This is a genomic window from Ruegeria sp. BE1 (genome assembly GCF_056538885.1).
Genome location: NZ_JBQFTY010000001.1, coordinates 897,194 through 1,239,867 on the forward strand (window position 1 = coordinate 897,194; position 342,674 = coordinate 1,239,867).

Consider the following 342,674-nt stretch of genomic DNA (forward strand, 5'->3'; position numbering starts at 1 on the left):
AGTCATTCACATAGTACGACCCCAGTTGCGCCTGCATGGTCTGGAACACTTCAGCCACCGAGACCTGCAGTGTCTTGGCCTTTTCACGGTCCAGATCGACGAACAATTGCGGGACGTTTGCGCGGAAGGTGGTATAGGCCTGACCGATCTCGGGTCGCTGGTTCGCCGCATAGACGAAGGACCCCACGGCTGACGCCAGATCCTGCGGTGTGCCACCACCGGTTTGCTGCACCTCCATCTCAACCCCGGCCGAGTTGCCAAGGCCCTGAATCGGCGGAGGGTTGAACGCCACGATCGAGGCCGCGGATTCCCCATTCGCAATCGCCAGAACCTTTTGCAGAATGGCATTCGCGCTCAGGTCATCGTCCTGACGCTCATCCCAGTTTTCAAGGTTCACAAAGATCGCCGCGCCATTGGTCGTGGTGCCGTTCAGGATCGAAAACCCGTTGATCAGAACGGTGCTGGAAACGCCGGGGATTTGCTGAACCTGTTCATCCACGCGGGCCGAGACGATTTCGGTGCGTTCCAGCGTTGCCGCGTCGGGCAGCTGGATGTCGACAAAGAGGTATCCGTTATCCTCAAGCGGCAGGAACCCGCTGGAGGTGTTGGACATGATCGTACCGGTGCCCATGGCAAAGGCGGCGATAATGCCCAGCCCCACGACCGGCAGGATCAGTAGTTTTCGCACAATTGCCACATAGCCGCCGCGAATGGTGCCGATGAACTTTTCGAACACCGCCAATATACCCTTGGGCGGACCGGACCGGGCCCGCAGAACCAATCCGCACAGGGCGGGGGACAGGGTCAGCGCGTTGATCGACGAGATCACAACAGCGGTCGAGATCGTCACCGCGAATTGCGAATAAAGCCGCCCCGAGATGCCGGGCATGAAGGTCACGGGCACAAACACAGCCAGAAGAACCAGCGTGGTGGCAATCACCGGGCCGGTGATCTGACCCATGGCCTTGCGGGTCGCCTCGGCGGGGGGCAACCCCTCATCCGCGATGATCCGTTCGACGTTTTCAACCACCACAATGGCGTCATCCACCACGATCCCGATGGCCAGCACTAGCGCAAACAGCGAGATCGTGTTCAGCGACATGCCAAAGGCCAGAAGAAAGGCAAATGTCCCGATCAGTGAGACCGGGATGGCCACGGCGGGAATGATCGTCGCGCGCCAGCTGCCCAGGAAAACGAACACGACCGAGATCACCAGAATAAAGGTCAGGATCAGGGTCGAGACCACGTCGTTCAGCGATTGTTCGACAAAGTCGGTGGTGTTGAACGGAACGTCAAATTCAACATCTGTAGGGAAGGTGCGCGAGAGGCGTTCCAGCTCGGCCTCGACCCGTTCGGACACGGCCAGCGCGTTTGCGCCGGGGGCCTGATAGATGCCGATCACCGTAGCAGGCACGCTGTCGAAATAGCCGGACGCCGCGTAGAACTGGGCCCCAAGTTCGACCCGCGCGACATCCTTTACCCGAACGATGGACCCTGCGTCGCCTGTGCGAATGACGATTTCGCCAAATTCTTCGGGGGAAGTCAAACGGCCCTTGGTCTTGATCGTATACTGAAAGGTCTGCCCCTCGGGCACGGGTGGCGCACCGATCGAACCTGCCGACACCTCGGCATTCTGCTCGCGGATGGCGTTGATTACGTCACCCGGCGTGATAGACAGTGCCGCCATCTGATCCGGGTCCATCCAGATCCGCATGGCGTATTCCAGATTGGTCAGAACGTCCGCCTTACCAACACCCTGAACCCGCGCCAGCGCGTCTTTGAGGTTGATCGACGCATAGTTTGACAGGAACACGCTGTCATACGTGCCGTTGGGCGAGGTCAGCGTGACCAGAAGCAGCATGTTGGTCGATGCCTTCTGCGTGACCACGCCCGAAGACGTCACCTCGGCCGGTAGCGAAGACATGGCCTGCGCCACACGGTTCTGCACGTTAACCGATGCAATATCAGGGTCGGTGCCTACCTCGAACGTCACGTTCAGCGAATAAGAGCCGTTATCGGAAGAGGTGGACGTCATATAGATCATATCGTCCACACCGTTCACCTGCGCCTCAATAGGCGCGGCAACGGTGTTTTCCACGGTTTCCGCATTCGCACCTGTATAGGTGGTCGTGACACTGACCACCGGCGGGGTGATGTCGGGAAACTGCGCGACCGGCAGAACCAGATAGCCGATCCCGCCCAGAATGGTCAGGACCAGCGAAATAACAAGCGCCAGCTTGGGCCGGCTGATGAACAGGGCTGAGAACATCGGTTACTCTCCCGGCTGCTCAGACGCCACGACGGCATCGACAGCCACGCCGGGGCGGACCCTTTGCAGACCTTCGACGATGACGCTTTCGCCCTCGCGCAGGCCATCGTTGACGATGACCGCCGTCTCAACATTGTCGCCGGTGGTGATATAGCGCTGCTCGACCATCTGCTGGTCGTTCACGACCAGAACAAACTCACCCCGCTGGTCCCGTTGCAGCGCGGCCTGCGGGATCAGAACCTCAAGCGTGGGTTCCAATGCCTCAATCTGGACGTTCAGGAATGCGCCGTCCACGATCAGACGGTTGGTGTTGTCAAACTGGGCCCGAATGGTGATCGCGCCGGTCAGAGGGTCAATCCGGTTGTCCACAAAGACGATCTGGCCGGTCTCATCCAGATCGGTGCCGTTGGGCAATGTCAGGTGCACGTTCGGGCTTTGGGTGCTGTCAGCCAGCGAGGCCGCAGTCTCACCATATTGCTCAAGCACCGAGGTGAACTGCTTTTCGTTCAGTGAGAAATTCACATAGATCGGCGCTTCGCTGACCAGATTTACAAGCGCCGGATTGTTTGGCCCGACCACATCGCCAACGCTGGTCGTGATCCGCCCGATCCGGCCTGCAAAGGGGGCGTGAATTTCGGTATAGCTCAGGTCCAGTTCGGCCTGCTGGATCGCGGCTTGCGCGGCTTTGACCTCGGCCTCGGCCACTAGTTCGTTGGCGCGCGCGATGTCTCGTTCGGATTCCGGGGTCGCGTCGCGCAAGAAAAGCTCTTGTTTACGCGCCAGTTCCACCTTGGCCAGTTCCAGGTTGGCATTGGCGCGGTCCAGATCGGCTTTGCGCGCGTCCAGCGTGGCCTGATACAGATCGGGTTCGATGGTGAACAAAAGATCATCCTTGTTCACAAGCGAGCCTTCGGTCACGTCCTGCGTTTCCAGAAACCCGTTGACGCGGGCAACGATGTCTACCTTGTCGATCGCCTCGGCCCGGCCAATGAATGTGGCTTCTTCGGTGATCTCTTGTGTATAGGCCGCTGCAATCGAAACCTTAGGCGGCGGCGCGTCACTTTGATCCTGCGCCCAGGCCGCATGTGCCATACCCACGCAGGCCACGGCGGCAAGGGCGGGCCGGAACAGGCGGAGTCTCGGTTTCTTCGATGCAGGGGACATGGCAAGGGCCTCGTTAAAAAAGACAGGATATCTGCCCGGATCGACAGGATATCCGGACGAGTCGTATGGATTTTGTCTCAGGATGACTTTTTTGCGCTCATATCTCAAGCGTCATGAATGTGTCCGGCATCGGGGCAGGTGTGGATTTTTTGAAGGCGGCAGGCTGACTTACGCAGAGCCCCTCACGCTCGGGTACAGGGGCATGGCGCCCCGAAACAAAAACGGGGGCCGCGTGTGCCCCCGTTCTTTCCGTTGCGAATGTCGCGGTCTCAGTCGCGCGTTCCGGCAAAGCGGGTCTGCCAATCCTCACGCTGTTCGTCGGTGATTTTGGCGAACAGAACGTCAGGTACGGTGAACGCATGACCGGCGGGCAGGGCCTCCAACACGGCCGGGATGTTATCGGGATCGGGCCAATCCGCATTTGTGACGTTCATCGCCTTCAGCATCGCAGCCGCGCTGCTGGGGATGAACGGGCTGCTCAGCACGGCAAACAAGCGGATCAGGTTCAGACCCACAGCGACCTGAGCCGCAGCGGTGCTGGGGTCGGTCTTGAAGGTCGTCCACGGCGCAACCCGTTGCAAATACTCATTGCCTGCCGCCCAGATAGCACGCAACTCCTGAGCGGACTTGCGAACCTCCATTGCCTCCATATGCCCGTAATAGGCGTGAATACGGCCCGACAGTTCGGTGATCAGATCGCCTTCATCGGCTGAAATCGTTCCTTCGGGTACCGTCTCACCGAATTTCGAGCGGCAGAACTTGGTGATCCGGCTGACAAAGTTGCCCAACACGTCGGCGAGGTCCTTGTTCACCGATTGCTGGAAGTTCTCCCATGTGAACTCGCTGTCGCTGCTTTCGGGCGCATGGCTCAGCAACCACCAGCGCCAGTAGTCGGCAGGCAGGATGTCCAGCGCCTGATCCATGAAGACGCCGCGGCCCTGGCTGGTCGAGAACTGGCCGCCATCATAGTTCAGGTAGTTGAAGGATTTCAGGTGGTCGACCAGTTTCCACGGCTCGCCCGATCCCAGAATGGTGGCCGGGAAGGACAGCGTATGGAAGGGCACGTTGTCCTTGCCCATGAATTGCACATAGCGCACGTCATCGGCCCCCTTATCCGTGCGCCACCAGCGTTCCCAGTCGGCGTCAGCCTTGCCGTTCGCATCCGCCCATTCCTTGGAACAGGCAATGTATTCGATAGGGGCGTCGAACCAGACGTAGAAGACCTTGCCCTCCATCCCCGGCCAGTCCTGATCGCCTTTTTTGACCGGCACACCCCAGTCGAGATCACGGGTGATGCCGCGATCCTGCAGGCCGTCGCCGTCATGAAGCCATTTTTTCGCAATCGAGGTGGTCAGGATCGGCCAGTCGGTCTTGCTGTCGATCCACGCGTCCAACTGATCTTTCATCGCGGACTGGCGCAGGTACAGGTGCTTGGTCTCGCGTACCTCAAGGTCGGTCGAGCCGCTGATCGCGCTGCGCGGCTCGATCAGGTCGGTCGGGTCCAGTTGCTTGGTGCAGTTTTCGCACTGATCGCCACGGGCGCGGTCATAGCCGCAATTGGGGCAGGTGCCCTCAATATACCGGTCCGGCAGGAACCGGCCATCGGCGTTGGAATAGACCTGCTTTTCGCTGACTTCCCGGATCAAACCGGCCTCATCCAGCTTGCCCGCGAAATGCTGGGTTAGCTTGCGGTTCTGCGCGCTGGAAGATCGGCCAAAGTGATCGAAACTCAGGCCAAAGCGCTGCGCGATGTCTGCCTGAACCGCATACATGTCAGCACAATATTCGGCCACCGGCTTGCCTGCCTTCGCGGCGGCCAGTTCTGCCGGGGTGCCGTGTTCATCGGTGGCGCACAGGAACATGACCTCATTCCCCCGGCCACGCTGATAACGCGCATACAGATCGGCGGGCAATTGCGAGCCGATCAGGTTGCCGAGGTGTTTGATCCCGTTGATGTAGGGGATCGCCGAGGTAATGAGTATCCGAGCCATTTTGCGTGTCCACGTATCTGTCTGCGCGCCCGTCTACCCGAAGTCGCGGGCCAGAAAAACCCCGGCTTTCGCCCAGATGTCATTTTCGACACGCAGAGGCGGTGAAAACGCAAGGTGCACAGGGTTTCGAATTGCGCCCGACTGGCAAGGCACAATACCCATAAGTTGTATAGTGGAATCACAACCTCTTGAATTTGCGCGATGGGTACCCATCTATTGGGTATACAAAAGTATACAATAAACGAGGGCAACCTGCTGATGTTTGACTTTTTGCTTGAGGGTGCGTTTGCGCCCTTTACCTTTGCGCTTGCGCTGCTGTTCGGCCTGCTGGCGCTTGAACTGGTGGCGCTGGTCATCGGTGGCAGCCTGCTGGCGGGTGAGGGCGAGGTCGATCTGGATATGGACGCCCCCGATCTGGACGTGGCCGATCTGGATTTGGATATCGATGCCGATATTGATCTGGGCGACTATGAGCTGGCCGAGGTTGAGGCAGACGTTCCCGGTGGCGCGCCCTCGGGGCCGCTGGCGTGGCTGGGGATCGGCAAAATGCCCTTCATGATCTGGCTGGCAGTTCTGCTGGCGGGGTTCGGCCTGTCGGGTATGGGCCTGCAACTGGCGCTGCGCGATCTGCTGGGCTTCGACCTGCCGTCCTGGATCGCTGCAATCCCGGCGGGCGCATTCGGTCTGTGGTTCGCGCGCGGTTTTGGCGGTGTCTTTGCCCGCCTTCTGCCCAAGACCGAGACCGAGGCTATGTCGGAACGGATGCTGGCCCGACGTCGTGGCGTGATCACGCAGGGCACCGCCTCACGCGGGCGTCCCGCCGAGGTGCGCGTCATGGATCGCTTTGGCAACACCCATTACCTGCGCGCCGAGCCGCTGCAGGATAACGAGACGCTGGAGCAGGGCACAGAAGTCCTTGTTCTGCGCGACAGACGGCGCGACCGGTTCGTTCTGGTCGGCTTGTCAGACTAACCAAATTTCAAACCCCAACTCGGAGGATTTTGCATGGAACTTCCATTCCTGGCCGTCACAATTGTGACCATTCTGGCCGTACTCTTGTGTTCATTGGCCTTGTGCTGGGCCGTCTCTACCGCCGCGCGACCCGTGAGATCAGTCTGGTGAAAACCGGCGCGGGCGGCAAGAAAGTCATCATGGATGGCGGTGTTATCATCGTGCCGTTGCTGCATGAGGTCAGCCCCGTAAATATGAAGACCCTGCGCCTTGAGGTACAGCGTAGCGGTGAAGCTGCGTTGATCACCAAAGACCGCATGCGCGTGGATGTGGGCGTTGAATTCTACGTCTCGGTCATGGCGACCGAAGAGGGGATCGCACGTGCCGCGCAAACGCTGGGCGACCGCACCTTTGATGTCGAGCAATTGCGCGAGATGATCGAAGGTAAGCTGATCGACGGTCTGCGCGCCGTGGCGGCCCAAATGACCATGGACGGGCTGCATGAAAACCGCGCCGACTTTGTGCAAGAGGTGCAGAATGCCGTGTCCGAAGACCTGCTGAAAAACGGTCTGTCGCTGGAATCCGTCTCGCTGACCGCGCTGGACCAGACGCCCTTCGAAGCGCTGGATGAAAACAACGCGTTTAACGCCGTGGGTATGCGCAAGCTGGCCGAGGTGATTGCAACCTCGAAGAAAGAACGCGCGCAGATCGATGCCGAGGCCGAGGTCGAAGTGCGCCGTGCCGCGATGGAGGCAGAGCGTCAAAAGCTGCTGATCGAACAGGATGAGGCGCAGGCGCGGATCGAACAGGCGCAAAAAGTCGAAACCATGCGTGTCGCGCAAGAGGCCGAGATCGCGGCCCGGACCGAAGACTCGGTGCGTGAGACCGAGCGCGCCCGGATCGCCCGTGAGGAGGCCATCCGTTCGGCAGATATTGAGCGTGAGCGCAAAATCCGTGACGCCGAGATCGCCAAAGAGCGTGAGATCGAAGTGGCCGAACAGGAACGCCAGATCATCATCGCGCAGAAATCCGAAGAGGAAAGCCGCGCGCGTGCATCCGCGGATCTGGCCCGTGCCGAAGCGACCAAGGCGAGCGAAGCCGTGGCAACCGCCCGCGAAGTGGCCGAGGCCGAGCGTCAGAAGCAGATCGCCCTGATCGAAGCCACCCGCGAGGCGGAACGTCAGGCCACCGCCATCCGTCTGGCCGCACAGGCCGAGAAAGAGGCCGCCGCCGACCGCGCCGAAGCCCGCCGTGAAGAGGCGCAGGCCGAAGCGGATGCGCTGAACATTCGCGCCGAGGCCAAGAAGAACGACATGCTGGCCGAAGCGGAAGGTAAGCGCGCGATTGTCGAGGCCGATAACGCTCTGTCCGCGGCGCAAATCCGAATGAAGGTCGATCTGGCGCGGATTGAAACCATGCCCTCGATCATCTCGGAAATGGTCAAACCTGCGGAAAAGATCGACTCGATCAAAATCCATCAGGTGGGCGGTATCGGGGCCGGTGCCTCGGGCGGTGCGGCCAACAGCGACAAACCTGTGGTCAACCAGGCGCTGGATTCGATCATGGGTATGGCGGTGCAGATGCCCGCGCTCAAGAAGCTGGGTGAAGAACTGGGCCTGTCGATGGAGAACGGCGTCGGCGGCGTGGTGAACGGGGCGCTGGAGCAAACGCAGGACCCCGCCGAGGGGGCAGAGGATGAGACCCCTCCGATCCAGTAACAAAAGAAAGGGCCGGGATTTCCCGGCCCTTTATTCTTCGCGCGACCGTTTCAGCAAGCGCCCGATGGTAAAGGACGTGCGCGGCGCATAGACATAATTCGTACGCGCATCCGGTGTCGGGCGCGAGCGCATTCGGGCAAGGCCGAACAGGATAAGCCCCAGATGGCCGACTGCGACAAAGGCGAACAGCGCGCCCGGCCCAAACTGCTGGATCAGCGTGGATGAAATATAGGGCGATGCAATCGCCCCCAGCGCGTACCAGAACATCAGTGCGGCCGACAGCTCAACCCGCTGTTCGGTGGTGGCAAAGTCATTGGCGTGGGCAGATGAGACCGAGAAGATCGGGAAAGTGGTCAGCCCAAAGAATCCGGCCGCCAGCATGACGCCCAAGGTGCCCGAGCCGCTGGCCGCCATGGTGATGCCGCAGCTGAGCACGGCGGCGGCTGACAGCCAGATCAGCACCCACCGCCGGTCATATTTGTCGGCCAGCCATCCCAGCGGATATTGCGCCAGCGCGCCGCCGAGAACGAAAGACGCCAGGAAAAAGGCGATCTGATCCACGCCCAGGCCCACCTCTTGCCCATAGACCGGGCCGACCATGCGAAACGAGGCTGAGCTGAGCGCCGACACAATCACCCCGGCCACGGCCAGGGGCGAATTGGCCCAGGCCAGTCTGGGCCGCAGGCGCGGTGCCTCGGGTGTCTTGGGTTGGCTGGCCCGCGTCAGGGCCAGGGGCAGCAGCGAGGCACAGCACAAAATTGCCAGCAGGTTGTATGATACGTAAGAGGCAGGCGGCAGCACCGCGATGATTAACTGCGCGCAGAGCGACGCACCCAGATCGGCGATGCGGTAGCTACCCATGACACGACCGCGCGACTCGTTTGTGACCTTGGCGTTCAGCCATGCTTCGATCACCGTATAACACCCGGCCACACAGGTGCCCGATGCGATCCGCAGGATGGCCCAGATATTCGGGTTCTCGGTCAGGGTATGGCCCAGCAGACCCATCGCGCCCAAGGCCGTGCACACGGCAAAGGCGCGGGAATGGCCGACACTGCCCATCAGACGCGGGGCCCACCAGCATCCGACAAAGAACCCGATGAAATGCGCAGAACCCAGCAGACCGATCTGCTCGGTCGAAAAGTCCAGCGTCAGCCCCGATATGGCATCCAGAGGCCCAACGCCTCCGGTCGACAGCTGCAAGAGAATGACCGACAGAAACAAGGCTGCAAAGGAAATGATCGTGCGCATAGTGACACCAGCTTGTGGCTTTCGGGGTGAAATGCGCGCGGCTTATCGACCTGTCGGCGTCGTTTTTGACCTATTCCGCGCGTTTGATTTCGGCCCGGATGTCCAGCCCCACGGTGTCCTGCACCAGATCGGGATAGCCGGATGCCCCGAAATCATGACGGTTCAACGCGCCGGTCAGGCGAATGGACAGATCGTCGAGATTGTCGGCGGCGCTGCCGGGGGGGCGGTGCAGGGCGGCCCTTAGGACAATCGGTCGGGTGACGCCGCGCACCGTCAGCTCACCCCTTATCGTGGCCCCGCCCGAGATGCGCCCGCTTTCGCCAAGCTGCACGTCGGTCGAAACGAATTGGATCACTGGAAACTCCTTGGCGTCCAGCACGCTTTCGCTAAGCATAGGTTTGCGCGCAAAGGGCAGTTTTGTGCGGGCTTTGGCCACGTTCAGAACGACGTCCACGCGGCTGTTGAGCAAGTCGTTCAGGTCGATCTCGATCTCGGCGGACTCGATCGGCATGGTGCCTGATTGCGATATGCCTGACAGGTCAAAGGTGAAATCGACCGATGTCTCATCCGGGACAAGCTCATAGGCGTCGGGGGCGGCAAATGCAGGCCCGGTCAGGGCAAGCCCGGTCAGAATGGCAAGCAATGTGCGTCGTGTCGGGTGTATCATGCGAGAACCTCTTGCCTGCGGGGCCGTGAGCGGTGGAGCAGCATCAGCAGAATGGCGATATTGATCCCGTTCCAGAGAATGCCGTTGATAAAGGCCAGTTGGTAATTTCCGGTGACGTCGTAAATCCAGCCGGACATCCATCCGCCCAGTGCCATGCCCATGATTGTCATCATCATCACAAAGCCGACCCGCGCTCCGGCCTCTTGCGGGGGCATGTATTCGCGGACCACCAAAGCATAGCTGGGAACGATGCCACCCTGAGCCAGACCGAACATCAGACTGATGATATAAAGCGAAACCATGCCGTCATAGGGCAGGAACAGGAACAGGGCGATACATTGCAGGACCGAGCCGATCAGCAGGGTCATCAGCCCGCCCAGCTTATCCGCAACCACGCCTGAGATGACGCGGCTGACCACACCGCCCAGCAGCATCAGAGACAGCATCTCGGCCCCCACGGCAGGGCCATAGCCCAGCCCGACACAATAGGACACGATATGAACTTGGGGCATCGACATCGCCACGCAGCAGCCGATCCCGGCCATACCCAGAATATATTGCAGGGCGCGGGGTGATATGCCGACGCTGCGCGCGTTGAGCTGGGCATTGGCGGCGGCGGTCCGGTGCGCTTCGACCGGCACCTGACGGCGCAGCAGCAGGGACAGGGGGATCACCACGATCAGGGTCATCAGGGCAAGCGTCAGATACACCTGCTCCCACCCGTCTCGGGCCAGAATGCCGGACAGCATGGTGGGCCAGATAGCGCCCGACAGATAATTGCCGCTGGCCACCAGAGCGACGGCAATGCCGCGCCGTTTCATGAACCAGTGCGAGATATCGGCGATCAGCGGCCCGAACCCGATCGAAGTGCCCAACCCCAGCAACAGATGCGCCAGCGACAACAGCAGCATGTTTGGGGCCAGCGTCGCCAGCAGATAGCTGATGGCGCTTAGAATGGCAGCACCGATCAGTGCTTTGGTCACGCCCATGCGGTCGACCAGCTGGCCCAGCCACATGTTTCCCAGCGCAAAGCCGATCATCGAAAGGACATAAGGCAGCGAGGCTTCGGCCCGACCGGCATCGAACTGTGTCTCGATGGCGGGCATCACCACGATAACCGCCCACATTCCCACATTCGCCACCATGGCAATTGCCAGAGTGATCAGCAGGCGCAGCCAGGAATAGCGGCTATCGTGGATCGCGTGGGTCATCCCGGAACGCTAGGGCGGGGGCGGGGGTTTTGCCAGTCACAAGTTTTGTGAACCGCGTGAGGTGTCACGCCATTACATCGTCAGCCCCGATCTGTGTCAGGTTCAGACCAGCGCGCGCTTTGGTCTGGGTGGCCTGCCATGTGACCGGGGGCAGGGCGCGGGCACGGCGGCGGGTCAAACGCCAGCGGCGGGCCTCTCCGGCATGATCAGCGGCCATGTGCCAGCGCGTCTCAATTCCCTGTGCGCCACCATCGCCGGGCGTCAGCAGCAGACCCAGCGGTGCTCGCCCCAGTGTGCCGCCCTGTTCGGCGGCCAGATGCATGCGCCGCACGGGTGTCAGCCCCGGTGCGCCCGGCAGGTCGCCGATGATCAACGGGATCGCCCCGCTGCGCAGGGCTTCTTCCAGACACCATAGAATATCTTCGGCGCGGGTGGGGCGAACAAAGATGAACCGGGCGGGATCGGCAAAGGGCATCATACCATCGGGGTTCAGCTGGCCCGGCTCCCACGCGGGGGAAATCCACAGCACCGGGCCCTGTGCCTGACCGACCAGCCACATCGCAAAGCTGCGCCGGGCCGGGCCGCAGGCTTCGTGCACGCGGCCCGTTTGCAGGGTGATCTGAGGGTGTAGCGCCAGCCCCTGCGCCTTATGCGTTGGCTTGCGGTCAGTCAGGTGGATGGACATGCCGTCAGATTAGCATGTTCTTACTTTGTTCTCAATAATGGAATACTGTCACCGCGACAGGATCATACGACCATTAGTGAACTGAATATTCGAAAACCGGTGCAGGTAATCCATACCCAGCAGGGACTGGCGCAGATCGCCCTCATTCACCCAGGCCGAGACACCGTGATCAGTGATCGGCCCCAGTTCAAGACTGTCCAGCCGGACGGGTGCAGTGCGCACCTCTCCGTTCGCGGTAAAGGCGCGGCCGAAATAGTTCAGCTGATCGGGGTCAATACCGATACGCCGGGCGTCCTGATCGCTGAGGACAATCTGGCTGGCACCGGTATCGACAAGGAAGTTGATCGGCTCTCCGTTCACGATCACGGGTAGGTAATAATGGCCATCGCTGGCGCGCGGAACCTCGATCGCTTCTCCGGTCACGGTCATCTGCGGGGCAGGGCCTACGGTCGAGCGGATGTCTTCCCACAGTCCGACAACCGCAATGACGCCGACAAAGATAAACACCCAGGCCATGGCTTGTTGCAGGGTTTTATTCAGCGACTGACGGTTTTGCGACACGAACCAGAACACCACGGCCGTCCCAAGCACAACCAGATATACCAAACGCCCGATGTTGTCGCCGTCCATACCGTTTTCCTAAACACTTACCTGTTGGATATATGGGGGGTCAGGAGGCAAATCCAAAGGCCTTGAGGCCATCCAGAATGAATTGAACCGACAAGGCCGCCAGCAACATTCCCAGCAGGCGGGTCAATACGTTCAGACCGGTTTTGCCCAGAATGCGCGCAATCAGACCGCCTGACAGGAAAAAGGTCAGAACCACCGCCATGACCGCCAGCATGACCAGACAGGCCTCGACAATGCCCAGAACACCAGGATGTTGCCCTGCCAGCAGAATGATCGTTGCAATCGATCCCGGGCCCGCGATCAGCGGAATGGCCAGAGGGAACACGGAAGGGTCGGGGTGTTCCTCTTCCTCGGCGCGGTCCTCGCGCCGTTTGGTGCGGCGGTCAAACAGCATGTCCAGCGCGGTCAGAAACAGCAGCGCCCCACCGGCAACGCGGAAGGCGGCCATTGAGATACCGACGAACCCCAAAAGCGCCTCGCCAAAGGCGGCAAAGGCAATCAGGATGCCAACAGCCGTCAGACAACTGCGGATCGCGGTTTTGCGCCGGGTTCTGGCATCCATGTCCTGCGTCAGCGCCACGAAAATCGGCGTGGTGCCAAACGGATCGATGACCACGAACAGGGTGGTGAAGGCAGTGATGAAAAAGGCAAAATCCATCATGTGGTCGTCTCGGCTTGTTCAAGGCGTTCGGCGGCGGCGACCCACAGGGTTTCGGCCTTTTGCATGGCTTCGACCACCTCGGCAAATTTGCGGTTCCATGCTTCCAGATCGTTGATCTTGTCATCCTCGTAAAGCGCCGGGTCCGCCAGCTTGGCCGAAAGCTTGTCGTGCATATCGGTCAGCTTTTCGATCCGGTCCTCGCATTTGCGCAGATCGGCGCGCAGAGCCAGAAGCGTATCGCGGGATGGGCGTTTGGGCTTGGCCGCCGCGGGCTTTTCTTTGACCGGCTTGTCACGGGCCAACAGCAGGGCGCGGTAGGCTTCCAGATCGCCCTCGAACGCCTTGACCGTTCCATCCGAGACCAACCACAGCCGGTCCGCGACCAGTGACAGCAGGTGCATGTCGTGGCTGACCAGCACAACCGCGCCCGAATAAGCGGTCAGCGCTTCGACCAGCGCCTCGCGGCTTTCGATGTCCAGGTGGTTGGTCGGCTCATCCAGAATCAGCATATGCGGCGCGTCGATGGTGGCCAGCAGCAGCGACAGGCGTGCTTTCTGACCGCCCGACAGGCGCCCGACCCGCGTTTCCGCCTGATCCGCGTTCAGGCCGAACCCGGCCAGACGGGATCGCCACTTACCCGGCGCCTCATCCGGGCGCAGGCGGCGGAGGTGATCCAGCGGTGTTTCGTCCACATACAGCTCATCCACCTGATGCTGCGCAAAATAGCCGATGCGCAGCTTGGAGCTGCGGGTCATCTTGCCCGCCATCAGGGGCAGACGGTCGGACAGCAGCTTTGAAAGGGTCGATTTGCCCTGACCGTTTTTACCCAGCAGGGCGATGCGGTCATCCTGATCGATGCGCAGGTTCAGGCGGCGCAGCACTTCGGTGTCGCCATAGCCCGTGATACCGCCCTCAATATGGATGATCGGGGGCGACAGTTCCTCGGGTTTAGGGAAGGAAAACGCACGCAGGGCAGCCTCTTGCGGGGTCGAGACCAACTGGATGCGCTCGATCATCTTCAGGCGCGACTGGGCCTGCACAGCCTTGGTGGCCTTAGCGCGGAACTGGTCGACAAAGCTTTGCAGATGGGCGATGCGCGCCTTGGCCTTTGCGTTTTCCGATTCTGCCTGCGCAATACGTTCGGCGCGGCGTTCGGCGAATTTGTCGTAAGGCACCGCGTAATAGGTCAGCTTGCGGTCTTCCAGATGCAGGATCGATCCCACCGCGCGGTTAAGCAGCCCGCGGTCGTGGCTGATGATGATGACCGTATGAGGGTACTTGGCCAGATAGCTTTCCAGCCACAGCGCGCCTTCAAGGTCCAGATAGTTGGTTGGTTCGTCCAGCAACAGCAGATCGGGCTGCGAAAACAGCACCGCCGCCAGCGCCACGCGCATCCGCCACCCGCCCGAGAAATCGGAACAGGGTTTCAGCCGATCCTCATCATCGAACCCCAGCCCTTTGAGGATCGAGGCCGCGCGCGCCTCGGCTGACCAGGCGTCGATATCGGCCAGACGGGTCTGGATCTCGGCAATGCGCGTGGGGTCTTGGGCGCTTTCTGCCTCGGCCATTAGGGTACTACGTTCGATATCGGCGGCCAGAACCGTGTTGATCAGCGAGACATCGGACGAGGGCACCTCTTGCGCCACGCCACCGATCCGCGCGCGTTTGGGCAGCACGATATTGCCCGATTCCAGTGCCAGTTCCCCCCGGATCAGGCGAAACAGGGTGGTCTTGCCGGTGCCATTGCGGCCCACAAGCCCGACCTTGTGCCCATCGGGAATGGTTGCACTGGCCCCGTCGAACAAAGGGCGACCTTCGACGGCGTAATTGATGTCTTCGATCCGTAACATGCGCCGCTCTTAGCAGAGCCGTGATGCCGCCGCCAGCCGCTTGGCATGTTCAATGCGCGGCGGATGTGTTAGCGCTGGTCCGGTTGGATTTCAGACGGTTATTTGCCCCATGCGCGCGGCCCGGACGCCCCCATCCCTGGTGACACTGATCTGCGCGACGGCCCTGTCGGTGCTGTCGCTGAACATGTTCCTGCCGTCACTGGCGCGGATGGCCGAGGATTTTCAGGTCGATTATGCCTTGGTGAACTTTTCGCTGGCCGGGTATCTGGCGATTTCGGCCTGCCTGCAACTGATCCTTGGCCCCTTGTCAGACCGGTTCGGACGCAGGCCCATTTTACTGATCGGGATGGGTGTCTTTGCGATCGCCTCACTGGGCTGCGTTCTGGCCGAGTCGATCTGGGTCTTTCTGGGGTTCCGCATGTTGCAGGCGGCGGTGGTGGCAGGACCGGTGTTGTCCAGCGCCTCGATCCGTGACCAGTTCGCGCCGAATGAGGCTGCCAGCAAGCTGGGCTATGTGGCGATGGCGATGGCGTTGGCGCCTATGCTGGGTCCGATGCTGGGCGGTGCGCTGGACATGCTGTTTGGCTGGCGGGCGGGGTTCGTCCTGTATTCGGTGTTCGGGGCAGGGATGTTCATGCTCCTCTGGCTGGATATGGGAGAGACCAATACCAACCGATCCGCCACCTTCGCCGCGCAGCTGCGCGAATACCCGCATCTGTTTCGCGCCCGCCGGTTCTGGGGCTATGCGCTGTGTGCTGCGTTCTCGATCGGCGGGTTCTACAGCTTTATCACCGGCGCGCCGCTTGTTGCCGCTGCATGGTTCGATCTGAGCCCGGCCATGCTGGGCCTTGGGATCGGCATCATCACGGGTGGCTTCATGGTGGGGAACTTCATCACCGGGCGCATCGCCAAACGCACCCGGCTGACGACGATGATCCTGACAGGGCGCATCGTGGCCTCAACCGGGCCCTTCATCGGGTTGTTGCTGTTTTTGGCAGGGATGGGATCGGTCTGGGTGTTTTTCGGCTCGGCCATTTGCGTGGGCTTCGGGAATGGGTTGACCAACGCCAACGCCTCGGCCGGGGTGATGTCGGTACGGCCCAAGCTGGCGGGCAGCGCGGCGGGTCTGTCCGGCGCAATGGTCGTTGCATTGGGGGCGATCCTGACGACTGTGACGGGCACATTTGTCAGCCCCGAAAACGCCCCGTTCCTTGTGCTGGGTATGATGAGCGCCAGCAGTTTCGCGGGCCTTCTGGCCATTCTTTATGTGCGCAGGCTGGATCGTATCGACCCGTTGCCGGACACGATCTGAAACTGAGGCCATCATAGTGCTTTTCTTGCGCCGCATACCGTGTTACGCGGCGCGCGATGGATTTCGGCGCACACCAAGCGCCACATTGTAAGGAGAGGCCGACATGGCACTGGAACGCACATTCTCGATCATCAAACCCGATGCAACCCGCCGCAACCTGACTGGCAAGATCAACGCCAAGTTCGAAGACGCCGGCCTGCGCATCGTCGCGCAAAAGCGCATCCACATGACCAAAGAACAAGCCGGCAAGTTCTACGAAGTCCATGCCGAGCGTCCGTTCTATGACGAACTGTGCGAATTCATGTCGTCGGCTCCGGTCGTTGTGCAGGTTCTGGAAGGCGAAGGCGCCATTGCCAAGAACCGCGAAGTCATGGGCGCAACCAATCCCGCAGACGCCGCCGCCGGCACCATCCGCGCCGAGTTCGCTGAATCGGTTGGCGAAAACTCGGTCCACGGTTCCGACGCACCGGAAACCGCAGCAGTTGAGATCGCCTATTTCTTCTCGGGCATCGAACTGGTCGGCTAAGCCGGTTTCAGCTTTGACTGACAGGCCGCTCCCTTTAACGGGGGCGGCTTTTTTATGCGAGTTTGAGGTCTGTGGCCGAGATCCTAACTCCAATTGCATCCAAATCCGCAATCATCTGGGTCTCGGGTGCTGTGGTTGCACTGGCTTTGATGGCGTCAAACCGCGCGCGCAGGGCCTTTTTCTCATCACCTTTGCAGTCGTTCCACGGGCGTCCCTGCAACCCCATCACCAGCACGTAATAGCCAATGAAATGTGGGCGCGACCCGTTTCGCAGTAATTTGGCATAGGCTGCATCTGCCCCCATTTCGCGCAGGTGCTGGGCCGAGTGGATACCTGCCCGCGCGCAGGCTTGCTCGAACGCGGGGCCGAGGTTGCGGATGGAAGAGACGGGATCAGGCATGGGCACGTTCTAACGGGGCATTGCGTTCCTGTCGACATGACGTAGGGTCATTTTGAGATCGGACTTGCCAGATAACAGGCCGTTCGATTTCATGATGTTAAGCTGTCACGAGGATGCCAATGTCCGAGGTTCAGAAAGCCGCCAAGACACTGGTGAAGGGCCATGTTCATGCGCCGCGAAAGGCCCGGTTGTGATGGCGGGGTTCGTTGCCGTGCTCGGCCCGATTAATTTTAGCGGATTATCGAATGATTTGAATGGTCTGTCGGTAGAGGCTGACGCACCCGGGCCAGCGCAAAGCTTTGACCTGTTGGACAGCCATGATCAGGATTTGCGCGCTGATGGCCGGATGCTGGTTCAGGTCGGCGGGGCGCTGCATTTGTTTGACGATGATGCGCTTTCGCAGGCCTGCTCTGGCAAAGGACGGTTCGTTCAGGATTTGCCAGACGGGCCAGTGCGCGCGGCGTTGAAAGGTTTTCCCAAGTTGCGCGCGTTGATGAGCATCGGGTCGGGCGCAATGACAACCACCCGTTTCGCCGTGTTGGATGAGCTGCAAAAAACGCAAGTGCGCGGTGACATGGTCGTTCTGAAAACCGACGAAGGGCAGGCGACGCTGTTGCAGGTGCGGGCCATGCGTGGATATGACCGCGCCCATGAGGCCGTTTGCGATAAATTGGTAACGAAGGCCGCAGATATTAAGGCAGTAGTTCAACACCTGTTCCCCGAGGCCGTTCCCTATACCTCCAAGCCCGAGGTTCAGCTGGGCACGCGGGAACCCTCGGTCGAGGTGGCGGTAGACATTATCCGCACATTCATCTCCGTCGCCCGCCAGAATGAGGCTGGCGTGATCGCCGACATCGACACGGAATTTCTGCATGACTATCGCGTCGCGTTGCGGCGTGTCCGATCAGTGCTGAGCTTGTTCAAGGGTGTGTTCTCTTCCGATCAGACCATCGCGTTAAAGCGGGTTTTCTCTGACCTTATGGCCCCCACAGGGCGGTTGCGGGATCTGGATGTCTATCTTTTGGAGAAAGATAATTATTTCAATCTTATACCGTCTAATCTTCACACGGGCGCCGAGGCTATGTTTGCGCAGTTTGCCCAAGAGCGCGCGCAGGTTTTGGCCACCTTGTCCCGCCGGTTTCGCAGTGCAACTTATGATCGGCAGATGCAGGAACTCTCGGCCCAGTTTTCGGACGCAAAGAACCTTCAGCCGGGGCCAAATGCAGACCGCGCAGCCTATGACTATGCTTGCGCGCTGATTTGGAAGCGGTACCGCAAGGTGTGCAAACAGGCGCGGCGTATCACGCCTGACACGCCGGACGATGCGGTGCACGCGCTACGGATCGATTGCAAAAAGCTGCGCTATCTGATGGAGTTCTTTGGCCCGCTTTTTGACAAAAGCGATTTCAAGACGCTCATCAAGCCATTGAAAAAGCTTCAGGATAACCTTGGCCTGTTCAACGACTATTCCGTCCAACAAGTCGCGCTGTTGCAATTTCTTGACGGGCAAAGCAACACTCAAGGGCGGGCAGATGCGCAGTTTGCCATGTCTGTTGGCGGGCTGATCGCCGTCCTTGATCAGCGCCAAAAGGCCGAGCGCGCCCGCGTCATCGCAAATTTCAGGCATTTCGACAGCCCGGACATCCAAAACCTGTTCCGAACCCTGTTTCACCACAAGGAGGACTGAGGCGTGAAGATCATAGCGTGTTACAGTAACAAGGGCGGCGTGGGCAAAACCGCGACCTCGGTGAACCTCGCCTATGCCTATGCGCAGGCGGGGTACAAGGTGCTGCTGTGCGATCTTGATCCGCAGGGGGCGTCGGGCTTTTACTTTCGGGTGAAACCTTCGAAAAAACTGACAGATGCGCGGTTCTTTGAGGATGTCGCGCGGTTCACCAAATCGATCCGTGCCAGTGACTTCGAAGGGCTGGACGTGCTGCCCGCAAACCTGACCTTTCGCGATTTCGACGTGTTCCTGTCGCGGATGCGAAACAAACGCTCAAGGCTGAAAAAGGCTCTGGTCACGGCGGGCAGTGATTACGACATCGTCCTTCTGGATTGCCCGCCGAATTTCTCGACCCTGTCCGAGAATATCTTCAAAGCCGCCGATCAGATATTGGTCCCGGTGATCCCGACGACCCTTTCAGAGCGCACATTCGATCAACTGGTCAGCTTTTTTGAGGCGAAAAACCTGCCAAAGAAAAAGCTGCGCGCGTTCTTTTCGATGGTGCAGCGGCGCAAAACCCTGCATCTGGATACGATGGAGCAGATGCGCAAGCTCTATAAGAAACGCTTCCTTGCGTCCGAAATACCTTTTGCCGCCGATATTGAACGTATGGGTCAAAACCGCGCGCCGGTAAGCCTTTATGCCGGGCGCAGCGCGGCGAGTACGGCTTATGAAAACCTGTTCAAAGAATTGGAAAACGGAGTGAGTTCAGGGAAATGAGTGCCGAAATTGAACGTAAATTCCTGGTCGCAGAGATGCCGGACCTCAGTACTGCGGAAAAAGCTGTGGTGCGTCAGGGCTATCTGACGGCCGCCGAGGATTCGACCGAACTGCGGCTGCGTCAAAAGAACGACCGGTATTTTCTGACCCTGAAAGGCAGCGGTGCGTTGGTCCGGGTTGAGCGTGAGGCCGAGATTTCATCGCAGCAGTTCGAAACCTTCTGGCCCGAAACCGAAGGCCGACGGGTTGAGAAGGAACGCTACACAGGTGAGTTGCCGGATGGCCGGGTGTTTGAGCTGGATGTTTTCACCGGGGATCTGGCCCCGTTGCGTCTGGTCGAGGTCGAGTTCGAGACCGAAGATGAAGCCCGCAGCTATACGCCGCCCGCGTGGTTTGGTGCGGATGTGACGGCGGATAAACGTTATAAGAACAAGACAATGGCGACCGAAGGCATTCCTGGCTGACCCTAGTGGCTCAGCTGGATGATCGCCTCAAGACCCGGGTTGGCATTGCGGGCCTGAAACCCGCCTTCGTGCATATGGGCGATGGCCGCGACCAAAGCCAGACCCAGCCCCGCATTGCGTTCGGTTCGGGCCGGATCAAGGGTCACAAAGGGCATTTGCAGGCGCTTCAAATCCTCTTGCGGGACACCGGGGCCCTGATCGCGCACGCTCAGATTGGTAAAGGGCCCATCCTCGCTAAGGGTGATGGTGATCGTCGTATCCTCGGGCGCGTAGCGCATCGCGTTTTCCAGCAGGTTGGACAGCGCCTGAGACAACAGGGGGCGGTGTCCGGGGATGGGTGCGGCGGTGCCCGTTACCTCAAGCTGAATGCCCTGATCGTTTGCGACGGGCTCATACAGCTCGACCACATCAGCCACCAATTGCCCAAGGTCCACGGTTTCGAACTGATCGCGGCCCACGCCAGCCTCGGCGCGTGAGATGTCCGTCAACTGCCCTAAAACGCGCAGCACGTGGTCGATTTCGGTACTGGCCCGAATGACGTCGATCTGCCGGTCCTGCTCGGACTTGTCCGGGTCGGACAGCGCCTCGACCCGTTGTTTGAGGCGCGACAGGGGCGAGCGCAGGTCGTGGGCGATGGAATTCGAAGTGGTGCGCAGGTTGCTGACCAGTTCTTCGATCCGGTCCAGCATGGTGTTCAGCGTTCCGGACACCTGATCGAACTCATCACCCGTGCCACGCAAGGGCATGCGGCGGGACAAATCGCCCGAGACGATGTTTTCGGCCGTGCTGGCGATGTCCGACAGGCGGGAAAACACGAGGCGGGTAAACAGCCACCCGGTCAGGACACTCAGCGCGAGTGCAATGGCCAGCGCGATCCCGACCGAGCGCAGCAGGACCCGGTCGAATTGCTCGCGGGCCAAAGCATCGCGCCCGACCAGCAGACGTTCGCCGCCCGGAAGGCGGATTGAGGCCGCTGAAATCGGCACCAACTGGTCGTTATCCGCGCGGCGCAGCTCAAGATCGACCCAGCCGCTGCCTGCCGCAATATCATTGGGCCATTGCTTCAGGTTGCCGGCCAGTTTCGCGCCAAAGCGGTCGGTCAGCAGATACAGCGCATCGCGTTCCGAGGCCGAGGGCAGGCGGCGTTCTATCGCGGTCAGCAGGCCGATCAGACCCCGGCGTTCATATTCATCGGCCAGCCCGGTCAGTTCGGCGGACACGACGGATCGTGTCTCGCCTTCGATACTGCGGTTCGCCGTGACATACACCAGCGCCAGCACTGTCGCGGTCAGCAACGTGCTGAGCACCATACTGGCCAGAACAAGACGCGTACGTGAATTGTTGAACGATAGCCGCAGGTTATCCATCTGAGATCATATAGCCGGCACCCCGGACGGTTTCAATCAGCGGCACGTCACCCCCTTCGTCCAGCTGACGGCGCAGCTTGGAGATATGGACGTCCACCACATTGGTGTTGGGGTCGAAATGGTAATCCCACACACCTTCCAACAGCATGGTGCGCGACACCACGCGGTTTTTCCGGCGCAGAAAGAACTCTAGGATCTGGAACTCGCGCGGGGTCAGGGTGATCTCGCGCCCGTTGCGGGTGACTTTGCGGGTCAGCAAATCCATCTCAAGATCGCGGCAGGTCAGGGTCGGGCTTTCCTCGGCCTCTTGCGGGCGGCGCAGCAGTGCTTCGATCCGGGCATGCAATTCCTGAAAGGAAAACGGCTTGACCAGATAGTCATCCGCACCGGCGCGCAGCCCTTTGACACGCTCGTCAACCGCGCTCATGGCGGTCAGCATCAGAACCGGGGTTTTCACCCCCGCCGCGCGCATGGATTTGATCAAAGACAACCCGTCCAGCCCCGGCAGCATCCGGTCCAGAACAATGGCGTCAAACCCACCATCCGTGGCGTGATACAGGCCCTCGCGCCCGTCTTCGGCGGCTTCGACGATATAGCCCTCTTCGCCAAACCCTTTGGCGATGAACTCCCGTGTTTCTTCGTCATCTTCGACGACCAGCAAGCGACGGCTCATGATCAGAGTTCCTTTCGTAACGGGAGTAAAGCACAAGTTACCAACCAAAACACGTGGTTGTATGGGGAATTACGTGCCGGGTGCGTCACTGCGCACCCGGCAGTCCCGGCGGTTTGCGGACAATTCAAACCCGCCAGGGAGGCGCCCGCCAGATTTCCCCATCACGTGGCGCGCGCAGGTGAAAGATCAGGCGATCTCAACAGCAACAAAAATCTGGTTGCCGCCGCGGTTGATCAAAACCAGGGCAGGGTCCGTCTTTTCGCTGTCCAGAGCCGCCTTCAGCGCATCCGGAGTCGCCGTGTCCTGACCGCCCAGCCTGACGATCACATCGCCCCGCTGCAGACCGGCTTTGGCCGCCGGGCTATCGGGCTTCAGGCCCGTGACAATCACGCCGTCGACATTTTCACCGACCCCAAGGTCAGCGCGTTTTGTGTCGGTCAAAGGGGCCACCGTGACACCCAACGCGGTGCCCGAGACGGTTTCGTCGACGGATTTGTCGATCTCGGCCGAGGCGCTTTGATGCTGACCGATGGTCAGTTCGATCTGCTGTTCCGTGCCATCCCGCAAAACGGTCAGAACGCTGTCGCTGCCGACTTTGGTGGTGCCAACAAGGATCGGCAGATCACTGCTGGATTCCACAACCTCGTCATTGAAGGTCAGGATGACATCACCCTGCTTCAACACGCCATCCGCCGGGCTGCCGTCAACGACATCGGACACAAGCGCACCGTTGGCGACATCGATCCCCATGGCCGCCGCAATCTCGGGGCTGACATTCTGGATCGACACGCCCAGCCAGCCGCGGCTGACCTGACCGTCGTCGCGCAGATCGGCTGCGATATGTTCAACAATGTTCGACGTCACGGCAAAACCCAGGCCCACGGACCCGCCCGTGGGGGAGTAGATGGCCGAGTTCACGCCAATCACTTCGCCTTCCATGTTGAACAGCGGCCCGCCTGAATTGCCCTTGTTGATTGCAGCATCGGTCTGAATGAACTCGGCATAGGGCCCCTGAGAGATGTTGCGCCCTTTGGCCGACACGATACCGGTGGTCACGGTGGAATGCAGGCCGAACGGGTTGCCGATGGCCACAACGTCTTCACCCACACGGATCACGTCGCTGTCGCCCAGCTCGACGGCCTGCAGCGTGCCATCCGCGTCGATCTTGAGAACGGCAATATCGGTCAGCGGGTCGGTGCCGATGACTTCGGCGTCATAGCTGCGATCATCCGACAGGCGGACGGTCACGCTGTCCGCGTTTTCGACAACATGGTGGTTGGTGATGATGTAGCCGTCTTGATCCAGCACAAATCCCGAACCCAGACCCTGCGAGGGTCCGCGCTGTGGTGCGTTAAACCCATCGGGCGCGCCAAAGCGTTTGAAGAATTCTCCAAACGGGTGCTGTTCCGGCAAGAATTCCTGACCTTGTGCCTGTACCGGAGCTGCGCTTTGCTCGGCGATGATGGTGACGACCGACGGGGATACGGTCTCGACCAGATCGGCAAGGGCTTCGTCAGCCATGGACGGCAGGGCAGTGGTGGCCAGCAAAGCTGCGCTGAGTGCGCCGGCGCCAACCCAAGCTGCTGTCCCGGGCAAAAGAAGCGAGGTTTTGCGGATGCTCATTTTTATCTCCTGTTTATCCCACGCGAGTGCGGTCGCGCGTTGAAACAGGAGATGCGCACACAGTCTGAGAGTTTCCTGAGCGAATTGTTAAGAAAACTTAATTTTGCCACAAATGGATCGTTTTATGTGCGCCGTGGAGCCGAGCAGATCGGAGGATTTGCGCGAATCGCTGTGTGTCGAATCGGTGGATTGTTGCCGATCTGAAATACAACACTCGAAAAGAGTTGAATTGAATCATTTTCGTTAACAAAGCACCCACCCAAATCCCGACCTGAGCGCCGAACACCTTTGGGTTGTGGCTCGCTTGGTGCAAGTTTGGGCTTATCAAAAACAAATTATAGCAAATGGACCGGATAGCTAACTGAGTTTATGTTTAACGGTAGTTGCCAAGATTCTGCCCTCAAAACAGATTCACTCTTAGGTTGATTCAGATTTTCAGAATGTTGCGGAAAAACCATTCTGATACGCGCAAAATTAACCGCTATTTCCAATTTTACGTTGTTTGAATCCATCAGATGGGTGACGATGAAGGTGCCCAAGCGAGGGGGAGCCGAACGGCACTAGGGGGTGCCTAAGGCTTGTCACAGTTGCTGGAAACGCTGAGCGGCATGTTAACGAGGGGGTCTTGTTTAGGTTCGGCGGCGGAATAGCCAGAATGTCGATTGACGTTATTGGCCGCGTTTCCGGGATTGATGAAAAGTGGTAGTCCTAATTTGGGTACCGGCCCGGTCTTTACTGACCGGGCCGTGTTTCTTTTACAGACCCCGTTTTGCGCACCAAGCGGCCCAATCCTCGGGCGTATCCAGATCCATCAACGCATTCTGACCGGGCAGGGTTTGCAAGTGCACTTTGTCCGCGTTTTCACGAACAACGGATTGAGCACCCTCATCGCCGGTCAGGTCGCTGAGCCGTGCAAACAGGCGGCGGTCGAACACGACCGGGTGTCCGGGTTTGCCGCTGGCCGTCGCACCGCGCCAGATCAAATGGTCAGGGTGTGCCGTCACCGACGCCAGCACGGTTTCAATGTCTTGTGTCGTGATCTCGGGCAGGTCGGCCAGCAGGATCATGGCGGCGGGGGCGTGGTCGGGGACATGGACAAGCGCACCGCGCAAGCTGGCATTCATACCTTCGCTGGCATTGGGGATTTCCACGCCCTGTACGTCCAGATCGCGCAGCACCTCGTATCTGGGATGCGGGGCAGGCGGCAGGGCGACAATCACGGGTGCCGCGCGCCTGGCAATCTGAGTTGCACGGCGCAGCAATGGTTGACCGTCCACAATCTGCATCAGCTTGTCCTGCGCGCCCATGCGGCTGGACTGTCCGGCGGCCAGCAGAAGAATTGGTATATCTGTCATGCGCTTACCATGCCCGCACTTGGGCGCGGTGTCATCCCCGCATGCGTGCACCATCCGCGTCAAACAGCGGGTCCGAGATTACGCGGGCATCGCGCAACTGGCCGAGAATTTCGATCTGAACCTCTAATCCGTCCGCCACGCGGTCAGCGGGCAGAAAGCCCATCGCGATGGATTTGCCCGCATAGTGCGAATAGCCGCCCGAAGTGCAGAACCCGACAACCGCGCCGTCCAGCCATATCGGCTCATAGGCGTTTACATCGGCATCTTTTGCGTCGACCTCAAAGGCGACCAAGCGGCGAGACACGCCTTCATCCAGGTCACGTTCGGCAGCCGCACGCCCGATGAAATCAGCCTGTTTCGAGAAGGCAATGAAGCGATCCAGCCCGGTTTCCGCTGCGGTGTAATCCGGAGAGAATTCCCGCATCCAAGAGCCAAAGAACTTGTCCAGCCGCAGGCTCATCATCGCGCGCATGCCAAAGGGGACCATGCCGAGCGGTTGTCCGGCCTGCCACAGAGTCCACCACAGCTGTCTTTGCGCCATGGGATCGCAGTAAATCTCAAACCCCAGATCGCCGGTATAGCTGACGCGTTGTACGATGCAGTCGGTCATGCCAACCGTCATGCGCCGCACATCCAGAAACCGCAGGTCCGAGATGTCGTCGCGGGTGCAGGCGGCCAGCACCTCGGCGGCCTTTGGGCCTGCGATCTGAAACCCGTTCAGGCGGTCGCTGATGTTGTCGATCTGCACGCCATCCTGTGCGTTTTGCAGGAACCAGCGCATGTGGAATGCCTGGCTGCCATATGACGCCGTCAGCCTGAATTCTGTGTCAGTCAGGCAGGATACGGTGAAGTCTCCGATCAACTTGCCCTTCGGCGACAGCATGGGGGTCAAGGATACCCGTCCCGGTTGCGGAATGCGCCCGGCCATGATGCGGTCCAACCACGCGCGCGCCGTAGGTCCGGCTATGCGGTATGTGCCGAAATTGTGCACCTCATTGATGCCGACTGCGGTGCGCACGGCCTGTACCTCGCGCCCTGTTGCGTCAAACGCATCCGAGCGCCGGAACGAAGGCGTCTCATACCCCGGCTCATCGCCCTGCGCGAAATAGTTCGCGACTTCCAGCCCGTATTGCTGCCCCCAGACCGCGCCCAGATCGCTGAAGATGTCATACATCGGAGTGGTGCGATTGGGGCGCGCGGCGGGCAGTTCTTCGTTAGGATAGGCGACGCTGAACCGTTTTTGATAATTCTCGATCACCTTGGGGCGGGTATAGCCGGGGCTGATCCAGTCCCCGAACCGCGCCACGTCCATCGCAAAGACATCGCGTTCCGGCTCACCTTCGATCATCCATTGTGCCAGCGTCAGCCCAACACCGCCGCCCTGACTAAAGCCTGCCATCACGCCACAGGCCGACCAGTAATTCCGAACCCCCGGCACCGGCCCGACCAGAGGGTTCCCGTCTGGCGCAAAGGTGAAGGGCCCGTGGATCACCGATTTCACCCCGGCTTCGGCCAGAACAGGAAAGCGGCGATAGGCGAATTCGATACTGTCGGTGATCTTGTCATAGTCGTCGGGCAGCAGTTCATGGCCGAACTCCCACGGGGTGCCGTCCACCGCCCATGGTTTGCAGGGTTGTTCATAGAACCCGATGCAGAGCCCGCGCCCTTCCTGCCGCAGATAGCTTTCGCCTGCCGGGTCCATCACATGGGGATGTTCGCCGCCCGCGTCGATGATCGCCTCGATCTGCGGGATCGAGTCTGTCACCAGATATTGATGCTCCATCGGGTGCAGCGGGAAATAGACACCGGCCATCGCGCCGACCTCACGCGCCCACAAACCGCCCGCGTTGACCACATGTTCGGCATGGATGGTGCCCTTGTCGGTCACCACATCCCATGTGCCATCGGGGCGCTGATTGGTTTCGCGCACCATGCAATGGGTTTCGATCGTCGCCCCGCCCATCCGGGCTGCTTTGGCATAGGCATGGGTGGTGCCCGAGGGATCAAGATGCCCGTCCAGCGGATCATAGAGCGCACCGATGATGCCGTCGGTATTGGTGATGGGGGCGATCTGTTTGATTTCATCGGGTCCGACAATCTCGGTCTCTAACCCCATGAACCGGTGCTTGGCGCGTTCAGCCAGCAGCATGTCGAACCGATCCTGATTATCGGCCAGCGTAACCCCACCCACGTGATGCAAGCCGCAGGACATGCCGGTGATCTCTTCCAGCTCTTTGTACAAGCGGATCGTATAGCCCTGCAGCGCGGCCATGTTGGTGTCGCCGTTCAGCGTATGAAACCCGCCCGCCGCATGCCAGGTTGAGCCGCTGGTCAGCTCTGAACGTTCCAGCAGCATGACATCGGACCAGCCCAGCTTGGTCAGATGATACAGAACCGAACAGCCAACAACGCCGCCCCCGATGACGGCTACCCGTGTTGTGGTCTTCATCTCTGTACCTCCTGTGTCTTGTTGTCGAAGACTGCGGGCAGGGGGCAAGGCTGACTGTTCCGTTCACGACACGACATGTCGCGGACCGGGTGTCACAGGGGGCGGATCTTCAGCTCGGTGATCCGGTTACCCTCGCGTGCGGTGACTTCGAAACGGAACCCATGGAACGCAAAGACCTGTCCGGTGACGGGGATCATCTGCGCCTCGTGGATGACAAGGCCCGCGATGGTGTTGGCCTCTTCGTCGGGCAGCGACCAGTCCATCGCGCGGTTGGCGTCACGGATGGTCATCGCGCCTTCGACCAGGAATTGCCCATCTTCGGTGCGGGTGACTGGGACGTCTTCTTCGATGTCGAATTCGTCTGCGATCTCCCCCACGATCTCTTCCAGAATGTCCTCAAGCGTGATCAGACCGCGCAGCGATCCGTATTCGTCGACCACCAGCGCGAAATGGCTGTGCATGCGCAGGAATTCCCGCATCTGGTCGTCCAGAGTGGTGGTTTCCGGCACGAAATACGGATCATTGGCCACTTTCGAGATATCGAAGGTCTCTAACCGGTTCGCATCATTTTCCGTGCCGCCCGCATGGGCGTACATGGCGCGGAACAGGTCTTTGGCATGGACCACGCCCACGATGTTTTCGGGTTCATCGCGGAAAACGGGCAGGCGGGTATGCGGGCTTTTGAGGCATTGCTGAAGGATCGTTTCAGGCGCATCATCGGCGTCGATCATCTCAATATTCGAGCGATGCAGCATGATCTCTTCGACCGTGCGGTCACCCAGATCCAGCGCGCCCAGAATGCGGTCACGGTCTTCTTTTTCGACCACGCCCTCGGAATGGCCCAGTTGCAGGGCTCCGGCGATTTCTTCGCGCACCGCCAGAATGTTGCTGTCGGGGTCGATCTGCACACCAAACAAGCGCAACACGCCGCGCACCAGCAGGCGCACCGCTGCCACCACGGGGGAAAAGACGGTGACGACAACGCTGATGATCGGCGCCACCAGCGAGGCGGCTTTTTCGGCATTGGTGATGGCGTAGGTCTTGGGCAGAACCTCGGCAAAGATCAGAACCAGCAGGGTCATCACCAGCGTCGCCAGCGCCACGCCGCTTTCGCCAAACAGGCGCGTGAACAGGGCCGTCGCCAGCGAGGCCGCAAGGATGTTCACCAGGTTGTTGCCCAGCAGGACCGAGCCGATCAGCCGTTCATTGTCATCGGTGATGTCCAGCGCCTTTTGCGCCCCGCGCGAGCCCTTATCGGCCTGCGCCCGCAACTTACCGCGCGATGAGGCGGTCAAAGCCGTTTCAGAACCCGAGAAAAAGCCCGACAGGACAAGCAAAAGCAGAATGGCGCCTGTGGTAAACCAGAATGCGCCGTCGATCAGAGAGGGTGAGGGTTCCATCGGTCCTTGATTGTTGGTGTTGCTGCATCCGTTATGGGGGCGCGCCCCCTGCGGATCAAGGGGTTAGCCCTTGTCTTCGGGGTCTTTCGCCAGCGGGTGATGCGCGAACACCAGTTCCGACAGGCGTTCGTCCAGAACATGAGTGTAAATCTCGGTGGTTGCCACATCCGCGTGGCCCAGCAGGGTTTGGATGGATCGCAGATCGGCCCCGTTGGCCAAGAGATGCGTGGCAAAGGCGTGGCGCAACGTGTGCGGCGTGACCTTTTCCGGGGATACGCCGCCGTGAACGGCCAATTCCTTAACCAGCAGAAAGAACATGTGCCGGGTCAGATGCCCGGACTTGCCGCGCGACGGGAACAGGAATTTTGACCGCTGTCCGCCTTTGGCCACGGTGTCATCTTCGGCCTCGTCCCGCAGAACCAGCCATACGGCCAGCGCCTCGCGCGCCGGGGGGGACAGGGGCACCATCCGCTCTTTCCCGCCTTTACCCATCACCAACAGCATCCGCGGATCGCCGCGCGCGGACGAGACGGGCAATGAGACCAACTCGGTCACGCGCATGCCAGTGGCGTAAAGCACCTCCATCAGGCAGGTGTTACGCACGCGGTCGGCCTTGGTGCGGCCGGTTTCGCGGGCGGCTTGCAGCAACCGGTCGACCTCGGGCACGTCCAGCGTTTTGGGCAGGCGTTTCTGACGTCCGGGGCCCTTGATCTGAATGGCGGGGTTTGCCTCGCGCCAGCCTTCTTCAAAGGCAAAGCGGTAAATCTGCTTGATCGCAGACAGCCGCCGCGCGCGGGTGGATTGGGCCAGCCCCTGCGCATCGCAATCGATCAGATAGTTTTCGATCTGATCGCGCCCGGCATCGGCAAAGCCGGTTTTGCGCCGTGCAAGCCAGGCTGCGAAGTCTTTCAGGTCGCGGCCATAGGCCAAAAGAGTGTTGTTAGCGGCGCCCAGCTCGGCCGCCTGCGCTTGCAGGAAGGTGGAAATCCAAAGCTCGGATGTCGCGGGGGCTGTCATGATCACCTGTCCTGCAGGATCAGCAGATTTAGCGCGGCGCGGCGGGCGGTATCCTCAAGGCCCACGCGACGCAGCGTTGCAACAGCCGCCGTCAGGTCCACAAGATTGCCGCGCGCGCCATGGGCAAACAGCTCCATCGTTTCCAGTATGGCTTCGCCCAGCTGATCATTGGCCAGCATGGCATCAATGTCCGAGGGCACAGGCGCTGCCCATGCAAAGCCCTGCGCGACTGCGTCTGCCATGGGTGACGGGCTGCGGGCGCGCCCCGGATCACCCTGCGCCAGAGCGGCCAGAAACTGTGTGTCCACCGATTGATCAGGCGGGGAAAGCGCTGCTGTTTCATAGAGGTCAGACAAAAGCAGGATGCGCCAGCGCAGGCTCTCTGCGACCGGGTCCGGCAGGGTGGTCTGCGACAGGCGACCGGCAAACAGTTCCGCAAAGGGAACCTCCAACCCAACACTGCGCATTTGTTCCCAGACCACGGGCAGGGCTTTGGCCACCGCTCCGGGCTTGCCGGAATTCAACGCGCTTTCGAATTTCTGTATGGCTGCGACCCGGTCCCAAACCGCGCCGGACGCGGCGGGGGACCGTTCGGTGTAAAGTCCCAGCAACTGATTGGGCGTCAGGGCGCCGATCCGGGTCAGACGCTCGGCCGCCTCAATTTGGGCCTTCCAGCCTGCCACATCGCGCAGGTCGGCATTGGCAAAGGCACGCGGCAACGGGGCTGAAGGCAAACGTTCCCCAATCGCCTCAAACAGGCGAAAGCTTAGCGGGTCGGGGTGGTCGGGTTGGGGCAGATAATCAGCATCTTCAAAGAGTTCCGGGCTGAGGAAGCGGTCCAGAAGGTCCAATTCTTCGGGGGACATAACCTGCAGCGCGTGCGCGGCCTCAAGCGTCAATGCGGCAGAGGCCCAGTCGCCGCGCCGTGCCTTACAGAAAATCTGCGCGGCATAGTCCTGTGACAGATGGGGTTGGGCGATCAGGGCGGTGCAGCTGCGGTCTTCGTCACCGGTCAGCAGGGTTGCATCAAACCAGCGCTGAAACCTTTCGCGGCTGTCGGTCGGACCGGCCAGTTGGACGAGGGACTGAACCGGGTCAGCGGCCCCCAGTTGCATCAGCCGGTCCAGCCGCGCCAACAGCAGCGTTTCTTCGGCACCGGGCCCGGCTGGCGCGCGGGCTTCGGACAGCAGCAGGGTGAACAGCAGCCGCTGCATGGCTGGGTTGTATTTGACGGGAACGCGGGCAATTAGCTGTGCCAACCGGTCGGGATCACTGTTTTGCCACAAGCCCACCGGCAGCCCCGTGACCGAGGAGGACACCAGCCCCAACGGCTGTGACAGGGCCTCAAGCGGTGTGACCTCAACATCCGGCTGCACACCGCTTTGCGTTACTGGTGGTTCCAGCAACACTGTGCCCGGCAGGTTCTCGGTCGGAGTGTTCAACCACTCGATCACCGACAGCGGCTCCTGCTGTGCCTGCGCTGATCCGGCCAGAAACAGCGCGACCAGTGTGGCCTTATTCGACATTCAGGATGACCGGCTCACGAATCTCGTCCTGCGGCGCGGAAAAATCGGCGCCGAAAAACGGCCCCAGATAGGCATATGCCACAAGCCCGATGAAACACAGGCAAATCAGATATAACAGGAACTTGATAAGACGACCCATTGCTCAACGCTGCCCCAATTTTCTCTTTTGTCATAGTTATAGCTAGCATTTTTCTTAAGATCACGTCATTCACGGTGAAATGAGCGAAATTAAGCATAACACCTCTGACCTGGCCCCTGATCAGCGCTTTGCACTGCACAAAACGGTGGTTCTTGTGGGCATGATGGGCGCAGGGAAGACGGCAGTGGGTCGTGCTTTGGCCGCGCGGCTGGATGTTCCCTTTCTCGACAGCGATGCCGAGATCGAATCAGCGGCCAATATGACCATCCCCGAGATCTTTGCCCGCGATGGTGAGGCGTTTTTCCGAACCAAGGAAAGCCAGGTTATAGGGCGACTGCTGGATGAGAAAAAAGGCATTCTGTCCACAGGCGGCGGTGCGTTTCTATCCGAACAAAACCGCGCGATGATCACCGACCGGGGCGTCTCGGTCTGGTTGCGGGCCGATCTGGATGTGCTTTGGAACCGCGTCAAACATAAAGATACGCGCCCTTTGCTGCGCACGGACGATCCCTATGCGACGCTGCGCGGTCTGTATGAACAGCGCGTGCCGATTTATGAGCAAGCGGATCTGATCGCCGAATCCGACGGCGAAACCTCGATCGACAATATGGTGAACCGGGTGGTGGACGCGCTGGCGACACGCCCCGACGTTTTGGAACTTAGGTAAATGCACCAAACCGTACATGTAGAGCTGGGCGAACGCTCGTATAACGTGGAAATCGGCCCGGACCTGCTGGCCGAGGCTGGAACCCGAATTGCCCCGTTGCTGCACCGGTCCAAGGTTGCCGTTGTAACGGATGAGAATGTGGGTGCCCTGCATCTGGACGCCCTGCGCGATGGTTTGGCCACGGCGGGCATTGAGATGACGGCACTGACCTTGCCTGCGGGCGAGGCGACGAAAAGCTGGCCGCATTTTGAGCGCACGGTCGAATGGCTGCTGGCCGAAAAGGTTGAACGCCGGGATGTGGTCGTTGCCCTTGGGGGCGGCGTGATTGGCGACCTTGTAGGCTTTGCCGCAGCGGTTCTGCGGCGCGGAGTGCGGTTTGTGCAAATCCCCACCTCATTGCTGGCACAGGTCGACAGCTCGGTCGGGGGGAAGACCGGAATCAATGCTCCGCAGGGCAAGAACCTGATCGGTGCGTTTCATCAGCCGTCACTGGTGCTGGCCGATACCTCCGTTCTGGGCACCATGACCCAGCGCGATTTCCTGTCGGGCTATGGCGAGGTGGTGAAATACGGTCTGCTGGGGGACGCGGCCTTTTTTGAATGGCTTGAGCAGAACGGAACGGATGTGTCCGGCGGTGATATGGCCGCGCGGGTGCGGGCCGTGACACGCTCGGTCCAGATGAAGGCCGACATCGTGGCACGGGATGAGACCGAACAGGGCGACCGCGCGCTGCTGAACCTGGGCCATACCTTCTGTCATGCGCTTGAGGCCGCGACCGGTTATTCTGATCGTCTTTTGCATGGTGAGGGCGTGGCCATCGGCTGTGCGCTGGCCTTTGAACTGTCCTCGCGCCTTAGCCTGTGTTCGCAGGAAGACCCAAGCCGTGTCCGCGCCCATCTGCGCGCGATGGGGATGAAGACCGATCTGGCCGACATCCCCGGAGAGTTGCCGGATGCCGAGGCCCTCGTCGATCTGATGGCACAGGATAAAAAGGTCATCGACGGCCAGTTGCGCTTCATTCTCGCGCGCGGGATCGGAGAGGCGTTTGTCACCTCGGACGTCCCGCGTGAGGCGGTGATTTTGGTGCTGCAAGACGCTCTGGCAACGGCCTGATCAGCGGCTGCGGATCACCATCAACTCACCGATATTCTCGCGAGTGATATATCCGACCATGGCCCCGGACTGCGCGCAGACTGCGATGGCCGGGGCACCTTTGCGCAGACCGTCCAGCACGGTCTCAAGCCCGCTCGTCAGTCGCACCTGCGGGATGTCGGTCACCATGATCGACGTCGCGGAGTCGGACCTTGGGTGATCACCTGCCAGCGCGGCAAACAGCCGATCCCGTGTCACGAAGCCCATCAGTTGACCGTCCGCACCAAGCACCGGAAACTCGTGCTGTGTCGTATGAATAACTGCCTGTGCCGCTGTCGCCAGCGTGTCGGACGGGGTCAAGGCATGAAACTCGGTGATCATCGCATCCCGCGCCAAGACCCGCCGCGCGATTGACCGCATCGCAACATCCTGGCTTTCGGAATTGGCGGCGAAAAAGACAAAGACCGCGATCAGAACGAGGATCGGATTGCCGGTGCTCAGCCCCCAGAAACCAAATCCAACCGCAACAACTTGGCCACTTATTGCAGCCATCTTGGTGGCCCGCACCCGGTCCATCCTGAGGCACAAAAGCGCGCGGAAAACACGGCCGCCATCCATGGGAAAGGCGGGGATCATGTTGAAGGCAGCCAGCAGCAGGTTCACATAGGCCAGCCGGTTCAACAATCCGGGTTCGGTTGAATCGATCTGTGCCATCGTCTCCAACGGCATGCCAGCGCCCAGAACCACCAGGATACCCCAGATCACGATATTCACTGCGGGTCCGGCAAGCGCCACCCAGATTTCCTGTTTGGGATTGTCCGGCATCCGTTCCAACCGCGCCAGACCGCCGATCGGCAGCAATGTGATGTCAGGGGTTTTGATCCCAAAGCGCCGGGCCATCAGCGCATGGCCGAACTCATGCGCCACAACGCAGGCAAACAGCGCCAGCACAAAGATCAGGTTTTCAATGGCTGCCGGGATGCCGCCGCTGGAATAGGCCGCAAATCCAACCCACGCCATTAGCAGAAAAAAGGTGACATGGACCCTCAGTTCCGACCCGAGTATGCGGCCGAGGGTGAAGGACCATGTCATGATATGTCTCCGTTTTGTTTAGAACGGAATCTCGTCGTCGTCGATTCCGCCGGATGCGGGGGCAGGGGCGCTGGAGGGCGCACCATAGGGGTCGCCATATCCACCGCCGGCCTGACCACCGCCATAGCCGCCCGATTGGCCGCCATAGCCACCACCGCCGCCGCCTTCACCACGGGCATCCAGCATTGTCAGTTCGCTGCGATATGGTCTCAGGACGACCTCTGTCGTGTATCTGTCCTGACCTGATTGATCCTGCCATTTGCGGGTTTCCAGCTGACCTTCAATGTAGACCTTGCTGCCTTTGCGCAGATATTGCTCTGCAACGCGCACCAGCGGTTCTGAGAAGATTGCAACCGAGTGCCATTGTGTTCGATCCTTACGCTCGCCCGTGTTGCGGTCTTTCCAGGTCTCGGACGTGGCGATGCGCAGGTTGCAAACTTTCCCACCATTCTGAAACGACCTTACCTCGGGGTCCGCACCGAGATTGCCTATAAGAATGACTTTGTTGACTGAACCCGCCATGTATTTCCCCGTTCTGAAGTAACGTACGCGCGCCGAATCTGACGCAGAGTTTCCCCGCGACCCTATACCGCCTGCGCCGTGGTTAAAACAAAGTTCATACGAGGGGTTTCAGGCAAGAAAATACACTGTTTCTGTTTACCAAGCTTTCATTGTTCACTGAAATATCTATACTCGTCAGAGTTCAGAATGGGCGAGATTGGCTTTAATGCGTTTTCTGGTTGGTGGTTTTTTGGTGGTTTGTTTCGCATTGGTCTCGGTTCCGGTGACCGCACAGACTTTGTCGACCAAAAGCCGCAAGGACATCTTCCTCAAACAATCCAAGGTTTTGGACAATCGCGCCGCCTCGCAGTACCGCGATTCCGAGCGGTTAAAGCCCAAGCGGGAAAAACCCCAGTTCGTACAGCGCTATACTGGTAAATACCGGGGCGAATACATCGCGCTTGCCCGTCAGGCCGCGCGCAAACACAATGTGCCCGAGGACCTGTTCCTGCGCCTTGTGCAGCAGGAAAGCGGCTGGAACCCCCGCGCGAAATCCCACAAAGGTGCGTTGGGTCTGGCCCAACTGATGCCCGGAACCGCGCAGCTATTGGGCGTGAACCCGCATGATCCAAAGCAGAATCTGGAAGGCGGCGCACGCTATCTGTCGTGGCAGTACCGCAAGTTCAAATCCTGGCGCCTGGCCTTGGCGGCGTACAACGCAGGGCCCGGAGCGGTCGAAAAGCACGGTGGCATCCCACCCTATAAGGAAACCCAGAATTACGTGAAGGTTATCTGGGGCAGGTAGTCTGACTACGCGATTGTTGCGGTGCCAGTGGGTTCCCCCGAAATGTCCTTGGTTTAGTAGCATTTGAATTGGCTCTGGTCGGAAGTCATGATTCCCTCCTGAAAATCTGTTGATGGTGCGCCAACGGGTTCACCAACAGTGACGCCTTATCGTCGGGTTCAGGTCAAACAAAGGAATCCTTGGCGAGATAGCTGAGGACAACTTTAGTGTTGAGGATCCGGGTTCGTTGACGCACAGTGAAGGCAGGCCCTGCTCGGGCCTCCGCCCTCCATACGGGAAGCATCAGTCATGTAGAGCGAAATTGTCTGAACCTGTCTCGTTCGAGCGCACGCATTAGGAGGGATTGCAGAAGCAGCTCGAAAGAGGAGGAACAAACATGCGATTTTCTGCACCCATTTATGTGTTGAAACGTAAAGCCAAGCTTTTGTCGCGGGACCGTGACGTCGCTCTGCATCGGGCGCTGGACAAGATTGCCACTGATGAGGGATTTCAGAATTGGAGTCATCTCATTTCATCAAAGGCGAATGAAGGCTCTGTCGGAGGTGTTCTTTCGAAATTAGACCCCGGCGACCTGGTGCTCGTCGGAGCAAGACCACGACAGGGAAAAACTCTTCTGGGGCTCGAACTGGCGGCGTCGGCATCGCAGCTTAAACGCAAAGGCTATTTCTTCACGCTGGATTACCATAAACGCGATCTTGCAGATCGGTTCTCAGATATTGGAATTGCCCCAAGCACCGGCGAAAAGCTGGTTGTGCTTGATACATCTGATGATGTTTCTGCGGACTATGTCATCCATCGCCTCAAGGCAGTGAGTGAACCTGTGCTGATTGTTCTGGATTATCTTCAGCTCCTTGATCAGAAGCGTACTAATCCAAGCCTCGACGATCAGATCAAGTCTCTTCAGAGGTATGCGATGGAGACAGGCGCAATTTGCGTCGTAATCTCACAAATCGACAGATCATTCGATTTAGGCGGGAAACCAATACCGGATGTATCAGACATACGCTTGCCAAACCCGCTTGATCTGTCCGTTTTCCGCAAGCTCATTTTCTTGCACGAGGGCAAAATCCGGTTTGAACGAGCCGCATAGGCCATTGAGCAACCGTTGTGAGGGCATATGATGAAAGTTCGCATATTACCCACGGCCTAATGTCGAAATGAAAACACCCTCGCAAAGTTCTGCGAGGGTGGGTTGTTCTATACGCCTTCGGTCGTTTTTTGACCTTGCAACACGCTTCGCCAAACTCCAGCGATCTCAGCCTTACTCTGCAGCCACTTTGATGACCGGTTCCATACGGGCAAGGATTTCCTCTGACAGGTGGCATTTCACCTGATGCCCATCGGCCAGAGTTTTCACCGGCGGCACGTCGCGTTCGCACATCCCGCCCGGCACCTCGGATTTCCAGCGGCAGCGGGTTTGGAACGGACATCCCGGCGGTGGGTTCATCGCCGACGGAATATCGCCCTCCAAAACGATGTGCTGCTTTTCGATCGAAGTATCCGCGATGGGCACCGCGCTCAGCAGGGCTTCGGTATAGGGGTGATAGGGCGGGGCAAAGACCTGATCGGTCGTGCCCAGTTCGACCACGTGACCCAGATACATCACCATCACCCGGTCGCTGAGGTATCGTACGATTGACAGGTCATGGCTGATGAACAGCAACGTGGTTTTGTGCTCGCGCTGAATTTCCATCAGCAGGTCCGTCACCGCCGCCTGAACCGAAACGTCCAGCGCCGAGACGGGTTCATCCGCCACCACAATCCTTGCGTCCCCGGCAAAGGCCCGCGCGATACCGACACGCTGTTTCTGCCCGCCTGACAGCTGGCGCGGCATCCGCTCCGCAAAGGCGCGGGGCAGTTTCACCAGGTCCAAAAGCTCCAGCATCCGTTTCTTGCGCTCGGCCTCGGACTTGCCGACGCCAAAGATTTCCAGCGCGCGGATGATCTGACGCCCAACGGTCATCGACGGGTTCAGTGTGTCAAACGGGTTCTGGAAGACCATCTGAACTTCGCCAACGGTCTTGGCATCACGTTCTTCGATGGGCACGTCCTCGATCGAGCGGTTGTCCAGCAGGATCTGACCATCCGTGGCCGTTTCAAGCCCCATCAGCACCTTGGCAAAGGTGGACTTGCCGCACCCGGATTCCCCTACGATGGCCAGCGTTTCGGATTCATGCGCCTCGAAACTCAGCGTTTCATTGGCTTTGACCACCTTGGTCTCGCCACCTCCGAACAAGGCGTTGGCGGCGACCTCATAGTATTTCTTGAGGTTGTCCATCTTCAGGACGGTGCGCCCGATCTCGGCCTTTTCTTTCTGTTCGCCCACCGTAATCGGCGCGTTCCAGTCGATTTCCTTGAACTTCAGACAGCGCGTGTGATGGCGGTCATTGCCGGGCACAGGCTCCATCAGGATGTTTTGGGCGTCACAACGGCCTTCTTCGAAATAGTCGCAGCGCGGGCCAAAGTTACAGCCCGGAGGACGCTCGTGTGGCAGAGGGAAGTTCCCCGGAATCGCCACCAGCGGCCGTGCGTTCTTGTCCGCACCGGGCAGGGGGATCGAACGGAACAGCGCCTGCGTGTAAGGGTGCTGCATTTCGTCGAACACATCCTTGATCGAGCCGCGTTCAACCGCTTCACCGGAATACATTACGCACAGCCGGTCGCAGGTTTCCAGAACCAGCCCGAGGTTGTGCGAGATAAACAGCATCGAAGTGCCGTATTTCTTGCCCAGATCCTTGACCAGTTCGACCACCGCAGCCTCAACGGTTACGTCAAGCGCGGTGGTGGGTTCGTCAAGGATCAGCAGCGCCGGCTTCGACATCAGCGCCATGGCGATGACGATCCGTTGTTGCTGGCCACCCGACAACTGGTGCGGGAACGAGTTCAGCATCCGCTCGGGGTCGGGCAGGCGCACATCCGTGACCACTTCCAGCGCGCGGGCATAGGCTTCTTCTGCGCCGACGCCTTCGTGGATCATCGGCACTTCCATCAACTGCTTGCCGATCTTCATGGCGGGGTTCAGCGAGGCCATCGGCTCTTGATAGATCATCGCGATTTCATTGCCGCGAATGTCGCGCAGCTCATCCGAGGTCATCTCGGACAGGTCGCGCCCCTTGAACTTGATCGAGCCGCCCACGATCCGCCCGTTCTTGCCGAGGTCCTGCATGACCCCCAGCGCCACGGTGGACTTGCCGCAGCCGGATTCGCCAACCAAACCAACCGCTTCGCCCGGTTGCACACTGACCGAGAAATCCATAACGGCTGGGATTTCACGCAAACGGGTGAAAAACGAAATCGAAAGCTTATCGATCTCAAGAATTGGCCCGTCATAATCCGCCAGTTTATTCATCTTGCTTACTCCTCGCGAGAGTCAGGGGATCCCCTTCATCTGGCTAAAAATATCCTGGGGGTCCGGGGGCAAAGCCCCCGGCCGCTTTCACATTAGTCCTTCAGGCTCTCTTCACGCAGACCGTCTGCCAGCAGGTTCAGACCAAGAACCAGTGTCAGCAGCGCCAGCGCGGGCGGCAAGGCCGGGTGCAGGTAGATCGACAAGAGCTTACGCCCCTCGTTGATCGTCGACCCCCAGTCCGGGCTTTCCGGTGGCAGCCCAAGACCAAAGAAGCCCAAGGTGCCCAGAAGGATGGTGGTGTAGCCAATACGCAGACAGAAATCGACGATCAGAGGCCCGCGTGCGTTGGGCAGTATCTCCCACAACATGATGTACCAGGGGCCTTCGCCTCGGGTTTGGGCTGCGGCCACGTAGTCACGGGTTTTGATATCCAGTGCCAGCCCCCGCACGATGCGGAACACGGTGGGTGAATTCACAAAGACCACTGACACAAACACCACCAGAATGCCGCCCGGAATGTCGAACAGGTCCAGATATGTGGGCAGACCCCAAATGCTATAGCTGTCCGTGTTGATGATGTACCCGCCGGTCGAAATCAGCGACAGGTACAACCAACCGGCAATTCCCAGTACTCCGATCAACAGCGGCGTACGGAATGTCGGCCTTGTGTAAAAGCGCGAATTCAGCAGAACCGCCAGGAACAGGATCGGGAAGACGAACAAGACGGCCGCCATATAGTTCGGCACCCCGGTTGCCACGATTTCCGGCGTGACCAGCAGGTAGAACAGCAAGATCACGGGGAAGGCGAGGATCAGGTTGGCCAGGAACGACAGGAACGTATCGAGGCGCCCACCATAGAACCCTGCGGGAAGACCCAGAGTGATGCCAACCATAAAGGCGAACATGGTGGCCAGTGGTGCGATCTGAACCACGATCCAAGCGCCTTTGACCATACGGCTAAAGACATCGCGGGCCAGGTTGTCACCGCCCAGCAGGTACCAAGCGTATTCCCCATCTGCGGTCGAAGGCACGGGCGTTCCGGGGACTTTGTTCTTCATGCCCGACACCTGTGACAGCGGGTCATGCGTGACGATCAGGTCCATTGCGCCAAAGATGCCGGTGAACACCCAGAACATCACCAGGCCAAACCCGATCATCCCAATGGGGCTGTCGAACAGTTTGCCGTAAAGGCCCAGCTTGCGTTTGAACGCAATCGACATGGCGAACAGGATCACCAAAGACATCCAAACGGGCAGGAACTGCTGTGAAATCGCTCCGATAATTCCGGCGCTGGTGCCCAGTAGAACGCCCAGCACGATATAGGCCAGCAAAAGGGCGACACAGGCGGTAAAGCTGTAGCGCAAGGCCTTTTGTGTCAGCCCGCGCAGGCCAGTGCCCGAGCTCAGCGTGCCATCGATGTTCACGCTGACCGGTGTTTCCGGCAGCACCATGCTGCCGATCATCCAGACCGCGATTGACACCACAAGGGCCGCGAGCGCGATCATCAGCAACGGGTTCAGGAGGGCGATAGAGCCGGTCCAGGTAAGAGGTTCCATGTCCTATCCTCCCTTATGAAATGCGAATGCGCGGGTTGAGGTAGACATAGCCGATATCCGAGATCAGCTGCGTCACCAGCACCACAAAGACCGACACGACCGAGATCGCCAGCAACAGCTGAATGTCGTTGTTGCCCGCCGCCTGTACCAGCGCCCAGCCGAAACCCTTGTAGTTGAACAGGGTCTCAACGATCACCACGCCGTTCAGCAGCCACGGGAACTGCAGCATGATGACAGTGAAAGGCGCGATCAGCGCATTGCGCAACGCGTGTTTCATGACGATGTTCGAAAATGAAACACCCTTAAGGCGCGCGGTCCGGATGTATTGCGCTGTCATCACCTCGGTCATCGAGGCGCGGGTCATCCGGGCGATATAGCCCATCCCATAAAGCGCAATGGTCAGGACCGGCAGGAAGAAGTTCTCAAAGGTCGGGTTCTCCATCGCCTGCGTCGCTGTCCCCTTGAACCATTTGAGGCCCACAGCGGATGAGGTGAAGATCGCGATGAAAATCACACCAGACACATATTCGGGTGTGGCCGTGGTGGTGATGGCAAAGGTCGACAGGGTCCGGTCCGTGGCCGAGCCCTCTTTCATACCAGCCAGAACACCAAGGATCAGCGCCGACGGGACCATCAGCAGCATCACCCACAGCATCAAACGACCGGTCAGTGCCAGACGGTTTCCGACAACAGTTGCGACCTCTTCTTTGAAGACTGTGGAATAGCCCCAATAGCCCTGCAGGATACCACAGAAATTGGGGGCCTCTTCAGCGGATTGACCCGGCAGGATACATCTGCCCTGAACCGTGCCATCCTCGTTCGTGTGGCGATAGGATGGCAGCACGCCCAGCCATTCGCCATATTTGATAGGCGTCGACTGGAGGTATCCGTTCTTTTCCAGAAAGCTCTCAACCTGCTCATCCGACATCCGGAAATTGCCTTGCGTTTTAGCAAGCTTTTCCAGGTTTGGATAAAGGTTGGTGAGGAAGAAGACCAAGAATGTCAGGCACAATGCTGTCATGAGCATAATGCCGACACGCTTTAGTATGAAAAGTCCCATAATGGCCCCTGTTGGTAGGCTAGCGCGCAGATTGTCTGCTTGTCGCGTCGCTGTTTTTTTCGGGTCGCCGCTGTTAGGGCGAAAAGGCCGCGCCTATTAGACGCGGCCTGATAAAAGTCAGCTTAGCCGACGATGCCGAACTTATAGAGCTGGGGCAGATCAGCGATGTGCTTTTCAACACCCACCAGATTGTCGCGGTGGTGACGCATTGCGGTGCGCCAGTAAGGCTGAATGACCACACCTTCGTCGATCATGATCGCCTGCAGTTTGGCCATCACCTCGCGGCGCTTGTCCACATCGGCGATCGAGTTCGCCTCGGCCAGCAGGGCATCGAACTCGGCATTTGCAAAGCCGGATTCGTTCCAGGCAACACCCGATTTGTAGGCCAGCGCCAGAACCTGCGTGCCCAGCGGACGGTGGTTCCAGTTGGTCGACGAATAGGCGTATTTGGTCCAGTCGTTCCAGAAGGTCGAACCGGGCAGAACGGTGTGCTTGGCCTTGATGCCCGCATCGTTCAGCTGCGCAACGACAGCCGCGGTGGTATTGCGACGCCAATCATCGTCGATCGACTGCACTTCGTGCTCATAGTCGCCCATTCCGGCCTCGTCCATCAGCGCCTTGGCGGCTGCCGGATCATAGGGGATACGGGTGACTTCCGAGTCGTATTCCGGGTGCATCGGACCGACATGGCTGTTTTCGGCGGCGATGCCGTAGCCTGACATGCCCAATTCCAGACAGACCGAATTGTCGACGGCCATGGCAAGCGCCTGACGCACGCGTTTGTCGCCATAGATCTTGTTGCCGTTTTCGTCTTCGGCCAGCTGGTTGGGGCGGATTACGATGGTAAAGCCTGACGGAATTTCCGAACGGGTCAGGCCAATGCCGTCAAAGATGTCGACGAATTCACCAACCGATTCCCAGTTCATGTCGATCTCTTCCGCCTCATAGGCGGCCAGGAACGCGGCAGGGTCGGTACCATAGTCGATGAATTCGATCCGATCGATGTAACCACCTTTGCCTGCAGCATAGCCCCACCATTCAAAGTCCTCGTTGCGGACCAGAACGCTTTTGACGCCCACTTCGTGGCTTTCGGGCAGCATGAAGCCAGTGCCGACGGGGTTGTCCAGCATGGTGTTGGGGTCAAAGCTGCTGTGCACGATGGCTGCAGGATAGTCTGCCATACCCGGGATCACGGTGATGTCCGGTGCATTGCACTTCAGCTTCACGGTATGAGAGTCGACAACAGTGATCGCGCCTTCGGATGCTTTCTGAGTGGCCTCATCAACCAGGCTGGCCATGCGCGAGGCCATCGAGTTGCCTTCCAGCGACATGTCACACCAGCCTTCGATGTTGCGCGCAACATCTTCGGCGGTGAAGTCGTCACCGTTGTTCCACTTTACGCCTTTGCGGACGTTCAGAGTGTACTCGGTGGCGTCTTCGTTCGCTTCCCAACTTTCAAGAAGCATCGGTTTGAACGAACCGTCATTGTTGTATTCAACCAGATACTCCAGCCAGCCTGCCGAGATCGTCGCCATCTGCGTCCAGTCATAGGTGCGCGGATCTTTCAGTGCGCGCACTTCCATCTGATAGCGGATGGTGCCGCCACGCTGAGGCTCCTGCGCCGCAGCGGGTGAGGACAGTCCGATCATTCCATAGGCTGCGGGCACAGCAACACCCAACGCGGTCGCGCGGGCCAGGAATTCCCGACGGTTCAGTTTGCCGTCGCGATATTCCTGAGCGTGCATTTCTGCGGCCCAGTGAACCGATGCTCCGGTAACAGTTTCATTTCGCATTAATGTCTCTCCCTGATGACATGTTATTATTGAAGAGGGTCAGGAACCGCTCAGACCGGAAGGCACCGGACGGCAGGTTCTCGCGTTTTCTGTTGGATACTCAACATCCCCATGCACCCATTCGGCCCCAGATTTTGAAATAGGTCAATGTTTGAAATCGTCATCCAAAGCACAAAAACGACATTGTTCGGCAATGTGTGGGGTAACCGGGCACCGGACCGGCGGCGATTCAGCGATGTATACAATCGTGAACCGGAGAATTGCTGTGATTAAGGGAATCGCTTGGGAAAATTCACTGAAGGTCGCGGCGTATCATTTTGAGAAATCTATGTGATTCCATTTTTTCATGCGCGCGCGGAACCATGTACGCTGGCGTTTGGCGAACTGACGGGTGGATATCGTCGCGCGTTCGCGGGCGGTGTCCAGGGTCATCTGCCCGTCAAGGTAGGCCAGCAGCTCTGGAACCCCGATGGCCTTGAAGGCGGGAAGGGCGGGATCATAGCGGTCACGCATCGCCTCAACCTCTTGCAAGGCACCGGTGTCCAGCATCTGATCAAAGCGTCGGGTGATACGGTCCAGCAGCCAGTCTTTGTCGACGTCAAACACGATGGGAACGGTGTCGGCCACGTCCAGAATCGGAGGCGGCGTATCGCTTTGCCAATCGCGCAGGCTGCGCCCAGTGGCATGCTGAACCTCCCATGCGCGCTGAACACGGGCGCGGTTTTGGGTGTCGATCCCCCTAAGCGTTGCGTCATCCACGCCCGCAATCAGAGCGGACAGGTCCATCTGATCGGCCCGGGCCCGAAGCTCGGGCGGGGTTGGGGGGATGTCTGCCATACCCTCTGTCAGAGCCGAGAAATACAGACCGGTCCCACCCACGATGATCGGGCGCTGATCCGCCGATAGCAGCGGCGTGACCTCTCGCAGCCAGTGACCGGTTGAATAGGTCTGATCATAACCGATGTGACCATAGAGCAGATGCGGTGCGCGGGCTTCTTCCTGAACCGAGGGGCGGGCCGAAATCACGCGCCAGCAATCGTAAACCTGACTGGCATCGGCATTGACGATCACGCCGCCAAAGGTCTCGGCAATCTCCAGCGCCAAAGCCGATTTCCCCGAGGCGGTTGGCCCCGCAATCAAGACCGGTATGCCATCGGGAATTGGCGGTAAGTAATCCCAGAGTCGCGATGTTTTGACATTGGCCATTCGCCTGTGCCCCAATCCTACGCATCCGCATTGAACCTGCGGAGTTTTTGCTTCATTTTGCGCCGGAAAATAAACCCGTGCCAGCCCGGAGCGCAACATGAGCCTTTCCCAGACATCAGAGACCCCCAAAACGAAATACAGCCGTGTGATGCTGAAGATCTCGGGCGAGGCCCTGATGGGGGACCAGGGGTTCGGACTGCACCCGCCCACCGTTCAGCGCATCGCGCAAGAGGTCAAGTCGGTGCATGATCTGGGGGTCGAGATTTGTATGGTCATCGGCGGCGGCAACATTTTCCGCGGTCTTAGCGGCTCGGCCCAGGGGATGGAGCGGACAACGGCCGACTATATGGGCATGCTGGCAACGGTCATGAATGCGCTTGGGATGCAGTCGGCGCTGGAAGAGGTCGGGGTCTTCACTCGTGTGATCTCGGCTATTCGAATGGACGAAGTGTGTGAGCCCTATATCCGCCGCCGCGCTGTGCGCCACCTGGAAAAGAAGCGGGTTTGTATCTTTGCGGCGGGCACCGGCAACCCATACTTCACCACCGATACCGCCGCCACCCTGCGCGCCAATGAGATGGCCTGTGAGGCGATCTTTATGGGTAAGAACGGCGTGGACGGTGTTTATGATAAAGACCCCAAAGAGCACGCGGATGCGGTGCGCTATGACACCGTCAGCTATGACGATGTGCTGGCAAAGCGGCTGAGGGTGATGGACGCCTCGGCCATCGCGCTGGCGCGGGATAATAACCTGCCGCTGATCGTGTTCGGGCTGGATGAACCCGGCGGGTTTCGCGGCATTCTGGCCGGTGAGGGGACCTATACCAAGGTTCAGGGCTGACACGCCTGCCAGAACTTGCAAAACCGGGCCCTGCGCCCGGTTTTTTTCTTGCACGCTTGTGCGCTTGACGACCGGGCTGGACCTATGCACTTTGGCGCGGTTCCTGCCGGGCGCAGGGGCTGCGGGGCCAGTGGCCTTCGCTGGGCTGGAAGACCTGCCATGATTTCCGAGGGTTCCGAAATCATGCTCGGGCACCTCGTTGACCAAGACGCATGATCAAGGAGGCACGCTATGAGCAGTTTGGATATCAATTTCGTTCGGTCCCAGTTCCCGGCCTTTTCCGAACCCGGTCTGCAAGGGCAGGCATTCTTTGAAAACGCTGGCGGATCATATACCTGCAAGCCGGTTCTGGATCGTCTGATGCGCTATTACACTCAGCGCAAAGTCCAGCCCTATGGCCCCTACGACGCCAGCCGTCTTGCGGGCGAAGAGATGGACGAGGCCCGGGTTCGGATGGCTGCGATTCTGGGCGTGGACAGTGATGAGCTGAGCTTTGGCCCGTCAACCACGCAGAACACCTATGTTCTGGCGCAGGCATTCCGCCAGTGGATGCAACCGGGCGAGGCCATTGTTGTCACCAATCAGGATCATGAGGCGAATTCCGGCCCGTGGCGGCGTCTGGCCGACGAGGGCATCGAAGTCCGCGAATGGCAGATCGACCCGGACACCGGATCGCTGAATCCGCAGGACCTTGAGAACCTGCTGGACGAAAAAGTGCGTCTGGTCTGTTTCCCGCATTGTTCGAATGTGATCGGCGAGATCAACCCGGTGACCGAAATCACCGCCATCGCACATGCGGCGGGTGCGTTTGTTTGTGTCGACGGTGTCTCTTACGCGCCGCACGGGTTTCCGAATGTGGGTGATCTGGGGCCGGATATCTATTTGTTCTCGGCCTATAAAACCTATGGCCCGCATCAGGGCTGCATGGTGATCCGCCGCTCAATCGGGGAATTGCTGCCCAATCAGGCGCATTATTTCAATGGGGATGTTCTGTACAAACGGTTTACCCCGGCGGGTCCCGATCATGCCCAGATCGCGGCAAGCGCGGGTATGGCGGATTACGTCGATCTGCTGTGCGATCATCACGGCGGCCCAAAGGGCAGCGCGACCGAGCGGGGCGCCTTTGTCCACGATTTGATGCGCGGGCAAGAGGTGGCGCTGTTGCAGCCGGTGCTGGATGCGGTCAAAGATCGGAACGCGGTCCGCCTGATCGGCACATCCGACGCCGCGCGCCGTGCGCCGACGGTGGCCCTTTCCCTGAACCGCAACGCCGAAGCGGTGGCCGCCGAACTGGTGGATCACGGTGTCATGGCAGGTGGAGGAGATTTCTACGCCCTACGCCCGCTGCAGGCGATGGGGGAGGATATGGCGCAGGGTGTGCTGCGGGTCAGCTTCACGCACTATACCTCTCAACAGGAAATTGATCAGTTATTGAATGCACTTGACGCCGTTTTGTGATCCGGTTCCCGGCGGGCTGCGTAATGCGGTCTAAAACACCGGGCGGTCATGGAACACAGTCATTCTCCGATCATCATCTGGTTCCGACGGGATTTGCGCCTGTCGGATCATCCAGCATTGGCCGAGGCCGCAAGATCGGGTCGTCCGGTCATTCCAGTGTTCATTCTGGACGACCTGACAGCCGCTCTGGGCGCGGCCCCGAAATGGCGGTTGGAGCAGGGGGTGCAGAGCTTCGCGCGCACGCTGGAACAGGCGGGCAGCCGGCTGATCCTGCGCAAGGGCGGTGCGCTGAGTGTACTGCGGGCCTTGATCGCGGAAACCGGCGCGACTTCGGTTTTCTGGTCGCGCGCTTATGACCCTGACGCCATCAATCGTGATACAGCGGTCAAGTCCGCGCTGACGCAGCAGGGGATCGACGCCCGGTCCTTTGCGGGGCATCTGCTGTTCGAACCCTGGACCGTCGCCACCAAAACCGGCCAGCCGTTTCGGGTGTTCACACCCATGTGGCGCGCGGTGCAGGGGCGGGATGTTGCGGCACCCGAAGCGCCGCCTGCATCTATACCAGCACCGACGCATTGGCCTGCATCCGACGATCTTACCGCGTGGCGATTGGGGGCTGCGATGAATCGCGGCGGCGCAGTAGTTTCGGCGCATGTCAGACCCGGAGAAGCCGCTGCTTTCGACATATTGCACGAGTTTCTGGACCGAATCCCGGCCTATTCCGAGGATCGAAACCGTCTGGATGTGGACGGGACCTCGGACCTTGCAGAATACCTGTCGTTGGGTGAGATCAGCCCCCCCAGCGTTTGGCACGTGGTTCAAAACGCGGCCCAGAATGGTGTACAGGGCACGGATGCCTATCTGCGTCAGCTGGTCTGGCGCGAATTTGCCTATCACCTGATGTTTCACACGCCGCAGCTGCTGACCGGCAATTGGAAACCCGAATGGGATACGTTCGGCTGGAACACGGATGCGGATCATCCCGATGTTGTGGCCTGGCGGCAGGCCCGGACCGGAGTTCCCGCCGTAGATGCCGGTTTGCGGCAAATGTACGTGACCGGCCGCATGCACAACCGCGCCCGGATGATTGTGGCCAGTTACCTGACCAAGCATCTGATGACGCACTGGAAAATTGGCATGAACTGGTTCGCCGACTGTCTTGTCGATTGGGACCCGGCATCAAACGCGATGGGCTGGCAATGGGTTGCGGGATCAGGGCCGGACGCGGCCCCGTTTTTTCGCATCTTCAACCCGCAGACGCAGTTGGAAAAGTTCGATCCAAACGGGGATTACAAAAACCGCTGGATTGCCGAAGGACAAAGCGCGCCACCACCGACCGCCTTGTCCTATTTCGATGCGGTTCCACGATCCTGGGCCCTCGATCCTGGCTCGGCTTATCCTGAGCCGGTCGTTGATCTTGCGACGGGTCGTGCGCGCGCGCTGGCGGCGTATGAAAACCGAAAAACCGGGTAAGGAACTGAAAACTTGCCACAAACACAATCTCGGCCTAGCCTTGAGCGACGGCCGCAAAGGGGAGAGCGGATGATCCTTACAACGACTGACGGGCAGAAAAACCTGCCCAGATACTTTGCCCAAGTGTTCAAGATGCTGAACCGGATGGAGTTCGGCAGGTTGGACATCGCGCTGCAAGATGGGCGCGTCTTCCGCTCTGAAGGGGCCAAACCGGGGCCGGTGGCGCAGGTTGATATTCATGATGAGGACGTATTTGCGCGCCTGATCCGCGAGGGTGAGCTGGGATTCTCGGACTCCTATTTGGAAGGCGGTTGGAGCACCCCAGATCTGCGGTCCTTTATGGACTTGGTGCATCTGGGCACCGAAACCGTCTATGACGATTTTACCGGCAAGTTCCTGGTCCAGGCCTATGAAAGGCTGCGGTTCTGGCTGCATCGCAACAACCGGCGGCAGGCGAAAAAGAACATCTCATACCACTACGATCTGGGGAATGATTTCTACAGTCTGTGGCTGGATGAAACCATGACCTATTCCAGCGCTCTGTTCGAAACCGGGCAGGAAAGTCTGGAAAAAGCGCAGACGGCAAAATATGCCAGCCTTGTCGATGAAATGGGCGCAAAGCCCGGAGATCATATCCTTGAGATCGGCTGCGGCTGGGGTGGATTTGCCGAATATGCCGCGAAAGAGCGTGGCCTTCGGGTCACAGGTCTGACCATCAGCGAGGAGCAGTTGAAGTTTGCGCGGCAAAGAATTGAAAAAGCGGGGCTTTCTGATCTGGTAGAGTTCAAATTGCAGGATTACCGCGATGAACAGGGTCAATATGACGGAATCGCCTCGATCGAGATGTTCGAAGCCGTGGGGCAGAAATACTGGCCGGTCTACTTTGAGACCGTGCGCGAGCGACTTCGGCCCGGCGCGCAGGCGACGCTGCAGATCATTACCGTCGCGGATCACCGCTGGGATGTCTACAAGAACGGCGTTGATTTCATTCAGAAATATATCTTTCCGGGTGGAATGCTTCCGGCGCCTTCTGTACTGAAACAGCAGGTTGAGGATGCGGGTTTGGACGTGGTGAAATCGCGGGAGTTCGGCAAAAGCTATGATCTGACCCTGCGGCGTTGGTACGAAACGTTCAACGACAAATGGGACGAAATCGCGGACATGGGCTTTGACGAGCGTTTTCGCCGCATGTGGAACTATTATTTGACGGCCTGCGGCGCAGCCTTTGACACTGGCAACTGCGATGTGACACAGATCACTATAGCAAAACCCAGTTAACAAACGGAAATTCCGAATGCCCAGTGCTCCGCGTCTCGTTGCTGCAATTTGTCTTTTGGTCGTGGCCTTTGTCGTTTCAAGCATGATCATCAACAACGGCGAAGAAGGCAAAGACTATGGATCGTTTACCATGGTCAATATGATCATTGGCGTTGTCTGTGGCTGGACGGTGATGGGGCGTCGGGTCGGTCGTGGATGGACCAGCGCGATCAATAACGGTCTGACGGGCATTGTCTCGATGGTGTTCTGGGCGCTGTTCGTGCAGGGCTGCTATGAGATGTTCCGCCTGGCCATGCGCCACCGGTACGATGGCCCGTTCGAAGCACTGATCTCGATCTTTCAGATCGGTGTGGATTATAGCAAGCAATTGTGGTCGCCGGAAATTCTGTGGACGTTGGTGATCGGTGCGGTTATCGCCGGTCTTGCAACCGAAGAAGCTGGCCGCCGCTGGCGGTAATCTCCATCTACTCAGCAAGAGACACTGATTTTGTCCGATTTGTTTTTCTATGGCACGCTTCGGCATCAGCCACTGCTGGAGCTTGTGATTGGCCGACCGCTTTCGCAACTGACCGTGTCCCAGGCCGTTTTGCCTGATCACGCGGTTTATGCGGTGGCGGGGCAGGCTTTCCCTATGATCGCAGCGCAGGACGGTGGCCGGGCCCAGGGACTTTTGGTTCAGGGATTTACGCCCGAAGACCTGAAACGGCTGGCCTTTTACGAAGGCGGGTTCGAATATGACACCACTCTGCGCGATGTAGAATTGGCGGATGGATCGTCGACTCAGGCCCATGTGTTCTTTCCCAAAGCCGGTCTTTGGACGGCAGACGGACCTTGGCGCTTGCAGGATTGGGTTAAGACATGGGCTGAGGTCACTTTGGTCGCGGCAGAGGAAGAACTGGCCTACTACGGTCGGATCGACGCGCCCGAGATTGCCCGAAATTTCACCCCGATCCGCACCCGTGCCTGGGCCAAGCTGGCCGCGCGCAAGCGCCAGACAGGGGATACGCGGGACACGGCCAAAGATGTCATCGTGCGAAGCCACAGGCGCGCATATCTGAACTATTTCGGCATGGAAGAGTTGGAGGTACAGCACCGCCAGCACGACGGAACCATGGGCCCGGTTCTGCATCGCAGTGGGATGATGCAGGGGGCCGCCGTCGTCGTGTTGCCCTATGACCCGGTGCGTGACGCGGTTCTGCTGGTCGAACAGTTTCGCGCGCCGGTCTTCTTGATCGAAGACCCCGAGCCTTGGATGTGGGAGCCGGTGGCAGGCATGATCGACGCAGGCGAAACGCCCGAACAGGCCGCCTATCGCGAGGCTGAGGAAGAGGCACGCGTCACGCTGCGCGGCCTTGAATACGCGGGTGGGGCCTATTCTTCGAGCGGGTCATCGACCGAGTACATTTACCTCTATGTGGGCTTGGGTGATTTGACCCAGACCATCGACAATGGTGGTCTGGCGTCCGAGGGCGAAGATATCCGAACGCAAATCCTGCCTTATGACACCTTTATGCAGATGGTGGATCGCCACGAATTCAAGGATTTACCCATGCTGACGCTGGCCCATTGGCTGGCGCGTAACCGTGCGCGGCTGCGCGGGTAGGGATCGCCGCTTGTGGTTGCCGCACGGCATCTGTACATCTTCGATGATACGAAATGAAATGAGGGTGCCATGCGCATTGCACGAGACCTTGCCGACGCAGTCGGGAAAACGCCGCTGATCCGTTTGAAACGCATTAGCGAGGAAACCGGGTGTGAGATCCTTGGCAAGGCCGAGTTCATGAATCCTGGCCAATCGGTCAAGGATCGCGCGGCGCTCTATATCATTCGTGATGCGGTTGCGCGGGGCGAATTGAAACCGGGTGGCACCATTGTGGAAGGCACCGCAGGCAACACCGGTATCGGTCTTGCGCTGGTCGGGGCCTCGATGGGGTTCAAAACCGTGATCGTGATCCCGGAAACGCAGTCCGAAGAAAAAAAGGACATGCTGCGTTTGGCGGGGGCCCAGCTGGTGCAGGTTCCGGCGGCACCCTATCGCAACCCCAACAACTTTGTGCATTATTCGCGCCGTCTGGCCGAAGAACTGGCGCAGACCGAGCCCAACGGCGCGATCTGGGCGAACCAGTTCGACAACGTTGCCAACCGCCAATCGCATGTGGAAACCACCGGCCCCGAGATCTGGGAACAGACCGGCGGCAAAGTGGATGGGTTTGTCTGTGCCGTGGGCTCGGGCGGGACGTTGGCCGGTGTGGCCGACGCGCTTCAGCCCAAAGGAGTCAAAATCGGTCTGGTCGATCCGATGGGCGCAGGGCTCTATTCCTATTACACCACTGGTGAAATCGCGATGGAGGGCAGCTCGATCGCCGAGGGCATCGGGCAGGTTCGGATCACCAAGAACCTCGACGGGTTCAAGCCCGACTTCTCGTACCAGATGACCGATAACGAGGCGCTGCCTTATATCTTTGATCTGCTGCGCGAAGAGGGGTTGGTCATGGGTGGCTCGACCGCGATCAACATGGCCGGTGCGGTGCGTCTGGCCAAGGATCTTGGGCCCGGCCATACCATCGTGACGATTCTGTGCGACTATGGCACGCGCTATCAGTCCAAACTATTCAACCCTGAGTTCTTGCGGGAAAAAGAGTTGCCCGTTCCGGATTGGATGACCGAGGCCCCCCGCAGCATTCCGGGCGTGTTCGAGGATATCTGATGCTGCGGCCGGTCCGCCTGTGTCTTGCGTTTTTACTGCTGTGCTGCGCCTTGTTGGGTGGCCCCGCGGCCGCCGAGCTGACGGATCGTCAAAGCGAGTACTATCAGAATTGGCTGGACACGGCGAGCCGGGCCGAAACCGATATCGCAGAAGATCGGACATCGAACGCCGCGCTTGAAAACCTGCGGGCCGAGATTTTCGACTACCGCGAGGATTTCAACACCGCCCGAGGCGCCAATACTGACCGCATCCAGACGCTGGAGGCGCAGATCAAAGCGCTGGGGCCCGCACCCGAGGGGGACGCGTCAGAGCCCGAAGAGATCGCCAAGCTGCGCGAGCATCTCGAAGATCAACTGACCAGCCTGCAGGTCCCCCGGATCATCTCGGAAGAGGCGTTCAGCCGCGCAAATGGACTGATCAGCGAGATCGATCAGTTGCTGCGGGACAGGCAAACCAAAGAACTGCTGGAGCGCGGCGTTTCCCCGCTGAACCCGGTCTATTGGGGCCCGGCCTGGACAGATATCGTCGAGGCGCTGCGGGGATTGGTCAATGAATCGGCGTTTAATCTGAAATCCAACATCGTCCAAACCCGCCTGAGCGAGCGCGGCCTGGGCATTCTGTTTCTGGTCGCTGCGGCGGGAATCCTGCTGTATTACGGGCGCTTCTGGTCCGAGCGGGCAGGGGAATACCTGCGCAATTTCGGGGGACGGGGCAGTGGGGTCTGGTCCTTTCTGGTGTCGCTGTTGCGTATTGCTTTGCCCTGGTTTGGGGTCTGGCTATTGGTTCAGGCAATCACCATGACCAGCCTGCTTGGATTGCGCGGCACACTGATCATTCAAAACGTGCCATTTTGGGCGGCTTTGATCTTTTACTACGACTGGATAGGGCGTCAGCTCTACGTCACGCAAGCGGCGCAAAGCTTTGCCCGCCTGTCGCGCAAGACTGTGACTGAACTGCGGGTCTATCTGGATATTCTGGCGGTTCTTCTGATCCTCTATGAGTTCGGGCTGCTCTTTGACCAGATCGAGAATATCTCGGACGCCACTCGTGCGGTCATCAGCTTTCCAGTGGTGGTGGCCACGGCGTTGATCTTGTTGCGCATACGCCGGATCAGAACCACTCAGCCTCAGGACGGTGATGCAGAGGTCAGCGAACCCGCACGCAGCGCGGGTTTGTCACAGGTGGTGGATTTCCTGCGTAAGGCGCTGTTCCTGCTGGGTATCGCAAGCCCCATCCTTGCCGCTGTGGGATACACAAACGCAGCCGAAGCGATTGTCTTTCCGGCCGTCAAAACACTGGTTCTGTTTGCCGCGCTGGCGATTTTCCACCGGTTCCTGACGTCGGTTTATGGCTGGATTAGCGGTCAGGGCGACGGCGCACGGGATTCGCTTTTCGCTGTGTTGGCGGGCTTTGTTATTGCCATCATGACTTTGCCGGTCATCGCCCTCTATTGGGGCGCGCGTGAAACGGACCTGCTTGAGCTTTGGTCGCGCCTGTTGATCGGGTTTGACATTGGCGGGGTGACGATTTCGCCCAGGAATTTCTTTACCTTCATTGTGGTCTTTGCAATCGGCTACGGGCTGACGCGGCTGCTGCAAAGCGGGCTCAGGACCTCATTGCTGCCAAAGACCAGCATTGATCCGGGCGGTCAGAACGCGATTGCGGCAGGCACCGGCTATGTGGGGGTTTTCCTGGCTGCGCTGGTGGCCATCATGATTGCAGGTTTCGACCTGTCGTCACTGGCCATCGTTGCCGGCGCTTTGTCGGTTGGTATCGGGTTTGGCCTGCAAACCATTGTGTCCAACTTTGTCTCGGGGATCATCTTGCTTGTTGAACGGCCGATCTCAAAAGGCGATTGGATCGATGTGAACGGGATGATGGGCTATGTGCGCGACATCTCGGTGCGGTCGACACGGATTGAGACGTTTGACCGTACGGATGTGATCGTCCCCAATTCGGACCTGATCAGCGGTGTGGTGACAAACTACACGCGCGGCAACACGATTGGCCGCGTCATTGTACCGGTTGGCGTGGCTTATGGGACCGATACGCGGTTGATTGAAAAGATACTGGGTGAGATCGCCAATGCGCACCCCATGGTTCTGGCCAACCCCGCGCCCAGCGTCGTGTTCAAGGGGTTCGGTGCGGATTCGCTGGATTTCGAGATTCGCGCCATTTTGCGGGATGTGAACTGGGTTCTGTCCGTGACCTCGGACATGAACCACGAGATCAACCGCCGTTTCGTCGAAGAAGGCATCGAGATTCCCTTTGCCCAGCGCGATGTCTGGCTGCGCAATCCTCAGGCGTTGCAGACGCAGCCCGGTGGAAAACCGCCCAAGCCCGAGGTGGCAGAAACGCCGCGGACGCAACCAGTTGAGATGACTGAGACTGATCTGTCGGGTGGCGATGGGGACGAGGTCTGACCCCACGTTCAACCTGTCTGAGACTGGTTGAATTTTCGCGATAATCGCCCCTTGCAAATTCCCCGGCGATGGTCCAAGTATCGCGCCCACGGAGAGGTGGCCGAGTGGTCGAAGGCGCACGCCTGGAAAGTGTGTAGGCGGGAAACCGTCTCCAGGGTTCGAATCCCTGTCTCTCCGCCATTCCCCCAGCTTAAGTACTGTCTGACGCGAAACCCGGTCTGGTGTTTTGGGCTGCTGCGCACCTGATCAATGCCCTAGTAAGGGCGCATTGCTGCCATATCGTTCAGGTAACGTCCGGCCGTTCTTCAGCTGCCTACTGGGATCGCAAAGCTACCCGCAGGAATGTGTCGCACCGGTAACGACCCTTCGATTTCTTGCGCCAGCCAATTCGCGAAACCGGCGTGTTGGGGTAACAAGGGCCGTAAGTAAAAGTGGAACAAAAACCATGAGCAGCCAGTTCCGGACACGTGCGGGCGCGTCGCCCAAAGTCGGACACAGAACCACGGTCGGAGGTACAATGCTATTGTCCGTTGTCGTTCCATGTATGAACGAAGAAGCCTCGATCCCGATGCTGGTCGATCGTCTGGTCGCCGCAACGCAGGCGTGGCAGGGCGAGGCCGAGATCGTGCTGGTCGATGATGGCTCGACCGATGGAACGTGGAACGAGATTTGCAAACAGTGCCAACAGCATTCAGCAATCCGCGGGTTGAAGCTGTCGATGAACCGCGGCCATCAGGTTGCTTTGACGGCCGGGCTTATGGCTGCAAAGGGCAAGCGGATATTCATGCTGGACGCCGACCTTCAGGACCCGCCCGAATTGCTGTCTGACATGATGGCGATGATGGATCGCGGCTATGATGTGGTCTATGGGCGGCGCAGTGAGCGCAAGGGCGAAAGCTGGTTCAAAAAGGTGACGGCGCACGGGTTCTACCGCGTGCTCAACCGGTTGTCAGATGTTCCTATTCCGAACGACACGGGTGACTTCCGGCTGGTCAGCAGGCGGGCTTTGGATGCGGTTCTGCAAATGCCCGAACGCGCGCGTTTTATCCGGGGGATGTTCGCCTGGGCAGGCTTCCGGCAGATCGGTATCGAGTATGTTCGCGACCCGCGCGTCGCCGGTGAAACCAAGTACCCGATGTCCAAGATGATCCGGTTCGCCTTTGACGCCCTGGCGAGCTTTTCGATCAAACCGCTGCAAATCGCGACACGGTTGGCGTTTCTGACCCTGTTTGTTGCTGTTCTGATGGCGATCTATGTGTTCGGCTCGTTGATTTTGTACAGTACCGTCGCAGGTTGGGCTTCGACCGTATTGGTGATCAGCTTTTTCTCAGGCATTCAGTTGCTGACGCTTGGTATCATCGGCGAATACCTTGGACGTCTTTATGTCGAGGCCAAAGGTCGCCCTCTGTACTTTGTCGATGAAGAGGCGGGGCAGGAGATTGAATCCGTAGGCGAAGCGAATATAGAACGCATCGCTGGGAACCGATGAGCGAACACCGCCGCATATTCCGCTTTGCAGTCGTCGGAACCGGAGTGGCCGCCTACTATATGGTGGTCTACCTGGGGCTGCTTTACCTGCTTGGCTCTCCTTGGATTGCCAATCTACTGGCTTTTGGGTCCGCGATCCTGATCCAGTATGTTGCCCAAACCGCCTGGACATTCGGCAAGCCTCTTGCAGCCCCGGCGCAGTTCGGTCGTTTTCTGTGCATGATCGGTGTGGGCCTGATCGTGTCCTCGGCACTGACCGGGATCATAGGGCCGCGCCTTGGCGTGTCTGAGACTATCTCGGCCGCATCCGTCGTCGTGGTCTTACCTGTACTGAACTTTATGATCCTGCGCTTGTGGGTCTACCGTGAGCAAAATTCAATCTAGAGAACCGTTATGACGCATGTTTATTCTAATGAATTCTTTGACTATATCGACCAAGGTGCACGGCGCTCGGCCAACCGTTTGATCGACTGCTTGCAGACTTGGATCAAACCGGAAAGCGTTGTTGATTTCGGGTGCGGGCGCGGTGTCTGGTTGTCTGAATGGACGGCGGCGGGTTGTGCCGATATTGCGGGGATAGATGGCGACTATGTGGACCGCGACCGCCTAGCCATCCCGCCCGAGGCATTTTTTGGCAAGGATCTTGTGCAACCGATAGATCTGGGGCGCCGCTTCGATCTGGCCCAATCTCTGGAAGTTGGCGAGCACTTGCCAAATGAGGCGTCAATCAGTCTGGTGCAAAGCCTGACAACACATTCCGATCTTGTCCTGTTCTCGGCAGCCGTGCCGGGTCAGGGCGGCGAATTTCACATCAATGAGCAACCACTGGCATTCTGGCAGGGGCTGTTCGAGGGTCACGGGTATGCGGCCTATGATTGTCTGCGCCCGGTCCTGTTCAGTGAAACCAGTATTGAGCCTTGGTATCGTTATAATTCGGTGCTGTACGCCAAATCAGAGGGAGCAGCCAAACTGCCGCCCGAGGTCCTCAAGACCAAGGTTGAGGCCCCCTTGAAAGAGGCCGGGTCGTTCAGCTGGAAACTGCGCAAGCAGATTGTGCGCCATCTGCCAGTCAAGACAGTAACGGCCATCGCACAGGCCCGTGCTGCGATCATCGCCCGGTCTTACGAGGGTAAGTGATGACCGCTCAACCTTTGGGGCGCGAGTTGCTGCGCCTTTCAATCCTGTGCTTTTCGGCCCTTATTTTGGTTTATTTGCCGCTGATTGAGGATCCTTTTGTCCGGCATGACGATTTCGCGGCGCTGTTGGGGACACATGAGGCCGCTTGGCAAAAAGCCTTGGATGAGGGGCGTTGGCTGAACTATTGGTGGCAATTCCGCCCTGTCTTTCTTTCCGCATCGTCGAACTTTCTTCTGTACCTAGCTGGTCAGTCGATTTTTGCGGCTGCAACAGCGCTGGCGATGCTCGATCGTGAGACGGGCGGATGGTACAAGGGGTTTTTAGCCTTATTCGTGGCGCTTTCGATCCCCGCCAGCCTGATCAGTTACTGGTTCAATACGATGCTGCCGGGGGCGTGGGTGATCGCTTTCTTTGCGATGGCCGTTGTCTTTCTGTCTCATCGTGCGGCCCTTATGCTTTTAGTCGTAGCTGTGCCGCTGTCCTTTATGGCCTACACGACCTATCCTTTCCTTTTGCTGTCTCTGGTGTTGCTGTCTCGAAAAGCGCCGAAAACCTGGCAGAGTGTGCTTTTGACCTTAATCGTCTTCATGTGCGCGCTCGCGCTTGGGGTCTTGGCGGTGTATTCCTTGAACTACATTCATCACGGCGTTTTTGGTATTCCCGTAGCCTCATGGCGCGAACCGACCGAAGTGCAGAGCTGGACGGATCTGCTGTCCAATCTGGATAAGCAAAAGGAATACTTGCAGACGATGTTCCTGCAGATGGGTGGGGGGGTTACCGCTCTGGGCTGGTGCATCCCTGTCTTGTATCTGGTGTTTTGGGGGGGCTTGTTTTTCCTCAACCGATTTTCTGCGATCACCGTTCTTGTGGCGGTAGCCGTAGGATTGGCGCCGTTGTTGGAAAAAGCGCTGATGTCCGGCCTGCAGGTGCCGCTGAGAACGCTTGGCTGGGTATGGCTATTGCTAGGGTACTGCCTTGTGTCCGTAGTAGTGGAATTATCCAGAACGCGGGGGAAGATTTTTCAGGCTACACGGGTTGTGAGCGTCTGTTTTCTTGTGTTCCAGTTTCTGGCACTTGCGACCTTTCCCTATGGATTTCTGCCTCTCTGGCAGGTTACGACAAAGGAAATGGCCGAGGCCGTTCCGGCGAATACGCAAACGGTCTATGTCTATGGGGATTACAAGAAAATCCCCGGTGCTCGGCAGGCAGCCATTCAGGACGTCCGGGGATTGCGCGCACGGCTGGAGTATTTAACGGGTGCAACTGTTGTTGTGTGTGACGATGCTCCTGAAGACTGTGCAGAGCTTGCACCGCCGTTCGATCCAGAGGACCGGGTTGCTGATGCGGTGGTGGCTGCTGATGGAGCGGAGGTTTTCATTCTGCTCTCCATCGCTAAAGAGGCGCTTTGACAAAGCCGTGAGCCTTTTGCAGATGCTTAGCCCGGTTGGAAAAACGTCAATTGTGTTGAATGTGATAAGCTCTTATGAAGAGGGCTGTCTGGCGCGCGCGTCATTTGGACAGGACCATCAAATATGATTGACCTGAATGGGCTTTCTCCTTTGCGTGAAAGCCGCAACTACAAGATTTTCCAGCACCCCGATATCGCCGGGGCCTTGTTGAAGGTTCGCGTGGATGAGCCTGAGCGGTCTCGTCGGATTCCGCGCTATTCTGAATGGCGGTATGGTCGGCTGCGGCAATGGCAGCGTGAGGCAAATGAGTATCTGGCTGCGCTGAACCGGGGATGTCCCGAAATTGAGCGTCTGGCGCGGTTCATGGGGTATGCGCGCACCTCCGAAGGGCCCGCGCTTGTCGTGGAAAAGCTCACCGGGCCAGATGGGCAACTTGCCCCCACGGTTCAGAAAGAATTTGAAACTCTGCAGAACGACCGGGCAGGGCGGCAAAAGCTGCATGATGAATTCATGGAACTGCTGGACGATCTGGAAAGGGGTCAGATCATCGTGGGCGATATGGGCACATTGAATATCGTTCGCGCGCAGGAAAGGGGCGGGAAGCTGGTCATTATTGATGGCCTGGGCGAACGCGTGATGTTTCCGCTGACGCTGTTCAGCAAGCGGGCCTTTCGCCATTCGATTCAGCGCCGTCGTCGGCGTATGGCCGGTTCCTTTGGGTTGGACAGGGCGTAACACGGCGCTTTGGGGCCAGCCATGATCCTGCCCGCCGTGCTTTGGGTGACGGGCTGGTGCCCTTGGCCTCAGTCTCCTGAGTTACGCAGCGAAGAGGTCATGGCGCGCCGGTTTGGAATACGCTAAGCCTATGACAATACAAGGGGGAGAGCGCTGATGAAACTGGAGAAACCGAACTTTGCGGCGCCGGACGATGCTAAGGATCGCAAGGCTATCCCTCCGGTCATCTGCTATCCGCCGGACACGCTGCAACAACCCGATCTGACCGCCTTGGCCAAGCTGCGGGCCGGGGCAAAGAAAACCGCCGAGGCTGTGGCAGCCCCCCGTGACGCCACATGTATCGATGTTCCTGCCGGCGCGTTTGTTCGGGTTTTGTCGGTCGATGGCCCTCAGGTCGGGGACCTGAACATGTGGAACAGGCACGACCTGACAGAGCGTTTTTATTCCGGCAAAACCCGTGCGCTGCATGGCACGCATTTGTCGACTGGGGACCGGATGTGGTCCAGCTTTCCCAATATGCGCCCGATGGCGACGGTGGTGGATGATACGCTGGATTGGTACGGGTTCGATGCCTATGGCGGCTCGGTCCATGATGTGATCGGCACGCGCTGCGATCCTTATACGGGGCGGCTTTTGTCCGGGGATGATTACCACTATTGCTGCCATTCGAACCTGACCCGGGCCTTGTCGGGCCATTGCGATTTGCCACTGCACGAGGCCGAGATGTTGGTGCATGATGTGCTGAACGTCTTTATGTGCACCGGGTTCACCCGTGACACCGGGCAGTATTTCATGAAGGCCAGCCCGGTGCGCCCAGGCGATTACCTTGAGTTCTATGCCGAGATTGATCTGATCGTGGGCCTGTCCGCCTGTCCGGGTGGCGATTGCTCGTCCGAGCATTCCTCGGACACGGCCGCCTGTTACCCGCTGGTGATGGAGGTTTATGATCCGGTTGAGGACGCCCGCGCCGCCCATATGCAGCCCGTGCGGTCCGCCTATGACCGGACGCATGGGACAGGCTAGGCGATCAGGCGACGACCCAACCGGTCCAGCATCCGGCAGCACAGATCAAGCTGCTCGACCTCAACATATTCGTCCGCTTTATGCGCCTGAGTGATCGATCCCGGGCCGCAGACAATCGCATGAACGCCCAGTTGCTGAAACAGCCCCGCCTCAGTGGCAAAAGCCACGGTGCCGGTGCCATTGGCGCCGGTCAGTTCAGCCACCAGTTCACGTGCGGCGTTTTCCTCCATGGGTTCCAACCCTTCGACCTCGGCAATAGCCTCTTGGGTGATGCTGGCCTCGGGGTGTACGGCGTGCATTTCAGGCAACAACGTGTGCCGGACGTAATCCGACAGGGTTTTGCGAACCAGATCGGCATCGCTGGACTGAACCGGGCGCATTTCCCAGGCCACTTCGGCCTTGCTGGCAATGACGTTATGGGCGACGCCGCCTGAGATGCGGCCGACATTGATGGTGGTCCAGGGCGGCTCAAACAGGCTGTCCTGCGGCGCGCGCGATTTCAGGATATGACGCAGCTCAAGCAGTTTGCCGATATAGCGCGCGGCATATTCGGCCGCGTTGACACCGTCGTCGGGGGCCGAGCTGTGTCCTTCGAGCCCGACAAAGCTGGTGGTGTATTCAAAGCAGCCTTTGTGCCCCTCGACCACGCGCATTTCGGTTGGCTCTCCGATGATGGCGATGTCGGGTACGATGCCGCGGTCTGACAGATCGGCCACAAGGGTCTGCGCGCCCAGGCATCCGACCTCTTCATCATAGGTGAAGGCAAAGTGCAGCGGTTGCTTTAGGGTACGGGGATCCAGCGTTTCGGCAAAGGCGAGGGCGGCGGCGATGAAGCCCTTCATGTCACAGGTGCCGCGCCCATAAAGCCGGCCCTCTCGCTCAACCATCTCAAATGGATCGGTGGTCCAGTCCTGATCGGCCACCGGCACCACGTCCGTGTGACCGGATAGCAGAACACCGCCCGGCATCTCGGGGCCCAGTGTGGCAAAGACATTGGCTTTTTTGCCGGACGCATCGCGGGTTTCGATACAGCGCGCGCCCAGTGCTTGAAGGCGGTCGGAAAGATAGCGGATGATCTCAAGATTGCTGTCGGCCGAGACCGTTTCAAATGCGATCAAATCCGCAAGAATGTCTTTGGTTCTGGTCAAACTCATGGTTTCACAAACAGTTTTCTGGGCCGGTCGCAAAAACAGGTCGCGGGTCCGGTGTCAGTGATCAGGATGGACTCGGTGATTTCAAGCCCCCAATCGTCCATCCAGAGGCCGGGCATGAAGTGAAAGGTCATGCCGGGTTCCAGAACGGTTTCATCTTCGGGGCGCAGGGATATGGTGCGTTCCCCCCAATCCGGGGGATAGCTTAGGCCAACAGGATAGCCACAGCGCGCGCCGCGTTCGATCCCTGCACGTTCCAGCGGGGCGGCCAGAGCTTGCGCAATGTCCCGCGCCTGATTACCCGCGCAGGCGGCATCGAGCCCTGCCTCAAGCCCTTCGACCAACGCGGCCTCGGCCCGTAGCAAGTGGTCCGGGGGCTGCCCCAGAAAGATCGAACGGCAGAGCGGCGCGTGATAGCGGCGATAGCAGCCTGACAGCTCAAAGAACGTGCATTCCCCGGATTTGAAGGGCGCACCGTCCCATGTCAGATGCGGGGCGGCGGCATCGGCACCCGAGGGCAGCAGTGGAACGATGGCCGCGTAATCCCCCCAGTCGTCACCCACGCCGGAAATCGCATCGTGGTAAATCTGGGCTACCAGTTCATTCTTGCGCAGCCCCGGTTCGATCCGCTCCAGCACGCCATCGACCAGCTTTTCTGAAATCCGCGCGGCCTTTTGCATCAGGGCGATTTCCTCGCCCGACTTTACGGCGCGTTGCCGGTTGACCAGCGCATTGGCATCGACCAGCCGGGCCTCGGGTAACTCGGATGTAAGGGTCAGATGCGCCTTGGCCGAGTAATAATAGTTGTCCAGCTCGACGCCGATGCGGGCTTTGGTCAGGCCGCAGTCGCGGATCAATTCCGCAAGGTCCTGCATCGGATGGCGAATGGTCGATTGCACATAGTGGTCGGCATAACCCCGAATGCGATCATCGGGCATCCAGACCGTCCGGCGCGCGCCGTTGGCATCTTGTTTCCTGCCCCACCAGATCGGGTCCTGATCCTGCAAAACCAGAACGCCTTGGTGGACGTAGAACGACCAGCCTTCATACCCCGTCAGCCACGCCATGTTCGAAGGATCCTCGACAAACAGCGCATCCAGTCCAGCCGCGGCCATGGCTGCACGTGTTTTCGCCAACCGGCGGTCGTATTCCGCCTGACTGAAGGCCGGGTTGGTATGGGCCATCGGGTGCTCCTGCGGTGAGTGAGTTTCGTTGACAGAACTTCACGAATCCGGTCACGTCAATGGGCAACATAGGAAAGACGCTCAGTTGAAAATCACATCGAATCCGTATCGCGCAGGTCAGAAACTGATTGAGGATGCCCCGTACCCGTCCACCAATGTCGCACGGGCATCCGACGTGATCGCCCGTTGCCTGTCGGACGAGGAAACGCCACTGCGCGATGTGGCCGGGCTGGCCGATGTCGAAAACCTGTGGGTCAAGGATGAACGGGGGCGTATGGGGCTGGGCTCGTTCAAGGCGCTGGGGGCCGCCTATGTGATCGCGCGCCATGCGGTTGACCTGAGCGAAACACCTGATGCCACGACCTTACAGGGGCGGACATATGTGACCGCCAGCGCCGGCAATCATGGCCTCAGCGTCGCCTCGGGCGCGCGCAGGTTCGGCGCCGATGCGGTGGTCTATATCGCTGACACCGTGCCCGAAAGCTTTGCAGATCGGCTGCGCGAGCAGGGGGCAAGGGTCGCGCGCGAAGGGGTGGACTATGCCGCCAGTATGGAGGCCGCCAGTAAGGCCGCCGAGGATAACGGTTGGATACTCCTGTCGGACAGTTCGTGGGAGGGGTACTATGATCTGCCCTACACGCTGATGGAGGGGTATTTGCAGATGGCCTCTGAGGCCGTGCACCAATGCCCGCAGGTTCCGACCCATGTCATGTTGCAGGCCGGAGTGGGCGGAATGGCCTGCGCCGTTGCGGCCTATGTCCGAACGGCTTGGGGCGACGCGCCGCAGATCGTCGTGGTTGAGCCGGAGGCCGCCCCGGCGTTGCAGGCCAGTATTGAGGCTGGTGCCTGCGTCTTTGCCGACGGCCCCGACAGTGTGATGGGGCGGCTGGACTGCAAAGAGCCTTCGCTGATCGCCCTGAATGGTCTGGCGCGGGATGCCGATGCGTTTCTGACCTTGTCCGATACGCAGGTGACCGCGCAGCTTCCGGCCATGGCCAAGGCGGGTATGGCAACTACAGCGTCAGGCGGGGCAGGGGTTGCCGCCGTTATGACGGAAGATGCGCGCGAGGCCCTCGGCATCTGCCCCGACGCGCGTGTGTTGTGCTTCCTGTCGGAGATCGCGGAATGAGGGGGTTTGAAGCCTCCGAATTTCACGCGCGGACAGCACGCGCGCAGGAGAGGATGGCGCAGGCCGGTCTTTCCGCCTTACTGCTGACCACAGAGCCAGAGGTCCGGTATTTCACCGGGTATCTGACCAGATTTTGGGAAAGCCCCACGCGGCCCTGGTTTCTGATTGTTCCTGCGTCGGGCAAGCCGATTGCTGTGATCCCGTCGATAGGTGCCGCGTTGATGGCGCAGACCTGGGTTGACGACATCCGCACCTGGAGCGCCCCGGACCTGTCAGATGACGGGATCAGTCTGCTGGCCGAAACTCTGCGTGAAATCTGCCCGTCTGGGGAAGTGATCGGGGTGCCGGACGGGCATGAAAGCTATGTCCGCATGCCCTTGGCGGATCTGCAGCGGCTTCAAAATATGCTCGGCGACAGAAGTCTGGGCAGCGATGGCGGGATTTTACGTGCGCTTCGCATGGTGAAATCGCCCGCCGAGATTACCAAGATCGAAACCGCCTGTACGATTGCCAACCGGGCGTTTGACCGCGTGCCCGAAATCGCGCAACCCGGTGTCGCGCTGGATGAGGTCTTCCGCAGGTTCCAAATGCTGTGTCTTGAGGAGGGCGCCGATTGGGTGCCGTATCTGGCCGGCGGGGCCGAGCAGGGTGGGTATACCGACGTGATCTCACCCGCACGGTCGGATGCGCTGCGGTCGGGCGATGTGTTGATGCTGGATACGGGCCTCGTGTGGGACGGCTATTTCTGCGATTTTGATCGCAATTGGTCGGTTGGATCGGCCTCATCGCTGGTGCGCGATGCCTATGCGGCCCTGATCGACGCCTCGGATGCGGCGTTTGAGGTGGCGCGACCCGGCGCGACCGCAGCGGACTTGTTCCACGCCATGAACGCGGTCCTGTCACGCGTTGCAGGCGATACGGGGGCCGGTCGGTTGGGGCATGGTCTGGGCATGTCCTTGACTGAATGGCCGTCTTTGATCCCAACCGATCACACGGTTTTGGAACCGGGGATGGTGTTGACACTGGAACCCGGTATTGCCGTGGGCGACAAAATCCTGGTCCACGAAGAGAACATTGTCATCACAGAAGCCGAACCCCGTTTTCTCAGTGCCCGTGTCGGGCCGGAGTTGCCGCAGATATGAGTTATTTGCCCTATACGCTTGATCCAGACGACCCCAAGGCCACGCCAATGGGGCTGATCGTTTTGCAGACCGATGAGACGATCGAATCCGAATTCAACGCCCATTTCACGGATGACCCCGCGCCGGTTTATGTGTCGCGTATCCCAAGCGGGGCTGAGGTCACCACCGACACGCTGGCCCAAATGGAAAACGCATTGCCTGCGGCAGCAGACCTTTTGCCCAAGGCACGGCCTTACAACGTGGTCGGTTATGGCTGTACCTCGGCCAGTTCCGTGATCGGGTCCAAGCGGGTGGAGCAATTGGTGCAACAGACCTGCAATGTGGCCCATGTGACAAACCCATTGCGGGCGGCCTCGGCTTGTGCGGCGGAATTGGGTGTTTCCCGTTTTGCTCTGCTGTCACCTTACATCGAGGATGTGAACGAACCCCTGCGCCGCGCATTTGCGGAAAACGGGGTGTTCATGGATGTCTTCGGCTCATTCGGAGAGGCCGAGGAATCCAAGGTTGTACGTATCTCGCGGCAATCCGTCGTCGATGCCGCGTTGAAATTGGGCGCAGATACATCGGTTGAAGCTGTTTTCATAAGCTGCACAAATCTAAGAACTTTTGATGCGATCCCCGAGGTTCAGGCCCAACTTAAAAAGCCGGTTTTGTCCAGTAATCAAAGCCTTGCGTGGCATATGCGGGCCCTGAATTCTGCTTAACGGTGCAGCAGACCTTCGGGAATTTGAGCAAAAACTGTCATATTTTGGTTGCACGTCACCTGCCGCTTGTCCTTAAATGTGGACAATAGGTCTGCCAGATCCGGATAAACCGGGCAAATAGCGGGCCGCACAGGGAGCCAAGTCGGTATATGTCCAATGACGCAGCGTTCGTCGAATTTCAACGTGTGCAAAAATCCTATGATGGTGAAATACTCGTTGTAAAAGATCTCAATCTCTCAATGCCAAAGGGCGAGTTTCTGACGATGCTCGGCCCGTCAGGGTCGGGTAAGACTACCTGTCTTATGATGCTGGCCGGGTTCGAAACCGCCACGCATGGCGAGATCATGTTGGACGGGCGACCGATCAACAACATTCCGCCGCATAAGCGTGGGATCGGGATGGTATTCCAGAACTATGCCCTTTTTCCGCATATGACCGTGGCCGAAAACCTTGCGTTTCCGCTGGAAGTTCGCAAAATCGGCAAGGATGAACGCGAGGCCAAGGTCAAACGCGCCCTTGACATGGTGCAGATGGGCGCCTTTGGCAGCCGCCGCCCGGCGCAATTGTCGGGTGGTCAGCAGCAACGGATCGCACTGGCTCGCGCGCTTGTGTTCGAACCCGAGCTGGTCCTGATGGACGAACCGCTGGGCGCGCTGGACAAACAGCTGCGCGAACATATGCAGTTCGAAATCACCCGTCTGGCCCATGAGCTGGGGATCACCACGGTCTACGTCACGCACGACCAGACCGAGGCCCTGACCATGTCGGATCGGGTCGCGGTCTTTGACGATGGTCGCATTCAGCAGCTGGCCCCGCCGGACCTGTTGTACGAAGAGCCGGAAAACAGTTTTGTTGCCCAATTCATTGGCGAAAACAACACACTGGAAGGCGTTCTTAAGTCGATCGACGGGGACTCGTGTGTGGTGGCGTTGGACGATGGGTCGGAAATCGACGCCAAGCCGGTGAACGTACATACGCCGGGGGAGCGGACAAAGGTGTCGATCCGCCCGGAACGGGTGGAGTTCAACAAAGACCGTCTGCACGAGGATGCGCATACGCTGAAGGCGACGGTCAAGGAATTCATCTACATGGGTGACGTGTTCCGTTTCCGTGTGTCTGTGGCCGGGAACGATGATTTCATCATCAAGACACGGAATGCGCCTGACGCAGTCAAACTGCATCCGGGGGAAGAGGTCGAAATAGGCTGGCTTGCCCATGATTGTCGGGCGCTGGACGCCTGACACAGGAATTCCCGCGCAATCCGCCCGGATGCGCGGCGCTCACGGTCATCGGGAGACCCCGTGCCCCAATGATCAAAAGTAAATTTAACGGGTATAACAGGGAGTTAACAATGAAAGTTACCAAAACCACTCTGCTGGCAAGTGCAGTTGCCGCAGTCGCTGGCGGTGCAATGGCCGAAGAGATGACCATCGTCTCGTGGGGCGGTGCCTATTCCAAATCGCAGCTCAAGGCGTATCACGAGCCCTATTCGGAAAAGACCGGCGTTACGATTCTGAACGATGACAGTTCGGCCGAGGCGGTTGCCAAGCTGCGCGCAATGAACGAAGCGGGCAACATCACCTGGGATGTGGTGGATGTTGTTGCGGCGGATGCGATCCGCCTGTGCGACGAAGGTCTGGCGATGGAAATCGACTTTGACTCGCAGCTTGCGGCCGCACCGGATGGCACGCCCGCGTCCGAGGACTTTGGCGATCTGCTGGTCAGTGACTGCTTTATCCCGCAGATCGTGTATTCGACCACCTTCGGCTATCGCACCGATCTGGTGGGCGACAACCCTCCCACCGAGATTTGCGCGGTGTTCGATCTGGAAAACTATCCGGGCAAGCGTTCGCTGGAAAAGCGTCCGATCAACAACATGGAATGGGCGCTGCTGTGCGACGGCGTAGCCAAGGACGACGTTTATGACGTGCTGGCGACCCCGGAAGGGCAGGATCAGGCGCTGGCCAAGCTGGATACCATCAAGGACAGCGTTGTCTGGTGGTCCGCCGGTGCCGACACGCCGCAGTTGCTTGCCGATGGCGAGGTCATCATGGGGTCGACCTATAACGGCCGTTTGTTCAGCGTGATCGAAGAGCAGAAGCAGCCCGTTGCCATGCTGTGGGACGCGCAGGTGTTCGATCTGGACGGTTGGATCATCCCCGCCGGTCTGAGCGAAGAGCGTCAGCAGCGCGCGCTGGACTACATCATGTTCGCGACCGACACCCAACGTCTGGCGGATCAGGCCAAGTACATCTCTTACGGTCCGGCCCGTGCATCTTCGGCCCCGCTGGTGGGGCAGCACGCTGACCTGGGCATCGACATGGCACCGCACATGCCGACCGATCCGGAAAACGCCAAGAACACGTTCCTGTACAACTACGAGTTCTGGGCCGACTACCGTGACGATATCGACGCCAAATTCCAGGCGTGGCTGGCACAATAAGCCTGTCTTACTCGATTGGTTGGGGCCTGCGCGGGCCCCAACCCACCAAAAGACCAAGGGACGCAGATGACTGACGCAACTCAATCCGGTCCGATGCTGGCTGCCGATGGCACGCCTCTGAAGAAATCTCTGGCACGGTCTCTGCGCCGCCGCAAATTGCGGGCTTTGGCCCTGATTGCGCCGCTGCTTTTGTTCGTTCTGCTATCCTTTGTAATCCCGATTGTGTCGATGCTGTTCCGCTCGGTTGAAAACAGCATTGTCGAAAATACTCTGCCGCTGACGGTGGTCGAACTGCGAAATTGGGACGCTGAAAGCGGTGACTTACCCGGGGAAGAAGTATACGCCGCCTTCACCAAGGACATGATTGCGGCGATTGATGCGAAAACGCACACGCGTCTGGGCTCGCGCCTGAACTATGAACAAACTGGCATGTCGTCGATGTTCCGCCGGTCGGGCCGCCAGATCAAAAAGATCGACCCTGAGACCGACGCGCCGTTCAAAGACAAGCTGATTGAGATTCACGATGGCTGGGGGGATGTCGACACCTGGCGCACGATCAAGACCCATGCGGTTCCCATCACCAATGGCTATTTCCTGAACGCCGTCGACATGCGCCGAACGCCCGAGGGTGCGCAGGCGCAGCCCGAAGACAAACAAATCCTGATCAAGCTGTTTGGCCGCACCTTGATGATGTCGTTGATCATTACGGGGGCCTGTATCCTGCTGGCCTATCCGGTGTCATACATCTTGGCGACCCTGCCGATGCGGGTGTCGAACCTGCTGATGATCCTTGTGTTGTTGCCGTTCTGGACGTCGCTGCTGGTGCGAACCTCGGCGTGGAAGGTGATGTTGCAGCAGCAGGGGGTGATCAACGAAACGCTCGTTTGGCTTGGCTTAGTGGCCGATGACGCCCGATTGGTGATTATCAACAACCAATTCGGCACGATCATCGCGATGACGCATATCCTGCTGCCGTTCATGATCCTGCCGATGTATTCGGTGATGCAGACGATACCTGAATCCTATACGCGCGCTGCAAAATCCATGGGCGCGACGAACTGGACGACCTTCTGGCGCATCTACTTCCCGCAATCCATTCCGGGCATCGGCGCGGGGTCGATCCTCGTGTTCATTCTCGCCATCGGCTATTACATCACGCCCGAGATCGTAGGCGGTACCAAGGGTGTCTTTATCTCGAACCGGATTGCCTACCACATCTCGTCCTCGCTGAACTGGGGCTTGGCGGCGGCCTTGGGGACGATCCTGCTGGCTGTCGTTCTGTTGCTTTACTGGTGTTACGACAAGATCGTGGGCATCGATAACGTGAAACTGGGATAAAGATCATGGCAGCACTTACACCTATATCCCGCAAACCACTGTCGGTTGTCCTGCCCGCTGTGGCCATTGCCGGAGGGTTCGTTGGCATGTTCGTCGGCGCCGGGCAGGGCAGTGTCCTGTTGGGCATCGTGATCGGGGCCGTCCTGATGGCAGGTCTGGCCTGGGTTTACATGAACGTGTTGGATAACGAGCGTGTGGCCCGGTGGATCACGATTCTCGGAATAGGTGGGCTTGGTCTGCTGTTTGCTGGCATGACGGGGCTGATCGTGGGCCTGCTGGTGGGGTGGTTCTTCGCCTTCTTTATCTTTTGGCTGTACGAAGGGCGCTATCGGCGGAAACTGCTGCCGTATATGACCGGCGGGCAGGTGCTTTGGCACTATACGTTCCGGGTGATTTGCGGTGCGATCTTCGTGTTCCTGATCACACCGATCCTTGTGGTTCTGCCGCTGTCCTTCAATGCGCAGGATTTCTTTACCTTCACGCCCGAAATGCTGCGGCTGGACCCCGAGGGGTATTCGCTAAAGCATTACCGCGATTTCTTCACCAACAATGAATGGCAGCGCAGCTTCAAGAACTCGCTGATCATTGCGCCGATTGCGACGATCATCTCAGTGTCGCTGGGGACGTTGGCCGCCATTGGCCTGAGCCAGAGTCACGTGCCCGGCAAACGGGCGATCATGGGTATCCTGATCTCGCCCATGATCGTGCCACTGATCATCTCGGCTACCGGCATGTTCTTTTTCTACAGCGATATCGGGCGTTTCCTTGAGGGTACGCTGGGCATGGACAAGAACTTTGTGGGCTATGTGAAGGTCATCCTTGCGCATGCGGTTCTGGGTATTCCTTTCGTGATCATCACGGTGACGGCGACCTTGGTCGGCTTTGACCAATCACTGACCCGCGCGGCGGCGAATATGGGGGCAGGGCCGGTGCGGACCTTCTTCAAGATCCAGATGCCGCTGATCCTGCCGGGCGTGATCTCGGGCGGCTTGTTCGCCTTCATCACCTCGTTTGACGAGGTGGTCGTGGTTCTGTTCGTCGGCTCGGCCAGCCAGAAAACGCTGCCGTGGCAGATGTTCACCGGTCTGCGCGAACAGATCAGCCCGACCATTCTGGCGGTGGCGACGATCCTTGTGGTGATCTCAATCGCTCTGCTGACCACGGTTGAATTGCTGCGCCGCCGGTCCGAGCGTCTGCGGGGCCTTTCCCCCGCTTGACGCACGCCGCGGCGTGATTTAGCCCTATCCCTGTGTAGCCCGGTCACGATGGCGTCGTGACGGTCAAACGGGCGCATGGCTCTCGGTTCCCGAGGCCGCTTGTCCTGAACGCCGGGACTTGTGGCCGGGCACCCATCGTCCGGCATTGCAGGAGAGAGCATGATGACAGACCTGACCAACCGCCCCGAGTTCTTCACCAGCCACAATGGCGAAAAGGCCCCGTTGCCGTTCAGCAAGGCTGAATATCAACGCCGCCTGTCGGGCCTGCGCGCCTTGATGGCGGCGCGGGATATTCCGGCGGTGTTGCTGACCTCGATGCACAATATCGCCTATTACTCGGGCTTTTTGTATTGCGCCTTTGGCCGTCCCTATGGCTGTGTGGTCACGCAGGACGCCTGCACCACGGTGTCGGCGAATATCGATGCGGGTCAGCCGTGGCGGCGTTCGGTCGAGGAGAACGTGATCTACACCGACTGGAAGCGTGACAATTACTGGCGTGCCGTGGCCAGCCTGATCGGTGGCGCGAAACGGATCGGGATTGAGGGCGATCATCTGACGCTGGCAATGCGCAACACGGCGCTGGCGATGCTGGGTCAGCCGGAACTGGTGGATGTGGCCGCTGATACGATGGCCGCCCGCATGGTGAAATCGGCAGAAGAGATCGAGCTGATCAAGGGCGGTGCCCGCACCGCAGATGTGGGCGGGGCCGCCATCCACGCCGCGATCCGCGAAGGCGCGACCGAGATCGAGATCGCCATAGCCGGGCGCGACGCGATGGAGGTCGCGATTACGCGCGCCTACCCGGATGCCGAATATCGCGACACCTGGGTCTGGTTCCAGTCGGGTCTGAACACCGATGGCGCGCATAACCCGGTGACCAAACGGGCGTTGCAAAAGGGCGATATTCTGTCGCTGAACACCTTCCCGATGATCTCGGGCTATTACACCGCGCTGGAACGGACCCTGTTTCTGGGCGAGCCTGACGCGGACAGCCTGCGCATCTGGAAGGCCAACGTGGCCGCGCATGAACTGGGGCTGAGCCTGATCAAACCCGGCGCGACCTGTTCGGGCATCACGGCCGAAATCAACCGGTTCTTTGCCGATGAAGGGCTGCTGCAATATCGGTCCTTCGGCTATGGTCACTCATTCGGTGTCCTCAGCCATTACTATGGCCGCGAGGCCGGGCTGGAACTGCGCGAGGACATCGACACGGTGTTGGAGCCGGGCATGGTCGTCTCAATCGAGCCGATGCTGTGGATTCCCGAGGGCCAGCCCGGCGCCGGTGGTTATCGTGAGCATGACATTCTGGTGGTCGAAGAAAACGGCGCCGAGAACATCACCGGCTTTCCCTACGGGCCAGAGCACAACACAATCAGCGCATGATCTGGCAAGCGGGAATGGGTGTCCTTTCCCGCCGTCCTTCGGCCCGTTGTTTAGGGCGGGGTTGATTGTCCGGTTCAGCGACGTGTATCTGGCGTAAGCACTGGAAAAGGACAAACCGTGGGACATTTCGAACTGCCGCCGGGAACGGGTGCCTATTTTATCAACCTTGACCGTGTGCCTCAACGGGCCGCGTTCATGGATGATCAATTCGCCCATGCCGGTCTGGCGGGCGCGCAACGGTTCAGTGCAACCGATGGTCAGAAACCCGGCGGATTGGATGGCAACCGCTATGTCGCCGGAACCGGCAGCCGCTGGGGCCTGACGCAAAGCGAGATCGCCTGTTTCGAAAGCCACCGTGCCATTTGGCGAATGGTTATTGAGCAAGAGCTGCAAGCCGTCGCGATCTTTGAAGATGACGTTGAGTTTTCTGCGCAGGCTGGGGGTGTGATTGCGGCGCTGCTGAGTGGGGCAGACGGATTCGATCTGATCAAGCTGGACTATTCCCCGCGCCCGATGCGGTTCGGACCCTTGCAGCATATGGCCGATATACCGGTCCGGCCCATGTTGGAAATGGCCCCAAGCTCAGCCGCGTATATCGTGACGCAGGCGGCGTGCCGCAAATTACTGTCGTGGTCTGAGGTGTATTCTGACCATCTGGACGACTTTATCTCTTACCCCCGCCCGGATTGGCAGATGTACCAGTGTTTCCCGGCGATTGGGGTGCAGATGATGTGGTCCAAACAGCAAGAGGCGGCCGAGGCGGTTAAAGTCAGCGAACGTTCGCAGGATCAAAAGACCAATAGCGGGCTGGACAAGGGGCCCTTGTGGTTCCGCATCCGTCGGGAATTGCAGGCCACACGGCGCAAACTGTATTGGCGCACTGGCGGGCAAAGCCGGTTGTTGGCCAATGGCGGTTTTGCGGGGTTTATCCCCTGCGCGGATGACCTGAACGTTTGAACCGCTGGCCGCAGTCACTCATCCTGCGGCACCAGCCCTAAACCGCGCAAATAGATGCCAATTCCCGTCTCCAGCAAATCTTCGGGCGGGAAGGGGGAACTGGCGCCGGTATTGCGCGCGAACAGTTCGACAACTCCGTGGCTCATGGCCCAGATATGCGCGCTGAACATCGAAGCGGGTGGGCGTTTTTCAGGCGGGATGTGCTGAGACAGGTCCGATGCCGCCTTTTCAAGAACGGCCTTGGCCCGGTTCGCCGCCAGTGCCAGTTCAGGCGTGCGGTTCACGGAAATCCCGCTTTCGAACATCGCGATATAGTGGCCGGGATGTTTGCGGGCAAAAGCTAGATAGGCGCGGCCCGTCGCCTCAAACGCGGCGAGCGCTGAAGGCTGGCCCTTGTCATAGGCGTATTGCATCAGGTCGGCGAACATCTCAAACCCCTGACGCGCGGCCTCGGCAATCAGATCTTCGCGCCCTTGATAATGCCGGTAAACCGCCGCAGGCGTGACCCCGGCGGTTTTGGCAGCCTCAGACAGGGTAAAGCCGGTTGGGCCTTTTTCTTCGATCAAGGACAGCGCGGCCTCGATCAGCGCCTGTTTCAGGTTTCCGTGGTGATACCCGCGTTTTGTCATCCCTGTGTCAGGCGTCCTTGTTGCTTAAGGGGTCGGAATACCAGACATAATCCTCCATCGGCGTTTCGTCCACCGTCGCTCATGCGTCCCAGATTTCCGGCCCGCCGCAGATTTTGTCATCAATCGCGCCAATCGCGTCTTCGTCTTTTTCAGCATAGTCCAGCGTATGCAAAACGGTGCGAATGGCCGCCAAACGCGCCCGTTTCTTGTCGTCTGACCGTACAATTGTCCACGGACAATGCTCTGAATGGCTGCGGGTCAGGGTTTCTGAAATCGATTGGCTGTATTCATCCCACTTGTCCAATCCGGCAACGTCAATCGGGCTGAGTTTCCATTGCTTTAGCGGGTCCGTCTCACGCGCCAGAAAGCGGTTCAGTTGCTCGGCGCGCCCGACATTCAGCCAGAATTTGAACAGGGTGATCCCGTCGTTGACCAGCCCGGTTTCCAGCGGCATGACCTGCCGGAAAAAGCGTTCGCGTTCCTCCGCTGTACAAAACCCGAAAACGTTTTCCACGACCCCGCGATTGTACCAGCTGCGGTCGAAGAACACGATTTCACCTGCCGAGGGCAGGTGCTGAATGTAGCGCTGGAAATACCATTGGCTGCGTTCCGTATCCGACGGTTTGCTGAGCGCCACGTTGCGCGCGCCGCGCGGGTTCAGGTTTTCGCGAAACCGCTTGATCGTGCCGCCCTTGCCAGCCGCATCGCGTCCTTCAAAGATCAGTGCGAGGCGTTGATCGGTGTCTTTGATCCACGACTGCATCTTGACCAGTTCGATCTGCAGTTGCTCCATTTCCTTTTCATACTCCTTGCGTTTCATACGCTCGTCATAGGGGTATGAGGGGTTCAGGATGTCGCCCTTGTCAGATTTCTCGATCGCCTCCCGGACATCTTTCGGAGCCTTCTTTTCGAAATAGTTCTGAATTGAGCCTTTGGGGGACCGGGCCATGCGTCACCTCGCCATAAAATCCATATCCTACTATGGATTAGCGGCGGGCTTAACGCAAACCTGCACGTTGTGCGGCGCGGTCTATTGCTGCGGCAACCTCAGGGGCGGCGACGACCTGCGGCATGTGGCCAATGCCGGGCAGCTCGATCAGTTCAGCCCCCGGGATATCGTCGATCAGGCGGTGCGAATGCCATTCAAGACCGACGGTGTCATCGGCGGTGCCGTGCACGATCTCGGTCGGGACGGCAATCTCACCATACCGGGATTGCAGGGCGCGTACCTCTTCCAGAAGGTTGGCGCGTTGTTTGCCGTTGGCATGCATGGAACCGCGCCGGATGGTCAGGCCGGTGCCAAAGTGATCGGCATAGCCTTCGGGCGCGGTTTGGGGGGCAAACACCTTGTCCAGGGCCTTTTCAACGTACCACTCAGGAACAAATGCGGTGATCAGGGGCAGGACGATTGCGTTCCCGACCGAGGTTGCGGCCATTTGGTTGAACCCATCCAGCGGGGTTTCCCACGGTATCGCCGCCGGGGCGATCAGGACCAACCCCGAGATGTTTTCCGGCCGCGTCACCGCCCACGCAAGCGAGACCGACCCGCCATAGCTCTGGCCAGCGACGATGGGCTTTTCAGCACCCAGCTGAGCAGCGACCTTTTGCAGGATGTCGGCCTGTTCTTCGATTGTCTCTCCATCGGGGTTGAAGCTGTCACTATAGCCCAGCCCGGGACGGTCGAACACGATCACCCGGTAGCTCTCGGCAAGGATCGGAGCCAGGGCAAAGGTCATGTCACGCGTGTTGCCGCTGGAGCCATGGATCAGAACAACGTCGGGACCTTCGCCCATGACAACTGCGTGTACGCTGATACCATCAACATCGACGATCTGCCCTTCGGGGGGAAAGGTAGCTTCAGCCCGGGCTTCGTTGCGAGAGGCGCGCCAGACAGCGACGACCCATAGCAAAAGCAGCAGGGTCAAGAGGATGAGACCAAAGCGCAGCATGATCTCAGGCCCTCAGATCTGTTTTCTCGACCCCGATCCGACGGATGTCATACGGGGTTGTTCCGTAAATTTCGCTGATCCAGTTGCCATAAAGCAGATGCGCATGGCTGCGCCAACGGTTCTGCGGAGTTTGGCTTGGGTCGTCGTCCGGGTAGTAGTTCATCGGCACGTTAATGGGCGTGCCGTTGGCAACGTCGCGATCATATTCCTGTTTCAGCGTGTCGCTGTCATATTCGAAATGGTTGAAGATATAGAGCGCGCGATGCGCCGGATCTTCGACCAGACAGGGGCCGACATCGTCGCTGCCCAGCAGCGTCACCAAACCATTGGCGGCGTCGATTTCGCCTTGTTTCATCTCAGTCCAGCGGCTGACCGGAATTACGCAATCATCCGAGAACCCCCGCAGGAATGGCGAGGCGGGGTCAAGATTGGCATGACGGAAACACCCGAACGCCTTGGCGTCCAGCATGTGCTTTTTGACGCCATGGAAATGGTTGATCATGGCCATACCGCCCCAGCAGACGCCAAAGGTCGAATGCACATTGGTCTGTGTCCATTCAAAAACTTCGCGCAATTCGTCCCAATAGGTGACGTCATCAAACTCCAGATGCTCTATCGGGGCACCGGTGATGATCAGTCCGTCGAACTTCTCGTCCTTTACCTCCTGAAAGGGGCGGTAGAACTCGGCCATATGTGCGGCGGCTGTGTTCTTGGTGCGGTGCTCGGTCATGCGGATCAACGACAGGTCGATCTGCAGCGGCGTCGCTCCAATCAGGCGCGCAAACTGGTTTTCAGTCTGAATCTTCTTGGGCATCAGATTCAGTAACCCGATCCGCAGGGGGCGGATGTCCTGACGCATTGCCTGATCCTCGGCCATGACCGAGACGCCCTCTTTCGAGAGGACATCAAACGCAGGAAGGTCGGCGGGAATCTTGATTGGCATCAGGTGCAAGCCTTTGGAGTTACAGTGTAGAGGCGGAAGTTAAGCGCGGTTGGCGCGGGTCTCAAGGGTGCGCTCGATCAACTCGTCGAAATCCGCGGCGTCACGCACCTTGTGCATGTCGTCCGCGGTGACCGCAACTCCCCAGTTCTCGGCCATCGCCTCATACCGTGGCTGGCGATGCGCCAGCGCCTGCGCATAGGTCCATCGGATAAAGGCGTCTGGATTCACCTCTTCGGCCTGACAGGCGTTCTGGGTCAGATACTCCTCCCAAACGCGTGTCAGGAACTCGGGCTGGTAAGACATCGGTTTTGGGGCCTTGTCAAAGCGGCGGATCAACTCGGCCGTATGATCCTCGTCACCTTGAATCCAGATCATCAGGGCTTGGCGGGACAGCTCTGACAGGACGTGATCTGCGGGATCATTCGGGTCCACCCATTCACAGATCGACCCGCCCGTGTCGCAGATGAAATTTGGGTACTGATACAAACGTTCGGCGCGGTCGATGAAGTATTCGGTGTCCAGCAGCGCGTGTATTTCGGCCAAACGGAACTGTTCCTGACGGCGTCTGTACTCTACCAGATCCAACCCGCCCAGATCGGGGTTTCCTGGCTTACCAAGATAGGCCGCCACCGGCGTCAGGTTCTCGAATGAGATGTTCGAGCCGATATAGATCGAATCCGTCAGAAGCAGATCACGCAGAAACGGGACCTTCATCGCCTCGGCCTTGGCGTTGTCGGCGATGTACTCGCCCATGTACCGTGTGCCGATGCGGTAATCGATCGAATAGTGGAACCAGTCGCCGGAATCGCGCAGTACATTCGAGACATAGGTCTTGCCCAGGCCCGACATGCCGAAGAACAGTACTTTTTTGCGCGCGGCCTCGCGCCAGTCTTTTGCCGAGCTGTAGATCATGATCCGCGGTCCCTTTTTCCGACCTAGCTAAATCGGGCAGAGGACGGCGTCAATTGCGCGGCGCAGCGCGGTTAAGGATCAGCAGCCCCAGTGCCAGAATTGCAAAACCCAGATAAGCCTGCGGCGGCAGAGCTTCATTCCGCAGCAGGGCGCCCAGAATGATCGCGACGGGTGGGATGACCAGGGTGACCAACATCAGATTACCCGCACCTGCCATGGCCAGAACGCGGTAATACAGCAGGTAAGCCCCGGCGGTGGCAATCAGAGAGTAATAGGCAATCGCCCCCCAGGTGATTGGTGAGAGGTCCAGGTTGGGAACCCCGTCTGTCAGTAAGGTCAGGGGCAGGATCAGCAAGGTCGATCCGCTCAGCATACCCGCCGCGGCCACCACGGGCGGCAGATCCGACAAGTAGGCGCGGGCCCATGCTCCGGCCAAAGCGTAAGAGAGGGTTCCGGCAATCACTGCAAGTTGGGCAATGCTTTGAAGGTTGAAATCCGCAAAACTCCGAAGGCCGATGGCGACCGTGACGCCCACAAACCCGAGCGTGACCCCCATCAGCCGCGATGGGCTGAGCCGCTCGTCTTGAAAGAACAGCGCGGCGATGAGCACGCCAAAGATGGCTGTTGCCGCATTGAGGATCGAGGTCAGGCCGACCTCAATATGCAACTGCCCCCACGCCATCAGGGAAAATGGGATTGCGTTGTTCAGCGCGCCCATGATCAGAAAGGCCAGCCATATTCTGGGGCTGCGCGGAACCGGCAGGCGTCGAAACCAGACCACCAGCCAAAGCGCCAGCATTGCCCAGAAGACGCGATGAAATACCGAAGTCATCACCGGAATCTCGTCCAGAGCGATGCGGATCGAGACGAAGGACCCGCCCCAGATCACGCCCAGCAAGACAAGCTCGGCCCAGGCTTTTGGCGTTAGGTGTTTCTGCGTGGTCATAGGGTCTTTTCACATGGCTGGTGAATTTGTTCGACCCGAATCCTGCGCAAAGAAAACCCCGCCGATGGGCGGGGTTTTACAGATGGTATGGGCGTTGGGATCAACCCAGCGAGTAGGTGATCTGCAAACCGACGCTCCAGGCGCTGTTGCCGCTGAATTCGCCACCGGTTGTGGTGGTGGCATCGCCAATATCGGTATAGCGAACGCCGCCCGAAATCTGCGCCTTGTCAATAGTGTACGTTCCGCCGAGACCGACGCTCCAGAAACCGTCCGTCGGGCCGAGGTTCGAAACTTCGGAACCGGTGCTTTTTTCGTAACCAAAAGAGACAGCGCCCGAGAATTCATCCGAGAACTGATAACCCATGCCCAACGTGTAGGTGAATGTGTCATCCTCGAAGTTCACCAGATCGGTGCCGCCGGTCAGAGCCGAGAAAGTCGCAGGCGCAACCGCAGCTTGCGGCCAGTCAACCCAACGGATCGAGCCGAAGACAAGGGTCTTGGGTGCAACACCGGTCTGGAAGTCCAGGTTCACCGATTGCGGCGTTTCGACCTGAGTTGTGCTTTCCTGCGTCACAGGAACCACGCCAGCTGGCGGGGCTCCGGGCGGGACGGGCAGATCAAATCTCTCGGTCGTGCCAAGGTCATGGGTGATCTTGGAGTTGTAGACCAGCGAAACACGTGCCGCGATTTCCGGACGTTCCCATGCCACGCCGACGAGATAGCCAAAATCGATCTCTTGGTCGAAATCAACTTCGTAGCCCGCGACGAACGGCACGGAGACGTTGGCCTCGACCCGCTGACCGCGAATACCGCCGATGGCGCTAAAGCCGTTGCCGACCTTGTAGCGCAACACAGCCGTAAGTGCGTCGATATCTGCATCGGCGCTTAGAACACCGGTGCGGCCGCCAACCGGGGCGAGGGGGTTGATCGACAGAGGGAAGTTAGCCGGATAGGCAATATCCGCGCCGAACGGCTCATCATAGATAAGGGCAAAGTCCAGCTTGTCGTTGAACGCGTGTTTATAGCCCAAGCCCGGCGAGAAAAAGCTCTCGGATACGTCGCCGGATTCGACGCCGTTCTGTTCACCGCTCACATCCGGGGTTGTGTACCCCAGCCGAAGCTGTACGGCCGATCCTTCTTCGAAGATCAGGTTGATGCCTTGGCCGCTGCGGTCAAGACCGCCTGCCACGGCCCCTGTCGCCCCAACACTGAGTGCGCACGCCTGCAATAGCGCTTTTTTCATTGAGTCCTCCCTAACGATGTCCTGTTGGTCAGATCAGTTTATTGAGTGATTGAGATCGACCTGACTGATGGTGCCCGATACTTTCTTAAGCAATAATGAACCGTCAACCGGTGACGGTACGTTATTATTGTTCTGTATCACGGGAACGTGTTGCCAAACTGTTACGGTTCTCGGCGCTAACATTCAGAAAGATACCTGAGAAGATCACGGCAGCGCCCAAAAGCGTCCAGTGGTCCAGTGGCTCGTGATACAGAATCACGCCTACAACGGCGATCGTTGGCAGGCGGGCAAAGTCGAACGGCACCACCACCGTTGCGGGCGCAATGGCCAGCGCGTTGGTGATACAGTAATGCGCCAGCAAACCAGCCAGACCTACGAGCAGCAGAAATGGCGCCGTTGCCGCCGTTGGCAACGTGATCTGGCCGTCGATCCCGGCGGCGATCAGGCCCAGGACGGCTTGCATCACCGTCAGCCAGAACATGATGCAGCCGATGCTTGCGAAATGGGTCAATTTCTTGGTGGAGATCGTGGTCAGCGCGAAGAAAACAGCTGAAAGCGCAGCGGCCAGAACTCCGGCGTTCATCGGCACCGCGCCGGGGCGGGCCACGATCAATATCCCTGCAAAACCAATCAGCGCGGACATAACGCGCACTGTTGTCAGCCGCTCTCCCAACAGCAGCGGAGACAGCAGGATCACCCAGATGGGTTGCGTGAATTCCAGCGCAAAAACCTGCGCCAGCGGGATGATCGACACCGCATAGAACCACAGGTTCTGACCGGTGAAGTGCACAAGGTTCCGAACGCCGTGCAGACCCAGTCGATAGGTCGAAACCTGCGCCCATTTGCCTGTCACCGTCAGAATTGCCGCCACAACACAGATGCCGACGAGGCTGCGGAAGAACATGATCTCGAACGTGTCATGGGTCACGCTCAGTTCCCGGCCTGCGACAGCCATCGAGGAAAATGAGGCGATGGCTCCCGTCATCCAAAGCGCGGCCTTGCCGATCTGAGGTCTGCTGCTGTCCATTTACCTGCCTGCGGGAATCGCGGTTTCTGACATGAAACCTATGGGTTTCTGGGCAGAGTTAAACAAAAAAGCCGGGACAGAGCCCGGCTTTGAAGGTTATTCCCACTCGATCGTTCCGGGGGGTTTTGAGGTGATGTCATATGTGCAGCGGTTGATGCCCTTGACCTCATTGATGATCCGCGTGGCAGTTTCGCCGAGGAATTCATGGGTGAAAGGGTAGTAATCGGCGGTCATGCCATCGACCGAGGTCACGGCCCGCAGCGCGCAGGCGTAATCATAGGTCCGCCCGTCACCCATCACACCGACGGTGCGCACAGGCAGGATGGCCACGAAGGCTTGCCAGATGTCATCATAAAGCCCGTGCTTGCGAATCTGGTCGATATAGACCGCGTCGGCCTCGCGCAGAATCTCAAGCTTTTCGCGGGTGATCTCACCGGGGCAGCGGATCGCCAGACCGGGGCCGGGGAAGGGGTGGCGTCCGATGAAACTCTGCGGCAGGCCCAGTTCGCGGCCCAAGGCGCGGACCTCGTCCTTGAACAGCTCACGCAGGGGTTCGACCAGTTTCAGGCCCATCTTTTCGGGCAGGCCACCCACATTGTGGTGCGACTTGATGGTGACCGACGGGCCGCCCGAGAACGAAACCGATTCGATCACGTCAGGATAGAGCGTGCCCTGCGCCAGAAACTCGGCCCCATCGATGGTGTCGGCGTGTTTCTGGAACACGTCGATGAATAGCTTGCCGATGATCTTGCGCTTGGTCTCGGGGTCGGATTGGCCCTCCAACTCACCCAGGAACAGCGCGCTTTCATCCGCGTGGATCAGTTGGATGTTGTAGTTGTCGCGGAACATGCCGACAACTTCTTCGGCCTCGTTCTTGCGCAGCAGCCCGTGGTCGACGAACACACAGGTCAGCTGATCACCGATTGCCTCATGGATCAGAATTGCCGCGACCGAGCTGTCGACACCGCCGGACAGGCCGCAGATGACCTTTTTGTCGCCCACCTGTTCGCGGATTTTCTCAATCATCTGTTCGCGATAGGCGCCCATGGTCCAGTCGCCGCTGAACCCGGCCAGCTTTACGAAATTCTCATACAGTTTCGCGCCTTTGGGGGTGTGGTGCACCTCGGGGTGGAATTGTACCGCATAGAAATGTCGACCGGGGTCGCCCGTGATGGCAAAGGGCGCGTTCGGAGAGGTCCCGAACACCTCAAACCCCGGGGCGATTTCGCTGACATGGTCGCCGTGGCTCATCCAGACCTGCTCGTCCCCCTCGGCAAACCAGCCGTCCAGAATATCCAGCTGACCCTTGGGCGTGACAAAGGCGCGTCCGAACTCGGCGGTGCCGTGGCCGCTTTCGACCTTGCCGCCCAATTGGTGCATCATCACTTGCTGGCCGTAGCAAATGCCCAGAATCGGCGCGCCGTAGTCGAAAATCTCTTGCGGCGCGCGGGGCGATCCCTCACGCGTCACGCTGTCCGGCCCGCCCGAGAAGATCACGGCCTTGGGCGCCATCTGGCGCACAAAGTCCATCGTGACATTCTGATAGGGGTGGATTTCGCAATAGACGTTCAGCTCGCGCAGGCGGCGGGCGATCAGCTGCGTTACCTGGCTGCCGAAGTCGATGATCAGAAGGCGGTCATGGGTGTCTTGGGTCATGGGTGGCTATTATGGCGCAAGCCGTGCATGTGCAAGAGTTATGACGCGAGGGCCTGACGTTGAGAGGCGGGCGAATGTCGCTTTTTCTCCGATAGCGCCGTTATCCAGATGCTGGCGCGCTTTTGTGTCCTGTAACACGGCTGGTGAACCTAGAAACAGACGGGAGATCTCAATGTCTGAGGCAAACGCCCGGCGTCGGTCAAGGGGTGGCGGTGGCGCTGCTCGCCGCGCTGAACGCACCGCAGTGCGTATCGAGACAGCAAAGTATATCGAGCGGAACATTCCGAACTTTGAAGTTCTGAATGAAGAAGCGTTGCAGATCATCGAAGCGAATGCGGAAACGATTCTGGCCGAGGTCGGTGTCAACTTCGTCGACAATCCGGCAGCTCTGGAACGCTGGAAAAACGCCGGTGCCGATGTGGATAGCGAGCGGGTGCGCATCCCGCGTGGTCTGGCGCGCGAGCTGATCAAAACGGCCCCCAGCGAATTCACCCAGCACGCCCGTAATCCGGAAAAGTCGGTTGTGATCGGCGGTCGAAACATGGTTCTGGCCCCCGTCTACGGCCCGCCTTTCGTGCGCGATGCGCAAGGTGGCCGCCGCTATGCGACCATGGACGATTTCAACAAGTTCGTGAAACTGGCCTATATGTCCAAATGGCTGCACCACTCGGGCGGGACGGTTTGTGAACCCACGGATATCCCGGTGAACAAGCGTCACCTGGATATGCTGATGGCGCATATGACCCTGTCGGACAAACCGTTCATGGGCTCGGTCACCGATCCCAGCCGCGCGCAGGATTCGGTTGAAATGTGCGAGATTCTGTTCGGCAAAGAGTTCGTGCAGGAAAACACTGTCATGACTTCGCTGACCAACATCAACTCGCCGATGACCTTCGACGATGTGATGATGGGCGCGCTGGAAGTGTATGCGGCCAACAATCAGGCCTGCATCATTTCGCCCTTTATCGTCGGCGGTGCGATGGCTCCGGTTTCGGTTGCGGGTACGCTGACACAGGTTCTGGCCGAAGTTCTGGCCGGTGTCGCATACAGCCAAATCGTTCGTCCGGGAGCGCCCGCGATTTTTGGTGCGTTTGTGTCGTCGATCGACATGAACTCGGGCGCGCCGACCTTTGGTACGCCCGAAGCGTCGATGGTCACCTACGGCGCGGGTCAGCTGGCGCGGCGTCTGAACCTGCCGTTCCGCTCGGCCGGGTCGTTCTGCGGCTCGAAACTGCCGGATGCACAGGCAGCGTACGAGACTGCGAACTCGCTGAACATGGGTCTTATGTCAGGCGTGAACTTCATGTTGCACTCGTGCGGCTGGCTGGAAGGCGGTCTGGTGGCTGACTTTGAAAAGTTCGTCATGGATGCCGACCAGTTGGGCGTCCTGCACGGTCTGGCCAAAGGCGTGGCTTATGACGAGAACGCGCAAGCGATGGACGCGATCCGCGAGGTTGGGCCCGGTGGCCACTATCTGGGATGTGCCCACACACAGGCGAACTTTAAAGAAGCCTTCTGGAAGAGCGAGATGCTCGACTACAAACCCTTTGAAACATGGGTTGATGAAGGTGAGCGTGACACACGGCAGCTGGCCTCGGCCCGGGTCGAGCATCTGCTGGCCAACTACCAGCAACCGCAGCTCGATCCCGGCATCCACGCGGCTCTGACCGAATATGTCGAGAAGAAAAAGGCCTCCATGCCGGATGCCTTTACCTGATCAATGAATCTGCGGGGCGCGGCTGGCCTGATACAGCTGCGCCTCACCCAGCAACGCGATTAACAGGTCCAGGTGACGGACCAGGGAATAGGCGGCGTCTTCGGCCAGTCGCTGCGCGTTAACCTCTCGCTCCATCTCCAATAACCGAACCAGGGCCGCACCGGTTCCGGGCAACGCGCCATATCCCAAAATGCGTTGCAGATGGCGTTCCCGATCATAATCCTGAACTCCGTGTTTTGCGGTCCGGGCCAGCAGGCGGGGACGGCGGAGTGTGGTAATCATGGTCATGAGATCCTGCATTTTCTTGGTTTCCTTGATCGAATGGAAGTTGCCCTTTTGTGGCACAACCTACGCGGGCGTTGCCTTGATCAAGATCGCCCCGAACTCTGACTTCATGAGTGTTTATGATTTTGAACCAAATCTGGTTCTTACCTCTGCGGGTTAACGAACGAGTAACGAAAGCAACTCTAGTTAGAATTGGTTAACGAACTCATCAGGGGCGTTTGAGAACAGAGTGTTGTGGCGACAAGGGCAAGGAACTATGGAAAATAACATGGCTTTCACCATTCCGGCTTGGGTACCTGAAGGGGCGCAGAGGTATCTGGCCCATACCGAAACCGGGCGGTCGATCCGCGACATTGCGCGATCTGCCGGATGCCATGCGTCCACCATACTCAGACAGATCAGACGTATCGAAACACGGCGGGATGACCCGTTGGTGGACGCTGCGCTGCAGTCTCTGGCAGAAACGCATTTTGCGGATACGGATCGCTTTTCGGATTTTGCGTCATCGCGTTTCACGGATGAGGACGCGGCGGCAAAGGATGATGTGTTCAACAGCGAGGCGCTGCGAATTCTGCGCCGTCTGTGTGAAACCGGGTCCGTTCTCGCAGTGGCCGAGGAAATGGACAAAGCTGTTGTCGTTCGAGACAGCGGCGACAGCGCAGCGACCCGGACGGCGGTTGTGGATTGTGCCATCGCGCAGGCGCTGGCGTTGAATGACTGGATATCCTGCGACAAGCCAGGCCGAATTTCCCGGTATCGTATATCAGCCTCTGGTCGGACAGCCCTCAGCCGGTTGATTGCCGAGGCCGAAAACAAGGCACGCGAACGCAATGAGTTCGGAATGGCCGAGGCGCAGGCCCCGTTTCAATCCCAGATGAGGTCGGGGCAGGGCGACAGCCCAAAAACCGACCGGCCACGGCGCATTCGATACAGCGCCGCCGAAAGCCCGCTGATCGCACTGGCGCGTCGGCGTGACCGGGACGGCAAGCCGTTTCTGGATGAAACGCTCGTGGCCGCAGGTGAGCGTTTGCGCGAGGATTTCGAACTGGCGCAAATCGGGCCTCAGGTGGCGCAGAACTGGGATCACTTCTTGACCGCTGGGGGGCGCGGCAGCTTTAAGACCGAGTCCTTCGGCGGGCAGGGCGCGTCGGACGCGAGGGATCGTGTCGAGAGCGCCTTGTCCGACCTCGGCCCTGGTCTCAGCGATGTGGCTTTGCGTTGCTGCTGTTATCTCGAAGGCCTGGAATTGGCGGAAAAGCGGATGGGATGGTCGGCCCGTTCGGGTAAGATCGTCCTGCGGATCGCATTGCAGCGGCTGAAACGGCACTACGAAGCCCAGTCCGAGCGCAATCGCATGATCGGTTGATATGTTTATCTTGCGTATGTGGAGGTAAGTGATAGTCAGGGGTTATGAATTTCACCCTTAGACAATTGCAGTATTTCGCCGCCGTCGCCGAACAGCGGAACTTTGGCCGGGCTGCGCAGAAATGCCATGTTTCGCAGCCTGCCTTGTCCGTGCAGATCAAGGCGCTGGAAGACAGTTTGGGCGGGCCTTTGTTCGAACGTCAGGCGCGGGATATTCTGCTGACCCCTCTGGGGCGCGACGTTCTGGGATTTGCCCGCGAAATTCTGGGGGCATCTGACAGGTTGGATCAATTCGCCCGGGATCGGTCGGGTGGTCACAGGTCGCTGTCGATTGGAATCATTCCGACAATTGCACCCTATTTGCTGCCGGGCGTCCTGGCCGGGCTCAGGACATCTGACGTCTCGCTGCGGGTCCAGATACGCGAGGCACGGACCGAGCGACTATTGGACATGCTGCGCGTGGGTGAGATTGACGCCGGTGTCATGGCCTTGCCGTCCGGGGGGCGCGAGTTGTTTGAGCTGCCCTTGTTTCAGGATCGGTTTCTATTGGCTGGCAGCTCTGCGCGCTTGAGAGGAATGGCTTCAAATCCCCAGGCGCTTCACCCGCTGGATCTGAAGACGACGCAGTTGATGCTGTTGGATGACGGGCACTGCCTGACCGATCAGGCGCTGGAAGTGTGCGGCCAGGATCGCAGTAGCGGTTTGATCAATATGGGGGCGTCGTCGCTGGCGACGCTGTCGCGATTGGTGGCCGAAGGGTTTGGCGTCACGTTGATGCCTGAACTGGCGGCACGCGCGGAATCCGACGCCGTGCAGGGGCTTGAGTTGATGCGATTCAGCGCGCCGCAACCCGCCCGAACAGTTGGTCTGGTACGCCGCGCCTCCACCAGCCCGGACAATTGGTTCGATGAATTGGCCGAAGTGATCCGCCGGGTTGGCGAAGAGATCGTCTCAGCCACGCGCGCCTGACACGAAAAAGGCCCGCGCATGGCGGGCCTTTGAATGGGAATGACGATATCTGTTAGGCCAGAGCGGGCTCTTTCGCCTCGTCCAGATGTTTCTTCAGGTTTTCCGGCGACGACACGCCATAAGGATCCTCGGGGCAGTTATCCATCAGGCCGGGTTCTTCGAACCACGCTTCGACTACGCCGTCGGTGATGATCGCCGCATAGCGCCACGACCGCATGCCGAATCCCAGATTGTCCTTGTCGACAAGCATGCCCATCTTACGAGTGAACTCACCCGACCCATCGGGGATGACCTTAACGTTCTGCAGACCCTGATCCTGTGCCCATTTGTTCATCACAAAGCTGTCGTTGACCGACATGCAGTAGATGTCATCAATGCCCTTGTCCTTGAATTCAGCATAGCCGTTTTCAAATCCGGGCAGCTGATAGGTTGAGCACGTGGGCGTGAACGCACCGGGCAGCGAAAACAGGATCACGCGCTTGCCAGCAAAGTAGTCTGCGGTGGTTTTGTCTTCCCAGCGGAACGGGTTGGGGCCGTCGATGGCCTCATCGCGCACACGGGTGTGGAAGGTGACATCAGGCAGTTTAGTCCCGGACTTCATATTCAAATTCCTGTGATTCATACGTGAACTCTCGCGGCTTTAAAACAGTTCTAAATTGGCTTCAATGCGAATAATTCGGTGATCTGAAAAACTTCTGAATGCCACTTAAGACTATGGTTTTCTTTGGGTTCAGGGCGAAATATTCCATGTTTTTCTGCACTTGCATACTGCGCTGTTATGGCAGCTATGCATGGGTGGCGTAGCTTGGACCTGCAGTTTATATTATGTGGAAGCAAAGTGACCCAAAGTCAGGAAAGCCGACCGTGCGTGATCTGAAGATCCCCGAACAAAGACATCCCGAAAAAGCGCATCGTCAGGACAATGCGCAACCAAAAAAGCCGAAATGGATTCGCGTCAAGGCTCCGGGCGGGAAAGGGTATGCCGATACCCACAAGATCATGCGCGAGAACAATCTGGTGACTGTCTGCGAAGAGGCCGGGTGCCCCAACGTGGGCGAATGCTGGAGCCAGGGCCACGCCACCATGATGATCATGGGCGAGATTTGTACCCGCGGTTGTACCTTCTGCAACATCGCCACAGGCCGACCGGATGATCTGGACGCGTTTGAGCCGGGCCGGGTTGCCCACGCAGTGCAGAAGCTGGGGCTGAACCATGTGGTCATTACTTCGGTAGACCGCGATGACCTGAAAGATGGCGGGGCCGAGCATTTCGCCCAGACCATTCGCGCGGTCCGTCACCGCTCACCCAAGACAACGATCGAAATTCTGACGCCTGATTTTTTGAAATGCGACCCGTCGGTTCTCGAAGTTGTGGTCGAAGCGAAGCCGGACGTGTTTAACCACAACCTTGAAACTGTTCCGGGCCTTTATCCCGAAGTGCGTCCCGGTGCGCGCTATTTCCACTCTCTGCGCTTGTTGCAACGGGTCAAAGAGATGGACCCGTCGATCTTCACCAAATCGGGTATCATGGTCGGCCTTGGCGAAGATGAACAGCAGGTGCGTCAGGTCATGGACGACATGCGCGCGGCTGATATCGATTTCCTGACCATCGGTCAGTATTTGCAACCCACTCCAAAGCACCACGGTGTCCATCGTTTCGTAACGCCCGAAGAATTCGCCTCTTACGAAAAGGCGGCCTATGGCAAAGGGTTCCTGATGGTGTCGGCAACTCCGTTGACGCGTTCGTCTTATCACGCGGGCGATGACTTTGCCCGCCTGCGTGACGCGCGCCAGAAAAAGCTGGAGCAGGGGTGACACCCGATACGCTGGCGCGGCTGACCCGGCTGCGCCACGACTTGCACCAATATCCCGAAGTTTCGGGGCAAGAGACCGAAACAGCTGCTCGGATCGCGGATGAACTGCGCGCGCGTGGTGCGGATCGCGTGCTAACCGGGATCGGCGGGAACGGCGTTGCTGCGATTTTCGACAGCGGGCAGTCCGGGCCGACCGTAGGCATCCGGTGTGAGCTTGACGGGCTGCCGATTCAGGAGCTGTCCGATGCAGCATATGCCTCGCGCGTGCCGGGCAAGGGGCATCTGTGTGGTCATGACGGTCATATGGTGATGGTTCTGGGCGTGGCAGAGCATCTGGCGCAGTCCCGTCCTGATGCGGGCCGCGTGGTGTTGATCTTTCAGCCCGCCGAGGAAACGGGCCAGGGCGCAATTGCGTTTCGGAATGATGCTCAATTCGCGAGTATTGCGCCTGATTATGTGTTTTCTCTGCACAATTTACCGGGGCTGGCGCGGGGCGAGGTCTCTTTGTGCAAGGGCGCAACCAACTGCGCGTCGCGCGGGATGAAAATTGCTCTGACCGGCAAGACATCCCATGCTGCCGCGCCGCAGGATGGGATTTCTCCGGCTGGCGCGCTGGCTGTTTTGATGCCTCAATTGGCGGGTTTGGGGCAGGGCGGTACTTTGGATGCCGAATTCGCCCTGACCACCGTCACACATGCCAATCTGGGCGAGCCAACGTTCGGCGTGACTCCGGGCCGGGCTGAGCTGTGGGTGACCCTGCGCACAGTGGCCGACGCGCGTATGCAGCGCCTGATGCAAGAGGCCGAGGCCCTGGTCGCTCAGGCCGCATCGGCCCATGGGTTGGGGGTTGAGATCAGCTATGAGGATGTGTTCGAAGCCTGCACAAACGACCCCGAAGCCGTTGAAGTCTTGCGGCAATCCTGTGATCAGGCGGGCATCAAATATACGCTGACGCCCAACCCGCAGAAATTCTCAGAGGATTTCGGGCAGTTCGGCAAAGGGGCCAAATCGGCGATGTTCTGGCTGGGGTCCGGCGCAGGTCATCCGCAGTTGCACAACCCCGACTATGACTTTCCCGATGCCTTGATCCCGGTCGGAACCGGGATTTTCCTTGCGGCGATCCAGCAGGTTCTGGGGCCGTTTACCCCTCGGTAAAGCGCACCTTGCCGATGAAGGGCAGGTTGCGGTTGCGCTGTGCAAAGTCGATCCCGTAACCCACGACAAATTCATCCGGAATCTCGAACCCGATCCAGTCAGAGCGGAAATCAACCTCGCGCCGGCTGGGTTTGTCCAGCAGGGCGATGGATTTCAGCCGTGCGGGTTTGCGGCTGCGCAACAGCTTGGTGACGTGGTTCAGCGTGTGGCCGGTGTCGACGATATCTTCGACCACCAGCACGTCACGCCCTTCAATCGCGCCGCGCAAGTCTTTGAGAATACGCACCTCTCGGCTACTTTCCATCGCATCTCCGTAAGATGACGCCTCAAGGAAATCGACCTCGATCGGCAGGTCAAGCTCGCGCACCAGGTCGGCGATAAAGACGAAGCTGCCGCGCAGCAGGCCGACCACAACCAGCTTGTCGGTATTGCCAAACTCGCGCGTGATCTCGCGGCACAGCTCCTCGATCCGCGCGGCGATGGCCTTGGCCGAGATCATCTCATCTATCACATATGCGCGGTCCGTCATTGCATCCCCCTTGATCTTTGGCGCGCAACATACGACATGACGCGCTATTGTCACCTGCAAATACCGGACGCCATGCCCACTCATTCGGAAACCCGCCACCTGCCGTATACAGCGCAGCAGATGTACGACCTGATCGCGGATGTGGCCAAATACCCCGAGTTTCTGCCTTGGTGTGCCGCCGCCCGTATCCGCCGGACCTACGCCGCCGGTGAGGCGCAGGTGATGGAGGCGGATCTGGTGATCTCGTTCAAGGTTTTCCGCGAACGGTTCGGCAGCCGCGTGACCCTGTTCCCCGATCAGATGAAGATCGACACCGAATATCTGGACGGCCCGTTCAAATACATGAAATCCGACTGGCAGTTTGAAGACGCGCCCGAGGGTGGGTGTAACGTGTCCTTCCACGTGGATTTCGAATTCAAAAACGCCATCCTGCAAGGCATCATCGGCGTCGTCTTCAATGAGGCAATGCACCGGATCGTCCAGGCGTTCGAGACACGCGCCGCGGATTTGTACAGCTAAGGCTTTACCCGCAAACGGTGCACGCTAGACTGCGCGCATGAGCGATTTTTCTTCTTCCTTGGCTGCATTTGCGGCTGGCCCTGTTGAGACGACCAAGCAGGCGCGGATCGTCACCTCTCTGTCCGTTCTGGATTGGATAGCGGTCGGGCGCGCGGGCGTGGATGAGCCTGTGGCTCATGCGGTACGTGATCTGGTTCTAGGCGAGGCAGGGGCCGCTCAGGCCCACCTGTTTGGCGGGGGTGCCGCCCCTTTACGCGGCGCAGCGCTGGTCAATGGCACCGTGTCCCACGCGCTGGATTATGACGACACGCATTTTGCCCATATCGGCCACCCGTCGGTCGCCATCCTGCCCGCCGCCCTTGCGCTGAGCGAATGGGACGATCGTATCCTTGTCGATTTTCTTGAGGCTGCCTTGGTTGGGATGGAGGTTTCGATCCGTGTGGGCCTGTGGCTGGGGCGCGATCACTATCAGGCGGGGTTTCACCAGACAGCCACCGCTGGCGCCTTTGGGGCCGCCGTCGCAGCAGGGCGCATTCTGCGCTTTGACGTGGCAAAGATGCGCAAGGTGTTGGGCCTGACGGCGACACGCGCCGCCGGGCTCAAGGCGCAGTTCGGCACGATGGGCAAACCCTACAACGCGGGGCTTGCAGCCTCGGCCGGGGTCGAGGCCGCCTTGCTGATCGCCAAAGGGTTTGAGCCCAATATGGACGCGCTGGAAGGGCCCTATGGGTTTGGCGCGACACATCAGGGCGAAGGGGACGCCCAGACCGCCTTTGCGGGGTTGGGCGAGGAATGGCTGTTCGAAACTGTCAGCCACAAGTTTCATGCCTGCTGCCACGGCCTGCATGCCGCGCTTGAGGCCGCACGTGAATTGGACATTGCCGAACCCGAAGTGGCCGAGATCAAAATCAAAACCCATCCCCGCTGGATGAGCGTCTGCAATCAGACCTCTCCGACCACCGGACTGGGGGCCAAATTCTCATATCGGACCGTGATTGCGATGCAGGCGCTGGGGTACGATACGGCGCTGCCCACCAGCTATTCCGATAAAACCTGCGCCGACCCGCGTGTGCAATCCCTGCGGGATCGGGTTGTGGTTGAAGCGGATGAGAGCCTGTCGGAAACGCAGGCCCATCTGTCCCTGCTGCGCCGTGACGGTGCGCGGCCCGAGGCGACGCATGATCTGCTGGCTCCGATGCCGTTGTCAGACCGAGAGGATCGCGTGCGCGGCAAAGCATCCAAACTGATCGGCGGCGATACAGCGGACGCGATCTGGTCGATGCTGCGCACCGGAGGCCGCGCCCGTGATTTGTCAAAAATGCTGGCGGGTTAGGCCACGCGCCAGTGCAACGGGAACCCGGGGTCGAATACGGTGACAGGGCCGTCATCGGTTTCGATCTTGTCGGGATAATCCACCACATCCCCTTTGATCAGGGTGATCATCTCTTCGTTCACCGGCAGGCGATAGAATTGCGGACCGTGCACCGATGCAAAGCCTTCCAGCTTGTCCAGCGCATCCTCACGTTCGAACATTTCCGCCAAAAGTGACATCGTGTTCGTGGCCGTGAAACAGCCCGCACAGCCGCAGGGCAACAGCTTGTTTTCATCCGTATGCGGCGCGCTGTCCGTGCCCAGGAAATACCGCGCATCGCCCGAGGTCGCAGCGGCCAGCAGGGCCAGGCGATGCTCCTCGCGCTTGGCGACGGGCAGGCAATAGTAATGCGGCTTGATGCCGCCTGCCAGAATATGGTTGCGGTTGATGATCAGATGGTGCGTCGTGATGGTCGCGCCCAGATCGCTGTCATTGGCTTTGACGTAATCGACGCCGTTCTTGGTGGTGATGTGCTCCATCACCACGCGCAGGCCGGGTGTGGCCTTGCGGATCGGGTCCAGAACGCGGTCGATAAACACGGCCTCGCGGTCAAAGATGTCGATATCGGCATCCGTGACCTCTCCGTGGACACACATGGGCAAGCCGATCTCGGCCATCTTCTCAAGCACAGGGCGCACCTTGTCGAAATCGCGCACGCCCGAGGCCGAGTTTGTCGTCGCCCCCGCCGGATACAGCTTGACCGCCTTGACCAGACCGCTGGCATGGGCGGCTGCCACGTCCTCGGGATCGGTGTCCTCGGTCAGATACAGGGTCATCAGCGGCTCGAACGTCATGCCGTCGGGCAGGGCGGCCATGATCCGGTCGCGATAGGCGGCGGCCTGATCGCCGCGCACGACTGGCGGTACAAGGTTCGGCATGATGATCGCACGGGCAAAATGGCGCGCGGTTTCGGGCAGGACGGCCTGCAACATCGCGCCATCGCGCAGATGCAGATGCCAGTCGTCGGGGCGGCGGATCGTGATGCTATCGGTCATGCGCCCCCGCTAGCACAGAGGCCGCGCCCGGAAAAGACCTTGTCAACACGTCGGAACGTCGTAGGTCACATTGGGCGCGTGGCCTTGACGCAAAGGCTCGGCCATGACCTTTTGAGGCCAAGGAGAGATTTGCCCATGACCCAGCCCACATCCATCGACGCCGTTCAAACCATGCTGGGCGCGCAAGGCTATGTCTGCGGGCGGGCGCTGGCCACGGTGGTGTTCCTGTCGCTGAAACTGGGCCGTCCCCTGTTTCTGGAAGGTGAGGCTGGCGTCGGCAAGACCGAGATCGCCAAGGCGTTGGCCGCAGGCCTGAACCGCCGACTGATCCGGCTGCAGTGTTATGAAGGGCTGGATGCGTCCTCGGCCGTCTATGAATGGAACTTCCCGGCGCAAATGGTGGCCATCCGCACCGCCGAAGCCTCAGGCGGTGCCGAACGCGGCGCGCTGCAAACCGAGCTTTTTTCGGACGACTACCTGATCGAACGCCCGCTGCTGCAGGCGATGCGCCCGGACGCCCACGGCGCGCCCGTTCTGCTGATTGATGAGCTTGACCGCACCGACGAACCGTTTGAAGCTTTCCTGCTCGAAGCGCTCAGCGATTTCCAGGTCACGATCCCCGAACTTGGCACCGTCAAAGCACCCGAGCCGCCCATCGTCATCGTCACCTCAAACCGCACGCGCGAGGTGCATGACGCCCTTAAGCGCCGCTGCCTCTACCACTGGGTCGACTACCCCGATTTTGACCGTGAGATCGAAATCCTGAACGCCCGCGCGCCCGAAGCGGCGCAGGCGCTCAGCCGCGAAGTGGTGGCCTTTGTCCAACACCTGCGCACCGAAGACCTGTTCAAGAAACCCGGCGTTGCCGAAACTATCGACTGGGCCAAATGCCTGCTGGCACTGGACGTGATCAACCTCAGCCCCGAAGTGATCGGCGACACGCTTGGCGCAATCCTGAAATACCAGGACGACATCCAGAAACTGCAAGGATCCGAGGCCAAACGCATTCTGGACGAAGCCAAAGCCACCTTAGAACCGGCCTGATGCTTCTTCTTGTTGGAAATACGGCGGGGGTATGGGGGCAGCGCCCCCATGACAGGTAATGGCAGAACAACTCCCACTCGATATCCCCGACAACCCGAAACTGGCACAAAACATCACTCATTTCGCCCGCGCATTGCGCAAGGCGGGCTTGCCAATCGGAACGGGCCGTGTCGTCGATGCGATCCGCGCTGTACAGGCCGCCGGGTTCTCGGAAAAGCGGGATTTCTACTGGACGCTGCACGCCTGTTTCGTGAACCGGCCCGAACATCGGACGGTCTTTGCGCAGGTCTTCCGCATGTATTGGCGCGATCCGCGTTACATGGAACATATGATGGCCATGATGCTGCCTGCCATCCGCGGCGTGCAGGAGGATCGCAAAGCCGAGGCCGGGGAAAAACGCGCAGCCGAGGCTCTGTTGGATGGTGTGCAGCACGACCCGCCGGACATAACAGAATCAGAGGAAGATACCGAGCTTGAGATTGATGCTTCGCAAACTGCATCGACCGAGGAACGCCTGCGCAGCCTTGATTTCGAACAGATGAGCACGGCCGAGATCGCCCTGGCAAAACGCATGCTGGCGCGGATGACTCTGCCGGTGAAACCCATTGAATCGCGGCGGGGTCAGCCCAGCCATCTTGGGCAGCGCATAGACCGGGCCAGAACCCTGCGCGCCGCCATGCGGCAGGGCGGAGAGCTGCACGAAATTGCCCGGCAAAAGCCCAGACACCGCTGGCCAAATCTGGTGGTGCTGTGTGACATCTCAGGTTCGATGAGCCAATACAGCCGGATCATCCTGCATTTCCTGCACACGGTCTCCAACGCCAAGGGCGCAGGATGGGCCAAAGTCCATGCCTTTACCTTCGGCACGCGCCTGACCAATATCACCCGCCACCTGCAACAGCGCGATGTGGATGCCGCACTGGCCGCAGCCGGGGCCGAGGCGCAGGATTGGGAGGGCGGCACACGGATCGGGGAATGCCTGCATGCGTTCAACCGGGATTGGTCGCGGCGTGTCATGGGACAGGGGGCGGTGGTCCTGCTGATCTCGGACGGGCTGGATCGTGGAGAGCCCGAAGCGCTTGGAAAAGAGATGGAGCGGCTGCACCTCTCTGCCCGTCGCCTGATCTGGCTGAACCCGCTGCTGCGCTGGGATGGGTTCGCGCCCAAGGCACAAGGCGTCGCGGCCATGCTGCCGCATGTGGACAGCTTCCGCGCGGGTCACTCAATCGCGTCGCTGGAGGACCTGGCCAATGTCATCTCAAAACCAGATGACGTGGGAGAGAAAGCGCGGCTGATGACCGCGCTTTCGGGCTGATCAGCCGTCCAGTTGTTCCTGATTGCACTTCCGCGCCATTTCCATGGCCTTGAAGGTGCCGGTCAGGTCGACGGTGAAGGCGAATTCCTTTTCAGGAAAAACAACCATGACTTTTTGTTTTGCAATGTCTTCGGCAAATTGCGGATCGTCGGACAGGACATAGCCGCCGGAATACCCTTTGGTGATGTTGCCCTTCATGCCGGTGGCTTCACCCACATAGATGTTGTCGCCCAGCAGAATCGCCACGCCTTCGGTCTCGCCACGTTTGATGTCGGTCTTGGCCTTGGTGAAGACGCCGACATAGCCCACTCCGCGGTCTTCGGTCAGGCCCATCTGCACAACGTTTTCCGAGTCGTCCACAGCCTCGATCAGGCAGGATTTCTTGTCTTGATCAATGAAGACCTTCCATCCCTCAACTTCGCCATACCGCAGGAAAGTGTCGGCGCTGACGGCCGTCGACGCCAATAGTCCAAAGCTCACTCCCAGTGTAAAAATGCGTTTCAACTCTTTGTCTCCTTTGTAAAAATGAAACATGCGCATTTGCGAATGTTGCAATTGCGCGTGTAGGCTAGAATCGGGTCGGAAGACAATCAATGCCAGACGCAAATACCGGAATTCCGGGCCAAATTGCGCCGATCTGCCTGCCGGTGCGGGATTATGACTTCCTTTTATTCCGTTCAAACCTGCCTATGTTGGTCGAAACGACTTCGGGAGGGGTCAATGGACAGATTCGACAGCAGCCCAGAAACCGCGTTGCGCTGGTTTGATGCGGGCAAGCCAACGGCCTTGGCCACCGTGGTGCAGACCTGGGGCAGTGCCCCGCGCCGGGTGGGGGCGCAGCTTGTGATCGGCGGCGATGGCCGGATCGAAGGGTCGGTCTCGGGCGGATGTGTCGAAGGGGCTGTCGTGGTCGAGGCGCTTGAGGCGATCGACGAAGGCGATGCCCGACTGCTGGAATTCGGCGTCAGTGACGAGGACGCCTTTGCCGTTGGTCTGGCCTGCGGCGGCACGATCCGCGTTTTGGTCGAACCCGTGGGCAAAGTGCTGCCCGAACCCATGCTGCGCGAACTGGTCGAGGCCCGCGCCAACCGTGAACCCATCGCCTATGAGGTCAATATCGAAACCGGCCACCGCGCGCTGCGGCGCAATGCCTACCCCGAGCGGTTGCGCATGGACAAATCCGGGTTCGAGGACGACGGGCAGACCTTTGTCGCCGTCCACAACCCGCCGCTACGGTTGATCATCGTTGGTGCGGTACACATCGCGCAGGCGCTGGTGCCTATGGCACGGATCGCGGGCTATGACCCGGCTATCATCGATCCGCGCGATGCGTTCGCCTCGGATGCGCGCTTTCCGGGCGAAAAGATTCTGACGGACTGGCCGGATGAGGCCGTTGCGAAACTCGGGATGGATTCGCGCACGGCGGTAGTTCTGCTGACCCATGATCCCAAACTGGACGACCCCGCGCTTGAGGCCGCGTTGCAGGCCGGGGTGTTCTATATCGGCGCGCTTGGTTCGACCCGCACCCACGCCAAGCGGGTCGACCGGATGAAAGGGGCAGGGTTTACCGACGACCAGATTGCGCGCATCCATGGCCCCATCGGTCTGGATATTGGTGCAACTGGCCCCTCTGAAATCGCGGTGGCCATTCTGGCGCAAATGACCGCCGTTCTGAGGGGCAAAGCGTGAAGTTCGGCGAAGTTCCCGTCGATGAAGCCGAAGGCGCGATTCTGGCGCATTCCGTGCAGGCCGGCGACACCAAGCTGCGCAAAGGTCTGACGCTGACGCCCGATCATCTGCAGGCGCTGACAGAGGCCGGGCACAGCGCAGTGACCGTGGCGCGTCTGGACCCCGGCGATTGTCATGAGGATGAGGCCGCCGGGCTGTTGGCTGCCGCTCTGGTCCCCGATGCCCAAGAGGCCGCTTTGCGGGTGACACAGGCTTTTACCGGGCGCGTGAACCTGTTGGCGGACAGGCCGGGCATCGCCATTCTGGACGTCGCAGCGCTTGAGGCGTTTAATCAGGTCAATCCCATGATCACTGTGGCGACGGTGCCGCAATATCAGCAGATGACCGCCGGAGGCATGGTCGCAACCATCAAGGTGATTTCCTATGCCGTGCCGGGCGCGGATGTAGAACAGGTCGCGCAGCTTGCGCATGACGCGATCCGTCTTCGTCCCCCGATTTATCGGACCGCGGGTCTGGTTGTGACGGACATCCCCGGTGGGCCTCCGAACGAAAAGGGCATCGCAGCCATTCGGGGTCGGGTCGAAGCGTTGGGGATGGAATTGACGGATGTGCGTGTCGTACCGCACCAGACCGATGCGCTGTCCCAGGCCGTCAGTGAAATCGGTGGCGAGTTACGGATGATCCTGACCGGCTCGGCCACCTCGGATGTGTCGGATGTTGCGCCCGAGGCCGTGCGGCAGGCAGGCGGGCAAGTGGATCGCTTTGGGATGCCTGTTGACCCCGGCAACCTGTTGTTTCTGGGGTCATTGGGTCAGACGCCGGTCATTGGACTGCCAGGCTGTGCACGTTCTCCGGCGTTGAACGGGGCTGATTGGGTCTTGTCCCGCGTTGCCTGCGGGATCGAGACGACCGGGGCGGATATTGCTGCCATGGGCGTTGGCGGGCTTTTGAAAGAAATCCCGACACGGCCTCAACCCAGGGCATCGCGCACGCGGTAATCAGAGCGCAAGGGTTAACTCCGCCGTCGAAGCCTGTTCACAAACGCTCCTACCCTGCATTCGCAGAGACCGGGTGCTTTTGTTACGTCCGGCGCAGCCTTGGGGGTTTCGAGGGCTGCCAATAAGCGCCTGTATCCTCGCGGGCCTTTTGGTAGGCGTCAGTTCTTTGCCGGGCGGTGTCGCCTCCGGCGTCGAACAGATGGCCCAGCAGGCATTCCAGAACGGCCATCGCGCCGGTATAGCAGGCAAACGGATGCAGGGCGCGGGTGCTGACGGCGAAGGCCACGTCGGGTTCCACACCGGGCGCGATCACGTCGCTGTCTGAAATCAGGATCAGCCGCATCCCGCGCTGTTTGGCAAAGCGCATCGACTGGATCGTGTCGGCGGAATAGGGGTGGACGGTGATGGCGACCAGACAGTCCTGCGCGTCGGCATCCAGCAGGTCGTCCGTTGCTGATCCGACATGGCGCGGAATAAGCTGTATGCCAGGAAAAGCCATACGGCCGGTGTAGGAAAAATAATAGGCCAGGGCATAGCTTGCACGCGTCGCTGTCACAAAGCATCGGTGTGAGGATGTGATGTGCTGGACCGCCGCGCGCACCTGTTCAGGCTTCATCAGGCGAAGGGATCGCGTGACCACGTTTTGTTCATTCTGGGCCAATTTGGCCTGAGTCTGGTGAAAGGCATCTTCTCCCTGCAGAGAAGTCATCCAATCCTGACCAAGCCCAATTTCGCGGTCTGTGACCAGCGCGGTGCGGAAGGGCGCGCGGAAGGCTTCGAAACTGCCGAAACCCAGACGTTGCGCCAAGCGCACCAGCACGTTTGAGCTGACACCTATGCGGGCAGCGGTCGTTCGGATCGGGTTCAGGCCGAAATCCCCGGGATGATCGATGACGTATTTCGCGGCGGCCTGCAGGGCCGGAGGCATCTGAGCGATGCCTTGCCGCAATCGATCCGTGATTTGGTTTGGTGTGGTCTTCATCTGCACAGAAAAACAAATGTTTTGAAGAAGGCAACTTAAAAACACTGCACAGCTGGTTAAATAGCGGGCGAGACAAGAGGTACGCGAATGGCTGACATGAATCGCCCCTATGTTCTGGTGGCTCCGAATGGTGCACGTCGAGGTGTGTCAGATCACCCGGCATTGCCGGTCTCCGTGGACCAGATCGTGGCCACCGCACTTGCCTGTTTTGACGCAGGTGTAGACGGGCTGCATTTGCATGTGCGGGACAATGCCGGTCAGCATTCATTGGATGCTGGGCGATACCGAGAGGCTCTTGCGGCGCTTGGGGAAACTGTACCGGGGATGGATGTGCAGATTACCACGGAATCGGCGGGTATGTTCGATGTACCGGCCCAGCTTGGGTGCCTTGAAAGGGTGCGGCCCGAATGGGCGTCGGTTTCCGTTCGTGAAATAGCGCGGGTGCCCGAACTGGCCCCTAAGGTCTACGGTCTTTGCGCCGAACAGGGGACGCGGGTTCAGCACATCCTTTATAATGCGGACGACGCGGCCTTGCTGAAACAATGGCAGGATTCGGGAATTGTATGCGCGGGGCAGGTTGAGCGGATTCTGGTGCTGGGCCGGTATGCGTCCGGTCAGCAATCCGCGCCGCAGGATTTGGACCAGTTTCCGCAAGATACTGCGCCTTGGATGATCTGTGCCTTTGGCGCGCAGGAACATGCCTGTTTGCTTCATGCTGCTGCACGCGGCGGCGATGTGCGGGTCGGGTTTGAAAACAGCCTGACGGATGAAGCTGGGACCCTTTGGAAAGACAATGCCGCGTCTGTCGCCGCGTTGGTTGCAAAATTGCAAGGAGCAGTCAAATGAGTCACGTATTTCCACGCCACACCAAATCCGATCTGCCTGTCGCGGCGGGCGGGGACGGCTGTTACCTGATCGATGCGCAGGGGCGGCGTTATCTGGATTGTGGTGATGCGGCTGTCTCGTGTCTGGGTCATTCCAACCCGTCCGTCATACGCGCGGTGCAAGAGCAGGTGGAAAAGATTGCCTTTGCGCATTCCGGGTTCATGACCTCGGAACCGGCCGAGGCGCTGGCGGATCTGTTGGTGAAACACGCGCCGGGGGATCTGGACCGGGTGTATTTCGTCTCGGGTGGGTCCGAGGCGACCGAGGCTGCGATCAAACTGGCGCGGCAGTATTTTCTTGAGGTCGGTCAGCCGGACCGCCGCCACGTGATTGCCCGGCGGCAGAGCTATCATGGGAACACGCTGGGCGCTTTGTCGGCTGGTGGCAACGCGTGGCGGCGGGCGCAGTTTGCGCCGATGCTGATCGACATGACCCATATCGCGCCCTGTTATGAATATGCCGAGAAGCCTGATGGCGAAAGCACCCATGACTACGGTCAACGCGTCGCCAATGAGCTTGAGGCCGAGATTCTGCGCTTGGGCCCGGATACCGTGATGGCCTTTATCGCCGAGCCCGTCGTGGGCGCGACCCTTGGTGCGGTGGCCGCGGTCGATGGCTATTTCAAACGTATTCGCGAGATTTGCGATCAGTATGGCGTGTTGCTGATCCTTGATGAGGTGATGTGCGGCATGGGGCGGACGGGGCATCTGTTTGCCTGTGACCATGATGGGGTCGCGCCGGATATTCTGTGTATCGCCAAAGGGTTGGGGGCAGGGTATCAGCCTATTGGCGCGATGATGTGCGCCAGTGAAATTTACGATGCGATCCGCGACGGGTCGGGGTTCTTTCAGCACGGCCACACCTATATTGGCCACCCGGTCGCCACAGCCGCTGCGTTGGCCGTGGTGGGGGAACTCACTGAACGTGCTCTGCCGGACCGGGCCCGCGTCATGGGGGACAAGGTGCATACGGCTCTTGAGGCCACCTTTGGCCAACATCCCAATGTCGGTGATTTGCGCGGGCGCGGGTTGTTTCGAGGGATCGAGTTGGTGGCTGATCGCGGGACGAAGGCTCCGTTCGATCCGGCGCTTGGAGTTGCGGGCAAGATCAAAAAAGCCGCCTTGGCCGAAGGTCTGATTTGCTACCCGATGTCCGGAACGCGCGATGGGCGACGGGGGGATCACATCCTGCTGGCACCGCCTTTCATCATCGACGACACGCAGGTTGACGAAATGGTTGGCAAACTGGACACGGCGATCCGGTCCGTGATCTGAGAAACTTGCGGACAGGCTTTGTGTTTGCGATCAATACGGTACACCAAGAAAAGGGGCCGACCGCATGATCACGGATATCTGGACGAGTTTTCGGGCCCTCCCGCTGTGGGTGCAGGTTTGGGTCGCCGTGATCCTGGTGCCTGTCAACCTTGCGCCTGTCGCGTTTCTGGGCCAGCCGAACGCGGATATCATCGCACTGTTCTCGATCGGGGGGATGGCGCTGAACCTGCCGATCATGATCGCCGCGCGGGGGATGAGCAAAGCCATGGCCATACCGCATTTGCTGTTGTGGGGACCGATGATTGCCATCGTGGGGATCACGCTGACCGGCGCGCCCATTTTGCCGCAAAGCTATGTCACCTTTTTGATCATCCTGCTGATCGTCGACCTGATTTCGTTGGGCTTCGACTTCAACGACGCCCTCCAATGGCGGAAAGAACGGCGGGCAAAATAAAAGCCCCCCCGGGCAGAGGAGGCTTAAAGCTGTTCAACTTTTGCCGATCTTACTTCTGCGGCAGAGGTCCGATCATCATGATCATCTGACGGCCTTCCATCTTGGGCATGTTTTCAATCTTGCCCAGTTCTTTGATGTCCTCGGCCACGCGTTCCAGCAGCTCGCGCCCAAGGTTCTGGTGGGCCATCTCGCGGCCACGGAAGCGCAGAGTCACTTTTACCTTGTCGCCATTCTCAAGAAACTTGAACACGTTGCGCATCTTGACGTCATAGTCGTGCGTGTCGGTGTTGGGCCGGAACTTGACCTCTTTCACCTCGATGATCTTTTGTTTCTTGCGGGCTTCGCTTTCGCGTTTCTGCTGTTCGTACTTGAACTTGCCGAAATCCATGATTTTGCAGACTGGCGGGTTCGCGTTGGGCGAAATCTCAACCAGATCGAGACCGACATCGGCGGCCATCTGCATGGCTTTGGCGGGATGAACCACCCCGACGTTTTCACCTTCGGCGCCGATCAGGCGAATTTCGGGGGCACGGATCTTTTCATTGACGCGCGGGCCAGTGTCTCTCTGCGGCGGCGCGTTGTGAGGTCTGCGGGCTATGGGTTCATTCCTTTGATGATTGCAGAAATTCGAGCCCGAAATTTAGACCGCCCTGCGTGTTGATTCAAGCGTGATCAACGCCGAAACCGCTGAAATCCGCAGGTTTTGCAGCAGGTTTATGCCCGGGCCGCAGTCTGTACCACGACCCGGGCGTGTAGATCAGCCGACAAAGGCCTTTTCGATGACGAATTCCTTGGGCTCGGAATTTGCACCTTCGCGCAGGCCGAACTCTTCCAGGATCGCTTTGATGTCCAGGTTGAAGGCCAACGAGCCACAGACCATCGCGCGGTCGGTTTCCGGCTTGATACCGCCTTCGATGCCCAGATCGGCAAAGACTGTTCCGTCTTTCAGCAGGTTGGTGATACGGCCCATCTTGGGGCTCTCTTCCCGCGTGGTGGTCGGGTAATAGCGGATCTTGTCGGCAAAACCTTCACCGATCAGCTCGGCCAGCAACTCATCCTGTCGGATGTCTTCGATCAACTGGCGACCGAATTCCAGCTCGGCCACTTCGCGGCAGGTATGGGTGATGATGACCTCATCGTAATCCTCATAGGTCTGCGGTTCGCGCAGCAACGAGGCAAAGGGCGCAAAGCCGGTGCCGGTGGCAAAGAACCACAGGCGTTTGCCCGGCAGCAGGGCATCATGCACCAATGTGCCAACGGGTTTGGGCCGCAGGATGATCTGATCACCGGGGTTGATGTGCTGCAGCTTGGATGTCAGCGGACCGTCCTGTACCTTGATCGAGTAGAATTCCAGCTCTTCGTCCCAGGACGGAGAGGCGATGGAATAAGCGCGCAACAGCGGCTTTTGCTTGCCGGTCTTTGGATCGGGATCGCCCATCAGGCCGATCATCACAAACTCACCCGAGCGGAACCGCAGCGTCGCGGGGCGCGTCACCTTGAAGGAAAAAAGGCTGTCGGTCCAGTGCTTGACCTCGGTCACGGTCTGGGCGTCCGGCAGTACGGGGGCCTTTACGGCGGTTGCTTCGGTCACGGGCTTCATCTCTGTCATCGTTGTCACAGCCGGTTGGGTAAACCGACATCTCCGTTTAATCTTTGATCCAAGTCAGGAAAAGGGGGCAGTTGCCCCCACGTCCTGTTTCACGGCTGGCGATAGGCGGACTTAGCCGCGCAGGCGGGCCTGATAGTTGTTGTCCTGCCAGTTCGAGCGCGCAAGCCACTGATCTTCGGGCTGACGCTGAGCAAGCGAGTCGTCGATCTCGATCTCATCAAAGCCGCTGCGGCGTGCCATGGCGTATTGGTCCGCCAGCACATGGCCACGGGCGCGCAGCCGCCCCTTGTAGCCTTTCAGGCGCAGGATGCGAGCGATGGTAAAGCCGCGCCCGTCCGCGGACGAGGGGAAATCCACACGCACCATCTGTGCGTTGCCCAGCCGGTCGACCAGCTCATCCGGGTCTGTGTCCGAGCTTACGTCCAGCGCGACCACATCATTTGCGGCGTCTTCCAGGGTGACGAACCCATCGGTCCAGTCATCAAGGCCAAAGCCTTCATCCGTTACGATTACACTCATGTTGTCTCTCCGGCGCGCACCATTTTGCCATCTACAAAATGAATGCCGCATTCTTCCTTGTTCTGATCGCGCCAGCGTCCGGCGCGAGGGTCTTCGCCCTCTTTGACCGGCGAAGTGCAGGGCGCACAGCCGATCGAAGGGTATCCTTTGGCCACCAGCGGATGCCGGGGCAGGTTGTTTTCTTCCATATAGGCGCGCACGTCTTCGGGCGCCCAGTGGGCCAGCGGGTTGACCTTGATCCGGCCTGTGCCGTCTTCAACCTCAAAGAACTCAAGCGCGGCGCGGGTGCCGGCCTGAAACCGCTTGCGCCCGGTGATCCAGCCGCAATACCCCGTCAGCGCCTTTTGCAACGGAAAGGTCTTGCGCAGGTTGCAGCAGGCATCCGTATCCCGCAGGCGCAATGCGCCATAGGGGTCTTCGCGCTGCACATCCTCATCCTCGGCGCGGATGATCTGCACGTTTTTCAGGCCCAGACGTTCGCTCATCTCTTGCTGGTACTCCAGCGTTTCGGTGAACAGCATCTGCGTGTCGACAAACAGCACCGGGGTCATCTTGTCGACCACGGCGGCCATATGCAGCAACACCACGGACTCGGCGCCAAAGCTTGAGACCAGCGCCAGCGCGTCGATCTCATCAATGGCACCATGCATGACATCATGCGCCGAGTGGTGCCGGAACCGGGCATTCAGCGCCTCGACCCGTTCGGTCAGCTCGCTACGGTCTTTGCCCAGTTCCGTCTGGATCAGATCAAGCGGCATTCGCCTGCGCCTCGGGGTAGAGGGCTGCTTTGAACGGAGCCATGCCAACACGGCGATAGGTCTGCAGGAACTCTTCCTCGGGGCTGTCGCGCTGTTCCAGATAGGTGTTCACGATCCGCTCGACCGCTGGAACAATCTCATCATAGGCAAAGCCCGGACCAGTGCGGTCGCCAATGGCTGCCGTTTCCGTGCCGTCACCGCCCAAAGTGATCTGGTAATTCTCGACGCCCGCGCGATCCAGTCCCAAGATGCCGATGTGACCCACATGGTGGTGACCACAGGCGTTGATGCAGCCCGAGATCTTGATCTTCAGGTGACCGATATCATGCTCCAGCTTCAGGTCGTCAAAGCGGTTCGCGATTTCCTGTGCAACCGGGATCGAACGGGCCGTCGCCAGCGCGCAATAATCCATGCCGGGGCAGGCGATGATGTCACTGATCAGGCCGATATTGGCGGTCGCCAACTCGTATTCTTTCAGCCTGGCGTGGATCGCGGGCAGGTCCGACTTGTGGACATGCGGCAGGATCACGTTCTGTTCGTGGCTGATGCGCAGTTCGTCATAGGCGAACTCTTCGGCCAGATCGGCCATCACGCGCATCTGTTCACCGGTTGCATCACCGGGCGTCGCGCCGTGTTTTTTGATCGAGATCGTGACAATCGCGTGGTCCGCATTCTTATGCGGCGCGATGTTGGTATCGACCCACGAGCGGAAGACCGGATCGTTGGTATAGGCACTTTCAAAAGACGCAACCGAGCCCTGACGGAAATCAGGTGCCGCGAAGTGGCCCTTGATCTCTTCCAGCAGGGCCATGTCCGCGCCTTTGAACTGCGGGCGGACCTGCAGGAAACGCTCGTTAACCTTGGCGCGAATGGTGTCAATGCCGTTCTCGTGGACGGTGATCTTGATGCGCGCTTTGTATTTGTTGTCGCGACGACCGATCTGGTTCCAGACGGACACAGTCGCTTCAAGATAAGCCAGCAGGTCGTCAAAGGCGACAAAATCGGACAGTTCTTTGCCGATCATCGGCGTACGTCCCAGACCACCGCCCACGATCACGCGGGCACCCAGAACGCCGTCGCGTTCAACCAGCTGCAGGCCGATATCGTGCGCCTTGATCACAGCGCGGTCATTTTCCGAACCGGTGATGGCGATCTTGAACTTACGCGGCATGAACTGGAATTCCGGGTGGTCGGTCGACCACTGGCGCAGCAGTTCGGCATAGGGGCGCGGATCGGCGACCTCATCTGCAGCGGCGCCGGCGAAATGGTCGGCGGTCACGTTGCGGATGGTGTTGCCCGAAGTCTGAATGGCGTGCATGCCAACCTCGGCCAGCGCGTCCAGCATATCCGGCACGTCTTTCAGTTTCGGCCAGTTGTACTGGATGTTCTGACGGGTGGTGAAATGGCCGTAACCTTTGTCCCACTTCTCGGCCAGCAGAGCCAGTTGGCGCATCTGCGCGCTGGACAGCGTGCCATAGGGGATCGCAACCCGCAGCATATAGGCGTGCAGCTGCAGATAAAGCCCGTTCATCAGGCGCAAGGGTTTGAATTCATCCTCGGTGAGCGAGCCGTCAATGCGGCGCTCGACCTGTGCGCGGAATTGTTTGTTGCGCTCTTCCAGGAATGCTGTGTCGAACTCGGAGTAGCGATACATGTCTAGCTGTCCTTAGTTGCAGCCCCGAAACCTTGGGGCCTTGAAGGGGAGAGAGAGGGCCGAAGATCAGGCCCGGGGCTGCGTTTCTGTTTCCTGCTTGCCATGGGCATAGTTGGACGGGCCGGTGCGGCGGAAGTCCTCGCGGAAATGGGTGGGTTCGGGACCGTTCTCGCCTGCGACGGCATCAGCCAGATAGGCGCCGACGATCTTGTTGGCCTGACGCGATGCATCCAGCAGACGAACCTGCGCGTGGGCCTCATCGGTGATCAGTTCGGCCTCGGCCAGCTCACGCGACCAGCGGTCGTCTTCGGTCAAGTAGATAACGTCGCCTTCCAGCAGGTCATTGGCGGTGACGACTTTGGGGGTAAAAGCGCGGGCCATCAGGCGTGCTCCTTCTTGAATTCGGTCAGGGCCTTGGCCGCTTGGCGCGGGGCGAGGCCATAAAAGGTCAGGGTTGGGCCGTCCATTTCGGCGGCGGACAAATCGTTGGGCAACTGGTCCAGTTTGGTCGCCAGAACGCGTTGATCGGGTCGCGAGGCGTTTTCGATCAGCGTCACGGGCGTGTCGCGATCCGCGCCGTGCATGATCAGACGGCCCTGAATGAATCGGGCGGATTTCTTGCCCATGTAAATCGCGGCCACCGACCCGTGGCGCGCCAGCGCGGCCCAATCGTGATCTGCAAAACCCTTCATGTCGTGGCCGGTCAGAAACCGCACCGAGGAATTGCGGCCCCGGCGTGTCAGGCTTTGACCAATGCCTGCGACAGCAGCCGAAGCAGCCGTGATTCCAGGCACGATCTGCCAGGGGATGCCAGCGGCATCGACCGCTTCGATCTCTTCATCCAGACGGCCAAATACGGTGGGATCACCCGACTTCAGGCGCACAACGCGGTGGCCCTTTGCGGCGTAGTCGACCAGCAGGGCGTCAATGTCTTCCTGCTTCCACGATGGCCCGAAGCCCGCCTTGCCGACATCGACCAGCCGGGCGGATTTACCGGCCAGTTCCAGAACCTCGGGGCTGATCAGGCGGTCATGCAGAACGACGTCAGCCCGCTCAAACGCGCGCAGCGCCTTGAGGGTCAGCAACTCCGGATCGCCCGGTCCCGCGCCGACAAAGTCGACATGGCCAGTGCCATCATGTGAATGCGTAAGCTGCATGGTTCGTTCCGCTTGTTTGACTTGACCTGCAATATAGGAAATATTCCCGGTATTGCGCCATACGGGCGCTTAAATAAGAACAAGCGTTCCGTCAATTCACGAAACTGGAACGCTGGTTTTGAAACGAAGGAAAAATTGGAATGTCGGTGCGGATTGATGACACGGATCGGAAAATTCTGGTTGAGCTACAGCGCGATGCCAGCCAATCGCTGGACGAAATAGCAGCCCGTGTCGGCAGTTCCAAGACCCCGGTTTGGAATCGCATACGCAAGCTGAAAGGGGCCGGAGTCATCGGCCAGCAGACCGTTCTGCTGGATGCCGAAGCGCTGGGATTTGAGGCGACATTCTTTGTGCTGATCCGCACCTCGGAACATGAGGCGGACTGGCAGCGAAAATTCCTTAAGGCCCTGCGGGATCGGCCCGAGGTGCAAGAGGCGCACCGGCTGGCGGGCGACATTGACTATATCCTAAAGGTCCGGGTCAAGAACGCGCGGGCCTATGATGAATTCTACCAGACCCTGATTTCAGAAGTGCGGGTGCATAACGTCACCGCCCTGTTGTCTATGGAAGAGATCAAGTCGACCACCATGTTGCCACTGACCGCGTTGATTGAAGGCTAGGTCACACCTGCACCATCAGGCGGGTCAGTCCGTGGAAATGGTAGGTGTTGGAATACTCCGGCGCGGCGCTCAGGCGCAGGTTGGGGCAACGGTCGAACAAGGCCGTCAGCGCGATCCGCATTTCCAGCCGTGCCAAGGGGGCACCAACACAGAAATGCAGGCCGCCGCCGAAACTGGTATTGGTGACGACAGGGCGGGCCGGATCGAACTTGTCCGGCTGTGCCCAGACCGCCGGGTCGCGGTTCGCGGCCCCCAGCAGCAGCGCAACCTCATCCCCGCGTTTGAATTTGTGACCGAAAGCCTCGACATCCTCATAGGCATAGCGGGTGAATATATGCAGTGGCGGGTCATAGCGCAGGATTTCTTCGACCAGACCGTCCGTTTCAAAGGGCGATGGATCAAGCCCCAGCTGCAGGATCGTTTTCACCCCGTTGGCCAGCGAATGCACCGTCGCCTCGTGCCCGGCATTCAACAGCAGGATACAGGTCGCGACCAGTTCATCGCGGGACAGTTTCTCGCCATCTTCCTCGGCGGCGATCAGCCTTGTGATCAGGTCGTCCTGCGGGTCCGTGCGGCGTTGCTCGATATAGCCGGTCAGAAATGCGGTGAAATCCTGCGACGCCGCCGCGGCGGCGTCTTCGGTCTGGCGCGTGCGGCTGGCCTGATACATGGCCACCATGGCGTGTGACCAGCGCAGCAGATCGGGTGACATCTCGGCCGGCACACCCAGAAGGCGGCAGATGGTGACCACGGGGACCTGAGTACAAAACGCATCCAACAGGTCAAACGGGTCCTGCGGGAATCGGTCGATCAGGCTGTGGCTGAGATCATGGATGAACGGCTCCAACGCGGTGATCGCGCGGGAGGTAAAGGCACGCATGACCAATGCGCGCAGGCGGGTGTGCCGGGGCGGCTCCGCCTCAAGCAGCGAATGCGCCTCAACCGCCAGCCACGGGGCCAGATGGGCGGGGCCGGGGCGCTGCATCTCGGCCGGGACCTCTCGGCCAAAGCGGCGGTCTTTCAACAATGCCTGAACGGCCCGATGCGACACGGCAGCGACTTTGCCGTAGTCCTCCCAATAGACAAGGTCCCCATGCGAGCGGGCGGCATCGTAGAACGGGTAGGGGTTTTGCACGAATTCCGGATCAACCGGAGACTGGAATACGGTCTTCATGCCGCGCAGACTTGCCATGCGGCGCGTCGAATGCAAGACCCTATGGTATGCAAAGGCTTTGGGTCATCCTTGGATTTCTGTTTGCCGTCGGGCTGTTGTCCGCAGGTGTCTGGTCTTATGGCTACCGGCAGGCGCTGTCTCAGCTGAGCGAAAAGGCCGAGGCCGACCTGGAACTGGCCGCCGACCGGCTGAGCACACAGATGCAGGTCTATCAGGAACTGGCCGTGCTGATGGCAAGTCACCCGGCCTTTACCGAACTGGCGTCCCCCGGCGGGCAAAAACAGGCGCGGGCCATTCTGCTGGATGTGGCGGACAAAACCGCTGCCGTGAACATGATGTATCTGGACCGATCCGGGCGCATTCTGGTGTCGGCACAACCGGTTGAGCAAAACGACATGGCCGCGCATCCGGCCTTTCAGCGTGCCATGCAGGGGGCGTTGGGCAACGCGCATGGGGTTCTTCCGATCAGCGGCAACCGTACCTATTCCTACGCAGCCCCGGCCTTTGACGAAACGGGGCGGGTAAAAGGCGCGCTGATGGTCGTGGCCGATGTGCAAGACGTCGAGCAAACATGGCGCGGCAGTACCGAGGCCGTGTTCTTTATCGACAGTGACGGGATTGTTTTCATCTCGAACCGGTCGGACCTGTTGTTCTGGCGGCGTGCCGAGGGCGAGTTGGGGTTATCCCCGCCCCAAGGGGGTAAGGTCGCGTTCTCCTCGACCTATGTTGGACCGCATGAATTGTGGCGGCTGAACTGGGGACGGTATCTGCCCAGCCGTGCCTTGCATCTGATGTTGGATCTGCCGGTGATCGACATGACGGCTGAGGTTTTGGTGGATGTCGCGCCCGCCCGCCGTCTGGCTGGGCTGCAGGCGGCGACCGTGGCGGCGATCTGTCTGGCCTTTGGTGCATTGCTGTTTCTGGCGACCGAGCGCCGACGCACGCTGACCCAGGCCAATGCGGTGCTGGAAAGCCGTGTTGCCAAGCGCACACGTGCTCTGACCGCGGCAAATACTGCTCTGCGCCGTGAGGTGCATGAGCGGCAAGAGGCTGAGACAGCCCTGAAACATGCGCAGGAAGAGTTGATCCAGGCCGGTAAACTCAGCGCTTTGGGGCAGATGTCGGCCGGCATCAGTCATGAACTGAACCAGCCGCTAATGGCGATCCGGCAATTTGCCGACAACGGAACCGCCTTTCTGTCGCGGGGACGCGAGGAAAAGGCGGCAGAAAACCTGACCCGGATCTCGGACATGGCGGCGCGGATGGCGCGGATCATCAAGAACCTGCGCGCCTTTGCCCGCAACGAAAGCGAGCCGATGGGCAAGGTCGATCTGGTGCAGGTGATCGACACCGCCGTGGAACTGACCGAGGCGCGGCTGAAGGACGAGGGCGTGGGGCTGGACTGGGAGCCTCCGCAAACGCCGGTCTATGCGTGGGGCGGTGAGGTCCGGTTGGTGCAGGTATTCGTGAACCTGATCAACAACGCCGCCGACGCCATGAGCCAGCAGGAGGATCGCCTGATCGAGATTGCGATTGAGGCAGGCGATATTCTGGCAGTGACCGTCCGCGATATTGGTCCGGGGATTGAGAACACCGAGAAACTGTTTGAACCTTTCTACACCACCAAGGCGGTGGGATCGTCCGAAGGTATGGGTCTGGGGCTTTCGATCTCATACGGGTTGGTTCAGAGTTTCGGGGGAAATATCCGGGGCACCAATGCCAAGACCGGAGCGGTGTTTACCGTGGAACTTGAATACTACCGGGAAGAAGACGTGGCATGACACGCAAAGTTCTGTTGGTCGATGACGATTCCGCCGTGCGCGAGGCGCTGGCCCAGACACTGGAACTGGCCGATTACCACCCGGTGACGGCGGGGTCTTTCGTTGCGGCCAAGGATCATATCCGGGCCGATTTTTCCGGGGTGATCGTCTCGGATATTCGGATGCCGGGCAGGGACGGATTTCACCTGCTGACCTATGCGCATGAGGTCGACCCCGAACTGCCGGTGATCCTGCTGACTGGCGAAGGGGACATACCGATGGCCGTGAAGGCCATGGGGCAGGGCGCATTTGATTTTCTGGAAAAGCCCTGTGCGGCAGCCGATCTGCTAGATGTTCTGGGTAAGGCGTTCACGGCGCGCGATCAGGTTCTGGAACAGCGCGCGTTGAAACACGAACTGGAACGCGGAGACCCCGCCGCGCGGCTGTTGTTCGGGTTGTCGCCGCAGGCCGAAGCCCTGCGCGAACGCGTGCGGACCGTAGCCCCAACCGGGATTGAGGTTCTGGTCACCGGGCCCGCAGGCAGCGGTATATCCAAGGTCGCCGAAGTGGTGCATCTGATGTCGCCGCAGGGGCAGGGGCCGTTTGTCAAAAGACCCTCATCCGGGCTGACGCCGGATGCTTTGTTGCAGGTCTGTGAAGATGCGGCAGGCGGGTCTTTGTTTCTGGACGAAATCTCGGCCATGCCTGAGGCCACGCAATTTGCGGTGCTTGAGGTGTTGGAACAGGGCCCGGATGTGCGGATTCTGGCGGGATCGACCGCGGATTTGGGTGCCTTGTCCGCCGAAGGCCGTTTTCATGCTGAACTGTTTTACCGACTGGACGTGATGCGGGTGCGCATCCCATCGCTGGCGGAACGTCCCGAGGATATTCCGGTGATCTTTCGCCACTATGTCGCTCAGGCCGCAGAGCAGGCTGGAATTGCCGAACCTGAGATCTCTTCGGAATATCTGGCGTCTCTGATGGCCAGTGATTGGCCGGGTAATGCGCGGTCTCTGATGTCAGCCGCGATGCGGTTTGTCTTGGGTATGCCCGAAGAGGTTGCCCAGGCCACTGATCTGGGGCTGAGCGAGCAGATGGCGCGGGTGGAACGGTCCTTGCTGATCGCCGCGCTGGGGCGGCACAATGGCAAAGCGTCGGACGCGGCCAAGGCTTTGAAACTGCCGCGCAAGACCTTTTACGACAAGCTGGCGCGCTATCAAATTCGCCCCGAGGATTACCGCCGGTAGCCGCTGGCTCTCCCGCCCCCTTTGGCCGCATTTGCATGCGTTCAAAGGCGTTGGGCCGGGCAGCCCGCTGGCGCGGGCTGCAGTTGCGCTGTGTGATTCCCAGAGCTGATTCGAGAAGAGTGCGGAAATCCGCACAAGGGCCATTGCGCCTGTGCGAATTTCCGCACAACGCGTTTTGGTGTTAATTCCTGCATTTGGTGTGGTTGTTTTAAGTATCAGATAATATGCGGAAAAATAGATTCCTTCTGTGCCCTTAACAAATTATTGAGCCGCGCCAGTTGATTCGGTTCACTGCAGCCCATGCGGCACTGAAGGGGTGTCGACTCGATTGTTTGAGGAAGTCTGGGAGGAAGAGACTGATGAAAATCCTGACAACGGCTGCAACGGCCTTGGCGCTGACTGTTACTGCAACAGCAGGGATGGCTGCCTGTGACGATGGTGAAATCGTCGTAAAATTCGCGCATGTGACCAACACCGATAAACACCCAAAGGGGATCGCCGCATCGCTGCTGGAGCAGCGCGTGAATGATGAGATGAACGGTGTGATGTGCGTTGAGGTCTACCCGAACTCGACCCTCTATAACGACGACAAGGTTCTTGAGGCGATGCTGCAGGGTGACGTGCAACTGGCCGCGCCGTCGCTGTCGAAGTTTGAGAAGTTCACCAAGCAATTCCGCCTGTTCGACCTGCCGTTCATGTTCAAGAATATCGATGCCGTGGACGCATTCCAGGCATCGGACCAAGGCCAGGCAATGAAAGACAGCATGCAGCGCCGCGGCCTGCAGGGCCTGGCGTTCTGGCACAATGGCATGAAGCAGATGTCGGCGAATCAGCCTTTGGTTGATCCCTCGGATGCGGATGGCCTGAAATTCCGCGTTCAGTCCTCGGACGTTCTGGTGGCGCAGATGGAAGCCATCGGTGGCAGCCCGCAGAAAATGGCCTTCTCAGAAGTTTATGGCGCGCTGCAGCAGGGCGTTGTGGACGGGCAGGAGAACACCTGGTCGAACATCTACGGCAAGAAGTTCTTTGAGGTGCAGGACGGCATCACCGAGACCAACCACGGCATCATCGACTATCTGGTCGTGACCTCGGTCGATTGGTTGGACAGCCTTGATCCGGAGGTCCGCGATCAGTTCCTGACCATTCTGTCTGAGGTCACCGAGACCCGGAACAAAGAAGCCTTTGCCGTGAACGAAGCGGCCAAAGCCTCGATCACCGATGCGGGCGGCATCATCCGCGAACTGAACCCCGAACAGCGTCAGGCCTGGGTTGATGCGATGAAGCCCGTTTGGGACAAGTTCGCCGACGACGTTGGTCAGGACAAGATCGACGCCGCTCAGGCCATCAACGCCGGGTTCTGATCCCGGTTCAGCCCGCGCGTCTTGGGGCTGGGGAGTTACCGACGCGTAGGCCGGGCGGGCCAAACACAGGCCCGCCCCCATTCTTCTCATCACAAAAATATGGGGACAGAGAGATGTCTGGTGCGAAACCCGGCCAAGGCGGGCTGGTCGACCATATCGAAGAAACCCTGATCGCATTGCTGCTGGGCCTTATGACGGCCGTGACCTTTGCCAATGTGATCGCGCGTTTTTTCTTTAATTCCAATATTCTGTGGGCGCTTGAACTGACCGTGTTCATGTTCGGCTGGCTTGTGTTGCTGGGCGCGTCTTATGCGGTCAAGAAACACGCGCATCTGGGGGTGGATGCGATCCTGAACATGCTGCCCACGGCACCGCGCCGCGTTTTGGCGCTGATTGCTGTGGCGTGCTGTCTGGTGTTCTCGCTGTTACTGCTGAAGGGCTCATACGACTACTGGGCCGTGTTCGCGGACCTGCCGCCCACCTCGGGTCGCTGGTTCCCCACGGGGTTCAATGTCGATGCGCGCAGCCAGAGTTTCTATGAGGTCGACGACATCCCAATGGTCGCGCCGCTGCGCTTTCTGGAAGACATGATCAACTATGGCGAAGGCTACGAGAAACTGCCCAAGGTGGTGCCGTATCTGGTGTTGCCGGTTTCGATGCTGCTGATGGTGATCCGGTTCGCGCAGGTCGCCGTTCAGATCTGGCGCGGCGAAGCCGACCGCCTTGTCGCCAGCCACGAAGTCGAGGACGAGATTGAAGAAGTCCGCGCACAACAAGGGGTGCATGACTAATGGACGTTGTTCTTCTTTTCTCAATGGTCATCGGCCTGCTGCTGATCGGTGTTCCGATTGCGGTGGCGCTTGGCCTCAGCTCGACCCTGTTCCTGCTGATCTATTCCGACAGCTCTCTGGCCTCGGTTGCGGGTACATTGTTCGAGGCGTTCGAGGGGCACTTTACCCTGCTGGCGATCCCGTTCTTTATCCTTGCGTCGTCCTTCATGACGACCGGTGGGGTGGCGCGTCGGATCATCCGGTTCTCGATTGCCTGTGTGGGGCATCTGCCGGGCGGTCTGGCGATTGCGGGCGTGTTCGCCTGTATGCTGTTTGCTGCGCTGTCGGGGTCATCCCCGGCGACCGTTGTGGCCATCGGTTCGATTGTGATCGCGGGTATGCGTCAGGTGGGTTATTCCAAGGAATTCGCCGCGGGTGTGATCTGTAACGCCGGTACGCTGGGCATCCTGATCCCGCCCTCAATCGTGATGGTCGTCTACGCCGCCGCTGTTGAGGTCTCGGTCGGACGCATGTTCCTGGCCGGTGTCATTCCGGGTTTGATGGCCGGTCTGATGCTGATGGTCACGATCTACATCATGGCCAAGGTCAAGAACCTGCCCAAAGGCGAATGGAAAGGGTGGGGCGAAATCTTTACCTCGGCCCGCGAGGCCGGTTGGGGTCTGTTCCTGATCGTGATCATTCTGGGCGGTATCTACGGCGGCATCTTTACCCCGACCGAGGCCGCTGCGGTGGCTGCTGTCTATGCGTTCTTCATCGCCAGCTTTGTCTATAAAGACATGGGTCCGCTCAGCACCGAAGAGGGTGTGCAGAACCTGCCATTGATGAAAAAGCCCTATGCACTGCTGACGGCGTTTTTCCATCCCGACACCAAACACACGCTGTTTGAGGCGGGTAAGCTGACCGTCACGCTGCTGTTCGTGATCGCCAACGCGCTGATCCTGAAGCATGTGCTGACCGATGAGCAGGTGCCGCAGCACATCGCCAACGCCATGCTGTCAGCGGGTCTGGGTCCGGTGACCTTCTTGATTGTGGTCAACGTGATCCTGCTGATCGGTGGTCAGTTCATGGAGCCTTCGGGCCTGCTGGTGATCGTGGCGCCCTTGGTGTTCCCGATTGCCATCGAGCTGGGCATCGATCCGATCCATCTGGGCATCATCATGGTGGTGAATATGGAGATCGGGATGATCACACCTCCGGTCGGGCTGAACCTGTTCGTGACCTCGGGCGTTGCGGGCATGCCGATGATGGGTGTGGTCAAGGCGGCGCTGCCGTTCCTGGCGGTGCTGTTCGTCTTCCTGATCATGGTGACGTATATCCCGTGGATATCGACCTTCCTGCCCAATACCTTCATGGGCCCGGAAATCGTGACCAATTAGCGAGTTACATATAGTGCTGGTAAAGCCGGGCCCTGATCAGGGCCCGGCTGTTTTCGTTTCTTCCAACGTGTTTTATACCTGCCGACCGTGGCCAAAGCCTTGATCAGAATTAGGTAGACGTCCTGCGGTTGAAACGGGGTTTGGAATGCTTAGATCAGGTAGCAGAGGACGACCTCCCCGCAACGGGTGATCACTCGGGACGACCCGAGCAAGGTTTGAGGTGTCCCAATGCCCTGGATTTTTCTTCTCTTTGCTGGCCTGCTGGAAATTGTGTGGGCCGTCGCCATGAAACAATCGGCCGGTTTCACGCGCATGTGGCCTACGGCGGTGATGGGTGTGTCGATGATTGGCTCATTCGCACTGTTGGCCATGGCGATGCGTACGCTGCCGCTGGGAACAGCCTATGTCATCTGGACCGGGATCGGCGCGGTCGGAGCCTTTGCCGTTGGCGCGATGTTTCTGGGCGAGGCGATCACCCCATTGCGGGTGTTTGCGGCCGTTCTGATCGTATCAGGGCTTGTCGCGATGAAGATTGCCTGAGGTCATGACGACGCCACCCCCTAAGGAGGGTTGGGCCGAGACGTGGGCCTAACCTTGGTTGCGCAAGTCGTCACTTTTTTCCAAACAGACGGGCAAGACTGCGTTTTTTGCGAACTGGCGCTTCCGCAGGAGCAGCCTCTTGCGGAGGTTCTTCCGTTTTTTCTGGCGCGGGCTTTTTGTCACCTGGCTGGTAATTGTGCCATTTGTCGATTGAAAATCCGCCCTTCAATACATCGGTGAAATGAGGCGGGGCGTAAGCAGGATTCACAAACACAAGATCAACTTGCCACATATAGCCGTCGTAGTAAGAGAAATCGATAATATCCAGCAGCTCAAACCCGGCGGCCAGCATCAACTGGATCCGTCTGGCAATTGTGATCCGGGGTGCTTCGAGGATCAGAACAGAACAGTTTTTGAGAGCCTCCTGCGCGCCCTCAAGGATCATCTCTTCGGCTCCGTCCACGTCGATCTTCAGCAGAAACGGAGCCGCCGGTTTTTCATTGGCGACGAACGTGTCCAGTTTCAGCGTAGGAACTGTGCGCAATGACTTGGTAGGCGATTCTTCCTTGGCAAAGCGCGCATGTGTGACGTCGTGCCCATCCATAACGGTCGATACGGTTAGTTCTGCCGTTCCATCCGAATTGGACACAGCAACTTTGTTCAGTTCGTAATCGATGCCAGCTTTGGTGTAGATTCTCTCGATCGCTTCGAAGTGTTCTTCAATAGGTTCAAACAGATGATGCTTTTTGTCCCGAAAAGCAGCCATCAACTCATGCGTGCCGAAATGGATACCGACATCCAAAACACACTCGATTGGAAACTCGGCGTCACGCAGATGCGCGAGGAGCGAGGGCTTGTTTGGGTGGCGCTGACTACTTTGCATGTCATTCCTGAAATTGGCACAATTTAATTGGTTCGGATTGACGCGCGTCTTTCGAATGTTGAGCTTGCCTGCGCGATCAATGCCGGGCGATTGTTCGATCAAAGGTCTGGGGAATACAACCTGTTCTTTTCCCGCGCGACAAACTCAGTCAGTTCACGCCTATGCGGTTTCCAGCGCTTTTATGATGCCGGAAAAATCTGCCGCCTTCAGGCTGGCCCCGCCAACAAGGGCGCCATCCACGTTTGACACGGCGAAAATCTCAGCTGCGTTTGAAGGCTTCACCGAGCCACCATAGAGCAATCGCACCGAACGCCCCACACCTTCGCCAAAGCGGCGTTCCAGACGGGCGCGGATAAAGTCGTGGACCTCTCCGATTTCGTTCAGGGTGGGCACCTTGCCTGTGCCAATGGCCCAGATCGGTTCATAGGCGACAATCAGGTTCTCGCCGGTCGATTGATCGGGGATCGAACCTGACATTTGACCGCCGATAATGTCCAGCGTGTTTGCGGCCTCGCGCTGTTCCAGGCTTTCGCCGACACAGATGATGGCTTTCAGTCCGGCATCCATCGCGGCCCGTGCCTTGGCGCGGATGTCCTCGTTTTGCTCATCATGATCTTCGCGCCGCTCAGAATGGCCCAAAATGACCGATGTCGCTCCGGCATCCAGCAGCATGTCGGCGCTGATATCGCCTGTATGCGCACCCGCGCTTGCCGCATGGCAATCCTGACCGCCGACAGTGATCCCGGTGCCAGCGGTCACAGTAGCCGCGCGGTGCAGCAACGTGGCAGGCGGGCAGATCAACACGTCCACATCGGGCGAGGGGAATGCGTCGGCCAGGGCTTGCAGCTCGCTCAGCGATTCTGTGGTTCCATTCATCTTCCAGTTGCCAGCCGCCAGCTTGCGCCGCATATCAAATCCCCCGTGAAATATCACTGTTCTGCTGCCCCGGATAGCATTGCCAGACCGGGGTGACAATTCCGGTTGCAGCGCCCTGCAATAAACGGCAGTTTGCGCGCGCAGAAAGGAATGCCCCTATGATCGATAATCTTGACCTGAAGAAACTGGATCAACGCGACCCGGATGAGCTGAGCAAGCTGCTGCATGCGGTCGGTCAGATCGGGTTCCTCACCGTCTCGAATACGGGCCTGGAGGCGGATCGGATCCAGCAAGTGATCGCGATGTATCGCGCCTTTTTCCAGTTGCCGGCCTCCCAAAAGGCAAGCGTCGACATGGCTGCAACCGGTTCGAACCGGGGGTGGGGGGCATCGCAATCCGAGCAGGTCGATCCCAATGCAAACCCGGATTACAAAGAGGTGTTCGATTGCGGGTATGAGCTACCGGCAAACAGCCCTTATGCGGGGTCCAATCTGGGTGTCTATGCCCCCAATCAGTGGCCCGATACGCCCGCGCAGTTCAAACAGACGATACAGGCGTATTACACAGACGCCTGCGCGGTTGCGATGCGTGTTCTTAGGGCGATCGCCGTTGCACTGGGGCGGCCGGAAAACAGCTTTGATGCGGCGTTCGGTACACCGATGGCGCTGCTGCGCGGCAATTACTATCCCAAGCGGCCTGCCTGGGCGGGCGAGAGCGATTTTGGGATCGGGGCGCACACGGATTATGGCTGTTTGACCCTGCTGGCAACGGACGGAACTTCGGGGCTCGAAGTGCGTATGCCTGATAACTCATGGGAGATGGTGCAGACCAAGCCGGGCACGTTTGTCATCAACTTCGGGGAAATGCTGGAGTTCTGGACGGCAGGCCGGGTCAAGGCCACGCTGCACCGTGTGGTTGGAGATTCACAAGAGCGGCTGTCGGTGCCGCTGTTTTTCAACCCGTCTTACGACACCAATGTCGCGCCGCCGGACTCGGTTCAAAACATCACCGCAGGCGACCACCTGACCCGTCGGTACAATGAGACCTATGTGCACCTTCAAACGGCTTAAGGGGCGAGATTTTCGTCGAACTTAATGGATTCACCGCAACCGCAGGCGTCAACGACATTGGGGTTGCGGAACTTGAAGCCGGATTCCAGCAGGGATACTTCGTAGTCGATTTCAGTGCCGAACAGGAACATCTGTGCCATCGGGGCGATGATGACACGGGCACCATCCTGTTCGACGACCTCATCGTGGGTGTCTACCTGATCAACGTAGTCCATGGTGTATTCCATGCCCGCGCATCCGCCTTTTTTGACGCCGATGCGTAGGCCAGCATGGCCGCCGGTTTCCATCAGGCGCACGATCTGCTGCGCCGCCTTGGATGTCATGGTGACTGCCTGTTTGCCGGGAATGCCAAACATTGTGTTCTCCGTTGTCGCGCGTAACCTATAACTTAGTGCTGACGGGGCGCTGGCTCAAGACATAGCAGCTATGCTGACCTGACTTTTCCTACCGATTGTGAATGTCACTTGCCTTTTGGCAGAAGCTGGACTTTGCTGCTGTCACAGTATTTTGGCAGGTCGAGGCAAGGTGAGCAATATGAGAAATCCGACAAAATTGTTTAAATGCATAGTGTTGGCGTCTGTACTTGGCGTAACCGCAGGCGCTGGTATGGCCGAAGACAAGCCGAAAACGCATCCTGTGAACTGCAACACGGCCGAGGGCGACTTGCGCGCAATTGCAGCCGAAAAGAAACACGCACAGGACCAACAGGTTGAAAGCGTTGCGGCGATTACCCCGGCGGGGGCGCTGTTGGGGCTGATTACCGGAACCGAGAACAAGAGACTGTCTATGCTGAAAGGTGACTACGTCAAAGCACTGGATGAACGGGCAGCGGAAATCAAAACCAAGTGCGGCGTTCAGTAAGCTGCTGATGCGGCAATGAAAAAGACCGCTCTCGGGCAAGAGCGGTCTATATTTTCAATATGTGTCCCGAACTCGGGTATTGGGGAGGGTACCGTTCGGGTTTGTACAGCGTGCTCAATGGGATGCGAGCTGTGACGCACCGGGACTATGATTGGGATGCGTAACGGATTTCCAACAGGCACGTGACAGAAAAATAAACCTTTTGCGACACAGGGTTGTGGCGCGCGGTTTACATAAAGCCCAGCTCCAGACGGGCTTCGTCCGACATCATCTCCATCCCCCAGGGCGGTTCCCATGTCAGTTCCACGTCGACCTCTTTGACCCCGGCGACAGGTTCAATCGCCTCAACGATCCAGCCAGGCATTTCACCAGCGACCGGGCAACCCGGTGCTGTCAGGGTCATGATCACCTTGACCGCGTTTTCCTGAGAAATCTCAATCGTGTAGATCAGGCCCAGATCGTAGATATTCACAGGAATTTCGGGGTCAAAAATGGTCCGGCAGGCTTCGACCACCGAGTCGTACAGGGGATGCTCGATAGACGAAGGCGCGATCAGCGGCGTGCCTTCCAGATGTTCGCTCGGATGAGTCATGCGGGCCTCGGGTCAGTTTCTGAGCATTTATATAGGGAATGCCACCGGCAGCGTCCAGAGGCGCAATGGCGCCCGCAGGGGGCGCCATGTTGGCTTATTCGTTGATGTCGTGTCGAAAGGTTTTCACCTGACCATGGGGCAGGGCGAAAATGCGCCGCAATGCCAGCCAGGCGACCAACGACAAGGCTGCAAAGATCAACAGCAGCACAGGCAGCGAGGGCGCGATCCCCGGAACGGCCAGCAACAGACCCGTAATGGCCGCCCCGATCGCAAAGCCCAGAAAGATGAAACCGGGCAAAACGATTTCGAGTATCCCAAGCGCCAGAGCGGCAGCCAACCAAATCCACCAGGTCAGCCAGAAGGGATCAGCCATTACTTGCCTCCTTTCAGCATATTGAAGGCGTTACCAAAGGCCTCCAGCGCATTTGCGGGCAACACGATGGTTTGCGAGCCGGTGCCATTGCCCAAAGCATTCAACGCCTCAACCTGCTTCAAGGCAACCTGATACTGCGCGGCCTCGATGCCATTGTCCTGAATGGCCTTGGCGACCACGCCGGTGGCATAGGCTTCGGCCTCGGCCTGAATGCGGCGGGCTTTGGCAGTTTGTTCCGCGGCATACAGCTCGGCATCGGCGTTCAGCTCGACCGCGCGTTTCTGGCCTTCGGCCTCGGTCACCTGTGCCCGGCGGGCGCGTTCGGCGTTCAGCTGCTGCAACATCGCATCGCGGGTGGCCTGATCCAGATTCACGTCCAGAATCTCGGCCCGGGTCACTTCGATGCCCCAGTCATCGACAGCGGTTTCAACGCTTTCCTGAATGCGCGTGATCAACTGGGCGCGGTTCGATTGCACCTCATCCAGATCCATTTTACCTATCTCGGCCCGCACGATCCCTGCCACGGTGGTCGCAATCGCGCCATCGACGTCGCGGATACGGTACACCGTCTTTTCCGGCTCAAGAATGCGATAAAACACCGAGGTATCGATCTGCACCAACACGTTGTCCTTGGTGATCGCGTCCTGTGTCGCATTGGGCAACTGACGTTCCAGAATGGATATCTTGTGGCGTGCAACGTCCAGAAACGGAACGATAAAGTTAATGCCCGGCCCCAGGACCGAGTGCAGGCGGCCGAACCGTTCGACCACGTATTTCTCGGATTGTGGAACGATCTTGATGCCTTTGAACGTGACGACGATCAGCAGCACCGCCCCAAGCACAAAGATGATGTTCGAGGTCAACAGCCCAATAATCTGTTCTTCTGTCATAACTGTCCTCTTATTATTGTGTACTATTGTATACATATGGGGATCGAGTCGCCCGATTTCAACTTTGGTATGAGGCGATCTGGTGCGGATGCAAATCTTTGAGATGCCCGGTTTCCTGCGGAAGTTTCAAATTGTGACCGCTTTGCATCCCACCTTGTTTGCGGTATCGCGCTGGGATGAAACTGATCATCGATACAGACCCCGGCATCGACGATGCCATGGCCATCGCCTATGCAGCCGCAGCACCCGAGATTGAACTGATCGGGTTGACCACGGTGTTCGGCAATACGCATGTGCACCAATCCAGCCGCAACGCGCGATTTTTGTTGGATAAACTGGGGTTGACGATACCCGTGGCCGAAGGCGCCTCGGTACCGATGGGTCGGGATTTCCACGCTCCGTCCGAGCATGTGCATGGTCCCGAAGGCTTTGGCGATATCATAGATATTCCCGAGATCGGCGCCAATCATGATCTCTCTGCTGCCGAGTTCCTCGTCGACATGGCGCGCCGTCACAAGAGTGAGGTGGTGGTTTGCGCCGTGGGACCATTGACCAATATCGCAGCAGCGATGGAGCTGGATGCGGAGTTCGCGCGCAACATCAAACGCTTGGTCATCATGGGTGGCGCGGTTTATTGCTCCGGTAATATCACGTCTCATGCCGAGGCGAATATCTATCACGATGCGCAGGCGGCAGATATCGTCTTTGCTACTCCGCCGGAAACGGTGCTGGTGGGGTTAGATGTGACTTTGAAAACGCTTTACGAAGCTGCCGATTTTAAAGCTCTGGCGCAGCGATCCCCCGGGATGGGCGGATTTCTACGGGACATTTCCCTTTTTTATCTGAAATTCTACAAAGAGATTGGCGGTTTGGAAGGCTGTGGCCTGCATGATTCAACGGCAGTGATCGCCTGTACCCATGAACCCCTGTTCGACACGGTGCAAACCGGCCTGAACGTTGTGACCGAAGGCCCCGAGATCGGTGCGACGCGCCCGGACCCCGCGCGGCCTGCGGTCCGGGTCTGTCAGGATGTTGACGGGGCAGGGGTGGTACAACTGTTTACGGAACGTGTCGCCTCGTTGCCCTGACCGCTTGCAAAGATCGGACAGATCGGGCAAATGCTGCCCGGTTCAGCGACCCCGAGGCATCCCATGACCGAGCGTTTTTCTTTTGACCTGAAAGCCACCGACGGCAAGGCGAGAACCGGCGTGATCAACACGCCGCGGGGCGAGGTGCGAACGCCCGCTTTTATGCCTGTGGGGACGGCAGCGACGGTCAAGGCGATGATGCCGGAAAGCGTGCGCGCGACGGGGGCAGATATTCTGCTGGGCAACACCTATCACCTGATGCTGCGCCCAACGGCTGAGCGGATCGACCGGCTGGGCGGGTTGCACACGTTCATGAATTGGGAACGGCCGATCCTGACGGACTCGGGCGGGTTTCAGGTCATGTCGCTGGCCGGGCTTCGCAAGCTGACCGAAAAGGGCGTGACCTTCAAATCCCATGTGGACGGCTCAAAACACGAGTTGACGCCGGAGCGGTCGATGGAAATTCAGCGCCTGCTGGGGTCCGACATCGTGATGTGTTTCGACGAATGCCCGGCGCTGCCCGCAGATCGCGACCGGATCGCTGAATCCATGCGCCTGTCGATGCGGTGGGCCGAGCGTTCGCGTGAGGCGTTCGGAGATCGCCCCGGCCATGCGCTGTTCGGCATCATGCAGGGTGGTCTGGAACAAGACCTGCGCGAAGAAAGCGCCGAGGCGCTGAAACAGATCGGTTTTGAGGGCTACGCCGTGGGTGGTCTGGCCGTGGGCGAAGGGCAGGAGGCCATGTTCGGCTGCCTGGACTATGCGCCCGATTTCCTGCCCGCCGACAGGCCCCGCTATCTGATGGGCGTGGGCAAGCCCGATGACATCGTTGGCGCTGTGGCGCGCGGGATCGACATGATGGACTGCGTTCTGCCCTCACGTTCAGGGCGCACGGGGCAGGTTTTCACGCGCTATGGCGTGGTCAACATCAAGAACGCCCGCCACGCTGATGACCCGCGCCCGTTGGACGAACACTGCACATGTCCGGCCTGTTCCAACTATTCGCGGGCCTACCTGCACCACGTATTCCGCTCGAACGAGATGATCTCGGGCATGCTGCTGACCTGGCACAACCTGCACTACTTCCAAGAGATCATGCAGGGCATGCGCGACGCGATTGCGGCGGGCACGTTTGGCGCTTGGCAGGCCACGTTCCATGCGCAACGCGCGCAGGGCGATATCGAACCACTTTGATCGCCCGGAAATTGCCCGGCGGTACAAAATCGGTGGATATGTCGTTCGGGTGCCTTGCAGTCCGGAAAACCTCGGGTCATTCTGATCCCTGAGACATGGCGGTAAGGTTGAAAAAGGGCGATGAGGCCCCACCTTTACCGTCCAAGACAGGAGATGGCCGAGCGTTGCCTTATTCAGGGACCGGAGCCATCTTGCCAACGATAAGGATTGAGCATGCAAGAGCCCCTTAATTCCTCATACCCCGTACTTCCGCTGCGCGATATTGTGGTGTTCCCACACATGATCGTGCCGCTGTTCGTGGGTCGGGAAAAATCCGTCCGTGCACTGGAAGAAGTGATGCAGGACGACAAGCAGATTTTGCTGTCCAGCCAGATTGACCCAGGTGATGATGACCCGGCTGTTGATGGCATTTACAACGCTGGTGTTCTGGCCAACGTTCTGCAATTGCTGAAACTGCCCGATGGCACTGTGAAGGTGCTGGTTGAAGGGCAAGCCCGGGTGAAGATCACGGAATTTCTTGAAAACGATCAGTTTTTCGAAGCTCGTGCAGAATACCTGACGGAAATCCCCGGCGACGTCACCACGACCGAGGCGCTGCTGCGCACTGTCGCGGATGAGTTCGAGCGTTACGCCAAAGTGCGCAAGAACATCCCCGAAGAAGCGCTGACCGCCGTGGGTGAGACCACCGAACCCGCCAAGTTGGCCGATCTGGTTTCGGGCCATCTGGGCATTGAGGTCGAACAAAAGCAGGAATTGCTTGAGACGCTGTCGGTCAGTGAGCGGCTGGAGAAGGTCTATGGCCTGATGCAGGGCGAAATGTCGGTTCTGCAGGTCGAGAAAAAGATCAAGACCCGCGTCAAATCCCAGATGGAGAAGACCCAGCGCGAATACTATCTGAATGAGCAGATGAAGGCCATTCAGAAAGAGCTGGGCGACGGCGAAGACGGCAGCAACGAGGTTGCTGAGCTGGAAGAGAAAATCGCCGAGACCAAGCTGTCGAAAGAGGCCCGCGAAAAGGCCGAAGGTGAGCTGAAAAAGCTCAAGAACATGTCGCCGATGTCGGCCGAGGCCACGGTTGTGCGTAACTACCTCGACTGGATTCTGGCCTTGCCGTGGGGCACCAAATCCCGCGTCAAAAAGGACCTGGGCCGTGCGCAGGACATTCTGGACGCCGATCACTACGGGCTTGAGAAGGTCAAAGAGCGGATCGTTGAATATCTGGCGGTTCAGCAGCGTTCGAAAAAGCTGAAAGGCCCGATCCTGTGCCTTGTTGGTCCTCCGGGTGTGGGTAAAACCTCGCTGGGCAAGTCGGTTGCCAAAGCCACGGGGCGCGAGTTCATTCGCATCTCGTTGGGTGGTGTGCGTGATGAATCCGAGATCCGGGGCCACCGTCGGACCTATATCGGGTCGATGCCGGGTAAGATCATCCAGTCGCTGAAAAAGGCGAAAACTACGAACCCGCTGATCTTGCTGGATGAAATCGACAAGATGGGCCAGGATTTCCGTGGCGACCCGGCCTCGGCCATGTTGGAAGTGTTGGACCCGGAACAGAACAGCACGTTCATGGACCACTACTTGGAGGTCGAATATGACCTATCCAACGTGATGTTCCTGACCACGTCGAACAGCTATAACATGCCCGGGCCTCTGCTGGACCGGATGGAGATCATTCCGCTTGCCGGTTACACCGAGGAAGAAAAGAGCGAAATCGCGAAACAGCACCTGATCAGCAAGCAGGTCAAGAACCATGGCTTGAAAGCCAAGGAGTTTGAGCTGACCGACGAGGCGCTGCAATCCATCATCCGCACCTATACCCGTGAGGCGGGTGTGCGGAATCTGGAGCGTGAGATCGCCAAGGTGGCCCGGAAATCGCTGACCAAGATCATCAAGAAAGAGGCCGACTCCGTCACGGTGACGCCTGACAATCTGGATGAGTTCCTTGGCGTGCCCAAATACCGCTATGGTCTGGCCGAACAGGACGATCAGGTCGGCGTTGTGACCGGTCTGGCCTATACGTCGGTCGGCGGCGATCTGCTGCATATCGAGGCGCTGAAACTGCCCGGCAAGGGGCGAATGAAGACGACAGGTAAGCTGGGCGATGTGATGAAGGAATCCATCGATGCGGCGTCGTCTTATGTGCGGTCAATCTCACCTCAGATCGGGGTAAAACCGCCCAAATTCGACTCGTTGGACATCCACGTCCACGTGCCGGATGGGGCAACGCCCAAGGATGGTCCGTCTGCGGGGTTGGCGATGGTGACGTCGATCGTCTCGGTGCTGACAGGCATTCCGGTCCGCAAGGACATCGCGATGACGGGTGAGGTGTCCTTGCGCGGTAACGCGATGCCGATCGGCGGGTTGAAGGAAAAACTGCTGGCGGCGCTGCGTGGTGGCATCAAGACCGTTCTGATCCCGGAAGAAAACGAAAAGGATCTGGCGGACATCCCTGACAACGTGAAGGAAGGGTTGGAGATCATTCCAGTGACCCACGTGTCTGAGGTGCTGAAACGGGCCCTTGTTCGTGAACCGGAGCCGATTGAATGGGATGAGGCGGCCGAAGAAGCTGCGGCGGCAGCGGCCAAAGCCGCCGAGAGCACAAGCCCATCTGCCACAGCGCACTAACCAAACAAAAAGGCGGGGACGACCCCGCCTTTTCTTTTCGCACCAGACGTTCTGGCGCGCGGGGGCCGCAAAGTGCTTCATAGCTTCTTCTGAAAAAACAGCGATTAACGCGCTGATATTGATGCGTTCTTGCTGTTTTGGAATTCCCAAAAAAGAAATACACAGCGAAACAGTCGCACTATTTTTCGTAAGACTCTAAAGGGAAGAATGGTGGGTGATAAGAGATTTGAACTCCTGACATCTTCGATGTGAACGAAGCGCTCTACCACTGAGCTAATCACCCTTGGACCCGGCTGTTATAGCGAGTCCGAACGTTCTGCAAGAGTCGATTTCCATTTTCGACCAAAGCGGGCAGTCAAAACACAAGCGCCCGACATTTTGCCGGGCGCTGGCCTGATTTTTGGGGGAGTCAGAGGATGAAATCGTCAGCCGTCAGGTCGATTGCACCCTTTAGCTTGATGACCATCTCTGGTTCGCTGTCGCCATCTGTGTCGATAAAGACAATCGTCTGATCAAGGGCGGAATTGGCGTAGTCTTGCTTGATATAGTAGATTTCGCCGTCATCCGATGTGCTGATCGGAGAGGTGCCGTTGAAGACAAATTCCTGATCACCGCTCAGCGTTGCGTTGGCGTCGATTGCGCTCAGGTCGATTTTGTCCTGACCCTGTGTGAAGTCAGTGATGACGTCCGCCAGTTTCCCGCGGTCGCCACTGTCGGTGACGGCGTTGAAGACAAATGTGTCGGTGCCGTTGCCACCGCCCATGATATCAAGCCCTTCGCCGCCGGTGACTGTGTCGGCGCCTCTGCGGCCGTAGATCTTGTCATCACCGTCACCGCCTGAGATCGTATCTGCACCTCTGCCGGCCCAGATGGTATCTGCTCCATTACCGCCAGTGACGTCGTCATTGCCATCGCCAGTGTAAATAGTGTCTGAACCATCGCCGCCCGAGACCTGGTCGTTGCCGATGCCTGCGTCGATTGTGTCCCAGCCATTGCCGCCCGAGATGTTGTCGTCGCCGTCGCCGGAAATGATATTGTCCCAACCGTTGTCGCCGCTGATGGTATCGTTTCCAAGACCTCCGCGGATGACGTCCCAGCCGAGACCACCAGAGATGGTGTCATTGCCGCCGCCGCCGTAAAGCGTATCTACCCCATCCAGACCGTTCAGAGTGTCGTCGCCATTGTAACCATAGAACGTATTCGCAGATGCGTTTCCGGTGAACTGGTCGCCTTGCGCGGTACCGGACAGGTTTTCGATCCCAGAGATCGTGTCATTGCCATACCCTGTGTTTTGCGCAGTGGTGATGGAAAGGTTTACGCTTGCAGCGGCCGTCCCGGTGAACACCAGTGTATCGGTACCTTCGCCCCCGGCAATAAGATCGTTGCCGTCACCATTTTTCGCAATGAACTTGTCCCAGCCTTGGCCGCCTGAGATGTCGTCGTTCCCCAATCCACCGTTCAGAGAGTCATTGCCGTTTCCGCCCCGGACAATGTCATTGCCGCCGTCTGACGAGATGACATCGTTTCCGCCATTACCGGCGATATAGTTTGCAGAGGAGTTTCCATACAGGAAATCGCCAGCGTGCCCGCCGATTGCGTTTTCGATGACAACGCCATTGGCAATCGTAAACCCGCCGCTGACGCCGAATGCGTGCGAGGGGGATCCACCTGCGTCGTGCCCTTCCAGATCGGCGGCTTTCAGGTTGATCTTAACGCCTTTCCAAAGTCCCGCGGCCGAAATCGTATCATTGCCGCCGGTGTCCCAAATGGCTTGCCAGAAGGTACCGGCAGCGTTGGCGCCTTTCAGCGAATAGACATTGTTGCCTGTGTTATGCGCCTTGGTTCCATAGATCGCCTGAAGGGCCGCGATATCCAGCGCCATGGGCCCCCCGACGCCGCCGAAGTTGTTGGACGGCAGCGGCATAACCTGAGGGTAGCCCGAGTTATAGGACATGATCGTGAAAATGGCCTGATTCTGACCGTCGGTGCCGTAGTCGCCGAACTCTCCGGTCACTCCCGGGAAAACGGACGAGCCACCGCCATTGTCATGAGGGTGCGCCAGCCCCAGGCCATGCAGGATCTCATGAACAATGGTTGCAAAACCTTCGCCACCTCTGCCAAGGGCCGCAGGCGCAAAAAGGGGCGTTTCGTAATTGAAGAAGCCAAACAGGGTGTTGATGCCAAAATCATCCTGCAGCAGGGGTTTATCTCCGGGAACCTGATGGGCGCCCAGGACCCCCGGTGAACCAAAGAAATCGTCCGCTACCAAACCCCAGGAGATGTTTTCATAATTCGCGCCTTGGGGGGTGAGGAAGGGAACCTCGACAAAGGTAACGGGAATGAAGGTTTCGATCAGATCAAGCGCTTTGCGAAAGGCCTGTTTTTCGAAATTCGACATATTCTTGAAGGCGCTAACGGAATTGTTCCCAAAAGAATATGTAATTGTTCCGGCAGGTCCACCGACATTGGTGTTCACATCCCAAGAGTTGCCCCAAATCAGACCGTCGACGTAGACGTGCCCGGTTAGGGTTCCACCCGGATTGGTTGTTGCTACAGCCATAACTATAACCTTCGTTGCTTATAACGCAGACGATAACGCCTCATGAAACAACATTTTCGAATGCGTTGATTTTACCTACTTTTCCCGCGAAAAACCCACGGATGTTTTCTGATCCCACTTTCAATTCGAAACCAGGAGATGCAAGCCCATAGAGTGTTTTTCTGTTGTTTTGGCGCCTCGTGTAACCTGTTGCACACGCATTGTGGCTGAAAAATGGCGACCCAATAAACGTGATCGAAACGCGGTGTACATAGCCTGGAATTAAAGGGCGGTTATGTATGGGCTTGTTTCGCGCCATACACTTTTTACGTGTCCTTGTCGGAGGTGCCGGTGCCCGGATTCGGATCCCGCTCTGAGGCATCCGATCCAGGTTTGAAATGGGGTGTTATGGAAACGAAAGCGCTGACATCTGGCCACATCCGCAAATCGTTAGGCGTTGAGCGGTCTGGAAACAAAATCACCGTTCGACGAAAAAACTTCAAAACGCCGCTTGACGATGTCGGGGCGTGGCCATAATACACCCCAACGTTCAGCAACGAACGGGCAGCGGGCGGTTGTAGCTCAGTTGGTTAGAGTACCGGCCTGTCACGCCGGGGGTCGCGGGTTCGAGCCCCGTCAACCGCGCCATCGCTGCCATCCTTGGTCCAGGACAAAGGCCGTGAAATAGATGCGCGGTTGTAGCTCAGTTGGTTAGAGTACCGGCCTGTCACGCCGGGGGTCGCGGGTTCGAGCCCCGTCAACCGCGCCATTTCATTCTTCAAAAGGCAAAAAACTATCTAATGGTCGGCTCAGCGCGCCGGATCGATAATCCCGTGTCAGGAGATGTCGGCAATAATCCTTCAGTTCACACTTTGTTCTAACTTTTCTGTTGGAGACTCGGTGCCGCTCGCCTATTTCTAGGACACTTGTGTGTTGGGGGCCAAAATGGCTGAGCTGAAGAATATCGAGGTGCGCGGCGCGCGTGAACATAACCTCAAGGGCATCGATGTAGACATCCCGCGGGATCAGCTGGTGGTGATCACCGGTCTGTCCGGGTCGGGTAAGTCGTCTTTGGCGTTTGACACGATCTATGCCGAAGGGCAGCGGCGCTATGTCGAAAGCCTGTCGGCCTATGCGCGGCAGTTTCTGGATATGATGGAAAAGCCGGATGTCGATCACATCAGCGGCCTGTCCCCGGCGATTTCGATTGAACAGAAAACCACGTCGAAAAACCCGCGCTCGACCGTTGGTACGGTGACTGAGATTTACGACTACCTGCGCCTTTTGTTTGCCCGCGCAGGAACGCCTTACAGCCCCGCCACAGGCCAGCCGATTGAGGCCCAGCAGGTGCAGGACATGGTCGACCGCATCATGACGATGGAGGAGGGCACGCGCGGCTATCTTCTGGCCCCCATCGTGCGGGACCGGAAAGGGGAATACAAAAAAGAATTCCTCGAACTGCGCAAACAGGGTTTTCAGCGCGTGAAGGTGGATGGTGAGTTTTATGAACTCGACACGCCGCCCACGCTGGACAAGAAGTTCCGCCACGACATCGACGTGGTTGTTGATCGCCTTGTCGTGCGCGAAGGGATGGAGACGCGGCTGGCCGACAGTCTGCGCACCGCTTTGGATCTGGCGGATGGCATTGCGATTCTGGAAACCGCCCCGAAAGAGGGTGACCCGGAGCGGATTACCTTCAGCGAAAATTTTGCCTGTCCGGTCAGTGGCTTCACGATTCCTGAAATCGAACCCCGCCTGTTTTCGTTCAACGCGCCCTTCGGGGCCTGCCCGGATTGCGACGGTTTGGGGGTTGAGCTGTTCTTTGACGAACGTCTCGTGGTGCCGGACCAGACACTGAAACTCTATGACGGGGCCTTAGCGCCCTGGCGCAAGGGCAAGTCCCCGTATTTCCTGCAAACCATCGAGGCCATCGCGCGCCACTACGAGTTCGACAAGAATACGCCCTGGAAAGACCTGCCTGCGAAGGTGCAGCAGGTGTTTTTGCGCGGGTCCGGGGATGAGGAAATCCAGTTCCGCTATGACGAAGGCGGGCGGGTGTATCAGGTTACACGCAGCTTTGAAGGCGTGATTCCCAATATGGAACGCCGCTATCGCGAAACCGACAGCGCGTGGATTCGCGAGGAATTTGAACGTTATCAGAACAACCGTCCTTGCGGGGCCTGCGAGGGCTATCGCCTGCGTCCCGAGGCGCTGGCAGTCAAGATTGCGGGTCTGCATGTGGGGCAGGTGGTTCAGATGTCGATCCGCGAGGCTTTGGCCTGGGTCGAGGACGCCCCGAACCATCTGAGCGTGCAGAAAAACGAAATCGCGCGGGCGATTTTGAAAGAGATTCGCGAGCGTTTGGGTTTCCTGAATAATGTGGGTTTGGAATATCTTACGCTGTCACGTTCAAGCGGCACGCTCTCGGGCGGTGAGAGTCAGCGTATCCGTCTGGCCAGCCAGATCGGCTCGGGCCTGACAGGCGTTCTGTATGTTCTTGACGAGCCTTCTATCGGCTTGCATCAGCGCGACAATGACCGGTTGCTCGGCACGCTCAAGAACCTGCGCGATCAGGGCAATACGGTGATCGTGGTCGAACATGACGAAGAAGCGATCCGCGAGGCGGACTACGTATTCGACATCGGCCCCGGTGCTGGTGTGCATGGCGGGCAGGTCGTCAGCGAGGGCACACCGGCTGAGATCGCGGCGGACGCGGCCTCGATGACCGGACAATACCTTTCAGGCACGCGAGAGATTGCGGTTCCGACCACCCGGCGTAAGGGCAACAAGAAGAAGGTCAAGGTCGTCAAGGCGACGGGCAACAACCTCAAAAACGTCACGGCCGAGTTTCCGCTGGGCAAGTTTGTCTGTGTGACTGGCGTGTCCGGCGGCGGGAAGTCGACGCTTACGATCGAGACACTGTTCAAGACCGCCTCAATGCGCTTGAACGGCGCGCGTCAAACGCCCGCGCCTTGTGAAACGATCAAAGGGTTGGAGCATCTGGACAAGGTCATCGACATTGACCAACGTCCGATCGGGCGGACTCCGCGTTCGAATCCAGCAACTTACACCGGGGCCTTCACCCCGATTCGCGACTGGTTCGCCGGTCTGCCCGAGGCCAAGGCACGCGGTTATAAGCCGGGGCGGTTCAGCTTTAACGTCAAGGGTGGTCGGTGCGAGGCCTGTCAGGGCGACGGTGTCATCAAGATCGAGATGCACTTTCTGCCCGACGTCTATGTGACCTGCGAAACCTGCAAAGGCGCGCGCTACAACCGCGAAACGCTTGAGATCAAATTCAAGGGCAAGTCCATCGCTGATGTCCTTGATATGACAGTGGAAGACGCGCAGGACTTCTTCAAGGCCGTGCCCTCGATCCGGGACAAGATGGATGCTTTGGCGCGGGTTGGGCTGGGCTATATCAAAGTCGGTCAGCAGGCGACGACCCTGTCCGGCGGTGAAGCGCAGCGGGTGAAGCTGTCCAAGGAGCTTTCCAAACGCTCAACCGGGCGGACACTGTATATTCTGGACGAGCCGACAACGGGTCTGCATTTCGAAGATGTGCGCAAGCTGTTGGAAGTACTGCATGAACTGGTTGATCAGGGTAACACCGTCGTGGTGATCGAGCACAATCTGGACGTGGTGAAGACTGCAGACCACATTATCGACATCGGCCCCGAAGGCGGTGACGGAGGCGGTGAGATTGTCGCAACCGGCACCCCCGAGGATGTGGCCGCGGTCGAGCGCAGCCACACTGGGCGGTATCTGAAACCGATGCTGGACAGCGCTCGGGTAGCAGCTGAGTGAGTGTTATCAGTTCGAATTTTGCGAGGCTCTGCCTCGCGCTCCGGGATATTTTTGGACAGATGAACAGAGGATCGGGGGACTTTAACCCCGTCCCCGTTTTTCGAACCGGGGCAGCATTGCACTGAAGTCTTTGCCTAGCCCGTTCTCGGATTCGACAAACTGTTCATAGAGCGCGGTTGCGATCTGCCCCATTGGCGTATCCGCATCCGCGCTTTCGGCGGCTTGCTGGCTGAGGCGCAGGTCTTTCATCATCAGTTCCGCGGCGAATCCGGGTTGGTAATCGTTATCGGCCGGGCTGCTTGGGCCAACGCCCGGGGCTGGGCAATAGGCATTCATGGTCCAGCTATAGCCCGAGGACGTGCTGACGACATCGAACATCTTTTGCCGGTCCAATCCCAGCTTGTCGGCGAGGGCAAACGCTTCGCAGGTTGCGATCATGGTGACGCCCAAAATCATGTTGTTGCAGATTTTCGCCGCCTGACCTGCGCCGGAGTCGCCGCAATGCACGGCTTTTTGGCCCATGATGTCGAACAGAGGCTCAGCTTTGGCAAAGGCATCAGCGCTGCCGCCGGCCATGAAAGTCAGCGTCCCGGCGGCTGCACCGCCAATGCCGCCGGACACAGGCGCGTCGACAGCCAGAATTCCGGCCTTGCCCGCCTGATCCGCGACGGCGCGCGCGCTGTCCACGTCCACGGTCGAGCAATCGATCCAGACGGAACCGGATTGAATCGCCGGGACGATCTCATCCGCGACCGCACGCAGGATCTGCCCATTCGGAAGCATGGTGATGACGATCTCGGCCCCCGCAGCGGCCTCGGCCCCGGAACTGGCCATGCTGACGCCTGCGACGTCGACATCCGCCATGTCAAAGCCGGCGACCTCATGCCCGGCCTTGGCCAGATTGGCAGCCATAGGGTTGCCCATGTTGCCCAGGCCGATAAATCCGATTTTCATCTCTTACGTCTCCTCAAAAGTCAGCATGTCTTTGCCCAATGGCTGCAACATTTTGGACACTGCAACGCAGGGAACAGGCTGATCGGCATATTTCCACTGTGGGTTTCTGTCCTTGTCGATGATCTGGGCGCGGATGCCTTCCAGAAAATCGCCATGCTCCATGGCGCGGAATGTATAGCGATACTCCATTTCCAACGCTTTGCGCTGGGTCAGGCTGGGTCCGCGCAGACGGTGGAGGGCCTCAACCGTGCAGGCCATCGAAAGCGGCGCGTTGCGGGCCATGAGCTTGCGGGCTTCTGTCGCGATGGCGCGGTCGGAATGGGACAGGTTGTTCAGGATGTCCGCCAGAGTTTCCCCATCAAAGCAGGCGTCGATGTCAGCCTGCATCCGTTCCAGATCACCATCAGCAGGCGGGCAGGCGTGCTTTTGCAAAATCTCGGGGTCGCCTGAGGCCTCAAGCAGTTCAATCAGATCAGGCCAGTCTGCAAGCGGAATGTAGTGATCGGCGAAGCCCGCAAAGATGGCGTCCGCGGGCCCCATGCGATGGCCCGTGGTGCCCAGATATTCGCCCAACCGCCCCGGCGCCAGCGCCAGCATCAGCGTGCTACCCACATCTGGAATCAAACCGATTGAGCATTCAGGCAGCGCAATTTTTGAGCTTTCGCCGACGATCCGGTGGCTGCCGTGACAGCCGATGCCAACGCCGCCACCCATGGTGAAGCCCTGCAGGAAACTGATGATCGGCTTGGGGTATTCAAAGATCAGCGCGTTCAGGCGGTACTCGTCCCGCCAGAAGGTGCGACCATAGGCGTAGTCACCTTTGATGCCCGAGGCGTAAAGGTCCGCAATATCACCCCCGGCGCAAAAGGCTTTGTCGCCCTCGGCATCCAGAATGATCACATCTACCGTGTCATCCTCGCGCCAGTTGCGCAGCGCGGTGTCGATGGACATGCACATGTCATAGGTCAGCGCATTCAGCGCCTTGGGGCGGGTCAGGGTGATGCGCCCGGCGCGGCCCGTGATGCGGATGTCGATGTCAGGCATATGCCCCTCAGCGTTCGGCAAGCAGTTGGCGGGCGACGATGACCCGCATGATTTCATTGGTGCCTTCCAGAATCTGGTGCACCCGCAGATCGCGGACCAGCTTTTCGATCCCGTAATCGGCAAGATAGCCGTAGCCACCATGCAGTTGCAGGCACTGGTCCACAACCTTCGAGCCGGTCTCGGTCACGAATTTCTTGGCCATGGCGCAGAATTTGGTGGCATCGGGCGCGCCCTGATCCAGCTTCCACGCGGCCTGCCGCAGAAAGGTACGGGCAGCTTGCAGTTCGATCTCCATATCGGCCAGCCGGAATTGCAGCGCCTGGAACTGGTCGATGGATTGGCCGAAAGCCTTGCGTTCGGACATGTATTGCAGCGTCATGTTCAGCCCGGCCTGCGCCGCGCCCAGCGAGCATGAGGCGATGTTCAGCCGCCCGCCATCCAGACCCATCATGGCATATTTGAACCCGTCGCCTTCGGTGCCCACAAGGTTGCCTGCGGGGATATGGCAATCGTCGAACTGAACCTGCGCCGTAGGCTGGCTTTTCCATCCCATTTTCTGTTCCAGCGCGCCAAAGGACAGGCCGGGGGTGCCGTCCTCGACATAGACCGTCGAGATACCCTTGGGGCCATCCTGCCCGGTGCGCACCATACATACATAGGCATCAGAATAGCCTCCGCCCGAGATAAACGCCTTGGTGCCGTTCAGCGTATAACCCTCGTTGGTGCGGTCGGCGCGGGTTTTCAGAGCGGCCGCGTCCGAGCCTGATCCGGGTTCCGTCAGGCAATAGCTGAGCACGGTGTTCAGGCTGAGTATGTCGGGCATGATGCGCGACTTCAGGTCCTCGCTGGCAAAGCTGTCCAGCATCTTGGCGCACATGTTGTGGATCGACAGAAACGCCGCGACCGAGGGGCAGGCCATCGACAATGCCTCAAACACCAGGGTGGCGTCCAGACGCGACAGGCCAGACCCGCCGCCATCTTCTGAGACATAAAGGGCGCCAAAGCCCAGCTCTCCGACTTGGGGCCATAGCTCTTTTGGGATGGTTCCATCCGATTCCCATTGGCGGGCATGTGGGGCGATGTTGTCCTGGCCGAAATCATAGGCCATGTCGAAGATCGCGGTTTGCTCTTCTGTCAGTGCAAAATCCAAGGCTTGCCTCCCACGCTGCCGAATGAATTGAACGACTGTTTATTTCCGAATTCTTACAGAAATTTTGCACGGCCAGCAATTGCGCTGTCTGGTCACAGATCGTGGTGAAATTCGTCGATCAGGTGCTGCACAACGGCTTTGCCGGGATCCTCGTGCTTGGCGACGGCTTCGGCATAGATACGGCGTTGGCGGGTGGCAGAGGTGCCGGTTTGGGCAATCTGCAAAAGGCGCGCAAGTTCGGTCATGGTGCCCAGCGCTTCGGCATCTTCGGCCAGCATGCCCATCAGTTCGCCCATCAGCTCGGGCATTGGTTTGATCGAACGGTCGCCGAAATCGATCAGACCTTCACCCACGCCATAGCGCTGTGCCCGCCAACGGTTTTCGCCGATCAGGAACTGGTCATAGTGCCGCCAGCGCAGGTTGCGATCCTTCAGCCGACACAGCATCCGGGTCAGTGCCTGCACCAAGGCGGCCAAAGACAAGGCATGCTCAAGCCGGGGCTGCACATCCATGATCCGGGTTTCCAGCGTTGGAAATCGGTGCGACGGCCGCAAATCCCACCAGATTTTCGTCGTGTCCTCGATCACGCCGAGTTCCACCAGAATACCTGTCGTTCGCTCATAATCCGCCCAGCTGGCCAAAACGGGCGGCAATCCGGTGCGCGGCAGGTTGTCAAATACGGTCAGACGGTATGAGGACAGGCCCGTATCCTCTCCGTTCCAATAGGGCGAGGAGGTGGACAGCGCCAGCAGGTGCGGCAGGAAGTAAGACAGCTGAGGCATCAGATCGGCGCGCAGGGCAGGGTCCTGAACCCCGACATGAACATGCATGCCGCAAATCAGCATCCGTCGGGCAACCCCGCCCAATGCGTGTTGCAAGGCGTCATAGCGGTCTTTGCGGGTGTGGTGCTGCTTCTTCCAATCGGCAAACGGGTGACAGGATACGGCGATCGGGGCCAGATTATACTCGGCTGCGCGTTCGGCTACGCAGGATCGCAGGCGCTTCAGGTCCTCGCGGGCGGATTTGATGGTTGTATGGGGGCGGGTGCCGACCTCAATCTGGCATTGCAGGAATTCCGGGCTGACCTGACCCTCGAAATCGGCCTGGCAGGCGTCCATCAGCGCGGCTGGGGCTTCGGCAAGTTGCAGGCTGTCGCGATCGACCAGCAGATATTCCTCTTCGATGCCCAGCGTAAAATCTTGCTGCATGGCGGCCCTCGTTTACCTAGAGCGTTTCGGGTTTTACCTGAATCACTCTGTGACACGAATGTCCCGAGAACGCCGCAGGCGTGGCAGGGTATTCGCGTCTCAAGTTAAACCCGAAATGCTTTATTCCGACCAGTGAATACGGAAAATGGCGTTTTGCCAAGCGTTTGACGCGGCACCGCTTGCAGAGGTCGGGCGAGCAGCGGTAAGGAACGGGTCAGATGACAGTGGAGCCGCCCGTGAAACCCAGAAAATTCCCCAAGATCAATGAGGCCCTGGACGAGCTGGGGGTAAAGCTGATCGACAAGGCCCCGGAACAGGACGAGCGCGCCCGTCTTGAGGCGTTCGAACGGGCAGGCGGGCTGACCCGTCCGGCTTATGCCCTGTCACCGGGGATGGAGGGGTTCGATATTGCGCCCTTGGTGGCTGAATATACAGAATATGCTGACGCATTGGCCGCGCTGAAAGACCCTGCGCGCAACCAGACGGGTTACAGAATCGGGAATGGTTACTACGACAGCCCCGACGCGGATGCGCTGTATCTGATGATCCGCCGGTTCAAACCGAAACGCGTGATCGAGGTCGGTTGCGGCAATTCCACCCGCGTGACGCGGCAGGCGATCATAGATGGCGGGTTGGACACGCAGATCACCGCGATTGACCCATATCCGCGCGCAGACATCGCGCATGTGGTGGATCACTTCGAGCAAAAACGGCTGGAAGAGGTCGACCCCGCGCTGTTCGATCAGCTTGAGGCCGGCGACGTTCTGTTCATCGATTCCAGCCATGTTGTACGGATGAGCAATGACGTCGCCCATCTGTTCTGCCGGATCATACCCGCGCTGAAACCCGGTGTCGTGATCCATGTGCACGATGTTTTTTTACCCTACGAATATCCCAAGCGGTTCTTCTATGACTGCCCGGGCTGGGGGGAGCAGTATATGCTCCACGCTTTGTTGCAATCCGGCGCGTTTACAATGCTTTGGCCGGGATATTTCCTGCAACAGGATCGCCCAGATGCGATGGATGCTTTGCCGTTTCTCAGGAACGGTCGGGCGCAGAGCATCTGGGTGCAGATCAAGAAAACATGATGTCAAAGTGATCCGGCTGTGATGAGGCCCCGTACCCCTTTTCATAACCAACTGGAGAGGAGTTCACAGTTATGTTCCGTCGTACACTTATGGGTGCCGCCGCCGCACTGGCCCTGACACTGCCGATGAAAGCTCAGGCCGCTGACATCGTGGATACTGCCGTATCGGCCGGGTCGTTTGAAACCCTTGTGGCCGCTGTTCAGGCGGCTGGTCTGGTCGACACGCTGAAGGGCGATGGCCCGTTCACCGTTTTCGCCCCCACGGATGAGGCATTTGCCGCGCTACCCGAAGGCACGGTGGAAACCCTGCTGCTGCCCGAAAACAAGGACCAGTTGGTTGAGATTCTGACCTATCACGTGGTTCCGGCCAAGGTGATGTCGGGCGACATTGCAGGCAAGCGCGCCAAGGTTCTGACCGTACAGGGCGACCGTCTGAGCGTGAATGCCAAGAACGGCGTCAAGGTCAATGACGCCAAGGTGGTTCAGGCCGATATCGAAACCAGCAATGGTGTGATCCACGTGGTCGATACGGTGATCCTGCCGGAATAAGGCCCCCTCGACAAGAAAAAGCCCCGGTCCTTTTGGCCGGGGCTTTGCGTTTCAGACCAGTCGGACCTGAGTTCCGATCTGGACTAGGGGATACAATTCCTCAACATGTTGGTTGTAAAGACCGATGCAACCTGACGAGCTTTGACGTCCGATCTTGCGCGTGTCGTGGGTGCCGTGGACCAGATAAGCTGGCCAGCCCAAATACATGGCACGCGTACCCAGCGGGTTTCCGGGTTCTCCGCCGTCCATTCGGATTGGAAGGCTCGGGTCACGCTCGCGCATGGATGCGGTCGGTGTCCAGCTTGGGTTTTCGCGCTTGCGTACAACTTCAGTATAGCCGCGCTTGGTCAGCTCTTCGCTCATGGGAACCGAGCTTGGGTAGAGTTTGTAAGTTCCATCCGGGCCCCAGTAGTGGACCGCGCGGCTGGTGATGTCGGCCAGCAGGCAACCTGCGCCCAGCTCATCAAAGTGATCCTGCCAGTTCTGCTGCGAGAACGAGGATACGTTTCGGCGCACCGGCAGTTGCGTGCTGATCGCTTCTTCATCCGTGGGGAAAGCATCCAGACTTTGGGCGCGCACGATCGCGGGCGTTGCCAGCAGAGATGCCGCGCCCAACAATGCGGTGCGGCGGGTCATACGAGGTTTCGACAAATTGGCCTCCGGTCCAGGAACTGCTCACTCAAACATTTTGCCGATAAAATATTCAGGTGAGACCTGTTTTTCCAGATGGTGCGGCCTGAATTTATCGTGAAGCGTGCGAAAAGACGCCGTTCCGAACGCCCAGACACAAAAAAACCGGCCCATTTGGGCCGGTTTTCTGTGTTGTTTGGGTTTAATCCATCGCTTTGAAGTTGAACTCGCCACCTTCTTTGATGCCCGATGGCCAGCGCGCCGTGACGGTTTTGGTCCGGGTATAGAATTTGAAGCTGTCCGGGCCATGTTGGTTCAGATCGCCGAACATGGATTTCTTCCAGCCGCCAAAGGTGTGATAGGCCAACGGAACCGGGATCGGGACGTTGACACCGACCATGCCAATATTGACACGGCTGGCAAAGTCACGCGCGGTGTCACCGTCACGCGTAAAGATCGCAGTGCCGTTGCCATATTCATGGTCCATCGCCAGTTTCAGCGCCTCTTCGTAGGACCCTGCACGAACGGTCGACAGGACCGGGCCAAAGATCTCTTGCTTGTAGATGTCCATGTCCGGGGTCACGTGGTCAAACAGGTGCGGTCCGACAAAGAAGCCGTCCTCATAGCCCTGCAGGCTAAAGTCGCGATTGTCGACGACCAGCTTGGCACCCTGTTCGATGCCCGAGTTGATCAGGCCCAGAATACGCTCTTTCGCGGCGCCGGTCACAACCGGGCCCATGTCCACGTCATCGCCTGCGGTGTAGGGGCCAACTTTCAGTTTCTCGATGCGCGGCACCAGCTTTTCGATCAGCGCGTCGGCGGTCTCCTCGCCAACCGGCACTGCGACCGATACGGCCATGCAGCGTTCGCCTGCCGCGCCGAAACCCGCACCGACGAGCGCGTCGGCGGCCTGATCCATGTCCGCGTCGGGCATGACGATCATGTGGTTCTTCGCGCCGCCAAAACACTGCGCGCGCTTGCCGTTCGCGGTTGCGCGGGAATAGATATATTGCGCAATCGGGGTGGAGCCTACGAAGGACACGCCCTGAATGATCTCGCTGTCCAGCAGGGTATCCACAGCCTCTTTATCGCCATTAACGACCTGGAAGACACCTGCGGGCAGACCAGCCTCGACAAACAGCTCTGCCAGCATCAGCGGGACCGAAGGGTCACGTTCGGACGGTTTCAGAACCACGGCATTGCCGCAGGCCAGCGCCGGGCCAACGTGCCACAGGGGCATCATGGCCGGGAAGTTGAACGGCATGATCGAGGCCACAACGCCGAGCGGCTGACGCATGGAATACATGTCAATGCCGGGGCCTGCGCTGTCGGTGTATTCACCCTTGAGCATCTGCGGCGCACCGATGCAGTATTCGATCACTTCCAGACCACGCTGCAGGTCGCCCTTGGCATCCGGTATGGTCTTGCCATGTTCACGGCTCAGCGCTTCGGCCAGCTTGTCCATGTCGCGGTTCATCAGACCGACCATGGCCATCATGACGCGCGCCCGTTTCTGCGGGTTCGTCGCGCCCCAGGCGGGTTGCGCGATTGCGGCTTGTTCGATCGCGGCGGTGGTTTCCGCTGCGCTTGCCATCGGGCATTTGTACTGTACCTCGCCGGTCGCTGGGTTGAACACATCATCAAACCGGCCCGAGGAACCGGCCACATATTCGCCATTCAGAAAGTGGGTCAGGTCTTGCATCGAAAACTCCTCCGATAGATTTGCGCGCAGAATAGGCTTGCAGAAATCTCACGAACAGAGGCAATGTCTCAAAAGAGCTTTGCAAAAATGCAAAAGGACGATCATGAACCCGAATTGGGATGACATGCGTGTTTTCCTGGCCGTCGCGCGTGAGGAAAGCCTGTCTTCGGCCGGTCGTATCCTTAAAATCGACCCGGCCACTGTGGGTCGGCGCATCGCGCGGCTGGAAACAACGCTGGACACAAGCCTGTTCACCAAGTCTCAGCAAGGCTATCTGCTGACTGCTGCCGGGGAACGTCTGTTGGATCACGGACTACAGGCCGAAGAGGCGATGCGCGCGGCGGCGGGGGCGGTTGTTGGCTCGACCAAATCGCTGAGCGGGCAGATTCGGATCGGTGCACCGGATGGCAGCGCCAATTACCTGTTGCCGCAGGTCTGCGCGAAGATCAGCGATGAAAACCCTGATCTGGATATTCAGATACTGGCCTTGCCACGGGTCATCAACCTGTCGCGGCGCGAGGCCGATATGGCCCTGACTGTCAGCGCGCCAACCGCAGGCAAGCTGCTGGTTCAACGTGTCTGTGACTACAAGTTGCACATGGTCGCGACCGAGGACTATCTGCGCCAGCACGGTTCCATCCACTCGGTCGCTGATCTGAAGGGGCACCGGCTGATCGGCTATATTCCCGACATGATCTTTGACCGTGAACTGGATTACCTCAGCGACATTGGCATTGACCGCGTTGCGCTTGCATCGAATTCGGTTTCGGTCCAGCTGCGGCAGGTCACGCTGGGCACCGGGGTCTGTGTTGCGCATGATTTTACCCTGCCATTCCACCCAAATCTGCGGAAACTGCTGACGGATCAGGTCAGTCTGACCCGCAGTTTTCACCTTGTCCGGCACGAAGGTGATCAACGGAATGAACGCCTGAACCGCTTTGCCGAGGCGCTGTCACACGGCATCCGTGACGAAGTTGCGCGGCTTGAAGCCGAGGCTGACGCTTGACAGGTGGGCCCATTCCGGCAACGCTTTAAAAAACAGTACGTTATTATCCGGAGGTTTTTTGCATGCTCGTTCAGGCCATTCTGACATCCAAGGCTGCCAACGGGGTGGTGACAGTGCCGCCATCTGCAACGGTGTCCGAAGCCGCAAAGATTTTGGCGGCAAAACGGATCGGTACAGTGATCGTGTCCGAGGATGAGGGCAAAACCGCCATGGGCATCCTGTCGGAGCGCGACATCGTGCGCGAGCTTGCCGCCAGCGGCAGCGGCTGTCTGGACCAGCCGGTCGACAGCTATATGACCCGCGATCTGGTCACCGCCACACGGCAGGAAAGCGTTCAGGACATCATGACCCGTATGACCGAGGGCCGGTTTCGTCACATGCCGATCGTCGAAAACGGTGAACTGGTGGGCATCGTGACCATCGGCGATGTGGTCAAGGCGCAGTTGATGGAACTCGCGATGGAAAAAGACGCGCTGCAGGGCATGATTATGGGTCATTGACGGCTACGGCCGTCGCACAGGCCACTTGCACCCGCATCCAAGTTATGTTTGCGTGCGCAGAAATTTTATTGCGCAGGAGGGCGCGATGCGGGTGGCATTGTATCCGGGAACCTTTGACCCCATCACCATGGGTCATATCGACATTATCCGCCGTGCCTCGGCGCTGGTGGACAAGCTCGTGATCGGTGTCGCCATCAATCGCGACAAGGGTCCACTGTTTTCATTGGAAGAACGTGTGGCCATGATCGAGGCCGAATGCGCGCATCTGTCCCAGCAGACCGGTACCGAGATTGTGGCACATCCATTTGAGAACCTGCTGATCGATTGTGCCCGCGATGTCGGCGCGCAGATCATTGTGCGGGGTTTGCGGGCTGTCGCTGATTTTGAGTATGAATTCCAGATGGTTGGCATGAATCGCGTGTTGGACGATTCGATAGAAACCGTGTTTCTGATGGCCGAAGCGCGGCATCAGGCGATTGCATCCAAGCTTGTGAAAGAGATCGCCCGGTTGAACGGGGACGTGTCGAAATTCGTCACGCCCCGCGTCAACGACGCCCTGAAAGAGCGTTTAGGATAGCGCGCCCATCGCGGCGGCTGTGTCCAGCATCCGGTTCGAGAAGCCCCATTCATTGTCATACCACGCCAGCACGCGCACCAGCGTGCCGTCGGTTACTTTGGTCTCGGCCAGCGACACGGTCGAGCTGTGGGCATCGTGGTTGAAATCCATCGACACAAGCGGGCGGGTTTCTGCCGCCAGAACGCCGGGGATTTTGGCCGCAGCCTCAACAAACAGCGCGTTCACTTCGTCTTCGGTTGTGGGGCGCGCCACTTCGGCGACCAGATCAACGACCGACACGTTTGGCGTGGGGACGCGGATCGCCTGACCCGTCAGTTTGCCTGACAGTTGCGGCAGAACCAGACCTACTGCAGCGGCTGCGCCGGTTGTGGTAGGGATCATCGACAAGGCGGCGGCGCGCGACAGATAGGGGTCTTTGCCCGCCGTGTCGTGAACCGGCTGGCTGGCAGTATAGGCGTGAACCGTGGTCATGTTGCCGTGGACGATACCCAGACCATCATCCAAAGCGGCTGCGACCGGCGACAGACAGTTCGTGGTGCACGAGGCGTTAGAAACGACGGTATCCTGCGCCGTCAGCTCATGGTCGTTCACACCGAACACGATTGTTTTGACCCCGCCATCCCCGCGTGCGGGCGCCGAGATCAGGACCTTTTTCGCACCGTTCTTCAGGTGGCGCTCTGCCGCTTCGCGCGTGCGGAAAACGCCAGTGCACTCCAGAACCACGTCAACGTCGGACCATTCCAGCGCCTCGGGGTCGCGTTCGCTGGTCAGACGAATGGGGCCTGCGCCCACATCCAAACCGGCCTCGGACAAGGTCACTTTGTTCGGATAGCGGCCGTGTACGCTGTCGAATTCGAACAGATGGGCGTTCATTTCAGGTTTGGCCAAATCGTTTATCGCCACGATCTCAACATCTGTGCGACCGCTTTCCATCACGGCGCGCAAAACGCCGCGCCCGATCCGTCCAAAACCGTTGATTGCCAATTTGAGTGTCATGTTCTGCTCCGTCCGAATAGCGGCCAAGTTTGGTTAGCGCTAACATCACGGGATCGGTCAAAATGTCAAGCAAAACCTCAATCAGCGCCAGAAAGCGAGCCAATCCAGAAAGGAGTAGAGCTTTTTGCCCAGGAACACCAAATGCTCGGGTCCAAAGATCAGCACGTCCAAAAGGACCGCGCCAAGGATAAGCGCGCCAAGCCAGAGAGCAATTTGGTTGGTCATGGTGGCCCCGAACGAAAATGCCCGCCCAGATAACCTGAGCGGGCAAAAAACTTCAAGAATTCAAACTGGTCTTAGTTAAGCCGGCCCATTGCCACGGCAACATCGGCCATGCGGACCGAGAAGGCCCACTCGTTGTCATACCAGGCCAGAACACGCACCAGACGGCCATCGACAACGCGGGTCTGATCCGGCGCGAAGATCGAGCTTTCTTCGGTGTGGTTGAAATCGGTCGACACCAGCGGAGCGGGTTCATAGCCCAGAACACGCTGCATCGGACCCTGCGAGGCTTCGCGGACGATTTCGTTCACTTCTTCCACGGTCACGTCGCGACCGGCACGGAAGGTCAGGTCAACGGCCGAGACATTCGGGGTGGGCACGCGGATGGCCGAGCCATCCAGACGACCTTTGAGGTTCGGCAGAACTTCACCCAGCGCCTTGGCGGCACCGGTCGAGGTTGGGATCATCGACATCGCAGCAGCGCGGGCGCGGTACAGGTCGCTGTGGCGGCGATCCAGGGTCGGTTGGTCGCCTGTGTAGGCGTGGATCGTGGTCATGATGCCGTTTTCGATGCCGATACCTTCGTCCAGAACCTTGGCAAGCGGAGCAAGGCAGTTCGTGGTGCAGGACCCGTTCGAGACCATGTTGTCATTTGCAGTCAGCGTGTTGTGATTCACACCGAACACGATGGTCTTGTCGACATTCTTGCCGGGGGCAGACAGCAGAACCTTTGCCGCGCCACGCTCAAGATGCGTCTTGGCTTTCAGGCCGTCGTTGAATTTGCCGGTGCATTCCAGAACGACGTCGCAGCCTTCCCAGTCCAGCTCGTTCATGTCGTAGGTCGAGAACATCTCCATCGGGCCCCGGCCCAAATCCAGAGTATTGCCATTGACGGCGATGTCGCGCGGGAAACGGCCATGGACGCTGTCATATTTCAACAGATGCGCGGTTGTTTCCAACGGGCCGGTCGCGTTGACCTTGATCACTTCGATGTCGTTACGGCCTGACGCGGCGATGTGCGACAGGGTGCAGCGGCCGATGCGGCCAAAACCATTGATACCGACCTTGATGGTCATGTGACGTCTCCAAATGCGCTTGCGATGCAGGCCATATAGCCCTGATTGCTGAATCTCAAAAGAGCAAAAGCGGCATATTTTTAAGGTGTTAGCGCAAACCTGCGGCGGTTGCGCTAACGCTTGCGCTAGCTGACGGATCGGGTAGGGTCCGCATACGGTGCAAGACAGGAAAGGATGCGCGATGAGCGGTCTGTTGGCCCTTTTGGACGATGTGGCGGGGATCGCCAAGGTGGCAGCGGCCTCGGTCGATGACGTGGTTGCTGCTGCGGGCAAGGCCGGGGCCAAGACGGCGGGTGTGATCATCGATGACGCGGCAGTGACGCCGAAATACGTTCAGGGCTTTGCGCCTGCGCGGGAACTGCCGATCATCTGGCGCATTGCGCGCGGGTCGATCTTTAACAAGATCGTTTTGCTCTTGCCGGTCGCACTTTTGCTGGCCAATTTCGCGCCATGGCTGATCACGCCTTTGCTGATGCTGGGGGGATCGTATCTGTGTTTTGAGGGGGCAGAGAAGATTTTTCATGTCCTTTTCCCGCATGGCAGCAAGGCCATCGAAGACGACATGAATGTACGCGACCCCGGCCATCTGGAGGAGCAGAAGGTCAAGGGTGCGATCAAGACGGATTTCATATTGTCGGCCGAAATCATGACCATCGCTTTAGCGGCGATTGAGGCTCCGAACCTTTGGATGCAGGCAGCCACGCTTGCGGTTGTGGGGATCGGGGTGACGGTCGCGGTCTATGGCTCGGTCGCGTTGATCGTGAAAATGGACGATGTCGGGCTGTTTCTGGCGCAGAACGCACCAACGCCTGTGGGCAGGGGCCTAGGTCGCGGCTTGGTCAAGGCAATGCCGGGCGTGATGAAAACCCTGTCAATTGTTGGCACGGCAGCCATGTTGTGGGTGGGCGGATCGATTGTCATTCACGGGATGGAGGTTCTGGGCTTTGGCTGGCTGGGCCATCATATCCATGACTGGGCCTATGCGCTTGGCCACATGGTATCCGCGCAATACGAAGCAGCTGTTGAGTGGATTGCCAAAGCCACCATGGATGGCATTTTCGGCTTGGCCTGGGGATTCGTCCTGATCCCCCTGGCGACCAAATTGCTGAAAAAGCACTAAGTATTCGCCAAAGGGCAGGGTGCGTCAGTAGTCGTTTGGGTTGCCTTTCACGACAACGCCCGATCCGTCGACCTTGCCATCCTTGTATAGGGTCACGGCAGCCCCATCGATTTTGAGGTCCCAGCAATTCTTGGGGTCCGTGCCGTATTGAAAGCACATGCCATTGTCGGTGGCCGTCCAGACACCGGTATAGCCATCGCCTTTGATCGTGCCGTCTGCTGCGTAATACTCGGTGAATGCGCCCGACAGCATGCCACCCTGATAGGTGTGGTCGCTCATGGTGTTTTGGATTTCATCTTTGGACGCGAAAGCCTCGGCGCTGGCGGATGAGGCCGCGACGATCGTGGCCAATACGAATGCGGTGGTGCGTATCATGTCTGTTCTCCCTGTTCCTGAAAGCCTTTGGCTGACCTAGCGGGTGGCGGGTAGGAGGAAAGACACGATACGGTCACGATGACTCACCGGCCCGTGAGGGTGCGGGAAAGAAAAAAGGCGACCAAGGAGGCCGCCTTTTCAATGTGATTTGCAGTGGGGATTAACCCAGCAATTCTTCGACCTTCGCAACTGTCGCCTCGGCGGTGATGCCGAAATGCTTGTACAGCTCACCCGCCGGGGCGGATGCGCCAAAGCTGGACATGCCGATAAAGCCTGCTTTTGCTTCGCGGCCACGCTCGCCCAGCAGCCAACGGTCCCAGCCACCGGCGCGCACGGCGGCCTCGATGCCGACGCGGACCGGCCCACCGGGCAGAACGCGTTTGCGATAGGCTTCGTCCTGTTGCGCGAACAGTTCCATGCAAGGCATGGACACAACGCGTGTGCCGATACCGTCTGCCTCAAGCATCGCTTTTGCTTCCATCGCCAGCGAAACCTCAGAGCCGGTTGCGATCAGGATGGCCTGACGCTTGCCCTCGGCCTCGGCCAGAACATAAGCGCCCTGCGCAACTAGGTTCTTGGTCTTGTGATCTTTACGCACGGTCGGAACGCCCTGACGGGTCAACGACAGGACCGAGGGGCTTTCCTTGAAGGTCAGCGCCAATTCCCATGCCTCGGCCGTTTCAATGGTGTCAGCGGGGCGGAACACATAGGTGTTGGGTGTTGCGCGGCTGATGGCCAGATGCTCGACCGGTTGATGGGTCGGACCGTCTTCGCCCAGACCGATGGAATCGTGGGTCATCACGAAAACCGACGGGATTTTCATCAGCGCGGCCAGGCGCATGGAGGGGCGGGCATAGTCGGTGAAGGCCATGAACGTACCGCCATAGGGGCGGATGCCACCATGCAGCGCCATGCCGTTCATTGCGGCAGCCATACCGTGTTCTCGGATACCGTAGTGAATGTAACGGCCCTTGCGGTTTTCCGGCAGGAACACGCCCATATCGGCCGATTTGGTGTTGTTCGACCCGGTCAGGTCTGCCGAGCCGCCCACGGTCTCGGTCATGATCGGGTTAACGACGTTCAGAACCTTTTCCGACGAGGCGCGGGTGGCCAGTTTCGGTTGCTCTTCCGAGGCTTGTTTCTTGAACGAACGGATCGCACCGGCCAGTTTCTTCGGGGCTTCAAACGCATAAGCGCGGTTGAACTCGGCCTGTTTACGCTCAGAGATTTGCGCGAAACGCTCTTCCCATGCAGCGCGCTCGGCAGCGCCGCGGGTGCCGATGGCCTCCCATGCGGATTTCACATCTGCCGGGATTTCGAACGCGCCATGCGGCCAGCCATAGCCGTCCTTGGCGGCTTTCAGCTGCTCCTGATCGGTCAGCGCGCCGTGGCCTTTCGACGTGTCCTGCGCCGCGTGGCCCAGAGCGATATGGCTTTCACACGCGATCATGGTCGGCTTGTTCGACTTTTTCGCCTGGGTGATGGCCGCGTCGATGGCCTGCGGATCATGACCGTCAATCTCGATCACATGCCAGCCCGAGGCCGCGAAACGGCGCACCTGATCGGTGCGGTCGGCAATGTCGACGGTGCCGTCGATGGTGATGTTGTTGTTGTCCCAGAAGACGATCAGCTTGCTCAGCTCATGGCGACCGGCGAGGGTGATCGCCTCTTGGCTGACGCCCTCCATCAGGCAACCGTCGCCTGCGATCACATAGGTATAATGGTCGACGATCTTTTTGCCGTAATGCGCGCGCTGGATTTCTTCGGCCATGGCAAAGCCCACAGCGTTCGAAATACCCTGACCCAGAGGGCCGGTTGTGGTTTCGATCCCGTCGACCAGAAAGTTCTCGGGGTGGCCTGCGGTTTTGGCGCCCAGCTGGCGGAAGTTCTTGATCTCTTCCAGCGTCACATCGCCATGGCCGGTGAGATAGAGCAGCGAATAGATCAGCATCGAGCCATGACCGGCCGAAAGGATGAACCGGTCGCGGTCGGGCCAATTCGGGGCCGAGGCGTCGAATTTCAGGTGCTTTTCGAACAGCACGGTCGCAACATCGGCCATGCCCATGGGCATACCGGAATGGCCGGAATTGGCGGCAGCGACGGCATCAAGGGTCAAGGTGCGGATGGCCGCAGCTTTGTCCCAGTGTTCAGGATTGGCATTGCGCAGCGCAGTCAGGTCCACGGGCGTTGTTCCTTTGGATTACAGGCAGATGGGCGCTCAATACCATCCACCCTCCAAAGTGCAAGCAGAACCCTTTATTTTGCGGCCGGGCAGGATCAAGAAAGCGGCCCAAGTGATTGAAAGCAAACAGTGGGTATTTTTGTGTGTGTTGGGTTAGACTGGGCCAAGAAGCGGAGTAAGTTGATTCGGACAATCCCGCGTGACAAGGAACCTTGGTAAAGAGGTGGCAGGGGCATGAGCCAGATCGAAGAATTACATCGCCGCATCATCACCGCGATGGAGCGCATCGGAACCGGTGTTGAGGCGCTGCGGGATGCGGCCCCGTCCAATGCTGGTGCAGACGACACGTTGCAGGCCGCGCTTGAGGATGAGCGCGTTGCCAATGCGCAATTGGAAGAGCGTCTGAAATCCCTCAAAGAGCGCCACGAACAGGAAGTCGACGCCATGCGCGCCGATATGGAAAGCCTGCGCGCGGCGCCGGTTGAAGATCCCGAAAACGGCGCGCTGCGCGAACAATTGGCCGAAGCCACAGCCAAGCTTGCTTCGGTCGAAGCTGCGCGGGCTGAACTGGCCGCTGCAAAGGCTGCGTTGGAAAACCAGGATGAGCTGGACGCGTTAAAGGCTGAAAACGAACAGCTGAAATCCGCTGCGGCCTCACTGCAAAAGATTGAAGCGGAAAATGCTCAGCTGCGTTCGGAACTCGCCGATAGCGAGCGCGTGGCTGAATTGAGCGCAGAGCTTGATATGTTGCGCGCGGAACGGTCGAGCCATGGTGCGGCAATGTCGCGTCTGGATGACGATCTGCAGCGGATGCGCAAGGCCAATGAGCAGCTTCGGCAATCGGTCGATGAATTGCGTGCGGCCACGCAGGATGGCGTGCTGGATGCCGAATTGCTCAACCGCGCCACTGTGGCCGAGCTTGAGGCGACACGTGCCGCGCAAGCCACGGACGCTGCCGAAGCGCACGCGGTTCTGGCCCGGCTGGAACCGTTGCTGTCCAAGGCGAAACTGGCGGAAGGAGAGGTTGAATAATGCCCGAAGTGACCATTCAAATCGGTGGGCGCGGCTTCGATGTCTCGTGCCAGGAAGGCGAAGAGGCGTTTCTGCACTCTGCCGCAAAACTGCTGGATGACGAGGCGCAGGTTCTGTCCGATCAAATCGGTCGTATGCCGGAATCGCGGATGCTGTTGATGGCCGGGCTGATGCTGGCAGACAAAGCGGCGGGAACCGATGACAAGATCAGGTCGCTTGAGGCCAAACTTTCCGCGGTTGAGGCCGAGCTGCACCAGATCAAAACCATGCCGCAGCCCGAACCTGAAAGAATCGAAGTGGCCGTGGTCCCGCCATCGGTGACCGACACACTGGCCGAGTTGGCAGCACGCGCGGAAGCCTTGGCTTCCGTGATCGAAGAAAGGTCTGCGAAATGAGAACCCTGATCTGTTCCGCTGCTTTTGCCCTGTCGGGTGGTATGGCTTTGGCTGAGATTGACATCCTGCCGGTCACGTTCACCTGTTCGAACGGCGTGCCCCTTCAGGTTGCGTATTTCAATGCGCCAGACGGGTCCAGCGCTGCGGCGATGATGGTAGACAATCAGTTGGTTACGCTGCGCCAGACCGAAAGCGGGTCCGGCATCCGATATGAATCCGAGGGCGGTCCGGGGACATATATCCTGCGCTCAAAGGGCTGGGAGGCGACTGTGGGTTATCTGGCGGCAGGTGCGGATGCCGCCAGTGAACAGATTATCGTGCAGAACTGTGTCAGCCGCTGATCAGGCGTTCGCTTCGCGGATCTTGTCAGCGGCGTCCTTGTTGTAGCCGACACCGTTGTCGTCAAACAGCGTGTCCAACTCACCCGACAGGGTCATTTCGGTGATGATGTCGCAACCGCCAACGAACTCGCCTTTGACATAGAGTTGGGGCACGGTCGGCCAGTCCGAGTAATCCTTGATGCCCTGACGAACGTTTTCATCGGCCAGAACGTTCACATCGGTATAATCCACGCCCATATAGTTGAGAACACCGGCCACGCGGGACGAGAATCCGCATTGCGGCATCTCTTTGGTGCCTTTCATATACAGCACCACATCGTTGGCTTTGACGGTTTCGTCGATCTGGGTCTTAACGTCGCTCATCTTGCTTGTCCTCTTTGCCCGCATCCGGGCCGGTTGTTGCGTGTTTTGACGGGGTTGAGGTCCAGCCTTCGTCCTCTAACCGTCTTTGTTCGGCTTGCGCCAGGGCCAATGGGTCAAGCCCGTATCTTTCGATGCCGCCCACCTTGCTGATTTTGTCCGGGTCCGGGCGCATATCGACAAGGTTTCGTTTTCTGTGCCGTTTCAGATAGGCCTCAAGCAGCGCGGCGGCAACCACCAATGCCGCGATGACGGCTATCCAGAACAGCCAGCCACTCATTTTTTGGGTGCCATGGCTTTGGCGTATTCCTGAGGATCGCGTGGAATTACGATCGCAGAAGATTGATCACTGTTTGAGCCTGCATAGTTCGAAGACACGACCGCCGCGTTTTGACTTGGTGTCGTGCCTCGGCCCGCTCTTTTGTGAGTTTTCCCAAGAGCATTTCGAACGATCAGCACACTGCCAACAATCGCAATGGCTGCGCAGATCAAGTAAATCCAAAACGTAACCGTCATTCAGGTACTTTTGTGGTCAGGGCCAGCGCGTGCAACTCTCCGTCCGGGCCGTCCATCTTGCCTTTCAGCGCCGCATAGACCGCGCGTTGCTGTTGGACCCGGTTCTTGCCGCGAAAGCTTTCGTCCACGACCATGGCGGACATATGTACGCCGTCATGCCCGCCGACCTGAATTTCCGCATCGGGAAAGGCTTCGCGCAGCAGGTGTTCGATATCATTGGCGCTCATCGGCATGTAGGTAACTCCTGAAAGTCTTTCCCAAGATGTAGAGCGATGCGGGAGAGGGTGCAAGGTGGCACGAATGTGCAAAATGGCAAAACCCGCGCCTGTGGAAGGCGCGGGTTTTTCCGTATTTGGAACGAGAAGAAGGGCAGGCGCGCGCCCTTAGGCCACGGCCGCCGCAAAGCTGTTGCGGAAGGTTTCGGTCAGCTCGGTCAGAGGGGCTTCGGAATTGCCGATCTTAACATTGTCGCCGGTGAAACGACCGACCGAGACCAGCGGCACGCCAGCCTGACCGGCGGCGATCATCAGCGCCTCGGCCTGATCAAAGTTGCAGGCGACCAGATAGCGGGCCTGATCCTCGCCGAACAGGAATTCGGTCGAGGCTTCGTCGAGGCACACGCCCACGCCCGCGGCCTCGGCCAGTTCGAAGGCGGCCAGCGCAAGGCCGCCATCGCCCAGATCGGTGCAGGCTTTGATCATCTCACGATTGGCGCGGATGAAATCGCCGTTGCGCTTTTCGGCGTCCAGATCGACATGAGGGGCGTCGCCGTCTTCGCGGTTGAAGACCTCGGCCAGCAGGGCGGATTGGCCCAGATGACCGTTGGTTTCGCCGATAACCAGCGCCACGTGACCTTCGCGAACCTCGTTGCCGATGATCTCGTCCGTGTGGGTCAGCAAGCCCACCGCGCCGATGGTTGGCGTGGGCAAGATCGCCTGACCGTCAGTTTCGTTATAAAGCGAGACGTTGCCCGAAACGATGGGCATGTCCAGCGCGGCGACCGCCTCACCAATGCCTTGGATCGCGCCGACGAACTGGCCCATGATCTCGGGCTTTTCGGGGTTGCCGAAGTTCAGGTTGTCAGTGGTGGCCAGAGGTTTGGCACCAACGGCGGTCAGGTTGCGATAGGCTTCGGCCACAGCTTGCTTGCCGCCCTCAATCGGGTTGGCGCGGACATAGCGCGGGGTCACGTCGGACGTGAAGGCCAGCGCCTTGTCGGTGCCATGCACGCGGACCATGCCAGCGCCCAAACCGGGGGTTCGCGCGCTGTCGGCCATAACCATGGTGTCGTATTGTTCGTACACCCACTGCTTGCCCGCATAGTTGGGCGAAGCGAGCAGGGCGCGCAGGCCGTCGATTGGGTCGATCTGAGGGACCTCGGCCAATTCCTCGGCCTCGGGCGTGGCCACCCAGGGGCGGTCATATTCGGGTGCGGTCGAAGAGAGTTTGGACAGGGCCAGATCGGCTTTGACCTCGCCATTATGGACGATCAGAAAGCGGTCTTCGGCGATGGTCTCGCCTACGATGGCGAAGTCCAGATCCCATTTTTCGAACACGGCGCGGGCCTCGGCCTCAAGCTCGGGTTTGAGGACCATCAGCATGCGTTCCTGAGATTCCGACAGCATCATCTCATAGGCGGTCATGTTCTCTTCGCGCTGGGGGACGTTTTCCAGATCAAGGCGCACGCCAAGGCCGCCTTTGTCGCCCATCTCAACGGCGGAACAGGTCAGGCCCGCAGCGCCCATATCCTGAATCGAGATCACGGCGCCGGTCTGCATCAGTTCCAGCGTCGCCTCCATCAGGCGCTTTTCGGTGAAGGGGTCGCCGACCTGAACGGTGGGGCGTTTTTCTTCGATCGTGTCGTCGAACTCGGCCGAGGCCATGGTCGCGCCGCCCACGCCGTCGCGGCCGGTTTTGGCGCCCAGATAAACGACGGGCATGCCGACGCCCGAGGCGGCCGAGTAGAAAATCTTGTCACTGTCGGCCAGACCGGCGGCGAAGGCGTTTACAAGGCAGTTGCCGTTATAGGCGGGGTGGAAACGAACCTCGCCACCCACGCAGGGTACGCCGAAACAGTTGCCATAGCCGCCGATGCCTTCGACCACACCGTTGACCAACTGGCGGGTTTTGTGATGGTCGGGTTCACCGAAGGACAGGGCGTTCATCGACGCAATGGGGCGGGCCCCCATGGTGAAGACGTCGCGCAGAATGCCGCCCACACCGGTCGCCGCACCCTGATAAGGCTCGATATACGAGGGGTGGTTGTGGCTTTCCATCTTGAACACCACAGCCTGACCATCACCGATATCGACCACACCCGCATTCTCACCCGGTCCACAGATCACCTGCGGGCCAGAGGTCGGCAGAGTGCGCAGCCATTTCTTGGAGGATTTGTACGAGCAGTGCTCGTTCCACATGGCGGAAAAAATGCCAAGCTCGGTAAAGGTCGGCTCGCGCCCGATGATCTCAAGGATCATGTCGTATTCTTCGGGCTTCAGCCCGTGTGAGGCGATCAGATCGGGGGTGATTGCGGGCTCTTGCATCTTCTGTCCTGTGTCCAAGTGGGCCGAGATTGCGCGCCTTGTAGGGCAAGGGCGCGCCCGTGGGAAGGGTCAAGTGACCGCAGGCGGGCCCTGACAAAGAAAAACGGAACCGACCTAGGGCCGGTTCCGCCTATTTTTCAGCCATAGCTTCGGCTCAGGCCGGGTTTTGCTGCTGGTTCGCCGCGTCGGCGGCTGCGGCCCCAACGGCGGCCTTCTGCTCTTCAGTCAGGTGGTCGGCTTCCTCCAGACCGGGAATGGCAACGCGCACTTCGCGGCGGGCAAAGTCGATCCCGTTTTCCTTGAAGGCGGCCTTGACCCGGTTGAAGATTTCCTTGCGCAGGGTGAACTGCTTGCCCGGTTTGGCCATGAACTTGCCGCGGATGATCATGCCCACATCGTCAAAGTCGAACACGCCTTGCGATTTGAACGGCTGCAGGAAGCCATCCTTGTGCAGCTCATCTGCCATCATCTCGGCCCCGATCTTTTTGAAGATCTTCTTGACCTTGTTGGGATCGGTATCAAACGGCACGGTGAATTTCAGCTTCATGATGACCCAGTCGCGGCTGTAATTGGTCAGCTTCTGAATCTCACCATAAGGAATGGTGTGCACCGGGCCGCGATGGTGGCGCAGTTGCATGGACCGGATCGAGATCTTTTCGACCGTACCCGTTGTGCCGCCGACATCGACATATTCGCCAACGCGGAAGGCGTCATCGACCAGAAAGAAGATGCCGCCGACGATATCTGCGACCAGTTTCTGCGCGCCAAAACCGATGGCCAGGCCCAGAACACCGGCACCGGCCAGCAGCGGGGTGATGTTGATGCCAAGCGCTCCCAGCGCCAGCAGCACAAAGATCACAGCAATTGCGGCCTGCGCAGTGACGCGCAGCAACGGCAGGACAGTCGCCAGACGCGAGCCGCCCGATCCACCGCCTTCGCCAGCCTCTTCGTCGGGGCTTTGATCTGCGGCGGTCTGTTCCTTGGCCAGACGGCGGTTGATCCAAAGCGAGACGACCTCATTCAGGATGTAGCCGATCGCAATGATGATGAAGAACTGGATCAGCTTGCTGCCGGATTCAGCGCCACCTCCGGCAATCTCCTGCAGGTCGAGATCCCAGGCGCGGGCGACCATCAGGATGATCAGGATGCCCGCAAGAACCCGACCGATGCGGATATAGCTGCGCTTGGTCGATTTATAGGCGCGCTCGGCCACTGGGCCTTCGCCGAGCATTGGCGGCTGCAGATGCCGCACAAGGCCGCGGATCAACGTATCCAGAGCAGGTGCGATCAGCAGCCAGAACATGGTCTGGAAATGAGCCCCCTGAACCAGCAGTTGCAGCGATACCGGGTTGCGCTGCGCCACCAGAAACTCGACCAGCAGCCATGTCAGGGCGGACACACCGATGGCGAAATAGGGGTAATAGTGGGCCACCTCTTCATCGAACTTTGTATGATCGGGATCTGTGCCCAGCATCATCTGGGTCAGCCCCTCGCGCGCGGTCCAGGCGATCAGGCCGATATAGATATGAATGCCTGCGTTCAGCCAGAATCCAATGCGCGTTTCACCCGGGGTGATGCCGTTCAACTGGTTGAAATGGATGATGAACAGGGTGAACCCGATCAGCAACAGCAGGCCAATCAGGTTGCGATGCAGGTATTGTGCCCAGTGGTCGTCAATATTCACCAGCCGGAAATGAGGTTTCATCGGGGCCAGCACAAAGCGCGAGACTGCAGCACCCAGGCGCGGAACCCAGATCAGATAGAACACGAAGGGCGCGGCATAGGTGATCTGCTCGGTGGTCAGAATAGCGTTTCCGAGGGCGCGAATGACCACGTAGAAAACCACAAGCCCTGCGATCTCATGGCAAAAGCGGACAAACAGGTATTTGACCGCGCCCCTAAGATCGTTTTCATCTTCGGGCTCAACCGGGCTGTGCCATTTGCGCGTGATCAGACCAAACAGCTTTTCCGCCACATATCCAGCGACCAGAACGCTCAGAACCAATCCAAGCAGGACCAGCGCGCCATTGCCGCCGAACGTGCCGATGAAGTTGTCGACCGCGTGAACCTGGGCGCTAAAGAGGTTCGGGATGGTCATCAGCACGTGCTTCCACGAGGTCATCATTTCTGCCCAAATCTCGTTGAGCTCAGTGATTGGGTCTTCGTGGTCGGCGGCTTCGGCAGCCTTTTTTTCGGCCACTGCATCCAGACGCTCCAACAGGATGGCGCGGACCTGATCGTCGGACATACGTGCCACCAGATCGTCCACTTGTTCCGGTGTCAGATCATCGGGAATAGTTACGGTGGATGTCGAACCGTTTGAACCGGTGCTTTGTGCAAGGACCGGGCTGGTCAGACACAAAGCGCAAAGGACCGCCATCAACAGGCGAAGGGGGTGAAACATCGAATCTGTCCTCGATCACACGTTTTTGTGAATTTTGCGCGATCATAGGGCTAAGTGCCCGAGTTTCCCAGATGTTTTGCCGACTTATTCAAATGTATACTGCCTACCGGCAAAAAAAAGGCCGAGCACTAAGCTCGGCCATAGTCCAACAGGGAGGTATGAAGATGATGAGCGTTTCAGCATCACCGCCTTCATGTGCCCATTTAGGGATCACTTTGCGCACGATCAAGATGTTTCAGACTGATCTGTGATCATGCCCGCTATGCTGCAGGCGCATGGCTAAAGTTTTCCCATCTGCTTCAGCTGTTTGCGTTGCGCGACGATCTCATCCTGCACGAAGTCTCTGAAGGCCGCGACGCGTTTGGAATGGCGCAGTTCCTCGGGGTAGGCCAGGTAAACAGGAACATCAGCCGTTTCGATATCTGACAGGATCGGAACCAGATGCGGAAAGTCCTGCGTGACATAGTCCGGCAGGACACCAATGCCCAAATTATGCAGAACGCCCTGCAGAACGCCAAAGTAGTTGTTCACTGTCAGCAAAGAGCCTGGGTTGTAGGTCATCAGATGCCGTACCATTGCCGCGCTTGCCCCGACCTGCGGGGCCGAGGGGGTTTGGCAGATCAATCGATGATCCTTGATCTCATCCAGTGACTGCAGCATGCCACCATGCGTTTCGAGGTATTCCCGGGTCGCGTACAGCGTCATCTGCACGGTCATTAGCCGCTTGCGCACCAGATCGGCCTGGCTGGGTTCTTTCATGCGGATGGCCACGTCGGCTTCGCGCATAGGCAGGTCCAGCACGCGTTCTTCCAGCATCAGGTCGATGTTGAGATCAGGGTATTGCTCATAGAGTTTTGGCAGGCGCGGGGCGAGCCACAGCGTGCCAAATCCAAATGTGGTGGTGACGCGCAGGACGCCGAAAACCTCTTCTTCGCTGTCGCGGATGCGTGCGGCGGCGGCATCCAGACGCTTGGACATGGCCGAGGTTGCATCGAACAGCAGCTCGCCCTGTTCGGTCAGGATAAGCCCGCGCGCATGGCGGTGAAACAAGGTCGAATCAAGCGACTCTTCCAGTGCTCTGATCTGTCTGCTGACTGCGGACTGCGACAGGTTCAGCTTGTCCCCGGCATGGGTCAGGCTGCCCGCATCCGCCACTGCATGAAATATCCTAAGCTTATCCCAATCCATTGCCGCAACTTTCATTATTTTTCGGAACGCCTATATGAAATAGGTGACAACTTCCACAATCAAACACTGAAATCCCTAGGTTTTATGGGATAAACCCTATGAAGGTCAGAATTTATGACCTAATATGGGTGGAAATGTAGCACACTGATCTGACGAGGGGAGGCGTCTGATGAGTCAGCCAGAAATATCGCTGAATGACCGGTTCGATCTTGAGAAAAATCCTGTTCTTCTGAACGGCACTCAGGCGCTTGTGCGTCTGATGATGATCCAGAAAGAAAGGGACAGGCTGGCCGGGTTGAACACCGCTGGTCTGGTGACCGGGTACCGAGGCTCTCCGCTAGGGGCTGTGGACCAGCAGATGATGCGGGCGCAAAAGCAGCTGGTCGAAAGCGACGTCACCTTTCAATACGGTTTGAACGAAGATCTTGCCGCCACCGCCTTGTGGGGCAGCCAGCAGGCTGGACTGCGCGGGGATGGCAAGTTCGATGGCGTCTTTGGCTTGTGGTATGGCAAGGGCCCCGGCGTGGACCGGTCTGGCGATGTCATGCGCCACGCCAATATGGCCGGAACGGCAGAACATGGTGGTGTTCTGGTGGCCATGGGGGACGACCACACCGGCGAAAGCTCAACCGTGTTGCACCAGTCCGAATGGTCTTTGGTCGACATGTACATGCCGATTGTCAGCCCGGCAGGTGTGCAGGAGATTCTGGATTACGGCGTTTACGGGTTTGCGCTCAGCCGGTTTGCCGGTGTCTGGGTCGGGCTGAAGACGATGAAGGACACGATTGAGGTTACCTCGGTCGTGGATGGCAGCTTTGACCGGATGAATGTGGTCAACCCCGCCTTTGATATGCCCGAGGGTGGTTTGAACATCCGTCTGGCCGATACCCCGCACCTGCAAGAGGCGCGGATTATTGACTATAAACGTTTTGCTGCCGAAACCTTCTCGCGCGCCAATGGGATGGACCGGCGTGTCTGGGGCAAGCCCGGTGCCAAGATCGGGTTCGTCGCGGCGGGCAAAAACTGGCTGGACCTGACGCACGCCCTGTCTTTGCTGAACATCGATGAACCCGAGGCAGAGCGGCTGGGCATCACCACCTACAAGATCGGGCAGACCTTTCCGCTGGACATGGCCGGGTTCCATAACTGGGCCGAGGGGCTGGACCTGATCGTGATCGTCGAAGAAAAGCGCAAGCTGATCGAGGTGCAGGTCAAAGAGGCTATCTTTGATGACCGTCGGGGCCGCCGTGTCTATGGCTGGTACAAAGGCGGGGCCGGGACGCTGCACCGCGAAGAGTTGTTCCCGACCCGAGGTGCGCTCGATCCGATCATGATAGCCGAGAAACTGGGCCAGATCCTGATCGAAGAGGGCCGCGAAACCGATGGCGTACGCGCCGGGCTTAACAGTCTGGCCGAGGCACGCCGGGCCGACAACGCTGAAGAGATCGCAACCCGCCTTCCGTATTTCTGTTCTGGATGCCCGCATAACAGCTCAACCAAGATACCGGATGGCAGCCGCGCCTATGCCGGGATCGGCTGTCACTACATGGTGCAGTGGATGGACCGGGAAACCACCGGTTTCACTCAGATGGGCGGCGAAGGCGCGAACTGGATCGGTGAGGCGCCGTTTTCAACTACGAAACACGTGTTCCAGAACCTTGGCGACGGGACCTACAATCATTCCGGCGTTCAGGCGATCCGGGCCGCGCTGTCAGCGGGGACGAACATCACCTTCAAAATCCTGTTCAACGATGCGGTCGCCATGACTGGCGGGCAGGGGAATGAGGGCGATCTCACCGCCGAGCGGATCGTGGCCGAGGTCAAGGCCATGGGTGTGCAGCATATCGCCGTGGTTTATGACGAGAAAGAAGACCTGAATTTCAATGCGCTGCCAGCCGGCGTTGATAGCTTTGAGCGCGCTGATCTGATGAAGGTGCAAGAGCGGTTTCGCGAGATTGAGGGGGTCTCGGTCATCGTCTATGTGCAAACCTGTGCGGCTGAGAAACGGCGTCGACGCAAAAAGGGGGCGTTTCCTGATCCCGACAAGCGCGTCTTCATCAACACTGATATATGCGAAGGCTGCGGCGATTGCGGGGTTCAGTCCAACTGCGTGTCAATCGTGCCGAAGGAAACCGAACTGGGCCGCAAGCGGGCCATTGATCAGTCCAGCTGCAACAAGGATTTCTCGTGCCTGAACGGATTTTGCCCGTCTTTCGTAACGCTGGAAGGCGCGAAAATCCGAAAGGAAGCCACCACCGAGATTGATCTGCCGGATCTGCCTGACCCTGTGCTGCCCGAGATCCGCGGCACGCACAACGTGGTCATCACCGGCGTCGGCGGCACCGGGGTTGTGACCCTCGGGGCGATCCTGGCGCAGGCTGCGCAGATCGATGGCAAGGGTGCAGGCATGATGGAGATGGCCGGTTTGGCCCAAAAAGGCGGCGCTGTGTATATCAATTGCCGCCTCGCCAACCGTCCCGAAGACATCAGCGCCATTCGCGTGGCCACGGGCGAGGCGCATGCGCTGATCGGCGGCGATCTGGTCGTGTCTGCGGGTGCTAAAACGTTGGGTCTGACGCGCGCAGGCCGGACCGGCGCGGTCGTGAACAGCCATGAGACGGTCACCGGCGATTTCACCCGGGACACCGAATTCCGTATACCGGGCGACCGGCTGGAGCTTGCTTTGCAGGCACGCCTGAAAGACGATGTATCCCTGTTTGACGCCACTGATCTGGCGCGCGCGGTGATGGGGGACTCGATCTATTCCAACATGATGATCTTCGGCGCGGCGTGGCAGCGCGGCCTGTTGCCGGTCAGTCATGAGGCGATCCTGGCCGCAATCGAACTGAACGGCACGGCGATTGAACGCAACAAACGCGCCTTTGACATTGGACGTTGGGCTGTTTTGCACCCGCAAGAGGTTGCTGCAATTCTTGAACCGAACACGACGGACCTGCCAAAGACTCTGACACAAAAGATCGACTTTCGCGCGCAACACCTGACGGCGTATCAAAGCGGTCGCCTTGCGAAACGGTATCTCAAAGTGGTCAACGCGTTTGAAGATGACGGCGTACGTGAAGCGGTGGCCAAAGGCTATCATAAGCTGTTGTCTTACAAGGACGAATACGAAGTCGCGCGACTAATGCTGACCAGCCGCGACAGGGCAGCGGTCGAGTTTGACGGGGATTTCAAAATGACCTTTCACCTCGCGCCGCCTATCCTCGGAGGGACCGGTCCGAATGGCCGCCCGAAAAAACGCACTTACGGTGACTGGATGTTAGGGCCGATGAAGGTTTTGGCCCGGCTGAAGGTTCTGCGCGGAACTCCACTGGACATCTTCAGCTACAGCGCCGAGCGTCGGATGGAGCGGGCACTGATCAAACAATATGAGCGTGATCTCAAAGAGATCACTCCGCTTGTTAACGCGGCAACCCGTGATGCGTTCATTGCCTTGGCGCAACTGCCTTTGGACATTCGCGGGTTTGGTCCGGTCCTGCAGGCCAATGAGGCCAAAGCCGCAAAACGGCGCGAGGAATTGCTGGCCACCATTCGCAACGGTGGCCCCGAGATGCGCGCAGCGGCGGAATAAATCGTCACGGTTTTGTCACGATAACTGGTCAAAATTGCTGTCTGCACATATCTTGCAGCCAGCAATGTTGGAGAGTTGAATGCCCTCGCGCCGCCATGTCGCACGTGACATATCCTATGCCTACTCTGCCGAGACCAAGGGCGGGCGTATGCTGATCAAGCTGATGGAGAACACCACCGGCCGGATGCGACTGATCAAACGTGCGGATGGGTATGAAAGAGAGGTCGCTCAGGGCCGTGATTTCTGGTCGGTTATGGTGGAGCGCTATGGCCTGTCATTGGATGTGGTGGGGGGCTCTCTGCAGAATATTCCTCAAACCGGGCCATTGATCCTGATCGCCAATCATCCCTATGGCATTCTCGACGGGATGATGATGGGTCACATCCTGTCTCAGGCCCGCGGCGACTTTCGCATTCTGGCAAATCATGTTTTCCGCAAGGCAGAAGATTTGAATCGCATCATCCTGCCGATCTCGTTTGATGAAACGAAAGAGGCGGTGAAACTGAACCTTGAGACCCGCAAAACCGCGCTGAACTATCTGGGAGAGGGCGGCGCAGTCGGGATTTTTCCGGGGGGCACGGTCAGCACCGGGGTCAAACCGTTCTCGCATCCCATGGACCCGGGCTGGCGCGGCTTTACCGCGCGGATGGTGGCCAAATCGAATGCGACCGTGGTGCCGGTTTTCTTTGACGGCCACACCTCGCGCCTGTTTCAGATCGCCAGTCATTTGCACAGTACGTTGCGCATGGGTTTGTTGATCAAAGAATTCAAGAAACGCGTGGATACCCCCGTTCAGGTGGTGATCGGAGAGCCCATCGGGCGCGACGTTTTGGACCCTCTCTCGACGGATACGCGCAAGATGATGGATTTCTTGCGCAAAGCCACGTATGAGCTGTCTCCGACGCCGTTAGAGTCCTATGACTACGGCTATGAATTTGAGGAACGGCATCGCGCCTAAAGGGGCATATGGCAGTAGGCATCTTTGATTCTGGATTGGGCGGTCTGACCGTTCTGGACGCCGCGCAGAAACGTCTGCCGGACGTGGATTTTCTGTATTTCGCGGACAGCGCGCATGCGCCATATGGCGTGCGCGATGCCGAGAATATCTATGATCTGACACGCCGCGCCGTTTACGACCTGTGGAACCGGGGTTGCGATCTGGTGATTCTGGCCTGCAACACCGCCAGCGCCGCCGCGCTGCGTCGGATGCAGGAAGAGGGCGTGCCCGAGGGTAAACGCGTACTGGGCGTCTTTGTCCCCCTGATCGAAGCTCTGACCGAGCGGCAATGGGGCGACAACAGCCCCCCGCGTGAGGTTGCGGTGAAACATGTGGCCCTGTTTGCGACACCCGCGACAGTTTCCAGCCGCGCGTTCCAGCGTGAGCTGGCGTTCCGTGCGATTGGCGTGGATGTTGAGGCCCAAGCCTGCGGCGGTGTTGTGGATGCCATCGAAGACGGCGATCTGATCCTGGCCGAGGCGCTGGTACGCAGCCACGTGGATGCGCTGAAACGCAAGATGCCCGAACCGCAGGCCGCGATCCTGGGCTGCACGCACTACCCGTTGATGGCGGATGCCTTTCAGGCTGCCTTGGGCGCGGACGTGCAGGTGTTCAGCCAGGGCGCGCTGGTGGCGGAAAGCCTTGCGGATTACCTGCAACGCCATCCGAATATGCAAGGAACCGGGCAGGGCGGTTTTGTGACAACTGGCAAACCCGGCACCGTAAGCGACCGCGCAACACAGTTCCTTCGACGACAAATCACGTTCGAAGCCGCCTGATTTAGGTCAAGGACGGCACTGCGTACTCTCTTCTATTCAAAGACCGTCACATGGCGGTCGTGAAATGTGACACCATCAATCAAGAGGTCTGACATGACCCATAAAATCGCAATCCTGGGTGCTTCGGGCTATACCGGCGCAGAACTGGTGCGGCTGATCGCCGAGCACCCGAACATGGAAATCACCGCTCTGGCCGCCGAGCGTAAGGCCGGGATGTCGATGGCCCAGGTGTTTCCGCATCTGCGCCACATGGACCTGCCGGACCTGTGCAAAATTTCCGAGATCGACTTTTCGCAGATCGATCTGTGCTTTTGCGCGTTGCCGCACAAGACAAGCCAGGAAGTCATTCGGGACCTGCCGAAATCCCTGAAAATTGTCGATCTGTCCGCAGATTTCCGTCTGCGTGAGGCGGATGAATATCAAAAGTGGTACGGCAACGCCCATGTCGCGCTGGAACAGCAGGAAGAGGCTGTCTATGGCCTGACCGAGTTCTACCGCGACGACATTCGCAACGCGCGGTTGGTGGCGGGCACGGGCTGTAATGCGGCCACGGGGCAATATGTGCTGCGGCCTTTGATCTCGGCCGGGGTGATCGATCTGGATGACATCATCCTGGACCTGAAATGCGCTGTGTCCGGTGCGGGCCGGTCGCTTAAGGAAAACCTGCTGCATGCGGAGCTGAGCGAGGGATACAACGCCTACGCTGTGGGTGGCACCCATCGGCATCTGGGTGAGTTCGATCAGGAGTTCTCGGCCCTTGCGGGTCGTCCGGTGCATGTGCAGTTCACGCCTCATCTGATCCCCGCCAACCGGGGCATTCTGGCGACCACTTACGTCAAGGGCGATCCGGCCAGTGTGTATGAGGCGCTGGCGAAAACCTATGAAAACGAACCCTTTATCCAGATGTTGCCCTTTGGCGAAACGCCGTCAACCCACTATGTGCGGGGCTCGAACTATTGCCATATCGGGGTGGTTGGCGACCGGATCGAACGTCGCGCCATTGTGATCGGCGCTTTGGATAACCTGACAAAAGGTAGCAGTGGCCAAGCCTTGCAGAACGCCAACCTGATGTTAGGTGAGGATGAAACCCGGGGCCTGATGATGGCCCCTCTATTCCCGTGAGGACGGTATGAAAACGCTCAAGAAACGTCGTCGAGTTCAAGTCATTTTGCTGGCCGTTGTGGCCTTGGTCTTGGCTACGGGGTTGATTGGGTATGCGATGCGTGACGGAATCAACTTTTTCCGCTCGCCCAGCGAGGTGATTGCTGAGCCGCCTTTGCCGAACGAGGTGTTCCGCATCGGTGGTCTGGTCGAAGAAGGCTCGATCATCCGCGGGCAGGGTGAAACAGTTCATTTCGTCGTGACTGATGGCGGCGAAAGCGTGCCGGTTGCGTTCACCGGTGTTCTGCCGGACCTGTTTTCGGAAAATCAGGGGATGGTCGGCACCGGATCTTACAAAAACGGCGTGTTTGAAGCCACTGAAATCCTTGCGAAACACGATGAGACCTACATGCCGAAAGAGGTTGTAGACGCATTGAAGGAACAAGGGGTTTACAAGGAAGCCGGCGACAGCTGATCTTAGCATATTTCGGAGTTTTCGAGCAGGGCGTTGCACAAGCAGCGCCCTATTTCGTTGCCCGTCTTTAACCGGTTTCGCCCAGCGTTTGCCCAACGGCAATCGGAGGGTACGATGCAGACCGTCAGACAAATTGCGACACAGATTGTGGCCCGGGAAGGTGGGTTCGTAAATGACCCGGACGATCCCGGCGGGCCAACAAAGTTTGGCGTTACAATTCACACTATGCGTCGGTTGGGTATGGACATTTCAGGCGACGGGCAGATCACGTCGCAGGACGTGAAGATGCTGAGCCAATCGCAAGCGGTCGACATCTTCATCAAACACTATTTTGAACAGCCGAGGCTTGGGAGCCTGCCGGAGGTTCTACATGCGTCTGTATTTGACATGTACGTCAACGCAGGCGGTCAGGCTGTCAAAATCCTTCAACAGCTGTTGCGTGATATGGGTTTTAAGATCGTGGTGGACGGCGTGGTCGGTCCTGAAACCGCGCAAGCCTGCCATGCTGCGGCCGACCCGGGTGCGAAAGCGCTGAGAGACGCCTATGGGATAGCCCGGCGCAATTATTATTTTCGGGTGGCCGACAACAGGCCTGCGTCCCGCAAATACGCGCGGACCCGCGCCGGGGGCAAGGGCGGGTGGATTCGCCGTGCCGAAGAATTTGTCTCACCCGTCTATCACCTGAACGAAGCCGAATTTCAAAAGAGGGTCGCCGCATGGGATTGATTTCAAGCGTTTTGGGCATTCTGTTTGGCAGTGGTCGCAATATCGTAAGCGAAACCGCCGAAGTGTTTCGCGAAAATGCCGAAAACAGCGCGGAACGAGGCCTCGCCTTGCAACATCAGGCGATGGTTCAGATGGGGCAGGAGTTTCAGGCCAATCAGAAAAGCGCGTTTGATCGGTTTATGGATGGCTTGAACCGTTTGCCGCGCCCTGCGATGGCATTGGGGACGCTGGGGCTATTCCTTGCCGCCATGGTCGATCCGCTATGGTTTGCTGCGCGCATGCAGGGGATTGCGCTGGTGCCCGAGCCCTTGTGGTGGTTGCTTGGGGTGATCGTCTCATTCTACTTTGGCGCACGACACCAGACCAAGGTTCAGAACCTCCAGCGAGAGCTTGCTGTCTCAATGGCGCGCACCCCGCAGGTGTTGGACAATCTTCGGGCTTTGGACATCATGCGCAGTGACGGTATCGGGGCGGCTGACACCAAGGGGGACGCCGCAATGTCCGAACGTGCCGTGCAGCCCGAGCACAACCCGGCGTTGGACGATTGGCGGCGCACGCGCGGGGCCTGAACCGCGACACTATGCTCGCCCCGTAGGGGCGAAAGTGATTGGTGCTTGCCCCGGAACCGGAATATGGTCCGGGGCATGATTACAGAACTCGGTCACTTCGCCCTCATCCTCGCTTTTTTGGTTGCAATTGTGCAGTCGGTTGTACCGCTTGTCGGTGCGGCTAAGCGATGGCCTGGATGGATGTCTTTTGCCGAACCGGCGGCGATCTTGCAGTTCCTTCTGGTCGGGTTTTCCTTCTGGGCACTGGTCTGGGCGTTCGTGACGTCTGACTTCTCTCTGCGCGTGGTGGTCGAGAACAGCCATTCGGCCAAGCCGATGCTCTACAAGATCAGCGGTACTTGGGGAAACCACGAAGGCTCCATGCTGCTGTGGGTGCTGATCGTGTCGTTGTTCGGCGCAATGGCCGCGTTTTTCGGCGGGGGACTTCCGCCGACCTTGAAGGCGCGCGTTCTGGCTGTTCAGGCATCGATAGCGGTCGCTTTCTTTGCCTTCATCCTGTTCACGTCCAACCCGTTTGACCGGTTGATCGTGGCCCCGTTTGACGGCCGCGACCTGAACCCGCTGTTGCAGGATCCCGGTTTGGCCTTCCACCCGCCGTTCCTGTATTTGGGCTACGTGGGCCTCAGCATGGCGTTCAGCTTTGCCGTCGCCGCCCTGATCGAGGGCCGCGTGGATGCGGCGTGGGGGCGCTGGGTGCGGCCATGGACGCTGGCCGCCTGGGTATTTCTGACGATCGGGATCGCACTGGGATCGTGGTGGGCCTATTATGAGCTGGGCTGGGGCGGTTTCTGGTTCTGGGACCCGGTTGAGAACGCCTCGTTCATGCCGTGGTTGCTGGCGGCGGCGCTACTCCATTCCGCCATCGTGGTCGAAAAGCGCGAGGCGTTGAAAAGCTGGACCATTCTGCTGGCGATCATTGCCTTTGGGTTCTCGTTGATTGGCACGTTTATCGTGCGGTCGGGCCTTTTGACATCCGTTCATGCCTTTGCCAATGACCCCGAGCGTGGTGTGTTCATCCTGCTTATTCTGGTGTTCTTCATGGGCGGCGCGCTGACCCTGTTTGCCGCGCGCGCGCAGGCGATGGAGGCCAAGGGCGTCTTTGGCATGGTCAGCCGTGAAAGCGGTCTGATACTGAACAACATCCTGCTGGCCGTTAGCTGTTTCGTCGTGTTCGTGGGTACGATGTGGCCGATGGTCGCCGAGATGGCCTTTGACCGGAAACTCTCGGTCGGCGCGCCGTTTTTCAACGCAGCCTTCACTCCGTTCATGGTGGCATTGGGGCTGGTCTTGCCCGTCGGTGCGATGCTGCCGTGGAAGCGCGGTAAGCTGGGTAAAACCGCTTATTCGCTGCGATATGCCTTTGCGCTGGCGGTGGCGTTGGCGCTGCTTGTCTGGGCGATGCAGACGGGGCGTAGCGCGCTGGGACCGGTTGGCCTGTTCCTGGGCGCGTGGGTGACCTTCGGCGCTGCTGTCGATCTTTGGAGCCGCACGGGCCGCAATGGCAGTCTGAAACGTCTGTTCCGTCTGCCCGGTGCAGACTGGGGCAAGGCTGTGGCCCATACCGGATTGGGCGTGACTATATTCGCCATTGCCGGCCTGACCGCGTGGGAGGTCGAAGACATTCGCGTCGCGCAGCCGGGCCAGCCGTTCGAAGTGGGTCAGTTCACCCTGACGCTGGAAGACGTGCGGCGTGTAGAGGGGCCGAACTATTTCTCGACCACCGCTGATGTGCGGGTGGAAAAGAATGGCCGCGACATGGGGACGCTCCATCCTGAAAAACGCGACTATCCGGTCGCGCGGATGCCGACGACCGAGGCGGCGATTGACTACCGGTTCCTTGGTGATCTTTACGTGGTGATCGGGGATCAGCAGGCGGATGGGGGCTGGGTGATGCGCACCTATATCAAACCTCTGGCCAACTGGATCTGGGGTGGCTGTATCCTGATGGCTCTGGGCGGCTTGCTCAGCCTGTCGGATCGGCGGTTCCGTGTGGCGGCAGGTGCGCGCAAGGCCCCTGCGGGCGGAGTACCTGCGGAATGAAACGTCTGATTTTGATCCTGACGCTGATCGCCTCGCCCTTGTTCGCGGTGCAGCCTGACGAGGTGCTGGATGACCCGGTCCTGGAACAACGCGCCCGTGACCTCAGCACCGGCTTGCGCTGTCTGGTCTGCCGCAACGAAAGCATCGACGAAAGCAACGCTGAACTGGCCCGCGATCTGCGCCTGCTGCTGCGGGAGCGGCTGGTGGCGGGCGATACCGATCAGGAGGCGATTGCCTTCATCGTGGATCGCTATGGCGAATATGTACTGCTCAAACCCAAGGTGACGGGATCAAACCTGATGCTTTGGCTGGCAGGACCGATCATGTTGCTGATCGCCGCCGCAGTGGGCTTCAGCTTTATGCGCAAGCGATCGCAGGTTCAGGCCATTGGCGAAAACGATGCGCTGAGCGAGGCCGAGAAAGAGCGTTTGCGCCAAATTCTGGAAGACTGACCCAGGGTTCTGCTTTTCCTCTGCGGTGAATTCCGTCAGGGTTCCCAAAACTCTGGACTGTTTTGGGGAGGGGTAGATGGACTACGAAACGATCCTGTTGGACGTCACTGACAATTTGGCGGTTGTAACCCTGAACCGCCCTGACAAGATGAACGCCATGACGGCGCAGATGCGGGCCGAGGTCACGCACGCGATGAAGCATGCCGCACGCCACGCTCGGGCGATTGTTCTGACCGGGGCGGGCGCTGCGTTCTGTTCGGGTCAGGACCTGGGCGATGCTTCAAGCACCGGTAAGATCGATCTTGAGCGGACCTTGCGCGATGAATACGAGCCGATGCTTGAGACAATCCACGACTGCCCGGTTCCCACTATTGCGGCGGTCAACGGCGCGGCGGCCGGGGCAGGGGCGAACCTTGCGCTATGTGCGGATGTGGTGATCGCGACCGAAAGCGCTTATTTCCTGCAAGCCTTTGCGCGGATCGGTCTGCTGCCCGATGCGGGTGGAACGTGGTTCATGCCGCGCCAGATGGGGTTTGCCAAGGCGATGGGGGCGGCTCTGTTCGCCGACAAGATCAGCGCACGTCAGGCGGATGAATGGGGTTTGATTTGGGAAGCCGTGCCGGATGACGCGTTCGAGGCGCATTGGCGCAAGCGTGCCGCTTATCTGGCCAATGGCCCCACTGCCGGGTTCGGTGCGATCAAAAAGGCCATCCGCGGCACTTACGAAAAGACACTGACGCAACAACTGACGGTCGAGGCGCATCTGCAAGGCGATTGCGGCCGGACCCGCGATTTTGCCGAAGGTGTGGTGGCCTTCATGGAAAAACGCCCCCCGAAATTCGAGGGGCGCTAAGGATCAGGCGCGGCGGCGGCGGCGTGTCCGGCGCTCGGGCATGGCGTCTTCTTCGGTACCGTCTGAGGTAGACGAAAACGGCCCCAGCGCGTTGGTGATCTGATCCAGCGTCGGGCGTGACCCGCGCGGGCGCGTATCCAGTGCCTCGCGCATTTTGCGCAGGTGGGCTGGCATGGTGCCACAGCAACCGCCGATGATAGTGGCCCCGGCATCACGGGCCATGGCGGCATAATCGCCCATCAGCTCGGGCGTGCCGTCATAGTGGATGTGGCCGTCAACATATTTCGGAATACCCGCATTGCCTTTGGAGATCACGGGACGTTCGGTCCCTTGCGCGGCAAAGCCCAGCACAGTGCGCAGGATGTCGGACGCGCCGGTTCCGCAATTTGCACCAAAGGCCACCGGCGGGTTCGGCAGGGTTTCGACCAGCTGCGCCAGATCGGCAGATGTCACACCCATCATGGTGCGTCCGGCGGTGTCAAAGCTCATGGTGCCACACCAGGGCATATCGGCCAGGGCAAAAGCCTCAGCCGCGGCGCGGAATTCTTCGGGCGCGCTGATGGTTTCCAGCCACAGCACATCCGCGCCACCGGCTTTCAGCGCATCTGCCTGTTCATGGAACATCTCAACCGCCTCAGCATGCGACAGGCTGCCTACAGGCTCCATGATCTCACCGGTAGGGCCGACCGAGCCTGCAACGATAACGGTGCGCCCGGCCTTGTCGGCCACTTCACGGCCCAACTCTGCGCCGATCCGGTTCAGCTCGGCCACGCGGCTCTGGGCGTCGTGCAGTTTTAGGCGCGCCGAAGTGCCGCCGAAGGTGTTGGTCAGAAACAGATCGCTGCCTGCATCCACCGAACCCTGGTACAGCGCACGGATCTTGTCGGCTTCGTCGACATTCCACAATTCAGGCGCATCACCCGATTGCAGACCCATATTGAACAGGTTAGTGCCCGTTGCACCATCGGCCAGAATGGCATCGGTGGTTTCAAGAAGCTGGCTCAGTGCATTTGTCATTGGGGTATTCCGGAAAAAGGCGCAATTGGCCCGATAAAATCAGAGACGCCCCATGTCTCATGACAGGGGCGTCAAATCAAATTCATAAAACTCATGAAGATCATGAGGCAGGCGTGAAAGCCTTATTCCGTCTCGCTGAGAACCTGCGCTTTGGCCTCGGGCAGCAGCTCGGCCATCTTGGCGCGGATTTCGTCGTCAGAGGACAACGCGCCCAGATCACCTGCGACCTTGCGCACGACATCCTCGTGCCCGACCTCTTCCATGTCGGCGATCACAACGGTTTTGGCATAGTCATCGGCCTCAGAGCCGGATTTTCCCAGCTTTTCTGCCGCCCAAAGGCCCAGCAGTTTGTTGCAGCGGGCCTGAGCTTTGAACTGCATTTCCTCATCATGCGCAAACTTGGCTTCAAAGGCGTTTTCGCGTTCGTCAAACGTGGTCATTGGTTGGGGACCTCTTGGATTACATCTTCTTGTTTGAAGATATGACTATTGCAGCGCCCGTGCGCAAGGGATTTGCCCTGCGTCAAACCCCCTCGGGTCAAGTAAACTTGCGGGACCGGGGGGCTTGCACTATGAGAACGCCAACGTGAGGGGACTCATTCCCTCTGATCAGAGTGGAAAGGTCGCTTATGGCGCGTCGCAAGAAAATCTACGAAGGTAAGGCCAAGATCCTGTATGAAGGCACCGAACCGGGCACCATCGTGCAGTATTTCAAGGATGATGCCACCGCGTTCAACGCCGAGAAAAAGGATGTGATCGACGGCAAGGGTGTTCTGAACAACCGCCTGAGTGAGTTCTTCATGAACGGTCTGGCCCAGATCGGCGTGCCGACCCACTTTATCCGCCGTCTGAACATGCGTGAACAACTGGTGCGCAGCTGCGAAATCGTGCCGCTGGAAGTCATCGTGCGCAATTATGCTGCCGGGTCGATGTCCAAACGTCTGGGCATCGCCGAAGGCACGCAATTGCCGCGCCCGATCGTCGAATACTGCTATAAAGACGACGCCCTGGGCGATCCGCTGGTCACCGAGGAACATATCGCCGCCTTTGGCTGGGCCAGCCAGCAGGACATGGAAGACATCCTGAGCCTCGCACTGCGCGTGAACGATTTCATGAGCGGCGTGATGCTGGCCGTGGGTATCCGTTTGGTGGATTTCAAAATCGAAATCGGTCGCGTCTATGACGGCGACTTCCAACGCCTGATCATCGCCGATGAGATCAGCCCCGACAGCTGCCGCCTGTGGGACATTGAGACCGGTCAGAAGCTGGACAAAGACGTGTTCCGTCGCGATCTGGGCAGCCTGACCGACGCTTATTCCGAGGTCGCGCGCCGTCTGGGCGTTCTGCCGCAAAGCAATGTGGCAAAGCCTACGCTGATCAACTGACCGTTTGCTCGGTTTAAGAAAGCATCGAAAAGCGCCGTATATCCAACGGCGCTTTTTTCGTTCCGGCAGGTCCGCGCGTTCATTGCAGAAGCACTTTGGCACGCGACAATCGTGTTGATCGGCGAACCTGCGTCAAACTGTGTGCGGACAAGGGTTGTCGAACGCGGTTTCCCACGCTATCCCCCGCGCAACGGAACGGGCCGGGAACCGCGGCCCTCAGCTGGAGTTGCAGGAATGAAAGCACGGGTGCATGTAATGCTGAAGAACGGGGTCCTTGACCCTCAGGGTGAGGCTGTGCGGCACGCCTTGGGCGCCATGGGCTTTGATCAGGTCGAAGGCGTGCGTCAGGGCAAGGTGATCGACCTTGAGCTGGCCGAAGGCGCGACCGAGGCCGACATCACCGAGATGTGCGAAAAGCTGTTGGCCAACACCGTCATCGAACGTTACGAGATCGAACTGGTCTGAACGGATGCGGGCAGCGCGTCTGATCACCTATCGTCAGCCGCTTGAGCTGACGACCATTCCCGACCCTGAACCGGCCGAGGACGGCGTTGTCGTCCGCGTGCTGGCTTGTGGCGTTTGCCGGTCGGATTGGCATGCGTGGTCAGGCTCGGACCCGGACGTGGTTCTGCCGATGACCCCCGGACACGAATATTGCGGCGAGGTTGTCGCTGTGGGCGCGCGGGTCAATCGGTGGAAGGTGGGGGACCGGGTGATTGCGCCCTTTATTCTGGCCTGTGGCCACTGCCCGGATTGCGCGCAGGGGCATCAGACTATCTGCGCCGATCAGGTGGTGCCCGGTTTCACCTGTGACGGGGCGTTTGCCGAATACATCGCCGTTGCCCATGCCGATGCCAACCTGACCGCTTTGCCCGATACGCTCGCCCCGGACATCGCGGCGGCGCTGGGATGCCGCGTCACGACCGCCTGGCAGGCTCTGGTCGGGCGCGCGCAGATACAGGGTGGCGAGTGGCTGGCGGTTTTTGGCGGCGGTGGCGTCGGGATTTCCACGTTGCTGCTGGGCAAGGCGCTGGGGGCCCGCGTTGTCGTCGTGGATATTGCCGACGATAAGCTGGACTATGCCAAAGGTCTGGGCGCGGACGCGGTTGTCAACGCAGCGACTTGCGACGCGCCGCAAGCGGTCAAAGACCTCACCGGTGGCGGGGCTCATGTCGCGATTGAAGCGCTAGGGATCGAGACAACGACCGTGGCCGCCATGAAATCCCTGCGCAAGCTGGGTCGAATGGTGCAGATCGGTATGCCTGCGGGCGATCATGCGGTCATGTCGCTGCCAATGGATGCGCTTTATTCCGGCCAACTGTCTGTCTTCGGTACGCGTGGCATGCCCAGTTGGCGCTATCCGTCGCTGTTGTCATTGCTGTCTGGGGGCTCTGTCGACCTCAGCCCGCTGGTGACGCGAAACATAACTCTTAGTCAGGTAAGCGATGAGCTTGCCGCCTTTGATCACCCGACGCCTCCGGGCGTGGCGGTGGTCACCGATTTTGTCCTGTAGGAGGGTCCGCATATGCGCGCAGCCGTCATCGTTTTCCCCGGGTCCAACTGTGACCGGGACCTTGCAGTGGCCTTTGAACAGGCCGGGTTTCAGGTCGACATGGTCTGGCACAAGGACGCCGCCTTGCCCCAGGGTGTGGATATTGTCGGTGTACCCGGCGGATTTTCCTATGGCGATTACCTGCGATGCGGGGCCATTGCCGCGCAATCTCCGATCTGCAAAGCGGTGGTCGAACATACCGAGCGTGGCGGCTATGCCGTTGGGGTCTGCAACGGGTTCCAGATCCTGACTGAAACGGGCATTCTGCCCGGTGCGCTGCTGCGGAATGCGGGGCTGAAATACATCTGCAAGACTGTCGGTCTAAAGGTCGAAACCAGCGACAGCGCCTTTACCCAGGGCTACAACGCGGGCGATGTGATCGGTATTCCGATTGCACACCATGATGGAAACTATTTCGCGAATGAGGCAACATTGTCCGCGCTTCGTGATCAGGACCGGGTGGCATTCACCTATACCGAGAATCCGAATGGCTCGGTTGGGGACATTGCCGGCATCCTGTCGGAAAACCGCAGGGTTCTAGGGATGATGCCGCACCCGGAACGCGCGGCGGACGAAGGGCATGGTGGCACCGACGGGACGGCATTGTTCCGCGCATTGTCAGGCGTTCTTGCCCCGGCGTGACTTGAGCTTGATCTGAACCCCGCGTAGTTTCGCTGCATGAGTTCTGATGTTCGCTCTGGCTGGTCCATTCTGACAAAACCGTTTCGTGGTGCGCCGCTTGGCTGGCGCCTGCGAATTGCCGTTTTCGTTTTGCTGGTGGCGGCCTTTGCCACGATCTGGATCACGAACAGCCTGCTGACCGACAGGTTCACCGAATCCACCCGGAACAGGGCCGAGGTTCGGCTGGCCCTTTATTCGGGCAACCTGCTGAGCGAGCTGCGCCGGAACGCGATTGTTCCACAGCTCTTGTCCCGTGACCCGACGCTAATCTCGGCCTTGCAGTCGAGCGATTATTCCCTGTCCAGTCAGCGCCTGATTTCGTTCGTGGAAGAGATCGGCGCGGCCTCGCTTGTGCTATTGGATCGCGATGGTCTGACCCGGGCGGCGACGGACAGAAACCGACTGGGCGAGGCGCACAGAAACTCACCTTATTTCATTGATGCAGTGCGGTCGAACGCCACGATTTTCTCGGTGATCCCAAAGGAATCCGGCGGCTATAGCTTTATCTATTCACGTCGGATCGACGCGAACGGAGAGATGTTGGGCGTGATCCTGGTTGAGGTCGACCTGCATAAGTTCGAGCTGACCTGGGCCGGGATTTCCGATGCGGTGATGGTCACGGACAGCACCGGTACAATCATCCTGTCGACCGAGCCGCAATGGCGCGGTGTGGATGAGGCCGAAGCGATGCTGCGCCAGCCGCCCGAAAGCGCCATCCAACGCGCCATCCGGGCCACGACCGATTGGAACGCGCTGCCACCTGACGCCTATTTGCAGGGCGAGGCGGTGATGCGGATGGAAACGCGCATCCCGTTCCGGGGTTGGCAGATGACCTCGTTCACCACCTATGCGTCGATCCGGGAAAAGGTGAACAGCGTTCTGGCGCTTGAGATTATGGGCTTTGCGATTCTGTTGGCGCTGGCCTTCTATGCGCTTAGCCGTCGGGCCACGTTCCGCATGGCCTTGTTCCAGCGCGAGTCGGCAGAGCTTCGCGCATTGAACGCAAGGCTACAGCGGGAAATTGCTGAACGTGAACGGGTCGAAAAGACGCTGGAAGTGGCCGAACAGACGCTGGCGCAAAGTTCAAAACTGGCGGCGTTGGGTGAGATGTCGGCCGCCGTCAGCCACGAGTTGAATCAACCGCTGGCTGCAATGAAAACCTATCTGGCGGGGGCGCGCCTTTTGCTGCGCCGAAACCGGCCCGAAGAGGCGCTGGCCAGCTTTGGCCGCATCGACGGTCTGATTGAACGGATGGGGGCGATCACCCGGCAGCTCAAATCTTATGCGCGCAAGGGCGCGGACGCGTTTTCCCCTGTAAATCTTGGTGACGCGCTGGCCTCATCCCTGTCGATGATGGAGCCGCAACTGCGCCAGCGGCATGTGAAAATCACCCAGATTCTGCCCGAGGAACCGGTGATCGCGATGGGCGACCGGATGCGGATCGAACAGGTGATGGTCAACCTCTTGCGCAATGCCCTGGACGCCACCAAATCTATATCAGAGCCGGACGTGGAGATCATTCTGGCAGCGGGCGATACGGCGGTGCTGACGGTGCGCGACAACGGGCATGGAATCGAAGATATCGAGAACCTGTTCGAGCCGTTCTACACCACCAAGCAGCCGGGCGATGGCGTCGGGTTGGGGCTTGCTATCTCATCCGGTATCGTAAACGACCACGGGGGTCGGCTGACGGCGCGCAACGGCCAACATGGGGGCGCGGTGTTCGAGATGCAGCTGCCGATACTGGGAAGCGACGGCCTTGAGGCCGCTGAGTAACAAAGGAAAGACTATGGCACAGGCCATGAAAATCGCCATTGTGGATGACGAACAGGACATGCGCCAGTCGATCAGCCAATGGCTTGCCTTGTCGGGATATGACACCGAGACGTTCTCAAGCGCCGAGGACGCGCTGAAAGTGCTGGGGCCGGATTATCCGGGGATTGTGATCTCGGACATCAAGATGCCGGGCATGGATGGTATTCAGTTGCTGAAGAAACTGATGGGCGCGGACAGCACCTTGCCGGTGATCATGATCACCGGGCACGGCGATGTGCCCATGGCGGTTGAGGCGATGCGCGTGGGTGCGTTCGACTTTCTGGAAAAGCCCTTCAACCCGGATCGCATGTCGGAACTGGCCAAACGCGCCAGCAATGCGCGCCGTCTGACTCTTGACAACCGGGCTCTGCGGCGCGAGCTGTCTGGTGGCACGCAGATCATGAACAAACTGATCGGCGCAAGCCCTGTGATGGAGCGTCTGCGTGAGGATATTCTGGACCTCGGGCAGGCGGACGGCCATGTTCTGATCGACGGCGAGACCGGCACTGGCAAGACCCTGGTGGCGCATGCACTGCATGCGGTGGGCAGCCGGGCAGGCAAGAAATTCGTTCTGGTTTCCTGCGCAGCACTGGAAGAGGACGCGTTGTCGAAACGCCTGTTTGGCCCGATGTTGCCCGAGGATACGCAACTGCCCGCTATCGAAGAAGCGCGCGGCGGGACGCTGGTTCTGGAAGATGTCGAAGCGCTGAGCGATACGTTGCAGGCGCGGCTGCTGAGCGTGATGAACGATCAGGGCACCCCGGCTGAAACGCGGATCGTGGCAATCTCGAACCTGCAAGAGGCGGGGAAAACCAGCGAAGACGTGCTGCGCCCGGACCTGTTCTATCGTCTGGCGGCTTTGCGGATCACCATGCCGCCGCTGCGGCAGCGTGGCGAGGATATTCTGACGCTGTTCACCCGCCTGAGCGAGCAATTTGCCGAGGAATATGGCTGTGATGCACCTCAGGTCAGCGCGCAGGAAGCAGCGCAATTGCTACAGGCTCCGTGGCCGGGCAATGTACGCCAGTTGATCAATATTGCTGAGCGTGCCGTGCTGCAATCGCGCCGAGGCTCGGGCACGATTGCGTCGCTGTTGATGTCGGATCACGAAGAGATGCAGCCCGTGATGACGACCGAAGGCAAGCCCTTGAAGGAGTACGTCGAAGCGTTCGAGCGGATGCTGATCGACAATACGATGCGCCGCCACAAGGGCTCGATTGCGTCGGTGATGGATGAGCTGTGCCTGCCACGGCGGACGCTGAATGAGAAAATGGCGAAATACAGCCTGCAGCGTTCGGATTACCTGTAACCGGCAGAGAGGGGGCCGGCCCCCTCTCTTGGCCCGTAGGGCCAATTCACTCCCTCGAGATATTTATGGCCAGATGAAGTGATCCCTGCGTCCTTGAGGCCAGGGAATGCAGTTTGCCCATTGTCTTTTCCACAGGACTGCTTTTATTGTAACCGGACGGGCAGGGCCGATTTTGTGCTCTTAAGCCCCGAATCTTTGAGTTTCGCTGCGATGCCGCAGGTGGTGACCTAATCCCGCATTGGCTGAGCAGACCGATTGTGCCCCGAAATGGGGCAGATGAACGCCTGAGCCCGCCGCGTGTGGGCGAAAGGAATAAATGGGCAGGTTGCGGTGAGCCGCGCCTGTCGGAGAAGAACCGCGATGACGCGCGCGCAACGAACGACTATACGGGCAGGGGGCCACAGCGCCAGACCCTGCCGCGCGCCGTCCGAAATCGCCCGTACAAGACACCTCCCCAAATGCGCCTGTCCCCCCGGACGGGTAAGGACAACGCGTTTGGCGCGGTGCACCAAGGACACATGGCTAAGAAAATGCTTATCGATGCCACCCACGCGGAGGAAACCCGCGTTGTGGTGGTCGACGGAAACAAGGTTGAGGAGTTTGACTTTGAATCCGAAAACAAACGCCAGCTTGCTGGCAACATATATCTTGCAAAAGTAACGCGGGTTGAGCCGTCGCTGCAGGCGGCGTTTGTGGATTACGGCGGAAACCGGCATGGGTTCCTGGCGTTTTCCGAGATTCATCCGGATTATTACCAGATCCCGGTCGCTGATCGCGAAGCGCTTATGGAAGAAGAGCGCGCCTATGCTGAGGCGATGAAGGCGCGCGATGAGGCGGAAGAAGCCAAGCCCAAAAAACGCCGGTCGCGGTCGCGCACCAAGGCGGCGGATGTAAAATCGGACGATCCGGTCGAAACGCTTGAGGTTTCGACCGAGCCGACAGGCATGGAAACCATCGATCTGGCCGATGGTGAAGAAGCCGCTGATCTGGAGGTCCCGGAAGGAAGCTCTCCGATGGAGACGGTGGCCGAGACGCCGGTTGAAGAGCCGGTGGATGAAGTTGAGGCGGCGGCAGAGTCCGATGCGCCGGCTGAAGATGTCGAACAGCCGTCGGAAGCAGTTGAAATCGCGGCAGACGCGAATGGCGGCGAAGCGCCTGAAGAGGCTGCGCAAGCTGGCGAGGACGCCGAAGCTGTTGCTGAGACCGAAGCCACGGTCGAAGTGACTGACGCGGTGGAAGAGGCGGCAGCGCCTGAAGCCGAGGACAAAGCTGAGTCGGACGAGGAAGAAGACGCTCCGGCCCGTGCGGATGCTGCGGCCAAGGATGACAGCATCGAGTCGGTTGCTGACGAGGATGACAGCGACGATATTCGCCCGCCGCGCAAACCGCGCCCGCGCCGGTACAAAATTCAGGAAGTCATCAAGGTCCGCCAGGTTCTGCTGGTGCAGGTCGTCAAGGAAGAGCGCGGCAACAAGGGCGCAGCGCTGACCACCTATCTGTCGCTGGCCGGTCGCTATTGCGTTCTGATGCCCAACACCGCGCGCGGCGGCGGAATCAGCCGCAAGATCACCAATGCGCCGGATCGCAAGAAACTGAAAGAGATCGCCGCTGAGATCGACGTGCCCACCGGCGCGGGTCTGATCATTCGGACCGCAGGCGCCAAGCGCACCAAATCCGAGATCAAGCGCGACTATGAATACCTGCAGCGAATGTGGGAGCAGATCCGCGAGCTGACGCTGAAATCCATTGCGCCCGCGAAAATCTACGAAGAAGGCGACCTGATCAAACGCTCGATCCGCGATCTCTATAACCGCGAAATCGACGAGGTTCTGGTTGAGGGCGAGGGCGGTTACCGCATCGCCAAGGACTTCATGAAGATGATCATGCCGTCCCACGCCAAGAACGTGAAACGGTATGAGGACGCGCTACCGCTGTTCGCGCGCTATCAGGTGGAAAGCTACCTTACGGGCATGTTCAACCCGACGGTACAGCTGAAATCCGGCGGATATATCGTGATCGGCGTCACCGAGGCGCTGGTGGCAATCGACGTGAACTCAGGCCGGGCGACCAAGGAAGGCTCGATCGAGGAAACCGCGCTCAAGACGAATCTTGAGGCCGCAGAAGAGGTCGCACGCCAGCTGCGGCTGCGCGATCTGGCGGGGCTGATCGTCATCGATTTCATCGATATGGACGAGCGCAAGAACAATGCCGCTGTTGAAAAGCGTCTTAAGGAAAAGCTGAAAACCGACCGTGCGCGTATTCAGGTTGGCCGGATTTCGGGCTTTGGCCTGATGGAGATGAGCCGTCAGCGCCTGCGTCCCGGTATGCTTGAGGCGACGACGCAGCCTTGCCCGGCCTGCCATGGTACCGGCCTGATCCGTTCGGACGACAACATGGCCCTGGCAATCCTGCGTCAGATTGAAGAAGAAGGCACTCGCCGTCGTTCGCGCGAGGTTCTGGTGCGTTGCCCGGTCAGTATCGCGAACTTCCTGATGAACCAGAAGCGCGAGCATATTGCGCAAATCGAAGCGCGCTATGGTATGTCGGTTCGGATTGAAGGCGATGTGCATCTGGTAAGCCCGGATTTCTCACTGGAGAAGTTCAAGACGGCCAGCCGGATTGTGCCCGAAGCCAGTGCGCCGGTCGTGTCGGTGGACGCGTCCCTCATGGATATGGTCGACGCCGACGAGGAAGAGACCGTGTCGGAAGATACGGTGCAGGCCGAGGAAGAGAACAAACCCAAGCGCAAACGCCGCCGTCGTCGTCGCAAGAAGAGCAACGGTGGTGCGGAAGCGTCTGAGGCTGCAGGTGATGAGACCGGCGAGGCTGAAGCACCGGCTGAGGTGGCGGACGAAGCTGCGCCTGAGGTGGCAGAGGCCGAAACAGAGGAGAAGGCGGAAAAAACCAAGCGCCGCCGGGCACCCCGTCGCAAGAAGAAAGAACCTGAGGTCGCAGAGGCTACCGAGGCGTCAGACGACGCCGTCGTATCCGAGGATATTGCTGCGGCTGACGGCGCGGTAAAGGTCGATGAGGTGGCGGAGGTTCAGGCCGAAGACGCTCAGGAGGCAGATACCGCGCCCGTTGAGGCAGAAGCTGAGGCCGAACCTGCCGTTGAAGCGCTTGCTGAAGAAACAGCCGAGCCAGTGGTTGAAAAGGTGGCCGAACCTGTCGCCGAAACCGCCGATGAAACACCTGCTGAAGCAACGGCCGAACCGGCAGTAGAAGACGTGGCAGAGCCGGTTGCTGAACCTGTCGAAACCGTCGAAGTCGCTGTGGAAGACGTGGTTGAAGAGGCCCCTGAACCCGTGCTTGAGACGGTCGCGGAAGAGCCAGAGCAATCCAACGAACCACCCAAGCCGAAACGGCGTGGCTGGTGGTCCTTGGGGCAATAAACGCATAAAGGCGGGTCTGGGACCCGCCTTTTTCTTGTAACAATTCAGGTCTCAGCTCAGCCCGATTTTTCGATCAGATAGACCTGATGGCCGTCGGTTTCTTCTTGCGACAACAGGCGGTGACCGCTTTCCGAACAGAAATGCGGCACGTCAATTATGGCCGCCGGGTCATCCGCCAGAACGCGCAATACCGCCCCGGAAGGCATTGATTTCAGGCGCTTTCTGGCCTTCAGAACCGGCAGTGGACACAGCAGGCCCAGCGCGTCGAGTGTTTCAGTGACATTTGACATGAACCTGAGATATTTCGACTTGGTCACGGTGTCCAGCGCGCAACCACGAGGATGTGACCGATTGGCCCCGTGACGCGGCAGGTAGGATACCATATGTGCTGATACATGTTCGGAATAGACATCATAGACGCGGGCCTGCTGCCTGCCATGTTCATCGCAATGCTGGGTGGGTTGATCAGTTTCCTGTCGCCCTGCGTGTTGCCCATCGTTCCCCCGTATCTTGCCTACATGAGCGGTGTGTCGATCAATGAGATGCAGGACGAATCTGCAGCCCGTCGCAAGGCCACGCTGACCGCGCTGTTTTTTGTTCTGGGACTGTCCACGGTGTTCCTGCTGTTGGGGTTCACGGCCTCGGCCTTTGGGGCGTTTGTGCTGCAGAATCAGGTGCTGTTCGCCAAACTGTCAGGTGCGGTGGTGATTGTGTTTGGTCTGCATTTTCTGAACGTATTCCGCATTCCTTTCCTCGACCGCGAAGCGCGGATCGAGACGGGTGATTCCGGCGGATCGGTTTTCGGTGCCTATATCCTTGGTCTGGCCTTTGCCTTTGGCTGGACGCCCTGCATTGGCCCGCAGTTGGGCGCCATCCTGTCGCTGGCAGCGTCCGAGGCGTCGGTGGCCCGTGGCACCCTGCTGCTGGGTGTCTACGCGGCGGGTCTTGGAATTCCGTTCCTGTTGGCCGCGATGTTCCTGAACCGCTCTATGTCGGTGATGAACAAGATCAAGCCCCACATGGCGTTGATCGAAAAGATCATGGGTGGATTGCTGTTGTTTGTGGGCATCATGCTGATCACCGGCCTGTTTACCGAGTTTAGCTGGTGGTTGCTGGAAACCTTCCCGGCGCTCGCCAATTTCGGGTGATGTGCTGATCTGACTTACCTTGTCGGTAAGGCTGCGCTAACCTGCGCAGCAGAAGGTAAGGGCATGAGCAGTCATACAAATCAGCCGCAGGTGCGCAGGCGTCGGGTGTTCTATATCCCCGGCTACGATCCTATTCCCCCGCGAAGATACCGAGAGCTGTACCGCAAAGAAGCACAGGCGCAGGCGGCGATCTCGGGCTATGAGGTTTCGCTTTCGGCCAAAACCGGGGATGGCCCTTATGGGTGGCATGTCCGATCCCATCAGGATGGGCAGGATGTGGATGCTGATGTCGAGGTTCTGGTGTGGTCCGACATTGTTCAGGACAGCATGATGACGTCGATCCCGGCGACCTACCTGCAACTTTTGCGCACCGCTTGGATCTATATCGGGACGGGGACGTTGCGCCGCCTGATGCGCTTGCGCAAAGGCCCCGTGATTGCCGCACTCTATCCTGTTGCGATGCTGATGGGGCAGTTGCTGATTGCCTTTGGTCTGGCGTGGGCGGTGTCGGCGGTGCTTTGGGCGTTTCTCGGCTGGGTTGCTCTGATCCCGGCGGGTGGTTTGGCCTACGCGGTTCTGCATTGGTTTCGCAAAATCGACCATCGGCTTTTTGCCTATTACCTGATGCACGACTACGCCTATTCTGCCGCTTCGCGAGGGGAGACGCCCACCGAGCTGCGCGCGCGGTTGCGCCAGTTCACCGACCGCATCCGGGAAGCGCTGGACAGTGACGTTGATGAGGTTCTGGTCGTCGGCCACTCCTCGGGCGCGCATCTTGGGGTGTCTGTTCTGGCGGATTTGCTGCGGTCTCAACCAGAGCGACCTGGCCCGGCCTTGTCCTTTTTGACACTGGGGCAGGTGGTGCCCATGGTCTCTTTCCTGCCCGACGCACACGAGTTGCGCCGTGATCTGCATTACCTGTCGACGCAGGACCGGATCAGCTGGGTCGATGTGTCTGCACCGGGGGATGGTTGCGCGTTTGCCCTGTGCGACCCTGTGGGCGTGACCGGGGTGGCGACGGATCAGAAACGCTGGCCTTTGATCCTGTCGGCGGCCTTTACGCAGACCTTGTCACAGGCACGATGGCAACAGCTGCGCTGGCGCTTTTTCCGCCTGCATTTTCAGTACCTTTGCGCGTTCGACCGCCCGTCGGACTATGACTATTTCCGCATTACTGCGGGTCCGCTGACACTGGGCGACAGGTTCCGCAACCGCAAGCCGTCGAAATCGCGCATCGAAGATCCGGTGTCGAAATACCGCTCGGTGACACCATGACGCCGCCCAAGCCGACACCGCGCCCGGATAAGGTCTCGCTCTGGCGGTATCTCAAACTGTTTCGCAAGGATCTGCTGTCGGCGCAGCCGCAGCGCCTCTACCGCGCGTGGATGGCTGAATTTCGAACGCCGTTCTTCCGATCGTACATGATCAACCAGCCCGAGCTTGTGGACACGGTTCTGAAACAACGACCCGATGACTTTCCCAAATCTGGGCGTATCAGCGAGGGGCTGCGACCCTTGCTGGGCGAGTCGGTCTTTCTGACCAATGGCGAGACATGGAAACGCCAGCGCCGCATCATTGATCCAGCGTTTGAGGGCGGTCGGCTGAGAGATACCTTCCCCGCGATGCGTGCGGCGGCCGAGGCGTGCGTTGAACGGCTGCAAGGGCAGGCGGGTCAGGTCATCGAGGTGGAAGAGGTCACCAGCCACGCGGCGGCGGACGTGATTTTCCGAACCCTGTTTTCAGTCCCCATCGATCATGAGGTCGCCGCGCAGGTTTTCGAAAAATTCCGCGCCTATCAACGGCAACAACCGCTGCTGAATCTGGCCGCTTTCATCCCGGTTCCGCGCTGGTTTCCCCGTCTGCACGCGCGCAACACGCGCAAGAACGCCCGCGACATCCGCGCGTTGATCGGGCGGCTCACAGCCGAACGCGCTGACATGATTGCTGCGGGGCGGGCACCCGATGATCTGGCAACCAAGATCATGACCACGCCCGATCCCGAAACCGGTCAGTGTTTCGACACGCAGGAAATGGTCGATCAGGTCGCGATTTTCTTTCTTGCCGGGCATGAGACCAGCGCGTCGGCTCTGGCCTGGACGCTGTACCTGATGGCGCTTTATCCCGATTGGCAGGAAAAACTCAGCGCGGAATCGCAGGCTTTGGACGACCCAGGCTTTGGGGCCGTTTCGAAACTGAAGCTTAGCCGGGATGTATTCCGCGAGGCGCTGCGCCTGTACCCGCCGGTGCCCATGATGGTGCGCGAGGCGACGTGCCCCGAACATTTCCGCGACCGCGATGTGCCCAAGGGGTCACAGATCGTTATCAGCCCCTGGCACCTGCACCGGCAGGAACGCCTGTGGGATGACCCGGACGCGTTTGATCCGACCCGATGGGCGACGGAAAACGGCAAGACCTGCCAGCGCAACGCCTATATCCCGTTTTCCGCCGGTCCCCGCGTTTGCACCGGGGCCGGGTTTGCGATGGTCGAGGGGCCGCTTTTGTTGTCGATGCTATTGCGCCGATACCGGTTTGAACTGGTCCAGGGGCGCCCGCCCGTTCCCGTGGCGCATCTGACGGTGCGATCCAAAGACGGCATTTGGTTGCGCGTGGTTGAGCGCTAACAAGCTACCATCGCCCGTTTCCTTGCTGTATGCGGTTGCCAAACGCGGAATCATCATTGAACGGGAAAGTCTTATGTCCAAAGCAGAACAGCGCGAGCAAATGTCCACCGGTGCGGGTTTCATCGCGGCCCTGGATCAAAGCGGCGGCTCGACGCCCAAGGCGCTGGCGCTTTATGGGGTTGAGGCATCGGACTACAGCTCGGACGAAGAGATGTTCGGTGAAATCCAGAAAATGCGTGCGCGGATTATTCTGGCGGAGGATTTCACCAAGGATAAAGTGATCGGCGCGATCCTGTTCGAACGCACTCTGGGCGAAGAGATCGACGGTCAGAAAGTGGCCGACTATCTGTGGTCGCAAAAGGGCATCGTGCCGTTCCTGAAGATCGACAAAGGTCTGGAAGATGAGGCCAATGGCGTTCAGATGATGAAGCCGATCCCCGGTCTGGCGGACACTCTGGCCAAGGCCGACGGCGTGTTTGGCACCAAAGAACGCTCGGTCATCCATGAGGCCAACGCCGAAGGCATCGCCGCCGTTGTGGCGCAGCAATTCGACGTGGCCCGCGAAGTGATCGCGGCAGGCATGGTCCCGATTGTCGAGCCTGAGGTGAACATCAACTCGTCCACCAAGGCCGAGGCCGAAGACATCCTGAAGGCTGAAATCCTGAAAAACCTGGATCAACTGGCCGACGGTCAGGACGTGATGCTGAAACTGACCATTCCCAGCACTGCGAACCTGTATGATGCGCTGGCCGATCACCCGCGCGTTGTGCGTGTTGTGGCGCTGTCGGGCGGCTATTCCACCGAGCAGGCCTGTGATCTGCTGGGCCAGAATGGCAAGATGATCGCCTCCTTCTCGCGCGCGCTGACTGAGGGGCTATCGAAACAGCAGTCGGATGTGGAATTCAACGCGGCGTTGGGTGGAAACATTGACAAAATCTTCCGCGCCTCGGTCTAAAGGGCGCTAAGCCGGTTTGGTGAATTCGCGGCGCATCTGCGCCGCTTTTTCACGTTTGGAACACCCGATCGCATGGTCGTTGACCAAACCCATGGCCTGCATGAACGCAAAGACCGTGGTGGGTCCAACAAATTTCCAGCCGCGTTTTTTCAGGTCCTTCGACATGGCGATGGACTCTGGCGAGGTTGACGCCGTTTGAGGCGCGGGCGGCGTTTCAGCCTCGTACCGCCAGACATACCCGGCGATCGAGCCCTCAGTGGTCACCAGGTCCTGCGCGCGGCGGGCATTGTTGATCACGGCCTCGATCTTACCACAATGGCGGATGATGCCCGCATCCTGCAAAAGGCGTTCAACATCCGCTTGATCAAATTTCGCGACTGCGTTGAAATCAAACTGTTTAAACGCCTTTCGAAAATTCTCGCGCTTGGCCAGAATGGTGCGCCAGCTTAAGCCGGACTGAAAACTCTCAAGACACAGCTTTTCGAACAAGCGTTGATCGTCCGCGACTGGATAGCCCCATTCGCGGTCATGATAGTCAAAGAATTCGGGTGCTGATTGACACCATGCACAGCGCGGCTGCCCGTCAGGGCCGGGAACGGTTTGGCTCATTAATGTACCCCTTTTGTTCCCGCGCAGGATAAGGTCATCCAAGCGGCGGGTGCAAGCGTTAGCTGCGATACCAGTTCAGGATAAAAACGCGGATGGCTGAGGCCAAACCAATCTCAGGGTCACGGGAGACGTCAATTTCAGCGGCCAGGGCATTGATCGGAAGGTCTTTTTCCTTAGCGATGTCCCGAAAAGCTTGCCAGAACTCATCTTCCAAAGACACCGACGTCCGATGCCCTTTCAACGTGAGGGATCGTTTGATCGGACGGCCGCTCATTCATCCAGCTCTTTGTTGTCCAGATCGCGGCTCTGTTTTTCCTGTTCGAACCGATCCTCGATTTTTTCCACCTTGGAGCGTCCGAATTTCACAGCGTTCTGATCCGCGCGGGCCTTCTTTTCGGCCCGCGCTTTTTGTTTTCGATACCGGTTCAGGTTGACCGGCTTACCCATCAGTCTTTTGGACCGATCATGTGTTCGGGGCGGACGACAGCGTTAAAGGTGTCCTCATCCACAAAGCCCAGCGCGATGGCCTCTTCCTTGAGGGTGGTGCCGTTCTTATGCGCTGTTTTCGCAACCGTTGTGGCGTTGTCATAGCCAATGGTCGGCGCCAGTGCGGTGACCAGCATCAGCGATTCCTTCATCAGCTTGTCGATGCGCGGCTCATTGGCCTTGATGCCCAGCAGCATGCGTTCGGTAAAGCTGTCGATGGCATCGCCCAGCAGTTGGATAGACTGCAGCAGGTTGTAGGACATCATCGGGTTGTAGACGTTCAGCTGGAAATGCCCTTGCGAGCCTGCAAATTTCATCGCGGCGTCATTGCCCATCACGTGGGCGGCGACCTGAGTCAGCGCTTCGGCCTGCGTTGGGTTCACCTTGCCGGGCATGATGGACGAGCCGGGCTCGTTTTCCGGCAGGATCAGCTCACCCAGACCCGAGCGGGGGCCAGAGCCCAGAAAGCGGATGTCATTGGCGATTTTATAACAAGACCCGGCAATCGTCGCCAACGCGCCGGACAGGAAGACCATCGCGTCATGCGCGGCCAGCGCCTCAAACTTGTTGGGTGCGGTGACGAAGGGCAGGCCGGTGATGTCGGCCATGTTCTTTGCAACCGCCGTGTCCCAACCGGGGCTTGTGTTCAGACCGGTGCCGACTGCTGTGCCACCTTGGGCCAGTTCGTAAATGCCCGGCATCGCTGCCTGAACCCGCGCGATTCCCTGACGGATCTGGTGGGCGTAGCCGCCGAATTCCTGTTCCAACGTCAGTGGCGTTGCGTCCTGCGTATGGGTGCGGCCGATCTTGATGATACCGGCGAATTCCTTGGCCTTGGCCTCAAGTGCTGATGCGAATTTCTCAAGCCCCGGCATCAGAACGTCGCGCACGCTCATGGCGGTGGCGATATGCATGGCGGTGGGGAAGGTGTCGTTGGACGACTGCCCCATGTTGCAGTGATCGTTCGGGTGTACCGGCTCTTTCGAGCCGATCACGCCACCCAGAATCTCAATCGCGCGGTTGGCGATCACCTCGTTCGAGTTCATGTTCGACTGGGTGCCCGATCCGGTCTGCCAGACGACCAGAGGGAAGTTGTCGTCGAACTTACCCTCGATCACCTCACCCGCGGCCTGAATGACCGCATTCGCAATTTTCGCGTCCAGCTTTCCGGTGGCCTTGTTTTCCATCGCGCAGGCCTTTTTGATCACGCCCAGCGCGCGTACGATGGCCACGGGCTGTTTTTCCCAACCAATCGGGAAGTTCATGATCGAACGCTGCGTCTGAGCGCCCCAATACTTGTCAGAAGGGACCTCAAGCGGGCCAAAGCTGTCGGATTCGGTGCGGGTCTGAGACATCTGTCACTCCGTCATGTATACAGTCGCATGCCGTTTACCCGTAACAGAGTTGTCGCGCAATCGGCCAGTTGCGCGCACCATAAACTCAAGGGGGCCAGAGGTATAGCCGGAAGCTCACGCGTTTTTTTGTTGTGAAACACGTTGTGCGCGCCAGTGGGTCAGCTACAGTAAGTTGATCACCATCATGGAGGTTTCGGTGGGCATATCGGTTCGAAGATTAACCCTGAAATCTATTGTGTTGTCCCTGGGCTGGATGATCACTGTGGCCCTGATGACGTCACAGGCCCATGCAACAAGCATTGAACCTTTTGTCGGTGACTATACTGGCTCAGCCAATGTGGTTGATGCGGACGGGAGCGAGATGGCCCGCGACATGAGCGTTTCGATCCATGAAACGCGAAACGGCTTTAACGTCAGTTGGACAACCACGACCTACCGGGCCGATGGTCGGGTCAAGAACCAGAAATTCTCGATTGATTTCAATCAGTCCGAGCGCGCCGATGTCTATTCCGCTGCTATGAAGCGCAACGTGTTCGGACATGAGGTGCCCCTTGACCCGATGCAAGGCGAACCCTTTGTCTGGGGCCGGATCGAAGGGGATACTCTGACCGTGTTTTCGTTGTTTATCGACGAGAACGGGGATTATGAGTTGCAGCAGTTCGACCGCACCCTCGCTGAGGGCGGTCTGAACCTGTCGTTTTCACGGTTCCGCAACGGTGTGAAGTCACGATCAATCGAGACTTTCCTGAAGCGGCAGTAGCCGCAAGCACCTATTACTTTCGGAAACTGTCCAGCGAGACGACCTCGGCATCGCGCTGCTCGGGGTCTTCTTCAACTTCGATCGACTCTTCGGTGATGCTGTCCAGATCTTCGTCGTCTTCGGGGCTTTCGAACCGCAGCCCGAACTCGACCGACGGATCAACAAATGTCTTGATCGCGGAATAGGGGATGTACAGCGGCTCGGGCGCGTCGCCAAAGTTCAGCGTGATGGCAAAACCGTCATCACCGACCTGCAGGTTTTCGAACCAGTGCTGCATGACGATGGTCATTTCCTCGGGATACCGGTCGCGCAGCCAATCTGCCAGCTCAACCCCGTCTTGACGGGTGTCGAAGGTGATAAAGAAATGATGTGCACCGGGCAGGCCGGTTTCGGAAACACCGGTCAGAACGGTCTTGATGAGCCCGCGCATCGCGGTGTGCATCAGGTTTCCATAGTCGATGTCTTGCGACATGTGTCATCCTCAAAAGTGGTCCCCCTCAGCATAGGGGATTTCATCGGAAACGAAAGACCGGCTGAGTCGGGATTGTTCAAAGAAAGTGGAGGCCGGTTCCAATCGCTGCCATAATCACAACTGTGCTGGCCATTCCAAATTTGAGCTTAAAAATCAAGAGTCCAGCCAAAAGAGTCAAACCAAGCGCTGCCGGTGACAAGCTGCCAATCTCTGGCAAGGGCAGCGTGATCAGCCCCCATGACAATTGGGTTATGTTTCCAAACAGAACGTTCAGGCTGAACCACAAGGACAGGTTGAGAATCACACCGACCACTGCGGCGGTGATTCCGTGAAGGGCAGCAGCCAGCCGTGGGCGGGCGGCCAGTTGGTCTAGGTAGGGGGCGGCCAGAAAAATCCAAAGAAAGCACGGCACAAACGTGGCCCACAACGCGACAGCGCCTGCGGCCAGTGCCAGGGGCACGCCGCCGTTGATCTGACCTGTCAGCATCGCGACAAACTGCGTCACCAGGATCAGCGGGCCGGGTGTCGTCTCGGCCAGGCCAAGCGCATCAATCATCTGATCGGTGCTGATCCAGTTATACTGATCGACAACGGTTTGCGTCATATAGGCCAGAACGGCATAGGCCCCGCCGAAGGTGACAACAGCGAGACGCGCAAAAAACCACCCCAGATCGCTGAGCAGTTTCTGGCCCGAGAAAGTGAGCGCCAGCAAAGGTCCCAGCCAAAGCAACAACCAGATGAGGGCGGTGCGCATCGTCCCCAATGTATTGGGACGCGCCCGTTTCTGTTCGTCCGGCACATCGCCGTCAAAGCCGAAATATCCCCAAACAGCTGCCAGTAGAATGATCAGCGGAAAGGGCAGGTTCAGCGCAAAGATGGCCAGAAATCCCAGCCCGGCAATGGCACGGTGTTGAGTGTTTGTCAGCGCCTTACGCGACAGGTTTCTGAGTGCCTGCAGTACAATGATGATCACCGTGGCCTTGATGCCCAGAAACCCGGCCTGAACCGCCGGCAGGTCGCCAAACGCGGCATATAGCCCGACCAGCGTCGCGATCACGACCGCTCCGGGCAGAACAAACAGGGCGCCTGCAATCAGTCCTCCGGTCACTCCGCGCAGTTTCCAGCCTGCATAGGTGGCCAGTTGCATGGCCTCGGGGCCGGGCAGCAGCATGCACAGCGACAGGGCCCTCAGATAGGTTTGTTCGTCCAGCCAGGGACGTTTTTCTACCAGCTCCTGATGCATCAGCGAGATTTGGGCCGCCGGACCGCCAAAAGACAGCAGGCCGATGCGGCCGAAGACGCGGATCAGGTCTTGGACCGTCGGGCTCATGCCCTGGACCCCCGCGGGCAGTCGTGCGTTTCGTCAAATCCGTCGCGAGCCCAGCGGTAAAGCGCGTCATACAGGTGCAGGCCCGCGTCAAGGTTCTGATGATCGTCCCGGTACTGCCGCGACAAGCCGACCGAGATGGCCAGCAGTCCGGCAGCCTCGGGTGCCAGATCGTGGCGGTTGGTATCAGCGGCCCGGATGATCGTGGCAAGGCGATCCAGAGCCGAGCTATGGAGCTGAAACTCATCCAACATGGTGTCAAAGGTGCATCGTTCGCCCCGGTGGGACCAGAACGTGCCGTCGATATCGAACGGAGTTGCGCCAAAGACATCTGCGGCGGTCATGACCTCGGCAGAAGCGACGAACAGGAACTGCGCCTGCGGGTCGACAAAGCGACGGATCAGCCAGGGGCAGGCGATCCGGTCTATCTTGGGCCTATGCCGTGTGATCCAAAGCGACACACCATCGCGTGGCTTCGGCATGGCAGATGCTGGTATGCGCGGGGCATCAACCACGTCTCGCCAGCCAAGCATGCCGCCTTCCAGAAACTCTGCAGCGCAGCCCTTGCCGCGTAACCAGGACACGACCGCCTGACTGAGTTTTTTGCCTTTTTGACAAATGATGACGGCTTTTTGCGTGCCGACGATTCGTTCCAACCCTCCCAAATCCGTCGCTGGATGACGTCGGGAGCCGGGGATCAGAAAAGGATCGGCCTCAAAGTCTTCATCAACGCATATGTCGATCAAGACCGGGGCGTCCGGTGTTCCGATCAGGCGTAGCAATTGTTTTGGAGTTATGGAATTCGGCGCAGGCATGGCATGTCTCCTGTGATCAACGGATACATGCGAAACTTGGGCTGGCGCCTCACGGGGCGTTCGCAATCTTACCCCATGGTCTTTGATTACGGTTAAGCGCCATGGGGGTCAAGATTTCTGAAGGTCCTTCAGGCCCAGTCCAGTCTTTGGCCGGTCATACACACTGGCAATGTGTCCTGCGGGAACTGACCCAATTGTTCGAACAAGGCGATGAAGTCGAACTGGTTATACGCCTCGACCATACGTCCGTCTTTCATGCGCGCCAGAACGCTGCCGGTGGCCTCTAGCGGGGCACCATTGTCGGCGCGGGTGGTCTTGAGGTGCAGGATCGCCGACACCCAATCGCCATCTTCGACGATCTTCGGCAGATCAACCTTGATGTCGCCCAGGATATGGCGAAAGGCCATCACGAGGTCGCGAAAATCATCCGCGCCCACCTGCATTTCAGGAATCAAACCTTCGGCCATGGTATCCGGGGCAAAGAACTGATCGATCGCATCCGTGTTCCCGTTTTCCCAAACCTCGGCATACCAGTTTCTGAGTATATCTGCGTTTGACATCCCAGCTCTCCTTTTCCTGTCGGGGTCAGCATGAGACGAAAGGGTGAAGAAACCCTGAACGTGAACAAGTTCAGCGAAAACAGCAGACATTTGGTGGGAAATGCAGGTTTCTGTTGCCAGGTACCTGCGAACCCCGCCTTACGCGGCTAGGCGCAAGGGCTTAAGTTTCGGTCTTGCTACTGCTTACGCAGCAACTGCAACCGGAGCACGATTGTCGTTTGCAATTGTACTGTTTTCGCCGGTAACGGTGGCAGACAGCCGAGACAAAGCTAACCCCTTTAGACGTTCGTCGATCCTATTTCGGCCCCAAGATCCCCAAACGAAGGATGATTGGTGGAGCCGCCGGGTACCGCCCCCGGGTCCGATCCGCTTATTACGAGCGCGTTTATGTCCATAGTCCCGAAGGACATACCCTATATAGGTGAGCGCGTGCGCGGATGCAAACGGGGAATGCCCATTTTGCGACACGCTAAATCAATAGGTTAAGCGGCTCTGTTGATGTTTGCCAGGATCAGCCACAGTGCCAGGGCCAGTTCGATTCCTCCGAACGTTAGCGCCTTGACCATCGGTGGGTTGTCCAGAATGACCGAAACGAACCGCCCAAGGGCCGCACCAGCATAGACGACGCCCAGCATGGCATAGGCCATCGGATTGTTCAGCCACAGGACGACCGCGCCGGTGACGACAAACAGCCCACCGACCGAGGCGCGCATTTCGCTGAGGCCCATGGTGCTGTCGGTTGGCGCCAGATCCAGCGCGTTGGCCGTATGGGCCGGGGCCAGAAAGCCGAACAGGCCAAAGCCGATGGTCAACAAGGCGGCGATTACATTCAGCGCTGTGGTCATCATACCCTCGCTCAAGCTGGTTTGCGGCGTTGTTGTGCCACGTCCTGAGCTAGCTTGCGCGTGTAGTTTTCAAGCTCAACCAACGTTGTGTCGACCTTTTCTGCGTCGCGGGCCTCAAGCGCGTCGGCGATCTGTGCGTGCAGGGCGATGATCTCTTCGCGGGACCGGGCGGTGAAGGTGATCATGTTCATCAGTGGCTGCATCGCCTCGACCGCTCCGGCCAGTTGATAGGACAGGACCGGGTTGCCCGCACCGTCGACCAGAGCGCGGTGAAAGGCGACGTCCGAGGCGCAAAACGCCTCATCTGTAAGGCCGGGTTGGGCCTGACGAAAGATTTCGGCCCGCATGGTGGCCAGTTGATCGGCTGTGCGACGCTGCGCCGACAAAGGCGCACAGGCGCGTTCCAGCGCAAACCGGGCCTCGCACGCGGTATCAAAGCTGATCGCGTTCATCGACAGCAATAGGGTCGAGGTGGTGATCTGCTGCGAATAGGCGTCCTCGAAACTGATCCGGTTGACAAAGGCACCGCCACTGGCCCCGCGTTGTGTGCGGATCAGGGACTGTGCCGCAAGCCGTTTCAGCGCCTCGCGCACGGTCGGGCGTGAGACTTTGAACTGGTCTGACAGTTCGGCCTCGGACGGCAAACGTTCATCCACGATCAACTGACCCGAGATGATGGCGTCACGGATGGCTTGTGCGATCTGCGCCGACAGATCAGCAGGGTTTTGCGGGTCGATTTTCATATTCCGGGGACCGTTGGTGCGATTTTATTTGTCTGACATTTAAAAGTCTGACATTTGAAAAGCAAGCACTGAGTCGGGAGGGCCAACGTGAGTCGCGCAGTTCTACGCAGCGGATTATGGCTGGGGTTCTACATTCTGATCCTGTGGGCGTGGTGGATGATGTTCACCATGAGCCGTGACATGGATCTGGATTGGATCGGTCGCCCGGGCCCGATGGGACAGGCCATGGCGGCAATGGACCCGCGGATGGACATGTATATGCCCATGGCCGAATTCGGGCCGCTGTTCTGGATGTGGGCGATCATGATGGCGGCGATGATGCTGCCGACCCTCGTGCCGACCCTGCGCAGTTATGAGGACCTGATCCGCAGCGCCAATGGCACGCGCGCGGGTTGGATCGGCGTGTTGACCGGGTATTTCATCGTCTGGGTGGGGTTCGCCGCCTTGATCACCGGTGTACAGCTTGGCCTGCTTTTCGGTGGTGTGGTCGATATGCTGGGCATCGCAAAATCCACCTGGTTCGCCGGGGGGCTGATGATCGCTGTCGGCGCCTTTCAGTTCACCCGCGCGAAAGAGGTCTGCCATGGCGTCTGCCACGCCCCGATGACCTATTTCCTGGGCCATTGGAAAACCGGGTTCGCCGGTGGTGTGCGCATGGGCCTGGGCCTTGGGGCCTTTTGCGTCGGTTGCTGCTGGGGCTTCATGGCGCTGGGGTTTGTCGGTGGCGTCATGAGCTTGCTGTGGATGGGGCTTGCGACGCTGTTCATGGTTCTTGAGAAACTTCCCCAGATCGGTCACGCGGTGACGCGACCGATGGGGTTTGCATTGATCGCGGGGGGGCTTCTCCTGCTGATCTATCCCTTTACTTTCGGAGGATAAGTGTATGGCTAAAAACAGGAAACCCGAGGCCGACCGGCTGCCGATCAGCCAGCGCATTGACAGCCGGATGCCCAACCCCAAACGGCGCGAGATGAGCCCGACGGACTGGGCCATCAAGGGTGAGTTGATCCTGAACTGCTCCTGCGATGTGTTCTGTCCCTGTGTGGTGTCCTTGGGCGCGCACCCTCCGACCGAAGGGCACTGCCACGCGTGGATGGGCGTGATCATCGACGAAGGCCATTATGAGGGCGAAGACCTGTCGGGCCTGAACGTGGGTCTGCTGGTCGATATTCCGGGCCGTATGGGCGAGGGTCAGTGGAAGGTTGCCGCCTATGTGGACGAACGCGCCAGCGGCAAGGCGTATAACGGGCTGTTGCAGATTTTCAGCGGTCAGGCGGGTGGCACCACGGGTCTGTTCACCATGCTGGTCAGCGAGATTATCGGGGCCGAACGTGCTCCGGTTCAGATTGAACGCGACGGCACAAAGCGCCGCATCATGATCGGGCGCAAGATCCAGGGTGAGATTGAGATGATGGCCGGTAAGGACGCCGATCATCCTGTCATGGTCAGCAACTCCAAATACTGGATGGGCCCGGATATTATCGTGGCGCGCGGCACCAAATCCAAGGTGCGTGACTATGGTCGGGTCTGGGACTTTGGCGGGAAATCCGCTGAAATCTGCCCGATCGACTGGCATGGACCAAAGTGATGATCACCGGCGCATATGCGCAGGAGATGGCGCGCTATAACCGATGGCAAAACAGCCAGTTATCTGGATTTCTGAAAGCACTTTCTACTGACGATCTGACTAAAGAACGAGGTGCGTTCTTTGGGTCGATCATGGGAACGGCGAACCATCTGTTGTGGGGCAATTGGATTTGGATTTCGCGCTTTGACAAGGGCCAAGGGCCCGGCGGCGGTATCCCGGAAAGTGTCTCGCTTTGTGATGATCTCGCAAGCTGGGTGCCGTTATGCGAACAGATCGATGCGCGGATTTCAGACTGGGCCAAGACCCTTGGTGATGCGCCTTTGACCGGTGAATTCACCTGGCTCTCAGCCACAAAAGAAGCTGATGTTACATTGCCTTACGCGCAATGCGTCATCCACATGTTTAGCCATCAAACTCACCATCGTGGGCAGTTGCACCAGATGCTGACCGAAACTGGATCAGCCGCACCTGTCAGCGATCTTGTCTTCATGCCGCAGGAGGTATGACATGCCGCAAATTTCCCTGTCCCGCCGGTTGCGCCGCACGCCGTTCTCAGACGGTGTCGAGGCCGCAGGTGTCAAAGGGTACACCGTCTATAACCGCATGCTGCTGCCGACGGTTTTTGAAAGTGTTGAGGCCGATTACCGGCATCTCAAGACCCATGTTCAGGTCTGGGATGTAGCCTGTGAACGGCAGGTCGAACTGCGCGGACCGGATGCTGCGCGCCTGATGCAGATGCTGACGCCGCGTGATTTGCGGGGGATGCTGCCGGGCCAGTGTTTCTATGTGCCGATTGTCGATGAAACCGGCGGTATGCTGAATGACCCGGTGGCCGTGAAACTGTCTGATGACCGCTGGTGGATTTCCATTGCGGACAGTGACTTGTTGCTGTGGGTTAAAGGGATTGCGGCGGGCTATCGGCTGGATGTTCTGGTGGATGAACCTGACGTGTCGCCTCTGGCCATTCAGGGGCCAAAAGCGGATGATCTGATGGCGCGGGTTTTTGGCGACCGCGTACGCGATATCCGGTTCTTCAAGTTCGACATGTTCCAGTTCGAAGGCCGTGATCTGGCCGTCGCGCGGTCGGGCTATTCGAAACAGGGCGGGTTCGAGATTTATGTCGAAGGCTCGGACATTGGTATGCCGCTGTGGAACGCGTTGTTTGCGGCGGGCGAAGATTTGCAGGTGCGGGCGGGCTGTCCGAACCTGATTGAGCGGATCGAGGGCGGGTTGCTGTCCTATGGCAATGACATGACCGACGACAATACGCCCCACGAATGTGGGCTGGGCAAGTTCTGCAATACCCATACGGCTATCGGATGTATCGGACGGGATGCGTTGCTGCGTGTGGCCAAGGAGGGGCCGGTGCAGCAGATTCGTCCGATTGCGATTGAGGGGGACGCCGTGCCGCCCTGTGATCGTCCATGGCCGGTTCTGGCGGATGGCAAGCAGGTCGGGCAAGTCACCTCGGCCGCGTGGTCCCCAGATTTTCAGACGAACGTCTCTATCGGGATGATGCGGCTGAGCCATTGGGATGCGGGCACAGGTGTTGAGGTTGAAACGCCGGACGGTCTGCGCCGAGCCACTATTCAGGAGAAGTTCTGGATCTGAGGGCGGTTGGGGGCGCTGCCCCCGCCGCTGTGCGGCTCCCCCGGGATATTTTTAGACAGGTGAAGAACGGGGCCTGTCGCCAGGGAAAGAAAGGGAAAAAAGATGTTCAATGCGTTGGTTATGGAAAAGGACGAGGAAAGCGGTCTGGCCAGCCCGGCGGTCAAGCAGCTGTCTGCGGATGATCTGCCACAGGGTGAGGTCACGGTGGCGGTTGAGTACTCGACCGTGAACTATAAGGATGGTTTGTGCCTGTCTCCCAAAGGTGGCGGCCTGGTGCGCAACTATCCGCATGTTCCCGGCATTGACTATGCGGGTACGGTCGAGGCGTCCTCGGACGATCGCTATAAGCCCGGCGATAAGGTGGTTCTGACCGGTTGGCGCGTGGGTGAGGCCCATTGGGGCGGCTATTCGCAAAAGGCCAACGCGCGTGCGGATTGGCTGGTGCCTTTGCCCGATGGTCTGGATGCGCGGCAGGCGATGGCGGTTGGGACCGCTGGGTTTACTGCGATGCTCGCCGTAATGGCGCTGGAAGATCAGGGAATGCAAAAGGATCACGGGCCGGTTCTGGTCACCGGCGCTGCGGGTGGCGTGGGATCAGTGGCTACGGCGATTTTGGCCAATCTGGGGTATGAAGTTGCAGCCGTTACAGGCCGCCCTGAAACCGGTGACTACCTGAATTCCCTGGGGGCCACCACGATTGTTCCGCGCGAAGAGCTGAACGAGACCACCAAGCGCCCGTTGGAGAGTGAAACCTGGGCCGGCTGTGTGGACGCCGTCGGGGGCGAGATGCTGGCGCGTGTGCTGGGGCAGATGAAGTATGGCGCGTCAGTTGCGGCGGTCGGTCTGGCGGGAGGCGCGGCCTTGCCTGCAACCGTGATTCCGTTCCTGCTGCGCGGGGTCAACCTGCTGGGCATCGACAGCGTGATGCAGCCCTATGACAATCGCCTGCGCGCATGGCAGCGTGTGGCCACCGATCTGCCGATGGACAAGCTTGAGGCGATGGTCGTTCCGGCAACCCTGAGTGATCTGCCGCAATTGGGTGCCGACATCCTGAAAGGTCAGGTCAAAGGGCGCGTCGTTGTGGATGTAAACGCCTGATCGACAGGGCGCTTTCATGGACCGGCCGGATTCTTTGCCGACCGGTCTATTTATCTCTGAAACTTCGCGAAAATGCCGGAAACACCTCTGGTCATTGACGCATTTCCCCATCATCATTGCTATACATCCCAATTGCGATGGCTTAAGAGCCATGCCAACAGCACCTGAAGACGGGGAGTGAGCAGCATGTCTGACGATTTCGAACTGGATACCGATGATCTGAAACGGCGCATGGACGGCGCCATGTCCAACCTCAGAACTGAATTTGCCTCGCTCAGAACCGGGCGGGCCTCGGCCTCGATGCTGGAGCCGGTGATGGTGGATGCTTATGGGTCAATGACGCCCATCAACCAAGTGGGTACCGTGAACGTGCCGGAACCGCGGATGGTAACGGTTAATGTTTGGGACAAAGGCTTGGTCGGTAAAGTCGAAAAAGCTATTCGGGAAAGTGGGTTGGGGATCAACCCTCAGCTGAACGGTACGATCATCATGCTGCCGATCCCGGAACTGAACGAAGAACGCCGTCGTGAGCTGGGCAAGGTTGCCGGTCAGTACGCCGAGCATGCGCGGGTTTCGATCCGCAACGTGCGCCGTGACGGGATGGACCAGATCAAGAAAGCCAAGTCGGACGGTATGTCCGAGGATGACCAGAAATTCTGGGAAGCCGAGGTTCAGGATCTGACCGACGAGATGATCAAGGCCGTCGATTCTGCACTTGAGACCAAGCAAGCCGAGATCATGCAGGTCTGAGTCCCGGATATGCGCAAAGCCCCAGATACCGAGACTGTGGCCGGGCCGCGCCATGTCGCCATCATCATGGATGGCAATGGACGTTGGGCGCAGGCGCGGGGGCGGCCTCGGCTTTTCGGCCACCATGCGGGTGCGCGGCGCGTGCGCGAGGTGGTCGAGGCTTGTCCGGGGCTGGGTGTTAAATATCTGACGGTTTTTGCCTTTTCGACCGAGAACTGGAAACGGACGCAGGCCGAAGTTGCCGGGCTGATGAGCCTGTTCCGCCGCTATATCATCAAGGAAACCCGGACCCTCAAGGAAAACGGGATTCGCGTGCGCTTTATCGGGGATCGGGTTCGACTGGATTCCAAGCTGACGAACCTGATGGACATGCTGGAAGAGGAAACCAGAGATAACGATCTGGTGCACCTGACCATCGCCCTGAACTATGGCGGTCGTGATGAGGTGGCGCGCGCAACCAAGCGTTTGGCACGCGACGTGGCCGAAGGGCGGTTGCGCCCCGAGGATGTGGATGAAGAGACGCTGCCTAAGTATCTGGATACCCACGTTCTTCCTGATCCTGATCTGGTCATTCGCACCAGCGGCGAGGCGCGGATTTCCAACTTTTTGCTGTGGCAATCGGCCTATTCGGAGTATGAATTCATCGACACGCTGTGGCCTGATTTCACCGCAACCGAACTCGAACGGCTGTGCCGGAGTTTCGGCTCGCGCGAGCGACGGTTTGGAGCCGTTCCCGCATGACGGACAGCCGTTGGTCTGATCTGACCGCCCGAGTGCTTTCGGCGGCTGTACTTGTGGCGATTGGTGCTGTCGAGGTTTGGCTGGGCGGTTTATGGTTTGAAACCTTCATCGCCGTTGCCTGCGGTCTGATGACCTGGGAGCTGGTCCGGATGATCGACCAGGACAAAACCGGACTTGCGGTGCAGCTTGGAATTCTGACCGGTGTCGCGGTTCTGATCAGTTATCACGTACCGCCACTTTACAAGCTGCCATTTCTGGTGGCCCCGGCGCTGGTTGGGGCAGGGCAGGTCAGCCGCTCCAAAGGCATCTATGCGTTGTTTGCCATCTGGATCGCCGCCTCGGGGCTGGGCTTTATCGCGATCCGCGAAAACATGGGTTTTGTCTGGATGGTCTGGCTGATCTCGGTCGTCGTGGCGACCGATGTGGCAGGGTACTTTGTCGGCAAAGCTGTCGGCGGGCCCAAGTTCTGGCCGCGCGTCAGCCCCAAGAAAACCTGGTCGGGAACCGCCGGTGGCTGGGCCGCCGCCGCCGTGGTGGGCATTGTGTTTGCCGCATATGGCGGGTTCGGAGCCACGTTCGTTTTGATCTCGGTTCTGGCGTCGATGGCCAGTCAGGCGGGCGACATTGTCGAAAGCGCGACCAAGCGGAAGTTTGGGGTCAAGGACAGCTCGAACCTGATCCCAGGCCATGGCGGGTTCCTGGATCGGTTCGACGGCATGATGGGGGCGGCTCTGTTCGTTCTGATCGCGGGGCTGTTCTATGGCCCCGGCAGCATGTGATGCGTATGGCGATCTCTGGGCCTTTGCCCCGGATCACATTTGCGATGGGTCGACCTGTGGTTGTCTTACTATTATGGGGCGTGGGGCGGCTTGATGTTTCCAGCGCTAAATTGAACCTTGATAACGCCTTAAACACGGGCCATTTGGCAGATAACAGCGACACAACCTCCGCCATTCAGTCAGCAGGATAAAAACTTGGACTTCATTTCTCTGATCCCTTCCTTCGGCAACCTGCTTTACACTGTCGGCGCGTTCGTGATCGCGCTGTCGGTGATCGTAGCGGTCCATGAATACGGCCACTATATCGTGGGCCGTTGGTCCGGCATCCACGCCGAGGTGTTCTCGATCGGATTTGGCCCTGTTTTGCTGAGCCGCGTCGACAAGCGCGGGACACGCTGGCAATTGGCAGCATTGCCCTTTGGCGGCTATGTGAAATTTCTGGGCGATGCCAATGCCGCGTCTGGCAAAGACGAAGAGGCGATGGAGGAAATCAGCCAGCAAAGCCCCGAGGAACTGCGCCGTACAATGCATGGCGCGCCTCTATGGGCCCGTGCTGCAACAGTTGCTGCGGGCCCTGTGTTCAATTTTGTGATGTCGATTCTGGTGTTTGGCCTGATTTTCCTGTCGCAAGGTGTCACCAAAGAACCTTTGACCGTTGGCACACTGCACCCGCTGCCGGGCACAGTGCAAGAGCTGCGCGACGGTGATGAGATCGTTGCCATTGACGGGATCGCCGTGCCCGATTTCGATCAGCAAGGGGCCTGGGCGGATTTTACCGAAGCTCTGTCGGTCGAGCCTGCGCTAACCTATAGCGTGATCCGTGACGGGCAGACTTTGGATGTGTCGGGCCCCTGGCTGTTTCCGCCGTTGATCCAACAGGTTGTTCCGCGCAGTGCAGCCATGGATATCGATCTGAAAGCCGGGGATGTGATTACTGCGGTCAACGGTGACAGCATTTTTGCGTTCGATCAGTTGAAGGATTACGTCGAAGGGTCGGACGGAAAGGCTTTGCTGTTGAATGTCTGGCGGGATGGGGCGGATCTTGAGTTCGCATTGGTGCCGCGTCGAACAGATGAGCCAACACCTGAGGGTGGCTTCGTAACCCATTGGCGTATAGGAATTGTCGGGGGAATGGCGCTTGAACCAGCGACTGAGCCTGCGGGTGTCTGGTCATCTTTGTCAGGCGGTGTCCAGCAAACATGGCGCATTGTCGATGGCTCATTGTCGGGGGTCTGGCATATGATCACCGGTGCGATCAGCACATGCAATATATCCGGTCCCATCGGAATCGCCGAGACTTCGGGTGCGATGGCCAGCCAGGGGGCGCAGAACTTTATCTTTTTCATTGCCGTTCTCTCAACTGCCGTGGGGCTGCTAAACCTGTTCCCGATCCCAGCGCTGGATGGCGGGCATCTGGTGTTTTACGCATATGAAGCCGTTACCGGCAAACCACCCAGCGATGGTGCATTGCGTATTCTGATGGGCGTCGGGGTGTCCTTGATTTTAGGGCTGATGGTGTTTTCGGTTACGAACGATCTGTTCTGCTGAATGTGACGCGGACCTCACGAAAACGCCGCATTTCCGCCGCAATTCACGGTTAATTTATGCTGCGTTATTCGTTTTGAGTCCGAGGGTCCTATGGCAAAGGTACTGCGCAAGTCTGCTGAAAGTGTCGGCTACCTGTTCGTGTTGAACTGGGACATGTTGTTGTTCTTTGGGGCCACGGCTGTCGCCATTGGCGGGTGGGCCTATCTGATCACCATGTGATTCTAAATCTCTGTTGTGAAAACCACACGAGGCGGCCCTAGCGGCCGCTTTCTGTTTTGGTCTTTTGACAAGATTCAATAATCTCGCTACTCAGCAATAAAGTCCAAAAATATTGGGTAGTGAAAAAAATGACTCATAGCCGAGGCGCGGGCACATCCTGCGGGGGACAAAAGCCAGAAAACAAGATTTTGTGGCGGTCACTAACGTTAATTTTCTTTTTGTCGATAGTAAGCTTTGCGCCCTTTCCACAAGCGGCCCGGGCGCAGACTTTCGTCATCAATTCGTTTGATGTCGAAGGCAACCAACGCATCGAAAGCTCGACCATTATCGCCCGTACGGGCATTGAACCGGGTCAGACAGTGACCGGTGGTGAGCTTAACGATGCCTTTCAGCGTTTGCTTGACAGTGGTGTTTTTGAAACAGTTGAACTGACCCCGCAAGGCAACACGCTGCTGATCTCGGTTGAAGAATATCCAACGATCAACCAGATCAGCGTCGAGGGGAACCAGCGCGTCAAGGACGATGTTTTGCTTGAGGCGATCACCTCACAGCCGCGCCGGGTATTCACCCCTCAAATGGCCGAAGCCGATGCCGATCTGATTGCCGAGATTTATTCGGCGCAGGGTCGTGTCTCGGCCACTGTTATTCCGCGCATCATCCGCCGTAACGACAACCGGGTCGATTTGGTCTTTGAAGTGGCAGAGGGAACAACGATCGAAGTTGAACGCGTCAGCTTTGTCGGCAACCGCGCCTACTCGGACCGGCGTCTGCGCCGTGTGCTGCAGACCAAGCAGGCCAACGTGCTTCGGACATTCCTGAGCGGTGATACATTCATCGCCGACCGGATCGAGTTCGATAAGCAGGTTATCCGGGATTTCTACCTGTCCCGTGGCTATGTGGATTTCCGGGTCAACAGCGCGAATGTGGAATTTACCCGCGAACGTGATGCGTTTTTCCTGGTGATGAACATCACCGAAGGGCAGAAATTTTCGTTCGGTCAGATCAGCACGGTCAGCGAAATTCCGGGCGTTGACCCGGCAGCTTACCAGGCGGCGTTGAAAATTAAGCCGGGTGTGACCTACACGCCTTCGCTGGTTGAAAACTCCATCGCCCGTATGGAGCGTCTGGGGATCAAACAGGGCGTCGACTTTCTGCGCGTGGAACCACGTGTCACCCGCAATGCGCGGGATCTGACACTGGACGTGCAATTCGTGCTGACACGCGGCCCGCGCATCTTTGTTGAGCGCATCGATATCGAAGGCAATACCACAACGCTGGACCGCGTGATCCGTCGTCAGTTCGACACCGTGGAAGGTGATCCCTTCAATCCGCGTGAAATTCGTCAGGCCGCCGAACGTATCCGTGCGCTTGGCTTCTTTACCGTGGCCGATGTTGAACCGCGCGAGGGTTCGACCCCCAGTCAGGTGATCGTCGATGTGGACGTGGAGGAGCAACCGACCGGCTCGCTGAGCCTGGGTGGTAGCTTTTCGGCTGCTGACGGTTTTGGTATTGCGGTTGGTCTGCGTGAATCCAACTTCCTGGGTCGTGGCCAGACGATTGGTCTCAACCTGTCGACAGCGCAGGACTCTGAGCAGTATACCATCAACTTCTCGGAACCCTATCTGCTGGGGCGCAGATTGCGCTTTGATCTGGGTCTGGGTCTGGCGACCACCAACTCAAGCTTCGCCAGCTATGACACCGATACATTGTTTTTCCGTCCTCAGCTAAGCTACGCGATTGGTGAGCTGTCCTCGCTGCGTCTGCGCTATGGCTGGGAAAACAGCGAAATGACCCAGCAGGATGACGAGATCAACGGTGCCGTCATCTCGTCGGAAATCGCACAGGGTGAACGGACAACTAGCCTGCTGGGCGTATCTTATGTCTATGACAGTCGTCTTGGTGGTCTGAACCCCAATGCAGGTGTTCTGTTCGAAGCGGGTGTCGATGCGGCCGGTCTGGGCGGTGACAATGAATTCTTCAAAACGACCCTGCGCAGCATTGCGCAGAAGCGGGTCTGGAACGAAGAAGTTGTTCTGCGCGCCACGCTTGAGGCCGGTGCGCTGCATTGGCGCGGCGGTGACTTTAGCCGTACAATCGACCGTTTCGTCCTTGGGCCCAGCGTGTTCCGCGGTTTTGAACCCGCTGGTATCGGTCCGCGCGATCTGTCGAACGGGCAGGACGATGCGATTGGCGGCAACTACTACTGGGTTGTTCGTCTGGAATCCGATTTCCCCTTGGGTCTGCCCGAAGAGTTGGGCCTGCGCGGTGGTGTCTTCTATGACTTCGGGAACCTCTACAACCTGAGCGATGTGAACACGGCAGGTGCTGATATCGTGGGCGAAGATGGCTCGATCCGTCACGTGCTGGGTGTCTCGGTGCTGTGGGAAACTCCGTTTGGTCCGCTGCGCTTTAACTTCTCGAAAGCGATCAAAAAGGAAGATTTCGACAACGAGCAGAACTTTGACCTGACGGTTCAGGCACGGTTCTGATCACGGATGCCGAAGACGTTTCTCATGAAACTACAGGGCCCTTTTTGGGCCCTGTGTACTTTTCTGACACTGGCCTGTGTGGCGCCCTTGCATGCACAGCAACTGGGTGTCCCGCAGAGCAGTGTTGTAACGCTGTCCACCGATCAACTGTTCACGGACTCTGCCTTTGGTCAGCGTATCCTGCGAGAGTTCGAGGCCGAAGGCTCGTTACTGGGCGAAGAAAACGAGCAGATTGTTGAACAGCTGAGCCGGGAAGAGAAGGACCTGACCGAACAACGTGCGACCTTGAGTGCGGAAGAGTTTCGCCCCTTGGCCGAAGCATTCGACGCCAAGGTACAGTCGCACCGGGAAAGCCAGCGCGCCAAGTTGGATGCACTGTCGCAGCGAAGCGAAGAGGCACGACAAACTTTCTATGAGCTGGTTCAGCCCATCCTGATCGACCTGTTGCGCGAATCCGGCGCATCGATCCTTATGGAACGGTCGAATGTAATCATCAGCCTTGAAAGCGCCGACATCACCGAGGCGGCGATTGCGCGGATCGACGCTGCAATCGGTGATGGCAGCACCGGCGAAACCGGGGCTAGCGAATAGGTTTGCTTGCCCTTGACGCGCGGTATTGCTAACCACGCGCAAATTGAAATCCAGAACGGGACGACTTCATCATGAGCACGGAAACCCAAAGCGCCGACATTCAGCTGATCCAGCGCATATTGCCGCACCGCTATCCGTTTCTGCTGGTCGACAAGGTGGTCGATATCTCGGGGTATCAGTCGGCAGTTGGCATCAAGAACGTCACCATGAACGAGCCGCATTTCCAGGGCCATTTCCCGGGAACTCCGATCATGCCGGGCGTAACGATTGTTGAGGCAATGGCGCAGACTGCGGGTGTGATGCTGGGCGTAGGCATGGACGTGATCGACAGCGAGCTGCTGATCTACTTCATGAATATCGACAAGTGCAAATTCCGCCGCAAAGTGATCCCGGGCGATGTGCTGGAAATGCACGTCGAAACCGTGCGCGGCAAGAAGGGCGGCAAAATCTTCAAGTTTGCCGGTCGCGCAACCGTTGAGGGCGAAGTGGCTGCCGAGGCGGAATTCTCGGCCTATGTTGACTGGGATATGGAAAAAACGACATGAGCGGCATTCATCCAAGCGCAATCATCGAAGACGGTGCGCAGGTCGGTGAAGGCTGTGTCATAGGACCGTTCTGTTATGTCGGCGCGCAGGTCAAACTGGGCGACAGGGTTGAGCTGAAGTCGCATGTTGTGGTGACCGGCGATACCTCGATCGGGGATGAGACAGTCATCTTCAATTTCTCGGTGATTGGTGAGATCCCGCAAGACCTGAAATTCGGAGGCGAAAATACCCGGCTTGAGATTGGCAAGCGCAACCGCATCCGCGAGCATGTGACAGTGAATACCGGCACCGATGGCGGTGGCGGTGTGACACGCATCGGGGATGATTGCCTGCTGATGGCCGGTGTGCATGTGGCGCATGACGTCCAGATCGGCAACCGTGTGATCATGGTAAACCACGCGGGTGCAGCCGGGCATTGCATCATCGAAGATGACGTGATCGTGGGCGGCATTTCGGGCCTGCACCAATGGGTGCGCGTGGGCCGTGGCGCGATCATTGGCGCGTTGACCATGGTGCCCAATGATGTGATCCCCTATGGCCTGGTTCAGGCTCCGCGGGGTGAACTGGACGGGCTCAATCTGGTCGGGTTGAAACGCAAGGGCGTCTCGCGCGAGGATATCTCGGCCCTGCGTGCGGCCTTCCGTGAACTCACGGACGGGGAAGGCACGTTTATGGAACGGGCGCACCGTGTCGGCGCAGACAACCAAAGCGAATATGTGCAACGGATCGTCGATTTCGTCACTGGACAATCGGATCGATCCTTCCTGACCCCGAGGAAGTAACCCATGCTGGCGCTGATTGCGGGAACGGGTGCTTTGCCGGACGAGGTGGTGAACCACCTGTCGGACCGGCCAATCGTCTGCGCGATGGAGGGGTTTACGCCCGACACGCTGACTCCGGATGTTGTCTTCCCGCTGGAACAGCTGGGCAGCTTCATCGCGGATATCAAATCGCGCGGCGTGACCGATATTTGTTTGGCGGGCGCAGTGCGGCGCCCGGCGATTGATCCGGCGCGTATTGATGCGGCGACAATGCCTTTGGTGCCCGTGTTGCAGCAGGCGTTGATGTTTGGCGATGACGGCGCGCTGCGTGCCGTGATCGGGATATTCGAGCAAGCGGGTCTGGCCGTGCGCGCCGCGCATGAAATCGCGCCGAGCTTGCTTCCGCAATTGGGCTGCCTGACCGAAGCACAGCCATCTGACGCTGAACTGGGCGACGCGGACCGGGCGGCGGGCATCCTGCGCGCCATGGGGGCAGCTGATATAGGACAGGCATGTGCCGTATCCAAAGGGCAGGCGCTGGCGGTGGAAAGTATCTTTGGTACCGACTGGATGCTGCAATCCCTGACCCAGCGTCCCGATGCGGGCGGAGGGGTCTTGTTCAAAGCCCCGAAACCCGATCAGGATCGCCGCGCCGATCTGCCCACCATTGGTCCTGATACCGTGGCAGGCGCGGTCGCGGCAGGGCTGACCGGGATTTTCATCGAAAAGGGTGGCGTTATTGTCCTGAACCAGGAACAGGTCATCGAGGACTGCAATCGTCTGGGCTTGTTCTTATACGTGCGAGAGCGGGCCAGCTGATGAAAGTATTCGTGGTCGCCGGCGAACCTTCGGGCGACCGACTGGGCGGTGCGCTGATGGAGGGGCTGCGCAGCCTAGTGCCAGATGTGCAGTTTGATGGGGTCGGCGGGCCACTGATGCAGGCGCAGGGTTTGGACACCCTTTTTCCCATGGCCGAGCTTTCGGTGATGGGACTGGTAGAGGTGCTGCCCAAGTTCTTCCACCTCAAACGCCGGATCGCCGAGACGGCGCAGGCCGTTTTGGACACGCAGCCAGATGTGCTGATTACGATCGACAGTCCAGACTTCTCGCTGCGCGTTGCAAAGATCGTCAAAGCGCACAGCAATATTCGCACTGTACATTACGTCGCCCCCAGTGTCTGGGCCTGGAGACCGGGCCGGGCGGATAAGATGGCCAAGGTCATAGACCATGTCCTTGCGCTGCTTCCGTTTGAGCCGCCCTATATGGAACGTGCCGGCATGGAGTGCGATTTCGTCGGCCATCCCGTCGCAACCGAGCACGTGGCCACGCAAGACGATATTCAGGCGTTTCGTGCAGCATATGGTCTGGGTGATGCACCGATCCTTCTGGCGCTGCCCGGCTCACGCGGTGGAGAGGTCGCACGGCTTGCTCCGGTGTTTGGTGAGGCACTGAAACTCTATCTGAATGACCGGCCAGATGCGCGTGTGGTTGTGCCTGCGGTTGCGCATATGATTGAAACAGTGTCGCAGCATGTCCAAAGCTGGCCGGGTGATCCTGTTGTCGTTGATCCGCGCGATATGCCGTCGGATCAGGCGGTCAGCCAGAAACGCGCGGCATTTGCAGCCGCGGAACTGGCGCTGGCGGCGTCCGGGACTGTTTCGCTTGAGCTGGCGGCGCAATCCACGCCGATGGTGATTGCCTACAACCTGAACTGGCTCACGACCCTGATCGCCAAGAAAATGGTCAAGCTGGATACGGTGACGCTGGTCAATCTGGTCTCGGAAACCCGCACCGTGCCGGAATGTCTGCTGGATGCGTGCCAGCCCGACAATATTGCAGCGGCGTTGCAAGCGGTCGCCGCGTCCCCGAATGCGCAGCAAGACGCCATGGCTGTTACCATGGAACGTTTGGGACGTGGGGGCGAAGCCCCCGGACTGCGCGCGGCTAAGGCCGTGTTGAATCGGATGGGCGCGTGATGCTGGATTTCGTGCTGTTTGGGCTGTCGGCTTTTATGGCGCAGGTTCTGACCAATCTGGACAACCTCGCAGCGCTGCTGGCGTTGTCGCTGGTGTCGGGGGCCAAACGGTCGGTCACCGGGTTCCTTTTGGCACAGGTCATAGTGATTGGGGCCGCGTTGCTGCTGGCCCTTGGGGTCGATGATGTGGTGCCCCATTGGGCCGGTTATCTGGGCCTGATCCCGCTGAGCCTGGGGGTGCTGGCCCTGATCCGGCGCAAAATGGGCGCAGAATCTGACGCGAACCCAAAGCTGGACACTGGCGCATCGGTAATCATGGTGACACTGCTGTTCATCAGCCTGTCGATGGACACTTTTGCGGTGCTTGCGCCATTGCTGGCGGATTCTGCACCGGGCTTCCGATCCGCTGGTGTCATCGGGGCAGGCTGCGCTGCGGTGAGTCTGGCCTCGGTCGCGATGCTGGGGGCAAAAGCCCCTTTCATGAGCGGAACCCTGGCCCGCCGGTTAGAGAGCCTTGTGCCCTATGTGATGATTTGCGCCGGGCTATATATCCTCAGCAACTCGTGGACGGACGCGGTTTAATACCCGCGCCAGATCCAGCCACCACCAAAGATGCGGCTGCCCTCTGAAGCATAGAACACACAGGCTTGCCCGGGCGAGACACCTTCTTCGGGCGTCAGCAGCTCGACCTCGGCCGTGGTATCGGACAGGGGGCGAATGATCGCCTCACGCGGGGGGCGGGTCGAGCGGACCTTGACCTTCAGGTGCCATTCCTTGCGGGCGTTAAAGGGCTCATCCCCCAGCCAGTTGATCTCACGCACCGGAATGGTGCGGGTGGCCAGCATCTCTTTGGGGCCAACGACGACCTGTTTCTTGTCGACGTCCAGCTTGACCACATAAAGCGGCTCGCTCAGGCCACCGATCCCCAAACCGCGGCGCTGACCGATGGTGTAGTGAATCACGCCATCATGCTGGGCCAATACGCGACCATCCGCGTGGACGATCTCACCCGGTTCCGCAGCGCCGGGGCGCAGTTTCTCGATCACGCTGGCATAGTTGCCATTGGGCACGAAACAGATGTCCTGACTGTCGGGCTTATCGGCGACGGCCAGCCCGTATTGTGCCGCCATTTCTCGGGTGGCGTCTTTCGAGGGCAGGTGGCCAAGCGGAAAGCGCAGGAAATCCAGCTGTTCGGGCGTGGTCGAGAACAGGAAGTAGGACTGGTCGCGGTTCGCATCCTCGGCGCTGTGCAGTTCGGGGCCGTTGGCACCCATCATGCGCTGAATATAGTGACCGGTGGCCATGCAATCCGCCTCAAGGTCCTTGGCGGTTTCCAGCAGGTCCTTGAATTTCACCCGCTCATTGCAACGGATGCAGGGTACGGGGGTCGCGCCCGCAAGGTAGCTGTCGGCGAATTCATCAATCACGGCGTCCTTGAAGATATTCTCATAGTCCAGAACGTAATGGGGGAACCCGCGCTCCTCGGCCACGCGGCGCGCGTCGTGGATGTCGATCCCAGCGCAGCACGCGCCTTTTTTGGCCAGCGCCGCGCCATGGTCGTACAGCTGCAACGTGACGCCCACGACATCATAGCCCTGATCGGCCAGATGGGCCGCCACAACGGAACTGTCCACGCCACCTGACATGGCCACAACCACCCGTGTTTCCGACGGGGGTTTGGCAAAGCCAAGCGAGTTCAGCGGTGTCTCGGTATCGAGGGCCATGATGATTCCAGCGCGGGTTAAGAAAGACCGGCAGAATATAGGAAAATTCTACACACTCTCAAGGGGCGGTTTCACCCTGCATTAAGTAGGCTGGTGTCAGCTTTGTCGCAGCACGAAGAGGACCGAAAGATGTATTTGCACAAAGTAGAGGGACCAAGGTCCGTAACCCTGCCGGATGGAACGGTTTTATCCCGGGCGGACTTGCCCCCGCAGGACACGACCCGGTGGGTCGCATCGCGCAAGGCAATCGTAGTGCGTGGGGTCGTTTACGGGTTGATCTCCCTGTCGGACGCCAAAAAACGCTATGGGCTGAGCGATGAAGAGTTCAATTCCTGGGTTTCTGCTGTGGCAGAGCACGGAACCGAGGCTTTGAAGGTCACAGCGTTAAAAAAATATCGACAACCTAAAGATGAAAGTGAATAAATGATTCAACGGTAACGTCAGATTAACCATTTTTGATCAGGCTCAGTTTGAATTGGTAAATTGACCCGAATTGGAGCAGTAAATGCGTATACTTCTTGTCGAGGATGATCCGACCACGTCCAAAAGCATCGAACTGATGCTGACGCACGCCAACCTTAACGTCTATGCGACGGACCTTGGCGAGGAAGGCATCGATCTGGCAAAGCTTTATGACTATGACCTGATCCTTCTGGACCTGAACCTGCCGGACATGAACGGACACGAAGTTCTGCGTCAATTGCGCATGGCGCGGGTCGAAACGCCGATCCTGATCCTGTCCGGTGCGGACGATACCGAGAACAAAATCAAGGGCTTCGGATTTGGCGCCGATGATTACATGACCAAGCCATTCCACCGCGAAGAACTGGTGGCCCGCATTCATGCCATCATTCGCCGCTCAAAAGGGCACTCTCAGTCGATCATACACACTGGGCAGGTCGCGGTGAATCTGGATGCCAAAACGGTTGAGGTCGAAGGCAAAGCGGTGCATCTGACCGGCAAGGAATACCAGATGCTGGAGTTGCTGAGCCTTCGTAAGGGCACCACGCTGACCAAAGAGATGTTCTTGAACCACCTTTATGGCGGCATGGATGAGCCTGAACTGAAGATTATCGACGTCTTTATCTGCAAACTGCGCAAAAAGCTCAGCAACGCCACTGGTGGCGACAACTATATTGAAACGGTCTGGGGGCGGGGATATGTGCTGCGCGATCCCCAAAGCAACAGCCTTGACGAAACGCGGATGGCCGTTGGCGCCTGATTGGAACATAGGTCGCCGGTGGTCCGGGGCGACCTGCCACACTCACTGAACAGCACATCTGGACCTAGCCATGGCCTCGCCCTATCACTGAGGTCCAAGAAGACGTGACAGGGCGAGGCCATGAGCAATTTGATTCCGGTATCTGAGCTGACTGAGGACGCCGCGAAGACGGAACTGGCGCAATTGGCGCAACAGCTGGCGCGGGCAAACACGCTGTATCACGCAGAAGACGCGCCCGAGATTTCCGATGCCGAATACGACGCGCTCAAACGCCGCAACGCAGAAATTGAGGCGCGTTTCCCTCATCTTAAACGGGGGGACAGCCCTTCAGATCAGGTTGGCGCGCGCCCGGCCGAAGGATTCTCGAAAGTCACCCATGCCGTGCGCATGATGTCGCTGGGCAATGCGTTCGATGACGAAGACGTTCAGGATTTTGACCGGTCTATCCGCAAATATCTGGGGCTTACGGATTCTGAGCCTCTGGCCTTTACAGCCGAACCAAAGATCGACGGCTTGTCTCTGTCTCTGCGCTATGAGGGCGGGCAGTTGGTTCAGGCGGCGACACGCGGTGATGGGGAGGTTGGCGAGAACGTCACCGCCAATGCAAGGACAATCTTCGATATCCCTCAATCAATTCCGGATGCGCCGGATGTTCTGGAGGTTCGGGGCGAGGTCTATATGTCCCACAAGGATTTCGATGCTCTGAACGCCCGGCAAGAAGAGGCGGGCGAAAAGCCCTTTGCCAACCCGCGCAATGCAGCAGCCGGGTCTTTGCGACAGCTGGATTCCGCGATCACCCGCGCCCGTCCGCTGCGGTTTTTTGCTTATGCATGGGGGGAATTGTCCGCGCCGCTGGCCGACACACAAATGGATGCGATCGGGCAATTGAAAGCGTTTGGGTTCACGATCAATCCGTTGACCCGGCTGTGCGAAACGACCGAGCAGATGCTTGCGCATTACCGTGACATCGAAACCCAGCGCGCGACTTTGGGCTATGACATCGATGGCGTGGTCTACAAGGTGAACGATCTGGCCTTGCAGGGGCGCCTTGGGTTCCGTTCCACGACCCCGCGTTGGGCGATTGCGCATAAATTCCCCGCCGAACTGGCCTGGACCCGGCTTGAAGCAATCGACATTCAGGTGGGCCGCACTGGGGCGCTCAGCCCCGTGGCGCGGCTGCATCCGGTCACTGTTGGCGGTGTCGTTGTCTCGAACGCCACGCTGCACAATGAGGATTATATCGCCGGACGCGATGCCAGGGGCGGCATAATCCGCGACGGTAAGGACATCCGTGTTGGCGATTGGGTGCAAGTCTACCGCGCGGGCGACGTGATCCCGAAGCTGGCTGATGTTGACGTCTCGAAACGCCCCGACGACGCGCAACCTTTCGTGTTCCCCACCAAATGCCCCGAATGCGGCAGTGACGCGGTGCGGGAAGAAGGGGATGCCGTGCGCCGCTGCACGGGTGGGATGATCTGCCCGGCGCAAGCGGTGGAAAAGCTGAAGCATTTCGTCTCGCGCAAGGCGTTTGACATCGAAGGTCTGGGCGCAAAACAGATTGAGATGTTCTATGACGATCCGGACCTGCCGATCAGAACTCCGGTTGATATTTTTACACTTCAGACGCGCGATTCCGCGAACCTGAATAAACTGGCCAACCGCAAGGGCTGGGGCGCGCAAAGTGCCGGAAATCTATGGGCGGCGATTGATGAAAAGCGCAAGATACCCTTTGGGCGGCTGCTGTTTGCCCTGGGCATTCGGCATATGGGTGAGGCCGCGTCGAACCTGGTCGCAACCCACTATGGCACATGGTCCGAATTTGAGACAGCCGTAACCGCCGCTGGTCATTTCGAAGGCCCTGAATGGGAGGATTTACTGGGTGTCGACGGCGTAGGTGACGTTATGGCGCGGGCGCTCGTCTCGGCCTTTGCGCAAGAGGCTGAGCGCGCCAGTATTGACGCGTTGGTCGCGCAGTTGGACGTACAGGATGCCAAACGCCCCGACACCGCGGGCAGCCCGGTCGCCGGCAAAACCGTTGTCTTCACTGGCACGTTGGAAAAGATGACCCGCGCCGAGGCCAAAGCCCGGGCTGAGGCTTTGGGCGCCAAGGTTTCAGGCTCGGTCAGCAAAAAGACCGACATTCTTGTGGCAGGCCCGGGCGCGGGATCCAAGGCGAAAAAGGCGGCTGAACTGGGCATCGAAACATTGGATGAGGATGGCTGGCTACAGCTGATCGGCACCGCATGAGTGGCCGTCCCGAGCAGTTGTTCCCGCTTTTTGCCGGGCTGGAAACGCTTGACGGTGTGGGGCCCAAAACAGCGCAGGCCTTTCGGCAGGCGGGCATCGAATCTCCTCGGGATCTGGTGTTCAGCCTACCGTATGCCGTGATTGACCGCAGGCGTCGCGATACCATTCAGGGCGCTGATCTGCCGACGACTTTGACCGTAGAAATCACTGTTGGCCCGCACCGTCCCCCGCGCAACAAAGGGGGCGCTTACCGTATTCATGTTGAGGACGCTCAGGCCGATTTCCAGTTGGTGTTCTTCCACGCACGCGGGGATTACCTGAAGCGTATGCTGCCGGAAGGGGCGCGGCGGGTCGTGTCGGGCAAGCTAGAACTGTTCGACGGCATGGCGCAGATGGTCCACCCCGATCACATGTTGCCGCCGGAACAGGCGCAGGACATTCCAGAGTTCGAACCGGTCTATCACCTGACGCAGGGGATCACGCAGAAAACGGCGTATAAGGCGGCGCGCAGTGCGTTAGCGCGTGCTCCAACACTGGGCGAATGGATCGATCCGGCGTTGATCGCCAAGCAGGGGTGGGGAGATTGGTCCACGGCCATCGAAGCGACGCACAACCCCAAAGGTGCGGATGATGTAGCGGCCTTTGCGCCTGCGCGGGAACGACTGGCATATGATGAGCTGTTTGCCCATCAAATGACGCTCGCTTTGGCCCGTCAACGAGAACGGAAATCCAAGGGCGTTGTCAGTGTCGGCACCGGGCGTTTGCAGGCCCGGGTTCTGGGCAGCCTGCCATATAAGCCAACCGGAGCCCAGATGCGGGCGATTGATGAGATCACCGCCGATATGGGTTCGGACGCGCGGATGAACCGGCTTTTGCAGGGGGATGTTGGGGCCGGCAAAACCCTGGTGGCCTTCATGGCGCTGCTTGTCGCCGTTGAGGCCGGCGGGCAGGGCGTGATGATGGCTCCGACCGAGATTTTGGCCCGCCAGCATCTGGAGGGCCTGCGCCCGCTGGCCGAAGAGGCGGGCGTTGTTCTGGAAATACTGACAGGCCGGGACAAAGGGGCTGAGCGGCGCGCCAAGCTGGCCGCCTTGAAGAACGGGGATATTCACATTCTGGTCGGCACCCACGCGGTGTTCCAAAGCGATGTAGAATTCCATACATTGAGGCTAGCCATCGTGGACGAACAGCACCGCTTTGGCGTGCGCCAGCGGATGGAGCTGTCGGAAAAGGGGCAGGGCGCTGATGTTCTGGTGATGACGGCCACGCCGATCCCGCGCAGCCTGGCGCTGGCGCAATATGGCGATATGGACGTGTCTGTGCTGGATGAAAAACCGCCCGGACGGAAACCGATCAAAACCGCCATTGTCAGTACCGACCGCATGGATGAGGTCGTCAGCCACCTGCGTCGGGCCATTGAAGAGGGGCGTCAGTGTTATTGGGTTTGCCCGCTGGTCGACGAATCCGAGGTGTCCGACCTGACCGCGGCTGAGGAACGGTTTAAACGACTGCGCGCGATCCTGGGCGAAGGCACGGTGGGGTTGGTCCACGGGCAAATGCCATCGGCTGACAAAGACGCGGCGATGAAAGCGTTCCAAGAGGAGCAGACCAAGGTTTTGGTGGCCACCACGGTGATCGAAGTTGGGGTCAACGTGCCCAACGCCTCGATCATGGTGATTGAGCGGGCCGAGATTTTCGGGCTGGCGCAATTGCACCAGCTGCGCGGACGTGTTGGCCGGGGTGAGGCGGATTCGACCTGTTTGCTGATGTATCAGCCTCCGCTCAGCGAAGGGGGCCGGAAACGGCTGGAGGTCCTGCGGGAAACCGAGGACGGGTTTCGGATCTCGGAAACTGATCTGCAGATGCGTGGGGCCGGGGATCTGATCGGCACGGCCCAATCGGGGCTGCCAAGGTTTCAGATCGCGGATGTTGAACGACAGGCCGGGTTGATGGCCATTGCGCAATCAGATGCACGAACGTTGCTGAACGCGGACCCGCAGCTGGAAACAGAACGGGGGCAGGCGGCGCGTGTTCTTCTGTGGCTTATGAAACAGGATCAGGCAATTCGTTTGATTTCAGTGGGTTAGGGTTTTTGTTCCCGTAAGTTCGCAAATGTTCTCAAAAAGTTCTTTACCGACTCGGTAAAATATGAGAACAAAAGGTCAACAAAGGATTAAATCTCGACCGGAGGTGAGACCATGCTGACCCAGATCAAAACCGCCCTGAGCCGTTCGCAATCGACGATTGTGCAAGATGCTGCAGGGGCCGTATCTTTGATCGTCATGCTGATGGTTGCCCTTCACCTGCCGGGGACGTTCTAAGCCTTTCTGCCTGCGATCTCGTGCCGAAAATACCGCGCTGTCATCCCCATTTCAGTCAAGGGTGACCTGCCTGTCCCAATTCCCTTGAGAGGCCTGCCTCGGCCTCATGCGGTTACCCGGACCCCACATGAGAAACGCACAACCTGCCGCCGCCCTTTCCGCCCGGAAGGTGCGGCGGTTTTTTCTTACAATTCACCGGTTTGGATGATCTTGATCATCGCAGACAGGACCGAGTTTACAGCGACCGAGGCTAGGATCATGCCCATCACGCGACTGATAATTGCAGCGCCGGAATAGCGGATCAAACGGATGATTGGGTCGGCCAGCAGCATCAGAACAAAGGCAATCAGCACCACCGTTAGCATGACCAGCGCTGTGATCCCCTGATCTGCGGCGCTGTAGCGGTGGTTGTCGGTCAGGATGACAATGGCAAGCATCGCGCCGGGCGAGGCCAGTGACGGAACGGCCAGCGGAAAAATCGCGGGGTTTGGCTTGTTGGCCGATTTCTCCATCTCTTCTTCGGCTTCGTGCTGTTCAACAACCTGCTTGCTTTCGCCAAAGATCATGGTCAGGGCGAACAGGAACAGGATGATGCCGCCAGCCACTTGGAAGGAATTTAGTCCTATATCCAAAGCCTCGATCAGTAACTGACCAAAGACGAGGAAGAACAACAAAACACCCGCGCTGACCAAGGCGGCCAACAGGGCGGTTTTGCGGCGGGCTTTTGTGGATAGGCCCGCCGTTACAGCGATGAAAACAGGGATGGTTCCGATCGGGTCGATGACGACCCAAAGCGTAACGAAATGTTCAAGCAGCTTTTCCAAACCAATCCCCCGGCGTTATCTGTGACTACCCCGGATCGGCGGAAAACGCCATTGTTATGCGCAATTAGCCTGTTCTGCCTGCTCCATCGCTTCGGCCGCAGCCTCAAGCGCCAAAAGGATGGACGCATGGCGGTTCTTGTAATCCCGCGCGGGGATCAGAACCTCAAGCCCGTCAAAAGGCGCATCGGGCGCCGGGCCATCCTTTTTCAGCATGGCAGACAGCTGGTCACGCGCGGTTTCAACCTGCGCGCGCGTGGTGCCCAGAATAGCGTTGCCAACAACCGAGGCAGACGCCTGACCCAGGGCACAGGCTTTGACATCCTGCCCGAATTCGGAAACCTTGCCATCCTGCATGGACACGTCGACAGTGACGGTCGACCCACACAGGGGCGAGCGCTTTTTGACCGTGGCATCGGCATCCTTGAGCCGGTCGAGATGTGGGATATCCGCAGCCAGTGCCAGAATGCGGCCGGAATAGAGCTTGATCAGATCGTTCTCGCCAGACATGGCTTTCCCTCGTTGTCCGTTCCTCATACATAGTGAGCATCCACCGGGATGCAAAAGGTTTTTCTTATGTCCGCGACTGCTACTTTCGACCCATCCGCCCTGAAGTTTAACGAGGCTGGTCTGATCCCCGCGATTGCACAGGATGCGCAGTCGGGCGAAGTGTTGATGATGGCCTGGATGAATGTACAGGCCATTGAAAAAACACTGGAAACCGGGCGCGTGACCTATTGGTCGCGGTCGCGTCAATCGTTTTGGATCAAGGGCGAAACCTCGGGCCACACGCAGGAATTGGTGGATTTCCGCTTTGACTGCGACAGGGATTGCATTTTGGTTCTGATCAACCAGACGGGTGCAGCCTGCCACACCAATCGGCGGACCTGCTTTTATACCGCAGTGCGGGACGGGCAGGAGGTTGAGCTGATGTACCCGATGGAGTGATCGGGTCAGAGGCCCACCATGCGTCGAATATCAGCGGGCGAGGCCCCGTCGGCGCGGTATTTCGAAATCGCTCGCGCGTCGTCGCGTTTTGCCAGACGTTTGCCCGCGTCGTCCCGGATCAAGCGATGGTGCAGGTATTGCGGGGTCGGCAGCCCAAGCAGAGCCTGCAGGACAACGTGAATGCGGGTGGCTTCGAACAGATCCTGACCGCGAATGACATGGGTTATCCCTTGGGCTGCGTCATCCAACACGACGGACAGGTGATAGGACGTTCCCATGTCGCGCCGGGACAGCACGACGTCACCGATCGTTTCTGTCAATTCATCTGGTGTGAACAGGATCGTTCCGGTTTCTCCGTCTCCGTTTTCCACAAAGGAACCCGTAGGTTCTGCGTTTTGTGACAGGATCAAACGACCTGCCGCAGCCATGTTCAGGCGCAATGGGATGTCTTTGGGGCGCGGCTCTTGCGCCATCGCATCGCGCCATTTTGTCCGGCACGTTCCGGGATAGATGATCCCATCCGGCCCAAGCAGGGGTGCACCTTCCTGCGGAGCGCTTGCGGCGGCGGCAATGTCCTTGCGGTTGCAGGTGCAGGGATAAAGCAGCCCACGCGCCCACAGATCGTCCAGAGCGGCATCATAGGCCCCGGACCGCTCAGACTGACGCATCACGGGTTCGGGCCAGTCCAGACCCAGCCATTGCAGATCATCGTAAATCTGCTCTTCCCAATTGGGGCGAGAGCGGGACTGATCGATGTCTTCAATGCGCAGCAAAAATTCACCGCCCCGGACCGTTGCCAGATCATGGGCCAGCAGCGCCGAGTAGGCGTGCCCCAAATGCAAAGGTCCTGTGGGGGATGGCGCAAACCGGGTTCTAAATGTCACGCTTTCTCAACAACATAAACGTCTGACTTCAAGTCCATCCCGGGCAGGTGCGGACCATATTCCCGAAACAGCAACCGGGCTGCGCCCATGTCCAGCCAGTCATTCAGACGACAGGTATAGGACACGTCCTTAAGCGTTTGATCGTTGAAGGAAAACGCCAAAAGCCCGTTTTTAGGCAGCGCATGCATCAACATGTCCAAAACACTGGGCGGTGCGGCCCCCGCGCCGATCACACCAATCGCGGCAATAGCTTTGTAAGCATCTTGTTCCAAAGGGTTCGGATCGGTGATCTCAAACGTGGACAAGGTGCGGTAGATACCTTTGGCCTCAGCACCCTCAAGCATCTTGGGCGTCGGATCCACCCCGTCGATCACCTGAAATCCGGCGGCCTTCAGGGCCTCGCCCGACAGGCCGGTGCCACATCCGTAGTCCAGCAGAGGTGTCTGAGGTTCCGGCATTTTTGACCACAACGCTTCGGCCACCCGACCTGGGGTGGCGTAGCCGTGTGCGCCAACTTCAGCGTCATAAGAGGCTGCCCATTTTTGATAGTGTGCATGTGTATCCTTGGGGTTTTCCAAGGCGTAGGCGTCTTTGAAGTTCTCGTCGCTCATGCACTGATGTTACGTCGGGCAGGCCCAAGACGTCCAGTCAGCAATGCGACAGCCAGCTTTCCCATTCGGCTTTGGCGCGATCCGTATAGGCTTTGTACCGGTCCTTACGCCCACGGCGACCGCCTTTCAGCCCATCGACAGGACGGAACAGGCCAAAATTGACGTTCATCGGCTGAAAGGTCTTGGCCTCGGCGCCACCGGTGATGTGGTGGATCAAGGCCCCCATGGCGCTGTCCTGCGGCACCTCGGGCAGCGTTTGGCCCATGATTTCAGCGGCTGCCAGCCGGCCTGCCAACAACCCCATGGCCGCACTTTCCACATAGCCCTCAACCCCGGTGATCTGCCCGGCAAAGCGGATGTTGGGCTTGGATTTCAACCGCATCTGCGCGTCCAAAAGGGTGGGAGAGTTGATGAACGTATTCCGGTGAATTCCGCCCAACCGCGCAAAGCTGGCGTTTTCCAGACCCGGGATCATACGGAACACCTCGGTCTGCGCGCCGTATTTCATCTTGGTCTGAAAGCCCACGATATTGAACAGCGTGCCAAGCGCATTGTCCCGGCGCAACTGCACCACCGCATGCGGTTTGACGTCCGGCTGGTGCGGGTTCGTCAGGCCAACCGGCTTCATCGGGCCATGGCGCAGGGTTTCGCGGCCACGTTCCGACATCACCTCGATCGGCAGGCAGCCGTCGAAATAGCCTGCGGTTTCGCCCTCGTGGAACTCGGTCTTGTCGGCGGCCAGAAGGGCATCGATGAACGCCTCGTACTGATCGCGATCCATCGGGCAGTTGAGATAGGCGGTACGTTCTTCCTCGGTCTCACCCTTGTCATAGCGCGATTGCATCCACGCTTTGCTCATGTCGATGCTGTCGGCGTAGACGATGGGGGCAATGGCATCAAAGAACGCCAGGGACTCGGCGCCGGTTTCGAGGCGAATAGCCTCACCCAGCGCGGCCGAGGTCAGCGGGCCGGTTGCAAAGATCCAATGGCCGTCGTCGGGCAGGGCGGTGACCTCTTCATCCGTAACCTCGACGCGGGGGTGTGCGCGCAGCTTGGCTGTAACGGCCTCGGCAAAGGGGTCGCGGTCCACGGCCAGCGCGCCGCCAGCGGGCAGGCGATGCGCATCGGCGGTGGTCATGATCAAACCGTTTGCGGCACGCATTTCCCAATGCAGCAGACCAACCGCGTTTTGTTCGTCATCGTCGGAGCGGAAAGAGTTTGAACACACCATCTCGGCCAGGTTGCCGGTTTGGTGCGCAAAGGTGCCGACCTTGGGGCGCATTTCGTGGATCACCACATCCACGCCCATTTCCGCCGCCTGCCATGCGGCCTCGGACCCGGCCATCCCGCCGCCCACGATATGCAATTTCTGTGTCATGGGCTGCCACATAGGGCACAGCACAGCACAACGCAACGGATCAGGTCAGGAAATTGAGAGAGGGGATTTTGGGGTCGCCGCTGCGGGTATGTCAACGCCGGTGAGAGAAACCAGCTTGGAGGGACCTTCCGCCCACGGCGACCCAAAAAATGTATCCAGAGCTTACGCCCTGTCCCAGCTTTGCCACAGTGTTGCCTTTTTGAAAAGTGCAAAAATGCGAACAGTCCTTAAAAATGTTGACAACAATTGCCTCATTGATGCCAATTTGGCGGTCTTTTTTCGATAAATGCAGATATTCCTTCTTCGGTATCTCTATGCAGCATATTCTGTGCCATTACCTCTCCGGTGTAGGAATATGCCTGTTCAATGGGCATATCGAGCTGCTGATAAAAGGCTTGCTTGCCGATCTTCACCGCCGATCCCAGCTTGGAGGCCAGCTGATCCGCAAGGGCTGAGGTTTCATGCTCCAGCAACATTTCCGGCACAACGCGGTTGATCAGCCCCAGTTCCGCTGCTTTTTCGGCTGATATGAAATCGCCGGTGGTCAGCATCTCAAACGCGCGTTTGCGTGGGATGTTGCGGCTCAGCGCTACCATGGGGGTCGAGCAGAACAGGCCGATATTCACGCCGTTGACGCCAAACCGCGTGCCTTCTGCCGCCACTGCCAGATCGCAGGTGGCGACCAGCTGGCAGCCCGCAGCGGTGGCGATGCCGTGGACTTGCGCGATAACGGGCTGGGGCAGGGACTGGATCGACAGCATCATCCTGGCGCATCGGGAAAACAGGTCCTCGAAATAAGCTTTGCCGCCATCTTCGGCCTGCCGCCCAGCCGTCATCTGTTTCAGATCGTGACCCGCGCAGAACGCCTTGCCTTCGCCCCTGAGGATCACGGCGCGAATCGTGCTGTCGTCGCGCAGGGCGTTGAATTCTGTCTGAAGGGCGGCCAGCATCTCGTCGCTGAGGGCATTCAGACGTTCGGGCGCGTTCATTTTCAGGGTCGCCACCGCATCTTTGTCGTTACGTTCCAGAATTGCCATCTTGCCCTCCGATCTGATGTCAGGCCAACTCTAGGTCGGCAGAGCACGGAGGGGAAGCATGGCGTTGGAAATGGATCGGGACGAGGTGATGGATTACCTGCGGCAGGTTTTCCCCCAGGTGCGCCACGATTTCGTAGTTGAAGACCTGACCGAGGATACAATCGTCATGCGACTGTTGGTTCAGGACAAACACCTGCGCCCCGGCGGAACGGTCTCGGGGCCGACCATGTTCGGGCTGGCGGATGTCTGTGTCTATGCCATGGTGCTGGCGCGCAAGGGGCGGCAATCGCTGGCGGTGACCACGAACAGCTCATTGGATTTCCTGCGAAAACCCGAAGGGGGCAAGGATATGATCGCCCATTGCCGGTTGCTGAAACTTGGTCGCAGCCTTGCGGTTGGGGATGTGTTGATGTTCTCGGAAGGATCCGACAAGCCGGTGGCGCGGGCCACCATGACCTATTCCCTTCCGCCCGAAGGGTCCGCAGCAGCCGCGTTCGGATAAAAAAGGCCGGGCAATGCCCGGCCAGGAAGAGGTCCCGTAATGGGACTGGGGAAGCTTAGTCCTGCCAGAAATAGCGGCTGTATTCCTGACGGGCCTGGTATCTGGTCAGCCCGACATCCTTGAGCATCCGGTCATCCAGATTTGACAGGTTCACGCGGCTGCGGCGTTGGCGTTCCCACTTTGTCACAGTCGCCGCAAACCGTACTGCCAGCGATGCGACCAGCGGCAGCCGGGGGCTGTCGTTCAGCAACATAAGGGCGGGGGTGTGCATAGCGCGTGTCATAGTGGGTATCCTTTCAAATTGTATTGACACAAAGCGTAAATGTTCGGTACATGTATTTGATACATTCTTGATTGTGTCAAAATCAAAGGAAGAATTGTAATGGATACAATTTGGCCCGACTCCCTGCCAAAGTCCAAAGGTCCTAAATACACATTGGTGGCCGACACAATCCGAAAAGCCATTGATAACAAGCTGCTGGAAGTTGGTACGAAACTGCCGCCGGTGCGGGAACTGGCGTATCGGTTACAAATAACACCGGGAACAGTTGCGCGAGCCTACACGATTCTGACCGATGAAGGTTTGCTACAGGCCGAGGTCGGACGTGGTACATTTGTCGCCCAGCCGCGCACTCCGGTCCTGGATGATATTTGGGCGCGGCAGACCGAACCGCCCGAGACCGACGCTGTTCGCCTGTTCAGCCCATTGCTGCCAGACGTAGGGCAGGTGAGTGCGGTCCGTGCCGCCCTTGTCGAAACCTCCAAAGGCCCGGCCGAGGATTTTCTGAACTACCCCAGCCGGGACGCGTACAGACCGGTCCGGCAGGCCGTCGTCGATTGGTTGAGCGATGTGCCCTTGGGCGTTCTCAACGAAAGCGACGTGGTCCTGTCCCATGGCGGGCAGAATGCGATTTCGCTGGTGTTGCAAACGGTACTGAAAGGCCCCGCGCCAACAATTCTGGTCGAAGACCTTTCTTATGCAGGATTTCGGCGCTCGGCCCAGATTTTGCGGGCCGATGTGGTTGGGGTGCCGATGGACGAACATGGCGTCCTGCCCGAAGCGCTGGATGCCTTGGCGCGGCAAACCAAGGCGCAGGTGTTTTGCACCTCGCCCGAAGTGCAAAATCCCACGGCGACGCACACTCCGATCGAACGGCGGCAGGCGTTGGTGCGTGTCGCACGCAAGCATGGGATGGAGATATTGGAGGACGATTGTTATCGCATCGGCGATGCCCGCGCGCCCGGCTATCGGGCTTTGATGCCGGAAAGTGGTTGGCATGTGAGTTCGATCTCGAAAACCCTAACCCCGGCTCTGCGGGTCGGCTTTGCCATCGCGCCGCGAGGCCGGGGCAGCGAGTTGCGGCAAGTCGCCGAATACGGCTTTTTTGGCCTTGCGCATCCGCTGGCCGAGGTCACGCGCATATTGCTGTCCGACCCCCGCAGTCGGCAATTGGCCCAAAGTGTTCGGGACGGCGTTGCAAAATACGTCATGATCGCCGTGAATACACTGGGCGGCTTTGATCTGACTTGGCATTACGAAGTGCCGTTCGTGTGGCTCAAACTGCCCTCGGGTTGGCGCTCTGCCGCGTTTTGCCGTGCCGCTGCGGCAGAAGGGGTGCAAATCCGCTCCGCCGACGAGTTTGCTTTGCGCGATGGTCGGGCCCCACATGCGGTACGGATTGCCATCAATGCGCGTGTGGCGAAAAGCTCATTCGAAAATGCGATGCAGCGGCTGCGCGGCCTTTTGGACAATCCACCCGAGCAAATCAGCGTCTAAGCGTGGGGTAAAATAATACCTATTTTATAAGTTATTGTTTTTGCTTAACTTAAAAGGCATTGCTGTTGTTGACCTACACCGCGCTCCCCTCTAAATACGCTCCATCGAATTCGGGCCGCTCCGACCTATGGGGCGGTCTTTCACATCAAACAGGACTATCCTGCCATGAAAACCTTTTCTGCAACACCTGCAGACATCGACAAGAAATGGATCCTGATCGACGCCGAGGGCGTTGTTCTGGGCCGTCTTGCCTCGATCGTCGCCATGCGTCTGCGTGGCAAGCACAAAGCGTCGTTCACCCCGAACATGGACATGGGCGACAATGTCATCGTGATCAACGCTGACAAAATCCAGATGACCGGCAAGAAGCGCGAAGAAAACTTCTACTGGCACACGGGTCACCCGGGCGGCATCAAGTCGCGCACCAAGCAGCAGATCCTCGAAGGCGCACACCCCGAGCGCGTCGTGACCCAGGCGGTCAAGCGCATGCTGCCGGGCAACCGTCTGGCGCGCCAGCAGATGACCAACCTGCGCGTTTACGCCGGTGCCGAGCATCCCCATGAGGCGCAAGCGCCCGAAGTTCTGGACGTTAAGTCCATGAACAAGAAAAACACCCGGAGCTAATGACCATGGCTGATCAGATCAATACTCTCGAAGAGCTGAGCGCCGTTGCAGGCGTCGAAGCCGTCGCCGAAGAAGTCATCGTGCGCGAGCCCGTCCGTGACGAACTGGGCCGCTCCTACGCCACCGGCAAGCGTAAAGACGCTGTTGCCCGCGTTTGGATCAAGCCGGGTTCCGGCAAGGTCACCGTGAACGGCAAAGACCAGGACAAGTACTTTGCGCGTCCCGTTCTGCAGCTGATCCTGCGCCAGCCGTTCCAGGTTGCCGGTGTAGAAGGTGAGTTCGACGTTGTTGCAACCGTCAAAGGCGGTGGCCTGACCGGTCAGGCCGGTGCGGTCAAGCACGGCATCTCGAAAGCGCTGCAGCTGTACGATCCCAGCCTGCGTGGTGCCCTGAAAGCCGCTGGCTTCCTGACCCGCGACAGCCGCGTTGTGGAACGTAAGAAATACGGTAAGCGCAAAGCGCGTCGTTCGTTCCAGTTCTCCAAGCGTTAATCGCTGCGGAATACGACTTTCAAAGGGCTCGCAAATGCGAGCCCTTTTTTGTTGGCTTATTCCTCGTAAACCAGCTTCCAGGCACCGTTTTCGACCACATTGACGAAAACCGTGTCAGCCCCTTGATGGTCATCGGGACCATAGGTGATCTCATTGCCGACCAGCTCATCCGTGTAGTTCAACGACTCCATCGCGGCGATAAAGCTTTCATGTGTCAGGTCGGGGCCTGCGGCCTCAAGCGCTTTGACCATCATCTCGGCGGCGGAATAGCCCAGCATGGCAAAACCGACGGGGTCTTCTCCGGTCGCGGCTTTGTATTCCTCGATAAACGCAGCCGGGGCGGGTTCCTCGGCCCGTGCCCACAGGTCCTGCCATGAGGCCGCGGCGTAGAACCCATCTGTCACACCGCCCGGAACTTGTGCCACGACGGTCAGGAAACTGGCCGACGTTCCCAGGAATTTCATATCCGTCAGGCCCATCTTTTTGGCCGTGCCAACAACGGTGATCGCCTGACGCACGCCAAGTGCCATGGTGACGATATCGCAGCCTTCTTCCTTGAGCTTGCTCAACGAGCCCACTAAATCGGTTTCATCAGGTTTATGCGTGGTCTCGGACACAAAGGCGATCCCGGCCTCTTCGGCACCGGCCTGACTGCCCTCAAGGATTTCCTCGCCAAAATCGGTGGGCAGGTACATGGTGCAGACGCTTTGCGACCCGAAGGTGTCAGCCAGATATTTCACGCCAACGCGGCTTTGATCGAAATAGGTCGAGAACGAAGTGAACTTGTTATCCATCGGTTCCTGCAGCATCTGCCGCGCAGCGGTCAGCGGGGCAACGTTTGGAATACCCTTTGGGTCCAACAGCTTAAATCCCGCCATGTTCATGGGCGTGCCCAGCGATTGCATCATGGCAAATACCTTGTCGCGATTGAGCAGCTTGTTATAGCCCTGCATCGCGCGCGGCATCTGATAGCCGTTATCTTCAACCACAAAGCGGATGGTGCGGCCGTGTACGCCGCCTTCGGCGTTGACGCGGTCAAACACGACATTGGCCCCTTTGGTGGCAGGAACTCCGACGGCGGCGAATATACCGCTCAGGTCGTTGACCGAGCCGATGACGATCTCATCCTCTGTTACGCCTTGCGTTTGTGCGTTGGCCATCGTGGCAGCAGCAGCCAAAGCGGTGGCGGCAGTCAACTGTTGGATCACGTTCCTCATGTTTCTCCTCCCTTTGGGTAAACCCTTTTCTATTTGTACATGTCTTCAATGAGATGTGCGTGTTTCTTTTCAACAAAGCTGCGCTTGAGCTTCATCGTGGCCGTCAGCTCATCATCGTCGGCGGTCAGCAGCACGTTGATCAGGCGGAAATCCTTGATCTGCTCGACCCGTGCGAAGTCTCTGTTGACGGCTTCCACCTCTGCGCCGATCCGGTCCCGAACCTCCGTCGCGGCGCAGAGCGAGGCAAAGTTCGAAAACGGAACCTTGCGATCCTGTGCGAATTTCTCAACGTTTTCCTGATCGATCATTATTAGCGCCGTCAGGTATTTGCGTTGATCACCGATAACGACTGCATCCGAGATATAGGGGCTGAATTTCAACCGGCTTTCGATCTCGGCCGGGGTGATGTTCTTGCCGCCCGCTGTGATGATGATGTCTTTCAGGCGGCCGGTGATGGTGACATAGCCGTCGCTGTCGATTTGCCCCATATCACCGGTGCGCAGCCAGCCATCGGCAGTGAAGGTCTCGGCGGTTTTGGCGTTGTTGCGCCAATAGCCCTGAAAGACATTCAGGCCCTTGATCTGGATTTCACCGTCGTCCGAGATGCGCACGTCATTGCCCGGCACCGCGCGCCCGATGGTGCCAACCTTGTTGTGCTGCGTCGTGTTCAGGGTTGCCAGACCCGAGGTTTCGGTCATGCCAAACCCTTCGACCAGCGGCACACCAATGGCCCAGTACCATTTCAGCAAATCCGCTGAGATGGGCGCGGCCCCGGAACCGCCCCGGCGCAGCCGATCCAACCCCAGCATCCGCCGCAGATTGCGCAGGACCAGCCTGTCCCACAGCCAGAATTGCGCGGCAATCGCAGGGGGAACGGGCTGCGCCGACAGGATGTATTCGGCGCGGGCAAAGCCAGCCTTCAACGCCATGCGAAACGCGGTGCGCCCAGCAGGGGTTGCGTCCTGTGTCAGGATTTGGACATAGGAATAAATCTTCTCCCACACGCGCGGAACCGCGGTGAAGGTCGAGGGCGAGACCTCTTGCAGGTTGGCAAACACGGTCTCGGGGCTTTCGGCGAAATTCACCACACATTTCGAAGCCAGCGGCAAATAGACCGACACGTCGCGCTCAAGGATATGGCAGAGCGGCAGAAAACAAAGCTGCTCATCACTTTCCAATGTGGGCAGGGCATGCGCCCCAGCCTCAATCGCGGCCAGGATGTTTTCATGGCTCAGCATCGCCCCTTTGGACATGCCGGTCGTGCCTGAGGTATAGACCAAAAGGGCGGTATCCTGCGGCGAGGCCAGGGCGATTTCACTCTGGAACCGGCTGGGATCGTCTGCCTCGGCCTGACGTCCGAGGTCATAGAGATCGCCGATCATCATACAGCGGTCGTGGTGCAGATCGTGCAGGCCCTCGTCTTCCAGAGTGATGACATTCAGCAGGCCCGGCACTTCGTCCTCGATTTCAAGGAACTTGTCCAATTGCTCTTCATTCTCGACGACAAGAAAGCGGCTGTCGCTGTCATTGATCAGGTATTTCAATTGCTTGGCGGAATCGGTGGTGTAAACGCCCGAGGCAATCCCGCCGACCCCCTGAATACCCATATCGAACCACGCCCATTCCTTGCGGTCCTCGGACAGGATCGAGACGACCTCGCCCCGTTGCAGCCCCAACTTGCGAAGGGCCAGCCCAATCCATGTCGCATGCTGCCAGTAGTCGGCCCAGCTGTAGGATTTCCAGATGCCGAGGTCTTTTTCGCGATGCGCCGTCCGCGCGCCCAGATCGGCACATCGTTTGTGAAACAGTTCGCAGATGGTCCTGCATTCATCGACCAGTACGGGCCGTTGTCCGGGCGTCGCGTTGTACTGGATGCCGTTAATCTTGGTCTGAGGGGGCAGGGTGCTGATGTTCATGCCGCTTACCTCCAGGTCTTTTTGCGTTTCCAGCGGCGGTTTTCCCGCGTGCCTTCTTCCTGCACGCCCAGGTAGAAGTTCTGGATGTCTTCGGATTGCATCAACATATCCGCCGCACCGTCCATGACGATGCGCCCGACCTCCATCACGTACCCATGGTGGGCCAGTTCCAGCGCTGCATTGGCGTTCTGCTCAACCAGCATCATGGTCATGCCCTGTTCGTCATTCAGGCGTTTGAGGATGCCGAAAATTTCCTGCACTAGCAGCGGCGACAAACCCAGCGAGGGTTCGTCCAGCAGCATGATCTTGGGGCTGGCCATCAGCCCACGCCCGATGGCCAGCATCTGCTGCTGTCCGCCAGACAGGGTTCCGGCCTCTTGGGTGCGGCGTTCTTTCAGGATCGGGAAATAGGAAAAGACCAGCTCGCGATCATGATCGATCTGGCCTTTGTCCGATGCGGTATAGGCCCCAAGGCTGAGGTTTTCATCGACCGTAAGCAGGGGGAACACCTCGCGTCCCTCGGGCACGTGGACGATGCCTTTTTGCACGACCTTATGGGGCTCGGACCCCTGAATTTCTTCGCCGTCGAAGGTGATTTTGCCCTTTTCAGGGTCCATCACACCCGACACGGTTTTCATCAGCGTTGTCTTGCCCGCACCATTCGCGCCGAGGATCGACACGATTTGCCCCGGATGCACGTCCAGCGAAACACCGCGAATGGCCATGATCGGGCCATAGAAACTTTCGACATTGCGGATGGTCAGGATCGGTTCGCTCATGAAGCTTTACCCAGATAAGCTTCGACGACCGCCGGGTGCGATTGCACCTGCGCCGGAGTCCCCAGCGCCAGCATCGCACCGTCGGCCATCGCCAGCACCCGGTCGGATACGCCCGAGACCAGCCCCATGTCATGTTCGACCATAAGCACCGTGATCCCCATCTGCCGCCGGATATCGTCGATCCACCAGCGCATATCCGTGGTCTCTTCGACCGACAGGCCCGAGGCCGGTTCGTCCAGCAACAGCAGCTTGGGGTCGGTGGCCAGCGCGCGGGCGACCTCGACCACTTTGCGCACACCATAAGGAAGGCCCGAGATCATCTTGTCGCGATACGCCTGCAAATCGAGGAAATCGATGATCTGCTCGACCTTTTCACGGTTCTCGATCTCTTGTCGCCGGGCCGAAGGCAGGAAAAACACCTCGGACAGCAGATTGGTTTTGCGATGGCGGTGCCGCCCGACCAGCAGGTTCTGCAGCACGGTGGCATGTTCGAACAGCTCAATGTTCTGGAACGTGCGCGCCACCCCATAAGCCGCCACGCCCGAGGGTTTGACCTGCAACAGATCATGGCCGTCAAAACGGATCGACCCGTCAAACGGATCGTAGAACCGCGAAATCAGGTTGAACACGGTCGATTTTCCCGCGCCATTGGGGCCAACGATGGCAAAAACCTCGCCTTCATCGACCGAAAATGAAAGGTCGTTCACTGCCGTAAGGCCGCCGAATTTCAGAGTGACGTTTTCAAACTCAAGCAGGCTCATCTCAGGCGCTCCGTCTTGAGGTAGGATTTCTGACGTTTGAACATGTCCTTGCGGTAGAAGGGGAACAGCTCAAACCACGTGCGGATTTTCAGCCAGCGGCCATACATGCCCATCGGCTCAAACAGGATGAAACCGATCAGGATCATACCGAAGATGCCAAACTCCAGCCCCGGTATGGCGACGGTGCTGCCGCCGAACAAAGCGCCGACATATTCCTTTGAGATCGATAGAAACTGAGGCAGGAAACCGATGACAATCGCGCCCAGAAACGCGCCATGGATCGAGCCCAGCCCACCGATCACGATCATCATCAGCAACTGGATTGAGATCAGAACGCTGAACGTCTCATTGTTGAACGCGCCCGAGAACATGCCCATCAGCGCGCCCGCCCAACCGGTGACCGCGCAGGACAGCGCGAATGAGATCATCTTGGTCCGCGCGATATCGATACCCATCGCCTGGGCCGAGACCTCGGAATCGCGCACGGCGATGAAGCTGCGCCCCAAAGGTGCGCGCAGCAGATTGATGTATCCCAGCGTCACCAGAACAGCGACCACCAGCACCAGCCAGAAAAAGGGGGCAGGGGTGCCCCAGCGGTCGATGGTCAGGCCAAAGACATCGACCCCGCCGATGAACTTGCCGCCGACGCCGCCTGTGATCGGCTCGGCCAGAACGATGACGTCATCCATCAGGATCGACAACGCCATGGTGAAGATCGCCAGATAGATGCCATGCAGTCGCAGGGCGGGGATTGCGACGGTTACGCCCGCAATGCCGGTCAAGATACCGGCCAGTGGAAAGGCGATCAAAAACGGCACGCCCGCCTCAAGCAAGATGACATTTGCATAGCACCCAAAGGCCAGAAACGCGGCGTGGCCCAGACTGACTTGACCGGTATGGCCGGTCAGCACCATCAGGCCCAGACCGGCAATGGCCCAGATCAGGACGTTTGTCAGCTCACCCAGATAAAAATCGTCCAGCCACCACGGGGCCGCCGCGACGACCGCCAGCAAGATCAGGTAGAGGCCCAGTTGATAGCCATCTTTCCAAGGGCGGATGTCCTGCATGTAGCTGGTTTTGAAAACGATCCGCATGCCCCTAGACCTTTTTGACCCGAACCTGACTGAACAGCCCGTTGGGCCGGAAGATCAGTACGGCCAGCAGCAACGCATAAGGCGCGATCTGGCTATAGCCTGCGGCGACATAGCGGCTGGCGAAGGGTTCGATGACACCAACGATCAGCCCTCCGGCCAGCGCGCCGGGCAGGCTGCCGAAACCGCCAATAACGGCGGCGGCAAAGGCCTTAATCCCCAGCAGACCCGTGGTCGGGTCGACAGACCCTTTGGCGGCGAACAGAATGCCGGCGATCCCGGCCACAACACCCGCCAAACCCCAGATAAAGCCCTGCACCCGTTTGACAGGAACGCCCATGTAATACGCCGCCAACTGGTTTTGTGAGGCCCCCTGCATCGCCAGACCCAGCTTGGTGCGGCTGAAGAAGACATACAGCCCCCAGGTCAACAGGATGGTGACGATGATGACAGCCACATCCTCCATCCCCAGAACCAGCCCGCCGAACCGCACCTCTTTCCCGGCCAGCGGGTTCTGCAGCGTCTGCGGCTCATGCCCCCAGATCAGCCCGGCCACAAAGCGGATCACAAAGCCCAAAGCGATGGTCAGGATCACCACAGCGGTCTGGCTTTCTCCGAACAGCCGTCGGATGATCAGACGATCCAAAAGATACCCAAGCGCGCCCATGATCCCCAATGAGATTGGCAGCGCCAGCCAGAAAGGCAGCCCCATATATTCGGTGTTTGTCAGTCCGATGGTGACAAAGGCCCCCAACATCATGAAATCGCCCTGCGCGAAATTCACCGCTTCGGTCGCTTTGTAAATCAGAACAAATCCAAGCGCGATCAGGCCGTAGACACAGCCATTCGCCAGCCCGCTGATCAGCAGCTGCGCGTTGTCCAAGTTCACCTCCCAATACCGGTTTTCCCGACGTTGTTGATGCCGCAGAGGTCGTTGCGCCCCCAAGGCTTGGGTTCACTATGGCGTGATTATCACCTTTCCGTCACTCTTTTTCAGCGCGCCCGCCAGGTCAGAGATCACATTTCGCAGCGCAAGCCGTTCAGAAACATCGGTTTTCCATCGTCCGTCTGCAAATCGGGCCTGCACCTCGGACACAACACGCATCTGATCGGCCGGAGGGGTTGAGGTCATCCATTTCGTCAGCCAGAACCCCTCGATCCGTTTGCCCATAAAGATAAACTGGCCCATCTGCGTGAGCTTCGGCAACTCGGCGCTGAGCTTGCCATAACACACCCACCGCGCGCCGTTCGGCATGGCGCAAAACACCTGCTCCGAAAGCTGATCGGCAACTGCGTCCAGAAACACGCGGGGTTTCAGCTGCCGGCTGAGGGACGCAAATTGTGCGGGCATATCCGGGTCCGAGGTCACGAGCACGGCGTGGGCCCCAAGGCCCTGTAGGGCAGAAGCAGCCTCAGCGCGCCTGACCAGCGCGATGGGCTTCAGCCCCAGATCACGCCCGAGGCTGCACATGAGCTTACCCAACTGACTGGTCGCGGCTGAGACAACAAACGCATCACCCGCAGCCCTTGCAATATCGACCATCGCCATTGCGGTCATCGGATTTACGATCTGGGCGGACCCGTCATCGTCCGAGATGTCAGGGCGCAGGGGGATGCACATCAAAGCCTGCGTGACCACATATTCCGCCCAGGCACCGGCGGCGGCGGCGACAAAAGCCACGCGCTGACCCTGCAGGGCCTCAGCCCCAGCGCCGGTGGCCACCACATCTCCGCAGCCTTCGAACCCGGCAGCGGCCCCTTGGACACGCGGCTGTCCGTATTCGCCCTTGATGAAATGGATGTCGGACGGGTTCACCGATGCGGCGCGTAGTCGGATCAATACTTCACCCGGCCCGGGGTTGGGAACAGGCAGCTCTGCCTCGGCCAACCAATCAGACGCGTCCTCAAGTGACGGCCCTGTAGCCTGGCCGGAATAGCCATCCTGAGTTTGAATAACGGCAAACATGGTTGCTGGCAGGTCGGGCATGGGGGCTCCTTCAGAAATCCTTGCGACGGGGTATCTGTCGCAGTTCGGCAAAGCGAATTCTCCGCTTTGCCGTTTGTCTTGCAGCGAAACAAATACCACGGAACGGGTCAACGCTCCGCGTGTGTGACCTTACGCAAGGGGTTCGGTCACTGTCCGCTCAGCAAAGTTCTGAGCTCTTGCAGTTTGATCGCGATGGTTTCCGGCGATGCCTGGATATCCTCCAGAATCTGGATGGCCTGTGTTTTCATCTCTTGCGCCAGATCGCTGTCCTCGATCGAGGTCATCACCGTGTCATAGTCAAAATTCTCAAGCGACAAGGCGCCGCTTTCGATCCAGCTGTTCAGAAGGTCCTGACCCTGATTGGCCAGTGCGGCCGCATCCTCACCAGCCTGGTTGGCCAGATCGGTTGCTGCTTCGCTGGCTTGTTCTGCCGCGTCCGATGCCTGATCGACAAGGGATGAGGCCGCGTCACTGGCTTGCTCGGAAACTGAGCTTGCCGCTTCACTGACGGCATCCCCTACGTCTTGTGCCGCTGTTTCCAATTGCTCAGCAGGGGTGGGTTCAGGTTGGGTCAGGTAATAATAGGCGCCAGCGCCAAGTCCGGCGATGACGACTGCAAGTAATAGAGTACGCGACATGAGAGTCTCCTTTGGAAAATGTGCCGCCTTGGTGATGGGATTCTAACCGAAGGCAAAGGGGGAAATCCCTGAAACTATTTTCATTTCCATGGATTGAGCCGGGGTTCGCCGGTCCGGCCAATACGGACGGCAACAACATGCCGGATCATTGGATCAAACGAAGTGCGCGTGTGATCCAAGGCTGTCTGCGCACGGGCGTGTTCGACGTTGACCTAACACTTTTGGTCATTCGGCCTGACGGCTGGACGTACGATACCGTTCGGAGGTTTCATAATAGTCATCGAACCCAATCCTGCGGCGCAGTTCTGAGAACTCCATCAATCCGGGGCGCTCGTCGTTGCGCATTGCGCCAAGGGTCTGGACCATGGCCTGCATTGCAACGGCCATCAAAGACAGCGGATAGGCGGCAATGGAATAGCCAATGTCACGCAACACCGCGTTCGGCAGGTCGGGGGTTTCGCCGCCCTCAACGATATTGGCCATCTTTGGGCCGGGCAGGGCGCTGCAGATCACCCGCATCTCAACCTCGGTCTTGGGGGCTTCGACAAACAGGATGTCCGCCCCAAGTTCGGCAAAGCGTTCCGCCCGGGCGATTGCCTCGGACATGCCGTGTTCGTGGCGCGCATCGGTCCGTGCAAGGATCATGATATCTTGACCGGCCTCTTGCAGCTCGGTCTGTGCATCCACCGCAGCGCGGATGCGGTCATAGGCTTCATCACGGCTCACAACGGCCTTGCCCGGCGTGTGACCACAGCGTTTGGGGGCCAGTTGGTCCTCGATCATTACCGCCGCACAGCCAGCGCGGGCAAAGCCCTCAACCGTGCGGCGGACGTTCATGGCGTTGCCATAGCCGGTATCGCCATCTCCGATCATGGGGATGTTGACCGCGCCCGCGATGTTGCGCGCCTGATCCAGAACCTCGCCATAGCTCATGAGGCCCAGATCGGGTTCGCCAATCCTGCTGGCCGATGCTGCAAAGCCCGACATGAAGGTCAGATCATAGCCTTCCTGCGCGATGAGTTTCGCGGACAGCGCGTCAAAACAGCAGGGCATGATGTGGCAGCGATCTTGTTGCAAAAGGCTTCGCAAGCGCGCGGTTTGGGTCATTTTATCACCACTTAAACGGAATATAGAGGGCCAGATCAGGCCACAGGTAAAGAATGATTGCTGTCACCAACAACAGAGCGAGAAACGGTAAGACACCCTTGGCCACATCCCCCAGCGAGGCGCGGGCAACGGCCTGAATGACATACAGGTTTAGCCCTACAGGCGGCGTGATCAAGGCACATTCCACCATGATCACCATGAAGATGCCGAACCAGATCGGATCGAACCCCAACGCCATGGCTGCGGGCAACAGGACAGGGGTCATGATCAGGATCATCGACAGGGCCTCGAACACCAGCCCCATCAACAGCAGAATGACCGAGACCAGTAGGATGAAGACAAGGGCACCGTCGATATTGCTGGCGATGAAGGCCGAGATGTCCTGCGGAATCCGATAAAGCGCGATGGCTTTGCCGAAAATCTTGGCCCCAGCGATGATCAGCAGGATCGCGGCCGTTGTGATGGCACTGTCGCGAATGGCCTCCCACAGTTTCGACCATGTCAGAGTGCGCAGGATCAGCCCTGTGATCAAAAGCGCGGCTGCAAAGCCGACGGCGGCGGCCTCGGTCGGGGTGAATGCCCCTGAGTAAAGCCCAAGGACGATCAGCAGCGCCAGCGCCAGCGAAGGTGTCGCGCGCAGAGAGGCGTCGATCCTCTGCCTGCGGTCGGCCTTTGGTACAGGTGTGTAGCTGTCGGAAAACCGTGCATGGATCATTGCAAATCCCACGAACAGCGCGACCAGCAACAGACCCGGGCCGATGCCTGCCAGAAACAGGGCGATCACGGATTCCTCGGCCACAAATCCGAAGACGATCATCGGAATGGAGGGCGGGATCAGGATGCCCAGCGTGCCGCCCGCCGCCAGCAGGCCGTAGACAAAGCGGCGCTCGTACCCTCGGCTGACCATTTCGGGGATGGCCACCGTGCCAATCGTAGCCGCCGTCGCCACGGATGAGCCGGAAATCGCGGCGAACAAGCCGCAGCTGAGGATCGTCGCAACCGCCAGCCCGCCGGGCCAGTGCCCGACCCAAGCCTGAACGGCTGCGAACAGGTCGCGACCCACGCCGCCTTTCAACAGCACATTGGACATTAACAGGAACAGCGGCACCGCCAGCAGGATAAACCCGTCCAGCGTAGACAGAATGGCCTGCGGCGCCATAAGTGGTGAGAACCCGCCCAGAATCAGCATGCCCAGCCCGATCCCACCCAGGGCAAAGGCCACCGGAACACCGATCAGCAGCAGGGCAAACAGGCAGACAAGGATCAGCAGGATCGTCATTCGTGGCTGCTCCCCAATGTTGTCAGGTCGCGGGCCTTGAGGTTCAGCAATTCGACCACGGATTGCGCGGTAAGCAGGGCAAAGCCAACAGGAACCGAAAGCTCGGCAATCCAGATCGGCAGATTCAGCAGCGAGCCGGTCGTGCGTCCCCGGATCAGGCTGTCGAAGAAAATTTGCCACCCCCAGATCATGACGATGACCGAGAACGCGATGATGACAAGCAGGGCCACGACCACGCAGACCTGCTGCGCCGGTTTGGGCAGCAGGTTCGTCACCGCGTTGACGGTGATATGCCGGCGCTGATGCAGCACCCAGCCCATCGCCAGCAGACACCCCCAGATCAGGCAGAGCTGGCTGAGTTCCGCAGCCCAGATCGTGGGGCGGGTAAAGAAATACCGCGCGACGACCTCATAGGTCAGCATCGCGCCGGTCGCGGCCAGTAGGATTGCCCCAAGCACACCAGCCCAGAGCGAAAGGGTTGTGACAAATTTCATGATGATCTCATCGGGCGACCGGGTGGGTCGCCCGCAATTGCGAGGTTGCGATCAGTTTCCGGCCGCCTCAAGAACGGCCTCGCCTGCATCACCGGCCGACGCCACATAGGCGTCGTAAACAGGCTGAGCCACCGCTTTCCAGGCGGCCAGATCCTCATCGCTCAGCTCCACGATGGTCATCCCGTTTTCTGCGGCGGCGGCATAGGCGTCGGCCTCGATCTGAGCCATGCGGTCGCGCACATCCGCCTGAGCCACGGCCGCTGCATCAGTGATATGACCCCGAATATCTTCGGGCAGACTGTCCCACCATTCGGTGTTGACGACCACGACAAACTCAATATCCGCGTGGTTGGTGACGGTGATGGTGTCCATAACCTCCCACAGCTTGCGGGATTTCACGCCGGACACACCGGTCATCCCCACATCCACCGTGCCACGCTGATAGGCCAGATACTGTTCTGAGCCCGAAATCAGCGTCGGCGCACCACCCGCCGCCGTCACGAAATCACCCAGCGTTTTGCCGAAAACGCGGACCTTCTTTCCCTCCATATCCGCAGGGGTTTTGATCGGCCCACCATTGGACAGCATGATCGCACCGCCATAAGCCTGCCAATAGAGGATCTGACCGCCGGTCTCGGCAACTTCGGCCTCAATCGTGGTGCGGACCGGGCTGCCTTCGGCGACGGCGGCGCGCACCTTGTCTTCAGTGTTCAGCAGGAACGGCATGTAGAACACATCGACGACAGGCGCATCACCAACGTATCGGGTCAACGAGGCCACACCAGCCTCAATCGCGCCCGAGCCAACAGCGGCGGGAACTTCCTTGTCTTTGTAGAGGGTCGCGCTGTCGTAAATCTCGACATCAATTGCGCCGCCGGTGCGCTCTTCGACTTCTTTTTCGAACATCAAAAGGTTTTGACCAAGATGGCTTTTCAACGGCAGCTGAAGCGAAATCCGCATCTTTTCCTGCGCGTGCGCGCCGCTTGCCAAAACACCAAGACCTAATGCGGCCGTCACAATCAATTTACGCATCATTTTTCCTCCCATTGGTGGTTCAGCACACGCGAGGCTGGCTGCCACGGGGCATAAGTATCAATATGATGCTAATCAGACAAACCCTGTTTTCGATGAAAGCCCGGACAACAGTCTGTTTTATGGCCAGTTTTCCCGATCACCCGCAAACGAACACAGATAGAAACGCCCGAAAAGGCGGTTTGGAACAGTGATACAAGCCAGGGAAAGTGGCGGAGAGACAGGGATTCGAACCCTGGGTGGGCTTGCACCCACAACGGTTTTCGAGACCGCCCCGTTCGACCACTCCGGCACCTCTCCGCGGGGGTCTGTGAGGGGGGGATTTAGTCAGGAACGCGCAGGGGTGCAAGCAGAAAATTCCCTAAATTCACTATGACGGGATTTTCCATTGCCAGATGGCTTAAAACGCCTAGGATTCCGCACATGACACATCTTATGCGCCGCCTTACCGTTTTCACCGCCTCTCTGGTTTTGGCCTTTGCCACAGTGACCTTGCCCGCATCCGCGGCCAGTCGCGACCGGATCGAAGCGTTTCTGACCACAACCGGCTTTGACGTCGCGCTGGAAAGCATCGCGCTGGCCTCGGCATCGGCCCCGCAGATGCTGGGGATCGATCCCGACGGGCTTGGGTCGGACTGGTCGCGGCTGACCGAAGAAGTGTTCAACACTGAAGAAATGCACGAAATTGCCGTTTCGATTCTTGAACAGACACTCAGCGATGAGGCGCTGACCCATGCGGTGGAATTTTACGCCTCGGATCTGGGTCAGCGTCTGGTCGAGGCCGAAAATGCCTCGCATATGGTGGAAGATGACGATGCCAAGCAGCAAGAGGGGCAAGAGATCATCTCTGACCTGATCAAGGATGGATCAGCCCGCGTCGAAAGCATCAAGCGTATGAACGCGGCCATCGATTCCAGCGACACGGCGCTGCGGGCGTTGCAGGAAATTCAGGTCCGGTTTCTGCTGGCGGCCAGCGCCTCTGGCGTGATCGATCTGCAACTGGGGGCCGATGACCTGAGAGAGATGATGCGGCAGAATGAGGCGGGCATGCGCCAGGCGCTGCAGATTTCCGCTCTGGCCGGGTCGGCCTATACGTATCAGGGTTTCTCGGACGATGACATCATCGCCTATGCTGAGGCGCTTGAGCAGCCCCTGATGCAAGAGGTTTACGAGCTGCTGAATGCCATTCAGTATGAGATCATGGCGATGAAGTTCGAAGTTCTGGCCGCCCGCATGGCCGAGCTGCACCCTGCACAGGATATCTGATGAGACTGTTTTCTGCAGCGTTGGCCTTGTGTCTTTCAAGCGCGCCGCTGCTGGCCAATGAAAAGGTCGAGCAGCTGATGACTGCCTTGCAGCTTGATCAGACAATCGAGGTTCTGCGCGACGAGGGCCGCGCGATGAGCGAAGAGTTGCAGGAGGATTTTCTCAACAATGCCGGTGGTCCTGTTTTTCATCAGCAGGTGGATCGTATCTTTGATGCCGAAACGATGCGTTTCCATATCGTTGAGGCATTCGAACAAACCCTTACCGAACAGCAACTGGATCGCGCCATTTTGTTTTTTGAAAGTGATCTTGGCCAAACCCTCGTGTCGCTTGAGATCACCGCGCGCATCGCGCTTGGCGACGAAGCCATCGAAGACATGGCTCAGGACACCTATGAAAACGCCGATCCGGATGCTGAGACCTATCGCCTGATCGAAGAGTATATTCAGGTCAACAATCTGATCGATGAAAACGTTCAGAACGCCATCAGTGCCGATTTCAACTTTTTCCGGGGTCTGAATCTGTCTGAAGGGCTGGATGAAACCGAATTGCTGGCGCAGTTGCTTGCCCAAAAGGACGACACGACCGAAAGCACACGAACATGGCTGTATTCTTTCTTTCTGTTGGCCTATAGCCCGCTGACTGATGCCCAGATGCGCGAGAATATCGCGTTCTCCCGTACTGAGACGGGCAGGGCGGTGAATGAAGCCTTGTTCGTGAGTTTCGATCGCATGTACGACAACATCTATTTTCAACTGGGCGAGGCAGTTGGACAGGTCCTGAAAGGGTCAGACCTTTAAGCCTGCATTTGATGTTGACTTTCCCCCGCAATCTATGGATAAGCGCGCATCCCGGCCGGTTCTTCCGCGCCGGGTCTCGTTATTATTGACCCAAAGGGCGTGGCCCAACGGGTCGTCACACAGCCCGAAAAGGGCGCGCTGTTCGAGGTGGCGAAAGCCAGCAACACCCAATCGGGGACCACAGAACGCGGGTTAGATAAGGAAAGACGCATGTTTGCGGTCCTCAAGACTGGCGGCAAGCAGTACAAGGTTCAGGCGGGCGATGTGCTCCGTGTTGAAAAGCTGGCTGCCGACGCAGGTGAAAAAGTTCAATTCAACGATGTTCTGATGCTGGGCGGTGACGCTCCGGTTGTTGGCGCACCTTTCGTTGAAGGCGCAGGCGTTCAGGCCGAAGTGATCGAACAGATCAAAGGTGACAAGGTCATCAAATTCGTCAAGCGCCGTCGTAAGCACAGCTCGAAGCGTACCGTTGGCCACCGTCAGAAACTGACCCTGGTCAAGATCACCGACATTCTGGCGTCGGGCGCTGACAAGTCGGGCATCAAAGCGGCTACCGGTTCGGCACCGGCTGGCGAAGCGGCACCTGCTGCAAAGCCTGCCAAGAAAGCTGCTGCCAAGGCAGAAGCACCCGCCGCCGCTGCAGCGGCTGCTGACGATCTGACCAAGCTGAACGGTGTCGGCCCCGCCGCTGCCAAAAAGCTGAACGACGCTGGTATCGAGAGCTTTGCCGCTCTGGCTGCCTTGTCGGACGAGCAGATTGCTGCTATCGACACCATCAAAGTGAAGCCCGAATGGGTTGAGCAAGCCAAAGAGCTGGCTCAAGGCTAAGGAGAGAGAGAATGGCACATAAAAAAGCTGGCGGTTCCTCCCGTAACGGTCGCGACTCAGCTGGTCGCCGCCTTGGCGTGAAACTGTATGGTGGCCAAGCGGCCATCGCAGGCAACATCATTGTGCGTCAGCGCGGCACCAAGTTCTGGCCGGGCGAAGGCGTAGGCATGGGCAAAGATCACACCATCTTTGCAACCACTGATGGCGCCGTGAAGTTCCACAAGGGACTCAAAAACCGCACCTTCATTTCGGTCCTGCCAGTGGCGGAGGCCGCAGAGTAAGCCGAAACCCAGAAGGTTTAAAAAATTGGGGGGCCGGCAGAAAATGCCGGTCCCCTTTCTCGTTTTAACACAGTTTTGATCTATGAGCCCGATGACAGACCCTGCACGCACCATACCGTCCTTGTTTCAAGGCCGGATTGCCCATGCGGTTGAAGATCGTCTGGGCCGAAAATATCTGATGTGGACGCTGGCCGGCTTTGCCGCCGCCTGCGCAATTTACGTGTTGTTCGGAGGAGGACCGCACTTATGAAACTTGAGGCAATAATAAATCAGCCGGTGATTGAAACCGAGCGGTTCGACCTGCGCCCGTTGCGCCGGTCGGATATGGGTCTCATTGAACACTATGCCGGTGACGAGCGCGTGGCGCGAATGACGACCACCATTCCGCATCCGCTGCCGCCGGGATCGACTGAAGCGTTTGTCACACGTGCCATGTCCGAAGACCGGGATGAAGACGTCTGGGCGATGGACGCCACCAAGGATGGTGGCCCCGAACTGATCGGCCTGATCTCGCTGACCCGTCTGGACCGCAACCAGTCCGAGGTCGGCTATTGGGTCGCGCCCATCTATTGGAACACGGGTATTGCTTCGCTTGCCGTAGAAACGCTGGTCAGGGCCAACCCGCTTGAGAACGCCAACATGTTCGCCAGTGTGTTTCAGGACAATCCGGCCTCGGCGCGGGTATTGACCCATTGCGGGTTCGAATATCTGGGCGATGCAGAAAGCTATTCGGTGGCGCGCGATGCGAATGTGCCCACCTGGACATATACAAAGAAACTCTGACTTGTGGCCGATGGGGCCTTTGCAGTAGGGGACAGTCATGAAATTTCTCGATCTTGCAAAGGTCTACATCCGGTCCGGGGCCGGAGGTGGCGGCTGCGTCAGCTTTCGGCGCGAAAAATACATCGAATATGGTGGTCCCGATGGCGGTGATGGCGGCAAAGGCGGCTCGGTCTGGGTTGAGGTCGTGGACAGCCTGAACACGCTGATCGACTTCCGTTATCAGCAGCATTTCTTTGCCAAAAACGGGCAACCCGGCCGCGGGCAACAGCGCACCGGCAAGGATGGCGATGACATCGTCCTGCGTGTGCCCGTCGGCACCGAGATTCTGGACGAAGACGAAGAAACCGTCATCTGCGACCTGACCGAGGTCGGGCAGCGCGTGCTGCTGGCCAAGGGCGGCAATGGCGGTTTCGGCAACCTGCATTTCAAATCGGCCACCAACCAGGCTCCGCGCCGCGCCAATCCGGGGCAGGCAGGGATTGACCGCACCATCTGGCTACGGCTGAAGCTGATTGCCGATGTGGGACTGTTGGGCATGCCCAATGCGGGCAAATCGACCTTTTTGGCGGCCACCTCGAATGCGCGACCCAAGATTGCGGATTATCCGTTCACCACTCTGCACCCAAATCTGGGAGTTGTGGGGGTTGATAACGTCGAATTCGTCGTCGCTGACATCCCCGGCCTGATCGAAGGCGCCCATGAGGGCCGCGGGATCGGAGACCGTTTTCTGGGTCATGTCGAACGCTGCGCCGTGTTGCTGCATCTGGTCGATGGCACTTCGGAAACCGTGGCCGAAGATTACCGCACCATCATTCATGAGCTTGAAGCCTATGGCGGTGAGCTGGCCGATAAACCCCGCATCACCGTGTTGAACAAAGTCGACGCGCTGGATGATGAGGAACGCGAACTGGCTAAGGCGGAGTTGGAAGAGGCCGTGGGCGGCCCCGTCATGACCATGTCCGGCGTGGCGCATGTGGGCGTGACCGATGTTCTGCGGGCCTTGCGTGCGCAGATCGACGACAACCGCGTCCGCCACAAACCCGCTGAGGAGGCCGCGCCTTGGCAACCCTGACGTCTGCAAAGCGTCTTGTTGTAAAGATCGGGTCTGCCTTGCTGGTGGATCGGAATACAGGGTTGTTGCGGTCGGATTGGCTGCATTCGCTGGCGCAGGACGTGGCGTGGCTCAAGGGGCAGGGGACGGATGTAATTCTGGTGTCATCCGGGTCGATTGCGCTGGGGCGTGGGGTGCTGGGCCTTCCGATGCAGACCTTGCCGCTGGAACAATCGCAGGCCGCCGCAGCCGTGGGTCAAATCCGGCTGGCCCGCGCCTATGAAGAGGTTCTGGCCCCCCACAATATCACCACCGCTCAGGTGCTGGTCACGCTGGAAGACAGCGCGGATCGACGGCGCTACCTGAATTCGCGCGCCACGCTTGAAACCTTGCTTGGCCTCGGCGTTGTGCCGATTGTCAACGAAAATGACACAGTAGCCACGGATGAAATCCGTTACGGCGACAATGATCGCCTGGCTGCCCAGATCGCGGTGACCGTGGGCGCAGATCAGCTGATCCTATTGTCGGATGTCGATGGGTTCTACACGGGCAACCCGTCCGAGGATGCCTCGGCCACGCGCTATGATGTGATCGAAGACATCACGCCCGAGATTGAGGCCATGGCCGGTGATGCGGGGTCGGGCCTGTCCAAGGGCGGGATGAAGACCAAACTGCTGGCCGCCAAGATGGCAACGGCTGCGGGCTGTGATATGGCCATTACTGAAGGATCGCCCATCAACCCGCTGAAAACGCTGGAAAACGGTGCGAACTGCACGTGGTTCACGGCGACGGTTGATCCGCATGCTGCCCGCAAACGCTGGATCTCGGCCATGAAGCCACGGGGTGAGATCGTGGTCGACGCTGGCGCCGCCACAGCGCTTGGCAATGGCAAGAGCCTGCTGCCTGCGGGTATTGTCGAAGTGACCGGCGATTTCGGGCGCGGCGACCCGGTGGCGATCATCGACCCGCAGGCCCGGCGACTGGCGCAGGGCCTCAGCCGCTATACCGCGCAAGAGGCAGATGCGATCAAAGGGCGCAAATCATCCGAGATCGAGGCGACGCTAGGCTATCCGGGCCGCGCCGTCCTGATCCACCGGGACGATCTGGCGCTATAAGACAACAGGAAAGGCATCAAAGATGAAGGATTTCGACAGCATTCCCGCCCTGATGGCCGATCTGGGGGCACGGGCCAAGGCGGCCTCGGCCGAGCTGGCCTTTGCCACTGCCGAACGCAAACACGCCGCTCTGATTGCTGCGGCGGAAGCGGTCTGGGCCAATCGCGCCGAGATCATCGAAGCCAACCAGAAAGACCTGGAATTTGGCCGTGAAAAGGGCCTGAGCCCGGCGATGATGGACCGTCTGATGCTGGATGAATCCCGTATTCAGGGCATGGTCGACGGGCTACGCACGGTCGCCGATCAGGCCGATCCGGTGGGTGAGGTTCTGACCGAATGGGATATGCCCTCGGGTCTGAATATTCAGCGCGTCCGCACGCCTTTGGGTGTGATCGGCGTGATCTATGAAAGCCGCCCGAATGTCACTGCAGATGCGGGGGCGTTGTGTTTGAAATCCGGCAATGCGGTGATCCTGCGCGGCGGGTCCGAGAGTTTTCATTCGTCAGGCGCGATCCACGCCTGTCTGGTTCAGGGCCTGAAGGCCGCGAACCTGCCCGAAGATGCCATTCAGCTTATCCCGACCCGGGATCGCGCCGCCGTTCAGGAATTGCTGACCCTGACCGATTATGTCGACGTGATTGTCCCGCGCGGCGGCAAGGGGCTGGTTGGTCTGGTGCAGCGCGAAGCGCGGGTGCCTGTGTTCGCGCATCTCGAAGGCATCGTTCATATCTATATCGACAAAGCCGCAGACCCGCAAAAAACGCTGGACGTTGTGCTGAACGCCAAGACCCGGCGCACGGGGATTTGTGGTGCGGCGGAATGCCTGCTGATCCATCAGGATGTCGTCGAAACGCTGGGCCGGGATGTGATCGCTGCGCTGATGGCTGCCGGGGTTGAAGTCCACGCCCAGGGCGCGCTGGCCGTGGATGGCACGGTTGCGGCCACAGCAGAGGATTGGGGTAAAGAGTTTCTGGACAGCATCATTGCCGCCAAACCGGTCAAAGACATCGATGCGGCCATCGCGCATATCCGTCAGTATGGATCGAACCACACTGATTGCATCATGACCGAAGACGCGCAGGCCGCAGCCCACTTCTTTGAACGTCTGGACAGCGCCATTCTGATGCACAACGCCTCGACCCAATTTGCTGATGGTGGCGAATTTGGCATGGGGGCCGAGATCGGCATCGCCACCGGCAAGATGCACGCACGGGGCCCCGTTGGGGCGGCTCAGCTGACCAGCTTCAAATATCTGGTTCGTGGTAACGGCACGACCCGGTCTTAAAACCGGATCGCAACACGGGTTGAGGTCGTCTCGGCCTTGACCCGCCGACCCATTGCCGTCGCGGTTTCGGGCAACAGGGCGAACTGAACCTGCGCGGGAGTGACCTTTTTGGGGAACCGCCCGCTGGGCAGGTTCTTCCACAAGTCAGCATCAACGCTCAACTTATCCGCTGAGCCGGTCACGGCCCAGTCATTGCCCGAAGTGGTGATGGTGACTTCGCCGCCAAACGGCATCGCGCTTTCGCAGCACATCATTGCCAGGAAGGCCAGTTTGACCTGATTGCGCGGAACGGGCTCGGTCAGGTTCCAGTTAACCCGCACACGCCCGGCGCGCTCAATATCCTTAAGCAGGTCGGTGACCTCGGTCCGACCCAGAGGCTGATCGCTGGCCGCGCCGAATGCCACGCGAAAAAATCTGATCCTGGCGCCCGCACTTCCAACACTGCCCGAGATCAGCTCCATCTCGGGGCCTTGGGTTGTGCCAACCATTTCAAGCAGTTCCAGGCCGTTGGTAATCGCCCCGATCGGGCTGATCAGATCGTGACAAATCCGCGAGCCGATCAATTCAGCCAGGTTGACCTCTTTTGCACGCATGCGTAACTCCTGCTGTATCTGCCGCCTGAGCCGGAGCCACCGATGACAGACCTCAATGCTATTCTTGCACCGGGCATGTATGTCCGCCACCCCGATTTCCCCGATTGGGGCATTGGACAGGTGCAGTCCAATATCGGGGGCAAAATCACCGTTAACTTTCGCGAGCAGGGGAAAGTGGTGATAGACGGAACACGCATTGCCCTGATGCCGGTCTTTGATCCGTGAAACTGGTTTAGGAATGGTTAACGCCACGCTGTTCGAGAGGCCGTACGGGCGATGTTGCCATTCCCCCGGCACCTGCGCTATCAGCGCTGAAACGATACGGAACCGCTGATGCCGGACACAGGCCCATCCTTCACCGTCAAACTTGCCGAGACCGAGGCCGACCTGCGCGCCGCGCAACGGCTGCGCTATGACGTGTTCGTGCGCGAACTGGGGGGCGGAGGTGCATTGGTCAATCATGAGGCTGGGTTAGAGCAGGATCGCTTTGATCCTTATTTCGACCATATGCTGGCCATTGATGACCAGACCGGCGAAACTGTTGGCGTTTACAGGCTGTTACCGGGCGAACGTGCGGCAGAATTGGGGCAGTTCTATTCCGAGGATGAATACGACCTGTCCGTGCTGAAGACCAGCGGCCGCAAGCTGTTGGAACTGGGCCGGTCCTGCCTGCACCGCGACTACCGCGGGGGTACAGCGATGTATCATCTGTGGAATGGCTTGGCCGCCTATGTGGCTGAACGTCAGATCGAGGTGCTGTTCGGCGTGGCCAGCTTTCACGGCACGGATGTGCAGGCGCTGGCGCAGCCCTTGTCCATGTTGCATCACAACCACCTCGCGCCGCCGGACCTGCGGGTACGCGCCCAGCCTGAGGTGTTCCAGAGCATGAACCTGACAGCCCCTGAGGATCTGGACCGGCGTGCCGCGATGGTACAGGTGCCCGCGTTGATCAAAGCCTATCTGCGGCTTGGCGGCTTTGTGGGCGAGGGGGCCTTTGTCGATCATGCGTTCAACACCACCGATGTGTGCCTGATCCTCGACACCGCCCGCATGAACGAACGTCAGCGCCGCATCTATACCGGAGCCTGAAACAGTGAGCGATGCATCCTGGCATAGCGACGACTCGCCCGACCCGATTGACCTGGGGGTCGCGGGCTGGGCACTGGCAATCCTGCGCGGGCTTCCGCTGGCACTGTTGGTGTTTGGCGGGCTGATCATCTTGTTGACCCTGCGTCTTTTCGAGCGCCCCATCTATGGCGTTCGCCGCCCTCTGACGCCCTTCATCACACAATTTGTCTGCCGCAATGCGTTTCGCATCCTGGGCATCGGGTTTCGCACCTCGGGGCAGATGATGACGCAGCGTGGGGCTGTGGTGGCGAACCACTCCTCATGGCTGGACATATTCTCGCTCAACGCCCGTAAAAGGGTCTATTTCGTGTCCAAGGCCGAGGTCGCGAAATGGCCGGGGATTGGCTGGCTGGCACGTGCCACGGGAACAGTATTCATCGAACGTGACCGCAAGAAAGCGCGCGAACAGACCCTGCTGTTTCAGGAACGTTTGACCGCGGGGCACAAGCTGCTGTTTTTCCCCGAAGGGACCTCAACCGATGGCCTGAGGGTTTTACCTTTTAAAACAACGCTTTTTGCTGCGTTCTTTACTAATGAGCTGCGGGATTTCATGTATGTGCAGCCGGTTTCGGTGATCTATCACGCCCCGCGCGGGGAACCGGACCGGTTCTATGGCTGGTGGGGCGACATGGACTTCGCGCCGCATCTGTTGAAGACACTGGGCGCACGCAGACAGGGATCGGTTGAGGTGATTTACCACGCGCCAGCCAAGGTCAGCGACTTTGAAAACCGCAAGGCGCTGGCAGCCCATTGCGAAGAGGCAGTACGACACGCGCATTCTTTGGCAAGGCTCGAAAAATAAGGGCGAAAGCCCCTTGCGCTGCTTTAAAACCTGCCGTATATGCGCGCCATTCAAACCCGCAGGCGGGGTTTGGCCTTTTTGAGGGAGACATCCTCATCAAGACCGCCGGTTGGAGCATCCGCTTCTTTCACCCCCGCCAAGGCGTAAACCGGAAAAGGAAAATAGCATGGCTCTTCCCGAGTTCTCCATGCGTCAGCTGCTGGAAGCTGGCGTTCACTTTGGTCACCAGACACAGCGTTGGAATCCCCGCATGGGTCCGTTCATCTACGGCTCGCGCAATGGCATCCACATCATGGACCTGACCCAGACCGTTCCGATGCTGGATCAGGCGCTGCAGGCCGTTCGTGACACCGTTGCAAAAGGTGGCCGCGTTCTGTTCGTTGGCACCAAGCGTCAGGCCGCTGGCCCGATCGCCGAAGCTGCCGAAAAGTCGGCCCAGTACTACATGAACCACCGCTGGCTGGGCGGCACGCTGACCAACTGGAAAACCGTTTCCCAGTCGATCAACCGCCTGAACCAGATCGACGAAGCGATGGAATCGGGCGCCGAGGGCCTGACCAAGAAAGAGCGTCTGGGCATGGAGCGTGACCAGGCCAAGCTTCAGGCATCGCTGGGCGGTATCCGCGAGATGGGCGGCGTTCCTGACCTGCTGTTCGTCATCGACGTCAAAAAAGAAGCACTGGCCATCGCCGAAGCCAACAAGCTGGGTATCCCGGTTGTGGCTGTTGTCGACACCAACTGCTCGCCCGATGGTGTGGATTACATCATCCCCGGCAACGACGACGCAGCGCGCGCCATCTCTCTGTACTGTGATCTGGCCGCACGTGCCGCTCTGGACGGCATGACCGCTCAGATGGGTGCAGCAGGCGTTGACCTGGGTGCATTCGAAGAAGCACCGGTTGAAGAGGTTGTCGCAGAAGAAGCCCCGGCCGAAGCGTAAGCTGCCCGTCACGTAAATGACATATGGGGCAGGGTATGACCTGCCCCAATTCCGTTTGAATTGAGGAGAGCCTAAAGATGGCAATCACAGCAGCAATGGTGAAAGAACTGCGCGACTCGACCGGCGCAGGAATGATGGACGCGAAAAAAGCGCTGACCGAAACCGGCGGCAACATGGACGAAGCCGTTGACTGGCTGCGCACCAAAGGTCTGGCCAAAGCGGCCAAGAAATCGGGCCGCACCGCAGCCGAAGGTCTGGTTGCTGTTCACGTGAACGGCGGCAACGGTGTTGCTGTCGAGGTGAACTCGGAAACCGACTTCGTTGCGAAAAACGCCGAGTTCCAGGAAATGGTTGGCAAGATCGCTTACGCAGCCGAAGGCGTTGCTGACGTTGACGCTCTGCTGGCGGCCGACCTGGGCGGCAAGAACGTGGCCGACACCCTGACCGACAAGATCGCCACCATCGGCGAGAACATGTCGGTGCGCCGTATGGCCAAACTGTCGGGCGACACTGTTGTGTCCTACGTCCACAACGCAGCCACCAACGGCATGGGCAAAATCGGCGTTCTGGTCGCTCTGACCGGTGGCGACGAAGCGATCGGCAAGCAGGTTGCAATGCATATCGCAGCTGTGAACCCGGCGGCTCTGTCCGAAGCGGACATGGACCCGGCTGTTGTCGAGAAGGAAAAGCAGGTTCAGATGGACATCGCCCGCGAATCCGGCAAGCCCGAGCAGGTGATCGAAAAGATGATCGAAGGCCGCATGAAGAAATTCGTCGCGGAATCGACCCTGCTGAACCAGTCCTTCGTTGTGAACCCTGACCTGACCGTTGAAGCAGCGGCCAAAGAAGCAGGCGCAACCATCACCGGCTTTATCCGTCTGGAAGTTGGCGAAGGCATCGTGGTCGAAAAAGAAGACTTCGCAGCCGAAGTTGCCAAGGCCGCTCAGGGCTAAGGAACATCGCCGGGTCCCGTTGGGGCCGGGTTTCCAAATAAGAACCGGTCGCGCTATGCGTGGCCGGTTTTTTTGTTCCGGGAATCAAAAAGGGCGCCGTAGCGCCCGGGTAAAAGGATGAAATTGAGGGGCCCCGCATGATGGGGATGGTCGAGGCCCCCCAAAAATTCCGACACAGAGACGTGGACGAATAGACGCCCTAATGTCAGAGCGACCGGAGAGCTTTGGAATTGCAAAGATCCGATCAAATGTTCCCTGGCTAAAGCCACCACTCACGGAACAATATCACTTTGCAACCGGGCCTCGGATTCGGAAAGTCATGATTTCCTTACCCTAGGTAAATTGACGCAATTTGGCGTCAATTTTTAGTCATTACGCTTCCATAACGAACATCTGATTCTGCAGGGCAGCTTTCAAAACGGCCTGGGCCGTGGTTTCGACCGACAGCGCCTCACGCGCGAGGCGCAGGTGCTTTTCGACCGTTGCCGCCGTCAGCCCCATCAAAAGGGCAATGTCCTGCGTTGTTTTGCCGTCTCCGACCCATTGCAGCGCTTCGCGCTGGCGCTTGGTCAGGGCCCGGTTCGGCGCGTTGTAGGGCAGGGTGAGAATCTTGAGATGCGCAACGTTGTTCATCAGCAGGATTTCGTCGCCATGCTTGGCCCACGTGGCCTCCACCTCTTCCTGGCTTTTGGCATTGCCAGCCGACAGGGAAATCGCCCCTTTTGAGCGCATGGAGACCGAGGTGAAGCTGATCGTGTAGCCGAAGGTCACACCTTGCGAGCGGTTGAACTCCAACACGTCAAGTTCCTGCTTGGTCAACTTGCCGTTGGCGACCATATCCTGCGCGATGCTCCAGCTGGCGGCGCCTTCGTTTTGCAGCGCCCATTTCAGCATGGGGGCGTGAAAATACATGCCATCCCGCAGAAAACCGTCCAGGTAGCGTTTCTCGTGGTTGGTGAGGATCACAAAATCCTCAGGGTCGCCCAGAGAAGTCTCGGTTCGATATTGCGTGTACCCGTAAATTAGACGGTCAAAACCATAGCTTGCCATCTGACGGCAATGCGCATCCCAAAGCTCTTCCAAGGTTTTGGTATAGCTCAGGAAATGCAGATACTCGGCCAGCTTCATGCAGAAGCCCCGCGCTTAAGATGAGCGGCGAGCGCATCAAGGGCCAGAACATACCCCTGCGCGCCAAAACCACAAATCTGGCCCATCGCGACCTTTGAGATGTACGAGACGTGGCGGAAGCTTTCCCGCGCATGGATATTGGACAGGTGCACCTCGACAACCGGCAGTTCGACCGAGGCAATCGCATCCATCAGGGCGATGGATGTGTGGGTATAGGCCCCGGCGTTCAGGACGATACCGTCCTGCTGACCTTTTGCCGCATGGATTGCATCGATCAGCGCGCCTTCGTGGTTAGATTGAAAGCACGTAATTTCGAACCCAGCTTTGGCCCCATAGGTTACGCATAAATCTTCGACCATCGCCAGCGTGGTGCTGCCATAGACCTCGGGCTGGCGGGTTCCCAGAAGATTTAGGTTTGGTCCGTTTAAAATCAGAGCTTTGTGCATTGGTCCATCGATCCCATCACATGTTCATATGCATGAGTTAGCTTCAATGTCCACCTGCGAACCGGCGCAATAGGCGATGAGGTGCGCACCGGGTCATTCCGTGGACTCATCCTGAGGCATAGTCACAACAGTTTTCCCAAGCGCTGCGCGACCTGCCATGTGGCGCAAGGCGCCGGATGCGTCTTGTAGGGGGAAACGTGCGCTGATTCTCGGCCTGATCCGCCCTTCGGCGTATAGACGGAACAAATCCTTTACGTTTTGCGCATGCCCATCGGGATCACGAAACACCGACGCGCCCCAGAACACACCAACGATTTCACACCCTTTGAGCAGGGGCAGATTCAAAGGGATCTTTGGAATGCCAGCCGGAAAGCCGACCACAAGGTAACGCCCTTTCCAAGCCATGCTGCGCAGCGCAGGCTCGGCGTAATCCCCGCCAACCGCGTCATAAACGACATCCACACCCGTTGGACCGGCCAGAGCTTTGATATCCTGCGAGAATTTCTTTTGCTGATCTTTTGTCATGTCATGGGAATAGACAATGGTTTCATCCGCCCCAAGTTCCTTGCAGAAATCTGCCTTGTCCTTTGAGGAAACCGCCGCAATCACCCGCGCGCCGATGGCTTTGCCCAGCTCAATCGCCGCTGATCCAACTCCACCCGCCGCCCCAAGCACCAGCAAGGTTTCACCGGATTGCAAGGCGGCGCGATCTTTCAAGGCATGATAAGACGTGCCGTAGGTGAAAATGAAACAAGCCGCGTCCTCAAACGGCATTGTCTCTGGAAATTTGACAGCTGTCGCAGCCGGTATCGCGATATGGGTGGCAAAACCGCCGTGTCCCGTCAGGGCCAAAACACGATCTCCGACCTCAAGCCCGCTGACGCCTTCCCCCAGAGCCAGAACTTCTCCGGCAATTTCACCGCCGGGTGCAAAGGGGCGGGGTGGTTTGATCTGATAGCGATCTTCGATGATCAGCGTGTCTGGATAGTTGACGCCCGCCGCCCGGATTCCCACCAGAACCTGCCCGCGATCAGGTACAGGATCGGGCAGAGAGGTCAGTTCCAGACTGTCCGGTCCGCCCGGCGCGACGCTGAGTAAAGCTTGCATATCAGCCCTTTTACACTTGTTATTCCATCAAGAGGAGCTTTGGCGCAGCAACTGGTCTTGTCAAGAAATCACCCGGTCACTTGACGCGTGGTTCACGGGCCCGTTCTGGTCAACGAAAACAAGCAGGAGACGCCCATGACCCCCGATACGCTATTCTCATTGCAGGGAAAAACCGCTTTGGTGACCGGCGGGGCCACAGGCATTGGCCGAATGGCGGCCGAGGCATTGGTACGTGCCGGGGCACGCGTCCTGATCGCGTCGCGCAAAGCTGAGGCCTGTGAGGCTGTGGCCGCCGAATTGAACGCTCTGGACGCACCCGGACAGGCCGAAGGGTTTGGCGGCGACGTGGCCACGCAAGAGGGTGTTCAAGACTTGGTGTCCAAGGTTAAAGCCCGCACGGAAATCCTTGATATCCTGATGAACAATGCAGGCGTTAGCTGGGGTGCGCCCATGGGTCAGTTCCCCTTTGAGGCGTGGGATAAGGTTATGTCGGTCAATGTGGCCGGGTTGTTTGAACTGACCCAGAGGCTCTTGCCTATGTTGATCAAATCAGGTTCGGCCGATGACCCATCGCGCGTCGTCAATGTCGGTTCGGTCATGGGAGAGGTTCCCATGGGCGACGGCGCCTATAGCTATTCGGCGTCGAAAGCTGCTGTTTTGCACCTGACCAAGATCATGGCCAAAGAGTTCTCACCGCACCACGTCACCGTGAATGCGCTGGCACCCGGACCTTTCGTATCGCGCATGACCGCCTTTGCGACCGCCGATGAAAACACACGCGAAAGGGTTGGGAAATCGGTTCCTCTGGGGCGCGTGGGGCGTGAAGAGGATATTGCAGGCTGTATGTTGTTCCTGTGCGGTCGCGGTGGCAGCTATGTCACCGGCGCGGTGATCCCGGTTTCGGGCGGGATTAACGTTGTGACCGCCGGAAACATCTTTGCCGAAGCGCTTTAACCCATAAGACGGAGAGGCGGTATGAACAGCACGCAACTGGATGTCCCGGCGGTTGACAGCTATCTCAGCCAGCATCTGAGCGGCTACCGAGGGCCCCTGACGGCGACCAAGTTTACGGTGGGCCAATCCAACCCGACCTTTCTGCTGCAAACGCCTGAAAAGTCGTATGTCTTGCGCCGCAAGCCACCCGGCGCATTGTTGAAATCTGCCCACGCCGTTGACCGTGAATTTCGCGTGCAGTCTGCCTTGGCTGACAGCGCCGTGCCAGTCCCCCAAATGCATCTGCTGTGCGAGGGCACATCTGTCATCGGGTCTGAGTTTTATGTGATGGAGCATCTACAGGGTCGCATTTTCATGGACCCGACTCTTGAGGGTGAAACCAATGAAACACGCAGTGCCATACTGGACGAAATGAACCGGGTTCTGGCCGAACTACATCAGGTCGATATCGATGCGGTGGGCCTGTCCGATTACGGCCCACCCGGAAACTATTTCGAACGCCAGATCGGGCGCTGGATCAAGCAATACCGCGCCTCGGAAACCTCTGATATTGCTGATATGAATGCGCTGATGAAGGCGCTGGAAACGGCCATACCTGCGGACGATAACCAGAGAACTCTGGTGCATGGGGATTACCGTATCGACAACCTGATGTTTGAAGAAAACGGTACAAAATGTATCGGCGTGCTGGATTGGGAGTTGTCGACAATCGGTCACCCTTACGCAGACCTCGCCGCCGTTATCATGCAGTGGCGATTGCCACCGGGGGACCAGGGGCGTGGATTGGCGGGGATTGACCGCGCACAGCTGGGATTGCCGTCCGATCAGGCGTTTATCGACCAATATTGCGCCCGTCGCGGGTTGGACGGGATAGACAATTTCGGCTTCTACCTTGCCTTCAATTTCTTTCGTATGGCCGCGATTTTGCAGGGCGTTTTCAAACGGGCGCAGGACGGAAACGCCTCGGACCCGAAACGCGCCGCCGCGTTTGGCGCATATGTGCCGATCTTTGCCAAACACGGCCTGACGGCGCTGGAGACATGATTTTCCTGTCTTTTCGCCGCTTAAGCCCCCAAGATCACCACAAAGATCCACAGGGCACGTAACCGATGACGCAACTCGACCCCAAACGCCGGGCTAACATCACCGATTGGATGCAGCGATACGTGGATGATCGGAAATACGCGGGCAGTTCGCTTTTGGTAAAGCACAAGGGTGATGAGGTCTTTTTTCACGCCTGTGGTCAGCGGGATGTGGAAAGTAATCTGCCGTTTCAGCGCGATACGCTCGTTCGTCTTTATTCCATGACCAAACCTGTAACGAGTGTTGCTCTGATGATTTTGGTGGAACGCGGGTTGTTTCACCTCGACGCGCAACTGTCAGAATTCATACCAGAATTCAGCGATATGCAGGCCCTGATACCCGGTGCCACGCGATTGGATCAGACCGAGGATGCCCTCAGCCCGACACTGCATCAACTGCTTACGCATACAAGTGGGTTAAGCTATCCGTTCAATCCCGGTCTGCTTCCGCAGGCAATGGACGCTCAGGATCTGATCTTTAAACCGGATCAGGGGCAATTGGCGGACCGCGTTGCTGACGTGGCCCATCTGCCGCTGGCGTTTCAACCCGGCACGCGGTGGGAATATTCGGTGGCCACAGATGTGCTGGGCCGCGTGATCGAGGTTGTTTCAGGCATGTCCCTGGACCAGTTCTTTGTCGACGAAATTCTTGGGCCGCTTAACATGCGTGAAACCGGGTTCCGGGTGCCAGAGGGGGCAGGGGATCGGTTCGCGTCACTCTACACGCCGTTGGCCGGTGACGTGATGGCCTTGAATGCGGCGAAAACCGGCGGAGAAACACTGCGCGTTGTTGATCAGGCCGGGTCATCGCCGTTCGAGCGCACCACGACCTTTTCCGGCGGTGGCGGTTTGGTCGGCACGATCGATGACTATTCTCGTTTTGCCGAAATGATCAGGGCGCGCGGGCAGGGGAACGGTCAGAGAATTCTGGGATCAAAGACCGTAGATTACATGCTTATCAACCACTTACCGGGCGATATTGCATCTATGGGCCCGCAGAGCTTTGCCGAGCAACCTATGGAAGGTACAGGCTTCGGATTGGGCGGCGCGGTCGTTATTGACCCGGGCAGAACGCGTGTGCCGGGCTCTGTCGGGGACTTCAGCTGGGGTGGTATGGCCTCCACCTTCTTTTGGGTTGATCCGGTAAACGACCTGACAGCGGTGTTCCTGACACAGTTGTCACCGTCCAGCTCGTACCCGTCACGCGCCGAGTTGAAAGGACTGGTGCGTGGCGCGTTGATCGATTGAATTCCAGGTCAGGGACCTTCCTCAAGCCGTTGATTAAGCTTGCGCATTCCGCCCAGCCACCGATCATAGTCAGTTGTTTTTAATTGCATATAATCGCGCACCTGGGGATGCGGTAGTATCAGAAATTCCTCGGCACGAATGGCGTCGATACACGCATCTGCGACATGTTCCGGCTCTAACATGCCATCGATTGCGGCAACGGATTGCTCATGTCCGCGCGTCATATCCGTGCGAACCGCCTGAGGGCAAAGGACCGAAACACGCAAACCCTTATGGCCATAAGTCAGCGACAACCACTCGGCAAATCCTACGGCGGCATGCTTGGACACGGCATATGGTGCTGCGCCCGGTTGGTTCAGCAAACCCGCGGCTGAGGCCGTGATCATAACATAGCCCGAACCACGCGCGACCATGCGTGGCACCAGATGACGTGCGGTCCAGACATGAGACATTACGTTGATCTGCCACGTGCGGTTCCAGTCTTCGTCCGGCGCGTCACAGCCACCAAGCGTCAAAATTCCGGCATTGGCGCAGAACAGATCAATTGGACCAATCGTATCTTCGACGTTGGTGATCAAAGACTTAATGTCATCTTCTTTGGACACATCACAGATGATCGGGTGGCCGCCAATCTCACGGGCTACGTTTTGAATGCCTTCGGCATCAATGTCCGAACAGACAACCGTTGCACCGTCACGCGCAAACCGTTCAGCCAATCCGCGCCCAATGCCGCGCGCGGCGCCAGTGACGACCACAGTTTTTCTACTGATCTCCATATCAAGTCTCCGAACATCTGATTGGCCTCCAAACGGTAACCAGAATTCAGAGTGGCGCAATGATGACCTGATGTTACCCTTTATTTAACATAATCTCTATTACGCGAAGTATGAATTATTCTAGTAGAAGGCCTGCAATCCTGTTTGCGCGCGTCCCAGGATCAGCGCGTGCACGTCATGGGTGCCTTCATAGGTGTTCACCGTCTCAAGGTTCACCATGTGGCGAATGACCTGAAACTCCAAAGAAATCCCGTTACCGCCGTGCATGTCACGCGACATACGCGCAATGTCCAGCGCCTTGCCGCAATTGTTGCGCTTGACGACCGAGATCATCTCGGGCGCGGCTTCGGCTTCGTCCATCAAACGCCCCACACGCAGGCTGCCTTGCAGCGCCAAGGCGATTTCGGTCTGCATATCTGCCAGTTTGCACTGGAACAGTTGTGTCTGCGCCAGTGGCCGATTGAATTGCTTTCTGTCCAGACCGTATTGACGCGCGGCGTGCCAGCAACTTTCGGCGGCACCCATAACGCCCCAGCTGATGCCATAGCGCGCTCGGTTCAGGCAGCCGAACGGACCTTTAAGGCCCTGCACATGCGGCAACAACGCGCTGTCGTCGACCTCAACACCGTCCAGAACAATCTCACCGGTGATGGAGGCCCGCAGGCTCATCTTGTTCTGAATTTTCGGAGCGCTCAGACCCTTGAGGCCCTTTTCCAGCACAAAGCCGCGAATTTTACCATCATGTGCGTCAGACTTGGCCCAAACCACAAATACATCAGCGATGGGCGAGTTTGAAATCCACATCTTGCTGCCGGTCAGGCGATAGCCGCCGTCGATCTTCTCGGCACGGGTTTTCATGCCTGCGGGGTCCGATCCGGCATCCGCTTCGGTCAGGCCGAAACACCCGATCCATTCACCGCTGGCCAGTTTCGGCAGGTATTTGCGGCGTTGTTCTTCGCTGCCATAGGCATAGATCGGGTACATGACCAGCGAGCTTTGAACCGACATCATCGAGCGGTAACCGGAATCGACACGCTCAACCTCACGCGCGACGAGACCGTATGAGACATACCCTGCCCCAAGGCCACCGTATTCTTCTGGGATCGTCGTGCCCAGCAGACCCATTTCACCCATCTCACGAAAGATTTCAGGATCGGTTTCTTCGTTCTGGAAAGCGTCGGTCACACGCGGTTGCAGTTTTTCCTGCGCATAAGCCTGCGCGCTGGCTGCAATCATGCGTTCATCTTCTGTCAACTGATCGGACAGACGGAACGGGTCATCCCATGCGAATTGGCCCATGTCGGGCGCGTCTTTGGCACGCAATGCAGGCTTTGTGTCAGGGGCGTTCATGGTTTCTCTCCGCTCAGTCAGCTTGGTCGCAAACTAGCGCGGCTTATCCATAAAGGACAGAAAGAGTTTCGCATCTTTCTATGAGCAAAACTCATACCCCCTGCCCCGGATTTACCCCAGCGCGTAACCTGCGCCACGGACTGTTCGAACCGGATCATCGCCGCCATGTTGCGTCAGCGCCTTGCGCAGACGTCCGATATGAACGTCAACGGTACGCGTATCGACATAGATATCGCGGCCCCAGACCCGATCAAGCAGCTGCTCGCGGCTCCAGACCCGGCCCGGTTTTTCCATGAAGGTGCTCAGCAGGCGGAACTCGGTCGGGCCAAGCTTCAGCAGCTTGCTGTCCCGGCTGACTTTGTGCGTCTCGGAATCCAGAACAATGTCGCCGAATTCCAGACGTATTCCAACGGTTGCGGGACGCACGCGGCGCAGCTGGGTACGGACCCGCGCCATCAGCTCAACCACTGAATAGGGTTTGACCACATAGTCATCCGCACCTGTTTCCAAGCCGCGCACCTTGTCTACCTCTTCAGTGCGGGCCGACAGCATGATGATCGGGATCGACCGCGTGTCAGGGCGCGATTTCAGGCGGCGGCAGACCTCAATCCCGCTGAGGTTGGGCATCATCCAATCCAGAACGATGATATCGGGATGTTCCTCGTCGACCAGCAGCATGGCCTCATCACCACTGGCAGCCTTGGACACGCGAAACCCTTCGGCCTCAAGGTTATAAGCCAGCACTTCGCGCTGCGCCGGTTCGTCTTCAACGACCAGAACTGTAGGCTGATCAGCTGACATGACTTAGACCTCCTGCGGGGTGTGCGATGTGATATCGGCCTTGGGGCGCGCCTCGGCCGGGCGTTCGCCGGTCACCAGATAGACGACCTGCTCGGCGATTGCGGTCACGTGATCGCCCATACGCTCAATATTCTTGGCGATGAAATGCAGATGCATGCACGACGAGATATTGCGCGGATCTTCGGCCATGAAGGTCAGGAATTCGCGGAACAGGCCGTTATACATCTGGTCCACTTCTTCGTCACGATTGATGACGTCTGTGGCCAGTTCGGCATCGCGCTGAATATAGGCGTCCAGTGCGTCGCGCAGCATCACCTCAACCTCGCGCGCCATGCGACGCAAGGCAGCAGCGCTGCCGTTGATCTCGCCTGCATTGACCAGAACCGTGGTCCGTTTGGCGATGTTTTTGGCATAGTCGCCAATGCGTTCAAGGTTGCCCGCAACTTTCAGCACCGACAGAACCAGACGTAAATCGCTGGCGGTCGGAGCACGCAGCGCAATCAGACGCGCGGTTTCTTCGTCGATCAGCTCTTCCAACGCGTCGATGGCTTTATCGCCCTGACGCACCTGCTGGGCCAGCTCTTCATCACGGGATTCCAGCGAGCGCGCGGCGCTCATGATGGCGGCTTCGACCAGCCCGCCCATTTTCATGATATGGGCCTGGATCGCTTCGAGGTCGCGGTCAAAGGCAGATGCAATATGTTGTTCGCTCATGATTCAGTACCTGTCCTCAGCCGATCCGGCCGGTGATGTAGCTTTCGGTGCGGGGATCTTCGGGGTTGGTAAAGATCTGCCCCGTCTCACCGAACTCGACAAGGTTGCCGAGGTGAAAGAATGCTGTCTTTTGGCTGACCCGCGCGGCCTGCTGCATCGAGTGGGTCACGATCACCACCGAATAGCGCGAGCGCAAATCGTCAATCAGTTCCTCGACCTGCGCGGTTGCAATCGGGTCCAGCGCTGAACATGGCTCGTCCATAAGCAGAACTTCGGGCTCGGTCGCCACAGCGCGGGCGATGCACAGGCGCTGCTGCTGACCGCCGGACAGGCCGGTGCCGGGGGCGTCCAGACGATCCTTGACCTCATCCCAGATCGCGCCGCGACGCAGGGATTTCTCAACGATCTCATCCAGTTCCGCCTTGTTCTTGGCAAGGCCGTGGATGCGCGGACCATAAGCCACGTTGTCATAGATCGATTTGGGGAACGGGTTGGGTTTCTGAAACACCATGCCCACCTTGGCGCGCAGCTGCACCGGATCGACGCGCTTGTCATAGATGTCTTCGCCATCCAGCAGAATGTCGCCTTCGACCCGGCAGATGTCGATCGTGTCGTTCATCCGGTTCAGACAACGCAGGAACGTGGACTTGCCGCAGCCCGACGGACCGATAAAGGCGGTCACGGTCTTGTCTTCGATCTGAACATCCACATCCTTGATGGCGTGGTTGTCGCCGTAATAGACCTGAACCTTGTTCGCGGCGATCTTGATGTCTTTGGAGTCCACGGCTCTCTCCACTCGTGTCATGTCGTTCATAATAAGCCTCCTACCAACGGCGTTCAAAGCGGCGGCGCAGGATGATTGCGATGATATTCATGGTCAGCAGGAACATCAAAAGGATGATAATGCCGCCCCAGGCTTTCTCATAGAAACCCACATCGGCGCGGGCGGCCCAGGTATAGATTTGCGCAGGCATGGCCGAGTTCGGCTCGGTAAAGCCCGCCATGAAGCCATCGGGATAACCACGGGCCACAAAACCCACCATACCGATCAGCAGCAGCGGCGCAGTTTCCCCAAGCGCTTGCGCCAGACCAATGATCGTTCCAGTCAGGATGCCAGGTGCTGCCAGCGGTAGAACGTGGTGGAACACCGCCTGCATTTTCGAGGCCCCTACCCCCAGCGCGGCATCGCGGATGGATGGCGGCACAGCCTTTAGCGAGGCACGGGTTGAGATAATGATTGTCGGCAGTGTCATCAGGGTCAGCACCAGACCACCGACCAAGGGCGCGGATTGCGGCAAGTGCATGAACTGGATGAATACTGCCAAACCCAGAATACCGAACACAATCGACGGAACAGCGGCCAGGTTGGAAATGTTCACCTCGATCAGGTCCGTAAACCGGTTCTGCGGTGCAAATTCCTCAAGATATATTGACGCGGCAACACCAATGGGCAGTGACAGCCCCAATACCACCAGCATCATGAAGAACGAGCCTACAACCGAGGCACCGATACCCGCGCCTCCGGGGTTATCAACGCCGGAATCCGCGCCGGTAATAAAGGGCCAATTGAACGCCTGTTTGATGATACCCGCCTCTTCCAGCGCATCCACCAGATCCAGATCGCTTAGCTGCAGAAAACGGCTGTCTTGCAGGGTGTCACGCGAAACACGGCCTTTGAAGTAGCCGTCAACCCGGCTTGAGGCCGCCAGATCGAACTTTACCGGCTCGCCCAGTTTATCGGGGTTGTCGGCGTAAAAGGTACGGATCGTGCCACCAACTTTACCCAAAAGACGCTCGATCGCATCCTGATCGAAATCGACGGTGACGCCGCTTTCGTTCAGTTGATCGTTCAGCGCACCGATGAAGAGGTCGGAATAGGCTTTGGTCTTGAACAGGGTGCTTTCCGCCTCATCCCGCTGTGCGGGTGACAGGGTGAATTCGACACTGACCACGGTGCGCTGGAAGGCTGGTAAGCCTTGCGACAGGATCGACGCGAACAGAACGATCAGAAAGAAAAGCCCTGTCGCAATCGCAACGATGCCATAGGCGCGAAACCGTTTTTCTGCATTCGCACGCTTTTTTGTGCGCGCGTCCGTGTCCATCAACGAGGTCGCATGGCGACTTGGCTGAGGGCTGTCCATGCTTGCGTCGGTCATTCGTACTGCTCCCGATACTTACGCACGATGTAAAGGGCAAACACGTTTAGCCCCAGCGTGAGGATGAAAAGGGTCATGCCAAGTGCAAAGGCGACAAGGGCCTCTGGCGAGGCGAAATCCGCGTCGCCGGTCAATTGGCTGACGATTTTGGCGGTGACAGTTGTCATCGCCTCAAAGGGATTGAGGCTCAGGCGGGCAGCGGCCCCTGCCCCCAAGACCACGATCATGGTTTCACCGATGGCGCGCGACGCCGCCAGCAGGATCGCGCCGACGATCCCGGGCAAGGCTGCGGGCAGAACCACCTGACGGATGGTTTCGGACTGTGTCGCACCCAACCCGTAGGACCCGTCACGCATCGCTTGCGGTACCGCGTTGATAATGTCATCGGACAAGGAGGACACAAATGGGATCAGCATTATGCCCATCACAAGACCGGCAGTCATCACGGCCGTACCGGCCTTCATCCAGCCCAGCCCGTTGTCACCGAATACATCCAGCAAAAGCGGGCCGACTGTCAGCAATGCAAACAGACCGTAGACAATGGTTGGGATCCCGGCCAGAACCTCGAGCAGCGGCTTGGCAACAGAGCGCACACGAGACGACGCGTATTCACTGAGGTAGATCGCGGCAAACAGACCGATGGGCACGGCAACCAGCAGAGCCACCAGCGAGATGTAGAACGTGCCCCACAGCAGCGGGATGATCCCCAGATCCGAGGCACCACCGCGACCCGAGAAGCTGGGCGCCCAGGTTGTACCAAAGAAGAACTCGGACGCGGGGTAGAGTTTGAAGAACTCCCACGTGTTGAAAACCAGCGACAGTACAATTCCGATTGTTGTCAGGATGGCAATAGATGCGGCTGCAAGCAAAAGGACGCGGACGCCCTGCTCGACCACATTGCGCGCGCGGTATTCAGACTGTGTTTGGAACCAGCTGATTGCGGCCCCGAACAGAGCGACCAGAATGACGGCCCCCGTCATGATCCCGTAGCCGGTGGAGTTCATAACGCGGTAGCTTTGTGCGGCCCGCAGTACCGGCTGAGTGATCTCGGACGTCACCACTTGGCCGGCATCTTTCAACCGCTGAGTCATATCGGTTACATCCGCGCGCGCGTTGCGGGCCTGATCTTCTGAAATCAGCCCGGCGGCGACCGCGTTGTCCAGCCCGTCTGCGGTTCGGCGCACTTCGGCCATGACAAGGCTTAGGGACGATCCTTCTTTGACGGCCGTCTCGGGGATCATGTCCGAGACCTGAGAGGAAACATAAAGCGGCTGCGCCAGAAGCCAGATGATCAGCAGACCAAAGGCAGGCACAATCGCTTTGAGGGCAACATTTGCACCATAATAGGTTGGCAGCGAGTGCAGGTTCCTGCTGTCTCCGCCGGCGCTTTGCAGGGCGCGTGCGCGTCCTAAAACATAACCGACTGCGGCGATCGCAAGCACGATCAGAAAGAGCCATAGTATCGGCATGACACCCCCGTTAGGTCTTGGCTGGGTATTTCGGAAAACACAGTTGGGGGCGGCATAAGCTGCCGCCCCCGGTCATTCAAGCCAAAGGCGGGATTAGCTACCCGAACCCATGGTCACTTCGTTTGCAATCGCATCCTGAGTCTTTGCCAGCTCAGGGTCGGCAACCAGGCCATAGTTGGCCAGCGGGCCCGAACCACCTGCGATTTCGTCAGCAGTGAAGAACTGAGCGTATTCTTTCAGGCCGGGGATCACGCCGATATGCGCTTTCTTGACGTAGAAGAACAGCGGGCGCGACACAGGGTACTCACCCGACGCGATGGTCTCGGTCGACGGTGCGATACCGCCCATGGTGGCCACTTTCAGCTTGTCGGTGTTGTTTTCATAGAAAGCCAAACCGAACACGCCGATGCCGTTGGGGTTGGTGTCGATACGGGCCAGGGTCTCGGTGTAGTCACCATCGATGTCGACCGACTTGCCGTCGGTGCGCACGTCCAGGCATGCGTCTTCGGCGTCATCTTCGCTCATGCCGCCTGCGACCATGGCTTCCATGGCGCCAGTGGCTTCGCAGCCTTCCAGCAGAACTTTGTCTTCAAAGACTTCACGGGTGCCGTGCTTGGTGCCAGGGATGAACATCGCGATTTCAACATCCGGCAGATCGGCGTTGAACTCGGCCCAGCTGTTAAAGCTGTTGTCGACCAGCGCACCGTCTTTCATGACTTTCGAGCCGATGGCGTTGTAGATGTCGGCGGGTTCAAACGCGGTGAAGGACGGGCCGGACTGTTGGCTTGCGAATACGATGCCATCGTAACCGATGCGGACTTCCATGATGTCGGTCACGCCGTTTTCGGCACAGGCTTTGATCTCTTTTTCACGGATGGCGCGCGATGCGTTTGCAACGTCGATGGTGTTTTCGCCAACGCCCTCACAGAAACGCTTCAGGCCTGCCGACGAGCCGCCAGATTCGACAACCGGTGTCGGGAAATCGGTGTTCTCACCGAACAGTTCGGCAACGATCGAGGCATACGGCAGAACGGTCGACGAACCGGCGACCTGTACGTTGTCACGCGCAGCAGCAGTGGTTGCCGATACGGCAGCAATCGCCAGCGCAGAAGCCGACAGTTTAACAAAGGACATCTCAGTCTCCTTGAGAAATAGAACTATGATCATCCCCATGATGATCTTGCGGGCACCTCTAAGGACCGCGCGTAAGCCTTTTGTGACAGGTTTGTAACAGCTTTATGACAGTTGACGGGAAATCTGCGTTATCCACAACAAACCAGACATGCAGCATTCACATAGGTAAACGGAACTTTACCCGGATCAGGTGAATTTTACTGGTTTATCGGGGCAGTATGACAGTGAATGTCGTGCCTTTGCCAAGGTCACTTTCCACCCGCAGCCGCCCGCGATGGCGGTTGATGATGTGTTTGACGATGGCCAGCCCAAGACCCGTGCCCCCCAGTTGCCGCGATCTGTGGCTGTCCGCGCGATAGAATCGCTCGGTCAGACGGGGCAGATGAACGGAATCGATTCCCGGCCCCTTGTCGATCACCTGCACCCGGACCGCCGGACCGCGCAGCGCAGAATCGCGGTCTGACGTACCAACGCAGACTTCTACACTGCCGCCGCTGCCACCATATTTGATGCCGTTCTCGATCAGGTTGGTGAAAACCTGGCGCAGCTGATCATCATCCCCAGTCAGGGAAACGGCTTCATCCGGCGCACGCATGTTCAGATGCACCCGAGCGTCATCCGCCAGCGGGCGCAGAGAGTTCAGGGTGGATTGCAACAGACCCTTCAACTCCAGCTGTTCCTTGGGGCGCACCCGCTCTTCGCTTTCGACGCGGTTCAGGGACAACAGATCGCCCACCAGCCGATTCATGCGGTTGGCTTCATCCGTCATGATCTGCAAAAACCGCTCGCGGGCGGCCGGATCGTCGCGGGCCGGGCCGCGCAGGGTTTCGATAAACCCCATCAACGCGGTCAGAGGGGTGCGCAATTCATGGCTGACATTGGCGACGAAATCGCGGCGCATCTGGCTGGCTTGCTCAACATGGGTGATGTCCTGAAAGACCACCATCAACGCACCGCCGGATACGGCGCCCACGCCGCTCATGTACCGGCATTCAACCTCAAATGTGGTGTCTTGGGCACCGTCATTGGACAGGTGGCGTGTTTTTGCCGTGTTTTTGGTGCGCAGGCCCTGTTCAATCGCTTCGATCACCTGCGGCTGCCGCAGAATCGTCGCGAAATGACGACCCGTGATGTTTTGCGACAACAGGGTTTTGGCGTCGGTATTGGCGGCAATGATCCGCTCGGTCTGATCCACCATCAGCGCAGGCATAGGAATAGCCGCGACAAATTCGGCCAGCAGGTCGTCTGACATCGTTCTGATCTTTCCGCTTTAGACCACGGGCTTCATTTCATCCCGAAAGCGCCGCATGTTCTGCTGATAATGCAACGCGCTGAGCGTGATTTTCTGTGCAGCAGCCTCATCCAACTGGCGCACGACCTTGCCGGGTGTGCCCATGACCAGTGAATTGTCGGGAATCTCTTTGCCTTCGGTAATCAGGGCCCCTGCCCCGATCAGACAGTTTTTCCCGATCCTGGCACCGTTCAGAACGATAGCGCCCATGCCGATCAGAGTATTTTCCCCAATCGTGCAGCCATGCAGCATGACCTTATGCCCAATTGTGCAGTTCTTGCCGATGCTCAGCGGGAATCCGGCGTCGATATGCATGACGCAATCTTCCTGTACGTTGCTGCCTTCGCCCACTCGAATCTCTTCGTGATCGGCGCGGATCGTGCAGCCAAACCAGACCGAGGCCCCCTGCTCCAAAACCACCTTGCCGATCAGGTTGGCATCCGGCGCGACCCAGGTGTCTTCATGTATCTGCGGCGCACGCGCGCCCAAGGCGTAGATGGTCATGACAGGCCCTCAAACTCATTTTGCAAGTTACGCACGTGATTTTGCAGGCGCGGCTGCTGGATGCGGCGCATGCGTTCAGCGGCTACGATGGTTTTCAGCTTGTCTTCGGTGCTGTCCAGATCGTCATTGACCAGCACGTAATCGTAATAGCCCCAGTGGCTGATCTCATCCCAGCTTTTCAGCATCCGTTTGGCGATCACGTCTTCGCTGTCCTGCCCGCGGGTTTCCAGACGGCGGCGCAGTTCGGGGATCGAGGGCGGCAGGATGAAAATCGACAGTGCGTGCTTGCCCAGATCCGAGTTTCTGATCTGCACCTCACCTTGCCAATCGACGTCAAACAGCACATCCCGGCCCGCATTGATCGACTCGCGCACCGGCCCGGCGGGCGAGCCGTAGAAATTTCCGAACACGTGCGCATGTTCCAACATCTGCCCGTCGGCCACCTGCTGTTTGAACTCATCTTCGGACAGGAAATAGTATTCGCGCCCGTGCTCCTCACCCGGACGTGGCGCGCGGGTCGTGGCCGAGATCGAGAATTCCAGCCCCTCGTCCCATGCCATCAACCGGCGGGCCAAGGTGGATTTCCCCGCGCCCGACGGCGAGGACAGGATGATAAGTAGCCCGCGGCGATCTGCCATGTCAGTGGTTCCCATTGCTTATTCTACGTTCTGAACTTGCTCGCGCATCTGGTCTATTACGGCCTTCAACTCAAGCCCTACCGAGGTCAGATCAGCGCTTTGGGCCTTGGAGCACAGCGTGTTGGCCTCACGATTGAATTCCTGCATCAGAAAGTCCAGCTTGCGTCCAACAGCGCCGTCCTGAGACAGCAGATCGCGGGCGGCGGCCACATGGGCCTTTAGGCGGTCGATCTCTTCGGTGATGTCAGCCTTGACGGCGATCAGGGCCAGCTCTTGCGCTACGCGGTCCGGGTCTGCGCCCTGCGTGTTGTCCATGACACGCGCAAGGTTGTCCCGCAGCGCCTCGGCGGTTTTGTCTTTGCGCAGCTCTGCCAGTTTTGCGGCCTGTTCGGTCAGGTCCGAGACTTGCGACAATTGCCCGTCCAGAATATCGGCCAGCGCTGTGCCTTCGGTCTGACGCATGTCGACAAACGCCCTAAGCAGTGCACCGAATTCTTTGGTCAGTTGCGCGACCAGTGGCGCGGGATCGTCCACGTCACTGCCCGCATCCAGCATGCCCTTGATCGCGATCAGCTCGGCCGCGGATGACGGGGCCAGCGTGACGCCGGCGGCTGCGGCCATCTCTTGTGTGCGGGACAGGGCTGTCAGGGCGGCGGCCATGGCGGGTTCATTCAGCGCCAGATCAGGGGTGGATTCGTCGCGGCTCAGCTTCAGCGACAGGGTGACATTGCCGCGGCTAAGGGTTTTTGAGGTCTGCGCCCGCAGCGCCGCCTCAAGCCCGGTCAACCAATCGGGCACGCGCAGGCGCATATCAAGCCCCTTGCCGTTCACACTGCGCAGTTCCCACGTCCAGCTATGCGGGCCAAATGCCCCCTTGCCCGAGGCGAAACCGGTCATGGATCTGATCATGCCTGCCCTTTCGTCCTTGCCTTTTTGCGTCTTGCGCCCCGCACCTAATGCCATCACCGGGGGCAGAGCAAGAGATTGCTGAGTTTGCGCCTATCGCCAGAAGTTAACCATTCGTTAAAGATTTCCTCCAAAATAGAGATAACCCGTGTCAATCTGGCCAAAGCCAGCGACTAGTCGGACAAACCCGGCCCCGTTAGATGGCATTTTATGAAAATGACGGTCAATCGACACTAGGGTAATGAGATGAAAGCCTTTTTTGGAAACGGCTCCGGGTCAAGTTTTGGAAAGATCGTCGCAATGGATCGTTTTGACAGCGGGCGCAGCCTTTCGCCCATCCGACAGGTCGAAGCGTATTGGACTGCGCTGTTAAGCGGTGACAGTGTTCCGATGCGGTCGCAGATCGATCCGCGCGGGCTTGAGAATATTCTGGAATTTACCTTCATCCTCGAACGGATCGCGCCGGGTCTGGCGCGGTTTCGTCTGGCCGGAAGCCATCTGAACGCTCTGGCAGGGATGGAGGTGCGCGGCATGCCCCTGACCGCCTTTTTCGAAGCCTCCGCCCGGCAAGAGGTGACAGATACGCTGGAGCAGGTCTTTGCCCAACCCGCCATCGCAGATCTTGAGATGGTTTCCACCGGCCGGTTGGGTCGTACCCGCATGCAGGCCCGCATGATCCTGTTGCCGTTGAAAAGCGACCTTGGCGATGTCAGCCGCGTTTTGGGCGTTTTGGTCAGCGATGGCGCAATCGGGGCGACCCCGCGCCGGTTTACGGTGCCCAACACCCGGGTCCGCGCGGTGTCCGACATCCAGACCCAACAACCACAGCCCGAACGTAAACTGGCCGGATTTGCCGAGGATCCGGAAAGCTTCAAGCAGCGCGGCGCGCATCTGCGGCTTGTGGCGTCGCGTGACGACTGAAACTAGCCACAGTTCGAGGTCTCACAGAAAGAAAAAGGCGGACCGAACTGGCCCGCCTTTTCTTTTTCGTTCGCAATTGCCCTTAGCTAGCAGCGCGTTTGCTGCGATCCCGGCGCAGGTTGGTCAGCTCCTCTGCCACCAGGAAGGCCAGCTCAAGCGATTGCGACGCGTTCAGGCGCGGGTCACATGCGGTGTGGTACCGGTCCGAGAGATCCTCTTCGGTCACCGCCCGCACGCCACCGGTGCATTCGGTCACGTCCAGGCCGGTCATCTCGAAATGCACACCACCGGGGATCGTGCCCTCGGCCTGATGCACACCAAAGAAGTCGCGCACCTCGCGCAGGACCGAATCGAACGGACGGGTCTTGTAACCCGTGGCCGATTTGATCGTGTTGCCATGCATCGGGTCGCAGACCCAGGTGACCTTGGCCCCCTCTTCCTTGACGGCCTTGACCAGACGCGGCAGATGCTCGCCCGCTTTGCCCGCGCCGAAGCGCGCGATCAGGGTCAGGCGACCCTCTTCGTTTTCGGGGTTCAGCTTGGCCATCAGAACCTTGAGGTCTTCGGCTGTGGTCGTCGGACCGCATTTCAGACCGATCGGGTTCAGAACGCCACGGCAGAACTCCACATGTGCACCGTCCGGCTGACGGGTGCGGTCACCGATCCAGATCATGTGGCCCGACCCGGCCAGCCAGTTGCCCGAGGTCGAATCAAGACGGGTCAGCGCCTCTTCGTATTCCAGCAGCAGCCCTTCGTGGCTGGTGTAGAATTCTACGGTCGAGAATTCATGCGTGGTGTCGGCGTTGATCCCGGCGGCATCCATGAAATCAATGGAATCCTGAATGCGATCAGCGATCTCCGAATATTTCTGCACGTCCTGATCATCTGTGAACCCAAGGGTCCACGAATGCACCATGCTCATATCGGCGAAACCACCGGTTGAGAAGGCGCGCAGCAGGTTCAGCGTGGCAGCCGCCTGCGTGTAGGCCTGCAGCATCTTGCCGGGGTTCGGAATGCGCGCTTCGGGCGTGAAGGCCAGTTCGTTGATGATGTCACCGCGGTAGCTGGGCAACTCAACGCCATCCACAACCTCGGTTGGCGCGCTGCGCGGTTTGGCGAACTGTCCGGCCATGCGGCCAACTTTGACCACAGGCACCTTGGCGCCATAGGTCAGAACCATTGCCATCTGCAGCATCACCTTGAACGTGTCACGGATGGCATCCGCGCTGAATTGCTCAAAGCTTTCTGCGCAATCGCCGCCCTGCAGCAGGAAGGCTTCGCCGCGACCGGCGGCCCCCAACAGCTGCTTGAGCCGCCGCGCCTCACCGGCAAAGACCAGCGGCGGATACTGTGAAAGCTGGCCTTCGACCTTGGCCAGAGCGGCCGCGTCGGTATAGTCTGGCATCTGAACCCGGGGCTTGTTGCGCCAGTTCGTTTTTTGCCATTCGGTCATAGCTTTGATCTCCGCTGAAGTGTTCAGGTCGTCTCTATACAAAATGCAATGAAGAGTGACCATATCCCTTTTGCGCCCCTTGACGTCGTAAACAAGCTTTGATCATGGTGGCTGCCAAATCTGCCGCAGGGTTAAACCGACCATGCGCCGAATCAAGGACCCCTCGCCATGCAAGAGCAACGCCAAGTTGTCACGGTGGAAGACAAGAAATCCCACCCAAAGAACTTTGTATTTGTCCTGCTGGACAAGTTCTCGCTGCTGTCTTTTGCATCAGCGCTGGACAGCTTGCGCATTGCCAACCGCATGGCGGACAGAGAGCTTTACACGTGGACCCTGATGGGGGATGGCGGCGAGGTGGTGCAATGCTCGGCCGGTACATCGTTTCATCTGGATTCGGATCTGGTCGATCTGCAACGCGATGACGTCGTTCTGATCTGCGGCGGCGTGGATGTTCAGACCGCAACCACCAAACGGGTGCTGAATTGGGTCCGCCGCGAGGCGCGCCGGGGCTTGCGCATCGGCGGGTTGTGCACTGCAGCCTATACTTTGGCCAAAGCCGGTCTGCTGGACGGCAAGCGCGCCACGATCCACTGGGAGAACTCGGACAGTTTTGTCGAAGAATTCGACGAGGTCGAACTGACCAAATCGGTCTTCCTAATTGACGGCAACCGGATGACCACGGCGGGCGGTACATCCTCCATCGATCTGATGTTGAAGATCATCGCCGATGACTATGGCGAGGATCTGGCCAATGCCGTGGCAGATCAGATGATCTATTCTTCGATCCGAACCGACCAGGACACGCAGCGCCTGTCTACGCCAACCCGCATCGGCGTCCGGCACCCCAAGCTAAGCCAGGTGATCCTGATGATGGAGAAGAACATCGAAGAGCCGATCTCGCCTTCGATTCTGGCCAAGGACGTGGGCATGTCGACCCGGCAGCTTGAGCGGCTGTTCCGCCGCTATCTCAGCCGTTCGCCCAAGCGCTATTACATGGAATTGCGCCTGCACAAGGCCCGCAACCTGCTGATGCAAACGGATATGAGCGTGATTAATGTGGCGCTGGCCTGCGGCTTTGCATCCCCCAGCCATTTCTCAAAATGCTACCGGGCGCATTACAACACCACACCCTACCGCGAGCGCGGCGCACAGGGTGAGCGTCTTTCGGGCTGAGTTACGACGGATCGCCTTCGGGGCTCATGCGGTAAACGGCCCCTTCTCCCACGGAAATAAACCAGATCGCGCCGTCCGGGGCCTCGACAATATCGCGGACCCGGATCGTTTCCGGCCCTTTGATTTGCTCAACCTCGGATAGCGGATCACCGGTCAGGCGCGCGATATAGTCGAACTTGAGCGAGCCGACAAAAATGTTGCCCTCCCATTCCGGCCACAGCTTGCCCGAATAGACCATCAGGCCAGACGGCGCGATGGACGGGTCCCAATAGTGCTGCGGCTGCTCCAATCCGGGTTTTGATGTTCCTTCGCCGATCTTTTCGCCCGAATAATGCACACCATAAGAGATCACCGGCCACCCATAGTTCCGCCCCGGTAGGATCAGATTGACCTCATCCCCGCCACGCGCCCCATGTTCCGACGTCCAAAGATTACCCTCGGCGTCCAGACCCGCGCCCTGCGGGTTGCGGTGGCCATAGGACCAGATTTCCGACCGCACGTCGTCATCATTCACAAACGGATTGTCGTCAGGCACGGTGCCGTTGCGGTTAACGCGGATGATTGAACCGATGTGGTTCGATGTGTCCTGCGCCGCCGGCCGGTCGCCACGATCCCCGATTGTGACGAACAGCGTGCCATCCCGCGCCTCAACCACGCGCGATCCGAAATGCTTGCCGGTACGTCCGCCCGGGACAGCTTCGAAAACCACCCGCACCCGGGTCAGATGGGTGCCGTCTTCGGATAACCGCGCCACGGCCAGCGCGGTACCCGCCTTGCGGAACTGCCGTTTCGAGAAGGTCAGGAAAATCTCGCGCGTTTCCGGGAAATCGCGGGCAATGGTCACGTCCAATAACCCGCCCTGCCCATCTGCGGCCACCCGGGGCACGCCTTTCACGCGGTTTGTCTGCCCATCTTTGACATGAAGAAGATTGCCGTCGCGCTCGGTCACAAGGAACCCTTCCTCGGGCAGGATGCCGATAGCCCAGGGGGCATCAAGGTCCTGAACCATGGGTTTGACCTCTATCGGCCCGGCCGAGGTTTGCATCGTTTCGGCGCTCGCCAAACCAGCCGCCAGCGACAGAACCAGAATCAGGCTACCTTTGAACATCATTCCCTCCAGCATCGCATGACTGCCCACACAGCAACCATGCCAGCAAACCAATGCAGAGCCTAGCTGGCAACAACACATTTGTGTGAGGACTTTTCTTTTCCGAACAGCTTGCCTAGGGTCGTGCTCAGAACGAAGACGTTCCAACTTGGGAGTAACCACATGAAAAAGCTGCTTACCGCAACTGCAGCAACCGCCCTGCTGGCGGGCACCGCAATGGCCGACGATGTAAAACTGGGCGTTCTGTTCGGTTTCACCGGCCCGATTGAATCGCTGGCCCCTGCGATGGGTTCGGGCGCTGAAATGGCCATGGCCGAAGTCACCGAATCCGGCAAACTGCTGGACGGCGCAACCGTCACCGGCAGCCGCGCCGATACCGGTTGTATCGACAACGGTCTGGCCACCTCGAACGGGGAACGCATGATCGCCGATGGCGTCGCTGGTATCATCGGCGGAGACTGCTCGGGCGTGACCGGTGCAATCCTGCAGAACGTTGCGATCCCGAACGGCATGGTGATGATCTCGCCCTCGGCCACATCACCCGGTCTGTCGACCATGGAAGACAACGGCCTGTTCTTCCGCACCGCCCCGTCGGATGCGCGCGAAGGTCAGGTGATGGCCGACATCCTGAACGATCGTGGCATCAGCTCAATCGCGCTGACCTATACCAACAACGACTACGGCAAGGGTCTGGCAGATGCGATCCAGTCCTCGTTCGAGGCGTCGGGTGGCGAAGTCACCATCGTTGCCGCGCACGAAGACGGCAAAGCCGACTATTCCGCCGAAGTGGGCGCGCTGGCCTCGGCCGGTGGCGACATTCTGGTTGTCGCGGGCTACTTGGATCAGGGCGGTCTGGGCATCATCCAGTCGGCACTGGACAGCGGTGCATTTGACACCTTCGGTCTGCCCGGTGGCATGATCGGTGACTCGCTGCCTGCCAATGTTGGCCCCGACCTGAACGGCTCGTTCGGTCAGATTGCCGGTTCGGGTGGTGAAGGTGCTGAAAAGTACTTTGCCATGGCCGAAGCCGCAGGGTTCGACGGCTCGTCGCCCTATTCGCCGGAAAGCTATGACGCAGCTGCGCTGTTCATGCTGGCGATGCAGGCCGCCGGGTCCACCAACCCGGCCGAGTACGGCGCGAAAATCATGGACGTCGCCAACGCCCCGGGTGAGAAAATCTATCCCGGTGAGCTGGCCAAAGGTCTTGAGCTGCTGGCCGCAGGTCAGGACATCGACTATGTCGGTGCGTCCGGCGTTGAGCTGATCGGCCCCGGTGAAAGCGCGGGCTCGTATCGTGAGATCGAAGTCACCGACGGCGAAAACGCAACCGTCAACTTCCGTTGATCCTGCGTTAAAAGTCATAAAAACAAGCAGCCCGGGCCTTGTGTCCGGGCTGTTTCAATGACAAAAGCCCGCACCATTCGTACAGGGATGTGGCAACAACGCCGGAAAACGGCGGCTAGGGGAAAAGATGATCGTCGTCGAAGACGTGCACAAGCATTTCGGCGGGTTTCATGCGGTGGATGGGGCATCGCTGGAAATCCAAAAGGGCTCGATCACCGGTCTGATCGGGCCGAACGGGGCCGGAAAAACCACTCTGTTCAATGTCATCGCGGGTGTCCTGCCGCCGACCAGCGGCAAGGTCTTTATGGATGGTGAGGATATCACCGGCCTGCCCCCGCATGAGCTGTTTCACAAGGGCCTGCTGCGCACGTTCCAGATCGCGCATGAGTTTTCCTCGATGACCTGCCGCGAGAACCTGATGATGGTACCCGGCGCGCAATCGGGTGAATCGCTGTGGAACACATGGTTCGGGCGCAAACGCATCGCCGATGAAGAACGCGCGCTACGCGCCAAGGCCGATGAAGTGCTGGAGTTCCTGACCATCGAACATCTGGCCGACCACAAGGCCGGTCAGGTCTCGGGCGGGCAGAAGAAACTGCTGGAGTTGGGCCGCACCATGATGGTCGACGCCAAGATCGTGTTTCTGGACGAGGTCGGCGCTGGCGTGAACCGCACCCTGCTGATGACCATCGGCGATACGATCCTGCGTCTGAACAAAGAACGCGGCTATACCTTCGTCGTGATCGAACACGACATGGATTTCATCGGCAAGATTTGCGATCCGGTCATCTGCATGGCCGAGGGCAAGGTGCTGGCCGAGGGCACTCTGGACGAAATCAAAGCCAATGAGCATGTGATCGAAGCCTATCTGGGCACCGGCCTCAAGAACAAAGACAAGCTGGAGGCGGGCGCATGACCGACAACCCCTACCAGGACGACAAGGGCAACAAGGATGCCTCGATCACCAATACCCACGGGGTCGGCACCATGACCCCCGCCCATCCCAAAAGCGGTGAGACGCATAAGGTTGATGGCGGCCCCTTCCTGATCGGTGACACGATGACGGGCGGGTATGGCAAGGGCCCCGACATCCTGCACGACTGCACCATCGCCGTGGACAAGGGTGAAATTGCGGTGATCGTCGGCCCCAATGGCGCAGGCAAGTCCACTGCGATGAAAGCCGTGTTCGGCATGCTCGACGTGCGCTCGGGCGCGGTGCGGCTGGATGGTGAGGATATCACCAACCTCAGCCCACAAGACCGTGTGATGCGCGGCATGGGATTTGTGCCGCAGACCTCGAACATCTTCACCTCGATGACGGTGGAAGAAAATCTTGAGATGGGCGCCTTCATCCGCCGCGATGATATTTCGGGGACGATGGAGCAGGTCTATGACCTGTTCCCCATCCTGCGCGACAAGCGCAACCAAGCCGCCGGAGAGCTGTCGGGCGGTCAACGCCAGCAGGTCGCCGTGGGCCGCGCGCTGATGACCCAGCCCAAGGTGCTGATGCTGGACGAGCCGACCGCTGGTGTGTCGCCCATCGTGATGGATGAGTTGTTTGACCGGATCATTGAGGTCTCGCGCACCGGGTTGCCGATCCTGATGGTCGAACAGAACGCCAGGCAGGCGCTGGAAATCGCGGACAAGGGATATGTGCTGGTTCAGGGGCGGAATGCCTATACCGGCACGGGCAAGGAACTGCTGGCCGATCCCGAAGTGCGCAAGAGTTTCTTGGGAGGGTGAGGATGATCAAACTTGCTGCTACGTCATTTTTTCTCGCGATCTCGACTTCTGCCGTTTTGGCATATTCGGAGCCTCAGAGCAGTTTCATCGAGTATGATTGCGTCATAATTCAAAAATGCGACCACCAGTTTCTGTGCAAGAAAACCAATGAACCGACTACGATAGTTTATACGTCGCTAATTTTTGACTTGTCACTTACTGAGTTGAGCGGTCCGGCGAACTATCCCTTTGACAATTGGCATATAGGAACAGCGTGGGTGGACCTAATAAATCCTCGTGCAGGTAAACTGCCTATAGCGCTGTGGTATTCTGAAGAGGCCGGTTTTGCTGGAGACATAACATTTCGTCTCGAGGACTGGCTCGAAGGAAAACAAGAATCTCCCTTCCGTATAGATGGTTATGCGCTTGTTATGACCGGTGACGTGGAAGAAATCGGATACAGCAGGGCGAACATAGACAAGGCGGACGATCTACCTTGGCAAATGACCTTTTACAAGAAGAAGTGGGATGAGCCCCACCAGTATTTCACCCAAGACCTTCTCTGTGATTCCGATTGGTAATCGATATGGACTTCCTCAACGCCCTTGTGGCGCTCTCCAACTTCGTTCTCGTTCCCGCAATCGCTTATGGCAGCCAGTTGGCGTTGGGCGCTTTGGGGGTGACGCTGATCTATGGCATCCTGCGGTTCTCGAACTTTGCCCATGGCGATACGATGGCCTTTGGCGCGATGATCGCTGTTCTGGTCACATGGGGCCTGCAGGCCGCAGGGGTCAGTTTTGGGCCGCTGCCGACCGCTCTGCTGGCCCTGCCTTTTGCCATTCTGGGCTGTATTGTTTTGGTGCTTGCCACTGACCGGCTGGTTTACCGCTTTTACCGGGACCAAAAGGCCAAGCCGGTCATTCTGGTGATCGTGTCGATGGGTGTGATGTTCATCATGAACGGGCTGGTGCGGTTCATCATCGGGCCAGACGATCAAAGGTTTTCGGACGGGGAACGGTTCATCGTCTCAGCGCGCGACTTCAAAGCTATGACCGGGCTGCGTGAGGGGCTGGCGATCAAGACATCCCAAGGCATTACCGTGGTTGTGGCCGTTGTCGCCGTGGTGCTGCTGTTCTGGTTCCTGAACAAGACCCGCACCGGCAAATCGATGCGCGCTTATTCGGATAACGAGGATCTGGCGCTGCTGTCCGGTATCAACCCCGAGCGTGTGGTGATGATCACGTGGATCATCGTCGCTGCTCTGGCGACCACGGCGGGGGTTCTGTACGGGCTGGACAAAAGCTTTAAGCCGTTTGTCTATTTCCAGCTTCTGCTGCCGATCTTCGCCTCGGCCATCGTGGGCGGCCTTGGCAACCCGCTGGGTGCCATCGCAGGCGGGTTCATCATCGCGTTTTCCGAGGTGACGATCACCTATGCGTGGAAAAAGGTGCTGACCTATCTGGCACCCGAAAGCCTGGAGCCGTCGGGATTGGTTCAGTTCCTTTCCACCGATTACAAATTCGCCGTCAGCTTCGTTATCTTGCTGATTGTGTTGCTGTTTAAGCCCACGGGCCTGTTCAAGGGGAAAGCGGTATGACCGTGTCTGTCAAAAACACGCTGCTTTTCGTTGTCGTTGGTGGGCTGATCCTTCTGACCGGGTTCACGCAAAGCTGGAACGCCGCGATCCTGATCCTGAATATGGGGCTGATCTCGGCCATCATGGCGCTGGGCGTGAACCTGCAATGGGGGTTTGCGGGCCTTTTTAACGTCGGCGTTATGGGCTTTGTCGCGCTGGGCGGGTTGGCAGTTGTGCTGGTTTCAACCCCGCCGACGCCGGGGGCCTGGACCGCCGGTGGTTACGGCGTCATCCTTGCGCTGTTGCTGGGGGCCGCGACCGTCGTGGCCGCTGTCATGATCTCGCAAAAGATGCAGAAAGGCCGCGTTCGTACGCTGTCGATCATCGCGATCCTGATTGCGGGTTTCTTCATCTACCGCGCCGTGTTCGACCCTAATATCGCAGCGATTGAGGCGATTGATCCCGCCGTTGCGGGCAATATTGGCGGCCTGAACCTGCCCGTTCTGCTGGCCTGGCCTGCGGGCGGGCTCTTGGCCGCCGGGGCCGCGTGGCTGATCGGGAAAACCGCTCTGGGGCTGCGTTCGGACTATCTGGCGATTGCGACACTGGGCATTGCCGAAATCATCATCGCGATCATGAAAAACGAAGACTGGCTGGCCCGTGGGGTCAAGAATGTCTACGGCATCCCGCGCCCTTCGCCCGTGGTGGGCTATGAGGTTGAGTTACAACAAGACCCCTCATTCCTCGCGCGGGCCGATTGGCTTGGGATCGATCCGGTCACAGCCTCGACCCTGTCGGTCAAGCTGGGCTATTCGCTGCTGTTTACCATCGTGCTGCTGTTGCTGCTTTGGATGGCGCAGATGGCGTTGAAAAGCCCGTGGGGCCGCATGATGCGCGCCATTCGCGACAATGAGGTCGCGGCCGAGGCGATGGGCAAAGATGTCACCCGCCGCCACTTGCAGATTTTCGTTCTGGGCTCTGCCATTTGCGGCATTGCTGGTGCGATGATGACCACGCTGGATGGGCAGTTGACGCCGGGCACATACAACCCGCTGCGCTTTACCTTCCTGGTGTGGGTCATGGTGATTGTCGGCGGGTCGGGCAATAATTTCGGCGCCGTACTAGGGGCCTTTCTGATCTGGTTCCTGTGGGTTCAGGTCGAACCTATGGGGCTGTGGCTGATGAACCTGATCACCTCTGGACTGCCGGATGGCAGCGGGCTCAAATCGCATCTGATCGACAGCGCCGCGCATATGCGCCTGTTCACCATGGGTTTGATCCTGTTGATTGTCCTCAGATTCAGCCCAAGAGGTCTAATCCCCGAAAAATAGATCAAATTTCTGCTAAATTTTTGAAACCGCGCTGCGTCATCGGCGCGGTTTCTTGATTCATCTTCGGAACATGAATAGACCGAATGACAGTTGGGCACTGTCCGGACCCGCGCCAGATCGCCTTCACGTTAAATTAGTCAGTTCACGCTGATACTACAGGTCACCTTTCGAGAGTAAGAAGACGACACATGAAACCTTCGTATATCCCCAAGATTCTGCTGCTGCCGGTTGTGATCAGCCTGGCCGCCTGTATCCCCTCGCCCAAGGATTTTGAAACCGATCCGGTCACGATCCAGACCCCCAAAGGCGAAGTCACCTGTCAGCTGTACCGCCCTGATCGCGTTGTCTGGGACCGGGCGATTGATTTCCCGGCGACCAAAATGTCGGTCAGTGAGGCGGACGCCTATTGCCAACAGGAAGGCCAGCGTCAACTGGGCTGATGTGCTGCGCGCCGGGCGGACCTTTGGCAGCCCGGCGCCCCTGATCTATCTGGCGCGGAACAATCCGCCCAGAATTCCGCGAACGATGCGGCGCCCGGTTGTGCCTTTCAGCTCTTTGATAACCGCGTCGGTCATGGCGGTGGCAAATGTGTCTTTCTGCCGAGTCACGCGCGAAGAGGACCGCCCGACCCGACTGCCGGAATAGCGGCGCGCCGTTGCGAATTCTCGTTCTGCAACGGTTTGTGTTTCCTCCTGCTCTTCGGCCTCGGCGGCGGCTTGCGCGGCCTGATCTGACCGGGCCTGCAGGATTTCAAAGGCGGATTTTCGATCTTTCAAGGTCCCGTATTTGGCCTGCATTGGCGAGGCTGCCAAAATGGCCGTACGTTCGGCTGGCTCAATCGGTCCAAGCTGGCTGCCGGGCGGTCGGATCAACGTTCTTTCTACAACCCCCGGAACGCCCTTTTTCTGCAACATCGAGGTCACCGCCTCACCCACGCCGACCTCACGGATGGCGGCCTCGGTATCGAAAGCCGGGTTTTCGCGATAGGTCTCGGCGGCAAGGCGCAGATTCTTTCGGTCCCGAGCCGTAAAGGCGCGCAATGCGTGCTGCACACGGTTGCCAAGCTGACCCAGAATATCCTCGGGAATATCCGCCGGGTTTTGCGAGATGAAATAGACCCCCACACCTTTGGAACGGATCAGCCGCGCGACTTGTTCAACCTTGTCGACCAGGACTTTGGGCGCGTCTTCGAACAGCAGATGCGCCTCGTCAAAGAAAAACACCAGTTTGGGTTTGTCGGGGTCGCCGACCTCGGGCAGTTCCTCGAACAGCTCGCTCAGCAACCACAGCAGGAACGTGGCATATAGCCTGGGCGACCCCATCAGCTTGTCCGAGGCGAGGATATTCACCATCCCCTGCCCATTTTCATCCGTGCGCATCAAATCCGCCAGTTCCAGTGCGGGTTCGCCAAACAGATTGGTGCCGCCCTGGTTTTCCAGCACCAGCAAGCGCCGCTGGATCGCCCCGATTGATGCGGTCGAGACATTGCCATAGCGCAAAGACAGCTGCGCGCGGTTCTCACCAATCCACACCAGCAACGCCTGCAAATCCTTGAGGTCCAGCAGCGGCATGCCTTCCTCATCTGCCACGCGGAATGCGATATTCAGAATACCTTCCTGCGCCTCGCTCAGATCCATGAGGCGCGACAACAACAGCGGGCCCATCTCGGTCACGGTCGTGCGGACCGGGTGTCCTTGCTGTCCGAACAAATCCCAAAAGGTCACAGGGCATGCGGCATAGGCGTAGTCCTGAAACCCGATGCGGGTCGCACGATCCTGAAACGCCTGATGCAGCTTATGTGTCTCACTGCCCGCTTTGGCCAAACCAGACAGATCGCCTTTGACGTCGGATAAAAAGACCGGCACCCCCGCTTGCGAGAACCCCTCGGCCAATATCTGCAGCGTGACCGTCTTGCCGGTCCCCGTCGCACCGGCGATCAGCCCATGCCGGTTGGCATATTTCAGTGTCAGGGATTGAGGCTGGCTGTAGTCGTTACCCCCGCCACCGAGAAAGATGTTTTTGTTCATATCTGCAAGGCCTTAATTCTACCGATCTGCACCCAGCATACAAAGTTAACCTTTGACTGCGATAGTCTATTTGCCGCCCTCGTGGCCATTGGTTCGGGGCGGCAGACTTCCTCCCTGTCGACTGGCCGCGCCCTTGGGCGCGGTCTTTTTTAAGGAAATGCTGTAACAACCATTAAATTTCAGGTTAGCAGTTGACCGATGGCCCCGCCTTTCGTAACGTCTGCGCATAACTAAGTCGGCCAGTCCGACGGGGAGAAAATTTTTGAAGGGAGCCGCTCCACCGGCTCTCTTCTTTTTTGGGTAAGCCCAGCGAAAACGGCAAAAAAACGTTCACAACAATCCGATTGCGCAGGTTAAGACCTGACACTGTAGCCGAAGGATGGTATGAGCCAGAAAAAAGCTCAATCACTCTGCCGAGGCATTCATGATCAAGAAACTTATCCCCTTCACTGTGGCCGCCGCTGCGCTGTGCGGTGGTGCTGTACACGCGCAGGAAGCGCAGCCCGAAAACCAGATACCTCAGACTCAAATCGGGACCGAACTTGACCTGGGTGAAACCGGGCCGCGGGTTGGAGAGCAGTACCTCAAGGAAGAATCCGGCGATTGGGCAATCATGTGCATCAATACCGGCACCGACACCGAGCCCTGCGCAATGCGTCAGACTTTGAATGGTCAGCAAGGTCAGCCAGTTGCGGAAATCACGATTGAAAAACTGTCTGAAACATCACCAGCCGTAGCGGGCGCAACCATAGTTGTGCCGCTTGAAGTTCTCTTGCAAGCTCAGATAGCGCTGTCAGTCGACGGAGCGCCCAGCAAACGGTACAACTACCACTACTGCAATCCGGTTGGCTGTGTGGCACAAGTCGGTTTTACACAGCAGGACATCGACGCCATGAAAAACGGCAGTAAGGGAACCTTGTCGCTGGTTTCCCTTATTGCGCCGACGCAAGCACTGCAGTTGGAAGTATCCTTTGCGGGTTTCACTGCTGGTTTCGATCAGTTGACTGTTATTCCCAACTAGTATTTCAACGAAGAAACGCCGCCCCGCTGAGGGCGGCGTTTGTGGATCGCTGACAATTCTTTAAACGCTTTTCAGCGCCAACACCGCGTTCAACCCGCCAAACGCAAAGGCGTTACTGAGAACAACGTCAACCTTTGCCTCTCGGGCGACATTCGGCACCACATCCAACGCGCATTCGGGGTCGGGCTCTTCATAGCCAATGGTAGGAGCAATCACCCCATCCCGCAGTGCCATGATACAGGCCAACAGCTCAACCGCCCCGGTGCCGCCGATCAGGTGACCATGCATGGACTTTGTGGATGAGATCATCAGATCATCCGCATGCGGACCGAACACATCCGCAACAGCCGCGCATTCGGTTTTGTCATTGGCTGCCGTCCCGGTGCCGTGGGCGTTGATATAGCCCACCTGATCCGCATTCAGCCGCGCATCGGCCAAAGCTCCGGCCATGGCCCGTGCAGCCCCTTGTTTGCTGGGCATAACGATGTCCGACGCATCCGAGGACATGGCAAACCCCACGACCTCACACAGAATCTCGGCCCCGCGCGCCCGGGCGTGATCGTATTCCTCGAACACAAAAACACCCGCACCTTCGCCCTGAACCATGCCGTTCCGGTTCGCGCTGAACGGGCGGCAGGCGTCCTTGGACATCACGCGCAACCCTTCCCAGGCTTTCACGCCGCCAAAGCACAGCATCGATTCCGACCCACCGGTGACCATCGCCGGAGCCGCCCCGCTGCGCACCATCTGGAACGCCTGCGCCATTGCGTGGTTGGATGACGCGCATGCGGTGGAAACGGTAAAGCTGGGGCCTTTGAGGTTGTGTTCCATCGACACATGGCTGGCCGCTGCGTTGTTCATCAGCTTTGGCACAACAAAGGGATGCACCCGGTTCTTGCCGTCTTCATAGACCGACCGGTAATTGTCGTCCCAGGTCGACACACCGCCACCGGCCGTGCCCAGTACGACACCTGACCGGGCGGCAAGCTCACCGTTGAACTTGATACCGGACTGATCAATCGCCTCTTTCGCGGCGGTCAACGTGAATTGAGTGAACCGGTCGTAAAGGCTCATCTGTTGGCGGTTAAAACGGCCCTCGGCCTCAAACCCGCGCACCTGACCGCCGATTTTGATGGACAGGCGATCCACATCCCGAAACTCAAGCGGGGAAATCCCACAGCGCCCTTCGCGCATGGCCTCCAGCGTATCGGGAACGGAATGGCCCAGCGAGTTGATCGTCCCGGCGCCGGTAATGACTACGCGTTTCATCGGAGGGGATCAGACCTTTTCCGACACAAGCTTTTCGATACCGGCAATGATGGCCGCGACATTCGAGATATCGAAATCGCTGGCCTCGGGCTCGTTGGCGTTGAAGGGGACGGAAATGTCGAACTCTTCCTCGATGGCAAAGATGCTTTCGACCAGACCCAGACTGTCGATGCCCAGATCCTCAAGCGTGCTTTCGGGTGTGACATCCGAAGGCTCCAGCACGGCCTGCTCAGCAATGATTGCGATGACGCGGTCGGTGATGCTCATGTCGGTCCTCTGATTAACCCGTTGCGGATGATTTAATCGCTCGGGGGCTGTTTGAAAACCGCCTTTTTCAACGCCTCTACGTCACGCGCCATACGCGGCAGGCGACGCTGGGCTTTGTAGATTTCGGTATGGGTTGCCATCTTGATGCCCGGATAGCCCATGATCACACGGCCTGCGGGCACATTGGACAGAATCTTGGTGCCGCCGCCGGATATCACGCCGTCCCCAATAAAGATATTGTCGACTACGCCGGTCTGGCCGCCCAGAACCACGTTATTGCCGATCTCGACCGAGCCCGAAACACCGGTTTGCCCGCACAAAAGACAATCCTGCCCTACCCGCGTGTTGTGGCCGACATGAACCAGGTTATCCAGCTTGGATCCGCTGCCGATCTTGGTGTTGCGGATCGTGCCATTGTCGACGGTGCAGTTCGAGCCGACTTCAACATCATCCCCAATCTCAACCGCGCCCAATGAATGGATACGCAGCCAGCTTTGCGCCCGCGCATCGCCCTGATCTCCAAGGGTTTTCCGAGCATTCTCGGCCCCCGACACCTCGGGTGTGACATAGCTAAAGCCGTCGCCGCCGATCCGCGCACCGGGTTGCGCGATAAAGCGGTCGCCGATTTGCGCGCGCGCGCCGATGCTGACCATTTCGCGCAAAACCACATTGTCGCCCAGAACGGCATCCATGCCGATCACACAATGCGCGCCGATCACTGCGTTCTTACCGATCCGAACCCGCGCGCCGATCACCGCCAAAGGCGCTATCGAGGCCCCCTCACCAATCTCAGCCGTCGGGTCGATCACCGCCGAAGGGTGAATGCCCGGCTCAACCCCCTGCCCGCGATCCAGCATTGCGGTCACACCCGCCATTGCCATACGGGGGCGGGGCACGAAAATCGCAGCCTCCAGCCCCAATGTCTGCCAATCCGCACCTTCCCAAAGGATCGCCGCACGGGCTGAACCCTGGCTCAGCGCCTCGGCAAATTTGGGAGACATGGCCATCGCCAGATCTGACGTCGTCGCATCGCCGGGCTCAGCCGCACGGTTAATGATCAGGCTGGTGTCGCCCTCACTGGCCGCCCCAAGGGCGTCGGCGATTTGCTGGATGGTATACTGCATGTCGGGCTTCCCGGTTTAAGGACCTGCCCTGCTGATTACCCCTGAACGTCCGGCAGGACCACCCCTGCTTTCTGCAGAGCCGCCCAGATTTTTTCATCCCGCTCATAGACATCGCGACGGTACTGAACCTTGCCTTTGGGGCCGATGTAAGCGGTGCGGTAATCCAGATGGACCGGAACGTGCTGTTCCAGATGCACGGTCGTCTCTTTGCCCGAGTTCAGAATGCGGTGGAAAAACGCCTTTGGGTCCTCTTCCTGCTTGGCCAGCAGGGCATAGGCGAACTCAAAAGGTTGCGCCAGGCGGATACAGCCGTGCGAAAAGGCACGAACCTCACGCGCGAACAAGGATTTCTGAGGCGTATCATGCAGATAGATGTTGTATTGGTTCGGGAACATGAACTTCACCAGACCCAGCGCATTGCTTTTGCTGGGCGGCTGACGCATCGCAAACGGGAAGTTCCGCGCGGTGAACTGTGTGAAATCCACAGCGCCCCTGTCGACCTGACGCCCGCTGCGGTCGGTGATTTGGATATGCCCCACGGCGTTTGGATTTGACTGCAATTGCGGCAGGTATTCCTTGGTGATGATCGAGCGCGGCACGTACCAGCTGGGATTAATGACCAGATGCTCCATCTCGTCCGAGAATTCGGGACTGCGGCGGTCATGGACGTTTTTACCGATCACGGCGCGGGTTTCGAAAGTGACCAATCCGTCATCCACGATCTTGGCCGAGAAATCCGCCTGGTTGACCAGAATATGCCGTTCCCCCCGTTCGCGCGGCAACCAGCGTTCCCGTTCCAGGGCAACATAGACGGATTTCAGCCGCTCGGACGCGCTGCGGTTCAGTTCAGTGAGCGTGCCCTGCCCGGCCACCCCATCCGTTGCGAGGCCATGGTCGTTTTGAAAGGCCTGCACAGCCACCAGCAACGCATCGTCGAAATCGGGGTTTGCCGTCGGGCGCAGATACCCCATCGCCACCAGACGATTGCGCAGTTTTATGACATTGAGCCCCGTGTCGCCATGTTCCAGCTTGGCCACCGGAACCGTCGCGCCCCATCCACCTTGTTTTATCAGGGACTCGAGCACGAGTTTCTGTTTCATCAATGCGCGATACTGGGTGGACTGCGGCGCAAGATCATCAAAATAGCTGTCGCCTTCGGCCGAAGCCAACGCCTTGAGGTGATCTTTGCCCGATGCCCGCTCAACCTCGCGTACAAGGCCGTCGTCGATCTCACCTGGGCGCAGCGCGCCCGATTGCAGGTTTTTGGCATATTCCACAAAAGCGCGGGTCAGCTGGATTTCAACGGCCCCCATATCCCGTGTCGTGCGCGCATTCTGCATCTGCTCCAAAAGCGCCTGAACGCTGTGGGACCCGCGCGGCAGCCCGTGCATATCCGTTGATGACAGAGCTTGAATCAGTCGTGCGCGCCTTGCCTTGTGATCTGCTGTTTCCCCCACCCAAAGCGGGGCGAATCCGTTTTCGCGATAAAACGCAGCAATCCCACTGCCTGCCGGAGCAAATTCGGCCACAGCCATCTGATAGGCGGTTTGCGACTGGGTCTGCGCACCCACAATCGAGGCCGACGCCAGAAAACATGCCGTTAAAAGAAAACCAGTACGTGTACGAAAACCTGACAACATGGGATGACCTTGATAATTCTCATTTTTTTCACGCTGGGAACGCGCTTTCTAACAATATGTTTGCGCCACAGGCGGGTTGTCTATTCACAAATGCATCACTTCACTGCATCTTTCCCCGCGTGATGCCACTTTGCATCGCCCGGCATCCTCGCAGGGCCAACTGCCTTTAAATCTTACAGAAAAACATCACCTGCGCAAAAAATTGCCGAAAATTCCCCCTTGAAAAGGTGAATATGAAAGACTTCTTGGCTGGTTTTCGCGTCTGTGCCATAAATTCGCCATCTGGGATGGGAAAAATTAAGAACGCGCGCGTAACATCGTGTGCAGGCAGGAACAGTACGGGACGAAACAAAATGACGAAGAGCAGTACTTCGGGCTTGACCCGGCGTGCCCTATTGGGTGCATTCGCAGCAACAGCAGTCATAGCCGCACCAACATATTCCAACGCAGCAGGGTTCCTTCGCGGTGGTGGCGATATTCGTCGCATTCGCATGTATTCCGGTCGCACCGGTGAGCGTATCGATATGATATATTGGGTCGATGGCAAGTACATCAAGGACGCTGTCAAAGAAGTGAACCACTTCATGCGCGACTGGCGTACCGATCAAGTCAAGGACATGGATCTGCGCACCATCGACATCATGGCAGCCTCGCACAACATGCTGGACGTCAACGAACCCTACATGCTGCTGTCCGGCTATCGTTCGCCGCAAACCAACGCCATGTTGCGATCCCGCTCGCGCCGGGTTGCCAAGAACTCGCTTCATATGAAGGGCCAAGCCGCTGATCTGCGTTTGTCGTCACGCTCGGTCTCGCAAATGGCTCGGGCGGCCATGTCCTGCCGCGCCGGTGGCGTTGGCAAATACTCCCGTTCCAATTTCGTCCATATGGATTGCGGTGAGGTCCGCAGCTGGGGCGGCTAATCCGCCACCATAGCATTTCAAAAACAGGCGCCTTTGGGTGTCTTTTTTTGATTCTGAATATTGGGCGCAATACCCATCAAGGTCGAACGGCGAATTGGAAGAATGGCGCACCTGAGAGGATTCGAACCTCTGGCCTCTGCCTTCGGAGGGCAGCGCTCTATCCAGCTGAGCTACAGGTGCCTTGGCCGTTAGCTAACCTTGTTCCGATCCGGGTGCAACTGCAAATCCACCCAGATCAGACAGGATTCACGCAAACAAATCATGCGCCAGTTCCAGCGCATCGATCAGCGTGTCGACCTCATCCGTCGTGTTATACAGGCCAAAACTGGCGCGACAGGTTGCCGTTACCCCAAGATGGTCCATCAGCGGACCAGCACAGTGGTGTCCTGCCCGCACCGCAACGCCTTTTTTGTCCAAAATGGTCGACACGTCATGGGCGTGCCCTGCCCCGTCAAGCGTGAAGCTGAAGATTGCTGCCTTGTCAGGGCGTGTGCCCTGTACCTGCAACCAGTTCAGACCGGTCAGGCGTTGCATGGCATAGTCGCGAATACCGGCCTCATGCGCGGCGATGCTCTCCATCCCAAGATCCATCATGTAATCCAGCGCGACACCCAGACCGATGGTTTGTACGATACCGGGGGTTCCAGCCTCAAACTTCATGGGCGGGTCGTTATAGATCACCTGATCTTTGCTGACCTCTTTGATCATGTCGCCGCCGCCGATAAAGGGGCGCATCTCGGCCATACGCTCAGACTTGATATAGATCGCGCCCGAACCCGACGGACCATAAAGCTTGTGCCCGGTGATGGCGTAGAAATCGCAGCCAATATCCTGCACGTTCACGGGCATATGCACCGCGCCCTGGCTGCCATCCACCACCACCGGAACGCCCTTGGCATGGGCCCCTTCGGTGATCGCTTTGACATCGACCACGGTGCCCAGAACGTTAGAGCATTGGGTCACAGCCACCAGTTTGGTTTTCGGGCCGATTGCGTCGATCACCGCCTGCGGGTCCAGCCCGCCCTCGGCATCCGTGTCGACCCATTTCAGAACCACGCCCTGCCGTTCGCGCAGAAAATGCCAGGGCACGATGTTGGCGTGATGCTCCATGACCGACAGAACGATCTCATCCCCTGCCTGCAGGCGCGGCATCGCCCAGCCATAGGCCACAAGGTTGATGCCCTCGGTCGTGCCCGAGTTCAGGACGATCTCATCCTCATCCGCCGCGCCCAGAAAGCGCGCAATGGTGCCCCGCACGGATTCGTATTTCTCGGTCGCCAGATTGGACAGATAATGCAACCCGCGATGGACGTTCGAATACTCCTCGGCATAGGCGCGGGTCACCGCATCGATCACAACCTGCGGTTTTTGCGCCGAGGCGCCATTGTCCAGATAGGTCAGCGGCTTGCCGTTCACCTCGCGCGACAGGATCGGAAAATCGGCGCGGATTTTTTCTACGTCATACATGGTCTTTTTCGTTCCTATACCGGGCCGCTGGGCGCAAATGCGAGGACAAAGGGCACCGCAACCAGAGCGGACAGTAAGATGACCCCGAAGGATTTCCAGAGCGAGCCGAATTTATGTGCTTCATTCAGGAAATGAAGCGAGACGTAAAGGCTCAAAACCGCAATGGCGAGCGTAATCATCAGGATCAGAAAAGGCATTACCAGCAACGAGATCAATGTCAGAACCAGCCCGACAATCTGCAGATATTGCACCCAGATCGTCAGGAGGAAGATGTCATCGAAACTGGCAACCCCGCCCAAAAGTCGCCCTATGATCAGAAAAGTGGCCACAGTCAGCATCATCGCACCTGCCGATCGGGCAAGGATCAGCACCACCGGATCGCTCTGCGGGGCCGTTTGGCCGTCGACCACCGGCAAAAACTGCCCGATAGCCAGTTGCAACAGGCAGCTTAGGACAACGGCAAGGAAAAACCCCAGCCAGAGAACCTCGCGCTGGGGGTTAATCGTCAGAAGGTACCGGGCGGTCTGGGCCGGGTTCGATACCGTCTGAACGGCAAGGTTAGCAAGCGATATCTGGGTCATTTCACCTGCCTTTGCGCATGCACCAGCCCGGCCAGCCAGAACCACAGGAACACCACAAACCACAGCGCGCCCACTGCCGTCAGCACCGGGCCCGAGCCGATGAAACCCGCGACCAGACCATGTAACAATAGCAATGGGGTCGAGGACAACAATGCCCAGAACAAGGCCAGACGTGCACCATAGGACGTGCCATGGCCACCAAACAACCGCGCCACCCCAAAGGATACAAACGACAGGACGTAAAAGAGCAACGGCAGCAGAAAAACCGTCCCAAACAGCGCGGCCCCCATCAGGGCGTTCAGCTCCAGCCCCTCAAGGTGCGCACGGCGGGCAAGGCCGGGCAGTTGCGCGATGAATGCCACCACGCAGAACCCCATGACAAAGATCAGCGCCCGGTCTTCCCGTTCACCCAATTCCAGAAGCCGACGCACCACGCGCCCCGGCCCCCGGTACGTGGCCACGATATCTGTAGTGACAGGCATTAGCTGTGACGCGCCAACCAGCCTTCCAGACGGGTCACGATCTCTTCGGCCAATGCGCTGTCTTCGATCTCGTCCACCGCCTCGGCCAGAAAGGCCAGTGTCAGCAGGTTGGTGGCCTCCTTCACAGGTACACCACGTGACCGCAGATAGAACAAAGCCGTTTCATCGATCGCCCCGGATGTCGACCCGTGCGAACACGCAACGTCATCGGCATAGATCTCAAGCTCCGGCTTGGCGAGGAACTGGCTGTCGTCATCCAACAGCAGAGACTGGCTGATCTGATACCCGTCCGTCTTCTGCGCGCCCTCTTTCACAAGGATTTTGCCCTGAAACACACCGGTCGCGCCATTGCGCAGCACCTTTTTGAACACCTGACGGCTTTCGCAATTCACCGCGTCATGGGTGATGAACACCGTATCGTCGTGGTGGAAGTCGCCGTCACCCACGCAGGCCCCGGCCACATGGGCCACCGCATCGTCACCGGTCAGTTCCACGATCTGTTCGTTGCGGGTCAGAACGCCATTCGCGGTCAGGGTAAAGGACTTATAGGTCGATTCCTTACCAAGGCGCGTGAACATATGCGTCACCGCGCGACGCTCATGATCGCGGCCTTGCGCACGGATGTGATGCAACGCGCCGGTGTCGGCGATGTCGATCTCCATGCACTTGTTGAAACGCGACGCCGCCGGGCCGGCCTCAAGCACGGTCAGCTCGGCTTCGGGTTCAACGCGGATTATGTGGTGCAGCATGGCATCCGAATTCTCGGACGCATGGCGATAGACCAGACAGATGGGTTTCGACGGCTTGCCCGTCACGTGGATGGCCACACCGTCCTTGGCAAAAGCCGTGTTCAACGCTGCCAGAGGGCGCTGCACAGGCACCTGCCCGCGCGCCTCAAGCGTACCGTAGAGCTGCTTGGCCCAGTGGATATCCTTGCCGCAGATATCCTCGATCCGGTCAATCTTGACGCCTTCGAGGCTCAGATCATCCGAATCCTCGGGGCTGTAAACACCGTCGACGAACACGATCTTGAGGCTGTCGATGGCTGAAAACACCAGCGACTCGCCATCGTCAAACACCGCAGCCTGCGGCGCGTCCGCCGATACCAGCGTGTCGGGGCGGGTGTATTTCCAGTATTCGTCGCGACGGCTGGGCAGGCCCATTTCCTGAACACGCGCAAGCGCGTCTTCGCGCGCGGCGCGCGTGCAGCCGCCTTCGGGCAGCACCAGGGTCGCCAGACGCTCGTCTGTGACCGATTGTTTTGCTTGCGGTAAAGCCATCAGTTCACCTCGGCCAGAATGTCGGAATAGCCGTTATGCTCAACTTCCAGCGCCAGTTCCGGGCCGCCGGACTTGACGATACGGCCGTCGGCCATGATGTGCACGACATCAGGTTTGATGTGGTCCAGCAGGCGCTGATAGTGGGTGATCACCAGGAACCCGCGGCCTTCGTCGCGCAGGGCATTCACGCCCTCGGACACCAGCTTCATCGCATCCACATCAAGGCCCGAGTCGGTCTCGTCCAGAATGCACATCTTGGGTTCCAGCATCGCCATCTGCAGGATTTCGTTGCGCTTTTTCTCACCGCCCGAAAAGCCCACATTGACCGGGCGTTTCAGCATATCCGCATCGATTTTCAGCGACTTGGCCTTGGCGCGGACCTCTTTCAGGAAGTCAGCCGCCGACAGTTCCTCTTCGCCGCGCGCTTTGCGCTGTGCGTTCACCGCAGTCCGCAGGAAAGTCATGTTGCCAACGCCCGGAATTTCGACCGGGTACTGGAACGCAAGGAACACACCCGCGGCGGCGCGTTCCTCCGGCTCCATCTCCAACAGGTCTTCACCATCCAGAGTGGCCGAGCCTTCGGTGACCTCATAGCCATCGCGCCCCGACAGCACATAGCTGAGCGTCGACTTGCCCGAGCCGTTGGGGCCCATGATCGCGTGTACCTTACCGGCCTCGACCGTCAGGTCGACACCTTTGAGGATCTGCTTGTCTTCTTCTTCAAGCTGCACGTGCAGGTTCTTGATTTCCAGCATGTTTCTTCCTTTTCTCCCGACCGGGCGATGCGCGCTCCGGCCATTATCCCGATGTTTCAGGCCAGGCGGCGAACACGGCCCCGGACCCTCGATTCAATCAGCCCCCTGCAGCCGCCAGGCGCAGCGCCAGCGATGCGACGCCAACACCTATGAAAAAAGCTGCAATGGGTGCATTTCTTGCCCGACCCTTTTTGAAGGTCAGCAGCGCTTTTGCGCCCCAAATTATAAAGGCCATAAAGATCAACCCGGACAGACCTGCCGTCAGCAGAACCGACTGAATGAAGTCTGGAACTTCTGCAGCATCGACCTTCATCTTTTCATAGTTGGCATTCGTGAACACCAGTATCAGGCTGACAGCAAAGCCAAGCAGACCGCAAAAAAACGTGGCAAGAATCCGCAGAACGGGACGCCGCTTGGGGCCTGCCGTTTGCTGAATGGTCGAGCCGCCAATGCCCGCCAACAGAACAGCAGAGCCTTCGTTGGACTGAATACGTTCAATCCTGCTTTTGAAGTCCGAATTGCTCATGAATCAGCCAACCGACCCTTCCAGCGAGATGGCGACCAGTTGCTGCGCTTCCATGGCAAACTCCATCGGCAGCGCTTGCAGAACGTCCTTGCAGAACCCGTTGACGACCAACGCCACGGCCTCTTCTTCGTCCATGCCACGCTGGCGGCAATAGAACAGCTGATCGTCATCCACCTTGGATGTCGTCGCCTCATGCTCCACACGGGACGAGTTGTTCTTGACCTCGATATACGGAACGGTATGCGCGCCGCATTTGTCGCCGATCAACAGACTGTCACACTGGGTATAGTTGCGGCTGTCCTTGGCTTTCGGGTGCATCGACACCAGCCCACGATAGGTGTTCTGTGCCTTGCCCGCGCTGATGCCCTTGGACACGATCCGCGACTTGGTGTTTTTGCCCAGATGGATCATCTTGGTGCCGGTATCGGCCTGCTGGTAATTGTTGGTGATCGCGATCGAATAGAACTCACCCTGACTGTCATCGCCGCGCAGGATGCAGGACGGGTATTTCCACGTCACGGCCGAGCCGGTTTCAACCTGCGTCCACATCACCTTGGACCGGTCGCCCCGGCAATCGGCGCGCTTGGTCACAAAGTTATAGATGCCACCCTTGCCGTTCTCATCCCCGGGGAACCAGTTCTGAACGGTCGAGTATTTCACCTCGGCGTCTTCTTCGACAATGATCTCGACCACCGCGGCATGCAGCTGTGCCGTGTCACGCTGGGGCGCAGTGCAGCCCTCAAGGTAGGACACGTATGAGCCCTTGTCGGCAATGATCAGCGTCCGTTCGAACTGACCGGTGTTTTCAGCATTGATGCGGAAATAGGTGCTCAGCTCCATCGGGCAGCGCACGCCCGGCGGGATGTAAACGAACGAGCCATCCGAGAACACGGCTGAGTTAAGCGTGGCATAATAGTTGTCGGACACCGGAACCACGGTGCCAAGGTATTTCTTGACCAGCTCGGGATGTTCCTTGATCGCCTCAGAGATCGAGCAGAAGATCACGCCAGCCTTCTTCAGTTCGGCCTGGAACGTCGTGCCCACCGATACCGAGTCGAACACGGCGTCCACAGCTACCTTGCGGCCCTCGGCGGGGATGTCTTCTGCCCCTTCGACACCTGCCAGAATCATCTGCTCTTTCAGAGGGATACCCAGCTTTTCGTAAGTGGCGAGCAGCTTGGGATCGACCTCATCCAGTGACTTGGGCTTTTCTTCCATCGATTTGGGACGGGCATAGTAATACTGGTCCTGAAAATCGATCTCGGGATAGTCGACCATGGCCCAGTTCGGTTCTTCGATCTGCTTCCAGCGTTCGAACGCGGCCAGTCGCCATTCGGTCATCCATTCGGGTTCGTCATTCTTACCCGAGATCAGACGGACAATATCTTCGTTCAGCCCCTTGGGGGCATATTCCATCTCAATCTCGGTTTCCCAACCGTATTTATAGGTGCTTACATCGCGCACCGCATCCACGGTTTCCTGATCGACGCCTTCTTTTACTTGGGTCTGGTCCAAAGCGGCCATTTCCTTACTCTCCGTCAGATCACGCGGCACGCGCGCGATGTTTCTTTTCTTTTTCAAGCCACGCCTCGGCGAAACGCAGCACATCTTCTTCTACAGTTTCGGGCCCCAGCGACACGCGGATCGCACTGGCCGCGGTCACCTCGTCATATCCCATCGCGGTCAGCACTGCGCTGGCGCGCACCTTACCGCTGGAACAGGCGGACCCTGCGCTGATGGCAAACCCAGCAAGGTCCATCTGCATGACCTGCGTTTCGCCCTTCCAGCCCGGGGTTGCAAAACACAGGGTGTTCGGCAAACGGTTCTGATCTTTCCCGACAAAAATAGTAGCTTTAGAACTGGCCTCAAGGGCCTTTTCTAGAATATTTCTAAATTCTTTGACCTGATCCCAAACGCCATTGGCCAGATCCCGTGCCGCCGCTTCAGCAGCGGCCCCGAAGCCCGCGATTCCAATGACATTTTCTGTCCCGGACCGGCGGCCCATCTCTTGCCCGCCACCCTTTATCTGCGCCGGCAAATCTGTGCCGCGTTTCATGACAACCGCACCAACACCCTTGGGACCGCCCAGTTTATGGGCCGAAATCAGCGCCATCTGGCATCCCATCCAGTTGAACGCGACCGGCAATTTGCCAAAAGCCTGCGTCGCATCTGTCACCGCCAGCCCATCCGGCAATGTCTGCACGATGCCGGTTTCCGAATTTGCCAGTTGCAGGGCCGAATGCGCCGGATCAGTCACCAGAACCTGACCGTCCTTTGAAACCGCCAAATCCTCAGCAACCCAAGACCTTACGGCATCATGCTCGACAGCTGCGCCACGCAGGTCACGCCCAGCCAGCGCAAGTGCCGCCCCTTCGGTCGATCCCGAGGTAAAAACGATATCCGCACCATCTGCACCAAAGGCGGCGGCAATCTGGGCTCGCGCGCGTTCAACCAAAGCTTTGGCCGCGCGCCCCTCGGCATGGACCGAGGACGGGTTGCCGCACACATCCATCGCAGCAATCATGGCCGCACGGGCCTCGGGGCGCAGCGGCGTTGTCGCGTTATGGTCCAGGTAAATACGAGTCACAGACTCACCTTTTTCATGGCCGCAAGGCCGGGTACAGGGCGTGGCATCACGTTATTCATCCACCACAGCAAACAGACTGGGCACAGCAGGACACGGCGCAAGATCGTTCTTGATCACGTCAGACAGCCGCGTCTGATGCAAGAACACATAGACATGCGCGCTCAGGCTTTCCCACAAACGGTTGGTCAGCGACTGCGCCCGGCTACCCGAAGACGCACCCGAAGCACCCGCGCCTTTTTGCAGTGCGTCCACCGTCTCATCCACGGCTGATAGCACCTCAACCACGCGGATTTCCGAGGCCGGACGATTCAGGCGATACCCACCGCCGGGGCCGCGCACCGATGACACCAGATCGGCCCGGCGCAGTTTGACAAACAGCTGCTCGAGATACGGCAGCGAGATGTCCTGACGCTCAGAGATTTCGCTGAGTGTAACCAGAGTGTTTTCGGGCTGAATCGCAATATCGGCCAACGCAACCATTGCATAGCGACCTTTGGTCGACAGCTTCATTCTTTTCCCCTTCTGGCTGGCACCGCGCGAAAACATTGACGCCGCCGCCACCAGTGCGTATCTCCGACGGACAGCGACTTGCGCAACGCAATATAATTAGAACCGTTCTAAGGTGCCCGAGCATAACCGTCAAGTATCTCGGGAGACCAGGAAGAAAAAGACAGGACCAAAGCACACATGCCCGAGGTGATTTTTCCCGGACCCGAAGGCCGCCTGGAAGGCCGTTACCACCCGCAAAAGGAAAAAGACGCACCGATCGCCATCGTGCTGCACCCGCATCCTCAGTTCGGCGGGACCATGAACAACAAGGTGGTCTATAATCTGCACTACGCGTTCTACAACATGGGCTTCACCGTGTTGCGCTTTAACTTTCGCGGCGTTGGCCGCAGCCAGGGCGAATATGACCAGGGCGTGGGTGAGCTGAGCGATGCGGCATCCGCACTGGATTACCTGCAATCGATGAACAACAACTCGAAACACTGCTGGGTTGCCGGGTTCTCGTTCGGGGCATGGATCGGGATGCAACTGCTGATGCGTCGGCCCGAGATCACCGGGTTCATCAGCGTATCGCCGCCCGCGAACATGTACGACTTTTCCTTCCTAGCACCCTGCCCGTCCTCGGGTCTGATCATCAACGGATCGGCCGACCGTGTCGCGCCGCCCTCAGATACCACGGCGCTGGTGAACAAGCTGCACGAGCAAAAAGGCATCACCATCACCCATAACGAGGTGGAAGACGCCGACCATTTCTTCCAGGATCGTCACATGGACACGCTGATTACCGATGTCAGCGACTATGTGAAACGCCGACTGACTGAGACCACACGCTGATGTCTGATACCATCATTATCCTGGCCTCCAAACTGGCCGAGGACACGATGAAAGTGATGGACGAAACCGGTGACGACCGCTTTTTTGTTGAGGTGGGCGAACTTCTGGGGGCGTCCTCGCAGACCTTGGAAGAGGCGTTCCTGACCGAAATCCGCGTGCGGCTGGCCGAACGCAAGGCCCGACAATTCGTGATCAAGCGGTTGTCGGACCATAGATCGAAAACCAAAGCGATTGAGTTGAAATGACCGAAAGACTGTCCGCGCAAATCGAATTCCTGAAACGCGCGGACGGCCTGAAATCGGTTGATCGCGCCAATTTCCTGTTGGATCAATCCCGTCCAGAAAATGCGGCGGAACACAGCTGGCAACTGGCCCTATGGGCGCTGGTGATGCAGCCTCTGGCCGATAAAACAGTCGACATCGACCGCGTGATCCGGATGCTGTTGCTGCATGATCTGGTTGAGATCATCGTCGGCGACCACCCTATCCATCTGCACACCGATTGGAGCGCGGTCGAACAGCAAGAACAAGTCGCGGCAGCCGAGCTGTTTGGCCTGTTGCCCCCGGATCAGTCGCAAGACTGTCTGAGCCTGTGGCAAGAGTTTGAGGCCGACCAAACCCCGGATGCGAAATTCGCCAAACAGCTGGACCGCTGCCAGCCGATGTTTCAGGTTCTGTGCGCATCCGACCCGCTGCCCGAACACCGTGCTATCGTGCAGGACAACCTGAATGGCGGGCGGGCAGCCTATCTGAAAACAGATTTCTCGCAGGCCCACGCGGCAGCGGAAAGCCTGTTGTTGGGCGACAAGCCTCAGGAAACACCGTTTTCATCGCGACTGGCCTTTCTGGCTGAGACAGACAAGTTGAAATCCGTCTACCGGGCCTCGCGCCTGCTGAATGGTGCGCGATTTGAGAACTCAGCCGAGCATTCGTGGCATATCATGCTCTATGCTTGGATATTGAGCGATCACGCGTCCACCGATGTTTCAATTGACCGCGTGCTGAGAATGCTGTTGCTGCATGATATTGTCGAGATCGATGCCGGAGACCACCCGATCCACGGTCATGTCGATCACGCCGCACAAGAGGCCGAGGAACAGGCCGCCGCAGATCGCCTGTTTGGCTTACTGCCTGAACAGCAACAATCCGAGTTCATGGCCTTGTGGCAGGAATTCGAAGCGGCCAACAGCGCGGATGCCCGGTTTGCGAAGGCGATTGACCGCTTTCAGGCCCCAATTGGCAATCTGGCAACCGGAGGCGGATCGTGGACCGATTATAACGTCACCTATGCCCAGATCGAACAGCGTGTCGGAACTCCGGTCAAACGCGGTGCGCCTGGCCTGTGGGCATGGCTAACACCGCAATTGCAAGAATTCTTTGCCACACCCGTCAGCTGAAAAAGAAAAAGAGGCCAAATGGCCTCTTTTTCCCCGAGCTTCGACAGACGCGAAAACCTTCGAAACTATCTAACCAATCAACAAACAGGCTGCATATTTGTCGACGGACCCCCCGTCAGCAAGCCACCCTTGCGTCATTTTCGAAGTCGAAAACCAAGACATTATGTCCTGAAAAACAGATGTTTCAATCTATGGATAAACAAAAAACATTTAAAAACAATTTCTTGTTACCATGAAGGCCAATTTCAAAATAGTAAGGTAATCCTGACTTTTCAAACCTTGTCAGGCGCGTGGCCCGGTCAGATTCAATGGCGCAAAAACTCCAGAATCTTCTTGCCCGCCCAGATGAATCCATGCTCAACCTCGGAAAACTGAGTTTGAGACTCCGACCGTGCCCAAAGCCTACCTGATCCTGATGCTGGCGGTTGCCGCTGAAACCATCGGAACCACCGCCTTGCAAGCCAGCCAGCAATTCAGCCGGTTCTGGCCTTCCGTTCTCGTCGTCGTCAGCTATGGCATCGCCTTTTACCTGCTGGGTTTGACGTTGAAATACATGCCGGTGGGCGTCGTTTACGCGATCTGGTCAGGACTTGGCATCTTTCTGATCGCAATCATCGGATTTGTCGTCTTCGGGCAAAAACTCGACTGGCCGGCGGTCATCGGGCTGGCGATGATTTTGGCGGGAATCCTGATCATTCACCTGTTTTCCAAGACCGCAGGCCACTGAGCATCGGTTAGGGCTGGCCTATTTGGTCAAACCGCGTTATGCGCGCGGCAACTTCCCGTTCAAAGGCTGACCTCATGGACCTGCGCAATATCGCAATCATCGCTCACGTGGACCACGGCAAAACGACCCTGGTGGATGAGCTGCTCAAACAATCCGGCGCGTTCCGGGAAAATCAGGCCGTGGCGGAACGTGCCATGGACAGCAACGATCTTGAGCGCGAGCGCGGGATCACCATCCTTGCCAAAGCCACCAGCGTCGAGTGGAAAGGCACGCGCATCAACATCGTCGACACCCCCGGTCACGCCGATTTCGGTGGCGAGGTTGAACGCATCCTGTCGATGGTCGACGGCGTTGTCCTGCTGGTCGATGCTGCCGAAGGCCCGATGCCGCAGACCAAGTTCGTGACCTCCAAGGCGCTGGCATTGGGTCTGCGTCCGATCGTGGTGCTGAACAAGGTCGACAAACCTGATGCCGAACCGGACCGCGCGCTGGATGAGTGTTTCGACCTGTTTGCCAACCTCGGTGCTGACGACGATCAGCTGGATTTCCCGGCCATGTACGCCTCGGGCCGGTCTGGCTGGGCCGACATGGAGCTGGATGGTCCCCGCAAGGATCTCACCGCCCTGTTTGACCTTATCGTCGACCACGTGCCCGCCCCCAAACAGGCTGACAAAAAAGACGAGCCGTTCCGTATGCTGGCCACGACCCTCGGCAGCGACCCCTTCATCGGTCGCATCCTGACCGGTCGTGTGGAAAGCGGCACGCTGAAGGCAGGTGACAGCCTCAAGGCGCTGTCGCGCGATGGCACGCTGATCGAGAACTTCCGTGCCTCGAAAATCCTGGCCTTCCGCGGTCTGGGCCAACAGCCCATCGACGTGGCCGAGGCCGGGGATATCGTCACCATCGCAGGCATGAGCAAAGCCACCGTGGCCGACTCGCTGGTCGCGCCGCAGGTGGAAGAGGCCCTGCCCGCGCAACCCATCGATCCGCCGACCATTACCGTGACCTTTGGCATCAACGATTCGCCGCTGGCCGGTCGTGACGGTAAAAAGGTGCAGTCCCGCGTGATCCGCGACCGTCTGATGAAAGAGGCCGAATCAAACGTCGCTATCCGCATCACCGACACTCCCGGCGGCGAAGCCTTCGAGGTCGCTGGCCGAGGCGAATTGCAAATGGGCGTTCTGATCGAGAATATGCGGCGCGAAGGGTTCGAACTCAGCATTTCGCGCCCGCAGGTCCTGTTCCGCGAAGAAGATGGTCAGCGCCTTGAGCCCATCGAAGAGGTCACCATCGACGTGGATGACGAATTCTCGGGCGCGGTGATCGAAAAGATAACCGGCGCGCGCAAAGGTGAGCTGGTCGAAATGCGCCCCGCCGGTGCCGGCAAAACCCGCATCATCGCCCACGTGCCCTCTCGCGGCCTGATCGGTTATCACGGCGAATTCCTGACTGACACCCGCGGCACCGGCGTGCTGAACCGCGTGTTCCACGACTGGGCCCCTCATAAAGGTCAGATTCCAGGCCGTCGCGCAGGCGTTCTGATCTCGATGGAGAACGGTCAGGCCGTCGCTTATGCGCTGTGGAACCTTGAGGAACGCGGGCGCATGTTCGTCGCCCCGCAGACCGATGTCTATCAGGGCATGGTGATCGGCGAGCATTCGCGCGACAACGATCTGGAGGTGAACCCGCTCAAGGGTAAAAAGCTGACCAACGTACGTGCCAGCGGATCGGATGATGCGGTTCGTCTGACACCGCATGTGCAGTTTTCATTGGAAGAGGCCATCGCATATATCGACGATGATGAGCTGGTCGAGGTCACGCCAAATGCGGTCCGTTTGCGCAAACGCTACCTGGATCCGCACGAGCGCAAACGCATGGCAAAATCTGCCTGAGGTTGACAGTGGCATAGTTCACAAATGCGAAACAATATGGCCATTGTGGCAGTTTTGCATCCATTTCTGCCCCTTATCTATCAGAAAAGCCCGCCCTTGTGGCGGGCTTTCTTGTTGTTTTTTGGTTAATTTCAACCCTTGCGTGTGAAGACGGGAGCGGTTCTTTACACACTCCCCTTGAAATTGTGACGAAAAGCGGATGTAATTAAGTTATAAATGTGGCACGATCCATTTTGATTAATCATGTGTCTCCGAAGTTAGTGTGACCAAGTGTAACGAGTTTTGAAGGAGTGGCGCTATGCGCGTGAAATCCCGTTTATTATCCATTGTGTTCGTTTCAGCGGCATTTCCGCTGGTAACATCAAGTGCGGCTTTTGCCGAAAGATGTAACATCAATACGGCCCGTCAGTCCGTGTCGACGGAAACCCTGTGTAACTGCACAGTCGTCGATACGCGCATGCTGCGGTACATACAACGCCGGGCAGATTTCGAAGACATCCTGGCCCGCACCCTGGACAGCTGCCCCGCGTTTGCAGCTGTACTTACTGACGTTCCAACAGCAACCACTGCAGCTTCGGACCGCGATGGAGAAGACGGCACTTCATCCGACGTCGACGGTGGTGATGGCAGCGACGGCGGTGGTGATGGCGGCGACGACGGCGGTGATGGTGGCGACGACGGCGGTGATGGTGGCGACGACGGTGGTGATGGCGGCGACGGAAACGGCGACGACAATGGCGGCGACGGAAACGGCGACGACAATGGCGGCGGCGGTAACGACGGCAACGGCGGCGGCGGCAACAATGGCGGCGGCGGCAACTCCGGTGACGGCAACGGCGGCAACAATGGCGGCGGTGGCAACGACGGCAACGGAAACGGCGGCAACAATGGCGGCGGTGGCAACTCCGGCGATGGCAATGGCGGCAACAATGGCGACGGCGGCAACTCTGGCGACGGAAACGGCGGCAACAATGGCGGCGGCGGCAACTCTGGCGACGGAAACGGCGGCAATAACGACGGCGGAAGCAACTCCGGTGACGGCAATGGCGGCAACAACGGCGGCGGCAGTAACTCCGGCAACGGCAATGGCGGCAACAACGGCGGCGGCAGTAACTCCGGCAACGGCAATGGCGGCAACAACGGCGGCGGCAGTAACTCCGGCGACGGAAACGGCGGCAGCAACGGTGACGGAACTGACGGCGGATCAGGCGGCCAGGGTGGCGGCGGAGAATCTGGCGGCAACAGCGGCCAGGGCGGCGGCGGAGCTGCAGGTGGCAGCGGTGGCCAAGGCGGTGTCTTCTGATCTGTCTCGTTTGATCCAGTGTTACCGCATTCTTTGCGGCACGAACAAACAGATGTGACTTGTTAAAGTGCAAAAGGGCGGCCCTACGGCTGCCCTTTTTCTAGCACCCCTGACAAACAGGCGCTGCGTTAGCTGCTAACATAGACGCCGACCCAGCTGCTCGGACGGCTGGGATTTTGCATTCTGAGAAACAGATAGTCTGTTGCAGACCAAGGTTTGATCTGATTGGTTAGGTTGTCCAACACCAGATCCCCAGCCGCCGAACGATACACCAACACGGCATGCGAGTTGCGGCGCTTGTCCAGAACCGTTGCAATCAGCAACTTACTGGGATCAACACCGGCGCGGATCAAGTCACGCTTTTTCAACAGCGCAAAATCTTCGCAATCTCCGCCGCGCGAGGTCGGCAAGGCCCATCTTTCCGCAGTGCGATACTGCGAGAAATCCGTAACCGATCGCGTTGTCGCGTTCACCTTACGGTTAATCTGCCGAATTAGCTGCATTTCCTGCCGCGTGCTTATCCGCGCGGATGCCTTGGTTGAGCACGCCCAATTATACTGCCGACAGAGTTGGCGGGCACCACTGGGTGGTGGGGAAGCCGACACGCTACGCAAGAAACTGCTTTCGCTGGCACTTGCGGATGTGCCAATGCCTAAACCGCCAAAAGCAATAGCGGACACGACCAGCACACGACCGAATGACACGGCCGCTCGCGGGAAAACCTTTCTGAATTCCAAGTTCAAGGGATTCATGCCTGTTCCTCGATCATTATTCATCCTCAGGATTGCGGATAAACGAGACCGTACTGCGTTCGGGTTAACTATCAGTAGACGAGGTCGTTTGCGCAATCTGGGTAAACCGTGCAAGCGAAAAGAGGCGGAAATCCGTTCCGCATTTTGACCATTTCAGGCAAGAATTGAACCAAAATAGCCACAATCCCTATGATTGCGGCGCAAAAACTACTGCAAAGTCGCAGCGTAATAATATGTAACTAAATGATTTTCCACCGCTCATCAGGATGAACAAACACGACCATCCTGCTGACTTATTCTGTTGGCTGGAATCCGCTCACACAACCCTAAGGTGGCATAACTTTGCCAATGCGGTTCTAATCCGTGATCTCAACAACCACCAATTCACGCTCGCTGGCGCCGCGTGCATGGTCCAGTGCCTGTTGATATTGGGAGGAGTTGTAGCACTCGACAGCGGCCTCAACCGAAGGGAATCGGGCCACCACATTGCGTGGCCGCTCTTTCCCTTCCAGCTGAACATAGCGCGCGGCGCGGGCGATAAATTCTCCGCCATGCGCCGCAATGGCAGGGCCGGCCAGTTCAGCATACTTTGCGTAGGCTTCGGTATCCGTCACCGTAACATGAGCAATCCAGAGTGCGGGCATCTTACCCTCCCAATACGTTTTCTGCAGCTTTGATCGCCGCGTCCGAGTTCGAGGCGTCGCGCCCACCGCCCTGCGCCATGTCGGGACGTCCACCGCCGCCTTTGCCGCCCAGCTCGGCCACCGCTGCGCGGACCAGATCCACGGCAGACACCTTATCCGTCAGGTCAGTCGTCACACCAGCCGCGACGGCGGCCTTGCCACCGGCATCCGCGATCAGCAGCACGGCGCCCGAACCCATACGGCTTTTGTGTTCATCGATCAGCGCGGGCAGATCCTTGCCCGAAACACCGCTCAGCGCCTGAGCCAGAAAGGGCACGCCATTCACGTCGCGCGCCTCGGCACCGCCCTGCCCCGAACCACCGGCCATGGCCAGATCGCGACGCAGCTGGGCAACCTCGTTCTGCAACGCCTTGCGTTCGTCCAACAGCGATTTGACCCGGCTTACCACATCATCGGGCTGCGCCTTGAGTTCAGTTGCAATCTGACCAAGCCGTTGATCCTGCGCGGACAAATGGCGGAATGCCTCATCCCCGGTCAGGGCTTCGATCCGGCGCACGCCTGCACTGCTGGCGCTGTCGCCCAGCACAACAAAGGTCCCGATATCGCCGGTTTGGCGCACATGCGTGCCACCGCACAGCTCAATCGACCAGATTTCGCCATCCTGCCCTTTGCCAGTCGGGGCCTTGCCCATCGACACAACACGCACTTCGTCGCCGTATTTCTCACCGAACAGAGCCTGCGCGCCCAGTTCGCGCGCGTCGTCCGGCGTCATGATCCGGGTTTCCACGGTCGAGTTCTGGCGGATGAACTCATTCACCTCGCGCTCAACCTTCTGGATTTCCTCGGTGCTCAGCGCCCTGGAGTGGCTGAAATCGAACCGCAACCTGTCCGACGCATTCAGCGATCCGCGCTGCGCGACGTGATCGCCCAGCGTTTCCCGCAGTGCTTCGTGCAGCAGGTGTGTGGCCGAGTGGTTCGCGCGGATCGCGGAGCGGCGGGCATGATCGACCTCAAGCTCGACGCCGTCGCCTTTGGACAGCGTGCCCTGATTGACCGTCACCTGATGGGCATAGACCTTGCCCTCGGCAAATTTGCGGGTGTCTCCGACTTTGGCAACGTCCTGCAGATTTTCCAGCCGCCGGATTTCGCCACTATCCCCCACCTGGCCACCAGCCTCGCCATAAAACGGCGTTTGGTTCACGATGACCCAGCCCGTGCCGCCTGGTTCAATCTTGTCGACCAAAGCGCCATCAACGACCAGCGCGGCAATCTGACCCTCAGCTTTCTCGGTATCGTAACCCAGGAAATCGGTGGCCCCTGCGCTGTCGAGCACGTCGAACCACACGGCCTGATCGGCGGATTCACCCGACCCGGCCCAGGCCGCGCGGGCCTTGGCCTTTTGCTCGGCCATCGCGGCGTCGAACCCATCCGTATCGACATTGCGGCCTTTTTCGCGCAGCGCATCCTGCGTCAGGTCCAGCGGGAACCCGTATGTGTCATAAAGCTTGAACGCGGCATCCCCCGACAGCGCAGCCCCTTCGGGCAGGCGGGCCACCTCGTCATCCAGCAGTTTCAGGCCCCGATCCAGCGTCTGCTTGAACCGCGTCTCTTCCAGCAGCAGCGTCTCTTCGATCAGAGGCTGCGCCTGCCCCAATTCTGAATACTGCGCACCCATCAGTTGCACGAGGCTGGGCACCAGACGGTGCATGACCGGGTCTTTTGCCCCCAGCAGATGCGCGTGCCGCATGGCGCGGCGCATGATCCGGCGCAGAACATAGCCGCGCCCGTCATTGCTGGGCATCACGCCATCCGCAATCAGGAACGAGGTCGAACGCAAATGATCCGCAATCACGCGGTGATGCACGTTCTGGTCGCCATAAGGATCAACGCCCGTGGCCTCTGCCGAAGCCTCGATCAACGTTTTGAACAGGTCGGTGTCATAGTTGTCATGGCTGCCCTGCAACAGAGCACCGATCCGCTCCAGCCCCATGCCGGTGTCGATCGACTGCATGTCGAGCTCCACCATTGAGCCGTCTTCGAACTGCTCGTTCTGCATGAAAACGATGTTCCAGATTTCAATGAACCGGTCGCCATCTTCCTCGGCCGAACCCGGAGGGCCGCCCCAGATGTGATCGCCATGGTCAAAGAAAATCTCGGTGCACGGACCGCAGGGGCCGGTCGGGCCCATCTGCCAGAAATTGTCGCTGGTGGCGATGCGGATGATCCGGTCCTCGGGCACGCCAACCTTTTTCCAGATCTCGAACGCCTCATCATCGGTATGGTAGACCGTCGTCAGCAGGCGGTTCTTGTCGATTCCGAATTCCTTGGTGATCAGCTCCCAGGCAAACGGGATCGCCTCATGCTTGAAGTAATCTCCGAACGAGAAATTCCCCAGCATTTCAAAGAATGTATGGTGGCGCGCGGTATAGCCCACGTTGTCCAGATCGTTATGCTTGCCGCCTGCACGCACGCATTTTTGCGCGGTGGTGGCGCGCGTGTAATCGCGCGTCTCAACGCCGGTGAACAGGTTCTTGAACTGCACCATGCCCGAGTTCACGAACATCAAGGTCGGGTCGTTGCGCGGGACCAGAGGGCTGGACGCCACCACCTCATGCCCCTGTTTGGCAAAGTAGTTCAGAAAGGTCGATCGGATATCGTTCAGCGTGGGCATTTGGGCTCTCTCAGCGCGCAATCATTTTGGTCCGCAAAGGTTTAGCCCTGTCCCACAGGATAGTCCACAGCCGAGGCGCCCGGAACGAAACAAGGCGGCCCTTTCGGACCGCCCTGCCATTCTAGGTCGCACTTGGGCTCTACGCCTCGAGGATATCGTCATCCTCGGCCACACCCGGGGGCATGTCGAACTCCAGCCCGTGTGCAGCGCGGATTTTGTCCTCAATCTCAAGCGCGGCGCGGCTGTTGTCGCGCAGGTATTGCTTGGCATTCTCACGCCCCTGCCCGATCCGCTCGTCGCCATAGCTGAACCATGACCCCGATTTCTCAACCACACCGGCCTTGACGCCCAGATCCAGCAGCTCACCCATTTTGCTGATGCCTTCGCCATACATGATGTCGAATTCCACCTGCTTGAACGGCGGTGCCACCTTGTTTTTGACGACTTTCACGCGGGTCTGGTTGCCAACAACCTCGTCCCGGTCCTTGATCGCGCCGATGCGACGGATATCCAGACGGACCGAACTGTAGAATTTCAGCGCGTTACCACCGGTTGTGGTTTCGGGACTTCCGAACATCACGCCGATTTTCATCCGAATCTGGTTGATGAAGATCACCATACAGTTCGAGCGGCTGATCGAACCGGTCAGCTTGCGCATCGCCTGGCTCATCAGGCGGGCCTGCACGCCCACGCTGCTGTCGCCCATATCGCCTTCAAGCTCAGATTTCGGCGTCAGCGCCGCGACCGAGTCGACCACGACCATGTTCACAGCCCCCGACCGCACCAGCGTATCGGTAATCTCCAACGCCTGCTCACCAGTGTCGGGCTGCGAAATCAGCAACTCATCCAGATCGACGCCCAGCTTGCGGGCATATTGCGGGTCCAGCGCGTGTTCCGCGTCCACAAAGGCGCAGACACCGCCGCGCTTTTGCTGTTCTGCGATACAATGCAGCGTCAACGTGGTCTTACCCGAGCTTTCAGGCCCATAAATCTCAACAATCCGGCCCATCGGCAGACCGCCAATCCCCAGCGCGATGTCCAGACCCAGCGATCCGGTCGAGCTGGCCTCGATATCCTGCTTGGCATCCTCGCCCAGCTTCATGATCGAGCCTTTGCCGAACTGCCGTTCAATCTGCGCCAGCGCGCTGTCGAGCGCCTTTTGCTTGTCTGCGTTTTTCTTGTCGCTCATCGTCAGAAGATCCGCCATTGTCCTGTCGCCTTCCCTTTTGTCACACCCTTGATCGGGCGGCAATCGCTGCTTTGTTCGCCTCTTGTTCCTTATGGGACCAAAAGTAGAACATTTCAATAAAAACTTACAGACCTCACTGTTGGGCAATTGTGTTAAAGAGTCGTTTACGCCAATCTGCAACAGTAGTGATACCAAACAAAAGGCACATAAATGCTTGTTTTCTATAAGGAACGCCTTGCGTTTCTGGCCGTTCCCAAGACAGGCAGCACCGCCTATCACTCGGCGCTAAAGGATCGTGCTGACTTTGTGGTGACGGGACCACCAGACCTGAAACACGCGCCGGTGCGCCGCTATGATCGCTTTTTCCAGAACATTTTCAGAAAAATGTACGACACCGAGATGGAGATTATGGCCGTTGTGCGTGAACCGATCGACTGGCTGGGCAGCTGGTACAAGTTTCGCAGCCGCGATGATCGGATCGGGCACCCCCATTCGACACACGACCTAAGCTTTGACGATTTCGTGCAGGCCTATATGCAAAACCCTCGCCCCGAATGCGCCGATGTTGGTAGCCAAAGCCAGTTCTTTCGCACCAGAAACAACGGGTTTGGCGCCAGCCACGTGTTCAAATACGAAAACCAGGACAAGATCCTTGAGTTTCTGCAAGACCGCCTGAACATGCAGATCGAGCTGAGGCAAGAGAACGTCTCCCCCCATCGGGACCTGACCCTGACGCCCGAGACCGAGCGCGCCTTTCGCTCAGCGCACGCAGCTGAGTTCGCCTGTCACGAGGCCGCGCTTTAGTTCAATTGCTGAAACACTGTCTCGGTCAGTTGATTCAGAGAAAACGGCTTTGGCAGGAAGGTCGAATTGGCAATCTCGGGTCCTGAATCACCGAACGCTCCTTCGGTGTATCCCGACATAAAGACCACCTGAACATCCGGCCGCGTCTTCATCGCCTCACGCACCCAAGTGGGACCATCCATGCCGGGCATCACCACATCGGTGACAAAGACATCAACGCTCAGGCCCTCATCTTCGAGCAAGCGCAGCGCTTCTTCCGCCGACTCGGCCTCAAGCACCGTGTAGCCTTTTAGCCTGAGTGCACGGGTGGCAAAGGCGCGCACGGGGGCTTCGTCTTCAACCAGCAAAACCACGCCTTCCCCTTGCCGCGCTGTCTGCGCATCCTCCACGGCGGGTATCGCGGGCTGAACGTCCGGTCGAACCGTACAAACCGGCAAGTAGACGATAAACTCCGTCCCATGCCCCTGCAGGCTGTCGACAAAGATGAAACCCCCTGTCTGTTTGACGATGCCGTAAACCGTGGACAGCCCCAATCCGGTACCTTCACCGGTGCGCTTGGTGGTGTAAAACGGCTCAAACACCTTTTGCAGCTTGTCCGCAGGGATCCCGACACCACTGTCTATGACCTTGACCGTGACATACTCGCCGGGCTGAACCGTAGCCCGGTCGCGGGTCAGGGGTGTGTTCAAGACCACAACCTCGGTCTCGATCCGCACCTCTCCTCCGTCTGGCATGGCATCGCGTGCGTTCACCACGAGGTTCATCAACACCTGCTCCAGCTGCCGCTTGTCCGCCCGCACGGGTTTCAGAACCGGATCATGGCTGAGGATCAGGCGGACTTTCTCGCCCACCAACCGATTGAGCAGGTGGATCAGGTCCGAGATCGTGTCACGCAAGTCCAAAACCTCAGGCTGCAAGGTCTGCTTGCGCGAAAAGGCCAGCAACTGGCTGACCAGCGCCGCGGCCCGGTTGGCATTCTGGTTGATCTGAACCAAATCGCCATAATTCGGGTCATTCTGATCATGGCGCAATAGCAGCAAGTCGCAATGCCCTGATATCGCAGTCAGGAGGTTGTTGAAATCATGTGCAACGCCGCCCGCCAATTGCCCGACGGCCTGCATCTTTTGACCCTGCACAAATTGTGCTTCAAGCGTTTTCAGTTCGGTGGCATCGTTCAGGACAGCTATCAGTTGGACTTGCCCATCTGTCACAATCCGGTTCAGGGTGACCTGAACAAACACCTCTTTGTCACGGCGATTAAGACGCAGGAATTCGGATCGCGTGGCAGGCTCTTGCGCAGCCGTTCGCGTTAACCAGTCCAAAATGGGATACCCGAGACCGCACAACAGATGGTCTGCATTGGTTACGCCGGGCTCAATGTCCCCGATCAGCGCCAGGGCAAGCCGGTTGGCTTCCAGGATACATCCGTCCGGAGCCAGATGCAGCACCGGTACAGGAAGATCGGCAAAAGATGCGCCCGGGCTTTCTTGCCCCCCCGAGTCGATGGGCGCGATAAGCAGGTCACGGACATTGCCTGATCGCCCCAGTTCGCACACCACAGCCGAGACCGGGCCGGTTTCCGTTTGAACGTCAACAAACGCGCCCTGCGCGTGGATTTCACCAGAGATGACGTTGTGCAGTGTCTCTGGTCTGCCACCAAGCAGATGCGCCGCGGCATCGTTGATCCGCAAGACTGTGCCGTTGCGCCCTTCGGTCAAGACCGGAACGGCGGCGGTGTCCCACTGGCCAGACGTATCCAGATGAAACCGCCAGCAAAAACGACCGCCTCCCACGTCAAAAATGGAAACCGGCACAGTGGAACCAACGGTAACGATATCCTCACGCACTTTGCCGTAGATTTCCGCCTTGGATTGCAACCGCAGCAAAATCGATGACGGGTTGGCAAACAAGGACTTCAGGCTGCGTTCCAGTCGCGCTCCTGGAAAGGCTTGAAACTGCGTACGTGCTTCGGGATTGGCGGCCAGAATGACACCCTCTGCGCTTGTGATAACACTTGGGAAGGCGTCCTGGTCCGTAAACACTGCCATGGTTTTGACGGTTTGCCGGGCCTGGTACTCGGAGATTTTGCTTTTCAGAACGACCAGAAAAGCCGCTGCCAACAAGGAAACGCCGGCCACGACAAAACCCGTCTGCCAGAGCCGAGGTACCACGCCCATTAAAGGTGAGGCGATCAACACTGCTCCGATCAAAATCAGTGGCGTCAATCGCAGTCCGGTCGGGGTACCCTGAGAAGATGGATCGGCAAAAACTTCGGTAGTATCGGTCATTTACAACTCAATTCGATAAGTGCCCGGACAAGCAACCCAAATATAGTTAATGACAGTTTAAGAAAAACCGGCATTTCTACCTTAAGTTGCTAATGACCGAAGCGTTATCGCGTCAAGTGTGCCGAGAAAAATCCATCTGCACCGTGGGAAACAAGCCATGTTTTCTGCAAACCCGCAGCCCAATCCGGGTTTTTGCGCAAAAAAGCGTCAACCACTGCGCCATTTTCATCTTCAAGCATCGAGCAGGTGGCATAGGCCAGAACACCACCCGGCGCGACCATGGGGGCAAGCTGGTTCAGAATACCCACCTGAATCTCTGTCAGTTCGTGCAGACGGTTTTCGGTCAAAGCCCATTTCCCCGCAGGTGCACGCCGCCACGACCCACTGCCCGAACAGGGTGCATCCACCAACACCACATCAAACGGCCCGTTTTGATCAACGTCTTTTAGCGTTAGGATTTCAACTTTGGCCCCGGCCCGGTCAGCCCTTGCGGGGATGTCGCGCATACGGGCGGGATTGATGTCATGGGCAAAAACCTGAACCCCCTGATGCGCGGCCAGCGCCAGCGATTTGCCACCACCGCCGGCGCAATAGTCCAGCACACGCAGCCCAGGGCGCAGGTCCAAAGCCGCAATAACGGCCTGACTGGCAGCGTCCTGCAATTCGACCAGACCACCGGAAAAAGCACGACTTTGGCCGATCTTGCGCGCCCCTTCGGTAACTTCCAGAGCTGTGTCACAGGCAGGATGCGGCGCAGCCTCGATCCCGTCACCGGCCAAAGCGGCAATAGCATCCGGGCGGGAGGTCTTAATCAGGTTCACCCGCAGATGCACGGGCGCGCGGCGCTGCAGTGCCTGTGCAACAGGCACAGTCTGATCGCCTAACGCGGCCTCAAACCGGGGCCAGAGCCATTCGGGAACGTCATACCGCTCTGCGTCCGAGACAAAGTTGCGCCCGACCTCATCTTCGGCGACAGGTTCAGGTGCATGGCGGATACCGGTGAACAGTTCGGCCACGTCGCCACCCAAGGCGCGAACGGCACCAATCATCATGCCGCGCCCGGTCTCAGCCCCGCCAAGCGCAGCGTAAGAGCGTTTGCACCGCAGGGCGTCGAACACATGATCCCGAACGGCGGCACGATCCTTGGAGCCCGCAAACCGGCTGCGTCGCGCCCAATTGGTAAGGGATTTTTCGACAGGTGCGCCCGACAGTATCTGATCAAGGATTTCGATGGCTGCCTGTATGCGTGCAGACGGTGTCATGAGGGTGTCCGATCCTGATAGCGCACCAAAAATACAAAACGGCGCCCAAACGCGGGCGCCGTGAACCTTGAAGACCGGTCTTACATGACCCGGTAGTTCGGGCTTTCGCGGGTGATTTGCACGTCATGCACATGGCTTTCTTTCAGCCCCGCGCCGGTGATTTTGACGAAATTGCAGTTCTTGCGCATCTCTTCCACGGTGGCGCAGCCGGTATAGCCCATCGCAGCACGCAGACCGCCGACCAGTTGGTGGACCACGGCGCTGGCCGAGCCCTTGTAAGGCACCTGCCCCTCGATCCCTTCGGGCACCAGCTTGTCATTTGCGGCGTCTTTCTGGAAATAGCGATCCGCCGAGCCGCGCGCCATCGCACCCAGGCTGCCCATGCCGCGATAGGATTTGAACGAACGGCCTTGGTACAGAATGACCTCGCCCGGGCTTTCATCGGTGCCCGCGATCATCGATCCAACCATGGCACAAGACGCACCCGCCGCAATTGCCTTGGCAAAATCGCCCGAAAACTTGATGCCGCCATCGGCAATGACCGGAACGTCCCCAGCGGCCGAGGCGCAATCCATGATCGCCGTCAGCTGCGGTACGCCGACCCCCGCAACCATCCGCGTGGTACAGATCGAACCCGGCCCGATCCCCACCTTGATCGCATCCGCCCCCGCATCGATCAGCGCCTTGGTGGCTTCGCCGGTTGCAACGTTGCCCGCGATGATCTGAACCTCATTCGACAGGGTTTTGACCCGGCTTACCGCATCCAGAACACCCTGCGAGTGGCCATGCGCTGTGTCCACTACGATAATGTCGACACCCGAATCCACCAGCTGTTCGGACCGTTCAAACCCGGCATCCCCAACCGAGGTCGCCGCCGCAACGCGCAACCGGCCCAAGGGGTCTTTACAAGCGGTCGGATTCAGCACGGCCTGCTCGGTGTCTTTCAACGTCAGCAGGCCCGTCAGTTTACCCGTGCCGTCGACAACCAGCAGCTTTTCGATCCGACGCGCCTTCATCAGGCTTTTGGCTTCTTCCAGATCGGCGGGTTCCTGCAGCATCGCCAGATTATCGACAGTCATCATCGCGCTGATCGGCTGATCATCGGACGTTGCAAAGCGCATGTCGCGGTTGGTCACGATGCCCACAACGCGTCCGTCCGCGTCGACAACCGGGAAACCGGTAAAATTGTAGCGGTCAACCAACGCCTTGGCATCGGCCAGCGTCTGATCCGCGCGCAGAGTGACCGGATTGTAGACGATACCCGATTCAAACCGCTTGACCCGCCGCACCTCGCGGGCCTGTTCCTCGACCGTCAGGTTCTTGTGGATGACACCAATGCCGCCCGCCTGCGCCATGGCGATGGCCATGCGCGCCTCGGTCACGGTGTCCATTGCTGAACTCAGCAGCGGGATGTTCATGCTGATTGCGCGTGTCACGCGCGTGGTCGTATCCGCCGTTGCAGGCAGCACAGAAGATGCGCCCGGAACAAGAAGAACGTCGTCAAAGGTGAGTGCCTCACGAATCTGCATCTGTTAACCCCATGCAAAAGCCCGTTTGGCGGTGACCCTATTACATGGATTGAACCCAAGGAAAAGCCCCCGACCTGAACTAGTTTCACCCTGCGGGCGGATGACGCGGCAAAAAACGACGCAACATGTGCAAAAGGTGCCGCTGAATGCCCTTTCCCTTTGGCTGCAAAACCATATCTTGCCCGGAATACGCGCGAATACAAAAAGGCATGTCCCAGATGACCACCGAACCTCTTGTCGTTTTTACCCCATCCGGCAAACGCGGGCACTTTCCCGTGGGCACCCCGGTTCTGACCGCCGCCCGGCAGTTGGGCGTCGATCTGGATTCCGTCTGTGGCGGGCGTGGGATCTGCTCGAAATGTCAGATCACCCCCAGCTATGGTGAGTTTCCCAAGCACGGCGTGACCGTGTCCGAGGACGCGCTGAGCGAATGGAACGCGGTCGAACAACGCTATGACGACAAGCGCGGGTTGAAACCGGGCCGTCGTCTGGGCTGTCAGGCCACCGTTCAGGGCGACATCGTGATCGACGTGCCACCAGAAAGCCAGGTGCACCGTCAGGTCGTCCGCAAGGCCGCTGCGGCGCGCGCCATCACCATGGACCCGGCCACCCGCCTGTATTTTGTTGTGGTCGAAGAACCCGACATGCACTCGCCCACCGGTGATCTCGAGCGTCTGGAACGCGCCCTGCGCACCCAGTGGGAGATTGAAGCCGTCACTGCCGATCTGTCCCTGATGGCCAAGCTGCAGCCCGTACTGCGCAAAGGCAAGTGGGAGGTCACGGTCGCCGTCCACAAAGGCCACAAAGACACCGTGGGCCGCATCGTCGAAATCTGGCCCGGCCTGCACGAAAAGGGCCTGTACGGTCTGGCCATCGATCTGGGCTCAACTACCGTGGCCGCGCATCTGACCGACCTGGAGACGGGTGAGGTCAAGGCGTCCTCGGGCCTGATGAACCCGCAAATCCGCTTTGGCGAAGACCTCATGAGCCGCGTGTCTTATGCCATGATGAACCCCGGCGGCGATCAGGAGATGACCAAAGCCGTGCGCGAGGCGATCAATGATCTGACCGTCTCAATCGCGCAAGAGGCCGAGATCGATCCCGAGCTGATCGTCGAGACGGTGTTTGTCTGCAACCCGGTCATGCACCACCTGCTGCTGGGTCTGGACCCGGTGGAACTGGGTCAGGCTCCGTTCGCGCTGGCCACGTCCGAAAGCATGTCCCTGCCCGCGCGTGAGATGGACCTGACCAAGATGAACCCGCGCGCGCAGATCTATATCCTGCCCTGCATCGCGGGCCATGTGGGGGCGGATTGCGCCGCCGTTGCCCTGTCCGAGGAACCCGGCAAATCCGAAGACCTCGTGCTGATTGTAGACGTGGGCACCAATGCGGAAATCCTGCTGGGCAACACCACCCGTGTGCTGGCGTGTTCCTCGCCCACCGGCCCCGCGTTCGAGGGCGCTCAGATCAGTTCCGGCCAACGCGCCGCACCCGGTGCGATTGAACGGATCGAGATTGATCCGGTCACCAAAGAACCCCGGTTCCGCATCATCGGGTCCGACAAATGGTCTGACGAGGACGGCTTCGATCAGGACGTCGCCACCACAGGCATCACCGGCATCTGCGGCTCGGGCATCATCGAGGCCGTGGCCGAGATGCGCATCGCCGGTCTGCTGGACGAAAGCGGCCTGATCGGCTCGGCCGAACAAACCGGCACCGCGCGTTGCGTGCCCGAGGGGCGCACCAACGCCTATCTGATCCACGACGCCAGCGCCGAAGGTGGCCCGCGCATCACCGTCACCCAGGGCGACATCCGCGCCATTCAGCTGGCCAAATCGGCGCTCTATGCCGGTGCGCGCCTGCTGATGGATGAGATGAATGTCGATACCGTGGACCGGGTCGTTCTGGCCGGCGCATTCGGCGCGCATATCTCAACCAAACACGCGATGGTTCTGGGCATGATCCCCGACGCGCCGCTGGACAAGGTGAGCAGCGCCGGCAATGCCGCTGGCACCGGGGCGCGGATCGCGCTCTGCAATATCGGAGCACGGGTCGAGATTGAGCGCGTCGTGCGCGAGATCACCAAGGTCGAAACCGCCATCGAACCCAAGTTTCAGGATCACTTCGTGGCCGCAAACGCGATCCCGCACAAAACCGATCCCTTCCCCGAGCTTGGGCAGGTGGTCACCCTACCCTCACCGTCGTTCAACACTGGTGGCGGGGATGACGAAAAATCTGGCCGTCGCCGCCGCCGGAGGTCATAGTCCTCGCAAACGGCGGAGGCGACATGGCCATAGCGAACGAAGAACAGGCTGAATTCTGGGGAAACTCGCCCTCAGGGGCCAAGTGGTTGACCTATGAAGACCAGATGGACGCCCTTCTGGCCCCGGTTCTGGATCTGGTGCTGGCACGTGCCGATCTGCAACCGGGGCACCGCGTTCTGGATATCGGCTGTGGCACCGGGGCCAGCACGGTTCTGGCGGCCCAAGCCGTCGGACCGGACGGCCATGTGCTGGCCGCCGATTTCTCACAACCCTTCCTTGACCGCGCGTCCCAGCGTGCGCAAGAGGCGGGGCATCAGAATGTCGGCTTTCAATACGCGGACGCCCAGACCCATCCCTTTGCCGAAGGCGACCGGGATGCCATGATCTCACGCTTTGGCGTTATGTTTTTCGAAGACACGGTCGCGGCCTTTACCAACATGGCCCGCGCTTTGAAACCCGGCGGTCAGATGACCTTTGCCGCCTGGGGCCCGCTGTCGGGCAACCCGTGGTTCCATCTGCCTCATGTCGCAGCGACCGAGCGTTTGGGCACCCCGCCCAAAATGGATCGCAACGCACCGGGTCCGCTGGCCTTTCACGATCAGGAACGGGTATGCGGCCTGCTGGCCGAGGCCGGTCTGACGGATATTCAGGTGGATGCGGTCCCTGTCACCCTGCCCGTGCACGGCTCGCTTGACGACTGCGCAGCACTCTGCACCCGGATTGGCCCCGCCGCGCGTGTGATTGCCCATTTCGACGGTGGACCCGAGGATATCGCGGTCATTCGCAAAGCGGTTGCTCGTGAATTCGCGCCCTTTGCCACGGGCGATGTCGTGAACATTCCCGCCCTGATCAACCTGTTTCAGGCACGGCGGGCCGTGTAGGCCCTAAAGCGTTTCGGGTTTAACTTGAGACACGAATACCCTGCCGCGCCTGCGGCGTTCTCGGGACATTCGTGTCACAGAGTGATTCAGGTAAAATCCGAAACGCCCTAAAGCTCTTGCAGATTGGTGTCGCGGAACTTGTTGGAGATGAACACCGCATCCCCAAAGCGCCGCTGGCCATTTGCAAAAGAACGCCCGGGAAAGATGTTGTACATTGAGTAGTTGCGGCGATCGAGCTCGTTCCAGAGGTCCAGGATCAGCGGACAATTCTCATAATGCGGGGTGTTGAACCATTCGAACATGATCATGTCGATCCGCTGTTCCGTCAACATTCGCTCAGCGCCGCGAAAGATGTTCAGTTCTGATCCTTGCGCGTCGATCTTCATGCACGCGACATGGTCGATCCCGTTCTCTTCGCAGAACGTATCGATGGTGTTCAATTCAACATCGATGGAGGTCGCCACTGTCGCCTCGGGATGATGTTCCAGCGCGGCCTCATTCATCGACAGCAAAGAGGACGTGCCCAAACTTTCACCCACAAAGAACTCGGACCTTCCAACCTCATTGCTCAGCGCCTGCTCGACGACATTCACATGTCTGAACTCTTTGAACCGTTCGGCGACATAAGCCGCCTGCTGCGGCAAGGGCTCGAACAGATAACACTGACTGTTGGGAAAGATGCGGATCAGATGGCGCGCTATCGTACCCCGGTTGACGCCAATATCGAAAACAGCCCCGGAATGATCGACCACTGCCGAAAGCCTGGCCAAAGCGCCGACTGGTCCACCTCTTTTGGCCAGCCCCCTGGCACGCCGTGTCAGTTCAGTTTTCATTCAAATCAGTCCTTTGGAGCGGGTAGCGGGAATCGAACCCGCGCGTTCAGCTTGGGAAGCTGACAGGCTACCATTACATCATACCCGCCGCGCTGTGATGGATAACACCGCCCCCGGAGCGACTTCAAGCGTCATTCGGACGGGATCAGAATTTACTCGGTCCGGGCGCGCAGACTGTCGATCAAGGCCTGATCCACGTCCAGCGCTTCGCAGGCTGCATCCAGTGTCCGTCTGTCCAGATGTTGCGGGCTCAGATCGATATCCTTCGAGAACGCATCGACAATCGCCTGCATTGCTGTGATCCGCGCATGTTTCTTGTTGTTGGCCGGAATCACATGCCAGGGCGCGATTTCGGTCGAGGTCCGGGCCAGCATCTCATCCACCGCGACCTCGGCCTCGGACCAGCGCTCACGGTTGCGGAAATCCTCATAGGTCAGCTTCCAGCGCTTCATCGGGTTTTGCAGACGTTCGGTGAACCGGGCCATCTGCTCCTCGGGCGAGATGTGAAAGAACAGCTTTACGATCCGCGTTCCGTCATCGACCAGCATCCTTTCAAAATCATTGATCTCGCGATACGCGGCGCGCCAGCGGTGCTCGGGCGTGAAGTGTTCAAGCCGTTCAACCATCACCCGGCCATACCAGCTGCGATCAAAGGCCGAGATCGCGCCCGCAGGTGGCAACCGCTCCCAAAACCGCAACAGGTAATGGCGGTTCAGATAGTAGTTGCGGGGCGCGCCAATGGGCCAGACCTTGAAACTGCGCGGATCAAGCGCCTGGCTGATGCGCCGAATGGTGCCGCCTTTGCCCGCTGCATCCCAACCTTCAAACACAATCACCCCCTTGGCGCCGTGAAACAGAAAAGCTTGCTGGATCAGGGCCAACTGCGCCTGAAGCTCTACCAGCTTTTCGAAATACGCTTTCTTGCCCAACCGTTTAGATAGGTCTGCGTCGCCCAGTTTCGGAGGATGATGCTGCGTCATGAAAATACCTGTGTGCCGTAAAGACACACTCAGTATCCCCTGCCCCTTATGATTTGACCTTGATCGGTATCAAAACGAAAAAGGCCGGGCGCTGGGCCCGGCCTTTGTCTTGTCTGTTGCGCGGATCAGGCGCGGCGACGACGGCCACCGCCACGACGACCACCACCGGCTGCACCGGCCTCATCAGGGGCTTTGTTGAACTTGATCCACTCACCGCCATGCGGGTCGTTGTTGGTCAGCAGGTTGGCGGCACGGATGGCCTCCATCTCTTTACCGGCGCGCGGCAAAGTGGAACCCAGACCAAACAGCTGGCAGAAGGTTTCATCATCCATATCAGCAGGCAGGATGATCCCCTTGGCTTCGACTTCGGCTTTCTTTTCGGCCAGTTTCTTAGGACCAACCGGCAGAGCCACCGGGTTCATGATCGCCGAGGTCATGCCAGCGCCCATTGCCATCGGCAGGAAGGCGTTGTTGATGCCGTGACGGTTCGGCAGGCCAAAGGACACGTTCGACGCGCCGCAAGTGGTGTTCACGCCCAGCTCTTCGCGCAGACGGCGGACCAGAGCGAACACCTGTTGACCGGCTGTTGCCATCGCGCCGATGGGCATGACCAGCGGATCAACCACGATGTCATGCGCGGGGATGCCATAGTCAGCAGCACGCTCAACAATGGTTTTTGCAACGGCGAAACGCACATCGGGGTCTTCCGAAATCCCGGTGTCGTCGTTCGAGATCGCAACAACCGGAACGTTGTATTTCTTGACCAACGGCAGAACCATTTCCAGACGCTCTTCTTCACCCGTGACCGAGTTCAGCAATGGGCGACCTTCGGCCGCGGCCAGACCGGCCTCAAGCGCGCCAGGAACCGAGCTGTCGATACAAAGTGGCACGTCAACCAGGCCTTGCACCATCTCGACGATCTTGGTCATCAGCGGCGGCTCGGTCTCGTTCGGGTTGGGGTTCGAGTTGTAGACAACGCCCGCGTTGATATCCAGAACGGTCGCGCCTGCCGCAACCTGTGCCAGCGCGTCTTTCTCAACGGTCGAGAAATCGCCCGCCTCAAGTTCAGCAGCCAGCTTTTTACGACCGGTGGGGTTGATCCGCTCACCGATAACACAGAACGGCTCGTCAAAGCCCAGAACGGCTGTTTTTGTTTTTGATTCTACGACTGTACGGGTCATGTCCGTTCCTTAGGAGTTTACAGGCTTTGCCGAAGCGCCGCCGTTATTGATTGCCCAGTTGGCATTGGTCTTGATGCCACCAAGCGGGAAGAAATGCACGTTGGTGATGTTGAAATCCGGGTTGGCCGCCTTGTGGTTGGCCAGTTCGGTGATCACGTCTGTGGGCTCATAGGGCAGCAGCAGCTTGGACACATCCATGGCGCGCTTTTGCAGAACCTTCAGCGACGGGCCAACGCCACAGGCGATGGCGAACTTGATCAGGGTCTGCAGCTTGGCCGGGCCTGCGATACCAATATGAATCGGCAGATCGATGCCCGCCTCTTTCAGGCTGTCGGCCCAGGCGATGATCGGCTTGGCGTCGAACGCGAACTGCGTGGCCAGCGCCATTTCGGCATCGGTGGTTTCGCTGAACTTCTGCTTCCAGCGCAGCGCATCATCCACGTTCTTGGTCGAGCCGTCGGGATCAATGTCCTTGTTGCCTTCGGGGTGGCCAGCAACGTGCAGGCGCTTGAAGCCCGCCTTGTCGAACAGACCGGTTTCCAACAGCTGCATCGAGCTGTCGAAATCGCCGTGCGGCTTGTCCACGCCACCGGCCAGCAGCAGCGCCTGATCGACGCCTGCTTCGCCCTGATACATGGAAATCCAGTTTTCCAGCGTCGCTGCATCCTTGATGATCCGCGCCGGGAAATGCGGCATGACCGGATAGCCTTCGGCAGCAATGCGTTTGGCGGTTTTGACCATGTCCTCGATGGGCGTGCCCTCGATATGGGCGATGTAGACGCGGGTGCCTTCGGGCAGCAGCGCGCGGAAATCCTCGACCTTTTCGGCGGTGCGCGGCATTACCTCGATCGAGTAGCCCTGCAAAAAGGCTTCGACGGTCGGGTTCACAGGGCCGTTTTCGACGGCATCACGTTTTTTGAAATTCAGCAAAGCCATAGCGGCCTCCCATATAGATCCGGGCTTCATGCCCAACCGTCATTGGCGATCAGGGCCTTGATGCGATCCTGATCGTATTCTGTTTCCAGACGCACAGCCTCGGATTCAGCGATTTCGGACGGATCGCCCTCAACCACGAAAGGGTCGGCTTTGCGCCATTCGGCCAGATAGGCATCGCTGTCCTTTGCGTTCACCTTCATCGCGGCCCGGTCGATCGCTTGTTCGAACCGTTCTTCCAGCTGCCGCTTTGCGCCGCGGCGACCTTTGCCCACGATAACTTGGGCGGGAATATCGCGCCAATAAACGATGGTGACGTCAGGCATTGCCTTTGATTCCTCCTAACCAGATGGCCCGGTTCTAAACGTCTATATGGGTTTGGGCCGGTCGATTTTCGACACAAGGCGCTTTTCAAGCGACGTTTTCGCCCACGACGGTGTACCGGGTGTCTAACGGGTTTCCCGGCCAGCGCGTAGATCAAATTTCTAAACACTTGCATGAATGCGCCGCATAACAACGTGAAAACCCCGGACAGTGGCGACCATCCGGGGCTGAATTGGCAAGTGTCGGCTGGTCTTAACCGACCAGGCCGCCATCCTCGCGAGTCACCGCAATGATGGCTGAACGCGGAACCGCATCCCCGCCCTCGGGCCAGTGGCTGTTGCCCTCTTCGCCGGGGTGCTGAATGCCCACGAACATGGTGCGGCGGTCGGGCGACCAGCTGAGGCCGGTGATCTCACACTCATTCGGGCCAACCAGGAAACGGCGGATTTCACCGGTGACCGGGTCGCCTGCCAGCATCTGGTTGTTGCCCTGGCCCTGGAAATCACCCTCATTGCCATAGTTACCGTCAGTCTGAATCCACAGCAGGCCGTTGCTGTCGAATTTCAACCCGTCGGGTGAGTTGAACATGTTGTCAGCACTGACGTTTTCCGAGCCGCCATAGACGTCCTGATGCACCGTCGGGTTACCGGCCAGCACGTACAGATCCCAATCGAAATCCGCCGACGCGTGATCCCCACCGGCAGGACGCCAGCGCACGATCTGGCCATAGTTATTAGCCTCACGCGGGTTGGGACCATTGACCGAAGTATCGTCCCCCCCGGCATTCGGTTTGACGCCACGGTTCTTGTTGTTGGTCAGACAGCAATAAACCTCGGGCAGGTTCGGGTTGGCTGCGACCCATTCAGGGCGGTCCATCGTGGTCGCGCCAACCGCCGATCCGGCCTGACGTGTATGCACGCTGATCTCAGCCAACGAGGCCATTCCGGTGGTCTCGGGCGTCAGGTCCAGCCACTCACCCGTGCCGTTTTCATAGAAGCGCGCCACGGACAATGTGCCGTTTTCCAACAGCGCGTTGGTGTCCACCCCTGCCGCATAGACGCCGTCCGAGACAAAACGGTACAGGAACTCACCCCGCTCATCATCGCCCATATACACGACCACGCGGCCATCCTTGTTGACGATGGCTTCGGCGTTTTCATGTTTGAACCGGCCCAGAGCGGTCAGTTTGCGCGGGGTCGAGGTGGGATCGGTCGGATCGATCTCGACCACATAGCCTGCGCGGTTGGGCTCGTTGGGGTTTTTCGACACGTCAAAGCGCTTGTCGATATTGGCCCAGCCATAGCCCCAGTCCGACGCCGAAACGCCATAGCGCTGCAGTTCAGGGCTGATTTCATAGGCTTCGTCAGAGGAAGAGAAGTATCCGTTAAAATTCTCTTCGCAGGCCAGATAGGTGCCCCACGGCGTCATGCCATTGCCGCAGTTGTTCCACGTTCCCTTCGAGGTCGTGCCTGTGGCGTCGGCTTCGGTTTTCAAAAGATCGTGACCTGCCCCCGGACCGGTCAGCGCCATATCCGTCTGGGGCGTGATGCGACGGTTATAGGGGCTGTCCTTGACGATGGCCCATGTGCCGTCGGTATTGGCAATTTCAACCACGGTGACACCATGTGCCATCATCCCCTTGGCAACATCGTCATACGATGTGGCCAGCGCCTCGGGGTTGTTGCCCCAAAGGATATCGCGGTTGGTGTATTCGTTGTTCACGACCAGCAGGACGTGGCCATCGTGCAGGAACACATCCTGACCGTCCGTGTTGTCGCCAAAGGCACGTTCCTGGCTGGCGGCAGTGCCGCGCGTCGCGTGGTCGAACTCGGGCGCGTCAGACCACAGCGGATCACCCCAGCGCACCAATACTTCGGCTTTGTACCCCTGCGGGACGATCACCTCATCGGCTGTGGACACCGGAACCGCCTTAAAGGCAAACCGGTCCGAAGCGGCGCGTGCGCCCGATGGGATCATCCCACCCGCCACGGCAGTAAAGCTGCCCATGGCCAGAACACCGCCAAGGAAGCCGCGCCGCGACAGCGCACGTTCAACGACACGGTCAAAATCGCATTCTTCGGGACGCGGATTCACAACTTCGTCAAATTCGTCAAAGGTGAGGCGGCGATCATCTTTCATGGCAGACTCCGTATCTGGCTGTAAGCTGGTGAGGAATCCCAAGGCAGGGACTGCACTCCAAATGGCACCCGAGTGTAAATGAGATATGACAGCCTCATTGATTTCAACTTTGAAATCACTTGCGCGTCGGCAAAGCGCCGCCTAGGGTCAAAGCAACTCGAAAATCGGAGGGCGTTAAAGATGGCGCCCAAGCGTCCCAAAGGTGCGGGCGCGTTCCCCAAGGCGGTCGAAAGCCCCGCGCCGGCAAGACCCGATCCGGATGCGCTGTATGCGGCGCTGGATTTGGGTACAAATAGTTGCCGCATGTTGATCGCCCAGCCCAAGGGCAGCGGGTTCCATGTGGTCGACAGTTTCTCGAAATCCGTGCAATTGGGCGCGGGTTTGGAGCGGACCGGACGGCTGTCCCGGTCTTCGATGGCGCGCACCATTCAGGCGCTGCGCATCTGTCAGCAAAAGCTGAAACGCAACAAGGTCAAACGGATGCGCCTGGTCGCGACCGAGGCCTGTCGGCGTGCGAAGAACTCGCGCGATTTCATCCGTCAGGTGCGCCGCGAAACCGGGCTGAACCTTGAGATCATCCAGCCCGAGGAAGAGGCCCGTCTGGCCGTGATTTCCTGCGCGCCACTGGTATCCACCAAGACCGAACAGCTTTTGGTGGTCGATATCGGCGGCGGCTCGACCGAACTTGTTTGGATCGACATCTCATCCATACCGCGCCGGGATCGCCCGGCGGCGATCATGCGGTTGCATGCCGGGTTTCACACAAGCGACAGCCCCTTTCCCGCCGCCAAGGTGGTCGACTGGATCAGCGTGCCCCTTGGCGTAGCAACGCTGCGCGATCAGTTTCACGACGTCGAAGACGACTCGGCCCGCTTTGCGCTGATGAGCTGGTTTTTCGAAGAAAACCTGGCCGATTTCGCCCCCTACAAGGACGAACAGGCCCGTGAAGGGTTCCAGATCGTAGGCACCAGCGGCACGGTCACCACGGTGGCGGCCTCGCATCTGGGGCTGAAACGCTATGACCGGACCAAGGTGGACGGTCTGCGCATGACCAGCGATCAGATTGACAAAGTCATACGGGGATACTTAGAACTCGGCCCACTGGGGCGGCGGCGCGATCCGCGTATCGGCGATGACCGGCAGGCCCTGATCATGTCCGGCTCGGCCATTCTGCAAGCATTGCTGCGCTGCTGGCCCACAGATCGCCTTTCTGTGGCGGATCGTGGGCTGCGCGAAGGATTGCTGTATGCTCAGATGAGTGCCGACGGCGTATTGGAAGACGGACCGTTCTGATGGCGAAGACACCAAGTGGCAAAAACAACTCGGGCCGCGGACAGCGCGACCTGAAGGTCAAGGTCAAGACCGCGCGCGGGCGCAAGCTGAGCTCGACCCGCTGGCTTGAGCGGCAGTTGAACGACCCCTATGTGAAACGGGCAAATGCCGAAGGCTACCGTGGGCGGGCCGCCTACAAGATACTGGAGCTGGACGACAAATTCCGCTTTCTCGTCCCCGGCGCGCGTGTGGTTGATCTGGGCTGCGCGCCCGGAGGGTGGTTGCAGGTTGCCGTCAAACGGGTGAACGCGCTGGGCGAGAGGTCTGGCAAACGGATCGGCACAGTTCTGGGCGTCGACCTGCAAGAGGTCGAACCCGTGGCGGGCGCAACCGCGCATGTGCTTGATTTCATGCAAGATGACGCCGATCAAAAGGTCAAGGACTGGCTGGGCGGCAAGGCTGATGTGGTAATGTCGGATATGGCTGCAGCCTCATCCGGGCACAAGCAGACCGACCATTTACGTATCATGGCGCTGTGCGAAACTGCGGCCTATTTTGCGTTTGACGTCTTGGAGGAAGGCGGCACCTTCGTGGCCAAGGTTCTGGCCGGGGGCGCCGAGGGCGATCTGCAAAAGCTGCTTAAGCAGAAATTTGACAAGGTTGCGAACGTCAAACCGCCCGCGTCCCGCTCGGACAGTTCCGAGAAATTCGTGGTTGCCACCGGGTTCCGGGGCTAGGGTCAGTCGTCCAGCCAGATCCGGTCGCCGGTCAGGAACTGCTCGCGCAACGAGGCTGATGCCGTTTGTTGCAGCAGCAGTGCTTCACCATGTTTGATGTATTCGGCTTTCTTCGCCTGAAGATTCGCCACACGCTGATCCACGGTTAAGGGATATTGCAGCTGGGATGTATGAACCGGCTTACCCGCCATAAGTCACCTATACGCATACCAAAACGCTAACGTGACCTAAGGTTAACGACGAATTTTGCCGGGATCGTGGCGCAAAGCTGGCCGTTTTGCGCGGTTTGCTAAGGCTGTTCTGGGGTCGAGCTGTCCAGTTCAGTGTCCGGGTCATCCGCACCCTGCAGGTCCATCAACGCGCCGTTATACTCAGCCCCCAGGATCAGAATTGCTGCACACAAATACAGAAAGATCAGCGCCGCCATGGCCCCGGCCAGACCGGCATAGGTCGCGCTGTACGAGGCGAACTGGGCGATATAGACCGAAAACCCCCACCCTCCGGCAGCCCAAAGCGCCAGGGTCACCAAGACGCCCGGTATGATCTGACGAATCTTGTGCCGCCCGGTTGGCAGGATCAGATGCGCAAACAGCACGACAAAGACCGGTACTGCCACTGTAAAGGTCCAGCGCAGGCGGTCGACGGACAGCCAGTCAGATACGTTTACATCCGTCTTTTCAGAAACCAACTGCGTGTAGGCCGGTAAAATGACTTCGACCGCTGCGATGATCATGATGGCAATACCGCCGAAGATCACGAGGCTCAGGCATAACAGGCGCGTTTTCCAGAATGGCCAGCTGTCATGATCGTGATAGGCTTGGTTCATGGCTTTGCGCACTGCCACCACCCCGTTCGAGGCAAAGAATACCGCCAGCAAACCACCCAGCGTAATCACGCCCGAGCCGGACTCGGCCAGAACCGCGCGCAATTCAGTGACGATCGGCCCCGCGACGTCCTGCGGCCATGCGCCGAAAATCAGCTCGATCAACTCATCCGTCACATAGTCCTGCGACAGAGACCCCGCCAGGGCGACGGTGAACAGGACAAACGGAAACAAGGCCAGCATCATCGACATCGCGACGTGGCTGCTCATGACAAATCCGTTTTTGGAATCAAAGCGTACGACCGCCATCCAAAGCCCCTGAATGGGACGGCTGACATAGGGAATCACACGCGCGCTCATCCCATGAGCCTAGCCTGACTGCCCCCGCCGCAGAACCTGCAAAACCACGCGGCGTGCAAATATTCAAAGACAAATATCTGGGCGCATTGCATAATCCAACCCGGCTGTGCAGGATCAGACAGGACTGCAACGCGAACCATCTAAGATCGGCTGGCCATGACACCGGACCCCAGTTTTCCCGAGACACCGTCAAAGCTGAAGCTTTCCGTTGTTCGCGACGTGTGCATTGTGGCTACGCTGGTGGTGCTGGGTCTTTATGCGGGGGCCGCCTTTTTGATCCCTTTGACCATGGCATTGCTGACAAATGTGCTGATTATCGCATTAAGCGACCGGATCATTGCACTGACCCGCATGCCGGTATGGCTGGCCAATGTGGCAGGGGTTACCGTGGTTTTGGCGGGCTTGTTCATGATCATGTATATCCTGGGCAGTCAGGCCACCCAGTTTGCCCGCACGATCAGCACCTATGAAAACCAGTTCGACGAAGCGGTCAATCGCGTCACTGGTCTTGTGGGCAATGACGTCACCACTTTCATTCGCGACAATCTGATCAACATCGACATGTCCTATATCGCGCGTGTGTTGCTGGGCAGTGCAACCTCGCTGCTGAACCAGTTCTTTCTGATCAGCCTTTATGTCGCATTTCTGATGGCTGAACGGCTGGCCTTTCGCAAAAAGATACAGTTGGCCGCCGGCAACGTGAAAACCGGGCAGGAATTCGCGGCCATTCTGGATGCGATCACCTTCAGCCTGCAGCGGTATGTGGGCGTCAAAACCCTGATCAGCCTGATCACCGCCGGGATCAGCTATACGGTTTTCAAAATCATGGGCCTCGAATTTGCCGAGACCTGGGCTGTACTGACCTTTGCGCTGAACTTCATACCCTCAATCGGGTCGATTATCGCCGTGATCTTCCCCTCGATGATCGCCCTGGTGCAGTTCGACAGCATCGGCCCCTTTCTGGTGATCGTGTTGGGCTGTGGCACCATTCAGTTCATGATCGGGAATTTTCTGGACCCCGCCATGCTGGGACGGTCGCTGAACATGTCTACCTTTCTGGTGATCCTCGCACTGATGTTCTGGACCACGATCTGGGGCCTGATCGGAGCCTTCCTCAGCGTCCCGCTAACGGTGTGCATCCTGATCGTGTTCAGCCACATCCCGGCCCTGCGGCCCATCGCCATCCTGATGTCGCTGGACGGCAGGCTGGGCGAGGATGTTGACACGCAACCGGCCAACTAAGTCATGAAGCCCCCAATTTTCATCGGGTCAGAAATCTACCGCAGCTCGACTTACGGCTCAAAGCACCCGCTGGCGATCCCGCGTGTGTCCACCGTGATCGATCTGTGCCGGGCGCAAGGGTGGCTGACCCCAACAAACTACCGGGTGAGCCCGCGCGCCAAACCCTCGGCCCTGACGGCATTTCACTCGCCCGACTACATCGACGCCTTGTATCAGGCCGAGCAGAACCAGGCCGTCTCGGACGAGGTGCGGCAGAGACATGCGCTGGGCACCCTGTCAAATCCGATATTCCCTGAGATGTATCGACGTCCGGCCACCGCCGCAGGCGGGTCGATGTTGGGGGCCGAGATGATCCGTGACGGTGGCGTTGTTTTCAGCCCCGCTGGCGGCACGCATCACGGGTTGCCCGAGCGGGCCAACGGGTTTTGCTATCTGAACGACCCGGTTCTGGCGATCCTGACTTTGCTGAAGGCGGGGCTGAACCGCATCGTCTATATCGATATCGATGCTCACCATTGCGACGGGGTCGAACTGGCCTTTCGCGGATCATCGCAAGTACGCATGATCTCGGTCCACGAAACCCGCCGCTGGCCATTCAGCGGCACATTGGACGATGATGCGGGCGGTGCAGCCTTTAACATGCCGGTCCCGCGCGACCTCAACGATGATGAGTTTGACGCGATCCTTGAGGAGTTGATCCTGCCCGCAACCGTTGCTTTCTCTCCTCAGGCCATCGTGCTGCAATGTGGGGCGGATGCGGTGGCCGAGGACCCGCTTTCCCGTCTGACCCTGTCCAACAACGCCCATTGGCAAACGGTTGCGCATCTACAAAATCTGACCGCGCGCCTGCTCGTGCTGGGCGGTGGCGGCTACAACCCCTGGTCTGTTGCCCGATTGTGGAGCGGTGTCTGGGCGACGCTGAACGGACATGAGGTTCCCACTCGTCTGAACGCCGAATCGCAAACCATCCTGCGCGGGCTGACCTGGAACCGCGCCGCCGGAAAACAACGCCCCGCGCATTGGGTCACCACACTGCGCGATGCCCCGAACCGGGGTGCCATCCGGCCTGAAATACGCGCCGACCTTGCCCATCTGGCGCAAAGGATTTGACGGTAGATCAGGTGCCAAAACCCTGTTAAGCTGCTGCGACCAATAGGAATTCCCGCATTGACACTTTGTGACAGGTCAGCTTTTCAAATCTGGCTGCAATTGGATCAACCAAATGAATGCAATTAATCAGATAAATGAACTCAAATCCCGTATGGGACAGTCGATCATCGGGCAAACCGACGTGATCGACCGGCTGGTGATCGGGCTGCTGGCCAATGGCAACCTGCTGATCGAAGGCTTGCCCGGGCTGGCAAAAACCCGCGCCGTCAAAGCCATGGCCCGCAATCTGGATGCGCTTTTCAGCCGGATACAGTTCACGCCTGACCTGCTGCCCTCGGATGTGACCGGAACCGAAGTGTTCCAGCAAACCGACGACGGCGGCACCTTCCGGTTCGAGCCGGGCCCGATCTTTGCCAACATCGTGCTGGCCGATGAGATCAACCGCGCCCCGGCCAAGGTGCAAGCCGCCTTGCTGGAGGCGATGGAGGAACGTCAGGTCACCGTGTCCGGTACAACCCACAAGATGGACCCGCTGTTCATCGTGATGGCCACGCAAAACCCGATTGAGCAAGAGGGCACCTATCCCCTGCCCGAAGCTCAGATGGATCGCTTTCTGATGCATGTTCAGATCACCTACCCACCGGTCGAGGACGAGGTCGAAGTGATCCGTCTTGTGCGAAACGAAGAGATTGCCGCTGGTACGGGATCACCTGACAGCCTGCCCACACCCATCCCGCAAGACGCCGTTTTTCAGGCGCGGGCTGAGATCGGACAAATCCACGTGTCTGAAGCCATGGATCGCTATATGGCAGACCTCGTGCAGGCGACCAGAACCCCTCAGATTTACAACGATGACCTCGCCAGTTGGATTGAGATCGGCGCCAGCCCGCGTGCATCGTTGGCGCTGGACAAATGCGGGCGCGCGCATGCCTGGTTGAACGGGCGTGACTATGTGGATCCTGCGGACATTCGCGCGATTGCCCATGACGTGTTTCGGCATCGCCTCACACTCAGCTTTGAGGCGCTTGGAAACGCCAAAACCCCGGATGACGTCATCGCCGACATCCTGCGCCTGGTGGCCCTGCCATGACCAAGAGGCATAACGTGTGAGCCAACCCGCCCCATATCAGAACGACCCTCGTATCCATGTGGACGCGAACCACCTGCTGCGGTTGGGTGCAATGTCCCGTGCGATCAGCCTGCTTCCGCATCAGCCGGCACGCTCTGTTCTCAATGGTCGCCATAGCTCGCGTCTGCGAGGTCGGGGTTTGAACTTTGAAGAGTTGCGGAACTATTTGCCTGGCGATGACATCCGAACCATTGACTGGAAGGTCACGGCGCGCACCGGTAAACCCCATGTTAGGGTCTATACAGAAGAGCGCGATCGCCCTGCCCTTTTGCTGGTTGATCAGCGTGTTTCGATGTTCTTCGGGACAAAGCAATACATGAAATCGGTCATCGCCGCCGAGGCGGCCGCAATCGCCGCGCATCGCATCCTGAGCCAAGGGGATCGGGTTGGCGGCATTGTCTTTGGCGACACGGATCTGGCCGAACATCACCCGCAGCGCCGCCCGGCTGCCCTCAGACGGTTCCTGTCGTCTGTCGCAACTGCAAATTGCCGGTTGAACGCCTCGTTACGGCCTTCGCCAACTCTCGGGCTGAATGACGTTCTGAAACAGGCCACGCGCATTGCCCATACCAACGCGCTTGTTTGTGTCTTTTCCGACTTCGACGGGCTGGACGAGGCGTCCGAGCGTTTGTTCAGGCAAATTGCGCGCTCGAATGATCTGATATTATTCAATATATCCGACCCGAGCGCGCGCGAGTTGACACCCGGCCTGAGGGTCACCGTGTCCGACGGGGATCAGCAGATTGAGATCAACGCTTCTGACCCAGACCTGGCGGGCCGCATTCGATCCGGGTTGGAACACCGGTTGTCCAACCTGCACGACTGGTCCCGGCGTTACAACTTTCCAATCGTTCCAATGACCACTTTGGACCCGGCTTTGTCGCAATTAATGAAACAATTCGGCCATCGAGAGGTAGGAAGATGAGCGTCGATGTTCAGGGCAAATCTTTGGTTGAGCTTTTGGACATGCTCGAACCCGCCCCTGTTCCTGCGCCGATCCCGATGACACCGCAGACCTGGGGATGGGTTGTATTGGCTGTTCTGGTCTTTTCGATCCTGACATATGGGCTGTACGCCGTCAGACGGCACCGCCAATCAAACGCCTATCGGCGCGCAGCCCTGCGCGCATTGGATGCTGCGGACAACGACGTTGCCGAGATCGCCGAAATCCTGCGTCGCACGGCCTTGGCCGCTTATCCACGCGACAGGGTTGCCTCATTACACGGCACAGACTGGATAAGTTTTCTCTCGCAATCAGCTGAAAAGAAAGGTCTATCTGAATCCAATAGCAAGATACTGTCCGAAGCCCCTTTCAGAACCACGTCTTCCAATCCTGCCATAGAAAGCTATGCACGTCAGTGGATCAAGACCCACAAAGCAGAACGGCGGTTGCAATGATTTCATTCGCTGCCCCCTGGGCCTTCGTCGCCCTCCCGGTTCCGCTGTTGATCTATCGGTTCGCGCCCCCGTACCGGAAAAAGACCAGTGCAATCCGTATACCATTTTTCCGGCACGTCGCCAAAGCTGCGCGGGCTGAGCCACGGTCGGGGTCGACCATTGCCCGCCGGACGAGGCTTCAAACGATCGTCGTTTCAGTCATCTGGGTGTTGCTCGTAACTGCTCTGGCCCGGCCCGAGAGGTTGGACGACCCGATTGTAGTTGAAAAATCTGCCCGGGACGTGGTTTTGGCGCTCGATATCTCTGGGTCGATGGATCAAAGAGATTTTGTAGGTCCGGACGGAACCCCTACCCAGAGGCTGGCAGCGGTCAAGGAGGTCGTGCGCGGTTTCATTGCTGATCGTCAGGATGATCGCATAGCCTTGATCATTTTCGGAACGCGGGCCTTTGTTCAGGCGCCCTTTACCGAAGATATCAACAGTTTGAATGGGTTCCTGGACCAAACACAGGTAGGTATGGCCGGTCCAAACACGGCGTTGGGCGATGCGATCGGCCTTGGCATCCGGCTTTTCGAGTCCAGCGAAGTTGAACAACGCCTGATGATCGTTCTCAGCGACGGGGCCGATACATCCAGCCGCATGGCCCCCGCCAACGCCGCGGCCATCGCAGCAGACAAAGGTGTCACCGTCTATACTATCGGCGTCGGAGACCCGGACGCATCAGGCGAGGATCGCGTCGATCTGGATGCGCTGAAGGCCATCGCCGACCGGACCGGAGGACAGTACTTTTTCGCTGGCGATCAGTCCGCCCTGACAGAAACCTATCAGATCATTGATGACCAAAACCCGCGCGTGGTCGAAACCCAGAGCTACCGCCCGCGCATCAGCCTTGCGCATATCCCTTTGCTGATCGCCTTAACACTTATGCTTGTGACGATCACTGGGCTCAACATCGCATACCGACGGCGGGGCATCCAATGATTGACGCAGTTTCAGAGTTTCATTTTATTCGAACGGGCTATCTTCTGCTCTTGATCCCGATATTTGGCCTCTGGTGGGCGGTGCGCCCCAAAGCCTCGGGGACAGCGCAGTTGCCATCCGGCATCGCACCTCATCTGGCACGGGCTTTGACGTTGAACGCGGAAACGACCCGCCGCCTCTACCCTGTAGATGTTGCGATGATTGCAGCCATCTTGGTCACTTTGGCCGCCGCAGGGCCGACTTGGGCGCGGATGTCCAACCCATTGGTTGCAGATACGGCCCCTCTTGTCATCGCCCTCAAGGTTACCGACAGCATGGAAGCCGGCGACCTTGCCCCATCCAGGCTTGACCGGGCGAAATTCAAAATCGCGGACCTGATCACCGCAAGATCCGGCGCGCAAACGGCCTTGCTTGCCTATGCAGGCTCGCCTCATCAAGTGGCTCCGTTGACCGAGGACGCATCGATCCTACGCCCCTTGCTTGAGGGGTTGGCACCCGCTGTCATGCCCATCCCGGGCGATGCGGCCGGTGACGCACTGACCTTGGCGGAAACGGTTTTGGAGGGCAACGAAACACCGGGGGCGATCTTGTTCGTTTTGGACGATATAGACCCCGCACAGCTTGCACCGTTCCAGAACACAGCGACACAGGTGTTGTTTCTGACGATGTTGCCAGAGGGTGGCACGATTGCCCAACTTGATAATGTACCGGACGCAACAGTGGTGCCCTTTTCCGATGGTGATCGCGACATTACCCGGCTGCAACAACATATCCAGACAGCCTATGAGGACGCCTTGGATGAAGACAATCAAAACGTTTGGAGGGATCAGGGATGGCTTCTGGCGTGGCCTGCCGCCTTGCTGACCTTGTTGTGGTTCCGTCGCGGTTGGGTCATTCGTTGGGCTTTGCTGGGGGCGTTTCTGCTGCAACCTGCAAGCCCGGCCTCGGCCCAGGGGTGGCGCGACTGGTTTCTGACGCCGGACCAGCAAGGTCAGATCGCCATGAATGCCAAACGCTATGCGGATGCCGCAGAGCTGTTTCAAGACCCGTATCACCAAGGATACGCCAAGCTGAAATCGGGCCAGTACCCCGAAGCGGCCGCCATTTTCGCCGAGCTGGACACGCCTGAAGCCGCCTTTGCCGAAGGCATGGCGCGGATTGGAAACCGTGAATACCGGCCTGCGATCGCCGCCTTTCAGACTGCTTTGGAGCGGCGCCCGGAATGGGCCGAAGCGCAACACAATCTGGACGTCGCCACGGCAATTCTGGACTATGTCGAAACCTCACGTGAACAGTCCGACACCGGCGAGGAATCCGGGATCGGAGCCGACGATACCGTTTTCGATAACGAAGATGCTCGGGGCGAGACAACTCAGGTTGAGGCGCAGACCGACGGCGGAACGGCGCTTTCCCCGGATCAATGGATCAGTGCCATTGATACGGACATGCAGGATTTTCTACGCAATCGATTCCGATTGGAAGATCAGGTGCAGAACCAATGAGATACGCCCTGATCCTTATCTTTTCTGCACTTCCTGGCATTGGCCTTTCACAAGGCACGCCCGATTTGACTCCCCGCGTGACGATCAGCGCACCGACCAAAGATGTGGTGGTCGGCCAACCCGCCGATATTCGCATTCAGGTTCTGGTGCCTACCTTCATGCCGTCACCTCCGGTCTTTCCCACGCTTGAGCAGGAAAACCTTTTGGTTCGCTTGCCCGAGCGCGCCTCGGGGCCTGTCAGCGAGTCCATAGACGGGGCGACGTGGTCCGGTGTTCAGCGGCGTTATCGCGTCTATCCCCTGACACAGGGAGAGGTGCGCTTTCCAGCGCAGGACATGACCGTCACCTATGCCGATCCTGAAACAAATGCGCCGGTTCAAGTGTCTGTGCCGCTTCAAGCCATTGCATTCAACGCCGTGGTCCCAGAGGCCGCGCGCGATCTGGCCCCGTTGATTGTTGCAACCGGTTTTGAGCTGAGCCAGGACATCGAAGGTTCCACAGAGATGCAGACAGGCGGCGCCATAACCCGTCGCCTGACCGCCCGGATTGACGGGGCAAGCCCGTTGATGATTCCCGTATTAATAACTGAAAATCAAACGGATACATTACGCTCTTATCCCAAAGAACCCCGTTTCAGCGAAACCGAAGAGCGCGGCATACTGTCCGGGCAGCGTGTGGATGAGATCACCTATGTCGCGCAAGACAGCGGTCAGACACAATTGCCTCCGGTCACGGTGCAATGGTTCAATCTTTCAAGTAACAGTGTCGAAACGGCCACGACGGATGCGGTTGAGATCACGGTTGCAGCGGCCGGGCCCGGAATTCCCTCGCTTCAAGACCTGCTTCGATACGGTTTTTGGGTGGTCGGGGTCGCCGTTGCGGTCGGTGGAGCGTTTCGGGTGTTCGGACCGCGTATTGGCAGGTGGCGACAAGACCGTGCGGAAAGATACCGGGCATCCGCCAGATACGCCGGGTTGCAGTTAGGACAAGCCCTGCGTGATCAGGACCTGACTGCCGCCTATTCCGCGCTGGAGGTATGGAAAGCCCGCTGTCGCGATCCGCAAGGGTACAGGCGGTTAGAGGGCACGCTGTCCGACATTGGTGCTGCGCGCTATGCACGTGATGGCCATGACGAGACCGCAGCATGGTCCTCTGCCCGCACGGCTCAAAAGCGATTGCGGGACGGCGGTGCCCTTCAACAACAGCCTCTTCCGCCCTTGAACCCTTAGTTCTGACAGCTCGCAATCAACGCTTGCCTGTCCTTCAACCGAACCCGCCCATAGCCCAGCTCAATCAACTCCATGTCCGAGAGCCGGTGAAGGCTGCGATGCAATGTGGGCTGTGATACGGCGATCATCTCGGCCAGTTCCTCTTGCGAGACCACGATCCAGCCCTCGGGTTTCGCGGTGCATTCATCCAGATGCAGCAGCCGCAAAACCAGCCTTTTCTCGCTACCGGTGACTGCCATGTTGGCCATGATCCGCAGTGCGGTTTGCATGTTTTCCTGGGTCAGGGCGTAAAAGTCGCGAATGTAATCCGGGTTTGCCTTGATCAGCTTGCTGATCGCCGAGTTGGGGAAAAACAAAGCCTGCGTGTCCTGCGTGGTCGCGACACTGACCAACCGGGGCGCATCGGCGAAAAGGGCCAGATCGCCAATCCAGAATCCTGCTCCTTCGCGGTGCACGACGAATTCGTGACCGTCATCTGCAGGTGCTGTAATCTGCACCCCGCCCTTGAGGATGGCAAAAATTCCATTGGCTGGGTCACCATAGTGATACAGCCCCTCATGCGCGGAAAAACACTTTGCGGTGCCGATTCTCAACAAATCGTTCTGGAACGATTCGGAGCGCATACTGAACCAGCCAACCTCTTTCAAGAGGTTAATATCATTCAATTTATTTCGCATCATTACCTATAAATATCATCATATGATGGGTTTCAAATAGAGCTTTTGGCCTAAGCTGCCAGAGTTCGATTCCCAACCGTGTGACCCTTCGCCGATACGCGATCGACATCTTCATGGCAGCACTAGCCAGCCTCCGAAGGAAATTACAACTCGGAGTTTCACTAACTCTTTTAAATCAGGAGCATACCATGTCCCCACCACGAACGTTTTCACACAGCTGGCGCGCGGGTTTGCGTCGCGTTGCTGTGGCGACCGTTGCCGTTGCGTTGGCAATCCCCGCCTGGGCGCAGGATCAGAAGCCCAACATTCTGGTCATCTGGGGCGACGATATCGGGCAATCCAATATCTCGGCCTACACGATGGGTCTGATGGGATACAACACGCCCAATATCGACCGCATAGCCAAGGAAGGCATGATTTTCACCGACTATTACGGTGAGCAATCCTGTACCGCTGGCCGTTCATCCTACATCATGGGGCAGTCGGTTTATCGGACAGGTCTGTCCAAGGTAGGTTTGCCCGGTGCGGATCTGGGCATGCAGGTCGAAGACCCCACAATTCCGGGCTTGCTCAAGGATCATGGATACGTCACCGGCCAGTTCGGCAAGAACCATCTGGGTGACAAAGATGAGCATCTGCCCACAAACCACGGTTTTGACGAGTTTTTTGGTAACCTGTATCACCTGAACGCCGAAGAAGAGCCCGAGAACGAAGACTATCCCGGCGATGCGGTTCTGGCCGATGGTCGCACGTTCCGCGACGCGTATGGTCCCCGCGGTGTAATCAAATCCAAGGCGGATGGCACCATCGAAGACACCGGCCCGCTGACTAAGAAGCGCATGGAGACGGTGGACGAGGAAACCGTTGCCGCTGCAATCGACTTTATCAAGCGCGCGCATGAGCAGGATCAACCCTTCTATGTCTGGTGGAACGGCACTCGCATGCATTTCCGCACCCATGTCAAAGACGAGATGCGCGCCCAGGCGAATGAGATCGCAGGCCGTGTCACCGACGAATACTCGGCCGGTATGATCGAACATGACATGCATGTGGGCCAATTGCTGGACCTGCTGGATGAGCTTGGCATCGCCGACAACACAATCGTGCACTACTCGACCGACAATGGCCCGCACATGAACACTTGGCCTGATGCAGCTGCGACGCCGTTCTGGGGTGAGAAAAACACCAATTGGGAAGGCGGATGGCGCGTGCCGTCGATGGTGCGCTGGCCGGGTCAGATTGAGCCCGGCTCGGTCACGAACGAGATCGTGCACCATATGGATTGGCTGCCCACCTATCTGGCCGTGGCAGGCGATACTGAGATCAAGGAAAAGCTGAAAGAGGGTTACAGCTCGTCGGGTATGGGCCGCGACTACAAGGTTCATCTGGACGGTTACAACATCCTGCCTCTGCTGACTGGTGAAGCAACAGAAAGCCCGCGGAAAGAGATCTTTTATTTCTCGGATGATGGTGACCTGACCGCGCTGCGCTTTGACGACTGGAAGCTGATCTTCCTTGAGCAGAAGGCCTGGGGCACCCTGCGCGCCTGGATCGAACCCTGGACCGAACTGCGCATTCCGCTGATCATCAACCTGCGTCGTGATCCGTATGAGCGCGCCTATCGCACATCCAACACCTACTATGACTGGCTTTTGGACCGGGCCTATTTCCTGGTGCCCGCGCAGCAATATGTCGGAACTTTCCTGGAAACCTTCCAAGAATATCCGCCGCGCCAAAAGGCGGCCAGCTTCAACTTGGAGCAGGTGATGGATAAACTCTCGGCACCGACCAACAACTGATCCTGTGTAAAATCCAAGGGGCCGCCGGTTCAACGGCGGCCCTTTTTCAATTGAGATACAAAGGAATTTCACATGAAGCACGCAGTTCTCTCTGCCGCTTTTCTGCTTTTGCCGCTGGGGTCGGCAGCCGATCCTCTACCAAGCTGGGACACATCCGACGCCAAGACCCGTATCGTGGATTTCGTCGAAACCGTCACCGATCCCAACAGCGCCGACTATGTAACCCCGGCCGAGCGGATTGCGGTGTTTGACAATGACGGCACGCTTTGGGCCGAACAACCGGTTTATTTTCAGCTGACCTTTGCCATGGATCGTCTGGCGGACCTTGCAGGGGCTGACCCGTCGATCTTGACCACACCGACGCTAAAGGCGGCGGCGCAAGGCGACCTGCAGGCCGTTCTTGAAGGCGGCCATGAGGCGCTGATCGAAGTGGTGAATGCCTCCCATTCCGGCATCAGCGTTGACGATTTCAAGACTGCCGTCGCCGAATGGCTGGACACGGCGCGCCATCCGGACACGGGCCTGCCCTATGATCAGATGACCTATCAGCCGATGGTCGAACTGCTGCGCTATCTGCGCGATGAAGGATTCCGGACCTATATCGTGTCAGGCGGCGGTCTGCATTTCATGCGTGTGTTTGCCGAGGACGCCTATGGCATCCCACCCGAGCAGGTTCTGGGCACATATACTGACACGATCTATGACACCGCAAGCGGCTCTCCGACCATCACCAAGGCACCGGATATCGCCTTTGTCGACGACAAAGAGGGCAAACCGATCAACATCGAACGTACCATCGGACGACGCCCCATTCTGGCCGGAGGAAATTCGGACGGCGACTTTGCGATGCTGGAATGGACCACAGCCGGGGACGGCCCGCGTCTTGGCGTTCTGGTTCATCACACCGACGCCGAACGCGAATGGGCTTATGACCGCGAAAGCCCGATTGGCAAACTGGTCGATGGTTTGGACAAAGGCCCTGATATGGGCTGGGTCATCGTTGATATGGCGCAAGACTGGGATCGCATCTACACTGGGGCCGACTAAGGCAACCTGAGACCGATAACCCCATGTGGACATTGCTTGTTTCCGCGGCCGTCTTCTTTCTGTACGTGACGGCCGCGTTGTTCGCGATACGCGCGGCGCAGACCGCGCGCACCCCACAGGGCGCGGTTGGCTGGGTGGTGTTTCTGATCGCAACGCCAATGCTGGGGGTGCCGCTTTACTTGTTTTTGGGTCATCACCGGTTTCGCGGGTATCGTATCGCCCGCCAACGCAGCGAACGTGTTGTCGAAGGAATCAAGAGCTTTGCCGATTTCTCGGCTCCCGACCCCGATACGATGCCGATCAATCCCCGCCCGTTTGAGGCACTTGCCCACCTGCCCGTCTCGCGCGGGAACGGGGCTGAGTTGCTGATCGACGGACAGGCTACGTTTGATGCCATCTTTAAATCCATCGACGCCGCCCGGTCCTATATCCTGATCCAGTTCTATATCGTGCGCGACGACACGTTGGGCCAGCAGTTGCGGGACAAGTTGCTGGCCGCCTGCAAACGTGGTGTGACCGTGCGGTTCATGACGGATGCGGTGGGCAGCTATGGTTTGCCGACCGCCTATCTTGACACGCTGCGTGCAGGCGGTGTGCAGATTGCCAATCCCCGCGACCGGCGCGGCCCGCAATACCGCTTTCAGCTGAACTATCGCAATCACCGCAAAACCGTGATCATCGACGGTGAGACCGGATTTATAGGTGGCCACAACGTAGGGGTCGAGTATCTGGGTCAGAGCCCCTATTTCGGCCACTGGCGCGACACGCATATCAAGATGACCGGTCATATCGTCCGGCAGTTGCAGTTGATCTTTACCGAGGACTGGCACTGGGCCCACGAAGAAGACCTGATCGACGATCTGGACTGGGCAGGAACCGAATCCGAGCAGGACATGAACGCGCTGATCGTCGCAACCGGCCCGGGTGATGACACGGAAACCGGCGCGATGATGTTCTTTGCCGCCATTGCCGAGGCCAGGGAAAGATTGTGGATCGCCTCGCCCTATTTCGTGCCCGATATCGACATCATGACCGCCCTTCAGCACGCGGCCTTGCGCGGTGTGGATGTGCGTATTCTGGTGCCCGAGGTGATGGATCACCGCCTGCCCTGGCTGGCGGCCTTTGCCTATTTTGATGAGGTCACGGCCTGCGGCGCGCGCGTGTTCCGCTATACCGATGGGTTCATGCACCAAAAGGCGTTTGTCGTGGACGATACGCTGGCCGCCGTTGGCACCACAAATCTGGATAACCGCTCATTCCGGCTGAATTTTGAGGCGATGGCGCTGTTTTTCGACCAGCGGGCCGCGCAAGCGGTCGAGGCCATGCTGCTGGCCGATTTTGAAAAAAGCTATGAGTTGACAAAGAAACTGCCGGATCAACCCGCCTATATCCGGTTCGGTTCGCCCATTGCGCGGCTGTTCTCACCGATCCTTTAGGACATCAGCTCTTCTTTGAAGACCTGCGTCATCAGGGCAACCATGAAGGCCGTCGACAGGCCAAAAGCCAACAAACCGGTGACCGAGGCAAAGGCACCGAATATCCGCAATGCCTCACCCAGAACGATGTCGCCATAGCCCAGCGTCGTGAATGTCACCAACGAGAAGTACAGCGCCGAGTTCCAATCCGGCAGCACATCACCCAGCACCCACACAATCGCCCATAGCCAGACCTGAAACGTGTGGATCGCGACGATAAAGACCAGCGCAATGCAGATCGGAGCCGCAATCGAGATGAATTTTTTGCTGTTCTCCAGCCGCAGGGACACCTGACGCAGCACCTGCGTGCACCATGTCAAAAGGATGATCTCAAACAGGAAGCAGACGCCCAGATAGACACTGCCCCAAAGAATCTGCTGCGTTAGGGTCATCGGTTCGCGTACCATATGAGGATCACAAGAAGTTGTCTCACAATGGCGACTTAGCGGACAAAGGACAAGGCTGCGACCAATGGAAACGTGTACGGCACTGCGCTGGACTCTGGCGCGATCAGGCGCACATTGTGCCCCACACAGATAAGGACGTTGTGCATGTTGCTGGCGATCGACAGGGTTCAGAAATCCTATCCGGGCGGCCGCCCCGTTTTGCGGGATGTGTCGCTGACGCTGGATCAGGGTCAGACCTTGGCCCTGACCGGCGAAAGCGGCAGCGGCAAGAGCACGCTACTGAACCTGGTGGGCGCGCTGGACAGGTTCGACGGCGGAGAGATCACGCTGGATGGCACCCCTTTGTCGCCGCTGGATGACGCCGGGCGGGCGGCGTTGAGGCGGCGCAGTGTCTCGCTTGTTTTTCAGCAATTCAACCTGATCCCGTCGCTGACGGTTGGGCAGAACCTGTCCTTCCACGCCCGGCTGGCCGGGCGCGAAGACCCCCGCTGGACCGCGCAATTGGCCGAACGTCTTGGCCTAGCCGATTTGCAAGAGCGCTATCCCGAGAATCTGTCGGGCGGTCAGCAACAGCGCGTGGCCATCGGGCGCGCGATGGCCCCCCGGCCCAAGCTGTTGCTGGCGGATGAACCCACCGGCAATCTGGACGAAACCGCCAGCGCAAACGTTCTGGACCTGATGCTGACTCTGGTGTCCGAAACAGGTGCGGCCCTTTTGCTGGTCACCCATTCACAGGACATTGCCGAACGGCTGGACCGGCATGTACATCTGGCGGGTGGACACATCTCATGACCGTGGCCGTCATTCAGGCCCTGATGTCGCATTGGCGGCGTCACAAGCTGCAATTGGCCACGTTGCTGATCGGCATCGCGCTGGCCACCGGGCTGTGGTCTGCCGTGCAGGCCATCAATGCCGAGGCCCGCGCCAGCTATCAGCGCGCCAGTGATCAGCTTGCCTTGGGGCAATATGACGAACTGCGCGCACCCTCGGGCCTGATTGCTCTGGACCAATACGTGGCGCTACGCCGCGCCGGTTGGCAGGTGGCGGCGGTGCTTGAAGGGGCAATGCGCCTGAACGGGCAGACGTTTCAGGTGATGGGCGTAGACATGGTAACGCACCCGGCCCTGCCTGCCGTGTCGCAGGTTGAAAGCTCGGACGCGCCGCCCGACCCGGCCGATATGCTGACCGCGCCGGGCCGCCTGCTGGCCGCGCCCGATCTGACCACGTTTCTGATGCGTATTGACGGGTTACCGCCAGTTTTGACCTCGGAGGCGCTGCCGCCCGATCTGATCCTGACTGACATTGGTGTTGCCGAGACACTGTTGGATCGGCCCGGCCAAATCTCTCGGCTCTTGATCCTGCCCGAGCAGCCACGAGACCTGCGGCCCCTCACCGAAATCGCACCCGATCTTCAGCGCGCCAAGGCCACCAACCGGCTGGACGCAGCCCAGTTGACGGATAGTTTTCATCTGAACCTGACCGCCTTTGGCCTGCTGTCTTTTGCTGTTGGCCTGTTCATCGTACATGGGACGGTCGGGCTGGCTTTTGCCCAGAGACGCCCAATGATCCGCACCCTGCGCGCGCTTGGCGTATCGATGCGGCGACTGGTGGTGATGATCTCGGTCGAACTCATACTGCTGGCTCTCATTGGCGGGGTGTTGGGTCTGATCCTTGGGTTCTTTTTGGCCGGGCTGCTATTGCCTGATGTCGCCGTCACGCTGCGGGGGCTTTATGGCGCCCCGGTTGACGGGCAGATGTCGCTGCAGCCGCAATGGGTTCTCGCGGGTCTGGCGATGGCCTTGGCCGGCACCCTGCTGGCCAGCAGTCAGGCGCTGTACCGGCTTACCCAAATGCCACTGCTTACAGGCGGAGGGCTGCAGGCCTGGCGCGGTGCTGCAACCGGGCAACGCACCCTTGGCCTACTTGGCGTGCTGCTGATCGTCGGTGGATTTGTCACCGGATACACGATTGAAGGTCTCGTCGCCGGGTTTACCATGGTTGGTGGCATTCTGACCGGGACAGCCCTGCTTTTACCCTACCTGCTGTCCCTGGTTCTGGCCGTTTTTGAAACCAGGGCGCGAACCCCTGTGGCGCAATGGATTTGGGCGGATATGCGCGCGCAATTGCCCGGCCTGTCCCTGGCCCTGATGGCATTGCTGCTGGCGCTGGCTGCGAATATCGGTGTTGGCACGATGGTGTCCAGCTTTCGACTGACCTTTGTCGGTTGGCTGGATCAGCGCCTGACATCTGAGCTTTACGTGACCGCCGCAGACAATGCGCAAGGTCAACAGATCGCGCAATGGCTGGACCCGCAGGTCGACGCCATCCTGCCCATCCGCAGTGTTGAGCTGGCGCATGACAGCGGGCCCTTGTTCCTTTATGGGATCAAGGATCACGAAACCTATCGCAAACATTGGCCGCTGATCTCGGCCTCTGACAACGTTTGGGACCGCGTCCATGGCGAAGAGGCCGTTCTGATCAATGAACAACTGGCCCGCCGCGCCAACCTCTGGCCCGGTGATACGTTGAGCCTTGGAGCCCCGCACAGGTTGACCATCGCCGGGGTTTATTCCGATTATGGCAACCCGACCGGTCAGGCAATCGTTTCGATGCCCCAACTGGACCGGATCGCCCGTGGCGTGGACACGCGCCGCTTTGGGGTCGTGCTGAACCCGGATCGTGCGACCGAGATGGCCCGGGCACTGCGGGATCGCTTTGACCTCCCGCGCGGGGCGGTTGTGCAGCAGGCCGCGATGAAGGCGCAATCGCTGGCGATTTTCGATAAGACCTTTGTCGTGACATCGGCCCTGAACGTGCTGACGCTGGGCGTCGCGGGCTTTGCCATTCTGACCAGCCTGTTGACCCTGTGGACCCAACGCCTGCCACAGATTGCGCCTGTCTGGGCCCTTGGCCTGACCCGCGCGCATCTGGCCCGGTTAGAGCTGTTGCGCAGTGTGCTGCTGGCCGCCCTGACGGCGGTTCTGGCGCTGCCGCTGGGGTTGGCTCTCGCCTGGGCGCTGCTTGCTGTCATCAATGTGCAGGCTTTTGGCTGGCGGCTGCCGATGCACCTGTTTCCCCTTGATTGGGCCTATCTGTTTGGCCTGACCCTGCTGGCCGCCGGGATCGCAGCCGCCCTGCCCGCGCTGCGCCTGTTGCGCCTGCCACCTGTCAATTTGCTGAGGGTGTTTGCCAATGAACGTTAAAGCTGTCCTGTGCATCCTTTTCCTGCTCATGCCTGCGGCCCTGCGGGCGCAGGGCTATGCCGGTCTGGGTGGCACAGCCGAAGGGTTCGACGTTCCTCAGCGCGGTTTTCAATTCGAATTCCCCCGCGATCACGGCCCGCATCCTACGTTTCGCATCGAATGGTGGTATCTGACAGCAAACCTGACCGGTGAAGACGGCCGGGACTATGGCATCCAATGGACGCTGTTCCGCTCGGCCCTGAAACCGTCCCAAACCGAAGGCTGGCAAAGCCCGCAGCTGTGGATGGGCCATGCCGCCGTCACCACCCCTGACGCGCACTACTTTGCCGAGCGCCTGTCACGCGGCGGCATCGGTCAGGCAGGTGTGACGGCCCAGCCCTTTGAGGCATGGATCGACGAATGGCACATGCGTGGGGACGATTTGGATAAGGTGGACCTAACGGCCAGCGGCCCGGAATTCTCTTATGCGCTGGACCTGACCACCCAGGGCCCGCTGGTCTTTCATGGCGACGCCGGATACTCAGTCAAATCCGCTGATGGACAAGCCAGCCACTATTATTCACAGCCTTTCTACACGGTCGAAGGCGTTTTGCGCCTGCCCGAAGGCGATGTTGCGGTCACAGGTCAGGGCTGGCTGGATCGCGAATGGTCCTCACAACCCTTGGCGGCAGATCAAAGCGGCTGGGACTGGTTCTCACTCAGCTTTGAGGGGGGCGACAAGCTGATGGCCTTCCGACTGCGCGGCGGGCGCGGCGATTTCACGGCGGCCACATGGATCGCTGCGGATGGGACTACAACGGTGTTACCCAATGGCTCGGCCTCCTTCACGCCGCTGGACAGCGCTCGGGTCGCGGGGCGCGACGTTCCGGTCCATTGGCGCGTCACCCTGCCCGACCGTGGTATAGATGTTAAGGTCTCAGCCCTCACTCCCGGTGCCTGGATGGGCACCCGGTTCGAATACTGGGAGGGTCCCGTCATCGTGACCGGCAGCCACAGCGGACGCGGTTATCTTGAGATGACGGGCTACTGATTTACCTGACCACATACACTGAGACGTTTGAGTGCCGGACTACGCGTGCGGCGTTTGGGCCGAGGAGGTAGTCTTTGAGGTCTGGTTTGTGGGCTCCGATGACGATGAGGTCTGAGTCGGCGTTGTCGGCGGTTTTGA

General features: G+C 58.9%; 330 protein-coding genes, 7 tRNA genes, 1 other RNA gene and 2 pseudogenes (1 of these 340 cut by a window edge). 175 read left to right on the plus strand and 165 right to left on the minus strand.

What is annotated here, in order from left to right:
- The 3 genes from ACR0J5_RS04485 to metG all read right to left on the minus strand — a co-directional run.
- Positions 1-2,269: the 5' portion of an efflux RND transporter permease subunit gene (locus tag ACR0J5_RS04485; RefSeq protein WP_480650814.1), read on the minus strand. It extends 869 nt beyond the left edge of the window; 2,269 of the gene's 3,138 nt are visible here — the first part of the coding sequence; its start codon is at positions 2,267-2,269; its stop codon lies beyond the left edge, outside the window.
- 3 nt (positions 2,270-2,272) lie between these two features.
- On the minus strand, positions 2,273-3,433 hold the full coding sequence (locus ACR0J5_RS04490; RefSeq protein WP_480650816.1) for an efflux RND transporter periplasmic adaptor subunit: 1,161 nt from the start codon (positions 3,431-3,433) through the stop codon (positions 2,273-2,275).
- A gap of 269 nt (positions 3,434-3,702) precedes the next feature.
- Positions 3,703-5,424, minus strand: a complete 1,722-nt coding sequence (gene metG, locus ACR0J5_RS04495) for a methionine--tRNA ligase (protein ID WP_480650818.1) — start codon at positions 5,422-5,424, stop codon at positions 3,703-3,705.
- Positions 5,425-5,682: 258 nt separating this feature from the next.
- On the opposite strand from metG, the gene ACR0J5_RS04500 reads away from it, so the two are divergent.
- Positions 5,683-6,396, plus strand: coding sequence for an OB-fold-containig protein (locus ACR0J5_RS04500; protein ID WP_480650820.1), 714 nt, complete (start codon positions 5,683-5,685; stop codon positions 6,394-6,396).
- A gap of 33 nt (positions 6,397-6,429) precedes the next feature.
- Positions 6,430-8,093: pseudogene (locus tag ACR0J5_RS04505) on the plus strand (flotillin family protein).
- Between the two features lie 30 nt (positions 8,094-8,123).
- On the opposite strand, the gene ACR0J5_RS04510 reads toward ACR0J5_RS04505, so the two are convergent.
- The 7 genes from ACR0J5_RS04510 to ACR0J5_RS04540 form a co-directional block, all read right to left on the minus strand.
- Positions 8,124-9,344: an MFS transporter gene (locus tag ACR0J5_RS04510; RefSeq protein ID WP_480650821.1), complete on the minus strand. Its 1,221-nt coding sequence runs from the start codon at positions 9,342-9,344 to the stop codon at positions 8,124-8,126.
- 70 nt (positions 9,345-9,414) lie between these two features.
- The gene (locus ACR0J5_RS04515; protein ID WP_480650823.1) at positions 9,415-10,011 is read right to left on the minus strand and encodes a YceI family protein; all 597 of its coding nucleotides are present in this window, start codon (positions 10,009-10,011) and stop codon (positions 9,415-9,417) included.
- Positions 10,008-11,222 (minus strand): MFS transporter, encoded by a 1,215-nt coding sequence (locus tag ACR0J5_RS04520; protein WP_480650825.1) that lies wholly within the window; start codon positions 11,220-11,222, stop codon positions 10,008-10,010. Before ACR0J5_RS04520 ends, ACR0J5_RS04515 begins: the two co-directional genes overlap by 4 nt.
- A gap of 64 nt (positions 11,223-11,286) precedes the next feature.
- Complete coding sequence (locus ACR0J5_RS04525; RefSeq protein WP_480650827.1) at positions 11,287-11,907, minus strand: ImuA family protein; 621 nt, start codon at positions 11,905-11,907, stop codon at positions 11,287-11,289.
- 48 nt (positions 11,908-11,955) lie between these two features.
- On the minus strand, positions 11,956-12,537 hold the full coding sequence (locus tag ACR0J5_RS04530) for a retropepsin-like aspartic protease family protein (protein ID WP_480650829.1): 582 nt from the start codon (positions 12,535-12,537) through the stop codon (positions 11,956-11,958).
- A gap of 40 nt (positions 12,538-12,577) precedes the next feature.
- Positions 12,578-13,198 (minus strand): MarC family protein, encoded by a 621-nt coding sequence (locus tag ACR0J5_RS04535; RefSeq protein WP_480650831.1) that lies wholly within the window; start codon positions 13,196-13,198, stop codon positions 12,578-12,580.
- On the minus strand, positions 13,195-15,048 hold the full coding sequence (locus ACR0J5_RS04540) for an ABC-F family ATP-binding cassette domain-containing protein (protein ID WP_480650833.1): 1,854 nt from the start codon (positions 15,046-15,048) through the stop codon (positions 13,195-13,197). Before ACR0J5_RS04540 ends, ACR0J5_RS04535 begins: the two co-directional genes overlap by 4 nt.
- A gap of 109 nt (positions 15,049-15,157) precedes the next feature.
- Between ACR0J5_RS04540 and ACR0J5_RS04545 the strand changes: the two genes are divergently transcribed.
- Together ACR0J5_RS04545 and ndk are read left to right on the plus strand one after the other, a co-directional pair.
- Positions 15,158-16,360, plus strand: a complete 1,203-nt coding sequence (locus ACR0J5_RS04545; RefSeq protein WP_480650835.1) for a multidrug effflux MFS transporter — start codon at positions 15,158-15,160, stop codon at positions 16,358-16,360.
- Positions 16,361-16,463: 103 nt separating this feature from the next.
- Positions 16,464-16,886, plus strand: a complete 423-nt coding sequence (ndk, locus tag ACR0J5_RS04550) for a nucleoside-diphosphate kinase (RefSeq protein WP_170352964.1) — start codon at positions 16,464-16,466, stop codon at positions 16,884-16,886.
- 52 nt (positions 16,887-16,938) lie between these two features.
- Here the strand turns inward: ndk and ACR0J5_RS04555 are convergent, their stop codons facing one another.
- Complete coding sequence (locus ACR0J5_RS04555; protein WP_480650838.1) at positions 16,939-17,286, minus strand: TfoX/Sxy family protein; 348 nt, start codon at positions 17,284-17,286, stop codon at positions 16,939-16,941.
- Positions 17,287-17,536: 250 nt separating this feature from the next.
- Here ACR0J5_RS04555 and ACR0J5_RS04560 point away from each other — a divergent pair, with 250 nt between their 5' ends.
- The 3 genes from ACR0J5_RS04560 to ACR0J5_RS04570 are packed head-to-tail and all read left to right on the plus strand — an operon-like array spanning position 17,537 to position 20,196.
- Entirely contained in the window at positions 17,537-18,973 is a 1,437-nt protein-coding gene (locus ACR0J5_RS04560) for a CHAD domain-containing protein (RefSeq protein WP_480650840.1), read from the plus strand.
- 3 nt (positions 18,974-18,976) lie between these two features.
- On the plus strand, positions 18,977-19,732 hold the full coding sequence (locus ACR0J5_RS04565; protein WP_480650842.1) for a ParA family protein: 756 nt from the start codon (positions 18,977-18,979) through the stop codon (positions 19,730-19,732).
- Positions 19,729-20,196, plus strand: coding sequence for a CYTH domain-containing protein (locus ACR0J5_RS04570; protein WP_480650844.1), 468 nt, complete (start codon positions 19,729-19,731; stop codon positions 20,194-20,196). The genes ACR0J5_RS04565 and ACR0J5_RS04570 overlap by 4 nt, the downstream gene beginning before the upstream one ends.
- Before the next feature lie 2 nt (positions 20,197-20,198).
- Here the strand turns inward: ACR0J5_RS04570 and ACR0J5_RS04575 are convergent, their stop codons facing one another.
- The 9 genes from ACR0J5_RS04575 to ACR0J5_RS04615 form a co-directional block, all read right to left on the minus strand.
- Positions 20,199-21,563 (minus strand): sensor histidine kinase, encoded by a 1,365-nt coding sequence (locus ACR0J5_RS04575; RefSeq protein ID WP_480650846.1) that lies wholly within the window; start codon positions 21,561-21,563, stop codon positions 20,199-20,201.
- Entirely contained in the window at positions 21,556-22,236 is a 681-nt protein-coding gene (locus ACR0J5_RS04580) for a response regulator transcription factor (RefSeq protein WP_480650847.1), read from the minus strand. The genes ACR0J5_RS04575 and ACR0J5_RS04580 overlap by 8 nt, the downstream gene beginning before the upstream one ends.
- 186 nt (positions 22,237-22,422) lie before the next feature.
- Positions 22,423-23,859 carry a Do family serine endopeptidase gene (locus tag ACR0J5_RS04585; RefSeq protein ID WP_480650849.1) on the minus strand — a complete coding sequence of 479 codons (1,437 nt, stop codon included), beginning with the start codon at positions 23,857-23,859 and terminating at the stop codon, positions 22,423-22,425.
- Between the two features lie 755 nt (positions 23,860-24,614).
- Positions 24,615-25,214, minus strand: coding sequence for a nucleotidyltransferase family protein (locus tag ACR0J5_RS04590; RefSeq protein WP_480650851.1), 600 nt, complete (start codon positions 25,212-25,214; stop codon positions 24,615-24,617).
- A 31-nt stretch (positions 25,215-25,245) separates the two neighbouring features.
- Positions 25,246-27,663 carry a GcvT family protein gene (locus ACR0J5_RS04595; RefSeq protein ID WP_480650853.1) on the minus strand — a complete coding sequence of 806 codons (2,418 nt, stop codon included), beginning with the start codon at positions 27,661-27,663 and terminating at the stop codon, positions 25,246-25,248.
- Positions 27,664-27,755: 92 nt separating this feature from the next.
- Positions 27,756-29,063 carry an HlyC/CorC family transporter gene (locus tag ACR0J5_RS04600; protein WP_480650855.1) on the minus strand — a complete coding sequence of 436 codons (1,308 nt, stop codon included), beginning with the start codon at positions 29,061-29,063 and terminating at the stop codon, positions 27,756-27,758.
- Between the two features lie 63 nt (positions 29,064-29,126).
- Entirely contained in the window at positions 29,127-30,080 is a 954-nt protein-coding gene (locus ACR0J5_RS04605) for a site-specific tyrosine recombinase XerD (RefSeq protein ID WP_480650857.1), read from the minus strand.
- Between the two features lie 2 nt (positions 30,081-30,082).
- Positions 30,083-31,606 (minus strand): hypothetical protein, encoded by a 1,524-nt coding sequence (locus tag ACR0J5_RS04610; RefSeq protein ID WP_480650859.1) that lies wholly within the window; start codon positions 31,604-31,606, stop codon positions 30,083-30,085.
- A complete protein-coding gene (locus ACR0J5_RS04615; protein WP_170742601.1) occupies positions 31,596-31,745 on the minus strand; it encodes a hypothetical protein in 150 nt (49 codons plus the stop codon). Before ACR0J5_RS04615 ends, ACR0J5_RS04610 begins: the two co-directional genes overlap by 11 nt.
- Positions 31,746-31,824: 79 nt before the next feature.
- Here ACR0J5_RS04615 and ACR0J5_RS04620 point away from each other — a divergent pair, with 79 nt between their 5' ends.
- Together ACR0J5_RS04620 and aroB are read left to right on the plus strand one after the other, a co-directional pair.
- Positions 31,825-32,412 carry a shikimate kinase gene (locus tag ACR0J5_RS04620; RefSeq protein ID WP_480650861.1) on the plus strand — a complete coding sequence of 196 codons (588 nt, stop codon included), beginning with the start codon at positions 31,825-31,827 and terminating at the stop codon, positions 32,410-32,412.
- Positions 32,413-33,525: a 3-dehydroquinate synthase gene (gene aroB, locus ACR0J5_RS04625; RefSeq protein ID WP_480650863.1), complete on the plus strand. Its 1,113-nt coding sequence runs from the start codon at positions 32,413-32,415 to the stop codon at positions 33,523-33,525.
- Here the strand turns inward: aroB and ACR0J5_RS04630 are convergent, their stop codons facing one another.
- Positions 33,526-34,596 (minus strand): site-2 protease family protein, encoded by a 1,071-nt coding sequence (locus ACR0J5_RS04630; RefSeq protein WP_480650864.1) that lies wholly within the window; start codon positions 34,594-34,596, stop codon positions 33,526-33,528.
- 18 nt (positions 34,597-34,614) lie between these two features.
- On the minus strand, positions 34,615-35,118 hold the full coding sequence (gene ssb, locus ACR0J5_RS04635) for a single-stranded DNA-binding protein (RefSeq protein WP_480650866.1): 504 nt from the start codon (positions 35,116-35,118) through the stop codon (positions 34,615-34,617).
- 205 nt (positions 35,119-35,323) lie between these two features.
- On the opposite strand from ssb, the gene ACR0J5_RS04640 reads away from it, so the two are divergent.
- The gene (locus ACR0J5_RS04640) at positions 35,324-35,902 is read left to right on the plus strand and encodes a lytic transglycosylase domain-containing protein (protein ID WP_480650868.1); all 579 of its coding nucleotides are present in this window, start codon (positions 35,324-35,326) and stop codon (positions 35,900-35,902) included.
- A 376-nt stretch (positions 35,903-36,278) separates the two neighbouring features.
- Entirely contained in the window at positions 36,279-36,992 is a 714-nt protein-coding gene (locus tag ACR0J5_RS04645; protein WP_480650870.1) for a DNA helicase, read from the plus strand.
- A gap of 171 nt (positions 36,993-37,163) precedes the next feature.
- Here ACR0J5_RS04645 and ACR0J5_RS04650 read toward each other — a convergent pair whose 3' ends face one another.
- The 5 genes from ACR0J5_RS04650 to miaA form a co-directional block, all read right to left on the minus strand.
- Positions 37,164-39,251: a dipeptide ABC transporter ATP-binding protein gene (locus ACR0J5_RS04650; protein ID WP_480650873.1), complete on the minus strand. Its 2,088-nt coding sequence runs from the start codon at positions 39,249-39,251 to the stop codon at positions 37,164-37,166.
- A gap of 92 nt (positions 39,252-39,343) precedes the next feature.
- Positions 39,344-40,807 (minus strand): ABC transporter permease, encoded by a 1,464-nt coding sequence (locus ACR0J5_RS04655; protein ID WP_480650875.1) that lies wholly within the window; start codon positions 40,805-40,807, stop codon positions 39,344-39,346.
- Positions 40,808-40,820: 13 nt separating this feature from the next.
- A complete protein-coding gene (locus tag ACR0J5_RS04660; protein WP_480650876.1) occupies positions 40,821-41,867 on the minus strand; it encodes an ABC transporter permease in 1,047 nt (348 codons plus the stop codon).
- Positions 41,868-41,989: 122 nt separating this feature from the next.
- Entirely contained in the window at positions 41,990-43,660 is a 1,671-nt protein-coding gene (locus tag ACR0J5_RS04665; protein ID WP_480650878.1) for an ABC transporter substrate-binding protein, read from the minus strand.
- Between the two features lie 312 nt (positions 43,661-43,972).
- Positions 43,973-44,866: a tRNA (adenosine(37)-N6)-dimethylallyltransferase MiaA gene (gene miaA / locus ACR0J5_RS04670; protein WP_480650880.1), complete on the minus strand. Its 894-nt coding sequence runs from the start codon at positions 44,864-44,866 to the stop codon at positions 43,973-43,975.
- 97 nt (positions 44,867-44,963) lie between these two features.
- Between miaA and pyrH the strand changes: the two genes are divergently transcribed.
- The 15 genes from pyrH to ACR0J5_RS04745 all read left to right on the plus strand — a co-directional run bounded on the left by pyrH (position 44,964) and on the right by ACR0J5_RS04745 (position 60,838).
- Entirely contained in the window at positions 44,964-45,707 is a 744-nt protein-coding gene (pyrH, locus tag ACR0J5_RS04675; RefSeq protein ID WP_480650882.1) for a UMP kinase, read from the plus strand.
- Between the two features lie 231 nt (positions 45,708-45,938).
- Positions 45,939-47,165, plus strand: coding sequence for an aminotransferase class V-fold PLP-dependent enzyme (locus tag ACR0J5_RS04680; protein WP_480650884.1), 1,227 nt, complete (start codon positions 45,939-45,941; stop codon positions 47,163-47,165).
- A gap of 48 nt (positions 47,166-47,213) precedes the next feature.
- Complete coding sequence (locus ACR0J5_RS04685; protein WP_480650886.1) at positions 47,214-48,638, plus strand: cryptochrome/photolyase family protein; 1,425 nt, start codon at positions 47,214-47,216, stop codon at positions 48,636-48,638.
- 69 nt (positions 48,639-48,707) lie between these two features.
- Positions 48,708-49,916, plus strand: a complete 1,209-nt coding sequence (locus ACR0J5_RS04690) for a class I SAM-dependent methyltransferase (protein WP_480650888.1) — start codon at positions 48,708-48,710, stop codon at positions 49,914-49,916.
- Positions 49,917-49,932: 16 nt separating this feature from the next.
- Positions 49,933-50,373: a TrgA family protein gene (locus ACR0J5_RS04695; protein WP_480650890.1), complete on the plus strand. Its 441-nt coding sequence runs from the start codon at positions 49,933-49,935 to the stop codon at positions 50,371-50,373.
- Between the two features lie 30 nt (positions 50,374-50,403).
- A complete protein-coding gene (locus tag ACR0J5_RS04700) occupies positions 50,404-51,519 on the plus strand; it encodes an NUDIX domain-containing protein (protein WP_480650892.1) in 1,116 nt (371 codons plus the stop codon).
- Between the two features lie 69 nt (positions 51,520-51,588).
- Positions 51,589-52,623 carry a cysteine synthase A gene (locus ACR0J5_RS04705; protein ID WP_480650894.1) on the plus strand — a complete coding sequence of 345 codons (1,035 nt, stop codon included), beginning with the start codon at positions 51,589-51,591 and terminating at the stop codon, positions 52,621-52,623.
- Positions 52,623-55,046, plus strand: a complete 2,424-nt coding sequence (locus tag ACR0J5_RS04710) for a DUF3772 domain-containing protein (RefSeq protein ID WP_480650896.1) — start codon at positions 52,623-52,625, stop codon at positions 55,044-55,046. Before ACR0J5_RS04705 ends, ACR0J5_RS04710 begins: the two co-directional genes overlap by 1 nt.
- Before the next feature lie 90 nt (positions 55,047-55,136).
- Positions 55,137-55,226 (plus strand) — tRNA-Ser (locus tag ACR0J5_RS04715).
- 337 nt (positions 55,227-55,563) lie between these two features.
- Complete coding sequence (locus tag ACR0J5_RS04720; RefSeq protein ID WP_480651437.1) at positions 55,564-56,535, plus strand: glycosyltransferase family 2 protein; 972 nt, start codon at positions 55,564-55,566, stop codon at positions 56,533-56,535.
- Positions 56,532-56,918 (plus strand): GtrA family protein, encoded by a 387-nt coding sequence (locus tag ACR0J5_RS04725; protein ID WP_480650898.1) that lies wholly within the window; start codon positions 56,532-56,534, stop codon positions 56,916-56,918. Before ACR0J5_RS04720 ends, ACR0J5_RS04725 begins: the two co-directional genes overlap by 4 nt.
- A gap of 9 nt (positions 56,919-56,927) precedes the next feature.
- Complete coding sequence (locus tag ACR0J5_RS04730) at positions 56,928-57,671, plus strand: methyltransferase domain-containing protein (RefSeq protein WP_480650900.1); 744 nt, start codon at positions 56,928-56,930, stop codon at positions 57,669-57,671.
- Entirely contained in the window at positions 57,671-59,080 is a 1,410-nt protein-coding gene (locus tag ACR0J5_RS04735) for a hypothetical protein (protein ID WP_480650902.1), read from the plus strand. The genes ACR0J5_RS04730 and ACR0J5_RS04735 overlap by 1 nt, the downstream gene beginning before the upstream one ends.
- Positions 59,081-59,203: 123 nt before the next feature.
- Entirely contained in the window at positions 59,204-59,815 is a 612-nt protein-coding gene (locus ACR0J5_RS04740; protein ID WP_480650904.1) for a YrbL family protein, read from the plus strand.
- 156 nt (positions 59,816-59,971) lie between these two features.
- Complete coding sequence (locus ACR0J5_RS04745) at positions 59,972-60,838, plus strand: urea carboxylase-associated family protein (RefSeq protein WP_480650906.1); 867 nt, start codon at positions 59,972-59,974, stop codon at positions 60,836-60,838.
- On the opposite strand, the gene argE is transcribed toward ACR0J5_RS04745, so the two are convergent.
- Together argE and ACR0J5_RS04755 are read right to left on the minus strand one after the other, a co-directional pair.
- A complete protein-coding gene (argE, locus tag ACR0J5_RS04750) occupies positions 60,835-61,992 on the minus strand; it encodes an acetylornithine deacetylase (RefSeq protein WP_480650908.1) in 1,158 nt (385 codons plus the stop codon). The two genes, ACR0J5_RS04745 and argE, sit on opposite strands and share 4 nt — an antisense overlap.
- Positions 61,989-63,173 carry a M24 family metallopeptidase gene (locus ACR0J5_RS04755; RefSeq protein WP_480650910.1) on the minus strand — a complete coding sequence of 395 codons (1,185 nt, stop codon included), beginning with the start codon at positions 63,171-63,173 and terminating at the stop codon, positions 61,989-61,991. The genes argE and ACR0J5_RS04755 overlap by 4 nt, the downstream gene beginning before the upstream one ends.
- Positions 63,174-63,258: 85 nt before the next feature.
- Between ACR0J5_RS04755 and ACR0J5_RS04760 the strand changes: the two genes are divergently transcribed.
- From ACR0J5_RS04760 to ACR0J5_RS04800, 9 genes are all read left to right on the plus strand, one after another.
- On the plus strand, positions 63,259-64,302 hold the full coding sequence (locus ACR0J5_RS04760; RefSeq protein WP_480650912.1) for a pyridoxal-phosphate dependent enzyme: 1,044 nt from the start codon (positions 63,259-63,261) through the stop codon (positions 64,300-64,302).
- Entirely contained in the window at positions 64,299-65,444 is a 1,146-nt protein-coding gene (locus ACR0J5_RS04765) for a M24 family metallopeptidase (protein ID WP_480650914.1), read from the plus strand. Before ACR0J5_RS04760 ends, ACR0J5_RS04765 begins: the two co-directional genes overlap by 4 nt.
- On the plus strand, positions 65,441-66,148 hold the full coding sequence (locus ACR0J5_RS04770; RefSeq protein WP_480650916.1) for a maleate cis-trans isomerase family protein: 708 nt from the start codon (positions 65,441-65,443) through the stop codon (positions 66,146-66,148). Before ACR0J5_RS04765 ends, ACR0J5_RS04770 begins: the two co-directional genes overlap by 4 nt.
- A gap of 149 nt (positions 66,149-66,297) precedes the next feature.
- Complete coding sequence (locus tag ACR0J5_RS04775) at positions 66,298-67,389, plus strand: ABC transporter ATP-binding protein (protein WP_480650918.1); 1,092 nt, start codon at positions 66,298-66,300, stop codon at positions 67,387-67,389.
- Positions 67,390-67,499: 110 nt separating this feature from the next.
- Positions 67,500-68,591, plus strand: a complete 1,092-nt coding sequence (locus ACR0J5_RS04780) for an extracellular solute-binding protein (RefSeq protein WP_480650920.1) — start codon at positions 67,500-67,502, stop codon at positions 68,589-68,591.
- A 66-nt stretch (positions 68,592-68,657) separates the two neighbouring features.
- Positions 68,658-69,929 (plus strand): ABC transporter permease, encoded by a 1,272-nt coding sequence (locus ACR0J5_RS04785; RefSeq protein ID WP_480650922.1) that lies wholly within the window; start codon positions 68,658-68,660, stop codon positions 69,927-69,929.
- Positions 69,930-69,934: 5 nt separating this feature from the next.
- Entirely contained in the window at positions 69,935-71,146 is a 1,212-nt protein-coding gene (locus ACR0J5_RS04790) for an ABC transporter permease (protein WP_480650924.1), read from the plus strand.
- A 162-nt stretch (positions 71,147-71,308) separates the two neighbouring features.
- Entirely contained in the window at positions 71,309-72,529 is a 1,221-nt protein-coding gene (locus ACR0J5_RS04795; protein ID WP_480650926.1) for an aminopeptidase P family protein, read from the plus strand.
- Positions 72,530-72,646: 117 nt separating this feature from the next.
- Complete coding sequence (locus tag ACR0J5_RS04800; protein ID WP_480650928.1) at positions 72,647-73,486, plus strand: glycosyltransferase family 25 protein; 840 nt, start codon at positions 72,647-72,649, stop codon at positions 73,484-73,486.
- Positions 73,487-73,500: 14 nt separating this feature from the next.
- Here the strand turns inward: ACR0J5_RS04800 and ACR0J5_RS04805 are convergent, their stop codons facing one another.
- The 9 genes from ACR0J5_RS04805 to guaA all read right to left on the minus strand — a co-directional run bounded on the left by ACR0J5_RS04805 (position 73,501) and on the right by guaA (position 82,791).
- A complete protein-coding gene (locus ACR0J5_RS04805) occupies positions 73,501-74,115 on the minus strand; it encodes a TetR/AcrR family transcriptional regulator (protein ID WP_480650930.1) in 615 nt (204 codons plus the stop codon).
- Between the two features lie 79 nt (positions 74,116-74,194).
- On the minus strand, positions 74,195-75,064 hold the full coding sequence (gene ppk2 / locus ACR0J5_RS04810; RefSeq protein WP_480650932.1) for a polyphosphate kinase 2: 870 nt from the start codon (positions 75,062-75,064) through the stop codon (positions 74,195-74,197).
- Between the two features lie 49 nt (positions 75,065-75,113).
- Positions 75,114-76,064: an alpha/beta fold hydrolase gene (locus tag ACR0J5_RS04815; RefSeq protein ID WP_480650934.1), complete on the minus strand. Its 951-nt coding sequence runs from the start codon at positions 76,062-76,064 to the stop codon at positions 75,114-75,116.
- Positions 76,065-76,068: 4 nt separating this feature from the next.
- Complete coding sequence (gene metA / locus ACR0J5_RS04820) at positions 76,069-77,007, minus strand: homoserine O-acetyltransferase MetA (protein WP_480650936.1); 939 nt, start codon at positions 77,005-77,007, stop codon at positions 76,069-76,071.
- A 39-nt stretch (positions 77,008-77,046) separates the two neighbouring features.
- Positions 77,047-77,919 (minus strand): ATPase, encoded by an 873-nt coding sequence (locus ACR0J5_RS04825; RefSeq protein WP_480650938.1) that lies wholly within the window; start codon positions 77,917-77,919, stop codon positions 77,047-77,049.
- Positions 77,920-77,968: 49 nt separating this feature from the next.
- Positions 77,969-78,865, minus strand: a complete 897-nt coding sequence (locus ACR0J5_RS04830; protein ID WP_480650940.1) for a DMT family transporter — start codon at positions 78,863-78,865, stop codon at positions 77,969-77,971.
- A gap of 100 nt (positions 78,866-78,965) precedes the next feature.
- Positions 78,966-80,108: an OmpP1/FadL family transporter gene (locus tag ACR0J5_RS04835; protein WP_480650942.1), complete on the minus strand. Its 1,143-nt coding sequence runs from the start codon at positions 80,106-80,108 to the stop codon at positions 78,966-78,968.
- Between the two features lie 124 nt (positions 80,109-80,232).
- Positions 80,233-81,135: a DMT family transporter gene (locus ACR0J5_RS04840; RefSeq protein WP_480650944.1), complete on the minus strand. Its 903-nt coding sequence runs from the start codon at positions 81,133-81,135 to the stop codon at positions 80,233-80,235.
- A 96-nt stretch (positions 81,136-81,231) separates the two neighbouring features.
- Positions 81,232-82,791 (minus strand): glutamine-hydrolyzing GMP synthase, encoded by a 1,560-nt coding sequence (guaA, locus tag ACR0J5_RS04845; RefSeq protein ID WP_480650946.1) that lies wholly within the window; start codon positions 82,789-82,791, stop codon positions 81,232-81,234.
- 172 nt (positions 82,792-82,963) lie between these two features.
- Here guaA and ACR0J5_RS04850 point away from each other — a divergent pair, with 172 nt between their 5' ends.
- The gene (locus ACR0J5_RS04850; protein ID WP_480650948.1) at positions 82,964-84,508 is read left to right on the plus strand and encodes a trimethylamine methyltransferase family protein; all 1,545 of its coding nucleotides are present in this window, start codon (positions 82,964-82,966) and stop codon (positions 84,506-84,508) included.
- Here ACR0J5_RS04850 and ACR0J5_RS04855 read toward each other — a convergent pair whose 3' ends face one another.
- Entirely contained in the window at positions 84,509-84,808 is a 300-nt protein-coding gene (locus ACR0J5_RS04855; protein WP_480650950.1) for a DUF6477 family protein, read from the minus strand.
- 241 nt (positions 84,809-85,049) lie between these two features.
- Between ACR0J5_RS04855 and ACR0J5_RS04860 the strand changes: the two genes are divergently transcribed.
- Together ACR0J5_RS04860 and ACR0J5_RS04865 are read left to right on the plus strand one after the other, a co-directional pair.
- The gene (locus ACR0J5_RS04860; protein ID WP_480650952.1) at positions 85,050-86,159 is read left to right on the plus strand and encodes a DUF6456 domain-containing protein; all 1,110 of its coding nucleotides are present in this window, start codon (positions 85,050-85,052) and stop codon (positions 86,157-86,159) included.
- A 44-nt stretch (positions 86,160-86,203) separates the two neighbouring features.
- Entirely contained in the window at positions 86,204-87,127 is a 924-nt protein-coding gene (locus ACR0J5_RS04865; protein WP_480650954.1) for a LysR substrate-binding domain-containing protein, read from the plus strand.
- 52 nt (positions 87,128-87,179) lie between these two features.
- On the opposite strand, the gene ACR0J5_RS04870 is transcribed toward ACR0J5_RS04865, so the two are convergent.
- A complete protein-coding gene (locus ACR0J5_RS04870; RefSeq protein WP_480650956.1) occupies positions 87,180-87,728 on the minus strand; it encodes a redoxin family protein in 549 nt (182 codons plus the stop codon).
- Positions 87,729-87,991: 263 nt separating this feature from the next.
- On the opposite strand from ACR0J5_RS04870, the gene lipA reads away from it, so the two are divergent.
- Positions 87,992-88,942 (plus strand): lipoyl synthase, encoded by a 951-nt coding sequence (gene lipA, locus ACR0J5_RS04875; RefSeq protein WP_480650957.1) that lies wholly within the window; start codon positions 87,992-87,994, stop codon positions 88,940-88,942.
- Positions 88,939-90,096, plus strand: a complete 1,158-nt coding sequence (locus ACR0J5_RS04880) for an amidohydrolase (RefSeq protein ID WP_480650959.1) — start codon at positions 88,939-88,941, stop codon at positions 90,094-90,096. Before lipA ends, ACR0J5_RS04880 begins: the two co-directional genes overlap by 4 nt.
- Here ACR0J5_RS04880 and hpt read toward each other — a convergent pair.
- Positions 90,083-90,625: a hypoxanthine phosphoribosyltransferase gene (gene hpt, locus ACR0J5_RS04885; protein WP_480650961.1), complete on the minus strand. Its 543-nt coding sequence runs from the start codon at positions 90,623-90,625 to the stop codon at positions 90,083-90,085. The two genes, ACR0J5_RS04880 and hpt, sit on opposite strands and share 14 nt — an antisense overlap.
- Positions 90,626-90,697: 72 nt before the next feature.
- Between hpt and ACR0J5_RS04890 the strand changes: the two genes are divergently transcribed.
- Positions 90,698-91,144: a type II toxin-antitoxin system RatA family toxin gene (locus ACR0J5_RS04890; protein ID WP_480651439.1), complete on the plus strand. Its 447-nt coding sequence runs from the start codon at positions 90,698-90,700 to the stop codon at positions 91,142-91,144.
- Positions 91,145-91,181: 37 nt separating this feature from the next.
- Positions 91,182-92,477, plus strand: a complete 1,296-nt coding sequence (locus tag ACR0J5_RS04895) for an MmgE/PrpD family protein (RefSeq protein WP_480650963.1) — start codon at positions 91,182-91,184, stop codon at positions 92,475-92,477.
- On the opposite strand, the gene pyrC is transcribed toward ACR0J5_RS04895, so the two are convergent.
- Positions 92,474-93,511, minus strand: a complete 1,038-nt coding sequence (gene pyrC / locus ACR0J5_RS04900) for a dihydroorotase (protein WP_480650965.1) — start codon at positions 93,509-93,511, stop codon at positions 92,474-92,476. The two genes, ACR0J5_RS04895 and pyrC, sit on opposite strands and share 4 nt — an antisense overlap.
- 135 nt (positions 93,512-93,646) lie before the next feature.
- Here pyrC and ACR0J5_RS04905 point away from each other — a divergent pair, with 135 nt between their 5' ends.
- Both ACR0J5_RS04905 and ACR0J5_RS04910 read left to right on the plus strand, forming a co-directional pair.
- Positions 93,647-94,555, plus strand: coding sequence for an AAA family ATPase (locus ACR0J5_RS04905; RefSeq protein ID WP_480650967.1), 909 nt, complete (start codon positions 93,647-93,649; stop codon positions 94,553-94,555).
- 58 nt (positions 94,556-94,613) lie between these two features.
- Positions 94,614-95,870, plus strand: coding sequence for a vWA domain-containing protein (locus tag ACR0J5_RS04910; protein WP_480650970.1), 1,257 nt, complete (start codon positions 94,614-94,616; stop codon positions 95,868-95,870).
- Here the strand turns inward: ACR0J5_RS04910 and ACR0J5_RS04915 are convergent, their stop codons facing one another.
- Complete coding sequence (locus ACR0J5_RS04915) at positions 95,871-96,374, minus strand: hypothetical protein (RefSeq protein ID WP_480650972.1); 504 nt, start codon at positions 96,372-96,374, stop codon at positions 95,871-95,873.
- A gap of 216 nt (positions 96,375-96,590) precedes the next feature.
- Between ACR0J5_RS04915 and ACR0J5_RS04920 the strand changes: the two genes are divergently transcribed.
- Both ACR0J5_RS04920 and ACR0J5_RS04925 read left to right on the plus strand, forming a co-directional pair.
- Entirely contained in the window at positions 96,591-97,559 is a 969-nt protein-coding gene (locus ACR0J5_RS04920) for an XdhC family protein (protein ID WP_480650974.1), read from the plus strand.
- On the plus strand, positions 97,556-98,557 hold the full coding sequence (locus ACR0J5_RS04925) for a molybdopterin-binding protein (RefSeq protein WP_480650976.1): 1,002 nt from the start codon (positions 97,556-97,558) through the stop codon (positions 98,555-98,557). Before ACR0J5_RS04920 ends, ACR0J5_RS04925 begins: the two co-directional genes overlap by 4 nt.
- Before the next feature lie 82 nt (positions 98,558-98,639).
- On the opposite strand, the gene ACR0J5_RS04930 is transcribed toward ACR0J5_RS04925, so the two are convergent.
- Positions 98,640-99,539: a MurR/RpiR family transcriptional regulator gene (locus tag ACR0J5_RS04930; protein ID WP_480650978.1), complete on the minus strand. Its 900-nt coding sequence runs from the start codon at positions 99,537-99,539 to the stop codon at positions 98,640-98,642.
- A 96-nt stretch (positions 99,540-99,635) separates the two neighbouring features.
- Here ACR0J5_RS04930 and ACR0J5_RS04935 point away from each other — a divergent pair, with 96 nt between their 5' ends.
- The 3 genes from ACR0J5_RS04935 (at position 99,636) to ACR0J5_RS04945 (ending at position 102,152) form a co-directional block, all read left to right on the plus strand.
- The gene (locus ACR0J5_RS04935; RefSeq protein ID WP_480651441.1) at positions 99,636-100,385 is read left to right on the plus strand and encodes a beta-keto acid cleavage family enzyme; all 750 of its coding nucleotides are present in this window, start codon (positions 99,636-99,638) and stop codon (positions 100,383-100,385) included.
- Positions 100,382-101,698: an aspartate aminotransferase family protein gene (locus ACR0J5_RS04940; RefSeq protein WP_480650980.1), complete on the plus strand. Its 1,317-nt coding sequence runs from the start codon at positions 100,382-100,384 to the stop codon at positions 101,696-101,698. The genes ACR0J5_RS04935 and ACR0J5_RS04940 overlap by 4 nt, the downstream gene beginning before the upstream one ends.
- A gap of 64 nt (positions 101,699-101,762) precedes the next feature.
- Positions 101,763-102,152, plus strand: a complete 390-nt coding sequence (locus tag ACR0J5_RS04945; protein ID WP_480650982.1) for a hypothetical protein — start codon at positions 101,763-101,765, stop codon at positions 102,150-102,152.
- Positions 102,153-102,201: 49 nt separating this feature from the next.
- On the opposite strand, the gene infC is transcribed toward ACR0J5_RS04945, so the two are convergent.
- The 7 genes and pseudogenes from infC to cobA all read right to left on the minus strand — a co-directional run.
- Positions 102,202-102,792 (minus strand): translation initiation factor IF-3, encoded by a 591-nt coding sequence (gene infC / locus ACR0J5_RS04950; RefSeq protein ID WP_480651443.1) that lies wholly within the window; start codon positions 102,790-102,792, stop codon positions 102,202-102,204.
- A 117-nt stretch (positions 102,793-102,909) separates the two neighbouring features.
- Complete coding sequence (locus ACR0J5_RS04955) at positions 102,910-103,761, minus strand: ferredoxin--NADP reductase (RefSeq protein WP_480650984.1); 852 nt, start codon at positions 103,759-103,761, stop codon at positions 102,910-102,912.
- A gap of 111 nt (positions 103,762-103,872) precedes the next feature.
- Positions 103,873-104,280, minus strand: coding sequence for a DUF934 domain-containing protein (locus ACR0J5_RS04960; protein ID WP_480650986.1), 408 nt, complete (start codon positions 104,278-104,280; stop codon positions 103,873-103,875).
- Complete coding sequence (locus ACR0J5_RS04965; RefSeq protein ID WP_480650988.1) at positions 104,277-105,038, minus strand: phosphoadenylyl-sulfate reductase; 762 nt, start codon at positions 105,036-105,038, stop codon at positions 104,277-104,279. Before ACR0J5_RS04965 ends, ACR0J5_RS04960 begins: the two co-directional genes overlap by 4 nt.
- Positions 105,028-106,692: a nitrite/sulfite reductase gene (locus ACR0J5_RS04970; RefSeq protein ID WP_480650990.1), complete on the minus strand. Its 1,665-nt coding sequence runs from the start codon at positions 106,690-106,692 to the stop codon at positions 105,028-105,030. The genes ACR0J5_RS04965 and ACR0J5_RS04970 overlap by 11 nt, the downstream gene beginning before the upstream one ends.
- 66 nt (positions 106,693-106,758) lie before the next feature.
- Positions 106,759-107,073, minus strand: coding sequence for a DUF2849 domain-containing protein (locus ACR0J5_RS04975; protein ID WP_480650992.1), 315 nt, complete (start codon positions 107,071-107,073; stop codon positions 106,759-106,761).
- Positions 107,073-107,819, minus strand: a pseudogene (gene cobA, locus ACR0J5_RS04980) (uroporphyrinogen-III C-methyltransferase); the annotation flags it as partial. The gene ACR0J5_RS04975 and the pseudogene cobA, both read right to left, overlap by 1 nt.
- Positions 107,820-107,989: 170 nt before the next feature.
- Here cobA and ACR0J5_RS04985 point away from each other — a divergent pair.
- Positions 107,990-108,469: an Lrp/AsnC family transcriptional regulator gene (locus ACR0J5_RS04985; RefSeq protein ID WP_480650994.1), complete on the plus strand. Its 480-nt coding sequence runs from the start codon at positions 107,990-107,992 to the stop codon at positions 108,467-108,469.
- A gap of 1 nt (position 108,470) precedes the next feature.
- On the opposite strand, the gene ACR0J5_RS04990 is transcribed toward ACR0J5_RS04985, so the two are convergent.
- Complete coding sequence (locus ACR0J5_RS04990; protein WP_480651445.1) at positions 108,471-109,643, minus strand: cytochrome P450; 1,173 nt, start codon at positions 109,641-109,643, stop codon at positions 108,471-108,473.
- A 47-nt stretch (positions 109,644-109,690) separates the two neighbouring features.
- Here ACR0J5_RS04990 and ACR0J5_RS04995 point away from each other — a divergent pair, with 47 nt between their 5' ends.
- The 6 genes from ACR0J5_RS04995 (at position 109,691) to ACR0J5_RS05020 (ending at position 116,718) form a co-directional block, all read left to right on the plus strand.
- Entirely contained in the window at positions 109,691-111,424 is a 1,734-nt protein-coding gene (locus ACR0J5_RS04995; protein WP_480650996.1) for a sensor histidine kinase, read from the plus strand.
- Positions 111,421-112,650 (plus strand): sigma-54-dependent transcriptional regulator, encoded by a 1,230-nt coding sequence (locus ACR0J5_RS05000; RefSeq protein ID WP_480650998.1) that lies wholly within the window; start codon positions 111,421-111,423, stop codon positions 112,648-112,650. Before ACR0J5_RS04995 ends, ACR0J5_RS05000 begins: the two co-directional genes overlap by 4 nt.
- 359 nt (positions 112,651-113,009) lie before the next feature.
- The gene (locus ACR0J5_RS05005) at positions 113,010-114,011 is read left to right on the plus strand and encodes a DctP family TRAP transporter solute-binding subunit (RefSeq protein ID WP_480651000.1); all 1,002 of its coding nucleotides are present in this window, start codon (positions 113,010-113,012) and stop codon (positions 114,009-114,011) included.
- 113 nt (positions 114,012-114,124) lie between these two features.
- Positions 114,125-114,802, plus strand: a complete 678-nt coding sequence (locus ACR0J5_RS05010) for a TRAP transporter small permease (protein WP_480651002.1) — start codon at positions 114,125-114,127, stop codon at positions 114,800-114,802.
- On the plus strand, positions 114,802-116,178 hold the full coding sequence (locus ACR0J5_RS05015) for a TRAP transporter large permease (protein ID WP_480651004.1): 1,377 nt from the start codon (positions 114,802-114,804) through the stop codon (positions 116,176-116,178). Before ACR0J5_RS05010 ends, ACR0J5_RS05015 begins: the two co-directional genes overlap by 1 nt.
- A gap of 228 nt (positions 116,179-116,406) precedes the next feature.
- A complete protein-coding gene (locus tag ACR0J5_RS05020; RefSeq protein ID WP_480651006.1) occupies positions 116,407-116,718 on the plus strand; it encodes a DMT family transporter in 312 nt (103 codons plus the stop codon).
- A gap of 70 nt (positions 116,719-116,788) precedes the next feature.
- Here the strand turns inward: ACR0J5_RS05020 and ACR0J5_RS05025 are convergent, their stop codons facing one another.
- Both ACR0J5_RS05025 and tpiA read right to left on the minus strand, forming a co-directional pair.
- Positions 116,789-117,703 carry an FkbM family methyltransferase gene (locus ACR0J5_RS05025; protein ID WP_480651008.1) on the minus strand — a complete coding sequence of 305 codons (915 nt, stop codon included), beginning with the start codon at positions 117,701-117,703 and terminating at the stop codon, positions 116,789-116,791.
- Between the two features lie 57 nt (positions 117,704-117,760).
- On the minus strand, positions 117,761-118,510 hold the full coding sequence (gene tpiA / locus ACR0J5_RS05030; RefSeq protein ID WP_480651010.1) for a triose-phosphate isomerase: 750 nt from the start codon (positions 118,508-118,510) through the stop codon (positions 117,761-117,763).
- Between the two features lie 125 nt (positions 118,511-118,635).
- Here tpiA and ACR0J5_RS05035 point away from each other — a divergent pair, with 125 nt between their 5' ends.
- Positions 118,636-119,547 (plus strand): isopenicillin N synthase family dioxygenase, encoded by a 912-nt coding sequence (locus ACR0J5_RS05035; protein ID WP_480651012.1) that lies wholly within the window; start codon positions 118,636-118,638, stop codon positions 119,545-119,547.
- On the opposite strand, the gene ACR0J5_RS05040 is transcribed toward ACR0J5_RS05035, so the two are convergent.
- Positions 119,544-119,903, minus strand: a complete 360-nt coding sequence (locus tag ACR0J5_RS05040) for a HesB/IscA family protein (RefSeq protein WP_480651014.1) — start codon at positions 119,901-119,903, stop codon at positions 119,544-119,546. The genes ACR0J5_RS05035 and ACR0J5_RS05040 overlap by 4 nt on opposite strands.
- Positions 119,904-120,117: 214 nt before the next feature.
- Between ACR0J5_RS05040 and ACR0J5_RS05045 the strand changes: the two genes are divergently transcribed.
- Positions 120,118-120,408 carry a hypothetical protein gene (locus tag ACR0J5_RS05045; protein WP_480651016.1) on the plus strand — a complete coding sequence of 97 codons (291 nt, stop codon included), beginning with the start codon at positions 120,118-120,120 and terminating at the stop codon, positions 120,406-120,408.
- Between the two features lie 229 nt (positions 120,409-120,637).
- Here ACR0J5_RS05045 and ACR0J5_RS05050 read toward each other — a convergent pair whose 3' ends face one another.
- The 3 genes from ACR0J5_RS05050 to ACR0J5_RS05060 all read right to left on the minus strand — a co-directional run bounded on the left by ACR0J5_RS05050 (position 120,638) and on the right by ACR0J5_RS05060 (position 122,263).
- A complete protein-coding gene (locus tag ACR0J5_RS05050) occupies positions 120,638-121,000 on the minus strand; it encodes an SUF system Fe-S cluster assembly protein (protein WP_480651017.1) in 363 nt (120 codons plus the stop codon).
- Between the two features lie 94 nt (positions 121,001-121,094).
- Positions 121,095-121,373 (minus strand): NfeD family protein, encoded by a 279-nt coding sequence (locus ACR0J5_RS05055; RefSeq protein ID WP_480651019.1) that lies wholly within the window; start codon positions 121,371-121,373, stop codon positions 121,095-121,097.
- Positions 121,373-122,263: an SPFH domain-containing protein gene (locus ACR0J5_RS05060; RefSeq protein ID WP_480651021.1), complete on the minus strand. Its 891-nt coding sequence runs from the start codon at positions 122,261-122,263 to the stop codon at positions 121,373-121,375. The genes ACR0J5_RS05055 and ACR0J5_RS05060 overlap by 1 nt, the downstream gene beginning before the upstream one ends.
- Positions 122,264-122,439: 176 nt before the next feature.
- Here ACR0J5_RS05060 and ACR0J5_RS05065 point away from each other — a divergent pair, with 176 nt between their 5' ends.
- The 3 genes from ACR0J5_RS05065 to lon all read left to right on the plus strand — a co-directional run bounded on the left by ACR0J5_RS05065 (position 122,440) and on the right by lon (position 127,167).
- Positions 122,440-123,351, plus strand: coding sequence for a nucleoside hydrolase (locus ACR0J5_RS05065; RefSeq protein ID WP_480651023.1), 912 nt, complete (start codon positions 122,440-122,442; stop codon positions 123,349-123,351).
- A 63-nt stretch (positions 123,352-123,414) separates the two neighbouring features.
- Complete coding sequence (tgt, locus tag ACR0J5_RS05070; protein WP_480651025.1) at positions 123,415-124,545, plus strand: tRNA guanosine(34) transglycosylase Tgt; 1,131 nt, start codon at positions 123,415-123,417, stop codon at positions 124,543-124,545.
- Between the two features lie 213 nt (positions 124,546-124,758).
- A complete protein-coding gene (lon, locus tag ACR0J5_RS05075) occupies positions 124,759-127,167 on the plus strand; it encodes an endopeptidase La (RefSeq protein WP_480651027.1) in 2,409 nt (802 codons plus the stop codon).
- 208 nt (positions 127,168-127,375) lie between these two features.
- Here the strand turns inward: lon and ACR0J5_RS05080 are convergent.
- Both ACR0J5_RS05080 and ACR0J5_RS05085 read right to left on the minus strand, forming a co-directional pair.
- A tRNA-Val gene (locus tag ACR0J5_RS05080) sits at positions 127,376-127,450 on the minus strand.
- Between the two features lie 126 nt (positions 127,451-127,576).
- Entirely contained in the window at positions 127,577-129,565 is a 1,989-nt protein-coding gene (locus ACR0J5_RS05085; RefSeq protein WP_480651029.1) for a M10 family metallopeptidase C-terminal domain-containing protein, read from the minus strand.
- 712 nt (positions 129,566-130,277) lie between these two features.
- Here ACR0J5_RS05085 and ACR0J5_RS05090 point away from each other — a divergent pair.
- The 3 genes from ACR0J5_RS05090 (at position 130,278) to uvrA (ending at position 133,510) form a co-directional block, all read left to right on the plus strand.
- Positions 130,278-130,354 (plus strand) — tRNA-Asp (locus tag ACR0J5_RS05090).
- Between the two features lie 44 nt (positions 130,355-130,398).
- A tRNA-Asp gene (locus ACR0J5_RS05095) sits at positions 130,399-130,475 on the plus strand.
- Positions 130,476-130,651: 176 nt separating this feature from the next.
- Positions 130,652-133,510 carry an excinuclease ABC subunit UvrA gene (gene uvrA, locus ACR0J5_RS05100; protein WP_480651031.1) on the plus strand — a complete coding sequence of 953 codons (2,859 nt, stop codon included), beginning with the start codon at positions 130,652-130,654 and terminating at the stop codon, positions 133,508-133,510.
- A gap of 81 nt (positions 133,511-133,591) precedes the next feature.
- Here the strand turns inward: uvrA and mmsB are convergent, their stop codons facing one another.
- The 4 genes from mmsB to ACR0J5_RS05120 all read right to left on the minus strand — a co-directional run bounded on the left by mmsB (position 133,592) and on the right by ACR0J5_RS05120 (position 137,866).
- Positions 133,592-134,464, minus strand: a complete 873-nt coding sequence (mmsB, locus tag ACR0J5_RS05105) for a 3-hydroxyisobutyrate dehydrogenase (RefSeq protein ID WP_480651033.1) — start codon at positions 134,462-134,464, stop codon at positions 133,592-133,594.
- Between the two features lie 3 nt (positions 134,465-134,467).
- Positions 134,468-135,508 (minus strand): enoyl-CoA hydratase/isomerase family protein, encoded by a 1,041-nt coding sequence (locus ACR0J5_RS05110; RefSeq protein ID WP_480651035.1) that lies wholly within the window; start codon positions 135,506-135,508, stop codon positions 134,468-134,470.
- A 7-nt stretch (positions 135,509-135,515) separates the two neighbouring features.
- Positions 135,516-136,658 (minus strand): acyl-CoA dehydrogenase family protein, encoded by a 1,143-nt coding sequence (locus ACR0J5_RS05115; protein ID WP_480651037.1) that lies wholly within the window; start codon positions 136,656-136,658, stop codon positions 135,516-135,518.
- Positions 136,659-136,750: 92 nt separating this feature from the next.
- Positions 136,751-137,866: a carboxylate-amine ligase gene (locus ACR0J5_RS05120; protein WP_480651039.1), complete on the minus strand. Its 1,116-nt coding sequence runs from the start codon at positions 137,864-137,866 to the stop codon at positions 136,751-136,753.
- 218 nt (positions 137,867-138,084) lie between these two features.
- Between ACR0J5_RS05120 and ACR0J5_RS05125 the strand changes: the two genes are divergently transcribed.
- On the plus strand, positions 138,085-138,954 hold the full coding sequence (locus ACR0J5_RS05125; protein ID WP_480651041.1) for a class I SAM-dependent methyltransferase: 870 nt from the start codon (positions 138,085-138,087) through the stop codon (positions 138,952-138,954).
- Positions 138,955-139,025: 71 nt separating this feature from the next.
- Positions 139,026-139,502: a fasciclin domain-containing protein gene (locus ACR0J5_RS05130; protein ID WP_480651043.1), complete on the plus strand. Its 477-nt coding sequence runs from the start codon at positions 139,026-139,028 to the stop codon at positions 139,500-139,502.
- Between the two features lie 51 nt (positions 139,503-139,553).
- Here ACR0J5_RS05130 and ACR0J5_RS05135 read toward each other — a convergent pair whose 3' ends face one another.
- Together ACR0J5_RS05135 and ACR0J5_RS05140 are read right to left on the minus strand one after the other, a co-directional pair.
- Positions 139,554-140,138, minus strand: a complete 585-nt coding sequence (locus ACR0J5_RS05135) for a L,D-transpeptidase (protein WP_480651447.1) — start codon at positions 140,136-140,138, stop codon at positions 139,554-139,556.
- 196 nt (positions 140,139-140,334) lie between these two features.
- Entirely contained in the window at positions 140,335-141,834 is a 1,500-nt protein-coding gene (locus ACR0J5_RS05140) for a CoA-acylating methylmalonate-semialdehyde dehydrogenase (protein ID WP_480651045.1), read from the minus strand.
- 103 nt (positions 141,835-141,937) lie between these two features.
- Here ACR0J5_RS05140 and ACR0J5_RS05145 point away from each other — a divergent pair, with 103 nt between their 5' ends.
- From ACR0J5_RS05145 to coaD, 3 genes are all read left to right on the plus strand, one after another.
- Entirely contained in the window at positions 141,938-142,840 is a 903-nt protein-coding gene (locus tag ACR0J5_RS05145; RefSeq protein WP_480651047.1) for a LysR family transcriptional regulator, read from the plus strand.
- A 62-nt stretch (positions 142,841-142,902) separates the two neighbouring features.
- Complete coding sequence (locus ACR0J5_RS05150) at positions 142,903-143,340, plus strand: CBS domain-containing protein (protein WP_480651049.1); 438 nt, start codon at positions 142,903-142,905, stop codon at positions 143,338-143,340.
- Positions 143,341-143,425: 85 nt separating this feature from the next.
- Positions 143,426-143,917, plus strand: a complete 492-nt coding sequence (gene coaD / locus ACR0J5_RS05155) for a pantetheine-phosphate adenylyltransferase (RefSeq protein WP_480651051.1) — start codon at positions 143,426-143,428, stop codon at positions 143,915-143,917.
- Here the strand turns inward: coaD and gap (ACR0J5_RS05160) are convergent.
- The 3 genes from gap (ACR0J5_RS05160) to gap (ACR0J5_RS05170) all read right to left on the minus strand — a co-directional run bounded on the left by gap (ACR0J5_RS05160) (position 143,909) and on the right by gap (ACR0J5_RS05170) (position 146,211).
- Positions 143,909-144,913 (minus strand): type I glyceraldehyde-3-phosphate dehydrogenase, encoded by a 1,005-nt coding sequence (gene gap, locus ACR0J5_RS05160; protein WP_480651053.1) that lies wholly within the window; start codon positions 144,911-144,913, stop codon positions 143,909-143,911. The two genes, coaD and gap (ACR0J5_RS05160), sit on opposite strands and share 9 nt — an antisense overlap.
- 81 nt (positions 144,914-144,994) lie before the next feature.
- On the minus strand, positions 144,995-145,138 hold the full coding sequence (locus ACR0J5_RS05165; RefSeq protein WP_480651055.1) for a hypothetical protein: 144 nt from the start codon (positions 145,136-145,138) through the stop codon (positions 144,995-144,997).
- Between the two features lie 71 nt (positions 145,139-145,209).
- Positions 145,210-146,211: a type I glyceraldehyde-3-phosphate dehydrogenase gene (gap, locus tag ACR0J5_RS05170; protein ID WP_480651057.1), complete on the minus strand. Its 1,002-nt coding sequence runs from the start codon at positions 146,209-146,211 to the stop codon at positions 145,210-145,212.
- A gap of 181 nt (positions 146,212-146,392) precedes the next feature.
- Here gap (ACR0J5_RS05170) and ACR0J5_RS05175 point away from each other — a divergent pair, with 181 nt between their 5' ends.
- Positions 146,393-147,331: a DUF808 domain-containing protein gene (locus ACR0J5_RS05175; RefSeq protein ID WP_480651059.1), complete on the plus strand. Its 939-nt coding sequence runs from the start codon at positions 146,393-146,395 to the stop codon at positions 147,329-147,331.
- Between the two features lie 24 nt (positions 147,332-147,355).
- Here ACR0J5_RS05175 and ACR0J5_RS05180 read toward each other — a convergent pair whose 3' ends face one another.
- Positions 147,356-147,706 (minus strand): hypothetical protein, encoded by a 351-nt coding sequence (locus ACR0J5_RS05180; RefSeq protein WP_480651061.1) that lies wholly within the window; start codon positions 147,704-147,706, stop codon positions 147,356-147,358.
- A gap of 160 nt (positions 147,707-147,866) precedes the next feature.
- Entirely contained in the window at positions 147,867-149,888 is a 2,022-nt protein-coding gene (gene tkt, locus ACR0J5_RS05185) for a transketolase (RefSeq protein ID WP_480651063.1), read from the minus strand.
- Positions 149,889-150,122: 234 nt separating this feature from the next.
- Between tkt and ACR0J5_RS05190 the strand changes: the two genes are divergently transcribed.
- From ACR0J5_RS05190 to ACR0J5_RS05200, 3 genes are read left to right on the plus strand one after another with little or no spacing between them, the layout of a single operon-like run.
- Positions 150,123-150,920, plus strand: a complete 798-nt coding sequence (locus ACR0J5_RS05190; RefSeq protein ID WP_480651064.1) for a hypothetical protein — start codon at positions 150,123-150,125, stop codon at positions 150,918-150,920.
- Entirely contained in the window at positions 150,920-151,315 is a 396-nt protein-coding gene (locus ACR0J5_RS05195) for a cell division protein ZapA (protein ID WP_480651066.1), read from the plus strand. Before ACR0J5_RS05190 ends, ACR0J5_RS05195 begins: the two co-directional genes overlap by 1 nt.
- Entirely contained in the window at positions 151,312-151,656 is a 345-nt protein-coding gene (locus ACR0J5_RS05200) for an MliC family protein (protein WP_480651068.1), read from the plus strand. The genes ACR0J5_RS05195 and ACR0J5_RS05200 overlap by 4 nt, the downstream gene beginning before the upstream one ends.
- Here ACR0J5_RS05200 and grxD read toward each other — a convergent pair whose 3' ends face one another.
- From grxD to ACR0J5_RS05235, 7 genes are all read right to left on the minus strand, one after another.
- The gene (gene grxD, locus ACR0J5_RS05205) at positions 151,657-152,019 is read right to left on the minus strand and encodes a Grx4 family monothiol glutaredoxin (RefSeq protein ID WP_480651070.1); all 363 of its coding nucleotides are present in this window, start codon (positions 152,017-152,019) and stop codon (positions 151,657-151,659) included.
- Positions 152,006-152,296 (minus strand): hypothetical protein, encoded by a 291-nt coding sequence (locus tag ACR0J5_RS05210; RefSeq protein ID WP_480651071.1) that lies wholly within the window; start codon positions 152,294-152,296, stop codon positions 152,006-152,008. Before ACR0J5_RS05210 ends, grxD begins: the two co-directional genes overlap by 14 nt.
- Positions 152,293-152,532: a hypothetical protein gene (locus tag ACR0J5_RS05215; protein ID WP_480651073.1), complete on the minus strand. Its 240-nt coding sequence runs from the start codon at positions 152,530-152,532 to the stop codon at positions 152,293-152,295. Before ACR0J5_RS05215 ends, ACR0J5_RS05210 begins: the two co-directional genes overlap by 4 nt.
- Positions 152,529-152,765, minus strand: a complete 237-nt coding sequence (locus tag ACR0J5_RS05220) for a BolA family protein (RefSeq protein ID WP_058281391.1) — start codon at positions 152,763-152,765, stop codon at positions 152,529-152,531. The genes ACR0J5_RS05215 and ACR0J5_RS05220 overlap by 4 nt, the downstream gene beginning before the upstream one ends.
- A 150-nt stretch (positions 152,766-152,915) precedes the next feature.
- On the minus strand, positions 152,916-155,075 hold the full coding sequence (purL, locus tag ACR0J5_RS05225) for a phosphoribosylformylglycinamidine synthase subunit PurL (RefSeq protein WP_480651075.1): 2,160 nt from the start codon (positions 155,073-155,075) through the stop codon (positions 152,916-152,918).
- Between the two features lie 154 nt (positions 155,076-155,229).
- A complete protein-coding gene (locus ACR0J5_RS05230; RefSeq protein WP_480651077.1) occupies positions 155,230-157,479 on the minus strand; it encodes a mechanosensitive ion channel family protein in 2,250 nt (749 codons plus the stop codon).
- 279 nt (positions 157,480-157,758) lie between these two features.
- Positions 157,759-158,667 carry a LysR family transcriptional regulator gene (locus ACR0J5_RS05235; RefSeq protein WP_480651448.1) on the minus strand — a complete coding sequence of 303 codons (909 nt, stop codon included), beginning with the start codon at positions 158,665-158,667 and terminating at the stop codon, positions 157,759-157,761.
- A gap of 169 nt (positions 158,668-158,836) precedes the next feature.
- On the opposite strand from ACR0J5_RS05235, the gene ACR0J5_RS05240 reads away from it, so the two are divergent.
- From ACR0J5_RS05240 to ACR0J5_RS05285, 10 genes are all read left to right on the plus strand, one after another.
- Entirely contained in the window at positions 158,837-162,256 is a 3,420-nt protein-coding gene (locus ACR0J5_RS05240; protein ID WP_480651079.1) for an indolepyruvate ferredoxin oxidoreductase family protein, read from the plus strand.
- A 79-nt stretch (positions 162,257-162,335) separates the two neighbouring features.
- Complete coding sequence (locus tag ACR0J5_RS05245; protein WP_480651081.1) at positions 162,336-163,214, plus strand: lysophospholipid acyltransferase family protein; 879 nt, start codon at positions 162,336-162,338, stop codon at positions 163,212-163,214.
- Positions 163,215-163,222: 8 nt separating this feature from the next.
- Positions 163,223-164,032 (plus strand): glutamate racemase, encoded by an 810-nt coding sequence (locus ACR0J5_RS05250; protein ID WP_480651083.1) that lies wholly within the window; start codon positions 163,223-163,225, stop codon positions 164,030-164,032.
- A gap of 93 nt (positions 164,033-164,125) precedes the next feature.
- A complete protein-coding gene (gene argC / locus ACR0J5_RS05255) occupies positions 164,126-165,154 on the plus strand; it encodes an N-acetyl-gamma-glutamyl-phosphate reductase (protein WP_480651085.1) in 1,029 nt (342 codons plus the stop codon).
- Positions 165,155-165,161: 7 nt separating this feature from the next.
- Positions 165,162-165,608, plus strand: a complete 447-nt coding sequence (gene ccmE / locus ACR0J5_RS05260) for a cytochrome c maturation protein CcmE (protein ID WP_480651087.1) — start codon at positions 165,162-165,164, stop codon at positions 165,606-165,608.
- 114 nt (positions 165,609-165,722) lie between these two features.
- The gene (locus ACR0J5_RS05265; RefSeq protein WP_480651089.1) at positions 165,723-166,334 is read left to right on the plus strand and encodes a holin-associated N-acetylmuramidase; all 612 of its coding nucleotides are present in this window, start codon (positions 165,723-165,725) and stop codon (positions 166,332-166,334) included.
- Positions 166,325-166,903: a holin family protein gene (locus ACR0J5_RS05270; protein ID WP_480651091.1), complete on the plus strand. Its 579-nt coding sequence runs from the start codon at positions 166,325-166,327 to the stop codon at positions 166,901-166,903. The genes ACR0J5_RS05265 and ACR0J5_RS05270 overlap by 10 nt, the downstream gene beginning before the upstream one ends.
- Before the next feature lie 75 nt (positions 166,904-166,978).
- A complete protein-coding gene (locus ACR0J5_RS05275; RefSeq protein ID WP_480651092.1) occupies positions 166,979-168,943 on the plus strand; it encodes a heme lyase CcmF/NrfE family subunit in 1,965 nt (654 codons plus the stop codon).
- Positions 168,940-169,395 (plus strand): cytochrome c-type biogenesis protein, encoded by a 456-nt coding sequence (locus ACR0J5_RS05280; protein WP_480651094.1) that lies wholly within the window; start codon positions 168,940-168,942, stop codon positions 169,393-169,395. The genes ACR0J5_RS05275 and ACR0J5_RS05280 overlap by 4 nt, the downstream gene beginning before the upstream one ends.
- A 76-nt stretch (positions 169,396-169,471) precedes the next feature.
- Positions 169,472-170,248 (plus strand): enoyl-CoA hydratase-related protein, encoded by a 777-nt coding sequence (locus ACR0J5_RS05285; protein WP_480651096.1) that lies wholly within the window; start codon positions 169,472-169,474, stop codon positions 170,246-170,248.
- 3 nt (positions 170,249-170,251) lie between these two features.
- Here the strand turns inward: ACR0J5_RS05285 and bmt are convergent, their stop codons facing one another.
- Both bmt and ACR0J5_RS05295 read right to left on the minus strand, forming a co-directional pair.
- Positions 170,252-171,265: a betaine--homocysteine S-methyltransferase gene (gene bmt, locus ACR0J5_RS05290; protein ID WP_480651098.1), complete on the minus strand. Its 1,014-nt coding sequence runs from the start codon at positions 171,263-171,265 to the stop codon at positions 170,252-170,254.
- Between the two features lie 122 nt (positions 171,266-171,387).
- Positions 171,388-171,705, minus strand: a complete 318-nt coding sequence (locus ACR0J5_RS05295; RefSeq protein WP_480651100.1) for a DUF1476 domain-containing protein — start codon at positions 171,703-171,705, stop codon at positions 171,388-171,390.
- A 188-nt stretch (positions 171,706-171,893) separates the two neighbouring features.
- Here ACR0J5_RS05295 and purC point away from each other — a divergent pair, with 188 nt between their 5' ends.
- The 7 genes from purC to ACR0J5_RS05330 all read left to right on the plus strand — a co-directional run bounded on the left by purC (position 171,894) and on the right by ACR0J5_RS05330 (position 181,398).
- Positions 171,894-172,649, plus strand: a complete 756-nt coding sequence (purC, locus tag ACR0J5_RS05300; protein WP_480651102.1) for a phosphoribosylaminoimidazolesuccinocarboxamide synthase — start codon at positions 171,894-171,896, stop codon at positions 172,647-172,649.
- A gap of 234 nt (positions 172,650-172,883) precedes the next feature.
- The gene (gene purS, locus ACR0J5_RS05305; RefSeq protein WP_109311572.1) at positions 172,884-173,114 is read left to right on the plus strand and encodes a phosphoribosylformylglycinamidine synthase subunit PurS; all 231 of its coding nucleotides are present in this window, start codon (positions 172,884-172,886) and stop codon (positions 173,112-173,114) included.
- 4 nt (positions 173,115-173,118) lie between these two features.
- A complete protein-coding gene (locus tag ACR0J5_RS05310; RefSeq protein WP_480651104.1) occupies positions 173,119-174,162 on the plus strand; it encodes a zinc-dependent alcohol dehydrogenase family protein in 1,044 nt (347 codons plus the stop codon).
- Positions 174,163-174,174: 12 nt separating this feature from the next.
- Positions 174,175-174,843: a phosphoribosylformylglycinamidine synthase subunit PurQ gene (gene purQ / locus ACR0J5_RS05315; protein ID WP_480651106.1), complete on the plus strand. Its 669-nt coding sequence runs from the start codon at positions 174,175-174,177 to the stop codon at positions 174,841-174,843.
- 36 nt (positions 174,844-174,879) lie between these two features.
- Positions 174,880-176,658, plus strand: a complete 1,779-nt coding sequence (locus ACR0J5_RS05320; protein WP_480651108.1) for a sensor histidine kinase — start codon at positions 174,880-174,882, stop codon at positions 176,656-176,658.
- A 13-nt stretch (positions 176,659-176,671) separates the two neighbouring features.
- Positions 176,672-178,006: a sigma-54-dependent transcriptional regulator gene (locus ACR0J5_RS05325; protein ID WP_480651110.1), complete on the plus strand. Its 1,335-nt coding sequence runs from the start codon at positions 176,672-176,674 to the stop codon at positions 178,004-178,006.
- 518 nt (positions 178,007-178,524) lie between these two features.
- A complete protein-coding gene (locus tag ACR0J5_RS05330) occupies positions 178,525-181,398 on the plus strand; it encodes an Rne/Rng family ribonuclease (RefSeq protein ID WP_480651112.1) in 2,874 nt (957 codons plus the stop codon).
- A 56-nt stretch (positions 181,399-181,454) separates the two neighbouring features.
- On the opposite strand, the gene ACR0J5_RS05335 is transcribed toward ACR0J5_RS05330, so the two are convergent.
- The gene (locus tag ACR0J5_RS05335; RefSeq protein WP_480651114.1) at positions 181,455-181,688 is read right to left on the minus strand and encodes a sulfurtransferase TusA family protein; all 234 of its coding nucleotides are present in this window, start codon (positions 181,686-181,688) and stop codon (positions 181,455-181,457) included.
- A gap of 105 nt (positions 181,689-181,793) precedes the next feature.
- On the opposite strand from ACR0J5_RS05335, the gene ACR0J5_RS05340 reads away from it, so the two are divergent.
- The 4 genes from ACR0J5_RS05340 (at position 181,794) to ACR0J5_RS05355 (ending at position 186,122) form a co-directional block, all read left to right on the plus strand.
- Positions 181,794-182,546, plus strand: coding sequence for a cytochrome c biogenesis CcdA family protein (locus ACR0J5_RS05340; RefSeq protein ID WP_480651116.1), 753 nt, complete (start codon positions 181,794-181,796; stop codon positions 182,544-182,546).
- Between the two features lie 63 nt (positions 182,547-182,609).
- On the plus strand, positions 182,610-183,821 hold the full coding sequence (locus tag ACR0J5_RS05345; RefSeq protein WP_480651117.1) for a hypothetical protein: 1,212 nt from the start codon (positions 182,610-182,612) through the stop codon (positions 183,819-183,821).
- A complete protein-coding gene (locus tag ACR0J5_RS05350; protein WP_480651119.1) occupies positions 183,818-185,167 on the plus strand; it encodes a cytochrome P450 in 1,350 nt (449 codons plus the stop codon). The genes ACR0J5_RS05345 and ACR0J5_RS05350 overlap by 4 nt, the downstream gene beginning before the upstream one ends.
- A 73-nt stretch (positions 185,168-185,240) precedes the next feature.
- On the plus strand, positions 185,241-186,122 hold the full coding sequence (locus tag ACR0J5_RS05355; RefSeq protein WP_480651121.1) for a fructose bisphosphate aldolase: 882 nt from the start codon (positions 185,241-185,243) through the stop codon (positions 186,120-186,122).
- A gap of 6 nt (positions 186,123-186,128) precedes the next feature.
- Here ACR0J5_RS05355 and ACR0J5_RS05360 read toward each other — a convergent pair whose 3' ends face one another.
- The 4 genes from ACR0J5_RS05360 to fumC are packed head-to-tail and all read right to left on the minus strand — an operon-like array spanning position 186,129 to position 188,572.
- A complete protein-coding gene (locus ACR0J5_RS05360; protein ID WP_480651123.1) occupies positions 186,129-186,731 on the minus strand; it encodes a DNA-3-methyladenine glycosylase I in 603 nt (200 codons plus the stop codon).
- Between the two features lie 58 nt (positions 186,732-186,789).
- Positions 186,790-187,005: a ribbon-helix-helix domain-containing protein gene (locus ACR0J5_RS05365; RefSeq protein WP_480651125.1), complete on the minus strand. Its 216-nt coding sequence runs from the start codon at positions 187,003-187,005 to the stop codon at positions 186,790-186,792.
- Entirely contained in the window at positions 187,002-187,178 is a 177-nt protein-coding gene (locus ACR0J5_RS05370) for a DUF4169 family protein (protein WP_480651127.1), read from the minus strand. The genes ACR0J5_RS05365 and ACR0J5_RS05370 overlap by 4 nt, the downstream gene beginning before the upstream one ends.
- The gene (gene fumC / locus ACR0J5_RS05375; protein WP_480651128.1) at positions 187,178-188,572 is read right to left on the minus strand and encodes a class II fumarate hydratase; all 1,395 of its coding nucleotides are present in this window, start codon (positions 188,570-188,572) and stop codon (positions 187,178-187,180) included. The genes ACR0J5_RS05370 and fumC overlap by 1 nt, the downstream gene beginning before the upstream one ends.
- A 253-nt stretch (positions 188,573-188,825) precedes the next feature.
- Between fumC and ACR0J5_RS05380 the strand changes: the two genes are divergently transcribed.
- The gene (locus ACR0J5_RS05380) at positions 188,826-189,332 is read left to right on the plus strand and encodes a hypothetical protein (RefSeq protein ID WP_480651130.1); all 507 of its coding nucleotides are present in this window, start codon (positions 188,826-188,828) and stop codon (positions 189,330-189,332) included.
- 13 nt (positions 189,333-189,345) lie between these two features.
- Here the strand turns inward: ACR0J5_RS05380 and ACR0J5_RS05385 are convergent, their stop codons facing one another.
- From ACR0J5_RS05385 to ACR0J5_RS05415, 7 genes are all read right to left on the minus strand, one after another.
- Positions 189,346-189,804 carry an SspB family protein gene (locus tag ACR0J5_RS05385; protein ID WP_480651132.1) on the minus strand — a complete coding sequence of 153 codons (459 nt, stop codon included), beginning with the start codon at positions 189,802-189,804 and terminating at the stop codon, positions 189,346-189,348.
- Between the two features lie 76 nt (positions 189,805-189,880).
- Entirely contained in the window at positions 189,881-191,134 is a 1,254-nt protein-coding gene (gene chrA / locus ACR0J5_RS05390; RefSeq protein ID WP_480651134.1) for a chromate efflux transporter, read from the minus strand.
- On the minus strand, positions 191,131-191,946 hold the full coding sequence (locus tag ACR0J5_RS05395; protein ID WP_480651136.1) for a chromate resistance protein ChrB domain-containing protein: 816 nt from the start codon (positions 191,944-191,946) through the stop codon (positions 191,131-191,133). Before ACR0J5_RS05395 ends, chrA begins: the two co-directional genes overlap by 4 nt.
- Before the next feature lie 128 nt (positions 191,947-192,074).
- A complete protein-coding gene (locus tag ACR0J5_RS05400) occupies positions 192,075-192,506 on the minus strand; it encodes an ester cyclase (RefSeq protein WP_480651137.1) in 432 nt (143 codons plus the stop codon).
- 99 nt (positions 192,507-192,605) lie between these two features.
- Positions 192,606-192,953: a transfer-messenger RNA gene (gene ssrA, locus ACR0J5_RS05405) on the minus strand.
- Between the two features lie 35 nt (positions 192,954-192,988).
- A complete protein-coding gene (locus ACR0J5_RS05410; RefSeq protein ID WP_480651139.1) occupies positions 192,989-193,351 on the minus strand; it encodes a DUF4345 family protein in 363 nt (120 codons plus the stop codon).
- Positions 193,352-193,362: 11 nt separating this feature from the next.
- Positions 193,363-194,094 (minus strand): FadR/GntR family transcriptional regulator, encoded by a 732-nt coding sequence (locus ACR0J5_RS05415; RefSeq protein ID WP_480651141.1) that lies wholly within the window; start codon positions 194,092-194,094, stop codon positions 193,363-193,365.
- Between the two features lie 87 nt (positions 194,095-194,181).
- Between ACR0J5_RS05415 and ACR0J5_RS05420 the strand changes: the two genes are divergently transcribed.
- The 17 genes from ACR0J5_RS05420 to ACR0J5_RS05500 all read left to right on the plus strand — a co-directional run bounded on the left by ACR0J5_RS05420 (position 194,182) and on the right by ACR0J5_RS05500 (position 209,371).
- Complete coding sequence (locus ACR0J5_RS05420; RefSeq protein ID WP_480651143.1) at positions 194,182-194,973, plus strand: DUF2182 domain-containing protein; 792 nt, start codon at positions 194,182-194,184, stop codon at positions 194,971-194,973.
- Positions 194,974-194,977: 4 nt separating this feature from the next.
- Entirely contained in the window at positions 194,978-195,682 is a 705-nt protein-coding gene (locus ACR0J5_RS05425) for a DUF1326 domain-containing protein (RefSeq protein WP_480651144.1), read from the plus strand.
- Complete coding sequence (locus ACR0J5_RS05430) at positions 195,682-196,188, plus strand: DinB family protein (protein WP_480651146.1); 507 nt, start codon at positions 195,682-195,684, stop codon at positions 196,186-196,188. Before ACR0J5_RS05425 ends, ACR0J5_RS05430 begins: the two co-directional genes overlap by 1 nt.
- Position 196,189: 1 nt before the next feature.
- Positions 196,190-197,293, plus strand: a complete 1,104-nt coding sequence (locus ACR0J5_RS05435) for a dimethylsulfoniopropionate demethylase (RefSeq protein WP_480651147.1) — start codon at positions 196,190-196,192, stop codon at positions 197,291-197,293.
- 102 nt (positions 197,294-197,395) lie between these two features.
- Entirely contained in the window at positions 197,396-198,391 is a 996-nt protein-coding gene (acuI, locus tag ACR0J5_RS05440) for an acryloyl-CoA reductase (RefSeq protein WP_480651149.1), read from the plus strand.
- A gap of 186 nt (positions 198,392-198,577) precedes the next feature.
- The gene (gene frr / locus ACR0J5_RS05445; RefSeq protein ID WP_480651151.1) at positions 198,578-199,141 is read left to right on the plus strand and encodes a ribosome recycling factor; all 564 of its coding nucleotides are present in this window, start codon (positions 198,578-198,580) and stop codon (positions 199,139-199,141) included.
- 9 nt (positions 199,142-199,150) lie between these two features.
- Positions 199,151-199,882 carry an isoprenyl transferase gene (locus ACR0J5_RS05450; RefSeq protein WP_480651153.1) on the plus strand — a complete coding sequence of 244 codons (732 nt, stop codon included), beginning with the start codon at positions 199,151-199,153 and terminating at the stop codon, positions 199,880-199,882.
- A complete protein-coding gene (locus tag ACR0J5_RS05455) occupies positions 199,879-200,661 on the plus strand; it encodes a phosphatidate cytidylyltransferase (protein ID WP_480651154.1) in 783 nt (260 codons plus the stop codon). The genes ACR0J5_RS05450 and ACR0J5_RS05455 overlap by 4 nt, the downstream gene beginning before the upstream one ends.
- Positions 200,662-200,856: 195 nt before the next feature.
- Positions 200,857-202,209, plus strand: coding sequence for an RIP metalloprotease RseP (gene rseP, locus ACR0J5_RS05460; protein ID WP_480651155.1), 1,353 nt, complete (start codon positions 200,857-200,859; stop codon positions 202,207-202,209).
- Between the two features lie 90 nt (positions 202,210-202,299).
- Positions 202,300-202,428 (plus strand): hypothetical protein, encoded by a 129-nt coding sequence (locus tag ACR0J5_RS05465; RefSeq protein WP_480651157.1) that lies wholly within the window; start codon positions 202,300-202,302, stop codon positions 202,426-202,428.
- A gap of 128 nt (positions 202,429-202,556) precedes the next feature.
- Positions 202,557-204,917: an outer membrane protein assembly factor BamA gene (gene bamA, locus ACR0J5_RS05470; RefSeq protein ID WP_480651159.1), complete on the plus strand. Its 2,361-nt coding sequence runs from the start codon at positions 202,557-202,559 to the stop codon at positions 204,915-204,917.
- Positions 204,918-204,941: 24 nt separating this feature from the next.
- Positions 204,942-205,508, plus strand: coding sequence for an OmpH/Skp family outer membrane protein (locus ACR0J5_RS05475; RefSeq protein WP_480651161.1), 567 nt, complete (start codon positions 204,942-204,944; stop codon positions 205,506-205,508).
- Positions 205,509-205,579: 71 nt separating this feature from the next.
- Complete coding sequence (gene fabZ, locus ACR0J5_RS05480) at positions 205,580-206,053, plus strand: 3-hydroxyacyl-ACP dehydratase FabZ (RefSeq protein WP_480651163.1); 474 nt, start codon at positions 205,580-205,582, stop codon at positions 206,051-206,053.
- Positions 206,050-206,835, plus strand: a complete 786-nt coding sequence (lpxA, locus tag ACR0J5_RS05485) for an acyl-ACP--UDP-N-acetylglucosamine O-acyltransferase (RefSeq protein WP_480651165.1) — start codon at positions 206,050-206,052, stop codon at positions 206,833-206,835. The genes fabZ and lpxA overlap by 4 nt, the downstream gene beginning before the upstream one ends.
- Positions 206,836-206,838: 3 nt before the next feature.
- Positions 206,839-207,633: an LpxI family protein gene (locus ACR0J5_RS05490; RefSeq protein ID WP_480651167.1), complete on the plus strand. Its 795-nt coding sequence runs from the start codon at positions 206,839-206,841 to the stop codon at positions 207,631-207,633.
- A complete protein-coding gene (gene lpxB, locus ACR0J5_RS05495) occupies positions 207,633-208,790 on the plus strand; it encodes a lipid-A-disaccharide synthase (protein ID WP_480651168.1) in 1,158 nt (385 codons plus the stop codon). The genes ACR0J5_RS05490 and lpxB overlap by 1 nt, the downstream gene beginning before the upstream one ends.
- Positions 208,790-209,371, plus strand: coding sequence for a cadmium resistance transporter (locus ACR0J5_RS05500; protein WP_480651170.1), 582 nt, complete (start codon positions 208,790-208,792; stop codon positions 209,369-209,371). Before lpxB ends, ACR0J5_RS05500 begins: the two co-directional genes overlap by 1 nt.
- Here the strand turns inward: ACR0J5_RS05500 and mnmA are convergent.
- Positions 209,368-210,513 carry a tRNA 2-thiouridine(34) synthase MnmA gene (gene mnmA, locus ACR0J5_RS05505; RefSeq protein ID WP_480651172.1) on the minus strand — a complete coding sequence of 382 codons (1,146 nt, stop codon included), beginning with the start codon at positions 210,511-210,513 and terminating at the stop codon, positions 209,368-209,370. The genes ACR0J5_RS05500 and mnmA overlap by 4 nt on opposite strands.
- A gap of 129 nt (positions 210,514-210,642) precedes the next feature.
- Between mnmA and sciP the strand changes: the two genes are divergently transcribed.
- The 5 genes from sciP to ACR0J5_RS05530 all read left to right on the plus strand — a co-directional run bounded on the left by sciP (position 210,643) and on the right by ACR0J5_RS05530 (position 216,303).
- A complete protein-coding gene (gene sciP, locus ACR0J5_RS05510) occupies positions 210,643-210,936 on the plus strand; it encodes a CtrA inhibitor SciP (protein ID WP_480651174.1) in 294 nt (97 codons plus the stop codon).
- 82 nt (positions 210,937-211,018) lie between these two features.
- On the plus strand, positions 211,019-211,735 hold the full coding sequence (gene ctrA / locus ACR0J5_RS05515; RefSeq protein WP_480651176.1) for a response regulator transcription factor CtrA: 717 nt from the start codon (positions 211,019-211,021) through the stop codon (positions 211,733-211,735).
- Positions 211,736-211,855: 120 nt separating this feature from the next.
- Positions 211,856-213,982 (plus strand): NAD-dependent DNA ligase LigA, encoded by a 2,127-nt coding sequence (gene ligA / locus ACR0J5_RS05520; RefSeq protein ID WP_480651177.1) that lies wholly within the window; start codon positions 211,856-211,858, stop codon positions 213,980-213,982.
- The gene (gene recG, locus ACR0J5_RS05525) at positions 213,979-216,069 is read left to right on the plus strand and encodes an ATP-dependent DNA helicase RecG (RefSeq protein ID WP_480651179.1); all 2,091 of its coding nucleotides are present in this window, start codon (positions 213,979-213,981) and stop codon (positions 216,067-216,069) included. The genes ligA and recG overlap by 4 nt, the downstream gene beginning before the upstream one ends.
- A 111-nt stretch (positions 216,070-216,180) precedes the next feature.
- Positions 216,181-216,303: a hypothetical protein gene (locus ACR0J5_RS05530; protein ID WP_480651181.1), complete on the plus strand. Its 123-nt coding sequence runs from the start codon at positions 216,181-216,183 to the stop codon at positions 216,301-216,303.
- 185 nt (positions 216,304-216,488) lie between these two features.
- Here the strand turns inward: ACR0J5_RS05530 and ACR0J5_RS05535 are convergent, their stop codons facing one another.
- Together ACR0J5_RS05535 and ACR0J5_RS05540 are read right to left on the minus strand one after the other, a co-directional pair.
- Positions 216,489-217,127, minus strand: a complete 639-nt coding sequence (locus tag ACR0J5_RS05535; protein ID WP_480651183.1) for a MarC family protein — start codon at positions 217,125-217,127, stop codon at positions 216,489-216,491.
- A 54-nt stretch (positions 217,128-217,181) separates the two neighbouring features.
- Positions 217,182-217,634, minus strand: coding sequence for an iron-sulfur cluster assembly scaffold protein (locus tag ACR0J5_RS05540; RefSeq protein WP_480651185.1), 453 nt, complete (start codon positions 217,632-217,634; stop codon positions 217,182-217,184).
- Positions 217,635-217,682: 48 nt separating this feature from the next.
- Here ACR0J5_RS05540 and hisI point away from each other — a divergent pair, with 48 nt between their 5' ends.
- Positions 217,683-218,072 carry a phosphoribosyl-AMP cyclohydrolase gene (gene hisI, locus ACR0J5_RS05545; RefSeq protein WP_480651187.1) on the plus strand — a complete coding sequence of 130 codons (390 nt, stop codon included), beginning with the start codon at positions 217,683-217,685 and terminating at the stop codon, positions 218,070-218,072.
- Positions 218,073-218,077: 5 nt separating this feature from the next.
- Here the strand turns inward: hisI and gluQRS are convergent, their stop codons facing one another.
- The 4 genes from gluQRS to ACR0J5_RS05565 form a co-directional block, all read right to left on the minus strand.
- A complete protein-coding gene (gene gluQRS / locus ACR0J5_RS05550) occupies positions 218,078-218,956 on the minus strand; it encodes a tRNA glutamyl-Q(34) synthetase GluQRS (protein ID WP_480651189.1) in 879 nt (292 codons plus the stop codon).
- Positions 218,953-219,567 (minus strand): class I SAM-dependent DNA methyltransferase, encoded by a 615-nt coding sequence (locus ACR0J5_RS05555; protein ID WP_480651191.1) that lies wholly within the window; start codon positions 219,565-219,567, stop codon positions 218,953-218,955. Before ACR0J5_RS05555 ends, gluQRS begins: the two co-directional genes overlap by 4 nt.
- 37 nt (positions 219,568-219,604) lie before the next feature.
- On the minus strand, positions 219,605-220,945 hold the full coding sequence (gene trmFO, locus ACR0J5_RS05560; RefSeq protein WP_480651193.1) for a methylenetetrahydrofolate--tRNA-(uracil(54)-C(5))-methyltransferase (FADH(2)-oxidizing) TrmFO: 1,341 nt from the start codon (positions 220,943-220,945) through the stop codon (positions 219,605-219,607).
- Between the two features lie 251 nt (positions 220,946-221,196).
- A complete protein-coding gene (locus ACR0J5_RS05565; protein WP_480651195.1) occupies positions 221,197-221,982 on the minus strand; it encodes an enoyl-CoA hydratase in 786 nt (261 codons plus the stop codon).
- Positions 221,983-222,040: 58 nt separating this feature from the next.
- Here ACR0J5_RS05565 and ACR0J5_RS05570 point away from each other — a divergent pair, with 58 nt between their 5' ends.
- Entirely contained in the window at positions 222,041-222,484 is a 444-nt protein-coding gene (locus ACR0J5_RS05570) for a PaaI family thioesterase (RefSeq protein WP_480651197.1), read from the plus strand.
- Between the two features lie 55 nt (positions 222,485-222,539).
- Here the strand turns inward: ACR0J5_RS05570 and ACR0J5_RS05575 are convergent, their stop codons facing one another.
- Positions 222,540-222,767 (minus strand): DUF1127 domain-containing protein, encoded by a 228-nt coding sequence (locus ACR0J5_RS05575; RefSeq protein WP_480651199.1) that lies wholly within the window; start codon positions 222,765-222,767, stop codon positions 222,540-222,542.
- Positions 222,768-222,866: 99 nt separating this feature from the next.
- Between ACR0J5_RS05575 and ACR0J5_RS05580 the strand changes: the two genes are divergently transcribed.
- The 3 genes from ACR0J5_RS05580 (at position 222,867) to rpsI (ending at position 225,376) form a co-directional block, all read left to right on the plus strand.
- A complete protein-coding gene (locus ACR0J5_RS05580; protein ID WP_480651201.1) occupies positions 222,867-224,261 on the plus strand; it encodes an aminotransferase-like domain-containing protein in 1,395 nt (464 codons plus the stop codon).
- A gap of 165 nt (positions 224,262-224,426) precedes the next feature.
- Positions 224,427-224,885 (plus strand): 50S ribosomal protein L13, encoded by a 459-nt coding sequence (rplM, locus tag ACR0J5_RS05585; protein ID WP_039536983.1) that lies wholly within the window; start codon positions 224,427-224,429, stop codon positions 224,883-224,885.
- Positions 224,886-224,890: 5 nt separating this feature from the next.
- Positions 224,891-225,376, plus strand: a complete 486-nt coding sequence (gene rpsI, locus ACR0J5_RS05590) for a 30S ribosomal protein S9 (RefSeq protein ID WP_480590939.1) — start codon at positions 224,891-224,893, stop codon at positions 225,374-225,376.
- A 56-nt stretch (positions 225,377-225,432) separates the two neighbouring features.
- Here the strand turns inward: rpsI and ACR0J5_RS05595 are convergent, their stop codons facing one another.
- From ACR0J5_RS05595 to ACR0J5_RS05655, 13 genes are all read right to left on the minus strand, one after another.
- Positions 225,433-226,593, minus strand: a complete 1,161-nt coding sequence (locus ACR0J5_RS05595) for an ABC transporter substrate-binding protein (protein ID WP_480651203.1) — start codon at positions 226,591-226,593, stop codon at positions 225,433-225,435.
- 29 nt (positions 226,594-226,622) lie between these two features.
- Entirely contained in the window at positions 226,623-228,509 is a 1,887-nt protein-coding gene (locus ACR0J5_RS05600; protein ID WP_480651205.1) for an AMP-dependent synthetase/ligase, read from the minus strand.
- A gap of 5 nt (positions 228,510-228,514) precedes the next feature.
- Positions 228,515-229,288, minus strand: a complete 774-nt coding sequence (locus tag ACR0J5_RS05605; protein WP_480651207.1) for an ABC transporter ATP-binding protein — start codon at positions 229,286-229,288, stop codon at positions 228,515-228,517.
- A complete protein-coding gene (locus ACR0J5_RS05610) occupies positions 229,285-230,049 on the minus strand; it encodes an ABC transporter ATP-binding protein (RefSeq protein WP_480651209.1) in 765 nt (254 codons plus the stop codon). The genes ACR0J5_RS05605 and ACR0J5_RS05610 overlap by 4 nt, the downstream gene beginning before the upstream one ends.
- Entirely contained in the window at positions 230,046-231,143 is a 1,098-nt protein-coding gene (locus ACR0J5_RS05615; RefSeq protein ID WP_480651211.1) for a branched-chain amino acid ABC transporter permease, read from the minus strand. The genes ACR0J5_RS05610 and ACR0J5_RS05615 overlap by 4 nt, the downstream gene beginning before the upstream one ends.
- Before the next feature lie 4 nt (positions 231,144-231,147).
- Entirely contained in the window at positions 231,148-232,023 is an 876-nt protein-coding gene (locus tag ACR0J5_RS05620) for a branched-chain amino acid ABC transporter permease (RefSeq protein ID WP_480651213.1), read from the minus strand.
- Between the two features lie 75 nt (positions 232,024-232,098).
- Complete coding sequence (locus ACR0J5_RS05625) at positions 232,099-233,127, minus strand: alcohol dehydrogenase catalytic domain-containing protein (protein ID WP_480651215.1); 1,029 nt, start codon at positions 233,125-233,127, stop codon at positions 232,099-232,101.
- Positions 233,128-233,273: 146 nt separating this feature from the next.
- Positions 233,274-233,765, minus strand: coding sequence for a hypothetical protein (locus ACR0J5_RS05630; RefSeq protein WP_480651216.1), 492 nt, complete (start codon positions 233,763-233,765; stop codon positions 233,274-233,276).
- A gap of 225 nt (positions 233,766-233,990) precedes the next feature.
- A complete protein-coding gene (locus ACR0J5_RS05635; RefSeq protein ID WP_480651218.1) occupies positions 233,991-234,872 on the minus strand; it encodes an isocitrate lyase/PEP mutase family protein in 882 nt (293 codons plus the stop codon).
- Positions 234,873-234,876: 4 nt separating this feature from the next.
- Positions 234,877-236,151: a TRAP transporter large permease gene (locus tag ACR0J5_RS05640; protein WP_480651220.1), complete on the minus strand. Its 1,275-nt coding sequence runs from the start codon at positions 236,149-236,151 to the stop codon at positions 234,877-234,879.
- Complete coding sequence (locus ACR0J5_RS05645) at positions 236,148-236,645, minus strand: TRAP transporter small permease (protein WP_480651222.1); 498 nt, start codon at positions 236,643-236,645, stop codon at positions 236,148-236,150. Before ACR0J5_RS05645 ends, ACR0J5_RS05640 begins: the two co-directional genes overlap by 4 nt.
- Before the next feature lie 51 nt (positions 236,646-236,696).
- Positions 236,697-237,677: a TRAP transporter substrate-binding protein DctP gene (gene dctP, locus ACR0J5_RS05650; protein ID WP_480651224.1), complete on the minus strand. Its 981-nt coding sequence runs from the start codon at positions 237,675-237,677 to the stop codon at positions 236,697-236,699.
- A gap of 210 nt (positions 237,678-237,887) precedes the next feature.
- A tRNA-Ser gene (locus ACR0J5_RS05655) sits at positions 237,888-237,977 on the minus strand.
- Positions 237,978-238,100: 123 nt separating this feature from the next.
- Between ACR0J5_RS05655 and ACR0J5_RS05660 the strand changes: the two genes are divergently transcribed.
- From ACR0J5_RS05660 to ACR0J5_RS05700, 9 genes are all read left to right on the plus strand, one after another.
- Positions 238,101-238,943: a DUF2059 domain-containing protein gene (locus tag ACR0J5_RS05660; protein WP_480651226.1), complete on the plus strand. Its 843-nt coding sequence runs from the start codon at positions 238,101-238,103 to the stop codon at positions 238,941-238,943.
- On the plus strand, positions 238,943-239,743 hold the full coding sequence (locus ACR0J5_RS05665; RefSeq protein WP_480651228.1) for a DUF2059 domain-containing protein: 801 nt from the start codon (positions 238,943-238,945) through the stop codon (positions 239,741-239,743). Before ACR0J5_RS05660 ends, ACR0J5_RS05665 begins: the two co-directional genes overlap by 1 nt.
- Positions 239,744-239,953: 210 nt before the next feature.
- Positions 239,954-240,571 carry a 50S ribosomal protein L21 gene (locus ACR0J5_RS05670; protein ID WP_480651450.1) on the plus strand — a complete coding sequence of 206 codons (618 nt, stop codon included), beginning with the start codon at positions 239,954-239,956 and terminating at the stop codon, positions 240,569-240,571.
- A gap of 11 nt (positions 240,572-240,582) precedes the next feature.
- Positions 240,583-240,852 carry a 50S ribosomal protein L27 gene (rpmA, locus tag ACR0J5_RS05675; RefSeq protein WP_039535512.1) on the plus strand — a complete coding sequence of 90 codons (270 nt, stop codon included), beginning with the start codon at positions 240,583-240,585 and terminating at the stop codon, positions 240,850-240,852.
- Between the two features lie 91 nt (positions 240,853-240,943).
- Entirely contained in the window at positions 240,944-241,102 is a 159-nt protein-coding gene (locus ACR0J5_RS05680; protein ID WP_480651230.1) for a hypothetical protein, read from the plus strand.
- On the plus strand, positions 241,099-241,635 hold the full coding sequence (locus ACR0J5_RS05685) for a GNAT family N-acetyltransferase (protein WP_480651232.1): 537 nt from the start codon (positions 241,099-241,101) through the stop codon (positions 241,633-241,635). Before ACR0J5_RS05680 ends, ACR0J5_RS05685 begins: the two co-directional genes overlap by 4 nt.
- 37 nt (positions 241,636-241,672) lie before the next feature.
- Positions 241,673-242,707 (plus strand): GTPase ObgE, encoded by a 1,035-nt coding sequence (obgE, locus tag ACR0J5_RS05690; RefSeq protein ID WP_480651234.1) that lies wholly within the window; start codon positions 241,673-241,675, stop codon positions 242,705-242,707.
- Positions 242,695-243,801 carry a glutamate 5-kinase gene (proB, locus tag ACR0J5_RS05695; protein WP_480651236.1) on the plus strand — a complete coding sequence of 369 codons (1,107 nt, stop codon included), beginning with the start codon at positions 242,695-242,697 and terminating at the stop codon, positions 243,799-243,801. Before obgE ends, proB begins: the two co-directional genes overlap by 13 nt.
- A 22-nt stretch (positions 243,802-243,823) precedes the next feature.
- Positions 243,824-245,086, plus strand: a complete 1,263-nt coding sequence (locus ACR0J5_RS05700; protein ID WP_480651238.1) for a glutamate-5-semialdehyde dehydrogenase — start codon at positions 243,824-243,826, stop codon at positions 245,084-245,086.
- On the opposite strand, the gene ACR0J5_RS05705 is transcribed toward ACR0J5_RS05700, so the two are convergent.
- Positions 245,083-245,679 (minus strand): histidine phosphotransferase family protein, encoded by a 597-nt coding sequence (locus tag ACR0J5_RS05705; protein WP_480651240.1) that lies wholly within the window; start codon positions 245,677-245,679, stop codon positions 245,083-245,085. The two genes, ACR0J5_RS05700 and ACR0J5_RS05705, sit on opposite strands and share 4 nt — an antisense overlap.
- Positions 245,680-245,721: 42 nt before the next feature.
- Between ACR0J5_RS05705 and ACR0J5_RS05710 the strand changes: the two genes are divergently transcribed.
- From ACR0J5_RS05710 to tsf, 5 genes are all read left to right on the plus strand, one after another.
- Positions 245,722-245,904, plus strand: coding sequence for a DUF3553 domain-containing protein (locus ACR0J5_RS05710; RefSeq protein WP_299946036.1), 183 nt, complete (start codon positions 245,722-245,724; stop codon positions 245,902-245,904).
- A 108-nt stretch (positions 245,905-246,012) separates the two neighbouring features.
- Complete coding sequence (gene olsB / locus ACR0J5_RS05715) at positions 246,013-246,768, plus strand: L-ornithine N(alpha)-acyltransferase (protein ID WP_480651242.1); 756 nt, start codon at positions 246,013-246,015, stop codon at positions 246,766-246,768.
- 4 nt (positions 246,769-246,772) lie between these two features.
- Positions 246,773-247,609, plus strand: a complete 837-nt coding sequence (gene olsA, locus ACR0J5_RS05720; protein WP_480651244.1) for a lyso-ornithine lipid O-acyltransferase — start codon at positions 246,773-246,775, stop codon at positions 247,607-247,609.
- Positions 247,610-247,775: 166 nt separating this feature from the next.
- Entirely contained in the window at positions 247,776-248,549 is a 774-nt protein-coding gene (gene rpsB, locus ACR0J5_RS05725) for a 30S ribosomal protein S2 (RefSeq protein ID WP_480651246.1), read from the plus strand.
- 77 nt (positions 248,550-248,626) lie between these two features.
- Complete coding sequence (gene tsf, locus ACR0J5_RS05730; protein WP_420587124.1) at positions 248,627-249,502, plus strand: translation elongation factor Ts; 876 nt, start codon at positions 248,627-248,629, stop codon at positions 249,500-249,502.
- Positions 249,503-249,874: 372 nt separating this feature from the next.
- Here the strand turns inward: tsf and ACR0J5_RS05735 are convergent, their stop codons facing one another.
- The 3 genes from ACR0J5_RS05735 to ACR0J5_RS05745 form a co-directional block, all read right to left on the minus strand.
- Positions 249,875-250,630, minus strand: a complete 756-nt coding sequence (locus tag ACR0J5_RS05735; RefSeq protein ID WP_480651248.1) for an autoinducer binding domain-containing protein — start codon at positions 250,628-250,630, stop codon at positions 249,875-249,877.
- The gene (gene aroQ, locus ACR0J5_RS05740; RefSeq protein WP_480651250.1) at positions 250,627-251,076 is read right to left on the minus strand and encodes a type II 3-dehydroquinate dehydratase; all 450 of its coding nucleotides are present in this window, start codon (positions 251,074-251,076) and stop codon (positions 250,627-250,629) included. Before aroQ ends, ACR0J5_RS05735 begins: the two co-directional genes overlap by 4 nt.
- Positions 251,077-251,169: 93 nt before the next feature.
- Entirely contained in the window at positions 251,170-252,183 is a 1,014-nt protein-coding gene (locus ACR0J5_RS05745) for an NADPH:quinone oxidoreductase family protein (RefSeq protein ID WP_480651252.1), read from the minus strand.
- A 135-nt stretch (positions 252,184-252,318) separates the two neighbouring features.
- Here ACR0J5_RS05745 and ACR0J5_RS05750 point away from each other — a divergent pair, with 135 nt between their 5' ends.
- From ACR0J5_RS05750 to ACR0J5_RS05760, 3 genes are all read left to right on the plus strand, one after another.
- Positions 252,319-253,137: an SDR family NAD(P)-dependent oxidoreductase gene (locus tag ACR0J5_RS05750; protein WP_480651254.1), complete on the plus strand. Its 819-nt coding sequence runs from the start codon at positions 252,319-252,321 to the stop codon at positions 253,135-253,137.
- A gap of 21 nt (positions 253,138-253,158) precedes the next feature.
- Positions 253,159-254,181, plus strand: a complete 1,023-nt coding sequence (locus tag ACR0J5_RS05755; protein ID WP_480651256.1) for a phosphotransferase family protein — start codon at positions 253,159-253,161, stop codon at positions 254,179-254,181.
- Between the two features lie 65 nt (positions 254,182-254,246).
- Positions 254,247-255,467: a serine hydrolase domain-containing protein gene (locus ACR0J5_RS05760; RefSeq protein WP_480651258.1), complete on the plus strand. Its 1,221-nt coding sequence runs from the start codon at positions 254,247-254,249 to the stop codon at positions 255,465-255,467.
- A gap of 8 nt (positions 255,468-255,475) precedes the next feature.
- Here the strand turns inward: ACR0J5_RS05760 and ACR0J5_RS05765 are convergent, their stop codons facing one another.
- From ACR0J5_RS05765 to ACR0J5_RS05820, 12 genes are all read right to left on the minus strand, one after another.
- Positions 255,476-256,243, minus strand: a complete 768-nt coding sequence (locus ACR0J5_RS05765; protein ID WP_480651260.1) for an SDR family oxidoreductase — start codon at positions 256,241-256,243, stop codon at positions 255,476-255,478.
- A 120-nt stretch (positions 256,244-256,363) separates the two neighbouring features.
- A complete protein-coding gene (locus tag ACR0J5_RS05770) occupies positions 256,364-257,593 on the minus strand; it encodes an acyl-CoA dehydrogenase (protein ID WP_480651262.1) in 1,230 nt (409 codons plus the stop codon).
- Positions 257,594-257,704: 111 nt separating this feature from the next.
- Complete coding sequence (gene phoB / locus ACR0J5_RS05775; RefSeq protein WP_480651264.1) at positions 257,705-258,394, minus strand: phosphate regulon transcriptional regulator PhoB; 690 nt, start codon at positions 258,392-258,394, stop codon at positions 257,705-257,707.
- A gap of 3 nt (positions 258,395-258,397) precedes the next feature.
- A complete protein-coding gene (phoU, locus tag ACR0J5_RS05780; protein WP_480651266.1) occupies positions 258,398-259,108 on the minus strand; it encodes a phosphate signaling complex protein PhoU in 711 nt (236 codons plus the stop codon).
- A gap of 16 nt (positions 259,109-259,124) precedes the next feature.
- Positions 259,125-259,922 (minus strand): phosphate ABC transporter ATP-binding protein PstB, encoded by a 798-nt coding sequence (gene pstB / locus ACR0J5_RS05785; protein WP_480651268.1) that lies wholly within the window; start codon positions 259,920-259,922, stop codon positions 259,125-259,127.
- Between the two features lie 10 nt (positions 259,923-259,932).
- Positions 259,933-261,264, minus strand: coding sequence for a phosphate ABC transporter permease PstA (gene pstA / locus ACR0J5_RS05790; protein WP_480651270.1), 1,332 nt, complete (start codon positions 261,262-261,264; stop codon positions 259,933-259,935).
- Positions 261,261-262,733, minus strand: a complete 1,473-nt coding sequence (gene pstC / locus ACR0J5_RS05795) for a phosphate ABC transporter permease subunit PstC (RefSeq protein ID WP_480651272.1) — start codon at positions 262,731-262,733, stop codon at positions 261,261-261,263. Before pstC ends, pstA begins: the two co-directional genes overlap by 4 nt.
- A gap of 93 nt (positions 262,734-262,826) precedes the next feature.
- Positions 262,827-263,867: a substrate-binding domain-containing protein gene (locus ACR0J5_RS05800; protein ID WP_480651274.1), complete on the minus strand. Its 1,041-nt coding sequence runs from the start codon at positions 263,865-263,867 to the stop codon at positions 262,827-262,829.
- 205 nt (positions 263,868-264,072) lie between these two features.
- A complete protein-coding gene (locus tag ACR0J5_RS05805; protein ID WP_480651276.1) occupies positions 264,073-265,119 on the minus strand; it encodes a sensor histidine kinase in 1,047 nt (348 codons plus the stop codon).
- An 18-nt stretch (positions 265,120-265,137) separates the two neighbouring features.
- Positions 265,138-265,662: a gamma carbonic anhydrase family protein gene (locus ACR0J5_RS05810; protein WP_480651278.1), complete on the minus strand. Its 525-nt coding sequence runs from the start codon at positions 265,660-265,662 to the stop codon at positions 265,138-265,140.
- Positions 265,659-266,300 carry a guanylate kinase gene (gene gmk, locus ACR0J5_RS05815; RefSeq protein ID WP_480651280.1) on the minus strand — a complete coding sequence of 214 codons (642 nt, stop codon included), beginning with the start codon at positions 266,298-266,300 and terminating at the stop codon, positions 265,659-265,661. The genes ACR0J5_RS05810 and gmk overlap by 4 nt, the downstream gene beginning before the upstream one ends.
- Before the next feature lie 18 nt (positions 266,301-266,318).
- A complete protein-coding gene (locus tag ACR0J5_RS05820) occupies positions 266,319-267,209 on the minus strand; it encodes a YicC/YloC family endoribonuclease (RefSeq protein WP_480651282.1) in 891 nt (296 codons plus the stop codon).
- 297 nt (positions 267,210-267,506) lie between these two features.
- Between ACR0J5_RS05820 and ACR0J5_RS05825 the strand changes: the two genes are divergently transcribed.
- Positions 267,507-268,127, plus strand: a complete 621-nt coding sequence (locus ACR0J5_RS05825; protein WP_480651283.1) for a PAS domain-containing protein — start codon at positions 267,507-267,509, stop codon at positions 268,125-268,127.
- Between the two features lie 82 nt (positions 268,128-268,209).
- Here ACR0J5_RS05825 and ACR0J5_RS05830 read toward each other — a convergent pair whose 3' ends face one another.
- On the minus strand, positions 268,210-269,580 hold the full coding sequence (locus tag ACR0J5_RS05830) for a class II 3-deoxy-7-phosphoheptulonate synthase (RefSeq protein ID WP_480651285.1): 1,371 nt from the start codon (positions 269,578-269,580) through the stop codon (positions 268,210-268,212).
- Positions 269,581-269,748: 168 nt separating this feature from the next.
- On the opposite strand from ACR0J5_RS05830, the gene ACR0J5_RS05835 reads away from it, so the two are divergent.
- Complete coding sequence (locus tag ACR0J5_RS05835; RefSeq protein ID WP_480651287.1) at positions 269,749-270,753, plus strand: GlxA family transcriptional regulator; 1,005 nt, start codon at positions 269,749-269,751, stop codon at positions 270,751-270,753.
- 1 nt (position 270,754) lies between these two features.
- Here ACR0J5_RS05835 and ACR0J5_RS05840 read toward each other — a convergent pair whose 3' ends face one another.
- Positions 270,755-271,861, minus strand: coding sequence for a PQQ-dependent sugar dehydrogenase (locus ACR0J5_RS05840; protein ID WP_480651289.1), 1,107 nt, complete (start codon positions 271,859-271,861; stop codon positions 270,755-270,757).
- Between the two features lie 162 nt (positions 271,862-272,023).
- On the opposite strand from ACR0J5_RS05840, the gene ACR0J5_RS05845 reads away from it, so the two are divergent.
- From ACR0J5_RS05845 to ACR0J5_RS05875, 7 genes are all read left to right on the plus strand, one after another.
- Positions 272,024-273,205, plus strand: a complete 1,182-nt coding sequence (locus ACR0J5_RS05845; RefSeq protein WP_480651291.1) for an ABC transporter substrate-binding protein — start codon at positions 272,024-272,026, stop codon at positions 273,203-273,205.
- A gap of 127 nt (positions 273,206-273,332) precedes the next feature.
- Positions 273,333-274,121: an ABC transporter ATP-binding protein gene (locus tag ACR0J5_RS05850; RefSeq protein WP_480651292.1), complete on the plus strand. Its 789-nt coding sequence runs from the start codon at positions 273,333-273,335 to the stop codon at positions 274,119-274,121.
- Positions 274,118-274,948, plus strand: a complete 831-nt coding sequence (locus tag ACR0J5_RS05855) for an ABC transporter ATP-binding protein (protein ID WP_480651294.1) — start codon at positions 274,118-274,120, stop codon at positions 274,946-274,948. The genes ACR0J5_RS05850 and ACR0J5_RS05855 overlap by 4 nt, the downstream gene beginning before the upstream one ends.
- A 2-nt stretch (positions 274,949-274,950) precedes the next feature.
- Entirely contained in the window at positions 274,951-275,508 is a 558-nt protein-coding gene (locus tag ACR0J5_RS05860; RefSeq protein ID WP_480651296.1) for a hypothetical protein, read from the plus strand.
- A gap of 5 nt (positions 275,509-275,513) precedes the next feature.
- Positions 275,514-276,524, plus strand: a complete 1,011-nt coding sequence (locus tag ACR0J5_RS05865; RefSeq protein WP_480651452.1) for a branched-chain amino acid ABC transporter permease — start codon at positions 275,514-275,516, stop codon at positions 276,522-276,524.
- Positions 276,521-277,834, plus strand: a complete 1,314-nt coding sequence (locus ACR0J5_RS05870; protein WP_480651298.1) for a branched-chain amino acid ABC transporter permease — start codon at positions 276,521-276,523, stop codon at positions 277,832-277,834. Before ACR0J5_RS05865 ends, ACR0J5_RS05870 begins: the two co-directional genes overlap by 4 nt.
- Positions 277,835-278,022: 188 nt before the next feature.
- Positions 278,023-278,274: a hypothetical protein gene (locus ACR0J5_RS05875; protein ID WP_480651300.1), complete on the plus strand. Its 252-nt coding sequence runs from the start codon at positions 278,023-278,025 to the stop codon at positions 278,272-278,274.
- A 45-nt stretch (positions 278,275-278,319) separates the two neighbouring features.
- On the opposite strand, the gene ACR0J5_RS05880 is transcribed toward ACR0J5_RS05875, so the two are convergent.
- Positions 278,320-279,861 carry a helicase HerA-like domain-containing protein gene (locus ACR0J5_RS05880; protein ID WP_480651302.1) on the minus strand — a complete coding sequence of 514 codons (1,542 nt, stop codon included), beginning with the start codon at positions 279,859-279,861 and terminating at the stop codon, positions 278,320-278,322.
- 424 nt (positions 279,862-280,285) lie between these two features.
- Between ACR0J5_RS05880 and ACR0J5_RS05885 the strand changes: the two genes are divergently transcribed.
- Positions 280,286-280,882 carry an invasion associated locus B family protein gene (locus ACR0J5_RS05885; protein ID WP_480651304.1) on the plus strand — a complete coding sequence of 199 codons (597 nt, stop codon included), beginning with the start codon at positions 280,286-280,288 and terminating at the stop codon, positions 280,880-280,882.
- A 60-nt stretch (positions 280,883-280,942) separates the two neighbouring features.
- On the opposite strand, the gene ACR0J5_RS05890 is transcribed toward ACR0J5_RS05885, so the two are convergent.
- From ACR0J5_RS05890 to ACR0J5_RS05905, 4 genes are read right to left on the minus strand one after another with little or no spacing between them, the layout of a single operon-like run.
- Positions 280,943-282,151, minus strand: a complete 1,209-nt coding sequence (locus tag ACR0J5_RS05890) for a beta-ketoacyl-[acyl-carrier-protein] synthase family protein (protein WP_480651306.1) — start codon at positions 282,149-282,151, stop codon at positions 280,943-280,945.
- Between the two features lie 9 nt (positions 282,152-282,160).
- A complete protein-coding gene (locus tag ACR0J5_RS05895) occupies positions 282,161-282,418 on the minus strand; it encodes an acyl carrier protein (RefSeq protein WP_170324939.1) in 258 nt (85 codons plus the stop codon).
- Positions 282,419-282,450: 32 nt separating this feature from the next.
- Complete coding sequence (lpxD, locus tag ACR0J5_RS05900) at positions 282,451-283,542, minus strand: UDP-3-O-(3-hydroxymyristoyl)glucosamine N-acyltransferase (protein ID WP_480651308.1); 1,092 nt, start codon at positions 283,540-283,542, stop codon at positions 282,451-282,453.
- Between the two features lie 35 nt (positions 283,543-283,577).
- Positions 283,578-285,182, minus strand: a complete 1,605-nt coding sequence (locus ACR0J5_RS05905; RefSeq protein ID WP_480651310.1) for a L,D-transpeptidase family protein — start codon at positions 285,180-285,182, stop codon at positions 283,578-283,580.
- A 353-nt stretch (positions 285,183-285,535) separates the two neighbouring features.
- Between ACR0J5_RS05905 and mepK the strand changes: the two genes are divergently transcribed.
- On the plus strand, positions 285,536-286,105 hold the full coding sequence (gene mepK / locus ACR0J5_RS05910; RefSeq protein WP_480651312.1) for a peptidoglycan L,D-endopeptidase MepK: 570 nt from the start codon (positions 285,536-285,538) through the stop codon (positions 286,103-286,105).
- A 103-nt stretch (positions 286,106-286,208) separates the two neighbouring features.
- Here the strand turns inward: mepK and ACR0J5_RS05915 are convergent.
- The 10 genes from ACR0J5_RS05915 to iscR all read right to left on the minus strand — a co-directional run bounded on the left by ACR0J5_RS05915 (position 286,209) and on the right by iscR (position 294,293).
- A tRNA-Arg gene (locus ACR0J5_RS05915) sits at positions 286,209-286,285 on the minus strand.
- A 66-nt stretch (positions 286,286-286,351) separates the two neighbouring features.
- A complete protein-coding gene (locus ACR0J5_RS05920; RefSeq protein ID WP_480651314.1) occupies positions 286,352-287,572 on the minus strand; it encodes a cysteine desulfurase in 1,221 nt (406 codons plus the stop codon).
- Positions 287,573-287,586: 14 nt separating this feature from the next.
- Positions 287,587-288,153 (minus strand): YIP1 family protein, encoded by a 567-nt coding sequence (locus ACR0J5_RS05925; protein WP_480651316.1) that lies wholly within the window; start codon positions 288,151-288,153, stop codon positions 287,587-287,589.
- The gene (locus tag ACR0J5_RS05930; RefSeq protein ID WP_480651318.1) at positions 288,150-288,635 is read right to left on the minus strand and encodes a YIP1 family protein; all 486 of its coding nucleotides are present in this window, start codon (positions 288,633-288,635) and stop codon (positions 288,150-288,152) included. The genes ACR0J5_RS05925 and ACR0J5_RS05930 overlap by 4 nt, the downstream gene beginning before the upstream one ends.
- On the minus strand, positions 288,635-289,915 hold the full coding sequence (locus tag ACR0J5_RS05935) for a SufB/SufD family protein (protein ID WP_480651320.1): 1,281 nt from the start codon (positions 289,913-289,915) through the stop codon (positions 288,635-288,637). Before ACR0J5_RS05935 ends, ACR0J5_RS05930 begins: the two co-directional genes overlap by 1 nt.
- A complete protein-coding gene (gene sufC / locus ACR0J5_RS05940) occupies positions 289,915-290,670 on the minus strand; it encodes a Fe-S cluster assembly ATPase SufC (RefSeq protein ID WP_480651322.1) in 756 nt (251 codons plus the stop codon). Before sufC ends, ACR0J5_RS05935 begins: the two co-directional genes overlap by 1 nt.
- 97 nt (positions 290,671-290,767) lie before the next feature.
- Complete coding sequence (locus ACR0J5_RS05945; protein WP_480651324.1) at positions 290,768-291,196, minus strand: hypothetical protein; 429 nt, start codon at positions 291,194-291,196, stop codon at positions 290,768-290,770.
- 3 nt (positions 291,197-291,199) lie between these two features.
- Positions 291,200-292,720: a Fe-S cluster assembly protein SufB gene (sufB, locus tag ACR0J5_RS05950; protein ID WP_480651453.1), complete on the minus strand. Its 1,521-nt coding sequence runs from the start codon at positions 292,718-292,720 to the stop codon at positions 291,200-291,202.
- A gap of 19 nt (positions 292,721-292,739) precedes the next feature.
- Complete coding sequence (locus ACR0J5_RS05955) at positions 292,740-293,783, minus strand: cysteine desulfurase family protein (RefSeq protein ID WP_480651325.1); 1,044 nt, start codon at positions 293,781-293,783, stop codon at positions 292,740-292,742.
- Positions 293,784-293,834: 51 nt separating this feature from the next.
- Positions 293,835-294,293 (minus strand): Fe-S cluster assembly transcriptional regulator IscR, encoded by a 459-nt coding sequence (gene iscR / locus ACR0J5_RS05960; RefSeq protein WP_480651327.1) that lies wholly within the window; start codon positions 294,291-294,293, stop codon positions 293,835-293,837.
- A 177-nt stretch (positions 294,294-294,470) separates the two neighbouring features.
- On the opposite strand from iscR, the gene ACR0J5_RS05965 reads away from it, so the two are divergent.
- The 6 genes from ACR0J5_RS05965 (at position 294,471) to ACR0J5_RS05990 (ending at position 300,442) form a co-directional block, all read left to right on the plus strand.
- Positions 294,471-295,124: an alpha/beta hydrolase gene (locus tag ACR0J5_RS05965; RefSeq protein ID WP_480651329.1), complete on the plus strand. Its 654-nt coding sequence runs from the start codon at positions 294,471-294,473 to the stop codon at positions 295,122-295,124.
- On the plus strand, positions 295,124-295,369 hold the full coding sequence (locus tag ACR0J5_RS05970; RefSeq protein WP_480651331.1) for a hypothetical protein: 246 nt from the start codon (positions 295,124-295,126) through the stop codon (positions 295,367-295,369). Before ACR0J5_RS05965 ends, ACR0J5_RS05970 begins: the two co-directional genes overlap by 1 nt.
- Positions 295,366-296,520, plus strand: coding sequence for an HD domain-containing protein (locus ACR0J5_RS05975; protein WP_480651333.1), 1,155 nt, complete (start codon positions 295,366-295,368; stop codon positions 296,518-296,520). Before ACR0J5_RS05970 ends, ACR0J5_RS05975 begins: the two co-directional genes overlap by 4 nt.
- Before the next feature lie 391 nt (positions 296,521-296,911).
- Positions 296,912-297,247 (plus strand): DMT family transporter, encoded by a 336-nt coding sequence (locus ACR0J5_RS05980; RefSeq protein ID WP_480651335.1) that lies wholly within the window; start codon positions 296,912-296,914, stop codon positions 297,245-297,247.
- Positions 297,248-297,321: 74 nt separating this feature from the next.
- The gene (gene typA, locus ACR0J5_RS05985; protein WP_480651336.1) at positions 297,322-299,139 is read left to right on the plus strand and encodes a translational GTPase TypA; all 1,818 of its coding nucleotides are present in this window, start codon (positions 297,322-297,324) and stop codon (positions 299,137-299,139) included.
- Positions 299,140-299,437: 298 nt separating this feature from the next.
- Positions 299,438-300,442, plus strand: coding sequence for a hypothetical protein (locus ACR0J5_RS05990; RefSeq protein WP_480651338.1), 1,005 nt, complete (start codon positions 299,438-299,440; stop codon positions 300,440-300,442).
- 128 nt (positions 300,443-300,570) lie between these two features.
- Here ACR0J5_RS05990 and ACR0J5_RS05995 read toward each other — a convergent pair whose 3' ends face one another.
- The 4 genes from ACR0J5_RS05995 to recA all read right to left on the minus strand — a co-directional run bounded on the left by ACR0J5_RS05995 (position 300,571) and on the right by recA (position 305,716).
- Positions 300,571-301,194: a transglutaminase-like cysteine peptidase gene (locus ACR0J5_RS05995; RefSeq protein ID WP_480651340.1), complete on the minus strand. Its 624-nt coding sequence runs from the start codon at positions 301,192-301,194 to the stop codon at positions 300,571-300,573.
- A gap of 356 nt (positions 301,195-301,550) precedes the next feature.
- The gene (locus ACR0J5_RS06000) at positions 301,551-301,838 is read right to left on the minus strand and encodes a DUF1330 domain-containing protein (RefSeq protein ID WP_480651342.1); all 288 of its coding nucleotides are present in this window, start codon (positions 301,836-301,838) and stop codon (positions 301,551-301,553) included.
- Between the two features lies 1 nt (position 301,839).
- A complete protein-coding gene (alaS, locus tag ACR0J5_RS06005; RefSeq protein WP_480651344.1) occupies positions 301,840-304,509 on the minus strand; it encodes an alanine--tRNA ligase in 2,670 nt (889 codons plus the stop codon).
- A gap of 139 nt (positions 304,510-304,648) precedes the next feature.
- Complete coding sequence (gene recA, locus ACR0J5_RS06010) at positions 304,649-305,716, minus strand: recombinase RecA (protein ID WP_480651346.1); 1,068 nt, start codon at positions 305,714-305,716, stop codon at positions 304,649-304,651.
- 192 nt (positions 305,717-305,908) lie between these two features.
- On the opposite strand from recA, the gene ACR0J5_RS06015 reads away from it, so the two are divergent.
- Positions 305,909-306,502 carry a sulfotransferase family 2 domain-containing protein gene (locus tag ACR0J5_RS06015; RefSeq protein ID WP_480651348.1) on the plus strand — a complete coding sequence of 198 codons (594 nt, stop codon included), beginning with the start codon at positions 305,909-305,911 and terminating at the stop codon, positions 306,500-306,502.
- Here the strand turns inward: ACR0J5_RS06015 and ACR0J5_RS06020 are convergent.
- From ACR0J5_RS06020 to guaB, 3 genes are all read right to left on the minus strand, one after another.
- Positions 306,499-308,790 carry an ATP-binding protein gene (locus tag ACR0J5_RS06020; RefSeq protein ID WP_480651350.1) on the minus strand — a complete coding sequence of 764 codons (2,292 nt, stop codon included), beginning with the start codon at positions 308,788-308,790 and terminating at the stop codon, positions 306,499-306,501. The genes ACR0J5_RS06015 and ACR0J5_RS06020 overlap by 4 nt on opposite strands.
- Before the next feature lie 104 nt (positions 308,791-308,894).
- Positions 308,895-310,052 carry an RsmB/NOP family class I SAM-dependent RNA methyltransferase gene (locus tag ACR0J5_RS06025; RefSeq protein WP_480651352.1) on the minus strand — a complete coding sequence of 386 codons (1,158 nt, stop codon included), beginning with the start codon at positions 310,050-310,052 and terminating at the stop codon, positions 308,895-308,897.
- 80 nt (positions 310,053-310,132) lie between these two features.
- Complete coding sequence (gene guaB, locus ACR0J5_RS06030) at positions 310,133-311,581, minus strand: IMP dehydrogenase (protein WP_480651354.1); 1,449 nt, start codon at positions 311,579-311,581, stop codon at positions 310,133-310,135.
- A 218-nt stretch (positions 311,582-311,799) separates the two neighbouring features.
- On the opposite strand from guaB, the gene ACR0J5_RS06035 reads away from it, so the two are divergent.
- Positions 311,800-313,845, plus strand: coding sequence for an ASKHA domain-containing protein (locus ACR0J5_RS06035; protein ID WP_480651455.1), 2,046 nt, complete (start codon positions 311,800-311,802; stop codon positions 313,843-313,845).
- A gap of 23 nt (positions 313,846-313,868) precedes the next feature.
- Entirely contained in the window at positions 313,869-314,726 is an 858-nt protein-coding gene (locus ACR0J5_RS06040; RefSeq protein WP_480651356.1) for a class I SAM-dependent methyltransferase, read from the plus strand.
- Between the two features lie 107 nt (positions 314,727-314,833).
- Here ACR0J5_RS06040 and ACR0J5_RS06045 read toward each other — a convergent pair whose 3' ends face one another.
- From ACR0J5_RS06045 to ACR0J5_RS06075, 7 genes are all read right to left on the minus strand, one after another.
- Positions 314,834-315,559: an FkbM family methyltransferase gene (locus ACR0J5_RS06045; RefSeq protein WP_480651358.1), complete on the minus strand. Its 726-nt coding sequence runs from the start codon at positions 315,557-315,559 to the stop codon at positions 314,834-314,836.
- A 14-nt stretch (positions 315,560-315,573) separates the two neighbouring features.
- Positions 315,574-315,647 (minus strand) — tRNA-Gly (locus tag ACR0J5_RS06050).
- A gap of 64 nt (positions 315,648-315,711) precedes the next feature.
- A complete protein-coding gene (locus ACR0J5_RS06055; RefSeq protein ID WP_480651360.1) occupies positions 315,712-316,539 on the minus strand; it encodes a polyphosphate kinase 2 family protein in 828 nt (275 codons plus the stop codon).
- 125 nt (positions 316,540-316,664) lie between these two features.
- Complete coding sequence (locus ACR0J5_RS06060) at positions 316,665-317,720, minus strand: methyltetrahydrofolate cobalamin methyltransferase (RefSeq protein ID WP_480651362.1); 1,056 nt, start codon at positions 317,718-317,720, stop codon at positions 316,665-316,667.
- A gap of 9 nt (positions 317,721-317,729) precedes the next feature.
- Positions 317,730-318,656 carry a methylenetetrahydrofolate reductase gene (locus ACR0J5_RS06065; RefSeq protein WP_480651364.1) on the minus strand — a complete coding sequence of 309 codons (927 nt, stop codon included), beginning with the start codon at positions 318,654-318,656 and terminating at the stop codon, positions 317,730-317,732.
- 26 nt (positions 318,657-318,682) lie between these two features.
- Positions 318,683-318,979, minus strand: a complete 297-nt coding sequence (locus tag ACR0J5_RS06070; protein WP_480651366.1) for a virulence factor — start codon at positions 318,977-318,979, stop codon at positions 318,683-318,685.
- A 250-nt stretch (positions 318,980-319,229) separates the two neighbouring features.
- Positions 319,230-321,116 (minus strand): PhoX family protein, encoded by a 1,887-nt coding sequence (locus ACR0J5_RS06075; protein WP_480651368.1) that lies wholly within the window; start codon positions 321,114-321,116, stop codon positions 319,230-319,232.
- A 180-nt stretch (positions 321,117-321,296) separates the two neighbouring features.
- Between ACR0J5_RS06075 and ACR0J5_RS06080 the strand changes: the two genes are divergently transcribed.
- Together ACR0J5_RS06080 and ACR0J5_RS06085 are read left to right on the plus strand one after the other, a co-directional pair.
- On the plus strand, positions 321,297-322,409 hold the full coding sequence (locus ACR0J5_RS06080; RefSeq protein WP_480651370.1) for a Ppx/GppA phosphatase family protein: 1,113 nt from the start codon (positions 321,297-321,299) through the stop codon (positions 322,407-322,409).
- Positions 322,409-323,125, plus strand: coding sequence for an RlmE family RNA methyltransferase (locus ACR0J5_RS06085; protein WP_480651372.1), 717 nt, complete (start codon positions 322,409-322,411; stop codon positions 323,123-323,125). The genes ACR0J5_RS06080 and ACR0J5_RS06085 overlap by 1 nt, the downstream gene beginning before the upstream one ends.
- A gap of 2 nt (positions 323,126-323,127) precedes the next feature.
- On the opposite strand, the gene ACR0J5_RS06090 is transcribed toward ACR0J5_RS06085, so the two are convergent.
- Both ACR0J5_RS06090 and ACR0J5_RS06095 read right to left on the minus strand, forming a co-directional pair.
- Positions 323,128-323,268: a hypothetical protein gene (locus ACR0J5_RS06090; protein WP_480651374.1), complete on the minus strand. Its 141-nt coding sequence runs from the start codon at positions 323,266-323,268 to the stop codon at positions 323,128-323,130.
- A 146-nt stretch (positions 323,269-323,414) separates the two neighbouring features.
- Positions 323,415-324,308, minus strand: coding sequence for a YihY/virulence factor BrkB family protein (locus tag ACR0J5_RS06095; protein ID WP_480651376.1), 894 nt, complete (start codon positions 324,306-324,308; stop codon positions 323,415-323,417).
- Between the two features lie 156 nt (positions 324,309-324,464).
- Between ACR0J5_RS06095 and ACR0J5_RS06100 the strand changes: the two genes are divergently transcribed.
- From ACR0J5_RS06100 to ACR0J5_RS06135, 8 genes are all read left to right on the plus strand, one after another.
- Positions 324,465-325,550, plus strand: a complete 1,086-nt coding sequence (locus ACR0J5_RS06100) for an AI-2E family transporter (protein ID WP_480651378.1) — start codon at positions 324,465-324,467, stop codon at positions 325,548-325,550.
- A gap of 3 nt (positions 325,551-325,553) precedes the next feature.
- On the plus strand, positions 325,554-326,660 hold the full coding sequence (locus tag ACR0J5_RS06105) for an acetoin utilization protein AcuC (RefSeq protein ID WP_480651380.1): 1,107 nt from the start codon (positions 325,554-325,556) through the stop codon (positions 326,658-326,660).
- Between the two features lie 112 nt (positions 326,661-326,772).
- Entirely contained in the window at positions 326,773-327,750 is a 978-nt protein-coding gene (locus ACR0J5_RS06110) for an AAA family ATPase (protein WP_480651382.1), read from the plus strand.
- 16 nt (positions 327,751-327,766) lie between these two features.
- Entirely contained in the window at positions 327,767-328,714 is a 948-nt protein-coding gene (locus tag ACR0J5_RS06115) for a DUF58 domain-containing protein (protein WP_480651384.1), read from the plus strand.
- Complete coding sequence (locus tag ACR0J5_RS06120; RefSeq protein ID WP_480651386.1) at positions 328,711-329,187, plus strand: DUF4381 domain-containing protein; 477 nt, start codon at positions 328,711-328,713, stop codon at positions 329,185-329,187. Before ACR0J5_RS06115 ends, ACR0J5_RS06120 begins: the two co-directional genes overlap by 4 nt.
- On the plus strand, positions 329,184-330,167 hold the full coding sequence (locus ACR0J5_RS06125) for a vWA domain-containing protein (protein WP_480651388.1): 984 nt from the start codon (positions 329,184-329,186) through the stop codon (positions 330,165-330,167). The genes ACR0J5_RS06120 and ACR0J5_RS06125 overlap by 4 nt, the downstream gene beginning before the upstream one ends.
- Complete coding sequence (locus tag ACR0J5_RS06130) at positions 330,164-331,669, plus strand: VWA domain-containing protein (protein WP_480651390.1); 1,506 nt, start codon at positions 330,164-330,166, stop codon at positions 331,667-331,669. Before ACR0J5_RS06125 ends, ACR0J5_RS06130 begins: the two co-directional genes overlap by 4 nt.
- Before the next feature lie 77 nt (positions 331,670-331,746).
- A complete protein-coding gene (locus tag ACR0J5_RS06135) occupies positions 331,747-332,898 on the plus strand; it encodes a hypothetical protein (RefSeq protein ID WP_480651392.1) in 1,152 nt (383 codons plus the stop codon).
- On the opposite strand, the gene ACR0J5_RS06140 is transcribed toward ACR0J5_RS06135, so the two are convergent.
- Positions 332,895-333,521, minus strand: coding sequence for a Crp/Fnr family transcriptional regulator (locus ACR0J5_RS06140; RefSeq protein WP_480651393.1), 627 nt, complete (start codon positions 333,519-333,521; stop codon positions 332,895-332,897). The two genes, ACR0J5_RS06135 and ACR0J5_RS06140, sit on opposite strands and share 4 nt — an antisense overlap.
- A gap of 242 nt (positions 333,522-333,763) precedes the next feature.
- Between ACR0J5_RS06140 and ACR0J5_RS06145 the strand changes: the two genes are divergently transcribed.
- The 3 genes from ACR0J5_RS06145 to cls all read left to right on the plus strand — a co-directional run bounded on the left by ACR0J5_RS06145 (position 333,764) and on the right by cls (position 337,857).
- Positions 333,764-335,374, plus strand: coding sequence for an arylsulfatase (locus tag ACR0J5_RS06145; RefSeq protein ID WP_480651394.1), 1,611 nt, complete (start codon positions 333,764-333,766; stop codon positions 335,372-335,374).
- A gap of 72 nt (positions 335,375-335,446) precedes the next feature.
- On the plus strand, positions 335,447-336,421 hold the full coding sequence (locus ACR0J5_RS06150) for an HAD family hydrolase (RefSeq protein WP_480651397.1): 975 nt from the start codon (positions 335,447-335,449) through the stop codon (positions 336,419-336,421).
- A gap of 23 nt (positions 336,422-336,444) precedes the next feature.
- Positions 336,445-337,857: a cardiolipin synthase gene (gene cls, locus ACR0J5_RS06155; RefSeq protein WP_480651399.1), complete on the plus strand. Its 1,413-nt coding sequence runs from the start codon at positions 336,445-336,447 to the stop codon at positions 337,855-337,857.
- Here the strand turns inward: cls and ACR0J5_RS06160 are convergent.
- Positions 337,854-338,288, minus strand: a complete 435-nt coding sequence (locus ACR0J5_RS06160; protein ID WP_480651457.1) for an ion channel — start codon at positions 338,286-338,288, stop codon at positions 337,854-337,856. The two genes, cls and ACR0J5_RS06160, sit on opposite strands and share 4 nt — an antisense overlap.
- A gap of 159 nt (positions 338,289-338,447) precedes the next feature.
- Here ACR0J5_RS06160 and ACR0J5_RS06165 point away from each other — a divergent pair, with 159 nt between their 5' ends.
- The 3 genes from ACR0J5_RS06165 to ACR0J5_RS06175 are packed head-to-tail and all read left to right on the plus strand — an operon-like array spanning position 338,448 to position 342,536.
- Positions 338,448-339,095, plus strand: coding sequence for an ABC transporter ATP-binding protein (locus ACR0J5_RS06165; protein WP_480651400.1), 648 nt, complete (start codon positions 338,448-338,450; stop codon positions 339,093-339,095).
- Entirely contained in the window at positions 339,092-341,506 is a 2,415-nt protein-coding gene (locus ACR0J5_RS06170) for an FtsX-like permease family protein (RefSeq protein ID WP_480651402.1), read from the plus strand. Before ACR0J5_RS06165 ends, ACR0J5_RS06170 begins: the two co-directional genes overlap by 4 nt.
- On the plus strand, positions 341,496-342,536 hold the full coding sequence (locus ACR0J5_RS06175) for a lipocalin-like domain-containing protein (RefSeq protein ID WP_480651404.1): 1,041 nt from the start codon (positions 341,496-341,498) through the stop codon (positions 342,534-342,536). Before ACR0J5_RS06170 ends, ACR0J5_RS06175 begins: the two co-directional genes overlap by 11 nt.
- A gap of 1 nt (position 342,537) precedes the next feature.
- Here the strand turns inward: ACR0J5_RS06175 and ACR0J5_RS06180 are convergent.
- The coding region (locus ACR0J5_RS06180) for a universal stress protein (RefSeq protein ID WP_480651459.1) at positions 342,538-342,674 on the minus strand (137 nt) is incomplete at its 5' end.

Bases quoted from the DNA above. Each gene is read 5' to 3' on its own strand.
- ACR0J5_RS04490 (WP_480650816.1), bottom strand. From the start codon at position 3,433: ATGTCCCCTGCATCGAAGAAACCGAGACTCCGCCTGTTCCGGCCCGCC.
- metG (WP_480650818.1), bottom strand. From the start codon at position 5,424: ATGGCTCGGATACTCATTACCTCGGCGATCCCCTACATCAACGGGATC.
- ACR0J5_RS04500 (WP_480650820.1), top strand. From the start codon at position 5,683: ATGTTTGACTTTTTGCTTGAGGGTGCGTTTGCGCCCTTTACCTTTGCG.
- ACR0J5_RS04510 (WP_480650821.1), bottom strand. From the start codon at position 9,344: ATGCGCACGATCATTTCCTTTGCAGCCTTGTTTCTGTCGGTCATTCTC.
- ACR0J5_RS04515 (WP_480650823.1), bottom strand. From the start codon at position 10,011: ATGATACACCCGACACGACGCACATTGCTTGCCATTCTGACCGGGCTT.
- ACR0J5_RS04520 (WP_480650825.1), bottom strand. From the start codon at position 11,222: ATGACCCACGCGATCCACGATAGCCGCTATTCCTGGCTGCGCCTGCTG.
- ACR0J5_RS04525 (WP_480650827.1), bottom strand. From the start codon at position 11,907: ATGTCCATCCACCTGACTGACCGCAAGCCAACGCATAAGGCGCAGGGG.
- ACR0J5_RS04530 (WP_480650829.1), bottom strand. From the start codon at position 12,537: ATGGACGGCGACAACATCGGGCGTTTGGTATATCTGGTTGTGCTTGGG.
- ACR0J5_RS04535 (WP_480650831.1), bottom strand. From the start codon at position 13,198: ATGATGGATTTTGCCTTTTTCATCACTGCCTTCACCACCCTGTTCGTG.
- ACR0J5_RS04540 (WP_480650833.1), bottom strand. From the start codon at position 15,048: ATGTTACGGATCGAAGACATCAATTACGCCGTCGAAGGTCGCCCTTTG.
- ACR0J5_RS04545 (WP_480650835.1), top strand. From the start codon at position 15,158: ATGCGCGCGGCCCGGACGCCCCCATCCCTGGTGACACTGATCTGCGCG.
- ndk (WP_170352964.1), top strand. From the start codon at position 16,464: ATGGCACTGGAACGCACATTCTCGATCATCAAACCCGATGCAACCCGC.
- ACR0J5_RS04555 (WP_480650838.1), bottom strand. From the start codon at position 17,286: ATGCCTGATCCCGTCTCTTCCATCCGCAACCTCGGCCCCGCGTTCGAG.
- ACR0J5_RS04570 (WP_480650844.1), top strand. From the start codon at position 19,729: ATGAGTGCCGAAATTGAACGTAAATTCCTGGTCGCAGAGATGCCGGAC.
- ACR0J5_RS04575 (WP_480650846.1), bottom strand. From the start codon at position 21,563: ATGGATAACCTGCGGCTATCGTTCAACAATTCACGTACGCGTCTTGTT.
- ACR0J5_RS04580 (WP_480650847.1), bottom strand. From the start codon at position 22,236: ATGAGCCGTCGCTTGCTGGTCGTCGAAGATGACGAAGAAACACGGGAG.
- ACR0J5_RS04585 (WP_480650849.1), bottom strand. From the start codon at position 23,859: ATGAGCATCCGCAAAACCTCGCTTCTTTTGCCCGGGACAGCAGCTTGG.
- ACR0J5_RS04590 (WP_480650851.1), bottom strand. From the start codon at position 25,214: ATGACAGATATACCAATTCTTCTGCTGGCCGCCGGACAGTCCAGCCGC.
- ACR0J5_RS04595 (WP_480650853.1), bottom strand. From the start codon at position 27,663: ATGAAGACCACAACACGGGTAGCCGTCATCGGGGGCGGCGTTGTTGGC.
- ACR0J5_RS04600 (WP_480650855.1), bottom strand. From the start codon at position 29,063: ATGGAACCCTCACCCTCTCTGATCGACGGCGCATTCTGGTTTACCACA.
- ACR0J5_RS04605 (WP_480650857.1), bottom strand. From the start codon at position 30,080: ATGACAGCCCCCGCGACATCCGAGCTTTGGATTTCCACCTTCCTGCAA.
- ACR0J5_RS04610 (WP_480650859.1), bottom strand. From the start codon at position 31,606: ATGTCGAATAAGGCCACACTGGTCGCGCTGTTTCTGGCCGGATCAGCG.
- ACR0J5_RS04615 (WP_170742601.1), bottom strand. From the start codon at position 31,745: ATGGGTCGTCTTATCAAGTTCCTGTTATATCTGATTTGCCTGTGTTTC.
- ACR0J5_RS04620 (WP_480650861.1), top strand. From the start codon at position 31,825: ATGAGCGAAATTAAGCATAACACCTCTGACCTGGCCCCTGATCAGCGC.
- aroB (WP_480650863.1), top strand. From the start codon at position 32,413: ATGCACCAAACCGTACATGTAGAGCTGGGCGAACGCTCGTATAACGTG.
- ACR0J5_RS04630 (WP_480650864.1), bottom strand. From the start codon at position 34,596: ATGACATGGTCCTTCACCCTCGGCCGCATACTCGGGTCGGAACTGAGG.
- ssb (WP_480650866.1), bottom strand. From the start codon at position 35,118: ATGGCGGGTTCAGTCAACAAAGTCATTCTTATAGGCAATCTCGGTGCG.
- ACR0J5_RS04640 (WP_480650868.1), top strand. From the start codon at position 35,324: ATGCGTTTTCTGGTTGGTGGTTTTTTGGTGGTTTGTTTCGCATTGGTC.
- ACR0J5_RS04645 (WP_480650870.1), top strand. From the start codon at position 36,279: ATGCGATTTTCTGCACCCATTTATGTGTTGAAACGTAAAGCCAAGCTT.
- ACR0J5_RS04650 (WP_480650873.1), bottom strand. From the start codon at position 39,251: ATGAATAAACTGGCGGATTATGACGGGCCAATTCTTGAGATCGATAAG.
- ACR0J5_RS04655 (WP_480650875.1), bottom strand. From the start codon at position 40,807: ATGGAACCTCTTACCTGGACCGGCTCTATCGCCCTCCTGAACCCGTTG.
- ACR0J5_RS04660 (WP_480650876.1), bottom strand. From the start codon at position 41,867: ATGGGACTTTTCATACTAAAGCGTGTCGGCATTATGCTCATGACAGCA.
- ACR0J5_RS04665 (WP_480650878.1), bottom strand. From the start codon at position 43,660: ATGCGAAATGAAACTGTTACCGGAGCATCGGTTCACTGGGCCGCAGAA.
- miaA (WP_480650880.1), bottom strand. From the start codon at position 44,866: ATGGCCAATGTCAAAACATCGCGACTCTGGGATTACTTACCGCCAATT.
- pyrH (WP_480650882.1), top strand. From the start codon at position 44,964: ATGAGCCTTTCCCAGACATCAGAGACCCCCAAAACGAAATACAGCCGT.
- ACR0J5_RS04680 (WP_480650884.1), top strand. From the start codon at position 45,939: ATGAGCAGTTTGGATATCAATTTCGTTCGGTCCCAGTTCCCGGCCTTT.
- ACR0J5_RS04685 (WP_480650886.1), top strand. From the start codon at position 47,214: ATGGAACACAGTCATTCTCCGATCATCATCTGGTTCCGACGGGATTTG.
- ACR0J5_RS04690 (WP_480650888.1), top strand. From the start codon at position 48,708: ATGATCCTTACAACGACTGACGGGCAGAAAAACCTGCCCAGATACTTT.
- ACR0J5_RS04695 (WP_480650890.1), top strand. From the start codon at position 49,933: ATGCCCAGTGCTCCGCGTCTCGTTGCTGCAATTTGTCTTTTGGTCGTG.
- ACR0J5_RS04705 (WP_480650894.1), top strand. From the start codon at position 51,589: ATGCGCATTGCACGAGACCTTGCCGACGCAGTCGGGAAAACGCCGCTG.
- ACR0J5_RS04710 (WP_480650896.1), top strand. From the start codon at position 52,623: ATGCTGCGGCCGGTCCGCCTGTGTCTTGCGTTTTTACTGCTGTGCTGC.
- ACR0J5_RS04720 (WP_480651437.1), top strand. From the start codon at position 55,564: ATGCTATTGTCCGTTGTCGTTCCATGTATGAACGAAGAAGCCTCGATC.
- ACR0J5_RS04725 (WP_480650898.1), top strand. From the start codon at position 56,532: ATGAGCGAACACCGCCGCATATTCCGCTTTGCAGTCGTCGGAACCGGA.
- ACR0J5_RS04730 (WP_480650900.1), top strand. From the start codon at position 56,928: ATGACGCATGTTTATTCTAATGAATTCTTTGACTATATCGACCAAGGT.
- ACR0J5_RS04735 (WP_480650902.1), top strand. From the start codon at position 57,671: ATGACCGCTCAACCTTTGGGGCGCGAGTTGCTGCGCCTTTCAATCCTG.
- ACR0J5_RS04740 (WP_480650904.1), top strand. From the start codon at position 59,204: ATGATTGACCTGAATGGGCTTTCTCCTTTGCGTGAAAGCCGCAACTAC.
- ACR0J5_RS04745 (WP_480650906.1), top strand. From the start codon at position 59,972: ATGAAACTGGAGAAACCGAACTTTGCGGCGCCGGACGATGCTAAGGAT.
- argE (WP_480650908.1), bottom strand. From the start codon at position 61,992: ATGAGTTTGACCAGAACCAAAGACATTCTTGCGGATTTGATCGCATTT.
- ACR0J5_RS04755 (WP_480650910.1), bottom strand. From the start codon at position 63,173: ATGGCCCATACCAACCCGGCCTTCAGTCAGGCGGAATACGACCGCCGG.
- ACR0J5_RS04765 (WP_480650914.1), top strand. From the start codon at position 64,299: ATGAGGGGGTTTGAAGCCTCCGAATTTCACGCGCGGACAGCACGCGCG.
- ACR0J5_RS04770 (WP_480650916.1), top strand. From the start codon at position 65,441: ATGAGTTATTTGCCCTATACGCTTGATCCAGACGACCCCAAGGCCACG.
- ACR0J5_RS04775 (WP_480650918.1), top strand. From the start codon at position 66,298: ATGTCCAATGACGCAGCGTTCGTCGAATTTCAACGTGTGCAAAAATCC.
- ACR0J5_RS04780 (WP_480650920.1), top strand. From the start codon at position 67,500: ATGAAAGTTACCAAAACCACTCTGCTGGCAAGTGCAGTTGCCGCAGTC.
- ACR0J5_RS04785 (WP_480650922.1), top strand. From the start codon at position 68,658: ATGACTGACGCAACTCAATCCGGTCCGATGCTGGCTGCCGATGGCACG.
- ACR0J5_RS04790 (WP_480650924.1), top strand. From the start codon at position 69,935: ATGGCAGCACTTACACCTATATCCCGCAAACCACTGTCGGTTGTCCTG.
- ACR0J5_RS04795 (WP_480650926.1), top strand. From the start codon at position 71,309: ATGACAGACCTGACCAACCGCCCCGAGTTCTTCACCAGCCACAATGGC.
- ACR0J5_RS04805 (WP_480650930.1), bottom strand. From the start codon at position 74,115: ATGACAAAACGCGGGTATCACCACGGAAACCTGAAACAGGCGCTGATC.
- ppk2 (WP_480650932.1), bottom strand. From the start codon at position 75,064: ATGGCCCGGTCCCCCAAAGGCTCAATTCAGAACTATTTCGAAAAGAAG.
- ACR0J5_RS04815 (WP_480650934.1), bottom strand. From the start codon at position 76,064: ATGCTGCGCTTTGGTCTCATCCTCTTGACCCTGCTGCTTTTGCTATGG.
- metA (WP_480650936.1), bottom strand. From the start codon at position 77,007: ATGCCAATCAAGATTCCCGCCGACCTTCCTGCGTTTGATGTCCTCTCG.
- ACR0J5_RS04825 (WP_480650938.1), bottom strand. From the start codon at position 77,919: ATGATCTACAGCTCGGCAAAAGACTGGCGCGAGGCCGCGCGCAAAAAA.
- ACR0J5_RS04830 (WP_480650940.1), bottom strand. From the start codon at position 78,865: ATGACCACGCAGAAACACCTAACGCCAAAAGCCTGGGCCGAGCTTGTC.
- ACR0J5_RS04835 (WP_480650942.1), bottom strand. From the start codon at position 80,108: ATGAAAAAAGCGCTATTGCAGGCGTGCGCACTCAGTGTTGGGGCGACA.
- ACR0J5_RS04840 (WP_480650944.1), bottom strand. From the start codon at position 81,135: ATGGACAGCAGCAGACCTCAGATCGGCAAGGCCGCGCTTTGGATGACG.
- guaA (WP_480650946.1), bottom strand. From the start codon at position 82,791: ATGACCCAAGACACCCATGACCGCCTTCTGATCATCGACTTCGGCAGC.
- ACR0J5_RS04850 (WP_480650948.1), top strand. From the start codon at position 82,964: ATGTCTGAGGCAAACGCCCGGCGTCGGTCAAGGGGTGGCGGTGGCGCT.
- ACR0J5_RS04855 (WP_480650950.1), bottom strand. From the start codon at position 84,808: ATGCAGGATCTCATGACCATGATTACCACACTCCGCCGTCCCCGCCTG.
- ACR0J5_RS04860 (WP_480650952.1), top strand. From the start codon at position 85,050: ATGGAAAATAACATGGCTTTCACCATTCCGGCTTGGGTACCTGAAGGG.
- ACR0J5_RS04865 (WP_480650954.1), top strand. From the start codon at position 86,204: ATGAATTTCACCCTTAGACAATTGCAGTATTTCGCCGCCGTCGCCGAA.
- ACR0J5_RS04870 (WP_480650956.1), bottom strand. From the start codon at position 87,728: ATGAAGTCCGGGACTAAACTGCCTGATGTCACCTTCCACACCCGTGTG.
- hpt (WP_480650961.1), bottom strand. From the start codon at position 90,625: ATGACGGACCGCGCATATGTGATAGATGAGATGATCTCGGCCAAGGCC.
- ACR0J5_RS04890 (WP_480651439.1), top strand. From the start codon at position 90,698: ATGCCCACTCATTCGGAAACCCGCCACCTGCCGTATACAGCGCAGCAG.
- ACR0J5_RS04895 (WP_480650963.1), top strand. From the start codon at position 91,182: ATGAGCGATTTTTCTTCTTCCTTGGCTGCATTTGCGGCTGGCCCTGTT.
- pyrC (WP_480650965.1), bottom strand. From the start codon at position 93,511: ATGACCGATAGCATCACGATCCGCCGCCCCGACGACTGGCATCTGCAT.
- ACR0J5_RS04905 (WP_480650967.1), top strand. From the start codon at position 93,647: ATGACCCAGCCCACATCCATCGACGCCGTTCAAACCATGCTGGGCGCG.
- ACR0J5_RS04910 (WP_480650970.1), top strand. From the start codon at position 94,614: ATGGCAGAACAACTCCCACTCGATATCCCCGACAACCCGAAACTGGCA.
- ACR0J5_RS04920 (WP_480650974.1), top strand. From the start codon at position 96,591: ATGGACAGATTCGACAGCAGCCCAGAAACCGCGTTGCGCTGGTTTGAT.
- ACR0J5_RS04930 (WP_480650978.1), bottom strand. From the start codon at position 99,539: ATGAAGACCACACCAAACCAAATCACGGATCGATTGCGGCAAGGCATC.
- ACR0J5_RS04935 (WP_480651441.1), top strand. From the start codon at position 99,636: ATGAATCGCCCCTATGTTCTGGTGGCTCCGAATGGTGCACGTCGAGGT.
- ACR0J5_RS04940 (WP_480650980.1), top strand. From the start codon at position 100,382: ATGAGTCACGTATTTCCACGCCACACCAAATCCGATCTGCCTGTCGCG.
- ACR0J5_RS04945 (WP_480650982.1), top strand. From the start codon at position 101,763: ATGATCACGGATATCTGGACGAGTTTTCGGGCCCTCCCGCTGTGGGTG.
- ACR0J5_RS04955 (WP_480650984.1), bottom strand. From the start codon at position 103,761: ATGACAGAGATGAAGCCCGTGACCGAAGCAACCGCCGTAAAGGCCCCC.
- ACR0J5_RS04960 (WP_480650986.1), bottom strand. From the start codon at position 104,280: ATGAGTGTAATCGTAACGGATGAAGGCTTTGGCCTTGATGACTGGACC.
- ACR0J5_RS04965 (WP_480650988.1), bottom strand. From the start codon at position 105,038: ATGCCGCTTGATCTGATCCAGACGGAACTGGGCAAAGACCGTAGCGAG.
- ACR0J5_RS04970 (WP_480650990.1), bottom strand. From the start codon at position 106,692: ATGTATCGCTACTCCGAGTTCGACACAGCATTCCTGGAAGAGCGCAAC.
- ACR0J5_RS04975 (WP_480650992.1), bottom strand. From the start codon at position 107,073: ATGGCCCGCGCTTTTACCCCCAAAGTCGTCACCGCCAATGACCTGCTG.
- ACR0J5_RS04985 (WP_480650994.1), top strand. From the start codon at position 107,990: ATGTCGGTGCGGATTGATGACACGGATCGGAAAATTCTGGTTGAGCTA.
- ACR0J5_RS04990 (WP_480651445.1), bottom strand. From the start codon at position 109,643: ATGAAGACCGTATTCCAGTCTCCGGTTGATCCGGAATTCGTGCAAAAC.
- ACR0J5_RS04995 (WP_480650996.1), top strand. From the start codon at position 109,691: ATGCAAAGGCTTTGGGTCATCCTTGGATTTCTGTTTGCCGTCGGGCTG.
- ACR0J5_RS05000 (WP_480650998.1), top strand. From the start codon at position 111,421: ATGACACGCAAAGTTCTGTTGGTCGATGACGATTCCGCCGTGCGCGAG.
- ACR0J5_RS05005 (WP_480651000.1), top strand. From the start codon at position 113,010: ATGAAAATCCTGACAACGGCTGCAACGGCCTTGGCGCTGACTGTTACT.
- ACR0J5_RS05010 (WP_480651002.1), top strand. From the start codon at position 114,125: ATGTCTGGTGCGAAACCCGGCCAAGGCGGGCTGGTCGACCATATCGAA.
- ACR0J5_RS05015 (WP_480651004.1), top strand. From the start codon at position 114,802: ATGGACGTTGTTCTTCTTTTCTCAATGGTCATCGGCCTGCTGCTGATC.
- ACR0J5_RS05020 (WP_480651006.1), top strand. From the start codon at position 116,407: ATGCCCTGGATTTTTCTTCTCTTTGCTGGCCTGCTGGAAATTGTGTGG.
- tpiA (WP_480651010.1), bottom strand. From the start codon at position 118,510: ATGCGGCGCAAGCTGGCGGCTGGCAACTGGAAGATGAATGGAACCACA.
- ACR0J5_RS05035 (WP_480651012.1), top strand. From the start codon at position 118,636: ATGATCGATAATCTTGACCTGAAGAAACTGGATCAACGCGACCCGGAT.
- ACR0J5_RS05040 (WP_480651014.1), bottom strand. From the start codon at position 119,903: ATGTTTGGCATTCCCGGCAAACAGGCAGTCACCATGACATCCAAGGCG.
- ACR0J5_RS05050 (WP_480651017.1), bottom strand. From the start codon at position 121,000: ATGACTCATCCGAGCGAACATCTGGAAGGCACGCCGCTGATCGCGCCT.
- ACR0J5_RS05055 (WP_480651019.1), bottom strand. From the start codon at position 121,373: ATGGCTGATCCCTTCTGGCTGACCTGGTGGATTTGGTTGGCTGCCGCT.
- ACR0J5_RS05060 (WP_480651021.1), bottom strand. From the start codon at position 122,263: ATGACAGAAGAACAGATTATTGGGCTGTTGACCTCGAACATCATCTTT.
- ACR0J5_RS05065 (WP_480651023.1), top strand. From the start codon at position 122,440: ATGAAACTGATCATCGATACAGACCCCGGCATCGACGATGCCATGGCC.
- tgt (WP_480651025.1), top strand. From the start codon at position 123,415: ATGACCGAGCGTTTTTCTTTTGACCTGAAAGCCACCGACGGCAAGGCG.
- lon (WP_480651027.1), top strand. From the start codon at position 124,759: ATGCAAGAGCCCCTTAATTCCTCATACCCCGTACTTCCGCTGCGCGAT.
- ACR0J5_RS05085 (WP_480651029.1), bottom strand. From the start codon at position 129,565: ATGTCGAATTTCGAAAAACAGGCCTTTCGCAAAGCGCTTGATCTGATC.
- uvrA (WP_480651031.1), top strand. From the start codon at position 130,652: ATGGCTGAGCTGAAGAATATCGAGGTGCGCGGCGCGCGTGAACATAAC.
- mmsB (WP_480651033.1), bottom strand. From the start codon at position 134,464: ATGAAAATCGGATTTATCGGCCTGGGCAACATGGGCAACCCTATGGCT.
- ACR0J5_RS05110 (WP_480651035.1), bottom strand. From the start codon at position 135,508: ATGCCTGACATCGACATCCGCATCACGGGCCGCGCCGGGCGCATCACC.
- ACR0J5_RS05120 (WP_480651039.1), bottom strand. From the start codon at position 137,866: ATGCAGCAAGATTTTACGCTGGGCATCGAAGAGGAATATCTGCTGGTC.
- ACR0J5_RS05125 (WP_480651041.1), top strand. From the start codon at position 138,085: ATGACAGTGGAGCCGCCCGTGAAACCCAGAAAATTCCCCAAGATCAAT.
- ACR0J5_RS05130 (WP_480651043.1), top strand. From the start codon at position 139,026: ATGTTCCGTCGTACACTTATGGGTGCCGCCGCCGCACTGGCCCTGACA.
- ACR0J5_RS05135 (WP_480651447.1), bottom strand. From the start codon at position 140,138: ATGACCCGCCGCACCGCATTGTTGGGCGCGGCATCTCTGCTGGCAACG.
- ACR0J5_RS05140 (WP_480651045.1), bottom strand. From the start codon at position 141,834: ATGCAAGACCTGACCCACTTTCTGAATGGCGAATATGTGGCCGGTTCC.
- ACR0J5_RS05145 (WP_480651047.1), top strand. From the start codon at position 141,938: ATGAACCCGAATTGGGATGACATGCGTGTTTTCCTGGCCGTCGCGCGT.
- ACR0J5_RS05150 (WP_480651049.1), top strand. From the start codon at position 142,903: ATGCTCGTTCAGGCCATTCTGACATCCAAGGCTGCCAACGGGGTGGTG.
- coaD (WP_480651051.1), top strand. From the start codon at position 143,426: ATGCGGGTGGCATTGTATCCGGGAACCTTTGACCCCATCACCATGGGT.
- gap (WP_480651053.1), bottom strand. From the start codon at position 144,913: ATGACACTCAAATTGGCAATCAACGGTTTTGGACGGATCGGGCGCGGC.
- ACR0J5_RS05165 (WP_480651055.1), bottom strand. From the start codon at position 145,138: ATGACCAACCAAATTGCTCTCTGGCTTGGCGCGCTTATCCTTGGCGCG.
- gap (WP_480651057.1), bottom strand. From the start codon at position 146,211: ATGACCATCAAGGTCGGTATCAATGGTTTTGGCCGCATCGGCCGCTGC.
- ACR0J5_RS05175 (WP_480651059.1), top strand. From the start codon at position 146,393: ATGAGCGGTCTGTTGGCCCTTTTGGACGATGTGGCGGGGATCGCCAAG.
- ACR0J5_RS05180 (WP_480651061.1), bottom strand. From the start codon at position 147,706: ATGATACGCACCACCGCATTCGTATTGGCCACGATCGTCGCGGCCTCA.
- ACR0J5_RS05190 (WP_480651064.1), top strand. From the start codon at position 150,123: ATGAGCCAGATCGAAGAATTACATCGCCGCATCATCACCGCGATGGAG.
- ACR0J5_RS05195 (WP_480651066.1), top strand. From the start codon at position 150,920: ATGCCCGAAGTGACCATTCAAATCGGTGGGCGCGGCTTCGATGTCTCG.
- ACR0J5_RS05200 (WP_480651068.1), top strand. From the start codon at position 151,312: ATGAGAACCCTGATCTGTTCCGCTGCTTTTGCCCTGTCGGGTGGTATG.
- grxD (WP_480651070.1), bottom strand. From the start codon at position 152,019: ATGAGCGACGTTAAGACCCAGATCGACGAAACCGTCAAAGCCAACGAT.
- ACR0J5_RS05210 (WP_480651071.1), bottom strand. From the start codon at position 152,296: ATGAGTGGCTGGCTGTTCTGGATAGCCGTCATCGCGGCATTGGTGGTT.
- ACR0J5_RS05215 (WP_480651073.1), bottom strand. From the start codon at position 152,532: ATGACGGTTACGTTTTGGATTTACTTGATCTGCGCAGCCATTGCGATT.
- ACR0J5_RS05220 (WP_058281391.1), bottom strand. From the start codon at position 152,765: ATGCCGATGAGCGCCAATGATATCGAACACCTGCTGCGCGAAGCCTTT.
- purL (WP_480651075.1), bottom strand. From the start codon at position 155,075: ATGCAAGAGCCCGCAATCACCCCCGATCTGATCGCCTCACACGGGCTG.
- ACR0J5_RS05230 (WP_480651077.1), bottom strand. From the start codon at position 157,479: ATGTTTCACCCCCTTCGCCTGTTGATGGCGGTCCTTTGCGCTTTGTGT.
- ACR0J5_RS05235 (WP_480651448.1), bottom strand. From the start codon at position 158,667: ATGGATTGGGATAAGCTTAGGATATTTCATGCAGTGGCGGATGCGGGC.
- ACR0J5_RS05240 (WP_480651079.1), top strand. From the start codon at position 158,837: ATGAGTCAGCCAGAAATATCGCTGAATGACCGGTTCGATCTTGAGAAA.
- ACR0J5_RS05245 (WP_480651081.1), top strand. From the start codon at position 162,336: ATGCCCTCGCGCCGCCATGTCGCACGTGACATATCCTATGCCTACTCT.
- ACR0J5_RS05250 (WP_480651083.1), top strand. From the start codon at position 163,223: ATGGCAGTAGGCATCTTTGATTCTGGATTGGGCGGTCTGACCGTTCTG.
- argC (WP_480651085.1), top strand. From the start codon at position 164,126: ATGACCCATAAAATCGCAATCCTGGGTGCTTCGGGCTATACCGGCGCA.
- ccmE (WP_480651087.1), top strand. From the start codon at position 165,162: ATGAAAACGCTCAAGAAACGTCGTCGAGTTCAAGTCATTTTGCTGGCC.
- ACR0J5_RS05265 (WP_480651089.1), top strand. From the start codon at position 165,723: ATGCAGACCGTCAGACAAATTGCGACACAGATTGTGGCCCGGGAAGGT.
- ACR0J5_RS05270 (WP_480651091.1), top strand. From the start codon at position 166,325: ATGGGATTGATTTCAAGCGTTTTGGGCATTCTGTTTGGCAGTGGTCGC.
- ACR0J5_RS05275 (WP_480651092.1), top strand. From the start codon at position 166,979: ATGATTACAGAACTCGGTCACTTCGCCCTCATCCTCGCTTTTTTGGTT.
- ACR0J5_RS05280 (WP_480651094.1), top strand. From the start codon at position 168,940: ATGAAACGTCTGATTTTGATCCTGACGCTGATCGCCTCGCCCTTGTTC.
- ACR0J5_RS05285 (WP_480651096.1), top strand. From the start codon at position 169,472: ATGGACTACGAAACGATCCTGTTGGACGTCACTGACAATTTGGCGGTT.
- bmt (WP_480651098.1), bottom strand. From the start codon at position 171,265: ATGACAAATGCACTGAGCCAGCTTCTTGAAACCACCGATGCCATTCTG.
- ACR0J5_RS05295 (WP_480651100.1), bottom strand. From the start codon at position 171,705: ATGACCACGTTTGACGAACGCGAAAACGCCTTTGAAGCCAAGTTTGCG.
- purC (WP_480651102.1), top strand. From the start codon at position 171,894: ATGGCGCGTCGCAAGAAAATCTACGAAGGTAAGGCCAAGATCCTGTAT.
- purS (WP_109311572.1), top strand. From the start codon at position 172,884: ATGAAAGCACGGGTGCATGTAATGCTGAAGAACGGGGTCCTTGACCCT.
- ACR0J5_RS05310 (WP_480651104.1), top strand. From the start codon at position 173,119: ATGCGGGCAGCGCGTCTGATCACCTATCGTCAGCCGCTTGAGCTGACG.
- purQ (WP_480651106.1), top strand. From the start codon at position 174,175: ATGCGCGCAGCCGTCATCGTTTTCCCCGGGTCCAACTGTGACCGGGAC.
- ACR0J5_RS05320 (WP_480651108.1), top strand. From the start codon at position 174,880: ATGAGTTCTGATGTTCGCTCTGGCTGGTCCATTCTGACAAAACCGTTT.
- ACR0J5_RS05325 (WP_480651110.1), top strand. From the start codon at position 176,672: ATGGCACAGGCCATGAAAATCGCCATTGTGGATGACGAACAGGACATG.
- ACR0J5_RS05330 (WP_480651112.1), top strand. From the start codon at position 178,525: ATGGCTAAGAAAATGCTTATCGATGCCACCCACGCGGAGGAAACCCGC.
- ACR0J5_RS05335 (WP_480651114.1), bottom strand. From the start codon at position 181,688: ATGTCAAATGTCACTGAAACACTCGACGCGCTGGGCCTGCTGTGTCCA.
- ACR0J5_RS05340 (WP_480651116.1), top strand. From the start codon at position 181,794: ATGTTCGGAATAGACATCATAGACGCGGGCCTGCTGCCTGCCATGTTC.
- ACR0J5_RS05345 (WP_480651117.1), top strand. From the start codon at position 182,610: ATGAGCAGTCATACAAATCAGCCGCAGGTGCGCAGGCGTCGGGTGTTC.
- ACR0J5_RS05350 (WP_480651119.1), top strand. From the start codon at position 183,818: ATGACGCCGCCCAAGCCGACACCGCGCCCGGATAAGGTCTCGCTCTGG.
- ACR0J5_RS05355 (WP_480651121.1), top strand. From the start codon at position 185,241: ATGTCCAAAGCAGAACAGCGCGAGCAAATGTCCACCGGTGCGGGTTTC.
- ACR0J5_RS05360 (WP_480651123.1), bottom strand. From the start codon at position 186,731: ATGAGCCAAACCGTTCCCGGCCCTGACGGGCAGCCGCGCTGTGCATGG.
- ACR0J5_RS05365 (WP_480651125.1), bottom strand. From the start codon at position 187,005: ATGAGCGGCCGTCCGATCAAACGATCCCTCACGTTGAAAGGGCATCGG.
- ACR0J5_RS05370 (WP_480651127.1), bottom strand. From the start codon at position 187,178: ATGGGTAAGCCGGTCAACCTGAACCGGTATCGAAAACAAAAAGCGCGG.
- fumC (WP_480651128.1), bottom strand. From the start codon at position 188,572: ATGTCTCAGACCCGCACCGAATCCGACAGCTTTGGCCCGCTTGAGGTC.
- ACR0J5_RS05380 (WP_480651130.1), top strand. From the start codon at position 188,826: ATGATCACTGTGGCCCTGATGACGTCACAGGCCCATGCAACAAGCATT.
- ACR0J5_RS05385 (WP_480651132.1), bottom strand. From the start codon at position 189,804: ATGTCGCAAGACATCGACTATGGAAACCTGATGCACACCGCGATGCGC.
- chrA (WP_480651134.1), bottom strand. From the start codon at position 191,134: ATGAGCCCGACGGTCCAAGACCTGATCCGCGTCTTCGGCCGCATCGGC.
- ACR0J5_RS05395 (WP_480651136.1), bottom strand. From the start codon at position 191,946: ATGCCTGCGCCGAATTCCATAACTCCAAAACAATTGCTACGCCTGATC.
- ACR0J5_RS05400 (WP_480651137.1), bottom strand. From the start codon at position 192,506: ATGTCAAACGCAGATATACTCAGAAACTGGTATGCCGAGGTTTGGGAA.
- ACR0J5_RS05410 (WP_480651139.1), bottom strand. From the start codon at position 193,351: ATGACCACAGCGCTGAATGTAATCGCCGCCTTGTTGACCATCGGCTTT.
- ACR0J5_RS05415 (WP_480651141.1), bottom strand. From the start codon at position 194,094: ATGAAAATCGACCCGCAAAACCCTGCTGATCTGTCGGCGCAGATCGCA.
- ACR0J5_RS05425 (WP_480651144.1), top strand. From the start codon at position 194,978: ATGGCTAAAAACAGGAAACCCGAGGCCGACCGGCTGCCGATCAGCCAG.
- ACR0J5_RS05430 (WP_480651146.1), top strand. From the start codon at position 195,682: ATGATCACCGGCGCATATGCGCAGGAGATGGCGCGCTATAACCGATGG.
- ACR0J5_RS05435 (WP_480651147.1), top strand. From the start codon at position 196,190: ATGCCGCAAATTTCCCTGTCCCGCCGGTTGCGCCGCACGCCGTTCTCA.
- acuI (WP_480651149.1), top strand. From the start codon at position 197,396: ATGTTCAATGCGTTGGTTATGGAAAAGGACGAGGAAAGCGGTCTGGCC.
- frr (WP_480651151.1), top strand. From the start codon at position 198,578: ATGTCTGACGATTTCGAACTGGATACCGATGATCTGAAACGGCGCATG.
- ACR0J5_RS05450 (WP_480651153.1), top strand. From the start codon at position 199,151: ATGCGCAAAGCCCCAGATACCGAGACTGTGGCCGGGCCGCGCCATGTC.
- ACR0J5_RS05455 (WP_480651154.1), top strand. From the start codon at position 199,879: ATGACGGACAGCCGTTGGTCTGATCTGACCGCCCGAGTGCTTTCGGCG.
- ACR0J5_RS05465 (WP_480651157.1), top strand. From the start codon at position 202,300: ATGGCAAAGGTACTGCGCAAGTCTGCTGAAAGTGTCGGCTACCTGTTC.
- bamA (WP_480651159.1), top strand. From the start codon at position 202,557: ATGACTCATAGCCGAGGCGCGGGCACATCCTGCGGGGGACAAAAGCCA.
- ACR0J5_RS05475 (WP_480651161.1), top strand. From the start codon at position 204,942: ATGAAACTACAGGGCCCTTTTTGGGCCCTGTGTACTTTTCTGACACTG.
- fabZ (WP_480651163.1), top strand. From the start codon at position 205,580: ATGAGCACGGAAACCCAAAGCGCCGACATTCAGCTGATCCAGCGCATA.
- lpxA (WP_480651165.1), top strand. From the start codon at position 206,050: ATGAGCGGCATTCATCCAAGCGCAATCATCGAAGACGGTGCGCAGGTC.
- ACR0J5_RS05490 (WP_480651167.1), top strand. From the start codon at position 206,839: ATGCTGGCGCTGATTGCGGGAACGGGTGCTTTGCCGGACGAGGTGGTG.
- lpxB (WP_480651168.1), top strand. From the start codon at position 207,633: ATGAAAGTATTCGTGGTCGCCGGCGAACCTTCGGGCGACCGACTGGGC.
- ACR0J5_RS05500 (WP_480651170.1), top strand. From the start codon at position 208,790: ATGCTGGATTTCGTGCTGTTTGGGCTGTCGGCTTTTATGGCGCAGGTT.
- mnmA (WP_480651172.1), bottom strand. From the start codon at position 210,513: ATGGCCCTCGATACCGAGACACCGCTGAACTCGCTTGGCTTTGCCAAA.
- sciP (WP_480651174.1), top strand. From the start codon at position 210,643: ATGTATTTGCACAAAGTAGAGGGACCAAGGTCCGTAACCCTGCCGGAT.
- ctrA (WP_480651176.1), top strand. From the start codon at position 211,019: ATGCGTATACTTCTTGTCGAGGATGATCCGACCACGTCCAAAAGCATC.
- ligA (WP_480651177.1), top strand. From the start codon at position 211,856: ATGAGCAATTTGATTCCGGTATCTGAGCTGACTGAGGACGCCGCGAAG.
- recG (WP_480651179.1), top strand. From the start codon at position 213,979: ATGAGTGGCCGTCCCGAGCAGTTGTTCCCGCTTTTTGCCGGGCTGGAA.
- ACR0J5_RS05530 (WP_480651181.1), top strand. From the start codon at position 216,181: ATGCTGACCCAGATCAAAACCGCCCTGAGCCGTTCGCAATCGACGATT.
- ACR0J5_RS05540 (WP_480651185.1), bottom strand. From the start codon at position 217,634: ATGTCTGGCGAGAACGATCTGATCAAGCTCTATTCCGGCCGCATTCTG.
- hisI (WP_480651187.1), top strand. From the start codon at position 217,683: ATGCAAAAGGTTTTTCTTATGTCCGCGACTGCTACTTTCGACCCATCC.
- ACR0J5_RS05555 (WP_480651191.1), bottom strand. From the start codon at position 219,567: ATGAGCGACGAGAACTTCAAAGACGCCTACGCCTTGGAAAACCCCAAG.
- trmFO (WP_480651193.1), bottom strand. From the start codon at position 220,945: ATGACACAGAAATTGCATATCGTGGGCGGCGGGATGGCCGGGTCCGAG.
- ACR0J5_RS05565 (WP_480651195.1), bottom strand. From the start codon at position 221,982: ATGGCAATTCTGGAACGTAACGACAAAGATGCGGTGGCGACCCTGAAA.
- ACR0J5_RS05570 (WP_480651197.1), top strand. From the start codon at position 222,041: ATGGCGTTGGAAATGGATCGGGACGAGGTGATGGATTACCTGCGGCAG.
- ACR0J5_RS05575 (WP_480651199.1), bottom strand. From the start codon at position 222,767: ATGACACGCGCTATGCACACCCCCGCCCTTATGTTGCTGAACGACAGC.
- ACR0J5_RS05580 (WP_480651201.1), top strand. From the start codon at position 222,867: ATGGATACAATTTGGCCCGACTCCCTGCCAAAGTCCAAAGGTCCTAAA.
- rplM (WP_039536983.1), top strand. From the start codon at position 224,427: ATGAAAACCTTTTCTGCAACACCTGCAGACATCGACAAGAAATGGATC.
- rpsI (WP_480590939.1), top strand. From the start codon at position 224,891: ATGGCTGATCAGATCAATACTCTCGAAGAGCTGAGCGCCGTTGCAGGC.
- ACR0J5_RS05595 (WP_480651203.1), bottom strand. From the start codon at position 226,593: ATGAGGAACGTGATCCAACAGTTGACTGCCGCCACCGCTTTGGCTGCT.
- ACR0J5_RS05600 (WP_480651205.1), bottom strand. From the start codon at position 228,509: ATGAACATCAGCACCCTGCCCCCTCAGACCAAGATTAACGGCATCCAG.
- ACR0J5_RS05605 (WP_480651207.1), bottom strand. From the start codon at position 229,288: ATGAGCGAACCGATCCTGACCATCCGCAATGTCGAAAGTTTCTATGGC.
- ACR0J5_RS05610 (WP_480651209.1), bottom strand. From the start codon at position 230,049: ATGAGCCTGCTTGAGTTTGAAAACGTCACTCTGAAATTCGGCGGCCTT.
- ACR0J5_RS05615 (WP_480651211.1), bottom strand. From the start codon at position 231,143: ATGCGGATCGTTTTCAAAACCAGCTACATGCAGGACATCCGCCCTTGG.
- ACR0J5_RS05625 (WP_480651215.1), bottom strand. From the start codon at position 233,127: ATGCCCGACCTGCCAGCAACCATGTTTGCCGTTATTCAAACTCAGGAT.
- ACR0J5_RS05630 (WP_480651216.1), bottom strand. From the start codon at position 233,765: ATGTCGCGTACTCTATTACTTGCAGTCGTCATCGCCGGACTTGGCGCT.
- ACR0J5_RS05635 (WP_480651218.1), bottom strand. From the start codon at position 234,872: ATGACCCAAACCGCGCGCTTGCGAAGCCTTTTGCAACAAGATCGCTGC.
- ACR0J5_RS05640 (WP_480651220.1), bottom strand. From the start codon at position 236,151: ATGACGATCCTGCTGATCCTTGTCTGCCTGTTTGCCCTGCTGCTGATC.
- ACR0J5_RS05645 (WP_480651222.1), bottom strand. From the start codon at position 236,645: ATGAAATTTGTCACAACCCTTTCGCTCTGGGCTGGTGTGCTTGGGGCA.
- dctP (WP_480651224.1), bottom strand. From the start codon at position 237,677: ATGCGTAAATTGATTGTGACGGCCGCATTAGGTCTTGGTGTTTTGGCA.
- ACR0J5_RS05660 (WP_480651226.1), top strand. From the start codon at position 238,101: ATGACACATCTTATGCGCCGCCTTACCGTTTTCACCGCCTCTCTGGTT.
- ACR0J5_RS05665 (WP_480651228.1), top strand. From the start codon at position 238,943: ATGAGACTGTTTTCTGCAGCGTTGGCCTTGTGTCTTTCAAGCGCGCCG.
- ACR0J5_RS05670 (WP_480651450.1), top strand. From the start codon at position 239,954: ATGTTTGCGGTCCTCAAGACTGGCGGCAAGCAGTACAAGGTTCAGGCG.
- rpmA (WP_039535512.1), top strand. From the start codon at position 240,583: ATGGCACATAAAAAAGCTGGCGGTTCCTCCCGTAACGGTCGCGACTCA.
- ACR0J5_RS05680 (WP_480651230.1), top strand. From the start codon at position 240,944: ATGACAGACCCTGCACGCACCATACCGTCCTTGTTTCAAGGCCGGATT.
- ACR0J5_RS05685 (WP_480651232.1), top strand. From the start codon at position 241,099: ATGAAACTTGAGGCAATAATAAATCAGCCGGTGATTGAAACCGAGCGG.
- obgE (WP_480651234.1), top strand. From the start codon at position 241,673: ATGAAATTTCTCGATCTTGCAAAGGTCTACATCCGGTCCGGGGCCGGA.
- ACR0J5_RS05700 (WP_480651238.1), top strand. From the start codon at position 243,824: ATGAAGGATTTCGACAGCATTCCCGCCCTGATGGCCGATCTGGGGGCA.
- ACR0J5_RS05705 (WP_480651240.1), bottom strand. From the start codon at position 245,679: ATGCGTGCAAAAGAGGTCAACCTGGCTGAATTGATCGGCTCGCGGATT.
- ACR0J5_RS05710 (WP_299946036.1), top strand. From the start codon at position 245,722: ATGACAGACCTCAATGCTATTCTTGCACCGGGCATGTATGTCCGCCAC.
- olsB (WP_480651242.1), top strand. From the start codon at position 246,013: ATGCCGGACACAGGCCCATCCTTCACCGTCAAACTTGCCGAGACCGAG.
- rpsB (WP_480651246.1), top strand. From the start codon at position 247,776: ATGGCTCTTCCCGAGTTCTCCATGCGTCAGCTGCTGGAAGCTGGCGTT.
- tsf (WP_420587124.1), top strand. From the start codon at position 248,627: ATGGCAATCACAGCAGCAATGGTGAAAGAACTGCGCGACTCGACCGGC.
- ACR0J5_RS05735 (WP_480651248.1), bottom strand. From the start codon at position 250,630: ATGAAGCTGGCCGAGTATCTGCATTTCCTGAGCTATACCAAAACCTTG.
- aroQ (WP_480651250.1), bottom strand. From the start codon at position 251,076: ATGCACAAAGCTCTGATTTTAAACGGACCAAACCTAAATCTTCTGGGA.
- ACR0J5_RS05745 (WP_480651252.1), bottom strand. From the start codon at position 252,183: ATGCAAGCTTTACTCAGCGTCGCGCCGGGCGGACCGGACAGTCTGGAA.
- ACR0J5_RS05750 (WP_480651254.1), top strand. From the start codon at position 252,319: ATGACCCCCGATACGCTATTCTCATTGCAGGGAAAAACCGCTTTGGTG.
- ACR0J5_RS05755 (WP_480651256.1), top strand. From the start codon at position 253,159: ATGAACAGCACGCAACTGGATGTCCCGGCGGTTGACAGCTATCTCAGC.
- ACR0J5_RS05760 (WP_480651258.1), top strand. From the start codon at position 254,247: ATGACGCAACTCGACCCCAAACGCCGGGCTAACATCACCGATTGGATG.
- ACR0J5_RS05765 (WP_480651260.1), bottom strand. From the start codon at position 256,243: ATGGAGATCAGTAGAAAAACTGTGGTCGTCACTGGCGCCGCGCGCGGC.
- ACR0J5_RS05770 (WP_480651262.1), bottom strand. From the start codon at position 257,593: ATGAACGCCCCTGACACAAAGCCTGCATTGCGTGCCAAAGACGCGCCC.
- phoB (WP_480651264.1), bottom strand. From the start codon at position 258,394: ATGTCAGCTGATCAGCCTACAGTTCTGGTCGTTGAAGACGAACCGGCG.
- phoU (WP_480651266.1), bottom strand. From the start codon at position 259,108: ATGAGCGAACAACATATTGCATCTGCCTTTGACCGCGACCTCGAAGCG.
- pstB (WP_480651268.1), bottom strand. From the start codon at position 259,922: ATGAACGACATGACACGAGTGGAGAGAGCCGTGGACTCCAAAGACATC.
- pstA (WP_480651270.1), bottom strand. From the start codon at position 261,264: ATGACCGACGCAAGCATGGACAGCCCTCAGCCAAGTCGCCATGCGACC.
- pstC (WP_480651272.1), bottom strand. From the start codon at position 262,733: ATGCCGATACTATGGCTCTTTCTGATCGTGCTTGCGATCGCCGCAGTC.
- ACR0J5_RS05800 (WP_480651274.1), bottom strand. From the start codon at position 263,867: ATGTCCTTTGTTAAACTGTCGGCTTCTGCGCTGGCGATTGCTGCCGTA.
- ACR0J5_RS05805 (WP_480651276.1), bottom strand. From the start codon at position 265,119: ATGTCAGACGACCTGCTGGCCGAATTTGTCGCGGCTATTCCTATGCCT.
- ACR0J5_RS05810 (WP_480651278.1), bottom strand. From the start codon at position 265,662: ATGACCATCTACGCCTTGGGCGCGCGTGCGCCGCAGATACATGAAGAC.
- gmk (WP_480651280.1), bottom strand. From the start codon at position 266,300: ATGGCAGATCGCCGCGGGCTACTTATCATCCTGTCCTCGCCGTCGGGC.
- ACR0J5_RS05820 (WP_480651282.1), bottom strand. From the start codon at position 267,209: ATGATCAGATCCATGACCGGTTTCGCCTCGGGCAAGGGGGCATTTGGC.
- ACR0J5_RS05825 (WP_480651283.1), top strand. From the start codon at position 267,507: ATGGATCGTTTTGACAGCGGGCGCAGCCTTTCGCCCATCCGACAGGTC.
- ACR0J5_RS05830 (WP_480651285.1), bottom strand. From the start codon at position 269,580: ATGACCGAATGGCAAAAAACGAACTGGCGCAACAAGCCCCGGGTTCAG.
- ACR0J5_RS05835 (WP_480651287.1), top strand. From the start codon at position 269,749: ATGCAAGAGCAACGCCAAGTTGTCACGGTGGAAGACAAGAAATCCCAC.
- ACR0J5_RS05840 (WP_480651289.1), bottom strand. From the start codon at position 271,861: ATGTTCAAAGGTAGCCTGATTCTGGTTCTGTCGCTGGCGGCTGGTTTG.
- ACR0J5_RS05845 (WP_480651291.1), top strand. From the start codon at position 272,024: ATGAAAAAGCTGCTTACCGCAACTGCAGCAACCGCCCTGCTGGCGGGC.
- ACR0J5_RS05850 (WP_480651292.1), top strand. From the start codon at position 273,333: ATGATCGTCGTCGAAGACGTGCACAAGCATTTCGGCGGGTTTCATGCG.
- ACR0J5_RS05855 (WP_480651294.1), top strand. From the start codon at position 274,118: ATGACCGACAACCCCTACCAGGACGACAAGGGCAACAAGGATGCCTCG.
- ACR0J5_RS05860 (WP_480651296.1), top strand. From the start codon at position 274,951: ATGATCAAACTTGCTGCTACGTCATTTTTTCTCGCGATCTCGACTTCT.
- ACR0J5_RS05865 (WP_480651452.1), top strand. From the start codon at position 275,514: ATGGACTTCCTCAACGCCCTTGTGGCGCTCTCCAACTTCGTTCTCGTT.
- ACR0J5_RS05870 (WP_480651298.1), top strand. From the start codon at position 276,521: ATGACCGTGTCTGTCAAAAACACGCTGCTTTTCGTTGTCGTTGGTGGG.
- ACR0J5_RS05875 (WP_480651300.1), top strand. From the start codon at position 278,023: ATGAAACCTTCGTATATCCCCAAGATTCTGCTGCTGCCGGTTGTGATC.
- ACR0J5_RS05880 (WP_480651302.1), bottom strand. From the start codon at position 279,861: ATGAACAAAAACATCTTTCTCGGTGGCGGGGGTAACGACTACAGCCAG.
- ACR0J5_RS05885 (WP_480651304.1), top strand. From the start codon at position 280,286: ATGATCAAGAAACTTATCCCCTTCACTGTGGCCGCCGCTGCGCTGTGC.
- ACR0J5_RS05890 (WP_480651306.1), bottom strand. From the start codon at position 282,151: ATGAAACGCGTAGTCATTACCGGCGCCGGGACGATCAACTCGCTGGGC.
- ACR0J5_RS05895 (WP_170324939.1), bottom strand. From the start codon at position 282,418: ATGAGCATCACCGACCGCGTCATCGCAATCATTGCTGAGCAGGCCGTG.
- lpxD (WP_480651308.1), bottom strand. From the start codon at position 283,542: ATGCAGTATACCATCCAGCAAATCGCCGACGCCCTTGGGGCGGCCAGT.
- ACR0J5_RS05905 (WP_480651310.1), bottom strand. From the start codon at position 285,182: ATGTTGTCAGGTTTTCGTACACGTACTGGTTTTCTTTTAACGGCATGT.
- mepK (WP_480651312.1), top strand. From the start codon at position 285,536: ATGACGAAGAGCAGTACTTCGGGCTTGACCCGGCGTGCCCTATTGGGT.
- ACR0J5_RS05920 (WP_480651314.1), bottom strand. From the start codon at position 287,572: ATGTATGACGTAGAAAAAATCCGCGCCGATTTTCCGATCCTGTCGCGC.
- ACR0J5_RS05925 (WP_480651316.1), bottom strand. From the start codon at position 288,153: ATGACCCAGATATCGCTTGCTAACCTTGCCGTTCAGACGGTATCGAAC.
- ACR0J5_RS05930 (WP_480651318.1), bottom strand. From the start codon at position 288,635: ATGCCTGTCACTACAGATATCGTGGCCACGTACCGGGGGCCGGGGCGC.
- ACR0J5_RS05935 (WP_480651320.1), bottom strand. From the start codon at position 289,915: ATGGCTTTACCGCAAGCAAAACAATCGGTCACAGACGAGCGTCTGGCG.
- sufC (WP_480651322.1), bottom strand. From the start codon at position 290,670: ATGCTGGAAATCAAGAACCTGCACGTGCAGCTTGAAGAAGAAGACAAG.
- ACR0J5_RS05945 (WP_480651324.1), bottom strand. From the start codon at position 291,196: ATGAGCAATTCGGACTTCAAAAGCAGGATTGAACGTATTCAGTCCAAC.
- sufB (WP_480651453.1), bottom strand. From the start codon at position 292,720: ATGGCCGCTTTGGACCAGACCCAAGTAAAAGAAGGCGTCGATCAGGAA.
- iscR (WP_480651327.1), bottom strand. From the start codon at position 294,293: ATGAAGCTGTCGACCAAAGGTCGCTATGCAATGGTTGCGTTGGCCGAT.
- ACR0J5_RS05965 (WP_480651329.1), top strand. From the start codon at position 294,471: ATGCCCGAGGTGATTTTTCCCGGACCCGAAGGCCGCCTGGAAGGCCGT.
- ACR0J5_RS05970 (WP_480651331.1), top strand. From the start codon at position 295,124: ATGTCTGATACCATCATTATCCTGGCCTCCAAACTGGCCGAGGACACG.
- ACR0J5_RS05975 (WP_480651333.1), top strand. From the start codon at position 295,366: ATGACCGAAAGACTGTCCGCGCAAATCGAATTCCTGAAACGCGCGGAC.
- typA (WP_480651336.1), top strand. From the start codon at position 297,322: ATGGACCTGCGCAATATCGCAATCATCGCTCACGTGGACCACGGCAAA.
- ACR0J5_RS05990 (WP_480651338.1), top strand. From the start codon at position 299,438: ATGCGCGTGAAATCCCGTTTATTATCCATTGTGTTCGTTTCAGCGGCA.
- ACR0J5_RS05995 (WP_480651340.1), bottom strand. From the start codon at position 301,194: ATGAATCCCTTGAACTTGGAATTCAGAAAGGTTTTCCCGCGAGCGGCC.
- ACR0J5_RS06000 (WP_480651342.1), bottom strand. From the start codon at position 301,838: ATGCCCGCACTCTGGATTGCTCATGTTACGGTGACGGATACCGAAGCC.
- alaS (WP_480651344.1), bottom strand. From the start codon at position 304,509: ATGCCCACGCTGAACGATATCCGATCGACCTTTCTGAACTACTTTGCC.
- recA (WP_480651346.1), bottom strand. From the start codon at position 305,716: ATGGCGGATCTTCTGACGATGAGCGACAAGAAAAACGCAGACAAGCAA.
- ACR0J5_RS06015 (WP_480651348.1), top strand. From the start codon at position 305,909: ATGCTTGTTTTCTATAAGGAACGCCTTGCGTTTCTGGCCGTTCCCAAG.
- ACR0J5_RS06020 (WP_480651350.1), bottom strand. From the start codon at position 308,790: ATGACCGATACTACCGAAGTTTTTGCCGATCCATCTTCTCAGGGTACC.
- ACR0J5_RS06025 (WP_480651352.1), bottom strand. From the start codon at position 310,052: ATGACACCGTCTGCACGCATACAGGCAGCCATCGAAATCCTTGATCAG.
- guaB (WP_480651354.1), bottom strand. From the start codon at position 311,581: ATGCAGATTCGTGAGGCACTCACCTTTGACGACGTTCTTCTTGTTCCG.
- ACR0J5_RS06035 (WP_480651455.1), top strand. From the start codon at position 311,800: ATGACCACCGAACCTCTTGTCGTTTTTACCCCATCCGGCAAACGCGGG.
- ACR0J5_RS06040 (WP_480651356.1), top strand. From the start codon at position 313,869: ATGGCCATAGCGAACGAAGAACAGGCTGAATTCTGGGGAAACTCGCCC.
- ACR0J5_RS06045 (WP_480651358.1), bottom strand. From the start codon at position 315,559: ATGAAAACTGAACTGACACGGCGTGCCAGGGGGCTGGCCAAAAGAGGT.
- ACR0J5_RS06055 (WP_480651360.1), bottom strand. From the start codon at position 316,539: ATGACGCAGCATCATCCTCCGAAACTGGGCGACGCAGACCTATCTAAA.
- ACR0J5_RS06060 (WP_480651362.1), bottom strand. From the start codon at position 317,720: ATGACCCGTACAGTCGTAGAATCAAAAACAAAAACAGCCGTTCTGGGC.
- ACR0J5_RS06065 (WP_480651364.1), bottom strand. From the start codon at position 318,656: ATGGCTTTGCTGAATTTCAAAAAACGTGATGCCGTCGAAAACGGCCCT.
- ACR0J5_RS06070 (WP_480651366.1), bottom strand. From the start codon at position 318,979: ATGCCTGACGTCACCATCGTTTATTGGCGCGATATTCCCGCCCAAGTT.
- ACR0J5_RS06075 (WP_480651368.1), bottom strand. From the start codon at position 321,116: ATGAAAGATGATCGCCGCCTCACCTTTGACGAATTTGACGAAGTTGTG.
- ACR0J5_RS06080 (WP_480651370.1), top strand. From the start codon at position 321,297: ATGGCGCCCAAGCGTCCCAAAGGTGCGGGCGCGTTCCCCAAGGCGGTC.
- ACR0J5_RS06085 (WP_480651372.1), top strand. From the start codon at position 322,409: ATGGCGAAGACACCAAGTGGCAAAAACAACTCGGGCCGCGGACAGCGC.
- ACR0J5_RS06095 (WP_480651376.1), bottom strand. From the start codon at position 324,308: ATGAGCGCGCGTGTGATTCCCTATGTCAGCCGTCCCATTCAGGGGCTT.
- ACR0J5_RS06100 (WP_480651378.1), top strand. From the start codon at position 324,465: ATGACACCGGACCCCAGTTTTCCCGAGACACCGTCAAAGCTGAAGCTT.
- ACR0J5_RS06105 (WP_480651380.1), top strand. From the start codon at position 325,554: ATGAAGCCCCCAATTTTCATCGGGTCAGAAATCTACCGCAGCTCGACT.
- ACR0J5_RS06110 (WP_480651382.1), top strand. From the start codon at position 326,773: ATGAATGCAATTAATCAGATAAATGAACTCAAATCCCGTATGGGACAG.
- ACR0J5_RS06120 (WP_480651386.1), top strand. From the start codon at position 328,711: ATGAGCGTCGATGTTCAGGGCAAATCTTTGGTTGAGCTTTTGGACATG.
- ACR0J5_RS06125 (WP_480651388.1), top strand. From the start codon at position 329,184: ATGATTTCATTCGCTGCCCCCTGGGCCTTCGTCGCCCTCCCGGTTCCG.
- ACR0J5_RS06130 (WP_480651390.1), top strand. From the start codon at position 330,164: ATGATTGACGCAGTTTCAGAGTTTCATTTTATTCGAACGGGCTATCTT.
- ACR0J5_RS06140 (WP_480651393.1), bottom strand. From the start codon at position 333,521: ATGCGCTCCGAATCGTTCCAGAACGATTTGTTGAGAATCGGCACCGCA.
- ACR0J5_RS06145 (WP_480651394.1), top strand. From the start codon at position 333,764: ATGTCCCCACCACGAACGTTTTCACACAGCTGGCGCGCGGGTTTGCGT.
- ACR0J5_RS06150 (WP_480651397.1), top strand. From the start codon at position 335,447: ATGAAGCACGCAGTTCTCTCTGCCGCTTTTCTGCTTTTGCCGCTGGGG.
- cls (WP_480651399.1), top strand. From the start codon at position 336,445: ATGTGGACATTGCTTGTTTCCGCGGCCGTCTTCTTTCTGTACGTGACG.
- ACR0J5_RS06160 (WP_480651457.1), bottom strand. From the start codon at position 338,288: ATGACCCTAACGCAGCAGATTCTTTGGGGCAGTGTCTATCTGGGCGTC.
- ACR0J5_RS06165 (WP_480651400.1), top strand. From the start codon at position 338,448: ATGTTGCTGGCGATCGACAGGGTTCAGAAATCCTATCCGGGCGGCCGC.
- ACR0J5_RS06170 (WP_480651402.1), top strand. From the start codon at position 339,092: ATGACCGTGGCCGTCATTCAGGCCCTGATGTCGCATTGGCGGCGTCAC.
- ACR0J5_RS06175 (WP_480651404.1), top strand. From the start codon at position 341,496: ATGAACGTTAAAGCTGTCCTGTGCATCCTTTTCCTGCTCATGCCTGCG.